The following is a 451,226-nucleotide window of genomic DNA, read 5'->3' on the forward strand; positions in this document are numbered from 1 at the left end:
GACGCGCTACTCCCACGTCGACCCGGCCCGCTTCCTCAACGAGCTGCGGCGGGTCCACCAGGAGCGCATCGCGTTCGACCGCGAGGAGGTCAGCATCGGCCTGGTATGCGTCGCCGCTCCGGTGCTACGCGCCGGTCGTGCCGTCGGGGCCGTGTCGGTCTCGGGACGGGCGACCCAGTTCAACCCGGCGGTCGCGGTGACGCACGTACGCCGCACCGCCGAGGCGATCTCACGCCAGCTCGGGTGAGGCCTCCAGCGCGCCCGCCACGGCGCCGGTGAGCACGACGGCCATCTCGCGAGCGTCCCACGTGGGCTCGTCGAGCTGGTCGGAGAAGAACAGCCCGTCGTGCAGGATCATCGTCATCACCGCGAGCCGCTCTGCGTCCTCCGGGCGCATGTCGAGCACGTCGCGGAACCACTCCGTCATGATCAGGCGCTGGCGGTGGCGCACCGAGAGGAACCGGGCGCGCCCGGCCGGTGCGTCATCGCGCCGGAGCAGGAGCAGCTGGTGCCCGATCCGGAGGAAGTCGGGCTCGGCCTGCAGGGAGCGCAGCGCCGTGGCGAAGTGGCTGCGCAGCTCGTCCTGCCACGGCGTGCCGGGAGTCGGCGGCAGCCAGGCCGGCTGCCGTGCCGACCACTCCTGGAAGGAGTGCTCGACGACTCCGGCGAGCAGGTCGTCCTTGCCCTTGAAGTGCCAGTAGAGGGACGAGGGCGGCAGGCCGGCGCGGGCGCAGATGCGGGAGATCGACGCCCCCTCGTAGCCGGACTCGGCGGCCACCGCGGCCGCCGCGTCGAGCAGCCGGTCACGGCTGGTGCGGGCGTCGCCGAGCACGCGCTCGGTGCGGGCGGGCGCGACCTCCCGGTCGGTGGGGAGCGACTGCTCGTGCAGACGTCCGGCGACCGCGGCGATGGCCTCGGCGAGGAGCGGCACCACGAGGTCGATCCGCTCCTGTCCGTCGGACTGGTGCGCGATGAAGAGCCCGTCGAGGGCGGCCATGGTGAGCCGGACGAGCACCGGCCGGTCGCGGGCATCGGCGCTCGCCGACCACCACTCGCCGACGACGTCGCTGGCCTGGCCGCGGATCCGGAGGAACCGCGTGCGGGCCTGCGAGCCGACGGCGGGGCCGGTCTCGAGCGACATCATCAGGCCCATCCTCCAGAAGCCCGGCTCGTGGTCCAGGCCTCGGGTCGCCTCGCTGAAGTGGGTGGCGAGGGACGCCGCGAGCGACTCGCCGGACGTGCCCCTCTCCCAGCGCGGCGAGTGCTCGTGCCACAGCGCGAACGCGTGGTCGAGCGCGTCGGCGATCAGGTCGTCCTTGTCCTTGAAGTGCCAGTAGAGGGACGACGCGGGCAGCCCGGTGGCGCGCTTGACCTGCGCGACAGTCGTCCCGACGTACCCGCGCTCGCTCGCGATGCGCAGGGTCGCATCGAGGATGGCTCGCCGCGACACCTCTCCCTGAGCGTGGGTGCGGCTGGTCTTCCTGGCCATGGGGAGCCGATCCTAGTCCCGGCGGCCGGCGCAGGCCGCCACCTGGCACCCCAGGGCGACGACGGAGGCGGCCAGCATGGTCACGCCCATCCTGCCCGCGGACGCGCCGCCCAATGACGCCAGCGGCGGTATCGCCGCGCCGAACAGGAACTGCGCGGTCCCGATCAGAGCGGACGCGGCGCCCGCCCGCTCCCGGTGGGGCAGCAGGGCGAGCGCGACCGTGTTGCCCAGGGCCGCTCCGAGGCCGACCAGCACCAGCCACAGGGGCACGAGGACGACGGCGAGGGGCGCGCCCAGGACGCCGGCCGCGGCCACCGCTGCGGTCGAGCAGACGATCAGCCCGACCGCCGCGATCAGCATCGACGCGGCGCCCGTACGCCCCACCAGTCGGGCACTGACCTGGCTGCCGAGGATCATGCCGACCGCGTTCGCGCCGAACACGAGCGAGTAGGCCGACGCTGAGACGCCGTACCCGTCCTGCAGGACGAAGGAGCTCATCGAGATGTAGGCGAACAGGACGACCCCGAACGCCGCCGACATCCCGAGGTAGCGCGTGAACCGGCGGTCGCGCAGGAGCAGGCGCAGGTCGCTGCCCCCGACCTGCGCTACCCCGGTCCTCGTCTCCGGCAGCCGGGTCAGCACCGCGACCAGCAGGAGGGTGGAGAGGAGCGCGAGCACGACGAAGATGCCGCGCCAGTCGGTCACGCGCAGGAGCTGGCCGCCGAGCACCGGCCCGAGCACCGGGGCCAGACCCGTCACGAGCATCAGCTCGGAGAAGACCCGCGCGGCGCGCTCGCCCTCGTAGACGTCGCGCACGATCGCGCGGGCGATGACCACGCCGGCCGAGCCGGCCAGGCCCTGGATCGCGCGCAGCACGATCAGCGTGCCGACGTCGGGAGCGAGAGCGCAGAGGAACGAGGTGACCGCCAGGACGCCGATGCCCCACCGCAGGGGTCGCAGCCGACCGACCCGGTCCGAGAGGGGGCCAGCCACCAGCTGACCCAGCGCCAGCCCGATCAGGCAGACCGACATCGTCAGCTGGGTCGTCGCGTCGTCGGCGCCCCAGGCGTCGCCGAGCTGGGGGAGCGCCGGGAGATAGAGGTCGGTGACGAGCGGCGCCACCGCCGTCAGGGCACCCAGCAGGAGCAGGGTGCGGCCCGGAAGGGTCCGCTCGGCCGTTGCCGAGGCGGTCGGGGACGGGATCATGACGAGGAGCCTCCCGGCCGTATCTCGCCGGACGCCAATGCCGTGTTTCCCCGGATGGCACGGAATGGTCGTTCCAGCAGCCGTTTTCCACTCCGCGGCACGCTCCCCCGCGTACGGACGGCAAAGTCCTTGCGCCCGTCCGACGCCTCCGTAGCGTTCGTCCCACTGAGTGACGTGATGGTCGTCACGTCCCGGACAGCGAACCCGAGGAGAGGTCAGTCATGTCCCGCACCCCCACGAACCGCCGCCGGCGCGCCGCCGCGCTGGGCGCGGTCGTCGCCTCGCTGGCACTGCTCGGTGCTTGTGCCCAGAACGACGCCCCCGGTGCGTCCGCCGGCAGCAGCGCCGAGGACCCGACCGCCGGCATCGAGCAGGCCAAGAGCCACCTCGAGGAGCTCGCCGCCCCCCTCACCGCGGCGAGCTACCCGAAGGAGCCGGCGCTCTCGAAGCCGGTCGACCTGGCCGGCAAGAAGGTCCTCTTCGTCGCCCTCGGCGACAACATCCCGGTCATCCACGGCGGCGCCGTCGGTGCCGGCGAGGCTCTCAAGGCGGTCGGCGCGACCAGCGACATCTGCGACGGCAAGTTCACGCCCACGGTCGTCGCCGACTGCCTGCAGCGCGCCGTCGACCGCCGCTACGACGCGGTGATCGCCAGCTTCATCGACTACGACATGGCCGGTGCCGCCTTCGACGCGGTCGAGAAGGCGGGCATCCCCGTGCTCCTGGGCGGTGTCGCGGCGCCCGCGGACAAGAAGCCGTCGACCACGCTCGCGTTCTACGACAACACCCCACGGGTCAACGAGCTCTACGGCGCCCTCAGCGAGAGCGCGCTGGCGCACGGCGGCGCGGACACCAACGCCCTGTGGCTGCGTCTCACCGACTCCACCACGACGACCGACGCCAGCGACGCAGGCATCGACCGCTTCAAGAAGCTGTGCCCGTCGTGCGGGCTGGCGAGCACCGACTTCGCCACCGCGAACATCGACAAGATGCCCGGCGCCGTGTCGGCCGCGCTGCTGCAGCACCCGGACACGAACGTCCTGATCGTCCCTGTGGACAGCTTCGTCCCGCCGGCCATGCAGGGGGTCCAGTCCGCCGGCCTGGCGGACAAGGTCACCGTCATCTCCAGCAGCTCGGACCTGGCCGGCCTGCAGCGGCTGAAGTCCGGGGACCAGGCCGTCGACCTCGGCACGTCGGTCGTCTACGAGGGCTGGAAGCTCGTCAACGCCCTCGAGCAGCTCCTGGCGGGAGACGAGGTCCGCAAGGGAGACACGATGGTCACCCGGGCCTTCACCCCCGACAACGTCAACGACCTCACGCTCGACCAGGCCAGCTACTTCACCACCTCGTGGTTCGGCGACGACTCGTTCAAGGACGCCTTCCTCACCGCCTGGGGCGTGAAGTAACGATGCCGACGCCACGGCTGGAAGCGCGCCACGCGAGCAAGACGTACGGCGCCGCGCGGGTGCTGGACGACGCCACGCTGGTCGTCCAGCCGGGCGAGATCCACGCCCTCATCGGGCAGAACGGCTGCGGGAAGTCGACGCTGGTCAAGATCCTGACCGGCTACCACGCCCCGGACGCGGGTATGGAGCTCGCCGTGGACGGGAAGGCCCTCAGCCTTCCGGTCCAGTGGCGGGCCGCCCAGGCCGCGGGCGTCTCGGTCGTCCACCAGGACCTCGGTCTCGTCGACCACCTGAGCGTGAGCGAGAACATCGGCATCGGCGGGTTCAAGCGCACGCACGTGAGCCGACGGATCGACTGGCGGGCCCAGGACCGGGTCGCCCGGGAGACCCTGGGCCGGCTCGGGCTCGACATCGATCCTCATGCGCCGGCCGGCGATCTTCCCGCCTCCCACCGCGCGGGCGTCGCCATCGCCCGTGCACTGCGCGACGCGGTGCCGGGCGAAGGCCTCGTCATCCTCGACGAGGCGACCCGGGCGCTGCCGCGCGAGGAGCTGGCGCGGTCCCACGAGGTGCTGCGCCGGATCGTCGCCCCCGGGACCTCGGTGCTGATGGTGAGCCACAACCTCGAGGAGGTGCTCGCCCTCGCCGACCGGGTCACGGTGCTGCGCGACGGTCGAGTGGTCGGTCAGGGGCTCGACACCGCCGGCCTGACGGAGGCCGACCTGGCCCGCCTGATGCTCGGCTCGACCGTCGACGCCGTCGTCCGGTCCCCCGCGGTGCGCCCGGAGGCCAGCGCGGCCGCCGAGGTCGTCGGCGTACGGATCGACGGCCACGACCCGCTCGACCTGACCGTCGCCGAGGGCGAGGTCGTCGGGATCACGGGGCTGCCCGGCACCGGCTTCGAGCAGCTTCCGTACCTCCTCGGCGGCGCCAGGCGCGGCGCCGGGAGCGTCGTCACGTCGCGCGCCCGGGTCGACCTGGCCCGCGCCACCGTGCCCCAGTGCCTCGACGCCGGCATCGCGCTGGTGCCCGAGCGCCGGATCACCGACGGCCTCGCCGTCGAGCTGTCCGTCCGCGACAACCTCGCGCTGCCCACGATGCGCCGCCGGGGGAGGCCGTGGCTGGTCCGGCGCGGCTGGCAGGACCGCCTCGCGGCCCGGGCCATCACCGGTCTCGGGATCAGGTCGCGCGGTCCCGGCGCGCTCGTCCGCGAGCTCTCCGGCGGCAACCAGCAGAAGGTCCTCTTCGCGAAGTGGCTCTCGGTCGAGCCGTCCCTGCTGGTGCTGCACGAGCCGACGCAGGCCGTCGACGTCGGCGCACGCGCCGACCTCCTGCGCACCGTCGGCGAGACGGCCGCGGCGGGGGCCGGCGTACTGCTGGTGAGCACAGAGCCCACCGACCTGGTCGAGACGTGCGACCGGATCCTCGTCCTCCATCCCGGGCGGCCGCCGCGCGAGCTGCGCACCTCCGACCCCGACGACGTCCTCGAGGCGATCTACGGCGTCCCGACCACCGCCCCCTCCACCGTCGACACCGAGACAGGAGCCCTCCATGTCTGACACCGAGCAGCTGCCGGCGACCGCGGTCGCGGCCGCCCCCGAGCAGCTGACCGAGCCGAGAAGACGCCCGGCCTGGCTGCAGAACCCGGCCGCGAAGTACTCGCTCCTGGTCGTCTGGGCCGCCATGGCGGCGTACTTCTGGTTCGCCGTGCCCGGCGGCCTCTTCCACACCACCGGCACGTTCCGCAGCATCTTCGGCTCGATGCAGGCGATGGTGCTGGTCTTCCTCGCGATGTCGGCCGTCATCACCCTCGTCGTCGGTGAGTTCGACCTCTCGATCGCCTCCGTCATGGGCATCTCGGCCACCACGGCGGCGGTGCTCGGCGGCCTCCACGACGTCAACCCGGTCCTCGCCTGCCTGGCGGCCATCGGCGTCGGCGCCCTCGCCGGCGCCGCGAACGCGTTCTTCGTCGTGGTGATGGGGGTGTCGTCGTTCGTCGTCACCCTCGGCATGGGCACGGTCTGGATGGGCGTGGCGGAGATGGTCAGCCACAACAACTACGTGTCGATGAGCAGCCCGGGGTTGAAGTCCTTCGCCACCACCTCGGTGCTCGGCATGCCGGTGGCGTTCTACTACGGCGTCGGACTCGCGCTCGTGCTCGCCTACCTGCTCGCCTGGACGCCGCTGGGGCGCTCGATGATCTTCATCGGCGCGAACCCGGAGGTGGCGCGGCTGGCCGGGGTGCGGGTCGCCCCCATCCGCTTCGGCGCGTACGTCGCCGGGGGCGTCCTGGCCGCCTTCGCCGGGATCCTCATCGTCGCCAGCGTGGGGTCGTTCGACAACAGCACGTCGTCGTCGTACCTGCTGCCGGCCCTCGCCGCCGTCTTCCTCGGCACCGCCGTCATCCAGCCGGGCATGTTCAACCCGCTCGGCACCCTCGTGGCCATCTACTTCCTGCAGACCGGCATCCTCGGCCTGCAGCTCCTGGGCTACGACACCTGGATCCAGAACGTCTTCTACGGTCTCGGCCTCGTCGTCGCCGTGACCCTGGCCAAGGTCGTCCGCGACCGCGCGAAGGGAGCCTGACGTGCACGCGTCCGTCCACCACATCACCGCCTCCGCCGAGGAGCTGCGGGCGGAGGCGCTGTCCTCCGACGAGCTCGGCCGGCTCACCGACCGCACGGTCGAGATCCTCCGGGCGTCGGAGGGCATGAAGCTGATGCAGGCCAAGGACCTCGGTGGCTTCGAGGCCCACCCGAACGACTTCTTCGACTGGGTCATGGCCGTCGGCGAGGCCCACCCGTCGGCCGGCTGGGTCGCGGGCGTGGTCGGCATCCACCCGTGGCAGATCTCGATCATGGACCCGCTGGTCCAGGACGAGATCTACGGCGCCGACCCGGAGGTCTGGGTGGCGTCGCCGTACGCGCCGTTCGGCCGGCTCGTGCCGGTCGAGGGCGGCTACCGCTTCACCGGCCGCTGGCCCTACTCCACCGGCACCGACCACGCGCGCTGGATCATCCTCGGCGGGCTGCTGGCCGACGAGTCCGGCGCGCCGGTCGCGCCGGGGCGGATGTGCCACGTCGTGCTGCCGAGGTCCGGCTACGAGGTCGTCCCCGACTCGTGGAACGTGCTCGGTCTGCGCGGCACCGGCTCGAAGGACGTCATCGTCGACGGCGCGTTCATCCCGGAGCACCGCGTGAGCTGGGCCGAGCAGATGTACGACTACACCTACGCGAAGGAGCGCCGGCCCGAGACGCCGCTCTACCAGATGGGCTTCGGGCTGATGTTCCCCGCGGCGATCGCGGCCGGGACCTTCGGGATCGCCCGCAACGCGCTGGCGGTCTTCGAGGAGACGATGGCGTCCCGGATCTCCACCGCCGGCACCGTCGCCAAGACCTCGCCGCTCCAGCTCGACGCGCTCGCCCGAGCCCGGGCCGACGTCGAGGCGTCGATCTGCCACCAGCAGTCGATCGTCGCGCGACTCCACGAACAGGTGGAGGGCGGCGTTGACATCGACACCGAGCAGCGCATCGCGTTCCGGCGCGACCAGGTACGGGCGACCTCGCGCTGCGTCGCCGCGGTCGACGACCTCTTCCGCTTCGCGGGCTCCGGCTCGATGAACAGCGGTCACCCGGTCGAGCGCGTCTGGCGCGACCTCCACGTCGCCGCCACGCACATCTGCAACATCACCGAGGCCGTCTACCAGGGCTGGGGCGCGCAGCGCTTCGGGGCGCCGCTGCCGCCCGGCTTCACCTACTGAGCAGTCGTTCCTGTCCGCGGCACGGCTCGCTTGTGAGCCGCGCCACACGTTCTTAGCGTTCCTGTAGCGATCGTTCCAGAACGCCCAAGCGCCTGAGCCGAGAGAAGGGGCCATGCACGAGGTCATCGACAACATCCACAAGGCGGCCGACACCCTGCGCCGCGAAGCACCCGAGAGCGACCGCCGCGGGAGGCTCACCGACCTCACCGCGCAGACGCTGCGGGAGAGCGGCATCGTCCGGATGCTGCAGCCGAAGGAGTACGGCGGCCACGAGGCGCACCCCGCCGAGTTCCTCGAGGCGGCGATGGAGACCGCGATCGCGGCCCCGTCGGCCGGCTGGGTCGGCGGCGTCGTCGGCGTCCACCCGTGGGAGATCGCGATGATGGACCCGAAGCTCCAAGAGGAGATCTGGGGCCAGGACCCCGACACCTGGGCGGCGTCGCCGTACGCCCCCATCGGGCGCGCCGTCCCGGTCGACGGCGGCTTCCTCTTCACCGGACAGTGGCCCTACTCCAGCGGCACCGACCACTGCCGGTGGGTCATCCTCGGCGGCATCGTCGACCACGGACCCGACGCCAAGCCGGGGCCGCCGGACATCCGGCACTTCGTCATCCCGCGCTCCGACTACGAGATCGTCGCCGACTCGTGGAACGTGATGGGCCTGCTCGGTACCGGCTCCAAGGACGTCCGGATGACCGACGTCTTCATCCCGGACTACCGCGTGGTCGACGGGACCGCGATGAACGCGGGCGCCTACGAGCACCGACAGGAGGGCAAGGCGCTCTACCGGCTCAAGTTCCCGCTCATGTTCTCGGCGGCCATCGGCGCCGCGACGCAAGGCATCGCGCAGGGCGCCCTGGCCGCGTTCAAGGACTACCTCGGCGGGCGGGTGTCGGCGGACGGCAACATCGCCAAGCAGGACCCGATCCAGCTGTTCTCCTACGCCGAGGCGGCGGCCGAGATCGCGGCGTCGCGCTCGCACCTGCTCACGTCGACCAGCGAGCTCTACGACTTCGTCGCCAAGGGCGGCGAGGTGAGCCGCCGCCAGCGGCTCACGTTCCGCCGCGACCAGGCGCGGGCGACCCGCCGCGCCGTCGACGCGGTCGACAGCCTCTTCAAGACCGCCGCCGGCGGCTCCGGGATCCACACGTCGTTCCCGCTCGAGCGCTACTGGCGCGACCTGCAGGTCGCCCAGGTGCACATCTGCAACATCCAGCACAACATCTACACCGCCTGGGCCTCCGACGACCTGACCGGCGAGTCCAACCCCGCCCTCTTCGTCTGACCCGCACACCTCGAGGAGACAACCATGTTGATCACCGCTCTCGGCTACCTCGGCGTGACCTCACCGCGCTCGGAGGACTGGCGCCGCTTCGGCGGCGACTTCCTCGGCGCGATGGTCGCGCCGGACGGCCCCGACGGCGCCGTACGGCTCAAGTTCGACGACGCCGACTGGCGCCTGCAGATCCACCCCGGCGAGGCCGACAAGGTCGAGTACTACGGCTGGCTCGTCAACCACGAGGAGGACCTCGACACCGTCGTCGAGAAGCTCGCCGCCGTCGGCGTCACCGCCTCCTGGGGCTCGGCCGAGCTCGCCGAGGCACGGTCCGTCGACAGGCTCGTGCAGTTCACCGACCCGTGGGGCAACCCGCACGAGGTCGCCTGGGGCCAGGTCACCACGTCGAACTCGTTCCGCACCGGCCGCGGGATGCAGGGCTTCGTCACCGGCCAGCAGGGCCTCGGCCACGTGCTGCTCCTGCTCCCCGACATCGAGGCGGGCCACGAGTTCTTCCACGGCGTGCTCGGCTTCGAGCTCTCGGACAAGATCATCGAGCCCGGCCGGATCAACGCGCGGTTCTACCACGTCAACGCGCGGCACCACACGCTCGCGCTGGGCGAGTGCCCGCCGGGCGTCGCCGGCTTCAACCACCTGATGCTGCAGGTGAGGGACATCAACGACATGGGATGGGCCTACGACCGTCTCGAGGAGTTCGACGTCCCCGAGACCCTGTCGATCGGCCGCCACACCAACGACCAGATGGTGTCGTTCTACTGCACGACGCCGTCGACCTTCCACATCGAGTACGGCTACGACGGCCTCGAGATCACGCCCGACTGGGTGCCGCGGGTCTACACCAAGACCCAGATCTGGGGCCACCAGGTGCACCCCGAGACGAAGAACCGCCCCCCGGGGATCATGCACGAGGTGCCGGTCGCCTGAGTCGCGCGTCAGAGCCCCCAGCCGTTCGGCTGGGGGCTCTGGCGTTTCTGGTGTGGTTGGGGCTCCGGCGGCGGGGAGTCATCACGGGTGTGGTGGCGGCGGATGGTCGAGCACTCACCGCTGCCCCGGGCCGCTCACATCGGGAAGTCGGAGGTATAGCTCCACCAGCCGTGGTCGACGAGCTCCTCGTCGGTCAGGCGAGCGGCGGGTACGTCGGCGAAGCGGCCGTAGGAGCCCTGGAAGAACAGCAGCGGCGTGACCGGGCGGGTGACCTCCATGGCGAGCACCTCGCACAACACGATCCAGTGGTCGCCCGCGTCCACCTGCTGCACCCCGCGGCAGTGCACGTGCGCGACGGCGTCGGTGAGGTGGGGCGCGCCGTGCTCGCTCCGCGACCACTCGACGGAGGCGAACTTGTCCTCGCCGCGGCCGGCCATGGTGCGGCACAGCTCGAGCTGGTCGGCCGCGACCACGTTGATGCAGAGCGTCTCGGCGCGGGCCAGGCGGGCGTAGGTGCTCGACGTCCGCTGCGGCATGAAGGCGACGAGCGGAGGCTCCATCGAGACGGCGGTGAAGGTGCCGACGACCATGCCGACGGGCTGCCCTTCGTCGAAGCCGGTGACGACGGCGACGCCGGTGGGGTAGTGCCCCATCACCGTGCGGTAGACGCTCGGCTCGATGGGGACCTCGATCTGGTTGCTGGTGGTCACCTCGCCAGTGTGTGGCGGCCGGGCGCCGACGGGCCACCGTCGCGTCCCGTCACCCGGAACGACCGGGACGACCGGAACGACCGCGGCTGACGACGCTGCCCAGCGCCTGGGCCGCCGCGCGGACGGCGGTCGCGTGGCTCTCGGGGCGGTAGCGCCCGACCGGCCCGGTGACGCTGATCCCCGCGAGGGCGGTGTGGCCGTCGAAGTCCAGCACGGGCGCCGCGACGCAGAGCAGGCCTGGGGTGGACTCCTCGCGCTCGAACGCGATGCCGGTCTCCAGGACGGCGTCGAGCTGGCGGCGCAGCAGTCCGGGCGCCACGATCGTGTGCGGCGTACGCCGCTCCAGCGGGCCGGTCAGCACCGACTTGCGGACCTCCGGGCCGGCGTGCGCGAGCAGCACCTTGCCGATGGCGGTGCAGTGCAGCGGCATCCGGCCTCCGACGCGGGAGGGCGCGGGCGCCTGCCGGTGGCCGCCGATCTTGGCGACGTAGACCACCGCGTGCCCGTCGGTGACGCCGAGGTGCACGGTCTCGTGGGTCCGCTCGTAGAGGTCCTGGAGGAACGGCATCGCCAGCTCGAGCAGGGTCCGCTCGGCCGACGCGCGCATGCCGAGCTCGAACATCCCGCCGCTCAGCCGGTAGCCGCCCGGAACCTTGTCGAGCAGCTGGTGGCCGACGAGGTCGGCGGCGACGCGGTGGGCCGAGGCCTTGGGCAGACCCGTGCGCCGCACCAGCTCCGCGAGCGGCAGGACCTGGTCCTCGGGTGTGAAGGACCGCAGGATCGCCACCGCCTTGCCGAGGACGGTGTCGAGGTTGGGTCCGAGCTCGCCGGTCATGGACGGATCCTACGTTCCACTGAGTGGGACGGATCCGTGGCGAGGTGCCCGACGGCCGGGGAGGGTGGGCGCCATGACAGACACCCCCACGACGGCCGACCGGACCGCCGTCCTCGAGGCCGCGGCCCGGCTGCGCGAGGCCGCCGCCACCGGTACGCCGGTCGCGCCGGTGCGCGACCTGATCGGGCGCGACGACATCGAGGCGGCGTACGCCGTCCAACGGCTCAACGTCGAGGCCCGCCTCGCCGAGGGTGCGACCGTCGTCGGCCGCAAGATCGGCCTCACCTCCGCTGCCGTGCAGCAGCAGATCGGCGTCGACCAGCCCGACTTCGGGGTCCTGTTCGACGACATGGCCTACGGCGACGGCGACGCGATCCCGTTCGGGACCGTGCTGCAGGCCAAGGCGGAGGCCGAGGTCGCGTTCGTCCTGAAGGACGACCTCGCCGACGGGCCGCTCGACCGCGAGCAGGTGACCGGGGCGATCGACTACGCCGTCGCCGCGATCGAGGTGTGCGGCAGCCGGGTGGCCGACTGGGACATCAGCTTCGGCGACACCGTGGCCGACAACGCCTCCTCGGGCGTCTACGTGCTCGGGACCGAGCGGCGCACCCTCGACGAGGTGGCGCCCGTGGAGGTGACCATGTCGATGACCGTCGACGGCGAGGAGGTCTCCACCGGCAACGGGGCCGCCTGCCTCGGCGACCCGGTCAACGCAGTCGTCTGGCTGGCGCAGAAGGCGCGCGACCTCGGCGACCCGCTCCGCGCCGGCCAGGTGGTCCTGTCGGGCGCGCTCGGGCCGATGCGCGCCATCACCCCCGGCGCCGAGGTCGCCGTCGCCATCTCCGGGCTGGGCACCGTCTCGGCCACCTTCCCCTCCGAGGAGAACGCATGACCAGCGCGGTGAGCAAGACGAAGGTCGCCATCATCGGCTCGGGCAACATCGGCACCGACCTGATGATCAAGGTCATGCGCACCAGCCAGCATCTCGAGATGGGTGCGATGGTCGGCATCGACCCGGAGTCCGACGGCCTCGCCCGCGCCGCCCGGTTCGGGTTCGCGACGACCCACGAGGGCGTCGACGGGCTGATGGCGCTCCCGGGGTTCGACGAGATCGAGATCGTCTTCGACGCCACGTCGGCCAAGGCCCACGAGCACAACGCCGCCAAGCTCGCGCCGCTCGGCAAGCGGCTCATCGACCTGACGCCGGCCGCGATCGGCCCCTACGTCATCCCCGCGGTCAACCTGGAGGAGCACCTCGACGCGCCGAACGTCAACATGGTCACCTGCGGGGGCCAGGCGACGATCCCGATCGTCGCCGCGATCAGCCGCGTCGTCCCGGTCGCCTACGCCGAGATCGTCGCCTCGATCGCGTCCAAGAGCGCTGGGCCCGGCACGCGCGCCAACATCGATGAGTTCACCGAGACGACCTCGGCGGCGATCACCCAGGTCGGAGGTGCCCAGCGCGGCAAGGCGATCATCATCCTCAATCCCGCCGAGCCGCCGCTGATCATGCGCGACACCGTCTTCGCGCTGGTCCAGGCACCCGATCCGTCGACCCGCCCGGACTTCGAGGCGGAGATCCGGCAGTCGATCGAGAAGATGGTCGCCGACGTGGCTGCCTACGTCCCCGGCTACCGGCTCAAGCAGCACGTGCAGATCACCGAGATCCCGGCGGACCAGCCGGTTCACACCCTGCTCGAGGACGGTGCGGCGCGCCCGACCCACCAGGTGTCGGTGTTCCTCGAGGTCGAGGGCGCGGCGCACTACCTCCCGGCGTACGCCGGCAACCTCGACATCATGACCTCGGCCGCCCTGCAGATGGCCGAGAGGATCGCTGCGGCGGCGCAGGACAAGGAGAGCGACCGATGAGCACCCCCGTCTTCGTCCAGGACGTCACCCTCCGCGACGGCATGCACGCCGTCCGGCACCGGATCACCCCCGAGGACGTCAAGCGCATCGTGAGCGCGCTCGACGAGGCCGGCGTCGACGCGATCGAGGTCGCGCACGGCGACGGGCTGGCCGGCGGCTCGGTCAACTACGGCCCCGGCTCCCACAGCGACTGGGAGTGGATCGAGGCGGCCGCCTCGGTGCTGAAGCGCGCCCGGCTGACCACGCTGCTGCTGCCCGGCGTCGGCACGGTCCACGACCTGCAGCGCGCCTGGGACCTCGGCGTCCGCTCGGTCCGCGTCGCGACCCACTGCACCGAGGCCGACGTCTCCGCGCAGCACATCTCGATGGCTCGCGAGATCGGCATGGACGTCTCGGGCTTCCTGATGCTCTCCCACATGGCCCCGCCCGAGGAGCTTGCCAAGCAGGCCAAGCTCATGGAGTCGTACGGCGCCCACTGCGTCTACATCACCGACAGCGGCGGCCGTCTGACGATGAAGGACGTGGCCGACCGCGCCACGGCCTACCGCGACGTGCTCGACCCGGCGACCGAGCTCGGCATCCACGCCCACGAGAACCTGTCGCTGTCCGTGGCCAACTCGGTGGTCGCCGTGGAGAACGGCATCCATCGCGTCGACGCGTCGCTCGCCGGTCACGGCGCCGGCGCGGGCAACTGCCCGATCGAGGCGTTCATCGCCGTCGCAGACCTGGTCGGCTTCCAGCACGGCTGCGACCTGTTCAAGCTGCAGGACGCCGCGGACGACATCGTCCGGCCGCTGCAGGACCGCCCGGTGCGGGTCGACCGCGAGACGCTGACCCTGGGCTACGCGGGCGTCTACTCGTCGTTCCTCCGGCACGCCGAGAACGCCGCCGCGCGCTACGGCGTCGACGTCCGCGACATCCTCATGGAGTGCGGCCGCCGCCGGCTCGTCGGCGGTCAGGAGGACATGATCATCGACATCGCGCTCACGCTCGTGGCCGCGCGGGAGGCTCAGGCGTCCTGAGTCCTGGCACGCCGTACGGCCCGGTCGCTGTGGCGGCCGGGCCGGTGCGTCTTCCGGGCCGGGTCTACCCCCGCGACATCAGCGGAACGCGAACCACAGCCCGACCAGCCCGGGCAACAGGCCGAGCAGCAGCCAGGGGACGTACGGCCACTTGTGCGGCGGGTTCCCGTGGATGAGGATGCCGGCCGCGACGCCGATGACGCCGAACGCGCAGGCGATCACGTTGAGCCCGATCCGGGCGGCGGTGGCGTCCTCGGGGACCATGGAGGCGGCGATCGCGAGGCCGATGGCGAGGTGCGCGATGGTGAACACGGTGAGGACCGACATCACCCAGCGCTGGACGTTGGTGAGCGAGTGGTCGTTGACCGGTCGGACGAGGTTGTCCGGGTCCATCAGGTGCCGCGGGCGCTTCACGGGCTGCTGACTGCTCACACTTAGTTTGTACACCAATGATTGGTACGCTCACAACGTGACGTCGGAGACCACCAACCCGTTGGCGCTGGACCAGCAGGTCTGCTTCGCCCTCGCGATCGCGTCGCGGAGCGTGATCGCCTGCTACAAGCCGCTGCTCGAGCCGCTGGGCCTCACGCACCCGAAGTACCTCGTGATGCTCGCGCTCTGGGAGCAGGAGCCGCGCCGGGTCAAGGAGCTGTCCGAGACGCTGCAGCTCGACCCCGGCACGCTGTCGCCGCTGCTCAAGCGCCTCGAGGCCAAGGGCTACGTACGCCGGGAGCGCGACCCGCACGACGAGCGCGCGCTCGCCGTCGTCCTCACCGAGCGCGGCCGGGCGCTGCGCACCGAGGCCGAGAAGATCCCGGCGGCGATCATCGACCGGCTGGGCATGGACGTCGCCGAGCTCCTCGAGCTGCACCGGCGGCTCACCGACGTCATCGCCGCCGCGACCCGCTGACTACTCGGCGGTCCACACGCGACCGCCGTCCCCGTCGTCGGACAGCAGCAGTACGCCGGCCGCGTCCGCTGCGACGGAGAGGACGTGCTCCCCGGCCGTGCCCGGTGGCGTCGCCGGCGTCTCGGCCCGCGTCCAGGAGGAGCCGGCGGTGGTGCCGCGCCAGAGGGCGTAACGGGCGCCGTCGCTCGTGGTCGCCCAGACGGCGCCGCCGCGGGTTGCGAGGCTGGCGACGAATGGGCTCCTGCTCGCGTCCGAAGGGATCCGACCGAACGTCCCGGCGCGCGACCAGGTGCCGTTCAGTCGCTGCCAGGCGCCGAACGCGTTCCCGCGCAGCCCCACTCCCAACAGGCCGTCGGGCGTCTCGGCGACCCGCTCGACGTCGTCGAACGACCGGCTGCCCGGCACCGTCTCGCGTGTCCACGTCGCGCCGTCGGGCGAGGTCCAGGCCTGCGGCTGCCGGTCGAGGGCGTCGTCCGGCGCGTTGCCCCCGCCGACGACCACCCACTCGTCGCGGTCCCAGGCGGCGTCCTGGGCCAACGCGGCCAGCGCCGAGTCGTCGGCGAGCCCCGGGACGCCTTCGTGCAGCGTGAAGGCCCGCGCGTCGGGCGAGGTCCACACGGCCGGTCCGCTGACGCGGTTGCCGGTGATGAGCCACCCGCCGGGCTTGGCCGCGATCGGCCCGACGTTGGTGGCCTGCTCGCCGCCGTACTGGGTGTAGGGCGCGGCGACGTCGTGGAGCCCGGCCGCGTCCTCGAAGAACGTGGTGACCCGCGGGTTCCCGTGGGCGCCGCCGGAGCGCGCGCCGACGGCCGCGACCGTGCCGTGGGCGCAGGCGGCCGAGGTCAGGATGGCGCGCTGACCCCAGAAGGTGTCGGCCTCGACCGCCAGTGCGGTCCAGGTGCTCCCGTCCGACGAGCGCCAGGCCGCGGGCCGGCTGTCCTGGTCCGAGGTCGGCTGATCCAGGAAGACGCCGCCGACCACGTACCAGCGCTCGCCGCAGCGCACGGCGTCCCGCACCACGATCCGCCCGGGTGCGCCGGGCGGGGCCGGCAGCGACGCCTCGTGCCAGTGTGGCTCGGGTCTTGGCGAGTCGTCGGCGTGGCCGGTGCACGCGCCGAGGAGGAGGACCGCGAGGAGGGGCAGCCGGCGCACGCGCCACAGTCTGCCCCTCCGGCCGCCCCTCAGGCTGCCCCTCCGGGCGGCTCAGTAGGCGTAGAAGCCCTGGCCGCTCTTCTTGCCCAGCAGCCCGGCGTCGACCATGCGGTCGAGCAGCGGCGGCGGGGAGTAGAGCGGCTCCTTGAACTCGTCGTACATCGAGATGCCGATCGCGCGGATCGTGTCGAGGCCGATGAGGTCGGACAGCGCGAGCGGGCCCATCGGGTGGCCGCAGCCGAGCACCATGCCCTTGTCGATGTCGGCGGCGCTCGCGTAGCCGGCCTCGTACATGCGGATCGCGCTCAGCAGGTAGGGCACCAGCAGGCTGTTGACGACGAACCCCGCCCGGTCGGTCGCCTCGATCGGCTGCTTGCCGAGGGTGTCGCCGACGAAGGCCTGCATCCGCTCCAGCGTCTGCGGACCGGTCGTCAGGCTCGGGATGAGCTCGACCAGCTGCATGACCGGCGCGGGGTTGAAGAAGTGCACGCCCATCACGTGGTCGGCGCGGCCGGAGACGGCGCCGAGCTTCACGATCGGGATGCTGGAGGTGTTGGAGGTGAGGATCGCGTCGTCCTTCTCGAGCAGCGCGCCGACCGTCCGGAAGAGCTCGAGCTTGATGTCCTCGCGCTCGGACGCCGCCTCGACGACGAGGTCGCGGTCCTTGAGCTGGCCGAGCTCGGTCGTGAACGTGATCCGCTCCAGCGTCTCGGTCACGTCCTGCTCGGTGATCTTGCCGCGGCTCTGGGCCTTCTCGAGGCTGCCCCTGACCTTCCGCTGGGCCGCGTCGGACGCCTCCTCGCTGACCTCCACCACGACGGTGTCGAGGCCCGCGCGGGCGCACACCTCGGTGATGCCCGACCCCATCAGGCCGCCACCGATGACGCCTACCTTCTCGATCATGTCTGCTCCTCTCTTGCCTGCATGATCCTCCCGGCGTCCGCGGCACCGGCAGGCAGGTCGCGGCTCAGAGACCGGACGTGAGGTCGGCGAAGGTGTCCGCGGCCGGCCGTTCCCGGATGGAGCGGTAGCCCGTGCCGGCCCAGAGGTTGACGTAGTCGGGGTCCCCGGCGGCACCGGCAGCCTTGCGGATCGGGCTGGTCAGGTGGTGGATCGCCGGGTAGCCGGAGGGTGCGCCGCCGTGGTGGGAGGCGAGGAACCGGTTGGGGATCGCCCGCGCCGGGCGGCCGCTGAAGGCGCGCGTCATCAGGGTCGACCCGCGGTCCGGGCCGAGCAGGGCGGCACGGTGGGCGGCCGACGTACCCGCCTCGGGGGAGAGCAGCAGTGCGGTCCCGACGGCGACGGCGAGCGCCCCGGCGTCGAGTGCGGAGGCGACGTTCGCCGTGGTCATGATGCCGCCCGCGGCGACGATCGGCTTCCGGCTCGTCGCCGCGATCTCGGCGACCAGCCCGGGCAGCGGGCGGTCGACAGGAACGTGCTCGGGGGTGAGCGTGCCGGAGTGGCCGCCGGCGGCGGGGGCCTGCACGACGAGCAGGTCGACACCGGCCTGCTCCGCCGCACGAGCCTCCTGGGCCGAGGTGACCGTCTGCGCCGTGGTGGTGCCGACCTTCCTCAGCCGGTCGATGTCCCGGTCGCTCGGGAGGCCGAACGTGAACGACACCAGCGGCACCGGATCGGCGACGAGGAGGTCGAGCTTGGCCTGCCAGGCGTCGTCGTCCTCGCGAGGTTCGGCCGGTACGTCGACCTCGAACCGCTCCGCGTCGTGCCGGATGCGGTCGCGGTAGGTGTCGTAGGCGTCCCGCTCGACCGGGACGGGGTTCGGCGCGAAGAGGTTGACCCCGAACGTGCCCGTTGTCTGCCGGACCGCCGCGACCTGCTCCGCCAGCGCCTCCGCGGTCCGGTAGCCCGCAGCGAGGACCCCGAGACCACCGGCCGCCGCGGCCGCGACCACCAGCTCGGGGGTCGTCGGGCCGCCGGCCATGGGGGCGGCGAGGACGGGGATGCCGAGGTCGTCGAGCAGGGTCATGGTTGCCATGGTGCCAAGGGCGTGCGTCGGGCCGGTTGGCGTGCACACGGCTGTGGATGGACGGGTTGTTCACAGACGCTGTGGCGTGGGCGGCCGGGCGTCGTGTGCGTGCTCGGCGTGGGGTCATGGTTGTTGCTGGGTCTGCTGGTCATCCCGGGCGGCAGCCCAGGTGCTGGCGCTGCGGGGATCGACGCCTCCCCCAGACCCGGGGCGGTTCAGTCAGCTCCACCAGGCGGACCTGAGCGGATCGACGCGCGTCTGCCCGACCCCGGCACAGGACTCCCCACGGATCCGGCTAGCGTGCCGCCATGCCAGGAGCCGAAGGCGTCGAGGGCGTGCACCGACGCTTCTATGACACCGAGCTGGCGGACCGCGCCAGCCGCCCGCTGGGGGACGACCGTGAGCGGCAGGTCCGGGAGTTCGCGCGACGGTGCGTCGCCGAGGACCGCAGGAAGGTGCTGGAGGTCGGCTGCGGCGCGGGCCGTGACGGACGCGTCATCGCGGACGCCGGCCTTGCCTACGCGGGTGTCGACCTGTCCCCTGTCGGGGCACGGATCTGCCGCGACGCCGGGCTCGGCGCCTGCGCGGCGTCGGCGCTCGCGCTGCCCTTCGCCGACGACACGTTCGACGCCGGGTGGTCGATGAGCACGCTCATGCACCTGGACGGGGACGGCATGCAGCGAGCCCTCGCCGAGCTGCGGCGCGTCATCGGGCCGGGCGGGGTGCTGGAGGTCGGTGTGTGGGGCAAGGACGTCGACGACGAGTGGTACGACGCCCACGGCCGCTACTTCCGCCATCGGACGGACCGCGGCCTGCGTCAGCTGCTGGGCGCGGTCGGTGAGGTGACCGCCTTCGCGACGTGGGACCACCTCGACGACGGTGGCGCCCACTACCAGTGGGCGCGCGTCGCGGTCGGTGCGACGCCGTAGCGTCTGAGCCATGGACCCGCTCACCTCACTGCAGCCGCTCGAGGGCGGCTGGTCGGGCGAGACGTTCCTCGCCGAGGTCGCCGGGGAGCGGTCGGTCGTGCGGGTCTTCGCGAGCGCGCGTCACTCGAGGCAGGCGGCCGAGATCCAGGAGGCCCTGCTGCGACTCGTGCGCGGCCTGGTGCCGGTGCCGGCGGTCAGGGAGGTCCGCCGCGCCGAGCCCGACGCCGACGTTCCGGGGCTCCTGGTGACCGAGTTCCTGGACGGCGTACGCGCTGACCTGCTGCTGCCGACGCTCGACGACGACGGCCAGGCGCGGCTCGGCGAGCGACTCGGGCGGGTCGCCGGGACGCTCGCGGGGATGCCGCAGCTGACCGGCGGGCTGTTCGCTGACGCGACGCTCCGGGTCGATCCGTTCGACCCGGACCTCGACGCGTGGGTGGCCGACCACGCGGAGCGGCTCGACTGGAGCGACGACGATCTCGCGGGCCTGCGGGCGGTCGCGGACACCGCCCAGGACCTCCTCGACCAGGTCGGCCGCGTCAGCCTCGTGCACAGCGACCTCAATCCCAAGAACGTCCTCGTCGAGCCGAGCACGCTCGAGGTCACGGGCGTCCTCGACTGGGAGTACGCCCACGCCGGCAGCCCCTACGCCGACCTCGGCAACCTGCTCCGGTTCGACCGCCGCCCGGCGTACGCCGACGCCGTGCTGCGCGGCTACGCCGACCTGCGCGGCGACGACCCGGCGACCGCGCTCGACCGGGCGCGCAGTGCCGACCTGGTCGCGCTCGTCGACCTGGCCGCCCGCCGCGCCGCCAACCCGGTCGCGGCCCGAGCGCACGACCGGCTGCTGGCCATCGCCCGCTCGCGCGACCTGCACGCGACCGACGGGTGATCAGTCGCGGCTGTTGACCTCGGAGTAGGAGTCCGAGCCGAGCTTGCCGGTGAGGATCCCGCGGCCCGCGTCGAGCAGGGCGCCGACCTCCGGGGTGGCGAGCTCGTAGAGCACCGAGGACCCCACCCGGGTCGAGCTGACCATGCCCGCCCGGCGCAGGACGGCCAGCTGCTGGGACAGGTAGGACGGCTCGACGCGCAGCTCCGCGAGGAGGTCGCGCACGTGGGTCGGTCCGGCCTGCAGCCGCTCGAGCACGCGGATGCGGATCGGGTGCCCGAGGATGCGGAACAGCTCTGCCTTGGCGTCGTAGAGCGGTTCGCTGCCCTTCATCTGGGTACCCCCTTCCCAAGGTCCGATCGAAAACCAGAAAACGGCCTCTGACAAGCACAAATAGATGTTCGGAACAACAAATTCGGCGTTGGATCGATCCATTGGGCCGAACGTGATCAATGCCTCAGGATCGTGGACAGTACACCACTTGAAGGATTCTTCAATTCGGGTAGCGTGCCGGACACATCGGCGGATCTGAAGGGCTCATTTGATGGTTGACGTGGACAAGATTCTCGACGAAGCGGGGCTGAAGAATCCGCAGGTGCGCGACTACGTGGCGCACTGGGCAGAGGTGACCGGCGCTGCCGCGATCGAGGTCGTGAACGCCTCCGACGACGCCCGGCTCCTGGCCGAGGCCGTGGCCGCCGGCGAGCTGCTCGAGGCAGGCGAGGGCCGCTACTACTCGCGCTCCTACTACAAGGACACCGCCCGGTCCGAGGAGCGGACGATCGTGGCCACGAACAACCCGCAGGACGCCGGTGCCTACAACAACTGGCGGCCCGCCTCGGAGATGAAGCCGCTGCTCGAGGAGAAGATGCGCGGCGCCTCCCAGGGCAAGACGATGTATGTCGTCCCCTACCTGATGGCCCCGCCTGGATCGCCCCTCGAGCCGTACGCCGCCGGTGTCGAGCTGACCGACGCCCGCACCGTCGTCCTGCACATGATCCGGATGGCGCGGGTCGGCGTGGACCACATCAACAACCTCGCCGACCAGAACTCGTTCGTCCGCGCCGTCCACGTGACCGGCGACCTGGAGAACCTCGGTCACGGCACCGACGAGGACCAGCGTTACTTCGTCACCTGCGCCGACGAGCGCACGATCCTGCACTTCGGGTCGTCCTACGGCGGCAACGCGCTGCTCGGCAAGATCGCCCACGGCCTGCGCCAGGCGGCCTACGACGGCTTCGCGTCGGGCAAGTTCCTGGCCGAGCAGTTCATGCTGCTCGGGATCGTCGACAAGGAGACCGGCAAGAAGTACCACATCGCCGGTGGCTTCCCGAGCGCCTCGGGCAAGACCAACCTCGCGATGACGCTGGCTCCCGACGCGCTCGGCGACCGCTACTACGTCGAGTTCTACGGCGACGACATCGCGTGGATCTGGGTCAACGAGGAGGACGGCCGCGCCTACGCCTTCAACCCGGAGAACGGCGTCTTCGGCGTCGCCAAGGACACCAACGAGAAGACCAACCCGACCGCGCTGGACTCCATCGCCGAGGGGACCGGCGTCATCTTCACCAACGTCGCCTACAACGAGAAGACCCACGAGGTCTGGTGGGAGGGCAAGACCAAGAACCCGCCGGAGGACCTCGACGGCTGGCTGGACTGGAAGGGCGAGGCGATCGCCCGGCGCGGCCTGGGCGAGCAGGGCGAGCCGTGGGCGCACCCCAACTCGCGCTTCACCACCGCCCTCGACAACGTCCCGAACGTCGCCGACGGCTACGACGACCCGCGCGGCGTCCCGCTCGACGCGATCATCTTCGGGGGCCGCACCCGCGACCGTGAGCCCTTGGTCCGTGCGTTCACCGATCTCGCCGAGGGCGTCTACGACGGCATGACGCTGGGCGCCGAGGCCACCTTCGCGGCCGAGGGCGTCGAGGGCCAGCTGCGCTACGACCCGATGTCGATGCGGCCGTTCATGTCCTACAACGAGGGCGACTACGCCAAGCACTGGCTCGACGTGCTCGGCAGGGCCACCGACGCCCCCATCTTCGCCCACGTCAACTGGTTCCAGCGCGACCCCGAGGACGGCCACTTCCTGTGGCCCGGCTACCGCGACAACCTGCGGGCGCTGCTCTGGCTCGTCGCGTTCAAGAACGGCGAGGCGAAGGGCACGCCGACCCCCGTCGGCGTCATCCCGACCGAGGACGAGCTGCTCCTCGAGGGCTGCGAGGTGACGCCGGCAGACCTCGACACGATCCTCTCGATCGACGTCGACCGCTGGAAGCAGGAGATGGGCTTCCGCGAGGAGCACCTCAAGCAGTTCGACCGGCTGCCCGAGGCGATCTGGGAGGCCCACCGCCGGGTCGCCCAGGCGCTGGAGGACGCCGACCGCTGAGCCTGGCGCAGCGCAACGTCAGACGCCCTGGTCGCTTCGGCGGCCAGGGCGTCTGACGTCCTCAGGCCGGCGGTGCGGTCGAGTCCCGCACGACGAGCGTCGTGGGCAGCCGCACCGCCTCGCGGGCCCGCCCCGCGAGGGTGTCGACCAGCAGCCCGACAGCGGTGCGGCCCTTCTCGGCGATGTCCTGGCGCACCGTCGTCAACGGGGGCCGGCTCGCCGAGGACGCCGGATTGTCGTCGAAACCGACGATCGACAGGTCGCCCGGCACCGACCGGCCGAGCGACTCGGCGGCGCGCAGGAGTCCGACCGCGAACAGGTCGGAGAAGCAGAGCACGGCGGTGACGTCGGTGGAGGCGAGCAGCTCCCGGCCGGTCTCCTCGGCTGCGACGAGCGGTCGGTACGCGGCCAGCCTGACCTCCGGCGTGACGCCGGCGGCGTCCAGGGCGTCGTGCCAGCCGAGCATCCGCTCCCGCATCGGGTAGGAGTCGGAGATCAGCGACAGGTCGGTGCTCGGGCCGGGCTTCTCGGCGTCCTGGAGTGCCAGGATGCCGATCCGCGTGTGGCCCAGGTCGAGCAGGTGCTGGGCCGCGGCGCGGGCCCCGGCCCGGTCGTCGATGTTGACCGCCGGCACGCCCTCGCGGACGTTCTCGTCGATCGTGACCATCGGGATCTGGCGCTTCTCGAGCCAGCCGATGCCGGCCGTCTCGGCGTTGCAGCTGTAGACGAGCGCCGCGTCGATGGCGACGTCGCGAGCGGGGAAGAACCCGTCGCCGCGCGGGGGCGCGAGCAGCGTGAGGGCGAGCCCCTCGGCGTTGAGTGCGTCGGCCACGGTGGCCAGGAGCTCGGCGGAGACCGCGTCGGCGAAGGACTCGCTCACGCCCTCGTTGAGGAGCAGGCCGACCGACCCGGTCCGGCCGCGGGCCAGCGCCCGGGCCGCGGGGTCGGGGCCGACGTACCCGAGCTCGGTCGCGGCCGCGAGGATGCGCTCCCGGAGCTCGGCGGAGAGCTGGTCGGGGCGGGAGAACGCGTTGGACACGGTCATCCGGCTCACGCCGACCTTGTCCGCGATCGATTGCAGGGTCACCTTGGCCATGGGTGACCCATTATCGCCGACGGCCGGTGGCGCGTCGGCGCGCGTCAGCGCTGCTCGGCCGGGACCGGGCACGGGTCGGCCGGCTCGAGCCAGGCGGCGACGCGGTGCAGGTCCGCCGCCAGCGTGGTCCGCAGCGCGCGGACCCGGCGGGGACGGGGCTTGTCGGGAACGACGGGAGCGTCGGGTCGGGCGCTCAGGACCTGCTGCTGGGTGAGTCGGACGGCCAGGTAGGCCGCGATGGGCTCGTACGACATGGCTACCTCCGGAAGAGTGGGCTTTACCGGTACAGTAACCAGGGGTTCTGTACCGGTCAAGACGCAATCAGGTCTGAGTCAGGCGGCCGTCCCTACCGTCCAGGACCATGACAGTCACCTCCCCGACCAGTCGATCCCGATCGAGGGTGTTCGCCAGACCCAAGGTCCCCGAGGTCTTCCTCGTCTTCTGGGTGGTCAAGCTGCTGACGACCGGCATCGGCGAGACCGCTTCCGACTTCATGGGAACCGCGAACCTCGTCCTGGCCGGCGTCGTCGGCGTCGGCGGCTTCTTCCTCGCGCTCTGGCTGCAGCTGCGGGCCGACACCTACCACCCGGTCCGCTACTGGGTCACCGTCCTGATGGTCGCCGTGTTCGGCACGATGATCGCCGACGGTCCCCACGTCGCCCTGGGGACGCCCTACTACGTCGACTCGTGCCTCTACCTCGTGCTGCTCGTCGCGCTGCTCGCCTGGTGGCGCCGCTCGGAGGGCACGCTGTCGGTCCACTCGATCACGACGGCTCGCCGCGAGCGGTTCTACTGGGGCACGGTGCTCCTGACGTTCGGCCTCGGCACCGCCCTCGGCGACACCACGGCCGAGAACCTCCACCTGGGCTTCGCCTGGTCGATCGCCGTCTTCGGCGGCCTCATGCTCCTGCCGCTCGCCGTCTGGTCCTACGCCGGCCGGGACCGCGCCGGCCGGGCAGGATCGGTCGCCCTGAGCGTCGGCACGTTCTGGGCGGCGTACTCGCTCACCCGGCCGCTCGGCGCGAGCATCGCCGACTGGATGGCGACCCGGCACGGCCTCGCCTGGGGGACCGGGCCGGTCACGCTCGTCGGGCTCGTTCTCTTCGCGCTGCTCGTCGGCTACGTGGCGATCACGCACAGCGACGTGGAGGGCGCCCACGCGGCGCGCGACCACGGCATCGACTCCGACTCAAACATCGACCCCGACATCGACCCCGACATCGACCCCGACCGGAAGGAGGTGGCCGCATGAGCGCCACCGTCGAGCGCCAGGGAGCGCGCCTGCTCAACAAGGTCCCCGAGGTCACCCTGTGGTTCTGGGTGATCAAGATCCTGTGCACCAGCGTCGGTGAGAGCTTCGCCGACTACATCAACGAGACACTCGGCTTCGGCCTCGTCCCCACGACCGTCCTCTTCGCCGTGCTGCTCGTCGGCGCGCTCGTGGTGCAGTTCCGCACGCGTGCCTACACGCCGTGGATCTACTGGCTGACCGTCGTCCTCGTCAGCGTCGAGGGCACGCTCCTGACCGACAACCTGACCGACGGGATGGGCGTTCCGTTGTGGATCAGCTCCACCGTCTTCGCTGCGTTGCTGCTCGCCGTGTTCAGCACCTGGTACGCCCGGGAGCGCACGCTCTCGATCCACTCGATCAACACGCCGGCCCGCGAGGCCTGGTACTGGCTCACCGTGCTCGTCACGTTCGCGCTCGGCACCGCCCTCGGCGACTGGAGCCTCGACCTCACCGGCTGGGGGCCGGGTACGTCGGTGCTGCTGCCGCTCGGCCTCCTCGTCGCGACGATCGTCGCATGGCGCGCGGGTGCCAACCCGGTGCTCACGTTCTGGATCGCGTACGTGCTCACGCGGCCGCTGGGCGCCAACATCGGTGACTTCCTCGCCTCCGACCGGTCCGAGGGCGGACTCGGTCTGGGGACGCTGGTGCCGAGCGTGGCCTTCCTCGCCGCGATCCTCGCCGTCGTGATCTACCTGAGCGTGAGCAAGGTGGACCGCACCGAGCGGGCCCTGGCCGCGCAGGGGAAGTCGGAGGAGCCGGAGGAGCCCGACGAGCCCGACGAGGCCGTCGCCTGACCTGGTCAGGTTGCGGTCAGGAGGTGCGGCGCACACTCGCCGGCGGGGTGGCTCCTGCGACTCAGCTCCGCGGGAGTCGCAGGACGAAGACGGTCGAGCCCTCATCGGCCCCCACGGCCGAGAGCACGACGTCGCCACCCACCGAGCGGGCAACCCGGCGGGCGATACCCAGTCCTAGTCCCGTCCCGCCGGCGTTGCTCGTTCCCGGCTCGAAGATCCGCAGGCGCTGCTCCGCCGGGACACCGCCACCGTCGTCGCGGACCGCGATCTCCACGCGGTCCGCGACGACCTCGGCCGAGAGCGCGACCGCCGAGGCGGCGTGCCGCCCGGCGTTCTCCACAAGCGGGGCGAGCGCCTGCGAGACGAGATGGGCGGGCGCCGCGACCAAGGGCAGCCCGGCCGCCAGGTCGGTGGTGAAGCGCACCCGCTCGGGAACGTGTGCCGCCATCGCCTCGACGACGTCGCGCACCGAGGAGCGGGCGGCGCCGCGGGCCGTCTCCGGCGAGCGCGCCACCTCCAGCAGCGTCGTGATGACCTGGGCCATCCGCCGCGCACCGTCGCCGATCTCGGCCAGGTCCTCGCGCAGTGCCGGGTCGCCGTCGTGGCGCAGCTGGGCGATCTCCGCGGAGGCGGCGATCGCCGTCAGCGGCGTACGGAGCTCGTGCGCCAGCTCGGCGGTCAGCCGCTGCTCGGTCAGGATCGCCTGCGCGACCCGGTCGAGCAGGCGATCGAGGGTCGCCCCGAGGGCGGCCAGCTCGTTGACGGGCGGCCCGAGGTCGAAGCGGTGCTCCAGGTCGTGCTCGCTCCAGTCGGCGGCGCGCTCGGCCATCTGCTGCACGGGCGCCAGCGCCCGCCGGGTGAGCGACCAGGCCAGCCAGCCGACGAGGGCGACGACCACGACGGCGAGCGCGCACGTCACCAGGAGGGCATAGCGCTCGGACCGCTCGTAGGCGGCGGCGGCCTGCTCCGGGCTGGCGCTGAGCGCCGCGCGGACGTCACGACGTGCGGTGAGCTCGAGCACCGCCTGGGTGCCGACCACGAGCACCACCATGACCGCCGCGGCCAGCAGGACGGTGGAGACGACCAGCTTGCTCCGGAGCGTCCTCACCGCAGCTGGTAGCCCACGCCGCGGACGCTGCGCAGCTGGAGCGGCGAGCCGATCTGCTCGAGCTTGCGGCGGATGCGCGTCGCGTAGGAGTCGAGCGTGTTGTCGCTGACCTGCGCGCCGTCGGGCCAGGCCGCCGCGATGACGGCCCGGCGCCTGACCACCTCGCCGCGCCGGGAGGTGACGGCGGCGAGCAGCCGGAACTCCGTCGGCGTCAGCAGCGCCTCCTCCTCGCCGAAGACGACCGCGTGCCGGGCCGGGTCGAGGAGCAGCTCGGTGGGCGCCGCCGACGTCGTCGCGCGGGTCCGGCGGGCCAGTGCCTCGACGCGCACAGCCAGCTCCGCGACGGAGAACGGTTTGGCCAGGTAGTCGTCGGCGCCCGCAGCGAAGCCTGCGAGCCGCTCGTGCAGCTCGCCCAGCGCGGTGAGGAAGAGGACCGGAGCCAGCTGGCCGGCGCTGCGCAAGGCCAGGCAGACGTCGCGGCCGTCCGCGTCGGGCAGCCCGATGTCGAGGACCAGGACGTCCAGCGACGGGTCGTCGGCGAACCGGCGCAGGGCCTCCCCACCGTCGTACGCGACGACCGTGTCGTGCCCGTGGAGCCGCAGCCCCTCGGTCACGACGCGACGGATCGCAGGGTCGTCCTCACACAGCGCCACCTTCACCATGACCCCGAGTCTCGACCGTCAACCTGATGCGAACCTGACCGTGACACGGCGGTTCCGGGACCTTGGTCCACATTTGACCAACAATTCCACCGAAACCGGTGACAACAGGATGGTTGATGAGGCAATCTTCTTCCCGGAACCCCTGGTGACCCGAGACGCCAGGGGTTCCCTCCATTTCTCGTGAGTCCCCGGTGACGTCTCCTGGTGAACCTGGCGCTCAGTCGACCGACTCGCGCGCGCCTCGCCAGATGTCGATGCCGCCGTCCACGGCGTGCTCCTCGATCGCGGTGAGCTCCTCGTCGGTGAACGCCAGGTTGGCCACGGCGCCGACGTTGGCGCGGATCTGGTCGCCGCTCGACGCGCCCACCAGCACCGACGTCACGCGCTGGTCGCGCAGCGCCCAGGCGAGCGCCAGCTGCGCCAGCGACTGACCGCGCGCGGCGGCGATGTCGTTGAGCGCACGGATGTGCTTCAGCGCCTCGTCGCTGATGAGGTCGGGGTCCAGCGACTTGCCCTGGCTGGCCCGGGAGCCCTCCGGGATCCCGCGGAGGTACTTGTCGGTCAGCATTCCCTGCGCCAGCGGCGAGAACGCGATGCAGCCGGCGCCGACCTCCTCGAGGGTGTCGAGCAGCCCGTCGGTCTCGATCCAGCGGTTGAGCATCGAGTACGACGGCTGGTGGATGAGCAGCGGCGTGCCGAGGTCGGCCAGGATGGCCGCGGCCTGGCGGGTCAGCTCGGCACTGTAGGAGCTGATGCCGACGTACAAGGCCTTGCCGCTGCGCACGATCGCGTCGAGCGCGCCCATGGTCTCCTCGAGCGGAGTGTCCGGGTCGGGCCGGTGGTGGTAGTAGATGTCGACGTAGTCGAGGCCCATCCGCTGCAGCGACTGGTCGAGGGAGGCGACGAGGTACTTCCGCGAGCCGCCGACCTGGCCGTAGGGGCCCGGCCACATGTCCCAGCCGGCCTTGCTGGAGATCACCAGCTCGTCGCGCAGGCCCTTGAAGTCGCATCGGAGGTGGCGGCCGAAGTTCTCCTCCGACGAGCCGTACGGCGGCCCGTAGTTGTTGGCCAGGTCGAAGTGCGTCACGCCCAGGTCGAACGCGGTCCGGAGGATCTCGCGCTGGCGGTCGAACGGCATGTCGTCGCCGAAGTTGTGCCACAGACCGAGGCTGACCGCCGGGAGGGCGAGGCCGCTGCGGCCGGTGCGTCGGTAGGGCATGGCGTCGGGACGCGAGTTGTCGAGGGAGTCGTAGCGGGTCGGGTCCGGCACGTAGGTCATGGCGACCATCCTGCCCCGTCGTGGAGCGGCCGCCGGGTTGACCTCGTCTGACACCCTCTGGGATGTGAAGCGCCTGGTCCTGGAGACGCTCGGCTGGCTGCTCGTCGTCGCGGGTGTGGCCGCGCTGGTCCTGCCTGGACCGGGGTTGCTGATGATCTTCGCCGGCCTGGTCCTGCTGTCGCAGCAGTACGAGTGGGCCGAGCGCCGGGTCGAGCCGGTGCGGCTGCGTGCCCTGCGCGGTGCCGCCGACAGCGTCGAGACGTGGCCGCGGATCGCCCTCTCCACGCTCGGCGCCCTCGCGATCCTGGCCTTCGGCATCCTGTGGGACGTGGACCCGCCGGCGCCGGAGTGGTGGCCGCTCGAGGCGTCGTACTGGCTGCTCGGCGGCGTCTGGACGGGCCTGACGCTAACCCTGTCGGGGCTCCTGGCGCTGGCGCTGCTCGTCTACAGCTATCGACGTTTCCACGGGCGGCCGGAGGCGCGGACCGAGCTCGATCGCGAGATCGAGGAGGCCGACGAGGAGAGCTGACCTGCACACGGCGGTAACGAGGGGCCACGCGAAGGCAACAGTCCCGGGCCGGTGCCGATGCTCGAATCGCGGCGCTGACCTGCGTAGACGGTCCGCAGTTTACCGTTCTGTTAGTGGTGGCGAGGCGCCGGTCGGAACCCTAGTGTCAACGCTGGCGATTCGTCGGAGGGGGTCCGACGGGCGCCGCTCAAGGGGGAGCACCGTCATGGGGCAACAGAGAAGTGTCTCGCCTCGCGTCAGCATCGTCGTCCCCGCGCTCGACGCGGCGACGAACGTCTACTTCGTCCTCCGTCAGCTGCCCGACGCCGACGAGGTCATCCTCGTCGACGCCGGCAGCGTCGACGGCACGCCCGACGCAGCACGTCAGGCCCGACCCGATGTCCAGGTCCTCATCCGTCCCCACGCGTCCCGCGCGACGGCGCTCGCGGCCGGTATCGAGCACGCGAGCGGCGACGTCATCGTGACGCTGCCCATCGACGGCTCCGCCGACCCCGAGGAGATCCCGGCGTTCGTCGCCGCCCTCGTCGAGGGCGCGGACGTCGCGAAGGGGTCGCGCTACCTCGGCTCGTCCGACGTGCCGGCGGCCGGCGACCGAGCGCTCGCATGGCTGGGCAAGCGGCTGCACGGCGCCGCCCTGACCGACCTGGGCTACGGCTTCTTCGCCTTCTGGGCCGACCAGCGCGAGCACCTCCGGCCGTCGGGGGAGGAGGGCGGGTCGTGGTCCGAGCCGGCCGACGTCGCCGTCGTCTGCCAGCTCGCCAGGGCCGGCGCCACGATCGTCGAGGTGCCGTGCCGGCGGATGGCTCCGCTCTTCGGCACCGACGAGCTGCGCGGTCCGGCCTCGTTCTTCCTCGGTGCCCGGGCCGTGCTCGCCGAACGGCGCCGTGCGCGTCGTCGGGGCTCCTCGGCGGCGGTCCGGTCGACCGGCGGGGTCGGCCAGGAGCGCTCGACCGCCTGAGCGCTACCGTGCGAGGCATGGGCGACCTGCCGGCCTCGCGGCGCGCCGTGCTCTCTGCGTCGGTGCTGGCGCCGCTGCTCGCCGCCTGCGGGTCGCCGCGCTCCGAGCGGCACCCACCGGCGGCACCGGCGTCCCCGACCTCGTCTCCCGCGTCGGCCCCTGCGCCGACTCCTGCATCACCGACGACCTCGGCCGCACCGTCCCCGCCGGCACCCGCGTCGGGGCCGCCCCGGCTGCGCCAGGCCGGCACGATCGCGGAGGACCTCGCCGTCCCGTGGGGCATCGCGTTCCTTCCGGACGGCAGCGCGCTGGTCGGCGAGCGTGACACCGCCCGCGTGCTGCGGGTTGCTTCCGGACGCTCTCGGGAGATCGGCTCCGTGCCGGGCGTGGTGTCGACGGTCGACGAGGGCGGTGAGGGTGGGCTGCTCGGCCTGGCGCTGCACCCCTCGGGCGACTGGCTCTACGCCTACCACTCGACCGCCGACGACAACCGGGTCGTGCGGATGTCGTTCGACGGGCGCTCGCTCGGCCGGCCACAGGTCGTCCTCGACGGCATCGCGACGGCGATCCACCACAACGGCGGCGGTCTGCGGTTCGCGCCCGACGGGCTGCTCTTCGTCTCGACCGGCGACGCCGAGGACTCCTCCAGGTCGCAGGACACCGGCTCCCTGAACGGCAAGGTCCTGCGGGTCACCGACCGGGGCGGCGTACCGTCGGGCAACCCGTTCGGCAACCGGGTCTGGTCCTACGGCCACCGTAACGTCGAGGGCCTGGCGTTCGACGCCGAGAAGCGGCTGTGGGCGTCGGAGTTCGGGGACAAGGGCTTCGACGAGCTCAACCTGATCGTCAAGGGCGGCAACTACGGCTGGCCGGAGGTCGAGGGAAGCGACGGCGCCGGCGGCTTCCGCGACCCGATCGCCCAGTGGCCGACCGACGAGTGCTCCCCGAGCGGGATCGCGGTCGTGGGCGGGTACGCGTTCCTCGGCGCGCTGCGCGGGGAGTGCGTGTGGTCGGTCGACCTCGCCTCGGGGAAGTCACGTCGGTGGCTGGAGGGCCACGGCCGCATCCGCATGGTCGCCGCCGCCCCGGACGGGTCGCTGTGGGTCGGCACCTCGAACAAGGACGGTCGCGGGTCGCCCTCGGCCCACGACGACCGGATCTTCCGCGTGACGATCTGAGGTCTGTCAGCGCGGGCGGGACGGCACCTGCCGTCATGGCGCGACGTCTGTGCGGAACCCTCGCGTCACCGCAGGGCGGCTGACCGCTCCTTCGGCGGGCCCGACTCGAGCTCGGCGACCAGGTCGGGCCGGTGGTGGAAGCGCTGCCAGGCGTAGCCGACCAGCACCAGCGTGACGAGGCCGGACAGGGCCTGGCTGACGCCGGCCCAGAAGCCGCCGGGCAGCCAGGTCCAGTCCGGGAGGACCCACCACGAGGGCTGCGGCGGCTTCCACAGCCAGAGGGCGCCAGACCCGGTCAGCGCCACCGTGACTGCGAGCGTCCACAGCGCCTTCGGGATGGTGACGACGCCGCGGGCGGCGCTGAGCAGCGCCCGGTGGCGGAGCGCGTCGACGTACCGACGGGCCCAGGCGTAGCGCTCGGCGAGCAGCGCCATCCCGACCGCCATGAGGAGCAGGCCCGGTCCGGGTAGCGGGAAGAGGACGACGCCGACGAGCAGGAGGACCCAGCCCGACGCGGTCAGCAACGCGCTCCTCACGCGGGCGACAGTGGCATCCGAAGGTGTGCGGCAGGTGAACTGTCGCCGCCGATCGGTAAGTTGCGGCGCGATGGCGCTCCACCTGCACCGCGCCCCGCGCACCGATCAGCTCGCCGACGCCCTCGGCGAGCTGCTCGCCGTGCCGCCGGGCGACCCGTTCGCGACCGACGTCGTCGTGGTGCCCGCCAAGGGCGTCGAGCGATGGCTGAGCCAGCGGCTGTCCCACCGGCTGGGGGCGACCCCGGGGCGCCGCGACGGGGTGTGTGCGGGCGTGGAGTTCCGCTCGCCGTGGTCCCTGTTCGCCGCGCTTCGAGACAGCTCCTCCCTCGGCTCCTCAGGGTCCGGCGACGAGGACCCGTGGGCGCCGGAGTCACTGGTCTGGCCACTGCTCGCCGCGATCGACGACTCCCTCGACGAGCCGTGGGCAGCCACCCTCGCCCGGCACGTCGGTCACGGGCTCGCGGGCGAGGAGGGCGACCTGCGCCGCGGGCGGCGGTTCTCGGTGGCGCGTCGGCTCGCGGGCCTCTTCGCGTCGTACGCCGTCCAGCGCCCGGGCCTCGTCGCCGACTGGTCGGCCGGGCGCGACACCGACGGGTGCGGGCAGCCGGTGCCCGACGACCTGGCGTGGCAGCCGGCGCTCTGGCGACGGCTGGTGGCCCGCGTCGCCGCACCTGCGCCGCACGAGCGGCAGGCGGAGACGCTCGGCCGGCTGCGCGCCGATCCCGGGAGCTTCGACCTGCCCGAGCGCCTCTCGCTCTTCGGTCACACCCGGCTTCCGCTCACCAAGGTCGAGCTGGTCGGTGCGCTCGGCGAGCACCGCGAGGTCCACCTGTGGTTGCCGCACCCCTCCGACGCGCTGTGGGAGGCGCTGCGCCCCCTGGTGGCGGCAGGAGCGATCCCGCGCGACGAGGACCGGTCGCACGACGTCGTCGGGCACCCGTTGCTGGCCACCCTCGGGCGCGACGTGCGCGAGCTGCAGCGCACGCTGGCCACGGTGGCTCCGGAGGACGAGGCGGTCGCGGGGGCTCCGGCGACGCCCGACGACCTGCTCGGCTGGCTGCAGGCCGACCTCCGGGCGAACGCCGTCGGCGACGCCTCGCGGCGCGCGCTCGATCCCGCCGACCGGAGCGTGCAGGTCCACGCGTGCCACGGCCCGGCCCGCCAGGTGGAGGTCCTGCGCGAGGTGCTGCTCGGCCTGCTCGCCGACGATCCCACCCTCGAGCCGCGCGACGTGCTCGTCATGTGCCCCGACATCGAGACCTACGCGCCGCTGATCGCCGCCGGCTTCGGGCTGGCCGAAGTGGTCGGCGAGGACGGCCACCCGGCCCATCGGCTGCGGGTCAGGCTCGCCGACCGCGCGCTCGACAGCACCAACCCGCTGCTCGCCGTGGCCGCCCGTCTGCTCGACCTGGCCGGCGGTCGGGCGGGCGTGGGCGACGTCCTCGACCTCGCGCACAGCGACCCGGTCCGGCGCCGGTTCGGGTTCCGCGACGACGACCTCGACCAGCTCGCCGACTGGGCGCGCGAGGCGGGCATCCGGTGGGCGTTCGACGCCGCCCACCGAGCTGACTTCGGCCTGGAGGGCTACGTCGCGAACACCTGGGAGTTCGGGCTCGACCGCCTCCTCTCGGGCGTCGCGATGTCCGACGACGCCCAGGCCTGGCTCGACCGGACGCTCCCGCTCGACGACGTCGGCAGCGGCGAGGTCGACCTGGTCGGACGGCTCACCGAGTTCGTGCACCGGCTGCGCGACGTCACCGATCGGCTGGTCGGCGCGCGGCCGCTGGAGGAGTGGCTCGACGCGCTCGAGGAGGGCGTCGCCGCGCTGACCAGCGTGCCGTCGACCGACGCGTGGCAGGGCGGCCAGGTCTCCCGCGAGCTCGGCCGGGTGCGGCAGGCGGCCGGCGGCACCGACGTCAGCGAGCTGCGCCTGCCCGACGTGCGCGCCATGCTGGCCGACCGGCTCGCGGGCCGCCCCACCCGCGCCAACTTCCGCACCGGGACGCTGACCGTCTGCACGATGGTCCCGATGCGCTCGGTGCCGCACCGCGTGGTCGCGCTTCTGGGCCTCGACGACGGCGTCTTCCCGCGGATCGGCACCGTCGACGGCGACGACCTGCTCGCCCGCACCCCGCTGACCGGCGAGCGCGACGCCCGCACCGAGGACCGACAGCTCTTCCTCGACGCGATCATGGCCGCGAGCGAGCGGCTCGTGATCACCTACACCGGCGCCAACGAGTTCTCCGGGCAGCGCCGGCCGCCCGCCGTACCCCTCGGCGAGCTCCTCGACGCGCTCGACCTGACGGCCACGACCGACGGCGATCAGCGGGTGTCCGAGACGGTGACCGTGCGCCACCCGCTGCAGCCCTTCGACCGGCGCAACCTCGAGGCGGGCGCGCTGGTGCCGCGCGTGCCGTTCAGCTTCGACCAGGCGGCGCTGTCCGGCGCCAGGGCGGCTCTCGGCGTACGCACGCCCGTGCCGCCGCTGCTCGCCGCGCCGCTCCCGCCGGCGTCCGCCGACGACGTCTCCCTCGACGAGCTGCTGGACTTCTTCAAGAGCCCGGTCAGGGGCTTCTTCCGGCAGCGCCTCGACCTCGCTCTCCCGCGCGACGAGGAGCCGCTCGACGACGGCCTGCCGGTCGAGATCGACAGCCTCGCCCAGTGGTCGGTCGGCGACCGGGTGCTCGGTGACCTGCTGCGCGGGCTCGACAAGGAGCAGGCCCGTCAGCAGGAGTGGCGGCGCGCGCAGCTGCCGCCCGGCCAGCTCGGCTGGCGGCTGCTGTCCGACATCATCGGCAAGGCCGAGCCGCTGGCCCGCGAGGCGCTCGGGCTGCGCACCCGCGCGGCCACGTCCGTCGACGTGGACGTCGACCTGGGCGACGGCCGCCGGCTGCGCGGCACCGTCCCCGAGGTGTACGGCGACCGGCTGGTGCCGGTCTCCTACAGCCGGCTCGGTGCGACCCACCGGCTCCAGTCGTGGATCCGGCTCCTGGCGCTGGCCGCGACCGACGAGGACCGCGCCTGGACCGCCCACACGCTGGGCCGGCCGACCAACAGCAGGTCCCGGACGCCGTACTCGCTGTCCCAGCTCGGCCCCCTCGACCACACCGCCCGCGACGTACTGCGCGACCTCGTCGCCTTGCGCGACCACGGGCTGACCGCCCCGCTGCCGCTGCCGCTCAAGGCGTCCTTCGCCTACGCGCGGCAACGCCGCACCCAGGCGACCACCGACGCCGCCCTGCAGAAGGCCGGCTGGGACTGGGACGACGGGCGCTTCCCCGGCGAGCAGTCCGACCCCGAGCAGGTGCGTGCCTGGGGTCCCGGCGCCGGCATCCCGGGGCTCGACGCCGTGCCGGGCGAAGGCGAGACCTACCCCGGCGAGAGCACACGCTTCGGCGCCCTGGCGCTGCGGCTGTGGAGCCCGCTGCTGATCGCCGAGCAGGGGAGCTTCTGATGAGCACGTTCGACGTCTGTGGTCCGCTGCCGACCGGCACGACGCTGCTCGAGGCGAGCGCCGGCACCGGCAAGACGTTCACGGTCGGTGCGCTCGTGGCGCGCTACGTCGCCGAGGGCGTCGCCGAGCTCGACGAGCTGCTCGTGATCACCTTCGGCCGCGCCGCCAGCCAGGAGCTGCGCGAGCGGGTGCGCGCCCAGCTGGTCGAGGCGCAGCGCGCGCTGGCCGACCCGACGACGGCCGACCGCACCAACACGCTCATCGACTTCCTGCTGCGCGACGGCGCCGACCACGCCGCGATGCACGGCCGGCTCACCGACGCGCTCGCCGGCTTCGACGCCGGCGTGATCGCGACGACCCACCAGTTCTGCCAGATCGTGCTGCGCTCGCTCGGTGTCGCGGGCGACACCGACGCCGGTGCCACGCTCGTCGAGTCGCTCGACGAGCTCGTCGTGGAGGTCGTGGACGACCTCTACCTCGCGACCTACGGCGGTGAGCGGACCCCGCCACCGTTCGACCGGGACGCCGCGCTCGCCCTCGCCCGGACCGCGATCGAGGACCCGCAGGCGGTACTCGCCCCTGCCGACCCGGAGGACCTCCGGGGGAGCGCCCGGGTCACGTTCGCCGATGCGGTCAGGTGCGAGATCGACCGCCGCAAGCGCCGGCTCGGGATCTTGTCCTACGACGACCTGCTCAGCCGGCTGGCGTCGGCGCTCGAAGGGGCGGACGCGCCCGCCCGGGCCCGGATGCGGCAGCGGTGGCGGATCGTGCTCGTCGACGAGTTCCAGGACACCGACCCGGTCCAGTGGCAGGTGCTCGACCGGGCGTTCACCGGCCACGCCACCATGGTGCTGATCGGCGACCCCAAGCAGGCGATCTACGGCTTCCGCGGCGGCGACGTCGTCACCTACCTCGAGGCCGCGCGCACGGCGGCGACGAGGGCGACACTCGGCACCAACTGGCGCACCGACGGGCCGCTCGTCGAGCGGCTCCAGGTCATGCTCCAGGGCGCCGCGCTCGGCAACCCCGACATCGTCGTCCGGCCCGTCAACGCCCACCACGAGGCGACCCGGTTGGTCGGCGCCCCCCACCCCGCGCCGCTGCGGCTGCGGCAGGTCAAGCGGGACGGGTTCCGCCTGACCCGCGCCGGGCTGATCTCGGCGCGGGACGCGCGGGGCTTCATCGCCGACGACTGCGCCGCCGACATCGCGACGCTGCTCGCCTCCGGCGCGACCTGGTGCGACGCCCCCGTCCGAGCGGGTCAGGTCGCGGTCATCGTCGCGACCCGGGCCGAGGGCCAGCTCGTCCAGCACTCCCTCGCCGCGCGCGGCATCCCCGCGGTCATGACGGGCGGGGGCGATGTCTTCCTCACGCCGGCCGGCGACGCCTGGCTCACGCTCCTGGAGGCGCTCGAGTCACCGCACCGCTCCGGACTGGTCAGGGCCGCGGCGCTCACCTGCTTCCTCGGCCGCACCGCCGCCGAGCTCGATGCCGGCGGCGAGGAGCTCACCGCCCGCATCGCCGACACGCTCCGCGGCTGGGCGCTGCTGCTCCGCGGACGCGGCGTGGCGGCACTCGTCGAGGCGGCGGAGGAGCGCGGCCTGACCAGCCGGGTGCTCGCCGAGGAGGACGGGGAGCGGCTGCTGACCGACGTACGCCACCTCGGGCAGCTGCTCCACGAGGTCGCCCTGCGCGACGGGCTCGGGCTGACCGCCCTGCTCGGCTGGTACCGCGACGAGCGCCGGCGCACCGCGGCGACCGAACGGCCGCGGCGGCTCGACTCCGACGCCGCTGCCGTGCAGGTCGTCACCGTGCACGGCAGCAAGGGCCTGGAGTACCCGATCGCCTACCTGCCCTTCGCCTACCAGTACTTCCCCTTCCCCAGCGAGGTCGCCCGCTTCCACGACGACTCGTCCGATCCGCCGCGGCGCACGCTCGACGTCGCCGGCAGCGGCGCGCACTGGCCCGACCACCTCGCCCGACACCAGGCCGAGGAGCTCGGCGAGGAGCTGCGCGAGCTCTACGTCGCCCTGACCCGTGCTCAGTCCCAGGTCGTCGCCTGGTGGGCGCCGACCACCAACACCCCCACCGGCCCGCTCCACCGCGTGCTGCTCGGGCGCCGCCCCGGCGACGCAGTCGTCCCCGATCAGATGGACGTGCGCGACGACGACTACGCCGCCCGCGTGCTCGCCCTCATCGAGGAGATGGGCGGTCCGACCCACGAGCTCGCGGAGATCGCCCCGCCGGTCGCCGCCCCGGAGCCGGAGCCGATCGGTGCGCTCGCGGCCCGCACCTTCGACCGCTCGGTCGACACCGCCTGGCGCCGTACCTCCTACTCCGGCCTGATCCGCGTCGACGAGACGACCCCCGGCCCGGCCGACCACGTCGGCTCCGAGCCCGAGGTGACCGCCAAGGAGGACGACGACGTCGAGACGGGGGTTGTCGCCCCTCGAGATCCGGGTTCTGGCCCCCTGAGCTCGGTGTCGTCGCCCATGTCGGACCTCCCCGCGGGCGCGACGTTCGGCTCGCTGGTCCACGCCGTCCTCGAGCACGCCGACCCGGAGGCGTCCGACCTCCGCCAGGAGCTGCTCGGCCACGTCAGGGAGCAGCTGCGCTGGTGGCCGGTCGACGCGACGCCCGACGACCTCGCGGACGGGCTGCTGCCGCTCAACCACACCTCGCTCGGACCGCTCGCCGACGGACTCACGCTCGCGCAGATCCCGCTGCGCGACCGGCTGCGCGAGCTCGAGTTCGAGTTCCCGCTGGCCGGCGGCGACGGCCTCGACGGCTTCGACAGCTTCGACGGCCGAGGCCGGCGAGATCGACGAGATCGACGAGATCGACGAGACGGCGCCGACGTCCTGCTCCGCGACCTCGCCGGCCTGCTCCGCGAGCACCTGCCCGCCGACGACCCGCTCCGGCCGTACGCCGACCGGCTGCAGACTCCCGCCCTCGGCGACCAGGCGCTCCGCGGCTACCTCTCGGGCTCGGTCGACGTCGTCCTCCGCCTCCCGTCGGGACGGTTCGTCGTCGTCGACTACAAGACCAACCTGCTCGGCGACCAGACCGCCGCCGACTACGCGCCGGACCGGCTCGCCGAGGCGATGCTGCACTCGCACTACCCGCTCCAGGCGCTGCTCTACTCGGTGGTCGTGCATCGCTTCCTGCGCTGGCGGCTGCCCGGCTACGACCCGGCGACCCACCTCGGCGGGGTCCTCTACCTCTACGTCCGCGGCATGCTCGGCCCCGAGACGCCCCTCGTCGACGGGCACCCGACCGGTGTGTTCTCCTGGCAGCCTCCGGCCGCGCTGGTGCTCGCACTCTCGGACCTCCTGGACGGTGAGCGACGATGATCGAGCGCTGGGAGAGCGACGACCCGCGGGACGCCCGGCTGGCGCTGGGCGCGACCGGGCTGCTGCGCGAGTTCAACGAGGCCGGCGTGCTGACGGCGGCCGACGTGCACGTCGCCACCCGGACGGCCGAGCTCGTCGGAGAGCCGGCCGACGACGTACGCCTGGCTGTCGCACTCGCGGTCCGCGCCGCGCGGCTCGGCTCGGTCTGCGTGGACCTCGCCGGCCTGCCGGAGGAGGACGGGACGCTCCCGTGGCCCGACGCCGACGGTTGGCTCGACCGGGTCGCCGCCAGCCCGCTGGCGAGCGGGTCGGTGATCCGCGTCGACGGCGGCCTGCTCTACCTCGACCGCTACCACCGCGAGGAGGGCCAGGTCCGCGACGACCTGCTGGCGCGTCTCGCGACGCCGCCGCCGGTGGTGCACGAGGGCACGCTGGCGGCCGGCGCCGAGCGGCTCTTCCCCGGCGCGGGGTACGCCGAGCAGCGGGCCGCCGCCCTGGTCGCAGCGCGCCAGTGGACCACCGTGCTGACCGGTGGCCCGGGCACCGGCAAGACCACCACTGTCGCCGGCCTGCTCGCACTGATCGGCGAGCAGGCGGTGCGGTCGGAAGGGCGCCCGCTGCGGATCGCGCTGACCGCACCCACCGGCAAGGCGGCGGCGCGGCTGCAGGAGGCGGTCGAGGACGCCCAGCGGGCGGAGCGGTTCATCGCCGACGACCGCGCCACCCTCGGCCACCTCCATGCCAGCACCCTCCACCGGCTGCTCGGCTGGCGCCCGGGCTCGTCGACGCGGTTCAAGCACCACCGCGCCAACAAGCTGCCGCACGACGTGATCGTCGTCGACGAGACGTCGATGGTGTCGCTGACGATGATGGCCCGGCTGATCGAGGCCGTCCGGCCCGACGCCCGGCTGATCCTCGTCGGCGACCCCGATCAGCTCGCCTCGGTCGAGGCGGGTGCCCTGCTGTCCGACCTGGTCACCGGACTCGCGCAGCGGGCACCCGGGACGGTCGCGGCGCTGCGGACCACCCACCGGTTCGGCGCGGCGATCGGCGGGCTGGCGGCCGCGCTGCGCGACGGTGCCGCCGACCGGGCTCTCGAGCTGCTCACCTCGGGCGACCCGGCGCTCGAGCTCGTCGACCCCGACGACACCGCCGCCATGGACGCCCTCCGGGCCGACCTCACCCGGCAGGCCGTCGCCGTCCGCGACGAGGCCCTCACCGGCGACGCGCCCCGTGCGGTCGCCGCCGCGGACACCCACCGCCTGCTCTGCGCGCACCGCGAGGGGCCCTGGGGTGCCGCGTACTGGAACCGCCAGATCGAGCGCTGGCTCGGCGAGGCCACCGGCGTCCCGGTCGGGGCCGCCTGGGGCCACGAGTGGTACGCCGGCCGACCCATCCTGGTCACCGCCAACGACTACGGCCTCGACCTGTTCAACGGCGACACCGGCGTGGTCGTCCAGGACGGCGACAGCCTCACCGCGGTCATCTCGGGACCGCGCCTGGCGACGTACGCGCCCTCGCGGCTCGGCGACATCGAGACCCTCCACGCGATGACCGTCCACAAGAGTCAGGGCAGCCAGGCGCGCGGGGTGACTGTGCTGCTGCCGCCGGAGGACTCGCCGCTGCTGACCCGCGAGCTGTTCTACACCGCCGTCACCCGTGCCCAGGAGCGGGTGCGGGTCGTCGGCACGCCCGAGTCCGTGCGGGCTGCGATCACCCGTCGCGCGCTTCGCGCGACCGGGCTTCAGCGCCGCCTCGCCGACGGCCGACCACCCGCCTGAGGCTGCGTGAGGCTGGCTCGGGTTTGTCCGAGGTGACCCTTGTCGGGGCCGTCGCTCACGGCGCAGAGTGGAGGGACCCGAGCGACGAGGAGGCACGCCGATGCACGCCAACGTGGGTGACCACCTGATGGTCGAGGGCCACACGGTCGGCGAGGCCCGCCGTGAGGGCGAGGTGATGGAGGTGCGGGGCGACGACGGCTCCCCGCCCTACGTCGTGCGCTGGACGGACGGCCATGAGGGCCTCGTCTGGCCCGGGCCCGACGCGCACGTCGAGCCGCCCCGCTGACCCACCGCCGGCCGTCGCCCGGAGCCGGACCGGGCGCTCGTCCAGGACACGGTGACGAAGTGCCGCCGAAACGTCGGGCCGGTACTGTCATCGGGTGCCCTACCTGCTGCGCGTGGAGCTGCCCGACGTCCCCGGCTCGCTGGGCCGGCTCGCCGGCGCGATCGGTGAGGCGGGCGGCGACATCGAGGCGATCGAGATCGTCGAGAAGAGCCACAGCGGCTTCGCGGTCGACGACGTGCTCCTCGAGACCGCCCCCGGGTCGATGCCGGACTCGATCGTCTCGGCCTGCAACGCGCTGGACGGCGTACGGGTGATCTGGATCAGCCGCTACGCCGCGGGCGGCAACCTCTTCCTCGACCTCGAGGCCGTCGAGGACCTCACCGAGGTGCCCGACGAGGCGCTCTCGCGGCTGGTCGACGTGCTGCCGCACACGTTCCGCGTCGACTGGGCCATGCGCATCCACCGTGTCAACGGGCTCATCGCGGGCAGCGAGTCGGCGCCCGCCGACCTGCCGTTCGTCGACATCGACCGGGCCTGCCGGCTCGAGGTGGAGGGCGACCCCGACGACGAGACGCTCTACGCCGGCGCGCGCATCGACGGCAACGAGATCGTCGTCATCGGTCGTCGGGGCGGCCCCGAGTTCCTCGACTCCGAGCTGGCCCGGCTGGGCCACCTGGTCAGCCTCGCCGCCTCCATCGCCCGACCCTGAACCTCGACCCTGAACCCGGGCACCTGACCTTCCGAACCCTCCGGCCGGCGCGTCGCGCTCAGAACGTCAGGGGGCCTCAGTCGACGGGCTCGAGGAGGAACAGCGGGATGGTCCGCCCCGCCGCCTCGGCGCGAGGCTTGTAGTCCGCGTAGGGCTCGTAGACGTCGACGGCCCGCGCCCACCACTCGTCGTACTCGGCCTGGTCCTCGATGAGGCGGGCGCGGTAGAGCTTGGGCTCCGGCCCGTCCTGGAGCTGGACCGTCGGGTTGGCGACGAAGTTGTGGTACCAGATCGGGTGCTCAGGCGCGCCGCCCTTGGACGCGACGGCGAGGTAGACGCCGTCCTTCTCCACGCGCATGACCGGGTTCTTGCGGAGCTTCCCTGACTTGGCGCCGACGGAGGTGATGACCACGACCGGCCAGTCCTTGCGGCCCTGGAGGTACCACCCCTCCTTGCCACCGGTCGACTCATAGAGCTCGACGTTGTCGCGGACCCACTGCTGCGTGCTGGGCTGGTACTCGCCCTCGAGGAGATCGGTCATGTCCATACAGTGCCCGAGGGGTGGGGCCGTATTCCGCGCCGATAGCCTCACCGGCATGAGCGCGATCGACGGAGTGTCCGAGATCTTCGACCCGGCCGACTGGGACGACGTCCCAGGCTTCGAGGACCTCACCGACCTCACCTACCACCGGGCGAAGGCGCACGGCACCGTCCGGATCGCGTTCGACCGGCCGGACGTCCTCAACGCGTTCCGCCCGCACACGGTCGACGAGCTGCTCCGCACGCTCGAGCACGCGCGTACGTCGGCGGACGTCGGCTGCGTCATCCTGACCGGCAACGGGCCGAGCGCGAAGAACGGCAAGTGGGCGTTCTGCACCGGCGGCGACCAGCGGATCCGCGGCAAGGCGGGCTACCAGTACGAGGAGGCCGGTCACGACGACGCCGGCGCCCCGCCCAGCCCGATCGACAAGGCCAAGCTGGCCCGGCTGCACATCCTCGAGTGCCAGCGGCTGATCCGCTTCATGCCGAAGGTCGTCATCTGCGTCGTCCCCGGCTGGGCGGCGGGCGGCGGCCACAGCCTGCACGTCGTCTGCGACCTCACGCTGGCCAGCCGCGAGCACGCGCGCTTCAAGCAGACCGACGCCGACGTCGGCTCGTTCGACGGGGGCTACGGGTCGGCGTACCTCGCCCGCCAGGTCGGCCAGAAGTTCGCCCGCGAGATCTTCTTCCTCGCCGAGGAGTACGACGCCGAGACGATGCACCGGATGGGCGCGGTCAACCGCGTGGTCGAGCACGCGCAGCTCGAGAAGGTCGCGCTGGACTGGGGCCGGATGATCAACGGCAAGAGCCCGACCGCGCAGCGGATGCTGAAGTACTCCTTCAACCTGCTCGACGACGGCCTGGTCGGCCAGCAGCTGTTCGCGGGCGAGACCACCCGGCTGGCCTACATGACCGACGAGGCGCAGGAGGGCCGCGACCAGTTCCTGGAGAAGCGCGACCCCGACTGGTCGCCGTACCCGTGGTACTACTAGTTCCAACTGTCCTCGCAGGTCAGAGCCCTATTCGACCTCCGTGCGTCCGCCTCAGGCGCTGAGTGACTCGATCAGCCGTTCGATCCGGGCCCGGATCTCGTCGCGAATCGGGCGGACGGCGTCGATGGCCTGGCCGGCGGGGTCGTCGAGCTTCCAGTCCTCGTAACGCTTGCCGGGGAAGTACGGACACTCGTCGCCGCAACCCATCGTGATCACGACATCGGACGCCTGCACGGCCTCGGTCGTGAGGACCTTGGGCTGGTTGCCCGCGATGTCGATGCCTTCCTCCGCCATGGCCTGGACGGCGACCGGGTTGATCTGGTTCCCGGGCTGGGAGCCTGCCGAGAGCACCTCGATGCGATCACCGGCGAGATGCTGGAGGTAACCGGCGGCCATCTGCGAACGACCTGCGTTGTGGACGCAGACGAACAGGACGGTGGGCTTGGCGGTCATGTCGGGCTCCTCGTGGGGTCATGGCTGGGGTCGAGCGACGGTCAGTGGATCTTGGGGATGACGACGTCGTCGGCCTTGGCTCCGGCGTCAGGGTAGAGAGCGACCGTGACGGCGATGCCGACGGCGAGGCCGATCAGCTGCATGGCGATGAACGGCAGGACCGAGGCCGGGGCGATGCCGGCGAAGGTGTCGGAGAAGACGCGGCCGATCGTGACGGCCGGGTTCGCGAAGGACGTGCTCGAGGTGAACCAGTACGCCGCCCCGATGTAGGCGCCGACGGCGGGTGCGGTGATGGCGCCGCGCTCGGTGCGGACGAGAGCGAGGATCAGCGCGATCAGGCCGGCGGTGGCGACGACCTCGCCGACCAGGTGGCCGGTGCTGGCGCGGTGATGGGTCGAGATGTGCGTGCCGACCTCGAACATCACGTTGGCCAGCACCGCGCCGCAGATGCCGCCGGCGACCTGGGCGATCGTGTAGGCGCCGACGTCCGGAAGCCGGAGGCCGGTGCCGGTACGGCGGCCGAGGAACCAGTCCGCCAGCGAGACCACGGGATTGAAGTGCGCGCCTGAGACCGGCCCGAACCACAAGATCAGCACCGCCAGGCCGAAGACCGTCGCAGTGGAGTTCTCCAGCAGCTGGAGGCCGACCTGGTCAGGAGAGAGCTGCTCGGCGGCGATGCCGGAGCCGACCACGACGGTGACGAGGAGGCCGGTGCCGAGGAACTCAGCCAGAAGTCGGCGAGCAAGTGGTGCATTCACGGCTGCATCTTGACCGCCTAACTTTGCTCAGTCAATCTTGAGACAATGAACACTGAGCGAATGTCGGAGCTTGAGCGCAGGGCGGCGGTGCATGCTGCGCTCGGTGACGTGGCGCGCCTGCGAGTCGTCGACACGCTGAGACTCGGCGACGCGTCGCCGTCCGAGCTCTCCACCGCGTTGGGTATGCCCTCGAACCTGCTCGCCTTCCACCTCAAGGCGCTGGAGTCTGCTGGCCTCATCACCCGGCACCGCTCGGAGGGCGACGGCCGACGTACGTATCTGCGGCTGGTCAGGGATGCGCTCGACGGCCTTGGTCTCGGGCAGCTCTCCGCCCCGGAGCGGGTGGTGTTCGTCTCCACGGCGAACTCGGCACGGTCCCACCTCGCCGCCGCGTTGTGGCGACGCGCCAGCGACATCCCGACGGCTTCGGCAGGCACGCACCCGGCTGAGCGCATCGATCCTGGCGCGGTCGAGGCGGCCGGCAGGCGCCAGCTACCACTTCCCCGAGTACGGCCCCAGCACCTGGACGAGGTCCTCAGAGACGGCGACGTCGTGGTCACCGTGTGCGACCGTGCCCACGAAGAGCTTCGGCCGACGGCGGCCACCCGCCTGCACTGGTCGATTCCCGATCCGGTCCGGGTCGGGACCGAGGCGGCGTACGACGCCGCCTACGACGAGCTGGCCGCACGCGTGGTCGACCTCGCCCAGCGCTACCCACGCGCCTCCTGAGCACCGCGGCGCTCCGGCGTCGCCTGCGGGAAGGGCTCGACGAGAGCACCGTCCACGCCGAACTCGAGCGCGCCCGGCGCCAGGCCTGGGGTCTCCTGGACCATGCGGAGCCAGGCGACCTCCACAGCGGTCGCGTCGTTGCATCGCAGGCTCGATGCCGAGACCGAGGAGTCATTGCGCCTGAGCATGCACTTCCCCGATTTCCACCGCGGCCAGCTCACGCTGCGCGCGCCTCGCTGACGGGCTCGCGGGTGCCGGGTCGAGAACTCAGGACCGCCAGCGCAACGGCCGCGACGGACAGCCCGGCCAGGATGAGGAACAGGGCGCCGTAGCCTCCGGTGGCTGCGGCCAGGCCGGCTCCGAGGGCTGGGGCGAGGGCGGCGGCGATGGAGACGGGTGCGTTGTAGACGCCGCTGAGGGCGGCGTACCGCTTCGGGCCCCAGTGGTCGGTGACCAAGGTGGCGCCGACGAGGGTGAACAGGCCCCGGGCGGCGCCACTGACCACCGCGATGGCCACCAGCAGGCCCGCCGGTCCGGGCACCACGGCGAGCGCGACCAAAGTCGCAGACAGAAGCCCGATGACCGCGGCGGCCCGCGCGGTCGGTGCCATCCGGCGACTCAGCGCTGGGTAGGCGAGACGCCCGGCGACCTGTCCGGCTCCGCCGATGCCGAGTGCCCAGGCCGCGAGACCGGTGCTCAGTCCGCGTGAGGTCAGCAGCGGCACGAGGTTGACCAGGGAGGCGTACATCGCCAGAGACGTCAGCGTGCCTGCGGCGGTCAGCAGGATGAAGGGGCGGCTGGTCACGACGCCGCGGTCAGCGCTCGAGCGGGCACTCGTGGCCCTGGTCGAGCCGGTCCAGGGGTGCTTCAGGGCGACTGCGTGAGCAGGGAGTGTTGCGAGCAGGACGATGCCGAGGAGCAGGTAGGTGCGTCGCCAGCCCACGGCGCCGTCGAGGGCGCTGGTCAGGGGCGCGAAGATGGTCGACGCGAACCCGGCGACCAGCGTGAGCGTGGTGACCGCCTGAACCCGACGCTGGCCGAACCACTCGGTCACTGTGGCGAACGCCGGCGGGTAGAACAGGCCGGTACTCGCGAGACCGGCGAGCACCCAACCGAGGATGAAGACCGGGAGCGTCGGCGCGAGTGCCACCACCGCGACCGCCACCGCACCCGACAGGCTGCCGAGCGTCATCACTGCGCGTGGGCCGTGCTCCTGAAGGGCGCGACCGACCGGGATGCCCGCGACCCCGCCGACGACGCTGCCCACGGAGAACGCCGCCACGACAGCGGTGTGCGACCAGCCGGTGTCCTTCGAGATGGCCGGCGCCAGGACCGTGAAGGCGTAGTAGAGGACGCCGTAGCCGATGGTGACCGTCACGCACAGCGTGACGAGTACAGGCCGGCGGGAGCCAGGCACGGATGCCTGCCCCCCGCCGTCTGCGTCGAGCGTCTCGTCAGCCACAACCGCCGCTCGAGGTCCCGCAGCTGGACGCGCCTCCGACGGAGAGGCTGGCGGGACCGCCGATGGTGAGCAGGGCCGGGGCAGGTGCGCAGCAGCCGCCGCCCGAGGCGCTCTCGGGGTCGTCGTAGAGGCCGGAGCCCCCGCACACGCCGGTGTCGGGCAGGACCAGCTCGATCCGCTCGGCCGCCTCGACGTCACCGGCGAGCATCGCCGCGATGCTGCGGACCTGTTCGAAGCCGGTCATCGCCAGGAACGTCGGTGCGCGGCCGTAGGACTTCATCCCGACGACGTAGAGGTTCGGCTCCTGCGCGTGGGCCAGGTCGCGGGCGCCGGTGGCCTGGACCGAGCCGCACGAGTGGATGTTGGGGTCGATCTCGACGGCGATGTTGCGCGGTGCCTCCAGCGTCGGGTCCAGGTCGAGGCGGAGCTCGGAGAGGAACGACAGGTCCGGGCGGAACCCGGTCAGCACCACCAACGAGTCGGCCGGCGCGAGCTCGCGGCCGTCCTCGGCCACCACGACGGCACGGCCCGTGTCACCTTCGCTGGCGCGCCGGATCTCGGCGGTCCGGAAGCCGGTGACGACCTGGACGCGGCCGGCCTCGACGGCCGCCCGGGCGCGCAGGCCGAGGGCGCCGCGCTGCGGCAGCTGGTCGGCCTCGCCGCCGCCGTAGGTGGTCGCGGTCGAGCCACGGCGGAGCACCCACGTGATGGTGGTGTCGGGGTGCTGCTGGGCGATGCGGTCCAGCTCGATGATGGCGTTGAGGGCGGAGGCGCCGGCGCCGAGCAGCACGGTGTGCTTGCCGGCGTAGCGGCCCGGTGCCTGGCTGTCGGGCACCGAGTAGGTGACCAGGTCGGAGTTCGCGGTCTCACCGAGGGCGGGCAGGCCGTCGGCGCCGGCCGGGTTCGGCTTGCGCCAGGTGCCGGAGGCGTCGATGACCGCGCGGGCCTCGAGGCGAGACTCGTTGCCGGCGGCGTCGGTGAGGTGGATGGTGAAGGGCTGCTCGCCACGGTCCGCGTCGACGAGGCGGTCGCGGCCCTTGCGGGAGACGCCGGTGACGCGAGCGTCGTACCGGACCCGCTCGCCGAGCACCTTGCCCAGCGGGGCGAGGTACTGCTCGACCCATTCGGCTCCGGTCGGGTAGCCGCTCGTCGGGGCGGTCCATCCGGTCCGCTCGAGGAGGCGGGCGGCGGCCTGGTCGACCAGCTCGGACCACTCCGAGAACAGTCGGACGTGGCCCCACTCGGCCACAGCCGCACCAGGGCCCCGGCCGGACTCGAGCACGATGGGATCGAGTCCCCGCTCGAGCAGATGGGCCGCGGCCGCCAGGCCCTGTGGCCCCGCCCCGATCACGACGACAGGCAGGTCGGACATACCCACTCCTTGCATAGACGTTCTTCGATGTGACAACCATGATCCTCGCATCGACAAATGTCAATGTATCCGTAGAATGGGGCTATGGCGACCTCCCTTCCGCTGATCGAGCCGGCCGGGCTCGCTGCCTGCTGCTCGCCCGTCACCGGCGGAGTGGTGAGCGATGAGACCGCCGAGACGCTGGCGCGGATGTTCAAGGCGCTCGGCGACCCGACGCGGGTCAAGCTGCTCTCGATGATCGCGGCCTCCGAGGACGGCGAGGCGTGCATCTGCGACATGACCGAGCCAGTCGGGCTCAGCCAGCCCACGGTGTCCCACCACATGAAACTCCTCGTCGAGGCGGGCTTGGCCACGCGAGAGCAGCGGGGTCGCTGGGCCTACTTCCGGGTCGTGCCGTCGGTGTTGGAGTCGCTCGCGACAGCACTCACCCCCGCCGCCGGATGACGGCGCTCGCCGAACCGATCCGGCGGGCGATGGACGGCGGACGGCGACTGGGACGAGGATGCCGCGGTCGCGATAGACGTCGATGAGGGGGAGCGCCGTACGCCGACGTGGCTCGGCTGCGGCGCTCCTTCATCGTCGACCCGCTCTTTCGAGAAAGTCATGGACGAGGCGCACGGCCATGGCGCCCTCGCCGACGGCCGACGCCACGCGCTTGACCGAACCGCTCCGCACGTCTCCGACGGCGAACACTCCGGGCGTATCCGTCTCGAACAAGCTGCCACGCCGGCTGGTCACCCCTGTCAGGACGTATCCGTGCTCGTCCAGCTCGATCAGGTCCTCGAGCCAGGCCGTACGGGGCTTCGAGCCGATCAGCACGAACAGCGCCGAGCTGTCGAGGACGTGCGTCCGTCCGTTGCCGAGCTCCCGAAGGACGACAGACCTGATCGCCAGGTCTCCCTCGAGCCGGTGCACCTCACAGTCTCGCCACACGCGGATCCGCGGAGTTCTCTCGATCCGGTCGGCCAGGTAGCGGGACATGTCGCGCTGCAGATCGTGGTGGCGGATCACGAGGTGCACCGCCGACGACCGGCGAGAGAGGAACAAGGCCGCCTGGCCTGCGGAGTTCCCGCCCCCGACAACGGTCACGGGGTCGCCGCCGCACAGCTGTGCCTCGGACTCGGTCGCGGCGTAGAAGACGCTGCTGCCCTCGAAACGGTCGAGGCCGGGCACGTCCAGACGCCGGTACTGGACACCGGTCGCCAGGATCACAGCGTGCGCCGTGACGTCCTCCCCGCCGGACAGTCCGACGACGTGGTACCCCTCGGCCTCCCGGAGGGACAGTGCCTCACCGGGCACGGTGAAGGTGGCCCCGAACTTCCGTGCCTGGACGACCGCCCGGTCCGCCAGCTCAGCGCCGGAGATGCCCGCCGGGAAGCCGAGGTAGTTCTCGATCTGGGACGACGTCACGGCCTGCCCGCCGGTTGCGACCGCGTCGAGGACGAGGGACGAGAGTCCCTCGGACGCGCCGTACACGGCCGCGGCGAGCCCGGCGGGGCCGGCGCCGATGACGACCAGGTCGTAGGCCTCACGCGCGGGCGCGGCGCGTAACCCGATCAGCGTGGCGAGCTCGGTGTTGCTCGGGTTGCGTAGGACGTGCTCGCCCTTCCAGATCACCACCGGCGTCTCCTCCGGGGAGACGCCGAGCCTTCGGAGGAAGCCCTCCGCCTCCGAGTCCTCCTCCAGGTCGACCCACCGGTGCGGGATCCTGTTCCGACTCGCGAAGTCCCGGATCCGGCGGCTGTCGGAGGAGAACCGGGAACCGACGACCCGGAAGCCCGCGCCGGTGCCCGCGTGCAGGCTGCGACGCACGATGAAGGCGCGCAGGATCAGGTCGCCGAGTGCGGGATCCTCGACGACCGCCTCCTGGAGTCGCTCCACGGGGACAGCGAGCGCCTCGACGTCCTGCTCGGCGGTGGCCGTCACGTAGAGGGTCTGTCCGGTGAGCAGCGAGAGGTCGCCGAGGAAGCGGCCGGGACCGTGCACCGCCACGAGCTGCGAGTCACCGTCGGTCTGCTGCCAGACCGAGACCATGCCGTCCAGGATCACGAAGAAGTCGCAGTCCCGGTCTCCTTCGCGGAAGAGCGCGGCCCCCTTCGGCAACCGTCGCCGGGTGCCGAACCGGGACAGCAACGTGATCTGCGCGTCGGTGAGGCGGGGGTACGCGCCGCTTGCGTCGGGCGTCTCGGGTAGGTCCACGAGCTCGAGCTCAGACGAACTGCTCGTCGGCATAACACCATCTCCAGCTCTCCCCGGGCTCGATCGATCGCACGATGAAGTGGCCCGTCGTGGCGTGCGCGCGCGCGTGTCGCATCGGTGAGGAGTCGCAGCAGCCGACCTGGCCACAGGTCAGGCACTGACGCAGGTGTACCCATGGAGTGCCGAGCTGCACGCACTCCGCGCACACGCGCCGCGCGGGTGGCGGCACGGGCCGGACGATCTCGAGGTGTGGGTCGGCGCCGACACGCGTCGGTTCGGTAGTCATCACGCCCCCGCCGGCAGCTTGGACTCGAGCCATGAGCGCAGCCGGTTCTCCGGAAGCGCGCCGATCTGCTTGTCGACCACCTCGCCGTGGTCGAGGAGGACCAGCGTCGGGATCGACTGGACCTCGAACCGCCGACTCACCGTCGGATTGTCGTCCGCGTTGACCTTGACCAGCTTGAGGTGGCCGGCCAGCTCACCGGCCAGCTTCTCCAAGGCAGGGCTCACCATCCGGCAGGGGCCGCACCACGGAGCCCACACGTCGACCAGCACAGGCAAGCTCGACTCGTCCACGACGGCGTGGAACTCGGCATCGGTCGCATCCACCACCCAGCGCAGCGGTGTGCCGCACTTCCCGCAGCGTGGCGTGCCCTCGGCAACCGCCGGGACGCGGTTCTTGGCTCCGCAGTTGCGGCACTCGACCGTTGTCGCCTTCTGGGTGGCCGCGGTCATGCGACGGCCCTGCCTTCTGACGGGTTGCCAGCCGCAGTGATCGTGATCTTCCCGTCGACGACGTCGACCGAGATGGTGCCACCATCAGCCACGTCGCCACGCAGCAGCGTCCGGCCGACCTGGGTCTCCACCTCGCGGGAGATATACCGACGCAGCGGGCGGGCGCCGTAGGCCGGCTCGAAGCCCTGGTCGGCGATGAAGCGACGCGCCGCAGCCGTGACGTCGAGGGTGATCCGCATGTCGGCCAGCCGCTCGTGCAGCTCCTCGAGCTGCAGGTCGACGATGCGCTCGATCTCGGCGAGCGTCAGCGGCTTGAACATCACGATCTCGTCGACCCGGTTGAGGAACTCCGGGCGGAAGTGCGACTGCAGGGTGCGCATCACCATCGAGCGCGCGTCGTCCTTGACCTCGCCGCCCGCGGTGACCCCCTCGAGCAAGTACTCCGAGCCGATGTTGGAGGTCATGATCAGCACGGTGTTGCGGAAGTCGACGGTGCGGCCGTGTGAGTCGGTCAAGCGGCCGTCGTCGAGCACTTGGAGCAGCGTGTTGAAGACGTCGACGTGGGCCTTCTCGATCTCGTCGAGCAGGACCACCGAGTAGGGCTTGCGGCGCACGGCCTCGGTGAGCTGACCGCCCTCCTCGTAGCCGACGTAGCCGGGCGGTGCCCCGACGAGCCGGCTGACGGTGTGCCGCTCCTGGTACTCGCTCATGTCGATCCGGATCATGTTCTCCGCGGTGTCGAACAGGGCGGCGGCCAGCGTCTTGGCCAGCTCCGTCTTACCGACACCAGTGGGGCCCAGGAAGATGAACGATCCGATCGGCCGCCGCGGGTTCTTGATGCCCGAGCGGGCGCGGACGACGGCGTCGGCCACCAGCTGCACCGCCTCGTCCTGGCCGATGACACGTTCGTGGAGCACCTCGTCGAGGCGGAGCAGCTTGTCGCGCTCCCCTTCCTGCAGGCGCGTGACCGGGATGCCGGTCCAGCGCGACACGATGTCGGCGATCTCGTCGGCGGTCACGACCTCGCGCAGCAGCCGGCGGCCGCCCTGCTTGCCGGCGAGCCGGGACTCGGCGGCCTCGAGTCGCCGTTGGATCTCCGGCAGCCTGCCGTGTCGAAGGGACGCAGCTCGGTTGAGGTCGTACTCGCGCTCGGCCCGCTCGCTCTCCAGCCGTACCTGCTCCAGCTCCTCGCGTAGCGACTGCACCTCGCGCAGCGCCGACCGTTCGGCCTCCCACTGCGCGCGCAGGGCATCGGCCTCGGCCCGCGCGTCGGCGAGCTCCTTGCGCAGCTCCTCGAGGCGGGCCCTGCTGGCGGCGTCCTCTTCCTGCGAGAGTGCCGCCTCCTCGATCTCCATCCGGGTCACGCGCCTGGTGAGCTCGTCGAGCTCGGCCGGCATCGAGTCGATCTCGGTGCGCAGCATCGCGCAGGCCTCGTCGACGAGGTCGATGGCCTTGTCGGGCAGGAAGCGGTCGGAGATGTAGCGATGGCTCAGCGTCACCGCCGCCACCAGGGCGCCGTCGTGGATCTTCACGCCGTGGAAGACCTCGAGTCGCTCGCGCAGCCCACGCAAGATCGAGAGCGCATCCTCTTCGTCGGGCTCGTCGACCAGGACCGGCTGGAACCGACGCTCGAGGGCTGCGTCCTTCTCGATGTGCGTGCGGTACTCGTCGAGGGTGGTCGCGCCGATCATGTGCAGCTCGCCGCGGGCGAGCAGAGGCTTGAGCATGTTGCCGGCGTCCATCGCACCCTCGGCGGCGCCAGCGCCGACGACGGTGTGCAGCTCGTCGACGAAGAGCAGGATGCGGCCCTCAGCGCTCTGAACCTCGTTGAGCACGGCCTTCAGCCGCTCCTCGAACTCGCCGCGGTACTTCGCTCCGGCGATGAGGGCACCCATGTCCAGAGCGAACACGGTCTTGTCCCGCAGGCCATCGGGCACATCGCCATCGGCGATCCGCTGGGCCAGTCCCTCGACGATCGCCGTCTTGCCGACCCCGGGCTCGCCGATCAGGACTGGGTTGTTCTTGCTCTTGCGCGACAGGATCTGGATGGTCCGGCGGATCTCCGAGTCCCGGCCGATGACCGGCTCCAGCTTGTCGGCGGCGGCTGCCGCGACGAGGTCGCGGCCGTACTTGTCCAGCGCCTCGTAGGTCCCTTCGGGCGTCGCCGACGTCACCCGCTGGTGGCCGCGTACCGCGGTCAGTGCGGCGAGAAAGGTGTCGCGGGTCAGCCCCTGAGCGTTGAGGAGCCGCCCGGCCGCCGAGCCCGAGCCCTCCTCCACCAGGGCGATCACGAGGTGCTCGACCGAGACGTACTCGTCCTTGAGCCTGCGGGCCTCGCGATCGGCCGTGTCGAGCAGCCGCGAGAGCCGCTGGGTGATCTGCACCTGCCCGGGCGTCACTCCCGGGCCGCTGACCCGCGGGCGGCGGCCGAGCTCGGCTTCGAGCTCTCCGCGCAGCCGGTCCGGATCGGCGCCCGCCCGCGCGAGCAGTGGCGCGACCAAGCCCTCGGGCTGATCGAGCAGGGCGAGGAGCAGGTGCTCCCCGTCCACCTCCACGTGGCCGAAGCGCAGGGCCTTGGTCTGGGCGTCGTGCAGAGCCTCCTGCGACTTCTGGGTCAGTCTGTTCATGTCCATGGAGCACCTCCTCGTCGTGGCATACGCCGTTGTGCCCTCTCCAGCTCCGCGATCCTGTCGAGCAGCTCGACGACCAGCCCGATGGCGCAGTAGCTGAGGTTGAGGCTCATCCGCAGTCGCTGGATCCTGGCCATCTCCCTCACCTGGGAGGGGTCGAACCACAAGCGGCCCTGCGCGTCGCGGGCGACGTCCAGCAACCCCAAGGCGACCAGACGGCGTACGAAGTCGGGATGTACGCCGGCGACCTGTGCATAGCTGTCGAGGCTCAGCCGGTAGGGCCGAGCGAGGGCGAAATGGGTGACGACGGTCATCGTCGGCTCCTCGCGTCGAAGCCGGACACCTTCGCGAGCTCCTCGAAGAGCCGCTGCTCCTCGTCGGTGAGGGTCCCGGGCATGCGGACCTGCAGCTCGGCATAGAAGTCCCCCGGCTTGCCGCGTCTGTTGGGAAGCCCACGACCCTTGAGCCGCAACCGGCGGTGGCTGGACGAGCCTGCCGGAACCTTCACGGTGGCGGCCCCTCCGGGAGTGTCGACGGACACAGACGCGCCCAGGGCGGCCTCCCAGGGAGCGATCGGCAGGAGTGCGTGCAGATCGCGCCCCTCGACCCGGTAGCGCGGGTCGTCGGCGATCCGGACCACCAGGAAGAGGTCCCCGGCCGCCGCCGAGCCGCTGCCGGGGCCGCCCTGACCACGCAGTCGGATCCGCTGACCGTCGACCACGCCCGCCGGAATGGTGACGTCGAGCGCGCGGGGTCCGTCGGGGCCGCTGACCGTGAAGCTGCGCTCGGTGCCGTGGTAGGCCTCCTCGACCGAGACCTCCACCTCGGCCTCGTGGTCAGAGCCCGGGACCGGTCCCGGTCCCCAGCCGCGCCGGTCCCGACCGCCCCGTCCCCGGCTGCCGAAGATCCCCCCGAGCAGGTCCTCGATGTCGACGTCGTCACCGAAGTCGCGGGCACCGAAGTCACCGGCACCGAAACCGCCCGACGGGCCGGCCCCCGACGACCAGCGGCCGCGCGCTCCTGCCCCGGCTTCGGCGTACGTCCGGGCCTGGCGCCAGGCGGCCGGATCCGTGTCGGGAGGGACGCGCCGGAAGTCCTCGCCGAAGGCGTCGTAGCGGCGACGCAGCTCGGGATCCGACAGCACGTCATAGGCCTCGGCGATGTCCTTGAACCGCTCCTCGGCATCGGAGTGCTTGTTGACGTCGGGGTGGTGCTGGCGCGCCAGCCTGCGGTAGGCACGTTGGATGTCGGCGGGCTCGGCATCGCGGGAGACCCCGAGGACCTGGTAGAAGTCTTGGGCCATCAGGATGCCCTGGTGGCCACCACGACCGCGGCCGGGCGCAGGAGCTTGTCATCGGGCCCGTATCCGGGACGCACGACCTGAGCCACCGTGCCGGGCGTCAGCCCTTCACCGGACATGGTGCTGACCGCCTCGTGCACGGCCGGGTCGAAGGCCCGGCCCTGGTCGTCGCGACGCGGGTAGCCGAGGTCGGCCAGGACGCCGACCGCCTGCGCCAGCACGGCACGGACACCCTCGACCACGGACTCCGGGTCGGACGACGCGTGCTCGAGCGCCCGCTCCAGATTGTCCAGGACGGGCAGCCACCTGGTTGCCACGGTCGCCCGCTCCTGCTCGCGGCTGCGGACCACGTCGCGCGCGCAACGCTTGCGGAAGTTGTCCAGCTCGGCGGCCGTTCGCCGCCACGCATCCTCCAGCTCCGCGATCTGGCGCGCCTGGCCGCCGCGCTCGGCCGCGTCGTCGACGTGCTCCGGGGCTTCGTTCGCCGGAGTCTCGTGTGCTGGGGCCTCGTCGCTTGCTGTCCCGTTCGTCGCGGCCTCGGTCGTCGGTGCCTCGTGGTCGGACATGGCCGTCAGTGCGCGGTGAACTCGGCGTCGATGACGTCGTCATCGCTGTCAGACGTCTCGTCGGAGGCGCTCGCCGACCCAGTCGACGATCCGTCGCCGGTCCGGGACGCTGTGCTCAAGACCTGGCTCATCTGGTGGAGCTCCCCGGTGAGAGCGCGGAGGCGGTCGACGGATTCGTCGCCGTCCATGGCTTGCCTGGCCTCCTCGACCAGCATCTCGGCACGAGCGCGGTCGTGCTCAGGCACGGCCGCACCGGCCTCATCGAGGGCCTTGCGCACCTGATAGGCCACGGAGTCGAGCTCGTTGCGGGCATCGACCCGCTCGCGCAGGGCGGCGTCCTCGCCGCGGTGGGTCTCGGCGTCCTTGACCATCCGGTCGACCTCGTCCTGGCTGAGCGTGGAGGTCTCGCTGATGGTCACCTGCTGCTCGGCACCGGTGTCCTTGTCGCGCGCGGAGACGTGCAGGATGCCGTTGGCGTCGATGTCGAAGGTCACCTCGATCTGGGGCACGCCGCGGGGCGCGGGGCGGATGTTCTCCAGCCGGAACCGAGCTAGCACGCGGTTGTCGGCCGCTCTCTCACGCTCGCCCTGGAGGACGACGACGTCGACCGCGGACTGGTTGTCCTCCGCGGTGCTGAAGATCTCGGTGCGCCGCGCCGGGATGGTGGTGTTGCGCTCGATGACCTTGGTCATCACCCCGCCCATCGTCTCCAGCCCCAGCGAGAGCGGGGTGACGTCGAGGAGCAGCACGTCCTTGACATCGCCCTTGATGATCGCCGCCTGGACAGCTGCACCGATGGCCACGACCTCGTCCGGGTTGACGGTCATGTTGGGGTCCTTGCCACCGGTCAGGCGACGTACCAACGCCTGCACGGCCGGGATCCGCGTCGAGCCGCCGACGAGGATGACCTCGTCGATGTCGTCGGCGGTGACCTTGGCGTCCTCCATGGCCAGCTTGACCGGGCCCAGGCAGCGGTCGATGAGGTCGGCAGTGATCTGCTCGAAGGTGGACCTCATCAGGTTGACGTTGAGGTGCTTGGGCCCGGAGGCGTCGGCCGTGACGAAGGGGAGGTTGACAGCCGTCTGGGTGACCGCTGACAGCTCCACCTTGGCCTTCTCGGCGGCCTCGAACAGGCGCTGGAGAGCTTGAGGGTCGTCGCGAAGGTCGATGCCGTTGGACTTCTTGAAGTCGTCGGCCAGGTAGTCGACGATGCGTCGATCGAAGTCGTCGCCGCCGAGATGCGTGTCGCCGGCCGTCGATCGGACCTCGACCACGCCGTCTCCGACAGTGAGGATGCTGACGTCGAACGTGCCGCCGCCGAGGTCGAAGACCAGCACGGTCTCGTTCTCGAGCTTGTCCATCCCGTACGCGAGCGCGGCAGCTGTCGGCTCGTTGATGATCCGGAGGACCTCGAGCCCGGCGATCTTGCCGGCGTCCTTCGTGGCCTGCCGCTGAGCGTCGTTGAAGTGTGCCGGGACAGTGATGACCGCCTCCGTGACCCGCTCGCCGAGGAACTTCCCGGCGTCGTCGACCAGCTTGCGGAGGACCTGCGCCGAGATCTCCTCGGGGGCATACTGCTTGCCGTTGACCTCGAAGCGCGCCGCGCCGTCGGGGCCGGGGACGACGTCGAAGGAGACCGTGGTCATCTCACTGCTGACCTCGTCGTACTTGTGGCCGATGAAGCGCTTCGCCGAGTAGATCGTCCCCTTCGGGTTCAGGATCGCCTGGCGTCGAGCCATCTGGCCGACCAGTCGCTCTCCGTTCTCCAAGAAGGCGACCACGGACGGCGTCGTCCGGTTGCCCTCCGCGTTCGGGATGACCTGCGGTTGGCCACCCTCCATCGCCGCGATCACCGAGTTCGTCGTTCCCAGGTCGATGCCGACTGCCCTGCCCATGACCACTCCATTCGCCGGAAGCTCGTGTCAGGGCCACCCTTCTCGCGGGACCGGTCACCTGCATCCCGTGAACGGGTGCTCTCGACCGGCTGGTCACCACCGGCTCGGGTCTACACCGGGACCTTGTCGGCGAGGATGTCGATCTTCTCGATGTGCGGCTCGGCGAAGAGGACGCCGGTGTTGGGTCCGAGCGCTTGGCCCACGCCGCCGGCGAGATGGGCATCTCGGGCTTGCTCGTCGGGGAACACGTCGTACACGCCGAAGGTCGACGGGCCGAACCGGATCGCGAACCACGCGATGGTGCCTGGCTCCTCCATAACGATCGAGCGCGCTCGGGTGAGGAAGTCGGCGAGCTCTTCCTCCTTGCCAGGCAGTGCCTCGAGACGTACGAGGAGGGCTTTGGTCAGCATGGGCCGGACTCCTTCGTTGCGGACGCGCCACTGCGGCCCGGTGGCCGCGCGTGGCCGACACCCGCGCACTTGTCTGCCGCCATGCTTCTCAGGCGCGCCCATCGGTCGCATCCCGTGAACGGGTGCTTCTTGCCGGGCGGCGTCGCGCCTGACTACTCGATCGGGAGGCGATGCCGCAGCGCGAGCACGGTCAACTCGACCCGAGAGTGGACGCCGAGCTTGAGGTAGATGTGCTTGAGGTGGGCGTCCACGGTGTGTCGGGAGACGGAGAGCTCCTCGCCGACCCTCCGGTTCGTGACCCCCTGAGAGACGCAGGAGACGATCCGCAGCTCGGCGTCGGTGAGCGACGCCCACCCGTGGTCTGTCCCGTCATCGCGATCCCCGGCTACCCAGACCAAGGGATACGCGGTCACCGCGGCAGCTCGGGCAGCCGGCGCGTACTCCGCGGGCTGCAGGTAATGGGGGTTTTCGATGACCGTGCCGTCCAGCAGGACCTTGGGGTGCGTGCGGAGGACTTCGACGAGCATCTCGGCCCCGAACTTCTTCAGGTCGTACAGGCACATGAGGATGGCGGGCTCGTGCTCGACGACGTGGTTGAGGGACGACTCGTAGACGAACAGATCGTCCCAGCCCGGGGCGCCCGACAGCACCCACGACATCTCGCCGGCGGCCCTGAGCAGGTAGAAGTCGTCTGCGAGCGCCGCGTCCACCCTCTCGGAGAGGAAGCTCACCATGTCGTCGACGCTGAAGGCCCCCGAGCGCAGGTAGGCGTCCGATGATCGTTCGACGTCGAGCTGTGCCGACCGTCGCGAGTAGTCCGGACCGGGCTGTCCGACGGCCCGATCGCGGACCAGCGCGGGCTCGACATCGTCGATCAGGCACAGACACTTGTCGCCTTGCCGCAACCCCTCGTCGAGGAACGGGTACAACAGCCGGTCCCGCTCGACTGGGCCCGAGTAGAGCGCGCAGAAGTGCGTTCCAGGACTAACTCCACCGATCCCCGGGATCCCGAGGCTCAGACTGTTCATGGGGGCAACCGATCACCGAGTCCGAGTGACTACGCAAACCTACACGCACGTCGTACGCGTCACCCGATGTCGGTTCGGTGCGCGAACGCCCTGCGGGGCAGCCGCGCCGAACGTGCCGGATGGCAGGGAGCACAGGGATGGCGCCGATCGGCAGCAGCTGGCCAACGGTGTGGTGCCGTGCCGCGAGGGCGTGGACGTCGCGCGCTCGAGACCGGGCTCACGTCCTCGGAGATGATCCTCCGGATACTGATATTGCAGGGGTTGACGTCGACCCCATCGCTAGCCTCTCCTGTGCCGTCTCGACGCTCGAGGTGGCGCCGCGCAGCGGGTGCGGCTGCGGCCTGGAGGGATCGGTGAAGGTAGTGAATGGTCTGCTAGGGCGATCCCGGCACCCCAGATGACCACGTACCGGGTCTGGGTCTTCGATTCCGCGGAGGATGGCCCCGCCGTGCTCGATGCCCTGAGCTCCAACCCTTCGCGCTCGGATGGGCTCACGGGTGGGTCGTCGCTCGTCGCCCTGAGCTGGGGACCGGACGAGGTCAGGCCGCGAATCGAAGCGATCGGTGCACCGTCCGATCTCAATCGTCCTGATGGTCTTGCCCGCCGAGCCGGCCTGTTCGACGTGATTTTCCTCGAACCGTTGCGGCGTGCGAGCCGCGGCGAAGCGCCCGACGACGCCGACAACCCAGCGAGCCGCTTCGGGCTCAGTCAAGGCGACGTCAGCCGTCTTCGCGACGCAGTGACTCCTGGACGCTCCGCCATAGTGACCACCGACGCGGAGATGAGAGGTGCGATCGAGGAGACGCTGACGGGTCGGCGACCTGTCGCGCAGTGGACGATCGAGCCCGGGCCGGGCGCGTGAGCAGCTGTCAGCTGCTTCGGACCGCAGTCGTATCGCTTCGTGGTTTCGCGATGACGACCACGTTGTCGGCGTAGTGGCCGGTGCTCGGGTCGTATCCCTCGCAGGTGACGACGACCAGCTTGGAGGCTCCGTCCTGGGCGAACAGGTGGGTCGCTCGGTGGGCGAGCTTGGCCTTGCTGATGACGCTGACCGAGGTCACGTCGTAGTCGATCCCGGAGACTTGAGCCGTCGACCCGACGGGGGTGAGCTCCAGGTCGTCGAGCTCGCCACCCCCGGTGTGAACCGTGTGGCCGGTCAGGAGGGTCGTCCCGGTCCTTGCTCCGGCAGGCTTGCCCCACCATCCGAGGACGGAGGGGTCGGCGGGTGGGATGAGCTCGCTGCCCGACAAGCGGATCGGCACGACCGGCGCATCGAACTTCCACATGCTCAAGGTCGCCGGCCGCACCGGCCGCACCGGCCGCACCGGGCGCGGCCTGGGTGCCCGAGTCTGGCCAGCGGTGGTCGACGCGGCGATGGACGGCTCCCGCTCCACCCGGTGTGCGGCCGGAGAGCTGGCTGCACAGCCGGTCGCCGCGAACGCGGTCAGGGCCAGGATCGGGAGGACCAGGAGCCGCTTCATCACAGACCTGCGTCGATCAAGGTGGGGACCGTGGTGGTGGGCTGCCGGTGGTGCGCCGCAGCTGTGCCGCGCGGAGCCGGCAGGGCGCTCGGGGCCGCGACGGTCTCGGCGGCGACCGCTTGCTCCAGCGAGTGGTGGCCGCTGCTGCCTGTGTTCTCGGCGCCATCGTCGCCGACAGTCCCGCTGCCGTTGTCCTGAGCGGTCGAGTCGCCGTCACCTGGCGTGGTCGTGCCATTGTCGTCTGAGGCGCCGGCGGCGCCCGTGCGGTCGTCGTCGCAGCTGCCGGGCGTGCCGGGCTTGGTCTCGCGGACCTGCAGAGTCCATCGGTACGTCGTCACCGCCGGGGTGCCGGGGACGAGCTCACGCTGCCAGATCTCCCAGGTCCAGTCGTCGTGGCTGACCGCAGGCACCGCTGGAGCGGACGTCTCGCGGTAGAACCAGCTGCCGTTGCCGTTGCCGCCCTGGAAGACGCCCGCGTTGTCCTGCTCCGGACCGCCGTTGGTCTTCATGTCGCTCCACTTGCCTCGCGCGTCGTGCGGGTAGCTCGGCGGGCCGTCGAAGGTCGTCGGACTGGTCGGGCTGAACTCCGCCCAGCCACCCGGGATCGCGTCCTGAGCGGGCGTGTCGATGACAGTGCTGTTCTGCAGGTCACGCATCTGCTCTGTGTCGCTCCCCATGGAGGCCGGCTTGGCGCCGCCCCTCTGGGTGTGCACGTCGACCAGGTGCCAGTTTGTGTAGGTGTCCGGTGTCCCGGGCGAGGTGTGGCTGATCCGGTTCACCCATTGCTGGGTGTTGTCGATCGAGCTCGGGTCGCTGTCGTCGTCGGCGTCTTCGGGCGCTGCCGCGTCGGTCGACCAAGCCGACTGACCGTCGTCAAACCAGGTGCCAAGCACCGGGGCGGTGCCGTTCGAGGGGACGCACGTGTCGTGCCCGTCGGAGGCGTGAGCGACGGAAGCGCTCCCGCCGGCGATGATCGTCGAGATCGCCAGAACGGCGACCAGCTTGTTCCTCATGTCGCTGACTTCTCCTGTCGGGTGGGGCGGCCGCTCCGCCGCTTCTCACCTCTAAGACGCCTCTATAAGGCGTCTATGACGGAGATATGTAGGATTTAATTGGGACCACTGGGGCGGCCTGCTGCTAGCGTCCGGTACATGGCTCGCCCCTACGCGGATCCGGTGGAGATCATCACCGAACCGATCCCGGCACAGTCCCCGTTCATCCCGGTGGAGGCCAAGATCGTGGTGGGTGCGGTCGCCCCCGCGTCTCCTGACCCGATCCCGATCGTGCTGCTTCCCGGATTCGAGTACCGGCTGCGTGAGTGGCGGCATCCGAGCACTCACGAGATCCATTGGCGGCTCGAGCGGAGGCGGGCGGCCCAATACGACGAGGGCGGGGACTGATCCGACGCCCGTCGCCCCGAGAGTCAGGCTGGGTGACGGTTCCTCCGGCGGGCAGCAAGGCCTACGCCATGTCCGCAGGTCTGCTTCGCCGTATCTCTGCTCCAGATCGCCACCGGTCGCAAAGCCGGCTGGAACTACGTGCCGAGATCAGCCACGAACGGGCTCACCCCCCGTGGCGTGGGCGCGTATCCGATCACGAGCCTGGGCACATCGCGAGCGAAGCCCGCGACCTCGCATGAGCCAGAAGCTGATCATCGGCTGGGTCGCAGTCGCGGGAGTGCCCGCACGCTAGTCGCGCGCCGGCGGAGGTGATCGACAGCGACCACTTCCGACCCACGCTCGCAAACGTGTCTCCGCAGGTCAGCCCCGTGATGTCAACGGTGGCCATCAACCGTTGCTGAGCGTGACGCGCTTCCCCTGGTCCTACTGATCCGAGCCTGCCGGCGAGGTCCGGCCCGTCGTCAGACCGGTCCTCGCAAGGGCCGGTAGCGCAGGGCGAACGCGCCCGACCGGAACTCGTGGCGGTCCACGAGCTCGAGCTGGATGCGCTCACGCAGACCGGCGAGCAACGTCGGGCCGTGTCCGGCCAGGACCGGCTGCACGAGGAACACGTACTCGTCGATCAGCCCCAGGTCTGCCAGCGCCAGGGGGAGCGTCACGCCACCCACGAACAGGCCCTCACCCGGCTCCTGCTTGAGCCGCCGAACCGCTTGCCCCAGCTCGCCTCGCAGCAGCTCGGCCTGCCAATCGGGCCCGCTCAGCGTGCTCGACACGACGTACTTCTTCGTCCGGTCGATGGCCTCGGCGAACGGGATCTGCCACTCATCCATCCAGTCGGGCCACGTGCCCGTGGCCGGCTTCCGCCACGCCGACTCCATCATCCCGTAGGTCACCCGGCCGAACAGCAGGGCATCGGCCCGCTCCATCTCAGCGGTCCAGTGGCGCATCGACTCCTCGTCGGGTGGGAGCCCTGCCTCGTGGTGGCAGCAACCGTCGAGCGTGACGTTGATCGAGTATCGAAGTGGTCTCATCTCGTTGCTCCCTTGGTGCGCGCAGCGTCTCACCGGATCGTGCTCCCATACCGGCGGAGCCCTTCTCCGTGGACCTCACCCTTTTCGGTTGGTTCGGGCCGTTGACGATGGGCGTTCACTCGACCGCATGACCAGTGGCGACTCCTTCGCAGCGGCGTTGTACGGCAACCGGTTCCTGACCCAGCCCGCCCCGGCGACCCACTTCCCCGACACGGGGATGACCGCCTTGGAGGCGATGCGGCTGGTCGACGAGGACGTCGCCATGGAGGGCGACCCGCAACGCAACCTCGCCACCTTCGTCACGACGTGGATGGAGCCGGAGGCACAGCGGATCATCGCGGAGAACCTGCACCGCAACTTCATCGACCACGCGGAGTACCCGATCTCGGCCGAGATCGAGCAACGGTGCGTACGGATGCTGGCGGACCTCTTCCACGCGCCCGGCCCCACGACCGGGTGCCGGACGCAGGGGTCGTCCGAGGCGATCATGCTCGGCGCGCTGTCACTGAAGTGGAAGTGGCGCGAGCGTCGCAGGGCCGCCGGCGGGTCGCTCGACCGGCCGAACCTGGTGTTCGGCGGCGACGTCCACGTCGTCTGGGAGAAGTTCTGCCGCTACTTCGACGTGGAGCCGCGGATCATCCCGCTGGCCGAGGACAAGTACACGATCGGCCCGGACGACGTCGAGCCCCACCTCGACGAGAACACGATCGGGGTCGTGGCCGTCCTCGGGACGACGTTCACCGGGCACAAGGACGACGTCGTCGGCATCAACGAGCTGCTCCTGCGCGTCAAGGAGGAGCGCGAGCTCGACATCCCCATCCACGTCGACGCGGCGAGCGGTGGCTTCGTGTGGCCGTTCCTCTTCCCGGAGTCGAGGTGGGACTTCCAGCTCGAGCAGGTCCGCTCGATCAACGTGTCGGGCCACAAATACGGCCTGGTCTACCCCGGCATCGGCTGGCTGGTCTTCCGCGAGGAGTCCGACCTCGCTCAGGACCTGGTCTTCTACGAGAACTACCTCGGCAAGACCGACGCCACGTTCACCCTCAACTTCTCCACGGGCGCCTCGATGGTCCTGGCGCAGTACTACAACTTCGTCCGGCTCGGCCGGGAGGGCTACACCTACGTGATGCGCCAGATGCAGGAGAACGCGCGGGCGCTGGCCGGGCACGCGGCGGAGAGCGGACGCTTCGAGGTGATCGGCAGCGACCTCGAGCAGCTCCCGCTGGTCGCGTTCCGGCTCGCCGGCAAGAACGGGTACGACGAGTCCGACATCGCCTGGCAGCTCTCGGCCGAGCGCGGGTGGATGGTGCCGGCCTACACGCTGCCCCCGAACGCCGAGCACGTGAAGATCCTGCGGGCGCTGGTCAAGGAGACCATGAGCCGCGAGCAGGTGGAGCGCCTGACCCGGGACATGCACGAGGCCTGCAAGACCCTCGACAAGAAGGGCGGCGCCCACGAGACGGAGCGGCAGCAGGTCAAGCAGGGCACCGGCTACTGACCGACCACGTCGACGTACTGCACCTCGACGGCGTTGTTGCCGTAGCCCAGCCGGTTCCAGGGCGGTACGTCGGGCTGGACGTTGCCGGCGGCGTCGGTGGCCCGCGCCCGCAGCGAGTGCCGCCCCGGCGTGGCGTCCCACGTGAACGTCCAGCTCTGCCACTCGTAGGGACCCCTCGGCGGATCCAGCTCCGCCGCCTGCCACTCGCCGGCGCCGGCGAGGCTGACCTCGACGGCCGTCACCGGACCGGTTCCCGACCACGCCTTGCCGCGCACCGTGCAGGTCCCGGCGGGGATGGTCGAGGCGGGCGCCGGGTCGGTCACCCGGGCGCGGACCCGCATGTAGGTGACCGGCTCGTGCGGACGGTCCGGCCACTCGTAGACGTAGTGCCCGGTCTGGAACTCGCCGGTGAAGGGCCGGGTGAGCACCTCGATGCTCCGCAGCCACTTGACCGAGGCGACGGCGAACCACCGCGGGACGACCAGTCGGAACGGGCTTCCGTGGTCGGGCTCGAGCGGCTCGCCGTTCATGTCGTAGGCGACCAGGATCTCGGACGCCGGGTCGGCCGCATGAGCCAGCGACAGCGACCGCACGAAGGTCAGGTGGTCGCCGGTCTCCGGCAGCACCGGGGTGAGGTGGTAGCTGCCGCTGTCGGCACCGGTGAAGCACACCTCCACCCCATCGGGGCGCGGCGCGGCCGCGGCGAGTACGTCGCTCAGGCGCGCGCCTCGCCACACGGCCGTCGAGACGGCGTACCCGCCCCACGGCTCGCCGGTGGGCAGCGGCCGGGTGTCGAGCCGCCCGTTGCCGGCGCACTCCAGCGTCACGGCGTGCTCGACGGCCGGGAGCGCGCGCAGGTCGGCCAGCGTGAGGGACAGCGGCCGGTCGACGGCCCCGCCGACGCTCAGCGTGCCGTCATGGACCGGCAGCGCGAAGTTGCTGCGCACGTAGTGCTCCCGCGTCGGGGTGATCTCCGCGCCGAGCGCTCGCGGGGGTGCCTCCGCGTTGAAGGGCTGCGGGTTGATCATGACCAGCTGCTCACGCGCCTGCTGGACGTCGATCTCGACTGTCATGGGGATTCCTCCGGTGACTTCGATGGGTCGGTCAGTAGTCCGCGTCGCGGAACACGGGGTCGCGGTCGTCGTTGAAGGCACCGATCCCCTCGACGCGGTCCGGGTGGACTGCGGAGCGCCAGTGGGCCTCCATCATGATCGCGATGGCCTGCTCGACCGGCTCGCCCTGCCCCGACCGCGCCGCGTGCTTGACCGCCTGGACCGCCGTCGGCGAGTTGCTCGCGATCTTCCGCGCGATCCTCAGCGCCGCCTCCATCAGGTCGGCCCGGTCGTGCAGCTCGTTGACCATGCCGAGCCGGTAGGCCTCGTCGGCGGTGATCGGGTCCCCCGTCATGAGCATCTGCAGGGCCCTTCCGGGCGGCAGGAGGCGCGGGAGGAAGACGGGCGAGCCGCCGCCGGCCGCGAGTCCGAGCATCGCCTCCGGCTGGCCGAAGACGGCCTGACGGCTGGCGATGATGAAGTCGGTGCTCTGGGCGACCTCGCACCCCCCGCCGTACGCGATCCCGTTGACCGCGGCGAAGACCGGCTTGCGCAGCTGGCGGAGCGTGTAGAGCGTCCGGTCGAAGTCCTGCCGCTGCCGCAGCCACTGCTCCTTGGTCATGCTCTTGCGCTGGCGCAGGTCGCTGCCGACCGAGAAGGCCCGGTCACCCGCTCCGGTGAGGACCACCACCCGTACGGCGGTGCGCACCGCGACGGTCTCCAGGACCTCGGTCAGCAGGGCGCCCATCTCGGTGGAGATCGCGTTGTCGGCGTGCGGGCGGTTGAGGGTGACGATCGCGACCCGTCCGTCCTCGACGACGTCGAGCAGCACGACCGGCTCGGTGTCCTCCGCGGTGGAGGGTGGGCCGAAGTCGAGTGCGCGCCACCGCTCGGTGGTCTGTTCCGTCTGGGGGATCTGCTGGTCGGTCACGGGGTCTCCTCAGCTGTCCAGGTCGCCCAGCCACTTCAGGGCACGCAGGCCGGGCGCGAAGCAGTACTCGCCGCCGCGGGTGACCACGAACGACGGCAGGTCGCGCAGCCGGCGGCGGATCGGCACGTGCGGGATCGTGAAGTCGGTCGGGGCGTGCGCTCCGCCCACGAGCGGGTCGCTCTCCTCGGGCGCACCGATGAAGACGCCGTCGTTGATCCACTGCGTCTTCACGAACTCGAACTGCCGTTTGAGGTGTGCCCCGGCGAAGACGAAGACGATGCCGCGGTCGACGCCATCGTCCTCGAGCACGTCGTCGGGGAGCAGTGGGCCATAGCTGGTGCCGCGCCTGATCATCCGGTGCAGCCGTACGTCGACACTCCGCTCGTCCTCGAGCGCGTCGCGCGGGTTGGCGCGCCGGGCGTGCGCCCCGGCCGGGCACTTGAAGCCGCGGAGGTCGTCGCGATAGCCGAAGGAGTTGTTGCGGGCGGGATCCGCACCGAGCGCCGGGTCGTCTGCGTCAGGGGCCAGCGCCAGCGGCGCGCCACTCGGCCAGCGGCCGACCATCTTCGCGGCGAGCATCCGCTCCTCGTCGCGGTCCCGCGCCCGGTCCCGCAGGTAGCGGCGGTAGGCCGCGACGTCGGTGTGGAGCTTGCGGAAGACCAGGTAGGTCCCGTTGCGACCCAGCACGTCCGGTTGCGGCATCGGGGGGAGCGAACCCGTCTCGTCGGGGTAGCCGAGGATGAACTCGCCCGCCTTGATCGGTCGCTCCGAACTGTTGCGTGCGGGGAGACCGCTTCCCTCGACGTCGGGGTTGCCGATGCCGTCCTTGAACCCGAAGGACGTGCGCCCGGACGGCAGCTGGTAGCAGTCCTGCCGCCAGACCACCTCCACCGACGCCAGGTCCTCGTAGCGCGCCCGTGCGCCCGCGGCCACCGCCTCGAGCCGCTCCTCGTCGCGCGCCAGCACTGACACGGCGACGTGCACCGCATCCGTGCCCAGGGGCCACTCCCAGTGCTCCGGCGCGCTGGCGCCGACGTCGCCCAGCTCGTGGGCGCGGGCCGCCATGCCCTCGCGGAACTCCCGCGGGAAGGTGTCCAGCGACGAGCGCGGCACACCGAGCGCGGCCAGCCCGGCCCACGTGAAGGCGACGGTCGCCCAGGCCTGGGCACCGGCGCCCTGCGCCCGGTTCCCGGCGACGAGCAGGGAGTGCAGGCGGCGGACGAGCTCACGGCCCTGGGCCGGGTCGTGCAGGCGCAGCAGCAGGTAGCGGCCGACGTACGGCGACGGGCGCTCGTGGAGGGCCCCGGCCTGGATGTCGTCCAGCTCGAGGGCCGGCTGCTGCTCGGTGCTCATCGTCGCCTCCTCGGCGCCTGGTCGGTCAGTGGTGCTCGGGAGGCGTCGGCGGGTCGGGGTTCGGCGGCGCGAGGTAGGGGAAGACGGTCGACGCGGGACGGCTGGACGCGTCCACGCCGTCACTGATCGCGGGGCCCGCGCCGGCGTTGATCCAGAGGTTGTAGAGGACGTCGATGACGTCGTCGTTGAGGGCACGCCCGCCGCAGCTGCGCGGCACGTCGCCGGCCATCACGGCCCGCTCGATCTCGAGGAACGAACCCCGCTCGGCGTACGGCCGGGACGGGTCGACGACGAGGTGGTCGGCGAGGACCAGCTCGGTCAGCGGGTGCCCGCCCGACGGGTCGGGCTGCCACTGGTCGACCCCGTCCAGGCCGTCCCAGAACGCCAGGTTGGCGTTCAGCCTCGCCCGGTAGGCGCCGGTGTAGGAGACACCGAGCGAGAAGGCGTCCTCCATGTTGTAGAGGTCCCGGATCTCCAGGTCGCGGTTGACCTGGTCGAACTGCTTCGGACCGAGGAGCAGGTTCTTGACCTCCGGGCGCCCCACCCGCTCGATCCGGACGGAGAGCGTGCCGCGGGTCAGCGTCTCGGCGACCACCGCGACCGGGTCGACCCGCCCCAGCACGGCGGCGCAGTCGATCTCGACGAGCAGCCCGAGCACGTTCTTGCCGTCGAGGTAGATCGACCCAGGATCGGTGAAGGCGAGCCGCCCCTCGGCGATGGTCCGCAGCCCGGCCGGCGCGTCCATGATGAAGGGGTCCCATCGCGGACCTGCGAAGACCCGCAGTCCCGCCCCGTCGTCCTTTCCGGACTCGTCGTCGACGTCGAACGCGACGACCTCGCCGTCCGGCCGGGTGCAGCGACCGCGCTGGGCGCCACCCGCGGTCGGCGCGTCGAAGACGCAGTCGAGCACCCACTCCGGCCCGTCGGCGGCGCCGACGTGGCGCGAGGCCGGGTCGACCTCCGCCGGGCGGATCCGGAAGCGGTAGACGAGGCCGTCGGAGAACCGCGCATCGGCCGGTGCGAACGGCAGCGTGTTCATCACCAGCGCCAGCCACCCGGGCCGCTCCGGGCTGGGGAACGCGTAGAGGTCGGTGATGTCAGCGATGGGGTCCGCGAGCGCCCGCGGTCCCGAGATGTGGTCCGACACGATGGCCTCCCGGCGTCCGGCTAGGCGTCGGCCGCCTCGTCGAGGAGCGGCTTGAGCGCCGGGTGACTCAACGCCTCCTCGGCGCGCGGGTCGTCGAGGACCCGGTCGAACGCCCCCCTCAGGCGTTCGGCCTTCCGCAGCTCCTTCACCGTGCCGGGGTAGTTCCGGGCGTACGCCGCCGCGGTGACCTGCGCGCCGAGGATGAACTCCTTCACCGCGGCCACGTCGGGCAGGCCGGCGTATCCCTCGGTGTGGCGGAAGATCGCGTCGAACAACTGCAGTGGCCCGGCCGCGAAGTCCTCCATGTAGGCGTCCCAGGAGCCGTCGAAGCTGGTCGCGAACAGCAGCCGGGTGTCGTCGTCGAACAGGGCGAACCGCGCCTCGTGGATGCTGGCGATCGCGACCTCGTAGTCGCCCGGCCGGTAGCCCGGCGTGTTCTGCAGCGCGGTCAGGGCGTCGCGCAGCTCGTCCGCGTGGCCCGGGATGACCCGGAAGAAGAGCGTGAACTCGCTGACGGACCCGACCCGGATCCCCGGTCGCGTGGTCCCTTGATCTGCCGTCGTCACCTGTGCGCCTCCTCGCTTCGTCGTCGCGCCCCGCGGCACCCGCCACGGCCCATCTGCTCACAGGGCACGAGGGGATGAGGTCACCCGTAGCGGGTGGCTTCGCGTCCGCGGGTCGACCGGCCAGGGCCCGCGCGAGGGAACTTCGCCGACATCGCTTGCGAGCGCCCACGAACCGGGTTATGACAATCGGAGGGAGGTGTGCGCCATGGCCGAGATCGTGGTCAACGGCGAGCCGCGCGCCCTGGACGGCGTGCCGCTGCACACCAACGCGCTGGACTTCCTCCGTGGCTGTGGCCTGACCGGCGCCAAGGAGGGCTGCGCGGAGGGCGAGTGCGGCGCCTGTGCGGTGATGGTGGCGCGGCCGGCCCCGGACGGCTCGGCGGCGACCGAGTGGACGGCCGTCAACAGCTGCCTGGTCCCCGCGGCGGCGCTCGACGGCCAGGAGGTCGTGACCGTCGAGGGACTCGGTGCTCCCGACTCGCTGCACCCGGTCCAGCACGAGATGGCGGTGCGCGGTGGGTCGCAGTGCGGCTACTGCACGCCTGGCTTCGTCTGCTCGATGGCCGCGGAGTTCTACCGCGCCGACCGAGCGGCCACCAACGGCACCGGACCGCACCACGACCAGTGGGGGCCCAACGGCTTCGACCTGCACGCGATCAGCGGCAACCTGTGCCGCTGCACGGGCTACCGGCCGATCAAGGACGCCGCCTTCGCGCTGGGGTTCCCGATCGCCGGCGACCCCCTCGCGAGCAGGCGCGCGACCGCGGCCCCGGCGGCGGTGGCCACCCGGCTGCGGGACGAGGAGGCGGCGTACGTGAGGCCGGCGTCGCTCGCCGAGGCGCTGGCGACCTTGCGCGACCACGAGGACGCGGCCGTCGTCGCGGGCAGCACCGACTGGGGTGTGGAGGTGAACCTGCGCGGGCGTCGGGCCGACCTGGTCGTGGCCGTCGACCGGCTGCCCGAGCTGCGCGGCTTCTCGGTCGACCGGCAGGAGATCCGTCTCGGCGCCGCGCTCACCCTCAGCGAGGTCGAGCGGCGCCTCGACGGCCGACTGCCCGTGATCTCGGCGCTGACGAGCCAGTTCGGGTCGCCGTTGATCCGCAACAGCGCCACCCTGGGCGGCAACCTGGGCACGGGCTCGCCGATCGGCGACAGCCCGCCGGTCCTGCTCGCGCTCGACGCCGCCGTGGTCCTGGAGTCGCTCGACGGCACGCGGACGGTTCCGCTCGCCGACTACTTCACGGGCTACCGACAGTCCGTACGCCGGCCGGGCGAGCTGATCGCCGAGATCGTGATCCCGCTCCCGGTCAGCGGTGTCACCGGGTTCCACAAGATCGCGAAGCGGCGCTTCGACGACATCTCGTCGGTGGCCGTCGGCTATGCCATCGACGTGGTCGACGGGGTGGTCCGCCGTGCCCGGATCGGGATGGGCGGGGTCGCGGCGACGCCCCTGCGGGGCCTCGCCACCGAGGCAGCGCTGGAGGGCAGCCCCTGGACCGCCGAGACGGTCGACCGTGCAGCCGCCGTCCTGGCGGGCGAGGGCACGCCGATCTCCGACCAGCGCTCCAGCGCGGCCTACCGCACGGCGATGCTCGGCCAGTCGCTGCGGAGGCTGTTCGAGGAGGTGGCGGCATGACGACCACCACCGATCCCGTCGAGACCAGCCCGCTGTCGCGCCGGCCCGAGCGCGCGGTCGTCGGCGAGGCGCTGCCCCACGAGGCGGCCGCGCTCCACGTCACCGGCCGCGCGCTCTACACCGACGACCTGGTCGGGCGGACGCGCGACGTGCTGCACGCGCACCCGGTGCAGGTGCCGGCCGCGCACGCGGTGGTCACCAGCCTCGACGTGGCCCCGGCCCACGACGTCCGAGGCGTGGTGCGGGTGCTCACCGCGGCCGACGTACCCGGCCTCAACGACGCCGGGATCAAGCACGACGAGCCGCTGTTCCCGACCGAGGTCATGTATCACGGGCACGCCGTCTGCTGGGTGCTCGGCGAGACGCTCGAGGCGGCGCGCCGGGGCGCCGCGGCCGTCGAGGTCGAGTACGACGAGCTGCCCGCGCTCGTCACCGTCGAGGAGGCGATCGCGGCCGAGAGCTTCCAGGGCGCTCGGCCCACGCTCGCCCGCGGGGACTCCGCCGCCGGTCTCGCCCGCGCGAGGCACGTCTTCGAGGGCGTCACGACCTGTGCGGGGCAGGAGCACTTCTACCTCGAGACGCACTGCGCGCTCGCGCAGGTGGACGAGAACGGGCAGGTCTTCGTCCAGTCCAGCACCCAGCACCCGACCGAGACCCAGGAGATCGTCGCCCACGTGCTGGGCCTCGCCAGCCACCACGTCACGGTCCAGTGCCTTCGGATGGGTGGCGGCTTCGGCGGCAAGGAGATGCAGCCCCACGGCCTGGCGGCGATCGCGGCGCTCGGCGCGACGCTCACCGGACGCCCGGTGCGGCTGCGGCTCTCCCGTGCCCAGGACATGTCGATGACCGGCAAGAGGCACGGCTTCCACACGAGGTGGAAGGTCGGCTTCGACGACGACGGGCTGTTCACCGGCCTGGAGGCCACCCTCACCGCCGACGGCGGGTGGAGCCTCGACCTCTCGGAGCCGGTGCTGTCCCGGGCGCTCTGCCACGTCGACAACGCCTACTGGATCCCGGACATCACGGTCCACGGGCGCGTCGCCAAGACCAACAAGACCTCGCAGACGGCCTTCCGCGGCTTCGGCGGCCCCCAGGGCATGCTGATGATCGAGGACATCATCGGCCGCTGCGCGCCGCTGCTCGGGGTCGCGCCGGCCGACCTGCGGCGGCGGAACTTCTACGTCGAGGGCCAGGCGACGCCGTACGGCCAGCCGGTCCGGCACCCGCACCGGCTCGTGGCCGCCTGGGAGCAGGTCGGCGAGACGGCCTCGCTGGACGCGCGCCGGGCCTGGATCGACCAGTGGAACGCCGCCCACGCGAACCGGAAGCGGGGGCTCGCGATCACCCCGGTGAAGTTCGGCATCTCGTTCAACTTCACCGCCTTCAACCAGGCCGGTGCGCTCGTCCACGTCTACAAGGACGGCTCGGTGCTCATCAACCACGGTGGGACCGAGATGGGCCAGGGCCTGCACACGAAGATGCTCCAGGTGGCCGCGACCGCGCTCGGCGTGCCCCTGGCGCGCGTGCGGCTGGCGCCGACGCGGACCGACAAGGTGCCCAACACCTCCGCGACCGCGGCGTCGTCCTCGTCGGACCTCAACGGCGGCGCGATCAGGAACGCCTGCGACCAGATCCTCGAGCGGCTGGCACCGGTCCGCGCGGATCTGCCCGACGCCTCCTGGGAGGAGCTCGTCTCCGCCGCCTACTTCCGCCGCATCCAGCTCTGGGCGGCCGGCTACTTCGCCACCCCCGGGCTGAGCTGGGACGCCGGCACGGTGCGCGGGACGCCGTTCAAGTACTTCGCCTACGGCGTCGCCGCCGCCGAGGTCGAGGTCGACGGCTTCACCGGCGGCTACACCACCCGTCGCGTCGACATCGTCCACGACGTCGGCGACTCGCTGTCGCCGCTGGTCGACGTCGGACAGATCGAGGGGGGCTTCGTCCAGGGCGCCGGCTGGCTGACGCTGGAGGACCTGCGCTGGGACGAGACCGACGGGCCCGGCCGTGGTCGGCTGACGACCAACGCAGCCTCGACCTACAAGGTGCCGTCGTTCTCGGAGCTGCCCGCCGAGCTCAACGTCGCGCTCCTGGAGCGTGCCCACGAGGACGGCGTCGTCTACGGCTCCAAGGCCGTCGGCGAGCCGCCGCTCATGCTCGCCTTCTGCGTGCGGGAGGCCCTTCGCGACGCCTGCGCGGCCTTCGGACCCCCGGGCCGACCCGTCGAGCTGCCCTCGCCGGCCACGCCCGAGGCGGTCTACTGGGCCCTGGCGGCCGCTCGCGAGGCAGCGGGAGCAGCGCCGTGACCGCCTGGATCGAGGCCGTGCGCACGTTGCGCACCGCCCGCGAGGCCGGCGTACTGGTGACGCTCATCGAGGTCCGCGGCCATGCGCCCCGCGAGGCCGGGGCGAAGATGGTCGTCTCCGCCTCACGGACCTGGTCGTCCATCGGCGGCGGCAACCTCGAGGAGGACGCGATCGCCCGCGCCCGCGCGCTGATCGAGATCGGTGCCGTCGAGCCGGCGTCGTTCACGGCCTCGCTCTCCGACAAGGCGCCGCCCGAGTACGGCGTCCAGTGCTGCGGCGGCGAGGTGACCGTGCTGCTGGAGCCGCTGCGGGTCGTCCCGTCGGTCGCCATCTTCGGGATGGGGCACGTCGGCGTCGAGCTGGCCCGGATCCTGGCGCGCCACGACATCGAGCTGCACCTGGTGGACTCGCGCGACACCCGGCTCGACGCCGAGGTGCTGGTGCCGCTTGAGGACGCCGTCGCCGGCGTGCACCGCCACCACGTCCCGGTGATCCCGGAGCTCGTGCTCGCGGAGCTCCCCCACGGCACCCAGGTCCTGGTGCTCACCCACGACCACGCCGAGGACCTCGCGATCATCGACGCGGCCCTGCGCTGCCCCCACCTCGGGTCGGTCGGCCTCATCGGCTCGTCGGCCAAGTGGGCGCGCTTCCGGGCCAAGCTCGCCGCCGCCGGCTTCAGCGCCCACGAGATCGACCGCGTCCAGACCCCGATCGGGCTGCCGGGGCTCACCACCAGCAAGGAGCCAGCGGCCATCGCCCTGTCGGTCGCCGCGGCCTGGCTCGCGTCGCGGGAGTGGGTCAGCGCGGACGCGGCCCGAGCGGCGGACGAGACGTGAGCGCCGACCCCACCACCGTGGCCGACAAGCTGGCCGTCGAGCTCGACGCGCGGCTGGCCGGCGCCGACGCTGCCCTCGAGCGCGGCTACCCCGGCGAGCGGCCCGGCCGCCAGCCCGTCCACACCGTCTACGTCCCGGCCGACCGCTACGACGCCGGCCTCGTGGCTGCCTACGGCTCGGCGGCGCTGCGTGCCCTCGACGAGCACGCGGAGGGCTTCGCGCGGCTCGTGCGGGACGACGACATCGTCGTCCGCGTCCGCGCCAAGCTCGCCGCGGAACCGGTCGAGGACCTGCGGATCGACTTCGAGGACGGGTACGTCGGCAGGACGGATGCCGACGAGGACGTCGACCTGGTCCGCGCCGCGACCGCCCTGGCGGCGAGCCGGCGCGACGGAGCGGCGGCCCCGTTCGGCGGCATCCGGGTCAAGTCCTTCGAGGGACCGACCCGGCACCGGTCGGTGCGCACCCTGACCGGGTTCGTCGCGGCGCTGGTCGAGGGCGGTGGGTCGCTGGAGGGCTGGGTGGTGACGCTGCCGAAGGTGACCAGCGTCGACCAGGTCGAGGCGATGCTGCACACCTGCGCGGTCCTCGAGGACGAGCTGGACCTGCTCGCGGGCAGCCTGCGGTTCGAGATCCAGGTCGAGACGCCGCAGTCGATCCTGGGCGCCGACGGCACGGCGCTGGTCGCCCGGATGGTCCACGCCGCGGGGGAGCGCCTCACCGGGCTGCACTACGGCACCTACGACTACTCGGCGTTCTGCGGGATCGCCGCGGAGCAGCAGTCGATGGCGCACCCGGTCGCCGACCACGCCAAGCTCGTCATGCAGGCCGCCGCGGCCGGCACCGGCGTCCGGCTCTCCGACGGCTCCACCAACGTCCTCCCGGTCGGAGACGCCCACGACGTCGAGGCGGCCTGGTCGCTGCACCACCAGCTCGTCCGCAGGTCCCTCGAGCGCGGCTACTACCAGGGCTGGGACCTCCACCCCGCCCAGCTGCCGACCCGCTACGCCGCCACCTACGCGTTCTTCCGCGAGGGGCTGCCGCGAGCCCTGACCCGGCTGGCGGACTACGCGCGACACGTGACCGGCGGCATCGCCGACGAGCCGGCGACCGCACGCGCCCTGTCGTCGTACGTCCTGCGCGGCCTGGACTGCGGCGCGGTGGACGAGGCGGAGGTCGTCGGCGCGACGTCGCTCACGACCGCGGCGCTGGAGATCCTCGCCCGACACCGACCGAGGAGCACACCGTCATGACGCTCATCCTGGGGGCCAACCAGTACGGCAAGGCCGAGAGCCGCGTCGTGCGGATCGTGCGCGACACGGCGCGACACGAGATCCGCGACCTCAACGTGTCGACGTCCCTGCGGGGCGACTTCGCGGACGCGCACACCACCGGGGACCAGGCCAACGTGCTCCCCACTGACACGCAGAAGAACACCGCGTTCGCCTACGCCAAGCTCCACGGCGTCGACTCCATCGAGGACTACGCGCTCGCCCTCGGCAACCGGCTCCTGGAGGCGACGCCCGCGGCCGCGCAGGCCCAGGTCCGCGTGGAGGAGTACGCGTGGGACCGGCTCGGCGACCACTCGTTCGTGCGGCGCGGTGGCGGTGTCCGCACGGCCGTGGTGACCGTGACGCGCAGCGCGACCCATGTCGTCTCCGGCGTCCGCGACCTCGTCCTCCTCAACTCCACCGACTCGGAGTTCAAGGGCTTCCTCACCGACGAGTTCACCACGCTCCCCGAGACGGACGACCGGATCCTCGCCACGGCCCTCGTCGCCCGTTGGCGACACGGCACCACCGACGGCGTCGACTGGAACAAGTCCTACGCCGCGGGGCTCGACACGTTGCTCCAGACCTTCGCCGGCACCTACTCCCGTGCGCTGCAGGAGACGCTGCACGCCATGGGCACAGCGCTGCTGGAGAGCCAGCCGGACCTCGCCGAGGTGCGGTTCTCGGCGCCCAACAAGCACCACTTCCTCGTCGACTTCGGCGGCTTCCGCGTCGACGGGCTGACGAACGACGGCGAGGTCTTCATCGCCGCCGACCGTCCCTACGGGCTCATCGAGGCCGAGGTGATCCGCGACGACGCACCACCGGCGGGCGACGCCTGGCTGGCCGTGCCGGGGTTCTGCTGATGGGCGCGCGCACCACCCGCGAGACCTTGCTCGGTTGCCTCTCCGTCCCGCGCTGGGCCGACGAGGTCCTCGCCGGGCAGCCGTACGCCGACCAGCGGGCGCTCCTCGAGGCCGCGGCCGCGGCGGCCGCCGAGCTCAGCGACGCCGAGCTCGACCAGGCGCTCGCCGGTCATCCCCGGATCGGCGAGCGGGGTGGAGACCGGTCGCAGGCGGAGCAGTCGGGGATCGACCCGTCCGCCGACGACACGGCCGCGCGGCTGGCCGCCGGCAACGCCGCCTACGAGGCGCGCTTCGGGCGCGTGTTCCTCATCCGCGCCGCGGGCCGCGACGGCGAGGAGATCCTGGGCGAGCTGGACCGCCGGCTCCGCAACGACGACGCCACCGAGCGCACCGAGACCGTGGACAACCTGCGAGAGATCGCCCTCCTCAGATTGGAGCAGGCCCGATGAGCACCCTGTCGACGCACGTCCTCGACACCAGCGCGGGCAGACCGGCCGTAGGGATCGCCGTCCGGCTCGAGACCCGCGACGGCGAGCTGCTCGCCAAGGCGACCACCGACGCCGACGGGCGGGTCGGCGGTCTCGGTCCCGATGGGCTCGATCCGGGCGACTACGTGGTCCGCTTCGACACCGGCGACTACGTCGACGGCTTCTACCCCGAGGTCGTCGTGGTCTTCACCGTCACCGATCCCGACGAGCACTACCACGTGCCCCTGCTCCTCAGCCCCTACGGCTACTCCACCTACCGTGGCAGCTGAGCTCGACCTCGTCGTCCGCGCTCGCCGCGCGGTCGTCGAGGCGCGCGAGGTGGCGGCCGCCGTCGGCGTGCGCGACGGTCGGATCGTCGCCCTCACCTCCCTCGACGACGCACCGGCCGCGAGGTCGGTGGTCACGCTCGAGGACGACGAGGTGCTGCTTCCAGGCCTGGTCGACACGCACGTCCACGTCAACGAGCCGGGTCGCACGGAGTGGGAGGGTTTCGCCACCGCGACGCGCGCGGCCGCGGCCGGTGGCGTCACCACGATGCTCGACATGCCGCTCAACTCGATCCCGCCCACGACCACCGTCGCCCACCTGCGCACCAAGCAGGCGGCCGCCGCGGGACAGGTCCACGTCGACGTCGGCTTCTGGGGCGGCGCCGTGCCCGGCAACCTCGGGGACCTCGAGGCCCTGCACGAGGCGGGGGTGTTCGGCTTCAAGTGCTTCCTGCTCGACTCGGGGGTCGAGGAGTTCGCGCACCTGGAGCCGGACGCGTTCGCGCTGGCCATGAAGGAGACCGCCCGCCTCGGGGCCCTGCTCATCGTGCACGCCGAGGACGGCCGCCTCCTGGACGAGACCGCCCTCCGCGGCGCGGGCTACGCGGGCTTCCTCGCGTCGCGTCCCCCGGAGGCCGAGGTCGCCGCCATCGAGCTCGTGCTCGCACAGGCGCGGGAGTCGGGCGGCCGCGCGCACATCGTCCACCTGAGCAGCGCGAGCGCCCTACCCGCCCTTCGTGCGGCCCGCACCGCGGGTGCCGACGTGACGGTCGAGACGTGCCCGCACTACCTCACGTTCGACGCGGAGAGCATCGGCGACGGAGCCACCGAGCTCAAGTGCTGCCCGCCGATCCGGGAGGCGGCGAACCGCGAGGCGCTCTGGGGCGCGCTCGCCGCTGGCGACGTGGACTTCGTCGTCTCCGACCACTCCCCGTGCACCGCCGACCTCAAGCGGCGCGGCGGCGGTGACTTCGGGCAGGCCTGGGGCGGCATCGCCTCGCTCCAGCTCGGCCTCCCGGCCGTCTGGACCGGAGCCCGCGAGCGCGGTCTCCCGCTGGTCGACGTCGCCGGCTGGATGGCGACCGCGCCGGCGCGCCGCGTGGGCCTCGAGCACAAGGGCCGGATCGCGCTCGGGGCGGACGCCGACCTGGTCCGGTTCGCTCCCGAGGAGCAGTTCACCGTCGACGTCGCGGCGCTGCGCCACCGCAACCCGATCTCCGCCTACGCCGGCCGCTCCCTCCACGGGGTCGTGCGGCAGACCTGGCTGCGCGGGGTCGCGGTCGACGGCGAGCCGCGCGGGCAGCTCCTGAGGAGAGGTCGTCCATGAATCAGAGCTCCTACCACGTCCCAGCGGGCGGGCTCCCGCCGCAGACGGCCTTGACGACCGACCGCGCCCGGTTCACCGAGGCGTACGCCGTCATACCTGCCCGCACGCTCAGCGACATCACGGCCTCCTACCTGCCGACCTGGGCGCGCACGCGCCTGTGGGTCCTCGCGCGTCCGCTGTCCGGGTTCACCGAGACGTTCAGCCAGTACGTCGTCGAGGTCGCGCCGGGCGGCGGCTCGGATGCTCCGGAGGCCGACCGCGCGGCCGAGGCGGTGCTGTTCGTCGTCGCCGGGACGCTCGTCCTGACCCTCGACGGTGAGCAGCACGAGCTGGCGCCCGGGGGCTATGCCTACCTGCCGCCGGGCGCGCGCTGGTCGCTGCACAACCGTGGCGCCGGCCCGGGCACCTTCCACTGGATCCGCAAGCGCTACGAGCGGGTGGACGGCCTGGACGTGCCGGACGCCTTCGTCACCCGCGAGCAGGACGTCACGCCGATCGACATGCCCGGGACCGACGGCGCCTGGTCGACCACGAGGTTCGTCGACGTCGCCGACCTGCGCCACGACATGCACGTCAACATCGTGACGTTCGAGCCCGGGGGAGCGATCCCGTTCCCGGAGATGCACGTGATGGAGCACGGGCTCTACGTGCTCGAGGGGAAGGCCGTCTACCTCCTCAACCAGGACTGGGTCGAGGTCGAGGCCGGGGACTTCATGTGGCTGCGCGCCTTCTGCCCCCAGGCCTGCTACGCGGGCGGGCCCGGGCTCTTCCGCTACCTGCTCTACAAGGACGTCAACCGCCATGTCGGGCTCTGATCCGACCTCCACCGCCTCGACGGCACGACAGAAGGCAGGCCCCGCATGACACCGAACGACCCCGACACCGTCGATCGCTTCGAGGGCGACGGCCCGGCGCTCGAGCACGCCGTCGAGATGGCGACCCGGAACGTGAAGGACGGCGGCGGTCCCTTCGGGGCGCTCGTCGTGCGCGACGGCCGCGTCGTGGCCACCGGCGAGAACCGGGTCACCCGCGACAACGACCCGACCGCCCATGCGGAGGTCGTCGCCATCCGCCGCGCGTGCGCGGCGTTGGGCACGTTCTCCCTCGCCGGGTGCACGCTCTACACCTCCTGCGAGCCGTGCCCGCTGTGCCTCGCGGCGAGCCTCTGGTCACGTCTCGACCGGGTGGTCTTCGCCGCCGACCGGCACGACGCGGCACGGGGCGGGTTCGACGACAGCGCGTTCCACGACCAGTTCCTGCGCGACCCGAAGACGTGGACGCTCCCCGTGGTCGAGGAGAACCGCCTGCCGAGCTCGGTGGCGCCGTTCGACGCCTGGCTCGCCCATCCCGAGCGGGTCGACTACTAGGACGAGGAGGCCCAGGCGCCCGGCGGTCCCGGTGAGCCGCGTCATGTCAACCACGAACAGATTGTTGACAATGATGTGCGACAATGGGACGCTGCCGTCACTCATCCCACGTGTTCAGGAGGCGGCGCCGTGACGGAGGGCCCCAGATGCCTGCGCCGCTCGGCGACATCGCCCACCTCGGCCACGTGGAGCTGCTCACCGCCGACCTCGACGGCTCCGCCTGGTTCTTCACCGAGATCCTCGGCGTGACCGAGACCCGCCGCCTGACGACCGAACCCGACGACCACCTGGACGACGGCCGCATCGCCGCGAAGTGGCTCAGCTTCGGCAACAAGTCCTACGACGGAGAGACACGATGAGCGACCTCGACGACCTCAGCCTCCTCGATGCCGCGGCGGCGATCCGCGCGGGGGACATCTCGCCGGTCGAGCTCACCGAGCACGTGCTGGCGCGCATCGAGGCGACGGAGCCGACGCTGCACGCCTACGCCACCGTCGACGCCGACGGGGCGCGGTCGGCGGCGTCGGCGGCCGAGCGGGCCGTGCTGCGCGGCGACGAACTCGGGGCGCTCCACGGCGTGCCGATGGGCGTCAAGGACCTCTTCGACACCGCGGGGATGCGCACCACCTACGGCTCACCGAGGTACGACGGCCACGTCCCTGACCGCGATGCGACCGCCGTGGCGCGACTGCGCGCGGCGGGTGCGATCGTCCTCGGCAAGCACACCACCCACGAGTTCGCCTGGGGCGGGCGCACCGACAGCGCCTCCTTCGGAGCCACGCACAACCCGCACCGCCACGGCCACATCGCCGGCGGCTCCTCCGGCGGCTCCGGCGCCTCGGTGGCGGCCGGCAGCTGCCTCGGGGCGATCGGCACCGACACCGCGGGGAGCGTCCGGATCCCCGCCGCGCTGAGCGGCTGCGTCGGCTTCAAGCCCTCCCGTGGTCGGATCAGCCTGGCCGGCGTCATGCCGCTCTCGCCGAGCCTCGACCACGTGGGTGCCCTGGCGCGGACGGTGGCGGACGCGGCAGCGATCGCCGACGCCGTGGCCGGCCACGATCCGGCCGACGAGCGCACCCTCCACCTGACCGACGGCCTGGCTCCGGCCCAGGTCGCATCCGCGCGGGTCGCCGTACCCGGCGGGTGGTTCCAGGGGCTGCTGCACCCGGCCGTGCGGGAGGCGGTGACCGAGACGGCGTCGACGCTCGTCGGGCTCGGCGTGGAGGTGGAGACCGTCGACTTCGTCGGCGACCCGGACGTACCGCACGCCGTGCTCACGCGCATCCTGTTCGAGGCAGGGCTGCTGCACCGTCCGGCGTTCTCGACCGAGCCGTCCTCGTTCGGGCCAGACCTGGCCGAGCTGCTGTCGCTGCCGTCGCCCACCCCTCTCGAGCTGGCCGCGATGGAGGCCGCGATCGCGCGGTTCTCCGCGCAGCTGCTCTCGTTGCTGGGTGACTACGACGCGCTGCTGGTGCCGACGGTGCCCGTTCCTGCGCCCGAGCTGGGTCAGCGCTCCGTCTCCTTCGACACCCATACCGACACCGACACCGGGGCCGTGGACGTCGAGATCGAGCACGTCCTGACGCGCCTGACCTCGCCGCTCAACGCGGCCGGGCTGCCCGCCGTGAGCGTGCCCGCGGGAGCCGCCGACGGGCTCCCGGTCGCCGTCCAGGTGGTCGGCCGGCCCTATGACGACGCGACCGCCCTCGGCATCGCGGCTCTCGTCGAACGTCGCTCGGGTCATTGATCGAGAGCCGCGGCATCGCCAGACTGGGATCGCATTCGGCGCGGGCCCGCCGCCACGGGTAGCGGTCACCACGGGTCTGCCCGACCGACAGTGAGGTAGCCGATGTCGATCTCCCCTCCGTTCCGTGCCGACGTGGTCGGAAGCTTCCTGCGACCGGACAGCGTCCACAAGGCGCGCCTCGACCACGAGGCCGGCACGCTCGACGACGCCGGCCTCCGGGCGGTGGAGGACGCGGCGGTCCGCGACACCATCGCGCGGGAGGTCGAGTCCGGACTGCGGCTCGCCACCGACGGCGAGATGCGGCGCGCGTGGTGGCACTTCGACTTCTTCGGCGGCCTCGGCGGGGTACACGTGGTCGAGTCCGACCACGGCATCCAGTTCCAGGGCATGGCCACGAAGAGCCAGGTGCTGCGTGTCGACGACACGATCACCTTCCCGGCCGACCACCCGATGCTGGAGCACTTCCGGTTCCTGCGCGACAACGTCCCCGACGGCGTCGTTCCCAAGTTCTCGATCCCGTCGCCGACGGTGCTGCACTTCCGCCTCGACGCGGACGCCGTGACCGCGAGCGACTACGGCGACGACCACGAGGCCCTCTTCGACGACCTGGCGGCCACCTACCGCGCCGCAGTGAAGGCGTTCTACGACGAGGGCTGCCGTTACCTCCAGTTCGACGACACCGCCTGGGCGTACCTGTGCTCGGACGCCGAGCTCGAGAAGGCGCGGGACCGCGGCATCCACGTCGAGGGACTGGCCGAGCGCTACGCCGCGCTCATCAACGCCTCCCTCGCCGACCGGCCCGACGACCTGGTGATGACGACGCACGTGTGCCGCGGCAACTTCCGCTCGACCTGGATCTCCTCGGGCGGCTACGAGCCGGTCGCCGAGCCGCTGCTGGCCGGCACCGGCTACGACGGCTACTTCCTGGAGTACGACACCGAGCGCGCCGGCAGCTTCGAGCCGCTGCGGCACCTGCCCGAGGGGGACAAGACGGTCGTGCTCGGCCTGCTGACGTCCAAGGACGGCGCCCTGGAGGACCGCGACGCGGTCAAGCGCCGGATCGACGAGGCGACGGCGTACGCACCGCTCGAGCAGCTCGCCCTGAGCACCCAGTGCGGGTTCGCCTCGACGGAGGAGGGCAACGTCCTCACCGAGGACGAGCAGTGGGCGAAGGTCCGGGCGGTCGTGGAGATCGCGAGCGACGTCTGGGCCTGACCGGATCAGATGACGCGGGCGCCGGTGCGGAGGCGTCGGCGCACGTCCCACATCACCACCGTGGTGGGAAGTCGGCGCAGCGGCACCGGCACCGCGCGGTAGAGCGGCCGGAAGACCTGCCAGAACCGGTCGTAGCGGCGCTGGTCGCGCTCGTTCCAGGTGAGGCCGAGGACGTCGCGTGCCCGCGGGTCGAGGTTGCCGCGCGTCATGAGGTCCTGCAGCGGTGCGAGCCGGCGGAGTCCGCGCGGCTGGCCGTGCGGGTCGAGCAGGGCGCGGCAGTAGCGCTGGACCGTCGGCTCGGGCTCCAGGGCGTCGAGCGTCCGGTCCCAGTAGGTCTCGAAGTCGGCGGTCGTCGCCGGCCACTGCTCCGGCCTGACCTGCAGCGCGTTCCCGAAGATCTGCGAGTCGCGGTAGATCCGCTCGCGGCCGGCCGGGTCCAGCGGCCCCCACACCTTCTCGTAGACGAAGATCGCGTTGTGGGCCAGCGTCGCCGCCACCCACAGCTGCAGGTCGGGGTCGTACGCCGAGTAGCGGCCCTCCGATCGCACGGGCGCGTGCGCCCTGTTGACGAGCCTCGTGATCGCCCGGCGCTCCTCGTCCGAGCCCAGGATCATCACGTCGACGTAGGTGAGCGTCGTGCGCAGGCGGTCGAACGGCCGGGTCAGCGTGGTGCTGTGCTCGGCGACACCGAGGCCGACGCCCTTCCGTGCGAGCTGGTAGCAGACGGTCGAGCCGGCCCCGAGCATCAGTGCCTGCTCGCGGACGAGGTCCTCCAGCCGCACGGTTGTCGATCCCACGCCGCGGTCCTCGGGTCGGGTCAGGCCTGCCGCTCCGCGGTGCCCCGGACGGGGCAGCCGGGGGTGAACGTGCCGAGGTCGGCGGGGTCGAACCCGCCCGGATAGCTGCGGATGCGGGGCATGTCGCGCACGAGGGCGGGACGTCGCCGGGCCGGCAGCAGGGCGACCACGCGGGCCCGCAGGCGCAGCGCACCGGTCGAGAGCCGGCGCGCCAGCCGTCCGGGCTCGCGGTAGCCGAAGGCCCGCAGCAGGGGCGGGTCCATGAGCGACCGGCTGAAGACGCGGACCGCGGGCGCGACCGCGCGCGGGTAGAACCCGACGAGCAGGTCGAGGGTCGCGTCGGCGACCCGGCGGGCGCCCTCGTCGTAGGCGAAGTGCGCTGCCTCGTAGTCGTCCATCAGCCGGGCGAAGTCGGCGAACGTGTCGGGGATGTCCTTGATGCCCAAGTGGCGGCCCAGCGACTGGTAGTAGCGCACCGCTGCCAGCTTCTCGGCCTCGGTCAGCGGGCGCCAGCCATAGTCGTCGAGCCAGCGCTGGGGGACGACCACGAAGGTGGACAGCACGTAGCGCATGTCGTCGTTCGAGATGTCGTACATCCGGTGCATGGCGTTGATCCGGCGCAGCGCGTCCTTGCCCTCGCGGGAGTCGAAGCCCGACACGAGCGGGGCCTCGAGCAGCAGCGACGTGTCGTCGTACCGCTTCTGGGTGCGGGCGGCGAACTCGCCGGTCTCGTCGAGCAGGCGGCCGATGCTGGGAACCGCGTAGGTCCGGAACAGGGCGAAGCTGAGCGCCTGGTTGAGGTCCCAGGGGAACTCGTAGAGGCCGAGGTTGCGGTAGATCTCGTGGAAGTCGGTCTCGGGGTCCAGGCCCGCGTTGCGTGCCGGCTTGCCCATCGTGCCGCCTCCTCGGTCGGGTCGAGACGACGCTAGTCCGCTCAGGTGCCTGAGTGAATCCCCTCGACGCCGTTTGCCGACCGGTGGCACGGTGGGGTCATGACCGATTCCGGCAACGACGACATCAAGGCCAGGATGCGCGAGGCCCTGGAGCGGAAGCAGGCCAACGACCGCGGGGTCGAGCACGAGGACCACGACCGCGGCCGCGCCGAGCAGCACGGCCCGGCCGGCGCCAAGCGCGTGCACCGCCGCAAGTCGGGGTGAGTCGCGGCGTACGTCGGAGGCACTACCGTGTGCCGGGATGTGTCCTCACCTCCACCACGCCCAGGCGCACGTCGCGCCCGACCTCGAGTCCGCCTTCACCGTCGACTCCTCCCGCGTCACCTTCGGCGTGGGAGCGCTTCGTGAGGTCGGCCACCGGGTCGCCGGCCACCTGCCCGACGGGGGCCGCGTCGCGCTGTTCACCGATGTCCGCCTGCGCGACACCGAGTGGTACCACGATGCCCTGACCGCGCTGCGCGCCCACAACCTCGAGGTCGTCGTCTTCGACGGGGTCCTCGTCGAGCCGACCGACGTGTCGATGGGGGAGGGCGTCGCTTTCGCCCGCGACACCCGGGCCGACGCGTTCGTCTCGCTCGGCGGCGGCTCGGTCATCGACACCGCGAAGCTGGCCAACCTGCTGGCGACGCACCCGGGCGAGCTCCTCGACTACGTCAACGCGCCGCTCGGCGGTGCCCGGCCGGTGCCCGGCCCGCTGAAGCCCCACGTCGCCTGCCCGACGACGAGTGGCACCGGCAGCGAGGTCACCGGCATCGCGATCTTCGACCTGCTCAGCGCGCACGCGAAGACCGGCGTGAGCAGCCCGATGCTGCGGCCCACCGAGGCGGTCGTCGACCCGCGCACGACCGCCACGCTGCCCGCCCACGTCGTCGCCAGCAGCGGCCTCGACGTGCTCTGCCACGCGGTCGAGTCACTGACCGCGCGGCCCTTCACCAGCCGGCCGGCCCCCGCCCCCGCGACGAGCCGCCCGGCCAGCCAGGGCGCGAACCCCTGGAGCGACCTCGGCGCCCGTCAGGCGATCGAGCTGATCGGCCGCTACCTGCGCCGCGCCGTCGCCGACGGCCGCGACGAGGAGGCGCGCCATCAGATGATGTGGGCGGCCACCCTGGCCGGCATCGCCTTCGGCAATGCGGGGGTCCACGTCCCGCACGCCATGGCGTACGCCGTCGCCGGCCGCGTGCGCGACTACCGCCCCGCTGGCTATCCGCAGGACGCGCCGCTGGTCCCGCACGGCTACGCGGTCGCCGTCAACGCACCGGCCGCGTTCCGCGCGCTGGCGCCGACCGCGCCGTTCCGCCACCTGGAGGCGGCCCGGTTGCTCGGCGGCGACACGGCGGGCGTCGGCCCCACCGAGTCCGGCGAGGTCCTGGCCGAGACGATGGCCCGGCTCATGCGCGACATCGGCGCCCCCAACGGCATCGGCGGCGTCGGCTACACGGCCGACGACGTGCCCGACCTGGTGAAGGGCGCCGCGCCGCAGCGCCGGCTGCTCGACAACGCCCCCAGCCCGGTGCACGAGGCCGAGCTCGACGCGATCTTCCGCGACGCGCTCAGGTGCTGGTGATGGGAGCGCCCCAGGAGAAGGCGCAGCGGCCGACGTACGGCGCCTATCCGCACCACGCCGAGCTCACGACGCGCTGGATGGACAACGACGTCTACGGCCACGTCAACAACGTCACCTACTACAGCTACTTCGACACGGTCGCCAACGAGTACCTCATCCAGCACGGGGGCCTCGACATCGAGCGCTCGCCCGTGATCGGCCTCGTGGTCGAGTCGGGTTGCAGCTATCACGCTCCGGTCTCCTACCCGCAGCGCCTGCGGGCCGGGCTCCGCGTCGACCGGCTCGGCAACCGGGCGGTCACCTACGGCATCGCGATCTTCAGCGGCGACTCCGACGACGCGGTCGCGCACGGCCACTTCGTGCACGTCTTCGTCGACCGCGCGACCCGCACCTCGGTGCCGATCCCGGACAAGATCCGCGAGGCGCTGGCGGCGATCGCCGTCGCCTGATCTCCCAGGCCGAGCTCGCGTGGCTCGCCGACGTCCAGGCGATCCTCTGCGCGCACTCCCACCTCCAGCTGACCCTGCACCTCCGCGGCATCCTCGTCCCGGTGACGCTGGGCGTCATCACGCGCATCGACCTCACCGCGCCCCCGCACCTGGGAGCGCGCGGTGCCTGGCGCCGGCGCGACGGTCGTCGACCTGGGCGGGCAGTTCTCGCCGGCCTTCCACGTGCCCGACCGGCATCGTCCGAGGCTGAAGCCGCCCCTCCGTCCACGTCTGTCCGTCACACGAGACGGCGTTGACTCATTTAAGTCGAGTTACTTACTGTATTTATGTGAGCACCTCCCAGACGTCCCTGTCCGAGACCTGTTGTCCTAGCTGAGGACCGCCGCGGCTCCCATCGCCGCGCGCCCCTGCGGTGCCCGCCCCTCGGGTGCTGCCTCACACCTTCCGGCCGACGACGGCCCTGCCTCGTCGCGCCCGCACACTCCTGCCCTCTCTCGAGAAGGAATCCCATCGTGACCGCCCAGACCGGCCGCCAGCTGAGCCTCAACGCCTTCCTCCACGACACCGGCCACCACGAAGCGTCGTGGCGGCACCCCCAGAGCGCGATCGAGCGCGTCGACGACATCACCTGGTACCAGGAGATCGCCCGCACCGCCGAGGCGGCCAAGCTGGACGCCGTCTTCCTGGCCGACGGGCCGGCCTGGTACGGCAGCGGCTACCGCCCGAGCCACGAGTTCGAGCCGATCACCCTGCTGACCGCGATCGCGACGGTGACCGAGCGGATCGGCCTCATCTCGACGGCGTCCACGTCGTTCTACGAGCCCTACAACCTGGCGCGGCTCTTCTCGAGCCTCGACCGCATCTCCGGCGGCCGCGCCGGATGGAACATCGTGACCACGTTCAGCGAGGACGCGGCCCGCAACTTCGGTCTCGACGGGACGCCGAGCAACGAGGACCGCTACGCCCGCGCCCAGGAGTTCATCGACGTCGCCACCAAGCTTTGGGACAGCTGGGAGGACGACGCGGTCGTCGCCGACCGCTCGTCGGGCGACTACCTCGACGTCAGCAAGATCCATCCCGTCGACCACGTGGGCCGCTACCTCAAGGTCAAGGGGCCGTTCAACGCCCCGCGCTCGCCCCAGGGACGACCGGTCTACGTGCAGGCGGGCTCGTCCAACGAGGGCCGGGCCTTCGCGGCCCGCAACGCCGAGGCGATCTTCACGGCCCATCAGACGCTCTCCGACGCGCAGGCGTTCTACGACGACATCAAGGCGCGGTCGCGCTCGTTCGGACGCAACCCCGACCACGTCCTCGTGCTGCCCGGCATCAGCCCGTTCATCGGCGACACGGCCGAGGAGGCCCGCGAGCTCTACGAGTACTTCAACACCCTGACCGTGCCGGCGTACGGGCTCGACCAGCTGGAGAAGATGGGCGGCGTCTCGCTGCGCCACCTCGAGCTGGACGAGGTCGTCCCGATCGAGGTCTTCGGCGCGGCCGGCAACGTGCTCGACAACCAGCGCAGCCGCAAGCAGGTCATCGCCAACATCGTCGAGCGCGATCGGCCCACGCTGCGCCAGCTGCTCCACCGGCTGGCCGGCGGCCGCGGGCACAACGTCGTGCACGGCACGCCGGTCCAGATCGCCGACACGATCCAGGAGTGGTTCGAGAACGGCGCGGCGGACGGGTTCAACGTCATGCCTCCGCTCTACCCGCAGCTCCTCGAGGCGTTCGTCGACAAGGTCGTCCCGATCCTCCAGGAGCGCGGCCTGTTCCGCACCGAGTACACGGGCGACACCCTGCGCGACCACTACGGCCTGCCCCGCCCCGAAAGCCTCTACAGCGCCGATCTCGCGCTCGCCGCGGGCAAGTGACCCCCGACCCCTCACCCCGAAGGAAGATCCAGTGGCACGTTCCTCCACGACCGACCAGTCGAGCCGGCCGCGCGGCCGGACCCGCCCGACCCTCGTCCTCTCCGCCGTCGCCGCCCTGGCGATGGCAGCCCTGACCGCGTGCGGCGCCTCCTCCGGAGCGGAGACCAAGGGCGGCGTGACCACGCTGCGCTACCAGGGCTGGAACAACCAGGTCACCCTGCCCGAGCTCGCCGAGGACCTCGGCTACTTCACGGGCAAGGTCAAGCTGAAGTGGGTCGGCAACACGATCTCCGGCCCGCAGGACATCCAGTCGGCGGCCACCGGGCAGACCGACTTCGGCGGCGCCTTCGGTGGCGCGGTCGAGAAGCTCGTCAGCTCCGGCGCCCCCATCAAGGCCGTCCTCAACTACTACGGCGGCGACGCCAAGACATTCACCGGCTACTACGTCCTCGACGGCAGCCCGCTCGAGAGCGCCAAGGACCTGGTCGGGAAGAAGGTCGCGGTGAACACGCTCGGCGGCCAGAACGAGGCCGACGTCTTCAACGAGCTGCGCTCGGCCGGCCTGTCCGAGGACGACGTCAAGAAGGTGCAGCTGGTCGTGCTCCCGCCGACCAACCAGGAGGACGCGCTGCGCCGCCACCAGGTGGACGTGGCAGCGCTGTCTGGCCAGTTCCAGCAGCTCGCCCTGGCGCACGGCGGCCTTCGACCGCTCTGGACCCAGCTCGACCAGTACGGCCAGTTCAACGGGGGCCAGTACGTCTTCCGCAAGGACGTCATCGCCAAGAACCCCGAGGCCGTGCGCGCCTTCGTCGACGGCGTCGGCAAGGCGATCGAGTGGGAGAAGAAGACGCCGCAGGACCAGGTCCGCGCCGAGTTCGTGAAGATCATCGAGGGCCGCAAGCGGACCAACGAGAACACGGAGAGCATCAAGTACTGGCTCAGCTCCGGCGTGCCGTCGTCCTACGGCGTGATCAAGGACAGCGACTTCGACCTCTGGAAGGACTGGCTGCTGTCGACCGGCTCGGTCAAGGAGGCCCCGGACGCCGGCGACCTCTACACCAACGAGTTCAACCCCCACGCGAAGCAGGCCGGGTGATCGGCGATGACGACCGAGATCAGCATCAGGAACGTCACCCAGACCTTCCCGGACCGGGCCACCGGCGGTGAGTTCATCGCCCTCGACGACGTCAGCCTCGAGGTGCCGGCCGGCCAGTTCCTCACCCTCGTCGGTCCGTCCGGCTGCGGCAAGTCGACCCTCCTCGACCTGGTGGCCGGGCTGACCCGGCCCACCCGGGGCGAGGTCACCCTCGACGGTCGACCGGTCACCGGGCCCGGCCTGGACCGGGGCGTTGTGTTCCAGCAGTACGCGCTCTTCCCCTGGCGCACCGCACTCGCCAACGTCGAGTTCGGGCTCGAGGAGAAGAAGGTGCCGCGCAAGCAGCGCACCGAGCGTGCCCGCGAGGTGCTCGGCCTGGTCGGGCTGTCGGCCTTCGCGGACCGCTACCCCCACGAGCTCTCCGGCGGCATGAAGCAGCGCGTCGCGATCGCCCGCAGCCTCGCCTACGAGCCCGAGGTGCTCCTCATGGACGAGCCGTACGCCGCCCTGGACGCCCAGACCCGCGAGGCGCTGCAGGACGACCTGCTCGCCATCTGGGACCGCACCGGCACGACGATCCTCTTCATCACCCACGGCATCGAGGAGGCCGTCTACCTCGGCCAGCGGGTCGCGGTGATGACGTCCCGGCCGGGACGGATCAAGGCGACCGTCGACATCGACCTGCCCGAGGCCGGCGCCGGCGAGGACCGGCGCTCGACGCCGGAGTTCGTCGAGCAGCGCCACCACATCTGGAAGCTGCTGCAGGACGAGGTGCGCCGCAGCTTCGAGACCCAGCAGACCCCCGTCGCCGTCTAGGAGCCGCCATGAGTCAGACGATCACGACCTCTCCCGAGCTGAAGGCCGGGGCCGACGCCGACCCGACGGACACGGCGACCCTCACTCCGGCGCAGCCGGGTGCCGGGGCGAGCCGGTCGCCCCGGCGGCGTACACCCCTCGCCGCGGTCGGGCACGGCCTCACCGTCACGCTCAAGCGCGTGATCGCGGTGGTCGCGTTCCTGGCGCTGTGGCAGATCGCGCCCAAGGCCGGCTGGGTCGAGCCGGCGTTCCTGCCGCCGTTCACCGAGGTGGTGCAGGCGCTCCAGCGGCTGGCCGCCGACGGGACGCTGTGGACCGACATCGTCGCCAGCCTGCACCGGTCGCTCACCGGCTTCCTGGTCGCCAACGCGATCGCGATCCCGCTCGGCCTGCTCATCGCCTGGTACAAGACGGTCGCCGAGGTGCTCAGCCCGCTGCTCACGGTGTTCCTCAACACCGCCGCCGTCGCGCTGATCCCTGTCTTCACCCTCATCCTCGGCATCGGCGACTTCTCGAAGATCGCGATGATCGCCTACGCCTGCTTCTGGGTCGTCCTGTTCAACACGATCAGCGGCGCACGCAACGTGGACCCGCTGCTGGTGAAGTCGGCGCGATCACTCGGCCTCTCCAACCTCAGCCTGTTCCGCAAGGTCGTCCTGCCGGCCGCGCTGCCGGCCATCTTCACCGGCGTCCGGCTCTCCGGCGCCGCGTCGATGATGGTCCTCATCACCACCGAGTTCGTCGGCGCCAAGGCCGGCCTCGGCTACCTGATCATCTCGGCCGAGAACAACTTCCAGATCCCCGAGATGTACGCCGGCATCCTCACGATCTCCGTGATCGGGGTCGGCTTCAACTACCTCCTGCTGCTCCTCGAGCGTCGCTTCTCGCGCTGGCGCGCCTGAGTCGTTCCGTCCACCCACCCCTCGAGAGGACCCTCCATGACCATCCAGCTCGACCGCACCCTGACCACCCAGACGATCGCGACGCAGGCCGAGCCCGAGCCGGGCTACGACACCATCGAGGTCCGGAAGGTGGGCGCCAACATCGGCGCGCAGATCGGCGGCGTCACGATCGGCGGGGACGTCCCGGCCGCCCAGGTCGCCGAGGTCAAGCGGGCTCTGGCCGCCTACAAGGTGGTCTTCTTCCGTGACCAGCACGCCGCCGGCGACGCCGAGCAGCGGGCGTTCGCCGAGCTCCTCGGCACGGTGACCAAGCCGCACCCCACCGTCGCGGGCGACGGCGAGGCGATCCTGCCCATCGACTCCGACACCGGGAAGGCCAACAGCTGGCACACCGACGTGACGTTCGTCGACCGGATCCCGGCGGCGTCGCTGCTGCGCGCGGTCGAGCTGCCGCCCTACGGCGGGACCACCGTGTGGGCGAACACGACCCGCGCCTACGAGCAGCTGCACCCGGCGCTCAAGGCGCTCACCGAGCGGCTCTGGGCGGTCCACTCCAACCTCTACGACTACGCGGCCGAGCGCGACGAGAAGCGGATCGGCGGCATCGACGTCAAGGAGCAGGCCTACCGCGACGAGTTCGGCCACCTCGAGTACGAGACCGAGCACCCGGTCGTCCGGGTCCACCCGGTCACCGGTGAGCGCACGCTGCTGCTGGGGCACTTCATCCGGCACTTCGTCGGGCTGTCCAGCCGCGACTCCTCGGACCTGTTCGACCTGCTCCAGCGCCACGTGACGCGCCTGGACAACACGGTGCGCTGGAGCTGGCGGCCGGGCGACCTGGCCATCTGGGACAACCAGGCCACCCAGCACTACGCCGTCGACGACTACGACGACCAGCACCGCCGGCTGCACCGGATCACGCTCGCCGGCGACGTGCCCGTCAGCGTGGACGGTGTGCGCAGCAGCGTCCGCAAGGGCGACGCGACCCACTTCTCGCCGGTGGCGACACCCAGCGCCTGAGCGTCATGACCCAGCAGGGCGCGCCGGTCACCCGGCGTGCCCTGCTGGCTACCCTCGGACCCGTGAAGATCGTCGTGCTCACGGGCGCGGGCATCTCCGCCGAGAGCGGGGTCCCCACCTTCCGCGCCGCCGACGGGCTGTGGGAGGGCCACCGCGTCGAGGACGTGGCCACGCCCGAGGGGTTCGAGCGCGACCCGGAGACGGTGCAGCGGTTCTACGACGACCGGCGCGCCCACCTGTCCACCGTCGCGCCCAACCCGGCGCACGTGGCGCTCGCTCGACTCGAGGCGCAGGGAGACCACGACGTCCTCGTCGTCACGCAGAACGTCGACGACCTCCACGAGCGGGCCGGATCGCACGACGTGCTGCACATGCACGGGGAGCTGCTGAGCGCGTGGTGCCTCGCCTGCGACGGGCGGTTCCGCTGGGACGGGCCGCTGCTGGACCGGCCCGCGTGCCCCGGCTGTGGCGACCAGGGGCTGCGACCCGACATCGTCTGGTTCGGGGAGTACCCCTACGAGCTCGACCGCATCGACGAGGCGCTGCAGCGGGCCGACCTGTTCGTGTCGATCGGCACCAGCGGCGCCGTCTACCCCGCCGCCGGCTTCGTCCGGTCGGCCCACGCGTACGGCGCCCGCACCCTCGAGCTCAACCTCGAGCCGACGAACGGCACCGACCTTTTCGACGAGGCCCGCCACGGGCCGGCCGGCACGGTCGTCCCGGCCTGGGTCGGCGAGCTGGTCGCGGGCTGACTACCCCGACAGCAGCACCCCGGCATGCGCCGGCAGCGTCACCCGCTCGCCGTCGTACGACGCTCCGGCCGGTGTCTGGAAGAGCACCTCCATCCCGGGGGCGTCCACGGTGGCGGGGGAGTCGCCGAAGTTCACGACGATGAGCGTCGCGCCGCGCCGGAGCTTGAACACCCGGGTCTCCTCGTCGGCCGTGGCCTGGACGTGCGTGAACGCCGGGTCGGTCAGGTCGGGGAGGCGGCGTCGGAGGTCGGCGAGCCTGCGGTAGAGCCCGAGCAGGCGGGCGCCGCGCCCGGAGGAGCCTTCGGACCAGTCGAGCCGGGACCGCCGGAACGTCGCCGGGTCCTGCGGGTCGGGGACGGCGGCGGCGTCCCAGCCGTGCTCGGCGAACTCCTGGATCCGGCCCTCGGCCGTCGCCCGCGCCAGCTCCGGCTCCGGGTGCGAGGTGAAGAACTGGAACGGCGTCGACGCGGCGAACTCCTCGCCCATGAACAGCATCGGCGTGAACGGGCCGCACAGCGTGAGCAGCGCGGCACAGGCGAGCTGGTCGTCGTCGAGGTGCTCGGTCAACCGGTCCCCGGTGGCGCGGTTGCCGACCTGGTCGTGGTTCTGGTTGGCCACGACCAGCCGCGAGGTCGGCATGGTGGCCCGGTCGATCGGTCGCCCATGGGGCCGCCCGCGGAAGGACGACCAGGTGCCGTCGTGGAAGAAGCCGTGCTCGCACACCTTCGCGAGCGCCGAGAGCGGGGCGAAGTCGGCGTAGTAGCCCTGGGTCTCGCCGGTGAGCGCCACGTGGAGCGCGTGGTGGAAGTCGTCGCTCCACTGGGCGTCCAGCCCGCGGCCGCCGGCCTCCCGCGGCGTGACCAGCCGGGCGTCGTTGAGGTCCGACTCGGCGATCAGCGTCAGCGGGCGGCGCTGGTCGGCGGAGAGCGCCGCCGTCTCGATCGCCATCTCCTCGAGCAGGTGGGTGGGCGACCCGTCGACGAGGGCGTGCACGGCGTCGAGGCGGAGCCCGTCGACATGGAAGTCGGCCAGCCACATCCGCACGTTGTCGAGGATGTAGCGGCGCACCTCGCCCGAGTCCGGGCCGTCCAGGTTCACCAGGTCGCCCCAGGTGTTGCGACCCTCCTTCAGGTAGGGCCCGAAGAGCGGCAGGTAGTTCCCGGAGGGGCCGAGGTGGTTGTAGACGACGTCCTGGATGACGCCGAGGTGGGCCGCGTGGCAGGCGTCGACGAAGCGCTGGTAGGCCGCCGGGCCGCCGTACTCGTCCTGGACGGCGTGCCACAGGACGCCGTCGTAGCCCCAGTTGTGGGTGCCGTTGAACGCGTTGACCGGCATCAGCTCGACCAGGTCGACGCCGATCGAGCGCAGGTGCCCGAGCCGCTCGACCGCGGCGTCGAGCGTGCCCTCCGGCGTGAACGTCCCGACGTGCAGCTCGTAGATCACCGACCCCGCCAGCTGACGCCCGGTCCAGGTCCCGTCGCCCCAGTCGTACTCCGTCGGGTCGAACGTCCGGGACAGTCCGTGCACCCCGTCCGGCTGCCAGCGCGACCGCGGGTCGGGCCGGGGGGTCTCGTCGTCGCCCAGCAGGTAGCCGTAGTCGACCTCGGGCCCGGCGATGACCGGCGCGGCCGGCGTCCACCAGCCGTCGTCGGCGCGGGTCATCTCGACGGTGTCGCCGTCCACCAGCAGCCGCACCCGCCGCGGACGGGGGGCCCAGACGCTGAACCGGGGCCGGCTCATCGCTGGACCCTCACGAGCAGCGCGACGGGGTAGACGGCCAGCAGGCAGCCGACCTGACCGGTGGTCGTCTCGGCGCCGGACAGCTCGTCGCGCCAGCGGCCCGGGGGCAGCTCGAGGTGGGTCCCCTGCCAGCCGCCGACGCGCTCGAGGCCGACCGGCAGCCGGGTGGCGACGGTCAGGGCGCCGCCCCGATCGAACGCGATGACGTGGTCGGCGGCCGGGCCGACCGCGGTCACCGGCGTGTAGCCGGTGAACAGCTCCGGGCGGTCGCGACGCAGGGTCAGTGCGCGGTGCACGAGGTGCAGCTTCGCGGCGCCGCCGTCGTCGATCTTGTCGGTCAGGGGTGGCTGGCCGACACCGGCGAGCAGCTCGGCCCGCAGGTCGAGGTCGATCGGGCGCCGGTTGTCCGGGTCGACGAGGCTCTGCTCCCACAGCTCGCTGCCCTGGTAGACGTCCGGCACCCCCGGCATCGTGAGGGCCAGCAGCTTGGCGGCGAGGGCGTTCGACCAGCCAGGCCCGGCGATCCGTTCGAGGAGCGGCTCGACCACGCGGCGCACGCGCTGGTCGTCGTACAGGCTGTCGACGAGGCGGTGGACCGCGGCCTCGTAGCCCTCGTCGACCTCGGTCCACGTCGTGTGGTCGCCGGCCTCGCGCATCGCCTTCTCGGCGTAGGCGTGCAGCCGCTCGCGGGAGACCGGCCAGGCGCCCAGCGCCGCCTGGAGCAGCAGCGCGGCGAACCCGGGGTCCGGCGGCTCGGTGGCTGCGAGCACCTCCTCCAGCGTGGCCGCCCACTCGCCGGGCAGCTCGGCCAGCACGGCGATGCGTGCCCTGACGTCCTCGCCGCGCTTGGTGTCGTGCGTCGACAGCGTCGTCATGGCGTGCGGACGGCGCTCCTGGCGCGTGGCCATCGCCTCGTGGAAGCCGGCCACCGACAGGGAGAAGTGTGCCGGGTCGCCGCCCACCTCGTTGAGGGAGGTCAGCCGCGACCAGCGGTAGAAGGCGCAGTCCTCCACGCCCTTCGCCATCACCATGCCGCTGGTCTGCTGGAAGCGCCGGGCCGGCGCCGACCACGGGTCGGAGAGGACCGGCAGCAGCACGTCGTACGTCGCCTCGAGGTCGGGTCGGCGGATCCTGGCCCGGGCGAACGCCTCGTCCAGGTGCTCGCGCCCCTCGGGCAGGTAGGAGCGGTAGACCGGGAAGCAGGCGAGCAGCTCGGCGACCGCGTCCTCGACCTCGGCGAAGGGCGCGCTGATCCCGGGCGTGCGCCGGACCTCGCGGGTGATGCGTCGCACCTCGGAGTTGAGGATCGTGTCGGCGACCTGCCGCTTGAGCCCGTGCGTCAGCGTCGCCCACTCCACCGGGCCACCGCGCAGCCTCGCCTCCAGGTCGTCCAACGGCGCCTCACCGGCGGGGTCGGTCAGCACCCGGTCGACGAGGGCCAGCGCGTCGTAGCCGGTCGTGCCGGCGGTGGCCCAGTCGCCGGGCAGCTCCTCCACCTCGGTTCCTGAGGAGCCCGTGAGGGACGAGCGGGCGTCGCGAAGCGCGAGGATCTTCTCCACGAGCACGTAGGCGCCGCCGGTCAGGGCCGCGAGGTCGTCGAGGTAGCGCCGGGGGTCCCGGAGCCCGTCGGGGTGGTCGACGCGGAGCCCGTCCACCAGGCCCTCGTCGAACCACCGCCTGATCTCGACGTGCGTCTCGGCGAAGACCTCCGGGTCCTCGACCCGGACGGCCGCGAGGGTGTTGACGGCGAAGAAGCGCCGGTAGTTGAGCCCCTCGTCGGCGACGTGCCAGTTGACCAGCTCGTAGTGCTGGCGGTCGTGGACGGTGTTCGGGTCGTCGCCGGGCTCCCACGACCCGGGCGCGATCGGGTAGTGGTGGTCGTGGTAGAGCAGCTCGCCGCCCTCCGGCGTGTCCACGAGCCGCAGGTTGGCGATCGGGCCGCCGGAGGGCGGCTGGTCGTCGTCGCCCACCACCGGGACCCGGATCCGGCCCTCGCCCGCCGCCCAGTCGATGTCGAACGCCGTCGCGTGCTCGGACTCGCGACCCAGCCGCAGCACGTCCCACCACCAGGGGTCCTCGGCCGGCGTGGCCACGCCGACGTGGTTGGGCACGATGTCGACGAGGACGCCCATCCCGAGCCTGCGCGCCTCCTTCGAGACGGCCGCGAGTCCCTCGGGGCCGCCGCGGTCCGGATCGATCCGGTCGAACGCGACGACGTCGTAGCCGTGCTCGCTGCCCGGCTCCGCGGCCAGCAGCGGCGAGAGGTAGACCCAGTCGACGCCGAGGTCGTGCAGGTAGGGCAGCCGCCGGGCCGCCTCGAACAGGTCGAAGTCGCGCGTGATCTGCAGCCGGTAGGTGCTGGCCGGGACGCGCACGGTCGTCACCGGCTGAGCGCCGCGACGGAGGCAGCGACGGAGTCGTCGGGCTCGGTCGTCGTCCCGCGGTGCTCGCGGAACACCATGACGCTGCGGGCCACCAGCGGGAACGTCGAGCCGGCGCCGAGAGTCTTGCCCTCGGCCGAGTCGCCGGTGTCGACGAGCACCTCCCACCGGTCGGCGTACTCCTCCGGGGGGAGGGTGACGTCGGCGTCGCTGTCGGCGTTGAGGTAGATCAGGAAGTGGTCGTCGATGATCCGCTCGCCGCGGGCGTCGGTGCCGGCGATGCCGTGGCCGTTGAGGTACATCCCGATCGCCTGCGCCCCGTCCGACCAGTCGCTGTCCTCCATCGGCTTCCCGCCCAGGCCGAGCCAGACGATGTCGTTGAGCCGGTCGCCGTCCTCGCCCGGCACCTGGGTGCGGACCGTCGTGCCGGTGAAGAAGCGGCGCCGCCGGAACGTCGGGTGCGAGCGGCGCAGCCGGACCAGCGACGCGGTGAACTCCAGGAGCGGGGTGTCGGCCTCGTCCCAGTGCACCCAGCTGAGCTCGTTGTCCTGGGCGTAGACGTTGTTGTTGCCCTGCTGCGTCCGGCCCAGCTCGTCGCCGTGCAGGATCATCGGTACGCCCTGCGAGAGCAGCAGCGTCGCCAGCAGGTTGCGCTGAGCCTTGGCCCGCTCGGCGAGGATCGCGGGGTCGTCGGTCGGCCCCTCCGCCCCGTGGTTCCACGACCGGTTGTGGCTCTCGCCGTCGTTGTTGTCCTCGCCGTTGGCCTCGTTGTGCTTCTCGTTGTAGGAGACCAGGTCGCGCAGCGTGAAGCCGTCGTGTGCCGTGATGAAGTTGATCGACGCCGACGGCTTGCGCCCGCTGTTCTCGTAGAGGTCGGACGACCCCGCCAGCCGCGAGGCGAACTCGCCCAGCGACGGCTCGCCGCGCCAGAAGTCGCGGACCGTGTCACGGAACTTCCCGTTCCACTCGGTCCAGTTCGCCGGGAAGCCGCCCACCTGGTAGCCGCCCGGACCGATGTCCCACGGCTCGGCGATCAGCTTCACCTGCGAGACCACCGGGTCCTGCTGCACGAGCTCGAAGAACGCCGACAGCCGGTCGACGTCGTAGAACTCCCGGGCGAGCGCGGCGGCGAGGTCGAACCGGAAGCCGTCGACGTGCATCTCCTCGACCCAGTAGCGCAGCGAGTCCATGATCAGCTGCAGCGAGTGCGGCTGCCGCACGTTGAGGGTGTTCCCGGTGCCGGTGTAGTCCATGTAGTACTGCTCGTCGTCCTCGACGAGCCGGTAGTAGGTCCGGTTGTCGATGCCCTTGAACGACAGCGTCGGCCCGAGGTGGTTGCCCTCGGCGGTGTGGTTGTAGACCACGTCGAGGATGACCTCGATGCCCGCCCGGTGCAGGGTCTTCACCATCTGCTTGAACTCCTGCACCTGCTGGCCCGCGGCCACGCCCTCGCGCTGCACCGCGTACGCCGCGTGGGGAGCGAAGAACCCGAGTGTGTTGTAGCCCCAGTAGTTGCGCAGACCCTTCCGCAGCAGCGCGTCGTCCTGGACGAACTGGTGCACCGGCATCAGCTCGATCGCGGTGATCCCGAGCTTGGTCAGGTGCTCGATCGTGGCCGGGTGCGCCACGCCGGCGTACGTGCCGCGCAGCTCGGCCGGCACGTCCGGGTGCAGCTGGGTCAGGCCCTTGACGTGCGCCTCGTAGATGACCGAGTCGTTGTAGCGGTAGCGCGGCCGGGTGTCGCCCTCCCAGTCGAAGTAGGGGTTGACGACCACCCCGAGCATCATGTGCGGCGCGGAGTCGTCGTCGTTGCGCTCGTCGGGCGCGTCGAACCGGTAGCCGAAGACGCTCGGGTCCCAGTCGATCTCGCCGTGCGTCGCCTTGGCGTAGGGATCCAGCAGGAGCTTGTTGGGGTTGCAGCGCAGCCCGTTCGCGGGGTCCCACGGGCCGTGGACGCGATAGCCGTAGCGCTGCCCGGGCTGCACCTGGGGCAGGTAGGCGTGCCAGACGAAGGCGTCGACCTCGGTCAGCGGGACGCGCGTCTCCGCGCCGTCCGCGTCGAACAGGCACAGCTCGACACGCTCGGCCACCTCGCTGAAGAGAGCGAAGTTGGTTCCGCTCCCGTCGAACGTGGCGCCGAGGGGATACGGCTGTCCGGGCCAGACCTCCACGGGCTCGATCATGCCGTCAGGTATCCACCCCTGGGAATGATCACCACCCTGAACGGCTTGTGTTTAGTTCGTGACCACCACCGGCATCAGCAGGCGCGACATCGGTCTGCGCAGCGAGCGCGGCCCGATCCTCCTCGCGGTGATGCTGAGCACCGGCCTGGTCGCGATCGACACGACGATCCTGGCCACAGCGGTGCCGAGCGTGGTCGACGACCTCGGCGGGTTCACCCAGTTCCCGTGGCTGTTCTCGGTCTACCTGCTCACCACGGCGGTCACCGTCCCGATCTACGGCAAGCTCGCCGACGTCCTCGGGCGCAAGCCGGTGATGCTCATCGGCATCGGCCTGTTCCTCGGCGGCTCGGTGCTGTGCGGGTTCGCCTGGTCGATGACCGGGCTGATCGTCTTCCGCGCGATCCAGGGGCTGGGGGCCGGCGCGGTCCAGCCGATGGGCATGACGATCGTCGGCGACATCTACACGCTCCAGGAGCGTGCCAAGGTCCAGGGCTACATCGCCTCGGTGTGGGCGATGGCGTCGCTGGTGGGCCCGACGCTCGGCGGCGTCTTCGCCGACTACCTCTCCTGGCGGTGGATCTTCTTCGTCAACCTCCCGCTCGGCCTCGCCGCCCTCTGGATGCTGGTCAGGCACTTCGACGAGGACGTGCAGCGCCGGCGTACGTCGGTCGACTGGCTCGGCGCCCTGCTGCTGACGTCCGGCGGCGTGCTGCTCCTGCTCGGCCTCCTCGAGGGTGGCCAGCGCTGGGCGTGGGACTCCTCGGCCAGCATCGCCGTCTTCGCCACCTCCGTGCTGCTCCTCCTCGGCTTCGTCGCCGTCGAGCTGCGCGCGCCCGAGCCGGTGCTGCCGCTGTGGGTCTTCGGCCGCCGGGTGCTCAACGCGTCGTCGGCCGGAAGCCTCCTCGTCGGCTGCGTCATGCTCGGGCTCTCGTCCTACGTCCCGCTCTACGCGCAGCACGTGCTCGGCCACGGCGCAGTCGTTGCCGGCCTGGCGCTGGCCGCCATGACCGTCGGCTGGCCGATCGCCGCGTCGCAGTCCGGCCGCCTCTTCCTCACGATCGGGTTCCGGGCCACGGTCGCCCTCGGCGCGGTGCTCACCATCGCCGGCGCGCTGCTGCTGCTCACGGTCGGACCGGACGCGTCGTTCTGGCACCTCTCGCTGCCCTGCTTCGTCATGGGCCTCGGCTTCGGCCTCACCGTGAGCCCGGGCGTCATCGCCGCTCAATCCAGCGTCGACTGGCGCAGCCGCGGCGTGGCGACGGGGGCCAACATGTTCGCGCGCTCGGTCGGCAGCGCCGTCGGGGTCGCCGTGTTCGGAGCGGTCGCGAACGCCTACGTCGCCGACCGGCTCGGCGGCCGGGTCTCGTCCCTGGAGCAGGTGCCGGCCGACGTACTCGCTCCGGCGCTGCACACCGTCTTCGTCGTCAGCGCGTGGATCTCGGTCGCCCTCTTGATCGGCGCAGCCGTCATGCCCCAGCGCGTCACGGAGCCCACCCCGCACGTTACGGACCAGTAACTTCGCGAGGTAGCATCGCGCGCATGAAGCGCGACATCTACGACGAGGACCACGAGGACTTCCGCGCCTCCGTGCGGCAGTGGCTCGAGCGTTCGGTCATCCCGAACACCGACAAGTACATCGCCGACAAGGCGCTTCCGCGCGAGTTCTGGCTGGAGGCGGGCGCGAACGGCTTCCTCGGTCTCTCGATCCCGGAGGAGTACGGCGGCGCCGGCGCCGACGACTTCCGCTTCAACGCCGTCCTCGAGGAGGAGCTGGCGAAGGTCGGGGCCGCGTTCCCGACCTGCGTCAGCATCCACGTCGACATCACCGCGCCCTACATCGTCGAGCTCGGCACCGAGGAGCAGAAGCAGCGCTGGCTGCCGGGCGTCTCCTCGGGCGAGATCCTCCTCGCCATCGGCATGACCGAGCCCTCCGGAGGCTCCGACCTCGCCGCGCTCAAGACCACCGCCGTCCGCGACGGCGACGAGTGGGTCATCAACGGCTCCAAGACGTTCATCACCAACGGCTACTCGGCCGACCTCGTCGTGGTCGCCGCGCGCACCGACCCGGAGAAGGGCCCCAAGGGCATCACGCTCTTCGCGGTCGAGGCGACCAAGGAGGGCTTCAGCCGCGGCCGCAAGCTCGACAAGGTCGGCATGGAGGAGTCCGACACCGCCGAGCTGTTCTTCGAGAACGTCCGCGTCACCGACGCCGAGGTCATCGGCGAGCTCAACATGGGCTTCATCCACATGATGCAGAAGCTCCCGCAGGAGCGGATCTCGTGCGCGGTCGCCAACACCCACCACGCCAAGCAGATCCTCACCGAGACGCTGCAGTACGCGAAGGACCGCAAGGCCTTCGGCCAGTCGATCGGCAACTTCCAGCACAACAAGTTCCTGCTGGCCGAGCTGTTCACCCAGATCGAGGTCTGCGAGGCCTACATCGACAAGTGCGTCGCCGCGCACGCCCGCGGTGAGCTGACCGCGACCGAGGCCGCCAAGGCCAAGTGGTGGTCGTCGCAGGCGCAGAGCGAGATCCTCGACCACTGCGTCCAGCTGCACGGCGGCTACGGCTTCATGAACGAGTACCGCGTCGCCCGCGCCTGGCGCGACGCCCGCGTCACCAAGATCTGGGCCGGCTCCAACGAGATCATGAAGGAGCTCATCGGGCGCGAGCTCGGGCTCTGACGCGGCGACGGAGTACCCGGTTCACCGGGAACTCCGGAACTCCCGGGGTGTCATGGCACCCCGGGAGTTCCGCCGTCACCGGTTGACCGGGTACTCCGCCCCGGCCGCCTGAGGGTTGCCTCACCTTTTTTGCGGGCCATCCGCCGGCGCGGGACGATGGGCGCATGACCGAGGCGGTAGATCTCTCCCAGCACGAGCACGGCGACACCGAGGGGCTGAGCAACCGGCTCAACTGGCTGCGGGCGGGAGTCCTCGGCGCCAACGACGGCATCGTGTCGGTCGCGGGACTCGTCATGGGCGTCGCCGGCGCGAGCGACCAGCGCTCGGCCATCGCGATCGCCGGTACGGCGTCCCTCGTCGCCGGGGCCCTGTCGATGGGCGCCGGCGAGTACGTCTCGGTCTCGACGCAGCGCGACGCCGAGCTCGCCCTCATCGAGGCGGAGAAGCACGACCTGGCACGGATGCCCGACGAGGAGCTGGCCCACCTCACCGCGATGCTAGAGGAGAAGGGCCTCTCCCACGAGGTCGCCCACCAGGCCGCCGTACAGATGACGGCGAAGGACGCCCTGCGCACCCACGCCGAGCTCGAGTTCGGGATCGACATCGACGACGTGACCAACCCGTGGGGTGCGGCGCTGGCCTCCATGAGCGCGTTCTCGGTCGGCGCCCTGCTGCCGCTGCTCACCATCCTGCTGCCGTCGCCCGAGCGGTTCTACGTCACCGCGATCGCCGTCGCCGTGGCGCTGGCGATCACCGGGTTCACCTCGGCCCGGCTCGGCCGCGCGCGGCCGTGGCCCGCGGTGGTCCGCAACGTCCTCGGCGGCGTCTTCGCCATGGGTGTCACGCTGCTGATCGGCCGCCTGCTCGGCACCCAGATCTCTTGAGGCTCTTCGCCGCGCTGATCCCGCCCGAACGGGCGCTCGAGGACCTCGACGACTTCCTGGACGTACGCCGGGAGGCCGGCTCGTTCCGCTGGACGCAGGCCGACCAGATCCACGTGACCCTGGCGTTCCTCGCCGACGCGCCCGAACGGTCGCTGGACGAGCTCGTCGAGCGGCTCGGCCGGGCCGCCGCCCGGCGTACGGCCTTCCCGACGGCGATCGCCGGCGGCGGTGCCTTCCCCGACGCGGGTCGGGCCAAGGTTCTCTGGGCGGGCCTCGACCTCGACGACGCCGGCCGGACCGAGCTCGCCCGGCTGGCGACCGGTGCCCGGGCAGCGGGCACCAAGAGCGGCATCGAGGTCGCCGGACAGCGCTTCAAGGCGCACGTGACGGTCGCCCGGCTGGGCCGGCCGCAGGAGGTCACGAAGTGGGTCCGCCTGCTCGACGCCTATCGCGGCCCGACCTGGACCGCCGACACGATCAGCCTCGTGCAGTCACACCTCGGCGAGGGGCCCCGCAACCGGCCGCGTTACGAGGTGCTGGAGGAGTTCGCGCTGGGCGCCGCCGCCTACTGAGCCAGCCCGTACAGCCGGTCCCCTGCGTCCCCGAGACCGGGCACGATGTAGCCCTTCTCGTTGAGCCGCTCGTCCACGGCGGCGGTGACGACCGTGACCGGGATGTCCACGCCCTCGAGCCCCTTCTCGAGGTTGGCCAGGCCCTCCGGCGCCGACAGCAGCGTGATGCAGGTGATGTGGTCGGCGCCCCGGTCGACCAGGAACCGGATGGCGGCCGCCAGCGTGCCACCGGTCGCGAGCATCGGGTCGAGCACGTAGCACTGCCGGCCGGACAGGTCCTCGGGCAGCCGCTCGGCGTACGTCGTGGCCTGCAGCGTCTCCTCGTTGCGCACCATGCCGAGGAAGCCGACCTCGCCGGTCGGCAGCAGCCGCATCATCCCGTCGAGCATGCCGAGACCGGCGCGCAGGATCGGGACGACGAGCGGGGTCGGCCGGGCCAGCCGTACGCCGGTCGTGGGCGCCACGGGCGTCGTGATGTCGTGCGCCTCGACGCGGACCTCGCGGGTCGCCTCGTAGGCGAGGAGCGTGACCAGCTCTTCGGCCAGCGCTCGGAACGTCGGTGAGTCGGTGGTCTCGTCGCGCAGCCGGGTGAGCTTGTGGGCGACGAGCGGGTGGTCCACGACGTGGGTGCGCATGGGCCGAACCCTAGTGGGTGCGCGATCTCGGTGGAGGCCCGCCATCGGGAGGGCAAAGGGGTTGGCGGGTCGCGTGCGGGATGTCAGTCTGGTGTCATGTCCGATGCGTTGGAGGGGGTCGACTTCGCTCTCGCGGTCTACCGCGAGGAGGGGGTCTGGCAGGTCCAGGAGCTCGCGCACGACCTGCTCAACGACGTCGACACGCTGGCGCACGCGTTGCGCCGCTTCCCCGGCGACGGCGGCGCCGTCGGGCTCATCGGGATCGACGAGGACTTCTTCGTCGTCGTACGCGTGGTGGGCGCGAACGTCCGCGTCCTGCTCTCGGACGTCACCGCGGCCGACGAGTGGGAGCTGGCGGCGAGCGTGGTGGACTTCCTGGGGCTGCCGATGCCCGAGGAGGAGGACGAGCCCGAGCCGGCCGGCGACCTGGGGCTGCTCTCCGACGCGGGGGTGAGCGCCATGGACATGGGCGTCCTGCTCGACGACGTCGACCTCTACCCCGACGAGATGCTCTCCGAGGTCGCCCGCAAGCTCGGCTTCGGCAAGGCCTTCGACGACGCGGTCGGGTTCACCAACGCGTGACGCCGGCCCCGGACGTCATACGATCCGGACGCCATGACCGCCGGCCCGTACGACGTCCCGATGACCGCCGCCCTCACCGAGGCGCGCGCCGCCCTCGCGACCGGTGACGTCCCCATCGGCGCGGTCGTCCTCGACCCGGCCGGTGAGGTGATCGGCCGCGGCCGCAACGTCCGGGAGGCCGCCGGCGACCCGACCGGCCATGCCGAGGTCGTCGCCCTGCGCGAGGCGGCCCGCCACCTCGGGGAGTGGCGGCTCGAGGGCTGCACCCTCGTCGTCACGCTCGAACCCTGCACGATGTGTGCCGGCGCGCTGGTGCTGGCACGGGTCGGGAGGCTGGTCTTCGGCGCGTTCGACGACAAGGCCGGCGCGGTCGGCTCGTTGTGGGACGTCGTCCGCGACCGCCGGCTCAACCACCGCCCGGAGGTGGTGTCCGGGGTGCTGGCGGCGGAGGCGACGGGCCTCCTGGAGGAGTTCTTCCGCGGTCGGCGGTGACGTGCTCGCGGGATGTTCATCGAGGTATGCAGCCGAGTGCGCACCTCCCGTGGGGAGTTCCGCCCCGGAAGTGACGGTTCGCCTGCATACCTCGACGAACAGACGCCGGCGACCTCAGTCCATCGGTCGGCGCCCGTTCACACCTGAGCGGCCCTGCATGTTCATCGAGGTATGCAGCCGAATGCACACCTCTCGTGTGGAGCTCCGCCCGGGAAGTGACGGTTCGCCTGCATACCTCGACGAACAGACGCCGGCGACCTCAGCCCAACGTCGAAGCCCGCGCCACCAGCTCGGGGGTGAACATGACCTGCTGGTGCCGATGGGCGGGGTTGCCGGCCTCGTCGAGGACCAGCTCGGCCGCCGCCCGGCCGAGCTCCTGGCGGGGCTGCCGCACGGAGGTGAGGGGTACGGCGGCCGCCGCGGCGAAGTCGATGTCGTCGTAGCCGACGATGGACAGCTGGTCGGGCACACGCAGGCCCACCGAGGTGGCCTGCTGGAGGAGTCCGAAGGCGACGAGGTCGTTGGCGCAGAACGCGGCGGTGGGGCGGCGGCCCGACGGGATCCCGGCGAGCCGCTCGCCGGCGGAGCGCCCGGAGGCGGCCGTCAGTGAGTCGACCGCCAGCAGGGTGAGGTCCTCCTCGGGGAGGCCGGCGGCCGCCCAGGCCTGCCGGGCGCCTTCGTAGCGGTCGGTCACCTGGCCGATGCTGAGCGGGCCGCCGACGAAGGCCACGCGGCGGTGGCCCCGGTCGATGAGATGCTCGACCGCCAGGCGCCCGCCGAGGACGTCGTCGACGGCGACCGAGCAGAACTCGCCGCCCTTGCGGATCCGGTCCACCACGACCAGCGGCGTGCCGCGGCGGGCGATGGCGTCGAGCAGAGAGCTGTCCGGCTCGACCGGCGTGATGAGGATGCCCTGGACGCGCTGCTGCTCGAGGTGCTCGAGGTGGGTCGCCTCCCGCGTGGCCCGACCGTCGCTGTTGCACAGGAAGAGCGACATTTCGGCGCCCTCGGCGGCACGCTCGATCCCCTGGGCGACGTCGGTGAAGAACGGGTTGCTCGCGTCGAGCATCACGTAGGCCAGCGTCCTGGTCCGGCCGGCGCGGAGCGACCGCGCCGACTCGTTGCGGACGAACCCGAGGTCGGCCATCGCGCGCTCCACCCTCTCCCGCGTCGCTGCGGTGACCCGGTCGGGGCGGTTGAGGACGTTGGAGACGGTGCCGAGGGAGACGCCCGCTGCGGCGGCGACGTCCTTGACGGAGGCCGACAGCGGCTGGCGCGCGCTGACCATGCTTCCCCCTTCGATGAGCTGCCCCGAATTGAAACGGTCCAAGCCGACCGTTGTCAACGCGCACGTCACCGGTACGAAATATTTTCGTCGCTTCTCTTGACGTCTGTGATTGCGGTCACCTACGTTCATCCGGTCGTATTAAAACGTTTCAAAAGGAGCGGACATGCCGGAACCGGCCACGGCCGACGTGGTCCTGGAGCTCCAGGACGTCGCGAAGTCGTTCGGCTCCGTGATCGCGCTGCGCGCGGGCAGCATCACCGTGTCGCGCGGCTCGATCCATGCGCTCGTCGGCGAGAACGGCGCGGGCAAGTCGACCCTCGTGAAGATCGTCGCGGGCGTCCATCGGCGCGACGCTGGCACCTTCCGGTTCCTGGGCGAGGACGTGGACTTCCACTCGACCGCCGCCTCGAAGGCGGCCGGCATCGCGGTGATCTACCAGGAGCCGACGCTGTTCCCCGACCTCTCGGTCACCGAGAACATCTTCATGGGTCGCCAGCCGGTCGGCCGCGGCCACCGCATCGACCGGGCCGCGATGTACGCCGAGGCCAGCGCGCTCTTCGAGCGGCTCGGCGTCCGCATCGACCCGCGCCGACCCGCCCGCGGCCTCTCGATCGCCGACCAGCAGATCATCGAGATCGCCAAGGCCATCTCGCTCGACGCCAGCCTTTTGATCATGGACGAGCCGACCGCGGCGCTGAGCGGCCTGGAGGTCGAGCGCCTCTTCGCCGTCGCCCGCAGCCTGCGCGACGAGGGTCGCGGTCTGGTCTTCATCTCGCACCGCTTCGACGAGGTCTTCGAGCTCTGCGACACCGTCACGGTGATGCGCGACGGTGACTACATCTCCACCGACCCCATCGCCGACACCACCGTCGACGAGATCGTGGCGAGGATGGTCGGCCGCGAGGTCGCCGAGCTGTTCCCCAAGTCGCCGGCGCCGATCGGCGACCCGGTGCTCGAGGTGACCGGCCTGAGCTCCGCCGGCGTCTTCCACGACGTCGACCTCACCGTCCGTGCGGGCGAGATCGTCGGGCTCGCCGGCCTGGTCGGCGCCGGACGCAGCGAGATCGCCCGCGCGATCTTCGGCGTCGACGGCTACGACAGCGGCACCGTGCGGATGCTCGGCCGCGAGGTGCCTCGGCGCAACGTGCGGGCCGCCATCCGGGCGGGCATGGCCCTCGTGCCCGAGGACCGGCGCAAGCAGGGCCTGGTCGTCGAGTCGTCGGTGGCCCGCAACATCGCCTCGGTGATCCGTCGCGGCCTCTCGAAGGCAGGCGTGCTCACCACCGGCGCGGAGAACCGGGCCAGCAGCCCCTGGGCGGGACGCCTCGAGGTCAAGACCGCGGCGCTCGACATGCCGGCCACGACGATGAGCGGCGGCAACCAGCAGAAGGTCGTCATCGCCAAGTGGCTGGCGACCCAGCCCCGGCTCCTCATCATCGACGAGCCCACCCGCGGCATCGACGTCGGCACCAAGGCCGAGGTCCACCGGCTCCTCTCCGACCTCGCCGGTCAGGGCGTCGCGATCCTCATGATCTCCTCCGAGCTCCCCGAGGTCCTCGGCATGGCGGACCGGGTCCTGGTTGTCTGCGAAGGCGAGATCACCGCAGACATCGACAGGGCCGAGGCGACCCCCGAGAAGGTCATGCACGCGGCGACGCGGGCGGCCCGCCCCAACGACATCGAGCCCACGACCACGATGGAGGTCTCGGCATGAGCGCCCTCACGCTGACCCCCAGCCAGATGTCGCCGGCCCGACGCATCGTCGGCGGCGCTCTGCGCTCCCGCGAGATCGCCGTCGCGCTGGTGCTGGTGCTGGTGATCGCCGCGACGACGATCAAGAACGACCAGTTCCTCTTCGGCGCCAACGGCTGGCGCGACCTGCTGCTGACCCCCGCGATCCTCGTGCTCCTCGCGGTCGGTCAGACCTCGGTCATCATCACCCGCAACGTCGACCTCTCGGTCGGATCGGTCGTCGGCCTGACGGCCTACCTGACCGGGCGGATCTTCATCGCCCACCCCGGTACGCCGGTCCTGCTGGTCTTCCTCATCGGGTTGCTGTTCGGCGGCGTGCTGGGGCTGGTCAACGGCGCGCTGGTCGCCTGGGGCAAGGTGCCCGCCCTCGTCATCACCCTCGGCACGCTCTACATCTACCGAGGCATCTTCTTGACCTGGGCCGGCAGCAACCGCGTCAACGCCTCCGACATGCCCGACAACTTCCTCAAGCTGGGCACGCAGCAGATCCTCGGCATCCCGGTGCTGACCATCGTCGCCCTCGTCGTGCTGGCCTTGGTCGGCTACTACCTCTACACGGCCCGCGGCGGCCGCGAGCTCTACGCGATCGGGTCCGACCCGGACGCGGCGGAGCTCTACGGCCTCCGGGTGACCCGCCGGATCCTGGCCGCGTTCCTGCTCTCCGGAGCGATGGCCGGCCTGGCCGGGGTGGCGACCGCCGCCCGCTACGGGACCGTGAGCTCCAACGCCGGCCTCAACCTCGAGCTGCAGGCAGTCGCCGCCGCGGTCATCGGCGGCGTCGCGATCTTCGGCGGCAGCGGCACGGTCTGGGGCGCCGCGATCGGTGCCTTCCTGCTCGTGACCATCAACCGTGCCCTGCCCGTGCTGGGTGTCCAGGACTTCTGGCAGCAGTTCGTCGTGGGCGTCCTCATCATCGGCTCCATCGTCCTCGACCGGGTGCTCTCCCTCCGGCGGGACCGCAAGATCATCGAAGCGAGGGACATCGCATGACCTCCGCGACCGCAACCGCCGAAGCACCGGTCGGCCGGACCTACCGGCCCTACAGCCAGCCGTGGTGGCGACGGGTGCTCCTCACCCGCGAGTTCGCGATCATCGGGCTCCTCGTCCTGGTGTTCGCGTGGGCCTCGGCCAACGTCGCCAACTTCAACAGCCCGCTGACGGTCTACTTCCTCGGCCTCGACAACGCCGAGATCATGCTGATCGCGCTGCCCATGGCGCTGGTCATCATCACCGGTGAGATCGACCTGTCGGTGGCGAGCGTCGTCGGCCTCTCGAGCGTCATGGTGGGCCTCCTCCACCAGGACGCCGGCCTCTCGATCCCGCTCGCCGGACTGATCGCGATCCTCGTCGGCGTCGTCGCTGGTGCGCTCAACGGCTTCCTGGTCGCGTACGTCGGCCTGCCGTCGCTCGCCGTGACGATCGGCACCCTGGCGCTCTACCGGGGTCTGGCCGTCGGCCTGCTCGGCACCACCGCCAAGACCGACTTCCCGGACAAGTGGACCACCCTCGCGCAGGAGCACATCGGGACCAGCCGCTACCCCGTCATCGTGATCCCGATCCTCGTCCTGCTCGTGGTGTTCGTCTGGGTCCTGCACTTCTCCTCGTTCGGTCGCGGCGTCTACGAGATCGGGCTCAACGACGAGGCGGCGCACTTCAGCGGCGTCAACGTGGCGCGCACCAAGTTCGTGCTGTTCATCCTGACCGCGGCGGTGTCGGCCTTCGCCGGCATCTACATCACGCTGCGGACCGGCAACGCCCGCGGTGACAACGCGACCGGCGACGAGCTGAAGGTCATCGCCGCGGTCCTTCTCGGTGGGGTGTCGATCTTCGGCGGACGCGGTGCGCTGCACGGCGTCGTCGCCGGCGTCCTGCTCATCGGCGTCATCCAGAGCGCCATGCGGCTCGAGAACCAGACGGTCAACGTCATCAACATCGTCATCGGCGCCCTCCTGGTGCTCTCGGTGATGTCCACCAGCGTGCTCGCCTGGATCTCCAGGCTCTCGGCCCGGCGAGCCGGTCTCGGAAACCTTCGGCGGCGGCAAGCGGTCGCCTCGTCATCCCGCACCACAGAGAGGTAATGAACGATGAAGTTCAGCCACCGACGGCTCACGGCCTGCGCCGCCGTCGTCGCGACAGCCACGCTGGGCCTGACCGCTTGCGGCGGCAGTGACAACGGCTCCAGCAACGCCAGCAGCGGCAACGGGGGCGGGGGCAGCAGCAGCGGCACCACCGTCACCTTCATCCCGAAGAACCTCGGCAACCCCTACTTCGACGCCAGCGACAAGGACGGCGGCAAGAAGGCGGTCGAGGAGTTCAAGGGCAAGTACCAGGAGGTCGGTCCCGACACGGCCACCCCTGACGGCCAGGTCTCCTTCATCAACACCGCCGCCCAGCAGGGCGTGAAGGCGCTGGTGATCTCGGCCGACGACCCCAAGGCCCCGTGCAGCGCCATCAAGCAGGCGATGTCGGCCGGCACCAAGGTCGTCACGTTCGACTCCGACACCAGCGCCGACTGCCGCGACCTGTTCGTCAACCAGGCGACGGCCGAGGGCATCGCCAAGACCGAGGTCGACGAGATCGCCAAGCAGATCGGCGACACCGGCGAGATCGCGATCCTGTCGGCGGCCGCCAACGCGACCAACCAGAACGCCTGGATCGACCTCATGAAGAAGGACCTGGCGGCCGACCACCCGAACATCAAGCTGGTCGACACCGTCTACGGCAACGACGACGACCAGACGTCGTTCGACAAGACAGCGGCGCTCCTCCAGGACCACCCGAACCTGAAGGGCATCATCTCGCCGACCACCGTCGGCATCGCCGCCGCGGCGCGCTACCTCGACACCTCGTCGTCGAAGGGCAAGGTCGCGCTCACCGGTCTGGGCACCCCCAACCAGATGCGCAAGTACGTCAAGGACGGCACCGTCACCTCCTTCGCCCTGTGGAACCCGAGCGACCTCGGCTACCTCGCGGCGTACGCCGCCAAGGCGCTGGTCGACGGCGACATCACCGGCAAGTCGGGTGACTCCTTCACTGCCGGCAAGCTCGGCAAGTTCACGGTCGGCGACAACGGCACCGTCCTCCTGGGCGACCCGTTCGTCTTCACCAAGGACAACATCGACCAGTTCAACTTCTGAGCCGGTCCCGGATCGGCGCCTGCCGGGGTTGACCCCGCCCCGGCAGGCGCCACCGGGCCCGAACAGGGCCAGCGACACCACAGACCACGGAGGAGGAGGAGGAGGGATGCAGCGCGTGTGCTTCCAGCTCCAGGTGAGGCCCGACCGCCTCGAGGACTACAAGAGGCGCCACGCCGCCGTCTGGCCGGACATGGTCCGCGCCCTCCACGAGACCGGCTGGCACAACTACTCGCTCTTCCTGCGGCCCGACGGCCTCCTCATCGGCTACCTCGAGACGCCGTCGCTCGAGCAGGCCCGGGCGGCGATGGCCGCCCGCGAGGTCAACCGGCGGTGGCAGCGGGAGATGGCGGAGTTCTTCGAGGACCTCGGTGACGCCGCCCCCGACGAAGGCTTCCTGGAGCTCGAGGAGATCTTCCACCTCGAGGACCAGCTCGGGCTCCAGCCCGACACAGCGGACAAGACAGAAGCGAAGTGACATGACGACGTTCGAGCAGATCACGCCCCTCCTGGCGGCGCAGGCCATCGAGGTCCCGTCGTGGGCCTACGGCAACTCGGGGACCCGCTTCAAGGTCTTCGGCACGCCCGGCACCCCGCGGACGGTGGAGGAGAAGATCGCCGACGCGGCGGCGGTGCACCGGTTCACCGGCCTCGCGCCGTCGGTGGCGCTGCACATCCCGTGGGACAAGGTCGACGACTACGACAAGCTCCGCCGCTACGCCGAGGACCTCGGCATGAGGCTCGGCACGATCAACTCGAACACCTTCCAGGACGACGACTACAAGCTCGGCGCCCTGACCCACACGGACAGGAAGGTCCGCCAGAAGGCGATCGACCACCACCTCGAGTGCATCGACATCATGGGCGCGACCGGGTCGCGGGACCTCAAGATCTGGCTCGCGGAGGGGTCCAACTACCCGGGCCAGGCCGACATGCGCGGTCGCCAGGACCGCCTGGCCGAGAGCCTGCGGACCATCTACGACCGCCTCAGCGGCGACCAGCGGCTGGTCCTCGAGTACAAGTTCTTCGAGCCGGCGTTCTACCACACGGACGTCCCGGACTGGGGCACGTCGTACGTCCAGGTGGCCGCGCTCGGCGAGCGCGCCGTCGTCTGCCTCGACACCGGCCACCACGCACCCGGCACCAACATCGAGTTCATCGTCGCCCAGCTCATCCGGCTCGGGAAGCTCGGCTCGTTCGACTTCAACAGCCGCTTCTACGCCGACGACGACCTCATCGTCGGGGCGGCCGACCCGTTCCAGCTCTTCCGCATCCTCTTCGAGTGCATCCGCGGCGGCGCGTTCGGACCGGACAGCGACGTCGCCTACATGCTCGACCAGTGCCACAACATCGAGAAGAAGATCCCCGGCCAGATCCGGTCGGTGCTCAACGTGCAGGAGATGACCGCACGCGCGCTGCTCGTCGACCGTGACGCGCTGACGCAGGCACAGGAGGACGGCGACGTCCTGCTCGCCAACGAGATCTTCATGGACGCCTTCTACACCGACGTCCGCCCGCACCTCGCCGACTGGCGCGAGGAGCGCGGTCTGCCCGCCGACCCGATGCGGGCCTACCTCGCCAGCGGCTACCAGGAACAGATCGAGGCGGACCGCGTGGGCGGTACGCAGGCAGGATGGAACTGACCCAAGATGAGTACTCCCCAGGAGCTGATCGCTCGCTCGAACCGACTGGGTTCGGACCCGAAGAACACCAACTACGCGGGGGGCAACACCTCCGCGAAGGGCACCGAGACCGACCCCGTCACCGGCGAGCCGGTGGAGCTGCTCTGGGTCAAGGGCTCCGGCGGTGACCTGGGCACGCTCACGGAGTCCGGCCTGGCCGTGCTCCGGCTCGACCGCATGCGCGCGCTGGTCGATGTCTACCCGGGCGTCGAGCGCGAGGACGAGATGGTCGCGGCCTTCGACTACTGCCTGCACGGCAAGGGCGGTGCCGCCCCGTCGATCGACACCGCGATGCACGGCCTGGTCGACGCCGCCCACGTCGACCACCTGCACCCCGACTCCGGCATCGCGATCGCGACCGCCGCCGACGGCGAGCAGCTGACCGAGAAGATCTTCGGCGACAAGGTCGTGTGGGTGCCGTGGCGCCGGCCCGGCTTCCAGCTGGGCCTCGACATCGCCGAGATCAAGGCGAAGAACCCGCAGGCGATCGGCTGCATCCTCGGCGGCCACGGCATCACCGCCTGGGGGGACACCAGCGACGAGGCCGAGCGGAACTCGCTCTGGATCATCGACACCGCGGCCGCCTACATCGCCGAGCACAGCAAGGCGGAGCCGTTCGGTCCCGCGCTCGACGGGTACGCCGCCCTGCCGGACGCCGAGCGTCGTGCCAAGGCGGCCGCGCTGGCCCCGACCATCCGCGGCATCGCGTCCGCGGACCGTCCGATGGTCGGCCACTTCACCGACTCCGAGGTCGTCCTCGACTTCCTCGCCTCCGCCGAGCACCCGCGGCTCGCGGAGCTCGGCACCTCCTGCCCCGACCACTTCCTGCGCACCAAGGTCAAGCCGCTCGTCCTCGACCTGCCGGCGTCCGCGAGCGTCGAGGAGTCGATCGCCCGGCTCAAGGAGCTCGCGGTCACCTACCGCGAGGACTACCAGGCTTACTACGCCCGGCATGCGGTCTCGACAGGCTCGACCAACGAATGGCCCGCCATCCGCGGCAAGGACCCGCTCATCGTGCTGGTCCCGGGCGTCGGCATGTTCAGCTTCGGCAAGGACAAGCAGACCGCCCGCGTCGCCGGCGAGTTCTACGTCAACGCCATCAACGTCATGCGGGGCGCGGAGGGCCTGTCGACGTACGCGCCGATCGACGAGTCGGAGAAGTTCCGCATCGAGTACTGGGCGCTCGAGGAGGCCAAGCTCCAGCGGATGCCGAAGCCGAAGCCGCTGGCCACGCGCGTCGCGCTGGTCACCGGTGCCGCCTCCGGCATCGGCAAGGCGACCGCTGCGAAGCTCGCCGAGAACGGTGCCTGCGTCGTCATCGCGGACCTCTCGCTCGAGAAGGCGCAGGAGGCGGCGGCCGAGATCGCTGGTTCTCTTGGGGTCTCGACCGACGTCGCCGTCGGCGTCGAGGTCGACGTGGCGAGCGCTGACGCGGTCAAGGCCGCCGTCGACGCGGCGGTGCTCGCGTTCGGCGGCGTCGACCTCGTCGTCAACAACGCCGGCCTGTCGCTCTCGCGCTCCCTCCTGGAGACCACCGAGAAGGACTGGGACCTCCAGCACGACGTGATGGCCAAGGGTTCCTTCCTCGTCTCGCAGGCGACCGCCCGGGTGATGATCGAGCAGGAGCTGGGCGGCGACATCGTCTACATCTCCAGCAAGAACTCGATCTTCGCGGGCCCCAACAACGTCGCGTACGGCGCCGCGAAGGCCGACCAGGCGCACCAGGTGCGGCTGCTGGCCGCCGAGCTGGGCGAGCACGGCATCAAGGTCAACGGCGTGAACCCGGACGGGGTCGTCCAGGGCTCGGGCATCTTCGCCAGCGGCTGGGGTGCGAACCGCGCCGCGGTCTACGGCGTCGAGGAGAAGGACCTCGGCAAGTTCTACGCGCAGCGCACGATCCTCAAGCGAGAGGTGCTGCCGGAGAACATCGCCAACGCCGTCTTCGTGCTGTGCACCTCGGACCTCAGCCACACGACCGGTCTGCACATCCCGGTCGACGCGGGCGTCGCGGCTGCCTTCCTCCGGTGATGGTCGAGGTGCCAGGGGAGCGAGGCTCGACGCCGGTGCGCGTCGCCGCCGTCGACCTCGGTGCCACGAGCGGGCGGGTGATGGCCGCCGAGGTCGGCCCCGACACCCTGCGGATCGAGGAGGTCCACCGCTTCCCCAACGGCGGCGTGCAGGTCCGGGGCTCCCTCTTCTGGGACGTCGTCGGGATCCACCGGGAGGTCCTCGCCGGACTGCGCAACGTCGCCCTGGGCGGCCGTCTGGACGGGATCGGCATCGACTCCTGGGCCGTGGACTACGGCCTCCTCGACCGTGACGGGGAGCTCCTCGGCAACCCGTACTCGCACCGGGACGCGCGCACCGCGGGCGTCCCGGAGCGGGTCGCGGCGATCGTCGACCCGGCCGACCTCTACGCGGTCAGCGGTCTGCAGGAGCTGCCGTTCAACACGGTCTTCCAGCTCGTCGCGGCCCAGGGCACGGCGGCGTTGGAGTCGGCCGCGACGCTGCTCCTGCTGCCCGACCTGCTCACCTACTGGCTGACCGGCGAGGTCGGCGCCGAGCGCACCAACGCCTCGACCACCGGGCTCTACGACGTGCGCTCCCGCGAGTGGTCGGTCGACCTCGCCCGGCGGCTCTCCCTGCCGTGGGCGATCCTGCCGGGTCTGCGTGACCCGGGCTCCCTGGTCGGGCCCGTGCTGCCGGCGGTCGGCGCGGCGATCGGCGAGCCCGGCGTCCCCGTCGTCGCCGTCGGGTCCCACGACACCGCCTCGGCGGTGGTGGGCGTCCCGGCGGAGGGCGACCGGTTCGCCTACATCTCCTCGGGCACCTGGTCGCTGGTCGGGCTCGAGCTCGGCCGGCCGGTTCTCGAGGAGGCCGCCCGCCTCGCGAACTTCACCAACGAGGGCGGAGTCGACGGCACGATCCGGTTCCTCAAGAACGTCATGGGCCTGTGGGTGCTGTCGGAGTCGGTGCGGACGTGGGCGGCCCAGGGCCTGGCTGTCGACCTTCCCACGCTGCTCGCCGGTGCCGCGCAGGCCACGCCGCTGCGCACGGTGGTCGACATCGACGACCCCTCGCTGCTCCCGCCGGGCGACATGCCCGACCGGCTGCGCGCGTTGGCCCGCGCCGCCGGCGAGCCCGTGCCCGAGAGCCCGGACGAGGTGGTCCGCACGATCCTGGACAGCCTGGCGCTCGCCTACCGCCGCAACGTCCGGCTGGCCTGCGAGCTGGCCGGTCACGAGATCGACGTCGTCCACGTCGTCGGCGGCGGCTCCCAGAACGCGCTGCTCTGCCAGCTCACCGCCGACGCGTGCGGGCTGCCGGTGCTCGCCGGGCCGGCCGAGGCGGCCGCGCTCGGCAACGCCCTGGTCCAGGCTCGCGCGCTGGGCGCGGACCTCCCCGACCTGGCGGCGATGCGGGCACTGGTCCGGCGTACGCACGAGCCGGTCCGCTACGAGCCGCGGCCCGGCCAGGACTGGGCGGGTGCGGAGCAGCGCGCTCGCGAACGGGTCGACGTCCCGAGTTCTCGGTAGTCGGCGTGTCGGGACGCCGCCCGGCGGGCTGAGGCCCGCATCCTGGGGGCGAGCGACGTCATGAGTCGGGACCGGGACCGTCTCACCTGTGAAAGCGCCCCACCGCAACCGAAAGCACCCCGATGTCGAAGGCAGTCCCCTCGAAGCCGAACCAGCAGCCGGTCCGGCGCAACTACGTCGTCACGACGACCTCGCGCGTTCCCGGCCGCATCGTCATCAAGCCGGACGGCTCCGCCGACCCGGCGGTGGACCGAGCGGACGACGTCGCCGACGGTCCCGAGCTCTGAGCTCGACCACCACGGCAGCGGTCCGATTTCGTCGGGCACCTCGCTCTCCGGTAGCCTCACCGGCGGTGACGTGTCCGAGCGGCCTAAGGAGAACGCCTCGAAAGCGTTTGTGGGCGCAAGTCCACCGAGGGTTCAAATCCCTCCGTCACCGCCACGCGGAACAGCTCCCGGATCCACACCTGTGGGTCCGGGAGCTGTCATTTCGGCCCCGCCGGCAGGCCCGTACGCCGGACCGCCAGCTCGATGGCGCCGCGGAGCTCGGCCAGGGTGCCGAGCGCGGCGGGCGCGACGACGAGCGCGTCGGCCATCGCCGGCAGCGCGTAGCGGCGTACGGCCTCCTCGACGCCCTGCACGAAGCAGGGGTTCCCGCTGCCCAGGTCGCCGCCGACGATGACAGCGGTCGGGTTGACCAGGTTGCACAGGTCGCTCACGGCGTGGCCGAGCACCCGGCCGGACTCCTGGAGGATGCGGCGCGTGACCGCGTCGGCCGCGTCGCCCAGCGGCACCTCCTCGAGCGGGACGCCGGGGTGCGTGTGCGCGACCTGCTCCAGGACCGAGGTCATGGAGACGACCGCCTCGAGGCAGCCCCGGTTGCCGCAGCGGCACAGCTCGGAGCGGCCCGCCAGGTTGGTGTGCCCGATCTCCCCGGCCAGACCGGTGCCGCCGCGGTAGAGGCGACCGTCGAGCACCAGGCTGGCGCCGATGCCGTGGGCCGCCTTGACGTAGAGGAAGTCGCGGTGGTCCCGGCCTGTCCCGGCGTACAGCTCGCCCATCGCGCCGAGGGCGGCGTCGTTCTCGACGTGGACGGGTACGCCGACCCGGCGGCCGAGCTCCTGGACGGGTGAGCGACCCACCCACCCGGAGAGGATGGTCGGCGACTGCACGAGCCCGGACCGTATGTCGATCGGCCCCGGGATCCCGGCGACGACCGCCTCGATCTCCTCGAGGCCGTGCTCCCGGCGCAGCCCGGCCAGCAGGTCGGCCGCCGCGTCCATCGCCTCCTCAGCGGCCAGGTCGACGTCCATCTCCACGCGGCGGTCGCCGAGCACGGCGCCGGTCGTGTCGGCGATCGCGACGTGCAGGTGGTTGTGGCCGAAGTCGATGCCGGCGACGGGTCCACCGTTGGCGCGCAGGCGCGTCCCGGGACGGCCGCTGCCGGTTCCGGGCCCCTTCGGCGCGGTGTCGGACTCGGTGACGGCCTGGTCGGCGAGCAGGCTCGCGACCGCCGCGTTGACGGCGCTGCGGGACAGGCCGGACAGGCGGGTCAGGTCGGCGCGGGTGACGCCGCCGCCCGCACGGATGAGACGCAGGAGCTCCTCGCGGGTCCGCTCGCGCGGCGACGGCGTGGTCGGCATCCGCCGACTGTAGGGCAGCCCACGGCTCCCGGGCAGCCTTCCTGCCGGCATTTTTACGCACGAAAATGTGCAAAAAAGTGAGCCACTGATCTGCCTTTTGCCCCGTTGACGTCACTAAAAGCCGCGCCTTAGCGTGACTGGCGTCACGTTCGCTCGGGCGACGCTGATCGCCCATGAGTTGTTCAGAGAGGACGACTCCATGCGTCAACCTTCACGCCGTGTGCTCACACGCGGACTCGCGGTGCTCGCCACCGGTTGTCTCGGTCTCACCTGTCTCTCCACGGCACACGCCGCCACCACCGACCCCGGCGTGTCCCCGTTGGAGGCCGCCAACGCCGCGCTGTCCCAACGGGCCGCCACCGAGGGCATGGTGCTCCTCGAGAACCACGACCACGCACTGCCGATGGCCTCGAGCGGCAACGTCGCCGTGTTCGGCGTCGGCGCCTACGTGACCGTCAAGGGCGGCACCGGGTCCGGTGCCGTCAACAACCGCTCGAACGTGACGGTCCGCCAGGGCCTGGAGAACGCGGGCTACTCGGTCACCACCAGCCCGGCGTACTGGAACGCGATGACCTCGGCGTTCGACACGAAGTACCCACCGAACCCCAACGGCGGCGTCCTCGCCGCCGCGCCCGACTACTCCTCGGTCGAGCAGCCGCTCACCGGCCAGAGCGCCGCTCCGACGGCGCCCACCGACACCGCGCTCTTCGTCGTCGCCCGCAACTCCGGCGAGGGCGCCGACCGCAAGTCGGGCCAGGGCGACTACCTGCTCACCGACGCCGAGAGGGGCGACATCGCGCTGCTCGGCAGGACCTACAAGAAGGTCGTCGTCGTCCTCAACACCGGCGGCGTGATGGACACCGAGTTCTTCAAGGACATCAACGCCGACCCGACCGAGAAGGACCCCGCCGGCGGGACCGCGCTGGACTCGCTGCTCCTCATGAGCCAGGCCGGCGAGCAGGGCGGTGCCGCGCTCGTGCAGGTGCTCGACGGCGAGGTCAGCCCGTCGGGCAAGCTCACCGACACGTGGGCGTCGAAGTACTCCTCCTACCCGGCCGCCGCGACGTTCGGCACCGCCGACGGCACGGCCGCCACCGAGAGCTACAGCGAGGGCGTCTACGTCGGCTACCGCTACTTCGACTCCTTCTACCGGCAGCTCGACGCCGCCCACCCCGAGAGCGTCGTCAACTACCCGTTCGGCTACGGGCTGTCCTACACCGACTTCGCCATCCGGCCGCTCGGCGTCACCGCCGACATGCACCAGGTCACCGTCAAGGCGCGGGTCACCAACGTCGGCAAGCGCTACAGCGGCAAGCAGGTCGTCCAGGTCTACGTCTCCGCTCCGCAGACCGGGCTCGACAAGCCCTACCAGGAGCTCAAGGGCTACGTGAAGACCGACCGGCTCGCTCCCGGCGCCTCCCAGCGCGTCACGATCCGGATCGACACGTCGTCGCTGGCCTCGTTCGACCAGGCGAAGGCGCAATGGGTGCTCGACAAGGGCGAGTACGTCGTCCGCGTCGGTGACTCCTCGCGCAACACCCAGGTCGCCGGGCGCCTGGAGCTCGGTGCGACCACGCCGACCGAGCTGGTCGGCCACGAGCTCGCCGACCAGGCCCCGGCCAGCGAGCTGACCAGCGACCCGGCGAGCTTCTACAGCTACCCGGGCGAGGCCCGGCAGCTCGCCGCCGCCCCGCGGATCACGCTGCACGCCCACGGCTTCCACGCCCAGGACGACCGGTCGGCGTACGAGCAGGACGTGCCGGTGGCCACCTCGCTGCCCTACGACGCGGTCGAGCACCACCGGCTCTCGAGCATCACGACCTACGTCGACAAGAAGCAGGCCGACTGGGAGGGCACCGGCGCGGCGTACGCGGCCAAGGCCGGTGAGACGGTCAAGAAGGTCGACGTCGACCGGAGCAGCACGCTCTACGACGTGGCCGCCGGGCGTACCTCGATGGAGCGGTTCGTCGCCGGCCTGAGCGTCACCCAGCTCGCCAACATCGTCGAGGGCGCCAATGTCGGAGGCACGACGCCGTCGGCCATCGGCGCGGCCGGCTACACGACCGCCAAGTACGAGAGCCTCGGCATCCCCGGCATGGCCCTCTCCGACGGACCCGCCGGCCTGCGGCTGACCCAGCAGATCCCGACGACGCCGAAGACCTACCAGTGGGAGACGGCCTGGCCGATCGGCACCATGCTGGCGCAGACCTGGAACCGCGGGCTGATCCAGCAGGTCGGTGAGGCGGTCGGCAAGGAGATGGTCGAGGCGGGCGTCACGCTGTGGCTCGCGCCCGGCATGAACCTGCACCGCGACCCGCTCAACGGCCGCAACTTCGAGTACTACTCGGAGGACCCGGTGATCGCCGGCCTGACCGCCGCGGCGACGACCCTCGGCGTGCAGAGCAACCGCGGCGTCGGCGTCACGATCAAGCACTTCGCCTTCAACAACCAGGAGACGCAGCGCAGCGGCGGCAACTCGGTCGTCGGTGAGCGTGCGGCGCGCGAGCTCGAGCTGCGGTCCTTCCAGATCGCCGTCACCACCGCCCAGCCCATGGCGGTCATGAGCTCCTACAACCGGATCAACGGCACCTACGCCGCCCAGGACTACGACCTGCTCACCGACATCCTGCGGGGCGAGTGGGGCTTCCGGGGCCTGGTGATGTCCGACTGGGGCGGCAGCCACGACGCCACGGCGACGATGTACGCCGGCAACGACCTCATCGAGCCCGGCAACGCACCGCAGAACATCATCAACGCGATCAAGAAGCAGGCGCCGACCATCGACGTCGCCGGTCTGCCCGTCTACACCAGGACGGTCACGCCGACCCGGACGTCGTGGTCGTGGCAGTTCGGCGGCTTCACCCCGTCGGCCACCGGCGCGGAGACGATCTCGACGACGGTCGACGGCAGCACCGACCTGAGCAAGGCGCCGGCCTCGGGAACGGCCACGATCGACGCGATCAACAACCTGACGTTCACGGCCGACCCGAAGCTCGCCACGGTGAACGACGCCTACGCCTACGTCACGAACCTGCTCGCCGGCAGTGCCCTGACGGCGGCCCAGAAGGCCGCGATCAGCGTCACCGACGTCGTGCACCAGAACCCGGCCGACAGCAGCAGCCCGGTGACGTCGTACACGGTCGTCATCAAGGGCGGCTACACCGCGACCGGCTACCCGATGCGGCTCGGTGACCTGCAGCGCAGCGCGCGGCGGGTCCTCACGATCGCGATGCAGTCGGCGCCGTTCGCGCAGCTGGCCCAGAACCAGGGCCGGCACGTGTCGGTGCGGAGCTATGACGACCAGTTCGACCTGCCGGTGCTCGTGGACGCGTCCACGGCGGGTGTCGTCCCCGGGCGGAGGCACGACCGATAGGTCGGTCCCTCCCTGGATCCGGGGGTCTCGGCGGCGCCGAGGCCCCCGGGTCGTCTACTCGGCCAGGAAGCCGAGGACCGCGTCGGCCACCTCGTCCGGCGCCTCCTCGGCCTGGTGGTGGCCCGAGTCGATCACCCGGTGCCGGAGCGGCTGCTCCAGCCACGGCTTCCAGATCGCCGCCGGGTCGCCCTGCAGGTCCAGGTCGTCGTGGGCCGACTCCAGCAGCAGCGTCGGGCAGGCGACCCGGCGGCCCGCCTCGCGGTCGGCGGCGTCATGGTCGCGGTCGATGCCCAGGCCGGCCCGGTAGTCCTCGCACATCCCGTGCACGACGGCCGGGTCGCGCAGCGCCGCCCAGACGTCGGCATGGTTCTCGGCTCCCATCAGCTCCGGCGGGGACGTGCGGTACCACGCGTCCGGGTCGGCGTTGATCACCCGCTCGGCCGGCTTGTCGGTCTGGCCGAGGAACCACCAGTGCCACCACGCCTCGGCGAACCGCGCGTCGGTCCGCTCGAGGTGCTCGATGACGGGCAGCCCGTCCATGACGACCAGGTGCGAGACCCGGTCGGGGTGGTCCATGGCCGTCCGGAACGCGACCAGGGCGCCGCGGTCGTGGCCGACCACGGCGAACCGGTCGTGACCGAGCCGCGCCATCAGCTCGACGACGTCGCCGGCCATCGCGCGCTTGCTGGACTGGGCGTGGCCGGCCGCGTCGGGCGGCAGCGTCGAGCCGCCGTACCCGCGGAGGTCGGGGCACACCACGGTGTGCCTCGCGGCGAGCCGCGCCGCCACGGCGTGCCAGGTCGTGTGCGTGCGAGGGTGACCGTGCAGCAGCACGACCGGGGCCCCCGTGCCGGCGTGCCGGACGCGCAGGGTCACGTCCCCCAGGTCCACCCAGTCCAGGACGAAGCCGTCGAACATGGGCCCGAGCCTAGGGGCGGGCGGGCCTCTGATCGTCAACGACCGGTGAAGACGTCCTCGATCCAGTCGGCGGTGAACGCGCCGACGTGGGGGAGGTGGTCGAGGCCGATGTGCTCGGTCGCGCCCTCCTCCGGGGTGAAGACCCGGAGCTCGCGGCGCGGGCTGTGGACCGCCTGGTCGTAGGACTGGTGCGCGTACTCGACGTTGATCTGCCGGTCGTTCGAGCCGTGGGTGATGAGGAACGGGCAGGTGATCTGCTCGACGACGCCGTTGAGGTGGATCGCCTCGGCCGCCTCGATGAACGCGTCGATGTCGTCGTACCCCCAGACCCACAGCACGTGGTCCCAGTAGTGCGGCACCGGGTTCTCGCCCTCGCGCTCGAGACGCGCCTTCTGCACCTCGCCCCAGTTGTGGTTGGCGCCCCAGGCGACCGCCAGCGCGAGCCGCTTCTCGAACGCGGCCGCCCGCGGCACGTAGTAGCCGCCGAGCGACCAGCCGACCAGGCCGATGCGGGAGTGGTCGACGTCGTCGCGGGTCTCGAGGTAGTCGACGCACGCCGCCGCCCAGTCCTCGGTGGTCACCCGCGCCTTGAGGTCGGCGAACCGCAGCGCCTCGCCGCTGCCGGGGCAGTCGACCTGCAGCACGGAGATGCCGCGCGCTGCCATCTCGGCAGGCCAGCCGGAGCAGTACATGTGCTCCTTGGTCGAGTCCAGGCCGTTCCACATGATGACGGTGGGCGCAGGGCTCCCGTCGGGACGCTCCGCGCGGGTGAGGTACGCCGGCAGGATGCCCCCCTCGAACGGCACCGCGACCCGGGTGGTCGCCGGGTCGACCAGCTCGAACGACTTCTCCATCAGCTCCAGCAGGTGCTGGTAGACGACCTTGCGGCCAGGGTCCTTCGCCGACTGCATCCGCTCCGCCTGGCACAGGTACGCCGCCGCACGGAAGTACTTCTGCCCGGCAGTGCGCAGGTGGCCGGCCTTCTCGGCCTCGGCCGCCTGCTGCTCGAGCTGGTCGGCGACCGCCTGCCACGACCGCATGAACTCGGCAGTCCCGACGTCGGAGCCCTGCTTGGCGAGCTCGCGGATCGGGCGGCAGGCGCGGTCCACCTCGTCGATCAGGCCGCCGCTGTTGAGCGTGGCGGCGACGCCCAGGTTCCAGATGTAGTTGCCGGGAAAGTACTCGAACATGGCTCGACTGTGCCCGCGGTCACATCAAGGGCGGAACCAGGCAGCGGTGATGCTAGGTATCGGCGACCGCTCGTTCCGCCCGGCACCGATCTCGCGTTTGCTGGGCCACGTGACCGACATCACCTTCCCGCCCGGCTTCCTCTGGGGCGCCGCCGGCTCGGGACACCAGACCGAGGGCGACAACGACAACAGCGACACGTGGTTCGCCGAGCAGGTGACCCCGACCGTCTTCGCGGAGCCGTCCGGACCCGCCTGCGACAGCTATCGCCGCTGGCGCGAGGACCTCGACCTGGTCGCCGGCCTCGGCCTCGACGCCTACCGGTTCTCGGTCGAGTGGGCACGCGTGGAGCCGGAGGAGGGGGTGTTCTCCGACGAGGCCCTCGACCACTACGAGGCGATCGTCGACGAGTGCCGTGCTCGCGGGCTGGTGCCGGTCGTGACCTACAACCACTTCACCGCGCCGCACTGGTTCGCGAAGCGAGGCGCCTGGCTCGACCCGGAGGCGCCGGCGTTGTTCGCCCGCTACTGCGATCGGGTGACCGCGCGCTTCGGGGACCGGATCGGCTTCGCGGTGACCCTCAACGAGCCGGACCTGCCGCGGGTGCTGTCGTGGCTCGGCCTCCCCGACGTGGTGCGCGACCTCGAGCGGGCGACGCTCGCCGCCGCGAGCGAGGCGGCCGGCGTGCCGGCGTACCGGCTGGGCAACGTGGTGCTGCCCGAGGAGCTGGCAGCGATGGAGGACGGCCTCGCCGCGGCGCACGCCGCCGGCAAGGCGGCGATCAAGGCCCGCCGTCCCGACCTGCCGGTCGGCTTCTCGCTGGCGCTGATGGACGACGTCGTCGTCGGCGACGACGCGTCCGTCCGGGACCGCAAGCGGGCCGAGGTCTACCAGCGCTGGCTCGAGCTCGCCCGAGAGGACGACTTCCTCGGCGTGCAGAACTACGAGCGGGTGCCCTACGACGGCTCCGGCCAGGTGCGGCCACCGGAGGGAGCGGTGCTCAACCAGATGGGCACCGAGATCGAGCCGGGGTCGCTGGCCGGCGCGGTGCGCTACGCCCACGCCGTCGCAGGGGTGCCGATCTTCGTGACCGAGCACGGCCTGGCCAGCAACGACGACACGCTGCGCGCCGCGTTCATCGAGCCTGCGCTGACCGGCCTGGGCGAGGCGATCGCCGACGGCGTGCCGGTCCTCGGCTACACGCACTGGACGCTGCTCGACAACTTCGAGTGGATCTTCGGCTACGCGTTCCACTACGGCCTGCACGAGGTGGATCGCGCGACGTTCGAGCGGCGCCGCAAGCCCAGCGCCGACGTGTACGCCGGCTTCGTGGCCGCCCAGCGGGCCGGCCTGACCGTCCGGGAGCCGGCGTGAGGCCGACCGCCCTGCGTGCCGAGCACCGTGGCGACGCCCTCGGGATCGGCGAGCCGAGGCCGCGGCTGTCCTGGCTGCTGCCCGAGGGGGCGGCTCGCCAGGACGCCTACGAGGTCGCCGTCGACGACGCGGTCCTGGAGGTCGGGAGCGGCGAGCACGCGCTCGTGCCGTGGCCGGCCGAGCCGCTCCGGTCGGGGGAGTCGCGGGTCGTGCGGGTGCGCGCCCGCACCGACCTCGGGTGGTCGGAGTGGTCGGAGCCGCTGGCCGTCGAGGCCGGGCTGCTGTCCGCCTCGGACTGGGCGACGTCCTGGGTCACCCCGGCGCCGCTCGAGGACGGCGCCCGGGACCGGCCGGGCTTCCGGCCGGCGTACCGGCTGCGCGGCGAGGTCGTCGTCGACCGTCCGGTGCGACGCGCACGGCTGCACGTCACCGCGCACGGCATCTACGAGCCGTGGCTCGACGGCGAGCGGGTCTCCGACGACGAGCTCACGCCCGGCTACACGGAGTACCTCCGGCGCACGCAGGTGCAGACCTACGACGTCACCGCCGCGCTCACGCCCGGCCGGCACGTCCTGGGCGCGCTGCTGGCCGACGGGTGGTACCGCGGCCAGGTCGGCCTGACCCGTGCCCACGACCAGTGGGGCGACACAACGGCCCTGCTCGCCCAGCTCGTCATCGACCACGAGGACGGGACGCGCACCATCGTGGGTACCGACGCCGCATGGCGGTGCGCGACCTCGCACGTCCTCGCCGCCGACCTCATCGAGGGCCAGCAGGAGGACCGTCGGCTGGTCGAGCCGGACTGGTGCACGCCGTCGTACGACGCCTCCGGCTGGACCGCGGTGGCGGTCGACGACCGCGGCTTCGAGATCCTCACCGACACGCCCGCCCCGCCCGTACGGCCGGTCGAGACGCTGCGCCCGGTGTCGGTGCGGCGGTTGCGCGACGGCGTGGACGTCGTCGACTTCGGCCGGAACGTCAACGGCCGGGTGCGGCTGAGCGCGCTCGGCCCGGTCGGCACCCGGCTCACCCTCACCCACGGTGAGGCGCTCGGACCTGACGGTGAAGTCACGATGGACCACCTGGTGCCCAACACGCCTTTCCTGCCCGAGCCGCTCAGCGCCGGCCAGGTGGACGTCGTCGTCTCGGCCGGGATCGCCGACGACGTCTTCGAGCCGCGCTTCACGACGCACGGGTTCCAGTACGTCCGCGTCGAGGGCCTGCACGAGCCGCTGGCGCCCGGCGACATCGCCGCGGTCGTCGTCCACAGCGACCTCGAGGCGCGCGGGACGTTCACGTGCAGCGACGAGCGGCTCGACCGACTGCACGACGCGGCGGTCTGGAGCTTCCGCGGCAACGCCTGCGACCTGCCGACCGACTGCCCGACCCGCGAGCGGGCCGGCTGGACCGGCGACTGGCAGCTCTACGTGCCGACCGCGTCCTACCTCTACGACGTCGACGGGTTCTCCCTCAAGTGGCTGCGCGACGTGGCCGTCGGCCAGTGGGACGACGGCGTGATCGCCTCGATGGCGCCGATCCCGCCGGTGGAGATGCAGGGCATCCTCCACGAGGTCAACGGCTCGGCCGGCTGGGGCGACGCGGTCGTGCTGGTGCCGCTCGAGCTCTACCGCGAGTACGGCGACACCGAGGTGGTCCGCGAGCTGTGGCCGGCCATGGTGCGCTGGCTGGACCGCGTCGAGCAGATGGCCCGCAAGGACCGGCACCCCGAGCGGGTCGCCCGGCACCCCGAGCCGCGGCCTCACGACGAGTTCCTCTGGGACACCGGCTTCCACTGGGGGGAGTGGCTCGAGCCGGGCGACGAGCCGACCGACTTCGTCGCCTTCATCGAGGCTGACAAGTCGGAGGTCGCGACCGCGTTCTACGCGTGGTCGACCCGGCAGGCGGCGTACCTCGCCTCCGTGCTCGGCCTGGGTGCCGAGGCCGAGAGGTACGCCGGGCTCAGCCGACGCGTCGCCGACGCGTGGGCGACCGAGTTCGTCGAGGACGGCCACGTCGTGCCGCGTACCCAGGCCAACCTGGTGCGCGCGCTGGCCTTCGGCCTGCTGCCCGAGGAGCTGCGTCAGCAGGCGGCCGCCGACCTCGCGGCACTGGTACGGGAGTCGGGGGTGCGCGTCGGCACCGGCTTCCTCGCGACGCCGGACCTGCTGCCGGTGCTGGCCGACCACGGCCATCTCGACCTGGCCTACGAGCTGCTGCTCCAGGAGTCGGAGCCGTCGTGGCTGGCGATGATCGCGCGCGGGGCGACGACGGTGTGGGAGCGCTGGGACGGGATCGACGCAGACGGCGTGCCGCACGAGTCGCTCAACCACTACTCCAAGGGCGCCGTCATCTCGTTCCTGCACCGCTACGTCGCCGGGCTGCAGCGCGTCGAGCCGACCTGGCGGCGGTTCCGGGTGCGGCCGCGGCCGGGCGGTGGGCTCACGTCAGCGTCCACCTCACACCTCACGCCGCACGGGCTGGTGGAGGTGTCGTGGACGTCGTCAGGGGGCTCCGTGGAGCTCGCGGTCACCGTGCCGCCGGGATGCGTGGCGGAGGTCGTCGGCGCCGACGGGAGCACCACCGAGGTGGGGCCGGGCAGCCACCGGCTCTGAGCGGTGTCGGGCCTCGAAATGAACGGTCACGCCCCGGTCACCCCTGGCGCCGGGCACGGCCAGCGGAAGATGCTGGGCGCGGGACGCCGAACGGCGCCCTCCAGTCGTCGCGAGGAGGAATGCATGACCATCAAGGACATCGGGCCCAGCCCGCAGAGCTTCGACCTCGAGAAGGCCACGGTCGAGAACGGCAACTACCGCTCGGTCGCGTGGACGGGCAAGTACCTCCAGCTCACCCTCATGTCGATCGAGCCCGGTGACGACGTCGGCCTGGAGGCGCACCCCGAGACCGACCAGTTCCTGCGGTTGGACGCCGGCCGCGGCCGGGTGCAGATGGGACCGGCCGAGGACCGGCTCGACTTCGAGCAGGAGGTCGAGGACGGCTGGGCGATCTTCGTCCCGGCGGGCACGTGGCACAACGTGACCAACATCGGCGACGAGCCGATGCGGCTCTACGCCGTCTACGCGCCGGTGCACCACGCGCCCGGCGCCGTGCAGCCGACGGCCGACGACGCGGAGAGCGCCGAGGAGTCGGGCGCCGACGAGCCGCCGGCCTGGTCGGTCCAGCCCGGGGAGCAGGTCTCGGACGAGCATGCCTGACGACGTACGCCGACCCGGCGTGTGCCGAACCCGCGACATCGCGGCCTCGGCTCGGGCAGGATCTGCCCATGTCTGACGAGCTCATCTTCGGCGAGGACCTCCCCTACGAGGAGACCCGGACGCCGTCGCCGTTCTTCTCGCCGGCGGTGTGCGCGGTCGCCGCGTTCGCCCTCGCCGCGACCGGCCTCCTGGCCCAGAACGCCTTGACCGTGGGCATCTCGACCTTGTTCGGCCCGCAGTTCGCGTCGAACGACAGCGTGGTCGGCTACTACGTCAGCCTGGGCGCGGGCAGCGTGGTGCAGGCCGTGGTCGCGCTGCTGCTGGCCGTGCGGAGCTTCCGTTCGGACGTGCGGTGGGAGGCGAACGTCGGTCGGGCCGCCGCCCTGCTCGCCGTCGTCGCGCTGATCGCGGGGGCGGCCACCATCCTGGGGGCGATCATCCACCAGAGCTCGCTCTCCTGACCGCTGACGGCAGCCGGCGGCGCGTCTGACAGGGTCGACCCGTGCCCTACTTCGAACGGACCGGTCCCACCACGTTCAGAGCGACCGAGCACGTGGGCGGTGCGTGGAACACCGACGAGCAGCACATCGCCCCTTCCCTCGGGCTGATGACGCATGCCGTCGAGGCCGACCACCGCCGGCGCCGCGACGGCGACGTCCTCGCGGTCTCCCGGCTCTCGTTCGACATCCTCGGGGTGCTGCCGATCGACGAGGTCGACCTCGAGGTGCGGGTGCTGCGGGCCGGGCGCACGATCGAGCTGGTCGAGGCGGTGCTCAGCCACGCCGGCCGCCCGGCCGTCCTGGTCCGTGCCTGGCTGTTGGCCGAGCGCGACACGGCGGCGCTCGCCGGCTCCGACCTGCCGCCCCTGCCCTCCCCGGACGCGATGCCGTGCTGGGACCCGACCGAGGTCTGGCCGGGAGGGTTCATCGCCTCGGCGCGGCTGCGCCGCGACCAGGAGTCGCCCGGGCGCGCCCGCTACTGGGTCCGCACCGACGTGCCGCTGCTCGACGAGCCGACCAGTCCGCTCGCGAGCGCGGCCGGCCTGTTCGACATCGCCAACGGCATGACCGTCCGCGTCGCGCCCACCGAGGTGGCCTTCCCCAACGTGGACCTCACCGCACACCTCTTCCGCAGCCCGCGGCCGGGCTGGCTCGGCTTCGACACCACCGTCAGCTTCGGCCCCGACGGGCGCGGGCTGACGAGCAGCCGGATCCACGACGAGGACGGGCCGGTCGGCACGCTCGCCCAGACGCTGACGGTCCGGCCCGCCTGATCGCGGGATCAGCACACGACGCAGGTACGGGCGGTCGGCCTGACCTCGAGGCGCTCGGGCGCGATCGGCCGGCCGCAGCGCTCGCAGATCCCGTAGGAGCCTTCGTCGAGCCGGACCAGCGCGGCGTCGATGTCAGCGAGCTGACGCTGCGCCTGCTGGACGAGCGTCGCGACCTGCGAGCGCTCGAACGCGATCGTGGCGCCCTCGGGGTCGTGCTCGTCGTCGGCGTTGGTCGCGCGGGACGCCTCGACGATCTCCCGGAAGTCGCCGGTCAGCTCGGCCAGCCGTCGCTGCGTGCGCCGGCGGTCGGTGAGGAGGCGCTCGCGGATCGGGTCCATCCGGCAAGTCTGACCTGCGGACCCTGACGGGCCGGTCAGAAGCCGACGACCCCGCGGTGCCCGCCCTCGTGGTCCTCCTTCGAGCACCGTCGGCACCGCAGGTAGTGGGCGGTCCCGTCGTCCGAGTAGCGCGTGACCCACTTGTGCCAGCCGATCCGGCACCTCAGCGGCTTCCGCATCAGCCCATGCTGGCGGACGTGGTGCGGAGGCAGCAAGGGTCGGCGCCGCTCGCCCGGCTCAGGGCAGGATCGAGTCGACGTACCCGCCGTCGACGCGCACCGCCCCGCCCGTCGTCGCGGAGGCGAGCGGCGAGGCGAGGTAGGTGACGAGGTTCGCGATCTCCTCGGGCTCGATCAGCCGCTGCAGCAGGGACTGCGGGCGGTGGTTCAGCATGAACTCGCGCTGCGCCTCGTCCCAGGGGAGGTCGCGGTCGACGAGCTGGTAGACGAAGTCCTCGACCCCGCCCGTGTGCGTCGGGCCGGCGATGACGGAGTTGACCGTGACGCCGGTGCCGGCGGCCTCCTTGGCGAACCCGCGGGACACGGCGAGCAGGGCGGTCTTCGACATGCCGTAGTGGATCATCTCCGCCGGGATGACGACCGCCGAGTCGCTGGCGATGGAGAGGATCCGGCCCCACCCGCGGCCGGTCATCCGGGGCAGGTGGTGCCGCGTCAGGCGTACGGCGGCCAGGACGTTGACCTCGAAGAAGCGGCGCCACTCCTCGTCGGTGATCTCCAGCGCGGGGCGCGACTCGAAGATCCCGAGGTTGTTGACCAGGACGTCGACGTCCGGCAGCGCCTCGGTCGCCGCCGCGAAGCCGTCGTCCGACGCAACGTCGGCGACCACCGGGACGAGCTCGGCGTCGGCGAGCTCCGCGCGGAGCCGGTCGATCGCGCGGTCCACCGAGCCCCCCGACCGGCCGTTGACGCCGACGCGCGCCCGGGCGGCCGCCAGACCACGGACGATCGCCAGGCCGATGCCCTGGGTGGAGCCGGTGACGAGGGCTGTCCTGCCGGTCAGGTCGATCCTCATGCGACGACCGTAGCGGCAGCGGCGTCAGCCCGGATCGACGTCCTCCGGGACAGCGGCCGCATGAACGTCCGCTCGTAGTTCGCGTTCACGAGCCTGATCCAGGCGGCGGCGAACCGCTCGAACGCCTCGCTCTGCCGGGGATCGATCGTGTCGTGCACGACGGACGTGATCACGCCGCGCACGCTGGGCCTCAGGCCCGTGGGCCTCCGTGCATCAGCCCGGCGAGCCCGCCGGGGAGCGTCTCCACGAGCGAGGCGTCGAAGTCCCCGTCGACGAGGACGAACACGACGCGGGCCGGCTCGGTGCCGCGGTTGGCCCAGGCGTGGTCGGTGCCGCGCTGGACGACGATGTCGCCGGCGCGCAGGGTGACCTCGGAGTCGTCGAGGATCAGCGTGATCTCCCCGGAGAGCACGATCCCGTAGTCGATCGAGGCGGTCCGGTGCATCGGTGACTGCAGGCCGCGCTCGTCGAGGTGGCCGGGCTGGAACTCGTTGACCCGGATCTTCGTGCCACACGGCGGGGGAGGTACGGCGAGCGTGCGCTCCGTCGGCTCGCTCGGCTCGGCCGCCGTGATGCGCGCCGGCGCTCCCTCGGTGTTCCAGACCTCGTGGAACCCGACCCCGTCCTCGGGGATCTCGCGGCTGACCGGCACCGGGCCGTCCGAGAGGACGACGGAGACACCGGCCGGCGTGTGGCCGGTGACGACCCGGCGGGGGGCGCTCATGCGTGGGTCCCGATCGGGCCGCCGTGCAGGGCCTCCATCTCCGGCCAGAGGTTCGGGATGCTGAGACGGAAGGGCGGCTCGTAGTCGGTCAGCTCGACGTAGGCGCGGTGCAGGTTGCACACGACCCGCTCACCCTCGGGCCAGTCGCTGTAGAAGTCGGCCTGGTGCTTCTGGGCCGCCTCCAGCGGGGTCAGTCCGGCCGCGAACGAGTCGGTGGCGATGGCGGCGAGGCGGTCGACGTAGGTCTCGAGGTCGTCGAGCACGCGGCCGACCTCGTCGCCGCGGCAGGCCGGCCCGTGGCCCGGCACGAGCACCTCCGGCTCGAGCGCACGCATGCGCTGCAGGGCCGTCCTGAAGCCCCGCATCGAGCCCTCCATGAAGATCGGGTGGCCGCCGGAGAAGGCCAGGTCGCCGGCGAAGACCACCTTCTGCTCGGGGAGCCACACCGCGACGTCGTTGGTGGAGTGCGCGGGGCCCATCGTCATCAGCTCGATCGGGAACCCGTCGAGGTGCAGGGTCAGCCGGTCGTCGAAGGTCACGTCCGGCGGGCGGACGACGAGGTCGCCGTAGTCGGCCTTGAGCTCCCGGGTCGCGGCCAGCCCGGCACGGAGCACGCCCTCCCGGCACAGGTGGTGGCCGACGATCGTGGTCGTCGGCGGCAGGAAGCCGTTGCCGTAGGTGTGGTCGGGGTGGTGGTGGGTGTTCACCGCGATCTTGGGGTCGCGGGCACCCACGCCGGCGACCTCGGCGAGGAGCGCGCGGTTGCGCTTCTCGGTGGACGTCGTGTCCACGAGGACGGCGTCCCGCGACGCGTCGGTGATGACGCCGCAGTTGTTGACCATCCAGCCGCCCGCAGGCTGCACGTAGGCGTAGACGCCCGGTGCGAGCTCCTCCAGGTAGGGCGTCCCGTCGTCCCAGGCCACAGGTCCTCCTCGCTGCATGGAGACGCGGTGTGCGCCCCATCACAGTCAGCCGGATCGCGACGCCAGGAACAAGGTTCCGCGGCATCACCAGGACCGATCACTGGCATCCGTGATCGGCCGTTCCGGGTCGAGTCGGCAGCTGCCAGACTCCGACGGGTGGCAGGGTCAGTCGAGCTCGTCCTCGAGGTCGACGGCGACGTCGTGCAGCAGGTTGCGCAGCCAGACGACCGCCGGGTCCTTCTCGCGGCGCGGGTGCCAGTGCGCCGCCTCGGTGATCCGGACCGGCTCGACCGGCGTCTCGGCCACGACGAGGTCGAGGATCTCCAGGCACCGGCGCGCGAGCCGCGACGGGACGAAGGCGCACATGTCGGTGCCGGCGACCGCGAAGGGCAGCGTGAGGAGGCTGGTCACCTGGACGAGCACCGTCCGGTCGGCCAGGCCCTCGGCCTCCACCGCGAGCTCGAGGGGGCGGCGCCGGTCGCCGGCCGCCGTGAACTCGGCGACCGCGTGCGGCATCCGGCCGAGGTCCTCCAGGCTCAGCGCCCCGCCGCGGAGCAGGGGATGGCCCTGCGCCACGAGGCAGACCAGGTGGTCGGTGAACACGGGCTGCGTCCGGCCCGGGAACTCGAAGCCGAGCGGCGCCACCACCAGGTCACGGCGCATCAGCTGCGTCTCGATCTGGTCGCGGCGTACGTCGAGCGGGTCGAGCGCCAGCGTGCAGCCCGGTGCCTGCTCGGCGAAGACGCGGGTGAGCGGGCGGGCGAGCACGGTCATCGCGTACTCGGACATGCTGACCGCGAACCGCTTCGTGCTGGTGGCGGCGTCGAAGTCGCGCTGGTTGCCGAGCAGCGCCTCGGCGGCCTCGACCGCCTCGGCGACGCGGGGCCGCAGCTGCTCCGCGAGCGGGGACAGCTCGAACCCGCGCCCGGAGCGCACGAGGAGCTCGTCGTCGAAGTGCTTGCGCAGCCGGGTCAGCGCGCCGCTCATCGCCGGCTGGCTCATCGTCATCCGCTCACCCGCGTGCGTGAGGTTGCGCTCCTCGAGCAGGGCGTGCAGGGCGAGCAGCAGGTTGGCGTCGACGCCCCGGAGCCGCTCCCTCACCCTGCGCTCCTCACCCCTGGCTGTGACCGCCGTCACCGGTGGCATGGGACTCTAGTGCCCGGCACGACGAGACCGAGAGGGGACGGCGCATGGCGCTCGGCGGCACCGACCTCAACCTGCTGCTTCCGCTGAAGGTCCTCCTCGAGGAGGGCAACGTGACGCGCGCCGGACAGCGCCTCGAGCTCAGCCAGCCGGCGATGAGCGCGGCGCTGGCCCGGCTCCGGCGGCGCTTCGACGACGAGCTCCTCGTGCGGGCCGGCCGCGACTACGAGCTGACGCCGTTCGCGCGCGACCTGCTGCCCGAGGTGCAGCACGCGGTGCGGCTGATGGGCTCGGCCCTCCAGCTGGAGGACGAGTTCGACCCGGCGACCAGCCGGCACACGTTCCACCTGACGATGAGCGACTACGCGATCGCCGTGGTGCACGAGCCGCTCGTGCGGCTGGTCGAGGCCGAGGCGCCGGGCGTGCGGCTCAGCATCGACCACCTCGGCCCGGAGTCGCGGTCGTCGGACCGGCTGCTGCTCGACAACGACGCGGTGATCGCGCCCATCGGCTTCGGCTTCCCGGGGGAGTCGCGGCCGCTGTGGCGGGACCGGATGGTCGTGCTGGCCGATCGCGGCAACCCCCGACTCGCCGACGGCCGGCTCACGATGGCCGACCTGGCCGAGCTTCCGCACGCCGTCGCGTCGTTCGGCCCGGGCGTCCTGACCCCCGTCGACCGGGTCTTCGGGGACCACGGCATCGATCGGCGCATCGCGCTCCAGGTCTTCGGCTTCCTGCCCCTGCCCTTCGTCATCGAGGGCACGGAGATGGTGGCCGTGGTCCCGGAGCGGCTGGCCCGCATGCACCTGCGGGAGGGCGGCACGATCACCGTCGTCGATCCGCCGTTCGGCGAGGTGCTCCTGCCGGAGGGCTACTGGTTCGCGCCGAACCGGATCTCCGACCCCGCTCACCGGTGGCTGTTCGACCGGCTCGACGCGGTCGGCGCGGAGCTCGCCGGGCATCAGGCCAGGTAACCGACGAACAGGCAGTCCGGGTCGCGGTCGGCGTACACCTGCTGGAGCCGGTCCCACGCCGCGTCGGAGAGGAAGCGGTGCCGGCGCCGGCGCAGGTCGCTGTCGCCGAGGTACTGCCCGACCGTGACCGGCTCGAGGTCGGCCATCACATCGGCGAGCCACGCCTGGTGGCGCTCGTCGTCGGCGGCGTCCTCCCACAGCACGTACGACGCCAGGTAGATCTCCGACTGCACGGAGAACGCCATGTCGGGGAGCTCCCGGAGCGGCGCCATGCCGAACCAGATCGTGAACGCCTTGTCGTTCGGCAGCGTCGTGTAGGCGCGGCGCATCGCCGGCACCACGTCGGCCGCGGAGCCGGAGAGCCAGGCGTTGTCGACCGCCCAGCGGTGCCCCTCGGGGTTGTCCTCGAGCTGGCGGGCGCGCTGCTTCTCGGGCGTCGTCGGCTCGTTGTCGATGAGGAGGTTCGCGCGGTCGAGGGCCGGGTTGTCGCGGAACGGCGCCAACGCACGGTCCGCCTCGAGCTCGTCGTCGACCATGGCCAGCGCGGTGACGAGCAGGACCGGGTCGGGGGAGATCGCGTGGTCGGTCTTGGTGAGCGCGACGATCTCCACGGTGTCGGCGACCGTGCCGTGGACGTCGTGCAGCCAGGTCATCACCTCGTCGAAGTCCTCCATCCGGAAGCCCTGGACGGTGTGCGCGAAGTGCCGTGGCAGCGGCCGGGTCTGCAGGTGGAAGCGCGTGACGACCCCCGGGAAGCCGGGACCGGCCCCGCGCGCGGCCCAGTAGAGGTCGCTGTTCTGCGTCGCGTCGGCGCGGACCAGCTCGCCGGCGGCGGTCACGACGTCCACCGCGACGACGTACTCGGCCGCCCAGCCCCAGCCGCGCGCGTTCCAGCCCTGTCCGCCCTGCAGCAGGAAGCCGCCGATGCCCACCGTCGGACAGTGGCCGCCGAGGAAGAACCGACCACGCTCGGCGAGGTAGGGCGCCAGGTCGGCGCCGCCCCGCACGGCCGGCGACGCCGACACGATGCCGGTCGCCTCGTCGTAGTCGATCTCCTGCAGGGCGCCGAGGTCGAGGACGAGCGCGTCGTCGCGCACCGACCACTGCGCCCAGCTGTGCCCGCCGGAGCGGACGGCGACCTGCCAACCGCGCTCACGCGCCAGCCGTACGGCGGCCACCACCTCCGCCTCGGTCTCGGGGCGCACCACCGCGACCGGCTGCCGGTCGGGCAGCCGGCGGTTGAAGATCCGGTCGACCCGGGCCTCCTCGAAGCCGGCCGACCCGCGCTCGACGAGCGAGCCCGGCATCAGGCGGGCTCCACCAGCGCGTGCAGCGTCTGGCCCATGATCCGGCCCGGGTCGGCACCCGGGGTGTCCGGGTGGATCTCCCAGTCGGCCAGCGTGAGGCTGTTGTCGAGCACCATCTTCACGCGCGGGAAGCGGCGCTCCATGAACGCCGGCAGCACGTCCTCGACGGTGACGGACGGGTCGCCGCTCGTGAGCATCTCGGCCAGAACCACCGCGTCCTCGGCACACATGGCGGCGCCCTGGGCGATGAGCGGCGGGCAGGCGTGCGCGGCGTCGCCGATGATGATCGAGCGGCCCCGGTGCCACGGCGAGTCGACGCAGATCGCCTCGATCCACTGATAGTTCACGACCGCGTCGTCGGAGAGGCTGTCACGCACCTCGCCCCAGATCCCGCCGTAGCCCTGGCCACGCTCCTTGAGCTCCTTGCCGCGTGGGCCCTCGCCGACGAACGAGCGGTCGAGGTTCTCCTCGAGCAGGAACGCGTAGCAGAGGTCCTCGGAGATCGGCGTGTAGCCGGCCTTGTACTTGGGTCCGCCGTAGTACATCTCCGAGCAGTCCATCTCGGGCGGGCGCTTGGCGACGGTGCGCCAGATGCCCATCCCGACCGGCTTCGGCTCGGCCTCGATGCCGATCATGCCGCGCACCTTCGACCGGATCCCGTCGGCGCCGACGAGCAGGTCGACCGTCTCGGTGCTGCCGTCGGAGAGGGTCACGGTCACCGAGTCGCCGTGGTCGTCGATGGCCGTGAGCGTCGTCCCGAGCCGTACGTCGACCCCGGCCGAGACGACCTCCTCGGCCAGGATGTCGGCGATGTCGCCGCGGACCGCCCCCATCGTGCCGGGCAGGTCCGGTCCGCCCATCGGCGGCGCGGGGATCTCGGCGATCACGTGCCCGTCGGCCGTCTTGAGCCGCAGGTGGCTGAACGCGAACCCGCGCTCCGAGAGCTTGTCGTAGATGCCGACCGACCGGAACGCCTTGAGCGCGTTGCCCTGGAGCGTGATGCCGTGCCCGACCCCGCCGAGGGACTCGCGCAGGTCGACCAGCACCACCTCGACGCCCTTCTGGGCGAGGGCGAGCGAGAGCACGCCGCCGGTGATGCCGCCGCCGACGACGAGGACGCGGCCGACGGTGTGGGCTTCGGTGTGGGCTTCGGTGTGGGCTTCGGGGCTGGACTGGGACATGTCAAAACTCCTGGAGCGGGTGCGAAGCGGAAGAGGAGGGGTCACGCGGCGAACATCGACGGCCGCGAGCCGGTGATCCAGCCGACGACGTGGTCGCGGTCGGCGCCGGCGGTCGGCAGGTCGGCGACCTTCCGGCCGCGGTTGAGGATGACCAGCCGGTCGGCGACCTCGTAGCAGAGCGGCAGGTCGTGGGTGACCACGACGATCGCGATGCCCTGGTCGGCCATCCGGCGGATGAGGCCCTCGACGTTCTTGGTCTGCTCGTAGCCCAGGGCGGCGGTCGGCTCGTCGAGCAGCAGGACGCCCTGCGACTCGCCGTTGACGCGGATCGCGCTGCGGGCCAGCGCCACGACCTGGCGCTGGCCGCCCGAGAGCATCTCCACGGGACGCGTCATGGGGGCGGTGCGGACGCCGAGCCGGTCGAGCTCGCGCTCTGAGCTGCGCCGCATGGCCTTGCGGTCGACGAAGCCGAGCCAGCCGAGGGCGCCCTTGCGCAGCGTCTCCTGGCCGAGGTTGAGGTTGGTCGCGATGTCCTGCGCGTCGACGAGGGACAGGTCCTGGTAGACCATCTGGATCCCGGCCGCGGCGGCGTCCCGCGGTGCGCTGAACGTCTGAGCCTGGCCCTGCACGCGGATGCTGCCGTGCGAGGGCTGGTGGGCGCCCGACATCACCTTCAGCAGCGTCGACTTGCCGGCGCCGTTGTCACCGAGCAGACCGACGACCTCGCCGGGCTTCACGTGGAAGTCGATGCCGTCGAGTGCGCGGACGAATCCGTAGTGCATCTCGATGCCCGAGAGCTCCAGGGCGGGTGTGGTCATGGTCAGACCTTCTTCTGGTGGACGGAGAGGTTCGCGGCCATCAGCCGCTCGGAGACCGAGGCCTGGATCAGCCGCTCGAGCATGAGCGAGCCGAGCAGCAGCACGCCGGTGCACACGGTCGCCCAGTAGGGCTGGATGCCGCGGATGGTGAGGCCGTTGCTGATGGTGGCGAGGATGAGCGCGCCCACCAGGACGCGGGGGAGGCTGCCTCGACCGCCGGTGAGGGCGACGCCCGCGAGCGCCACCGCGGTGAGGGCGTTGAAGATGATCTGGGGGCTGGCCTGCGGGCTGGCCTCGGTGACGACGGCGGTGCTGACCAGGCCGCCGATCGCGGCGAGCACACCAGAGATCACGAAGCCGAGCACCGTGTAGCGGTTGCTGCTGATGCCCGCCCGTCGTACGGCCTCCGCGTTGCCGCCGACCGCCATCAGCCGGATGCCGTCGCGCGTGCGGGTGAGGAAGACGGTACCGACGAGGAAGACGAGCGCGACGATGTAGACCGGCGCCGGGACGCCGACGTAGCGGTGGGTGCCCATGAACTCGAGCTGGTTGAGGCCGGGGAACGTGTAGCCGCCCGCGATGACCGCCGCCAGGCCGGAGAGGACCGACAGCGAGCCGATCGTGACGATGATCGGGTTGAAGCCGCGCAGCGCGATGAGCCCGTTGGCGATGCCGACGACGACGCCGCACGCGAGGCCGGCGGTCAGGCCGACCCAGGTCGGGGACCCGTGGGTCAGCAGCCAGCCGCAGACGCAGCTGGCGAATGCCGCCGTCCCGGGCAGCGACAGGTCGAGGACCCCGGTCATGATCCCGATGCCGACCCCGGCAGCGAAGAGCGCGGTGAGCGCGCCCGCGTTGGCGATCAGCAGGCCGTTGTCGACGGTGAAGAAGTAGGGCGAGCACCAGAACGCGAAGACGAGGATCAAGAGCCCCCACAGCACGAAGATGCCGCGGTCACGGAGGAAGACGAGGACGGAGACTGCGCGGGGCATGGCCTCGACGTGGGAGGAGCCGGCGGGGGCCGGCGCCGCGCCGGGGGTGGCCCCGGCGGCGGTCGCCTCTGAGTTGGTGGTCACGGTGCTCAACTTCCGGCCTTCACGACCTTCTGCGGCGTGGTCAGCTGCACACCCGTCGCCTTGGGGTCCTCGATCATCTTCAGGAGCGTGTCGACGTTCTGCGTCATGTCCTGGGCGAACTGGAGCGCGACCACCGCGTAGATGTCGCCGCTCTTGGCCGCGGCCAGCGCCTCGTCGTTGCCGCCGGTCTCGGTGATGCACGGGACCTTCTTGCCAGCGGCCTTGAAGGCGCCGATGGTGCCGAGCGCGCCCTCGTCGTTCTGCGCGAAGACGGCGTTGATGCCGGGGTGGCCCTGCAGGGCGTTGCCGACGTCGGTCTGCGCGCCGCTGCGGTCCTTGATCGTGATGGTGCTGACGATCTTCGCGTCGGGCGCGGTCTTGGCGAGGGTCTCCTTGACCGCGTTCTCGTAGTCGGCCTTGCCGGCGGTGCCGGCCTGGGACTCGCCGAAGAGCACCTCCGCCTTGCCGCCGAGCTTCTCGTTGATGCAGTTGCCGAGCTCGGTGCCGGCGGACACGCCCTCGGCCTTGTAGTCGATGGTCGCGAAGGAGACGCCGGGGACCAGTCCGGAGAGCCCGTAGTCGCTGGGGACACCGTTGAGGACGAGCGGCACTCCCTTCGACTGGGCCTGCTTCACCAGCGCCGACGCAGCCGACGGCTGGACCATGATCCCCCAGCCCGCGGCGGCGCGGCCGGACTCGACGACGCTCTGCAGGTCGGTCACCTGCTTCTGCGGGTCGAGGTTGGGGTCCTGGACGATGACGCTGTAGCCCTTGGACTTGGCGTAGGCCTGGATGCCCTCGGAGAGCTGCTTCATCGCGGGGATCTGCAGCGCCAGGGGCGAGAACACGAGGGTCTTGTTGCTGGAGCCAGAGCCCGAGCCGGCGTCGCTGCCGGCGGCGGGCTGGGTCGAGCCACCGCACGCGGACAGCGTCACGAGGCCGGTGACGGCGACGGCGGCGAGGACAGCCGCGCCGCGGCGCTTCGGCATGGAACGGGTTGTCATGAGTTCTCCTGCGGGTCGGAGGCGGCAGGCGCCTCTGTGGTGTCGGTCACAGGAAACCCGCGGTTCAGGGAAGCCGGAACCCCGATCGGGCTGATGCCAGGCATCGGCGCCCGCTCTTTCTCCGGGCTCCTCGCGCAGACCTAGCGTGAGACCGCCATCACACCGGGACGTGCCTCCGCACGGGCCCGCCCCGACACCACTGCACCCCGCGAGGAGCCCTCATGGCCTACGTCGTCAGCGCCACCTGGACCGCCCAGCCCGGCAAGGAGGACGTCGTCCGCGACGCGATCGAGAAGCTGACCCCGCCGTCCCGGATGGAGCCCGGCAACCGCTTCTACCAGGCCTTCCAGGACCCGGCCGAGCCGCTCGTCTTCCGTCTCTTCGAGATCTACGACGACGAGGAGGCCTACCTCGCCCACGGCGCGTCCGAGCACTTCGCCGAGTACGGCCACGGCCAGGCGATCCCCGTCCTCGCGAACCGCGAGCGGGCCTTCTACGAGACGATCGGCTGAGCCCGATGAGACTGGCCGCCTTCCGTCGTACCGACGACCCGGACGGCACCCGCCGCGTCGGGCTGGTCGTCGGCGACGGCTCGGGCTGGTGGCTGCACCCGTTCGCCGAGGGCACCGACCTGGTCGCCCTGCTCGCCGCCGATCCCGCCGACCGCGAGGCGGCGGCCGACGCCGCCGCCCAGGGCGACGGGCTGCAGCCCGGCGACGTCGTGCTCCTGCCGCCGGTCCAGCCGGTCTCGATGCGCGACTTCCTCACCTTCGAGGCGCACGTCGACGGCATGGAGCGCGGGCACGGCAACCCGGGCCCGCCGGCGGAGTGGTACGACGCCCCCGTCTTCCTCTTCATGGCGCCGCACGCCGTCACCGGCGCGTACGACGACGTCGCGATGCCGCCCGACACCGAGCGCCTCGACTTCGAGCTGGAGATCGCCGCGCTCATCTGCCGCGACGTCCGCAACGTCACGCCCGAGGAGGCTCGCGCTGCCATCGGCGGCTACTGCGTCATGAACGACTGGTCGGCGCGCGACGTGCAGGGCAAGGAGATGCTGCTCAAGCTCGGCCCGTCCAAGGGCAAGGACTTCGCCACCACGATCGGCCCGTGGGTCGTCACCGCCGACGAGCTCGACGACTGCCGCGACGCCGACGACTTCCTCGACCTGGAGATGACGGTCAAGGTCAACGACCAGCTCGTGGGCGCCGACCGGTCCGGGCACATGGGGTGGTCCTTCGAGCAGCTCGTCTCCCACGCGTCCCGCGCGTCGTGGGTCAAGGCCGGCGAGGTGCTCGCGTCCGGCACCTGTGCGTCCGGCTCGCTCGCCGAGTCGTGGGGCCGCAACGGGTCCCTGACGCCGCCGCCACTCAAGATCGGCGATGTCGTCGAGATGTCGATCGAGCGGCTCGGCACGATCCGCAACGTCGTCGCACCCGTGGAGGACACCGTCGCGGCGGTCGCGCCGGCCCGGCGACGCGACCGAGCGGGCACCCGCTGGGAGGCATCGGCATGACCACCGTCATCACACGGAACCCGGCGACCGGCGAGGTGCTCGCCAGCTACGACGCCCACGACGAGGCCGGCGTGGAGGGCGCACTCGCCGAGGCCCACGCGGCGTCGCTGGTCTGGCGGGACACCCCGCTCGACGAGCGGCTCGCGCTGCTGCGCGGCGTCGGCAAGCTGCTCACCGAGCGCCGCGAGGCGTACGCCGCGCTGATCACCGCCGAGATGGGCAAGCCGATCACCGAGGCGCTCGGCGAGGTCGACAAGTGCGCGTGGAACTGCGAGGTCGTCGCCGACCTCGCCCCGGGCTGGCTCGCCGACCACGAGGTCGCGTCGGGCGCGTCCCGCTCCTGGCTCTCCTACGAGCCGGTGGGCGTCGTCTTCGCGGTCATGCCCTGGAACTTCCCGTTCTGGCAGGTCCTCCGCTTCGCCTGTGCTGCGCTCGCCGCCGGGAACGCCGGGCTGCTCAAGCACAGCCCGGACGTGACGGGCTGCGCGCTGGCGATCGAGGAGCTCTTCGAGGACGCGGGTGCTCCGGCCGGCCTCTTCCGGAGCCTCGTCGTCGCGGCGGGGGACGTACCCGAGGTCTCCCGCCGCGTCGTCGAGGACCCCCGGGTCGCCGCCGTGACGCTGACCGGCAGCGAGCGTGCCGGGTCGTCGGTCGCGGCGGCCGCCGGTGCGGCCATCAAGAAGTCGGTGCTGGAGCTCGGCGGCTCCGACCCGTTCGTCGTCCTCGCCGACGCCGATGTGGCCGCCGCCGCCGCGACGGCGGTCAGGGCACGGTTCAACAACGGCGGCCAGAGCTGCGTGTGCGCCAAGCGCTTCATCGTCCACGAGGACGTCGCCGACGAGTTCCTCGAGCGGTTCGTCGAGGGCGTGGCGATGCTCCGGGTCGGTGACCCGACCGACCCGGCGACCACCATCGGGCCGATGGCCCGCGCCGACCTGCGCGACGGCATCGTCGACCAGGTCGACCGCAGCGTCGAGCAGGGCGCGCGGCTCGTCGTCGGCGGTCGGGCGATCGACGGGCCCGGGTGCTACGTCGAGCCGACCGTGCTCGACGGCGTGGAGCCCGGGATGACCGCCTTCGTCGAGGAGACGTTCGGACCGGTCGCCGCCGTGACCCGTGCCCGCGACGACGAGCACGCCGTCGCCCTCGCCAACGACACCACGTTCGGGCTCGGCGCCTCGGTCTGGGGCAGTGACGAGCACGCGCTCGAGGTCGGCAGGCGGATCCGCTCGGGCGCCCTCTTCGTCAACACGATGGTCGCCTCGGACCCCCGGCTGCCGTTCGGCGGCACCGGCCGCAGCGGCTACGGCCGCGAGCTGTCGGCCGAGGGCGTCCGTGAGTTCACCAACGTCCGCACCGTGGTGGTGGCCTGATGCGCCTGGACCACGTCGGCCTCAACGTCGCCGACCTCGAGGCCATGACGGCTTGGTACGGCAAGGCGCTCGACCTGGCGGTCGAGCTCGAGTTCGCGCTCGACCCTGCCGTTGTCGGAGCCGACTTCCGAGGCGCGATGCTGCGCTCGTCCGAGGGCTGGCGGCTCGAGCTGCTCTCCCGGCCGAAGAGCCGGCCGGGGCTGCAGGCCTCGAGCCCGGTCGAGGCCGCGCTCACCCGCGGCTTCGGGCACGTCGCGCTCGACGTGCCCGACGTCGACGCGACGTACGACGCCCTCATCGGTGCTGGCGCCGGCGAGCGGATGTCGCCGCGCCCGTCGCCGGAGCCCGGCGTCCGGATGGCCTACGTCGCCGACCCCGAGGGCAACCTCGTCGAGCTGCTCGACCGGACCGCCACGGGAGCGGCACGATGACCGGCCGCCTCGCCGGCAAGGTCGCTCTCATCACCGGCATCGGCGGCGGCATGGGCCGCGAGGCGGCGCGCAGGTTCGCCGCCGAGGGTGCCGTCGTCGTGGGCTGCGACCTCGACGCCGACGGCCTCGAGGAGACCGTCGCCCTGGTCCGGTCCGAGGGTGGCGAGATCACCGGCGACGCGCCCGTCGACGCGGGCGACGCCGCGGCGGTCGAGGGCTGGATCCACACCGCGGCGCAGGCCCACGGCGCGATCGACATCCTCTACAACAACGCCTCGATCCAGCGCTTCGGCGCGATCGACGAGATCTCGGTGGAGGACTGGGACTTCGCGATCGACATGGAGCTCAACCTCGTGTTCTACGCGGTCCGGGCGGCCTGGAAGCACCTGAAGCAGCGCGGCGGCGTGATCGTGAACATCGGCTCCATCGCCGGCACCCGCGGCGTGGAGTTCATGCCCCAGAACGCCCACGGCGCCGCCAAGGCCGGCGTCATCAACCTGACCCAGCAGCTCGCGGTCGAGGGCGGTCCCCACGGCATCCGCGCGGTCTGCATCTCGCCCGGGTTCATCCAGACCCCCGCGACGACGTTCCTCGTGGACGACCCGCCGGCGCCCCTGAAGGCCACGTGGGACCGGATCCCGCTGCGGCGGGTCGGACGACCGGACGACGTCGTCAACGCCGCGGTGTTCCTCGCCTCCGAGGAGGCCTCGTGGATCCCCGGCATCAATCTCGTCATCGACGGCGGCGGCTCGGTCCTCGGCTGACCGCCTCACCACCCAGAAGGAAGAAGTCATGAGCAGCCACCTCAACGAGCACGGCATCACCCACCTGCGGCACGTCGACCTGGCGGTCCCGGACTACGAGACCCAGCGCTCGTTCTACAAGGACACCTGGGGCCTCACCGAGGTCGGCACCGACGGCGACCTGTCCTACCTGGCGGCCGAGGGGTCGCCGGAGCAGTACGTCATCCGGCTGCGCAAGTCGGGGGAGAAGCGGCTCGACCTGATCTCGTTCGGCGCCGAGAGCACCGGGGCGGTCGACGCGCTGGCCCAGAAGCTGGGCAGCCGGGGCATCCAGCTGGTCGGCGAGCCGGACAAGCTCCAGACCGCCGGCGGTGGCTACGGCTTCCGCTTCTTCGACATCGACGGCCGCACCATCGAGATCAGCACCGAAGTCGACACCCGGCCCTACCGCGCCATCGAGGAGGGCGAGGCGATCCCGGTGCGCATCTCGCACGCCGTGATGAACAGCAACGACCCGAACCGGACGCGGGACTTCTACGCCGATGTGCTCGGCTTCAAGCTCTCCGACACGCTCTGGGGCGAGCACATGGGCGAGATGATGCACTTCCTGCGGTGCAACGACTGGCACCACAGTCTCGCGATCGCCCGCGGCCCGCACACCGCTGTCCACCACGTCTCCTTCGAGATGCGCGGCCTCGACGAGTACATGCGCGGCACCGGCCGCGTCATGCGGGCCGGCATCAAAAAGATCTGGGGCCCGGGCCGGCACCTGGCCGGCAACAACACCTTCACCTACTTCCTCGACCCCAGCGGCAACACGATGGAGTACACGACCGAGCTGGAGCGGATCGAGACCGACCAGTGGCACCCGGCCGTCCACGACATCGCCGACCCCAACGTGCAGGACCAGTGGGGCACGGCCGACCCGATGAGCGAGTTCATCGCCCGCGACTCCTTCAACGACCCCGACCACGGCGTCTTCGTCGCCCCGCCGGTCTGAGATGAGGCTGCAGGACAAGGTCGTCGTCGTCACGGGCGCCGCCCGCGGCCAGGGCGCGGAGGAGGTCGGCGCCCTGGCTGCCGAGGGTGCGTACGTCGTCGCGACCGACGTGCTCGACTTCGAGCCGTCCGTCCGGGCGGGCGAGCGGGTGGTCGAGCGGCACCTGGACGTGACGGACGCCGCCGGCTGGGCCGAGCTGGCCGCGGAGCTGCGCGACCGGCACGGCCGGGTCGACGCGCTCGTCAACAATGCGGGGGTCGCGGCCCGGGAGCGGCTGCCGCACGTCTCCCTCGACGCGTGGCAGCGCACGTTCGACATCAACGTCACCGGGCCGATGCTCGGCATCCAGGCGCTGGTGCCCCTGATGCCGGCCGGGTCCAGCATCGTCAACATCTGCTCGGTGGCGGCGATGTCCGGCCACGCGGCCGCGGCGTACACGGCGAGCAAGTGGGCGCTGCGCGGGCTCACCCGCAGCGCGTCGCTCGAGCTCGGTGAGCGCGGCATCCGCGTCAACGCGGTGATGCCGGGTCTGGTGGACACCCCGCTGATGGCCTCGGCGTCCCCGGCGTTCTTCGCCGCCGCGCTGGCCGAGATCCCGCTCGGTCGCGTCGGCGTGCCGGCCGACATCGCCCCGACGATCGTCTTCCTCTGCTCTGATGACTCGGCCTACTACAGCGGCGCCGAGCTCGTCGTCGACGGCGGGCTGACGGCGCACGTGTCCCACAAGCGCATCGCCGACGCCACGAGGCCCGGCCGATGAGGCTGGCCACGCTGCGGCAGGGCGCCGCCGTGATCGACGGCGGGTCGGCGTACCTGCTCCCGCTGCCGCTCGGCGAGGTCGTCGCGCTCGGGCTCGAGCGCGCGCTCGACCTGGGCGCCGAGGCGCTGCGCGCAGAGCCGCTCCCGTTCGAGCCGGCGGACCTGTGCCTGCCCTACCGGCCGCCCGCCATCCGCGACTTCGTCACGTTCGAGAGCCACGTGGAGGGCGTGCGGCGCAGCGTCGACGGCGCGTCGGGTGTGCCGGAGGCGTGGTACGACGCACCGACGTTCTACTTCACGAACCCGCACGCGCTCTACGGCCCCGGCGAGGACGCCCCGCGGCCGGCCGCGTCTCGAGCACTCGACTTCGAGCTCGAGGTGGCGGCCGTGCTGGGTCGCGGCGGCTCGTCGCTCTCGGTCGAGGACTCCGCGGCCGCGATCTTCGGCTACACCATCCTCAACGACTGGTCGGCCCGCGACCTGCAGTCCCGGGAGATGAAGGTCGGCCTCGGGCCGGCGAAGGGCAAGGACTTCGCGACCTCGATCGGCCCCTGGATCGTCACCGCCGACGAGGTCGCGGCCCACCACGACGTGGACGGGTTCCTCGACCTGGACTGCCGCGTGCTCGTCAACGGCGAGACGGTCGGCCGGGACCGCCTGAGCCACATGCGGTGGACGTTCGCCGAGATGGTCGCCTATGCCTCGCGTGACTCGGTCGTGGTGGCGGGCGACCTGCTGGCGTCGGGGACGACCGGTGGGGGCGGCTGCCTGGCCGAGCTCTGGGGTCGCCGCGGCGAGCAGACGCCGCCGCCGCTCGAGCCGGGCGACGAGGTTCGCATCGAGGTGGAGGCGCTGGGCGTCCTCAGCGCACGCGTGCGCTGATCCGCTGCTCCGAGGGCTTGCGCCTCCGACGGATAACCGTTATACCTAGAGATAACGGTTATCCGTAGGAGGCGCGATGCGACAGGAAGTGGTGCTGGCGCTGCTGGCGAAGGAGCCCTCGCACGGGTACGAGCTGCGCGGCCGGCTGCGGCGCGCCCTCGGCCCGCTGGGGGACGCGATGAATGCGGGCCAGGTCTACGTCGCCCTGACCCGGCTGGAGAAGGCCGGGCTGGTGACGGCCGAACGGGCGGGAGCCGCCGACCAGCAGGACCGCAAGACCTACGTCCTCACCGCCGACGGCCACCAGCGGGTCTCCGAGTGGCTGTCCGAGGTGGACTGGCCGCGTCCCGACCTGGCGGAGTTCCACCTCAAGCTGGTCGCCGCCGCCGGGACCGGGCTGGCCGACCCGATCACCATCGTGGACACCCAGCGCCGCGAGCTGCTGCGGCGGTTGAGGGAGGCCGAGCGTGCGGCGATGGCCGAGCCCGACGGCTCGGACGCCGCCCTGTTGTTGGAGGGCATCGCGCTGCGCCTGCAGGCCGACCTGCGCTGGTTGGAGGAGTGCGAGCGGAGCTGGAGCGAGCGAGGGAGCAGATCGTGATCGAGATGGCTGACGCGCCGGTGGTGTGCGCTCGAGAGCTGCGCCGGGACTACGGCAAGGGTGAGGGACTGGTCCGCGCGGTCGACGGGGTCGACCTCGAGGTGGCCGCCGGCGAGACGGTGGCCGTCATGGGTCCGAGCGGCTGCGGGAAGTCCACGCTCCTCCACCTGCTGGGCGGCCTCGACCGCCCCTCGGCCGGCGAGGTGTGGCTGGCCGGCCGGCGGATCGACACCGTCGGCGAGAAGGCCGTGGCGCGGCTGCGGCGCGGCGCCGTCGGGTTCGTCTTCCAGGCCTTCCACCTCATGGACGAGCTGACGGCCGTCGAGAACGTCGAGCTGTCGGCGCTGCTCGCCGGCCGGTCGCCGCGCGCGGCCCGGCGCCGGGCGCTCGACCTGCTCGAGCAGGTCGGGCTGGCCGACCGGGCGGGGTTCCTGCCCACGGCGCTGTCCGGCGGCCAGCGGCAGCGGGTGGCGATCGCCCGGGCGCTGAGCAACGAGCCGGTCGTCGTACTCGCTGACGAGCCCACGGGCAACCTCGACACCGCGGCGACGCTGGACGTGCTCCGGCTCTTCGAGAGCCTGCACGAGGCGGGCCAGACGCTCGTGATCGTCACCCACGACTCACGGATCGCGGCGACCGCCGACCGCCTCATCACGATGAGGGACGGCCGGTTCGTCGACGAGACCAGGCTGACCGGGGGCACGACCGGGCGCTCGCTCGGCGCGCTGGCCGGGCTGGAGGGCTGACCGATGGGCCGGGTCGTGCTGGTCCTCCGCCTCGCGGTGCGCGACGTACGACGACGGCCGGTCGAGGCCGCCCTGCTGCTGGTCGCCATCATGGCGGCCACCACCACCCTGTCGCTGGGTCTGGTCCTGCGCCAGGCCGCTGGCGATCCCTACCAGGCGACCCGGCGCGCCACGGCCGGGGCCGACGTGGTCGCGAGCGTCGCCCCGCTGCCGTCCGGGACGCAGGCGCGGCCGGCCGACGTCGCCGGCCTGACCGCGCTGACCGGCCAGAAGGGCGTCGTCGCCCACAGCGGCCCCTACCCCGTCGCCCGCACGTCCGCCGAGGCGCACGGGCGCACGGTGGCCGTGACCGCGGAGGGTCGCGACACCACCTCGGCCTCGGTCGACCAGCCGAAGGTGCTCCACGGGAGCTGGGTCCGGCCGGGCACCGTGGTGGTCGAGGCAGCCCTCGCCGATGCGCTCGGGGTCCGTCCCGGTGACCGGATCACGATCGCCGGACGTCGGTTCCAGATCGGCGGCGTCGCGGTCACCGCGGCAATGCTGCCCTACCCGGAGGCCTTCGACTACGGCGTGCAGCCGACCATGGCCCAGGTGAAGGACCGTGGGCTGGTCTGGCTGACCCAGGCCGACGCCCGGCGCCTGTCGGCCCCCGCGGACCTGTCCTACGTCCTGAACCTCAAGCTCGCCGACCCCGCCGCGGCGATGCAGTTCGTCGACGCCCTCGAGCCGGACCCGTCCGGGTCCCCCACGAGTGGCGCGCAGTCAGTGCCGCTGCTGATGCTGGAGCCGTGGCAGGTGACGCGGGACAACGCGAGCATCCTGGCGCGGAACGCCCAGCGTGTGCTGGTCGCCGGCGGCTCGTTGCTCGGCCTGCTCGCGGTGGCGAGCGTGGCGGTGCTGGTCGGCGGCCGGATGGCCGACCAGACCCGCCGGGTCGGGCTCCTCAAGGCGGTCGGTGGGACGCCCGGCCTGGTCGCCGCCGTCCTGCTCGCCGAGCACGTCGGCGTCGCCGTGCTGGCAGCGGCCGGCGGGCTGGCCCTGGGCTGGCTGGTCGCTCCGATCGTGGCCGAGCCGACCGCCGGGCTCATCGGCAGCGCCGGGACGCCGCCGCTCACGATGGCCACCGTCGGCCTCGTCACGGCCGTGGCCGTTGCCGTGGCGGTCGTCGCCACGCTCGTCCCGGCGGTGCGCGCGGCACGGACGAGCACGGTCGTCGCACTGGCCGACGCGGCCCGGCCGCCCCGGCGTACGGCGTGGCTGATCACCCTCTCGGCACGGATGCCCGCACCCCTGCTCCTCGCCCTGCGCTTGGCCGGGCGCCGGCCCCGCCGGCTCGTCCTCGCGGTCATGAGCCTGGCGGTCGCCGTCACCGGCCTGGTCGCCGCCCTGGCGCTCAAGGCCCAGCTGTCGACCTCGAACTTCGCCAGCACGGCGGGGCTCAACCACGCGCGGACCGAGCGGCTGGGCGACGTCCTGCTCCTCATCAGCGTCATGCTGATCGCGCTCGCCGCGGTCAACACGATCGTCATCACATGGGCCACCGTGCTCGACGCCCGGCACGCCTCGGCGCTGGCCCGCGCCCTCGGCGTGACCCCTCAGCAGGTGACGGCGGCGCTGTCGGCGGCGCAGCTGCTGCCGGCGCTGGTCGGGGCGCTCCTCGGCATCCCCGCGGGCCTGGCCCTGGTCGCCGCCGTGGACCCCGACAGCACCGTCGACCCGCCGCTGTGGCAGCTGCTGGCGGTCGTCCCGGTGACCGGTCTCGTGGTCGCCGGTCTCACCGCGGTCCCGGCGCTCCTCGGCGCCCGCAGGCCGCCCGCGCCGGTCCTGCAGGCCGAGCACGCCTGACCCGCTGAGGGCGTCGGCGGCGACCGGCTCTGGCAAATTGCTGTGCGAAGAACGCGCAGCAACGGGCCTCGCGTGCCGATGATGCCCCCAGGTGCCGAAGGATCGGCGCCGAGCAGGTCTCACGGAGGAGCCACGTGGAAGCGCGTCATCGTCTCGGGAAGGAACCGCGGGCCGAAGAGTCCCCGCGGTCGCGCGGGCTGCTGTCGCGCCTGGTCGGACGTGCCGAGCCGGACCCGCCCCCGCACGAGTCGGTCGAGCGCCTGGACGCCGCCGAGTCGGACCGCGACGTGGATCCGCTGACCGGGCTCGTGGAGTACGACCCTGTCGACGCCACGCTCCTCGACGGCTTCACCAAGGCCGTGCTCGTGGTCGAGGTCGACAGCTATCTGATGACCAGCCACGTGGTCGGTGTCGAGGCCGGCGAGGTGCTGATCGTCGAGGCCGCCGAGCGGGTCAAGCAGGCGGCCGCGGCCGTCGACGGTCGGGTACGCCGGATGAGCGGGCCGCACTTCCTCGTGCTGGTGCCGATCGCCGACGAGTCCGACCTCCAGGACTTCGCCAGCCGTCTGGCGCTGGTCAACGACCGACCGGCCACCAGCGACGGTGGCGCCCTCACCGTCGGGATCGCGATGGCGCCCCGCGACGGCGTCGACGTACCTGCTCTCATCCGCGCCGGCATGGTCGCCGTCGCCTACGGGCGCCGCGAGCACCCGGGCAGCGCGGTGTTCTTCGAGCCCGAGATGGCCGAGGAGGCGTGGGACCGCTTCACCGTCGGCCGGGCCCTCCGCACCGCCATCGACCGCCGCGAGATCACCCTGGTCTACCAGCCCCAGCTCGACCTGGCCACGGGCGCCGTGGTCGGCGTCGAGGTGCTGGCCCGCTGGACGGACGGCGCCCATGGACCGATCTCGCCGATGCGGTTCGTGCGCGTGGCCGACCAGCTCGGCCTGGCTCGAGCGCTGGACCGACTCGTCTTCGAGATGGCGATCGAGCAGCTGGCCGCCTGGGACGAGGAGGGCATCCACCTGCCGCGGATGTCGATCAACGTCTCGCCGGACACGCTGCGCGCCGGCCGGGTCCCGCAGGCGGTCGCCGAGACGATGCGGCGCCACGGGATCGAGCCGCGTCGCATCACGGTCGAGCTCATCGAGAGCCGGCTGCTCGATGCCGACGCCGGCCTCGACGCGCTGCGCACGCTGCGCGACCTCGGCTTCCGGGTCAGCCTCGACGACTTCGGCACGGGGTACGCGTCCTTCGGCCAGCTCGTCACGCTCCCCATCGACGAGCTGAAGATCGACAGGTCGTTCCTCTCCGACTCCGACGACCCGGTCACCAGCGGCGCCGTCGTCGCGGCGATCGTGCGGGTCGGTCAGACGCTCGGGCTCAACGTCGTCGCCGAGGGCATCGAGCGGGTCGACCAGCAGGAGCTGCTCCGCACGCTGCGCTGCCCGGTCGGCCAGGGCTACCTGTACTCCCACCCGCTCACGGCGGAGGAGCTGGTCGACTGGCTCATGCAGACCGGGGGCGCCGTACCACTGCCGGACCGCGAGAAGACGGCCGACGCCGCCGCGTCCTGACGGGCGCGGTCAGCTCGCCTCACCGGCGGATCCGCCGCCGGCGATCCGCCCCAACGCCCTGACCCGGTGGTGGGCGAGGGCGGCGCGAGCGGCGTTCATGCCGGGGGCGCCGTGGACGCCGCCGCCCGGGTGGGCCGAGGCCGATCCGAGGTAGAGACCGCGGATCCCCGTCTCGGCGCGACCGGCGCCGGGGACGGGGCGGAAGACCAGCTGCTGGTGCAGCTGGGCGGTGCCGCCGTTGATCGCGCCGCCGACGAGGTTGGCGTCCTGCTCCTCGAACTGACGGGGGCCGAGCACCCGGCGTGCGACGACCCGGCCGCCGAAGCCGGGCGCGAGCCGTTCGAGACGGTCCTGCATCCGGTCGGCGAACCGCTCGCACTCGGCGCTGTCCCAGCGTCCGGTCAGGCCGTCGTCGCCGGCGTCGCGCTCGACCACCTGGGGGACGTGCGCGTAGGACCACAAGGACTCGGTGCCCGCGGGGGAGCGCGTCGGGTCGGTCGTCGTCATCTGCCCCACCAGCAGGAAGGGGCGGTCCGGGACGGTACGGCCGGTGATCTGCTCCGAGGTCCGGCTGAGCTCGTCGACGGAGTCGGCGACGTGGACGGTGCCCGGCGCGCGGTCGGGCGGCGTACGCCACGGGACGGGGCCCGACAGCGCCCAGTCGACCTTCACGGTGCCCGGGTCGAGCTGGAAGCCCCGCATCCCCTGGCGGACCCGGGTCGGCAGGTCCTCGTCCTGGACGAGGCCGCCGAAGAGTCGTGGTGCGACCACGTCGGCGATCACGACCGGGCTGGCGATGCGCTCCCCGTCGGCGGTCCGGACGGCCGTGACGTGGCGCCCGTCCACCTCGATCCGGGTGACCTCGGCGCCGCACCGCACCTCGCCGCCGCGGCTGCGCAGACGCTGGGTGAGGGCGGCGGCCAGCTGGCCGGCGCCGCCTTCCGGCACGGGGAAGCCGACGGTCTGGCCGAGCATCGTCATGAGGATCCCGAAGAGGCCGGAGCCCGGGGCCGACATCGGGATGTCCGCGTGCCCGGCGTTGCCGGTCAGCATGAGCCGCGCACCCTCGCCGCGGAAGCGCAGCCGGACCAGGTCGGACGCCGGCATGAGCAGGTCGCGCACCAGGCCGAGCCCACCGGCGCCCGGCAGCCGGAGCAGGGCGCCCAGTCCGCGGCGGACCGGCGGGAACGGGGTGAGCAGGGCACCGACGATGTGGTCGCCCAGCTTGTCCCACTGCGCGCAGAGCTCGAGCCAGGCCTCGCCGTCCCCGGCCGCGAACGCGTCGAGGCTGGCGGCGGTGAGCTCACGGTCGCGGTCGAGAACCGCCCAGCCCCGGTCGGGCACGTGGTGGCCGACCACGGCGGGCGCGTGCCGCCAGGTCAGCCCGTGCTCCTCCAGGGCGAGGGCCCGGATGCTGGGGGAGGCGGCCGCCAGCGGGTAGAACGAGCTGAACGTGTCGTGCACGTAGTCGGCGTGCACGTCCCGGCTGCTGCGGACCGCTCCACCGGGCTCGGGTTGCGCCTCCAGGACGAGGACCGACCAGCCCGCGTCGACGAGGTGGTTCGCGGCGACCAGGCCGTTGGGCCCGGCGCCGACGACGACCGCGTCGTAGGTCGTCACGCCCGCCCCTCGGCCAACATGGCCAGCCGCTTCAGCGTCTCGAGGTTGCGCACGTGCAGCGCACCCGCGCGCAGCGGCCGGGGCAGCAGGCCACCGGGGCCGTGGGTGAGGTCCTCCTCGATCTCGATCTCGGTGTCCTCGCCGCTGGGACGCAGCGTCAGCACGACCCGCGCCTCGCCGAGCGGCCAGGCGCGTGCCTGCAGCTCGAGACGCTTGCCGGGATCGCAGGCCAGCGACTCGGTGTGGTCGTCGATGACCACCGGCCAGACGCCGACGGAGTGGTGGAGTCGGGATCCGGGCTCCGGCCACGTGTCGTCGACACCGCGGATCCGGCAGGCCCCCACGACCCACAGCGGGAAGAGCCAGCCGTCGGCCAGCACCTTCCACACGTCGTCCGCACTGGCGGCTGCGGTCCATGTCGTCACTGCCATGACGCCCGGTGTCCGGCGGGGCCTGCGGGAAACCTCGGCTAGCCCGCCGGCGCCACCGAGGGCACGTGCGTCACCTGGTTCCACGTGAACGTGTAGGTGCCGCCGCCGGCCGGGACGTGGAGCGCGATGTTGTCGCCCCCGCCACCGGCGCCGTAGCTCACCGTCCAGGAGTCATCGATCGCGACCTTCCACTGCCAGTCGCCGGCCGGCACGGCGAAGGTCCCGTGCCACAGCCCGTCGCCGGGGTCGAAGGCCAGGTGGGTCGCCGCGCATGCCGGCTGCCAGTCGCCCGGGCAGCCCAGCTCGGACTGGAGGTCGCCGGCCACGGTCACCGAGCGGACCGCGGGCGTTGGCGGCGCCGTCCGCACGGTGACGGGGGCGCTGGTCACGTCGGCGGTGCCGGGCTCACGGAGGATCGCGCGGTAGGCGACCGACGTCCCGAGCGGCAGGGCGGAGACGTCGTCGGTGGCCGTGTACGCCGGCGCGGAGTCGTCGGTCCGGAGGCTGGTCCACGCGCCGCCCGCGACGCTGCGCTGGAACTCCACCGACTGGCCCGGCCGCTCCGGGTCGACCGCCGCGGAGACGGTGACCGGGTCGAGGGCGGTGACGGTGCCACCGTCGGTCGGTGCCGTGACCTTGACCGAGGGCGAGGGGACGGCGGTCGAGCGCACCGACGACGCGCGGGTGTGCCCCGCGTCGTCGCGTACGGCGGCCCGGTAGCTGACCGGCGTACCGGGAGCGAGGGCCGAGGTGTCGTGGAAGACCTGGTAGGGAGCCGAGTCGTCGACGCCGACCGTCCGCCACGCGCCGTTGCCGACCCGCGCCTGGAAGGTCACCTCGTAGAACGAGTCGCCGCCCACGCTCGCCGACACGTGCATCCGCCCGCGCGACTCGGCGGCGGGCTGCGGTGCGGCGAGGCCGATCGTGGGCGCCCCCTTCGACCGGGGGATGCGGTCGGGCGAGGCGTAGACCGCCGTCGACAGGCCGGGCAGCGTCACGGCGACGTCCCCGGCGCGCGAGGAGGTCAGCCGCGCCGGCCCGGTGCCGTAGAGGCGCTTGAACGAGCGGGCCCAGGTGGGCACGGACGCGGAGGCGGCCGACTCGCTGTTGTTGAGGACGACGAGGTACTCCTTCTGCTCGCGCCGATCGATGCGCGAGAACGCGAAGAGGCCCGGTCCCTTCGAGGCGTAGCGGACCTGCTCGGCACCGTTGCGCAGCGCCGGGTGGGCCTTCGTGAGGCTCTCGAGGTCGGTGATGGCGCGGTAGAGCGGGTGGGTCGGGTCGTAGTTGTCGCTGGCCGCCGTGCGGTCGGTCCCGATCTGGTCGTCGGTGCGGTACTCGTCGACCTTCGAGGCGAACATCGTCTGGCGCGCGGACTGGTCGCCACCCAGGCCGGCGAAACCCTGCTCGTCGCCGTAGTAGACGACCGGCTGGCCGCGGGAGAGGAACAGCAGCTGGTGGGCCAGCTCGTCACGCCTGAGCAGCTCGTCGTCCGTCGCGCCCGGGTTGTCGGTCTTCAGGAAGTAGCCGATCCGGCCCATGTCGTGGTTGCCGAGGAAGGTGGGCAGCTCGTAGACGTTCGAGTCCGCGTCGGTGTACCAGTCGTCGTTGGCGAAGAAGCTCGCCAGTCGCTGGTTGTCGAGGCTCTTGGAGGCGAACCCGCGCGCCGCGTCCTGGAACGGGAAGTCGAGGACGGCCTGCATCTTGTCCGTGGTCGTGTAGTGCGACGTGAAGGCCTTCGTCGACGCGTCCGACCCGTCGAGGGCGACCTCGCCGAACATGAAGAAGTCCGGGTTGCCCTGACGGGCGGCCTCGCGCTGCAGCGCGGGGCCGAAGCCTTGCCAGAAGGCGTCGTCGACGTGCTTCATCGTGTCGATCCGGAACCCGTCGATGCCGAAGTCGTCGACCCAGGTCTTGTAGATGTCGGTCATCCCGTTGCGGACCCGCGGGTTCTCGGTGAAGAGGTCGTCGAGACCGAAGAAGTCGCCGTACTGGCTGTCCTCGCCGGTGAAGGTCGTGTTGCCGCGGTTGTGGTAGAGCGTCACGTCGTTGAGCCACTCGGGCTTCTTGAGGTGCTGCTCGTCCGGGTCGAGGACCGGCGTGTAGGGGAACGACACCGCCGGGTCGAGCGCCGGGAACGGGTTCGGGTAGTCACGGTCGTCGAACGGCGTACCGGCGGCGGTGCGGTAGGGGCTGACGTCCTTGGAGACGTACGCCGGCCGGGCGCCCTGCTGGTAGCCGATGACGTCGGCCGTGTGGTTGGTGATGATGTCGAAGAAGACCTTGATCCCCTTCTGGTGGGCGGCCGCGACCAGGTCGCTCAGGTCCTGGTTCGTCCCGAGGTGCGGGTCGACCTGGGTGAAGTCGGTGATCCAGTAGCCGTGGTAGCCGGCCGACGGGCCGTCCTCGAGCTGGACGGCCTTGTTCTTGAAGATCGGGGTCAGCCAGATGGCGTTGGTCCCGAGCCCCTTGATGTAGTCCAGCTTGCCCGTGAGGCCCTTGAGGTCGCCGCCGTTGTAGAACCCCTTGCTCGTCGGGTCGAAGCCGCTGACCAGCCGGTCGTCGCCGAGGCCGCCGGTGTCGTTGGCGGTGTCGCCGTTGGCGAAGCGGTCGCCCATCACGAAGTAGAACCGGCTGTCGGTCAGCCCGCTGCGCAGCGAGTGACCGGCGAAGGACCCGTCCCGGCTCTGGGGGGACGGCTCCTGGTGCCCGGCGACGGCGGGTGCGGCGTACGCCGCGAGGGCGAGCGCGAGACCGAGGGCGGGTACGACGCGACGCAGCATTCATGCCTCCCGAGAAGTGACTGGTGTCACAGGTGGGATGAACCTAGGGCCGCGCGCGGTGGTCTGGCAAGGAGGTCCCGGCGGGCTCTCAGGCTCGGTGGCGGCCGCGCGCCTCGACGCGGGGGCGCAGCTCGGCGGCCGCATCGGGCCACCGCTCCTCGAGCTCGGCGAGCGCCTCGGTCAGCACGGCCGCGTCCAGGACCTCGGGGTGATCGGCGGAGGTGAAGAGGAGCGTCTCGATCGATTCGACGAGGGCGTGGAAGTCGTCGGCCTCGGCACGCTCGGACCGGGAGTCTCGGGACTGCGGCCGCGGCACGAGCAGTGCGAGAGCGTTCATGCTGGCCCAACGACGGCGCTCGCGACGGCGTTACGTGCGGGCGGCAGTGAAGTTCGCCTCAGCCGCTGGACACGAAGCGGGCGGCGAGGGTGGCCGCCCGGGCGCCGTACCCCTGCCCGAAGAGCGCCGCGTGCACGAGCAGCGGGAAGAGCTGGTGCAGCGCGATCCGCTCCTCCCAGCCGTCCCCGAGCGGGTGCGTCTCCTCGTAGGCGTCGATCACCCGCTCGAGCTGGGGCAGGCCGAAGAGGGCGAGCATCGCCAGGTCCATCTCGCGGTGGCCGCAGTAGGCCGCCGGGTCGATCACCCACGCGCGGCCGTCGGTGCCCCAGATGACGTTGCCGTTCCACAGGTCGCCGTGGAGCCGGGCCGGCGGCTCGTCGGGGACGAGGTCGGCAAGGCGGGGTACGACGGCCTCGATCGTGCGGGCGTGGTCGTCGTCGATCGCGCCACGGTCGTGCGCGAGCTTGAGGTAGGGCAGCAGCCGGCGGGTGGCGTAGAACTCGGGCCAGGTCGGCGCCGGCCGGTTGGGCAGCGGGAGCGTGCCGATGAAGCCGTCGGTGTCCAGGCCGTAGCCGTCGCACGGGTGCCGGTGGGCCGAGGCCAGGGCCCGGCCGAGCGCCTCGGCGCCCTCGCCGGACGGCTTGCCCGGCTCGATCCAGCGCAGGATCACGCAGTCCTCGGCGGCGGCGAGCAGGTCCGGGACGGGGAGGCCGACCTCGGCCAGCCAGGCCAGCCCACGTGCCTCCGCCGGGAAGAAGCCCTGGGGCGGGTGGGGCAGCGTCTTCATCAGCGCGACGCTGCCGTCGTTGAGGCGCAGCTTGGTCGCGCGGGCGACGTCGCCGCCGGCGACGGGCGAGGTGGCGACGACCGGTGTGCCGAGGAGCTCCTCAGCACGACGCGACACCACCGAGGCCCGGCTCACTGGTCGCGCAGCTCCTCGACCAACGCGTCGGCGGTCCGCTCCACCATCGCCAGCACCTCCTCGAAACCTTCGTCGCCACCGTAGTAGGGGTCCGGTACCTCGCCACCGGTGCCCACGGGGTCGAAGTCCCGGAAGAGCCGGACGCGGTCGCTGCGGCCGCCCAGGTCGCGCAGGTTGCTCTCGTCCATGGCGAGGACCAGGTCGAAGGTGTCGAGCCAGTCCGGGCTGACCTGCTGGGCGCGGTGCCGACTCGGGTCGTAGCCGTGCTCCCGCAACGTGGCGGCTGCCCGCTCGTCCATCGGGTGGCCGACGTGCCAGTCGCCGGTGCCGGCACTGCGCACCTCGACGCCGTCCCGCCCGGCCAGCCGCTCCTGCAGCCGCTGCTGCAGCACCACGTCGGCCATCGGGGACCGGCAGATGTTGCCGAGGCAGACCAGCGCGACGGCGTACCTCCCCTCGACCCGCGGGGCAGGGATCACTGGTCGAAGACCTTGTCGACGAACCACTCGACGATCGTGATGACGATGGCGCCGCCGACCGCCGGCCAGAACCCGGTCACCTCGAAGCCGATGCCGAGCTTGCCGGCCAGCCAGCCGGTGAGCAGGAGCATCGCGGCATTGATGACCAGCAGGAACAGCCCGAGCGTCAGGATCACGACCGGCAGGCTGAGGATCGTGAGCACCGGCTTCACCAGCGCGCTGACGATGCCGAGGATGAGCGCGACCCCGAGCAGCGGCAGCAGCTTGTGCTTGACCTCCTCCATGCCCTGCGTCGGCCCGGTGAACTTGATCCCGTCGATCAGCCACGCGGCCACCGCCAGCGCGACGGCATTGCTGAGCAGCCAGCCGATGAACCTCACATCGGTCAGTCAAGCACAGCGGCTGTGGGGTGCCGGCGAGCGCGCCGCCGGGCTACATCGGCTTGGACCCCGCCCCCTAGGGTCGGTGCCGTGTTCCCGTTCGGCGGCGTCTCGATCATGCTGCTCGGCGCCGTGGTCTCGGGCGTGGCCCTGGCCACGGCGGCGCTGGTCGCCACCCGGCGACTGGGGTGGCGGGCGGCGTGGGCGACGGCGGCACTGCTGTGGTCGCTGACCGTGATCGGGCTGGTCACCCTCATCCCGGCGTACGGCGCCCCGGGGATCGTCCCCGCCGAGGGACGTCTCGAGACCTGCTCGTGGGACATCGGCGGGCCGGCGCCGCAGGGGTTCTGGATCTTCGCCAGCGGTCAGCGGCTGCTCAACACGCTGCTCTTCGTGCCGTCCGGCGTGCTGCTGGTCGTGGTGGCGACGCGCTGGCGGCATGCCTGGATCACGATCCCGCTCGGCCTCGTCGTCCTCGCGGCGTACTCGGCCGGCATCGAGTGGACCCAGCTCGTGCTGGCCCGCATCGACCGGGCCTGCGACGTCACGGACCTCATCGAGAACGCGACCGGCGCCGTCATCGGCGTCCTCCTGGGCCTGCTGCTCCTCGCCGCTCGCCGCCTGATGCGGCCCACCCGCCGGCGGGACCTCCTACGCTGACCCCCGTGACAGGTCCGCAACCCCGCCCGAGCGTCGCCGCCATGCCGGCCTACGTCGCCGGCAAGCCCGCCGCAGCCGACGCCTTCAAGCTCTCGTCCAACGAGAACCCCTACCCGCCGCTTCCCGGCGTCCTCGAGGCCGCGGTGACCGCGGCGGCGTCGATGAACCGCTACCCCGACATGGGCAACACCGCGCTCTACGCCGCCCTCGCCGAGACCTACGGCGTCCCGGTGACCGACCTGGCGGTCGCGACGGGCTCCACCGGGCTCATCTACGGGCTGCTGAGCGCGTTCTGCGAGCCGGGCGACGAGGTCGTCTACGCGTGGCGCTCCTTCGAGGCCTATCCGATCGCCGTCCTCGCGGCCGGCGCCTCGTCGGTCCAGGTGCCCACCACCGCCGACGGCCGCCACGACCTCGACGCGATCGCGGCGGCGATCGGGCCGCGGACGAAGGTCGTGCTGCTGTGCAGCCCCAACAACCCCACGGGCCCTGCGCTCACCCAGACCGAGGTCGACGCGTTCCTCGCCCGCGTGCCCGACGACGTGCTGGTGCTGCTGGACGAGGCCTACATCGAGTTCGTCCGCATCGGGGACCCGGTGGACGGGGTCGCGACCTACCGCCGGCACGACAACGTCGCGGTGCTGCGCACGTTCTCCAAGGCCTACGGCATGGCCGGCTTCCGGGTCGGCTACTGCATCGCCCCGACGTCGGTCGCCGCCGCGCTGCGGGCGGTGACGCTCCCCTTCGGCGTCAACCTGGTCGCGCAGGCGGCCGCGGTGGCCTCGCTGCAGGCGCGGCCCGAGCTGGAGGAGCGGGTCGAGGCGCTCGTCGCCGAGCGCACCCGCGTGGTGGAGGCGGTCCGGGCGGCCGGTTGGAAGATCCCTGATGCTCAGGGCAACTTCGTCTGGTTCGACCTCGACGGTGACCGGATCCCGGCGTTCGTCGAGGCGGCCGAGGCGGCCGGCATCACCGTCCGCCCGCTCGGCACCGACGGCGTGCGGGTCTCGATCGGGGAGCCGGAGGGCAACGACCGCCTCGTCCGGCTTGCGGAGTCCTTCCCCCACTGAGCCGGCCACTGAGCCCCCCACTGACGCCTCGAGCCGACGGCGTCCCCGGAGCGCTCCGTGGATACCGTGACGAGCATGAGCGACGACCTCACGCCGACGTACGTCGAGAAGGGCGAGGACTTCGACCGCGACATGCGGTATATCCCCGACCGGATCACCAAGGACGCCCAGGTGCCGGAGCGCGGCCCGGCGACCGTCCCGCTGTGGCCGGTCGAGCCGGGGCGCTACCGGCTGATCGCCGCGAAGGCCTGCCCGTGGGCCAACCGGTCGATCATCGTGCGCCAGCTGCTCGGCCTCGAGGACGTCATCTCGCTCGGCCTGGCCGGCCCCACCCACGACCGGCGTAGCTGGACCTTCGACCTCGACCCCGACGGTCGGGACCCGGTGCTCGGCATCGAGCGGCTGCAGGAGGCCTACTTCGAGCGCTACCCCGAGTACCCGCGCGGCATCACCGTCCCCGCGATCGTCGACGTGCCGACCGGGCAGGTCGTCACCAACGACTTCCCGTGGATCACCCACGACCTGTTCTTCGAGTGGAAGGACTTCCACAAGGCCGACGCGCCGGACCTGTGGCCCGAGGCCGTGCGCGAGGAGATGGACCAGGTGATGGAGCGCATCTTCACCGAGGTCAACAACGGCGTCTACCGCTGCGGCTTCGCCGGCTCGCAGGAGGCGTACGACGCCGCCTACACGCGCCTGTGGGACGCGATGGACTGGCTGGAGGCGCGCCTCGCCGACCGCCGCTACCTCATGGGCGACTCGATCACCGAGGCCGACGTACGGCTCTTCACCACCCTCGCGCGGTTCGACGCGGTCTACCACGGGCACTTCAAGTGCAACCGCAACAAGCTGACCGAGATGCCGGTGCTGTGGGCCTACGCGCGCGACCTCTTCCAGACACCCGGGTTCGGGGAGAACACCGACTTCGACCAGATCAAGCGTCACTACTACGTCGTCCACACCGACATCAACCCGTCCGGGATCGTCCCGCAGGGCCCGGACGAGTCGGTCTGGCTGGAGCCGCACGGGCGCGCCTGACGACGCCGTGGGACACCCTGCGACGCCCTGCGGACGCCGCGCGTGGTTGATTCGGTCTACCCAGAGGTAGCGGGTACGTTGGCGTCAGCCCGGCTGTGGGCCAGGTCACACGCGCCGCACCACCCCCGCGCGCGTGGACCGTCTGGAGTGCGGTGGGTCCGGTGACCCCGGCAGACCGCCCGAGGTGTGAGGAGAGCGCGCCGTGCCCGACGTGGACTTCGTGCAGCTGCTGACCCCCGAAGGAGAGCGGGTCGAGCACCCTGACTACTCCTTCACCGGGGACGACGAGACCGTCCGTGGTCTCTACCGCGACATGGTGCTGACGCGCCGCCTCGACGTGGAGGCGACCGCGCTGCAGCGCCACGGTGAGCTGGGCATCTGGGCCCAGCTGCTCGGCCAGGAGGCCGCGCAGATCGGCGCCGGACGGGCGCTGCGCCAGCAGGACTACGTCTTCCCGACCTACCGCGAGCACGGCGTCGCCTGGTGCCGCGGCGTCGACCCGCTGAGGCTGCTCGGCCTCTTCCGCGGCGTCGACTTCGGCGGGTGGAACCCGTCCGACCACAACTTCAACCTCTACACGATCGTGATCGGCGCGCAGACGCTGCACGCCACCGGCTACGCCATGGGCGTGCAGCGCGACGGTGTCGTCGGCACCGGCGACCCCGACCGCGACACCGCCGTCGTCGCCCACCTCGGCGACGGTGCGACCTCGCAGGGCGACGTCAACGAGGCGTTCGTCTTCGCCGCGTCCTACCAGGCGCCGGTCGTCTTCTTCTGCCAGAACAACCAGTGGGCGATCTCCGAGCCGACGACCCGCCAGTCGGTCATCCCGCTCTACCGCCGGGCCGACGGCTTCGGCTTCCCGGGCATCCGGGTCGACGGCAACGACGTCCTCGCGACGTACGCCGTCATGCAGTCGGCCCTGCAGCGGGCCCGTGACGGCGGTGGCCCCACGTTGGTGGAGGCCTACACCTACCGGATGGGCGCCCACACCACGACCGACGACCCGACCCGCTACCGCCACTCCGACGAGGTCGAGCACTGGAAGCTGCGCGACCCGATCGCCCGCGTCGAGGCGCACCTGCGCCGCAACGGGCTCGCCGACGGCGAGTTCTTCGAGCAGGTGGCGCGCGAGGCCGAGGAGCTCGGCGTCCACCTGCGCGAGGGCTGCCGCCAGCTGCCGGAGCCGGTCGTGACCGACCTGTTCGACCGGGTCTACACCGAGATCTCGCCGGAGCTCGCCGACCAGCGCGACGAGTTCGCCGACTACGTCGGCTCGTTCGAGGAGGCAGTGCGATGACCACGATGAAGCTCACGCTCGCCAAGGCCCTCAACGCGGGGCTCCGCAAGGCGATGGAGGACGACCCGAAGGTCGTCCTGATGGGTGAGGACATCGGCCGGCTCGGCGGCGTCTTCCGCGTCACCGACGGGCTGCAGAAGGACTTCGGCGAGGACCGGGTCGTCGACTCGCCGCTGGCCGAGTCCGGCATCGTCGGCACCGCCGTCGGCATGGCCCTGCGCGGCTACAAGCCCGTCGTCGAGATCCAGTTCGACGGCTTCGTCTACCCCGCCTACGACCAGATCGTCACCCAGGTCGCCAAGTTCCACTTCCGCTCCGGCGGGCGGATCCCGATGCCGATGGTCATCCGGATCCCCTTCGGCGGCGGCATCGGCGCCGTGGAGCACCACAGCGAGTCGCCGGAGGCGCAGTTCGCGCACACCCCCGGCCTCAAGGTCGTGGCCTGCTCCAACCCGGCGGACGCCTATTGGATGATCCAGCAGGCGATCGCCTCGCCCGACCCGGTGATCTTCCTCGAGCCGAAGCGGCAGTACCACGCCGGCGCCGTCGAGGTGGACCTCGACGCCACGCCCGACCCGCTCTTCACCTCGAAGGTCGCCCGCGAGGGCGACGACGTCACGGTCTGCGCCTATGGCCCGACGGTCGGCGTCGCCCTCCGTGCCGCCGACGCCGCGGCCGGCGAGGGCCGCTCGCTCGAGGTCATCGACCTGCGCACCCTCTCCCCGCTCGACCTCGGTCCCGTCGAGGAGTCCGTACGTCGCACCGGCCGCTGCCTCGTCGTCCACGAGGCGCACGTCAACCTCGGCGTCGGTGCGGAGGTGGCCGCGCGGCTCACCGAGTCGTGCTTCTACTCCCTCGAAGCGCCCGTGCTGCGCGTCGGCGGGCTCGACACGCCCTACCCGCCCGCCCGGGCCGAGCACCAGTGGCTGCCCGACCTCGACCGTGTTCTCGACGCCGTGGACAGGAGCTTTGCGTGGTGACGACGACTGCCCAGGAGTTCAAGCTCCCCGACGTCGGCGAGGGTCTCGTCGAGGCCGAGCTGGTCTCGTGGCGGGTCGCCGTCGGCGACACGGTGCAGGTCAACGACATCGTCTGCGAGATCGAGACCGCGAAGTCGGTCGTCGAGCTCCCCTCGCCCTACGCCGGCATCGTCGAGGCGATCCTGGTCGAGGTGGGCACCAACGTCGAGGTCGGCACCCCGATCATCCGGATCGGCAGCGGCGCCCAGCCGAGCGAGTTCGTTCCCGCCGCTGCGGCGCACACCTCTGCGGACACCTCGTCGGCCGCCGAGGAACCCGCGAGCGACTCGCCCGGGACGCTCGTCGGCTACGGACCCCGCGAGGCGGCGACGCAGCGGCGCGCCCGGCGTGCGTCCTCGGCGCGGGCGGGGGGCCAGCAGGCCGCCGCGTCGGGCCCCGTGCTCGCCAAGCCGCCGGTGCGGCTGGCCGCGCGCGAGGCGGGCATCGACCTGCGGACGGTCACCCCGACCGGCCCGAACGGCGACGTCACCCGCGAGGACCTCGCCGGTGCCGGAGGTCGAGGAGCGAGCGAGGTCGGTGGTCGAGGAGCGAGCGCCAGCGAGCGCATCGAGGCCCCACCCGTCGTCTACACCGGCCGGGTCACCCGCGAGCCGATCAAGGGCGTGCGCAAGATGATGGGCCAGGCCATGGCGGCCAGCGCCTTCACCGTTCCGCACGTGACCATCTGGACGACCGTGGACGTCACCGAGACGACGCGTCTGGTCGCGCGGCTCAAGCAGGACCCGGCGTACGCCGGCGTGCGGGTCAGCCCGCTGCTCGTGCTGGCCCGCGCCTGCGTCGAGGCGCTGCGCACGCACCCGCTGCTCAACGCGGTGTGGGACGAGCCTGCCCAGGAGGTCGTGCTGCGCCACTACGTCAACCTCGGTGTCGCCGCCGCGACACCGCGCGGCCTGGTCGTGCCCAACATCAAGGACGCCGACCTGATGAGCGGCCCCGATCTCGGCCGGGCGATCAACGGCCTGACCGACGTCGCCCGCGAGGGGAAGACACAGCCCGCCGAGCAGCAGGGCGGGACGTTCACGATCACGAACGTCGGCCCGTTCGGCATGGAGGGCGGCACGCCCATCATCAATCCCGGCGAGTCCGCGATCCTGTGCTTCGGCGCGGTGTCGAAGCGGCCGTGGGTCGTGTCGGCCGACGGGGAGGATCGGCTGGCGGTGCGCGACGTCTGCACGCTGGCGCTGAGCTTCGACCACCGTCACATCGACGGGGCCACCGGGTCGGCCTTCCTGGCCGACGTCGCCGCCGCGATGCGCGACGGCATCAGCCCCTGACGGCGCTCAGCCGATCGGAGTGGCTCTCGCTCCGAGGCCGGGGTGCGGGGGTGTCGCTGCGCAGGCGGCACGGCCCGGCGGTTACACCGCTGCGACCCCCACCACGCCCTCAGGCGTACCGCGCCGCCCGGGCGGCCGGCGATCCCGGCCCGGCGGCCAGCAGGGCGGCCAGCTCGGCCTCGATCACCCCACCGACCCGGTGGCAGAACTCGTCCGGCTCGTCGGCGGCGTCGGGCAGCTCGGGGATGATCCGGTCGACGATGCCGCGCCCGGCGAGGTCGACCGCGAGCACGTGCTGGGCACGGGCCATGTCGGCGGCGTGGGTCGTGTCGCCGTGGACGATCGCCGAGGCGCCCTCCGGCGGCAGCGGCGAGAGCCACGCGTGCTGGGTCGCGACGACCCGGTCCGCGGGGAGGAACGCCAGCGCGCCGCCGCCGTTGCCCTCGCCGAGCATGAGGCACAGGGTCGGCGCCTGCACCCGCACGAGGCCGTCGATGCAGCGGGCGATCTCGCCGGCCAGGCCGCCGTTCTCGGCCTCCGGCGAGAGCGCGGCCCCGCGGGTGTCGATGACGGTGAGCACCGGGAGGCCGAGGTCCTCGGCGAGCCGCAGCCCGCGCTGGGCCTCGCGCAGCGCCTGCGGGCCGAACGCCTGCTGCGCCTGCTCGCGCCGGTCCTGCGCCAGCAGCACGCACGGCGCGTCGCCGAACCGCGCCAGCGCGATGATGAGCGCGGGGTCGCGCTCGCCCTGCCCCGTGCCATTCAGCGGTACGACGTCAGCGGCCGCGGTCTTCAGCAGCCGGCGCACCCCGGGCCGGTCCGCGCGGCGCGAGCGGGTGACCGCGTCCCAGGTCTCGATCGCCGGGGTCTCGATACGCTCGCTGGCGCTCGCTACTCGACCATCGAAGGCACCGCTGGCGCTCGCTACTCGACCATCGAAGGCATCGCTGGCGCTCGCTCCTCGACCATCGAACGCCTCGCTGGTCGAAGGGCCTGAGTCGCTGGGCGAGGGCGTATCGAGACGGGGACGGCTCTGGAGGATCGTGAGCGCCCGGTCGAGGATCCCGGCGATCTGCTCGGGCGGCAGGACGGCGTCGATGATGCCGTGCGAGTAGAGGTTCTCCGCGACCTGCACGCCGGCGGGGAACGGGTGGTCGTTGAGCAGCTCGAACACCTTCGGCCCGAGGAAGCCGAGCAGGGCGCCGGGCTCGCCGACCGTGACGTGCCCGAGCGAGCCCCACGAGGCCATCACCCCGCCGGTGGTCGGGTGGCGCAGGTAGACGAGGTAGGGCAGGCCGGCCGCCTTGTGCGCCGAGACCGCCTCGGTGATCCGCACCATCTGGACGAACGCCGGGGTGCCCTCCTGCATGCGGGTGCCGCCCGAGGCGGGCGCGGCCAGCAGCGGGAGCCCGTCGGCGGTCGCCCGCTTCACGGCCGCGACCAGCCGGTCGGCGGCGTCGCGGCCGATCGAGCCGGCGAGGAACCGGAACTCGCTGACCAGGACGGCCACCCGGCGGCCGAGCATCGTGCCCTCGCCGGTGAGGACCGACTCGTCGACGCCGGTCCTCTCCTCGGCCGCCTGCAGCTCGGCGACGTACGACTCGGAGAACCCGGCTCTGGCGGGCGGGGTGTCCCAGGAGATCCAGGAGCCGTCGTCGAGGACCAGGTCGATGAGCTCGCGCGCGGTCAGTCGAGGCATGGCGCCGAGGTTACCGAGGAGTAGTCGGGCTCATCAGCCACTGCTGGAAGAAGGAGGACAGGTCGCGTCCCGTCCGCTGCTCGATCCAGCGCAGGTAGTCGTCGCGTCCCGTGGAGCGCTCCGCGCGGGCCGCCGGCCAGGCGCGGACCATGCTCCAGAAAGCGTCGTCGCCGATCATCGTGCGGAGCCGCTGCCACATGAACGCCGGGCCGAAGTAGACGTTGAGCTCGGCGAAGCGGTCCCGCTTGTAGTTGCCCGGCGGACCGTCCGCGCGCCGCGCCCGCCTCTCCTCGCCGGCCCAGCTCGAGAGCGAGTCGCCGGGGGGCAGCTTCCAGTCCTCGTCCTGCCAGGTGGTCTGGAGATACATGGCCATGCCCTCGTTCATCCACACGTCGCGCCAGTCCGACGGGGTCACCTCGTCGCCGTACCACTGGTGCGCCATCTCGTGGACGAGCACGTCGGGGCCGACCGTCTCCGGGTCGTTGCCGAGCGTGATCATCGTCTGCGTCTCCATCCCGCTGCTGCTGTCGACGATCACGAACCCGAGCGAGTCGAACGGGTAGGGCCCGAGCCGCTTCTCGAGCCAGTCGAGCAGGGCCGGCGCCCGCTGGAGGTTGCGGAGCAGCTCGGTGTCCCCGACAGGGGTCCAGTAGGAGATCGGGACGCCGCTGGAGCTGGTCGCCGTCGTCTCCTGGTAGCGACCCACCGCGAGCGTGACCAGGTACGCCGCCGCCGGCTCGTCGAGGTGCCAGCTGGTCTCCGTGCGGCCGTCGTCGGTCGACCGGTGCGTGAGCTTGCCGTTGCTGACGCCGACCATGGGGGAGGGCGCGTCGACACTCACGTCGTAGCGCGCCTTGTCGGAGGGCTGGTCGTTGACGGCGTACCACGTGAACGCGCCGTAGGGCTCCTGCATCGTCCACAGGCCGCCGTCCGGCTCGACGGTGAGCCCGAGGGTCTCGGTGTCCGGACGGTTGGTCGGAGCGGGCGTCGGCGTCGGCGTGCCGGAGTAGTCGAGGACGAGCGTGTAGGCGTGGTCGGCGACGACGTCCTGCTGGACGACGAGGTCCTTGCCGGGATGCGTGAACCGCACGCGCCTGCCGTCGAGCGTCACCGCGGTGGGCCTCATCTCGGCGGCCAGGTCGAGCTGGACGTGGTCGGCGGTGGTGGTCGCGCGGAAGAGGAGCTGCTCGTGACCGGTCAGCACCTTCGCCTCCGGGTCCCAGGAGACGTCGAGCGCGTAGTGCAGCGCGTCCACCCCGGGATCGCCCACCTCCGGGTAGACGGAGTCCTCGACGGGGGTGGAGCGCGCGTCGGCGTACGCCGCCGGGTCGGGGTTCGCGGTGACGACCGAGTGCGTGCCCGATCGCTGCCCCGACCGGTCGCTGCCGCCGTCGCAGCCCGCCAGTCCGGCCAGCCCGGGCACCAGCGCCACCGCCAGGGCGGCGACGACGACGCGTCTCATGACTGCTCGCGGAGCAGCGGACGGGCAAGCCTCCGGCCGTGGTGGATGTTGGCCTTCACCGTGCCGAGGGGGACGCCGAGCAGCGTCGCGATCTCCTCGTAGGGAAGCTCGTAGACGTCGCGCAGGAGCAGCGGCTCGACGTACTGCGGATGGTCGCGCTCGAGCCGCTCCATCGCCTCCAGCAGATCGAGCCGGGTGCCGGCGATGACCGAGGTGGTGCGCGGGTCGGGTCGGTCGAGCGCGCCGTGCTCGCCGGGATCGGCGGCGACCGCCTGGTTGCGCATCCGCCGGTAGGTGGTGCGCGCGGAGTTGAGGGCGACGACGTGCATCCACGTGGTGAAGCGTCCGTGACCGTTCCAGCTGCCGAGCTTGTTGGCGACGTTGAGCAGCGCCTCCTGGCAGGCGTCCTCGGCGTCCGGGAGGTAGGGGAGCACGCCCCGGCAGACGCTCAGGGCCCGCGGTCGGACGGCGCCGAGCAGCTGCTCGAGCGCGTCCCGGTCGCCGGCCCTGGCCCGCCGGGCGAGCTCGTCGATGTCGTCGGGAGTCATCCCGGTTGTTCCCCCTGTCGTCCGGCTCCGGATGCCATCATGCCTGCATGCCCGCCGCCGTGCCCTTCGATCGCGTCGGGCGCTACGCCGTGCGGCGCCGGATCGGCTCGGGCAGCTTCGCGACGGTCTGGCTCGGCTATGACGCGCAGCTCGACTCGGCGGTTGCGATCAAGGTGCTCGCCGACAACTGGACGCTCGACGACCAGGTCCGCCGGCGGTTCGTCGAGGAGGGCCGTTTCCTGCGACGGGTCGACTCGCCGCACGTCGTGTCCGTGCACGACGCCGGCGAGCTCGAGGACGGCCGGCCCTACCTCGTCATGACGTACGCCGACCAGGGCAGCCTGGCCGACCGGCTGCCCGACGGGCTCCCGCCCGGTCAGGCCCTCGCCGTCGTCCGCCAGGTCGCCGACGGGCTGCAGGCCCTGCACGACCGCGACGTGCTGCACCGCGACGTCAAGCCGGGCAACGTGCTCTTCAAGACCTCCGGCCCGGGGGCGCGGGCGATGCTCGGCGACCTCGGGCTGGGCAAGTCGCTGGACCTGTCCTCCCGGCTCACGGTCGTGGCCGGGACGCCGCTGTTCGTCGCACCCGAGCAGGCGGCGGCGGAGTCGCCCGACGCGCGTGCCGACCAGTACTCCCTGGCGGCGCTGGCCTTCCTGCTGCTGGCCGGCGAGCCGCCGTACGACCACGGGAGCCTGCAGGCGGCCGCCGACCCCGGCCCGGCGCCCTCGCTGCCGGAAGGGTTCGGCGCCGAGGCCGACGCCGTGGTCAGGCGCGCGCTGGCCCGCGACCCCGAGGAGCGGTGGCCGTCGGTCACGGCGTTCGCGGACGCACTCGTCGGCGCGCTGCCCGAGGTGCGCCTCGAGCCGGTCGCCGCGGTGCCGGGCTCCTCGCCGGTCGAGCCGGTCGAGACCCAGCCGTCACCCGATCCGGGACCGTCGACGGTTGACCACGCACCGCCGACCGCGCGCTTCGCGCCGGCCGCCCAGGTCGAGCCGCTCGAGCCGGTCGACACCTCACCTCCACCCGAAGCCGCGATCGGATCGGTCGATGACTCACCGCCGATGCCGCCCCGCCGCCGATGGCTGCGCTGGACCGTCGCGGCGGTCGTGGCGGTGCTCGTCGGCGGCGTCGCGGGCTGGGCGGTGGAGCGCCGGCTCGCCGGCGACCGGACGATCGACGACGTCGAGGGTGCGCTGTCGGTCACCGTGCCGGACGGGTGGGACCGGTTCGTCGCCCGGGACGGCTGGCAGCCCCCGGCGGGCGCGGGGGACGCGACCTCCTACCCGGCGCTGTCGGTCGGGACCCGGTCGGGCTGGGCCACCCACGCCGGGCAGGGCGTGTTCGTCGGCCTCCTGCCCGGCACCCGGCTGCCGGTGAAGGTCCCGCAGCACCCCGAGTGCCGGGCGTCGGGCGAACCGCTGCCCGACCGCACCGCGGCCGGCGAGCAGATGGTCACCGTGTCGTTCACCGGCTGTCCCGGCGTGGTGGTGGAGCGGGTCGTCCAGGTGACCGAGAACCGCCTGCTCTGGGTGCAGATCAAGGCCGACTCCCCGGTCACGGCCAACACCGTCCTGGACGACGTACACGTGCACGGGCTCTGACGCCTCCCGCGCCCACCCGCGCCGGAAACCGGTCGACACCGCCGATACGCTCGACCGAGTGAGCGCCACCATCCAGACCTCCGGCCTGGCCGCCGGACACGGCGCCACGGCGCTCTTCGAGGGGCTCGACCTCATCGTCGCGGCCGGTGACGTGATCGGGCTCGTCGGGCCCAACGGCGCCGGCAAGTCGACCCTCCTCCGGATCCTCGCGGGCGCGCTCGCGCCCGAGGCCGGCACGGTGTCGGTCAGCCCGCCGACGGCGACGATCGGCTACCTCCCGCAGGAGCCGGACCGACGCGCCGGCGAGACCGTCAGGGCCTTCCTGGCTCGCCGGACCGGCGTCGCCGAGGCGCAGAGCGCGTTCGACACGGCGACCGAGCGGTTCAGTGCGGGGGAGCCGGGCGCCGACGAGGAGTACGCCGCCGCGCTCGAGCGCTGGCTCGCCCTCGGTGCGGCCGACCTCGACGAGCGGGCCGAGCAGGTCGCGGCCGACCTCGGCCTCGGGGTGGACCTCGACCAGGAGATGACGAGCCTGAGCGGCGGCCAGGCGGCGCGGGCCAACCTGGCCGGCCTGCTGCTGAGCCGCTACGACGTCTTCCTCCTCGACGAGCCGACCAATGACCTCGACCTCGACGGGCTCGACCGGCTGGAGCGGTTCGTGCGCGACCTGCGGGCGCCGGTCGTCATCGTCAGCCACGATCGCGAGTTCCTCGCCCGCACCATCGACCGCGTGGTCGAGCTCGACCTCCACCAGCACCAGGTCAACCTCTACGGCGGCGGCTACGACGCCTACCTCCGCGAGCGCGAGATCGCCCGGGACCACGCTCGCGAGGCCTACGAGGAGTACGCCGGCAAGCTCGCCGACCTCGGCGGCCGGATCCAGACCCAGCGGGCGTGGGCCAACCAGGGCGTCCGCAACGCGCGCCGCTCGATCAACGACGAGCCGGACAAGTCGATCAGGCGCTTCCGTGCTGAGTCGGCGGAGAAGCAGGCGTCGAAGGTGCGGCAGTCGGAGCGGGCCATCGAGCGACTCGAGCGCGACGCGGTCGAGGAGCCTCGCAAGGAGTGGGAGCTGCGCATGGAGATCGCCGTGGCGCCCCGCTCGGGTGCCCGGACGGCGGTGCTGCGCGACGCCGTCGTGAGGCGCGGCGACTTCACGCTGGGCCCGGTCAGCCTCGAGGTCGGCTGGGCCGACAAGGTCGCCATCACCGGACCCAACGGCTCGGGCAAGTCGACCCTCCTCGGCGCGCTCCTCGGCCGCATCCCGCTCGACGAGGGGTCGGGCTCGCTCGGCCCCGGTGTGGTGGTCGGCGAGGTCGACCAGGCCCGGGCGCTCTTCGAGGGCGACGAGGCGCTGGTCGACGCCTTCCGGACGCACGCGCCCGACCTCGCGCCCGAGGAGGTCCGCACGCTGCTGGCGAAGTACGGGCTGCGGGCCGACCACGTGCTCCGCGCCGCGGCCACGCTCAGCCCCGGCGAGCGGACCCGCGCGGCGCTCGCGCTGCTGCAGGCGCGCGGGGTCAACCTGCTGGTGCTCGACGAGCCGACCAACCACCTCGACCTGCCCGCCATCGAGCAGCTCGAGTCGGCGCTCGACGCCTATCCGGGCACCCTGTTGCTGGTCACCCACGACCGGCGGATGCTGGCCGCCGTGCACACCACCCGGCAGCTGCGGGTCGAGGACGGCCGCGTCACCGAGTCCTGACCCGGCGTCCCTGACCTCTCGAACGCCGCCGCCGCATGTCGGGGTCGGAAGGGTCAGGCGCCCGCGGGGTGGTCACCGAAGCCTGAAGCTCGCGGAGACCCTCGAGAGCAGGTCGGCGAGTCCCGCCCGGTCCCGCTCGCGGCCGGCGACCGACATCTCCACGCCGGCCTCGTCCTCGCCCGGCTGGGTGATCCAGTGGAAGGTGTTGTAGCGCAGCGTGTTGGAGCTCGGCACGCGGTAGGTGAACCCGAGGGTGTCGGAGGTCTCCGTCACGACGGTGAAGTCGGCGTAGGCGTCCGGGCTCGCCGCCAGCGCCGCCTTCTTGGCCGCGACCATCTCGGCCGGCGTCTGGTGGGTGTTGACGAGCTTCACCCGCACGCTGAACCCGCCGACGGTGGGCTCGTCGGGTGGGCGCCAGCGGTACTCGTTGGCCAGGAGGTTCTCGTCGGCGCCGTAGCGCTTCCACCTGCTGGGCACCGCGTAGTCCCAGGTGAACGCCCCGTGACCGAGCGTCTGCGGCTGGTAGGTCAGCCCCGCCGGCAGCGCGGGGTAGTCGATGTCCTGCGCGGGCGGCGTCGAGGGGTCGACGGGCAGCTCCGGCTGAGCCGGGACGGGCGTCGCGACCGCCGTGCGGTGCTCGCCGGGGCCCGTGACGGAGGCGATCGCGAAGCCTCCGACGGCAGCCACCAGCCCGGTGACGACCAGCACGCCCCACCTCGTGCGCGTCCCCATGGGCAAACCGTAGATGATGTGCGCCATGTCCGACCTGCTCGTGCGTGCCGCCCGTGTCGTGCCTCTCGACGGGGAGCCGTACGCCGAGCCGGTCGACGTGCTCGTGCGGTCGGGTGCCGTGGCCGCCGTGGGCCGCGAGCTCCCCGACGCCGGGGTGCCGGAGATCGACGCCGACGGCCGCTGGCTGGTCCCGGGACTGTGGGACGCGCACGTGCACCTCGGGCAGTGGGCGATCGCCTCCCGCCGCCTGGACCTGTCCGCGGCCCGCACGCCGGAGGAGGCGCTGGCCGTCGTGGCGCGCGCCGTCGACGCCGGGCGCCCGGTCGTCGGGATGGGTCACCGTGCCGGCACGTGGTCGCGTCCGGTCACGGTCGCGGAGCTGGACGCGGTCAGCGGATCCGTCCCGGTCGTGCTGGTCAACAGCGACTGCCACCACGGCTGGCTCAACACCGCGGGACTGGACGCGCTCGGCCTGGCGCGCCGCGACGAGGTGGTCAGCGAGGGGGAGTGGTTCGACGCCTACCCGCGGCTGACGGCGCTGGTCGGCGGACCGACCGTCGACGACTACCAGCGGGTGCTGGCGCGCGCCGCGTCGCGCGGCGTGGTGGGCGTCGTCGACTTCGAGTTCGGGGCGCCATGGACCGACTGGGCATCGCGCTGGGACGAGGGGTGCGACCTGCTGCGGGTGCGCTGGTCGGCGTACGCCGACACGCTGGACGCCGCCCTGGCCGCCGGCCTCCGCACCGGCGCCGAGCTGGCCCCCGGATTGAGCGTCGGGTCGCTCAAGATCATCAGCGACGGCTCGCTCGGCACGCGCACCGCGTGGTGCTGCGAGCCCTACGCCGACACCGGCGGCCACGGCGCGCCCAACCAGTCCGCCGCGGAGCTCCACGACCTGCTCACCCGCGGGACCGCGAACGGCTTCACCGTGGCGACCCACGCGATCGGCGACCGGGCGCTGGCCGAGGCCCTCGCCGTCTACGCCGCCACCGGCGCCGCCGGGTCGATCGAGCACGCCCAGCTGGTGACGCGCGACGCCGTCGCCGACCTGGCCAGGCTGGGCCTCACCGCCAGCGTGCAGCCGGCCCACCTCCTCGACGACCGCACGACGTCCGAACGGGTCTGGCCCGGACGCGGGGAGCGGTCGTTCGCGCTGCGCTGGCTGCGCGACGCCGGGGTCCCGATCGCGCTCGGCTCGGACGCTCCCGTCGCGCCGCTCGACCCCTGGTTGGCCATCTCGGCCGCCGTCCACCGGGGCGACCCGGCCGACGAGCCGTGGCACCCCGAGCAGGCGCTCTCGACCGGGGAGGCGCTGTCCGCCTCGGTCGACGGCCGGCGTACCCGCGTCGGCGAGCCCGGCGACCTGGTCCTCCTCGACGCCGACCCCCTGGCCGCCTCCCCGGCCGCCCTCCGCGACCTGTCGGCTGCGCTCACGGTGGTCGGCGGGCGGGTCGTCTGGGGCAGGTAACCGTCGGTGCGGTCATCTTCCTGGACCTTGCAGCGGTCGGGAAGATGGCCTAACCGACGGTTACATGACCGCCGCCTCCACCAGCCGCGCCACCGCCGCCTGCTCAGCGGCGAAGGGGTGGAACGGCGCGGCGCCCGGACCGGAGAGGTCGTTGATCCACGGGTCGGCGGCGCAGAGGTCGTGGCCGGCAGAGGCGGTCCAGACGTCGACGTACGTCGCCCGAGTGGCCGTGGCGGCCCGCCGGACCGCCTCGGTGAGACCCCGGTTGACCTGCCGCCCCTGGGGGTCGCCCACGTTCGCAAGCGGCCGCTGGGCGCACCTGCCTCCCGCGGGGGCGACCTGCGGATAGCCGATCAGCAGCACCCGCGCCGCCGGCGCCTTCGTCCGCACGGCCCGGACGACGGCGACCAGGTTGCGCTCGATCCCGTCGAGGACCGACGGGACACCGGACCCGAACGAGGAGCAGGCCGCCCGCTCGTTCGACTGACGCGCCAGGCAGGAGACCAGCAGGTTGTGGAACAGGTCCTCGTCGTTGCCGCCGAGCCCGATCGTCACCAGGTCGGTGTCGCGGGTGACCGCGTCGAGCTGGGGTGCGATGCGGTCGAGCTGCGGATGCCGCACGTCGCTCGTGTCGGCGCCGCTGCAGCTGACGTCGACCAGCCGCGCGACCGGCAGCGCAGCGGCGAGCAGGTGCGGGTAGTTGCCACTCGACCGCAGGCAGCCGTCGTCGGACTGCTCCCCGGGCACGCCGGGCGCGGCGGTGTAGGAGTCGCCGATCGCGACGTAGCGCGTGAACCGCGGCGCGGCGGCAGGCGACCCCGCCGATCCCGAAGACGACGGCGGGACCGGTGCCGGCGTCGGACCGTCCGCCGACGCGCGGCCGTGATGGGCCGAGCAACCGCACAGGACGAGCACGGCCAGCAGGGCCAGGGCGAGCGGACCCGCCAGGTGCCGCCGCCGATGAGCGACGAGGGAGCGGCCGGGCATGCTCCCCACCGTAGAGGGCGGGCGGATGCGCGGGACGTCGGCGGGATACGGGTCCGGCGTGGACAGCCAGGACACCTCTCAGACGTCGGGCGGCGGTGAGTCGCTCCTCACCGTCATCGTCGCGCTGACCGCCAACGGCCTGCTGGCGATCGCCAAGTCCGCCGCGGCGATCCTCACCGGCTCGGCCGCCATGGTCGCCGAGGCCGCGCACTCCTGGGCCGACACGGGGAACGAGTTCTTCCTCATCCTCGCCGAGCGGCGCGGCGGCCGCCCGCGCGACGAGGCGCACCCGCGCGGCTACGGCCAGGCGACCTACATCTGGTCGCTCGTCGCCGCCTTCGGACTCTTCTCCGCCGGCGCGATGGTCTCGATCTGGCACGGCGTCACCGACCTGCTCCACCCGTCCCACGAGGAGTCGTCGACGTTCATCGCCAACTACGTCGTCCTGGCCCTTGCGCTGGCCCTCGAGGGCACGTCGTTCCTGCAGGCCACCCGGCAGGTCCGCGGCGCCGCCAAGCGGCTCCGCCTGCACCCGCTGCGCTACGTCGACCGCACCTCCAACCCGACCGTCCGGGCGGTCTTCCTCGAGGACCTCGCCGCCCTGATCGGCATCGCGCTGGCCGCGGCCGGCATCGGGTTGCACCAGCTCACCGGCGAGGCGGCGTACGACGCGATCGGCTCCATCCTCATCGGCCTCCTGCTCGCCGTGGTGGCCGTCTTCCTCATGCGACGCAACATGGAGTACCTCATGGGGGAGGCGCTCGACCCGGGTCTGCGCCAGCAGGTCCTCGGCCGGATGCTCGCCCACCCGCAGATCGACCGGATCACCTACCTCCACGTCGAGTACGTCGGCCCGCAGCGGCTGTTCGTGGTGGCCGCCGTCGACCTGGTCGGCGACGACGTGGAGTCCCATCTGGCGCTGCGACTGCGGACGGTCGAGGCCGACATCGAGACCGACGACCTGATCGAGGACGCGATCCTCACCCTGGCGCCTCCGGACGAGCCGGCGCTGACCGGCTGAGTGCCCCGGATCACAAAATCTTCGGCGAACCGCTTGACGCAGGATTAGTTAATCCGGTGAACTAACAAACATGTCACCGTCTCCGGTCGGGCGTCCCCTGCGGCCCCGCGGCAAGCTCCTCCAGGAGGACGCGCGCCGACACCACCGCGCGCTGCTCCTCCAGGAGCTGTTCCGTGGGGGCCCGGCGAGCCGGGCGGACCTGGCGCGGAGCACCGGCCTGACCCGGGTCACCGTGTCCGACCTGGTCGCGGAGCTGGCCGGGGAGGGCCTGCTCGAGGAGCTCGGCGCGCCGGCCGAGACCCGCGTCGGCAAGCCGCCGACGCTCGTGGGGGTGCTGTCGGACGCCACCCACATCGTCGCGATCGACCTCAGCCCCGACGACCGGATGCGCGGTGCGATCGTCAACCTCGGCGGCGAGGTGAAGGCGCGTCACGAGCTGGCCCTGGCCGGTGCGACCGGCGTCGACGCGGTCGCGCTGCTCCACCGCCTGGCCACCGAGCTGATCGCCCTCACCGACCGCCCGATCCTCGGCGTCGGCGTCGGCAGCCCCGGCGTCGTCGACGCGGCGGGCACGGTCGTCGACGCGCCCAACCTGGGCTGGTCGGACGAGCCGCTCGCCGACGGGCTCCGGAAGGCGCTCGGGCTGCCGGTCTACGTCGCCAACGACGCCAACACCGCCGTGCTCGGCGAGCACACCTTCGGCGAGGGCAACACCGACGGCGGGCTCATGCTCCTCCGGGTCGGCATCGGTGTCGGTGCGGGCCTGGTCCTCGGCGGGGCACTGCTGCACGGCCACCGCGCGGCGGCCGGCGAGATCGGCCACGTCGTCGTCGACCCCGACGGCGAGCGGTGCGCCTGCGGCCGGGTCGGCTGCCTCGAGACCCTGCTCGCCGCCCCGCGGTTGCGGCAGGCGATGGCGGCCGACGAGGCGGGGGCCGACGCGGTGCTGCGTCGGGCCGGCGAGCAGCTGGGCGCCGTACTCGCCCCCGTCGTCGGCACCCTCAACCTCCACGAGGTCGTCCTGGCCGGACCCGCCGAGCTGCTCGACGGCACGCTGCGCGAGGCCGTCGACGCCACCATCCGGGCGCGGACGATGCCCGTCAGCGGCGACCACCTGGTCGTCCGCACCTCGACCCTCGGCGACGACGTCGTGCTGTCCGGAGCGGCAGTGCTCGTCCTCGCCGGAGAGCTCGGCGTCTCCTAGCCGAGTCCCCAGACCGACTCGGCCCTCGAGTCGCCACCCCGAAACACCCCATGGAATGAGAGGAACACTGCGGTGCGCATGAAGAAGACACTCGCGGTCGCAGCGGTCGGGGCGATGCTCGCCCTCAGTGCGTGCGGCAGCAGCGACGGCTCGAGCAACGACAAGAGCGCCGACAGCGGCAGCAAGACCGCCGACATCCGCGTCTGGCTCAACGGGGCCGACACCCCCGACGACGCCCGCGCCTGGCTGAAGAAGACGTTCGAGGAGCAGAACCCGGGCTCCACGCTGACCATCGAGCAGCAGGAGTGGGACGGCCTGGTCGAGAAGCTGACCACCGCGCTCTCGAGCGACAAGGAGACGCCCGACGTCGTCGAGGTCGGCAACACCCAGGCCCCGACCTTCACCACCGCCGGCGCCTTCAGCGACCTGACCGACAACCTCTCGGACCTCGGCGGCGACGACCTGCTCAAGGGCTTCGTCGACGGCGCCACGATCGACGGCAAGACGTTCGCCGTCCCCTACTACGCGGGCTCGACCTACGTCTTCTACCGCAAGGACCTCTTCAAGAAGGCCGGCATCTCCGCCGTCCCGATCACGACCGACGAGTTCGTGGACGACGCCATCAAGCTGAAGAAGGCCAACCCGACCCCGAAGAACTTCTCGGGGTTCTGGCTGCCCGGCCAGGACTGGCGCGACGGCGCCGCGTTCCTCTGGAACACCGGCGGCGACTTCGCGGTCAAGGACGGCGACAGCTGGAAGGGCGCCCTCTCCTCGCCGGCGTCGCAGGAGGGCCTCGCCACGGTCCAGAAGATCTTCAAGCAGGCCAGTGGCGCGCCCGCCGATGCCACCGAGGCCGACCCCGTCACCCCGTTCTGCGCGGGCGAGATCGGCATGATGGTGCGCCCCGGCTGGGTCAAGGGCATGCTCGAGGACGCCAAGACCGGCTGCCCCGACATCGCCAAGAACCTGGGCGTCTTCCCGGTCCCGGGCGCCGACGGCCAGCCCGCGCCGGTGCTCCTGGGTGGCTCGGACCTCGGGATCTCGGCCAAGTCCCAGCACCAGGGCCTGGCCGAGAAGGCGCTCGCCCTCATGCTGAGCGAGGACTACCAGTCGATCCTCGCCCACCACGGTCTCACCCCGGCGAAGAACTCGCTGTCGTCCAAGCTCGGCTCGGACGAGTACGCGCAGGCCACCATCGCCGCGGCCAGCAACGCCAAGCTGACCCCGGCCGCCGCCAACTGGGCGCTCATCGAGGGTGACCGCACCCTCGAGGACCTGTTCTCCCAGATCGCGCAGGGTGGCGACCTCGCGTCCCTCGCCGACAAGGCCGACAGCCACATCGCCGAGGTCCTCAACAAGTAGTCGCGCGTCGGGCCTGGTCTCGAGACGCCCTCGCCTAGCGGCTCGGGCTGCTCGACCAGCGATCGCTCGCTGGTCACACATCGAGACCAGGCCCGCGCCATGCCCGCCGCGACCTCTCCTGAACCGACGACTGGAACCGCCATGACCACCACCCAGGAAGTCCTCCCCGCGGAGACGAGCACGCCGGTGAGCAGTGGGCCGGAGCGACGACGCCGCAGCGTCAACGCCCTGCCCTACGGCCTGCTCGTTCCTGCCACCGCCGCCCTGGCCCTCGCGCTGGGCTACCCGCTCGTACGGCAGGTCGTCCTGTCCTTCCAGGACTTCGGCCTCGCCCAGCAGTTCGGCAAGCCCCCGGAGTGGGTGGGCCTGCAGAACTACCGCGAGCTGGTCACCGACTCCTACCTGTGGAAGGTCGTCCTCCGGTCCGTCCTCTTCTGCCTCGCCAACGCCGCGCTGACCGCGTGCCTCGGGCTCGCCGTCGCGCTGCTCATGATGCGGATGTCGAAGGTGGTCAGGATCGCGGTCCAGGCGGGCCTGCTGCTCGCCTGGGCGATGCCGGTGGTCGCGTCGATGACGGTGTGGACGTTCCTCTTCGACACCCAGTACGGCATCGTCAACTGGCTGCTCACCCACCTCGGCCTCGACTTCGACGGTCACGCCTGGCTCCTGCACCCGATGTCGTTCTTCGGGGTCGCCACGGTGATCGTGGTGTGGATGAGCGTCCCGTTCGTCGCGTTCACGATGTACGCCGCCCTCACGCAGGTGCCGGAGGAGCTCGTCGAGGCCGCCGAGATCGACGGCGCGACGGGCGGGCAGCGGTTCCGGCACGTCGTACTGCCGACGATCCGGCCGGTCCTCTACGTCGTCCTGCTGCTGCAGATCATCTGGGACCTGCGCGTCTTCACCCAGATCTTCAACCTGCAGAAGGCGGGCGGCGTCACCGAGCAGACCAACCTGCTCGGCACGTTCATCTACCGGCAGGGCGTCGGCGGAGGCCACTTCGGCCTCGCCTCGGCGGCCGCCATGTTCATGCTCGCGCTGGCGGTCGTCATGACGGCTCCCTACGTGCGGCTCATGCTCAAGCAGGAGAAGGAGGCCTGAGATGGCGAACCGTGTCAGTCCCGCCGGCAGGCTCGGCGCCAACCTCGCCGGGATCGCGATCTTCCTGGTCTGCGCGTTCCCGGTCTACTGGATGGTCAACAACTCCTTCCTGCCGCGGAACAAGATCCGCAACCCCGACCCGACCTGGGTGCCCTTCGGCGGCACGCTCGCCAACTACCGCCGGGTCCTGACCGGCGGCCGCATCTGGGACGCCCTGTCGATGTCGCTGATGGTCACCCTGGCGACGGTGCTCATCTCGCTGGTCTTCGCGTTCCTCGCGGCCGTCGCGGTGACCCGCTTCCGCTTCCGCGGCCGGATCTCGTTCATCCTCGCGCTGCTGGTGATCCAGATGATCCCGGTCGAGGGGCTGTTCATCTCCCAGTACAAGATGCTCGAGGGCTTCGGCCTCCTCAACACCGTCGTCGGCCTCACCATCGTGTACGTCGCCAACGTCCTGCCCTTCACGATCTGGACGCTGCGCGGCTTCGTGGCGGGGGTGCCCTACGAGCTGGAGGAGGCGGCGATGATCGACGGCTGCTCGCGGATGCAGGCGTTCTTCCGCGTCACCTTCCCGCTCCTCGCGCCCGGCCTGGTGGCGACCGGCGTCTTCGGCTTCCTGCAGGCCTGGAACGAGTTCACCCTCGCCGTCGTGGTGATGACCCGGGAGTCGAAGCAGACGCTCCCGGTGTGGCTGTCGGTCTTCACCGACTCCCAGAAGGGCGTGGACTGGGGAGCGGTCCTCGCCGCCTCGACGATCATCGCGGTGCCGGTCATCGTCTTCTTCCTCATCGTGCAGGGCCGGATGGTCTCCGGGCTGACCTCGGGTGCGGTGAAGGGATGAGCTCCGCGTCCGCCGAGGACCTCGCCCTCCAGGTGCTGATGCCCTCCTTCGAGGGCCCCGATCTGCCGGACGACTGGGCCGACCTGCTGCGGGCCGGGCTCGGGGGCATCTGCCTCTTCGGCTCCAACATCGGCGACGGCTCGGGGGTCCCGGCGCTGACCGCCGCGATCCACGCCGCCAACCCGGCCTGCGTGATCACGACCGACGAGGAGGGCGGCGACGTCACGCGGCTGCACGCGCTCACCGGGTCGCCGGTACCGGGCCCGGCCGCGCTCGGCGCGCTCCACGACCTGACGCTCACGCGCACCGTCGGCGGCCTGGTCGGTGCCGACCTCGCCGCCGCCGGGATCGACCTCGACCTCGGGCCGGTCGCCGACGTGAACTCCAACCCGGACAACCCGGTGATCGGGACCCGCTCGTTCGGGTCCGACCCCGGGATCGCCGCCGAGCACGTGGCCGCCTGGGTGCGCGGCCTGCAGGAGACCGGCGTCGCCGCCTGCGTGAAGCACTTCCCGGGCCATGGCGACACCGGCGAGGACAGCCACCTCGCGCTGCCGGTGCTCGACGTCCCGCTCACCACGCTGCGAGAGCGCGAGCTGCTGCCGTTCGCGGCGGCGGTGGCGGCCGGGACCCGGGCGGTGATGACGTCCCACATCGTCGTACCCGCGCTCGACCCGGAGCTCCCGGCGACGCTGTCGCCAGTGGTGCTCGGGCTGCTCCGGGACGAGCTCGGCTTCGACGGCGTCATCGTGTCGGACGCCCTCGACATGGCCGGCGCCTCCGCCTCGCGAGGCATCCCCGAGGCGGCCGTCCTGTCGCTCGCGGCCGGCGCCGACTTCCTCTGCGTCGGCCCCGACAAGCCGGCGTCGCTCGTCCGCGAGATCCAGGCCGCGATCGTCGACGCGGTGGACGGAGGCCGGCTGGCGTTCGCCCGGCTCGAGGAGGCCGCGGCCCGGGTCGCGGCACTCGGCTCCCCCGACGTCGCCGGTCGGGCGGGCGCCGACTCCGGTGGTCGAGTAGCGAGCGCCAGCGAGCGTATCGAGACCGCGCTCCGCGACGCGGCCGCGCAGGCTCTCGTCGTCGAGGGCGAGCTGCCGGACCTCGCGGGCGCGATGATCGTCAGTGTCGACAGCCGGGCCAACATCGCCGTGGGCGACGTGCCGTGGGGTCTTCCCCCGGACCTGGTGGTCCAGGCCGGCGGCACCGTCAGCGTGCTCGGCAGCGGGCCACTGATCGTCCAGGTCCGCGACGCCCACCGCCGGCCCGAGGTCGGCGTCCTGCTCGGCCGGCTCGCCGACCTCGGCGCCACTCCCGTCGTGATCGAGTGGGGATGGCCTGGTCCCGGGTACGGGTCGTTCGCGAGGATCTGCACACGCGGCTACTCCCGTCCGGGAGCCGAGGCCGTGACGGAGCTGCTGAGGAAGGCAGGGTGGGACCGGTGACCGTGACGAGCATCGGGCTCGACATCGGAGGAACGAAGACGCTGGGCGTGGCCGTCGACGGGGCGGGCCGGATCGTGGCGGAGGTACGCCGGCCGACCGCGCCCGGCCCGGCCGGAGTGGTCGCCACCGCGGCCGACGTCGTCGCGGACCTCCGCGCCGCGACCGGTGACCCGCTCGCCGTGCCGGTCGGGGTGGGCATCCCGGGCCTGGTCGACGCCGAGCACGGCGTCGTGCGCCACGCCGTGAACCTCGGCATCGGCGAGAGCGTGCCGCTGCGCGACCTCCTCGCGGCCGAGCTGGGCACCACCGTCACCGTCGAGAACGACGCCAACGCAGCCACCCTGGGTGCCGTCGCCCGGACCGGCCACGACGACCTCGTCTACCTCTCGATCGGCACCGGCCTCGCCGCAGGCCTCGCCTTCGAGGGGAGGCTGCGCCGCGGCGTGCACGGGGCGGCCGGGGAGGTGGGCCACCTCCCGGTCGACCCGCAGGGGGTGCCCTGCAGCTGTGGCCAGACCGGCTGCATCGAGACGGTCGCGTCCGGTTCCGCGCTGGCCGCCGCGTGGCCGGTCGCGCAGGGCCACCCCGCGGAGGCCCTCTTCCAGGCCGCGGCCACCGGCGACCCCAAGGCGATCGCGGTGCGGGACCGGTTCGCCGCCGGCGTCGCCGCGGCCGTCCGCGTGCTCTGCTTGACCGTCGACCCGGGCGTCGTCGTCCTCGGCGGCGGCGTCGCGCAGCTCGGCGAGCCGCTCCGGGTCACCGTCGCCGCGGCACTGCTGGACCAGGCGGCGGGGGCTCCGTTCCTGGCCGCCCTCGACCTCGCCGGCAGGCTCCGGGTCCTCCCTCCGGAGGTCCCGGTCGCCGCGCTCGGCGCCGCGCTCCTCGGGCCCCGTCGATGAAGAGGAGCTCCTCGTGGAAGTAGTCATCACCTCCTCGGCCGCGGCCTCCGGGGCGCTGGCCGCCGACGCGATCGAGGCGCTGGTCCGCTCGAAGCCCGCCGCGGTGCTCGGGACGGCCACCGGGTCGAGCCCGCTGCCGATCTACACCGAGCTCGTCCGCCGGCACCGGGACGGCACCGGGCCGTCGTACGACGAGGTGCAGACGTTCAACCTCGACGAGTACGTCGGCCTGCCGGTCGGGCACGAGCAGACCTACCTCGCGACCATCCACCGCGAGCTCACCGACGGCCTCGGCCTGGCCGAGGCCCGGGTGCACGGCCCCGACCCGGCCGAGGACTCGATCCCGACCGCCGGCGCCCGGTACGAGAGCCTCATCGCCGATGCCGGCGGCGTCGACCTGCAGCTGCTCGGCATCGGCTCCGACGGCCATCTGGCCTTCAACGAGCCGGGCTCCTCACTGGCCAGCCGGACCCGGATCAAGACCCTCACGAAGCGGACCCGCGAGGACAACGCCCGCTTCTTCGGCTCCGTCGACGACGTGCCCGTCCACGTGCTGACCCAAGGCCTGGGCACCATCCTCGAGGCCCGGCACCTGGTGCTCATCGCCAGCGGGTCGCGCAAGGCCGACGCCGTCGCCGCGGCCGTCGAGGGCCCGGTGTCGGCGACCTGCCCGGCCAGCGTGCTGCAGCTGCACCCGCACGCGACCGTCCTGCTCGACGACGCCGCCGCGGCGAGGCTGCGCCGGGCGGACTACTACCGCGAGGTCTACGCCGCGAAGCCGGCCTGGCAGGGGATCTGAGCGCCGGCGAGCCTGTCGGATCCGGCACGTCTCGTTCGTGGAGGAGGTGTGAGCACCCACCACGAGGAGTACCGATGAACGACAAGCACGCCCGCTGGCTCGCGCTCTACACGCTCTGCCTCGGCAACCTGATGATCGTCCTCGACACGAACATCGTGAACGTCGCGCTGCCCGCCATCCAGGGCGACCTCGGCTTCACCCCCACCGCGCTGGCCTGGGTGGTCAACGCCTACATGCTGACCTACGGCGGCTTCCTGCTGCTCGGCGGCCGTCTCGGCGACCTCTTCGGCAACCGGCGCGTGTTCCTGGGCGCGGTCGTCGCGTTCACCCTCGCCAGCGTCGCCTGCGGGTTCGCGCCGAGCTCGGGGCTGCTGGTCGCCGGGCGTGCGGTCCAGGGCCTCGGCGGCGCCGCGGTCTCGGCGGTCGCGCTCGCCCTCATCATGGGGCTGTTCGACGACCCGGCCGAGCGCACGAAGGCGATGGCGGTCTACGGCTTCGTCATGTCGGGCGGTGGCGCCATCGGCGTACTCCTCGGCGGCGTGCTCACCGGCTTCCTGACCTGGCACTGGGTCTTCCTCGTCAACGTCCCGATCGGCGTCGGCGTCTGGCTGCTCGGCTCCCGCGTCCTGCCCCGCCGGCGCGTCGCCGCGGTCGCGCCACGCCTCGACGTCGTCGGCGCCGTCCTGGTCACCACAGCCCTCGTGCTGCTGGTCTACGGCGTCGTGGGCTCCGCCCTCCCGTACGTCGCCGGCGGGCTCGCCCTGCTCGCCGTGTTCGTCGCCTGGGAGGCCCACACCGACCACCCGATCGTGCCGCTGCGCCTCTTCCGGCTCCGCAACCTGGTCGTCGCGCAGGTCGTCGGCGCCCTGTGGGCCGGTGCGATGTTCGCGACCTTCTTCCTGAGCTCGCTCTACCTCCAGCAGGTCCTCGAGTACGACGCCCTCGCGGTCGGCCTCGCCTTCCTCCCGACCTCCGTGGTGATGGCGGTGTTCTCCCTGCGCTGGTCCGACAAGCTGGTCCTCCGCTTCGGACCGAAGCCGCCGCTCGTCGCCGGTCTGGTCCTCGTCGCGGCCGGGCTCGGGCTGCTGGCCCGGGTGCCCGTCGACGGCGGCTACCTCGTCGACGTCCTGCCGGCGATGCTGCTCACCGGCATCGGTGCCGGCGTGGCCCTCAACCCGGTGCTCATCGTCGCGATGAGCGACGCCGCCCCGGAGGAGGCCGGCTTGGCCTCCGGGCTCGCCAACACGTCGTTCTCGATGGGCGGAGCGCTCGGCCTGGCGGTGCTGGCGAGCGCCGCCACGTGGCGCAGCGACGCACTCGCGTCCTCCGGCGTCGCCCACGCCGCCGCGCTGACCGGGGGCTTCCAGGTGGCGTTCGGTGCTGGGGCACTCTTCGCGCTGGCCGCCGCGGTCGTGGGCGGCGTACTGCTCAGGACTCCGGGCGCCCAGCCCGCCGCCGAGACCGAGCCTGAGGTGGAGGTGGCGGCCGCCTGACTCCTGTGTCACTGACGGTGACAAGCAGCGGCGGCGCCCCTAACCCAACGCCACCGTCAGTGCGAGCACGGTCGCCGGGTCCTCCAACCGATCGCCGTAGAGCTCCCGGAGCTGCCCCATCCGGTAGCGGACCGTCTGCGGGTGCACGAACAGTGCGGCGGCGACCTCGTCCCGGCGGCCCTGGTGGAGCAGCCAGGAGCGCAGTGTCTCGGTGAGCTTCTCGGCGGTGCCGGGGCGCAGCCCCTCGAGCGGGGCGAGCACCGACGCCCGCAGGTCGGCGCGGGCGTCGGCGTCGGCCTCGAGCACGAGTCGCACCAGGTGGGCCTCGCTGTCCTCGCCCCAGCCGGCCTCGCGGACCCGGACGGCGCGGTCATAGGACGCTCGCGCCTCGCGCCAGGGCTTCGCCGGCCCCACCACCGCGCCGCGTCCCTCGAACGTCCGCAGCAGCGCCGTACGACGATGGCCGTGCGCGTCCGGGACCAGCAGGAGTGTGGCGTCGTCGACCGCCGGGTGGTCCTCGAGGACGAGGGTGGCCTGCGAGACCAGGGCCAGCACCGAGCTGACCTGCGACGGCGGGACGAGCGCGGCGGTCAGCGTCGTCGGGGCCGGCCAGCCGGCCCGCTCCACCGCGTCGTCGAGCACTTCGGCCGTCGCCCCACCGAGCAGCTGCCGGACCAGCCGCTCGAGCAGCCGCTGCCGCACCCGGCCGGTGGTGGCCAGCTCGTCACCGTGCCCGGCGACCGAGGCGTCGGAGACCTCGTCGATCCAGGCGAAGACGAGCGCGGCGAACTCGACCAGTGCCTCGGGCGGGAGCCCGGCGGCCACGGCCTCCGAGGACAGCTCGCGCCAGGCCACGCGGGCGCCGATGCGGTAGGCGGCCAGCAGCGCCTCGGTCGTCCGTCCGCTGCGGGCCTCGCCGCGCCCCAGCTCGTAGGCGCCCTCGAGTGCCTCGGGGGTGGCCGGCACCGACTCCGCGGTCTGCCCCGACGCGACCGAGAGGAAGCCGCCGAGCGCGACGCCGACGGCGGTCCGGATCGTCTCGCCCATGGCGCCGGAGAGCGCGTCCTGGTAGGACGGGACCTCGGCGATGATCGCGGTGACGACGTCCTCGCCGACCCGGGGCAGCAGCTCGCGCAGCCGCCCGGCGATCTCTGGCGACAGCGTGATGTCGGGGGAGGTGCGTCGGCGGAGGGAGCGACGGGCCATCTTTGTCTCCTGCGAACAAATGTCATGCAGATATTCACGTGCGTCAGACATGAGTTTACGCAGATCGCTCAGTCACCATGGGTGTATGACGGCCACAGCGTTCCCGACCCGCCCCGCGACCGGGCGTTCGGCTGCCTGGAACCGCCTGGGTGAGCGCCTCGCCGCCCGCGCCGAGCGCATCGCCAACGCCGCCGTGACGCCGCTGGTGCCGGCCGACTACCTCGACCTGTTCCACCCGCTGCGCGCCGGGGCCGACCTGCGTGCCCGCATCGTCTCGGTCCATCCCGAGACCCGCGACGCGGCGACCATCGTCCTCAAGCCGGGGCGCGACTGGGCCGGCCACGTGCCGGGGCAGTACATCCGGATCGGCATCGACGTCGACGGCGTCCGGCAGTGGCGGGCCTACTCGCTCACCCACGGCCCGCGTCCCGACGGCCTCATCTCGATCACGGTCAAGGCGGTGCCCGACGGCATCGTCAGCAACCACCTGGTCCACCGCGCGAAGCCCGGGACGCTCGTCCACCTCGAGCAGGCGCAGGGCGAGTTCGTGCTGCCGCCCGACCTCGCCGGCCACAAGCTCCTCTTCGTCACCGCCGGCTCGGGCGTCACGCCGGTCATCGGCATGCTGCGCAACCTCTTCCCGGTGACCGACGAGGGAGTCGTGGGCCTCGACAAGCTCGACCCGCGCAAGGGTGCCCTCGACATCGTCTGCGTCCACATCGCGCCGAGCCGCCCGGACTCGATCTTCCTCCGCAACCTGGAGGAGCTCGGCCGCGCCGGTGCGATCGACCTCGTCGCGCGGTACGACGACCAGCACGGCGTGCTCGACGTCGACGTGCTCGGCGAGCTGGTGCCCGACCTGGCCGAGCGGACGACGTACGCCTGTGGCCCGGCGGGGCTGCTCGACGCCCTCGCCGCCCACCACGAGACCAACGGGCTGGGGCTGTTCACCGAGCAGTTCCGGGCCAGCACCGTCGTCGTCGGTGACGGCGGGACCGTGCGGTTCGAGGCCGGCGGCCTGGAGATCGAGACCGACGCCGCGACCCCGATCCTGGATGCCGCCGAGGAAGCCGGCGTCCTGATGCCGAGCGGGTGCCGGATGGGCATCTGCTTCGGCTGCGTCCTGCCCCTCAAGGAGGGTGCCGTGCGTGACCTGCGCAGCGGCGACCTCATCGTCGCCAACCCGGGTGAGAGCGACGGCATCCAGATCCAGACCTGCATCAGCGCCGCAGCCGGCGCGTGCGTCATCGACCACTGAAAGGTAGCCAGATGACCATCGTCAACGAGCCCAGCCTCGAGACCACCGACAGCCCGATCGCCCACCTCAGTCGTGAGGACATCGAGGCGATCGGTGAGGAGCTCGACGCGATCCGCGCCGAGGTGATCGCCAGTCGTGGCGAGCGCGACGCGGCCTACATCCACCGGGTGATCAAGACCCAGCGCTACCTCGAGCTGGGCTCCCGCGCGGTGCTGCTCGGCAGCATGTTCCCGCCGGCGTTCATCGCGGGCACGGTGGGCCTGAGCGTCGCCAAGATCCTCGACAACATGGAGATCGGCCACAACATCCTCCACGGCCAGTGGGACTGGATGCGCGACCCCAAGATCCACTCGACCACGTGGGACTGGGACAACGCGGCCACCGCCGAGGGCTGGAAGAAGGCCCACAACGAGGAGCACCACACCTACACGAACATCGTCGGCATGGACAACGACCTCGGCTGGGGCCTGGTCCGCGTCGACGAGGAGCAGCAGTGGACCCCGCGCTGCCTCATCCAGCCGGCGCTCAACTTCGTCAACATGCTGATCTTCCAGTACGGCATCGCCGCCTACGACCTCAAGCTGGGCGACAACCTGCGGGTGCCGAAGGAGGAACGGTCGGAGGAGTTCAAGCGCCAGCTCCAGGGGACGCTGACCAAGATCCGCAAGCAGGCGACCAAGGACTACGTCGTCCACCCGCTGCTGTCCGGCCCCTCCTTCGCGACCACGTTCGCCGCGAACGCGATCGCCAACCTCGTGCGCAACGTCTGGTCGCACGCGGTCATCATGTGCGGTCACTTCCCGGAGGGCGTCGCGACGTTCGAGCTCGACGAGCTGCCCGAGAACGAGACCCGCGGCGACTGGTACCTCCGCCAGATGATCGGGTCCGCCAACATCTCCGGCTCCAAGGCCATGCACATCATGACCGGCAACCTGTCGCACCAGATCGAGCACCACATCTGGCCCGACCTGCCGTCCAACCGCTACGCCGAGGTCGCGCCGCGCGTGCAGGCGATCTTCGAGAAGTACGGCCTGCGCTACCACTCGGCACCGTTGCCGGCGCAGGTCTACAGCGCCTGGCACAAGACGGTCCGGCTGGCCTTCCCGAACGGCTGGTGGGAGACCACCACGAAGCGCAACCTGCCCTCGCAGCTGCGCCTGGTCGGCAAGATCGTCAAGGCGAAGGGCAAGAACCGCCTCCGGATGCTCAAGGAGCTCGAGGCGCGGGCCGCCGCCCGCTGACCAGCTCCGACGTACGACGGCCCGCCCGGTGATCCGGGCGGGCCGTCGTCTCGTTGCGGCGGCCGCCGTCAGAGCAGCGGGTGCTTGGGCGGCGCCGTGCCGTCGAGCAGGTGGCGCCCGAGGTGGACGTACTTCCACCGGGCCGGGTCGTGCAGCGAGTGGACGCGCACGTTGCGCCAGTGCCGGTCGAGGCCGTGACGCTCGTCGGCCGACGAGGTGCCGCCCAGCTCGATGACCTCGGTGGCGACCTCAGGGCCGACCTCCTGGGCCAGCGCCTTCACCTCGGCGACGGCGAGGGAGGCCTCGATGAGTGCCTCCTCCGTCGGCGCCGGCACGGTCCGGACGGCGTCGACCGCCGCGCCCGCCCGCGCGAACAGCGCCTCGAGGGCCGCGACCAGCGCGCGCAGTCGTCCGAAGCGGTGCTGCACGAGCTGCTCGTCGGCGACGCGCTCGACGTCCGCCTCCACCCACGGCCGGGCCCGCTCGCGCACGAACGCGGCGCCGTCCTCGAGTGCGGCGCGGGCGATGCCGACGTCGATCGCCGCGTGCAGCAGCTGGTCGTAGGCGCCGACCGGGCTGCGCGGCGGGTCCACCGGCAGCTCGCCCAGGTCGATGACGCGCTCCCACGGGACCAGGACGTCGATGAGGTGGACCGACCCGCTGGCCGTGGTCCGCTGGCCGAAGGCCGTCCAGTCGCCGTCGATCGCGACTCCGGCGTCCGACGGGCTGACGAAGGCGATCACCGGGTGTCCGGGGTCGCCGTCCAGGTTCGCGGCGACGCCGAAGAGGGTGGAGCCGAGGGCGCCCGTCGCATAGAACTTCCGGCCGCTCAGCACGCCCGTGCCGTCCGGCCGGCGGGTCAGCGACGTACGCCGGTCGAAGACGTGCGCCGTGCCCCGCTCGGCGGTGGCGTTGCCCAGCCATCCGCTGCCGGTCGCGACCTCGTGGAGGAGGGCGAGCGTGTCCGGCTCCGCGGCGAGCGACGCGATGTCGAGGAGGACGAAGTGCGAGAGCACGAGCTGGGCGAGGTTGGCGTCCCCGCGCGCCAGCCGGCGCAGGACGTCGGCGGAGACCGAGAGCGGAAGGCCGGACCCGCCCGCGCTGCGGGGGACGGTGACGCCCAGGAGACCCGTCCCGGCGAGCTCGGTGAGCAGCCCGATCGGGTGCGTGCGGGTCAGGTCCCGGTCGGTGGCCCCGGCCGCGGCGCTGGTCGCGAGGGCGTCGGCGATCTGCGCCGCCTCCGCGGCGGTGAGTGACGGCGTGCGCGGGCTCCCGCCCGCCGTGTCGGTAGGGCTCAGCTGGGTGGTCACGCGATCTCCTCCGGGACGACTCGGATCTAATCTTGTAAATAGACTGACATGATATACATAAACGAGTCCCCGATCGTTCAGAGGAGAGAGCATGGCCACCACACTCATCGAGCCCGGCACCACGACGCCCGTCCTCCCCAAGCACCTCGTCACCCGCCTCGGCGGCGTGGACCGCGAGGACGTGTCGCCGAAGCTGCAGCGCCAGTTCGACGCCGCCCAGAGCAGCTACGGCTACGTCCCCAACTGGCTGCGCGGGTACGCCGTCAACGAAGCCACCCTCGAGCGCCTCCTCGCGATCTACGGGCCGCTGTGGGACGACAGCGCCGACCACCACCTGACGATCCAGGAGCGGGAGCTGATCTCCGTCGTGGTCGCCCACGAGAACGAGTGCGGCTACTGCGTCGCCAACCACCGCTACGGCCTCGCGAAGGCCACCGGCGACAAGGAGCGCGCCGCCCGGATCGCGGACGACCACCACCTCGTCGAGTTCTCCGACCGCGACCAGGCCCTCGTCGACCTCGCCGCGAAGGTCACCAACGAGGCGCACCTCGTCGGGGAGGCCGACTACGAGAAGCTGCGCCGCGTCGGCCTGACCAACGCCGGCATCGTCGAGGCGATCGAGGTCGCCGCCTTCTTCAGCTACGCCAACAAGCTGACCCAGGCCATCGGGCTCCAGCCCGACTCGACGCTCTTCGCCTGAGTGCTGACCCGCGACCCGATCCGGGCATCACCCGGATCGGGTCAGGCGCCGGGGCGTCGGCAAACCTAGGTTCGCCGCATGCTCATCCTCGGCATCATCCTGTTCGGCATGCTCATCGGCGCGGGAGCACAGCTGATCCTGGGGCGCCACGGCCGGCCGATCGACTGGACGATGGCCTTCGTCAGCGGCCTGCTCGGCTCGTTCGTCGGCGGCCTGCTGATCAGCCTGCTCTCCGGTGACGGCATCGAGCTGCGGGCGAGCGGCGTCATCGGGTCGATCGTCGGCGCCGTCCTCGTCACGCTCGCCTGGACCGCGCTCCGCAACCGGTCGGCCCACGGCTGACCACCCACTCGATGACGTGTCGCCCAGGTGTCACCGTGACATGTGGCGCCACCGGTGACACCTCCGAAGTGTCGCCCGACCCGCACAGTGTCACCGTGACACGTGGCGCTACCGGTGACACCTCCGAAGTGTCGCCCGACCCGCACAGTGTCACCGTGACACGTGGCGCTACCGGTGACACCTCCGAAGTGTCGCGCGACCCGCCAGGTGTCACCGTGACACGTGGCGCCACCGGTGACACCTCCGAAGTGTCGCGCGACCCGCCAGGTGTCACCGTGACACGTGGCGCCACCGCTGACACCTCCGAAGTGTCACCCGACCCGCCAGGTGTCACCGTGACACTCGGCGCCACCGGTGACACCTCCGACGTGTCACCCGACCCGCCAGGTGTCACCGTGACACTTGGCGCCACCGGTGACACCTCCGAAGTGTCACCCGACCCGCACAGTGTCACCGTGACACTTCGCGGCGGCGAGCCGATCCACCGGCCACGCCCTCACCCGAGGTAGCGCACCTCGAGCGGACGCTCGACGACCTCGCCGTCGACCAGGTCGACGCGGAACGCCTGCCCGTCCGGGCGCTCGCTGACCGCCTCGACCAGCGCCCCGTCGCGCCACAGCAGCGCGACCCCGTCGTCGGCCGCGTGCCCGCCCGGCAGCCGCCCGCTGCCGACCATCGCGTGGTACGCCGCCCGCCGCTCGGCCTCGCCGAGGTAGTGCGGGCACGCGCTGCCCGGCAGGAACCCCAGGCCGTCCGGCAGTGCCGCCAGCGGCCCGTAGGAGTCGGTCGAGGACCCCTCGAACCAGCAGTTCATCCCGGCACTGATCCCGGCGAGCACCGTGCCCTCCTCTGCGGCCTGGCGCAGCACCCGGTCCACGCCGTGCAGCCGCCAGAGGGCGAGCAGGTTAGCCGTCGAGCCGCCCCCGACGTAGACGACGTCCTGGTCGAGGAGCGTCTTCGGCTCCCCGTAGCCCCACGGGTCGCGGCAGAACAGCGACAGCACGCTCGTCCGGGCGCGCCCCTCGAACGCGGCCAGGAAGCGGTCGGCGTACTCCTTCGAGTCGCCGCTGGCCGTCGGCACGAAGCACACCCGGGGACGGTCCTTGCCCGTCAGCGACAGCAGGAGGTCGTCGATGAGGGAGGAGCCGTCCTCGGACATCGAGAAGCCGCCACCGCCGAGGGTCAGGATCGTCGCCGTCACGACGGCGACCCTACGGTCACCCCAGCGCGGCCGAGACGACGGCCCGGGCCTCCTCCTGCACCTGCCGCAGGTGGTCGGAGCCGCGGAACGACTCGGCGTAGATCTTGTAGACGTCCTCGGTGCCGCTCGGGCGCGCCGCGAACCACGCCGACTCGGTGGTCACCTTGAGCCCGCCGATGGGCGCGCCGTTGCCGGGCGCCTCGGTGAGCTTCGCGGTGATCGGCTCGCCGGCGAGCTCGGTCGCGGTGACCGCCTCGGGGGAGAGCGCGGCCAGCGCCGCCTTCTCCTCGCGGGTCGCCGCCGCGTCGATCCGCTCGTACGCCGGCTCGCCGTGCTGCGCGACGAGCTCCGCGTAGTGCTGCGACGGCGTCTTCCCGCTCGTCGCCAGGATCTCGGAGGCGAGCAGGCACATGACGAGACCGTCCTTGTCGGTGGTCCAGACCGACCCGTCCCGCCGCAGGTACGACGCCCCGGCGCTCTCCTCGCCGCCGAACCCGAACGACCCGTCGATGAGGCCGGGCACGAACCACTTGAAGCCGACCGGGACCTCGACGAGCTCGCGCCCGGTCGAGGCGGCTACCTTGTCGATCATCGAGCTGCTGACGAGCGTCTTGCCGATCCGCGCCCTCGGCGCCCAGCTGCGGCCGCCGCCGAACAGGTAGCCGATCGCGACCGAGAGGAAGTGGTTGGGGTTCATCAGCCCGGCGTCGGGCGTCACGATGCCGTGCCGGTCGGCGTCGGCGTCGTTGCCCGTCGCGAGGTCGTAGTCGGCGCGCCGGTCGATGAGCGACGCCATCGCGTAGGGCGAGGAGCAGTCCATCCGGATCTTCGCGTCCCAGTCGAGCGTCATGAACCGCCAGGTCGGGTCGACGACCGGGTTCACCACGGTCAGGTCGAGCCGGTGCTGCTCGGCGATCCGTGCCCAGTAGTCCACCGACGCGCCGCCGAGCGGGTCCGCGCCGATGCGCACGCCGGCCAGGCGGATGCCCTCGAGGTCGACGACCGTGGGCAGCGCGTCGACGTAGCCGCCCAGGAAGTCGTAGGTCTGGACCGCCTTCGCCGCGCGCTCGTACGGCGTCCTGACGACCTTCTTCAGACCCTTCCTGATCAGCTTGTTGGCGCGCTTCGCGATGGCGGCCGTGGCGTCGGAGCCGGCGGGGCCGCCGTGCGGGGGGTTGTACTTGAAGCCGCCGTCACCGGGCGGGTTGTGCGACGGCGTGATGACGATGCCGTCGGCCAGCCCGGAACCGCTCGTCCGGCCCTGGTTGGCCGTGAGGATCGCGAGCGACACCGCAGGCGTCGGCTGGTAGCCGTCCTGCACCAGCACCGTCACGTCGTTGGCGACGAGCACCTCCAGCGCCGTCACGTACGCCGGCTCCGAGAGCGCATGGGTGTCCCGGCCGAGGAACAGCGGGCCGTCGTACCCCTGCTCCTTGCGGTAGTCGCAGATCGCCTGCGTCGTGGCGAGGATGTGGGCCTCGTTGAAGGCGGTCCTCAGCGAGGAGCCGCGGTGACCGGACGTCCCGAAGACGACCTGCTGCGCGGGGTCGTCCGGGTCGGGTGTCCGGGTGAAGTACGCCGTCACCAGCTGCGGCACGTCGACGAGGTCGGCCTCGGTGGCGGGTTTTCCTGCGCGCGGGTCAGCCATGGGGCAAATCTGCCTGGTTACTCGCGGGTAGGGAAATGTCCTAGGCTGAGCACATGGCTCTCGTCACCCGCACGACCACCGACGGCGTCGCCCAGGTGCGGCTCGCCCGCCCCGACAAGCTCAACGCGCTGACCCTGCCGCTGCTCGACGAGCTCGTCGCGACCGCCCGGGAGCTGCGCAAGGACAAGACCCTGCGCGCGGTCGTCATCGCGGGGGAGGGCGACTCCTTCTGCGCCGGCCTCGACTTCGCGAGCACGCTCGAGAAGCCGATCGACGTCGCCAAGGCGTTCGCGCCGCGGCCGTGGCGGGGCACCAACACGTTCCAGGAGGCGTGCTGGGCCTGGCGCCGCGTGCCGGTCCCGGTGATCGCGGCCGTCCACGGGCACTGCCTGGGGGGCGGGGTCCAGATCGCGCTCGCCGCCGACTTCAGGTTCGCCACCCCCGACTCCACGTGGTCGGTGCTCGAGGGCAAGTGGGGCATCATCCCCGACATGTCGGGCATCCAGGCCCTCTCCGAGCTCGTCGGCATCGACACCGCCAAGCGGCTCACGATGACGGCCGAGATGCTGAGCGGCAAGCAGGCCAGCGACCTCGGCCTGGTCACCGAGCTGGACGCCGACCCGGTCGTCGCGGCCACCGCGTTCGCCCAGCGGCTCGCCGAGCGGTCGCCGGACGCCCTCGCTGCGGCCAAGCGGCTGTTCAACGACACGTGGCACCGCTCGCCGCGCCGCACGTTCGCCCGCGAGCGCATCGAGCAGGCGTTCCTGCTGTTCGGTGCCAACACCAAGATCGCCCGCGAGGCGGCGTTCAAGAAGGTCGCGCCTGTCTACAAGCCGCGCCAGCGGTAACAGGGGCACGTGCAGACCTTCCTGCCGTACGCCGACTTCGCCCGCACCATGGAGGTGCTGGACCGCAAGCGGCTGGGCAAGCAACGCGTGGAGTGCATCCAGATCGTGCGCGGCCTGGTCCGGCCCGACTACGCGTGGCGGCACCACCCGGCAGTGAAGATGTGGGCGGGGTGCCTGGAGGCGCTGGGTGCCTACGGGCTGGCCTCGACGCGTGCCTGGGCGGCGGCCGGCTTCGCGGACACGTGCGCCGACACCATCCGGGCGGACCTGGCCACCGCCGGTGTCACGACCGTGCGCGAGCAGGCCGAGCTGGCCGAGGCCGGCGAGCTGCCCCTCTGGCTCGGTGACGAGGCGTTCCACCGCAGCCACCAGTCCTCCCTGCTGCGCAAGGACCCCGACCACTACGGACCGCTCTTCCCGGGCGTCCCCGACGACCTGCCCTACATCTGGCCGCCGGGACGGGGCGCGGGCGGCCCTCAGGGATAGCTGAACCCGACCGTGCGCTCGGAGAGCTCCCAGAGCGCTCGCTGGTCGGCGGCGGAGTGCGAGCGACGGGTGCTGTCCACGACCTTCGCGGGACCGGCGAGCTCGCCGGTGCGGCCCGGGCCGGTGAAGCTGCCACCGGGCAGGTCGGCGGTCGCGGCCATCAGCACCGGCCAGGCACCGGATGCCGGGGTCTGGAACACGGCCCGCATGGCCGTCTCGACGATCGGGCGGCCATAGGGGATCCGCTCGAGCGGCCCGTTGCGCATCAGCCGCGTGGTGGCGACGCCCGGGTGCGCGGCCAGCGCCTTCACCGGCAGGCGGGCCGCTCGCAGCCGCCGGTCGAGCTCGTAGGTGAAGAGCAGGTTGGCCAGCTTGGTCTGCCCGTAGACCCGCCAGGTGCCGACGGGCCCGTAGTGCTGAGGCTCGGTCCGCGGCTCGGCCAGCGGCGCCGAGCGGGCCATCCGGTGCATCGTCGACGACACCGTGACGACGCGCCCCGCGTCGCTCTCGGCGAGTTGGGCCAGCAGCAGGCCGGTGAGCAGGAAAGGCCCGAAGTGGTTGGTCGCGAGCTCGATCTCCAGCCCGTCGACCGTGCGGGAGTACGGCGTCGCCATCACGCCGGCGTTGTTGACGAGCAGGTCGATCGTCCCGAGGTCCGCGGCGGTGGCCGCCGCGAGGCGGACGGACTCCAGCGACGTCAGGTCGAGCACCAGCCGCTCCACCGTGCCGCCCGGAACCTCGCGGAGGAGCCCCTGCGCGGACTCGTCCAGCTTCGCGCGACTGCGCCCGGCGAGGACCACCCGGGCGCCGCCGCGCAGCAGCCCGAGTGCCGTGAAGTAGCCCAGCCCGCCGGCGCTCGGTCCGGTCACGACCGCGGTCCGGCCGGTCTGGTCGGGCATCTGGTCGGGGGTCCACGTCATGTGCCCCAGGTTAGGGGCGGCGTACGACCGTCACTCGTCGCGCTGGATCCACGCGACCGACCCGACTCTTCACCGACCCGTGGGACTCACGTCGTGGGACGGCGCCGGCACCCGTCCGCGGCTCACCGGCGCCGGTGGACGCGGTGCCGCTTCGCCGGCCGGTGCTTGCGGTGCTTCTGGGCGTGGTGCTGGCGCTTCACGTGCTGGCGCTTCACGTGGTGGCGGCGCGCGTGGTGGGCCCGCGCGTGGTGCCGCTTCTTCTGCGCGTGGTGCCGCGCGGCCTGGGTGTGCGGCCGGATGTAGGACGCGACCCGCACCGCGCGCCTGGAGAACCGCAGCCGCGCGCCGTAGAGGGCGCGGACGGGACCGCCGCCCGTGCGACCGGTCATGTGGAACGAGGCGGCGCAGGGCCGGCCCGACCTCCGGCAGGTCCACGCGTGGAAGTAGAGCCGCACGGAGCGACGGTCGACGACGACGTCGGCGCCCCCCGGCCCGCACAGGCCGGTGCTGCGCCTGGCCAGCAGCGTCCGCTGCGGCCGGTTGCGCCACCGGAAGACGTTCCGGCTGCGGCGCCACACCGTCGAATAGCTGCAGCGGGAGTAGTCGCCGGCCGACATGAACAGGTAGAGCCACCGGCCGCGGCGCACCATGACCGGGTTCTCGACGACGCCGCGGTTCGTCAGCAGCGCCCGGCTCCGCCCGCGGGCGTGCAGGCCGTTGGCGCGCAGCCGCAGGATGCGGATCGACGACGGCTTCCCGTCGGTCTTGTAGAGCAGGAACACCCGACCGCGGTCGACGAAGGCGGACGGGTCGATGGCGCCGATGGTCGGCAGCGTCGGCCGCGCCCGGCGGCGGTCGAGGATCCGGTCCTCGGCGCGGGGCGCCCGTGCGGCGGGCGGGCAGACCAGCGGGCGTCGGCCCACCGGGCGGAACCTGCCCGTGCTCGTCCGCGCGGCCGCGACGCCGATGCACCGGCTGGTCTCGCCCATGCCCCGCACGGGGGCGGCGAAGTAGAGCAGCCAGCGGCGGCGGACGTGCACCAGGTCGGCCGCCCAGATGGCGCTGCCGGGGCGCGCCCAGGCCGGCCGGGTGGCCAGGGCGGGGCTGATCGGGCGCCACCGCATGCCGTTGCGCGAGATCAGCCGGCGCACGTTCGGGCCGGTCGCCACGGCGACGTACCGCTGCGGGCCGACCTTCGCGACGCTGGGGTCGGCCATCGCCGTGCCGTGCTCGAGGGGGCCGGCGACGGCGCCCGCATCGGGCACGGCGAGCGCGAGGAGCGCGAGGACTGCGATGACGAGCCGCCAACGGCGGCGGCGCGAGGCCGGGGGTCCGAGGGGGCTGGTGCTGGGGTCGTGCTGTTCGTTCGACGTGTGCTGCGCGATGTGCAAAGGGGGTCCAGAGGGCCTCGTGGGTCAAGGGGGCGCCGAAGGTTAACCCGGGACCTCGGTCCTTGGTGCAGGGACCCACGATCTGCTCGGAACTTTTGGCCGAACGGCCAGGAGCGGCCCCTCCGGCTGGTGCCGGAGGGGCCGCTCCTGCGGTGCTGGTCGAGGAGCCCGCGAGCAACCAGCGGGCGTCTCGGGACCTAGAAGGCGGCCTCGTCGATCTCCATGATCGAGTTGTCGATCGCCTCGGCGATGGCCCGCTCGGCGCTCAGCTTCGGCAGGTTGTAGGCGGCGAAGAACTTCGCGGCCGCGACCTTGCCCTCGTAGAACGACTTGTCCTTGCCGGCGCCGCCGGCCAGCTTCTCCAGCGCGACCTCGCCCTGGCGCAGCATGAGCCATGCGCAGACGACGTCGCCGAGCACCATGAGCAGGCGCGAGGTGTTCTGCGCGACCTTGTAGATGTTCTTGAGGTCGCCGGTCTCGGCGCTCGGGTCGGAGGACAGCAGGTCGTTGAACATGTGGCTGACGATCGCCTCGGCGTCCGCGAGCGCCGTCGCGAGCAGCGCACGGCTCTCCTTCAGCTCGCCGTGGCCCTCCTCGCCGAGGAACGCCTTGATCTCGTTGGCGAGGTGGCCGAGGGCGACGCCCTGGTTCTTCACGATCTTGCGGAAGAAGAAGTCCTGGCCCTGGATCGCGGTGGTGCCCTCGTAGAGGGTGTCGATCTTGGCGTCGCGGACGTACTGCTCGATCGGGTACTCCTGCAGGAAGCCGGAGCCGCCGAACGTCTGCAGCGCCTCGGTGCCCAGCAGCACCCACGACCGCTCCGAGCCGTAGCCCTTGACGATCGGGAGCAGCAGGTCGTTGACGTCGACGGCGAGCTTGGCCCGCTCCGACCCCGACTCGCCGTTGTGCTTGGCGATCGAGACCTCGTCCTGCCACGTCGCGGTGTAGATGACGAGCGCGCGCATGGCCTCCGCGAACGACTTCTGCACCATGAGCGAGCGGCGTACGTCGGGGTGGTTGGTGATCGTCACGCGCGGGGCGTCCTTCGCCGCGTTCGTGAGGTCGGCGCCCTGGACGCGGCTCTTGGCGTACTCGAGCGCGTTGAGGTAGCCGGTCGAGAGGGTCGCGATGGCCTTGGTGCCGACCATCATGCGGGCGTTCTCGATGACGTCGAACATCTGGCGGATGCCGTCGTGGACCTCGCCGAGCAGCCAGCCCTGGGCGGGCTCGCCGCCGCCGACCTGCGGGTCGCCGAAGGTGAGCTCGCAGGTGTTGGACACCTTGATGCCCATCTTGTGCTCCACGTTGGTGACGTAGACGCCGTTGCGCTCGCCGGTGAGCTCGCCGGTCTGGTGGTCGAAGTGGTACTTCGGCACGAGGAACAGGGACAGGCCCTTGGTGCCCGGCCCGCCGACGCCGTCGACGCCGCGCGGGCGGGCGAGGACGAGGTGGAGGATGTTCTCCTGCAGGTCCGACTCGGCGCTGGTGATGAAGCGCTTGACGCCGGAGATGTTCCAGGAGCCGTCCTCGTTGGGGGTGGCGTAGGTCTTGCCGGCGCCCACGTCGGAGCCCGCGTCGGGCTCCGTGAGGACCATGGTGGCGCCCCACAGGCGCTCGACCATGATCTCGGCGATGCGCCGGTCGCGCTCGGTGCCGTTCTCGTAGACGACCTTCGAGAAGAACGGGCCGCAGCCGTACATCCAGATCGGGGCGTTGGCGCCGAGGATGAACTCGGCGGACGACCACACGAGCGAGTGCGGGGCCGCGGTGCCGCCGATCTCGGCGGGGGCCTGCAGGCTCCAGAAGCCGGCGTCCATCCACGCGTCGTAGGACTTCTTGAAGGCGGCCGGGACGGGCGCCGTGTTGGTCGTGGGGTCGAAGACCGGCGGCGTGCGGTCGGACTCGACGAACGAGTCGGCCAGGTCCTCGCGGGCGATGCGGTCGATCTCCGCGAGGATCTCCTTGGCGGTGTCGACGTCCAGCTCGGCGTAGGGACCGGTGCCGAGGACCTTCTCGCGACCGAAGACCTCGAAGAGGTTGAACTCGACGTCGCGCAGGTTGCTCTTGTAGTGGCTCACTGCTCCACCTTTTCCAGATCGGGAGGGATACCGGCGCGCATAGCGGCGGGTGCGCCCTACCGGCCGGTAACATAAATCGTAGACCGGGGTGTTTGCTCGTGCAAGCGGGGGGTCACCGCCCCACCGTTACGGTGTCCCAGATGCGAAGGATCGGGAGAACGGTGGCAGTGGTGGTCGCCGCCCTGCTGCTCGTCCTCGCTCCGGTCGCCGGGGCGGTCGTCGCGGTGCGGTTCGCGCCGCCGGGCCACGCGTCGGTCGCCGGCCAGAGCGTGGCGGTCAAGCCGGTCATCGGCCGCGACACCACCGTGATCCAGGGCGGCGCGATCGTGCGTCCGGAGCACGCGCACGTCGGCCTACTCGGCCTGGGGACCGACATCGGTCTCGACCTCAGCCTGGACTGGAACCGCCTGATCCCGCAGGACAAGCAGACCCGCGCCTACCTCACCCAGCTCTTCGACGACCCGGCTCCGGCCATGGCCGAGATCCGGGAGGCCGCCCGGACGTACGTCGTCCGGTGGGCGGCGATCGGGTTCGGGACCGTGCTGGCCATCGAGATCGGAGGCGTGCTGCTCGTGCGGCAGCGCCGCCGCCGGCTCGCTGCCCTGTCCCCGGAGGTCGCCGGCGCCGTCACCGCCTACAACGCCCGGCTGCGGACCGTGGTCGCCGCGTCGTGCGCCGTCGCCCTGGTCTCGCTCCACGCGGTCGCCGCGCACGTCATCGCCGACCCGGACGAGCGGGCCGTGGTCGGCAGCCCGTTCTTCAACGGCACCGCCCTCGCGGGGACCGAGGTCAACGGCCTGGTGGCCGAGGTGGTCCCGTTCCTCTCGGTGCTCGAGCCGCACAGCGCGTTCTACGACAAGGCCTCCGACAACCTCGACGCCGCTCTCGGCGGCACCGACCTGCGGGTGAACAAGGACGACGTCCTCTTCATCGCCGGGGAGGACCTGGAGGACGTCAACGGGATGGCGCGGATCATGGGCCGGGCCGCGAAGCTGACCGGTGCCGACTTCATCGCCTACAGCGGCGACCTGACCTTCGCGGGCAAGGCGATCGAGAGCTACCTGCTCGACACGATCGACTACTACTCCGACAACGTCCCGGTCGAGTTCGCGCCGGGTCTCCACGACACCCCGGAGATCGTCCGAGCGGCGGACGCGCGGGGCTGGCGGGTCGCCGACAACCGCACCCACGACGTCCAGGGCATCTCGCTCCTCTCGCTCGCGGACCCGCGGGTCTCCACCGTCGGCGACTTCGGGAGCGGCACGGTCGAGCGGGAGGACGGTGTCGGCGTGCCGGAGTTCCTCGACGCGGCGACCCGGGAGGCGTGCTCGACCAAGCCCGACATCGTCCTGCTCCACGACCACCTCCTCGGGGCCCGGCTGGCCCAACAGGGCTGCCAGACGGCGATGGTGCTCGACGGCCGCTCCTACCGGCTGATCGGCGCTCAGGAGCACACCACCGACGACGGCAGGACGTCGCTCGAGTACACCCAGGGCAGCGCCGGCGGTCACGTCACGACGGCGCCGAACCCGGGCGACATCCAGCACCCCGCGACGTTCGAGGCGTTCAGCGTCAACCCCGACACGAAGGCCCTGCACGTCAGCGTCTTCACCGTGCGGCCGGACGCGAGCGTCCAGGTCAGCTCGCCCGTCGCGCTCCCCTGACGCAGGGTCAGGTCGCCAGGCGCTCCCGGCACCACTCGACCAGCGGCCGCAGGCTGCGCCAGTCGTCGCGTACGACGTCCACGAGCTCGGCCGTGTGGATGACCGGCTCGAAGCCCAGCGACCGGCCCGCGACCAGCGACTTGTGCCGCAGCAGCCCGATGCGCGGGTGGTCGGCGTCGAACCCGCGCGGCGTGGTCTTCAGCGTCTCGCCGCCGATGTCGAAGCCGTCCTTCTCGACCCCGTCGAGCAGCCTCTCCAGCTCCGGCCCGAACCGGTCGTGCACGACCGCCGCGCGGAAGGCGGCCAGCCGGTCGCTCGGCGCGTGGTAGAAGCCGCCGCCGACGCGGACGCCGCGTGGGGAGAGCTCCAGGTAGTAGCCGGTCGCCTCGGCGACGCCCACGAACGCGCCCTGATGGGTCTTGTAGGGCGTCTTGTCCTTGCTGAACCGCACGTCGCGGTAGGGGCGGAAGATCTTGGCGCTGCCGAACTCCGGCTCCAGCGCTGTGGTGAGCGCCTTGAACGGTGCGAGCACCGACTCCTGGTAGACGTGCTTGTGGGCCTCCCAGAACGACCTGGTGTTGTCGACCTCGAGGTCGTCGTAGAAGTCCAGCGCGGCGACGGGGAAGCCTTCGAACACGGACGACGCAGCCATGTCGGCATGGTCGCAGACGCACGACGGCCGGGACCCGTGCGGGTCCCGGCCGTCGTGGCGGCGTCGACGCGGGGCCGGGCGTGCCGGCGGTGAGCTCCTGCGCGGCCTTCGCGCCGGCGATCGGTGGGTGGTGAGGCACCGGCAACCGCCGGTCCGCGGACGGCTCGGCCGGGTTCGCGCGGGTCAGCCCAGGCGGCCGGTCCGCAGGGCGACGGCGACGTCGGGTCGATCGTTCGCCTCGGCGAGGCGCGCCGCCTCCTCGACGTCGTAGTCGATGGCGTGCTCCTCGACCTCCCACCGCCCGTCGGCGTCGGTGAGCAGGGTGAAGCGCGCGTGGGGCGTGCCCGCCTCGACGACGTGGGGCGCCGGCTCGTCGCCGGCGAACGCCGGCCAGCCGACGCTGCCCGGGTTCACCACCAGGGCGCCGCCGGGCAGGGTCCTGGTCCGCTGGAGGTGCGTGTGGCCGCACAGGAACACGGCGAACCGACCGGCGTCGGCGCCGAGGCGGGTCAGCACCTCGTCGTCGGAGGCCTCCCGCAGGCCGTCGCCCACCGTCTCGAGCAGGTAGCAAAGGTCGTCGTCGGGAGCGCCGTGGAAGGCCAGTACGCCGGGCAGGATCTCGAGCCGTTCCGGCAGCCCTGCCAGCCACGACCGGTCGTCGGGGGTGAGGTGTCCGTGGGCGAGCCGGTCGGAGGCGCCCATCGCCTCGGCGGGCAGGGTCAGCAGCTGACGCTCGTGGTTGCCGCGCACCGTGACGATGTCGGGACGGCTGCGGAGGAGGTCGAGCGTGCCGCGGGGGTCGACGCCGCCGGACGCGACGTCGCCGAGGTCGACGACGACGTCCGGCCGCCGGTCGTCGATGGCGGCGAGCACGGCTCGTAGGGCCGGGGTGTTGCCGTGGACATCGGAGAAGGCGGCGATCGTCGTCACCGCGGCACGCTATCGACCATGGCGACGGTGTCGACCGATTTCCGGTGCTGGAGCGGATGACGAGGCTCGAACTCGCGACATTCAGCTTGGGAAGCTGACGCTCTACCAACTGAGCTACATCCGCAGTGCTTCTCCCTCGGGGATCGAGCCCGTCGAGATCGCGGAGAGGATGCTACCTCACGCATCGCCTTCCGGCGCCAGTGGCGTCGGACGCGGCGGCGTCAGGACGTCGTACTTGGGGTCGAGGCCGTCGCCCGACGAGCGCCCGGTGAGGCGCCGCGCGATCCAGGGCAGCAGGAACGTCCGCACCCACTGGGCGTTCTCGGCGCGCAGCTCGCGCGCCGACAGCGGCGGCAGTGACGCCAGCACCTGGCGCTCCAGGCCGTGGTCGAGGCCGAGCGCCTCGAGGACCTTGAGGGCCATGTCCTGGTGACCGGCGGCGTTGAGGTGCAGGCGGTCCTCGTCGAGCAGCTGGCGCCGGTCGAAGTCGTGCTCACGCCAGGCGTCGACGAGGCGGGCACCGTGGCGGTCGGCCACCTCGCGGACGAACTCGTTCCAGAGCGCGACGCGGCCGCGGACCACCTTGAAGGCCTGGTTGGACCGGGTGTCGCCGAGCGTGAAGAGCACGACGGTCGCACCGATCCCGCTCAGCGCGCCGACCGCCTCGTCGAGGAGGGCGGCGAGCCCGTCGATGTCGGCCTTCGGGCGCAGGACGTCGTTGCCGCCCCCGCTCAGCGTGACCAGGTCGGGCCGCAGCTCCAGGGTCGGCGGCACCTGCTCGGCGATGATCTGCGGCAGCTTGCGCCCGCGGATGGCCAGGTTCGCGTAGCCGAAGTCGGGCTGTGTCGCCGCGAGCGCCTCGGCGACCCGGTCGGCCCAGCCACGCACCCCGTTCGGGCGGTCGGGGTCGGGATCGCCGACCCCCTCCGTGAACGAGTCTCCGATCGCGACGTACCTCGTGAAGCTCTCTCCCACGATGAGCATTGTGCGCCCGAGCCTCGAAGCGCTCGACCGGCGGGTCGCCCTCGGTAGGGTGACCCCGTGCTGCTGAGCGACAGGGACATCCTCGCCGAGATCGAGGCCGGCCGGATCGTCATGGACCCCTGGGAGGAGGCGATGATCCAGCCGTCGAGCATCGACGTCCGGCTGGACCGCTTCTTCCGTGTCTTCGACAACCACAAGTACGCCACGATCGACCCGGCCGTCGACCAGTCGGAGCTGACGCGTCAGGTGGAGACGGACGGCGACGACCCGTTCATCCTGCACCCCGGGGAGTTCGTGCTCGGGTCGACATACGAGGCCGTCACGCTGCCCGACGACGTCGCGGCCCGTGTCGAGGGCAAGTCGTCCCTGGGCCGGCTCGGCCTGCTCACGCACGCGACGGCAGGCTTCGTCGACCCCGGCTTCTCCGGCCACGTCACGCTCGAGCTCGCGAACGTCGCGACACTGCCGATCAAGCTCTACCCGGGCATGAAGATCGGGCAGTTCTGCTTCTTCCGCCTGACGTCGCCGAGCGACCACCCCTACGGCTCGGCGAGGTACGGCAGCCGCTACCAGGGCCAGCGCGGCCCCACGCCGTCACGCAGCTTCCAGAACTTCCACCGCACGGCGATCTGAGGTCGCGGCGCGCGAGCGCCGCCAGCGGGCGTCGCCCCACAGGCCGACCCACAGGAGCAGAAGCGCGACGACGCCGTCGAGCCACCAGTGGTGGCCGGTCGCGGCGACGACGAACATCGTCGCGGGCAGGTGCAGCAGCACCAGCCAGCGCCAGGGACTGCGCGCGACGCACAGCACGCCGAGTGCGACGACGGCCGCCCACGCGACGTGGATCGACGGCATCGCGGCGTACTGGTCGCTCACGCCGGTCCCGGGATTGCCGTAGACCTGGAAGCCGAGCCGCTGCGACAGGTCGACGAAGCCGAGCTCCGGGATGAAGCGCGGCGGCGCCACCCGGATGAACCGGATGACCAGGCAGCCGAGGGTCACGTAGACCAGCCCGTTGCGCCAGTGCGGGTAGGACTCGCGGTGCCGCACCCACAGCCACACCAGGAAGGCGACGAGCGCCGGCACGTGGAGCGTCGCGTAGTAGGCGTTGACCAGCCGAGCCAGCCAGTCGTGCTGCACGACGACGTGCTGGAGGTGGATCTCGCCGGGTAGGTGCAGCCACTGCTGGATCCGGTGGATCTCGCGGCCGCGCTCGACGGCCCCGGCCTCGTGCGTGAACGGCAGCTGCCGGGCCAGCCGCCAGATGGCGTAGAGGCCGCTGATCAGCGCGAACTCGCGGAGCGCGGGCACCGACGCCGTACGTGCGCGGCCCTGCGGGAGACGCAGGCAGGCCAGGGCGAGGAAGAGGGCGAGCACGCTGGCGAACGCTGCTTCATCCCAGGACGGCCACGGCACGGGGGACAGTCTGCTCCCTCCACGGCGTCTCCGCCTCGAAAGGTCGCGGACCTCTTGCACACCCCGCCATAAATATGGTTAGGCTGTCCTAAGTAAGTCTTACCTCACTAGAGAGGGCATGCCGTGCCCCGCCGTACCTCCCTCCGCGTCGTCCTGGTGACCGCGCTCGCCGCCCTGGCGCTGGCCGCCTGCGGCACCGACTCCTCGGACGACGCGCCGACGAGCTCCTCCGCCGCGGCCGCCGACGACACCAGCTACCCGATCACCATCGAGCACGCCCTCGGCGAGACCGTCATCGAGAAGAAGCCGGAGCGGGTGGCGACGGTCGCGTGGTCGAACCACGAGGTGCCGCTCGCCCTCGGGATCGTGCCGGTCGGGATGAGCAAGGCCGCCTGGGGCGACGACGACGGCGACGGCGTGCTGCCGTGGGTCGAGGACAAGCTCGACGAGCTCCACGCGAAGACGCCGGTGCTCTTCGACGAGTCCGACGGCATCGACTTCGAGGCCGTGGCCGACACCCGGCCGGACGTCATCCTCGCGGCGTACTCGGGGCTGACCGAGGAGGACTACGAGAAGCTCAGCAAGATCGCGCCGACCGTCGCCTACCCGGGCATCCCCTGGGCGACCTCGCTCGACGACACGATCAAGCTCGACTCCGAGGCGCTCGGCATGAAGAGGCAGGGCGAGGAGCTGATCGCCGCCCTCCACGAGAAGGAGAAGGCCGAGTTCGCGAAGTACCCGGCGCTGGCCGGCAAGAAGATCCTCTTCTCCTACATCGACCCGAAGGACATGAGTCAGGTCGGCTTCTACACGACCCACGACACCCGGCCGGGCTTCCTGTCCGACCTCGGGAGCCCGCAGCCGAAGGTCGTCGTGGACTACTCGGCGAAGACCGAGGAGTTCTACCAGACCGTGAGCGCCGAGGACACCGAGGCGTTCGACGACGTCGACGTGTTCGTCACCTACGGCAACACCGACGGCTCGACGCTCGCCGCCATGCAGAAGGACCCGCTGCTGTCGAAGATCCCCGCGATCAAGAACGGTGCCGTCGCGGTGCTCGCCGACAGCACCCCGCTCGCCGCCTCCGCCAACCCGTCCCCGCTCTCCATCGACGCCACGCTCGACGAGTACTTCCAGGTGCTCTCCGACGCGGCCGCCAAGGCCGCGTGACCGCCCTGGTCTCAGCCGGCTCGCCACCGGACGCCGTCGCCACGCGGCGTCCGGTGGCAGCCCGTCTCGGCTGGCTGACCCTCGTCATCGGGCTGCTGGTCGTCGTGGCCGCTGCCTCGGTCGCGCTCGGCGTACGCCTCGTCGGGTGGCACGACCTCCTCACCGGCCTCGGCGGCGCCGACGGCACCTCCGACCAGGCGGCCGTCGTGAAGCGGGTCCCTCGCACGGTGCTCGCCCTGCTCGTCGGCGCCTCGCTCGGCCTCTCGGGTGCCCTGCTGCAGGGCGCCACCCGGAACCCGCTGGCCGACCCGGGCCTGCTCGGGATCACCAACGGCTCGGCGCTCGCCGTCGTGAGCGGCATCGCGTTCTTCGGCCTGAGCTCGCCGAGCAGCTATGTCTGGGTCGCGATCGCCGGCGCCGGGGCAGCCGCGGTCTTCGTCTACCTCGTCGGCTCGCTCGGTCGCGGCGGCGCGACGCCCCTCAAGCTCACCCTCGCCGGTGCCGCGACCGGTGCTGCGCTCTCCTCGCTGGTCAGCGCCGTCCTGCTCCCGCGCATCGACGTCATGAACGAGTTCCGCTTCTGGCAGATCGGCGGGGTCGGCGGCGCGAGCTGGGACCGGCTCGCGCAGATCGCCCCCTTCCTGGCCGTCGGCGCGGTCCTGAGCCTCGGCTCGGCCCGGGGCCTCAACACCCTCGCTCTGGGCGACGACGTCGCCGCCGGCCTCGGCCAGCGGGTCGCGACCACCCGCGTCGTCGCCGCGCTCGGCGCGGTCGTGCTCTGCGGGGCCGCCACGTCGGCGGCCGGCCCCATCGCCTTCGTCGGACTGATCGTCCCGCACCTGTGCCGCCTCATCGTCGGCCCCGACCACCGCTGGCTGCTGCCGTCCTGCGTCCTGGCCGGTGCGCTGCTCCTGACCGCCGCGGACGTCGTCGGTCGCCTCGTCGCGCGGCCGTCCGAGGTGGACGTCGGGATCATGACCGCCCTCATCGGCGCTCCCGTCTTCATCGCGATCGTGCGCCGGCAGAGGATGCGTGCGCTGTGAGCGCGCCCGCCGCCTCGCTGGATCTCGCCGCCTCACTCGGTCGGGCCCGCCGCCGACGTACGACGCGTCGTGCCGCCGCCGTCGGTGCCCTCGCCGTGGTGGTCGTCGTCCTCTTCGCCGTCAGCCTGATGGTGGGCCACACGCTCTACGGCCTCGGCGACGTGCTGCGCGTCGTGGCCGGCCAGGACGTGCCCGGCGCCTCCTTCACCGTCGGCGAGCTGCGGCTGCCCCGGGCCTGCCTCGGCCTGCTGGCCGGAGCGTGCCTCGGCGCCGGTGGTGTCACCTTCCAGACCATGCTGCGCAACCCGCTCGCCTCCCCCGACGTGATCGGCATCCAGCAGGGCGCGAGCGCGGCAGCGGTGTTCGCCGTCGTGTTCCTCTCGGTGAGCCAGACGATGGTGTCGGTGCTGGCCATCGTCGCGGCCCTGGCGACCGCGCTGCTGATCTACGTCCTCTCGTTCAAGGACGGCGTCGTCGGCACCCGGCTGATCCTCATCGGCATCGGCATCGCGGCGATGCTCCACAGCGTCGTCACCTACGTCCTGGCCCGGGCTGACCAGTGGGACCTGCAGATGGCCATGCGCTGGCTCACCGGCAGCCTCAACTCGGCCGACTGGGACGTCGTCGTACCCCTCGCGATCGGGACGGTCGTCGTCGCGCCGCTGCTGCTCTCCCAGCAGCGCCGGCTCGACCTGCTCCGGCTCGGCGACGACGCGGCCTCCGCCCTCGGTGTGCCGGTCGAGCGGACCCGGCTGCTCGCCGTCCTGGCCGCCGTCGGGCTCCTCGCCTTCGCCACCGCGGCCGCAGGCCCGATCGCCTTCGTGGCCTTCCTGGCCGGTCCGATCGCCGCCCGTCTCGTCGGCCCCGGCATCTCGCTGGTCGTACCGTCCGCCCTGGTCGGATCGGCGCTCGTGCTCGGCGCCGACCTCGTCGGCCAGTGGGTGTTCGGCACGCGCTACCCGGTCGGCGTCATCACCGGCGCGCTCGGCGCCCCGTTCCTCGTCTACCTGCTCGTCCGCGCCCACCGCACGGGAGGCTCCCTGTGACCACCGACCACCTCCTCACGGCCCAGTCCGTCACCCTCGGGTACGGCGACCGCCCGGTCGTCGACGGCCTCGACCTCGTCGTCCCGCCCGGTCGCGTGACGGTGATCGTCGGCGCCAACGCCTGCGGGAAGTCGACCCTGCTGCGAGCGCTCGCGCGCCTGCTCCGGCCGAGCGAGGGCCAGGTGGTCCTCGACGGGCACGACCTGCACAGGCTCCCGACCCGGGAGGTCGCCCGGGTGCTCGGCCTGCTGCCGCAGAGCCCGACGGCTCCGGAGGGCATCGTCGTCGCCGACCTGGTCGCGCGTGGCCGGCACCCGCACCAGCGGATGCTGCGCCGCTGGTCGGCCGCCGACGACCTCGCCGTCGCCGAGGCGCTCGCCGCGACCGGCACGAGCGGCGTCGCCGACCGGGCGGTCGACGAGCTGTCCGGCGGCCAGCGGCAGCGGGTCTGGATCGCGATGGCTCTCGCCCAGCAGACCGACGTCCTGCTGCTCGACGAGCCGACGACCTACCTCGACGTGAGCCACCAGGTCGAGGTGCTCGACCTGCTCGCCGACCTGAACCGCAACCGCGGCACCACCGTCGTGATGGTGCTGCACGACCTCAACCTCGCCGCCCGGTACGCCGACCACGTGGTCGCCCTCAAGGACGGCGCCGTCGTCGCCGAGGGTCCCCCGTCGCAGGTCGTGACCGAGGAGCTCGTCGCCGAGGTCTTCGGCCTCGACTGCCGGGTCGTCCCCGACCCCGTCTCGCACACGCCTCTGGTCGTGCCGATCGGGCGCCACCACCGGGTCGACCAGGAGATCTCCGCATGAGCCCGCTGCTCGCCACCGTCGAGGTCCGTCGGACCGAGCGGCTGTCGCCGTCGTACGTCCGTCTCGAGCTCGGCTCGCCCGACCTCGCCCGCTTCGGCGTGGACGGGCCGCTCTACGACCAGCGCATCAAGCTGCTGCTGCCCGGGCCGGCGGGCCTGCCCTCGCTGTCGGCCGACAGCTGGTGGGCCGACTGGTGCGCGATCCCCGAGGAGGCCCGCGGCCACGTCCGCACCTACACGATCCGTGACGTGCTCGGCGACGGCGAGGACACCCGTCTCGTCGTCGACTTCGTGCTGCACCCCGGCGCCCACGGCCCCGGCTCGTCGTGGGCGGCGGAGGCCGCGGTGGGGGACCGGATCATGCTGCTCTGCCCGAAGCGAGGGGTCGCGTTCGGCGGCATCGAGTTCGTGCCGGGCGACGCCCGGCGGCTGCTGCTGGCGGGTGACGAGACCGCGGTGCCGGCGGTGGCGTCGATCCTCTCACTGCTGCCGGAGGACGCCGTCGGCGCGGCGTTCCTCGAGGTGCCGGTGGAGGAGGACGTCCAGTCGCTGGGCGGACCGACGGGGGTCGAGATCACCTGGCTCCCGCGAGCCGGTGCTCCGATCGGGAGCAGTCTGTCGGCGGCGGTGCTCGCCCACCTGGGTGGCGGTCGTGCACCTGCGGTGAGCGACGCCGAGGTCGACCCGGACCTGTGGGAGACCCCGACGTACTCGTCCTCGGGCGAACCGCTCAGCGCGGAGGGTCGGGACGGGCTCTACGCCTGGATCGCCGGCGAGTCCAAGGTCGTGACGGGGCTCAGGCGGGCGCTGGTCTCCGACCTCGGGCTGAACCGGTCACAGGTCGCCTTCATGGGGTACTGGCGCGAGGGCGTCGCGATGAGGAGCTGACCCCCGCGGGGCCACACGAGTCGGGCGATCACTGTCGTTCTCCGTTCGCTCGCACTGCTTCCGCTGGACGCGGGCGGCGGGTCGACGAGGGGCCACCGCTGCCCCACCAAGGAAGGAATAGGCGCTCATAGCGACACCAACGTGATGTCGCCGCTGCCGCTGTGGGCCCGCACCTCGACGTGGTCCTGGCCCGGGCCCGGCTCGCCGAGCCGGGGGAGCGTCGAGCTGATCCGACCGCTGACGGTCGAGACGTCGGTCCAGACCGGTACGCCGGCGGGGACGCCGACCCGGATGTCGCCCGACCCGCCCTTGCCGGTGACCCGGCCGGACGAGATCGAGCCGATCTCGAGGTCGCCGCTGCCGGTGCTGAGCGTGATGTCGCCGGTGGCCCGGTGCACGCGCAAGGTGCCGGAGCCGGTCTTGACCCGCACGGGTCCGGAGACCGAGCCGAGCTCGACGTCGCCGGAGCCGACCGACGCGACGACGGTGCGACCGGCGGCCCCGATCGAGACGTCGCCGGAGCCGGACTTCACGCGTACGTCGCCGTCGCTGTCGCCGACCTGGATCTGGCCGGAGCCGGTCTCGAGCACGGTCGAGCCGGTGGAGTGCTCGACGTCGATCCCGCCGGAGCCCGTCTGGACGACGACCGACCCGACGTCACCGCTCACGGTGACCTCCGCGGAGCCGGTCTTGATCTTGAGGTCGCTCCCGGACGGCAGGTCGACGGTGACGTCGATCCCGCTGCGGCCGAACAGGCCACGCTGGCGCGGAGCGACGACAGCGATGCCGCCGCCGCGCTCCTCGACGCGGGTCTGGTCCGCGTCCTGCCCGGTGACGACGACGTCGGTCGTGTCGCGCTCGCCGGCGCGGACCTCGATGCGCCCGGCGCCGAGAACGGCGAGGAGCCGGGTCGGGCCGGGGGTCTCGAAGTGGTGGTCCATGTGTCTTCCTCGTCGGTTGTCAGGCCCAGCCGGTCATCCGGTGGGGGCCGCGTCCCTGCGGGGCGGCACCGGGGCCGCCGAGGAACGGGATGCTGGAGAGGTCGATGTCCACGTTGATCGCGCCCTCGCGGGTCGCGTTGCGGACCAGGTTGACGAGCCAGGTGTTGAGGGACGCGCCGCTCCGGGCGGCGTACTCCTCGGCGCGGGCCTTCACCGACTCGGGGATGCGCAGGGTGATGCGGGCGAGCGAGCCCTCGTCCTCGGCCTCCGTGGGCTCGGCCTCGACAGGGGGCGCGGGCGCGGGCGGCGTCTCGACGCGGAACTCCAGGTCGCGCCCACTGAGGCGGACCTCGACGGAGCCGGCGGGAAGCTCGGCGGTGATCTCGGAGGTGGCCTGGCTGACCGCCTCCATCAGCGCGAGTCGCGCGGCGGGATCGAGCGCGTACGACAGGCGCTCGGCGGTCTCACGGGCCTCGGGCCCGGCGGCCTCTGCGGCGGCCAGCAGGTCGCGGCGGAGGCCTTCGACGTACGGCGTGATGTCCATGCGCACCACTATGACATCACTATGACGTCATTGCAACGTCACCATGCCGTCAGTTTTGACATCAGGTGTGGGTCGCTGGCCATCGGGGCAAGGGGAAGGGCTGACACTGAAACCGTCAGGGCACAACATCTGAATCGAGAAGAAAGGTCGTGGACCTATGGCCGCGGCTCCCGTGGTGGCGCTCGCCAGCGACACGTTGATCGATGCGCACGCCGTTGACTACCTGCTGATCGCGATCTACTTCGCGTTCGTCCTCGGGATCGGAGTGCTGGCCAGTCGCCGCGTCTCCGACTCCGTCGACTTCTTCCTCTCCGGACGCTCGCTCCCCGCGTGGGTGACGGGTCTGGCGTTCATCTCGGCCAACCTGGGCGCGGTCGAGATCATGGGCATGTCGGCGAACGGTGCCCAGTTCGGGCTCCCGTCCGTGCACTACTTCTGGATCGGCGCGATCCCCGCCATGCTGTTCCTCGGCGTCGTGATGATGCCGTTCTACTACGGCTCCAAGGTGCGCTCGGTCCCCGAGTTCATGCGGCGCCGCTTCGGTCCGGGCGCGCACCTGGTCAACGCACTGTCGTTCGCCATCGCGCAGCTCCTCATCGCCGGCATCAACCTCTACCTGCTCGGCTCGATCGTGCACGCGCTGCTCGGGTGGCCGCTGTGGATCGCGCTCATCGTGGCCGCCGCGATCGTGCTGTCCTACATCACGCTCGGTGGTCTCCGCGCCGCGATCTACAACGAGGTCCTGCAGTTCTTCGTCATCGTCGCCTCCCTCGCGCCGCTGACCCTGCTCGGCCTGCACCGCATCGGTGGCTGGAGTGGCCTCGAGGACAAGATCCGGAGCGCGGCTTCGGCGCACCCCGGCGACATCGCCCCCGCGTCGCAGCAGCTCAACTCCTGGCCCGGTGACGCGCTCACCGGCTTCAGCTCCTCGTTCCTGTCGGTCGTCGGCATCGTCTTCGGCCTCGGCTTCGTGCTGTCCTTCGGCTACTGGACGACGAACTTCGTCGAGGTCCAGCGCGCGATGGCGTCCGACTCGATCTCCTCGGCGCGGAAGACGCCGATCATCGGCTCCTTCCCGAAGATGTTCATCCCGTTCATCACGATCGTGCCGGGCATGATCGCCGCGGTGCTGGTCAAGGAGATCGCCGACGTCAAGGCCGGCGGCTCGGTCCCAGGAGGGGCGTCCGGGAAGGGCGTGGCCTTCAACGACGCCCTCATCTACCTGATGCGCGACGTCCTGCCCAACGGTCTGCTCGGGCTCGCGATCACCGGCCTGCTGGCCGCGTTCATGGCGGGCATGGCGGCGAACATCTCCGCGTTCAACACCGTGCTGTCCTACGACCTCGTGCAGACGTACGTCATCAAGGACCGCGAGGACTCGTGGTACCTCAGGATCGGCCGCTGGGCCACCGTCGCCGCGACGGTGATCGCGATCTTCACCGCCGGGCTGGCGTCGAACTTCTCGAACATCATGAACTACCTGCAGACGCTGTTCGGGTTCTTCAACGCACCGCTGTTCGCGACGTTCATCCTCGGTATGTTCTGGAAGCGGATGACCGCCACAGCGGGCTGGGTCGGTCTGGTCGCCGGAACGCTCTCGGCGGTCACGGTCGCGTTCCTCTCCGAGGACGCGTTCGGGTCGGCGTCGCTGGGGGTGCTGAACCTGTCCGGTCAGGGCGCGTCGTTCGTCGCCGCGTCGACCGCGTTCGTCGTGGACATCGTCTTGTCGGTCATCGTGTCCTACGCGACTCGTCCGAAGACGCACGAGGAGCTCGTTGGGCTGGTCTACTCCGAGACGCCGCGCGAGGACCTGGTGGACGCGGCCGAGGCGACGTACCCGTGGTACCGCCGCACGGTCCCGCTCGCGTGCGTCTCGCTCGTGCTCGTCATCATCCTCAACTTCCTCTTCTGATCGGAGACTGTCATGGCACAGAGCAAGAAGACCGCCGGCTTCTTCGACATCCGCAACGTCATCGGCGCGCTGATGGCCGTCTACGGCGTGATCCTGATCCTCATGGGGATCTTCGCCGACAAGGAGGGCAGCAAGACCGGCGACGTCAACGCCAACCTCTGGGCGGGGATCGTCCTGCTCATCGTCGGCATCATCTTCCTCGCGTGGGCGTGGATCCGTCCGGTCGTGGTCGACGAGGAGGTCGTCGCCGAGGCGCGTGCGGAGGACGACCATCACGATGTCCGCTGATGTCCGCTGATGTCCGCTGATGTCCGCTGATCCCGTCGACGTCCTCCGTCGCTGGGAGGCGGCGGGGGGCACGTGGGAGGTCGTCATCCGGGCCTCCGACGCGATGACGGTGCGCCTGTGCACGTGCACGGGCGGCGAGGAGGTCGACCGGCTGGTCTCGGCGTCGCCCGCGCTCGCCGAGTACGTCGGCGGGCGCTCGCGCAGCGACGACTGATCATCCAGTGCCGTGGTTCCGAGTCACCTGGTGGCTCGGGACCACGGCACTGCTGATCTCGCCGTCCGGAGCCGCCCGACTCGCCTCGCCGGGCCGCCGCGGGGACCCATCGCGTCCGGCGTGACTGGTGGGGGCGGCCGGCGTGTCTCGGGGCTCCCTTGCCTGTCACCCGCGCCCATGGGTCCTCCGGGACGCGACGGCACAGTCCCGAAATGCACGGTGCCGTGGTTCCGAGTCATCCGGTGACTCGGAACCACGGCACAGCTACGTGGCCTCGCTCAGAGGTCGAAGAGCGACCCCGCGGCGTTGATGTCGGCATCCGTCCGCGGGCTGTGCGCCTCGCCGGAGGACGGCGCCGGCTTCTCGGCGGGCGGGGCCTCCGTCGTCTCAGCCGTCGTCTCAGCCGGCGTCTCGGCCACCGCGTCGACCTCCTCCGTGTCCGAGACCTCCGGGGCCGCGGCCGCGGACGGCTCGGCGACATCGGCGGCCGCGACGCTGGGCGGTGCGTCATCAACGGTCGGCGCAGCGGCCTCGGTTGGCTGCTCACCGCTCGGAGCGGCGACGGCGCCCGACGGAGCCTCGATGTCGAACAGCGAGCCGACCGACTCGATCTCCACGTCGGTGTGCGGCGTGGAGGCGACGCCGGACGACGCAGCGGGGGCGGCCGGGGACATCGGAGCCGGCGCCGCGGCAGTCGGCTCCTCGACCGGCTCCTCGACCGGCTCCTCGACCGGCTCCTCGACCGGCTCGTTGCCGGAGTCAGTCCCGTCGGCCGCCGCGTCGGTCGCCGCCGGGTGGGCGGTCACCTCGGGAGTCGGCTCGCCACCGGTCGTTGCGTCGTCGGCCGGCGTCTCCGGGACAGCGGTCACCGCAGGTGTGACGGGCGGGGCAGACGCGACCGGGGCGCCCTCGGGAGCCGCGATGTCGAACAGCGACGAGGCGCTCTCGATGTCGACGTCGGTCCGCGGAGCCGACGTAGCCCCGGGAGCCGGCGCGGCCGGAGCCGCCGGTGCCGCCGGAGCCGGCGGTGCGTCCTCAACCGTCGACGCCGCAGCTTCGGTCGACTGCTCACCGCTCGGAGCTGCCGACGCGTCCGGCTGGGCGGGGATGTCGAACAGCGAGCCGCCGGCGCCCAGGTCGATGCTCGGCTCCGCCTTCGCGGCGGGCTCGGCGGGCTCGGCGGGCTCCTCCTTCGCGGCTGGCCTTGCCGGAGCAGCCGGCTCGTCGGTCGCCGGCTGTACGTCGAACAGCGACCCGCCGGACCCGAGCTCCGTCTCGGCCTTCGCCTCCGGCGCGGTCGGCTTCTCCTCGGGTGCCGACTCCGCGGGGATGTCGAACAGCGACCCGCCGGAGGCCGGCGCGGCCTCGTCCTGCTGCGGCGCCGGCGGCTCGGCCTTGTCCTCCGCCGGCGCGGCCGGCGTGTCGAAGAGGGAGCCGCCCTCGTCGAAGAGCGATCCTCCGGACTTGGCCTCGGGAGCCGCGGGCTCGGGAGCAGCGGGCTCCGAAGGCGCCGGGGTGTCGAACAGCGAGGACGCGTCGTCGGGCGCGGAGTCGCTCCGGGCGTCGGCCGGGGTGTCGAAGAGCGACGACCCGCCGGACGCCTTCGCGGCCGGACCCGCGTCTGCGGTCTCGGTGACCGTGTCGGCGGAGGCCGTCACGTCCCCGGTCGACGGCTCGGCGGCGACGGCGGCGGACGCCGCGGTGGCGACACCCGCGCCGGGGGCCGTCTTCGTCGCCATCTCGCCCTTGACCGACGCGAGCAGCATCTGCGCGACGTCGAGGACCTCGACCGACTCGCGGGCATTGCCGTCCGCCTGCGCGGCGGTCAGTCCGTCGGAGAGCATCACCCGGCAGAACGGGCAGCCGACGGCGATCTGGTCGGCGCCGGTGGCGACGGCCTCGTCGGTGCGGTTGCGGTTGATGCGCGAGCCGAGGTTCTCCTCCATCCACATGCGGGCACCACCGGCGCCGCAGCAGAAGGAGCGCTCGGAGTTGCGCGGCATCTCGGCGTACTCGGCCCCGGGCAGGACCTGCAGCAGCTCGCGCGGCGGGCTGTAGACGCCGTTGTGGCGACCGATGTAGCAGGGGTCGTGATAGGTGATCGTGCGCTGGTGCGCGCCGGCGCCCTCGGTCACCGGGGTGAGCCTGCCCTCGCGGACGAGCCGGTTCAGCAGCTGGGTGTGGTGGACCACCTCGAGCTCGATGCCGAAGTCCTTGTACTCGTTCTTCAGCGTGTTGAAGCAGTGGGCGCAGGTCGAGACGACCTTCTTGACCTTGTACTCCTTGAACGTCTCGACGTTCTGCTGGGCCAGGCCCTGGAAGACGAACTCGTTGCCGGCGCGACGGGCCGGGTCGCCGTTGCAGGTCTCGCCGTTGCCGAGGACGCCGAAGGAGACGCCGGCCATGTCGAGCAGCTCGGCGACGGCGCGGGTGGTCTTCTTGGCGCGGTCCTCGTAGGCGCCGGCACAGCCGACCCAGAACAGCCAGTCGACCTCGTCGAGCGACTCGAGGTCGTCGCCGACGACCTTGACGTCGAACGGGAGGCCCTTGGCCCAGTCGAGGCGGGCGTTCGCGGACATGTTCCACGGGTTGCCCTTGTTCTCGAGGCCCTTGAACAGCCCGTTGATCTCCGTCGGGAAGTTCGACTCGACCAGCACCTGGTAGCGGCGCATGTCCATGATGTGGTCGACGTGCTCGATGTCGACCGGGCACTGCTGGACGCACGCGCCGCACGACGTGCAGGACCAGAGGACGTCCTCGTCGATGACGAAGTCCGCGCCCTCGGGGTTGTAGAACCAGTCCTTGACCTCGGTGCCGGAGCCGTCGGCGTCGCTGTGGCCGATGAGGGTCTTCTCGAGCACGGCCGTCGCCGCCTCGTTGCCCTCGGCCGCGGCGGGGTCGCGCAGGTACGGCGCCTTCTCGTAGGCGTGGTCGCGCAGGCCGAGCACCAGCAGCTTCGGGGAGAGCGGCTTCTCGGTGTTCCACGCGGGGCACTGCGACTGGCAGCGACCGCACTCGGTGCAGGTCGTGAAGTCGAGGATGCCCTTCCAGGAGAAGTCCTCGATCGCGCCGACGCCGAGCTTGGCGTCCTCGTCGAGGTCGTCGATGTCGTCGAGCGTGACCGCCTTGCCGTTGGAGACGAGAGGCTTCATGGCGCCCAGCGCCGTACGGCCGTTGTCGTCGCGCTTGAACCAGATGTTGAACCACGCGGTGAAGCGGTGCCACGCGACGCCCATGGTCAGGTTGCGGGCGATGACCATCAGCCAGACCATCGCGAGGGCGATCTTGAAGACCGCGATCGCGTAGACGATGTTCTGCAGCGTGGACTCGGAGCCCTGCGAGCTCGGGTAGAGCGCGTCACCGAACCACGACGCCAGCGGGAAGTGCGCGCGAGTCGCCTCGTCGGCGTGGCCGGTGACCTTCGCGAGGTTGAACTCCGCGCCGCGGATGAAGAGGATCGCGGCGCCCTCGAGCAGCGCCATGATCTCGACGAAGTAGGCCTGCCAGAACGTCGAGCCGAAGAAGCGCGACCCGCGGCCGAGCGAGCGCGGGTGGTTCCGCTGCCGGTAGATGATCAGGTAGACGATGCCGACCGTGCTGAGCGCGCCGATGAGCTCGCTGAACCACTCGTAGGGGTACCAGTGGCCGATGACCGGCCACGCGAACTCCGGGGTGAAGAGCTGGAAGTAGGCCGACAGCACCGCGAACGACAGGAAGATGAACGCGGCGAACACGAACCAGTGCATGACGCCGACGACCGTCCACTGCAGCATCCGCGTGTGGAGCACCGTCTCCTTGAGCATCGTGAGGGTACGACGCCCCGGGTTGCCGCTGCGTCCGACCGCGGGCTGGCCGGTGCGGATGACGCCGAGCATGCTGCGTACGGCGCCCGCGAGCAGCACGGCCGCGGCGACCGTGAGCACGAGCGAGACTACGATGGCAAAGGCTTGCATGCGGGAACTTCGCTCCTCGTCACTAACGAGCCCGCCGCGTCCGACGAGCGATCCAACACCCTAGGGCGGGCGTGCCGTGAGCGGCAGCCCGGACCAGAGTGACACGGATCCTACCCATCGGTAACTTGCTCCGCTGGGGGCACCTCCCCGACCCGGGACCGCCGACGGCCCCGTCGATGCTGGTTACCGGCGCGTCGAGGAGCATGATGACCCCGCAGGTGTGAGCCCGCTCACAAGGCGGTCGGCACCTCATTTTCCGACCCGTCTGAATTCACCCCACAGGGAGGATTGGATGAGCGAACCGCTCGTCGATGCCCGCCGCCAGCTCGCCGATGCCGTGAAGATCCTCGGCTACGACGACGGCGTCTACGCCAACTTGGCCGCGCCCCGGCGGGAGCTCACCGTGAGCATCCCGTTGCGACGCGACGACGGCACCACCGAGGTGCTGACCGGCTACCGCGTGCAGCACAACTACTCGCGGGGGCCCGCCAAGGGCGGACTGCGCTACGCACCGAACGTCGACCTCGACGAGGTCCGCGCCCTCGCCATGTGGATGACGTGGAAGTGCGCGCTCCTGGGTGTCCCGTACGGCGGTGCCAAGGGCGGTGTCACCATCGACCCGCGCAACTACTCGCGGGCCGAGCTCGAGCGCGTGACCCGCCGCTACACCTCCGAGATCCTCCCGCTCATCGGCCCGATGCAGGACATCCCCGCCCCCGACATCGGCACCGACGAGCAGACCATGGCCTGGATGATGGACACCTACTCCGTCAACAGCGGTCACACCGTCCTCGGCGTCGTGACCGGCAAGCCGATCAGCCTCGGCGGGTCGCAGGGCCGCGCCTCCGCGACCTCGCGCGGCGTGGTCCACATCGCGCTGCAGGCGATGTCGCACCTGCACCTGGCGCCGTCCGAGTCGACCGCTGCGGTCCAGGGCTTCGGCAAGGTCGGCCGCGGCAGCGCGCGCTTCCTCGCGGAGGCGGGCGTGAAGGTGCTCGCCGTGAGCGACCAGTACGGCGGCGTGCACGACCCGGCCGGGCTCGACGTACCCGCCCTCGAGCAGCACGTCGACGAGACGGGCTCGGTCGTCGGCTTCGGCGGCGCCGAGGCGATCGACAACGAGGCGCTGCTCGAGCTCGAGGTCGACGTCCTCGTGCCGGCCGCCGTCGAGGGCGTGATCCACCGCGGCAACGCCTCGCGGATCAACGCCCGGCTGATCGTGGAGGGCGCCAACGGGCCGACCACCGCCGAGGCGGACGAGATCCTCGCGGGACGCGGCGTCACCGTCGCCCCCGACATCCTCGCCAACGCGGGCGGCGTCATCGTGTCCTACTTCGAGTGGGTCCAGGCCAACCAGGCCTACTGGTGGAGCCAGGAGGAGGTGGAGGCCCGGCTCGCCGACCGGATGATCGGCGCCTGGCGCGACGTCCTCTCCTACGCGCAGCGACAGGGCCTGACCCTGCGGACCGCCGCGACCTGCCTCGCCGTGGAGCGCGTCGCCAGCGCCCACGCCATGCGCGGTCTCTACCCGTAGCCACGGAACCGGCGGACCCCCTACCGGCGACGCCGGTGGCCCGGGCAGGATGTGCGGCATGAGTCTTTACGCCGTCACCGACCCGGCCACCGGCGAGGTCGTCCAGCAGTTCCCCACCGCCACCGACGCCGATGTCGAGGCAGCCCTTGCGGCGGCCACGACCGCCAGCAAGGGCTGGGCCCGCACGACCACCGTGGCCGAGCGCGCCGCCCTGGTCAGGCGCGTCGCCGAGCTGCACAACGAGCGCAAGGACGAGCTCGCCGCGATCATCGTCCGCGAGATGGGCAAGCCGCTCGAGGACGCCGTCGGCGAGGTCGAGTTCAGCGCCGCCATCTACGAGTACTACGCGGACCACGCGGAGAAGATGCTCGCCGACGAGCCCGTGGACCTGCTCGAGGGCGACGGCACGGCGGTGATCCGCCGGTCGCCGTACGGCGTCCTGCTCGGGATCATGCCGTGGAACTTCCCCTACTACCAGGTGGCCCGGTTCGCCGGCCCGAACCTGTGCATCGGCAACACGATCATCCTCAAGCATGCGCCGCAGTGCCCGGAGTCGGCGGCGGCGATCCAGCGGATCTACGACGACGCGGGCTTCCCGGCCGGCGCCTACGTCAACGTCTACGCGACCAACGAGCAGGTCGCCACGATCATCGCCGACCCGCGCGTCGCGGGTGTCTCGCTCACCGGCTCCGAGCGGGCCGGCGCGGCCGTCGCCGAGATCGCCGGCCGGAACCTGAAGAAGGTCGTGCTCGAGCTGGGCGGCTCCGACCCGTTCATCCTGCTGTCGACCGACGACCTCGACGGTGCGGTCCAGGCGGCCGTCAGCGCGCGGCTCGACAACACGGGCCAGTCCTGCAACGCGGCGAAGCGGTTCGTCGTCGCCGAGGACCTCTACGACCCGTTCGTGGAGAAGTTCACGGCTGCGATCAAGGCCGGCGCGGAGGGCATCACCCCGCTCTCGTCCGTCGCCGCGGCCGAGCGCCTGCAGGCGCAGGTGGACGCCGCCGTCGAGCAGGGCGCGCACCTGGAGTCGGCGGGGCAGCGCGACGGTGCTTACTTCCCGACCGGCGTCCTCACCGGCGTCACGCCGGAGAACGACGTCTACCACCAGGAGCTCTTCGGCCCGATCGCGATGGTCTTCAAGGTGTCCTCGGAGGAGGAGGCGGTGACCGTCGCCAACGACACCCCGTTCGGCCTCGGCTCCTACGTCTTCACCACCGACAAGGAGCAGGCCGAGCGCGTGGCGGACAAGATCGAGGCCGGCATGGTCTTCGTCAACGGCGTCCTCCTCGACGGTGCCGAGCTGCCCTTCGGCGGCATCAAGCGCTCGGGCTTCGGCCGCGAGCTCGGCCGCTACGGCATCGACGAGTTCGTCAACAAGAAGCTGATCCGCATCCTCTCCTGACCGCTTCGCACCGGAGTACACACAGGCCCACGGCGTCTCGCCGTGGGCCTGTGTGGTGGTGCTTCCGACTCGAGGGTGCGGAGCTCCGACCGCGACTCAGATGTCGCGGCGGTGCGTGGCGCCGGCCTCGCCGGTCGTGTCGCGGGTGGTCTCGCCGGTGGTCCCGCCCGTGGTGCCCGTGGTGCCGGTCGTGCCGGTGGTGCCCGTGGCCGGGTCCCGCGTGTCGTCGACGTGCGGGTCGATGCGGTCGGCCTCGCGCAGGGTGTCCTCCTGGCGTGCCTCCTCGTACGCGCTGGACTGGCGCGCGGCCTGCGCGTGCTGCTCGGCCCGCTCGGCCTCTGCGCGTGCCAGCTGCGCCTTGGCATCGGCCTCGGCCGCCCGGCGGCGCTCCTCGGCCACGTCCTGGTCGCGCACCGCGGCCTCGGTGCGCATCTCGGTGGCACGCTGGGTGAGCGCCTGGTGCCGCCGGCGTCGAGCGGCCATCACGGCCGCCACGATGATCGCGACGACGATGATCGCGATGATGATCCAGATGATGGTGGACATGGTCATCCCTTTCCTTTCACCGGGTGCTGTACCCGGCCGCTGACCGGGCGGTCAGACGTCGCGATGCACGCCGAGGACGCTGCCCCCGCGGGGCGGTCTCGGCGGCGCGCGCCTCGGCGGCGTGCCGGGGCGACTCGAGAATGTCCTCGACGGGCTCGGTGACGCTGATCGTCGCCGGAGCGGTCGCCACATAGGTCCGGCGGCTCCTCGTGGCCGCCCGTGCGACCCCGACCACGAGTGCCACGACGGCGAGCGCGGCGATGATCCAGATGGCCGTCTGCATGGTGCTCCCCTTCCCTCTGGGGGAGGCGGTACCCAGCGGGGGGCCGTGACGCACGTCGGTCTTCCGGCGGTCACGGCCGCCCGGGTGGGTGCGGGTCGCGGGGGCTAGGACAGCTCGCGCTCGTCGGCGACCGGGACGAGCGGTGCCGCCAGCACCGGGAACAGGGCGGCGAGCGCGAACGCCCAGGAGAAGCCGGCCGCGGACACGGCCAGGCCGCCGAGGGGCGGCACCAGCGAGCTGGTGAGGAACTGGGCGGTGTTCTGGATGCCCAGGGCCCGCCCGCTCCAGAAGGGGCCGGCCCGCTCGGCGACGGCGGTGAAGGCGAGTCCGTTGTCGGCGACGGTGAGGACGGTGGCCACCACCATGAGCGGTACGGCGACCCACCAGCCGATCCCGGCGGTCACGCCGAGCAGGAGCATGACGGCGGCGGCCGCGAGGGCGACCCAGCGCAGCGGCCGCATCCGGCTGGTGACGACGTCGGAGAGCTGGCCGACCGCGATCCGGCCGAGCGCGCCGAAGATCTGGGCGACGGCCACGACCGCGCCGGCGGCCGCGGCCCCCCAGTGCCGGTCCTGGATCAGCCAGACCAGCGCGAAGGTCCAGACCACGAACTGGGGGACGACCAGCAGCATGCTCACCGAGTGGATCCGGAGGAGGTAGCGGTCTCCGCGGTAGGGGTTGCCGTGCCGGCGGTTGGTGCCGGCCGGTCGCTCCGGCCGCGGCGGGTCGATCACCAGCAGTGCGACGACGAGCGCTGCGATCGCCGCGGCGACGGTCGGGACCGCGATGGCCGCGTGGATGCCCCGGTTCTCGGCGACGACGGCGATGGTGATCGCCGCGATGCCGACGCCGACCGGCTGCGCCATCTGCCGGATGCCCATGGCGAGGCCCCGTCGCTCCGGCGGGAACCAGCCGACGACGACCCGGCCGCTGGCCGAGTTGGCGCTGGCCGCGCTCGCTCCGGCCAGCCCGATGAGGATGCTGAAGAGCACCAGGTCGTGGACGAGCACCGCGCCCAGGCCGAGCAGCGCGGTGCCGACCAGGCCGGTGACGAGCACGACCCGCTCGCCGTACGCGTCGGTGACCGCACCCCAGGCGACGAGGGCCGCCATGACGCCGAGGGTCGGCGCCGCGGCGACGAGACCGGCCTGGGGGAGCGTGAGTCCTTCGTGGCTGTGCAGCGCCGGGATGAGGAACGCCGGTCCGTGCATCATGATCGCCGCGCACGCCTGCGCCAGCGTGCTCGCCGCGAGCATCGCCCACCGCCGGCCCGAGCTGACCGTGGGTGGGGAGGCGGCGATGGTGGACACGCTCCCGATTCAACGACCTCCGGCTCGCTCCGAATGCCGTTTCTCGAAGCGTGGTCTGTGAGAAATCAGTCGGCGAGCACCGCGACCGGCATGACCGGCGTCTCCGAGGGGCAGTGCGTGTCGGTGCCGGCGTACGCCGCGAACAGCCGGTGCAGCCCGGGCGCGAGGTCCGGCGGCAGCCCGATCGTGCCGACACCGTCGACGACCTCCCCGGTCGCGAGCAACCGGGCACGCTCGAAGAGAACCACCTTGCCGGAGGCGTACGTCGACGCGTCGGTGGTCCGCACCGTGACGCCGAGGCTGCCGCCGCGGGCGACCCCGGTCGGCGGCACGACCAGGTCGGCGACGGTGGTCGCCGGCAGGACCAGCACGGTGAACGGCGCCGACCACGCGCACTGGTAGCGCGACCCGCCCGTGTAGGCGGCGGTCAGCGTGTGCCAGCCCGGGGCGAGCCGCCCGAGGTCCAGCGGGGCCGCGTCGAAGTCGTGCAGCTGGGTGGTGAGGCCGGCGACGACCCGACCGTCCTCGTAGACCCGGACCGCGCCGTCGAGCGCCCCGATCTCCTGCTCGGGCAGCAGGCACGCCGTCGCGCGGCAGCCGCCGCGATGGATCACGGCGGCCGGCGCATCGACGAGCAGGTCGGTGGCGGCCGGGACTGTCGGGGTCATGCGTGTCCTCCCTCGTCGGACTCTAGGTCGTTCCGTGTGTCCTCAGGGTGGAACGCGTGACTTGGGATCGGCTTGGGGTCCGTCGGGAGCCGACCTGCGCGAATCGCTGGTCGGAGCGGCTCCTTCGGGGCAGACTCCCCGCATGGCGAACCCTCCGGCCCGGACCCGGGTCATCCTGACCGGCATCAGCTCGCGGACCTGGGAGCACCCGGCTGACCGCGGCGCGCTGGTCGCGCTGCGCAAGCTCAAGGGCTTCGATGCGCTGCTCAAGGCCATGTCGGGCCTGGTCAACGAGCGGGCCGTGCGGCTGGCCGTGCTCGGCGACGCCGTCCGCGCCGACGAGCGCCAGTTCGCCCGGGTGCACCGGCTGCTGGTCGACATGGCGACGGTGCTCGACGTACCGCAGCTGCCCGAGATCTACGTCGCCAACAACCCGCTCACCAACGCGGTCACGATCGGCATGGACAAGCCGCTCATCGTCCTCAACTCGGGCCTGGTCGACCTGCTGAACGACGACGAGCTGGCCTTCGTGATCGCGCACGAGCTCGGCCACGTCCTGTCGGGGCACGCGGTCTACCAGACGCTGCTCCAGCGGCTGCTGCTCCTGAGCATGGGCTTCGCGTCGATCCCGATCGGCGGGCTCGGCCTACGGGTCATCGTCGCGGCGCTGATGGAGTGGTCGCGCAAGGCCGAGCTCTCCGCCGACCGCGCCGGCCTGCTCGGTGTGCAGGACCCCGCCGTCGCGCTCCGCGTCCACATGCAGCTCGCCAGCGGCGGGCACGCCGGCGACCTCGACCCGACGTCGTTCCTCGCGCAGGGCGCCGAGTACGTCAACGCCGGGGACCTGCGGGACTCCGTGCTGAAGCTGCTGCTGCTCGAGAGCCGGAGCCACCCCTTCGCCGTCGTCCGGGCGGCCGAGCTGCGCACGTGGGTCGACGCGGGGGAGTACACCCGAGCGCTCGGCGGCGCGTACCCCCGTCGGGTCGACGACGGCTCGGCCACCGTCAGCGAGGCCGCGAAGGAGGCGGCGCGCAGCTATGCCGAGGCGTTCCGCCAGACCCAGGACACGCTCGGCCGGCTGGTCCACGACGCCGCCGGCTGGCTGGGCAGCGCGAAGCTGTGGTGGGACGACAGGTTCAACCGCACCGGAGACTGACCGACGGGCTCGTCACACGGGTCGCTCGGGTCCCACCGCCCAGGGAAGGGCGGAACTTCCGGGGTGTCAGGGCGCCCGGGGAGTTCCGGAGTACCCGGTTCACCGGGTACTCCGCCCGGCCGCCCCTACCCCAACGCCGCGATCGCCTCCGAGATGCTCAGCGTCCGGCGGGCCGACTCCACGTGGAGGCTCTCGACCATCTTGCCGTTGTAGGTGACGACGCCCTTGCCGGCACCGTCCTCCCACGCGGCGATGAGCCCGCGTGCGTCGGCGACCGCCTCCTCGCTCGGGGCGAACCCGGTGTTGGCGCCCTCGATCTGGCCGGGATGGATGATCGTCTTGCCGTCGAAGCCGAACTGCCGGCCCTGCTCGACCTCGGCGAGGTAGCCCTCGAGGTTCTTCACATCGTTGTAGACGCCGTCGAGCACGACCTTGCCCGTCGCTCGCGCGGCCAGCACCGCGAGCTGCAGGCTGGTGACGAGCGGAGCGCGACCGGGCACGTGGTCGATGAACAGCTCCTTGACCAGGTCGTTGGTGCCCAGCACCAGCACGGCCAGGCGGTCGGAGGCGGCCGCGATCTCCTCCGCGTGCAGGATCGCGTACGGCGACTCGATCATCGCCCACAGCTTCGTCTTCTCCGGCGCGCCCGCTGCCGCGACGGCGTCGACCAGGCTGAGCACCGCCTCGGGGCTGTTCACCTTCGGCACCACGATCGCGTCGGGTCCGACCGCGGCCGCGGCGCGCAGGTCCTCGGCGTGCCACTCGGTGTCGGCGCCGTTGATGCGGATGGTCAGCTCGCGGCCGCCGTACTCACGGGAGGCGACGGCGGCGACGACGTTCTCCCGGGCGGCCGCCTTGGCGTCGGGAGCGACCGAGTCCTCGAGGTCGAGGATGAGCGCGTCCACCGGCAGGGTCTTCGCCTTCTCGAGGGCGCGCTCGTTGGCGCCCGGCATGTAGAGGACGGAGCGCCGGGGGCGGAAGGTCTGCGTCATCTCAGTCGACCTCGATCTCGTCGTAGCGGGCCTTCAGCTGGGGGTCGATCGCGGCGAGCCGGTCGGCGAGCTCGACGAGCACGAGGCACTGCTTGAGCGAGGCGTCGTCCTCCATCTTGCCGTCGAGCATGACCGCGCCCGTGCCGTCGCCCATCGCCGCGACGACCCGGCGGGCGTGCTTGATGTCCTCCACCGAGGGAGAGAAGACGCGGTTGGCGATCTCGATCTGCTTCGGGTGCAGGCTCCAGGTGCCGACGCAGCCCAGCAGGAAGGCGTTGCGGAACTGGTCCTCGGCCGCGACGACGTCGGTGATGTCGCCGAACGGGCCGTAGTAGGGGTAGATCCCGTGGGTCGCACACGCGTCCACCATCTTGGCGATCGTGTAGTGCCAGAGGTCCTGCTGGTACGTCGCCCGCGGGCCGTCGACGTTCCCGTCCTTGGGGTCCTCGCGGACCAGGTAGCCCGGGTGGCCGCCACCGACGCGGGTGGTCTTCATCTTGCGGTCCGCGGCCAGGTCGGCCGGGCCGAGCGACAGCCCCTGCATGCGCGGGGAGGCGCCGCAGATCTCCTCGACGTTCGCCATGCCGCGAGCGGTCTCGAGGATCGCGTGGACGAGGATCGGGCGGGTCAGGCCGGCCTTGGCCTCGAGCTGGGCGAGCAGCCGGTCGACGTAGTGGATGTCCTCAGCGCCCTGCACCTTCGGCACCATGACGACGTCGAGCCGGTCGCCGATGGCCGCGACGAGCGTCGTGAGGTCGTCGAGCACCCACGGGCTGTCGAGGCTGTTGATCCGCGTCCAGAGCTGGGTCTTCGCCTCGGGACCGCCCAGCCCGGGCGTCTCCTGCGCGATCCGGACCAGGCCCTCGCGGGCAGCCACCTTGTTGTCCGCCTTGATCGCGTCCTCGAGGTTGCCGAGCAGGACGTCGACGGTGCCCACCATCTGCGGGACCTTGTCGACCATCTTCGGGTTGCTCGGGTCGAAGAAGTGGATCGCCCGGCTCGGCCGCGCCGGGATCTCCCGGAGCGGCGCCGGAGCACCCACGGCCAGCGGCGCGAAGAAGTCCTTCGGTGACTTGTGGCTCATGGGCTCGGAACGTAGCAGTGGTCACTTACCCGCCGGTATGACCGATCTGACACCACGACGACCGCTCGATGTGGATAGCATCACGCCACGCGCTCTCAGCGTTGGTGTGCCGGGAAGTCTGGTCGGCTCCAGCGTCGGACAGTCCGGTCCGGCTGGATCACTCTTCGTCAGAAAGGCACACCTCCGTGTCTCAGCTGTTCATCGCCGTGGTGCTGCTCGCCCTCGCGGCGGTCGCGTTCCGCCTCCGCATCTCGGGCATCGGCGCCGCCGGCAAGCTCGCCGGCGTGGCGCTGGTCGTGCTCGCGCTCGTCGTGGTCGCCTCGAGCCTGGTCACCCGCGTCGGCACCAAGGACGTCGGTGTCGTGACGGCGTTCGGCAAGCCCACGGGCCGTGACCTCCCGAACGGCCTGCACCTGAAGAAGCCGTGGGAGAAGGTGACGACGCTCGATGCGGCGATCCAGCCCGACGAGTTCACGGGCGACGACTGCATCGAGGTCCGCATCGCCGACTCGTCGACGGCCTGCGCGAGCCTCACGATCCGCTGGCACATCGCGGAGACCGAGGCGTCCACCCTCTTCCAGAACTACCGCTCCAACAACGTCAACGAGACGATCCGGCACAGCCTGGTGGTCACCCAGATGAAGGCCGCGGTCAACGACGTGCTCGGCCAGTTCAACCCGCTCGCCAACGTCAACACGGCGGCCAACGCGGCCCAGGACAACACCCAGATCAGCGCCACGCCCAACCTCGACGAGTTCAGCAAGCAGATCGAGGACCAGATGAGCGAGCGTCTCGCCGCCATGAACGGCGGGCACGCGCAGATCCTCATCGACTCCGTGACGATGTCGTTCCTCAAGCTCGCCGACTCCACGCAGGCGAAGATCAACGCCTACCAGGCCGAGGTCGGCAACACCCGCATCGCGGAGCAGCAGGAGAAGACCGCCGGGGCCCAGGCCCGGGCGAACCGGGCGCTGGCCGACTCGGTCTCGAAGGACCCCAACGTGCTCGTCTCGAAGTGCCTCGACACGCTCGAGGAGATGGTCAAGGCGGGCCAGTCGGTCCCGGCCGGGTTCTCCTGCTGGCCGGGGGCCGGATCGAACCTCGTGCTGCCGTCCAAGTAGCAGCGCCGATCAGCAGCGGCCGTCACCGGCGCCGGCGCCACCACCGGCGCCGGGGCCGTGCGGTCTGCTCCGGCGTACGCCGGGCGGCGAGCCGCGCCTCGCGCCGGGCCGCCCAGTCCGCGACCGTCGCGTCGACGTCGCGTGGCATGGTGATCAGCGGCGGGCCTTCCGGCAGGGCGTAGCGCGCCTTGATGACGCGCTCGTTGAAGTCCTCGACCCGTGCGCGTACCGCCTTCTCGGTCGTGAGCCGGTCGAGCTCGTCGGCGAGACCCGCGTCCTCCTTCCGGAGCTGTACCGACAGCGGCAGGACGACCAGCCGCTCGCGCTCGACGAGCTTCTTCAGCCACCACTCGGGGTCGTGCTCGGTGCCGAGGTCGGCGATCGGCCGGCCCGCGCCCGGCAGGTTGTCGAACTCACCGCGCTCCATCGCGGCCCGGACCTGCAGGTCGACCCAGGTCTGCTGCTGCCGGATCCGCGCGGCGGCCGCGGCCGACCCGGCGGCCTCCGGCCGGGGACGCCGCTCGGGACGACCCTCGGGTCGGTCCTCGCTCTCAGACACACGTCCAGGGTACGGATGCCACTGTCGGTGGGACCGACCATCATGGTGCCGTGGCGCACAGCAACGAGGCCCTGGTCGGTCGAGACGTCGAGCTCGACGGACTCTCCCGCACCCTCGGGATCGCGACCGGCGGAGCCGGCCGGCGACACGTGCTGCTCGGTGGTGACGCCGGCGTCGGCAAGACCCGGCTGCTCCGGGAGCTGCGCGACCGGGCGGTCGGCGACGGCTGGCAGGTCCACGCCGGCCACTGCCTCGACTTCGGCGACAGCGCCGAGCCCTACCTGCCGTTCTCCGAGATCCTCGACCGCCTGATCGCGACCATGCCCGACGCGGTGGCGGAGGTCGCGCACGCGCACCCGGCGCTGCTGAGGCTCGCGCCGGCCAGTCGCCTCCTCGGCGGCACCGAGCCGAGCGAGGCGCTCGACCGCGGCAACCTCTTCGCGGCGGTCCACGCCCTGCTGGAGCGGACGGCCGAGAAGGCGCCCACGCTGATCGTCGTCGAGGACGCTCACTGGGCCGACCGGTCGACGCGCGACCTGCTCACCTTCCTCTTCGCCCGGCCGTTCGTGGGGCCGGTCTCGGTCGTCGCCTCCTACCGGGCCGACGACCTGTACCGCCGACACCCGTTGCGCGGCCAGATCGCCGAGTGGACGCGGCTTCCGCAGCTCGAGCGGCTGGTGCTCGACCCGCTGGATCCCGCCGACGTCCGCCGGCTGGTGCGGGCCCTCGACGGAGATCTCAGGGACGCGGAGGTCGAGGCGGTCGTCGCTCGGGCGGACGGCAACGCGTTCTTCACCGAGGAGCTCGTCGCGGCCGCGTCCTGGCCGGCCGGGGTCGTCCCCGCCGATCTCGCCGACCTGCTCCTGGTCCGGCTCGACCGGCTCGACGAGACCGCCCGCGAGGTCGTCCGCACCGCGAGCGCGGCCGGTCGGGAGGTGAGTGACGAGCTGCTCGCGGCGGTGGCCGGGCTCGACCAGCCCACGCTCGATGCAGCCCTCCGGCAGGCGATCGAGATGAGCATCCTGGTCGTCCGCGGCGACGGCTACTACGTGTTCCGCCACGCGCTGCTCGGCGAGGCGGTCTACGACGACCTGCTTCCTGGTCAGCGGGTGCGGCTCCACCAGCGCTATGTCACGGCGCTGCGCGGCGGCCTCTCGACCGGTACGGCGGCCGGGCTCGCGCGCCACGCCCGACTCGCGGGCGACCGCGAGACCGCGCTCGAGGCCGGGATCCGCGCCGGGGACGTCGCGGCCGCCTCCGGCGGTCCCGACGAGGCGGCGCAGCACTACGAGCAGGCCATCTCGCTGCTGGCCGAGACGCCCGGCCACGACGAGGGCCGACTGGTCGACCTCGTCGTGAAGGCCGGCGAGGCGATGATCGCCGCAGGCCAGGCCGACCGGGCCCGGCGGCTCGCGCGGGAGCTCTACGAGCGGCTGCCCGACGATGCCCCAGGCCTGTGGCGGGCGCAGCTGATCGCGACCGACATGGAGGCCGGTTTCGCCTACGTGGACGGCCGGGACGACCTGCCGCTGTCGGAGGCGGCCGTCGCGGCGCTGCCCGAGGACGCGCCGCCGCTGGTGCGCGCCCGCGTCTACGCAGCGCACACCCGCCTGCTGATGATCTACCGACGACACGACGAGGCGGAGCGGTTCGGCGAGGAGGCGCGCGGTCTCGCCGAGCGCTACGGCCGGCCCGCGCTCGCCGCCGACCTCGCCGTCACGCTGGCGGCCCCGTGGGGCCGGCCGGCCGAGGAGCGGATCGCCGGGCTGGCCGAGGCGGTCGAGGAGGCGGCGAAGGCTGGTGCGCTCGACGCGGAGCTGCGCGGCCGCCTGCAGCTCGGGCTGATCCACCACCACCTGGGCGACCTCCCGACGGCGCACGATTGGCTCCGCAGCGGCCATGAGCTCGCCCTCGCCCGGGGCATCCCCTGGGCGCCGTACGGCTTCGACGCGCGCGTCCACCTGATGTGGAACCTGCTGGTCCGGGGCGAGATCGACGAGGCGCTCCGGCTCGCCGACGCCCCCGGCGCGCCGCCGGTGCTCGGCGCCTGGATCACCTCACAACGGCTGCTGGCCGAGCAGGCTCGCGGTGCCGACGTCGGCGACGCCGCCCGGGCGCTGCGGCACTTCTGGTCGCAGGAGGTGGCGACCGCCGTCGACTCGGCCCCCGTCGAGATGATCGCGGCCGGTCGGCGCGGTGACGTCGACGGCGTCGTCGAGGCCTACGGTGCGGGCACGGTGGCGGTGGCGCGGGTCTGGGGCGCGGGGTTCGACGCTCGGGTCCGGTTCGCCGCGGTCGCCATCGGGCAGCTGGCCGCGCTGCTGCCCGGACTCCCGGCCGCCGACCGGGCCGCCGTCGTGGCGCAGGTCGACCGGATCGCCGGTGAGGGCAACGAAGGCGTGACCGATCGGGGAAAGCCGTGGGGCGTCGAAGGGCGCGCCTGGCGGTGCCGCCTGCGTGCCGAGACGCTGCGCGCGCACTGGCTCGCGGGCGTGGACGCGCCCTCGCAGGACGAGCTGGTCAGTGCGTGGCGGGAGACGGAGGAGGCCTTCGCGGCGTTCGACCACGTCTACGAGCTCGCCGCGGTCCGCGTCGTCCTGGCCGGCATCCTGCGGTCCACCGGCGAGCCGGCCGCCGCTCGCGAGGTCGCCGAGCTCGCCCGTCAGGCGGCGCGCCGGATCGGCGCCCAGCCGCTGCTCGACGAGCTGCAGGAGCAGCCGGTCCGGCCGGACGTGGACGCGCTCACCCCGCGGGAGACCGAGATCCTCGCCCTGGTGGCCGAGGGGCGCTCCAACGGCGAGATCGGCAAGCGACTCTTCATCAGCACCAAGACCGTCTCGGTGCACGTGTCCAACATCCTCGGCAAGCTCGGCGCCGCCGGCCGCACCGAGGCCGCCGCGATCGCCCGGCGTCGCGGGTTGCTGGCGGACTGAGCCCGGGTCAGGGCCGGGATCAGGCGCGGGGCCGCACGGCGAGCGCGAGGCCGGCGATGAGCGCGGCGAGCGCGCAGACCGACCAGACCACGTAGTAGCCCGACAGCGGGGCGTGCCCGTACCGAGGGTCGGCGATCGAGCCGGCCGAGGCGAGCGCGATCGCGAACACCGCCGAGGCGACGGCCCCGCCGACGGTCTTGGTCGCGTTCGTCATCCCGGTGGCGAAGCCGGTGCGGGTCGGCGGGGCGGCGCCGGCGGCCGCAGCCGGGAGAGCTGCGACCAGTGCGCCGGAGCCGACACCGGCGACCGCCATGTTGACCATCGCCTGCCACGTGTGGTCGTGGAACGGCAGCCAGAGGGCGTACCCGATCGCCACCAGGAACGCGGCGACCGCCAGCGCGCGGCGGTCGCCCAGGAGGCGCACCCAGAGCGTGAGCGTGAACGCGCCGATCGCGAGGAAGATGACGTAGACGCCGATGAGCGTCGAGACGAACGACGCCGACGCGCCCAGCCCGTAGCCGGCCTCGGCCGGATCGGTCCGCGAGAAGGTCGACAGCGGGATCTGAGCGCCGAGCACCGACATGCCGAACAGGAACGCGGTCAGCTGGATCGGCCACTGGGCCGGCGACAGCAGGAGCCGTACGTCGACCAGCGGCTCGTCCAGCCCCTGCTCGACGCGCGCGAACGGCACGAGCGCCAGCAGCCCGAGCGCGACCAGCGCCCAGCCCAGCACCGACGACGGGCCCGCGACCCGGATCGCGATGAGGCCACCCATGACGAGGCCGAGCACGACCGTGAGCAGGCCGAGCCCGGTCCAGTCGAACGAGCCCGAGCCGGTGCCGGGCACGTCCTCGACGCCCACCCAGATCAGCACCAGGCAGACGGTCACGACGACCGCGGGCAGGGCCAGCAGGGTGCCCATCCCGAGCTTCTCGACGAGCGCGCCGGACGTCAGAGCCGCGACGATGACCGACAGCTCCAGCGCGCCGACGAGGATGGCGGCGGCCCGCCGGGTGAGGTGCGCCTGGCGGCCGGTCTGCGCGGTGCGGCGGTGGATGATCGAGATCTCGAGCGGCAGCCAGACGACGTACGCGCCCTGGAGCGCCCAGCCGACGAGGAACGTCCCGAAGGACGGGGCGAACGCCAGCGTCCACGAGCCGAGGGCCGTGACCAGCGTCGAGAGCAGCAGCACCTTCTTGTGGCCGACCATGTCGCCGAGCCGCGCCAGCGGCGGGACGAGCAGCGCCGACACCACCAGCTGGGCCGCCTCGAACCAGTTGACGTCGGCGTCCTTGATGGACAGGTGGTCGGCGATGTCGCTGTAGATCGGCGTGTAGTAGCCCTGCAGGACGCCGCTGGCGATCTCCACGCAGACGAGGAATCCGACGATGGTGGCGAGGCTCTGGACGTGCGGGTTCGTCCGCGGGTCGAGCCTGTCGAGTCCGGTCACGGGGTCCTTCCGATGGGTGCGCAGCGGCCTGCGCCGCGTCGCGGCGGTCCGGTGGCGCACATCATGGCCTACGCCGGACCGCCGCGGACCGGTTCCGGTCGGATGGGGACGGTCAGGCCGGGAGCCGCTCGATGAGCCGGCGGTACCATCCGACCCCGTCGAGGTAGGCCTGCGTCCCGAGCCGCTCGTCCGCCGCGTGGATCGCCGCGCGCTGCGCCTTGGTCATCCGGAACGGTGCGAACCGGTAGACCCGCTCGCAGATCGCGGTGAAGAACCGCGAGTCGGTGGCGGCCATCATCACGTAGGGCGCGGGCACGGCGTCGGGGAAGACGTCGACGATCGCCGACTCGATCAGGTCGAAGGCCTCGTCGGCGCCCGCGGGGGAGGAGTACGGCGACACCGGGCTCGGCTCGTTGGCCTCCACGACCTCGACGGCGACCGCCTTGTCGTCCACCGCCGACCGGACGTGCTCCACGACGTTGGCGACCGAGTCGCCGACCATCACGCGGATGTTGACGCCCGCGGTCGCCGACGCGGCGATCACGTTGAGCGCCGGGGAGCCGGTCAGCGTCGTGATCGCGAACGTGGTCCTGACCATCGCCGCGGGCTCGGCGCCGGCGTACGTCAGTGCCCGCGAGACGACCGGCGCGAGCCGCTGCGCGTTGCCGAGCAGCGCCCGCAGCGGCAGCGGTGCGTGGGGAGCGAGCCGGCGGAACAGCTCGATCGTCGGGGCCGGCAGCCGGGCCGGCATGGCGGCCGCGTCGAGCTTGGCCAGCGCCTTGGCGAGCCGCACGGTCGGCCCGTTCCGGACCGGGGTGGAGGCATGCCCGCCGTCGCCGGTCACCGTGAGCGTGACCGACGTGGTGCCCTTCTCGGTGACGCCCACGACGCCGACCGGGGCGACGACACCGGGGAAGGCCTCGTGCGCGATCGCGCCGCCCTCGTCGAGCACGAACCACGGCGCGACGCCGCGCTCGCGGAGCACCTCGACGGCCGCCTGCGCGGCACCGCCGGAGACCTCCTCGTCGCAGCCGAAGGACAGCCACACGTCCTGGGCGGGCACGAAGCCGTCGGCGAGCAGCGACTCGACCGCCTCGCAGATCGCCGCGACGCAGCCCTTGTCGTCGAGCGTCCCGCGGCCCCAGATCTCGCCGTCCACGACCTCGCCGCCGAACGGGTCGCGGCTCCAGTCATCCGGCACGACGGGTACGACGTCGAGGTGGGCCATCAGCACGACCGGCCGCTCCGCGGACCGTCCCGCCCAGTGCACGAGCAGGCCGTGCGACCCGATCCGGGTCACCTCCAGGGCGTGGAGGAGCGGCCACTGCGTGCTCATCGTCTCGAGGAGGCGGTCGAAGGCCGCGGTGTCGATGAGCCCGGGATCGCGGTGCGACACCGTCGGGATCCGGATGAGTGCGGCGAGTCGCTCGACGGGATCGGTCACCGTCGCAGGATAGGGGTGCAGGTCAGCGTCGGCTGGAGGAGGACGGAAGATGGCGGCCACGAGGGTGCACAACCTGTCGATCTCGCTCGACGGCTTCGCCACCGGCGAGCCACAGAGCCTCGAGGCGCCGTTCGGCCATGCCGGCCAGCGACTCCACGAGTGGATGTTCGCGACAGCGATGTTCCGGCGGATGCGGGGCGAGTCGGCCGAGGACACGACCGAGGACGACGCGTTCGCGGCTCGCTTCGAGGACGGGATCGGCGCCGAGATCATGGGCGCCCACAAGTTCGGTCCTCCTGGCTGGCAGGACGACCCGGACTGGCGCGGCTGGTGGGGCGAGAACCCACCGTTCCACACCCCGGCCTTCGTGCTGACCCACCGGCCGCGGCCGTCGCTCGAGATGGCCGGCGGCACCACGTTCCACTTCCTCGACGCGTCGCCCGAGGAGGCCCTCGACGTCGCCCGCCAGGCGGCCGGGGGCCTCGACGTCAGGATCGGCGGCGGACCGACCGTGGTGCGCGACTTCGTGCTGGCCGGGCTCGTCGACCACCTCCACGTGGTCGTCGTACCGATCCTCCTCGGCCGAGGCGTCCGCCTGTGGGACGGTCTGGAGGGGATCGAGCAGCGCTACGACGTCGCCTCCGTCACGACGCCCAGCGGCGTCACGCACGTGACGTTCAGCCGGGCCGAGGGGTGAGCGCCCCCGTCACCACGACCCGCGGTGGACGATCTCCTCGACCGGCTTGCGCGGACGGCGGGTGGGCGAGCCCTTCGCGCCGCCGGTGGGGGCGGGGTGGCCGATCGAGACGACACCGATCGGGTCCCACCCGTCGGGGATGCCGAACGTCGTCCGCACCTCGGCCTCGTGGCGCGGCGGTACGCCGAAGTAGCACGCGCCGAGCTCCTGGTCGACCACGGTCTGCAGCATGAGCATCACCGCCATGGCGGTGTCCATGTACCAGTAGGGCATCGGCCACCGGGCCTCGTCCTCGTCCGTCCAGCCCTTGTCGCCCTCGGCGTAGCGCGAGAGGTACGCCGCCTTCGACGCGCACGGCAGGACCAGGACCGGGGCGGTGCGCATGCCGCGCAGCCAGCCGTCCGCCTCCCACTCCTCGTCGCCGACGAAGATGTCCCAGTAGCGGGCGGTGTCCTCCGGCGTGTCGAGCACCAGGAACGACCAGCCCTGCGTGAAGCCGGCCGACGGCGCCCGGGTGGCGTTGCGCAGCACCCGGTCGACCACCGCAGGGTCCACCGGGTCGGACGTGTACTTGCGGACCATCTTGCGCCGTCGTACGACGTCCTCGAACTCCATGGGCGCAGCATGCCTCAGAGGCTCGTCTAGGGAGGTGTGGGGGTGCATCTGAGGTACCCCCGCCGCGGATGTACGGGAGCGTTCCCGATGTCCGGGCCTACCTCAGAGGGCGACTGTAGGTATCACCGGCTCACAGGGGGCCGGGGCAACCGAGGAGCCGAGATGAGCAACTACGACACCGGGTACGTCCGGGCCGAGTCCAACTACCGTGCCGCGCAGATCCGTCAGGGGATCGTCGGCCGCCGCGAGAAGGTCAGGCTACGCAGGGCGCGGCCGCGGCGGAGGGGGATCTCGATCGAGGTCCTGTGATGATCGCCGAACTCTCTCAACAAAGGGCAGGCGCGATCACCGCCTCACCAGGGATCATGGAGGACGTGGCCAATGCCGACCGGATCCTGATCGGACGCGACGCCGAGCTCGAGGAACTGTCCTCGCTGCTCGGCGTCGGCGTCGTTCGTGACGCCGTCACCGGCGCCGACTCGGTCCGCCAGCACGTCCTCCTCGCCGGCGACGCCGGCGTCGGCAAGACCCGCCTGCTCCAGGAGCTCGCCGCGCTCGCCTCCACCCGCGGTTGGCAGGCGTACGCCGGCCACTGCCTCGACTTCGGCGACAGCGCGCTGCCCTACCTCCCGTTCTCGGAGATCCTCGACCGCCTCATGACGCAGCTCCCCGATGTGGTCGAGCGCGTCAGCACCAGCCACCCTGCTCTCTCCCGCCTCCTGCCGACCGGCCGGGAGACCGCCCCCGACGCTCGGGCCGACACCGTCGACCGCGGCCAGCTCTTCGCCGCGGTGCACGCCCTGCTCGAGGCCCTCTCCGACAAGGCGCCGGCCCTCGTCGTCATCGAGGACGCCCACTGGGCGGACCAGTCCACCCGCGACCTTCTCACCTACCTCTTCACCCGACCGTTCGCCGGACCCGTCGCCCTGGTCGCGTCCTACCGCGCCGACGACCTGCACCGGCGCCACCCGCTGCGTCGCCAGGTCGCCGAGTGGGCCCGCCTCGGCGCCGTCGGCCGCGTCGTCCTCGACCCGCTCGGCGACGACCAGGTCCGTGCGCTCGTCGCCTTCCTCGACCCCGCGGTTCGCGGCGCCGACCGGGAGGACATCGTCGCCCGCGCCGAGGGCAACGCGTTCTTCGTCGAGGAGCTCGTCGGAGCGGCGGGCGGCCCCGGTCACTGGATCCCCGACGAGCTCGCCGACGTCCTGCTCGTCCGCCTCGATCGGCTCGACGAGACGACGCGCACCGTCGTCCGGACCGCGTCGGTCGCCGGGCGTCGCGTCGGCCACGAGCTCCTCGCCGCCGTCGTCGGGCTCGAGGCACCGGCCCTCGACGAGGCGTTGCGCCACGCGGTCGAGTCCCACGTGCTCGTCGCGGGTGAGGGCGCGTACTGGTTCCGCCACGCGCTCCTCGGCGAGGCCGTCTATGACGACCTGTTGCCGGGCGAGCGGGTCCGGCTGCACGGGCAGTTCGCCGCGGCCCTGGCCGACTGCGGCGGACGCGAGTCCCCGCTCGGCTCCGCCGCGGAGCTGGCCCGCCACGCCCGGCTCGCCCTCGACCTCGACACGGCACTGGTCGCGAGCGTCCGCGCCGGCGACGAGGCCGCCGCGGTGGGCGGCCCCGACGAGGCGGCCCATCACTACGAGCGCGCCCTGGTCCTGCTCGGCGAGCGGCCGGTGCCCGACGGCGTCTCGCCGGCCCGGGTCGTCGAGGCCTGCGTCGTGGCGCTCACGACGGCCGGACGACCGGACCGGGCCGCCCGGATAGCGGAGGAGCAGCTGGAACGGCTGCCCGCCGACACGCCGCCGGGCGACCGGGCGCGGATCCTCACCGCAGCCGCGATGGCCGTCGGCATCATCGACAACGCCGAGCTGGACCCGCTCGACGCCTCCGACCGCGCGCTCGCTCTGGTGCCCGACGGCGACCCGGTGCTGCGCGCCCGCGTGCTCGCCGACCGTGCGCTGCTGCTGCACTGGCGCGGCTCCACCGCCGACGCGCAGATCGCCGGCGCCGAGGCCCTGGCGCTCGCCGAGCGGCACGACCAGCCGGCGATCGCCTCGGCCGCTGCGACGACGCTGACCGCCCTGGGCAAGTCCGGCGACCCCACCCAGCTGCGGGCCGCGCTCCAGGCGGTCATCGACCGGGCGGTCGCCAGCGGCGCGCTCACCCCTGAGCTGCAGGGCCGCTTCCTGCTTGCCCGCTCCTACGAGGACTGGGGCGAGTGGCCGGCCGCCGAAGCCGCGTTCCGGGCCGGCGTCGAGCGCTCGGAGGCGGCGGGACAGCCCTGGGCGCCGTACGGCTTCGAGCCGCGGCAGCAGCTCGCGTGGGTGCTCTACGTGGTCGGGCGCTGGGACGAGGCGCTCGACCTCGTCAAGATCGCCCGCCCCGGCTCGCCGCCCGTGCCGTACGCCGCCCTCGACGCGATCCGTCAGTCGATCCGTCAGGGACGCGGTGAGAAGGTGCCGCGCCGGCTCCACCGCGACACCTGGGAGAGCGACGGGATCGTCCCGGTGTTCAGCGCGGCGACCGAGATGATCGCGGCCGGACGCGCCGGGGCACCCCGCGAGGCGGTCGTCGTCTACGACGAGGTGGTCGCGCTGCTGTCGCGGTTGTGGCACCCGTGGTTCGTCGCTCGACTGCGGCTGGCAGCGGTCGCGCTCGGCGTGCTCGCCGACGCGATGCCGAGCATGGCCGCCGCCGAGCGGGCCGCGCTGCTGCCCGACATCGAGCGACTGGCGTCCGACGGCGCGACGGTGATCGCGACCTACGACGACGCCCGTGGCTGGGGGCCGGAGGGGCAGGCGTGGGAGGCGCGACTGACCGCGGAGGCGCTCCGCGCCCGGTGGCTCGCCGGAGCGGAGATCGACCCGGCCGAGCTGGTGGGGGCGTGGCGGGAGGCCGAACGGAGCTTCGCGACGTTCGGGCACGTCATCGAGACCGCCACCGTCCGCGTGGCCCTGGCCGGCATCCTCCGCGCGACCGGCGACACCGCCGGCGCCGCCCAGGCCGCCGAGCTCGCCCGCGCGGCGGCCCGGGAGCTGGGCGCGCGGCCGCTCCTGGACGCGCTGGGCTCACCGGCGACCCGGGTCGACCCCGCGGGTAGTGATGCGCTGACCCGCCGGGAGGCCGAGATCCTCGCCCTCGTCGCCGACGGCCGCACCAACGGCGAGATCGGCAAGCTGCTCTTCATCAGCACCAAGACCGTCTCGGTGCACGTCTCCAACATCCTCGCCAAGCTCGGTGCCTCCGGGCGGACCGAGGCGGCGGCCATCGCGCGGCGGCGGGGTCTCGTCTGACGGTTCATCGAGGTATGCAGGGAAATGCGCACTTCCCGTGCGGAGCTCCGCGCGGGAAGTGACGACTCGGCTGCATACCTCGATGAACAGACGGCCGGACGCGCCCCCGCCCCCCTGGCTCAGGACCCGTGGCTCGCGGTGGCCAGCGTCGCACCGAGGCCGATCATCATGACCCCGCCCGTGGCGCCGAGGTGGTCGAGCCGCTTCGGCTCACGGGCGAACCAGTCGCGCGCCTTGCCGGCCGCGAGCGCCCAGCACGAGTCGGACGCGCAGGCCAGGACGCCGAAGACCAGCCCGAGGAGCAGGAGCTGCGGGGCCGTGGTGGCGTGGTCGTCGACGAACTGGGGGAGGAAGGCGGCGAAGAAGACGATCGTCTTCGGGTTCGTGGCGCCCACGACCAGGCCGGTGCGGACGGAGTCCCACGACGTCGTCGGGTGTGGGGCCGTCTCGACGTCGAGCGCGAGCCGGGCGTCGCCACGGTGCCGGATCGCCTGCACGCCGAGATAGACGACGTACGCCGCCCCGGCGAGCTTGAGCAGTGTGAACGCCTCCGCCGACGCGGCCACGAGCGCGCCCAGCCCGATCGCGACGCCGACCACCTGCACGGTGAGGCCGAGCGCGTTGCCGACCACGGAGAGCAGGGCGTCCCGGCGGCCCACCGTCAGCGCGCGGCCGAGCGTGAAGAGCAGGCTCGGACCCGGCACCTGGATGAAGAGGATCGAGGCGACGAGGAAGCCGGCGAACTGGCTGAGCGAGGGCACCTCAGGATTGTCCCGCGCGCCGGCGCCGACCGCACGTCGATAAGCACGCCGATAAGCACGCCGATGACTATGCCGACGAGTATGCCGACGAGTATGCCGATGAGCCTCGCCGGTCCTTGACGGATCTGCACACAATGGTGCCGCACCCTCGGACCGGCTCGGAAGGACGTCAGGTGACCTCGGACGAGAAGCACCCGATCGCTGCGGGATTCGTCGCGCTGGTCGCCGTCGGCCTCGCGGTGGGACTGCTGCTCGGCGTCGTCACCCTGGTCGCCACCCGCGTCGCGGGGCTCGGTGGCAGCAGCGACACGGCGGCCGCCGACAGCGGCCCCTCGCTCTACCTCCCCACGCCCGTGCCGACCAGCTCGAGTGCTGCCGCGGTCGACCAGCCGGGGGCGGCGCAGTCGTCGTCGGCGGCGCCGACGACGACCGCGCCCGCCAAGAAGATCACCCTCCAGGCCGGGTCGGCCTCGGTCGCGTCGATGCAGCGCATCGACCTCTCCGGCACCTATCCCGGCGGCGAGGGCTCGGTGCTGCAGGTGCAGCGCCTCGGTGACGGGAAGAAGTGGGAGGACTTCCCGGTCACCGCCGCCGTGTCGGGCGAGACGTTCTCGACCTACGTGCAGACGGGCCGGTCGGGCGTCCAGCAGTTCCGGGTCCGCGACTCCGACAGCGGCATGGTCTCCAACGTCGTCTCCGTGACCGTCCGCTGACCGGCGGTCAGGCGCCCGGGATCCAGTCCATGGTGTCGGGGTGGGCGCCCGTGCGCCCGGCCTCGCCCTTGTCGAGGGCGCTGATCGCGGCGACCTGCTCGGACGTGAGCGCGAAGTCGAAGACCTCGAAGTTCTCCTGCAGCCGCTCGCGGTGGGTCGACTTGGGGAAGACGATGTCGCCTCGGTCCAGGTGCCACCGCAGCACGACCTGGGCCGGCGACTTCCCGAGCTCCGACGCGATCGCGGTGATGACCGGGTCGGTCAGCTCGCCGCCACCCTGGCCGAGCGGCGACCAGCCCTCGACGAGTGCCCCGTGCCGCCGCGTCGCCGCGCGGGTCTCCTCGTTGCCGAAGTAGGGGTGCACCTCCACCTGGTTCACCACGGGTACGACGCCGGTCTCGGCGACGATCCGGTCCAGGTGCGCCGGCTGGAAGTTGGAGACCCCGATCGACGTGGTCAGCCCCTCGTCCTGGAGTTCGACGAGCGCCTGCCAGGTGGACACGAAGTCGCCGTCGTACCGTGTCGGGAGGGGCCAGTGGATGAGGAAGAGGTCGACGTTGTCGAGGCCGAGCCGGTCGAGTGACTCGCGGAGGGACCGCTTGGCGTCGTCGAGCCGGTGGAGGCCGTTGTTGAGCTTGGTGGTGACGTAGAAGTCGTCGCGCGCGAGACCGGAGGACTTGAGCGCGGCCCCGACGCCGGCTTCGTTGCCGTACATCTGGGCGGTGTCGACGTGCCGGTAGCCGATCTCGAGCGCCTCGCCGACGACACGCTCGGCGTCCTGGGCGGGCACCTGCCACACGCCGAGGCCGAACTGCGGGATGGTCGTGGAGTCGCTGAGGGTCAAGGAGGGAACGGTCATGCTTGTCGATAACCGACACGGGACGGGTCTATTCCGTCCGCGGGTGGCGGGTGGACGCGCATCGTGACCCCGGGCGAACCGACCGCGCCGCTCGAGCGGCCGCACTACACCGACTACGACACCCGCCTGGCGGCGTACGTCGTGGTCGTGCGCGACGACCGGGTGCTGCTCGCCCTGTGGAACGACGAGGAGCGCCGACGTTGGACGCTGCCCGGCGGCGGGGTCGAGCTGCAGGAGACCACCGCTGAGGGCGCGGTCCGTGAGGCCCGCGAGGAGACGGGGTACGACGTCGAGCTGACCGGCCTGCTCGGGATCGAGACCGACGTCTTCTCGGCCGAGCAGCGGACCCGCGGCGCTGCGCGTGACAGCGGTCGACCGCTCAAGGCCGTCCGGGTCTTCTACTCGGCTCGTATCGTGGGAGGTCGGCTCACCGACGAGACCGGCGGCAGCACCGACGAGGCCCGCTGGTTCCCGCTGTCGGAGGTCCCCGACCTCCCGCGGGTCTCGATGGTGGACACCGGCCTCGCTTTCCTCTCCGAACGGGAATGATCGTCCACTGACCTTCGTTGAGCCGTATGAATGAAGTTGAGTTGAAGCGACTCAAGTATTTTGTCAGACTCGTGACGGCCGCCAAGATGGCGTCGCAGAACCTTTCTTGGCAAGCAGTCCCTGCAGCAACGGAGGAGCAACACCATGGCACGTGCGGTCGGTATCGACCTCGGCACGACGAACAGCGTCGTCGCCGTCCTGGAGGGCGGCGAGCCCACCGTCATCGCGAACGCTGAGGGCGCGCGCACCACGCCGTCCGTCGTCGCGTTCGCCAAGTCCGGCGAGGTGCTGGTCGGCGAGGTCGCCAAGCGGCAGGCCGTCACCAACGTCGACAGGACCATCAAGTCGGTCAAGCGCCACATGGGCACCGACTGGAGCGTGAAGGTCGACGACAAGTCCTTCACCCCGCAGCAGATCAGCGCGTTCATCCTGCAGAAGCTCAAGCGCGACGCGGAGGCCTACCTCGGCGAGCCGGTGACCGACGCGGTCATCACCGTGCCGGCGTACTTCTCCGACGCACAGCGCCAGGCGACCAAGGAGGCGGGCGAGATCGCCGGCCTCAACGTCCAGCGCATCGTCAACGAGCCCACCGCCGCCGCGCTGGCCTACGGCCTCGACAAGGGCGACGACCAGACCATCCTCGTCTTCGACCTCGGTGGCGGCACGTTCGACGTGTCCCTCCTGGAGATCGGCGAGGGCGTCGTCGAGGTGAAGGCCACCAGCGGTGACAACCACCTCGGTGGCGACGACTGGGACAACCGGATCGTCGAGTGGATGGTCAAGAAGTTCAAGGACAACAACGGCGTCGACCTCGCCGCTGACAAGATCGCCGCGCAGCGCCTCCAGGAGGCCGCCGAGAAGGCGAAGATCGAGCTGTCGTCCTCGAGCGAGACCACGATCCACCTGCCCTACATCACCCACGGTGAGTCCGGCCCGCTGCACTTCGAGGAGAAGCTCAGCCGCAGCGAGTTCCAGCGCATCAGCGCCGACCTGCTCGAGCGCACCAAGGTGCCGTTCCAGAACGTCCTCAAGGACGGCGGCGTCGCGGTCAAGGACATCGACCACGTCGTGCTCGTCGGCGGCTCGACCCGCATGCCGGCCGTGACCGACCTGGTCAAGGAGCTGCTGAGCGGCAAGGAGCCCAACAAGGGCGTCAACCCGGACGAGGTCGTCGCCGTCGGCGCCGCCCTGCAGGCCGGCGTCCTCAAGGGCGAGGTCAAGGACGTCCTGCTCCTCGACGTCACCCCGCTGAGCCTCGGCATCGAGACGAAGGGCGGCGTCTTTACGACCCTCATCGAGCGCAACACCACGATCCCGACCAAGCGTTCCGAGATCTTCACGACCGCCGACGACAACCAGCCGTCGGTCGAGATCAAGGTCGCCCAGGGCGAGCGCTCGATCTGGGCCGAGAACCAGCCGCTCGGCAACTTCGAGCTGACCGGCCTCCCGCCGGCGCCGCGCGGTGTTCCGAAGATCGAGGTCACCTTCGACATCGACGCCAACGGCATCGTGCACGTCTCCGCGAAGGACCAGGCCTCCGGCCGCGAGCAGTCGATGACGATCTCCGGCGGCTCGGCGCTGTCGAAGGACGACATCGACCGGATGGTCAAGGAAGCGGAGCAGTACGCCGAGGAGGACGCGCGTCGCCGTGAGGCGGTCGAGGTGCGCAACCAGGGCGACCAGCTCGTCTACACGACCGAGAAGTTCCTCGCGGACAACGGCGACAAGATCCCCGACGACGTGAAGACCGAGGTCACCGCCGACGTCGAGGCGCTCAAGGCGGCCCTCGCCGAGGAGACCGCCGACAAGGACAAGATCCAGGCGGCCGTCACCAAGCTCGGCGAGTCCTCGCAGAAGATGGGGGCCGCGATGTACGCCGCCGCGGAGGCCGACTCCGCTGCGGCCGGTGGGACCACCGGCGCGACCGGCGAGGCCGACGAGGACGTCGTCGACGCCGAGATCGTGGACGAGGGTCCTGAGGACGAGGCCAAGTGACCGAGGAGCGCGAGCCCCAGGTCCAGTCCGCCGACGAAGGCGCACAGCCGTCGACCGAGCCCGACACGGGCTCGGTCGACGGGGCCGAGGTCGAGGAGTCGCTCGGCGAGGCCGCCGAGGCAGCCGGCAACGTCCCGTCGGACGACATCGAGGAGTCGCCCGAGGGCGAGCTCCAGACGAAGATCGACGAGCTGACCGGCGACCTCCAGCGGCTCCAGGCGGAGTTCGTCAACTACAAGCGGCGGGTCGACCGGGACCGCGAGCTGATCAAGGAGAACGCGACGTACGCCGCGCTCGCCCCGATCGTCGAGGTCCTCGACAACATCGACCGCGCCCGTGAGCACGGGCCGCTCGACGGCGGCTTCAAGGCGGTCGCCGACCAGCTCGAGCGGGTCGTCGCCGGTCGCGGTCTCACCAAGTACGGCGAGCCCGGCCAGGTGTTCGACCCGACGCTGCACGAGGCGCTCTCGCACCTCGGCACCGACCCCGAGGTCACGGAGACGACGGTCAAGGTGATCGCCAAGGCCGGCTACCGGATCGGCGAGCGCGTCGTCCGCGCCGCACAGGTGCTGGTCGTCGACCCCGAGTGACGTCGAGATTGGCGTTCTTGCCCCTCGAGATCGGCGTTCTCGCCGACCTGTGGGGGCGAGAACGCCGATCTCGAGGGGCACGAACGCCAATCTCGATGAAGGAAAGGAGGAGGGATGGCTGACGAGGCCAACGGCTTCAGGGCCGACTGGGCGAACAAGGACTTCTACGCCGAGCTCGGCGTGAAGAAGGACGCGACCGCCGACGAGATCAAGAAGTCCTACCGCAAGCTCGCCCGGGCGAACCACCCCGACTCCAACCCCGGTGACGCCGCCAAGCACGAGAAGTTCAAGAAGGTCGCCGAGGCCTACGACGTCGTCGGCGACGCCGAGAAGCGCAAGAAGTACGACGAGATGCGCTCGCTCTACGCCGGCGGCAACCCCTTCGGCTTCGGCGGCGGTACGACGACCGGCGGGGGCCGGACCTACAACTTCGAGGACCTGTTCGGCAACACCGGCACCGGCGGCACCGCCGGCGGGAGCGGCGGGTTCGGCGACATGTTCGGCGACCTCTTCGGGCGCACCCAGCGGCGGCAGTCGCGACCGCGGGCGGCCAAGGGCGCCGACATCGAGACGACGGCGACCATCGGGTTCGTCGAGTCGCTCGAGGGCGTGACGATCCAGCTGCGGCTGACCTCCGACGCGCCGTGCCCCGACTGCAACGGCACCGGCGGCAAGCCGGGCACCCGTCCGCACGTCTGCCCCGACTGCGAGGGCGCCGGGTTCATCGTCAACGACCTGGGCGGCTTCTCCGTCAACGAGACCTGCCCGCGGTGCGGTGGTCGGCAGCTGATCTACGACGAGCCCTGCCCGACCTGCAAGGGATCCGGGCGCGGCCTCTCCGGCCGCACCATCTCGGCCCGTATCCCGGCCGGGGTCAAGGACGGACAGCGGATCCGGCTGCGGGGCAAGGGCGCCGCCGGCGAGGCGGGCGGCCCCAACGGCGACCTCTACGTCACCGTCAAGGTGACCGGGCACCGCGTGTTCGGCCGCAAGGGCGACAACCTGACCGTCGAGGTCCCCATCGGCTTCGACGAGGCCGCGCTCGGCGCCGACATCAAGGTGCCGACGCTCGGCGGCGGCCCGGTGACCCTGAAGATCCCGGCGGGCACGCCGACGGGCCGCACGTTCCGCATCCGCGGCAAGGGCGCGCAGAAGAGCGACGGCACCAAGGGCGACCTGCTCGCCACCGTCGAGGTGCAGGTGCCGGCGGTGCTCGACCCCGAGGCCCGCGCGGCCGTCGAGGCCTACCGGGCCGCGTCGGCGGGGAAGCCGCTACGCGCCAACCTCTTCGAGCAGGCCGGAGCCTGACCCATGACCCCGGACCCGAAGGCAGCCGTCTACGTCATCTCCGTGGCGGCCGAGCTGACCGGGCTCCATCCGCAGACGCTGCGCACCTACGAGCGGATGGGCCTGATCACGCCCGGCCGCACCGGCGGTGGCGGCCGGCGCTACTCGCACCGCGACATCGAGGTGCTCCGCCAGATCGCCCAGCTGACCGCCGCCGGCATCGGCATCGAGGGCGTGCGTCGCATCATGCAGCTCGAGAACCGGGTCGAGGCGCTGTCGGCCCGCAACGAGGAGCTCGTCGCCGAGCTCGAGGCGACCCGGGAGGCGCTGCGCCAGGCACGCTCCGGGCGTCGTACGCCGGCCGAGAGCCCCCTCGCCAAACCCACCAACAAGCTCCCCGTGCTGCGCCGGCCGGACCCCGACATGTCGGTGGTCGTCTGGCGCCGCGGCCGGTAGGTCGCCACCCCCGAACCCGCCCGTGGTCACGACCGCGGGCGGGCCTTTCGTCCCGGGTTTGAGGTCGCCGGTCGCGGGGAGACTGAAGCCCATGGCAAGCACAGCGACACGCCCGGTCGTCGACCGTGGCCGGATGCCCGTGGCCCGGCGGGACAGGAGGCCGGCGCTGGCGGCCCTGGCGCTCCTGCTCGTCCTCGTCGGAGCCCTCGGCAGCGCGTTGCTCGTCTTCCGCAGCGGCGATCGCGAGTCGGTGCTCGTCGCCAGCCGTGACATCCCGTTCGGGTCGGTCATCACCCGCGCCGACTTCCGCACGGCCCGGGCCGCGACGGACGAGGGCCACCTCTTCCAGGCCTCGCGGATCGGCGAGATCGAGGGGCTGCGAGCCACCAGCACGATCCCGGCGGGCACCCTCGTGAGCCCGCAGATGTTCACCGTCGACACGCTCGTCCCCGACGGCGGCGAGGCGGTCGGCGTCGTCGTCGACCCCAACCGCCGGCCCAGCGACGTACCCGAGGCGGGCGAGGTCGTGCGGCTCTACTACGTCGCCTCCGGCGGTGCCGCCAACACGGACGTCCCCGACAACCCGGTGGTCGTCGACGCCGCCCGGGTCATCGGCACGGGCGCCGGCTCCGACTCCGGCACCGAGAGCGTCACCGTCCTCGTGGAGAGCGACGCGGCGGCCGACGTCGCCAACTACGCCAGCACCGGCAACCTGGCGATGACCGTGCTCCCCGACGACACCAAGCCGGCCATCGACTGGACCAACCGGTAAGCCATGGCTCTCCTCTCGGTGATGTCGGCGAAGGGGGCGCCGGGCGCCACCACCACGGCACTGCTGCTCGCGAACCTCTGGCCGACCTCCAGCCTCGTCGTCGATGCGGACCCGCTCGGCGGTGACATCGCGCTGCGCCTGGCCGGCGAGCACGGTCCGCTCAACCCCAACCAGGGGCTGATGTCGCTGCTGCCCGCAGCGCGCCGCGGCCTGGTGCCCGAGATGGTGCCCGGCCACGCGCAGACCGCCCTCGGCGGCCAGCAGGTCATGCCCGGACTCCCCGGGCCCGAGCAGGCGGTGGCCGTCGCGCCCCTGTGGCCGGAGCTCGCGAACGCGTTCGGCAAGGTGCCCGGCACCGACGTGTTCGCCGACGTCGGCCAGGTCCACGCCCGGTCGTCGCACCTGGTGATGCTCGAGCGCGCCGACGCGGTCATCTGCGTCTTCCGCCCGACGGCCTGGAGCGTCGTGCACACCCGGCGCCGGCTGGAGGCGCTGCAGGACATCCTCCGCGAGCGGACCAGCCTGGTCGGCATGGTCTGCGTCGCCGCCCACGACCAGGCCGCCGAGGCGAAGGCGGCGATCGAGGGAGTGACCTCCGGCCTGCGCTGGACCACCGACCTCGGCGTCATCGCGCACGACCGCAAGGCGGTCGTCATGTATGAGGGCGGGGTCGTCTACCGCCCGGAGCGCAGCCTGCTCGCGCGCAGCGGCAGCGGCGTGGTGCAGCGGCTCCACGACGGCCTCGCCGCCGCCGGCGTGCTGAGCGGGGTGCCGACGCCCGTCGACGAGGCGTCGGCCGGAGACGAGGCGGCCGTCGACGAGTCGCCGTTCGACGGCGAGCCCGGGAAGCGGGCCGACCGCACCCGCGGCCGCCGCGTCCTGAGGAGGGCCTCCCGATGACCACCCTCCAGACCGGCCGCGACCAGGGCGTCGGCGCCGACCCCCAGCTCGTCCGCCTGCTGCGGGCGCAGGTCGCCGACCGGCTCAACCAGCAGCGCCGCAGCGACGAGGTCGCCGGACGTACGCCGATGTCGCCGGAGGACGAGCGCCAGTTCGCCCGCTCCCTCATCGTCCAGGTGCTCGAGGACCACGCCCGCGCCGAGATCAGCCTCGGCCGGACGCCGCCGACCGCCGACGAGGAGGAGGTCGTCGCCCAGGCGATCCACGCGGCGCTCTTCGGGGTTGGGCGGCTCCAGCCGCTGCTGCAGAACCCCGACGTCGAGAACATCGACATCAACGGGTGCGACCGCGTGTTCGTCGGCTACTCCGACGGCCGCGAGGAGCTGGCGGCGCCGGTGGCCGACAGCGACGAGGAGCTCGTCGAGCTGATCCAGGTCCTCGCGGCCAGCGTCGGCCTCGCCTCGCGGCCCTTCGACACGGCCAACCCGCAGCTCGACCTGCGCCTGCCCGACGGCTCGCGGCTCTCGGCGGTCATGGCGGTCTGTGCGCGACCCAGCGTGTCCATCCGCCGGGCCCGACTCGGCAAGGTGGGCATCGACGACCTGGTCGCCAACGGGACGATGACGACCGAGGTGGCCTCGTTCCTCCGGGCGGCGGTCAGGGCGCGCAAGAACGTCATGATCGCGGGCTCCACCAACTCCGGGAAGACCACCCTGCTGCGGGCGCTCGCCAACGAGATCCCGCCGCACGAGCGCATCATCACCGTGGAGCGCGCCCTCGAGCTCGGCCTCGACCAGTTCGAGGACCTGCACCCCAACGCGGTCGCCTTCGAGGAGCGGCTCCCCAACTCCGAGGGGCTCGGCGGCGTCAGCATGGCCGAGCTGGTCCGCCGCAGCCTGCGCCAGAACCCCAGCCGGGTCATCGTCGGCGAGGTGCTCGGCGACGAGATCGTCACCATGCTCAACGCGATGAGCCAGGGCAACGACGGCTCGCTCTCGACCATCCACGCGAACAGCTCGATGGAGGTGTTCAACCGCATCTCGACGTACGCCCTCCAGGCGCAGGAGCACCTGCCCGTCGACGCGACGCACATGCTGATCGCCGGCTCGATCAACTTCGTCGTGTTCATGCGCAAGCGCAACGACTACGCCAGCGGTGGCGCGCTGTCGCGCTCCATCGAGAGCATCCGCGAGGTGACCGGCGTCGACGGGCGGGTCCTGTCGAGCGAGGTCTTCGCGGTCGACCCGAGCGGTACGGCGGTCGCACACGCCCCGATCAGCTGCATCGACGACCTGCTCGCCCACGGCTACCAGCCGGCGACCCTGTCGAGGTGGCAGTGAGCGACGACCTGCTCCTCGCCATCGCCTGCGGCCTGGTCGTGGGCGCGGGACTGTTCGTGGCGGTGCTGGCGATCGTCGGGCTGCCCGAGCGGAACCCCGGCAAGCCCCGGCGCCAGCGCGCCTCGTTGCAGGAGCGCACGCGGCGGCTGGTCGTCGGCGTCGTCGCGGGCGTCCTCACCCTGCTGCTGAGCCGATGGATCGTCGCGGCGGTCGGCATCGGGCTGCTGGTCGCCTTCTGGGACCGGATCGCCGGCAGCTCCGGCGTCGAGAAGCGCGCCATCGCGCGGCTCGAGGCGCTCGCGGGCTGGACCGAGTCGCTGCGCGACACCATCGCCGGCGCCATCGGACTCGAGCAGGCGATCCCGGCGACCGCGGTCAACGCCGGCGCACCCATCCGTCCCTCGCTCAACCTCCTCGTCGACCGGCTCCGCATCCGCGAGCCGTTGCCCGACGCGCTGCGCGCCTTCGCCGAGGACCTCGACGACCCGAGCGCCGACATCATCTGCGCCGCCCTCCTGCTCAACGCGCGGCTGCGCGGCCCCGGCCTGCGCGACGTCCTGACCGCGCTCGCCCAGTCGACCCGTGAGGAGCTCGACATGCGGCGCCGCATCGAGGCGAGCCGCAAGGCCATCCGCCGCAGCGTCCGGATCGTCCTCTTCATCGTCCTCGGGATGATGGGCGGTCTCACGCTCCTCAACCGGCAGTACGTCGAGCCGTTCGACAGCCTCGTCGGCCAGCTCGTCCTCGTGGTGGTCGTGGCGCTTTTCGCCGCCGGCCTGCTCTGGCTGCGCAGCCTCTCGGCGCCCTCGAAGGTGGACCGTTTCCTCGTGTTCGGCCAAGAGGCCGACGCGCTCCCCGTCGAGGTCGCGTCATGATCACCGCGCTCGTCTTCGGAGCGATCTGCGGACTCGGCGTCTTCTGGCTGACCCGGATCTTCGCCCGCCCCAAGCCGGGCGTGGCCACGATGCTCGCCCGCATCGACCGCGGCCAGCGCTCCATGACCACCCACACCACGACGGCGTACGAGACGAGCCGCGACGCGGGCGCGCTGGACCGCCGTGCCCGGTCGCTGTTCGGCTCGCTCGCCGACCGGCTCGAGGTGGTCGCCGCCGAGCGCGGCTGGGACCTGGGCCGCCAGCGGGCCGACCTCGCGCTCATGGGCCGCACCCGCGGCGCCCACCTGGCGTCGAAGGTGGCGACGGGCTTCGGCCTGTTCCTCCTCGGCCCGCTCGTCTGGACGGTCTTCACGGTCGCGGGCGCGCCGCTGCCGGCCGTGATGCCCGCGGCCGGAGCGCTGCTGCTCGGAGTGTTCGGGTTCTTCCTGCCTGACCTCGCGCTCGCCTCCGAGGCGAAGGCGCGGCGGCGCGACCTGCGGCGCAGCGTCGGCATCTTCCTCGACCTGGTCGCGATGAACCTCGCCGGCGGCCGCGGCCTCCCCGAGGCGCTGCTCGCCGCGTCGAGCGTGGGTGACCACTGGTCGATGGTGCGCATCCGGCAGGCCCTCGTGAACGCCCGCCTCTACGGCACCACGCCGTGGCACGCCCTCGGCGAGCTCGGCGACGAGCTCGACGTCGAGGAGCTCCAGGAGCTCTCCGGCGCGCTCGTCCTCGCGGCGGACGACGGCGCCAAGATCCGCTCGTCCCTGGCAGCGCGGGCAGCGACGCTGCGCCGCCGGGAGCTGACCCAGGCCGAGGGCGAGGAGGGGGAGAAGTCGCAGTCGATGCTCGTCGCGCAGATGCTCATCAGCACCGCGTTCCTCTTCTTCCTCGGTTTCCCGGCCGTCTCGCAGCTGCTGCGGGCCTAGGACACCAGAAAGAACAGAAGGGACCGCCATGATTCCGATCGCCGTCATGCTCCTGCAGGACGCCTACTTCCGCGCCCAGCGTCTGCGCCGTGCCGAACGCGGAGAGCGGGGTGCGTCGGTGCTCGAGTGGGCGCTCATCGCCGCCGTCGTCGTGGTGGCCGCGTCGATCATCGGCGCCGTGATCATCAACATCGTCACGAAGAAGAGCACCGAGCTGGACAACTGTGCCAACCAGGTCGGCGGCACGGCCTGCAAGTAGACCCATGGCACGGATCGGTCGGCGCACCCGGCATCTCGAGCGCGGAGCGTCCGCGCTCGAGATGGCCTTCATCGCGCCCGGACTGATCCTGCTCATCTTCTTCTCCATCCAGGCCGCGCTCTTCTTCTACGGGCGCAACGTGGCCATCCAGGCCGCGCGCGAGGGCGTCTCGCAGATGCGGGTGGCGCCCGACGCCGCGACCTACGAGGCCATGCGGGCCGGCGTTGTCGACAACACCGAGCGGTTCGCCGGCACCGTGGGGCGCGAGACGCTCATCGACGCGGTCGCCACGCCGACCTACGACGGGGCGGCGGGTCGTGTCTCGATGACGGTGAGCGGCCGGGTGATCAGCCTGGTGCCGGGGCTCCACCTCACCGTGACGCAGCGGGCCGAGGGACCGGTCGAGCGGTTCGAGGCCGACCGGTGAGGCGCCGCGACGAGCGCGGCTCGCTCGCGCTGGAGATGGTCATGATCGCCCCGGCGCTCCTGCTGCTGCTCGGTCTGATCTACGCCTATGGCCGGGTCGGCCAGGTCAACGGCGTCATGGAGTCGGGCGCCCGTGACGCCGCCCGCAGCGCCACGCTCGCCCGCTCGATGCAGGAGGCGCGCGACCGGGCCGAGCAGGTGGTCGACGACGCGCTCCGGGCCGCCCCGCCGACCTGTCGCGACCACCCGACGGTGACGGTGTCGGGTGGCGACCCCGCCCACCCGGACGCCTTCGTCCCCGGCGGTGTGATCCGGGTGGCGGTGTCGTGCACCTACGACATCTCCGATCTCGGCCTGCCCGGTGCGCCGGGGACGCTCACGTCACGGTCGTCGTTCACCTCGATGCTCGACCCCCATCGAGGAGTGGACGACTGATGCGGCGCCGCGACGAACGGGGGTCGATCGCTCCGGCGATCCCGATCATCGCCTTCATGCTCCTGCTTCTCGGTGGTCTCGGCATCGATGCGTCCCGCCAGCTCAACGCCCGTGGGGAGGCGGTCGCCTTCGCGGAGGAGGCCGCCCGGGCCGGTGCGCAGGCCGTCGACGTGGACGTCGACGACCTCGAGCTCGACGAGGGCCAGGCCAGGCAGCGGGTCGCCGACTACTGCGCCGCGCTCGAGTCGGAGGGTCGGGTGCGGAGCTGCCAGTGGCGCGGCCTGACCGAGGTCGGCGGCGACGACCACCGCCACCTCGTCGTCAACACCCGCGTCGAGCTCTCGATCAACGCGACCCTGCTCGGCATGATCGGCGTCCGCGAGCTCCATGCCTCGGCGGACGCGAAGGCACGCCCCTACGAGGGCATCACCGATCCGTTCGGGAAGAACAACGGGGTGAGCGCCTCGCAAGCCCCCTCCGGCTGACCGGGACCGCAGGTTTTACCACGCGCGCGCCCGGGTAGGTACGGCGGTGAACGCCACGTCCCGAGTCGATGAGTGAGCCTGTGACTTCTCAGCCGTCCCGCCCCACCCGCGTCGTGCTGCTGGCCGCGCCGATCTCGGCCCTGCTCCTCCTCGCCGGCTGTGGCGGGAGCGCCGACCCGGCTCCGGCGCCTCGCCCGACGCCGACGCCGACCGAGCCGGCCACACCGACGCCGACCCCGACGGCGACCCAGGCGGCGGCGCGGCTCTCGCCGTTCGAGGACCGGGCCGAGGTCCAGGTCCTGCGACGGTGGGCCGCGGCCGCGGCCGTCGACATCACCAACGGCGACGCGGCACTGCCCCGGTCGAGCGCCTTCGTGACGAAGGGGTCGCGCCAGGAGCTGGCCGACGTCGTCGGAGGCGACGTCGGCAAGACCTATCCCGGGCCGATCCCGTTCACGCCGGTCGGCGTCCAGGCGCGGGGGAAGCAGACACGGGTGTTCGCGTGCCTCCAGGTCGCCGGCTGGGGCCTGGACAAGAAGGGTCGCCCGGCCGAGAGGCGTGAGGTCGACGGCGTCAGGTTCGAGCTCACGCGCTCCCACGGTCGCTGGCTGGTCGACCACCTCTACTCCAGCGACTCCACCAGGTGCAAGGGCGTCACCGTCACAGGAGTGAAGTCATGAACCGCAGACTCACCGCAGTCGCGGCCGCGGCGGCCGCCCTCGTCCTCCTCTCGTCACCGGCGGCCGTCGCCAAGCTCACCCCCACGAACCCACCACCCCCCGGCGGCGGCACCGTGACGCCGCCGCCGGCCGGCGACGGAACGCTGCCGACGGGCGGCAGCACCGACGACGGCGGCTCGGGAGGCGGCGACGGCGACGTCGGCGGCTGCCACGCGGTCGCCTCGCCGTCGTTCCTCGGCCTCGCCTGCGGTGGAGCGGCCGTCGACCGCGAGAAGTGGCTCGAGAAAGTGCTCGACGGTGAGAAGCCGCCGCACTGCTGGGACCGCGCGATGACCGACGACGAGCGCCGGCGGATGCACGTGAAGAACGACGTGCCGACGGGCGCGGTCTGGTACTGGGAGACCTGCCAGGAGGGCATCCACGACGACTACACGATCGATCCGGGCGGGCCCCGGCTCACCGTCACCCCGCGGGCACACTTCCCCGGCGACACCTGGCAGACCCCGACCGACAACCAGCAGAAGGTCGTCGACTGGCTCGACAACAACGCGGGTGTGCCGACTCCCATCGCCGGCGTCTCGCCGTCCTCGCACCCCCGGGTGGGCCAGTGGGTCTCGTTCTTCGACGGCAGCGACGACGAGATGACGGTGGCGGCCGGAACCGTGGAGCTGCGCGCCCACGTCACGGGCCTGACCGTCGAGCCGCTCGCCAAGGGCGCCGGCCACACGCTGACCTGCGCCGGCTCGGGTCACGTCGCGACGGCGGGGGAGAAGCCGCCGGCCGGCGGTGGCGACTGCTGGTTCTCCTACGCGCACAGCTCGGCCGCCCAGCCGGACGGCATCTACTCCGTGCGGATCACCGCCGACTGGCAGGTCGATGCCTACGTCGACGGGCAGCCCTTCCGGGTGCCGTTCGCGACGTTCAGCAAGTCAGGGATCACCGGCGTGCCGGTCACCGAGATCCAGACGGTGGTCGTGCCCTGAGCCCGACGACGCCGCGCCGGTTTGGCCCGTGAGCCGGCGGGGTAGGACCGCGATGAGCGCCATCGTCACGGCCATCTCGGCGCCGAGGGAGAACCGATGACCACGACCACCACTCCGCCCGCCCCGCACCGAGGTGCGCCGCTCCTCCCCGGCTCGGACGGGCCGCAGGAGAAGCGCGTGCTGAAGGGGGTCGCCGCGCTCGTCGGGTCGCTCCTGCTCCTCCTCGGCGTCCCGGCGGCGCTGGTGCTGCTGGTCGGCAACCCGCTGCCGACCTCAGCGCCGTCGCGCGACTGGCTCACGGCACAGGTCGACGCCGAGCTGATCATCAAGGTGATCGCCGTCCTGGTCTGGGTCGTCTGGGTGCACTTCGTGGTCTGCTTCCTGACGGAGTGGCGGGCCGTCCGTGCCGGGCGGATGCCCGGGCGGGTGGTCATGGGCGGTGGGTCGCAGGTCTTGGCCCGCCAGCTCGTGGCCGCGATCCTGCTGCTCGCCGGCGGCGCGAGCGTCGCGCAGGGCGTCTCCGGCGCGCTCGCGAGCTCGTCGCCCGAGCCGGTCCGGCAGCCGCCCGTGACCCAGGTCGTCCAGGGCGCCCAAGCGCGGCCGCAGGCCGACCACCAGGCGGGCCGGCACGGGCACGCCACCAAGGTCATCACCGTCCAGCCGCCCGAGGGCCGCCACCACGACACCCTGTGGGGCATCTCCGAGCGCACCCTGGGGGACCCGTTCCGCTGGCGGGAGGTCTACGAGCTCAACAAGGACCGGCCGCAGCCCGACGGCGGCCGGCTCACCGACGCCGACCTCATCCGGCCGGGCTGGCAGGTCCTGCTGCCGGGCGACGCCCAGGGCCCCGGCGTCCGCGTCCTCGACGCGGCGCCCGCCTCCCCCGGCTCAGCGACCGTTGGCGCCTCGTCGACCGCCGCGGCCCGGACGGCTGACAGCTCGCCGATCGCCACGACCGGTGGCGGCGCGTCGACCGACGGCGAGCAGGCGGTGGAGGACTCGGCGCTCGACGGCGACCTCGCCCAGCTCGTCGCCGGCGGCGGCCTCGTGCTCGCCGGCATCGTCACCGCCCTGGCCGCCAAGCGCGGTCCCTACGGCACCCCGACCGACGCCGAGGGCGCGCTCCGGCTCGCCGCCAACCCCGGTCGCGCCGACCTGGTCGACCGCGCGCTCCGCGTCCTCGCCGAGAGCCGGGTCGGACAGGGACAGCCGCTGCCCGACCTCGCCGTCGTCTACGTCGACGACGACCAGGTCGTCGCCCACCCCGTCGGTCGGCCCGAGGCGCCCGCGCAGCCGTGGCGGCCCTCCGAGGACGGCGGCTCCTGGACGGTTCGTGCCGAGGACCTGCGCGGCGTGCGGGCGACCGCCGCGGCGCCGTACCCGGCGCTCGTCAACGTCGCGACGTCGCACGGCTTCGACCTGCTCGTCGACCTCGAGTACGCCTCCGGGCTGGTCTCCGTCGGTGGCGACGACGCCATCGCCCGAGAGGTCGTGACGTCGCTCGCGGTCGACCTCGCGACGCACGCCTGGTCCGACAGCGTCGCCGTCACGATGGTCGGCTTCGGCAACGACCTCTCCGACCTGGCCCCGACCCGTATCTCGTCGGCGACCAGCCTCGACGAGGCGCTGGCGAGCATCGAGCAGGCCCTCGACCGCGCCGGTCACCTGCTGTCCTCGCTCGGCGTCGACGGGGTCCTCAGCGGCCGCAGCCGGGCCCGGTTCGCCGAGCTCGCGCCCCAGGTGCTCGTGCTCTCTGCTCCGCCGACGGCCGAGGAGGCGCAGCGGATCCGCGCGCTCGTCACCGGCGGTCGGACCGCGTTCGCCGCCGTCTGCGTCGGCGACGCCGTGGGCGCCCGCTGGCGCTTCGCCGTCGACGCGACCGGGCGGATCGACCTCGGGGTGCTCGGTGCGAGCGGCGAGGCCCGCCGCTACACGCACACCGCCCAGGAGGCGGTCCGCCGGCTCCTGGCCCGCACGACCGAGGAGGCGGCCGACCGGACCCGCGAGATCGCCGAGGCCCCGGCGCGCCTGGTCCCGGCCGGCGGGGCGCGAGGGGCCGCGAGTCCCGGCGCCGCCGTCACCGTCCGGCTCCTCGGCCCGGTCGCCGTCGCCGCGCCCGGCCCGGTCGAGGACGCCCGCGCCGCGGTGCTCACGGAGCTCGTCGCCATGGCCGCCCTGCACCCGCAGGGCCTCCACCCGGCGGCCCTCAGCGCCGGTCTCTGGCCCCGCGGGGTCACCGAGGACGTCGTTGCGCGCACCGTGCACGACGCCCAGCGGTGGCTCGGCGTCGACGTCGCCGGCAACCCACGGCTGCGGCAGGGCGACGACGGGCTCTACCACCTCGCCGACGACGTCTACGTCGACTGGGCGGACCTGCAGTCGTGCGCCGTCGCCACGGACGGCGGTGAGGTCGCGTCGCTCACCCGGGGCCTGTCGCTCGGCACCGGGGAGGCGTTCTCGGGCACGCCGGCCGGCCGCTACGGCTGGCTCGCCTTCCACCGGTGCGCGCGTGACGCCCGGGCGCTCGTCGCCAGCATGGCCGGTCGCGCCGCCGAGCTGCTCGTCGCCGGAGGCGACCGGACCGGCGCCGCGAGCGCCCTGCGCCGCGGCCTGGTCCTCGTGCCGACCGCCGAGAGCCTGTGGCGTGAGCTGCTGCGCCTGCACGGCGGTGACGACCCGACGGTGCAGTCCCTCGTCGGCGAGATGCACGCGACCCTCCCCGACCACCGGTTCGAGGCGGAGACCGAGGCGCTCGTCGCGCACCTGGCACCCGGCGCCTAGCGAGACGACGGATGCGTCTGCTGATCACCGCCGTCGCCGGCGGCCGACCCGTCGACCTCGCGGTCGAGGCCGAGGACGACGCGCGCGTCGCCGACCTCGCCACGGTGATCGGCCGCGCGCTCGGTGATGCCCTCGTGCCCGCACCAGCCGGCGGTCCGCCGACGCTGCGGGTGGTCGGCAGCACCCCCGTGGATGCGCCCGCGCCGCCGCTCTACCTCGGCGCCCGCCTGCTCGACCCGGCCGAGCCGCTCGCGTCGAGCGCCGTGCGGCACGGCTCCGTCCTCGGCGTCGGTGAGCGGCTACCGGCCGGGCTGGTCGAGCCCGGCGGCCTGGTCGAGGTGAGGATCACCAGCGGTCCCGGAGCCGGTGGCGTCACTCGGCTCGACGCGGGCGAGTACGCCGTCGGCACCACTCCCGACTGCGACATACGCGTGGCGGGCGAGGGGCTGCCCGGCGTCGTCCTGCGGCTGCGGGTGCGCACTGACGGGGTCGTCGCGGTCGAGCCGGTGCCGGAGGTCGTCGGCCGCACGCGCGAGGTGCCACGACGCAGCCGACCACTTCCGGGCCCGATCGTCCTCGGCACGCGCGAGATGGTGCGACCGCGCAAGCCGAAGCCGGGGGTCCCGCTCCCGGACGGCACCGTGACGACCGACCCCGCCGACGACGTACCGCTCGTCCACCTGGACCGGGCGCCGCTGGACGCGGCGGCCGCGTGGGAGCCCGGTCAGGTGCTCGGCGCGGGTCCCGCGCTACTGGAGCTGCACCCGGTCACCCCGCCCGACGCGTCGCTCTCGCCCAACCCGGCCGGCGAGAACCTCGACTTCAACCGGCCGCCGCGCATCCTGCCGCCGGTGCGTACGACCGCCTTCACGCTGCCCGGCGAGCCGACTCGTCCCGAGAAGCTGCCCCTGCCGCTGGCGCTCATGCTGCTGCCGGTGCTCACCGGCCTCGCCATGTGGTGGTTCACCCGCAGCCCGCTCTCGCTGATCATCTGCGCCCTCTCGCCGCTGATGGCGCTGAGCCAGTTCACCAGCGGGCGTCGGCAGGCCAAGCAGCGCTACGCCGCCGAGCTGGACACCTATCTGGCCCGCACGGCGCGGATCCAGCAGGACGCCTTCGACGCCCTGGTCGAGGAGCGGGCGGCGCGGCGACGCGACCACGTCGACGCGAGCGAGACGCTGCTGACCGCCGTCGGACCGCGGATGCGGCTGTGGGAGCGGCGCCAGGCCGACCCGGACTTCCTGCTCGCCCGCGTCGGGACGGCCGACCAGTCCTCCGAGGTCAGCATGCGCGACCCGGCGCGCGAGGAGCACGAGGGCGACCTGGTCTGGACCGCCCCTGACGTACCCGTCGTGGTGCCGCTCGCGGAGGCAGGCGTCACCGGCGTCGCCGGCCCGGAGCCGGCCCGGCTCGGGCTGGCCCGCTTCATGCTCGGGCAGCTGGCGGTGCTGCACTCACCGGCCGATCTCGACATGGTCCTGCTGACGGACACCGCGGCGTCGCCCGCGTGGAGCTGGGTCCGCTGGCTGCCGCACATGCGCGCCGACCTCGGCGACTCCGAGCTGGCCCACGTCGGCGTCGACGACGAGTCGGTGTCGCTGCGCATCGCCGAGCTGCTCCGGATGCTCGACGAGCGGACCGCTGCCGCCAGCGACCGCAGCTCCCTGTCGGCGGGGCGCGGCGCCACGCCCGCCCAGCCCGTGCTCGTCGTCCTCGACGGCGCCCGCCGGCTGCGCCTGCTGCCCGGTGTCCCGCAGCTCCTCCAGGAGGGGCCGGCGGTACGGATGTACTTCCTCTGCCTCGACGCCGACGAGCGGCTGCTCCCCGAGGAGTGCCAGGTCGTGGTCGACGTCGCGCCCGACGTCGCGACCGTACGACGGACCGGCCACCCGACCGTCGAGGGAGTGCGCCCGGACCTGGTGAGCACCGCCTGGGCGGAGCTGGTCGCGCGGAGCCTGGCGCCGGTCCGCGACGTCAGCGCCGTCGCCGATGGCGGCACACTCCCCTCCTCCTCGCGGCTGCTCGACGTCATCCGGCTCGACCCGCCCTCCGAGGCGGCGGTGCTGGATCGCTGGCGGTCGGTCGGCCGGACCACCAAGGCCGTCATCGGCGAGGGCGGCGACGGCGCGTTCACCATCGACATCCGCCACGACGGCCCCCACGGCCTGGTCGCCGGCACCACCGGCTCCGGAAAGTCGGAGCTGCTCCAGACGATCATCGCGTCGCTCGCGGCCGGCAACCGGCCGGACGAGATGAACTTCGTGCTCGTCGACTACAAGGGCGGCGCGGCCTTCAAGGACTGCAACCACCTGCCGCACACCGTCGGCATGGTCACCGACCTCGACGGCCACCTCACGACCCGCGCCCTCGAGAGCCTCGGCGCCGAGCTGCGTCGTCGTGAGCACCAGCTGGCCGGGGCGGGCGCGAAGGACATCGAGGACTACCTGGCGGCGAAGGGCCCCGACGACGACCCGATGCCGCGACTGCTCATCGTGATCGACGAGTTCGCCGCGCTGGTCACCGAGCTCCCTGACTTCGTCACCGGCCTCGTCGACATCGCCCGCCGCGGCCGCTCGCTCGGTGTCCACCTCATCCTCGCGACCCAGCGGCCGGCCGGGGTGGTGAGCGCGGAGATCAAGTCCAACACCAACCTGCGCATCGCGCTGCGGGTCACCGACGCCGGCGACTCGACCGACGTCATCGAGGCGCCCGACGCCGCGCACATCGCCAAGTCGACGCCCGGCCGCGGCTACGCGCGGCTCGGCCACTCGAACCTCGTCCCGTTCCAGTCGTCGCGGGTCGGCGGCCGGCCGCGCGGCGCCGATGCGGGGGCCGACGTCCGCCTGCGGCCGGTCACCTTCACCACGCTCGGCACTCCCGAGCGCGAGCAGGTCGGGGCGGAGCAGGACGTCAGCGTCCCGACCGACCTGGCCGCGCTCGTCAAGGCGGCCCAGGACGCCAGCGCGGCCAGCGGCATCGTCGCGCCGCCGCCGCCCTGGCTGCCCGCGCTCGACTCCGTGGTGACGCTGGAGCAGGTGCTCGAGCAGTTCCCGGCCGCCGTACCCGACCGGGAGCGCCTGCGGATCCCGTTCGGCCTCACCGACGTGCCCGCGGAGCAGCGCCGTGGGGTGGCCCTGCTCGACCTCGAGCAGGGCGGCAACCTGGGGATCATCTCGGCCCCGCGGGCTGGCCGATCGACGGCGCTGCGGGCGATCGCCGGCGCCATCGCCCGCGATGTCAGCCCCGAGGACGTCCACGTCTACGGCGTCGACTGCGGCAACAACGCGCTGCTGCCGCTGGTCGCCCTCCCGCACGTCGGAGCGGTGGTCACCCGCAACGAGACCGACCGGATGGACCGCCTGGTCACCCGGCTGCGCCAGCTCGTCTCCGACCGGCAGCAGCGGCTGGCGATGGCCGGCTTCGCCGACGTCGCCGAGCAGCGCGCCAGCGTCCCGGCGGAGCAACGGATGCCTTACGTCGTCGTGCTGTTCGACCGCTGGGAGGGCTTCCAGCAGGCGTACGACGACCTCGACGGCGGCCGCCTCGTGCAGGCGTGGCACCAGCTGCTCCAGGAGGGCGCCGGCGTCGGTCTCCGGATCGTGGTCACCGGTGACCGCACACTGACGGTCGGCCGGATGTCCACCCTGGTCGAGGACAAGCTGATGCTGCGCATGGTCGACCCGACCGACTTCGGCGCGATCGGCATGAGCTCGCGCCAGGCGCCCCCGACCCTCGCCGACGGCCGCGGCTTCCGGGCCGAGGGGCTGCGCGAGACGCAGGTCGCGCTGCTCGACGAGGACCCGTCCGGCACCGCCCAGGTCGCGGCGCTGCAGCGGCTCGGTCGCGACGCGGCGGCCCGTGCTGCGGGTGCCGACCGCGAGCGGCTCCCGTTCCGGCTCGACGTCCTGCCGGCCCGCATCACGATGTCGGAGGCGCTCGGCCTCGGTGAGCCCCCGGCCGGGACGACGATCCCCGTCGCGGTCGGCGGCGACACGCTCGCGCTGCGCGGCCTCGACGCCGTCGACAACGGGCCGGGCCTGCTGGTCACCGGTGGACGCCGCACCGGCCGGTCCACCACGCTGCGGACGATGGCCGCCTTCGCGCTCGCGGCCGGTTGGAAGGTCGTCGTCATCACGCCACGGGTGAGCCCGTTGCGCGACCTGGCCGGCACGCCCGGCGTCCACGGCCCGTTCGACGCGGGGTCGGACCAGACCGAGGTCACCGACCTGCTCGCCCAGCTACGGGCGTCGGGGACACCCTCGCTCACCGTGGTCGACGACGTCGAGCTGGTCGGCAACGACGACTGGCTCGCCGACCTGGTCGCCGAGCACCTGGACCGGCTGCGCGACAGCGGTTCCCTCCTTGTCGGGGCCGGCACGCCGGCCGACATCAGCAGCCAGTACCGCGGCCCTGCGGCCACGCTCAAGAAGAGCGGCTCCGGCGTGATGCTGGCGCCGCAGTCGAGCACCGACGCCGACAACTTCGGGGTCCGGCTGGCCCGGTCGGCGTACGGCCAGCCGATGCCGCCGGGCGGCGGCTACCTCGTGCGCGGCGGTTCGGTCGAGCGGGTCCAGGTCATCTGGCCCGAGGGCTGAGGCCGTCTTTCCGGCGCCGAGGTTTACCTGGGTGGTGTGAGGGAATCAACACGATGACGCGCCCGATCGTCGGGTGCGCACCAGTGACGCTGACCCACCCTCGGAGGGGGAACCATGACATTTCTCGGTGCCGATCTCGACGACCTCAACGACCTGTCGAAGAAGCTCGACCAGGCGAGCACGTCGATCGAGTCCCTGAAGTCGGAGCTCGACGGCTTCGTCAAGAAGACCCAGTGGACCGGTCCGAACGCGGACAAGTTCCACGCCGGCTTCGACGAGTTCAAGACGAACTTCCCGAAGATCTCGCACGCCCTCAACGAGGCGTCCTCGGCCGTCGAGAAGCAGCGCCAGGCCATCGCTCAGGCGACCGGCGCCGCCTGATCCACCGACAGCGGACGGACCGGGCACACGCTGTCCCGGTCCGTCCGTCCCGTCGGAGGTGATCGGCACCGCTCGGCCGCGGCGGGATACCGCAGGCGGGCGAAAGATCGCCTCCGACGGCGCTGCACGTCACCGGTCTGCTCGAGCATGGACGCGGGCCTGCCGTCGGCCGGCCGCCTCGACGCCGAGCACGAGGACGGGGTGCGATGTCGACCGCTGGTGGACGACCCGTCGGCAGGGGCCGTGGACAGCGCGGAGCGGTGCTCGGCCTCGTCGGCGGCACCGGCCTCGTCCTCCTGCTGCTCGCGATGCTCGTCGCGGTCGCGGCGCTGACGTTCTCGGTCGAGGTCAGCGGCCACTCCATGGAGCCGACGCTGCGACCCGGTGACCGGTTGGAGGTCGGCCCGTTCGGTCGTGAGGACGTCCGTCGCTTCGACCTCGTGGAGGCCAGCGAGCCGGGCCGCGGCACCCGGATCGTCAAGCGTGTCATCGGGCTGCCCGGCGACCAGGTCTCCATCGGCAGCGAGGTCGCGGCGCCACGGGTCTACGTCCGCCCGGCCGGGTCGGCGGACGTCTACGTCGTCGACAACCCGGCGTGGCACGGGCGGTTCGGGACCGACACCGCGTCCTGCTGCACGGCGGACGGGAAGGCGGCGATGGCGCGGGCCTGGGTCACGGTGCCGCCGGCGTCGTACTGGCTGATCGGCGACAACTGGGGTGGCTCCACCGACTCGCGGGTGTTCGGCTTCGTCGCGGCGGAGGCCATCGAGACCGCGCTGACGTTCCGGATCCTGCCCGCCGGACGGTTCGGCCCGCTGACCAGCGACGCGCGGCTCGTCCTGCAGCCGCCGTGATGTGACAACCTCGCAGGACTAGATGTGACAGGTGTCGCGGACACACGGTGTCGCGACCGACCGGCGGGCCGCTACTCTCGGCCCGGCCGGGGAGGGCTGGACGGGCCGGTGGGGGACGGGTCAGCGACGAAGGGTGTGACACCTCGTGGACGGGCTGTGGGACTGGCTCCGTGACTGGGCGGACGGTGTCCAGTGGGTCAGCTTCGCCACGATCCCCGTGTTCACCGGGGTCATCGGCTGGCTGATCAACTGGTCGGGCCTGTGGATGCTCTTCAACCCGATCGCGTTCAAGGGCGTGAAGGTGCCTGGCATGCGCGAGCTCGCCAGCCTGCTCCCGCGCAAGGTGCAGGAGGTTCCGGGCATCCTGCAGGGCGGTGTCGGCTGGCAGGGCATCATCCCCGCGCGCGCCGCCAAGATGGGCTCCATCGCCGTCGACAAGGCGATCGCCAAGCTCGGCACGCCGAGGGACTTCTACCAGCAGCTCGAGCCGGAGCGGATCGCCGCCCACATCGTCGAGACGTTCGGGCCCGAGGTGCCGGCTCTCGTCGACCAGGTGATGCGGGAGGAGCACCCTCGGCTGTGGCGGGACCTGCCGCAGGCCGTCCGAGACGGTGTCGTCGTCCGGGTGCAGGCGCAGCTGCCCACCATCGTCGGGCGGGTCACCGACGAGATCGGCGTCCACATCGACCAGCTGCTCGACCCGAAGTACATGGTCATCGAGCACTTCCGCCAGAACCCGCAGCTCGTGGTCAGGATCTTCCGCGACTTCGGGCAGCGCGAGCTCGACCTCATGGTCGCGTTCGGCTTCATCTTCGGCTTCCTGCTCGGCATCCCGGTCGCGATCGCCGACTCGCTGTGGCACTCCTGGTGGCTGCTGCCGGTGCTGGGCGTGGTCGTGGGGTGGGCGACCAACGCGCTCGGCATGTGGCTGATCTTCGAGCCGCCGGTGCCCCGGCGGATCCTCGGCGTGCGGGTCCAGGGCCTCTTCCCGCGCCGGCAGAGCGAGGCGGCCGAGGTCTACGCCCGCATCATCGCCGAGGACGTGATCACGCTCGAGCGGATCGGTGACCACCTGCTCGACGGGCCCTCCGGCGACCGCACCCGCGCGATGCTCGCCGCTGCCCTGCGACCCGCGATCGACCAGGCCGCCGGGCCGGTCCGTGGCGTCGTGCGGGTCGCCGTCGGCCCGCAGCGCTTCGACACGATCCGTGACTCGGTGGCCCGCGAGGCCGTCGGGCGCACGCTGATGCCGTTCCGCGACGCCGCCTTCAGCCGCCAGCAGGCAGCGCGGATCCAGTCCCTCGTCGCGCTGCGCACCAAGGAGCTGCCGCCCCGGGACTTCGTGGAGATGATGCGGGCGGCCATCAAGGAGGACGAGTGGATGCTCTACGCCCATGGCGCGATCATGGGACTGGCCGGCGGCTTCCTGCACTACTTCATCTTCAGGACGGTGGCATGAGCGACAGCTTCCCGGATCCTTCGCAGGATCTCGACGGGTTCGATCCCCGGGCAGCGGCACGCCGCTCGCGGGTGGGTCTCGACAGGCTCGACCGGCGCGGGGCGATCCGCGCCCTTCCCGGGCTGACCCGGGTCGCCGGGGCGGCCTACGTCAACGCCGCCGAGTGGGGCGTGCGCACGTCCCTGCGGACCGGGCGGCGCGTCGTACGTGCGGTGCGCGATCCCGTCGAGGCGGCCGAGCTGGTGCGCGAGGCGACGGCCGCCGCGGCGGTCGTCGGCGAGCTGGCGCGGTCGGTGGCCTCCGGTGTGCCGGTCGGGCGGGCGCTGATGGCGGCGGGCGAGGCGTTCGGCGAAGCCTTCGAGCCGCGGCTGGCCGCCGACCCTGCGGCACCGCGCAGCCTGCGGGAGCGAGGGGCCGACCTGCTCGAGCGGTCGCGCGACGTCTGGTCCAACGAGCAGGGCCACCCGGCGTACGCCCGGATCCTCGACGAGCTCGCGCCGGACGAGGGTCGGATCCTGCTGCTCCTGCTCCAGGGCGGCCCGCAGCCGTCGGTCGACGTCCGCAGCGGCGGCCCGGTCGGCATGATGAACGGCCAGCTCATCGCCCCCGGGCTGTCCATGATCGGCATGCGCGCCGGGGTGCGGTACGCCGACCAGGTGCCGGCCTACCTCAACAACCTGTTCCGCCTCGGGCTCGTGTGGTTCTCCAAGGAGCCGATCAAGGACCCGCAGGAGTACCAGGTGCTCGAGGCGCAGCCCGACGTGCTCGCCGCCGTGCACTCGGTGCGGTTCGCGAAGGTGGTGCGCCGCTCGATCCACCTGACGCCGTTCGGCGAGGGCTTCTGCCGCACCTGCCTCGTCTCCGAGGAGCAGGCGGCCACCGAGGTCTTCCCCGAGCACGCCGACCCGGGCGAGGCCGAGGCGGCGGTGCCGCCGACGGTCTGACCCGGGACTCGGCGGATCACTGGCTGTTGGTGTTTCCCCCGCCGACGACCCCGCCGACGAGCCCGCCGACAACCCCGCCGACGACGCCGCCGACGGTCCCGACGACGGTGCCGACCAGGCCGCCGGTGGAGCCGCCGGTGCCGCCGGAGCCGCCCGTGGAGCCGCCGGAGCCGCCTGTGGTGGGCGCGGGTGCGGCCGCCTTCGTCGGGGTGGACGCGGGTGTGGCCGCCTTCGTCGACGACGCGTGCTGGGTCGACGGCGCGGCGGACGGCTGGCTCGTCGCCTTCGGCTCCTGGCGTACGACGTCCGCGCGGTGCCGCCCGACGGCGCTCGCCGCCGTGGGGGCCGCTGCCGGCGTGGCCGCGGCGTGGTCGAACGGACGCGCGGCCCGGTGCTTGCCCGCCGGCGGCGTGACGTAGGCGGCGGGTGCGGCGACGGTCGCGCTCGAGATGACGTGCGGCGAGGCCGGCGGCCGCCAGGTCCCCTTCGCCGCGCTGGTCGTCGGGGTCTCGGCGTGGTCGTCGGGCAGGGCGACGGCGACGGCGCCGGTGGTGGCCACGAGGAGCGCGCCGAGTGGGACCAGGTGGGCCAGGCGGGGGCGACGGGTGGCGCCGACGGGTGCCTCGGCGATCCGTCGGCCGGCGTCGCGGCCGCGGCGAGCGGCGTCGGGCTGGGTGAGGAAGAGCCACCGCGGGGTGGGCGCCGCGGCGTGCTTTCCGGGGTTGTGCTGGGTCAAGTCGGAACTCCTCCGCACCGAGAACGGGAGTGGTCTAGACCGTTCAACCAAGCAGGTCGACGGACGTCGGGCCAATCCGGAGCGTGCCCCGGCCCACGCGGGGTCAATCGCGATCCGCTCGTAACGTGGCGCATGTCACGGGCGGCATCCGGCGACCGAGAGCCACGCGAGAACGGTCAAAGTTGAGTGGAATGCACTCAACTTCTGGCGTGTTGGAGCCAATGAGCAGCACACTTTCCGGTGCTGCCGGACCAGTCGCACGACACACAGGAGCCACCACCACGATGAGCCAGTTCGGGGTCGAGAAGTTCACGAACCGCAGCCGCGAGGCGATCGAGGCCGCCCAGCTCTCCGCCACGACGGCGGGCAACACCGCCACCGAGCCCATCCACCTTCTCGTCGCGCTCCTGCTCCAGCAGGACGGCACGGCGGCCAACCTCGTCACCAAGTCGGGGGCGGACGCCGCCGCGTTGGTGCACGCCGCCAGCGCCGAGCGTGACCGGCTGCCGCGCGCCAGCGGCAGCACCGTGCAGCAGCCGGGTGCGTCGGCGGCGCTGACCCGCGTCCTCGCGACCGCGCTCGACCTGGCGCCGTCGATGAAGGATGACTACGTCGCCACCGAGCACCTGCTGATCGCGCTGGCGACCGTCGAGTCGACCGCCCGCAAGGTGCTGACCGACGCGGGCCTGACCGCCGACGGCCTGCGCGAGTCGATCACGGCGGTCCGAGGCAACCGTCACGTCACCAGCCAGGACGCCGAGTCGACGTACGAGGCGCTGGAGAAGTACTCCATCGACCTCACCAAGTCCGCCGAGGAGGGTCGGCTCGACCCGGTCATCGGCCGTGACGCCGAGATCCGCCGGGTCATCCAGGTCCTCAGCCGGCGTACCAAGAACAACCCGGTCCTCATCGGCGAGCCCGGCGTCGGCAAGACGGCCGTCGTCGAGGGCCTCGCCCAGCGCGTCGTCGCGGGTGACGTGCCCGACAGCCTCAAGGGTCGTCGCGTCCTGTCGCTCGACCTGGCCGCGATGGTCGCCGGCGCGAAGTACCGCGGTGAGTTCGAGGAGCGGCTCAAGGCGGTCCTCGACGAGATCAAGCAGGCCGAGGGCCAGGTCATCACGTTCATCGACGAGCTCCACACGGTCGTCGGCGCGGGCGCCGGCGGCGACAGCCAGATGGACGCCGGCAACATGCTCAAGCCGATGCTCGCTCGCGGCGAGCTGCACATGATCGGCGCGACCACGCTCGACGAGTACCGCGAGTCGATCGAGAAGGACCCGGCCCTGGAGCGTCGCTTCCAGCAGGTCTACGTCGGCGAGCCGAGCGTCGAGGACACCATCCAGATCCTCCGCGGCATCCAGGAGAAGTACGAGGCCCACCACGGCGTCCGCATCACCGATGCCGCCCTGGTGGCTGCCGCGACCCTCTCCGACCGCTACATCACCGGCCGGCAGCTGCCCGACAAGGCGATCGACCTCGTCGACGAGGCGGCCTCGCGCCTCCGGATGGAGATCGAGAGCAGCCCCGAGGAGATCGACCAGCTCCGCCGCCAGGTCGACCGGCTGAAGATGGAGGAGTTCGCCCTCGAGAAGGAGACCGACGAGGCCTCCGTCGAGCGGCTGGCCGCGCTGCGCAAGGACCTGGCCGACAAGGCCGAGGAGCTGCGTGGGCTGGAGGCCAGGTGGGAGCGCGAGAAGGCGTCCCTCGAGGGCGAGGGCGAGCTGCGCCGCCAGGTGGACGCGCTGCGCGTCGAGCTCGACCGGCTGACCCGCGAGTCGCTGATCGCGCCCGAGGGTCCGGAGCGCTACGCCCTCCTCGAGCAGCGCTACCAGACCGAGACGCGGATCAAGGAGCTCGAGCGACGCATCGAGGAGGCCGCCAACGCGCCCGAGAGCCCGGTCGACGGCGTCGACAAGCTCGTCGGCGAGGAGGTCGGCGCCGAGCAGGTCGCCGAGGTCGTCGAGGCCTGGACCGGCATCCCCACCGGCCGCATGCTCGAGGGCGAGACCGCGAAGCTGCTCCGCATGGAGGAGGTCATCGGCGAGCGCCTGATCGGCCAGAAGGCGGCGGTGCAGGCCGTCTCGGACGCCGTACGACGCTCGCGGGCCGGGATCTCCGACCCGAACCGCCCGGCAGGGTCGTTCCTTTTCCTCGGCCCGACCGGCACGGGCAAGACCGAGCTGGCCAAGTCGCTCGCCGACTTCCTCTTCGACGACGAGCGGGCGATCGTCCGCATCGACATGTCGGAGTACTCCGAGAAGCACTCGGTCGCCCGGCTGGTCGGCGCGCCTCCGGGCTACGTCGGCTACGACGAGGGCGGTCAGCTGACCGAGGCGGTCCGCCGTCGGCCCTACTCGGTGGTCCTGCTCGACGAGGTCGAGAAGGCACACCCGGAGGTCTTCGACATCCTGCTGCAGGTGCTCGACGACGGTCGCCTCACCGACGGCCAGGGCCGCACGGTCGACTTCCGCAACACGCTGCTGATCCTCACCTCCAACCTGGGCTCGCAGTTCCTCGTCGACCCGCTGCTGGACGAGGAGGTCAAGCGCGACAGCGTGATGGCTGTCGTGCGGTCCTCCTTCAAGCCGGAGTTCCTCAACCGGCTCGACGAGGTCGTCCTGTTCGACGCCCTCACCAAGGAGGAGCTGACCCGCATCGTCGACATCCAGCTGGCCGCGCTCGAGCGCCGGCTGGCGGTGCGCCGGATCACCGTCCAGGTCACCGACGCGGCCAAGGAGTGGCTGGCCGACGCCGGCTACGACCCGGCCTACGGTGCCCGGCCGCTGCGCCGCCTGATCCAGACCTCGATCGGCGACTCGCTGGCCAAGATGCTCATCGCCGGCGAGGTCTCCGACGGCGGCACGGTCACCGTCGACCGGAGTGGGTCGGGGCTGGTCCTGACCGTCTGACCCCCGCGCACCTGACCGGCCGGGCAGGGGCGGCGGGGGCGAGCCGCTAACGTCGGGACCATGAGCGTCCCGACGTACGACCTGAACGACGGCACCGCCCTTCCCGCCATCGGGTTCGGTACCTACCCGATGCGCGGGGAGGACGGGATCGCGGCGATCGTCAACGCCGTGGAGACCGGCTACCGGCTGGTCGACACGGCCGTGAACTACGAGAACGAGACCGAGGTCGGCGAGGCCCTGCGCCGCTCCGGCGTCCCGCGGGACGAGATCCGGGTGACGAGCAAGATCCCCGGCCGCCACCACGCCTACGACCTCGCGATCTCGTCGACCAAGGAGTCGCTGCAGCGGCTCGGGCTCGACCACCTCGACCTGCACCTCATCCACTGGCCGAACCCGAGTCAGGGTCTCTTCGGCGAGGCCTGGCAGGCGCTCGTCGACCTGCAGAAGCAGGGCCTGGTGAAGACGATCGGCGTCTCCAACTTCACCAAGGCGCACCTGCGTCGGATCATCGAGGAGACCGGCGTGACGCCGGCGGTCAACCAGGTCGAGCTGCACCCGCTCTTCCCGCAGGAGTCGATGCGGGCCGTCCACGAGGAGCTCGGCATCCGCACGGAGGCGTGGAGCCCGATGGGCAAGCGGCAGGCGCAGTACGACGCCCAGCCGGTCAGCTCGGCCGCCCAGCGGCTCGGGGTCACTCCGGGCCAGGTGATCCTGCGCTGGCACGTCCAGCTCGGCTCCGTCCCGATCCCCAAGTCGGCCACCCCGTCCCGGCAGGCCGAGAACCTCGACGTGTTCGGCTTCGAGCTCACCGACGACGAGGTCGCTGCGATCACCGCGCTCGGTCGTCCCGACGGGCGGCTGTTCGGCGGCGACCCGGACGTGCACGAGGAGATGTAGCCCCCTCCGCAGGTGACTGACGTTGACAAGGGGACGGCACAATGTCCCGCATGCCCCTAGCACTTCCCCGGCCCCGGCAGGTGACCATCGCCGCCTCGATGATCGTGGCGGGGTCGGCCGCGGTCGTGCTGACCGTGTTCCAGCAGATCGCCGGACTGCACAGCATCGACACCCGCGACACCGTCGAGAAGATGCTGGGGGAGCCGCCGTTCGACACCATGGGCGTCAGCGTCGACCGGATCCTGGACATCATCCGTGTGCTCTCGATGGTCGCCGCGGCCTGCGCGACCGCGACCGCGATCCTCGGCTGGCAGGTGCTCCACCGGTCCAAGTCGGCGCGGATCGCGCTGAGCGTCCTCGCGGTCCCGCTCTTCATCACCGGGATCGGTACCGGCGGGATCCTCTCCACCGCCGTCGCGGTCGCGATCGTGCTGCTCTGGCTGCAACCGGCGCGTGACTGGTTCGAGGGCCGGTGGCAGCCGGCCCCCGAGCAGGGCGCCCCCGGCCAGCAGCGGACCGGGGAGCGGACCCAACAGCGGATCCAGCAGCCCCAGCGTCCGGCCGAGCAGCCGACCGAGCCGCCGACCGGGCCGGAGGGGTCCGATCAGGGGACCGAGCAGCCGCCGCCGTACGCCGGCTGGCCGCCGCCCGCCGGGAGCTGGCCGCCTCCCCAGGCGAGCTGGCCGCCCCCGACCGCCCCGGTGCAGGCACCCACGCCCGCGCAGGCGCCGGTCGCGCGCCCCGAGAAGACCCATCGCCCGCCGGCCGTCATGGCCGCGGTGGTCCTGACCTGGGTGTGCTCGGTGCTCCTCGGTGGCCTCTTCGTGGTCGGCGCCGCCTGGCTGATCGCCTCGCCCGAGACCCTCATGGACGAGATGACCAAGCAGAACCCGGAGCTGGTCCGCGACGGCACCATCACGGTCGGGCTGCTGCGCGGCTTGCTCGCCGGCATGGCCGGCATGATCGTCCTGTGGGTGCTGGCCGCCTGCGTCCTCGCCTTCCTCGTGCTGCGCGGCGTCGGATGGGCCCGGGTCCTCCTGCTCGTCTCGACCGGCGCGGCCGGACTCGGACTCCTCGTGTGCGCCCTGGTCAACGCCGGCATGGTGGTGCCGCTGGTCGGTGCCGGAGCCGTCTTCGCGCTGCTGCTGCGGCGTGACGTCAGCGCGTGGTTCGGCCACCGCTGAGGTCCTCTCCTAGGTGTCCAGCGGCGAGGGTCGCGGCGGGCCGGGCACGCGGGCGCCGGAGCGAGGGCACCACCCGCCCCGGGTGACGCTGCGCCGGCTGCCGCCGGACGCGGGGAGGACGCTGCCGTGCAGCTGCCACGTCGCCCCGTCGAACGACCAGTGCAGGAGCTCCTCCCGCCACGGCTCCTGGCGCAGCATCGTGCGCTCCCACAGCTCCGTCTGAGCGACGTGGGCGTCCTTGAGGCGTCTGAGGAGTCGAAGGGCCAGGTGGCGCATCGACCGGGAGTGATCTGCAGCCATACCTCGATGGTCCGACCGCCCTCCGGGGTGTCGCGAGTGGCAGATATGACGTGCCTCGTCGAATTCCTGCCACGCGAGTTTTCTAGGGCGTCAGGGTCCCGGCGCCCAGGCGCCGGGTGGCCTCAGCGAGCACCTCGGGGCGCTTGCAGAAGGTCCACCGCACCAGTTGCCGACCGGCATCGGGGTGGTCCGCGTAGAAGCCCTGGACCGGGATGCCGACCACCCCGACCCGCTCCGGCAGTGCCAGGCAGAACGCCGTCGCGTCCTCCCAGCCGAGGTGGGTGATGTCGCTGACCGCGAAGTAGGTGCCGTCGGGCGTGCGGGTCGGCAGGCCGGCGTCGGCCAGCCCGGTGAGGAGCAGGTCGCGGCGCTCCTGGAGCGAGGCGGCGAGCTCCTTCGGGAAGTCGGCGGCCGAGGTCAGTGCGAAGGCGGCGGCCGGCTGCAGGGGCGCGCCGGTGGTGAACGTCAGCCACTGCTTGGCCGACATGAGCGCGGAGACCAGGTGAGCCGGCCCGGTGGCCCAGCCGACCTTCCAGCCGGTGAAGGAGTAGGACTTGCCGATCGAGGAGATGGTCAGCGTGCGTTCGGCCATGCCGGGAAGCGTCGCGATCGGGACGTGCTCGACGCCGAAGGTGAGGTGCTCGTAGACCTCGTCGGTGATCACGGTGAGGTCGTGCTCGACCGCGAGCCGGGCGATCTCGGCCAGCTCGTCCCGGGAGAGCACCGTCCCGGTCGGGTTGTGCGGCGAGTTGAGCAGCACGAACCGGGTCCGCGACGTCACGGCCGCGCGCAGCTCGTCCACGTCGAGACGGAAGTCGGGCGCCCGCAGGGTCACCGGTCGACGTACGCCGCCCGCCATCTGCAGCATCGCCGCGTAGGAGTCGTAGTAGGGCTCGAGCACGACCACCTCGTCGCCCGGCTCGATGAGCCCGAGCGTCGCTGCGGCGATCGCCTCGGTCGCGCCGGTGGTCACCACGACCTGTGAGTCGGGGTCCCACGTCAGGCCGTAGTGGCGCTGCTGGTGCTCGACGATCGCCTGGCGCAGCGCGGGCACGCCCGGTCCGGGGGCGTACTGGTTCGCCCCGCCCTGGAGCGCCGCGACCGCCTCGGCGATCACCTCCGGCGGTCCGTCGACGTCGGGGAAGCCTTGGCCGAGGTTGACGGCGCCGGTCCTCAGCGCGAGGGCTGACATGGTCGTGAAGATGGTCGGCGGGATGCCTTGCAGGCGCGACACGGTCACGTGGCCAATCTAGGGGTGGATCCCAGGTGCAGGATGTCCACCGTGACGTCCCTGACCCTGGGCACGCTCCGCATGCCCGTCGCGGGCCTGGGCCCCGCGAACCCGCTGCCGCCCTTGCGCCGCACGACGGACCCGCACGACGGCGTGCGGATCCACGTCGACGACGACGAGATGAGGACCAACGTCGCCTACGGGCACCTGCCCACGCTGCTGCCCTACCTCGTCCAGGACGGCTACGGCCGTGTGCGCGAGGAGCGGGACGTCGAGGTGGCCGTCCTGCAGAACGACGTCCTGAGGGCGACGTTCCTCCCGGGGCTCGGCGGCCGGCTGTGGTCGCTGGTGCACCTCCCCAGCGGCCGGGAGCTGCTGCACCGCAACCCGATCCTGCAGCCCGCGAACCTCGCCCTGCGCAACGCCTGGTTCGCCGGCGGCGTCGAGTGGAACCTCGGGACCACCGGCCACACGACGCTGACGTGCGAGCCGCTGCACACCGTGCGGGTCACGGGCGCGGACGGCGTACCGGTGCTCCGGATGTACGAGTACGAGCGCACCCGCGAGCTCGTCTACAGCCTCGACGTCAGCCTGCAGCCGGGGTCGCCCGTGCTGCTGGTGACCGTGCGGATCGTCAACCCGACCACCCGGACCGTGCCGGTCTACTGGTGGTCGAACGCGGCCGTGCCCGAGACCGACGACCTGCGCGTCGTCGTACCGGCCGACTCGGCCTACCACTACGCCTACGACAGCGGGCTGCAGGTCGTATCGGTGCCCGACGACGACGGTCGGGACCTCTCCCGGCCCGCCACCGCGCCGTCGCCCGCCGACTGGTTCTTCGACTGCCGGGCCGCGTCCCGGCCGTGGATCAGCGCGCTCGACGCGGACGGCCGCGGCCTGCTGCAGGTGTCGACCCGGCGCCTCGTGGGCCGCAAGCTGTTCGTGTGGGGCCGCTCGGTCGGCGGCCGCCGGTGGCAGCAGTTCCTCTCCGGCGAGGGCAGCCCGTACGTCGAGATCCAGGCCGGACTCGCCCGCACCCAGCTCGAGCACCTGCCGATGCCGGCGGGCGAGACGTGGTCGTGGGTCGAGGCCTACGGGATGGCCGAGCTCGACCCGGCCGCGGCCCATGGACCCTGGAGTGTCGCGCAGGAGGCGGTCGCGCGCGCCGCTGACGCGATCGCGCCGGGCGGGGTCCTGGAGGACGAGCTCGCGCTCGCGGCCGCCCGCGCCGACCGACCGGTCGACGAGGTGTTGCGTCCCGGCTCGGGATGGGGCGCGCTGGAGCGGCAACGGCGCCAGGCGGCGGGGGAGCAGCCACTGCCCGATGCCGGCACGCCGTGGCCCGACGACACGCTGGGTGCCGAGCAGGAGCCGTGGCTCGCGTTGCTGCGCACCGGCGAGCTTCCCGAGGCGGACCCGGCGCGGCCGCCGGAGTCCTACGTCGTCGGCGAGGGCTGGGCGGGGCTGCTCGAGACGGCCCCCGAGCACTGGGCGACCTGGCTCCACCGTGGCGTCGCGCGCTGGCACGCCGGCGCGCTCGTCGACGCCCGTGCGGCGTTCGAGGCTTCCCTGGCCCACCGGGTCACCGCCTGGGCGCTGCGCAACCTGGCCGTGGCCGAGCAGGTGGCCGGTGACGTCCAGGCCGCCGCCGACCACTACCGCCGCGCGCACGCCCTGGCGCCGGGCGAGCGGGCGCTGACCGCCGAGGCCATGCAGGCGCTGCTGGACGCCGGCCGGCCCGACGAGGCGCTCGAGCTGCTCGACGTCGTCCCCGAGCCCGCGCGCCGCCACGGGCGCGTGCGGCTGCTCGAGCTGCGGGCCGCGCTCGGCGCCGGCGACCTCGAGCGGGCCGGGCCCATCCTCGACTCCGACCTGGTCGTCGACGACCTGCGGGAGGGCGAGGACTCGCTCGCCGACCTGTGGGCCGGCTACCACCGGGCGCGGGGCACCGCCGACCCGCCGCCGCTGCCGGCGCGGCTGGACTTCCGGATGCACTGACGCCGCGCCCCGGGGAACTCACTACGCTTGGGGCCCGTGACCGATGAGACCCTCGCCGCCGACATCGACGCCACCTGCCGCCTGCACGGGGAGTTCACGCTCCGCTCGGGCCAGGTCTCGGACACCTACTTCGACAAGTACCTCTTCGAGGCCCAGCCGGCGCTCCTCGACCGGGTCGCCGCGCGGATGGTCGAGCTGCTGCCGGAGGGCACCGAGCTGCTCGGCGGCCTGGAGATGGGCGGCATCCCGATCGCGACCATGGTCTCGGCCAGGACCGGTATCCCGGTGATCTTCATCCGCAAGAAGGCCAAGGAGTACGGCACCGCGAAGCTCGCCGAGGGCCCGGACTTCGCCGGCCGGAGGGTCACGCTCATCGAGGACGTCATCACCTCCGGCGGTGCGGTGCGCGACGCCGTCAACGCGCTGCGCCCCGCCGGCGCCGTCATCGACACGGTCGTCTGCGCGATCGACCGCTCGCCCGAGCCGGGCGAGTCGTTGCGCGACGTCGACCTCGAGATCCGCTCGGTGCTGACCCGCGCCGAGCTGGACGCCGTCGGCTCCTGACGGCGGTCAGCGGACGTTCTGCGGCTGGCCCTTGGCCTGCCGGTCGCGCTTCTGCTTGCGCCGGACCTCGATCGCGATCGGGATGACGGTGATGAGCAGCAGCCCGATCGTCACGTAGTCGATGTTGTCGCCCAGCCACGGGAACGACCGGCCGAGGAAGTAGCCGAGCAGCGTGATGCTGGCGACCCACAAGGCGGCGCCGACCGCGCTCCAGATCATGAACTTCGCGCGGTTCATCCGCGTGACGCCGGCGACGAGCGTGATGAAGGTGCGCACGAACGGCACGAACCGGCCGATCACCAGCGCCTTGGAGCCGTGCACGTCGAAGAAGTGCGACGTCTGCTCGAGGTACTCCCGCTTGATCAGCCTGCCGTTGCGCTCGTAGATGCGCGGCCCGATCTTGCGGCCTATCTCGTAGCCCGCGACGTTGCCGCCGAAGGCGGCGATCATGAACAGCAGCAGCGCGACCACGAGGTCGACGCCGTGGCCACCCGGGACGATGTCGACACGGTCGGTGCCGATGAAGAGTCCCATCGCGAAGAGCAGCGTGTCTCCGGGCAGGAACGGGAAGAACAGCCCGCACTCGACGAACACGATCACCAGACTCAGCCAGAACAGCGCCGATCCGAAGGTGCCGAGCAGCCAGTCGGGGTCCATCCACTTCATGCCGAGCAGGAGCGGCTGGATCAGGTCGAGGAACACGTGCTCACGGTACCTGCCCTACGCTCAGGCGCGTGCGCGAGTACGACGATCAGGCGGTCGTGGCCAATTCCGACGGCCAGCGGGCGCCGTACGACCCGATGCCGCACGGGCCCGCCGAGGTCGGTGTCGGACCGTGGCAGGGCGAGTGGCCGGACGACCCGCGCTACGACCCGGAGCTGCTCGAGCACGGTGACCGACGCAACGTCGTCGACCGCTACCGCTACTGGTCGATGGAGGCGATCCGTGCCGATCTCGACACCCGGCGCCACGCCTTCCACGTCGCCATCGAGAACTGGCAGCACGACTTCAACATCGGGACGATCGTCCGGAGCGCCAACGCGTTCCTCGCGGCCGAGGTGCACATCGTCGGCAACAGGCGGTGGAACCGGCGCGGCGCCATGGTGACCGACCGCTACCAGCACGTCCGGCACCACGCGTCGGTGCCCGACCTGGCCGCCTACCTGCACGAGCTCCCCGGCGGGCCGGTCCGGCTGCTCGGCATCGACAACCTGCCCGGGTCGCTGCACCTCGAGACGACCGACGTCCCGCGCGACGTCTGCTTCCTGTTCGGCCAGGAGGGGCCCGGGCTCTCCGAGGAGGCTCGTGCAGCGTGCGACGGGACGTTCTCGATCGCGCAGTTCGGCTCGACCCGCTCCATCAACGCGTCGTCGGCCGCCGCGATCGCGATGCACACCTGGGTCCGCGAGCACGCCGACCTGTCGTCCGGAGAGGCGTGGCGGGGCTAGGACCCCTCGACCAGCTGCTCGATGCCCCCGAGCACGATCTCGAGCCCGAACACGAAGTCGTCGGAGGGCCACGGCCCCTCCTCGGCCGGCTCGTCGTCGAACACGTCGGCCTGGAGTGCCATCCAGACCGTCGGGGTCGCCTCCTCGTCGATGACGCTGCGCAGCCGGGTCGACCAGGTGCGCAGGCCCTCCTCGCTGTACTCGTGCAGCAGACGGACGTGGCTGCGCACGTAGCCGTCGAGGATCAGGAGTGACGACGCGACCTGCTGCGGCCCCAGCCCGGTCCCGCCGAGCGCGCGCAGGCCGGCGTCCATCCAGCCGACGCTGTGGGGCGTGAGCGGCGGCGAGGACATGCGTACGTCGACCAGCCACGGGTGCGCCAGGCAGCGGTCGAGGAGCGCGCGGGCCCACGCGGTCGCGGCGGAGCGCCAGCCGTCGCCGGGCTCGGGCGCCGGCAGGGTCACCGGGCCGTAGGCCGCGTCGAGCATCACCTGGAGCAGGTCGTCCTTCGTGTCGACGTACCGGTAGAGGGACATCGCGGTGAAGCCGAGCCGCTTGGCGACCGACGCCATCGACACGGCGTCCAGCCCCTCCTCGTCCGCCAGCGCGACCGCGACTCGGGCGATCGCCGGCACCGACATCGCCGGCTTCGGGCCCCGGCGCGGGACGGCGTCGTGGATGCCCCACAGCGCGCGGACCGCGCGGGACACCTCGGGCTCTGCCATCGCTCTCCTCGGCTGGTCGCGGTCCGTCTCGACAATTGCTTGCATCGTACGCAGTGAGCAGACTACCTTCTGCGTATCCCAGAAACAGTTTATGGAATACGCAAAGGAGTGCTCATGAGCACGACGCTGAACCCACCCGTCCGCGCGGGTCGACGGGAGTGGACCGCCCTCGCCGTCCTGGCGCTCCCGCTGCTGCTGGTCTCGATGGACGTCTCGGTCCTCTACTTCGCGGTGCCGGCGATCACTGTCGAGCTGCACGCCTCGGCGACGCAGCAGCTGTGGATCTTCGACGTCTACGGCTTCGTGCTGGCCGGGCTGCTGGTGACGATGGGTGCCGTCGCCGACCGCGTCGGCGCGAAGCGGGTGCTGCTCGCCGGCGCCGTCTGCTTCAGCGCCACGTCCGTGTGCGCGGCGTACGCCGGGAGCGCCGAGATGCTCATCGCGGCGCGGGCGGTCCTCGGGGTGGCCGGCGCGACGCTGATGCCGTCGACCCTTGCGATGGTCCGGACGATGTTCCACGACGAGCGCGAGCGGGCGAAGGCCGTGGCGATCTGGACCGGCGTCATGACGGGCGGCATCGGCCTCGGCCCCGTGCTCGGCGGGCTCCTGCTCGACCACTTCTGGTGGGGCTCGGTGTTCCTGATCAACCTGCCCGCGATGGCGCTGCTGCTCCTGGTCGGCCCCCGGCTGCTGCCCGCGACGCCGTCCCGGCGCGGCGTGCCGTTCGACGTGCCGAGCGCGGTGCTGTCGCTGGTGGCCGTGCTGCCGGCGGTCTACGGGATCAAGGAGTGGGCGGCCCACGGCCTGGAGCCCGCGTGGCCGCTGTGCCTCCTGGTCGGGCTCGCTGCCGGTGTCCTGTTCGTACGCCGGCAGCTCACCCACCCGCACCCGCTGCTGCCGCCGGGGCTGCTCCGCAACCGCCGCTACACGACGGCCGTGGGGGTCAACGCGGTCGCGACCTTCGCCATCGTGGGCAACGCCGTGTTCATGACCGCCTACCTGCAGCTGGTCCTCGGCAAGTCGGCCCTGGAGGCCGCGCTCTGGGCGCTCGCGCCCACCGTGCTGGTCGCGGGCGCCGCCCCCGCCGCCGCGACCCTCGCCGCCCGCATCGGCGCGCGCCGGGTCACGACGGCGGGTCTGCTCGTCGGAGCCGCCGGCTTCCTCGTGCTCACCCGGGCAGGTACCGACAGCCTCTGGCTCGTGCTGACCGGCGCCGGCGTCCTCGCCGTGGGGATGGTCAGCGTCATGAGCATCGCCGGCGAGCACGTCCTCGGCTCGCTCGACCCGGCCCAGGCTGGAGCCGGGTCGGCCGTGTCGGAGGCCGCGACCGAGCTCGGCGGCGCCCTCGGCATCGCGCTCCTGGGCAGCCTCGGCACCGCTGCCTACTCAGCCTTCGCCGGCGCGCACCTGCCCGCGGCGGTGGCAGGGACGCCCGCGGGGGAGTCGCTGCCGGGCGCGCTGGCCGTCGCCGGCCGGCTGCCCGGCCCGCTCGGGGACGCGGTGGTCGCGACCGCCCGGACGGCGTACGTCCACGGGCTCCACGCGGCCGCCGTCGGTGGTCTGGTCCTCCTGCTCGCCACCGCCGTCCTGACCGCGGTGCGGGGGCGGACGGAGGCGGAGGTCAGCGGCTGACCGACCGGCGCCCACACTCCGCCGCGGGTCGTCCGCGTCGGGGTGTGGCGCCGGTCACACGAGGCACGTTACGGTCCTCGTACTGCTCGGCCAGGGAGGACTCGGGATGCACTCCACGACACGACGGCTCATCGTCACCGGCGCGGCACTCGCGACGGCGGCGGCGCTCACCGGCACGGCAACGGCGACCGCGGCGCACGACGCGCGGGGCGGTGCGCAGCAGCCGCCGGGGGTCGTCTCGGTCTGGGTCACGACGCCGGACGGCGCCCAGCGGCTCGCGCCGCAGGCGCCGGTGCGGTTCCGCGGCGGCGGCTCGCCGAGGACGACGATCACGGTCGAGCCGCGCCAGACCTACCAGCGGATGGTCGGCTTCGGCGGGGCGCTCACCGACTCGTCGGCGTCGGTCCTCTCCGAGCTGACGCCGGCGGCTCGCGATCGGGCGATGAGGTCGATGTTCAGCCGGGACGGCGGCATCGGCGTCAGCTTCCTGCGCCAGCCGATCGGGTCCTCGGACTTCACGGCCGCGAGCGAGCACTACACCTACGACGACGTGGCGCCGGGTGGGACCGACTTCGGGCTACGGCACTTCAGCATCGCCCACGACGAGGTCCAGATCCTCCCGCTGCTGCGCCAGGCGAGGCGACTCAACCCCACGCTCGAGGTCGTGGCGTCCCCGTGGAGCCCGCCGGCCTGGATGAAGACCGGCGACTCCCTGGTCGGGGGGAGGCTGATCGACGACCCGCGGATCTACGACGCCTACGCCCGCTACCTCGCGCGGTTCGTGCGGGACTACACGCGAGCAGGCGTGCCGATCGACTACCTCACGGTGCAGAACGAGCCGCAGAACCGTACGCCGAGCGGCTACCCCGGCACCGACCTGCCGGTGCGGCAGGAGGCGGCCGTCATCGAGCGGCTGGGCCCGCTGCTCCAGCGCGTCAGCCCGCGGACGAAGATCCTCGGCTACGACCACAACTGGACCGAGCACCCCAACGACGTCGCCAACACGCCGCCGGGGGAGGACCCGGAGACCGACTACCCCTACCGGCTGCTGCAGACACCGGCCGCGCGCTGGGTCGCCGGGACGGCGTACCACTGCTACTCGGGCGACCCGAGCGCCCAGACGGCGCTGCACGACGCCTTCCCGCGCAAGGACGTCTTCTTCACCGAGTGCTCCGGCTCGCACGGCGCGACGGACACGCCGGAGCAGTACTTCCGCAGCACGCTCACCTGGCACGCGCGCACCATCACGATCGGCGTCACCCGCAACTGGGCCCGCACGATCAGCGACTGGAACCTGGTCCTCCACCACGACGGCGGCCCGCACCTCGGTGGCTGCGACACCTGCACCGGGCTGCTCGACGTGCACCCGGACGGAAGCGTCACCGAGAACGCCGAGTACTACACGATCGGCCACCTCTCGAAGTTCGTCGACAAGGGCGCGGTGCGGATCGGCTCGACCTCGTTCGGGACCACCGGCTGGAACGGCCAGATCATGGACGTGGCGTTCCGGAACCCGGACGGCACCACCGTGCTCGTCGTGCACAACGAGAACGACGACCCGCGCTCCTTCGCTGTCGCCGTCGGCGACCGGTCGTTCGACTACACGCTCCCCGGCGGCGCCCTGGCCACTTTCACGTGGCCCGCCTCCGCCGTCGGGCACGGCCGCACGCTGCGGCAGCTGTCGCTGGCCGACGCCACCGCGACCGCCACGTCGAGCCCCGCGGACGCCGCCCTGGCGATCGACGCCGACGCCTCCACCCGCTGGTCCAGCGGTACGGCGCAGGCGCCCGTCCAGTCCCTCACCGTGGACCTCGGCAAGCGCACCGCCTTCGCACGCGTCGCGGTCGACGCTGGCGACAACCTCGGCGACTACCCCCGCGGCTGGACCGTCTCGGTGAGCGATGACGGCACCGCCTGGCGCGACGTCGCGAGCGGGACCGGCACGGGTCAGCTGATCAACGCGGACGTCCCGCCGACCACCGCCCGGTTCGTCCGGGTCACCCAGACGGCCACGTCAGGGAGCTGGTGGAGCATCGCCGACCTCCGGCTCTACCGCTGAGCGTGCACGCAGGGGCGCAGGCATCCGGAGTCGCTCGAACGCCTTGGGGTGGGTGATGCGCGGGAGCTCGGCGACGATGGCGCGGGCGCAGGCATCGGGAGCTGTTGCCGTGGTGTCGACGGCGATGTCGCGGTCGTCGTGCTCGAACACCCGTGACTGCGACCTGGCCAGTCCGATCGGGCGGTCGCGCCGAGCCGCCTCCCGGCGGTCGAGCTCGTCGGGCGAGCAAAGCACGTCCACGAGGGTGACGTCGTAGGTCTCCAGGACCTCGAGCAGGTCCGCCAGGCGCCAAGGCTCGCTGAGCGGGTAGTCCATGATCACGTCGTTGCCGGCAGACGCCAGCGCGGCGACGGCTCGGTGATAGCCACGTCGAGTACGTCGGAGCATCGCCTCGACCTCGGCGTCGTCGAGCGGACGGGTGTGCTGCGTGGAGCGCATCGCCCCGAGGGCGTCGACTGGGAAGAAGAACCAGGGCGCGGCGAGGAGCCCCAGGAGGGCGTGAGCGATGCTGCTCTTCCCCGAGCTCGACGCGCCGTTCAAGAGGATGATGCGCCCGAGGCGCTCGTTCTCCACAGCGCGCAACCTATCGATGTCGGCGCTCGAGCTCCGCGGGGTCCTCCTACCTGCGTCGCGTGAACCTCACGCCACCGTTCGGGAGCCGATCGGCGGTGAACCGAGGATCGTGCACCCGATGGTGGTGGAACGAGCAGAGCAGGACCCCGTCGTCGAGATCGGTCGCTCCGCCCCGGCTCCAGGGGACCCAGTGATGGGCCTCGGACCAGGTCCCGGGGACGTCGCACCCCTCGCCGCGGCAGGTCTGGTCCCAGATCACGAGCGCCTGGTGCTGTGCTGCGGTGAAGAGCCGCTGCTGCCGGCCGAGGTCGAGGATCTCGCCCTTCCCGCCGAGGACCAGGGGCACGATCCCGGCCGAGCAGGCGAGCCGCCGGACCTCGGTCGCGGACAGCGCGTCGCCGCCGATCAGGTCGCCGGCGCCGAGCTCCTTGCGGAGCGACTCGAGGCTGACGGTGACCACGACGGTGGTGGCCCGGCCGCCGTGTCGGGGCAGCGCGTCGGGGTCGACCCGCTCCAGCAGCGTGCAGAACGCCTGACCGAGGATCTTGGGGTAGGGGCCGTGGCCGCGGTTGGCGCCCTGTCGTGGTGACGTGAGCGCGTCGAGGAACGTCTGCAGCCGGAGGGCGCTCGCGTCGGGGACCACCGCCGTGATCCTCGTCGTGCCGTCGCCGTTCGGCCGGAGCGACAGCCGGGTCTTCCGACGGGCTTCGGCCTCCTCGGTCTCCAGCTGACGGGCGAGGGTCTGCTCGGCGACGTCCGGGGCGGCGGTGTCGAGGATGCGCCGCCCGAGCCGGCCCAGCTCCCGTGGGGTGTGCTGGGACGCGAGGTCGACCAGCATCCGCTCGGCGGCCGCCATCACGTCCGCACCGAGGTCGCTCGGCAACCTGTCCAGGGCGGCGGCGATGACGTGGGCCTGGTCGAGATGCACCCGTCCGTCGGCCATGGCGTCGCGCAGCTGCGTGAACCTGTCGTCGAGCGCCCTGGCCAGCCGCAGGTCTGCCTTCGCCGTCCGGATGTCCCGCCGGTTGTGCGCGACCTGCCAGGCCGCGACGTCACGCTGGACCTCGGTCTCGGCGACGTCGACCGACGCGGACATCAGGCGGAGGCCGAGCTCGTCGGCGCGCGCCTGGACCGCTGCGAGCCGGCGCATCGCCTCGGCTCGTTCGTCGAGGGTCATGAACGCCGGGTTCGCATCGGCGACCTCGGCCAACGCCGCTTCCATGGTCTCCACACACACGAGGACCGGAGGGGTCCTGTGGGCGAGTACCGACATGACGAGACCAGGCTTCCGACGGGCAGCTGTGACGGCTGCGGGGAGATATGAGATTGTCTCGTCGTCGGTTCTTACCGTACACCTGTTCTATTCTCGTCACAAGTGATGCTCGACCCTATTTCTGCAGTTCAGAAGCCAGTTCTGTCCACCGACTCGTCCACCGGTTGTGGATATCGATGGCTGGTCGTGCCCCGCTCACGCCCGGTGATCCACGCGCTCGACCACCCGTGAGACGATCCCCGCGTGGCAGTCGAAGTGGTGGCCTACGACAGCGAGTGGCCGGCGCGGTTCGAGAGCGTGGCCGTGGTCCTGCGCACGGCCTTGGGCGGCGTCCCGACGGCTCGCGTCGAGCACGTCGGCTCCACGTCCGTTCCCGGTCTCGCGGCGAAGCCGATCCTCGACATCGACGTCATCGTCGAGCGGCCTCAGGTCGCTCGGGCGATCGCCGTCCTGGAGTCGGTGGGCTACGTCCACCGCGGAGACCTGGGCGTCACCGACCGGGAGGCCTTCCTCGCCCCCGACGAGGATCCCCGCCGGCACGTCTACGTCTGCGTCGCCGGGACGCTGAACGTCCGCAACCACCTCGCGGTCCGTGACGTGCTCCGGGGACGTGCGGACCTGCGCGACGAGTACGCCGCGGTGAAGCGGTCGCTCGCCGCGGATCCCGACATGGACATCACGACCTACATCGCGGCCAAGTCGGACGTCCTGCAACGAGTCCTCGAGGAGTCGTCGCTGGTCACGGCGGCGGAGCGGGCGCAGATCCTCGCCGTCAACGGATCAGCGAGTACGCCGACCGCTCGACCCGCCACCGGCGGGCGTGGTGCGGACCGGTGAGCTCCCCGTCGACGCTGCACCAGAACCGCTCGCCGGTCACCTCGACGACCCTGCCGCGAAAGGTGTCGACATCCTCGTGGAGGTGGTGGCGCCCGACCAGCAGGCCGGCCGCGTACGTGACGTGCGCCCACCCCGTCGCCGGACGCGCGATGAGTACGTCGGCGGCCCCGTCGGTCGGGTCGGCGTCCGGCGTCAGGGCGGTGCCGCCGCCGACGTAGGCCCCGTTGCCGACGGCGACCTGGAGGACCCGGCCGTCGTGGACGACGCGGCCGTCGACGACGACCCTGACCCGCACCGTGGGCGGGTTGACGGCGGTGGTCAGCGCCCCGACGACGTACCCCGCCCGCCCGAGGCGCGCCTTCCAACGGTCGGCGGCCCGGGCGGCCGCGGCCCCCGCACCCGTGTGGACGCTGTTGACCACCACGCCGTCGTGGTCGTCGACCAGCAGGTCGAGCCGACAGGGTGTGCCCTCGACGATGGCGTGAGCAGCGGCCTCGGGGGCGAGCGGCACGTCGAGCGACCGGGCGAAGTCGTTGCCGGTGCCGAGGGGCACCAGCCCCAGCGTCACCGACGCGAGCTTGCCGCGGTCGTGCAGCGCCTGGACCACCGCGTGAAGGCTCCCGTCGCCGCCGGCGACGACGAGCACCCGATCGTCGACGCGGTCGAGCACGGTGTCGAGCTCGTCGGGGGACCCGGACTCGACGAGCTCCACCTCGGCCCCCGATCCTCGGAGCACGGTGAGGGCGCGGGTGAGCTTCGAGTCATCGGTGTTCCCCGCCGCCGGCGAGACCACCACGAGGTAGCGCATGGCGCGACAGTAACCAGGCGATGCCCAGGTCAGCCCCGGTCGGCCGCTTCGAGTGTCTCCCGTCCCTACGCCCTGGTCCTGGTGAAGCAGACGATGGTGTGGTCGCCGGCGCTCCACTCCGACGCCGTAGGTGTGGTGAAGACGTCGGCCCGCCTACCGCACCGGGCGCTGGCGGCGGAGAAGCCCTGGCCGGTCGGGAAGGCGGTCCCGCGGACCCTGACCGCCCTCAGCGAGCGGAACGCGTGCCTGCGGTCGCAGGCGGTGAAGGCGCCGGCACGGGTCATGCACAGGCGTACGTCGTCGGTGAGACGACGCGGCACGATCGGCTTCGGGAGCCGGCCGACCAGCCGCGCGTTGGAACGGCCGTGTCGCAGGACCACGTCGCACCGCACCCAGTGCGCTCCGGCGGTGACCTGCGCAGGGGTCGGGAAGAAGAACACGAAGCGGTAGGCGGAGAGGGACCGCTTGGCACTCGTCCTGCCGAGCGCCCGCGCCACCGCCGGGAAGCAGGCGCGCTCACCGAGCGCCTCCAGCTGGGCGGGGGTGAGCCCGGCAAGGCTCGGCAGCGACGGGACCGCGACGGTCTGGGTGGTGTGGCCCCTCCGGCACCTGACGGCCGGCCCGGTGTCGGAGCGGCGCGAGATCTGCGTCGTCGTGAGGCGGTGGCACTGCCCGACCCTCGGCGTCGGCGCGGCCGCGTCGGCGCTCGGCGTCAGGACGGTGGAGGCGAGAACGGTCGCGACCGCGACCAGCAGGAAACGGGCTCGAGACGGCATGTCGGTCCTTTCGACGCAAGTAGGACGACTGTCCACCCGGCGATCGGCTTTCGTCGCAGAGAACCGTGATCGGGACGCTTCCGCCTGGCGGCGTGTCAACGACAGCGTCACCCCGAAGACGGCCCGGCGGCAACACCGGTCGTCGCGGCTCGCCGACCTGCGGGAGCGCGTGGCAGTTCTCACGAACCTTGGATCGTGCCAATCGAATTCAGCGGTTACCGAGCGGGCGACGCGGCCCTAGATTGGCCGGAGCCGACCCACCGCATGCGTGAGGAGACCCCACATGCCCATCGCCACTCCTGAGAAGTACGCCGAGATGCTGGCCACGGCCAAGCAGAAGGGCTTCGCCTTCCCGGCCATCAACGTGTCCTCCTCGCAGACGCTCAACGCCGCGCTGGCGGGCTTCGCCGAGGCCGGCTCCGACGGCATCGTCCAGATCTCCACGGGTGGCGCGGAATACCTGTCCGGTCCCACGATCAAGAACATGGTCGCCGGCTCGGCCGCCTTCGCGGCGTACGCCGCCGAGGTCGCCAGGTCCTACCCGATCAATGTCGCCCTCCACACCGACCACTGCTCGAAGGACAAGCTCGACGGCTTCGTCCGGCCGCTGATCGAGCTCTCCGTGGAGCGGGTGGCGCGCGGCGAGGAGCCGCTCTTCCAGTCGCACATGTGGGACGGCTCGGCGGTGCCGCTCGACGAGAACCTGCAGATCGCCGAGGGGCTCCTGACGCGGGCGGCCCAGGCCAAGATCGTGCTCGAGATCGAGGTCGGCGTGGTCGGCGGCGAGGAGGACGGCATCGTCGGGGCGATGGACGCGAAGCTCTACTCCACGCCCGAGGACGCCATCGCGACCGCCGAGGCGCTCGGCCTCGGGGAGAAGGGCGTCTACCTGACCGCGCTCACCTTCGGCAACGTCCACGGCGTCTACAAGCCCGGCAACGTCAAGCTCCGCCCGGAGATCCTGCGCGAGGCGCAGGCAGCCGTCGCCGCGAAGCTGGCGATGCCCGAGGGCAGCAAGCCGTTCAACCTGGTCTTCCACGGCGGCTCCGGTTCGTCGGCGGAGGAGATCGCCGCCGCGGTGTCCTACGGCGTCGTGAAGATGAACATCGACACCGACACCCAGTACGCCTTCACCCGCCCGGTGGCCGACCACATGCTCCGCAACTACGACGGTGTCCTCAAGGTGGACGGCGAGGTCGGCGACAAGAAGTCCTACGACCCGCGCGCCTGGGGCAAGGCCGCCGAGGCCGGCATGGCGAGCCGCGTGGTCGAGGGCGCCCAGCACCTCGGCTCGGCCGGACAGTCCATCGGCTGAGGCCCGAAAGGGCCCCGGAGGGCGCTGGAGCCGGCCTTTTGTTCGCGTAGGGAACAAAAGGGCCCGAACTGCTAGGGTCGCGCCATGGCGAGCAGGGTGGCGGTGGGTGGGACCCGCTCCGGAACCACTGAGCAGCTCCGGCGCGCCAACCTCTCGCGCGTGCTGGAGCTGCTGCACCAGCACGGGCCGACTCCTCGTTCCGAGCTGACCCGCGTCGTCGGGATCAGCCGCTCGACCATGGCCGGCATCGTCGCCGACCTGGAGGAGCTGGGTCTCGCCGCCGAGACCGAGCCCGCCTCGACGACCCGGGCGGGCCGGCCCAGTGGGCTGGTGTCTCCCGCGGACGACGTCGTCGCGATCTCGGTCAACCCCGAGGTCGACGCCGTCCACATCGGTCTCGTGGGGTTCGGGGGCAACGTCATCAAGCACGCCCGGATCGAGACGCCGGATACCCGCCTCCCCAGCGTGGTCGGACTCGCCGCGGCCACGATCCGAGGCATGCTCGCGGACGACCCGCCGCGCTACCGCGTGCTCGGCATCGGGCTCGCGATCCCGGGCCAGGTGCGCATCTCCGACGGCGTCGTACGCCAGGCGACCCACCTGGGGTGGACCGAGGAGCCGATCACCGATCTCTTCGCCGCGGCCACGGGGCTGCGGGCGTGGGCGGCGAACGCCGCCACGCTCGCGATGCGGGCCGAGAGCCAGTTCGGCGCGGGCCGGGGGCTGCGCGACCTCGTCTACCTCATCGGCGGTGCGAGCGGCATCGGCGGCGGCGTGATCCTGGACGGGCGACTGCTGACCGGCAGCGGCGGCTATGCCGGCGAGTTCGGGCACACGGTGGTCCGCCCGGGCGGCGTCGCCTGCCACTGCGGCGGCTGGGGCTGCCTGGAGGCCGAGGTCGACCAGGCCACCCTCCTCGAGGCCGTCGGCCTGACCGCGGCCGAGGCCGGCCTCCTGGCCGACCGGCTGACCACGAGCGAGGACCCCGCCGTCGCCGCGCTGGTCGAGGAGAAGTCGGCGCTGCTGGGCATCGCGGTCCGCAACGCGCTCAACATCCTCAACCCGGAGGCCGTCGTGCTCTCGGGGTTCCTCTCGGCGCTGCACCGAGCGTCCGCGCGCGACCTGACCGAGGCCTCGGTGGCCTCGAGCCGCGAGAACGTGGAAGTCCGCGATGCCGCCCTGGGCGTCGAGCAATTGATGATCGGAGCCGCCGAGCTGGTCTTCGGCGAGCTGCTGCGCGATCCTGCCGGCTTCCTGCCCGCGTCCTGAGTCGCGCACGGGACCGAGCACCGGACCGAGTACGGCCGGGCACGGAGGCCGAGTCCGGCGATACCTCCGCCGGAAGCTGCGGTCTTTGCCGATCTGTGACTTGCGTTACCTCCCGGTCGCCATTATGTTCGCGTCGAGAACAAAAGGAGCGAGGCATCCGACGCCCGCTCGGGATCGAGGAGGATCGCCATGCGCAGTGCGCGTCTCGCGCTCGGTGCCGCCATCGCCGTCAGCGCCCTGGTGCTGTCCGGCTGCGGAGGCTCCAGCGGCAGCAGCGACAACGACAGCGTCAGCACCAAGGTGGACGGCAAGGGGCGCACGCTCACGCTGTGGCACTACGAGTCCGACACCAGCGCGATGGGCGTCGCGTGGAACGCCGCCATCAAGGAGTTCGAGAAGGAGACCGGCGCCAAGGTCAAGTTCGAGCCCAAGGCGTTCGAGCAGATCCGCACCACGGCCAGCCAGGTCCTCAACTCCGACAAGGCGCCCGACGTCATGGAGTACAACAAGGGCAACGCGACCGCCGGCCTGCTGGCCAGCCAGGGCCTGCTCGGCAACCTCGACAAGGCCGTCAAGGCCTACGGGTGGGACAAGAAGCTCGCCGCCAGCCTCCAGACCACCGCCAAGTACGACGACAAGGGCGTCATGGGCTCGGGGAGCTACTACGGCATCCCGAACTACGGCGAGTACGTCGAGTTCTACTACAACAAGGACCTGTTCGATAAGTACGGCGTCAAGGTGCCGACCTCGGCCGACGAGCTCGAGCAGGCGATGGCCAAGTTCAAGGCCGCCGGCGTGACCCCGCTGGCCGAGTCCGCCGCCGAGTACCCGCTGGGCCAGCTGTGGTACCAGCTCGCGCTCTCGAAGGCCGACCGCGACTGGGTGACCGACTACCAGACCTACAAGAACAAGGTCGACTTCTCCGGTCCCGAGATCAGCTATGCGACCCAGACCATCAAGGACTGGCAGGACAAGGGCTACATCTCCAAGGACGCCACCGGCATGAAGGCCGAGGACGCCGGCGTCAGCTTCATCAACGGCAAGGCGCCGATGTTCTTCTCCGGCAGCTGGTGGTACGGCCGGTTCATCGACGAGGCCAAGTTCAACTGGAGCACGTTCCTCTACCCCGGCGCGTCGATGTCGCCCGGTTCCTCCGGCAACATCTGGGTCGTCCCGGAGAAGGCCGAGAACAAGGATCTCGCCTACAAGTTCATCGACATCACGATGAGCAGCGACATCCAGAACCTGATGGGCAACCACGGTGGAGTCCCGGTCGCCGCCGACGCCTCGGCGATCACCGACCCGAAGAGCAAGGAGCTCATCGGGAACTTCACGACCCTCACCGACAAGGACGGCATCGGCTTCTACCCCGACTGGCCGACCCCGACGTTCTACGACCAGATCAACGCGGGTCTGCAGGAGCTCCTCAACGGCACCAAGTCGCCCGCCGACGTCAACAAGGAGCTCGGCTCCGAGTACCAGGACGGCGTCGACCAGATCACCGGCGGCTTCTGAGCCGGCAGGTGCGCCGGGTCCACTCCGCCTCGGACCCGGCGCACCTCGCCTTCGCCCGATCGCCGCAGAACGGGGCCCTCGCGGGCCCTTCGCAGGAAGGACAGCGATGCCGAAGCTTCGCAGTCGCAGTCGCAGTCGCAGCTCGACGCTCGCGAGCGGCGCCGGCTACTGGTGGTACCTCGTGCCCGGGTTCGTGCTCGTCATGGCCATCATCGTGGTGCCGCTGGGGCAGAACATCTACTACAGCTTCACCTTCTACCGAGGGATCCGTCCGCCGGAGTGGGTCGGGCTGCAGAACTGGCAGCACCTCATGCACGACGACAAGTTCTGGCAGTCGTTCGAGAACAGCATCGCGATGATCATCGCGATGGTGGTCGTGCCGACGCTGGTCGGCCTCCTCATCGCCTCGGTCCTCTTCGACCTGGTCGGCAAGAAGTTCGGCGGGAAGGTCGCCAGCTTCCTGCGGGCGACCTACTACATCCCGCAGATCATCCCCGTCGTCGTCGCGGCCATCGTCGTCGGCTGGATCGCTCGGCCGCAGGACGGCGCGCTCAACGAGATGCTCGGCGCCGTCGGGCTCGACGGAGCCCAGCGGAACTGGCTGGGTGACCCGACCTGGGCGCTCCCGACCATCATGGCCGTGCTCATCTGGGTGCAGCTCGGCTACCCGGTCGTCGTCTTCATGGCGGCCCTGCAGCGGGTCGACCCGGAGCTCTACGAGGCGGCCGAGCTCGACGGCGCCAACTGGTGGAACCGGTTCCGCGCCATCACGCTCGCGGTGATCCGTCCCGAGATCTTCGTCGTGACCCTCACCTGCACGATCGCCGCCCTCAAGGTGTTCGCCCCGGTCTACGCGCTCACCCGCGGCGGTCCTGGGACCTCGACGATCGTCCCGAGCTACTACTCCTACAGCGAGTTCTTCCAGAGCCAGCAGGTCGGGTACGGCGCCACCATCTCGACCGCCCTGACCGTGGTCATCATCCTGGTGGCCACCGTGTTCCTGATCGCCCAGCGTCGCGTCGAGCGTCAGGAGGAGCAGCGATGACCGCCGTGCAGACCCGTCCCCAGACGACCGAGATCGACATCCGGCCGCCGGCCTCCCGCCCGCGACGCACCGTGTTCGACTGGCTGCTGCTCGCAGGGGCGGTGCTCGGCGCGCTGATCGTGCTGTTCCCGCTGATCCTGCTGCTGCTCAACTCCTTCAAGACGCCTGACGACTACAACAACGGCGGCCCGCTCCAGCTCCCGAGCCACCTGAGCTTCCACGGGCTGACGACGTTCTGGAACCGGGTCGACTTCCCGCTGAAGCTCTGGAACAGCATCTTCATCTCGGGGATGGTCGCGGTCCTCGGCGTCCTCGTGTCGCTCTTCAACGCCTACGGGCTCGGCATCGGTCGGGTCCGCGGCCGGCTGCCGCTGCTGCTGGTGTTCCTGCTGGCCAACATGCTGCCGCAGGAGGCGCTGCTCTACCCGCTCTACAACCTGTTCAAGTCGGTCGGGCTCTACGACACCCAGTGGTCGGTGATCATCATCTTCACCGTCATCCAGAGCGCGTTCGGCACCTACCTGCTGTCCAGCGTCTACAGCAGCTTCCCCCGGGAGCTCCTGGAGGCGGCCGCCATCGACGGCGCCGGCCGCTGGCGGACGCTCTGGCGGGTCGTCGTACCGGTCTCCTGGCAGACGCTCTCGGTCCTGCTGATCTTCTTCTTCATCTGGACGTGGAACGAGTTCCTCATCCCGGTGACGTTCCTCATCAGCAACGACAAGCAGACCGTGCCGCTCGCGGTCGCGAGCCTGCAGGGCGACCGCCTCATGGACGTGACGACCACCAGCGCCTCGGCACTCCTCGGGCTGATCCCCACGCTCATCTTCTTCCTCATCTTCCAGCGCACCCTGACCCGCGGCGTCACCGCCGGCGCGGTCAAGTGACGCGCGGAACCGAACACCGGAAAGGCCTACGTTGAAGTTCACCGACGGCTTCTGGCAGCTCCAGCCCGACACGTCAGTCCTCTACGCCCGGGAGGCGTACGACGTCGACGCGGTCGGCGACACCCTCGTCGTCACCGCGCCCACCAAGGTGATCGAGACCCGGGGCGACACGCTCAACCGGCCGACGCTGACCGTCACCCTCAGCTCGCCGCTCGAGGGCGTGATCGGCGTCCGCATCGAGCACTTCCGCGGCGCGCGGCGACCGCTCGGCTTCGAGCTGGTCGGCGCCCGCGAGGGCGTCGCCGAGGTCACGACCGAGAACGGCGGCGGGACGCTGCGCAGCGGCGCGCTCTCGGCCGTGGTCACCCCGGGCGCGCCCTGGGAGCTGCGCTTCGAGGCCGACGGTCGCACGCTCACCGGAAGCGGGCCGCGCTCGGTCGGCTACGCGCAGACGCCCGACGGCGCCTTCGTGCACGAGCAGCTCGCGCTCGGCGTCGGTGAGCTGGTCTACGGCCTCGGTGAGCGGTTCGGGCCGCTGGTCAAGAACGGCCAGGTCGTCGACATCTGGAACGCCGACGGCGGCACGTCCAGCGAGCAGGCCTACAAGAACGTCCCCTTCTACCTCACCAACCGCGGCTACGGCGTGCTCGTCAACCACGCCGGCAAGGTCTCCTTCGAGGTCGGCAGCGAGGCCGTGGAGCGCGTGCAGTTCTCGGTGCCGGGGGAGAGCCTGGAGTACTACGTCATCCTCGGCCCGACGCCCGCCGAGGTGCTGGAGCGCTACACCGAGCTGGTCGGTCGCCCGGCCAGGCTGCCGGCGTGGAGCTACGGCCTCTGGCTGAGCACCAGCTTCACCACGCAGTACGACGAGCAGACGGTCAACCACTTCCTCGACGCGATGACCGAGCGGAAGCTGCCGCTGTCGGTCTTCCACTTCGACTGCTTCTGGATGCGCGAGTTCAACTGGTGCGACTTCGAGTGGGACCCGCGCAGCTTCCCGGACCCCGACGGCATGCTCGAGCGGCTGCACACCGAGCAGGACGTCCACGTCAGCCTGTGGATCAACCCCTACATCGCCCAGCGCTCCCCGCTCTTCGACGAGGCAGCCGGGCTCGGCTACCTGCTGAAGCGGCCGGACGGCGAGGTCTGGCAGTGGGACATGTGGCAGGCCGGCATGGGACTGGTCGACTTCACCAACCCCGACGCCACCGCGTGGTTCCAGGACAAGCTGCGCCGCCTCGTCCGCCAGGGCGTCGACTGCTTCAAGACCGACTTCGGCGAGCGGATCCCGACCGACGTCGTCTACTTCGACGGGTCGGACCCGGAGCAGATGCACAACTGGTACACCCAGCTCTACAACCAGGCCGTGCACGACGTGCTCGTCGAGGAGCACGGGGTGGACCAGGCGGTGCTGTTCGCCCGCTCGGCCACCGTCGGCGGCCAGCGGCTGCCGGTGCACTGGGGCGGCGACAACACGTCGACGTACGAGTCCATGGCCGAGTCTCTGCGCGGCGGCCTGTCCCTGGCCCTGAGCGGGTTCGGCTTCTGGAGCCACGACATCGGCGGCTTCGAGGGCACGCCCGACGCCGGCGTCTTCAAGCGCTGGACCGCGTTCGGCCTCCTGTCCAGCCACTCCCGGCTGCACGGGAGTGACAGCTACCGGGTGCCGTGGAGCTTCGACACCGACCCGCAGACGGGTGCGGTCGACGAGGGCCCGGAGAGCGCCGTCGCCGTCACCCGCCGCTTCGTGGAGCTCAAGCTGTCGCTCATGCCCTACCTCTACCGCCACGGCCTCGCGGCCAGCGAGCGCGGCATCCCGCTGATGCGCCCGATGGTCGTGGCCTTCCCCGACGACCCGGGTGCGGCGTACGTCGACCGGCAGTACATGCTCGGCCCCGACCTGCTCGTCGCTCCGGTCTTCTCGGCCGACGGCGAGGTCGACGTCTACCTGCCGCCGGGCACGTGGACCGACTGGTGGACCGGGGCGACAGTGCAGGGTGGCGGCTGGCGCCGCGAGCGGCACGGCTACGACTCGCTGCCGCTCTACGTCCGCGCCGGCGCGGTGCTGCCGGTCGGTGCGCGCACCGACCGGCCGGACTACCCCTACCTCGACGGGCTGGAGCTGCGGGTCTTCCCGGGCCTGGCCGCCGGTGAGGAGCGCGTGGTGGAGGTCGTCGAGCCGGAGGGCGTCGCCGCCTCCTTCCACGTGCTGGTCGGGGACGACGGCGAGCCCGTCGTGACCACTGACGCGGCCGGCTCCTGGCGCGTGACGCGGGTGCAGGCATGAGCCGCCGCGAGCTGCCCGAGGGCTTCCTCCTCGGCGCGGCCACCGCCGCCTACCAGATCGAGGGAGCGGCGACCGAGGACGGCCGCGGCCCGAGCATCTGGGACACGTTCAGCCACACGCCCGGGCGGACCCGCGACGGGGACACCGGCGACGTAGCGGCCGACTTCTACCACCGCGTCGACGAGGACCTCGACCTCATCCAGGCGCTGCACCTCGACGCCTACCGGTTCTCGACCGCGTGGCCGCGGGTCGTCCCTGCGGGGACGGGAGCGGTCAACCCGGCCGGGCTCGACTTCTACGAGCGCGTCGTCGACGGGCTCCTCGCCCGCGGCGTCGAGCCTGTCGTGACGCTCTACCACTGGGACCTGCCGCAGGCGCTGCAGGACCGCGGCGGCTGGACGAGCCGGGAGACCAGCGAGGCGTTCGCCGACTACGCCGCCGCGCTCGGGCGCCGGCTCGGCGACCGGGTGCGGACGTGGACGACGCTCAACGAGCCGTTCTGCTCGGCCTACGTCGGCTACGCCGAGGGGCGGCACGCGCCGGGGCGCCAGAGCGAGCTCGAGGCCCTCCAGGCGGTCCACCACCTCAACCTGGCGCACGGCCTCGGCATCGCGGCGCTGCGCTCGGTGGTGACGCGGCCCGACGCGTCGTACTCGGTCACGCACAACCTGGCCTCGCTCTATCCGGCCGACCCGGACAGCGCCGAGGACCGTGACGCCGTGCGCCAGATCGAGGCGTTGCACAACCGGGCGTGGACCGAGCCGCAGCTGCGCGGGCACCTGCCGGAGGACCTGGTCGCCGACACCCGGCACATCACCGACTGGTCGTTCGTCCTGCCCGGAGACCTGGAGCTGATCCACCAGCCGATCGACGTGCTGGGCATCAACTACTACACGACCGGGGTGGTGGCGCGCGGTCCGGAGCGCCCGACCGAGGGCACCGTCTATCCGGGGGCCACCCGGGTGCGGGCCGTCGAGCAGCCTGGCCCGCTCACCGAGATGGGCTGGCACCTCGCGCCACACGGTCTCTACGACCTGCTCGCCTGGGCGCACGAGCGCTATCCCGAGCTCGACCTGATGGTCACCGAGAACGGCGCGGCCTTCGCTGACGACGTGGTCGTCGAGGACGGCGAGAAGCGGGTGCACGACAAGCAGCGCGTCGACTACCTGCGCGACCACGTGGGCGAGGCGCTGCGGGCCGTCGAGGACGGCATCCCGCTCACCGGCTACTTCGTGTGGTCGCTGATGGACAACTTCGAGTGGGCGCACGGCTACAGCAAGCGCTTCGGCATCACCTACGTCGACTACGCGACGCAGGAGCGGATCCTCAAGGACAGCGGGCGCTGGGTCGCCGACCTCGCGTCCGCCCGCGCCCTGCCCTCCTGACCCCGGGGCAGGCGCGAACGCGATGCGCCCCCGGCCGCGGGAGAGGCCGGGGGCGCATGGCGGTGGGTGTCAGTGGCTGGCGGAGGCGGCCGCGGCCGCCGGGGCGCCGCCGTAGCCGGCGTGCTTGGGCGCCTCGTAGAACAGCACCGCGACGAACCCGACGATGAACAGACCCGTCGGCAGCCACAGCGCGTCGCTCATCGCCTGCGAGAACAGCGACGCCACGTGCGCGTCGGGGATCTTGTCGGCCCCCGCGTCGCCGTGGGCAGCGGCGCCCGGCAGCAGCGTGGCCAGCCGCGAGTCCATGATCACCGCGATCGCTGCCGAGCCCATGACGGACCCGACCTGCCGGGTCGCGTTGTAGACGCCGGACCCGGCGCCCGCCAGCTGCATCGGCAGGTTGCGGGTGGCCGTCGCGGCCGTCGGCGCCCAGATGAACGCGTTTCCGATGCCGATGATCACCATCGAGATCCACAGCCGCCAGACCGCGGTGCCGGGGTCGAGCTGCAGCAGGAGGCTGAACATGCCGACGAAGCTGGCGGCGAAGCCGAAGCCCATGATGAGCCGCGGGTGGAGCCGGTCGGTCAGGTTGCCGACCGTGCGGGCGAGGATGATCGACATGATCGCCATCGGGAACAGCAGCAGCGCCGCCTCGGTCGGGCTGTCGCCCCGCACCGCCTGGGCGTAGAGCATCAGCGGGTAGCCCATCGACGCGCCCACGCCGCCCATGACGGTGATGGCCACGTTGGAGACGGAGAAGTTGCGGTCCTTGAACAGGCCGAGCGGCACCAGCGGCTCGCGACGGTTGCGCGCCTGCCAGAGCACGAAGAGCCCGAGCATCACGATCCCGCCGACGATCATCGCGATGATCCAGGGGGCCCAGTTCTTGTCGTGGCCCTCCTGGATGCCGAACGCGAGCAGGAACAGGCCCACGCCGGAGAGCGCGACGCCCAGCCAGTCGAAGCTGTGCTCGTGGGTCGACAGAGCGGGCACGAGCCGCCAGGCCAGGACGAAGCCGACGATGCCGACGGGGATGTTGACGAAGAAGATCCACTCCCAGCCCAGGCCGTCGGTGAGGACGCCGCCCAGGATCGGGCCGACGACCATCGCGACGCCGGCCGTCGCGCCCCACACCGCCATCGCCTTGCCGCGCTCGGCCGCCGGGAAGATCCGGGTGATGATCGCCATCGTCTGGGGCGTCATCATCGACGCGCCGAGACCCTGCACGACGCGGGCGACGATGAGCATCTCGATGGTCGAGGTCAGGCCGCACCACAGGGACGCGAGCGTGAAGACGCTGAGGCCGATGAGGTAGAGGTACTTCGAGCCGAACCGGTCGCCGAGCCGCCCCGTGATCAGCACCGGCACCGCGTAGGCCAGCATGTAGGCGCTGGACACCCAGACGACCTCGTTGACGCTCGCGTCGAGCTCCCCGATGATCGTCGGGGTCGCCACCGTGACGATGGTCAGGTCGACCAGGATCATGAAGAAGCCGAGGACGAGCGCGAAGAGCGCGGGCCACGGGCGGACGTCCTGGGGCGTCTGCTGTGGGGTCGTTGTCGAGGTCACCGACTCAGTCAACACCAGGGCGGGGACAATGATGAGATGAGCACCCACCAGGACCTGATGGCCGGCCCCCCGCCCACGCTGCTGCCCGAGGACCCCGCCGCCGGCGAGCTCGCCGGAGTCTCCGACGCCGCCGCGGTCGCCGACGTCGTACGGCGCCACCCGGCGTCGCCGCTGGCCTGGGCCACCCTGGGCGCACTGGCGACCCAGCACGACGCGGACGTCGTCACCGTCTACGCCTACGCGCGCGTCGGCTACCACCGCTCGCTCGACATGCTGCGCCGCAACGGCTGGAAGGGCCACGGCCCGGTCCCGTGGGAGCACGAGCCCAACCGCGGCTTCCTGATGTGCCTGGCGCTGCTGGCCCAGTCCGCGCGGGAGATCGGCGAGACCGAGGAGTGGGAGCGCTGCCGCGAGTTCCTGCGCGACAGCAGCCAGACCGGCTTCGACAGCCTGTTCCCGGAGGGCTGACCCCGGTCAGGCAGGCGTCAGCAGTGACCGTACGGTCTCCGGCCCCAGCGCGAGGAACAGCGTGGGCAGCCGGGGGCCGCGGTCGGCGTCGACGAGCAGGTTGTAGAGCAGCTTGAAGAACGCCTTCTGGTCGGCCTTGACCTCGTCGGTCGGGGCGTCGTCGAGCGACATCCCGCGCACCAGCTTGGGGACGCCGTAGATCACCGAGGTCACCGGCTCCAGCTCGTAGGACGAGGGGAGGGCGTCGAGGAGCGTCGTCAGCCACGCCGACTCCTCCGGCGAGAGCGACGACAGCCGCTCCGACGGGGTGGTCCGCACCGTGGTCCGGTCCGACGACGGGACGTACTCGGTCATCCACGTCGCCGCCTTGGAGAGTCGCGGCTCCAGGTCGGGGACACCGTTGTGCTCGTAGCCCGACTCGGTGACGACCCGGGAGATCAGCTCGGGCGAGCCGGCCGTGACGTCGGCGACCGAGGACAGCAGCCGGAACGGGACCGTGACGGCCGGGCGCGGGAGCACGCCGGCAGAGGCGGTGGCGACGGCCCGCTCGTGTGCGAGCACCTGGGCGTCGCGGCGCGCCGGGTCGGCGGCCTTCTTCGTGAGCGCGTCCCACTCGTCGTAGAGCCGGACGACCTCGGCGCCGAAGTCGATCGTGAACGCCTGCCGCGGCTGCCGGCGGACGTAGAGCCAGCGCAGCATCGGTGCCTCGAGCACGCGCAGCGCGTCGGCGGCGGTCGGAACGCCGCCCGCGGAGGAGGACATCTTCTGCACGCCGGCGAAGCCCACGAAGGCGTAGGTCACCCGGCTGGGCGCCTTCCAGTCGAAGATGGCGCCGACGAGCGCCTGGCCGACGGTGTAGGACGAGCCGGGGGTCATGTGGTCGAGCCCGGCCGGCTCGAAGTTCACCCTCTCGTAGGCCCAGCGCATCGGCCAGTCGACCTTCCAGACGAGCTTGCCCTCGTTCTCGGTGGTCAGGTTGGTCACGCCGTCGTAGGAGCAGGCGTTGCAGTGGTAGGCGAGGTCGGTCGTCTCGTCGTCGTACGACGTGATGGTGGTCGTGTCGCGGCCGCAGTCGCGGCAGTAGGGCTTGAACGGGAAGCGCGCGAGGTCGCCGGTGCCGGTCGCCTCCTCGTCGTCGGCGACGGAGTCGGCGAGCGCCTCGGCCTCCTGCTCGCTCTCCGCGGCGGTGGCGGCCGGCTTCGTGCGGTGCTGGGCGAGCACCGTCTCGATCTCGTGGCGGCGCGAGACCGCGAGGAGGATCTGGTCGCGGTAGGCACCGGCCTTGTAGTGCTCGGTCTGGCTGATCGCGTCGACCTCCACGCCCATCTCGGCGAGGGCCGCCTCGAGCGGTGCCTTGAAGTGCGCGGCCCACGAGTCGTGGCACTCCCACGGGTCGGGGACAGCGGTCAGCGGCCGGCCGATGTGGGTCGCCCACTCGGCGGGGACGCCGGCCGGCACCTTCCGGAACCGGTCGTAGTCGTCCCAGCTGTGCAGGTGGCGCACCGGCACGCCGCGCCGCCGGAGCTCCTCGGCGACGAAGTGGGGGGTCAGGAACTCGCGCAGGTTGCCCAGGTGGATCGGCCCCGACGGGCTGGCACCGGAGGCGACGGTGACGAGGTTCCCCTCGCCGGCGTGGCGGATGGCGTCGTCGGCGGCGCGGGTCACCCAGTCGGTGGGTTCGGTGGACATGCTGCTCCTGCGCTGGTGGAGTCCGGGATCGGCGTCCAACGCTAGCGGACGCCGCCGCCCGTCCCGTCCGCGGCCGGGAGGCGTCATTGGCACTAAAGTGCCAGGCATGCCCAACGACGACACGCTGATGAGCGCGCTGGGGCTCAGCCGCCCCGCAGGACGGCTCTACGAGCGGCTCGTGCACCAGTCCGGGCGGACCCTCGTCGAGATCGCCGAGAGTGCCGACCTGAGCGTCGACGTCCTCGCGAACCGGCTCGAGCCGCTCGTCGAGTACGGCGTCGTGAAGATCGTCGACGGTCGTGTGAACGTGACCCCGCCGGCCGAGGCGGTCGGCCGGATGATCAACGAGTCGGCGGCGGCCGCCCTGCGCGCCAGCCAACAGCTGCAGGAGATCGCCGCCGCGCTGCCGTACCTGGCCGGCGCCAACATCCGGGTGCGGCCCGCGACGGTGAGCCAGCGCGAGCCGCTCGACGGCGAGCTGGTCCTCGGCGCGCTGCGCGCCGAGGTCTTCCGGGCGGTGATCGCGGGGGGCGTCGGCGACGTCATGCTGCTGCGGCCCGACCAGTGGATGCTGCCCTACGAGGACGAGCTGGCCGAGCCGGTCGCCGACGCGATCAGGTCCGGGCGCCGCTGCCGGGCGATCTACCCGGTGCGGGCGGTCAACGAGGCGCCGGGCGTGCTCCGGCAGCGCGCGGCGATGGGGGAGGAGATCCGGCTGCTCCCCGAGCTGTCGACCCGCCTCATCGTCCTCGAGGGCACCCACGTCGTGATGCCGGAGCCGCTCGGCTTCGCCCACTCACCGCGGCTGATCCTGCGCCAGCGCGGCATCGTCGAGCTGGCCGCCCTCTACTTCCTCGAGCTCTGGGCCCAGGCCGTCCCCCTCGAGGAGCCGGCGGTCGCCCACAGCGACCAGCGCCGCTTCCTGCTCGAGCAGCTGGCGGCGGGCGCCCAGGACGAGCAGATCGCGCGCCGCCTCGGGCTCTCGCTGCGCACCGTGCGGCGTCGGGTCGCCGACGTGCTGGCCGAGCTCGGCGCGAGCTCGCGGTTCCAGGCGGGCGTCGAGGCCGTCCGCCGCGGCTGGCTGTGAGGTCGGGCGAGGTTGGCCCCCACCGCCCGGCTCGACTAACCTTTGGGCGCAAGAGCCCCGGTGTCTTGCCGGGGCTTCTTGCATTCTGTTGTCACAACCAGGTGCGTTGAGCAGCCGCCGCGAGGCGGAGGGACTCCGTCCATCGCGAAGGAGTGAGAGATGCCCGCGATCGCCATCATCGGAGCCCAGTGGGGTGACGAGGGGAAGGGCAAGGCCACCGACCTGCTCGGCAGCTCGGTCGACTACGTCGTCAAGTTCAACGGCGGCAACAACGCCGGCCACACCGTCGTCATCACGCAGGACGACGGCACCAGCGAGAAGTACGCCCTCCACCTGCTCCCCTCCGGCATCCTCACGCCGGGCTGCACGCCGGTCATCGGCAACGGCGTCGTCGTCGACCTCAGCGTCCTGTTCGAGGAGATCGACGGCCTCGAGAAGCGCGGGATCGACACCTCGGCCCTCAAGGTGAGCGCCAGCGCGCACGTCATCGCCGACTACAACCGGCAGGTCGACAAGGTGACCGAGCGCTTTCTCGGCTCCCGTCGCATCGGCACCACCGGCCGCGGCATCGGGCCGACGTACGCCGACAAGATGAACCGGATCGGCATCCGCATCCAGGACCTGTTCGACGAGAAGATCCTGCGCAGCAAGGTCGAGGGCGCCCTCGAGCTCAAGAACCAGATCCTCACGAAGATCTACAACCGCCGCGGGTTCACCGTCGACGCGATCGTCGAGGACCTGCTGCAGTACGCCGACCGGCTGGCGCCGTACGTCTGCGACACCGGGCTGCTCCTCCACGAGGCGCTCGAGCGCGGCGAGACGGTCCTCCTCGAGGCCGGCCAGGCGACGCTGCTCGACGTCGACCACGGCACCTACCCGTTCGTGACCTCCAGCAGCGCCACCGCGGGCGGCGCCTGCACCGGCTCCGGCATCGCGCCGTCGCGGCTGACCCAGGTCATCGGCATCGTGAAGGCCTACACGACGCGCGTCGGCGAGGGTCCGTTCCCGACCGAGCTGCACGACGAGAACGGCGAGTTCCTCCGCAAGGCCGGCTGGGAGTTCGGCACCACGACCGGTCGCCCGCGCCGCTGCGGCTGGTACGACGCCGTGATCGCGCGCTACGCGGCCCGCGTCAACGGCGTCACCGACTTCGTCCTCACCAAGCTCGACGTCCTCACCGGACTCGAGCAGGTGCCGGTCTGCGTCGCCTACGACGTCGACGGGGTCCGGCACGACGAGATGCCGGTCAACCAGACCGACTTCCACCACGCCGCGCCGATCTTCGAGTACCTCCCCGGCTGGGCGGAGGACATCTCGCAGGCGCGCACCTTCGAGGACCTCCCGGCCAATGCCCAGGCCTACGTCAAGCGGGTCGAGGAGCTCTCCGGCGCGCGCATGTCGGTGGTCGGCGTCGGGCCCGCCCGCGACCAGAGCGTCGTCATCCACCCCCTCGTCTAGGCATGCGCCAGACGGTGGGCGGTTACCTTCGGGAGTTGTGACGGACGGGACAGGACAGCGAGGCCGGCCCACGCTGGTCATCGTCGACGACTCCGAAGAGGTCCGCGCGATCGTGCGCACGGGCCTCGAGTCCTCCGGTCTGTTCGAGATCGTCGGCGAAGGCGCCGACGGGGCCGAGGCGATCGCGCACGCCTACCGGCTGCAGCCCGACCTGCTCCTGCTCGACACCTCGATGCCGACGATGGACGGCCTCGAGGCGCTGCCCGCGATCCTCACGCTGTCCCCGGAGACCCGGGTGGTGATCTACACCGGCTTCGAGGAGCGGGGACTGGCCGACCGCGCTCGCGAGTACGGCGCCGCCGACTTCATCGAGAAGTCGACCCCGATCCGCGAGCTGCCCGCGCGGCTGTGGCGGGTGCTCGGGGAGGAGGCGACGCCGCCGACGCCCCCCGCGCCCCGTGGCGGGCTCCGGGTGGTCGGCGCCACCGACGGCAGCGACCCCCACGCGTCACCGGAGCAGGAGGTCCTCGACGAGCACCTGGAGCGGTTCCGCGAGGTCTTCGAGCAGGCGGCGATCGGGATGGCCACGCTGACGCTCAACGGCAGCGTCGTACGAGCGAACGCCGCGCTGGCGCGGCTCATGGAGTGCGATCCGCGCGAGCTGGTGGGCGTCGACTACGGCGTCCTGATGCGGGGTCACGGGGACCTGCTCGACGACGGGCTCGCCTCCGTGGTCGAGCTCGGCCGTGACCTGGTCAGCTTCGAGCACCCCCTGCCGGTGGGCGAAGAGCCCGGCACGGTGCGGGTCACGCTCGCGCCGGTACGGGACTCGAAGTCGCAGCCGCTCTACGTCTTCGCGCAGGTCGAGGACATCAGCGGCCAGCGCCACGCCGAGGACGAGCTGCGGCGCAGCGAGGAGCGGTTCCGGCTGCTGGTGACGGCCGTCAGCGACTACGCGATCTTCATGCTCGACCCGATCGGTCACGTGGTCAGCTGGAACGCCGGCGCTCGCCGCATCAAGGGCTACACCGGCCGCGAGATCATCGGGCGTCACTTCCGGGTCTTCTACCCGCCCGAGGAGCAGGCCGCCGAGCACCCGGAGCACAATCTCGAGCTCGCCCTCCGCGACGGCTCGCACTCCGAGGAGGGCTGGCGCGTACGTCGCGACGGCAGCCGCTTCTGGGCGAGCGTCGTGATCACGGCGGTCCACGACGCCACCGGCCGCCACGTCGGCTTCGCCAAGGTGACCCGCGACCAGACCGAGCAGCAGCAGGCGATCGAGCACCGGGCCCACCTGCTCGCCGTGACCGCCCACGAGCTGCGCTCGCCGGCGGCCGCCGTCGGCGGTGCCGCGGCGCTGCTCGCGCAGGGTTGGGACGAGCTCGACGCCGTGCAGCGCACGCGCCTGCTCGGCGCCATCTCGGCCAGCGCCGAGCGGTTGCACCGGCTGGCCGCGGACCTCGGGACCGCGTCCCGGCTGCAGTCCGACACGCTCGCGCTGGAGACGGGTGACGTCTCGCTGCCGAGGCTGCTCGTCTCCGCCGCGGAGCGGGCCCACGTCGCCGCCCGCGTGGTCGACGTCAGTGTCGACGCCCAGGACGTCACGTTCAGCGGCGACTCGGCGCGGCTCGGCCAGGCGCTCGACAACCTGCTCGAGAACGCGGCGCGCTACGGCCGGGCGCCTGTGGCGATGACCGGCACGGCGACGGACTCCGGGGTGCGGATCGAGGTCCGCGACAGCGGCGCCGGCGTTCCCGCCGAGCTGGTGCCCCGGCTCTTCGAGCGGTTCGCTGCCGGGCCACAGGGCGGGACCGGGCTCGGGCTCTACCTCGTGAGCGAGATAGCGAGCCGCCACGGCGGACAGGTGTCCTACCGGACGCCGGCGACGTTCGTCATCGACCTCCCTGCCTGACGTGGCCCAGGCCACGTCACTCGTCCGGTGACCGGGGGTTTCAGGACCGGCGGACACGGGCAACCGGGGAGGTGCCGTGCGTCCTGTCCCGCGGTGGGGCGTGGGCCGGGGCGCACGGCACACCTGCCGCCTCCGCGACTCCGGCCACTAGGCTGAGCGCCCGTGAAGATCCTCGTCATCGGCACCGGTGGACGCGAGCACGCGCTCGCCCTCGCACTCGCGAAGGACAGCGAGGTCTACGCCGCCCCCGGCAACCCGGGCATCGGAGCGGTCGCCACGCTGCGTGACGTCGACGTCTCCGACGGCGCCGCCGTCGCTGCGCTCGCCACCGAGCTGGCCGTCGACCTGGTCGTCGTCGGCCCCGAGGCGCCCCTGGTCGCTGGCCTGGCCGACGAGGTCCGGGCGGCGGGGATCCCGGTCTTCGGGCCGTCCGGGTCGGCGGCCCGCCTCGAGGGTTCGAAGGCGTTCTCCAAGGAGGTCATGGCCGCCGCGGGTGTGCCCACCGCGGGCTCGCGCACCTGCACGACCGCCGAGGAGGTCGCCGCGGCGCTGGACGAGTTCGGGGCGCCGTACGTCGTGAAGGACGACGCGCTCGCCGCCGGGAAGGGTGTCGTCGTCACGAACTCGCGGGACGAGGCGCTTGCGCACGCGGCGTCGTGCGAGCGGGTCGTCGTCGAGGAGTTCCTCGCGGGGCCCGAGGTCTCGCTGTTCGCCGTGTGCGACGGCACGACCGCCTACGCGCTGCAGCCGGCGCAGGACTTCAAGCGGATCTTCGACGGCGGGCGCGGCTCCAACACCGGCGGGATGGGCTCCTACAGCCCGCTGCCGTGGGCGCCTGCCGACCTCGCAGCGCAGGTCATGGCGTCGGTCGTGCAGCCCACGCTCGACGAGATGGGCCGCCGCGGGGCGCCGTTCGTCGGCTGCCTCTACGTCGGCCTGGCGCTCACCGCCGCCGGCCCCCGGGTCATCGAGTTCAACTGCCGCTTCGGCGACCCCGACATCCAGCCCGTGCTGGCGCTCCTCGACTCCTCGCTCTCCGAGCTGCTCCACGCCGCCGCGACCGGGGCGCTCCCGACCGTGCCCGCGCCGGTGTTCGCCGACGGCGCCGCGGTGACCGTGGTGCTGGCATCGGCCGGCTACCCCGAGTCGTCGTCGAAGGGCGACGTCATCCGCGGCGTCGGCGCCGCCAACGGGGTCAACGACGTCGACGTGATCCACGCCGGAACCGCGATCGTCGACGCCCCCGAGCCGGGCGACCCCGGTCACCGCCACCTCGTCACCGCCGGCGGTCGCGTCCTCGCCGTCCGCGCCCGTGGCTACGACGTCGAGGACGCCCGCTCCCGGGCCTACGCCGCCGCACGGCTCATCTCCTTCGACGGCATGCAGCTGCGCTCCGACATCGCCGCCGAGCCGCTGGGGGTCGTGGAGGGTGCGGCGGTGCTGGACGACTGAGGGTTGGTTGCGCGGCCGCGCCCCGTGGGACAATCGACCACCGTGACGGTCCCTAACGTTCTCGCTGCCCGCTACGCCTCCGCCGAGCTCGCCGGGATCTGGTCGCCCGAGCACAAGATCGTGCTCGAGCGCCAGCTGTGGATCGCCGTGCTGAAGGCGCAGAAGGATCTCGGCATCGACGTACCGGACGGGGTCGTCGATGCGTACGAGAAGGTCGTCGATGACGTGGACCTGGCCTCCATCGCGGCGCGCGAGAAGGTCACCCGGCACGACGTGAAGGCCCGCATCGAGGAGTTCTCCGCGCTGGCCGGTCACGAGCACATCCACAAGGGCATGACGTCTCGCGACCTGACCGAGAACGTCGAGCAGCTCCAGATCCTGAGCAGCCTGCGCCTCGTCCGCGACCGCGCCGTCGCCGCGCTCGTCCGACTGGGCCGGCTGGCCGCCGAGCACGAAACCACCGTGATGGCCGGCAGGTCCCACAACGTCGCCGCCCAGGCGACCACGCTCGGCAAGCGGTTCGCGACCGTCGCCGACGAGATGCTGGTCGCGCTCGACCGGGTGGAGAACCTGCTGAGCCGCTACCCGCTGCGCGGCATCAAGGGCCCGATGGGCACCGCCCAGGACATGCTCGACCTGCTCGACGGCGACGCGGACAAGCTCGCCGAGCTCGAGACCCGCGTGGCGCGGCACCTCGGCTTCGAGAGCGTCCTCACCAGTGTCGGCCAGGTCTACCCGCGCTCGCTCGACTTCGACGTGGTCTCCTCGCTCGTCCAGCTCGTGGCCGGCCCCTCCAACCTGGCCACGACGATCCGCCTGATGGCCGGCAACGAGCTGGTCACCGAGGGCTTCAAGGAGGGCCAGGTCGGCTCCTCCGCGATGCCGCACAAGATGAACTCCCGCTCCGCCGAGCGCGTCAACGGCCTCTCGGTCGTCCTCCGCGGTCACCTCTCGATGGTCGGCGAGCTCGCCGGCGACCAGTGGAACGAGGGCGACGTCTCCGACTCGGTCGTACGCCGGGTCGCGCTGCCCGACGCGTTCTTCGCCGCCGACGGCCTGTTCGAGACGTTCCTGACGGTCCTCGACGAGTTCGGCGCCTTCCCGGCGGTCATCCAGCGCGAGCTGGACCGCTACCTGCCCTACCTCGCGACCACGAAGGTGCTCATGGCCGCCGTGCGCAACGGGGTCGGCCGCGAGAGCGCGCACGAGGCGATCAAGGAGGCCGCCGTCGGAACCGCGCTCGCGATGCGCCAGGGCCAGGCCGACAACGACGTCTTCGCCAAGCTGGCCGCGGACCCCCGGCTCGGGCTCACCGAGGAGCAGCTGGGCGGCCTCGTCGCCGAGCCGATCGCGTTCACCGGCGCTGCGGTCGCGCAGGTGCAGGCCGTCGTACGCCGGATCGAGGCCGTGGCCGAGCAGCACCCCGACGCCGCTGCGTATGTGCCGGGGGACATCCTCTGAGGCGGGCCGGGGCGGAGTCCCCGGTCAACCGGGTACTCCGGAACCTCCCGGCCGCCATGACACCCCGCCAGTTCCGTCCTTCCCTGGGTGGAGTGACGGAAGTGGCCGCTGTGCCGCTCAGGCGGGCTTGACGTCCAGCACGACCTCGAACTCCAGCAGGTCGGCGCCGGTCGAGACCGGGCGCCGCGGGGCATCGCCCTCGGGCGTGGCGTGGGCGGTGCGGGCGTCGCCGTCGCGCCAGGCGGCGAACGCCTCCTCCGACTCCCAGTGGGTCACGACGAAGTAGCGGGACTCGCCGGCCGTCGGGCGGAGCAGCTGGAAGCCCAGGAAGCCCGGCGACTTCTCGACGGCGCCCGCGCGGGCGGCGAAGCGAGCCTCGAGCTGCTCGCCGGCGCCCTCGGGGACCTGGATGGCGTTGATCTTCACGACGGACATGGACTCACCCTACGGAGGTGCTGCTGCGCCAGTCGCGGACGGCCATCGCCAGCGCTCCGACGAGCAGGACGGCTCCCGTCAGCAGCGCCAGCCGCAGCGCCGTACCGGACACCACGTGCGCCGAGGCCACTGAGTAGACCGTCATCAGCAGGGCGGCTCCGACCGAGGCGCCGACGCGCTGCCCGGTCTGCATCGCGCCGCCCGCGGCGCCGCCCATCCGGGGCGGCACCTCGGCGAGCGTGAGCGTCATGTTGGGCGACACGACGGCGCCACCGCCGAGCCCGGCGAGCAGCAGGCAGGGCACCGACACGAGCCACAGGTGCTCCCGGGACGGCAGGGGGATCAGCCACGCGGCCAGCGCGATCCCGACGATGATGGTCGCCAGCGCCCCGACGGTGATCCGGCGCCCGACGTCGTTGACCACCCGGCCGGCGAGCGGCGCGCTGATCGCCGAGCCGATCGCGAACGGCGCGATCAGCAGCCCCGCCGTGAACGGTCCGAAGCCGAGCGCGTCCTGCAGGTGGTACGACGTCACGAGGAGCAGTCCTGTGAAGCCGGTGAAGTAGAGCGTGCCGATGGCCAGGCCGCCGGCGTACCCCGGCACCCGGCGCAGCAGCGAGACGTCCAGCAGCGGTGGGTGGCCGCGGCTCACCGTCCGTCGCTCCCAGTGGACGAAGCCCCAGCCGAACAACGGCGCCAGGACGATGAGGACCACCTGCCAGCCGGCGCCGCCCTCGATGCTGACCACCGGATAGAGCACTGCGAGGACGCTGAGGCCGAGGAGGACCGCCCCGACGACGTCGATGCGGGCGTCGGCGCCGGCCGGATCCTCCCGACGCGGTACCAGACGCAGGACGAAGCCGAGGGCGACGATGCCGATCGGCACGTTGATGAGGAACAGGTAGCGCCACCCGTTCTCCGGTCCGGCGACGGCGAGGATGAAGCCGCCCAGGACCGGGCCGGTCGCCGACGACAGCGACACGGTGAGGCCGAAGACGCCGAAGGCGCGTCCCCGCTCGCGGCCGGAGAAGAGCTGCTGGATGAGACCCGAGTTCTGCGGCGTCAGCAGGCCCGCGGTCGCGCCCTGCACGAGACGGGCGGCGATGACGAGCCCGGCGGTCGGGGCGAACCCGACAGCGGCGCTGGCGACGGTGAAGCCGCACAGGCCGAGGACCATGAGACGCCGCCGGCCGTACGCGTCGCCGAGCCGACCGCCGGCGACGAGCGTCAGGCCGAACGCGAGCGCGTACCCCGACACCACCCACTGGATCGTCCCGGTGCTCGCCCCGAGCGCCCGCTGCATCGACGGCACGGCCAGGTTGACGATCGAGACGTCGAGCAGCGCCATGAAGCCGATGACGAGCGAGACCCCGAGGATGCGCCAGCGGTGGGGGTTCGCGGTCTCCGCGCGCCGCGCGGTCTCGTCCACCGGGTTGCTCATGAATCCACTGTTGCCGGTGCGGGCAAGCAAGATGTCGGACATGAGTGAGCCGATCACGGTGACGATCGCACGCCGCGTGCCGACCGAGCGCTCCCAGGAGATGGTCGCCTGGATGCAGGCCGGCATCCAGCTGGCGAGCGGGTTCCCGGGGTTCCTCGGCGCCGGCTGGGTGCGGCCGGCGGCGGACTCCGACGACTGGCACCTGCTCTACCGCTTCGACGGAGCGACCACGCTCCACGACTGGGACAGCAGCCGCCAGCGCGCCTGGTGGCTGGGGGCCGGGTCGCCGTTCGTGGAGGAGACCCGCGTCGAGCGGCGTACCGGCATCGAGGGCTGGTTCGACCCCGCGCACACCTACGACGTGGAGGCGGTCAGCGGCGTCGCGGCCACGCCCGCCCGCTGGCGGCAGGCGGTCACCATCTTCCTCACGTTCTTCCCCGTCAGCCTGCTCGCCAACTGGCTGATCGGCCCCTTCGTGTCGAGCTGGTCGCTGCCGCTGCGCCTGCTCGGGACCATGGTCTTCACGGTCCCGTTCATGACGTACGTCGGCCTGCCCTGGATCACCCGCAACCTGGAGTGGTTCCTCCACGGCCGTCCGGCGCCGTGGCGTCGGGGGTGACGAGTCCCTGACCGGTCACTGGCGCAGCAGCGCGTCGAGCTTCGCCTCGATCCGGGCGATGTCGGCCTTCGTCGCCGCCTGCGCTTCTGGCCGCAGCGTCGCGACGATGGCGCCGCCCGGCTCGATCGACAGCGACTCGAGGTCGCTGACGTCGTTGGCGTTCTGCCGGCGCAGCGCGGCGTCCACGTCGGCCCGGCGCAGGCCCTCCTCGCGCAGCGCCCGGTCGTCCCACCGCCCGTCGGACGCGAGCACGGTCGGGGTGCCCTCCATCAGCCGGGCCAGCCGGTCGGAGCGGCGGATGAGGCGGACGACCGCACCGTCGGCCGCGACGAGCACGACCGCACCGATGGCACCGCCGAGCAGCGAGTTGTCCGGGCCGATGATCGCGTTCTGCACCACGTTGGACAGCAGCAGCATCACGACCAGGTCGAAGGAGTTGAGCTGGGCCAGGTCGCGCTTGCCGACGAATCGGAGGATGGCGGCGATCAGCACGTAGACGGCGACGGTGCGGATCACCTTCTCGCCGAGCGGGATCTGCAGGTGCACGAGGTCGTTCCACATGCGGCCCAGTCTGACCGTCGGCGCCGTTCCGTGCCGTCGACCTGCCATTGTCGACTACTACGGTCAACTATCATGGGGGTCATGACCGTCACCGTGCTGCCCCACCTCCCGTCGTACGACGGCGCCGAGCTCGTCGTCCCGGCGCCCGGTGAGGGACCCGGAAACTGGGCGGGCGCGGCGAGCGCGGTCCTCCACGCCGGCGTCTTCTGGCTGACGTGGCGCAACCGCCGGCCGCTGAGCGAGGGCCGCGGCGTCACCGTCGACATCGCCCGCTCGACCGACGGCGTGCACTTCGAGACCGTCGCCGAGGTGAGCCGCGAGACGTTCGGCTGCGAGTCGCTCGAGCGCCCGGTCCTGCTGCCGCTGCCCGACGGCTCCGGCTGGCGCCTCTACCTCTCGTGCGCGACCTGGCACTCCAAGCACTGGTGGGTCGACAGCCTCACCGCCGCGACTCCCGAGGAGCTTCCGGGCGGCCAGCGCCAGGTCGTCCTCCCCGGCGACGACCGGGTCGCCGTCAAGGACCCGGTGATCAGCGCGGGCCCGGACGGCTGGGAGATGTGGCTGTGCTGCCACCCGCTCACCGAGCCCGGCCACGAGGACCGGATGACCACGCGCCGCCTCACCAGCCCCGACGGGCTCGCCTGGACCGACCGCGGCGAGGTGCTCGCCGGCCGCGACGGCGAGTGGGACGCCCGCGGGGCGCGGGTCACGGCCCGCCTCTCCGACGGCACCTTCCTCTACGACGGCCGCCCGGACGCCGCCTCGAACTGGTACGAGACCACCGGCCTGGCCCGCTGGGACGGCTCCCGGCTGATCGCCGATGAGACGGTCCCGCCGATCTCGTCGCCGTACGCCGACGGCGCGTTCCGCTACGCCGCCGCGGTCCCGCTCCCCGACGGCCGCACCCGTTTCTACGTCGAGGCCGCCCGCCCCGACGGCGCCCACGACCTGGTCACCGTCGTCCGCTGACCGCGACTTCGGCCTTGTTGCCCGTTGAGTTGGGCCTTGTTGCCCGTTGAGTTGGGCCTTGTTGCCCGTTGAGTTGGGCCTTGTTGCCCGTTGAGTTGGGCCTTGTTGCCCGTTGAGTTCGGAGTTGTGACCCGACGTCGGTCACGAACGCCCATCTCGGCGGGCGACAATCCGGATCTCGATGGGCGCGAACGCCGATCTCGCCGGGCGACAATCCGGATCTCGATGGGCAAGAACACCGATCTCGGCGGGCAACAACTCAGATCTCGATGGGCAAGAACACCGATCTCGGCGGGTCAGCGCATTGCCCGCTGGACGAACGAGCCCCGGCTGGCCGACGAGAGCCATTCGGAGTAGTCGTCGCCGGTCAGTGACGACAGCAATGCGATGTCGTCGGCGAACTCCGGCACCAGCGCCTCGCGCTGGGCGGCGGTGAGGTGCGGCCGGACGGCCTCGTGGTGCCGGACGAGGTGCCGGGTCACGGCGGGGGAGACCGACCGCCACACCTCGGGCGGGGCGAACTGGCCCGCCCACGCGCCGGCCCGAACGATCGGCCCGATGACCCGTGGGCGCCAGCCCGGCATGACGTAGGTGCGCGAGTTGTCCTTCGGGATCGACGACACGACGCCGGTCGCGACGCCGAGGAACGCGCACGCCCGGTCGACCGCGGCGACCGGGTCGTCGACCAGCTCCCGGTAGCGCATGACGAGCACCTGCGCGCGGTCGACGTGCTGGTAGAGATGCTCGAGCTGGGCGCCGTAGAGGCCGAGCTCGCGGTAGCGCCAGAACGGCGCGTAGCCGCGCGAGATCCGCTCCCGCTCCAGGGCGAACGCGTCGGAGAAGTCGGCGACCGGCTCGAGCCCGTCGCACCAGAGGTGCATCCAGTTGGAGTAGGCCCGGTCGACCGGGTCGCGGACGATCGCGATGATCTTCACGTCCGGCAGCGCCTCTCCGATGCGCCGGTGCGCGCCGCGGCTCCACAGGTAGAACGGCGTGGACTCGCCGCGGACCTGGTCGTCACGGGCACCGGTCCAGAGCGCGTCGTAGTCGTCGCGCCGCCAGATCCACTCCTGCTGGGAGTGCCGGTCGCCCGGCCCGTTGTAGTGCGGGGGAGGCGACTCGTCGCAGAGCCAGTACTTCGCCTCCTTCGGGGTCGAGACGAAGACCTCGGGGTGCTGGGCGAGCGCGGCGTGCAGCGCGGTGGTGCCGGCCTTCGGGGCGCCGGCGATGAGGAAGTCGGGACGCGGTGGTCGTGTCATGACGCTCCCCCCTGACCGTTAGTGGTGCGAGTCAGTGTAGATACTCAAAAAAGGCGCTGTCGCGACATCTCATAGGGTGGTGCCCGTGCCCGAGCTGAACATTCCCCCGGCCCCCGCGATCGAAGGCGCCCGGCACGTCCATTCCGGGAAGGTCCGCGACCTCTACGAGCTCGAGTCCGGCCCGTACGCCGGCGAGCTGCTGATGGTCGCGAGCGACCGCATCTCGGCCTTCGACTACGTGCTCGACTCGACCATCCCCGACAAGGGCGAGATCCTCACCCGGATGAGCCTGTGGTGGTTCGAGCAGCTCGAGGACCTGGTGCCCAACCACGTGCTGTCGACCGACGTCCCCGAGGCGGTCAAGGGCCGCGCGGTGATCGCCCAGCGGCTGCACATGTATCCCGTCGAGTGCGTCGCCCGCGGCTACCTCACCGGCTCCGGGCTTCTCGACTACCAGGCCACCGGCGAGATCTGCGGCGTCGCGCTGCCCGATGGCCTGGTCGACGGCAGCCGGCTGCCTAGCGCGATCTTCACGCCCGCGACCAAGGCCGAGCTCGGCGACCACGACGAGAACGTCAGCTACGAGACGGTGTCGCGACGGATCGGGCCCGACGACGCCGCCGAGCTGCGCCGACTCACCCTGGCCATCTACCACCGCGCCGACGAGATCGCCCGCGGCGTGGGGCTGATCCTGGCCGACACCAAGCTCGAGTTCGGCGCGCGCCAGAGCGACCTCGGCGTGCGCGCCATCGTGCTGGCCGACGAGGTGCTCACGCCGGACTCCAGCCGGTTCTGGGCGGGCGACGACTGGCACCCGGGGAAGCCGCAGGCGTCCTACGACAAGCAGATCGTGCGCAACTGGCTGCTCGAGAACTGGGACAGGAACTCGGGCGAGGCGCCCCCGCCGCTGCCGGCCAAGGTCGTCGAGCGCACCCGCGCCCGCTACATCGAGGCCTACGAGAGGCTCACCGGGCAGCGGTTCTGAGCGGCGCCGGGCCGCGGTCGCCGCGTTGGTGACCCACCGGTAGGTTCTCCTCAACCGAGAACGTGATGGAGGCCACGCCCATGCCGTCGTACAACCTGGCTGCGCTGCTGGAGGGCAGCGTCTCGACCTATCCCGAGCGCACCGCGATCGTCTTCGGCGACACCCGGCTGAGCTATGCGCAGGTGAACGGCGCCGCCAACCAGATCGCCAACCTGCTCGTGTCGCGGGGCATCCAGCCGGGCGACAAGGTCGCCCTGATGTGCCCGAACCTGCCCTACTTCTCGCTCGTCTACTGGGGCATCCTCAAGGCCGGTGCCACGGTCGTCCCGCTCAACGTGCTGCTCAAGGGCCGTGAGGTCGCCTACCACCTCCGGGACTCGGACGCGAAGGCGTTCTTCGCCTTCCAGGGCACCCCCGAACTCCCGATCGGCCAGGAGGCGTACGCCGGCTTCGAGGCCGCCGAGGGTGCCGAGCACTTCTTCGTCATCACCGCCGACCCGGCCGCGCCCAGCCCGATCGAAGGAGTCGAGACGCTCGGCCAGGCGATGGCCGGCCAGCCGCCGACGTTCGCGACGGTCCAGACCGACGAGGACGACACCGCCGTCATCCTCTACACCTCCGGCACCACCGGCCAGCCCAAGGGCGCCGAGCTGCGGCACCGCAACATGCGGGACAACGCACTGGTCGGTCGGGAGACGTTCGGCGCCGACGCCGACCACCCGGACACCTACCTGTGCGTGCTGCCGCTGTTCCACTCCTTCGGGCAGACCGTGATCCAGAACGGCGCGGCTGCCTTCGGCGGCACCGTGGTCATGCTGCCCCGCTTCGAGGCGGGGCCGGCGCTGCAGCTCATGCTGAAGGAGAAGGTGACCTTCTTCGCGGGAGTGCCCACGATGTACTGGGGCCTGCTGGGCGCCCTCGACGAGACGATCGACGTCGCGGAGATCGCGAGGAACCTCCGCGTCGCGGCCGCCGGCGGCTCGGCGCTCCCCGTCGAGGTCCACCACGAGTTCGAGAAGCGGTTCGGCGTCGTCATCGCCGAGGGCTACGGCCTGTCGGAGACGTCGCCGGTCGCGAGCTTCAAGCCGCACGGCGCACCGGCCCGCGCCGGCTCCATCGGCATCGCCATCCCAGGTGTGGAGCTCAAGCTCATCGAGCCGAGCGGCTGGGACGAGATCGAGTGGACGCCCGACGCGATCGGCGAGATCGCCATCAAGGGCAACAACGTGTTCAAGGGTTATCACGGCCGTCCCGAGGCGACCGCCGAGGCGATCAACGCCGACGGCTGGTTCCGCTCCGGCGACCTGGCCCGCCGCGACGAGGACGGCTGGTACTACATCGTCGACCGCGCCAAGGAGATGATCATCCGCGGTGGGTTCAACGTCTATCCGCGCGAGATCGAGGAGGTGCTCCTCACCCACCCGGCGATCTCGCTGGCCGCGGTCATCGGCGTTCCCCACGAGAGCCACGGCGAGGAGATCAAGGCGTTCGTGATCCTCAAGCCGGGCGCCACGGCCACCCCCGAGGAGATCGTGGCCTGGGGCAAGGAGCAGATGGCGGCGTACAAGTACCCGCGCATCGTCGAGATCGTGTCCTCGCTCCCGATGACCGCCACCGGCAAGATCCTCAAGCGCGAGCTGAGCTGACGCGTCGCGGCCGGCCGGGTTTCCGGGCGCCGGGCGCCGGGTAGGTCCCGGGCGACGACATGAGGAGGTCGAGAGGTGGGGCGATTCGGGGGCCCGGCGTCGTCGCGGCTGGGCAGGCGGGCGGCGTACGGCGCCGCCTTCCTGCTGCTGGTCATCGCCTACACCGCGATCACCTCGGTGATGTGGGCGCAGCACGGATGGAGCGAGCAGGGCGACCTGAGCTACCACCGCCCGGCCGCCACGGGGGTGCTGCACCCGACGAGCGCGGTCGGCTCGATCGACACGGTCAAGAAGCGCTGCATCGACGCCGGTGACGTCGACGACGCCGAGCACATCAAGGTCGTCGCGGCCACCGTCGACGGCACCGACTACTACGCCTGCTACCAGCTCCGCGACGGCAAGGTCTTCGACGCGACGGTGATCGACGTCGACGGGACGATCGCTCCCGTCGACGTCGTCAAGGCCGGTGGTGCCTGGCGCTGGGTCGGCCTCGTCAAGACGCCCACGGAGATCGTCCTCGGCGCCGTCGGGATCGTGGCGCTCGGCGGGCTCTACTTCCTCTACTACCGCCGCGACCGGCCCGCGGCGCCGCGCGCCCCGCGGTGGTGGCAGACCTGGTGGGCGCAGGTGCTGTTCAGTGCCCTGTGCCTGGTCCAGCCGGTCAGCCTGCTGTTCCGGCGGAAGGAGTCCGGCGCGCGGCGCCTGCGTCTGTTCCTGGAGTGGCTCATCGCGATGGTGCTCCTCGGGGTCTTCGCCGTCATGCTCAGCGGCCAGCGCGACGGGCTGTCCAACGCCGTGCTCGGCCTCCTCGCCGCCGCGGCCCTGCTCGGCTGGGGGCTGGGCATCCTCCTCGTGGCACCGCCCCGCTTCGGCCGCACTCCGGACGGCGAGCTGCAGCAGGCGACTCTCGCCGCGCCTCTCTCGGCGCCTCAGGACGGCACCCGTGCCGTCGCACCGACGGTGACGGCGGGGCGGAGCGCGCCCTCGCCGTGGGCGGCGCGCGTACGCCGGCCCGGCACGCTGCCCAGCTTCACGCACGTCGGCGGCATGGAGCCGCTCAAGCGGGAGCTCGACGAGACCCTCGGCCTGCTGCTCGCTTTCGACGCCGAGGCGGACCGCTACCGGATCTCCTTCAACGGCATCCTCCTCCACGGCGACCCGGGCGTCGGCAAGTCGTTCCTCGCCCAGGCGACCGCCGGGGAGTTCGGGCTCAACCTCCTCTCGGTCAGCAGCAGCGACCTGATCTCCAAGTACGTCGGCGAGTCGGCGCAGAACGTGGCCGAGCTGTTCAGGGAGGCGGCGCGCAACGTCCCGTGCCTGCTCTTCTTCGACGAGTTCGACTCGCTCGCCGAGCGCCGCGACGAGGGCCTGAGTGAGGAGTCGACCCGCGTCGTCAACCAGCTCCTCCAGTCGCTCGAGGAGTGGCGCAGCACCCGCGAGCTGGTCGTCATGGCGGCGACCAACCACCTCGACCGGCTCGACCCGGCCGTCGTGAGGCCGGGCCGCTTCGACCGGCACATCCGCGTCGACCTGCCCGACCAGGCGGCCCGCGTCGCCATCCTCACGACCCAGCTCGCCGAGCGACCGCTCGCCCAGGACGTCGACCTCGACGACATCGCGCGCCGCCTCGCCGGGCGGACGCCCGCCGTCATCGGCCGGGTCGCCAACGGGGCGGCGCTGACCGCGTTCCAGCAGGCCACCCAGGCGACCCGGGCCACCCGGGCCACCCAGGCCACCCAGGCCACCCAGGCCACCCAGGCCACCCAGGCCACCCAGACCCCCGAGGGCGCCGGCGAGGTGCTCATCACCCACCAGATGCTGCGCGATGCGCTCGACGGCCTCGGCGGCCGGGACCGGCCGACCGTCGAGGACTGGACGTGGGACCGGCTCGTGCTCGCGCCGGGCACGAAGGCGGAGCTGCAGCAGGTCCAGGCGCTCGTCAAGGACCCCGACCTCGCCGCCCGCTACGGCGTCACGCCGCCGTCGGGACTGCTGCTGTCGGGACCACCCGGCACCGGCAAGACGACGATCGCCCGGGTGTTCGCCGCCCAGTCGGGCTGCTCGTTCTACCCGCAGACGGCCGCCGACCTCACGTCGAAGTGGGTGGGGGAGTCCGAGGCGTCGGTCAGCCGGCTGTTCGCCCGGGCGCGCGACAACGCCCCGTCGATCATCTTCATCGACGAGGTCGACGCGATCGCGTCGGCGCGGAGCGACGCCGGGACGTCGTACCTCGACCGCACCCTCACCCAGCTGCTCACCGAGCTCGACGGCCTGACCGAGCAGCGCGGCGTGTTCGTCCTCGCGGCCACCAACCGCCCCGAGACGCTCGACCCGGCGCTGCTGCGCGGCGGTCGGCTGTCGCGGACGATCTGGGTGCCGCTGCCCGACCAGGCGCAGCGCCGCGAGCTGCTCGCCATCTTCTCCGCCGGCATGCCGCTGGCGGGCGTCGACCTCGACGCGGTGGCCCGGGCGACCGACGGGCTCTCCGGGGCCGACCTCGAGGCGCTCTGCCAGCAGGCCGCCCTGACCGCGATGACCGCTGCGGTGGGCGGCGCCGCTCCCGCCGTGGACGCGGCCGCCTTCGCCAAGGCGCTGGCCGCCCAGCGGGTCGGCCACGCCGCGCCCGTCCCTGCGCAGGCTCCGTCCCCCACTCCCGAAGCGCCGTCGCCCGGCGGCTACCTGTGACCGGAAGGCCCCACCATGCCCTGCATCTTCTGCCTCGCCGTCCTCGGCCTGGTCGCCGGGGCGATCTCGGCCGCCGTGCTCGACAAGATGCAGGAGCAGCTGTCCGAGATCGCCGCGTCACCGGTGCAGCGGTCGGTGGACACCGAGTCCACGGCGGTCTTCGAGACGACCGTCGTGGTGCCGGAGGTCCCCGGCGTCGAGAAGGTCGCCGCTGGCAGGCCGGTGCCGGTGCGGGTGACGCTCTACAAGAAGCACGGCCGCGTACGGATCCAGGTGATGACGCACGACCTGACCCGTGCCGAGGCCGAGGCGGTCGAGGACGCCGTCGCGAAGGCGCTCGAGGTCGAGATCGTGGACCGCTCCGACGCCCACGACGAGGAGCAGGTCCGCCAGGCGTTCGGCGATGAGGCCGTGGCGGCCGACCGGGCCGAGCAGCAGGCGGTTCCGGCGACGGTCGAGCGTACGACGGCGCCGGCCCGCCAGGACGCCCCGAGGGAGCGGTCCTAGCGGACCGGGCGGGGTCGGCTCAGGCGAACGGGTTCGGCAGCGCCCCCGGGAGTCCGGCCAGCAGCTCACGGGCCCGGGCGGCGACCTTGTGCTCGACGAGCACCTCGTACCTGGTGGCCACGACCTGCGTCACCGAGGAGAAGTCGCGCTGGCCCCGGGTCGCCGCGTAGCCGACCAGGGCCCAGATGACGCCGAACAGGGCACCGAACGCCATCGTGGAGACGATCTGGGCCCACGGGCTGCCGCTGGTGAAGAACGTGAACAGCAGGCCGATGAGCAGGCCGAACCACAGGCCGGTCAGCAACCCGCCGAGCGCCACGCGGCCGGTGGTGAGACGCCCGGTGATCCGCTCGACCCGCTTGAGGTCGGTGCCGACGATCATGCAGTTCTCGACGGGGAACTCATGGTCGGAGAGGTAGTCGACGGTGCGCTGGGCGGCGGCGTAATCGTCGTAGACGGCGAGCGACTGCGGGAACTCCAGCTTGAGCGGGTTGCCGACTTGGCGCGGGGCGCCGAAGGGAGTGGTCATGGGGTCAGTCTGTCTCGCGACGCCTGTGGATGCGACCGTCCTCGATCCGGGACCTTAGACTGCGGCCATGCCTCGAGTCGTCGTCGACGTCATGCCCAAGCCCGAGATCCTCGACCCGCAGGGCAAGGCCGTGCTCGGCGCACTGCCCCGGCTGGGCTTCACCGGCGTGAGCGAGGTGCGCCAGGGCAAGCGGTTCGAGCTCGAGGTCCCCGAGGTGACCGACGCGGTGCTCGCCGACATCGAGAAGCTCGCCGACACCTTCCTCGCCAACACGGTCATCGAGAACTACACGGTCCGGGTGGAGCAGCGGTGAAGGTCGGGGTCGTCACCTTCCCGGGCACGCTCGACGACGTCGACGCCCAGCGCGCCGTCCGCATCGCCGGCCACGAGGTCGTCGCGCTCTGGCACGGCGACCACGACCTGCAGGGCGTGGACGCCGTCATCCTGCCGGGCGGGTTCTCCTACGGCGACTACCTGCGCTGCGGTGCCATCTCCCGCTTCGCGCCGATCATGACCGACGTCATCGCCGGCGCCCAGCAGGGCCTGCCGGTGCTCGGCATCTGCAACGGCTTCCAGATCCTGGTCGAGGCCCACCTGCTGCCCGGCGGCCTGCTCCGCAACGACCATCGCAAGTTCATCTGCCGCGACCAGACGCTGCGGATCGAGAACAGCTCCACCGCCTGGACCAGCTCCTTCGAGCAGGGGCAGGAGATCGTCGTGCCGCTCAAGAACGGTGAGGGGCAGTACGTCGCCGACGCCGACACCCTGGCCCGTCTCGAGGGCGAGGGCCGCGTCGTCGCGCGCTACGTCGACGTCAACCCCAACGGGTCGCTCAACGACATCGCCGGCATCACCAACGAGCGTGGCAACGTCGTCGGCCTGATGCCGCACCCCGAGCACGCGGTCGAGGCGCTCACCGGCGCCGGGACCGACGGGCTGGGCTTCTTCACGTCCCTGGCCGGCGTACTCGCCTGACGCGAGCGGTCACCAGCGCCCGGCGGCCAGCATCCGCCAGGCGCTCTGCGCGACCATGCCGCCGGGCTTGAGCCCGACGCGGGTCTTCCACACGTTGAGGACCGCGACGGTCCGCGCGTCGAGGGTGCCGCTCGCGGGCAGGTGGGCGGTGAGGATGGCCGCGTTGAGGGCGCGCTGCACGTCGCGCACGTCCTTCGACGCGGTGCCCGCGCGCAGTGTGGGGCGCTTGCCGGAGGCGAGCAGCTCCATCCACATCGAGCGCGTCCAGAGCGCGTTGACCCGCATCCCGCGGGCCTTGCGCCAGCTCTCGACCGCGGCGACCAGGGCGCGCCCGAAGCCGTTCGCGACCTTGCCGTGGAACGTCGCGCGCTCGCGGAGGAGGCACTTGAGGGCGATCACCTGGTCCGCCGGCGGGGTGTAGTGCCGGGTGGGCTTCTTGATGGCGACGTACGCCGGCAGGTCGACCTTGACCCCGCCGCAGTGCGTCTCGGCCGGGGCCGTCGCGGGTGCCGCCGGGTGGGTGGGCGCGGGTGCGGCCGGCGGCGGGGTGACCGGAGGGCTGGCCGGCTTCGGGGCGGTGCGCAGGTCGAGGTAGTTGCGGTCGATGTTGATCGTCACGCCGCCCCACTTCTCGTTGTGGCCGCCCTGGAACTGCTTGACGCGGTTGCCCGCCCAGCCGGTGTCGGACAGGTACTCCGGCGAGGACGTGTTGGCCTTGCCGTCATACCGCGCGAGCCACAGCTGGTCGGGCAGTGCGATGTTGGGGAGCGGGCTGGTGCGCTGCCGCTCGAGCAGCTTGATACCGGAGCCGACGCTGGAGTAGACGCCGGAGCGGTAGCCGAGCTTGCGGATCTGCACCGTCCACGCCGACAGGAACCGCAGCGCCGACTCGCGGCAGCGGGCGTTCGTGTAGTCGAACCCCTCGAGGTCGTAGAACATCGTGCTGCCGGCCACGAGGCCGAGCCCCTTCGCGGCGGCCACGGTCTTGGACGCCTCGGCGGTGCCCATCGACCGCGCAGCGGCGTAGTCACCGGTCGGCGCCGAGTTGATCCGGTAGTCGTTGCCGTAGCGCGGGTAGCGCGGCTGGCAGGACGCCTGCGGGCCGAGCGTGATGGGGAGCAGGTGCCAGCCGGCGGCCAGCTGGGTCCTGATCCAGGTCGCCGTGAGGTTCGGCTGGCTGCGGCAGGCCCGGGAGTAGCCGGCGATGTAGATGCCGACCGCCCGGAACGGGCTGGCCTTGCGCCACGCGCTCATCGCCGCCTGGTTGGGCGCGAGGCACTGGTCGAAGCCGAGCCCGGTGAAGACCCCGGGCGTGACCGGGTTGCCCGCCGCGGTCGGCGTCGCGGTGTCGTCGTGGCGGTCGGGCAGCGCGAGGAGTACGGCGGCCAGCAGCCCGACCACGCTCGCGATGACGAGGGCCCGCAGGCGCAGGTCGTTCCTCGGGTGGTCCGTCGGCGAGGTGGCTGGCGCGGTCATGTCGTGCTCCGGGGGGTGAGGCAAGGGGCGTCGGCCGAGTCACCATAACCTCAGTTTTCACAGCAGTCACACGTGTCGCACGAACTACAGATCTGTAGTTCGTTGCCGTGCGGGCGGGCGGCGGCATGTGAGCGTCAGTTCGGCCTTCTTCCTGACCGCTGGAAGGGTCAGGAAGAAGGCCGAACTGACGGTGACATGAGCTCCGCCGCGCCCACTCACTCCATCTCGGCGACCGCCACGAGCCGCGGCCGGCGTACGACGAGGCTGAGTGCGGCGACGACCGCGACGCCGGCCAGGATGGCCGAGGTCAGGAACGCCTCGTGCACCCCGGGGATGAACTGGCCCGGCACCGCGTTGGCGGCGTAGACCGATGCGATGACGGCCAGGCCGATCGCGCCCCCGAGCTGCTGCATCGTCTGCAGCAGACCCGAGACCGAGCCGGCGTGCTCCGGCTCGACGTCGGTCAGCACCAGCGAGGTGATCGGCATGAACACCAGGCCGGCGGAGACGCCGTTGAGGAGGAACGGGGCGAACGCGGCCGCGGCGTACGTGCTGCTGGTGGACAGCTCGCTGAGCCACGCGAAGCTGATCAGCATGCCGGCCGCGCCGGCCAGGATCAGCGGAGGCTGGCCGAACAGGGCGACCAGGCGGGGCACGATGCGCGACACCGTGAAGATGCCGAGCGTGACGGGCAGGAACGCGAGGCCGGTCGCGACCGGACCGAAGCCCAGCTGCAGCTCGAGGTACTGCACCCCGAGGAAGAACAGCGGGAACTGCGAGCCCACGATGCCGGCCATCGCCACCAGGCCGGTGACACGGCGGCGGTTGCGGAGCAGCGCGGGGCGGAGCAGCGGGTGCGCGACCCGCGTCTCGGTGGCGGCGAACGTCGCCGCGAGCAGCAGGCCGAGGGCGAAGCCGCCGATCGTGCGGGCCGAGGACCAGCCGTGCTCGGGAGCGCCGATCAGCGCCCACACGATGCTCACGGCCGCGCCGGTCGCCGTGATGGCGCCGACCACGTCGAACCGGCCGGGACGGCGCGGCGTCTCGTCGACGAACCGGTTGACCGTGGCCAGCACGGCCAGACCGATCGGGACGTTGATGAACAGCGTCCAGCGCCACGAACCGAGGTCGGTGACGACGCCGCCGAGCAGCAGGCCGAGCGTGCCGCCGCCCGAGGAGACCGCCGCGAACAGGGCGAGTGCCCGGTTGCGGGCGGCCTGGTCGGGGGCGCTGGTGGTCAGCAGCGCGAGCACGGACGGGGCGGCCAGGGCGGCTCCGACGCCCTGCAGTGCGCGGGAGGCGACGAGCATCCCGGGCGAGACGGCGAACCCGCCGACGAAGGAGAAGACGGTGAAGACGGCGAGACCGGTCCAGAAGAGCCGGCGTCGCCCGAACACGTCACCGAGACGGCCGCCGAGCAGGAGCAGGCCGCCGAACGCGAGCGTGTAGGCGTTGAGGACCCAGGAGAGCGACGCCGGGCCGAAGCTGAGGTCGGTGGCGATCTTGGGCAGTGCGACGTTCACGACCGTCGCGTCGAGGACGAGCATGAGCTGGGCGGCCAGCACGATCGCGATGCCGGTGGCCGCGCGGCCCGCGTTCGGCGGCAGCTCGGTCGGCAGCTCGAGGGGCGCCTGATCCTGGGCGCGCGAGATCACGGTGGAAGACATGGGGGCTGTGTCCTGTTCTGGCCTGTGAGGCCGACGTAGACTGGTTCCGGAGAATCACTCCGGTTACGTCATCTACGATACGGAGACTGTCTCCGTTTAGCAAGTAGTATTTTCCTGTGGTCTCGACAGGCTCGACCGACGAGCTTCGGAAGGAAGGTCGGCATGCGCGCTGATGCCAAGCGCAACTACGACAAGATCGTCGAGGTCGCCGGTCTGACCTTCCGCGAGAAGGGCTACGACGCCCCGCTCGACGAGATCGCCAAGCGGGCCGGTGTCGGCCCGGGCACGCTCTACCGGCACTTCCCGACGCGGGAGGCGCTCATCGACGCGGTCATGCAGAACTGGATCGCGAGCGTCCACGAGTCCGCCGACAAGGCCCTCGCCCACGAGGGCGACGCCCGCGACCGGCTGATGGCCTGGTTCGAGGAGTACGCCGCCCGGCTGACCGTCCACAAGGGCGTGGCCGCCAAGATCACCGCCGCGCTCGGCGACGAGCGGTCGCCGATGGCGAACAAGTGCCAGACCTACGCGGCCGCCAACGAGAAGGTCGTCGAGGCGCTGCGGGCCGAGGGCGCCGTGCGCCCGCAGGTGGAGCCGCTCGAGGTGCTCCGCCTCATCGGCGGCATCGCCACCGTGGCCGACCAGGGCAACCTGTCGCCGGAGGCGGTCCGGCCGATGCTGGCGGTCGTCGCCGACGGCGTCCTGCGCTGACGCGTCCAGCGCACGTCGCCGAGTCGGGGATCGGGGTCGCCCGACGGTAGATTGTGGGCCGTGACCTCGGCCCCGATCACCGCCCTCGACACCGTCTCCGTCGCCTCCGCCGACCCCGACCGCGAGCAGCCCTGGGCCGAGCTCGGTCTCAAGGAGGACGAGTACACCGCGATCAAGGAGATCCTCGGCCGTCGCCCGACCGGCGCCGAGCTCGCGATGTACTCGGTGATGTGGAGCGAGCACTGCTCCTACAAGTCGTCGAAGGTGCACCTGCGCCAGTTCGGCGAGATTCCCCAGGAGACGCCGGCAGGGAAGATGCTCGCCGGCATCGGCGAGAACGCCGGGGTGATCGACGTCGGCCAGGGCTACGCCGTGACCTTCAAGATCGAGAGCCACAACCACCCGTCGTACGTCGAGCCCTACCAGGGCGCCGCGACCGGGGTGGGCGGCATCGTCCGCGACATCCTCGCGATGGGCGCGCGGCCGGTCGCCGTCATGGACCCGCTCCGCTTCGGCCCGCTCGACGAGCACGACACCCACCGCGTGCTCCCCGGGATCGTGGCCGGGATCGGCGGCTACGGCAACTGCCTCGGCCTGCCCAACATCGGCGGCGAGGCCGTCTTCGACGAGACCTACCTCGGCAACCCGCTCGTCAACGCCCTCGCCATCGGTGTCCTCAAGCACGAGGACCTCCACCTCGCGAAGGCGTCCGGCGCCGGCAACCTCGTCATCATGTACGGCGCCCGCACCGGTGGCGACGGCATCGGCGGTGCCTCCATCCTGGCGTCGGTCGAGTTCGACGAGGACGGCCCGGCCAAGCGACCGTCCGTGCAGGTCGGCGACCCGTTCATGGAGAAGCTGCTCATCGAGTGCACGCTCGAGCTCTTCGCCGCGGGCATCGTGCGCGGCATCCAGGACTTCGGCGCCGCCGGCATCTCCTGCGCGACCTCCGAGCTGGCCGCCGCTGGCGACGGCGGCATGCACGTCGAGCTGACCAAGGTGCCGCTGCGCGACTCGACCCTCGCTCCCGAGGAGATCCTCATGAGCGAGTCGCAGGAGCGGATGATGGCCGTCGTGGCGCCCGAGGACGAGGCCGCCTTCATGGCGATCTGCCGGAAGTGGGACGTCGAGGCCGCGACCATCGGCACCGTCACCGGCGAGGGCCGGCTGGTCATCGACTGGAACGGCGAGACCATCGTCGACGTCGACCCGCGCACGGTCGCCCACGAGGGCCCCGTCTACGAGCGGCCCTACGCCCGGCCGGAGTGGCAGGACGGCCTCCAGGCCGACGTCGCCGAGAAGCTGCCGCGGCCCGAGTCCGCGGACGAGCTCCGCGCCACCTGGTTGCGCCTGGTCGCCTCGCCGAACCTGTGCGACAAGAGCTGGATCACCCAGCAGTACGACCACTACGTCCGCGGCAACACCGTCCTCGCCCAGCCGGCCGACTCCGGCATGATCCGCGTCGACGAGTCCACCAACCTCGGCGTGGCCGTCTCCACCGACGGCAATGGCCGCTACACCAAGCTCGACCCGTACGCCGGCGCGCAGCTCGCCCTCGCCGAGTCGTTCCGCAACGTCGCGACCGTCGGGGCCACCCCGCTCGCGGTCTCCGACTGCCTCAACTTCGGGTCGCCCGAGGACCCGGCGGTCATGTGGCAGTTCGCCGAGGCCACCCGCGGCCTCAAGGACGCCTGCCTCGAGCTCGGCATCCCCGTCACCGGCGGCAACGTGTCGCTCTACAACCAGACCGGCGAGGTCGCGATCCTGCCGACGCCGGTCGTCGCGGTCCTCGGTGTGATCGACGACGTCACCCGGCGTACCCCCTCGCGCTTCGTCGCGCCCGGCGAGCGGATCTTCGTGCTCGGTGAGACCCGCGAGGAGCTCTCCGGGTCCGAGTGGGCGCACGTCGTGCACGGGCACCTCGGCGGGCTGCCGCCGCGGGTCGACCTGGCCGCCGAGAAGTCGGTCGCCGAGCTGCTGCGCGCCGCGTCCGACGTCGTCACGTCCGCCCACGACCTCTCCGACGGCGGCCTCTCGCAGGCGCTCGCCGAGGCCGCGATCCAGTCCGGCATCGGTGCCGAGGTGGCGCTCGACGGCGACCCGTTCGTGGCCCTGTTCGCCGAGTCGGCCGGCCGCGTCATGGTCACCACGCACCTGCACGACGGCGACGCGCTCCTGCGCCTCGCCTCCGAGCACGACGTCGTCGTGACCGAGATCGGCGTGACCGGGGGCGACGTCGTCGGGGTCGAGGGCCAGTTCGAGATCCCGGTCGTCGAGCTCGCGGACGCCTGGCGCGCCACGCTCCCGAACGCCCTCAACGCCGAGTTCACCCCCGACGCCTGAGGGCGCGGGGTCGACGGCTCAGGCCGGGAACGGCTCGGCTGCCTCGGCTGACCGCCACTCGGACGGCCGCGGGACGGACCGCACCGACCGGGAGAGCGTGGGGATGAGCGCGACGAGGGCGGTGATGGCGACGAGCGCCAGGATCGCGTCGCGCCCGCCCAGCCAGCCGAGCAGGACGCCCGCGAGGACGGGCGCCAGCGGCATCGGCATCATCGACGTGAACTGCATCGCCGACTGGACCCGCCCGATGAGCGGCGGCGGCGTGATCGCCATCCGGTAGGAGCTCGTCCCGGCGTTGCCGGCGGGGTTGAGCAGGAGGATCACGCCGAGCGCGGCGGCGATGACGAGCGGGGTGTTCCAGAACGCCATCGGCAGCATCAGGGGCAGCATCGTCCACGCGACCGTGAGGGTGAGCCGGCCGGTGGGCAGCCGGGCGATCAGCCACGGGGCGATCGCGGCGCCGACGACCCCGCAGATCCCGCCGACCACCTCCACGACGGCGATCGCGGTCGGTGCGGTGCCCGCCTGGACGAGGCGCAGGATCGCGATGAAGAACAGCGCGTTCATGGTCAGGTTGACCAGCGGCGACCACATGAGCAGCACTCGCAGATAGGGCTGGGACCACGTGAACCGTCCGCCCTCGGACAGGTCGCGCAGCGGCCGCGGCGCCGGCCCGGGGGCCGGCGTCAGGTCGGTCCGGATGCGCCCGAGGGACACCCACGCGACGGCGTACGACACCGCGTCGAACAGGAACGGCACCCACCGCGAGAGCCCGAACAGCAGGCCGCCGAGCGGCGCGCCGAGCAGCCCGGCGACGTGCTGTCGGGCCTGCTGCTGCGACATCGCCGTCGGCATGTCGTCCGCCTCGACGACCGTGGCGATCGCCGACATCTCCGCAGGCGAGAAGAGCCCGGCTGCGACGCCGGTCACCAGCGCGACCGCGAGCAGGTGGCCGATGGTGAGGGCGCCGAGCGCGCCGGCGACGACCAGCGACGCGTAGAGCACGACGCCCAGCGCCGACGACACCCGCATGATCCGGCGCCGGTCGAAGCGGTCGGCGAGCACGCCGGCGGGGAGGAGCATGCCCACCAGGCCGAGGAGGTACGCCGCCTCGACGGACGCCGCCCACACGGCCGAGTGCGTGAGGGCGTAGCCCAGCAGGGGGTAGACGAAGGTGCTCACCCGAGAGCCCAGGTCAGAGATCGTCTGGCCGAGCCAGAGGACCGTGAAGTCGTGGTTGCGGGCGAGGTGGCGGAAGCTGGACATATCCGCACCATAAGTTGCGCAACTGACCATGCGCAAGGGTAGTTGCGCAATATGTGGTGCGGGATTCGCTAGGATCGGTCCATGGCCAAGTACGACGACCCGCGCATCCTGCGCGCGATCGCCCATCCCGCGCGCAACCGGATCCTGTCGGAGCTCTGGGCCAGCGGCTCGCTGCGCGCCGCCGACGTCGCGCGGATCCTCGGCATCCCGGCCAACCAGGCCAGCTTCCACCTGCGTCAGCTGGCCAAGTACGGCCTCATCCAGGAGGCGCCCGACGAGGCGCGCGACAAGCGTGACCGGGTCTGGCGGATGGCCCCCGAGGACGGCATCTCCTTCCGGAGCGAGGACATGCTCGCCCAGCCCGGCGGCGAGGCCGCGATGGAGGTCTACAAGCGCAACGCGCGCTCCCGCGGCCACCTGCTGGTCGACCTCTCCCTCGGGCCGAGCGAGCCAGGGGTCGAGCGCTACGTCTCCGACGGGTCCCTCCGGTTCACGCAGGAGGAGGTGGAGGAGTACGCCAACGAGGTGCACGCGCTCCGCCAGCGCTGGCGCGAGCGCACGAAGGGCTCGGACGACGGGCGCATGACCTACTCGGTCTACGAGCTGGTCCAGCCGTTCCCGGACTTCCCGGACGAGGCCGCCGGGGCCGGCGACTCGTAGGCTCGCCCCGTGCCCGCCCGTCTCAAGCCCGCCGACCCCGCCGACGCCCGCGCCGCCCTCGCGAGGGTGAGGGACGGCGACGCGGGAAAGGACGACCTGCGGTTGCTGACGAAGCACTACCTGGCGCTCCTCGAGGCCAGGGCGCCCGGCCGCAGCGTCGAGGTCCGCGTGCCGCCGTACGCCGCCGTGCAGTGCATCGAGGGCGTCCGCCACACCCGCGGGACCCCGCCAGCGGTCGTCGAGACCGACGCGGCGACCTGGATCGCGGTCGCCACCGGTGAGCTCGCGTGGGGCGACGCCGTGGACGCCGGCCGGGTGAGCGCGAGCGGCGAGCGCACCGACCTGACGCCGTACCTTCCGCTCTGAGCCCCTATGCGCCGACCGCCCGGGCAGGCAGAGTGGGCACATGGGAGCACTCGACGACGCACAGATCGACGCGCTCGACGCCTGGTGGCGGGCGTCCAACTACCTCTCGGTGGGGCAGATCTACCTGCTCGACAACCCGCTGCTCGAGCGGGACCTCACCCCGGAGGACATCAAGCCCCGGCTGCTCGGCCACTGGGGCACGACACCCGGTCTCAACCTGCTCTACACGCACCTCAACCGGCTGATCCGAGAACGCGATGTCAACGCGGTCTTCATGGCCGGACCCGGCCACGGCGGCCCGGCGGTGGTCGCGCAGGCGTGGCTCGAGGGCACCTACTCCGGTCTCTATCCGGACGTCTCCTACGACAAGCGCGGGATGCAGCGGCTGTTCCGGCAGTTCTCCTTCCCGGGCGGCATCCCCTCGCACGCCGCTCCCGAGACGCCGGGGTCGATCCACGAGGGCGGCGAGCTCGGCTACGTCCTCTCCCACGCGTACGGCGCCGTGCTGGACAACCCCGACCTGCTGGTCGCTGCGGTGGTCGGTGACGGCGAGTTCGAGACCGGCCCGCTCGCGACGAGCTGGCACTCCAACAAGTTCCTCGACCCGGTCCACGACGGCGCGGTGCTGCCGATCCTGCACCTCAACGGCTACAAGATCGCCAACCCGACGATCCCCGCCCGCATCCCGCGCGAGGAGCTGCTCAGCCTGCTGCGCGGCTACGGCCACGAGGTGCTCACCGTCGAGGGGGACGACCCGCGCGACGTCCACCGCCAGCTCGCCGAGGCGATGGACACCGCCCACGACCGGATCACCGAGATCCAGCGCGCCGCCCGCGACGGCGAGGAGTGGGAGTGGCGGCCCTGGCCGATGATCCTGCTGGTCACCCCGAAGGGCTGGACCGGCCCGAAGGTGGTCGACGGCAAGCCGGTGGAGGGCACCTGGCGGGCGCACCAGGTGCCGGTGTCGGAGACACGGGACAACGACGAGCACCGCCGCCTGCTGCAGGAGTGGCTGGCGTCGTACGAGCCGAAGGAGCTCTTCACGGAGGAGGGCGTCCCGGTGGAGTCCCTGCAGGCGCTCGCGCCGACCGGTGTGCGCCGGATGAGCGCCAACCCGCACGCGAACGGCGGCGTGCTCCGCAAGCCGCTCGTGCTGCCCGACTTCCGGCGTCACGCGGTCGAGGTGGCCGAGCCGGGCGGGTCGGTGCACGAGGCGACGAAGGTGCTCGGGCGCTACCTGGTGGACGTCGTCCGCGACAACCCCGAGAGCTTCCGCATCTTCGGTCCCGACGAGACCGCGTCCAACCGGCTCGACGCGGTCTACGAGGTCACCGACAAGGTCTTCCAGGGCGAGCTGCTGTCGACCGACGAGCACCTCGGCCGGTCCGGCCGGGTGATGGAGATCCTCTCGGAACACACCTGCCAGGGCTGGGCCGAGGGCTACCTCCTCACCGGGCGGCACGGGCTGTTCAGCTGCTACGAGGCGTTCATCCACATCGTCGACTCGATGCTCAACCAGCACGCGAAGTGGCTCAAGACGACCCGCGACATCCCGTGGCGCGCACCGATCTCGAGCCTGAACTACCTGCTCAGCAGCCACGTCTGGCGCCAGGACCACAACGGCTTCAGCCACCAGGACCCGGGGTTCATCGACCACGTGGTCAACAAGAAGGCGGAGGTCGTCAGGGTCTACCTCCCGCCGGACACCAACACGCTGCTGTCGACGATGCAGCACTGCCTGGGCTCGAGCCACTACGTCAACGTCGTGGTCAGCGGCAAGCAGCCGGCCTTCGACTGGCTGACCGGCGACGAGGCCGACCTGCACTGCGCCCGCGGCCTCGGCATCTGGGAGTGGGCGTCCAACGACCAGGGCGCACCGGACGTCGTGATCGCCACTGCGGGCGACATCCCGACGCTGGAGGGGCTGGCCGCCGTGTCACTGCTGCGCGAGCACCTTCCCGACCTGCGCGTGCGGTTCGTGAACGTCGTCGACCTCATGCGGCTGCAGGACGAGACCGAGCACCCGCACGGGATGCCGCACGCCGAGTTCGACGGCATCTTCACGCCCGACCGGCCGGTCATCTTCGCCTACCACGGCTACCCGTGGCTGATCCACCGGCTGACCTACCGCCGCAAGGGGCACGGCAACATCCACGTGCGCGGCTACAAGGAGGAGGGCACCACCACCACGCCGTTCGACATGCTGATGATGAACGACCTCGACCGCTACCACCTGGTCATGGACGTCATCGACCGCGTGCCGGGTCTGGGACCTGCCGCCGCCGACGTCCGCCAGCTCATGGTGGACACCCGGCGCCGGGCCCGGCAGTGGACCCGCGACAACGGCGAGGACCTACCGGAGGTGCGCGACTGGACCTGGGCCGGCCGGGCCGAGTCCAGCCTTCAGGGTCGCTCGCCGTCGGCGGACACCGCCAGCGACTTCTGACGCGCCGATCCCCCGGCCCGCGCCGCCTGTCGGTAGCGGCCGGGGGAGGTCCCCATGACGCTCGTGAACGCCGCGATGAAGCTGCTCGCGTTGGACCAGCCGCAGGCGTGCGCCACGTAGGTGACGTCGTGTCCCTCGGCGAGCAGCACCAGGGCGTGGTAGGTGCGCAGTTGGGTGCGCCACTCGTAGAAGCTCACGCCCAGCTCCGCCGAGAGAAGACGGCTCAGCGTGCGCGCGCTCGCGCCGACCTGCCGGCCGAGGTCGCTCAGCGGCGCGCTGTTGCCGGGATCGCGGTCGAGCAGCCGGGCGAGTGCGCGCAGGCGCGAGTCGCTCGGCGCGGGCAGGTGCAGCGGCCGCTCCGGAGCGACGCCCAGCTCGTCGACGAGCACGTGCTCCAGGCGCTCCTGGGCGTCGCGATGGCCCTCCCGGACCGCCGGGTCGTGGCTACGCGGCCCGGTCAGGGTGAGCAGCGCCTCCCGAGCGAGAGCGGAGACCGCGAGGACCGCCGGACGGGACGGCAGCAGGGGTGCGAGGGCGTCCGAGACGAAGAGGATCCGCATCTCGGTGTCGCCGTGCGCCCGATGCCGGTGCGTGATCTCCGCCGGGGTCCACGCGACGCGGTTGGCGGGCACGATCGACGTGCCCTGCCCGGTGTGGACGGCGAGCAGGCCCCGGGCGGCGTACACGAGGTGACCGCGACGGTGCGACTGCGAGCCGCTGACCCCGCCGGAGGGCCACTCGTGGACCCCGCCCGACGGCCACAGGTGCACCGCTCGTGGGGATTGGCGGCCGACCGGCATAGGACGGCAGTCTAGCGGTAGCCCGCCAACGTCGATCGCCCAAGACTGGGCGTCATGCGAACCGACATCCTCCAGTCCTCGATCGCCGTGCCGGGTGCGCGGCTCCGCTACTTCGTGCAGGGCTCGGGCCCGCTGGTGCTGCTCCTCGCCGGCGGCCACGGCGACGCCTCGAAGAACGAGGCTCTGGCGACCCACCTGGCCGACTCCTCCACGGTCCTCACCTACGACCGCCGCGGGCTGTCGGGCAGTACGACCGACGACCCGGCGCGGACGCTGGCGGTGCACGCCGAGGACGCGTCCCGGCTGCTCGCGGCGGTCGGCGGCGGGCCGGCCCGCGTCTACGGCACGAGCATCGGCGGCGCCATCGCGCTGACCCTCACGGCGATGCACCCGGAGCAGGTGGGCACCGTCGTCGTCCACGAACCCGCCCTCGCGGCGCTGCTTCCCGAGCCTGCGCGTGCGGCCGCGACTCACGACCTGCTGGGGGTGGAGGAGGCGTACGGCCGGGACGGCGTGGACGCCGCGCTGCGCAGCTTCGCCGACTTCGCCGGCATCGACCCGACGGACAGCGAGCCCGACGTCGAGCTCGCCCCTCCGGGCCGGCAGCAGTTGGCCAACCTGGCGTACTTCGTCGTCCACGACCTGCCCCTGGTGCGGGACCACGTCCCCGACCTCAGCGGGCTGCGAGGCACATCCGCTCGGATCGTGCCCGCCGTCGGTGCGAGCTCGGGCCACCTCTGGCCGGCCGCGTGCGCCAGGCTGCTGGCCGAGAGGCTGGGGCTGGCCTACGAGACGTTCCCGGGTGGCCACAACGGCTACGTCTTCCGGCCGCGCGAGACGGCCGCACGGTTGCGGCAGGTCCTCGAGAGCTAGGGCGACAACGCCGATCTCGAGGGGCGACAACCCGGTAGTCGAGGGGCGACAACCCGGAAGTCGAGGGGCGACAACCCGGAAGTCAACGGGGGAGGAGGGCGACGACCTCGCGAGCGATCTCGAGCTCCTCGTCGGTGGGGACGACGAGCACCTGGACGGGTGCGCCTGCGGGGGAGATCTCCCGCGGACCCTCGGGGGGCTGGTCGTTGCGGGCCGGGTCGACGGCGAGCCCCATCGCGGAGAGCCCGTCCAGCGCCGCGCCCCGCACGCTCGCCTGGTGCTCGCCGACGCCGCCGGTGAAGACGACCTGGTCGACGCCGCCGAGGGCCGCGAAGTAGGCGCCGATGTACTTGCGCAGCCGGTGGACGTAGACCTCGTAGGCGAGCTGGGCGGTCGGGTCGCCGGCGGCCATGGCAGCGGTCAGGTCCCGCATGTCGTGCCGTCCGGCCAGCCCCTGGAGGCCCGAGCGGTGCTGGAGCAGCTCGTCGAGCTCTGAGACGCTCAGCCCGGCCCGGAGCAGGTGCAGCAGGACGCCCGGGTCGAGGTCGCCGGCGCGGGTGCCCATGACCAGGCCCTCCAGCGGGGTCAGCCCCATCGACGTGTCCATCGGCCGGCCGGAGCGCAGGGCGGCCACGGAGGCGCCGTTGCCGAGGTGCAGGACGATCTGGCGCAGTCCGTCGAGCGGGCGGCCGGCGAAGGCGGCCGCGGCGGCCGAGACGAACCGGTGCGACGTGCCGTGGGCGCCGTACCGCTTGATGCCGTGCTCCGCGGCCACGCCCGCGTCGATCGCGTACGTCGCCGACGCCGGCGGGAGCGTGGTGAAGAACGCGGTGTCGAAGACGGCGGCGTGCGGGACGTCCGGGAACTCCTCCCGCGCCGCCCGGATGCCCTCGACGGCCGGCGGGTTGTGCAGCGGCGCGAACCGCGCGAGGTCGGCGATCGCCGTCAGCACGTCGTCGGTGATCAGCACCGGATCGCTGAAGTCGGGGCCGCCGTGGACCACGCGATGACCGACCGCCGCGAGCGACTCGCGGGACAGGCCAGCCTCCTCGAGCTCGGCCGTCATGCGGGCGAGCGCGGCAGGGAAACCGGACTCGTCCACCCGCTCGACCAGGCCCTTGAGATGACGGGTGCCGTCCGGCTCGACGACCTGGTACTTCAGCGACGACGACCCCGCGTTGAGCACCAGGACGGCCACCATGCACCTCACCGTAGGGCCCCGCATACCCTGATGCCCATGACCGACCTCAGCAACCGCGTCGATGCCGTCCTCCCCGCTCTCCTGGAGGACCTCAAGGACCTCGTCCGCATCCAGTCCGTGAGCGCCGACCCGGAGCGGCTGACCGAGGTCGAGCGGAGCGCGGAGAAGACGCTCGAGCTCTTCACCGCCGAGGGCGTCGACGCCCGGATCGTGCGCGCCTTCGACGGCGCGCCGCCGGCCGTCATCGGCGAGAAGAAGGGCCCCGACGGCGCGCCGACGGTGCTGCTCTACGCCCACCACGACGTGCAGCCCGAGAACGACCCCGCCGACTGGGACTCCGCGCCGTTCGAGCCGACGGTGCGCGGCGACCGTCTCTACGGCCGTGGGGCGGCCGACGACAAGGCCGGGATCGCCGCCCACCTCGGCGCGCTGCGCGCGCTCGGTGACGACCTCCCGGTCACGGTCCGCCTCTTCATCGAGGGCGAGGAGGAGGTCGCCTCGGCGACGCTGCCGCAGTTGCTCGAGCAGTTCCAGGACGACCTGCGCGCCGACGTCATCGTCATCGCCGACTCCGGCAACTGGGACATCGGCGTCCCGGCACTGACCACCAGCCTGCGCGGCCTCATCCGCGTCGACGTCGAGCTGCGCACGCTCGACCACGCCGTCCACTCGGGGATGTGGGGCGGCCTCGCGCCCGACGCGATCATGGCGCTCATCCGGCTGCTCGACTCGCTGTGGAATGAGGCCGGCGGCCCTGCCGTCGAAGGCCTCGTCGGCGGCCCCGCGGCCGACGTCGACTACCCGGAGGACCGGCTCACGGCCGAGTCCGGCATCCTCGACGGCGTCCAGTGGGTCGGCGAGGGCTCCATGGTCGAGCGGATGTGGACCAAGCCGGCCATCACCGTCACGGGCTTCGACGCCCCCAAGGTCGCCGGCGCGTCCAACACGCTCAGTGCGGTCGCCCGGGCCCGCGTCACCATCCGCATCGCGCCCGGCGACACGTCCGAGAACGCCGTCGCGCGGCTCGAGGAGCACCTCCGCAAGCACACCCCGTGGGGTGCCCAGGTGAGCACGACGGTCGTCGACACGGGCGAGCCGATCGCGCTGGAGGCCACCGGGCCGGCGTACGACGCCGCGCGCGCCGCGTTCACCGAGGCATGGGACGGCACCGCGCCGATCGACATGGGCGTCGGCGGCTCGATCCCCTTCATCGCCGAGTTCCTCGAGGCGTTCCCGGCGGCGAGCGTGCTCGTGACCGGGGTCGAGGACCCCGACACCCGCGCCCACGGCGCCAACGAGGGCCTGCACCTGGCCGAGTTCGAGCGGGTCGTGCTCGCCGAGGCACTTCTGCTGCGCAACCTCGGCGCCTGACCCCGGCGTCGTCCGGCCGGCGGTCAGCCCGCCGGCAGGACGACGCGGAAGGTGCTGCCGGAGCCCGGCGCCGAGTCGACCTCGATCCGGCCGTCGTGGTGGGCCAGGATCCGGTCGACGATGGCGAGACCGAGGCCCGTGCCCGGCTGTCGCCGGGCGGCCGGGTCGGCGGAGCGGAAGAACTCGGTGAAGATGTGTGACTGGTCCTCCGGCGAGATGCCGATGCCCTGGTCCGCCACCACCAGCACGGCGTGGTCGTCGTGCCTGCGCAGCGACACCGAGACCGGTCGGCCGTCGGGCGGGGTGTACTTCACCGCGTTGCCGACCAGGTTGACGACGATCTGCTCGATCCCGCGCGGGTCGGCGTCGACCACGACCGGCTCGTCCGGCAGGTCGGTCAGCACTCCGCAGGCCGGTCGGCCGACCGCCTCGACGACGGCCTCGACACCGGAGACGACGTACGGCGTGAGATCGATCCGTCGCCGCGTGACGGCGTTGGGGTCGTTCGCCGCGGCGAGCAGCAGGAGGTCGTCCACGATGCGCGCGATGCGGTCGACGCCGCGGCCGACCGCCTCCAGGGCCGGCCGGGCCCCGTCGGCCTCGGCAGCCTCGGCCGCGAGGTGAGCGGCCAGGTCGAGGTTGCCTCGGACGGCGGCGAGCGGGTTCTTGAGCTCGTGGGCGACGGTCGCGATCAGCCGGCTCTTGTAGGCGTCGAGCGCCCGGAGCTCCCGCACCGCCTCCTGCTCGGCCAGCAATGCTCGTCGGGTGCTGAGCAGCCGGCCGAGGTCGCGGCCGATCTCCTGGGCGGTCTCCAGCTCCGCCTCCGTCCACCGCGGCGCGCCCTGCGAGCGGTAGAACGAGATGGTGCCGAGACAGGCGTCGCCCGCCCCGAGCGGAACAAGCACGATCGACTCGAGCCCGAGGCGGCGGAGCAGGTCGTGGAGCCGCTCGAGCTCGTCCGGCGACCCGTCGAAGTTGAGCACCTGGTCGCGGGCCGCCAGCCCGACGAGCTGCTGGTCCCAGAGCCACTTGGACGAACGGTACGAGACGCTCGCGATGTCGGGGGCGAGCTCGCCCAGACCCTGCCTCTTCTCGACCAAGACACGCCGTTCGTCTCCCTCGAAGACGGTCGCGCGCAGTCCGGCGACCTGGAACGCGGTGATCAGCTCGTCCGAGACGCGTCCGAGGATCTCCTCCACGGAGGCGCCGGCGGCGCCGATGCTGAGCAGCCGGCGGGCCGCTATGGCCAGCCGTTGCCGCTCCGCGAGCTCCTCGCGCTCGAGCGCGGTGAGGAGCACTCGGGACGCCTGCGCGGCGTAGCGCTCGAGGAGCGCCCGCCGGTCCGGCGGGGGGAGCAGCCCGTCGGTCGGGGCGTCCATCGACAGCACGCCGCGCAGCCGGCCGGTCTCGTCGCGCACCGGCACGAACAGCAGGTCGTCCGGGTGCCACTCCGTGCCGGCGTACGCCGCCTCGAGGCGCCAGCCGAACTCCGGCATCTGCGACCGGTCGTGGGGGATGTAGCGGAGCAGTCCCCAGTCCTCGGCGAGCGGCAGCAGCGTGTCCTCGAACAGCGCGACCGGCATCGCCTGGCCGAGGATGTCGGTCACCGGGATCGGGTCCCCGTGGCCGTCGAGGAACCGTTCGGCACCGGCGATGGCGATCGGCACGACGTGGTCCTCACGCACGACGGCGATACCGGAGGCGCCGAAGCCGCCGAAGGTGCAGAGGTTCTCCGCGGCCAGGCGGAGCGACTCCCCCATGGTGGCCTCGGACCACTCGCTGGCACTCCAGGGCAGCGGGTCGGTGGCATCCATGAGGACCGGTCTCTGCTCGACGGCGGATGGGCGAGTAAAGAGTAGGGCTCCCTCGACGGGCGCGGACCGGAACCACCCAGCTGCCGGCGGCGTCAGGCGCCCGGCAGGAGGACGCGGAACCTGCTGCCCGCGCCGGGGCTCGAGGCCACGTCGACACGGCCGCCGTGGCGGCGCACGATCCGGTCGACGATCGCGAGACCGAGACCGGTGCCCGGCTGGGACAGCGCCTCGGGGTCGGTGCCACGCTGGAACTCACCGAACAGGCGGGAGCGGTCCTGCTCGGTGATGCCGATGCCCTCGTCGACGACGGCCAGCTCGACCTCGTCGTCGGCTCGCCGGACGCTGACGCGCACCACGTCCCCCGGTCGGCTGTACTTCACCGCGTTGCCGATCAGGTTCCCGGCCACCGTGGCCAGCTCGAGGGCGTCGCCGACGGTCCTGGCCGACTCGCACCGCGAGTCGATCTCGACCCCGCGCAGCGTGGCGACGCCCCGTTGGAGGTCGACCACCTCGCGGACCACAGGTTCCAGGTCGACGGGGGTCGCCGCCAGCTCACGACCCGGCTCGTCGAGCCGGGCCAGGAGGAGCAACTCGGTGACGAGCCCGGACATCCGCCGCGCCCCACGCTCCATCGCCGCCACGCCGCGGCGTACGTCGTCATCGTCGTCGGTGCTGCCGATCAGCTCGGCGTTGCTGAGGATGCTCGCGATCGGGGTCCTCAGCTCGTGCGAGATGGCGGCCACCAGCTCGCGCTTGTAGGTGTCGAGCTCGCGCAGCTCCCGAACGAGCCGCTGCTCGCGGTGCAGCGCCTCGCTGTCGGCGATCAGCCGACCCAGGTCGCGGCCCACGTCCTGGGCGACCCGACGCTCCTCCCTCGACCAGGGCGGCGCCCCGACCGCTCTCGAGAACGCGAGCGACCCGAGGCAGGCCTGGCCGGCGCCCATCGGGACGAGCAGCACCGACTCCAGGTCGGCCCGCTCCAAGAAGTCCCGCACCAGCGTCCGCTCCTCGGCGCCACCGGGTGCGTCGAGCTGCTGCGTACGACCCATGACGGCGACGTGCTGCGCGCGCCACAGGCCGGGGGAGAGCTCGCGGTAGAGGCGTCCCAGCGGCGTCAGCAGCTCGTCGGAGGACGCCGGATCCGGTGTGCCGAACACCGTCGCGTGCAAGCCCGCGAGCCCGAATCCCTCGACCAGCCCGGGCGTCGCCTCGGTGAGGGCCTCCTGCGGTGACGGCGTCCGCGCCGCCTGGCGCATCGCCTCCCGGGCGACGTCGAGGAGTCGGAGCCGCTCCGCGAGCTCCTCGCGCTCGACGGCGGTGACGAGGATGCGGGCCGCCTGGGCGACGTAGTGCTCCAGCAGCGGACGCCGCTCCGGCGGGGGCAGCTGCCCGTCCACCGGTCCGTCGAGCGAGATCACGCCGCGGAGAGTCCCGCGGTCGTCGTGCACGGGTGCGAGCAGCATGTCGTCCGGGTGCCAGGCGGAGCCGGTGTAGTCGCGGTCGACCCGCCAGCCGACGTGCGTCACGTCGGTGCGGCCGTGCGGCAGGTAGTGCAGCAGCCCCCAGCGGTCGGCGTGGGGCAGCAGCTGGTCCCGCAGGACGCTCGCCGGGGAGGACCTTCCGAGCACGTGACCCACCTCCACGGACCCGCCCCCCGCGTCGAGGAAGCGGTCCGCGCCGGCGACGGCGATCGTGACGACCTGGTCGTCACGCACCGCGCTGATCACCGCGGCGCCGAAGCCGCCGAAGGCGCACAGGCTCTCCGCGGCCAGCTGGAGGGACTCGGCCATGGCGGCGTCGTTCCACTCGCTCGCGCTTCGCGACGGCGGGTGAGGGGAGGAGTGTCCGAGAGAGTGTTCTGACATCGCAGGTGCTGGGGGAGGCGGGCTCCCCAGCGTACGTGGGGTCAGTGCCCCTCGTCCGGCGTTCGCACCGGGAGGACGATCCGGACGGTGGTGCCCTGTCCGAGCGTGGAGCGGACCTCCGCGCGGCCGCCGTGCCGGCGCAGGATCCGGTCCACCATGCCCAGCCCGAGCCCGCTGCCGGGACGGGTCAGCGCCGCGGGGTCCTGGGAGCGGAAGAAGCTGGTGAAGAGCCGTCCCTGGTCCTCCGGCGAGATCCCGATCCCGTGGTCGACGACCGTCACCTCGACGGCGTCACGTGAGGCGGTCACCACCACGTCGACCTGGCTCCCGTCGTCACTGAACTTGATGCCGTTGCCGATGACGTTGGCCAGCATGGTCCGCAGCTCGGTCGGATCTCCCCTGACGACCAGCGGCTCCTCGGGCAGGGTGGTCCGGAGCGTGATGCGACGCTGGCCCATCGACGCGGCGAACGCGGCCTCGACCTGCCCGAACACCGGCCTGAGGTCGACGTCCCGCTCGACGAGCGGCGTGTCCGGGTCGGCCAGCTTGGACAGGAGGAGCAGGTTGTCGACGACGCGGCCCATCCGGTGTGCGTTCGCGTCGACGTCGGCGAGCCGGGCGAGGGCCGCGGGGTCGCCGTCCAGCTCCGCCTCGAGCAGCTCGCCGTTGGCCAGGAGCACCGTCAGCGGGTTCTTCAGCTCGTGCGAGATCATCGCGATCAGCCGACTCTTGTGGGCGTCGAGCTCGCGCAGCTCGCGGACCAGCTCCTGGACCCGGGTGTAGGTCTGCCCGTTGCGGATGATGCGGCCCAGGTCGCGCGCGACCTCGGTGGCCAGGTCGAGCTCGGCCCCCGACCAGTCCGGCTGCCCCGGCTCGCGGGCCATGACCAGGGACCCGAGGCACTCGCTCCCGGCACCGATGGGGGCGTGGAGGACCGAGCCGAAGCCGGTCTCCCGCACGAGGGCCCGGAGGACATCGGTGGCCTCGTCGTCGAGCACCGTGTTGCGGCTGCGCCCGTCCACGTAGACGATCGCCGCCCGCTGGTGCTCCCAGAGCCCCTCGGCGGCGAGGCTGAGGTTGTCGGCGACCTCCTGCGACGGCGTGCCGACCGGCAGCTGGTGCCGGCTTCCCGGCAGCAGCGTCTCCGCCGAGCCCATGATCCGCAGCCACAGCCCCGCCGCGGCGAACGCCTCGAGGAACGCCGGGCCGGTCTCGTCGAGGAGCGTGTCGAGGGAGAGGTGGCGCGACGCCGTGCGCAGCAGCAGGCGGGCGCTCTCGGCCAGCGCGAGCCGACCCTCGAGCGCCTCGCGCTCGAGCGCCGAGATCATGACGCCGGCGGCCTCCTCGGCGTACCTGTCCATGACGCGGCGGTGAGCCGCGTCCGGGTAGCGGCCCGTGCGCGGCTCATCGACCGAGATCGCGCCGACGAGCTCGCCGGTGGCGTCGTGGATCGGCGCGATCGCGCCGTCGTTGGGGTGCCAGGCACCGTCGCCCTCGACGGCCGCGGGCTCACGCACCCAGACCCAGTTGCCGCGCGGCGCCCGGTCGTGGCGCACGAACTGGAACCGCCCCCAGCTCTCGGCCACGTCGACGAGCGCCTCCAGGTGGGCGACCGGCCAGCGGGCGCCGAGCATCTCGTCGACGCTCTCCACCGTGCCGTCGGCCCGCTGACCGCCGGCCGTCCCGGCGACGGCGACCACGACGAGGTCGTCGCCCTGGCGCACGCTGAGCACCACCATGCCGAAGCCGACGAGCTCGGCGAGGCCCTCGGCGATGATCTGGAGCGCGTCCCGGAACGACTGCTCGGACCAGGAGGCGGCGCTCGGCGCGGAGCTCGTCGGCCTCGTCATCCCGCCGTCACCCCGCCGCCGGGAGCAGGACGCGGAACGTGGTGCCGGAGCCGACCTGGGAGTCGACCTCGATCCGGCCTCGGTGACGGCGCACGATGCGGTCGACGATCGCGAGGCCGAGCCCGGTCCCGGGCCGCCGGAGGGCGTCCGTGTCCGCCGAACGGAAGAACTCGGTGAACAGCCGGGGCAGGTCCTCGGCGGCGATGCCGATCCCGTCGTCCGCGACGATGAGCTCGACCATGCTGTCCTCCTCCGCGCGCCGGAGCGTGATGGTGATGTTGCCTCCATCGCCGGTGTACTTCACCGCGTTGTTCACCAGGTTGACGACCACCCGGTCGAGCTCCACGGCGTCGCCCAGCGCGACGGTGGGGGTGAACGCCGGCGTCCGCACCCGGAGGGTCAGACCCCGCTCCCTCGCGGCGACCTCGGTCAGCTCGCTGACCTCGCGCACGATCGGCAGCAGGTCCACCGGTCCTGCAGCGAGCTCGTTCTGCGGGTCGGCCACCCGGGTCAGCAGGAGCAGGTCCTCGACGAGCCGGACCATGCGCTCGGACGTGCGCTCCATCGTGTCGAGCGCCCGGCGCGCGAAGCCGGGGAGCGGTGCCGGGTCGATCTGGTCGAGGTCCTCGACGATCGCCGACAGCGGCCGGCGCAGCTCCCTGGTGACGGTCGTGATCAGCCGGTTCTTGTAGTCGTCGAGGGCGCGCAGCTCGTGGGCCAGCCGGTCCTCCCTCTCGTAGGCCCGGGCGTTGATGAGCAGCTGGCCGAGGTCGCCGCCCAGCCCGAAGGTGTACGCCGTCTCCGCCTCGGTCCACCGCGGCGCGGCGGTGCTTCGGACGAACGTCAGCGACCCGACGCACTCGTCCCCGACCCCGAGCGGCACGAGGAGGAGCGACCCGGTCCCCGAGTCACGGATGTAGTCCTGGATCGTGCGGTTGTCGTCGTCGTCGTCCAGGTTGACCAGCTCGTCGCGGTAGAGGATGCCGACCTGCTGGCGGCGCCAGAGCTTGCGGCTGGCCCGCTCGGCGATCGCGGCGGTCCTCGGCCGGCGGGGCAGCGGCGTACCGTCGGTGCGTTCGGCCACCACGGTGCGGCCGTCGTCGGTGAAGGCGCGCAGGAACAGACCGCTGCTCCCGGTCGACGCGAGCAGGGCGTCGCCGGCGCGGTCGAGGACCGCGGAGACGTCGAGGTCGCTGGACGCCCGGCGGATCACCTCGCGGGCGAAGTCGGCCAGCCGCAGCTGGGCGGCGAGCCGCGCCCGCTCGAGCGCGCCCACCACCGCGCGCTCGGCCTGGACCGCGAAGCGCTCGAGGACGGCGCGTCGCTCCGGACCCGGCCGTCGGCCGTCGTCCGGGATGTCGATGGAGAGCGTGGCCCGCAGCCGCCCGTGGCCGTCGCGGAGGAGCGCGACGAGCAGGTCCTCGGGATGCCACGCGTCCTCGGCGTCGATGACCTCGAAGTCGCCGACCCACCCGGGCAGGCCGGCGCCGGTGACGCGCTCATGGGGCACGAACGTGAACCGCCCCCACCGGTCGCCCAGCCGGAGCTCCTCGTAGAGCGCCGCGACCGGGGTCGTGTGCGTCGCCAGAAGCGCCCGCGCCTCGTCGCTCCCGGACACGACGGCCGTGTGGAGCAGGCCGTCGTCGCGCACCACCCCGATCGCGGCGACCCCGAAGCCGGCGAGCTCGACCAGGGCCTCCGCGACCAGTCGCAGCGCGGAGTAGGTGAGGTCGTCGAGCCACGCCGCGTGCGCAGCAGGGGGCTGCGCGAGCTCCGCGGGATCGGGCATTCACTCACCAACGCTTGGACGGCACGGACACGGGATCTCCGAGAGGCCGCACAACGCCTCCCGAGGTGGTGCTCCCGCACACGCTGGTGCGCAGAGCGACCGTCCGAGACGGTGGGGCGCTGCGGAATCGGCGTACGTCGTGCTTCGCCCGTACAGTAACTGCTGTGTGCGGCGTTTTCGGCGTCTGGGCCCCCGGTGAGGAAGTTTCGAAGCTCACCTACTTCGGCCTCTACTCCCTCCAGCACCGTGGACAGGAGTCTGCGGGCATAGCGGTGAGCAATGGCCGCCAGATCCTGGTCTACAAGGACATGGGCCTCGTGTCCCAGGTCTTCGACGAGACGACGCTCGACTCGCTCCAGGGCCACGTGGCGATCGGTCACTCGCGCTACTCGACGACCGGTGCCAGCACGTGGCAGAACGCCCAGCCGACGTTCCGGCCGTCCTCCGAGGGCTCCATCGCGCTCGGCCACAACGGCAACATCGTCAACACCCATGAGCTGCGCGACATGGTCGACCGGCTCCCCGGACCGGTCGACGAGCTCGACCTGCACCGCGGCGGCGCGCCGGTCGCCACCAACGACACCAGCCTGCTCACCGAGCTGCTCGCGCACCATCCGGACTGCACCATCGAGGAGCGGGCCGTCGAGGTGCTGCCCTCGGTGCGCGGAGCGTTCTGCCTGGTCTGGATGGACGAGGACACGTTGTACGCCGCCCGCGACCCGCAGGGCATCCGGCCGCTCGTCCTCGGCCGGCTCGACCGTGGCTGGGTGGTCGCGTCCGAGGACGCCGCCCTGGCGACGATCGGGGCGAGCGTCGTGCGCGAGGTCGAGCCCGGCGAGCTGATCGTCATCAACTCCGACGGCCTGCGCTCCCGGCGGTTCGCCGAGCCCGAGCGCAAGGGCTGTGTCTTCGAGTACGTCTACCTCGCCCGACCCGATGCCGACATCGCCGGCCGTGGCGTCCACGAGGCCCGGGTCGAGATGGGTCGCCAGCTGGCCCGCGAGTTCCCGGTCGACGCCGACCTCGTCATGCCGGTGCCCGAGTCGGGCACCCCCGCCGCCACCGGGTACGCCGAGGAGAGCGGCATCCCGTTCGGCCAGGGCTTCGTCAAGAACTCCTACGTCGGCCGCACCTTCATCCAGCCGTCGCAGACGCTGCGCCAGCTCGGCATCCGGCTCAAGCTCAACGCGCTCGAGCACATGATCCGGGGCAAGCGCATCGTCGTGGTCGACGACTCCATCGTGCGCGGCAACACGCAGCGGGCCCAGGTGCGGATGCTCCGCGAGGCCGGCGCGCTCGAGGTCCACGTCCGGATCTCCAGCCCGCCGGTGAAGTGGCCGTGCTTCTACGGCATCGACTTCGCGACCCGCGCCGAGCTCATCGCCAACGGGCTCGAGGTCGACGAGATCGCGTCCTCCATCGGTGCCGACTCCCTGGGCTACATCTCGCTCCAGGGCATGGTCGAGGCCACGCGCCAGCCGATGTCGTCGCTGTGCACCGCCTGCTTCACCGGCACCTACCCGGTCGAGCTGCCTGACGAGAGCCTGCTCGGCAAGCACCTCCTCGAGGTGTCGCTCCAGTCGCCGACCATGGGCAAGGCCCTGCCTGTGCTCAACAACCCCTGACCCGTCGTACTCCCTGATCGGAGCCCTGTCCGTGACCAACGCCTACGCCGCATCCGGTGTCGACATCGAGGCCGCCGACAAGGCGATCGACCTGATGAAGGAGTGGGTCGAGAAGGCCCGCCGGCCCGAGATGCTGGGCGGCCTGGGCGGGTTCGCCGGGCTCTTCGACGCCTCGGCGCTGCTCAGCTACAGGCGCCCCCTGCTCGCCACGTCCACCGACGGTGTCGGGACCAAGGTCGAGATCGCCCGCCGCATGGACGTGCACGACACCATCGGCTACGACCTGGTCGGCATGGTCGTCGACGACCTCGTCGTCTGCGGCGCGGAGCCGCTCTTCATGACCGACTACATCGCCACCGGCAAGGTCGTGCCCGAGAAGATCGCGGCCATCGTCAAGGGCATCGCCTCGGCGTGCGTCGACGCCGGCGCCGCGCTCATCGGTGGCGAGACCGCCGAGCACCCGGGTCTCCTGGCGCCCGACGAGTACGACGTCGCCGGCGCCACCACCGGCGTGGTCGAGGCCGACGACCTGCTCGGCGCCCACCTGGTCGCCGAGGGCGACGTCGTGATCGCGATGGCGTCCTCCGGACTGCACTCCAACGGCTACTCGCTGGTCCGCCACGTGCTGCTCCAGCAGGGCGGGCTCGACCTGACGGCGCACGTCGACGAGCTCGGCCGGACGCTGGGCGAGGAGCTGCTCGTCCCGACCCGCATCTACGCCAAGGCCTGCCTGCGGGTGGCCCGCGAGACCGGCACCCACGCGATGTCGCACGTCACCGGCGGCGGCCTCGCCGCCAACCTCGAGCGGGTCATGCCGAAGGAGCTGACGGCGACCGTCGAGCGTGGCACCTGGACGCCCGGGGCCGTCTTCTCGCTGGTCAAGGGCGTGGGTGACGTATCCCAGGCGGACCTCGAGGCCACCCTCAACCAGGGCGTCGGCATGGTCGCGCTGACCCCCGCCGCCGACGCCGACCGGACCATCGCGATCCTCGCCGAGTCGGGGATCCCCGCGTGGGTCGCGGGGTCGGTCGCGCGGGCCGGCGAGGGCGACGAGGGCCGCGTCCGGCTGGTCGGTCAGCACCCCGGCTGGTAGCCGTCAGGCGGCCCGACGGCGACGTTCGCAACCCGCGAACAGGTTTTCGACGTCCCGGTTCGCGGGAACGACCGGCGAACAGGTAGCGTTGGCCCCACGACAACTTTGTGAGACAGCCCGGGAGCCTCGGTGCCCCGGCCTAGTGCGAGGGGGCTGACCCTATGGGGCGCGGCCGTGCGAAAGCCAAGCAGACCAAGGTCGCCCGCGACCTGAAGTACCGTACTCACGAGACGGACCTCAGTGCGCTCGCGCGGGAGCTGCATGGCGGCTCCGACGACGACGAGCAGCCCGAGGACGTCGACGAGTGGTCGGACTACGCCGACCGCGACTCGCGCTAGTCGCTGACCTCCCTCGCGATCACGACGGCACCATGGGTGCCGTAGCCGGGCAGCCGCCCGCCGGTCGGCGTTCCGTCGAACCCGACCAGCAGCATGCCCTGTGACGTCGGCACGAGGGTCGGCCACGGCAGGTTCGTCGGGTACGGCGCCTCGAGGGTGCCGACCTGGCGAAGGTCCAGGTCGAACACCGGGTACGCCGCCCGGTGGGCGCGCCTGTTGTCGCGCCCGTCGCTCGCCACGACCCGCCACGCGGGCTCGCCGGCCGCGTCGGTCGACAGGCGCGCCAGCGTCGTGCCCTCGGTCGCCCGGCGGCCGCTGGCGGCGCCGCGCACCGCGAGGCGGTCGAGCGACGGACCGGTCGCGAGCACGGGGTGGAAGTCGAAGTAGCGGCGAGCGCTCACGAAGCCCACGAGCCACTGCTGCTCGCCGGTCGAGTCTGCCGGCACCCGCACCAGGTGCGGGTCCCACACGCCGACGCTGCGCAGACCCGTCGTGGGCAGGTGCAGCGGCTCGGTGTCGACGACGTGACGCCCGCTGAGCAGGTCGGCGGAGGTCCGGCCCAGCTCCACGTGGACGTGGTCCACCGCGGGGTCGACGAAGTCGCCCCACGTGCTGGTGGCGACGACCCACTCGTCGCCGTCGCGCAGGAGGTGGATCGCGTGGTCGCCGTAGACCTGCTCACCGCGGCGGAAGAACATGTCGCTGCGATGACTCAGTGCGAGCGTGGCGGGGTCCAGCTCCCACAGGCTGGCGTGGCCGGTGCCGAAGAACCCCGGTCCGGCGCTGGTGGCGGTGAGCAGGATCCGTCCGTCCGGCGAGTACGGCGCCCCGTCGGCCTTGCTGACGAGCCGGAGGTCGCGCAGGCCCAGCTGCCCGAAAGCGCCGGCGCGGACCCGGCCGACCTCGCCGCCAGCGCGCACCCGCAGGCCGGCGCACCACTGCGGGTCGGAGGTGTCCACGCGGTCGGTGAGGTCGAGCTTGGCCCGGGCGGTCCAGTCGGTCCCGCTGCGCGTGAAGACCGTGGCCTGCGGGCCCGTGACCGCCAGGGCGAGGGCGTCGACTGGCGTCCGTGATCGTCCGTGCCGTCGGCTGCGCACGACCTGCTCGTCGATCCGCAGGGTGGCGTGCCGGCCTGCGTCCAGCCGTGCGGAGATCGGCCCGGAGAGCGACTCCAGGGTGACCTCGGCGGTCCCGGAGGTCCCGGAGGTCTCGGCGACGACGGCGACGTAGGGCGCCGGCTGCGGCAGCACGCCGTCGCCCGGTCCCTCGAGCTCGAACCCGACGGCCCCGGGGGCCACCAGGTCCACCGGCCGGACCCGCACGACCTCCTCGAAACGTGGCAGACCCGTCACCTCACCGAGCCTATGCCCGGCGCAGTTCCGAACCGGAAAAGGCCCTCGTGGCACGTCCGCGTCACGCTTCTGTCGCAGAACCTTCATGTGCGAGTTTCGAAAACTGGCTCCTGCACTCTTCCACTAAGGCCCCGGATTGGTAGTGTCTGGACTGCAACAGGTGCAAGTTCCAGCTGGTCTGACGCCTACGGAGTACGTGATCCAACGGCGTTTCTGCTCTGTGCTCGACCGAGAGACAGCTCTCGCGAGGGACACCACAGGTCGGAGCGACGTATCACCGCATCTGATGTGTGGCCGCCGCAGTGGCGGCCACTCGCCCCGACTAAGGAGTAGAAGAGCACATGGCTCAGGGCACCGTTAAGTGGTTCAACGCTGAGAAGGGTTTCGGTTTCATCGCGCAGGAGAACGGCGGCGACGACGTCTTCGTTCACTACTCGGCGATCCAGACCAACGGCTACAAGTCCCTCGACGAGAACCAGAAGGTCGAGTTCGACGTCACCCAGGGCCCGAAGGGCCCGCAGGCGGAGAACGTCCGTCCGCTCTGATGACCAGCGCCGGCTGAGGCCGGCTCACGGTCCTACGAGGCCCCGTCCCGCGTCATGCGGGACGGGGCCTCTCCCGTGTGCGGACGCGCTCGGCGTACGCAGGTTGGGGTAAAGCCTTGGCGCGCAGGCCCGGAAACCCCGGATCGGCCTGAGTTTCGACCTAGGCTTGAACGGGTAGACATACCGCGCCGGGGGAGGTGGACGACGCGGAAGATCGGGAGGGCGACATGCACGATCAGTTCGACGTGTCGCTCGAGGACGCCGAATTGCTGCGCGAGGTCGAGCTGACGACCAACCTCATCATCGCGGCGAGCGAGTCCGACGAACGATTGAGCACAGAGGAGATCGACGAGATCCTCGGCGTCTCGCCGCTGCCCAGCCCGCGCACCGGCGACTGAGCGCCCCGCTCAGCAGGACGCGAACAGCACCGGGCCGGTCGAGAGGTCCGAGAGCACGTAGGTGCCTGCGACCGGGCGCAGCCGCATGGTGACGACGGACCCGTCGGCCGCGACCCGGCCGAGCCTGAACCGGTCGGCGAAGTCCCCGCCCTGACCCGGCGCCGGCCCGCTCGCGAGGGCAGCCCGGGCATCGGCGTTGTGGACGGCCTGGTCGTGGTTCTCGAAGCCGAGGGCGACGGTCACCTGCCGATCCGCGTCGGTCGCCATCGCGAAGGCCGTCAGGGGGTCGACCCCGCCCGCCTGGCGGATCAGCTCCTCGGCCTGCGCCTGGTCGACGTCGTCGGCCTGGCTCATCGCGAGGTGACCGCACACGTAGTCGCCGGAGTAGACGACCGCCGACACCGGCTCGCCGACGGCGTCGGCCACCTCGCCGACCCCGTCGTCGGGGGAGAAGCCGCCGCCGAGCACCTCGTCGAGGTACTCCGACGAGTCACTTGCGAACACCCGTCCGTCGTGGACCGCGATGTAGTTGAACTCGGGCGTGATCCCCAGCGTGGCCACGGCGTCGGTGCCGTCCCAGATCCCGCCCTTGCCCTCGGTGTAGCCGGTGCGCTCGAGCGCGCGGTCCAGACCGTCGGTGGACCGCGGCTCGACGACCACGACCGCGCCCGAGTCGGACTGGGCGAACAGCTCGGAGTCGGCGGTCGCGGGCGAGAAGCCCAAGTGGGACTGCAGCGCGTCGGCCGAGGTGACCATCGCGGAGGCGGAGGTCAGGTCGGCGTCGTAGCCCTTCGCGAGGAAGGCGTCGACAGCGGCGCCGGACGGGTGCTCGGCATCGCGCACGTGCACCGCCCGACGTACGCCGGCCCAGTCGGTCCAGGAGTAGCGCTGCACGTCGTCCGGGACCAGCGTGAGCGCCTGCGCGAGCGCGCCGCGGTGGGTGTGCCGCCACCAGACGACGCCCACCAGGCTTGCGGCGACGAGCACGAGGACCACCGCTGTCGCGAGCCCCGCCCGTCGCCACCGATTCACCATGAGCGCCTACCCTAAGCGCCATGCCCAGCGCCCGACCGGCATCTCGAACGGCACCTCGACCGGCACTGATCTCGGCCGCCGGCGCCGTGGTGCTCCGGCCCGGGCGCGACGTGCTCCTGGTGCACCGGCCGAAGTACGACGACTGGTCGTTCCCGAAGGGCAAGCTCGAGCGTGGCGAGCACGTGACCGCCGCCGCCGTCCGCGAGGTGCAGGAGGAGACCGGGCTCCGGGTCAGGCTCGGCCGGCCCCTGGCGAGCCAGACCTATCCGACCTCCAAGGGTCGCAAGACCGTTCGCTACTGGGTCGCCCGGACCGTCGACACCGATGACGTCAGCGGCTACGCCGCCAACGCCGAGATCGACGAGGTGGCCTGGCTGCCCGTCGACAAGGCCGCCCGGCTGCTGACCTATCCGCACGACCGGGACACGCTCGCGGAGGCGCTGGAGTACCCCAAGCGCACCGAGGCCCTCATCGTGCTGCGCCACGCCAACTCCCGCGCGCGCAGCTCGTGGCACGGCGAGGACCCGCTCCGCCCGCTGTTGATGACGGGGCACCGGCAGTCCGAGCGGCTCGCGCCCGTCCTCGCGGCCTACGACGTCCGGCGGGTCATGACGAGCAGCAGCACGCGCTGCGTCGACACCGTGGCGCCGTACGCCTCGACGGCCGGTATCGAGATGGAGCTGCTCGACCGGCTGAGCGAGGAGAGCTCCCGCCCCCGCAAGGTCCGCAAGCTGGTGACGGCCGCCGTCGACGTGCTCGAGGAGTTCGGCCCGACCGTCGTCTGCAGCCACCGCCCGGTGCTGCCGGAGGTCTTCGAGGCGCTCGGTCTCGAGGATCCGGGGCTGGAGAAGGGCGAGCTCCTGGTCGTCCACCTGCGCCGCGGCGAGATCGTCGCCGTGGAGCGGCACTAGCAGGCTCCGTCAAGCGCTGACGAGCCAGTTCACGTGATGTCCGCCTTGTGGGCCACGTCACGTCGCCAACCGGGCATGCCGAGTTCACGCCTCGTTCACCGACGACCCGGGGAGCGGTCACCTCGCGTCTCTACGTTGCGTGCGAGACAAGTTCGCAAACACAGGAGATTTCGAAGTGATCACCACTTCCATCCGCCGGGCGGTCGTGCCTGGCGTGGCCGCGCTGACGCTGGCCCTCTCGCTCGCCGCGTGCGGCGGCTCGGACAACGGCGACAGCGCGAGCGGCTCCGGCGCTGCCAAGGGCCTGAGCGGCACGGTTGCCGCCGGTGGCTCCTCGGCCCAGGAGAAGGCCCAGGAGGCCTGGCGCGCGGGCTTCGGCGCGGACAACCCCGACGTCACCATCACCTACGACCCGGTCGGCTCCGGCACGGGTCGCGACAACTTCTACTCCGGCGCCTACAAGTTCGCCGGCTCCGACTCCGCCATCTCCGCCGAGGACATGGCCAAGGCCAAGTCCGCGTGCGGCGGCAGCGACCCGATCGAGGTCCCGGTCTTCATCTCCCCGATCGACATCGCCTTCAACCTGCAGGGTGTCGACTCGCTGAAGCTCGACGCGACCACCGTCGCGAAGATCTTCAGCGGCACGATCAAGAAGTGGAACGACCCGGCCATCGCCCAGCAGAACCCGGACGTCCAGCTGCCGGCGACCGCTATCTCGCCGGTCCACCGCTCCGACTCCTCGGGCACGACCGACAACTTCACCGACTGGCTCCACCAGGCCGGCGGCGGCGCGTGGAAGACCGAGCACAGCAGCGACTGGCCGGTCCAGGTCGGCGAGGCCGCTGAGGGCACCTCCGGCGTCGTGGGCGCCATCCAGGACGGCCAGGGCACGATCGGTTACGCCGACGACAGCGCCGTGGCCAGCACCAAGCTCGGCAAGGTCTCCGTCAAGGTCGGGACCGACTACGTGGCCCCGTCCGCCGACGGTGCCGCCGCCGGGCTCGCCGCCTCGAAGGTCGCCGACGGCGCCGCCGCGTCGCAGCTCGTCTACTCGATCAACCGCACCGCGACCGACCCGTCGGTCTACCCGGTGTTCCTGGCGTCGTACTTCATCGCCTGCCCGACCTACGACGACAAGGCCACCGCCGACGTCGTCAAGGGCTTCGGCCAGTACATCGTGTCGTCCGCCGGTCAGAAGGCCGCCTCGGCGAACGCTCTCTCGGCCCCGCTCCCGAGCGACGTCGCCGACAAGGCCAAGGCGATCCTGGACAAGATCGCGGCCAAGTAGCAGCACCGCTGAGCCAGCGGCGGGACCTCGCGAGAGGTCCCGCCGCTGTGGCACAACAGAAGCCCAGCCAACCGGGGCAGGCACAGGAGAGCAGTGAGCACCACACCACCAGACCTGGAGACGGAAGAGCCGCTCATCCAGGGGCCCTACGCGGGCGTGAAGTTCGGTCGGGGAGACAAGGCCTTCTCGACCGTGGCCCTCGCGTCCGGCGTGACGATCCTCGTCACCCTCGCGGCCGTCTTCGTCTTCCTGTTCATCAAGGGCCTGCCCGGCTTCACCGCCGACCCCGAGATCTTCAAGCCGTCGTCCGACAGCTTCTGGGGGTACGTCGGCAGGCTGCTGTTCGGCACCACCTTCGCCGCGATCATCGCGCTCCTCATCGCGGTGCCGTTCTCCTTCGCGCTGGCGCTGTTCATCTCGCACTACGCGCCGCGCCGGATCGCGACCCCGGTGGCCTACGTCATCGACCTGCTGGCCGCCGTACCGTCGGTCGTCTTCGGCCTCTGGGGCGCCCGCACGCTCGCCGTGTCGTCGCAGCCGGTCCAGCGCTGGTTCGACCACAACCTCGGGTGGCTGCCCTTCTTCAAGGGCCCGGCCTCCGCGACCGGCCGCACGATCCTCATCGCGGGGGTCGTCCTCGCGATCATGTGCATCCCGATCATCACCGCGATCTGCCGCGAGGTCTTCAGCCAGACGCCGCGGCTCAACGAGGAGGCGGCCCTCGCGCTCGGCGCGACCCGCTGGGAGATGGTCCGCTACGCCGTCTTCCCGCACTCGCGCTCCGGCATGGTCGCCGCCGTCATGCTCGGCCTCGGTCGGGCCCTCGGCGAGACGATGGCCGTCTCGATGGTGATGTCGTCGACACCGATCATCACGCTCAACATGATCTCGTCGACCAACTCGGCCACCATCGCGTCCAACATCGCAGCCAACTACAAGGCCGAGGACAACCGCATCCAGACGGTGCTGCTGGCCACCGGCCTGGTGCTGTTCCTGTTCACCTTCCTGGTGAACTTCGTGGCGCGCTACGTCGCGGGCCGGGGCGAGAGGGGTCAGCGATGACGACCTTCGACACGATCGAGAGCGAGCGTCTCTACAGCGGTCGCCTGCCGGCGTACGCGCCCTACCTGGTGCTGCTGATCGCCTTCGCCGCGTCCGGGCTGCTGGCCCTCCTGCTGGGCTGGGGAATCGTCCCCTTCGTGATCGTCGGCGGCCTCATCGCCGTCGTCGGGATGCCGGCCTGGTCGGCCGTCGTCGAGAACCGGCGAGCGGCCACCGACCGGCTGGTCACCTCGGTGATCTGGGCAGCGTTCGCGGTCACCCTCGTGCCGCTGGTGTGGCTCATCTGGGTCGTGATCAGCAAGGGCGTCCCGGCGATCGACCTCTCGTTCCTCACCCACGACATGGTGCAGCGGCTCGACCCGGCGACCGGCAAGCTGGTGGCCGGCGGCGGCCTCGAGCACGCCCTGATCGGCACCCTGCTGGTCACGCTGGGCGCCGTCGTCATCTCGGTGCCGATCGGCCTTTTCACCGCCATCTACCTGGTGGAGTACGGCAAGCGGAACCGGATCGCCAAGGTCGTCACCTTCCTGGTGGACGTCATGACCGGCATCCCGTCGATCGTCGCCGGCCTCTTCGGACTGGCGCTGTTCACGCTGATCTTCGGCGTCGGCACGCGGATGGGCATCATGGGCTCCATCGCGCTGTCGCTGCTGATGATCCCGACGGTCGTCCGCTCCGGCGAGGAGATGATGCGGCTCGTGCCCGACGACCTGCGCGAGGCGTCGTACGCGCTGGGCGTGCCGAAGTGGCGCACGATCGTCAAGGTCGTCATCCCGACCGCGCTCGGCGGCATCGTCACCGGCATCATGCTCGCGATCTCGCGCGTCATCGGCGAGACGGCGCCGCTGCTGGTCGCGGTCGGTGCCGCGGAGGCGGTCAACAGCAACCTCTTCAGCGGCCGGATGATGACCCTGCCGGTGTTCATCATGACGCAGTACAGCACCGCGACGCCCCAGGGCTACGCCCGCGCATGGGGCGGCGCCCTGATCCTCATCGTCATCGTGATGGTGCTCAACCTCGCAGCACGCATCATCAGCAAGATCTTCGCCCCCAAGACCGGGCGCTGAAACAGGAGTACATGGCAGTGGCCAAGAGCATCGACGTCAGCGACGTCAACATCTACTACGGCGACTTCAAGGCCGTCGAGGGCGTCAACATGACGATCAAGGCGAAGGCCGTCACGGCCTTCATCGGGCCCTCCGGCTGCGGCAAGTCGACGTTCCTGCGCACGCTCAACCGGATGCACGAGGTGATCCCGGGCGCCCGCGTCGAGGGCAAGATCACCGTGTCCGGCCAGGACCTCTACGACCCGGCGGTCGACCCGGTCGAGGTCCGCCGCATGGTCGGCATGGTCTTCCAGCGGCCGAACCCGTTCCCGACGATGTCGATCTACGACAACGTCCTCGCGGGCAACAAGCTGAACGCCAAGAGGATGAAGAAGGCCGAGGCCGACGAGATCGTCGAGAAGTCGCTGCGCGGAGCGAACCTCTGGAACGAGGTCAAGGACCGCCTCGGCAAGCCCGGCATGGGCCTGTCCGGCGGCCAGCAGCAGCGGCTGTGCATCGCCCGCGCGATCGCCGTCGAGCCGCAGGTCCTCCTGATGGACGAGCCCTGCTCGGCGCTCGACCCGATCTCCACGGCGGCCATCGAGGACCTCATCCACGAGCTCAAGGACCGCTACACGATCGTCATCGTCACCCACAACATGCAGCAGGCGGCCCGTGTCTCCGACGACACCGGCTTCTTCAACCTCAAGGCCGCCGGCCAGCCGGGTCATCTGGTCGAGTTCAACCCGACCAAGAAGATGTTCACCAACCCGGACAGCGAGTCCACCGAGGCCTACATCTCCGGTCGCTTCGGCTGATCCGTCCTCCTGCTGGGTGGCCGACGAGCGGGCACGAACGGGGCGGTCCGTTCGAGCCGAGAGGTGTCGGACACCGGTCCGAACGGTCAGGTCAGCGACCGCGCGAGGGCCGTCGGTTGCGTCCTGGAGCCCGGCCTCCCCTAGATTGGGCCCGTTCGTCTCCGACTCCACAGGAGTTCCCCGTGCGTTTGCGCATCCGTCCGGTCGACACGACCTTCTACGACCTGTTCACCGAGTCGGCCGACCACCTGGTGACGGGCGTCGGCCTGCTGGCCGAGATGCTCGCCGACGGCAACGACGCCGAGGGCATCGCGCGTCGTATGCGCGAGGCCGAGCACCAGGCCGACGAGACCACCCACGCGATCGTGCGGCGGGTGAACTCGGTGTTCGTGACGCCGTTCGACCGCGAGGACATCTACTCGCTGGGCTCGGGGCTCGACGACATCATGGACCTGATGGACGAGGTCGTGGACATGATCCTCGTCTACGAGGTCAAGGTGCTCCCGGAGGCGCTCTCCGACCAGGTCCGGGTGCTGCAGCGCTGTGCCGAGCTGACCGCCGCGGCGATGCCGAACCTCCAGTCGATGAAGTCGCTCCAGGAGTACTGGATCGAGATCAACCGGCTCGAGAACGAGGGCGACCGCAACCACCGGCGCATCCTCGCGACGATCTTCTCCGGCGAGTTCAAGGCCGTCGAGGTGCTCAAGCTCAAGGACATCGTCGAGGCGCTCGAGGGCGCCATCGACGGGTTCGAGCGGGTCGCGAACACGATCGAGCAGATCGCGCTCAAGGAGTCCTGAGCCCCGACATGGAACTCGCCATCGTCATCACGGTGGTCGTCGTCGCCCTCGCGTTCGACTACACCAACGGCTTCCACGACGCGGCCAACGCGATCGCGACCTCGGTCTCCACGAGGGCGCTGACGCCTCGGATCGCGCTGACGCTGGCCGCGGTCATGAACTTCGTCGGCGCGCTGCTCGGACAGAAGGTCGCGCACACGGTCGCCGACACGCTCTCGATGCCGGGGGACGACTCGAAGCACCAGCTGATCATCATCCTGGCCGCCCTGTTCGGCGCGATCGCCTGGAACCTCATCACCTGGTACTTCGGCCTGCCATCGTCGTCCACGCACGCACTCATCGGCGCCCTGGTCGGCGCGGCGCTCGCCGCCGGCCCGGACCTGGCGTCGGTGCACTGGCACACGATCATCGACAAGGTCGTCATCCCGATGGTGCTCTCGCCCATCGTGGGATTCTGCCTCGCGTTCATCGTGATGCTCTCGATCATGTGGATCTTCCGCAACCGGCCCGGGGCGAAGGTGCACCGCGGGTTCCGCGCGATGCAGACCGTGTCGGCGTCGGCACTGGCGCTGGGCCACGGCCTGCAGGACGCCCAGAAGACGATGGGCGTCATCTTCCTGGCCCTCGTCGCGTCCGGGCACGCGCAGGCCAGCGACAGCCTGCCGCTGTGGGTCATCGTCTGCGCCGCCGGCGCGATCTCGCTCGGGACCTACTCGGGCGGGTGGCGCATCATGCGCACGCTGGGCCGCAAGATCATCCACCTCGACCCCGCCCGCGGGTTCTCCGCCGAGGCGACCGGCGCCCTGGTGCTCTACACGACCGCGTACGTCTGGCAGGCGCCGATCTCCACGACGCACACCATCACCAGCGCGATCATGGGCGCCGGCGCGACCAAGCGGTTCTCCGCGGTCCGCTGGGGGGTCGCGGGCAACATCGTCACCGCCTGGGTGCTGACCTTCCCGGCCGCCGGCCTCGCCGCCGCGGCGGCGTACGAGATCCTCAAGCCGATCTTCGGGATCTGACCGGCCCGGCCAGCCCGGCTGGCCGGGTCAGCCGGGTCAGCCCGCTCGGCGACGCCGCTGCGCCTCGATGAGGCTCTCCTGGAGGTCCACCGGGCCGTCGTTGCGGGTCCACGCCCCGCCGGCGTCGAGGACCCAGGCGTTGGTGGTCGGCTCGAAGGCGAGGTCGAAGAGGTCGCCGATCGCCCGGACGTGGTCCTCCAGCGGCAGCCGGACCAGCACCTCCACGCGGCGGTCGAGGTTGCGGTGCATCAGGTCGGCGGAGCCGATCCACGCCGTCGGCTCGCCGCCGTTCTCGAACCAGAACAGCCGCGAGTGCTCGAGGAAGCGGCCGAGCACCGACCGGACGGTGATCGTCTCGGACAGCCCGGGCACGCCGGGTCGCACCGCACAGATCCCGCGCACGAGCAGGTCGACCGGCACGCCCGCCTGCGAGGCGAGGTAGAGCGCGTCGATGACGGCCTCGTCGACGATCGAGTTGGCCTTGATCCGGATCCGGGCCGGCCGGCCGTTCCTGTGATGCTCGATCTCCTGGTGAAGCTGCTCGACGATGCCGGTGCGCACCGTGTCGGGTGCGACGAGCAGCTGCCCGTAGGAGGCGTCCCGTGACCAGCCGGAGAGGTTGTTGAACAGGTGCGCGACGTCCTCGCCGATCGCCTCGTTGGTCGTGATGAGCCCGTAGTCCTCGTAGAGGCGGGACGTCTTCGGGTTGTAGTTGCCGGTGCCGATGTGGGTGTAGCGGCGGATCCCGCCGCCGTACTCGCCCTCGTCGCGCACCACCATGGCCAGCTTGCAGTGGGTCTTGAGCCCGATCAGCCCGTAGACCACGTGGCAGCCGGCCTGCTCGAGCTTGCGGGCCCAGCGGATGTTGGCCTGCTCGTCGAAGCGGGCCTTGATCTCCACCAGCACCAGCACCTGCTTGCCGGACTCCGCGGCGTCGATGAGGGCGTCGATGATGGGGGAGTCGCCGGACGTGCGGTAGAGCGTCTGCTTGATCGCCAGCACGTGCGGGTCGGCGGCGGCCTGCTCGATGAAGCGCTGCACGGACGTGGCGAAGGAGTCGTAGGGGTGGTGGAGCAGGATGTCCCGCCGGCGCGATGCCTTGAACACGTCGACCGGAGCGGCCGACTCGACGTCGGCGAGCCGGTGGTGGGTCGTCGGCACGAACGCCGGGTACTTCAGCTCCTCGCGGTCGATGTCGGCGATCGCGTGCAGCCCGCGCAGGTCGAGCGGGCCGGGCAGGCGGAACACCTCCGCGGAGGAGATCCCGAGCTCGGAGACGAGCAGCTCGAGCACCGGGTCGGAGATCGACTCCTCGACCTCCAGCCGCACAGGAGGGCCGAACCGACGACGGAGCAGCTCCTTCTCGAGCGCGGCGAGGAGGTTCTCGGCGTCGTCCTCCTCGACCTCGACGTCCTCGTTGCGGGTCACCCGGAAGGTGTGCGACTCGAGGACCTCCATGCCCGGGAAGAGCCGCTTCAGGTGCTCTCCGATGATGTCCTCGAGCGGGACGAACCGGTCGTTGCCGACGGGCACGAACCGGGTGAGGTTCGGCGGCACCTTCACGCGCGCGAAGTGCTCCTTGCCGGTTCGCGGGTCGCGGATGAGGACGGCGAGGTTGAGCGACAGCCCGGAGATGTAGGGGAACGGGTGGGCGGGGTCGACGGCCAGCGGAGTGAGGATCGGGAAGACGCGGTCCTTGAAGAGCTTCTTGCAGTGCTTCTGCTCCGGCGCGGTCAGGTCGGCCCACCTGACCAGCTCGATCCCCTCCTTCCACAGGCCCGGCACGATCTGGTCGGAGAAGACGGCGGCGTGCCGCTCCGACAGCTCGCGGGTGGTCCGCCAGATCAGCTCGAGCACCTCGCGCGGCATCAGCCCTGAGGCGGCTCGGATGGCGAGCCCTGCCGCGATCCGGCGCTTGAGGCCGGCCACGCGGACCATGAAGAACTCGTCCAGGTTGGAGGTGAAGATCGCCAGGAAGCGGACCCGCTCGAGCAGCGGCAGCGACGGGTCCTCGGCCAGCTCCAGCACGCGCTGGTTGAAGTGCAGCCAGGACAGCTCGCGGTCGAGGAACCGGTCCTCGAACTTCTCGACGGCGGCCAGGGCGTCGTGGTCGGGCACGTAGGGCGGGTCGACGTCGAACGTCTCCACCGTCCCGAGGTCAGGGTCGGCCGTGGGCTCCAGCGTCATGCGCTCGAGTGTCCCACCTGCGGGTGAACAGGAGATGTCCCGCGGATCAGACCACCCCGTGGAATGGTCTTGTGACTCGCCGGTAGGTTCGAGCCCCGTGAGCCTGTTCCCGACGCGGTCCTCCGCCCGTTCCCTCCTCAGCTCGGCGGCCGCCGTCGCCGAGCGCCGCGTCTTCACCACGGCGCTCCGGCTCCCCCAGCAGGTGCAGCGGCGGCTCGCCGGGAAGCCGGTGGTGGTGGACGGACAGCCCCTGGCCACCGACACCCAGCTGATGCTCAGGCTCGCCAAGGTGGCCGGACCGGCGGTCGAGTCGCTGCCGATCCCGCAGGGGCGCACGGTCCTGCTCCACCAGTCGCGGATGGCCGGCGGCGAGCAGCCCATCAGCATGGTGCGGATGCTGTCGGCGGCCGGGCACCGGGCGCGGCTCTACACGCCGGGCTCCGCCCCGCACGGGCCGGGTCCGCTGCTGGTCTTCTTCCACGGCGGCGGCTTCGTCTACGGCGACCTGGACTCCCACGACGCCTCGGTCCGCTTCCTCGCCGAGCAGTCGGGCGTCCGGGTCCTGGCCGTCGAGTACCGGCTGGCGCCCGAGGCACCGTTCCCGGCCGCCTACGACGACGCGCTCGAGATCTTCCGCTGGGTCCTCGACCACGCCGCCGAGGTGTCGGCGGAGCCGGGCCGGATCGGCGTCGGCGGCGACTCCGCCGGTGGCAACCTGGCAGCCGGGGTGGCGCTCGAGGTCACCGAGGCGTGCGCGTTCCAGCTGCTCATCTACCCGGTGACGCAGTTCGACGAGGAGACCGAGAGCCGGCGCCGGTTCCGCACCGGCTACTACCTCACCTCGGACTTCATCGACGTCGCCGGGACGGCGTACGTGCCGGCCGGGACCGACCCGAGGGACCCGCGGCTGTCGCCGCTCTACGCGGAGGTGCCGAGCGGTGTCGCGCCGGCCTTCGTCGCGACCGCCGGCTTCGACCCGCTCCGCGACGAGGGCGAGGCCTACGCCGGCAAGCTGGCGGCCGCCGGTGTCGAGGTCGAGGCCTGGCGGTACGCCGACCAGATCCACGGCTTCTTCAACGTGCTCGCCGCCCGGACGTCCCGGGCCGCGGTCCTCGACCTCGCCGACGCGCTCAGGAAGGGTCTGCGCGCCTGACCGACGTCAGCGTCGGGCGACCTCGGGCCGCCAGCGCAGCAGCTCGCGGGTGAGCGCCTCGGCGTCGACCTGCTTGCCGTCGAGGACGACCGGTGCCGCGCCCGGGCGCGACAGCTCGACCCGCCAGCGCCGCTGGCCGGGCCGGCCGATGATTCGCAGAGCGGTGTCGCGGTCGTAGAGGTCGAAGGACTCCGACCGGCCGCCCTGCCGGACGTCGAGCACGCCGTCGTCGGTGACGGTGACGTCGCCGGCGCCCCCGGCGGCGCCGAAGGAGCGGACGTCGACCTGACGGGTCGGCTGGGCGGGCTCGGGCTCGGCGGCCGCCCCGGGCTCGCCGGCCCGCCGGGACTCGACCCGGGCCCACTCGTTGCGGAGCCAGGCCTGCTGCGTCTCGCCGGCACCCGGCGGCGGTGCGCCGTCGTCGACCTGGACCGGCTCGAAGGCGGACGGGACGACCGGGATGGAGCCGGTCTCGTCCAGGGCGCGCGCGGCCTCCCGGTCGAGCGCGCTGTGCGTCGCCGCGGCCTCCTGGAGCGTCGCGAGGCTCCGCTTGGACCCCTTCTCGCGCAGCGCGTTCGTCACGGCGCCGCGGAGGGCGACCAGCTCGGCGGCCAGGTCGGCGAGCCGGCGCTCGGCGGCGAGCCGCTCCTGCAGGGCGGTCTCGACGAGCTCGGTGTTGTGCCGGATGGAGGACTCCACGGCCTGACGATCGATCGCCCGCTGGGCGGCGGCCTCCTCGGCCTCGGCCCGGAGCCGGTGCGCCTCGGCCGTCTCGGCCCGCGCCGCGTCGAGCTGCGCGAGCAGCTCCTGGGTGCGCCGCTCCGCCTCCTCCCGCAGCTGCTCGGACTCGCGGGTCCGCTCCGCCTGGCTCTTCGCGGCCTGCTCGGCGGCGTCGCGGGCGGCCTGGGCGAGGATCGCCGCCTCCTCGGCCTCGAGGCGCGCGTTCAACGCTTCCATCACCTTGCCGGCGGCCTTGTGGGCGTCTGCCAGGGCGGCGGCGCGCGACTCGTGGGCCTGCTCGGCCGTCTCGTGCGCGACGCGCGCGGCCTCGGCCTGCTCCTCGACCTGCTTCAGCGCGGCCTGGGCGGCCTCGGCCGACTGCTGGGCGAGCAGTGCCTGCTTCTGGGCGGCCGCCTCGGCCTCCCCGCGCAGCACGTGCGCGGACTTGGCCGTCGCGGCCGCCGTACGCGCCATCGCCTCGGCGCGCGTCCTGAGGTCGTGCGCCGCGTGCGCGGCGTTCGCCTGCTTGCGGGCCTCCTCCTCGGCCTCCTGGCGAGCCGTGGCGCTCTCGTGTGCGCTGCGCTCTGCCGCGATCCGAGCGGCGTTGGCCTCGGCGGCCGCGTGCTCGGCGTTCTGGCGCAGCTCCTGCGCGCGCTGCACCTCCTCAGCGCGCTCGCGGGCGACCCGCTCGGCGACCTCCCGGTCGGCGTGTGCCTGGGCCGCGAGGTCGGCGTGCCGCTGGGCGCCCTCCTCGGCGCGCAGCCTGGCCTCGTGGGCCGCGGCGGCGTCATCGGCGCGTGCCGACGCCGCCTGCTCGGCAGCCAGCCTCGCCTCGTGCGCGCCCAGGGTCTCGGCCAGCCGGGCGGCGGTCTTCTCCTCCAGCTCCGCACGGGTGGTGGCGTGCTCGGTGACGAGCCGGTCCGCCTCCTCGCGGGCGGCGCCGGACGCGGCCAGCGCCTCCTCGCGTTCGGCGGTGGCGCGGGCGATGGCCGTCTCTCGCTCCGCGACCGCGCGGGCCACGGCGTCCTCGCGCTCGGTCGCGGCAGCGGCCGCGGCCGACTCGGCGCGGCTGCGAGCCTCGTTGGCGGCTGCGGCCGATGCGGCGAGCGCCGCGGCCGACTCCTCGGCGGAGACGCGCGCCTGGTGGGCGGCCGCTGCGGCATCCGCGTGCTCGCGCAGCCGCTGCTCGGACTCGGCGGCCTGGGCCTGGAGCTGTTCGGCGACCTGGGCCTGGGTGGCGGCGAGGGCCTGCTCGGCGGCGAGCCGCGCCTCGTGGGCGGCGGCCGCCTCCTCGGCCTTCGCTCGCGCCGTCGACTCCGCGTCGTGGCGGGCCTCGTGGGCGGTGGTCGCGGCCTCGAGGTGCTGGGCCGCCAGCTGCTCGAGGTGGGCGCGGATCTCGGTGTGCTCGGCAACCCGCCGGTCGGCGTCGGCGTGCGCCGCGGACGAGCTCGCGGCCGCCGCCTCGGCGATCCGGCGAGCCCGGTCCAGCCCCTCCTCGGCCTGGGTCCGTGCGGTCGCCATCGCGTGCTCGGCCTCGGCCCGCGCGGCGGCGATGGTTGCATCGGCCTCGGTCTTGGCGGCGGTGACCGTCTCCAACGTCTCGGCGCGTACGGCGGCCAGGGCCTCCTCGGTCTGCGCGCGCCCGGTCGACACCGACTCCTCGGCGTCGTGGCGGGCGGCCCAGATGGCCTCGTCGGCCTGGGCGCGTGCGGCGGCGAGGGTCTCCTCGGTCTGCCGCCGTGCCTCCTCGACGAGGGCACGGGCCTGCTCGTGGGCGGCTGCGATGGCCTCCTCCGCCTGGCGGCGCGCCTCCGCCAGCTCCGCGTCGGCCTTCTCGCGTGCCTCGGCGAGGGCCTGCTCGGCGGCGGTCCGCGCCTCGTGGGCGGCGGCAGCCTCGGCGGCGCGCTCCGCCGCTGCCTGCTCCGCGGCCACTCGGGCCTCGTGGGCGGCGGCCGTGGCCTCGGCCTGCTCGCGCAGCCGGTCCTCGGCCTGCGCCGCGTGTGCCCGCAGCCGCTCCTCGGCCTCGGTCTGCGCCGCGGCGAGGGACTCCTCGGCCTCCTGGCGGGCCTGGTGGGCGCCGGCGGCCTCGATCGCCCGCTCCGCGGCCTCGGCCTCCGCCTCCTTGCGGGCCTGCTGCCCGGCCGATGCGACCCCGGCGAGAGCCCGGGCGGCGTCCTCGGCGCGGGCCCGCGCTGCGGTCAGCTCGTCGAGCTGCGCCTGCAGCTCGGCCTCCCGGCGCTCGGCCTGCTCGACCGCGTCCGCATGCCGGCGTGCGGCCTCCTCGGTGGCCGTCGCCTGGGCCGCCGCGCGCTCCTCCGCCTGCTGCCGCGCGCTCTGCGCGGCCTCGGCCGCCTCCTGCGCCTCGGCGTGGCGGCGAGCCGCCTCCTCGACGGCCGCCTCGGCCGCCACGCGTGCCTCGTGCGCCGCCGCGGCGGCGGTGGCGTGCTCGTGGGCCGCCCGGTCGGACTCCTCGGCGATCCGGCGGGCGGTGGCGGCTGCCTCCTCGGCGGCGAGCCGCTCGGCCGCCTGGGCCGCCGCCGCCTGCTCGGCGAGGGCGCGCAGCCGCGCCGCCGCCTCGGCCGCGAGCGTCTGGTCGCGGGCGCGGGCCTCGAGGTCGGCGAGGGTCTGCGCCGACGGCCCGGACGGCACAGCCGGGGGCTGCTGGTCCGGACGCTTCGGGGGTACGCCTGAGGGGGACGCCGCCGGCTGCTGCGCCGGCGTGCTCGCGTCGGGGCCCGAGCGGCGGAACCACCGGCGGTCGGACGGGTTCTGGGGCTGGTCCATGTCCGGGCGATCCTAACGGCCGGCCCGGCGGACCGCGCTCGTTCCCGGCACGGCGGGGCGCCGCATCAGTAGACGATGGCCTGGACGCCCTCGCCGAGGATCTCCTCGGCGAAGACGGCCGCGCCCTTGATGGCGGCTCCGTCGACCAGGTCCGCGTCGCTCAGCCCCCTGCGCAGCGCGCACTGGCTGCACACGGTCACCGACCCGGAGGCCAGCACCAGGGCGAGCAGGTCGCTCACGGGGGTCGCGTGCTCGAGGTCGAGCGACGCCCGGCCCGGTACGGCGAACCAGCTCGCCTCCCCGGTCAGCCACAGGCTCACCCGCGCCCCCGCTGCGGCCGCCGACGCGGCGACGGTGAAGGCCTGGTTGGCCCGCTCGGGCTCCTCGGCACCAGCAGTGCACTTCACGACAAGGGTCCGCACGGGCCGAAACACTAGACTTGCCGACCGTGGCTTTCGAGATCCCCGAGAATCTGCACCCCGACTGCGGCCCCGTGGCCTGGCTGCTCGGCACCTGGCGGGGCAACGGCCACGGCGACTACCCGACGATCGACGGGTTCCAGTTCGGGCAGGAGCTGATCTTCACCCACGACGGTCGCCCGTTCTTCCACTACTTCTCGCGCGCCTGGATCGTCGACGAGAACGGTGAGTTCGTCCGCAACGCCGCCCTGGAGACCGGGTTCCTGCGCTGCAAGCCCGGCGACAACCAGGGCGAGGCCAGGGTCGAGCTGGTGCTCTCGCACAACACCGGCTTCGTCGAGATCTGGTACGGCGACGCCGCCGGCGGCAAGCTCGAGATCGCGACCGACGCGGTCGCGCGCACCGAGACCGCCAAGGAGTACGTCGGCGGCAAGCGCCTCTACGGCAACGTCGAGGGCGACCTCCTCTACGCGTTCGACATGGCCGCGATGGGCCAGGCGCTCCAGCCCCACCTGTGGGCGCGACTGCAGCGGGCATGACCCCGATGGCCGCCGAGGACAGCGAGCGGATCGAGGGCGACTGGCGGGAGCGCCTGCGTGCACAGGGCTACCGGCTCACCCCGCAGCGCGAGCTCATCCTCGCCGCGGTCGAGCGGCTGGAGCACGCCACGCCCGACGAGATCTTCGCGGAGGTCTCCGCCCAGTCGACGGCCATCAACATCTCGACGGTCTACCGGACCCTGGAGGTCCTCGAGGAGCTCGGGCTGGTCCGGCACCTCCACCTGTCCGATCGCGCCCCGACCTACCACTCGGTCCACGGCGGCCCTGCCCACTTCCACCTGTCGTGCCGGAATTGCGGGCAGGTGATCTCGGTTGGGGAGGAGAGAGCCGCCGAGTTCGTCGGGCGGCTGCGCGCGGAGGCAGGGTTCGAGGCCGACGTGGCGCATCTGACGATCTTCGGCGTGCACGTGCCGCACTGCCCGCAACCCGGTTCGGAGGAGCCCCATGGCCACGACGACTAGCCCACTCCTGAGCCTGCCCGGCGCCGTCGCTGCCGACGGTGTCGACGCGCCCGTCGCGGCCCACTACGGCTCCTTCAACAACGAGCAGCGCCTGCTCGCGTCGGGCGAGGGCTTCGTCGACCTCTCGCACCGCGACGTCGTCGTCATCGCCGGCCCCGACCGGCTGACCTGGCTGCACTCGCTGACCTCGCAGGCGTTCGAGGGCCTCGAGCCCGGCGTCTGGACGGCCGCGCTCGTGCTCTCGCCGCAGGGGCACGTCGAGCACTTCTTCGCGGGCGTCGACGACGGCACCGCGTTCACCGCCTGGACCGAGCCCGGGTACGGCGAGCCGCTGGTCGCCTACCTGGACAAGATGAAGTTCTGGTCGGACGTGACCGTCTCGCTCGCCGCCGACCTGGCCGTCGCCTGGCGGCCCTCCGGCTACCTGTTCGTACCGCGCGACCAGCTCGCCACCTTCGCCGAGGCCGCGGGGCCCGCGGCCGGGCTGTGGGCGTTCGACGCGCTCCGCATCGAGCGGGGGGAGCCGCGGTTCGGCATCGACACCGACCACCGGACGATCCCCAACGAGGTCGGCTGGCTCCCGGCCGAGCAGGGTTTCCTGCCCGCCGTACACCTCGACAAGGGCTGCTACCGCGGCCAGGAGACGGTCGCTCGCGTCCACACGCTGGGCCGACCGCCCCGCCGGCTGACGCTGCTCCACCTGGACGGCTCAGAGAACCGGCTGCCCGCCGTCGGGTCGCCCCTCCTGCACGGCGAACGCGAGGTCGGCGTCATCGGATCCTCCGCCCGCCACTTCGAGCTCGGCCCCATCGCGCTCGGGCTCGTCAAGCGCAACGTCCCCGTAGACGCCGAGCTCACCGTCGACGGCATGCCGGCCGCCCAGGAGGTCATCGTCGACCCCGAGGTCGGGCTGCACGTGCGGCCGCTGCGCTGAGTGTCGGGCGGGCGGAGTACTCACGGCCGAGCGAACTGCACGTGCGTGTCGGCCGCAGCGTGCGTGAACCCGAGGCCTGAATAGAGCCGGACGGCAGCAGTGTTGTCCGCCTCGACGTAGAGGTGCACCTCGGCCACGTCCGAGAGATGGTGCAGGCCGGCGAGCGTGAGCAGGCGGCCCAGGCCCTTGCCCTGAGCCGCGGGTGAGATCCCGACGACGTAGACCTCGCCGAGCGTCGGCGAGTGGCGCTTGGTCCAGTGGAAGCCGAGGAGCTCGGACCCGGACCACGCCTCGATCAGCCCCTCGGGCTCGAACCACTGCTCCGCCATCCGCTCCTGCAGCCCGGACAGCGACAGCGAGCCCTGCTCGGGGTGGTGGGCGAACGCGGCAGCGTTGACCCGGAGCAGCTCGTCCTCGTCGCCGGGACGGAAGCCGCGGACGACGACCCCGTCCGGAGCGGCGGGAAGGGCCGGCAGCGGGTCGGACATCGGCCGGCGCATCACCCACAGCTCGCGCGCCGGCCGGAACCCGTGCGACCCGGCCAGCGCGGCCGCCGCCGGCGACCCACCGTGCGACCAGCCGACCAACGGCCCGTCGGACTCCGACAGGAGCGAGGAGAGCAGGCGCCCGCCGAGACCCTGCCCGCGCGCGGCCGGCCGTACGACGACCGACACCTCCGTCCCGACCAGCAGCGCGAACCCGTCCGGGTCCTCCCAGACCCGCGCGGACTCCGGCCGGTTCCGGATCGTCAGGACCGTGGCCTCGTCGAGCGGGGCCACCCCGTCGGCGGCCTCGGACTCACGGGCGATCGCCAGTACATGCTCCACGCGGGCCAGCCTAGAGTTCTGGGGCGCGCCACGGTCACCTGGCGACCGTGCTGCTCCCCGAAGCTCAGGCGTCGGCCTCCACCCGCGGCGACCCCAGCCGGGCGGCGTCGGACTCGGCCGACTTGCTGGGCAGCACGAACCGGTAGCCGACGTTGCGGACCGTGCCGATGAGCGTCTCGTTCTCGGGGCCGAGCTTGGCGCGCAGCCGCCGGACGTGCACGTCGACGGTCCGGGTGCCCCCGAAGTAGTCGTAGCCCCAGACCTCCTGGAGCAGCTGCTGCCTGGAGAAGACCCGGCCGGGGTGCTGGGCGAGGAACTTGAGGAGCTCGAACTCCTTGAACGTCAGGTCGAGCGAGCGCTTGCCCACCTTGGCCGTGTAGGTCGCGTCGTCGACCACGACCTCGCCGGACCTGATGACGTGCGCCTCCGGATCGGCCGCCTCCCGGGCCGCGCCGAGCCGGCCGATCGCCAGCTTGATCCGGGCCTCGAGCTCGGCCGGGCCGCAGGTGTGGAGGACGACGTCGTCCATGCCCCAGTCGTGGGCGACGACGGCGAGCCCGCCCTCGGTGACGACGAGGACCACCGGCACGTCGGTGCCCGTCGTGCGGATGAGCCGACACAGGTCGCGGGCCTGGGCCAGGTCCTGGCGGCCGTCGACCAGCAGCAGGTCGGAGTCGGGCGCCTCGAGCAGGGCGCTGCCCTCGGCAGGCAGGATCCGTACGTGGTGACCGAGGAGCGACAGCCCCGGGATCACCTCCACCGAGGGCTGCAGCGCGCTCGTCAGCAGGAGCAGGGTGCTCATGACTCGACCTCCGTCAAGGGCAGGAGTGGTACGAGGAGCACCAAGACGCAACGCTGAGCCTCGGTGAGTTGATCGTCAGCGCATACTAGCGAAACCTCGTCGTCACCTGTTGAGAAAGGGCGTGCTGTGGGACACATCCGCATTCGCTACTGGGCGGCGGCGAAGGCGGCCGCCGGCGTGGCCCAGGACGAGCTCGAGGTCGAGTCGCCGCTGTCGCTCGCCGAGGTCGTACGACGGGCGGTCGACCTGCATCCCGGCACCCGCCTGGCCGACGTACTCCAGGTGTGCTCCGCGCTGGTCGACGACCGGCCCGTGAAGCGCCTCGACCCGGCGGCCGTCCAGGTCGAGCCGGGTCAGTCGGTGGAGTTCCTCCCGCCCTTCGCCGGCGGGTGATCCTCCGAGCCGAGCAGCCCTCGTTCCGCCGGTCGCGGAATGTCGCCTCGGGCACCTGGCGTTAGGACTGGCATGACCGGACTCTGGGTGGCCGCGGCCGCCATCGTGCTGGCGCTCGCGTTCGGTGCGTTCCGCGCGCTGAGCGACGGCCGTTTCCGCGGCACGCACTCGGTCAGGGGCGCCGAGCAGCCTGCGGACGAGGTCGCGACGGAGCCGTCCGTGTGGGCGCAGCTCGGCGACGCGTCCGGCAGCGCCGTCCTCGGGGAGCGGGCAACGCTCGTCCAGTTCTCGAGCGCCTTCTGCGCTCCGTGCCGGGTCACCCGACGCGTGCTCGCAGAGGTGGCGGGCGTCGTACCCGGCGTCGTGCACCTCGAGATCGATGCCGAGCACCACCTCGAGGCCGTACGCCGCCTCGGGATCCTGCGTACGCCGACCACCCTGGTGCTCGACGCCGCCGGACACGAGGTGGCCAGGGCCGCTGGTGCGCCTCGCAAGGAGCAGGTCCTGAGTGCGATCCCGACGCCCGATCCCGCATGACGAGACAAACGTCCATCATGTGAGACGTGAAGTCGCCCGCCTCCGACACGCCACCTAGGGTTGCTGCCATGTCCTCGACCATGCTGACCAAGCGCCGCGCAGTGGACCACTGCCGCGTGCGCTCGTCGCTGTGTCGAATGTCGTCCTGAGTCATCCCACCCAGCCGACGACCGGCCGCTCCAGCGCGGCCCGAGGAGAGACATGTCCACCCAGCAGAGCGCTGGTCGAGTTGCGAGCGCCGGCGCGCGTGCCGAGACCACGCAGGCCGGCATCGACCCGCGGGGGCCGCAGTTCAACGCGGCGGTCACGATGGTGGTGCTCGTCGCCATCCTCGCTACGGCGGGCACGGCCCTCGGGACGGTGCTCACCGCCGCCCAGGCCGCCCTGTTCGTCTGGGGTGCGACCGCCGGCGTCACCAGGACGCCCCATGCACGCGCCTTCAAGGCGCTGGTCAGGCCTCGGCTGAGCGCCCCCGACCACCTCGAGGACCCGGCTCCGCCGCGGTTCGCCCAGGCCGTGGGTGCCGTCTTCACCGCTGTCGCCCTCGTCGCCTTCCTGGCCGGCGGCACCGTCGTCGGCGAGATCGCCATCGGCCTCGCCCTGGTGGCAGCCACCCTCAACGCCGTCTTCAGGTTCTGCCTCGGCTGCGAGCTCTACCTCGTCATCAAGCGCTTCACCCACTGAAGGAACACACGCGCCATCCGGCGCACAAGAAAGGGACAACAGACATGAGCCGCGAGAACTCCCTCGTCTCCGCCCAGTGGGTGGAAGAGCACCTGGACGACCCGAAGGTCGTCCTCGTCGAGGTCGACGAGGACACCTCCGCCTACGACAAGGGCCACATCCGGGGCGCCATCAAGCTCGACTGGACCAGCGAGCTGCAGGACCAGGTCCGCCGCGACTTCCTCAACAAGCAGCAGTTCGAGGCCCTGCTCTCCAGCAAGGGCGTCGGCAACGACGACACCGTGATCCTCTACGGCGGCAACAACAACTGGTTCGCCGCCTACGCCTACTGGTACTTCAAGCTCTACGGCCACCAGGACGTCAAGCTGCTCGACGGCGGTCGCAAGAAGTGGGAGCTCGACAGCCGCGAGCTGACCGAGGAGACGCCCGACCGCGCCGCGACGACCTACACCGCGCAGGACCAGGACAAGAGCATCCGCGCGTTCCGCGACGAGGTGGTCGAGGCCATCGGCGTGAAGAACATCGTCGACGTGCGCAGCCCCGACGAGTACGCCGGCCGGCTGCTCGCGCCCGCCCACCTGCCGCAGGAGCAGGCCCAGCGCGCCGGGCACGTCCCGACGTCGGTCAACGTGCCCTGGAGCAAGAACGCCAACGACGACGGCACCTTCAAGTCCGACGAGGCCCTCAAGGCGCTCTACGACGAGGTCGGCTTCGACAACGGCAAGGACACCATCGCGCTGTGCCGCATCGGTGAGCGGTCCTCGCTCACCTGGTTCGTCCTCCACGAGCTGCTCGGCCAGGAGAACGTGAAGAACTACGACGGCTCCTGGACCGAGTACGGCTCGCTGGTCGGCGTTCCGGTCGTTCTCGGCGACGAGCCCGGCGAGGCGAGCGCCTGATGTGCGGCGCCACTGAGGGCGGTCTGAGCCTCGCCGGGGTCGACGTCGCGAAGGAGGCCATCATCCAGGGTCAGGTCGTCCGCGGCGGCGACCCGGTCGGCGGTGCGTACGTCCGTCTGCTCGACCGGACCGGTGAGTTCACCGCCGAGGTGCCGACCAGCGCCACGGGCCACTTCCGGTTCTTCGCCGGCGACGGTCAGTGGACGCTGCGGACGCTCGCCCCCAAGGCCGAGCCCGTCGACCGGAAGGTGCACGCCGCCGTCGGCAGCGTCGCCGAGGTCCAGATCGCTCTCTGAGCCCGTAGGGCGACGACGACGCACGAAGCCCGCCCGGGTCCGACCCGGGCGGGCTTCGCGCTGCCGCGAGCATTTCGTCGGCGACGCGGCGGGTCGTTAGCCTCACCGGGCCCGACGGCCACGATCGATGCGGAGACAACCGGCTGTGCCTCAGCGCCCCACGACGGAATCGCCCACCTTCGTCGCCACGCTCCGCCGCTCACTGCTGGACCGCAGGTCGCCCGGCCGCGCCGACATCCAGGGGATCCGCGCGCTCGCCGTCGTCGTCGTCATCCTCAACCACCTGTTCGGCAACCCGGCCGGCGGCTTCGTGGGCGTCGACATCTTCTTCGTGATCTCCGGCTTCCTCATCACCGGGCTGCTGCTGAGGGAGCACGAGCGGACCGGGCACATCTCGTTCCTGGGCTTCTACCGCCGGCGCATCCGGCGGATCCTCCCGGCGGCCACGCTGGTCCTCCTGGTCGGTGTCGGCTGGTCCTACTTCGTCTTCCCCACCGCGCGGTGGGACGCCACTCGCGTCGACGCCGTCTGGGCGGAGCTGTTCGGCGCGAACCTCCGGTTCCAGGAGCTCTCCACCGACTACTTCAACGCCACCGGTCCGGTCTCGCCCTTCCAGCACTACTGGTCGCTGTCGATCGAGGAGCAGTTCTACTTCGTCTGGCCGTGGCTGATGCTGCTCCTCTTCGCCGTGCTGCTCCGCCGCAACCACTCCCGCCAGCGTGCCAGCGTCGTCGTCTTCGCCGTGCTGGGCGTCGTCACGGCCGCCTCGTTCGTGTACGCCGTCCGCCAGTCGGCAGCGGCGCCGGCGTCGGCGTACTTCGACTCCTTCACCCGCGTGTGGGAGCTCGGCGTCGGCGCGCTGCTCGCCGGTGCGACGCCGGTCCTCGTCCGGATCCCGCTCGCCCTCCGACCCGCGCTCGCCTGGACCGGAGCGGCCGGGATGGTCTTCTCGGTCGTGCACGTGCGCAGCACGATGTCGTTCCCGGCGCCGTGGGGCCTGCTGCCGGTCCTGTCCGCCGCGCTGACGATCGCCGCTGGCACCTTCGCGGACCGCACCCAGCAGCAGCGCTGGTTCTTCCCGTTCACGAGCCGTCCGGCGAGCTACGTCGGCGACATCTCGTACTCGCTCTACGTGTGGCACTTCCCGATCATCGTGATCGCCACCGCCACCTGGGGCAGCAGCACGAGCGTGAAGACGAAGGTCCTGCTCGGGATCGTCGTGGTCGCCGTCTACTCCTACCACCTGGTCGAGGACCCGATCCGCCGCTCCCGGTTCCTGGCGCTCCGGAGTCGGGGGACCCACCAGGGGAAGGTGCTCGTGAGCGGCCTCGTCGTCGGCTGCCTGGCGATCGGCGCCGCGGTGGTGGGCTCCAACGGCGCGGCCGCGGACGGGGGAGCGGTCAGCGTGCCGAAGGCGTCGGCGGCGGCCGCGCTGGCGAAGTACGGCCCCGCGGGCCGGGTCTTGAAGGCCGAGATCGTCGACGCGCTCGGGGCGACCGCGTGGCCCTCCGACCTGCACCCGTCGATCGACGAGTCCATCGGGGGCTCCGAGTCGTCGCCCGACATGATGGCGTGCGGGACGCCGACGTCGACGCTGGATCCCGAGCGCTGCTCCTGGGGCAGCCGGGCGCCGCGGCACACGGCCGTCATCGTCGGCGACTCGATCGCGATGACCTACGCGACGTCCCTGCGAGCGATCTTCGAGAAGATGCCCGGCTGGCGGTTCTACGTCATGGGCACGTTCGGCTGCGTCTTCACGCAGACCCTGGTCGCCAGCGCCGACCCGGCGACCCAGAAGGCCTGCCCCAAGCGCAAGGACGACGCCGTGCAGGCCGCCCTGCGGCTCCACCCGGACCTGCTGTTCGTCGCCAACCTGGACATGATGCGGATCCCCGTGGGAGGCGGCGCGCTCACACCGCAGCAGTTCGCCGACAGCACGGGGAGGATCCTCGCCCCGTTCCAGGACGGCGCCGGCCGCATCGTCATGCTCTCCTCGCCGCCGCCCGACAAGGACATCGCCGCCTGCTACACCAGGCGCAGCCACCCGAGCGACTGCGTCAGCTCCGTCGTCCCCTACTGGAAGGCGCAGCGGACCGCCGACCGGGCGATGGTCAAGAGCCTGGGCGGAACCTGGATCGACGCCCGCGACTGGTTCTGCGCCTTCGGGCGGTGTCCGGCCTTCGTCGGTACGACGCCCACCAAGGTGGATGCCAGCCACATGACCGTCTCGTACGCGCTGAGGATCGCCCCGGCCGTCAAGGAGACCCTCGTCCGAGCCGGCGTGCTGGCCGTCCGCTGAGGCGAACGCAGGAGCCCGCCCGACCTGACGGTCGGGCGGGCTCTGGTCCCGACCAGCGGAGCCGGCGAGCGCCGCAGTCAGCTGGCGGTGTTGATCATCCCCGCGCCGACGGTGACGCCCGTGGCCTCGTCGATGAGGATGAACGACCCGGTGGTGCGGTTCTTCGAGTAGGGGTCGACCAGCAGGGGCACCGTGGTGCGCAGCTGGATGCGGCCGATCTCGTTGAGGCCCAGCTCCTTGGTCGCGCTGTCGCGGTGCAGCGTGTTGACGTCGAGGCGGTACTGCACGTCCTTGACGAGCGCGCGCGCCGACCGGGTGGTGTGCTTGATCGCCAGCTTCTGTCGCGGCCGCAGTGGGTTCGTCGTCATCCAGCAGATCATCGCGTCGATGTCCTGGCTCGGCTTCGGGGCGTTGTTGACGCGGGCGAGCATGTCGCCGCGGGAGACGTCGACGTCGTCCTCGAGGCGGACGGTCACCGACATCGGCGGGAACGCCTCACCGATCTCCCTGTCGAACAGGTCGATGCCCGCGATGCGCGACGTCATGCCCGACGGCAGTACGACGACCTCGTCACCGGGCCGCAGCACGCCGCCGGCCACCTGGCCGGCGTACCCGCGGTAGTCGTGGTGCTCGTCGGACTTGGGCCGGACGACGTACTGCACGGGGAACCGGACGTCGACCAGGTCGCGGTCGGAGGCCACGTGGACGTTCTCGAGGTGGTGCATCAGCGTCGGGCCGGAGTACCACTTCATGTTCTCGGAGCGCTCGACGACGTTGTCGCCCTGGAGCGCCGAGATCGGGATGACCTCGAGGTCGGGCACGTTGAGCTTGGTCGCGAACTGGGTGAAGTCGGCCGCGATCTGGTCGTAGATCTCCTGGCTGTAGTCGACCAGGTCCATCTTGTTGATCGCGAGCACGAGGTGCGGCACCCGGAGCAGCGACAGCAACACGGCGTGCCGGCGCGACTGCTCGGTCATCCCGTGCCGTGCGTCCACGAGGACGAGCCCGAGGTCGGCGGTGGAGGCGCCGGTGACCATGTTGCGGGTGTACTGCACGTGGCCGGGGGTGTCGGCGATGATGAACTTCCGCTTCGGCGTCGCGAAGTAGCGGTAGGCGACGTCGATCGTGATGCCCTGCTCGCGCTCGCTGCGCAGCCCGTCGGTCAGCAGCGAGAGGTCGGTGTAGTCGTGGCCCTTCGCCGAGCTGGTGGCCTCCACGGCCGCGAGCTGGTCCTCGAAGATCGCCTTCGAGTCGAGCAGCAGTCGCCCGATGAGGGTCGACTTGCCGTCGTCGACCGAGCCGGCGGTCGCGAACCGCAGCAGGTCCATCTTGCGCCCGTCGTTGGTCGAGCCTGTCGAAACCGAGGCCATCAGAAGTAGCCCTCCTTCTTCCGGTCCTCCATGGCCGCTTCGCTGAAGCGGTCGTCGCCACGGGTCGCGCCGCGCTCGGTGACCCGAGCGATCGCGACCTCCTCGATGATCTCCTGCACGGTGCTCGCGGTGGACTCCACGCACCCGGTCAGGGTCAGGTCCCCGACGGTGCGGAACCTCACGGTGCGCTCCTCGGCGACCTCGCCGTTGCGCAGGGGGTTGTAGTCCGACTCCGTCAGCAGCATCCCGTCGCGCTGGAACACGCGACGCTGGTGGCTGAAGTAGATCGAGGGGATCTCGATGCCCTCGCGGCCGATGTAGTCCCAGATGTCCAGCTCGGTCCAGTTGGAGATCGGGAAGATCCGCATGTGCTCGCCCTCGTGCAGGCGGCCGTTGTAGAGCGACCAGAGCTCCGGGCGCTGGTTCTTCGGGTCCCACTGGCCGAACTCGTCGCGGTGGGAGTAGACGCGCTCCTTGGCGCGGGCCTTCTCCTCGTCGCGGCGGCCGCCGCCGAACGCGGCGGTGAAGCCACCCTCCTCGAGGGCGTTGAGCAGGGTGCCGATCTGCAGCCGGTTGCGCGAGGTCTTGCCGTCGTCGACGACGATGCCGTTCTTGATGGCGTCCTCGACGCTGGCGACGATCAGCTTGACGCCGAGGCGGCTGACCCAGTTGTCACGGGTCTGCAACACCTCGGGGAAGTCGTAGCCGGTGTCGACCTGCAGCACCGGGAACGGGATCTTCGCCGGATAGAACGCCTTCTCGGCGAGGCGCATCATCACGATGCTGTCCTTGCCGCCGGAGAACATGAGGACCGGCTTCTCGAACTCGGCGGCGACCTCACGGAAGATGTGGATCGATTCCGCCTCGAGCTGGTCCAGCTGGCTCAGCCGGTAGTCGGGGTGGGTCTGCGTCATGGCTCCCTTTCACAAGTGGGTCCAGCCCGTGAGGGCAGCCCTCATCGTAGACGGGGCCCGCGCACCCGCCGAACCCGTGCCGAGGGGCAGACACGAGCGCGTGCTCGTGCCGGGGCAGGCTGCTCGTGGCGTGCACCACGACTGCCGACGTACCGTGGCACTGGCAGGGGAGGTCGCGTGCCCACGACAACCAGCGAGTGGTTCACCCAAATCCTGATCTTCGTCCTGGTCGCCTATCCCATCGTCGGCGGCCTGGCGTTCCTCGTCTCGAGCCTCTACTACCACCTGTTCCTGGAGAAGCGGGACCTTCCCAGGTACCTCGAGCATGGCGAGCCGTTCATCACGATCTTCATCCCGGCCCACAACGAGGAAGCGTCGATCGCGAGCACGGTCGACTACCTCGAGAACACGCTCAACTACCCGACCGACAAGTTCGAGATCATCGTCATCGACGACGCGTCCACCGACCGGACGCCCGAGATCCTGACTGAGCTGCAGGCGCGCTACGCGGACCTGCGGGTGATCACCATCGTCAAGAACCGGGGCAAGGCCCACGGCTTCAACGTCGCGCTGGCCTTCGCCAAGGGCGACTTCATCCTCTCGAATGACGCCGACACGAAGCCGAACCCCGACGCGCTGTGGCAGTACATGAGCTACTTCGAGCGCGAGGGCGGTCAGAACGTCGGCGCGGTGACCGGCAACATGCTGGCGGCGAACCGCACCACGATCGCCGCCCTGGCCCAGCAGAACGAGCTCAACTCGATCATCGGCCTCATCAAGCGCTCGCAGATGTCCTACGGGGCGCTCTTCGCCTTCTCGGGCGCCAACACCATGTATCGCAAGCAGGCGGTGCTCGACGTCGGCGGCTGGCACGCCGAGCAGCCGACCGAGGACATCGCGAACGCCTGGGACATGCAGACCAGCGGCTGGCGCGCGCTCTTCGCCCCGCATGTCCGCTTCTTCCTCGACGTACCGGAGCAGACGAAGTCGCTGGTCAAGCAGCGCCGGCGCTGGTCGTCGGGCGGCCTGTTCGTGCTGCTGACCAAGGGCCCGAAGCTGCTGCGGCACCCGCTGCGGAACTACCAGATGATGCCCGTGATCTTCGACTACGGCCTCAGCGTCGTCTGGAGCTTCCTCTACTGGATCAGCATGGCGCTGTTCATCCTGAGCCAGATCTACTTCGCCAGCGCCCAGAACTGGGAGCGCTTCTTCCACAACTGGTACATGGTCGGCATCTTCGTCGGCATCGAGATGGTCGTCGGTGTCGTCCAGCTGACCGTCGCGTCCTATTACAACGACCGCGGGCGCACGCTCAAGTACGTCCTGTTCGCCCCGTGGTACATGCTCGTCTACTGGATGGTGAACACCTGGACCGTCGTCGTCGAGTTCATCCCGACGGTCCGCAAGATCTGGGCGCTCCGTGAAGGCGGCACGTGGAAGTCGCCCGAGCGCTCCACGAGCCTCGCCGACGTCAACGCGAGCAAGGAGCGGCGGCCATGACCGACAAACCTGACTACATCGTCCACCACGTCGAGGAGGAGGACGTCACCGTCGACTGGTTCTTCGGGCATGGGCACCTGTCCACGAAGATCCTGCAGCTCGTCCTGGTCGTGATCGGCTGGTTCTTCGCGATCCTGCCGCTGGTCATCGAGGTCTCGGCCCTGCGCCACCGCAACGATGCCGGCGGCTGGTGGAACTACCAGGAGGGCTTCGACATGTTCGACACGACGATGACCTTCCTGGAGCTCCTGATCATCGTCTTCATCGTCGGGTTCCTGGCGTTGCACGTGATCTACCGGGTGGTCTCGCGAGAGCGCAACCGGCGGAAGACCTTCGACGAGGAGCGCCTCGAGCTGCGCCTCTCATTGGCCGATGACCTCTACTCCGACAAGTACGGCGCTGAGGACCTCCGCCGAGTGCAGCGGAACATCCGGATCGAGCCGTATGCCGACCTCGAGACCTACGAGCTCCGCGACACCTACCGCATCCACGGAGTCGACTGATGGCCCTCTCGCCCGACGACCTGCAGCTCATCAGGGACATGAAGCAGCGGGAGTTCAACCTGAAGAAGCGGCAGCGGGCGTCGAACGCCATCTACGTAGAGGCGCGCCGCTACCGGTTCCTGCTGATCCTCCTGACTGCACTCCTGTTCGCTGCCGTCCTCGACGCGATCCTGATCCTGGTCGAGCGCGACGAGGTGAGCTGGTCGGAGCTGTGGCGTCCGACGATCGTGATCTTCGTGGTCGCGATGGCGGTCGGGATCCTGGCGGGGAACGGTCTGATGCGCACGTCGCTCGGACGCAAGCTGCTCGCGAACAAGGACCGCAAGCTGAACTTCAAGTACAGCGGCGATCTGCACGCGGGTCGGCGCTGGCAGCAGTTCTACTACCGCGGCGAGGACATCTCGGCCTACATCGGCCAGATCCTCTACCTCGTCGAGAGCGAGCACCGGTTCGAATCGGTCGACGCCGCGCTCGCCTTCGCCAAGGAGCACAGCCGGCAGAACCCCGCCTTCCAGGAGCGCGGCCTGGAGCTGTTCAACAAGGTCCTCGACCAGACCAACCTGCTCGTCATCGCGAGCACCGACGCTGACGGTCGGCCGTCGAACCGGTTCATGCGCTTCGTCAAGACCGACCGCCCCGGAGTTTGGTTCATGACCACGGCCCCGGATGCACCGAAGGTCCACGAGTTCGACCAAGGACGACTCGCGCTGATCACCGCCCCCACCGAGAGCGGCGCCACGGTCAGCAGCAACCGGGTGCGCGTCAGGCGCGCGGAGCTGACCTTCCCGGAGGTCGCCGACCTCTACCGCGCCCAGGCGCCGCGCTACCTCGAGGGCATGACCGAGGAGGACCAGCAGTGCGAGCTGGTCTACGAGCTGACCCTCGAGTCGGCGAAGGTCTCCAACTGGGTCGACCAGGCGCTGGTCGTCTTCGACCGGGTGGACAGCGTCGACTGACGGCCGCGTCGACGTCGCGCAGCGCGCACCTGGGCACAGAGCCGCCGATCATCGCGTGCCGCGCTCGACCCGTACGCTGCTCCCATGAAGATCGCGATCGTCGGCACGGGCTACGTCGGCCTGTCGAACGCCATCATCCTCGCCCAGAACCACCAGGTCTGCGCGCTCGACCTCGACCCCGTCAAGGTCGACCAGGTCAATCGCCGGATCTCGCCCCTCGAGGACCCGGAGATCGAGGACTACCTCGCCCACCGGTCGCTGGACCTCACGGCGACGCTGGACAAGCAGGCGGCGTACGACGGCGCCGCGTTCGTCGTCGTCGCGACGCCGACCGACTACGACCCGCGGACCAACTACTTCAACACGCGCTCGGTCGAGAGCGTCATCGAGGACGTGCTCGCGATCAACCCCTCGGCCCACCTGGTCATCAAGTCGACCGTGCCGGTCGGCTTCACCGAGCGGATGCGGCAGGAGCACCCCGACGCCTCGATCATGTTCAGCCCGGAGTTCCTCCGCGAGGGCCGCGCGCTCTTCGACAACCTGCACCCGTCGCGGATCGTCGTCGGCGACCGCACCGAGCGCGGGAAGGCCTTCGCCGAGCTCCTGGTCGAGGGCGCCATCGACAAGGACATGCCGGTCCTCTTCACCGACTCGACCGAGGCCGAGGCGATCAAGCTCTTCGCCAACACCTACCTCGCGCTGCGGGTCGCCTACTTCAACGAGCTGGACACCTACGCCGCCGTGCGGGGCCTCGACAGCGCACAGATCATCGAGGGCGTCGGCCTCGACCCTCGTATCGGCTCGCACTACAACAACCCGTCGTTCGGCTACGGCGGCTACTGCCTGCCCAAGGACACCAAGCAGCTGCACGCCAACTACCGCGACGTGCCGCAGAACCTCATCGGTGCCATCGTCGACGCCAACACCACCCGCAAGGACTTCATCGCGAGCGACATCCTGCGGCGCTCGCCTTCGGTCGTGGGCATCTACCGCCTGATCATGAAGTCCGGCTCCGACAACTTCCGGATGTCCTCGATCCAAGGCGTGATGAAGCGGATCAAGGCCAAGGGCGTCGAGGTCGTCGTCTACGAGCCGTCCCTTCCCGAGGACACGTTCTTCAACTCCCGCGTGATCCGCGATCTCGACGAGTTCAAGCGCATCTCGGACGTCATCGTCGCCAACCGGCGCACCGAGGTGCTCGACGACGTGGCCGACAAGGTCTACACGCGCGACATCTACGGCCGCGACTGAGCTCGGCCGTCGGCGGAGGCGGGACCGTCCCGCGGGTCATCGGAAGAGGGTGGCGCCGAGTGCGCGCGCGTCGTCGAAGCCCGGCAGCACGAGGAAGCTGGCCGACGCGGTCGCCGTCGCGAAGTGCATCAGAGCATCGGTCTCGTCGAGCCGCCTCTGGGTCCGGACGAAGGTGTCCAGGTCGCGCTGGAAGCTGATGAAGACCAGACCGCGTTCGGAGCCGGGGTTGGCGTAGCTGTAGCTGCGCCGCAGCATCAGGTGACTCCCGGTGAACGAGGGATGCGCCGCGCGAGCGTGGGCGTGCGCCGGCACGACGTACTCGCCTGCGGGCGTCTTCGCGCCGAGGTCGACCTGGTCGAGCGGCGCGCCGCCGGACAGAGGCGCGCCGTCGGAGAGGCGCCGGCCGATGATGCGCTCCTGGCGGCGTACCGGCAGCGACCGGAAGCCGTCCACGTCCAGCCTCAGCCGACGCACGACGCAGATGGTGCCGTTGGCGGCCGGACCGTCGGGGATCCAGACGTCGTCCTGCAGTTGGAACTCGGTGCGGGGCACGACGACGCCGTCGAGGAAGCCCAGCAGGTTGCGGGCCCGTCCCTCGCCCGCGCTGGCGCGGAACCCGTGCTGCGCCCAGCGCACGCGCGCCCGCATTGTCCAGACCATGGCCTCCCGGGCACGTTCGAGCACGCCCGCGTCGGACCCGTGCAGGGCGAGCAGGAGGTCACCGCCGGTCCGTGACGCGGGGATCCGGTCGTCGCCGGCGAAGAGCGGCAGCGGGTCCGAGCCGGGCAGCCCGTCTCCGGCGGCACGCACCAGGCGCGGACCGACCGCGACGGTGGCGGTCAGGTCGCCCGAGCCGTCCGCGGTGTGGGCAGCGATGGTCCGACCGAGAGCGGCGAGCATGTCACCGAGCTCCGCGCGAGTCTGGGTGGCCACGTCGACCACCGAGACGAGCGCGAACGTCTGCGGGTCGACGGGACGGTCGATCCCGGCCTGGTGGGCACCGTGCGCCGGCGTGTCTCCGAGCGCACGGGGCGGTGAGCCGTCCCGGTCGGCGCCTCGGGCGATGGCCGACACACCCACCGCGCCCGCGGCGAGGACGGCCGCGGAGGTCAGGACCTGTCGGCGGTCGAGGCTCATCGCTTCACACCCGGGAGCCGCGGGAGGGAGACGCCGTCCGCGTCGCCGAGGTCGACGGTCGCCCAGTCCTCGCCCGTGCGGATCTGGACCCGACGAGCGAGCCCCGTCTTGTCCACCCACAGCCGAAGGCCGGACGCGTCGGAGTCGACCGGACCCTCCGCCCGCTTCTCGGACGGCGGGGCGGCGTAGCCCATCAGCTCGTGGCCCGCGACCTCGTCCTCGCCCAGCCAGAGTGCCCCGCCCTGCTCGAGCAGGAGCGGGTTCTCGGGGCGGTCCTGGGCGAGCCCGGCGATCACGAGAAGCACCGTGTCGAGCACCGAGCCGCTCGGGGCCATCGACCGCGTCTGCCAGTGCACGCCGGGCATGGGCAGAGGAGCCGTGTCAGCCGTCTGCGTCGACGCCGGGGTCAGGCCGACCTGGCGGAGGTTCCACCGCAGCAGCTGGGGCGCGAAGCCGACACCTGTCGCCAGCGCGTACCCGGTGTGGGTCCGGTAGTCGATCCAGCCCTTGAGCCGGACCTTCTGCGTGTCCACGGCCACGGTCGTCTCCAGAGAGCGACTACCGGCGTCGTAGTTGCGGAACAGGGTGGTCGCCAGCACCTGCGCCTGCTCGGCGCTCACCGGCCGCGGCGATGCCGGCCTCGTCGTCGACGCAGTCGGTCCGTCGTCCACGCCGCTCTCGCATCCCGCCGCCACGAGCGCCACGGCCGCGAGGCCGGCCAGCCAGCGTCGGCACCTCATCGGGTCCCGCTCAGCTCGGCGAGCAGGGAGCCCGGAGGAACGTCGATCGCCGCAGTGTCAGGCATCGTGACACTCGCCGGCAGCCGCTCCGGTGGCGTGTCCACGTCGGTGAGACCGGGCTGGGCACGGGGTGGCGCGACGTCGAGGAAGCTGAGACCGGGCGGAGCCTTCGCGAGGCGGGCGACGGTGGTCGGGGCTACGGCCGGCTGCCGGCGCGCTGCCGCACCGCACGGGCGGGCCGTGGCGAGATCCGGCGGAAGGGTGGTGGCGCGCCCCGTGACGCAGTTACCGGTCGCCGGGGCGCGGGCGGCCGAGATGTTGGCGACATCGATGCCGTTCGCGGCGTAGGCGTTCTCCGTCAGCGTGTTGCCGGTCGCGGGCAGGTCTTCGGTGTTGGTGATGAGGACGCCAGCACGGGGGTTGCCCGCGATCCGGTTGCGGGTGACCTCGTTGTCTACGCCACCCGCGATGCCCACACCGGTGCCGAACCCGCCGTCCGCCTGCGCCGGGGAGTCGTTGGAGCCGCTCTCGCCGACGAGGTTGCCGATGACCTGGTTCGCACGCTGGGGGCGGAAGGCCTCCTGGTAGTTGGACAGCAGCGTCAACCCGACCCGGTTGTCGGTGAACCGGTTGCCGGTGATCAGGAGCGGCCCCGAGGCGTTGGCGTTCTCGAAGCCGACCGCGTTGCGCTCGGCCACGTTGTCCTGGACCAGGACGTCGCAGCTGTGGCACTGGCCGACGTAGATGCCGCTGTCCGCCGAGCCCGAGGCGTAGGAGTCGGCGATCACCCCGTGCTGGGCGTCGAACGCGTAGATCCCGTACAGCCCGTTGTCGTACGCCGTCACGTGGTCGACGGCGAACCGCTGCACGGGCGGGAACTCGTCAGGCTCGAACTCGTCATAGTCGTCGGCGTTGTTGGCGCGCGGCCCGTGCTTGTCGTGCACGCCGGTCACCAGGACCCCGTAGAACGTGTGGTCCCGCACGGTGAGGTTCTGCACGCGGGTGCCGTCGGCGATGCTGACCACACCGTAGGGGCGCACGCCCGCACCGTCGATGACGGTCCGGTTCCGGTCGGTGCCCCGCACCGTGACGTCGGCCGTCGAGACGACCACGCTCTCGTGGTAGGTGCCAGGACCGACGAGCACCAGCCCACCCGCGGCGACATGGTCGACCGCGGCCTGGATCGAGGTGGCATCCTGGGGGACCCGGACGACCTGCACACCATGGCCCGCCCGCGGCGCGGAGCCGGAGGAGCAGCCGGCGGCGCCGAGGCAGACGACCGCGGCGATGCCCCCTGCCGTCGCCCACCCGCGAGCCATGCCGGTCAGTCTAGGTGTGAGGCTCCGTGCGTCACGCGGCTTGCTTCTGCCGGTGCCGCACTGGCCCGATTGTGTGATAGTGGGCACAGAGTGTCGGGGCGTTCCAGCACCGGGCCGCCCGCTCGGCGAGATTCGACCGGGAGGCGGCATGGGGCCGTGGGGAAGGCATCGGACGACCGCAAGGCTCACGATCCTGTCGTGCGTCGCCGCATTGGGGATCACCACGCTCGGCGTCGTCAACGCACCGCCCTCCCATGCCGCGCCCGGCACCGTGAGCGGTCTCGTGTTCCAGGACTTCAACGGCAACGGGACCCGCGACCCGGGCAACACCGCGAGTGGCGTCCAGACCGACACCGGCTTCCCCGGCGTCACCGTCACGGCGTACGGCCCGCACAACGAGGTCGTCGGGACCGACGTGAGCGGCGCCGATGGCACCTACTCGATCGACACCTCGTCGGTCGCCGACGGGACGCCTCTCCGCATCGAGTTCTCCGACGCGAACGGCGGGACTGCCGCCCAGCTCCCGAGGGAGTTCCAGTCCTCCTTCAGCGGCGAGGACAACGGCACGAGCGTGCGGTTCGTGGACGCGGGGGCCGAGAACGTCGACTTCGGAGTCCTCGAGCCCGAGGACTACGCCGACGACAACGCACCGATCATGACCGCCATCCAGTACGCCGGCCTGCGCTCCGCGCCGAACGCCGCCGGCCTGCCGGCCCTGGTGGCGAACCCCTGGGTGGTGCCGGCGAACGACCCGGCGGTAGGGAACTACCCAGGCCGAGTCGACCTGGCCACGTACGGAGAGGTGGGCTCGATCTGGGGTGACGCCTTCGACCGTCCGCAGAACGCCGCTTACGCCGCCGCGACCTACAAGCGGCTCTCCGAGCTCGGCCCCCTGGGCCTGGGTGGCATCTATCGCATTCCCGATGTGCTGGACCCGGCCACCGGCGCGGTGAGCGGCTCTCCGGGCACGCCGGAACCGTGGCTGGACGTGACCACGCTCGGCGTCGATGTCGGCACCGTGCCGACCACGGCCGGGCGCGGGTTGGGCCCCCCGGATGCGCTGGTCCGCGACCCGAACGCTTTCGAACAGGCCGGCAAGGTCGGCATCGGGGGGATCGCCATCGACGAGGAGGGGACGACGCTCTACTTCGTCAACCTCTTCGACCGGAGCCTGTACGCCCTCGACATCACCGGCGGCGCCACGCCGACCAGCGCCACTCGGATCCCGCTCAACCTGACCGCCGGACAGCGACCCTGGGCAGTGACCGTGCACCGCGACCGCGTCTACGTCGGCTATGTCGACACCGACGGCGACGGCGCGAACCCGGGCAATGCGGCAACCGGGAACATGTACGTGGTGTCGGAACCCGAGGCCACAGCCGTCGCCGGCGGTGCGGCGTGGCGCAACGAACTGACCGCGCCGCTGACCTACACCAAGGGCAACGACATCAACAACTGGGGAGCCCCGCTGCCTCCGACCACAGCGATCCCCGGCCAGGTGCTCCGATGGAACTCCTGGACCGACCAGTTCTACTGGAACGGCGACGCCGGCGCAGCCGGCTTCAACACGGCGTACGGATGGACCCACATCTACCCGCAGGCGATCCTCGGCAGCATCACCTTCGACGCCGAGGGCTACATCACCCTCGGCTTCGTCGATCGCTCGAGCGTCCAGGGCGGCAACCGGCAGTGGGCTCCGGAGCCGCCGCCCGGCTGCGCCGCGCCGTGCCTGACCGACGACCGCTACTTCGAGACCGTTGCCAGCGGCGACATCCTGATCGCCACGCCGGATCCCACGCTGGAGGACAATGCAGTCGTCGGCGACCGGACGGGCGCCAACCCGAACAACAACGAGGGACCCGGGGGAGGAGAGTTCTACAACGACCGGCAGAACGTCGGGACCGGCGCCAACCACCTGGAGAACACCCTCGGTGGGGTCGTGGCCTATCCCGGCCTGCAGGAGGTCGCCTCGACCGCGATGGACCCCCTCGGCGCCATCCGCGTCGCCGGCCTGAGCTGGTTCAACGTGAACAACGGCGCCGTCGTGCGGGGCTACAACCACACCCCCGACCCGCTGCCTACGCGCGGCATCGAGGCCCAGTCCGCACCCACGGCGCCGTACTTCCAGAAGGGCGGCGGCATGGGCGCCGTCTCGCTGCTCACACGGGAGCCCCCCGTCGAGATCGGCAACCGGGTCTGGCTGGACGCGGACTTCAACGGGCGCCAGGACCCAGACGAGCCGGCCATCCAGGGCGCGCCGGTCAGCCTCTACGCACGAGGTCCCGGAGGGGCGCCCGTCGGTCCTGCTCTCGCGTCGACGACCACCAACGCCGCGGGCGAGTATTACTTCCGCAGCGACGACATCCCCGGCTTCAATCCGGCGGCCACGGAGGATGCCACCCTCCCCTACGTCGTGGTGTTCGGCCGCGGGACCGGTCCGGTCACTTTCACCGGGCCGAACGCGGAAAACCCGGGCTTCGCCGGCATCACGTGGGCCGATCTGGCCTTCACCAGGCAGACAGCGGCTGCTCTCCAACGCGACTCCAACCCCAATCCAGTCACCGGCCGGGCGCCGGTCGACGTCGGCTCGCCGGGACGCAACAACCACACGATCGACGCCGGGTTCAACACCACCGGCGCCTTCCAGATCCGCAAGCTCACCGAGGGTGCGCCACCTCGACCCGGCCAGACGTTCACGTTCGACGTCACCGGCGCGACGAACTTCCGTGGGGACGACGTCCTCGGCAGCGTCAACCCGCGGACCTTCCAGGTCGGGGCCGGACAGACCGCACCGACCGTGCCGCAACGGCTTCCCGTCGGCACCGAGATCACGATCACCGAGCGCAACGGTGCCCAGCTCGGCGCCAGCTACGACCCGGGCAGGGAGCAGCTGATCACGGTCAACGGGGGGCGGCCGCTGCTGTTCACCGTCACCAACCGGCTGACACCGCCGAGCACGCCCGCCGTTCGTACGGTCACATCCCACCGTCGGGTGACCCCGGGGCGGCCGTTCCACGACCGGATCCACGTCAGCGGACTGGCCGGCGGGCAGGGTGCGACCGCCACCGCGGTGCTCTACGGACCGTTCACGTCCCGTGCGGCCGCCACCTGCAGTGCCGCGTTCCAGGCGCGGACGAAGGCGTTCCACGTCGACAACGGCTGGAACCGGACTCCGACGGTCCGGGTCAACGCCCCGGGCGTCTACACGTGGCGCGTCACGACCCATGCCAATGCCGCCAACACCTCGGCGACCCACCCCTGCGGGCAGGTGGCAGAGACGACAGTGGTCGCCAAGCGCCGCTACGCCGCTCCGGTCATCAACGGCGGGTTCTCCGGCACCGTTGGTTCCCCTGATCTCGACCGCCGCGTGCCCCTGACCATCTCGATGCCGGGCGTCGGCATGCACGCGACGGTGCGTACGGAAGGCGTCGTACGTCGTCAGATGAGGCTGCCCGGTGACGTCAGCGAGGTCGGATGGCTGCGCAAGTCCGCCGACTTCGGCGACAAGATCGGCACCGCCGTCGTGGGCGGGCACGTCTCGGACCGGCACGACAGGCCGGGCGCGATGTTCAGGTTGGGCCGGGCGCACACCGGGCAGCGGATCACGGTGGTCAGAGGCGGGACCCGCTACCACTACGAGGTCGTGGGCAAGAAGACCTACGACCGCCGCACCCGACTGCCGCAGCGCTACTTCGCCACCACGGGCCGTCCACGGCTGATCCTGGTCAGCTGCACGGATCGGGTCGTCTATGCGAACGGGCACTTCCACTACACGCGCTACGTCGTGGTGATCGCCAAGCAGCTGCGTCGATAGGCCGCTCGTTGGACTGTCGGCATACGGCAGGGTCCTCCCGCTAGTGTCTCGGGCGTGACTGCGCCCCGTGACGACCACGCGTTCGCGGCCTGGCTGGCCGAGCAGGCCGGTGCCCGGCTCCTGGAGGTCCGCGCGACCTCGGGGCTCGGGGGCAAGGAGCTCAAGGACGCGGGCGACGCGGCCGCGCAGGCGCTCCTCGGCGAGCTGCTCGGCGTGCACCGCCCGCACGATGCGGTGCTCTCCGAGGAGGAGATCGAGACCCACGGTGACGCCGGCCGACTGACGGCCGAGCGGGTGTGGATCATCGACCCGCTCGACGGCACCCGCGAGTTCTCCGAGCCGCCCCGGGACGACTGGGCGGTCCACGTCGCGCTCTGGTCGGGGGGCGAGCTCGTCGCCGGCGCCGTCGCGCAGCCGGCGCTGGGGGAGACCTTCCACACCGGCGTACCGCCGGTCGTGCCCGGTCTCGACGAGCCCGACCACCGGCAGGGACAGCCGCCGCGGATCGCCGTCTCGCGCTCGCGGCCGCCGGCGTTCGTCGCCGCGCTCGCCGAGGAGCTCGGGGCCGAGCTGGTCCCGATGGGGTCGGCCGGAGTCAAGATGATGAGCGTCGTCCGGGACGTCGCCGACGCCTACGTGCACGCGGGCGGGCAGTACGAGTGGGACTCCGCCGCCCCCGTGGCCGTCGCCGCCGCCGCCGGCCTGCACACCTCCCGCGTCGACGGGTCGCCGCTGGTCTACAACCGCGCGGACCCCTACCTGCCCGACGTCGTCGTCTGCCGGCCCGCCCTGGCCGGCCCGATCCTCGCGTTCATCGAGCGGCACGGGATCGACTGAGGCCCCTCCGGATCACCCGGCGGTGACGGCGTACAGGCGATGTCGGGGCCGCATCGTGGGCAGCCGGTGGACGGCGTTGGAGCAGCCACATCGGTCGGTGTCGTTCCCCGTGCCGGAGACCACGGCGCGGCACGACTGCTGCGGCTGGCGCAGCGGCGCCATCAGCGGGCGATAGACCAGGTGTCCGCAGTCGGGACACGGAGTCGGCTCGACGGGGTGGTTCTGCATGCACCGATTGCAGGCCCGCGCCGACAACGGCGCGCCCCCACGCGGGAGCCATCCCCAATCTGAGGTACGGGTGGCTAGTGCCGGTCGCTGCCGCTCCTGGAGATCTGCCAGGCGCCTGAGTTCGGGTCGAAGGCGGGCACGCCCGCGGTCTGCCTGATGAGCCCCCAGACCAGCGGGCCGAGCAGCAGCATCCCGGCGCCGATGATGCCGACCCAGGTCGGGGAGACGCCGAGCATCTTCAGCCCGGTCAGGGAGAGGACGATGACGATGCCGCGCCGGATCACCGACTGGCCGACCCAAGCGGCGGCGCGGGCACCGAAGAACGTTCCCGGGGTGCCCCCGATGATGAGCGGCACCAGCACGCCCACGTCGACCCCCGATGTGAGGACGTGACCGATGGCCGCGGCGAGGACCAGGGGCACCGCCTGGACGAGGTCGGTGCCGACCAGCTTCACCGCCGACAGCGTGGGGTAGAGCAGCAGCAGCGCCACCATGATGAGCGAGCCGGAGCCCACCGACGTGATACCGACGAGGAGCCCGCCGACCGCGCCGACGAGCAGGGTGGGCAGCGGCCGCACCTCGATGTGGGGGGTCGTCGTGCGCCCGCTGGCGATGATGCGGAGCTGGAGATACATCCGCAGCGTGTACGACGCCGCCGCGAACAGCAGCGCGACGCCGATCGCGTTGGTCAGGAACGTCTCGGCGTCGTCGCCGCCGATGTACTTCACGATGAACCCGCCCGCCAGTGCGAACGGCACCGATCCGATGATCAGGTAGAGCGCCAGCCGCAGGTTGGGTGAGCCCTGGCGCCAGTGCACGGCCGCGCCGACCGACTTGTTGACCGAGGCGGCGACCAGGTCGTTGGCGACGGCGGCGGTCGGGTTGATGCCCAGGAAGATGAGGGCCGGAGTCATCAGTGCGCCGCCGCCCATGCCGGTCAGCCCGACGACGATGCCCACGCCGAAGCTGACGACGAGCACCGAGAGAGCGTCGGTCGTGAAGAGGTCATGCACGGGCGGCCATCCTGCCAGACGGCCCAAGGACGTTTAGGGCAGCCGTATTGTGGAAAGTGGTCTGGACCGGAGCGCATTTTCCTCGGACCGTGCGCTCCCGGGTCGAAGGGAACGTCATGGGAGTGGTCGTCACCGTCGTGGTGGTGCTGGTCGCGTGGAGCGTGTGCGCCCTCGTGGTCGGTGTCGTCCTCGGCCGTGCGATGGCCCTGAGGCCGCGCGGCGACGCCCACAGCGCGCCCCCCGCGCCAGAGACGCCCCGAGGGCAGACCGCGGCGCCGCTGTCGGTGTCCTACCGCGAGCGCAGCTAGCTCACCGACAGGTCCAGGAAGCCCTTCGCCCGCAGACCGGCGAGCACGTCCGCCAGCGCGTCCTCGACGGTCCGTCCGGTGGTGTCGACGACGACGTCCGCGTCCTCGGGCGTTTCGTAGGGCGACGAGATGCCCGTGAACTCCGGGATCTCGCCGGCACGCGCCTTGGCGTAGAGGCCCTTGCGGTCGCGTCGCTCGCACTCCTCGAGCGGCGTCGCGACGTGCACCAGGAAGAAGGCGCCGCCCGCGTCGGCCACATAGCCGCGCACCTCCTGCCGCGTCGCGTCGAACGGCGCGATCGGGCTGCAGACCGCCATGCCGCCGTGGCGGGAGATCTCGGCCGCCACCCAGCCGATCCGGCGGATGTTGGTCTCGCGGTCCTCCCGGGAGAACGTCAGCCCGGCGGAGAGGTTGCGCCGTACGACGTCGCCGTCCAGCGACGTCACGGTCCGCTCGCCCTGCTCGAGGACGAGGTCGACGAGCGCCCGCGCGAGCGTCGACTTGCCGCTGCCGGAGAGGCCGGTGAAGAAGACGACCAGGCCTTGCGCCGACGGGTCCGGCGCGTGGACGGCGGCCGTCGGCACGACCTCGGGGTCGCCGTACGCCTCGAGGACCTGCGGCGCGCGCGGGTCGTCGGCGGCGACCGGGATCGCGACCACGTCACGGTGGGCGGCCAGGGCCGCGCGCAGCACCGCGGGCCGGTCGGCGATGTCGCCGACGGGCACTGCGGTGAACCCGCCGGGGTGGCGCTCGCGCGCCTCGGCGGGCGTGAGGTAGAGCCGCCGGAACGGTCCGTACGCCGGCCGGGTCAGTGCCGTCACCTCGCGCGACGGCCACGCGACGGAGGCCAGGGGCAGCCCCTCGGGGTCGACCAGCTCGACCGCCCCTGCCTCGGTCGCGGCGGCCGCCACCGAGGCCGGCAGGGCGAGCTCCAGCGGACCGGCCAGTGCTCCGGAGACGATCAGCTCCAGGTCGTCGAGCTCGCGGTGGGTCGGGTGGAACTGCGGCGCCGGCACGCTGGACATCCTTCCACGGGGCCTGGACGGGACGTCCGTGTGGCGCTCCTGCTGACCGGGCGGCGGGTCGCGCGGTAGCCGCCCGTACCCTTGCCGGCATGTCCGTCCCCGTCACCGAGATCGTCCGTTCGGGGTTCGTGGAGGGCCGCCACCACGGCTCGGTCGTCGCGCTCGACGCCGACGGCACCGTGGCGTGGTCGGTCGGCGACGTGACGTCGCAGATCCTGCCCCGCTCGACGAACAAGCCGCTGCAGGCCGTCGGCATGGTCGGCCTCGGGCTCGACCTGCCGCCCCGCCTGCTCGCGCTGGCGGCGGCGTCGCACTCCGGCGAGGAGATCCACCTGGCCGGCGTACGCGAGATCCTCGCCGGGGCGGGGCTCACCGAGCAGGCGCTCGGCAACATCCCCGACCTGCCGCTCGACCCGATCGTCCGCGACCAGTGGCTGCGCGACGGTCGCGAGCCGAGCAAGCTCGTCCAGAACTGCTCCGGCAAGCACGCCGCGATGATCGCCACCTGCGTCGCGCGGGACTGGCAGCTGTCCGGCTACTTCGAGCCCGACCACCCACTGCAGCAGCTCATCCAGCGCCGCTTCGAGCACCTCACCGGGGAGCCGGCGGTCGTCACGATCGACGGGTGCGGAGCGCCGCTCCTCTCGTCCTCGCTGACCGGCCTCGCCCGCGCGTTCCGCACGCTGGCGCTCGCCACCGAGGGTCCCGAGCGGCGGGTGGCCGACGCGATCCGCGAGTTCCCCGAGTACGTCTCGGGCAGCAACCGCGACGAGCTCCGACTCCTTCGCGCGCTGCCGGGTGCGATCGGCAAGCTCGGCGCCGAGGCCGTCTACGCCGTCGCCCTGCCCGACGGTCGCACGGTGGCGCTGAAGATCGAGGACGGCGGCGACCGCGCCCGCCCCGTCGTCATGGCGGAGGCGCTGCGGCGCCTGGGCGTGGAGTCGGCCGAGGTCGACGCGATCGGCACGCACACGCTCCTGGGCGGCGGGATGCCGGTGGGGGAGATCCGGGCAGCCTTCTGAGGCGCTGTGACCTGTCCCACCCACCTTTTGCTTGCAACTGTTAGCGTTTGCTAGCAGCATGGGAAGCATGGTCAGGAGCAAGGGCAAGGTCACGCAGACAGCGCGTGCCCTCGGTGAGTACCTCAAGGAGCAGCGGGTCTCGGCCCAGCTCTCCCTGCGGCAGCTCGCCGAGCAGGCCGGGGTCTCCAACCCCTACCTGAGCCAGATCGAGCGCGGGCTGCGCAAGCCGTCCGCCGAGGTGCTGCAGCAGATCGCGAAGGCGCTGCGGATCTCAGCCGAGCAGCTCTACGTCCGCGCCGGCATCCTCAACCCGGAGGACGGCGTGGGTGGCTCCGTCGAGCTGGCCGTGCTGGGCGACACGAAGCTGACCGAGCGGCAGAAGCAGTCGCTGCTCGACGTCTACGCCTCGTTCCTCGCCCTCAACTCCCGCCACGAGGACGAGCCGGCGCCGCCGGACGAGTCCTGACGCTCCCTCTCTGTTAGGAGACATCGCGCAATGCCGAAGTTCGAGATCGCCAAGCTCAAGCTCGACCTGCCCAAGGTCGACGTACCCAAGCCCGTCTACGCCGGTGCCGGTGCAGCGGAGCTCGCGGTCGCCGCCGTCAAGGAGTACGTCGACAGCGTGTCGAAGAAGGTCCTCGACGCTCGCGGCGACGTGACCGCCCGGGTGAGCGGCTACCAGAAGCAGGCCGCCGGGTTCGAGCCCAAGGCCTTCGCCGACACCGTCCAGAGCAAGGCCACGGCTCGGGTCGGGTCCCTGACCGCCGAGGCCAAGGCCCGCCGCGCCGTCATCGAGTCGCTCGTGAGTACCCTGCAGGCCGACGCCAAGGCGCTGCCGGGCAAGGTCACGTCGTTCTACAAGGAGACCAGCGCCGACGCGCTCGGCTCCTACCAGGACCTGGCCAAGCGCGGCGAGGTGCTCGTCGCCAAGCTGCGCGGCGAGGCGCCGACCGAGGTGACCGTCAGCGTCGAGGGCGCGTCGGACACCCCGGTCCAGCCCGCGAAGACGGCTCCGGCCGCGAAGAAGGCACCGGCCAAGAAGGCCCCCGCCGCCAAGAAGACGACCGCGAAGAAGACCCAGGTCAAGAAGGACTGACCGCCAGGTCGGCCCCGCACTTCGAGAACCCGCCCCGTCCGCCAGGACGACGGCGGGTTCTCGTCTTCTCACGTAGGATCGGGGCATGTCCTTGCTGAGCATCCCCAGCACCGTGATGCTCGTCGTCTACGTCGTGCTGCTGGCGGTCAAGCTGTTCGCGTTCGTCAGCGCGCTGATGTTCTCGAACGAGCACTACCGTGCCGCCGGCAAGTGGACGAAGGGCGGCTGGGTCGCGCTCACCGGCATCGCCCTGCTGCTGCAGGTCTTCCCGATCGCGGGCCTGACGATCGTCAACCTCGCGCTGACCATCGCTGCCTTCGTCTACCTGGCCGACGTACGTCCGGCGCTCTCGAGCCTGCGCCGCCGTTGACCGTTCCGCGGCCGCGTTCCGGCGCGCGTGGGTCGTCGCCTAGGGTTTGGCCGTGATCGGCGAGACGGATACCCGCCCCTGGGGCTCCTGGCAGGTCCTCGACGAGGGCGAGGGATTCAAGGTCAAGCGCATCACGGTGACGCCGGGCTCGAGGCTGTCCTACCAGACGCACGAGCACCGGGCGGAGCACTGGGTCGTCGCCGCCGGCCGCGCGACCTGCGTCATCGACGGGGAGACGGTGGTCGCGGACACCGGTCAGTGCATCGACGTACCGCTCGGCGTGCCGCACCGCATCGGCAACGCCGACGACACCGAGCTCGTCATCATCGAGGTCATGCGGGGGTCCTACCTCGGCGAGGACGACATCATCCGGCTCGCCGACGACTTCGGCCGCGCCGAGTGACCGGGGCTCAGGCCTCCAGGTAGCGCCGCAGTGCGTCCCGCTGGTCCTCGGGCGTGAAGCCGGTGGCCTCGATCTTGTCGAGCGAGAGCACCGACCCCAGCGGCCGTGGGCTGATCGGCTTGCCCGCGGCGATGGCGGAGGCGAAGTAGTCGGCGGTGGTCGTCGCCGAGACGTCGGAGGCCGACCGGCCGGACAGCTCGAAGACCGCGGCGGCGATCTGCTGCCACGACGTCGGCTCGCCGCCGTTGCTGACGTTGTAGGTGCCGTACGGCGCCTCGCTGCTCAGCAGGTGCGCGATCGCGGCGGCGAGGGTGCCGGTGAACGTCAGCCGGCCGATCTGGTCGGCCACGACCGACGGCGAGACACCGTCGTGGGCGAGCCGCGCCATCGTGCGCACGAAGTTGTTGCCCTCGCCGATCACCCACGAGGTGCGGACGACGTAGTGCCGGGGCGTGCTCGCCACCGCCAGGTCGCCCGCCGCCTTCGACTGGCCGTAGACGCCCAGGGGCGAGAACGGCTCGTCCTCGGTGTGGGCCTCGTCGGTCGTCGAGCCCGCCGAGGACCCGTCGAAGACGTAGTCGGTCGAGACATGCACCAGCGTGAGCCGGTGCTCGGTGGCCGCCCGCGCGAGCAGCGCGGGTGCGGTGGCGTTCGCCGCCCAGGCCGCGCGGCGGCCCTCGTCGGTCTCGGCGAGGTCGACGGCGGTGTAGGCGGCCGCGTTCAGCACGACGCCGTACTCGTTCCACGGCCAGGCCGCGACCGCCTCGGCGTCGGTGACGTCGAGCTCGGCCCGGGTGGCGACCTCGGCCTCCGGGAAGGCCGCGGCGAGCGCGCGCCCGAGCTGGCCGTTGCCGCCGACGATGAGCGTCTTGCGCGGCTTCATCGGGGTGACGTCGGCCAGGACCGGGTTCTTGCGGTCCTTGTCGGAGATCTCCGCCTCGTCGGACGACAACGGGATCGGCCACGGGATCGCCGCGTCCGGGTCGCCGAGGTGGAGGGCCGGGTAGGCGGGGCCGGGCTGCCAGTGGTCGTTGACCAGGTAGGAGTAGACGGTGCCGTCCTCCAGCGCCTGGTAGGAGTTGCCGACCCCGCGCGGCACGTAGACGGCCGTGTCGGGGCCGATCTCGGTCCAGAACGCGGTGCCGAACGACGGGCCCTCACGCATGTCCACCCACGCTGCGAACACCCGCCCGGTCGCGACCGACACGAACTTGTCCCACGGCTCGGTGTGGATGCCGCGCGTCGCACCGCGGGCGGCGTTGAAGGACATGTTGTTCTGCACCGGCCCGAAGTCGGGCAGGCCGAGCGCGGTCATCTTCGCGCGCTGCCAGTTCTCCTTGAACCAGCCGCGCGCGTCGCCGTGGACGGGCAGGCGGACGACGAGCAGCCCGGGGATCGCGGTCTGCTCGACGGAGAGGTCGGTCACTGGCCCTTGGCGGCGTACGCCGCCTCGGTCGCCGCCTTGGCGGGGCGCCACCAGGCCTCGTTGGCCTGGTACCACTCGATCGTGTCGGCGAGACCGGCCTCGAAGTCCTGGAACTGCGGGGTCCACCCGAGCTCGCTGCGCAGCTTTCCCGACTCGATCGCGTAGCGGCGGTCGTGGCCGGCGCGGTCGGTCACCCACTCGATGTCGTCGGCGTCGCGGCCGAAGTGGCGCAGGATCGCGCGGACCACGTCGACGTTCGAGCGCTCGCCGTCGGCGCCGATCAGGTAGGTCTCGCCGACCCGGCCCTTCTCGAGGATGGCCAGCACCGCCGAGGAGTGGTCGGAGGTGTGGATCCAGTCGCGGACGTTGAGCCCGTCGCCGTAGACGCGCGGCTTGCGGCCGTCGATCACCTCGGTGATCTGGCGAGGGATGAACTTCTCGACGTGCTGCCACGGGCCGTAGTTGTTGGAGCAGTTCGAGATGGTCGCCCGGACGCCGAAGGACCGCACCCACGCACGCACCAGGTGGTCGGAGCCGGCCTTGGAGGCGGAGTAGGGCGACGACGGGTTGTAGGGCGTCTCCTCGGTGAACCGCTTCGGGTCGTCCAGCTCCAGGTCGCCGTAGACCTCGTCGGTGGAGACGTGGTGGAAGCGCTTGTCGTAGCGGCGGGCCGCCTCGAGGAGCGTGAAGGTGCCGACCAGGTTGGTGACGATGAACGGCGCCGGGTCGGAGAGCGAGTTGTCGTTGTGCGACTCGGCGGCGTAGTGCACGACCGCGTCGGCCTCCTCGACCAGCGGGTCGACGACGCTCGCATCGGCGATGTCGCCGACGACCAGCCGGACCCGGTCCTCCGGGAGTCCGGCGAGGGACTCCTCGGTCGAGGCGTAGGTGAGCTTGTCGAGGACGGTCACGCGCGCATCGGTGGTCTCGACCACGTGGTGGACGAAGTTGGAGCCGATGAAGCCGGCGCCGCCGGTGACGAGGATGTTCTGCACGGGGGGCGAGTCTACGGGGTCGGCTGAGCGTGCAGCCGCTTACGTAGGATGCCCGACTGTGAAGGGAATCATCCTCGCCGGTGGCACCGGCTCGCGCCTGCACCCGATCACGCTCGCGGTCAGCAAGCAGCTGATGCCGGTCTACGACAAGCCGATGATCTACTACCCGCTCTCCACGCTGATGCTGGCGGGGATCCGGGACGTCCTCGTCATCACGACCCCGCACGACGCCGAGGCGTTCGAGCGGCTGCTCGGCGACGGCTCGCAGCTGGGGGTGAACATCACCTACAAGCAACAGCCGTCCCCCGACGGCCTGGCCCAGGCGTTCACGATCGGCGCCGACCACATCGGCGACGACAAGGTCGGCCTGGTGCTCGGCGACAACATCTTCTACGGCGCCGGCCTCGGCAACCAGCTGCGCCGCTTCGAGGATCTCGAGGGCGCCGCGGTCTTCGGCTACAAGGTCAACGACCCGACCGCCTACGGCGTCGTGGAGTTCGACGACCAGTTCCGCGCCGTCTCCCTGGAGGAGAAGCCGAAGCAGCCCAAGAGCCCGTACGCCGTCCCCGGCCTCTACTTCTACGACAACTCGGTCATCGAGCACGCCCGCGGGCTGAAGCCGAGCGCGCGCGGGGAGCTGGAGATCACCGACCTCAACCGGATCTACCTGGAGGCGGGCACGCTGCAGGTCGAGGTGCTTCCGCGGGGGTCGGCCTGGCTCGACACCGGGACGCTGGAGGACCTCAACGAGGCGGCCAACTACATCCGGGCCATCGAGCACCGCCAGGGCACCAAGATCGGAGCCCCGGAGGAGGTCGCGTGGCGGATGGGCTGGCTCACGGACGAGCAGCTCGAGAAGCTCGCCCAGCCGCTGGTGAAGTCCGGCTACGGCTCCTACCTCCTCCGCCTGCTCGACGAGCGGTGAGCGGGCGGGAGTGTCAGGCGAGGGTCAGCCCGGGTAGTCGGCGCCGGCCGCCTGCCGGGCCCGCCACGCGCTGTCGACCATGGCGTGCAGGTCGTGGCGCATCGCCCAGTCGAGGTCGCGGGCGGCCAGCTCGCCCGTCGCGACGATGCGCGCCGGGTCACCCGGGCGCCGGGCCGCGATCTCAGGCGTGAAGTCGATGCCGGTCACGTCCCGCACCGCGTCCATGATCTGCCGGACGCTGACCCCCTCGCCGCTGCCCAGGTTGTAGACGGGCTCGAGCGGCTCTCCGGCGGCCAGCTTGTGGGCGGCGACGACGTGCGAGCGGGCCAGGTCGGTGACGTGCACGTAGTCGCGCACGCAGGTGCCGTCGGGCGTGGGGTAGTCGGCGCCGTTGATGTGCGGCGTCCTGCCCGTGGCGAGCGCGTCGAAGACGAGCGGGAACAGGTTGTGCGGGCTGGCGTCGAACAGCTCGGTGCTGCCCGAGCCGACGACGTTGAAATAGCGCAGGCTGGTGTGCTTCAGCCCGTGCGCGGTCGCGACGTCGCGCAGCAGCCACTCGCCGATCAGCTTCGTCTCGCCGTACGGGCTCTCGGGGTCGGTGGGCGTCGCCTCGGTGACGAGGTCGACGTCGGGGGTGCCGAACGTCGCCGCGCTGGAGGAGAAGACGATCGCGTCGACGCCGGTGTTGAGCATCGCCTCGAGCAGCACGGCGGTGCCGTGGACGTTCTGGGCGTAGGTGTGGAGCGGGCGCTGCACGCTCACGCCGGCGTACTTGAAGCCGGCCAGGTGGATCACGCCCTCGACGCCGTGCTCGCTGATCGTCGCCTCGACAGCCTCCTGGTCGAGGATGGTCGCGTTGACGAACGGCACGTCCTTCGGCACGAACCGCTCGAAGCCGCTGGACAGGTCGTCGATCACGACCGGCGCGAGGCCGTCCTCCTGCAGCGCTCGTACGACGTGCGCGCCGATGTAGCCCGCTCCACCCGTCACCAACCAGCTCATCGAGGCTCCTGTCGTATTTGGGACGGCCAAGGATACGGGTCGTAGCATCGACGGATGCTCGCGCGCCTGCTCACCCTGGGTGTCGCCTGCCTGGTGGTCCTGCTCCCGGCGGCGACCGATGCCGTGACCACCGACGCGCCGGGCGGATCGCCTCAACCCGCGGGTCGCGCGGCCAGCCGTTCCGCGGCCCGCGTCGAGACCCCTGTCCCGGCGGCCGCGCGACCGCTGGCCGGCCGGACGGTCGTGCTCGACCCCGGACACCAGCTCGGCAACGCGCGGCACCCTCGGGAGATCGACCGGCTGGTCCAGGCCGGGCCGAGTCGCAAGCCGTGCAACACGACGGGCACGTCGACGGACTCCGGCTACCCGGAGGCAACCCTCACCTGGCAGGTCGCCATGGTCGCCCGGCGCGACCTCCAGCAGGCCGGCGCACGAGTGGTCCTGACCCGCAGCTCGAACTCGGCGAGCGCGTGGGGGCCGTGCGTCGACGCGCGCGGCCGGCTCGGCGGTCGCGTGCACGCCGACCTCACCGTGTCGATCCACGGCGACGGCTCCTACGCGCGCGGTGCCCGCGGGTTCCACGTGATCGCGCCGGCCTCGGTGCGCGGTTGGACCGACGACATCGCGGCGCCGTCGCGGCGGCTCGCCCTCTCGCTGCGATCGGCCCTCGGGCGGGCCCGGTTCCCGCGGGCCAACTACATCGCCGGCGGCGACGGCCTCGACGTCCGCTCCGACCTGGGCACGCTGAACCTCTCCGACGTGCCGGTCGCGATGGTCGAGCTCGGCAACATGCGCAACGCGACCGAGGCACGCGGGATGCGGTCGAAGCAGGGCCGGGCGCGCTACGCCCATGCGCTGACGGACGGCATCACGAGGTACCTCGCCGCTCGCTAGGGTCGGGCGCATGCTGAAGCTCGGCCACCGGGTGCTCGTCGACGAGCTCCCACTCGTGATGGCCATCGTCAACCGCACTCCGGACTCGTTCTACGACCGGGGCGCCACCTTCGCCGAGGACGCGGCGTTCGCCCGCGTCGAGCAGGTCGTCGACGAGGGCGCCGACATCGTCGACATCGGCGGGGTCCGGGCGGGCTACGGCCCCGAGGTCGACGCCACCGAGGAGATCAGGCGGGTGGCGTCCTTCGTCGGGAGGGTGCGGACGGCGTACCCCTCGCTCGTCATCTCGGTCGACACCTGGCGCTCCGAGGTCGCTGACGTCGTCTGCCGCGAGGGCGCCGACGTCGTCAACGACGCCTGGGGCGGCCACGACCCCGGACTGGTCGACGTGGTCGCCGCGCACGACGCGGCGCTCATCTGCACCCACACCGGTGGCCTGCGGCCGCGGACCGACCCGCACCGGCAGGAGTACGCCGACGTGGTCGCTGCCGCGATCACCGCGACCACCGCCTACGCCGAGCGCGCGCTCGCGGCGGGCGTCGCGAAGGAGTCGATCGTCATCGACCCGGCCCACGACTTCGGCAAGAACACCTTCCACTCGCTCGAGGTCACGCGGCGGGTCGGCGAGATGGTCGAGACCGGCTGGCCGGTGCTCGTGTCGTTGTCGAACAAGGACTTCGTCGGCGAGACGCTCGGCCGGCCGGCGGGGGAGCGGCTGTCGGGCACGCTCGCCGCGACCGCCGTGTGCGCGCTGGCCGGGGCGCGGATCTACCGCGTCCACCAGGTCCGCGAGACCCGGGACGTGGTCGACATGACCTGGTCGATCGCCGGTCGGCGGCCCCCGCTGCGCGCGATCAGGGGGCTCGCGTGACGCGGGTCGCGCTGGTGCCGGGGGTGCTCGCGCTGCTGCCGGAGTACCGCTCGCTCCAGGACCCGGTCGCCTCCCTCCGCGCCGCGTGCCTCGACGCCGTCGCATGGCTCGGCCCCTCGCCTCGGGTGGTCGCCGACGCCCAGGGCAGCCGGATCGCCGCCGCGCTGGTGGGGGCCGCGGGTCTCGATACGCCTCCGCCCAGCGGCTCCGGCTACTCGACCAGCGGGCGTGTCGGTGGTCGAGTAGCGAGCGCCAGCGAGCGTATCGAGACCACTGAGGAGGGCGTGCTGGTCGTCGGCAACGGCTCGGCCCGCCGTACGGAGGCGTCTCCGGGACCGTTCGACCCGCGGGCCGTGCCGTTCGACGACGCGCTGGGTGCCGCCCTGCGCGGCCCCGACCCGGCCGTGCTCCGCTCCCTCGACCAGCAGCTGGCCGAGGAGCTGTGGGCGGCCACCGGGTCCGTCACCGAGCTCGCCGGCCTGCTGGAGGGCGCGGGCCTGGTGGACGTCGACTACGACGACGCGCCCTACGGCGTGCAGTACTGGGTGATGAGGTGGCAGGGATGAGGACGCTGGTCGGCGACGGCTCCGTCGAGGAGCTCTACGCGTGGCCGGACGGCCCGTGGCTGCGAGTGAACATGGTCTCGACCGTCGATGGCGCCGCCCAGGGCCCGGACGGCCTGACCGGGACGATCAACAACGCGGTCGACACCGTGGTCTTCGACGCGCTCCGCGTCGACGCGGACGTGCTCGTCGTCGGCGCGGGCACGGTGCGGGCCGAGGGCTACGGGCCGCTCGGGAAGCCGTTCGTGGTCGTCGGGTCGGCGCTGCCGCCGCAGCTCGAGGGCCACCCCGACGTGCGGCTCCACCCGGGCGGCGACAGCGAGGCGCTGCGCGAGCTGGTGCTGGAGCTCCGGGCCGAGGGGCTCACCCGCATCCTCTCCGAGGGCGGCCCGACGCTCCTCAACGGCATGCTGCGCGCCGGGGTCGTCGATGAGCTGTGCGCCACGATCACCCCGCGGATCGTCGGCGGGAGCGGCAAGCGGATCGTGGACGGGCCGCTGGTCGACGTACCGCTCACCCTGTCTTCCCTGGTGGAGCAGGACGGGACGCTGCTCGCGCGCTGGCTAGTGTCACGCGGGTGACTGCGGACCTTCTCGTGGAGCGGCGCCCCGGCGTCGTCGAGGTGACCTTCGACCGGCCGGAGCGGCACAACGCCTTCACGCAGGGGATGTACGCCGCCCTGCACGAGCTGTGCGACTCCCTCGCCGCGGACGCGTCCGTGAAGGTGCTGGTGCTGCGTGGCGCCGGCGGCCGCGCGTTCGCCGCGGGCAACGAGATCTCGGACTTCCTCTCCCAGGATGCGGTCGTCTACGAGGACTGGATCCGGGCGCTGCTCCTCAAGCTCTTCGCGTTGCCGCAGGTCACGATCGCCGCCGTCGACGGCGTCTGCGTCGGTGGCGGTCTGGCCGTCGCCACCCACTGCGACCTGCGCGTCGCCACGCCGCACTCCCGGTTCGGCTACCCGATCGCCCGCACGCTCGGCAACGCGTTGGCGGCGCCGATCGTCTACCGCTGCGCCGCGGTGTTCGGCGAGCCGCTGACCCGCGAGATGCTGCTCGCCGCCCGGCTCGTGGACGCCCCGCGGGCCTACGCGGTCGGCGCCCTCACGGCGGTCGCCCCGTCCCTCGACGACGAGCTGCCGGGTCTCGTCGAGTCCATCCTGTCGCTCTCGTCGGTCACCCTGCGCGCCACCAAGTCGCAGCTGCTCGCGCAGGCGGCGGCGCTCGAGGTCGCGCCGGACGGTGACGAGGACCTCCTCCGTGAGGTCTACACCGGCCCTGACTTCACCGAGGGCGTCCGGGCGTTCCTCGCCAAGGAGAAGCCGGCCTTCGGCTGAACGAACGTTCGTCGAGGACTCGACGAACGTTCGTTCGGTGGGAGGTGGCGGTCTGCTGAGGCGGGCCTCGACCTGCCTGTGGAGAGCGCCCGACGCGCGAGGGCGCCGTGGGCGAGGGTGGTCGCGTGGAGAACACGTTCCTGCGCCCGCAGTCCGCGCACCTCGGCGACCGGTGCGCCGATGCCGCTTACCTCGCGCTCCAGGAGGGAGGGGCGGAGCTGGTCAGTCTCGGCGAGATCAGCCGGCGCCTACGGATGACCAAGTCCGGGCTCCATTACGCGACGGGGGGCCGGGCGGGGCTCATCCAGCTGGTTCTCCGCGTCTTCGGCGATCGGTGGCTCCGCTGGTCGACCAATCCCTATCGCGCCAACGACGACGTCCTCCAGCTGCCGGAGACGGGGGACGAGGTCGGCGCGGTCCGGATGTGGGTCACGATGGCCGAGCTCGCAGCTGCGGAGGATCGAGCCGGCCGGCCGGATCCCTGCGCGAGGGTGGCTGGCTATCGCACGGACGAGAGGCGTGCACTGTCGGCCCAGCTCATCGGCGTGTTCGGGCGTCGCCCGTCGGGCGACGAGTTCGCGAGCGTGCACGTCATGGTCGAGGGGCTCCGAGACGCAGTCGTGGCGCCGGTCGACCCTCTTCCGGTCTGGCCGGCGCGACGCCTCCTCGCGGCGCACGTCGAACGTCTGCGCACCGTCGGCCCGCGGGGCGCGATCGATCCACGTGCGCCGCAGCCCTCATCGAGCGAGATCAGCGGCCTCGACGAGACTGGGGCCGTACCACGTGATCAGTCGGCCGCTGACCAGCTCGGTCGGGAGTGAGAAGGCCTCCGGGCCGTCGGAGACGGTGAACACGTAGGGCTCGTCGGGCAGAAGGACGACGTCCGGACGGGTCGCCTCGATCTCCTCGACAGTCGTGTGGGGATAGCGGTCGGCGGAGCCGCCGAAGGCGTTGGCCCATCCCAGCCGGCGCAGCAGGTCGCCGGTGAACGTGTCGCTGCCGACGACCATCCAGGGATCGCGCCAGATCGGTACGGCGACCCGCCGGGTCACCGGCGGCAGCGGTCGGCACCACAGCTCCCGGGCGCGCGCCAGCCAGTCCGGGCGTCGCCAGCCGAGGACGTCGTCGAAGAGCCGCTCGTAGGTCGAGACCGCCTGGGGCACGGTCCGGATGTCGGTGACCTCGACGCGGACGCCACCCTTCCCGTCGACTCCGTCGCGGAGCCGGCGTACGTCGAGCTCGCGGTTCTCCTCCTTGTTGGCGATCACCAGGTCGGGCCGGAGTGCGCGGATGGCCGACAGGTCGGGGTTCTTGGTGCCGCGAACGCGGGTGACGTCGAGGTCGGCGGGATGCGTGCACCAGTCGGTCGCGCCGACCAGGGACGCACGGGACACCGACGCGAGCGCCTCCGTGATGGAGGGGACGAGGCTGACGACCCTCACACGTTCCGCCGGTAGGCGCCACCGACCTCGAAGAACGCCTCGGTGATCTGCCCGAGCGTGCAGACGCGGGCGGCGTCCATGAGGGCGGCGAACACGTTCTCCTGCGAGGTGGCGGTGGCCTTCAGCCGGGCGAGCGCCTCGTCGGCCTCCGGGCGATGCGTGCTCTGGAACTCCCGCACCCGGCGCAGCTGCGACTCCTTCTCCGACTCGGTCGCGCGTGCCAGCTCGACGTGGTCGGGCGTGCCGTCGCCGGACTCCTCGCGACGAAACGTGTTGACGCCGACGATCGGCAGCGACCCGTCGTGCTTGCGCTGCTCGTAGAGCATCGACTCGTCCTGGATCCGGCCGCGCTGGTAGCCGGTCTCCATCGCGCCGAGCACCCCGCCGCGCTCCGAGATCCGGTCGAACTCGAGCAGCACCGCCTCCTCCACGAGGTCGGTCAGCTCGTCGATGATGAAGGAGCCCTGCAGCGGGTTCTCGTTCATCGCGAGACCCCACTCGCGGTTGATGATCAGCTGGATGGCCAGTGCCCGGCGTACGGACTCGGCGCTCGGCGTCGTCACGGCCTCGTCGAACGCGTTGGTGTGCAGCGACTGCGCGTTGTCGTAGATCGCGCAGAGCGCCTGCAGCGTGGTGCGGATGTCGTTGAAGTCCATCTCCTGCGCGTGCAGGGACCGACCCGAGGTCTGGATGTGGTACTTCAGCTTCTGCGCGCGCTCGCTGGCGCCGTACTTGTCGCGCATCGCGACGGCCCAGATCCGGCGGCCGACGCGGCCGATGACCGAGTACTCCGGGTCCATGCCGTTGGAGAAGAAGAACGACAGGTTCGGGGCGAAGTCGTCGATGTGCATGCCGCGCGCGAGGTAGGCCTCGACGTAGGTGAACCCGTTGGCGAGGGTGAAGGCGAGCTGGCTGATCGGGTTCGCCCCGGCCTCGGCGATGTGGTAGCCCGAGATCGAGACCGAGTAGAAGTTGCGGACCTGCTGCTGGATGAACCACTCCTGGATGTCGGCCATGCAGCGCAGCGAGAACTCGGTGGAGAACAGGCAGGTGTTCTGGCCCTGGTCCTCCTTGAGGATGTCGGCCTGGACCGTGCCGCGCACGGTCCGCAGCGCCTCGGCCGGGTCGACCCCGCGCTCCCGGGCCTGGTCGATGACGGTGTTGAGGAAGAACGCCAGCACCGTCGGCGCGGGCCCGTTGATCGTCATCGAGACGCTGGTCGTGGGCGCGAGCAGGTCGAAGCCGTCGTAGAGCGCCTTCATGTCGTCCAGCGTGGCCACGCTGACGCCGGAGGTGCCGACCTTGCCGTAGATGTCGGGCCGCTCGTCAGGGTCGCGGCCGTAGAGCGTGACCGAGTCGAACGCGGTCGAGAGCCGGGTGGCGGGCTGTCCCTCCGAGAGCAGCTTGAAGCGCCGGTTGGTGCGGAACGGGTCGCCCTCGCCGGCGAACATGCGGGCGGGGTCCTCGTTGGTCCGCTTGTAGGGGAAGACGCCGGCCGTGAACGGGAAGAACCCCGGGAGGTTCTCGCGGCGCAGGAACGAGACCAGCTCGCCGTGGTCGGTGTAGCGCGGGGTCGCCACGCGGGGGACCCGGTTGCCGCTGAGCGAGACGCGTCCCTCGTCCGCGGCGTATGACGCCACGGTGGCCGGCCACTCCTCGAGCTGCCGGGTGAGGTCGTCGGGGAGCTTGGTCTCGACACGCTCGCTGGCGCTGGCTACCCGCCCGGCGAGCTCCTCGTCCTCCACGAGCTCGCGCGCGACCAGCGCGAACGCTTGCGCCCGCCGCGCCTTGCCGGCCAGCTCGCCGGTCTCCGCGTGGTAGCCGCGGACGGTGTCGGCGATCTCGGCCAGGTAGCGCACGCGCTCCGGGGGGACGACCGCGTGCAGCCCGCTGGAGGTCTTGGTCGAGACCGGCGCCAGGACGCCCTCGCCGGCCCGCAGTCCCTTCTCGACGAGGAGCGAGCGGAGCTGCTGGTAGAGCGCCGTCACGCCGTCATCGTCGAAGCGCGCCGCCGACGTGCCGAAGACCGGCATCTCCTCGGGCGCGACCCCGAACACCTCGCGGTTGCGGACCAGCTGGCGGCTGACGTCGCGCAGCGCGTCGGCCGCGCCACGCCGCTCGAACTTGTTGATCGCGACGACGTCGGCGAAGTCGAGCATGTCGATCTTCTCCAGCTGCGACGCGGCGCCGAACTCGGGCGTCATCACGTAGAGCGAAGCATCGACGAACGGCAGGATCCCGGCGTCGCCCTGGCCGATGCCCGGGGTCTCGACGATGACGAGGTCGAAGCCGGCCGCCTTCACGACGGCGATGACGTCGGCGAGGTGCTCGGGGATCTCGTGAGCGCCCCGGGTCGCGAGCGACCGGAAGAAGGTCCGGTCGCCCCCGTCGCTGGTCAGGGAGTTCATCCGGATCCGGTCGCCGAGCAGGGCGCCGCCACCCTTGCGGCGGGTCGGGTCGACCGCGATCACCGCGACCCGCAGCTTGTCCTGCTGGTCGACGCGGAGGCGGCGTACGAGCTCGTCGGTCAGGGAGGACTTGCCCGAGCCGCCGGTGCCGGTGATGCCGAGGACAGGTACGCCGGCCTTGCCGCCGGTCGAGCTCGCCGAGAGCCCGTCGCGTACGTCGGCCGGCAGCCGCCCCTGCTCCGCGCCGGTGATCGCCCGGGCGACGGCCACCCGGTCGCCGGCGAGGATGTCGTCGAGGCCCACCGACCGCTGTGCCCACAGGTCGGCGTCGATGTCGCGGACGACCGAGTTGATCATCCCGACCAGGCCGAGCCGCTGGCCGTCCTCGGGGGAGAAGATCGTCACGCCGCTCTCGCGCAGCCGGGTGATCTCGTCGTGGACGATGACGCCGCCCCCGCCGCCGACGACCTTGACGTGTCCGGCGCCGCGCTCGCGGAGGGACTGGACGAGGTACTCGAAGTACTCGACGTGCCCGCCTTGATAGCTGCTCACCGCGACGGCATGGGCGTCCTCCTCGATGGCGGCGTCGACGACCTCCTGGACCGAGCGGTTGTGCCCGAGGTGGATCACCTCGCAGCCCTGGGACTGGAAGATCCGCCGCATGATGTTGATCGAGGCGTCGTGGCCGTCGAACAGGCTCGACGCCGTGACGAGGCGGACGTGGTGCTGGGGGGTGTACAGCTCGGGCACGGGCGCGTCTCCAGAAAGCTTGGATGTCCTACCAATGAGATGGTAGGACGTCCAAGCAATCGAGGCCAGCCGGAAGGTGAGGCCGAGCGTCAGGCGCCCGGGACCACGTGGTCGCCGGCCCCGGCGCGCAGGACGCCGAGCAGGTCGGTCAGCCGCACGAGCTGGGTGTCGTCGAGACCCGGCTGCGCGAACACCTCGCCGTTGAGCGCGTCGGTGGCCTTCTCGACCACTGCCCGGCCGGTGTCAGTGATCGCGCAGAGGACGACCCGCTTGTCGGTCTCACCGCGGGAGCGTCGTACGAAGCCCTGCTTCTCGAGCCGGTCGACGGCCGAGGTGACCGATGTCGGGTGCACCTGGAGGAGCGACCCGAGCCGGGTCATCGGGAGTGCGCCGAACTTGGTGAACGCGAGCAGCCGGAGGATCTCGTAGCGCGCGAAGGTCAGGTCGTGCGGCCGCAGCGCCGCATCGATCCGCTCCATCAGCAGCTGGTGCACCCGCACGATCGAGGTGACCATCGCCATCCCGGGGGCGGCGTCGTCCCAGCCGTGCGCCACCCACTGGCGACGGGCCTCGCGGATCGGGTCGAGCTGCGGCATGATCCGCACTCTAGGGCGATCGGCGCCCGACCGAGCCGACCGTCCATGGTCGGCCGTCGCGACGACGCGTCAGCCGACCCCGCCCCAGACCGCCTGCGCGCCGGCGTCGGCGGCGCGCACGAGCACGACGGTCGCGACGACCGCGATCCCGATCGACACGACACCCGCGGGGATCCGGACGACCAGGCCCAGCGGCGACCAACGGCCGATCACCCACTGCCCGAGACCGACGACGGCGAGCGCGATCGTCCACGGCAGGATCTGGTCGGCGAGCTCGGCGTGTCGGTCGATGAGCGGGTTGCTGCCGCCGAGCGACTCCTCGAGGTGCTCGCCGGCGTTCGTCGTGATCGGCACGAGGACGACGACGGCGAGGCACAGCAGCGGCGTCACGACGCTGAGCCGGCGCGCCGCCGCCGGCCACACGGCGTGGAGGACGACGGCGAGCGCCGCGAGCGGCAGCAGCACCACGACGGCATGGACGAGGAGGGCATGGGCGGGCAGACCGTTGATGGTCGTCATGGCTGGAAGAACGAGTCGACATGCGATCCGGTTCACCTGAACCCTGCGGCATGCTGTCTCGTGTCAGAGGGGTGTCCATGGCCGACCCGGAAGCGATGCAGCAGCTGCACCAGGCCCACGCTGCCGCCCTGTGGGGTTATGCGCTGCGCCTGACGGGCGACCGCGCGCAGGCCGAGGACGTCGTCCAGGAGACCTTGCTGCGGGCCTGGCGGCACGACGTCACCGACGATGAGCAGGGCTCGGCGCGGGCCTGGCTGTTCACCGTGGCTCGCAACCTCGTCGTCGACGAGGCGCGGAGCGCGCGGCACCGGCACGAGGCGGCGACCGACGAGCTGCCCGAGCGCCCCGGGGCCGACGAGGTGGACCGTCTCTTCGACTCGCTCGTCGTCACGGACGCGCTGCGCTCGATCGGCGAGGACCACCGCGACGTCGTCGTGAAGGCCTACTTCGGCCGGCTGACCACCGCGGAGATCGCCGCGGAGCTGGGCATCCCGCCGGGCACGGTGAAGTCCCGGCTGCACTACGGGTTGCGGGCCTTGAGGCTCGCCCTCCAGGAGAGAGGGGTGGTGACCCGATGATCGCCGGTCACGAGCGGTACGCCGACTGGGACGGTGCCTACGTCCTCGGGGCGCTGACCGCTGCCGAGCGGGAGGAGTACGAGCGGCATCTCGCCCAGTGCCCCGACTGCACCCGCGAGGTCGCCGAGCTGCTGCCGCTGCCCGGCCTGCTCGGGCGCGTCGACGACGCCGACCGCGAGGCGCTCCTCGCCGGGGCGGCACCGGCCGCGCCCCCCGCGGGCCTCGAGGAGCGGCTGCTCGACGCCGCGCGCGCCGAGTCGGAGACGACGCCGTCGCTGCCGTGGTGGCGCCGGACGCGCACGCAGATCGGCGTCGGACTGGCCGCCGCCGCGGCGACCGTGCTGGCGGTCGTCGTACCGCTGGCGATCCGGGACGAGCCGACGGCTCCGCAGACCTCCAGCGTCACGCTGCAGCAGAACGTGGCGAACCCCTTGTCGGCGACGGTCGCGCTGACCAGCACCGACTGGGGCACGCGCATCGACATGACCTGTACCTACGCCGACTGGGGCGAGGGACCGGAGCGGCAACGCGCTTACGGGCTCTACGTCATCGACCACCAGGGTCAGGAGCACCAGGTCTCGACCTGGCTCGCCGGACCTGGCGAGACCGCCCACACGACGGGCTCCATCGACCTCGCCGTCGACAAGCTGCGCTCGGTGGAGGTGCGCGCCGCGGACGGCAAGACGGTGCTGCTGTCGGCTGACATCTGAGGCCGGCGGGGATCGTTGGTTCATCGAGGTATGCAGGGAAACGCGCACTTCCCGTGCGGAGCTCCGCGTGGGGAGTGCGCATTCGTCTGCATACCTCGATGAACAGTCAGCCCCAGCCCGGCGGACCCGTCACGAACCCGCGTCGTCCTGCCCCGCCAGCCCGGCGTGCTCGTCGCGCAGCTGCCGCTTGAGGATCTTGCCGGAGGGGTTCTTGGGCAGCGCGTCGGCGACGACGACGTACTTGGGTGCCTTGTAGCCGGCCAGCACCCGGCGGGCGTGGGCCATGACGCCGTCGGCGGTCAGCGTGACGCCGGGCTTCGGGACGACGACCGCGGCGACGGCCTCCACCCAGCGTGGGTGGGAGACGCCGAAGACCGCGACCTCGGCGACGCCGTCGAGGGTGAAGATCGCCTCCTCGACCTCGCGGGAGGCGACGTTCTCGCCGCCGGTCTTGATCATGTCCTTCTTGCGGTCGACGACGTAGAGGTGGCCGTCCTCGGTCAGGTAGCCGAGGTCGCCGGAGTGGAACCAGCCGTTGCGGAAGGCGTCGGCAGTCTTGTCCGGCTGGTCGTGGTAGCCGAGCGTGGCGTGCGGTGAGCGGTGCACGATCTCGCCGACCACGCCGGGGGCGACCGGCTGGTCCTGGTCGTCGACGATGCGCGTCTCGACGTTGAGGGCGGCCCGCCCGGCCGAGCCGGCGTGCGACAGCTGCTCGCCCGGGCCGAGGATCGTGGCGAGCGGCGCCATCTCGGTCTGGCCGTAGAAGTTCCAGAGGTCGACGTCGGGCAGCCGGGTCCGCAGCTCCTCGAGCACGGCCACGGGCATCGCCGAAGCGCCGTAGTAGCCCTTCTTGAGGGTCGAGAGGTCGGCGGTGTCGAAGTCGGGACAGCGCAGCAGCCCGATCCAGACCGTCGGGGGTGCGAAGTACTTGGTGACGCCGTGCTCGCCGATCGCCCGCAGCACGGCCGACGGCTCCGGGCCCCGCAGGATGACGCTGGTGGCGCCGAGGTAGACGTCGACGCCGAGGAAGCAGTCGAGCTGCGCGCAGTGGTAGAGCGGCAGCGTGTGCAGCTCGACGTCGTCGGCGCTCATGTTGCCGTCGACGATGCAGGAGACGTACTGCCACATCAGCGCACGCGACGTGAGCAGCGCACCCTTGGGTCGCGACTCGGTGCCGGAGGTGAACATCATCCGGACAGGGTCGTCGTCGGCCACGGCGACGTACGGCGCCGGCCCGGCGTGGTCGAACCACGTCTGCGCGTCCCCCCAGCCGGCGGGGATCGGCTCGCCGCCCAGCCGGACCGCGAGCTTCGCCGCCACCGTCCCGGCCGACGCCGCGAGCGCCTTGTCGGCGACCGGGACCAGTGCGTCCTCGACGACGAACGCCTTGGCCGAGGAGTGGTCGAGGATGAAGGCGATCTCGTCGGCGCCGAGCATGAAGTTGATCGGCACCAGCACGACGCCGACCCGGGCCGCGGCGAAGTCGAGCACCGCGAACTGCCAGCAGTTGTGGCACAGCAGGGCCAGCCGGTCGCCCTTCCCCAGCCCGGCCTCGGCGATGGCCGCGGCGGTGCCGTCCACCACCGCCTCGAGCTCCGCGAACGTCAGCCGGGTGGCCTGCCCCGAGCCGGTCGAGGCGTCCACGATCGCCAGCTTGTCCGGCAGCCGCTGGGCGGTGCGCCGCGGCAGGTCGCCGAGCGCGTGCTGGCGGGCGGTGTCGATGTCGGCGGTCATGGGCGCTGCTCCTGCGGTCGTGTGCTCCGGGTCACACGCATGCTAGAGCCACCCTCAGCGGGTCAGTCCGGCGTCCCGTGCCACGACCACCGCCTGCGCCCGGTCGCGCAGGTCGAGCTTGGCGAAGATGTGGCGCACGTGTGTCTTCACCGTCGCCATGCTGATCACCAGGTCGGCCGCGATCTCGGTGTTGGAGCGCCCGGCGCCGATCCGGGCGAGGACCTCGCGTTCGCGGTCGCTGAGCTCGGCGAGCCCGGGCACCATCGTCGGCGAGACCGGCGGGTGGGCGGCGAAGTGGCCCATCATCCGGGCCAGCACCTCGGACGCGACGACGGGCTCGCCGGCCGCGGCGCGGCGTACGGCCTCGACCAGGCCGTCCGACGTCACGTCCTTCAGCAGGAACCCGACCGCGCCGGCGCGGAGCACCTCGGCGACGTCCTCGTCGCTGTCGAACGTCGTCAGTGCGATCACCTTGGTCGCGTCCGCGACGCGAGCCGTCGCCGCCACGCCGCCCATGCCGGGCATGCGCAGATCCATGAGCACCACGTCGGGGCGCAGGTCGGCCACGGCCGACACTGCGCTCTCGCCGTCGACGGCCTCCCCGACCACCTCGATGCCGCCGAGCTCGAGCAGCAGCCGGAGACCCTGGCGGACCAACGCCTGGTCGTCGACGACCAGCACGCGCGTCATCGGACGACCCTCACCGGCTCGGCCGGCAGGCTGACGTCCACGGTGAACCGCCCGTCGTCGGTCCGCGCGGCGAACTCGCCCCCGAGCAGCTCCGCCCGGTGCCGCATCCCGGTGAGCCCGCGACCGGGCGCCGGCCGGCCGCGGCCATCCACCGGGTTGGACGCCAGCACGTGCACGCGGTCGGGTCGCCAATCGACGACGACCTCGACGGGACTGCCAGGGGCGTGCCGGCCCGCGTTGGTGAGGCACTCACCGACGATCCGGGTGACCGCGAGCCAGACCGCCGCCTGGCCGGGCCACGGGGTTCCGGTCACGACCAGCGAGCCGTCGATCCCGCTGTCAGTGGCGCGACGGACGACCTCGTCGAGCCCGTCGTACGACGGCCGGGCGCTCCCGAGCGGCGCGAGCACGTCCAGCGTCTGCCGGATCGACCCCAGCGTCCGGTGCGCCGTCGCGCGGATGGTGTCGACGGGCTCCGCCGCCCGCTCGGGCGCCGACCGCAGCGCCGCCGCGGCCGCCTCGGCCTGGATCGCGATGAGGGTGAGCTCGTGCCCGACGACGTCGTGCAGCTCCTGGGCGATCCGGGCGCGCTCGGCGGCCACCGCCGACTCCTGCACCCGCTGGCGCTCCTCCTCCAGCTGTGCGGTGACCTCCGCGAGGGCGGCGTTGCGCGCCCGCTCGTGGGCGACGACGCGGCCGGCCAGGACGGGGGCGACGACGATCAGGACCGCGCCGATGGCGGCGACCGGCGCCTCCGGGCCGAGCAGTGTCCCGAGGACCGCGCAGGCCGTCGCGAAGCCGGTCACGCCCACGACGACGCCGGTGGGGCGGCCCCAGGCGCCGAGCGCGTAGAAGATCAGCGCGGCGGTGACGAACCCGAGCAGCGGGAAGCCGTCGAGGGGGATCAGCCAGAACGCCGCCGAGACGACCGCGACCTCGACCGGACGGGTACGCCGCCACGCGAGCGGGAGGGTGGTGCCGACGACGTAGACCACGCCGACCAGCGGCGCGGCGAACGGCGTGACGAGGGCCTGCACCAGCCCGGCCACGACCAGCACGCCGGCCAGTGCGGCGTCGCCGCGGGGCGCGTGCAGCCGGTCCCTCACCGTGCTCACGGATCCGAGGGTAGGGCCGCGAGGGCCCCGGCGGATCAGCCCTGGGGCTGATCGGTCTTCCAGCCCGCGGGTCGATGTGGCCGCAGGGCCCGGATTCCTAGCGTCGTCACCTGTCCGAACCACCCAGCAAAGGGAATCCGATGACCGCTCTCACCACTGCCCGGACCGCGCCGCTCGACGCGGTCCGGCTCAGCACCCGCTTCGGTGTCGCCTTCGGCGTCTGCCAGATCGCCACGATGATCGCGATGTCGATCTTCGTGCTGCCCCACGGCGGGCCGCCGGGGCTCGACTACGAACGCGGCCGGGCCGTCCACGACGCCGCCGACCTCTACCGCGCCGGCAACTACGTCTTCATGGTGTCGGGGGTGCTGCTGCTCGGCTTCCTCGGCGCCGTCTCGACCCGGCTGCGCCGCATCGAGACGAGCGGGACGCTCGCCACGGTCGCGGTCGCCGCGGGCGCCGTCCTCGCCTTCGTCTGGCCCTTCGCGGGGGTCCTGCACGACGTCGCGCTGGACACCGGCGACTCCGGTGCCGACCTGCGCATCCTGGCCGCGTGGGACTCGGTGGCGCCGTACTCGCTCGCGTTCTCGGCCCTCCCGCGGCTCTTCTTCGTCGGCGCGCTCGTCCTGGCCCTGCGACACGTCGGTACGACGCCCTGGCTGGTGCGGGCCGGGAACGTGATCCTCGTGCTGAGCGCCGCGGGCACCGCGACCGTCGTGTCCGGCGCGATGTTCCCGCTGCTCGCCCTGAGCACGCTCGGCTTCGAGCTGTGGATCGTCGCCCTGGCGGTGACCTGGCTGCGGGAGCCCACCCGGACCGGCGCGGTGGAGGCTCGTCGCTAGGCTGGCCGACGGTCAAGTGCGACGAGCATCGAGGAGTAGTCCGGGCGCGCCGATCCGGGTGTCCGAACCGTGAGGAGAGACGTGAAGATCGGCTACAAGGCGTCGGCGGAGCAGTTCGGGCCGCGCGACCTGGTGGAGTACTCGGTCCTGGCCGAGGAGGTCGGCCTCGACAGCGTGTGGGTCAGCGACCACTACCAGCCGTGGCGGCACGTCGGCGGCCACGCGCCGTACTCGCTGGCCTGGATGGCCGCGGTCGGCGAGCGCACCGAGCGGATCACGCTCGGCACCAGCGTGCTGACCCCGACCTACCGCAACAGTCCCGCGATGATGGCGCAGGCGTTCGGCACGCTCGGCTCGCTCTACCCGGGTCGGGTCGTGCTGGGCGTCGGCACCGGCGAGGCGCTCAACGAGATGGCGGTGCAGGGCGAGTTCGCCTGGCCGGACTTCAAGGAGCGCTTCGCCCGGTTGCGCGAGGCCGTCCGGCTGATCCGGCTGCTCTGGAAGGAGGAGCGGGTCACCTACGAGGGCGACTTCTACCGGACCAAGGACGCGACCGTCTACGACCGGCCCGACGGCGGGGTCCCGATCTACGTCGCGGCGGGCGGCCCGACGGTCGCGAAGTACGCCGGCCGCGGCGGCGACGGCTTCATCTGCACCTCCGGCAAGGGGATGGACCTCTACACCGAGAAGCTGCTCCCCGCCGTCGCCGAGGGCGAGCAGGCGGCCGACAAGCCGGTCGGCTCGTCGGAGCGGATGATCGAGGTCAAGCTGTCCTACGCGCACACCCGGGAGGAGGCCCTCGAGAACACCCGGTTCTGGGCGCCGCTCTCGCTCACCCCCGAGCAGAAGCACGGCACCGAGGACCCCGCCGAGATGGCCAGGCTGGCCGACGAGCTGCCGATCGAGCAGGTCGCGCAGCGATGGATCGTCGCCACCAGCCCCGAGGACGTCGTCGCCGCGTGCCGGCAGTACGTCGACGCCGGCTTCGACCACCTCGTCTTCCACCCGCCGGGGGCTGACCAGGCCGGCTTCCTGCGGACGTTCGCCGCCGAGGTGCTGCCCGGGCTGCGGGAGCTCGGCGCGTGAGCGGCCCGTCCGTCGCCTACGAGCTGCGGGACGGGGCCGCCTGGATCACCCTGGCCTCCGGAGACCGCGGCAACACCCTGACGCTCGACTCGGGCGCCGAGTTGATGGACGCCGTGCGGCGCGCGCGTGCCGACGCGGCGAGGGTCGTCGTCCTGCGCGCGACCGGCCGGTTCTTCTCCGCCGGGGGTGACATCGGCGGCTTCGCGTCGCTCACCGACGTCACCGCGGGGGTCGACGACCTCGCCGAGAGCCTGCACCGGATCATCAGCGAGCTGGTCCGCTCCGACGCGATCGTTGTCTCGGCCGTGCACGCGATGGCGGCCGGCGCGGGCTTCCCGCTCGCGGCCGCGGCCGACATCGTGCTCGCGGGTGAGTCGGCCCGGTTCACGCTCGGCTACACCAAGATCGGGTTCTCCGTGGACGGCGGGTCCTCGCAGCTGGTGCACACCTTGGGGCTGCACCGGGTCCTGCGGCTCGCCCTGCTCAACGACGTACTCACCGCGGCGGAGGCGCACGCCGCCGGCCTCGTCGCGCGGGTGGTCCCCGATGACGAGCTGGCCGGGCTCACCGAGCAGGTCGTCGCCGGCCTGCTCGCCGGCCCCGCCGCCGCCCAGGCCGACGTCAAGCGGCTCCTGCGGGACGCCGTCGAGCCCGCACCCGAGTCCGCGCTGCGTCGCGAGACCCTCGCGATCCGTCGCAACGCCGCGAGTCCCGACGGCCGCGAGGGCGTGGCCGCGTTCCTGGAGAAGCGGCCGCCGACGTTCAACACCTGACCCCGAGATCGGGCTTGTCGCCCCTCGAGATCGGGCTTGGTGCCCCGCGAGATCCGGGTTCTTGCCCACCGACTCAGGTCTTTCCGCCCACTGACTCCCGTCCCCGAACGACGAGACCCGGCCCCCGCCCAGAGGGCGGGAGGCCGGGTCTCGAGGGGCGACAACCCCCGTCTCGAGGGGCGACAACCCCGGTTTCGACGCTACTTGTTGGCCTTGCGGGCGCGGCTGGCGATCTTGGCGCGCTCGTTGGCGTCGAGGATCACCTTGCGGATGCGGACCATCTCCGGGGTCACCTCGACGCACTCGTCGTCGCGGCAGAACTCCAGGCACTGCTCGAGCGAGAGCTTCTTCGGCGGGATGAGCTTCTCGAAGTTGTCCGACGTCGCGGAGCGGATGTTGGTCTGCTGCTTCTCGCGGGTGATGTTGACGTCCATGTCGTCGGCGCGGGAGTTCTCGCCGACGATCATGCCCTCGTAGACCTCGGTGGCCGGCTCGACGAAGAGCGTGCCGCGCTCCTGGATCGACGTCATCGCGTACGCCGTCGCGGCGCCTGCGCGGTCGGCGACGAGCGAGCCGCTGTTGCGTGCGCGGATCTCGCCGGCCCACGGCATGTAGCCGTCGGAGATCGAGGACGACATGCCGGTGCCGCGGGTCAGGGTGAGGAAGTCGGTGCGGAAGCCGATGAGGCCGCGGGCGGGGACGACGAACTCCATGCGCACCCAGCCGGTGCCGTGGTTCGTCATGTTCTCCATGCGGCCCTTGCGGTTGGCCATCAGCTCGGTGATCGCACCGAGGAACTCCTCCGGCGCGTCGATCGTGAGGCGCTCGACCGGCTCGTGCACCTTGCCGTCGATCTCACGTGTGACGACCTGCGGCTTGCCCACGGTGAGCTCGTAGCCCTCGCGGCGCATCTGCTCGACGAGGATCGCCAGCGCGAGCTCGCCACGCCCCTGGACCTCCCAGGCGTCGGGGCGGTCGGTCGGGAGGACGCGGAGCGACACGTTGCCGATCAGCTCGGTGTCGAGGCGGTCCTTGACCATGCGGGCGGTGACCTTGGAGCCCTTCACCTTGCCGACGAGCGGGGAGGTGTTGGTACCGATCGTCATCGAGATGGCCGGCTCGTCGACGGTGATCAGCGGCAGCGCGACGGGGTTCTCCGCATCGGCGATGGTCTCGCCGATCATGATGTCGGGGATGCCGGCGATCGCGACGATGTCACCCGGACCGGCGTACTCGCCCGGCACCCGGTCGAGGCCCTCGGTGATGAGGAGCTCGGTGATGCGGACGTTCTTGACGGTGCCGTCGGCCTTCATCCAGGCGACGTTCTGGCCCTTGCGCAGCTCGCCCTGGTGGATGCGGAGCAGGGCGAGGCGGCCGAGGAACGGCGAGGCGTCGAGGTTGGTGACGTGGGCCTGCAGCGGCGCACCCTCGGTGTAGGTCGGCGCCGGGATCGTGTCGAGGATCGTCTTGAACAGCGGCTCGAGGCTGTCGCCGTCGGGCAGCGTGCCGTTCGCCGGCTTCTCGAGCGACGCGATGCCCGCCTTGCCGGACGCGTAGACGACCGGGAAGTCGAGGGCGTCGTGCGAGTGGCTCTCGTCGAGCAGGTCCATGAAGAGCTCGTAGGTCTCGTCGACGACCTCGTCGATGCGCGCGTCCCCGCGGTCGACCTTGTTGACGACGAGCACGACCGGCAGGTCGGCGTTGAGCGCCTTGCGGAGCACGAACCGGGTCTGGGGGAGCGGGCCCTCCGACGCGTCGACGAGGAGGACGATGCCGTCGACCATCGACAGGCCGCGCTCGACCTCGCCACCGAAGTCGGCGTGGCCGGGGGTGTCGATGATGTTGATCGTCATGCCCTCGGGCGCGCTCGGCCCGTTGTAGTGGATCGCGGTGTTCTTCGCGAGGATCGTGATGCCCTTCTCGCGCTCGAGATCACCGGAGTCCATGACGCGATCGGCCACCGACTCGGCCTGGTGCTCGCTGAAGGCGCCGCCCTGGCGCAGCATGCCGTCGACCAGCGTGGTCTTGCCGTGGTCGACGTGCGCCACGATGGCGACGTTGCGCAGGTTCGCGTGCTTGGTCTCGGACATGCGGAAGCCACTCGTCTCTCGATTGGGGGGTTGCCTCCAAAGCCTATCGGCGGTAGGGCGACCGGCCCGCATCCACGGAGGCCGCCCGGAGGGCTCACCCGATCTCGAGGACCAGCCGTTCCCGCGCGGACCCGTCGGCCTGCGCCGCCCAGGCCAGCGCCACGTCGTCGAACGGCACGACCCGGTGCGAGACCGTGAGGTCACCCGCGGCCGCGTACCTCAGCACGGCGAGGAGCGCCTCGTTGCGCTCGGTCGTCGTCAGGTCGTTGTTGGTGTAGCCGAGGATCGACGCCGTGTGGCTGCGCAGGTAGCCGGAGCCGAACACCGCCGCCTCCGCCGCCGAGCTGCCCAGGTTGACGAGGCGTCCGCGACGACCGAGCAGCGTCGCCGCCGCGGAGGCCGGTACGCCGAACAGTGGGTCGACCACGACGTCGATCGGTCCGTCGCAGGCCGCGGCGAGCCGACCGGCGAGCTCGACCTGTCCCTCGTCGGGCAGCAGCGCGACGACGGCGTCGGCCCCGCGGGCCCGGGCCGTCTCCTGGGCGTGCTCGGAGCGGCACGCTGCCACCACCCGGCGCGCGCCCAGCAGCCGCGCCGCCTGGACGGCGACCTGGCCGACGACGCCGCCGGCACCGAGGACGAGCACCTGCTCGCCGGGCTGCAGCCGTGCCCGCCAGGTGAGCACCATCCACGCGGCGATCGCGGAGAGCCCCATCGCGGCGACGAGCGGGTCCGTGACGCCCACGAGCTCGTCCGGGAGCGCGACCAGCTCGGCGTCGGGGACGCAGGCCTCGGTGGCCAGGCTGCCGTCGCCGGGCGCCATGCCGGCCGTGGTCGGGAACCACACGCGGGTGCCCTCGGGCAGCGACGGCGACGAGCGGACGCGGCCGACGCCCTGCACGCCGGGCACGTAAGGGAGCGCGGGCGCACCGAAGTAGGAGGTCCCGGACGCGCAGAGCAGGTCCAACGGCACGATCGGCGCGGCGGTCACCGCGACCACGGCATCGTCGGGACCGGGGACGCGATCCGGGTGCTCGGCGACCGTGGGCGGGCGCCCGTGGGCGGTGAGGACTGCGGCGCGCATCGGCTCAGGTGGCGATGTCGGGGTAGGGCATCGCGAAGTGCGCGGCCAGCGTGGCGCCGTACGCCTTCTGGAACTCGAGCGGCTCCTTGTTGTCACGCTCGAACATGGCGATGAAGAGCGTGAGCGTCAGGAACGGGTGCGCACCGAGCTCGAAGAGCCGCTCGTAGTCCTGCGCGACCAGCGCCTCCCGCTCGTCCGCCTCGAAGTGCTGCCACGTGCTGGCTTCGCCGGCGTGGCAGTTGAGGACCGCGTTGGCGCGCTCGGCCTCCCACCACTCGACGGTGCCCCGCGGGTCCGAGCGGTAGCGCTCGACGAGGTCGGGGTCGCGGTCGACGGTGTAGAGGAACTTGTCCAGCAGGTACTTGCTCACTGCGGCACTCCGTTCGGATACCAGGTGAAGTAGGCCTCCATCGTGTGGAACAGGTCGAGCGAGTCGACGTGGTCGGCCTTCCGGCCCTCGCCGGCGACGCCCATCATCAGCATGAAGTCCATGAAGCCGTGGGTGGCGTTGCCCGGGGAGTGCAGGCTCTCGAGCGTCACCTCCGCCAGGCAGCCCTCGAGGTCGCCGGACGCGATCCACTCGACCGCCTTCCGGTCGAACTCCGGGTCCGGCCCGTGCGGCCCGAACTGCCGCGGGCCGCCCAGCTCGAGCGAGAGGTGCCCGGTGCCGATGATCGCCACCCGCTGCTCCGAGGGCCACGACTCGACGATCTCGCGGATGGCCCGACCGAGGTCCACGAAGCGCTTCGGCTGCGGCAGCGGCGGCGCGAAGATGTTGGTGTAGACCGGCACGATCGGAAGGTCGGCCTCGGGGCGCAGCGTGATGATCGGGCAGGTGATGCTGTGGTCGATGCGCAGCTCGTTGCTGAACGCCAGGTCGAACCCCGCGTCGAGCCCCTGCCGCAGCAGGTGGGCCGAGAGGTCCTCCTGCCCCTGGAGCAGGTAGCGGGGCAGGCCGAACTCGCGCTCCTCGTTGTACCAGTTGGCGTCGTAGAACGGCGCCTTGCCGACGAGGAACTGCGGCATGTTGTCGAGCCAGAGCTGGTGGAAGTGGTCGCTGCCGACCATGACGAGGACGTCGGGCCGGGCGCGCGTCAGCGTCTCCCGGAACCGCTCGATCTTGGCGACCCACTCGTCGGCGAACGGCGGCCGGTCCGCGCCGGTCGCGGTGCTCGCGCGGTAGTAGAACGGGTGATGCGTCGACGCGATCACCGCCACGATCTCCGCCATGCGTCCTCCTTGGTCCTGCTCTCCTAGCCGATGGGGGGCTCGGGGTCCGGCGGGACGTACGTCGCCGCCCGGTCCACCGCGAGGTAGACGTCCATGCCGATCGGTCGACGGCGCTCCTCCGCCAGCTGGCCGAGCAGCCCGGCCGCGCGGGCCAGCAGCGCGAAGCCGCGCAACAGCTCCACCGGAAGCCCGAGGTCGGCCAGCGCCGCGCCGCAGACCCCGGCGCCGTTGAGCGGGAGCCGGCGGCCGAGCACCTGCTCGTGGACGCGGCCGATCGCGGCGTACAGCCGCAGGTGCGGCCCGACGAGGCCCTCCGCCTCGGCGATCGCGAACAGGCGAGGGGTGCGCGGGTCCTCCTGCTTGTGCACCGGGTGGCCGAGCCCGGGGACGAAGTGCCCGGCGGATCGCGCTCCCTTGACCGCGCGCAGTGCCAGCGCGTCCCACCCGGCGTCGTCGTCGGGGTCCGAGGGCACCTGCCCGGGGTTGCGGGTGAGTACGTCGGCCAGGAACGCGCCGGTGTCCTCGGTGACACCGAGGAACCGTGAGCCGCCCCCGAGCAGGCCGGCGGCCAGCGCGCCCTGCAGCGAGTCGGGTGCCGAGAGGTAGGTGAGCCGGGCGGCGATCGCCGTCGGCGTGAAGCCGTGGTCGGCGAGCGCCACCAGCACCGCCTCGAAGACGCGGACCTGGCCGGGCGTGGGCCGCTCGAGCGTGACCAGCCACAGGGCGAGCTCGCCGAAGCCGACCTCGCCCATCAGGTCCTCGGTCAGGTTCTGGCCGAGCAGGGAGATGGAGTCGGCGTCGGAGGTTCCCAGTGACGTGGGGTAGCCGTCGGTCATGCGTGCTCCTCGCTCGCCGGGCCTGTCGAGGTGCGGGGTGACCGCAACCAGGAACGGACCTCGTCGCCGTGCTCGTCCAGTCCCGGCGGTGGCCGGTCGTAGCGCGCGGGCGTGGCGGAGTAGCCGACCGGGTTGCGCACCGACGGCACCGCCGCCTCCCCGCAGCCGACCTGGACCACCGGGTCGAGTCCGAGGGACTCGGCGAACGCGACGCCCTCGGCGACGGTGTTGATCGGTCCGCACGGGACGCCGGCGGCCAGCAGGTCGGTGAACCACTCGGCGCGGGTCCGCGTCGTCAGCCGCTCGACGAGCAGCGGGCGCAGCTCCTCCCGGCGCGCCGTGCGGTCCTGGTTGTGCGCGAACCGAGGGTCGTCGGCCAGCTCCGGCACGCCGAGGACCTGGCACAGCCGGCCGAACTGACCGTCGTTGCCCGCGGTGACGATCAGGTCGCCGTCGGCCGTCGGAAGCGGCTCGTAGGGGAACAGGCTCGGGTGGGCGTTGCCCATCCGGTGGGGGACCACGCCGCCGGCGACGTACGCGCTCGTCTGGTTCACCATCGTCGACAGCGCTGCGGAGAGCAGGTTGACCTCGACGTGCTGGCCCTCGCCGCTGCGGTGACGGTGCTCGAGCGCGGCGAGGATGCCGATCGTCGCGTGGAGCCCCGACATGACGTCGAAGACGGAGATGCCGGCGCGGTACGGCGGCCCGCCGGCGTCGCCGGTCAGGCTCATGAGGCCCGACATCGCCTGCACGATGAGGTCGTAGCCGGGCAGCGACGCGCCGCCGCCCGACCCGAAGCCGCTGATCGAGGCGTAGACGACCCGGGGGTTCTTCGCCGCGACGGTCGCGTAGTCGAGGCCGAACTTGGCCAGCCCGCCGGGCTTGAAGTTCTCGAGCACGATGTCCGCGCGGGCCGCCAGCTCCCGGGCCAGGACGACGTCGTCAGCGTCCTTCAGGTCGAGCGTGACGGAACGCTTGTTGCGGTTGACGCCCAGGTAGTAGGTCGACTCGGCGCCGCGGACCGGCGGGCGCCACGTCCGCGTGTCGTCCCCGCCCGGGCTCTCCACCTTGACGACGTCGGCACCCAGGTCGCCGAGCAGCATGCTCGCGTAGGGGCCGGCGAGGATCCGCGAGAAGTCGGCGACGAGCAGCCCGGCGAGCGGTCCCTGCATCAGCGCCTCCTCCGAGGGCGGCGTCCGTAGATCGGACACCTGTCCGTCGATTCTGGGAGGACCGATCGGGCTGTGTCAACGGGGTCCACGGGGTCAGCGGGGTCAGCGGGGTCAACGGTCGGTCACGCACGCAGCACGTGCACCGGCACCGCGCCGTAGGCGGCGAAGTCGCCGCTGACCTCGCTGGCCGTCTGCAGCAGGAGCGGCAGGTGGTCGCCGACGAGGGTGCCGACCGACGTCTCTGCGGCGTGCACCGTCACGTTCATGGCCGCGATCACCCGCCCGTCAGCACCGCGCAGCGGCGCGGCGACCGACCGGATGCCGCCCGCGAGCTGCTCGTCGGTGAGCGCCCAGCCGCGGGCGCGCACCGACGCCAGCTCCTCGTCCAGCGCGGGCCGGTCGAACGACGCCCGCGGCGTCACCCCCGAACGGCTCGGCTCCGCCAGCGCCGCGTCCAGCTCCTCGCTCGTCAGCCCGGCCAGGAGCACCTTGCCCAGCGACGTGACGGGCGCGGGGAACCGCGTCCCGATGCTCACCGCGAGCGTGATGATCTTCGGTACGGCGACCCGTGCGACGTAGACGATGTCGGACCCGTCGAGCTCGGCGATCGAGCTGGACTCGTGGGTGCGGGCGACCAGGTGCTCCAGGTGGGGCCGCGCGACGTCCCACAGGCCCATCGCCTGCACGTAGGTCAGGCCGAGCTCGAGCACCCGCGGGGTGAGCTGGAAGCCGCCGTCGCCGGCACGGACGTAGCCCAGCGACTCGAGGGTGACGAGGATCCGGCGCGCGGTCGGGCGGGCCAGGTCAGCCGCCGTCGCGATCTCGGTGAGCGACATCGCGCCGCCCGGGCGGAAGGCGCGGATCACGTCGAGGCCGCGGGCGATCGCCTCGATGAAGTCGGGGTCCGAGTGACGTCGTGGCACAGCGGAAGCGTAGCGCCCCTTGACACTGTGATCGCCATCACAGCATGGTGGAGCGATCGCTGTGCGGACACTTGTCCGGCACGCCGCCGGAGGGCACGGCCGAGAGGAGCAGGTCATGAGTGTGGAGAGCATCGAGCCCGGACGCCCGGTGGTGCTGCGCGGCGGCACCGTGCTGCCGATGACGCCTGACCGGCAGGTCCTGCTCGACGCCGACGTGCTGGTCGTCGGCGACCGCATCGCGGCGGTCGGACCGCGGCTCGAGGTGCCCGAGGGGACCGTCGAGATCGACGCGTCCGGCGGCATCGTGATGCCGGGCATGGTCGACACGCACCGGCACATGTGGCAGACCGCGATGCGCGGCTACGGCGCCGACTGGACGCTCACGCAGTACTTCGTCTGGTACTACCTCGAGCACGGGAAGGCGTTCCGTCCCGAGGACGTCGCCGCCGGCAACCTGCTCTCCGCGATCGAGGCCATCGACGCCGGCGTGACCACGAGCGTCGACTGGTCGCACGGCCTGCAGACGACCGACCACGCCGACGCGGCAGCGGACGCCTTGGAGTCGGTGCCGGGCCGGTTCGTCCTCGCCTACGGCAACATCCAGCAGGGCCCGTGGGAGTGGTCGACGACCCCTGAGTTCCGCGACTTCGTGGACCGCCGCATGAACAAGAGCGACATGCTCGGGTTCCAGATGGCGTTCGACATCCCGGGCGACCCGGCGTTCCCGGAGAAGGCGGCCTTCGAGGTGGCCCGCGACCTCGGCGTCACCGTGACCACGCACGCCGGCGTCTGGGGCGCGACGAACGACGACGGCATCCGGCTCATGTACGAGAACGGTTTCATGACGCCGGGCACCGTCTACGTCCACGCCGCCACGCTGAGCGAGGACTCCTACCAGCGCATCGCCGCGACCGGTGGCTCCGTCTCGATGGCGACCGAGAGCGAGCAGAGCTGCGGTCAGGGCTACCCGCCCAGCTGGGTGCTGCGCAAGCACAAGATCCCGGTCTCGCTGTCGATGGACACCAGCGTCTGGTGGAGCGGCGACCTCTTCTCCGCGATGCGCTCGACGCTCGGCGCCGACCGGTCCCGCGAGCACCTCGAGGCCCACAACATCGGCGAGACGGTCACGCACCACCACCTGCGGGCCGACCAGGTCGTCGAGTGGGCGACGCGGGGTGGCGCGGCCGCGCTCGGGATGGAGTCGCTGATCGGCAGCCTCGAGGTGGGCAAGAAGGCCGATGTCGTGCTGCTCAAGAACGACCGGTCGCCGGTGATGTTCCCGATCCTCAACCCCTACGGCCACGTCGCGTTCCAGGCCCAGCGGGCCGACGTCCACACGGTGATCGTCGACGGCCGGGTGGTCAAGCGCGACGGCCAGCTGGTCGACGTCGACCTCGCGGCCGTACGCCGGACGCTGGACGCCACCGTCGAGCACCTGCGCTCGGCGCTCGGTCCCGAGGCGTGGCAGGCCGGGATGTTCCCGGACACACCGACCTCCGAGGAGATCCGCAACCCCTACCAGTACACCGACTTCGGGAAGTCGGACGAGGGCGTCACGCTCCCCTCGCAGCGGGCGGAGACGGCCGGGCAGTCGCAGGAGGCCACCTCGACCCCCTGACCTAGGGTGACCACATGCCCAAGATCGCCACCAACAGCCGCGTCACCCGCGAGGAGCTGCTCGACTTCGTCCGCACCCGGCACAGCTGGGTGCTGGTCACCACGCGTGGCGACGGGCGCCCGCAGCTCTCGCCGGTGACCGGAGGCGTGGACGAGTCCGGCCGTCTCGTGATCTCCACCTACCCCGACCGGGCCAAGGTGGTGAACCTGCGTCGCAACCCGGCCGCGTCGGTGCTCGTCGTCTCCGACGGGTTCGCCGACCCGTGGGTCCAGGTCGACGGCAGCGCCGAGGTGCTCGACATGCCGGAGGCCGAGGACGCCCTGGTGGAGTACTTCCGCTGCATCTCCGGCGAGCACCCGGACTGGGACGAGTACCGCGCCGCGATGCGCTCGCAGGGCAAGTCGCTGGTCCGGATCACCATCGACCGTTGGGGCCCGGTCGCCACCGGCGGCTTCCCGGCCGACCGCGCACCGGCCTGATCGTCGGCAGCCGGGTGCATCCTGAGCCCATGACGTCCCGGGACCCGCGCCGCACCTGCCAGTTCATCCCTCCCTACCTCATCGAGCGGCTCCAGCCGCCCCGGCTCGTCGCCCGCGACGTCGCGTTCCGAGCCGCCCGCGCGGAAGGGGGTTCGGCCCCGGTGTCGGCGGTCGGCGCCCCGGCCTGGGTCGTCCACACCTGCCACAACACCTCGCAGCTCCCCGGCGACGTGGTGCGGTCGGCGGGCGACCCTGACTCCGGCGACGCGGCGGTCGACGAGGCGGCGTACGGCGTCACGGGCTCGCTCGACCTCTTCTGGAGCGTCTACGGCCGCCGCTCCTGGGACGGCAACGGCGCCAGCGTGAGCCTGAGCGTCCACTACGAGCAGGGCTACGACAACGCCTACTGGGACGGCACGCAGCTCGTGTTCGGCGACGGCGACGGCGAGGTGTTCGGGCGCTTCACCGCTCCGGTCGACGTGCTCGGCCACGAGTTCACCCACGCGGTCATCGAGCGCACCGCCGGGCTGGCCTACCAGGGACAGTCCGGCGCCCTCAACGAGTCCGTCGCGGACGTCTTCGGGACCTGCCTCAAGCAGCGTCTCCTCGGCCAGCGGGTCGAGCAGGGCGACTGGCTGATCGGGGCCGGTCTGTTCCTGCCTGGGATCCAGGCGCGGGCCCTGCGCGACATGGCGCACCCGGGCACGGCCTACGACGACCCGCAGCTCGGCAAGGACCCGCAGGTCGCCACCATGGACGACTACGTCGACACGGGCGACGACAACGGCGGCGTGCACACCAACTCGGGCATCCCCAACCGTGCGTTCCAGCTCGCCGCGACGGCCATCGGCGGCACGTCGTGGGACGGCGCCGGACGGATCTGGTACGCCGCCCTGACCGGTGGTCAGGTCGGCCCCGACACCGACTTCGCCGGCTTCGCGGCGGCCACCGTCGCCGCCGCGGGGGAGCACGCCGACGTGGTCTCGCAGGCCTGGGAAGCCGTCGGCGTCGGCGGCACGATCCCCTCCGGTGCGACCCCCGGGCAGCCGGCCACCAGCACGACCGTCGCCGTCCGGCGCTCGGGTGGCCTGGCGGGAGTCGGCAAGGAGGGCGCGGTCGATCTCGAGGGCTCCGACGACCGCGTCGACGAGCTCCGCGCGCTCGTCGGCCGCATCGACGTGGCCGACGTCCCCGGCGGGGAGGTGGGTGGGGCCGACCGGTTCGTCTACGACTTCGACCTGTGCGGCGACCGGTGCCGCGTGCCGGAGCTGCTGCTCACCCCCGATCTGCGTCGGGTGGTGGAGCTCGTCCTGCGCTGACCTGAGCCTTGCCCGCCCTAGGCGAGGGCGCGGTCGAGGGCAGCCTCGACGTGCACGGTGATGACGTCGAGCACCGGGACCTCCACGTCCTGCGGACGGACCAGCAGGGACAGCTCCGTCGCGCCGAGCAGGACGGCGCTCACGCCGCTGTCCCACAGCTCGTCGATGATCGTCAGCAGCCGCTTGCGCGAGCTCGGGTTGATCTTCCGGAACACCAGCTCGTCGTAGATGATCGAGTCGAGGGTGTCGACGTGCAGCGGGTCGGGGAGGTTGACGTCGAGCCCGTGGTCGGCGATCCGCTCGGCGAAGAACGTGTTGTCCATCGTGTACTTCGTGCCGATGAAGCCGACCGTGCTCGCGCCCATCGCCTGGCACTTGGCCGCGAGGACGTCGGCCAGGTGCAGGACGGGTACGTCGACCGCTGCCGCGACCTTGTCGTAGACCAGGTGGAACGTCGTGCTGCAGAGCAGGATGAAGTCGGCGCCGCCCGCGGCCACGCCGCGGGCGGCCTCGGCCAGGATCGCCGCGACGGCGTCCCAGTCGCCCTTCTCCTGCAGGTCGTTGAGCTCGGCCAGGTCGACCGAGGACATGACGACCTTGGCGGAGTGGAGGCCGCCGAGCCGCTCCTGCACGCCCTTGTTGAGACCCTCGTAGTAGGCGGCGCTGCTCTCCCAGCTCATCCCGCCGACGAGTCCGATCGTCTGCATGTCCGGCAGTGTGGCACCGCACACGGCACCCGGGGGAATCCTCGCGGGCGCCCTCCCCGTCAGTGGGAGACCCGGTGCACCTTGTGCTGGGCGGCCTGGGCGCGGGGCTTGATCACCATCGAGTCGATGTTGACGTGGGCGGGCCGGGTCACCATCCAGGCGATGGCGTCGGCGATGTCGTCGGCCACCAGGGGCTCGTCGACGCCCTCGTAGACGGCGGCCGCCTTGGCCGCGTCGCCGTCGAACCGGACCAGCGCGAACTCGTCGGTCTTCACCATGCCGGGCGCGATCTCCATGATCCGGACAGGCTGGTCCCACAGCTCCAGGCGCAGGGTCTCGGTGACGACCTGGGTGCCGTGCTTGGCGGCCGTGTAGCCGGCGCCGCCCTCGTAGGCGATCCGGCCGGCCGTCGAGCCGACGTTGACGATCGCGCCCGCCCCGGAGGCGACCAGCGCCGGCAGGAGTGCGCGGGTCACCTGCATCAGGCCGATCACGTTGACCTCGTACATCTGCCGCCAGTCCTCGGTCACCGCCTCGGCGACCGGGGTGGAGCCGAACGCGCCGCCCGCGTTGTTGACGAGTACGTCGAGCCGCGGCCCGACCGCCGCTGCCAGTGCGGCGACCGACTCCTCGGAGGTGACATCGGTCGCGATCGCCGTACCGCCGAGCTCGGCCGCGAGCGCCTCGATCCGGTCGGCACGGCGCGCGGCGAGGAACACGTGGAAGCCGGCCCCCGCGAGGCGGCGGGCCGTCGCCGCTCCGATGCCGCTGCTCGCACCTGTCACCACCGCAGTCCTCATGGCGGTCATTCTTCACCAACGCCCCGGTATCTCTCGCAGCGCACCCCGGCTCCTCATCCCGTGCGGGTGGACCCGACCCGCCGACCCGCTGACACCAGGAGCACGTCATGCGAACCACCACCCTGACCTCGTCGCACCGTTCCTACGAGCCGAGGAGCACGAGGCTCAAGCAGGGCCGCTACGCCGGGCTGGCGCGCGCCGCGACCACGCGCGCTGGCGCTCCGATGGCTGCCACGGGCGCCGGCATCCGGAGGTAGACGCCGGGCCCCCGGGGTGCTCCGGGAATGCAGTGGGTACCGATGCGGTTGGTGTTCACGGACTGTTCCAGGAGACGTAAGGAGATGGCGCGTGCAGTCGATCAGGCGTCTGGCGATGATCAGCCTGCACACCTCCCCGCTCGACCAGCCCGGCACCGGTGACGCCGGCGGCATGAACGTCTACGTGCTCGAGCTCGCCAAGCAGCTCGCCGGCCAGAGTGTCGAGGTCGACGTCTTCACGCGGGCGACGTCGTCCCGGCTCCCTCAGGTCGTCGACGCGCAGGACGGCGTCCGCGTCCACCACGTGCACGCCGGCCCGTTCGAGGGGCTCACCAAGGGCGAGCTGCCCGGGCAGCTGTGCACCTTCGCCCGCGAGGTGCTGCGTGCCGAGGCCGCCCACCCGCTGGGCTACTACGACGTCGTGCACAGCCACTACTGGCTCTCCGGCCAGGTCGGCGCGCTGGCCCGCGACCGCTGGGGCGTGCCGCTCGTGCACTCCATGCACACGATGGCGAAGGTGAAGAACGCCGCGCTCGCTGACGGCGACACCCCGGAGCCCGCCGCCCGCGTCATCGGCGAGGAGCAGGTGGTCGACGCCGCCGACGTGCTCGTCGCCAACACCGACCTGGAGGCGCGCCAGCTCGTCGACCTCTACGAGTCCGACCCGGGTCGGGTCCAGGTCGTCCACCCCGGCGTCGACCTGAGCCTGTTCCGGCCGCTCGACAAGGGCGCCGCACGTGCCGCGCTCGGCCTTCCCCACGACGCGGCCGTGCTTCTCTTCGCCGGCCGGATCCAGCCGCTGAAGGCTCCCGACGTCCTGCTGCGCGCGGTCGCCGTGCTGCTCCACCGGCTGCCGTCGCTGCGCCGTCGCCTCGTCGTCCCGATCGTCGGCGGCCCGTCCGGGTCGGGTCTCGACCGGCCGGAGTCGCTCGCCTCCCTGGCCGCCGAGCTGGGCATCTCCGACGTCGTGCGGTTCGTGCCGCCGGTCTCGCAGGCGGAGCTCGCCGAGTGGTACGCCGCCGCGACGCTGGTCGCCGTACCGTCCTACAACGAGTCGTTCGGCCTGGTCGCGATCGAGGCCCAGGCCACCGGCACGCCCGTCGTCGCCGCCGCGGTCGGCGGCCTGACCACCGCCGTCCGGCACGGCCGCAGCGGCCTGCTCGTCGACGGCCACGACGCCGACCGCTGGGCGGACGCGCTCCTACGGATCCTCCTCGACGAGGACCTGCGCATCGCTCTCGAGGCGGGGGCGCTGGAGCAGGCCCGGTCGTTCTCGTGGGAGATGACCGCGGCCCGTACCCTCGAGATCTACGAGAGCGCCCGATCGATCATGCACGAAGGGGTGGCATGACCTCCACGGACCCGGCGTCGACCGTCAGGGAGCACCTGACCGCCAACGAGCTCGAGTTCAAGGAGACCGCCGCGGAGACCGGCGAGACGACGTTCTCGTTCTCGCTGCCCGGCGAGCGCAAGCTGCAGACGCCCGTCCGGCTCGACGTGGGTCGACACGCGCTCGGCGTCCACGCGTTCGTGTGCCGGCGCCCCGACGAGAACTTCGAGGCCGTCTACCGCTGGCTGCTGGAGAAGAACCTGCGTCTCTACGGCGTGGCCTTCGCGCTCGACCACCACGGCGACATCTACCTCGACGGCCGGCTGCCGCTCGCCACCGTCACGTCCGACGAGCTCGACCGTCTGCTCGGCTCGGTGCTCACCTACGCCGACGAGTCGTTCAACCCGATCCTCGAGCTGGGCTTCGCGGCCTCCATCCGCAAGGAGTGGGAGTGGCGCAAACTGAGGGGCGAGTCGACGAAGAACCTCGAGGCGTTCCGCGGGTGGCTGGAGCGCTGATCCCGCTCTGGCCGGATGTCGCGGTGCGCTGTCCGAAACCCGCGCGACCGGGGCCCGGTCGGCTCCCTAGGCTGCTCCCGTGACGACTACGACGACCGAGGCTGCGCCGGTCATCAAGAACTGGCTGCCCGTGGCCGCCGTCTCCACGACGCTGGTCTTCTGGGCTTCAGCGTTCGTGGCCATCCGGCACCTCGCCGACACCTTCCACCCCGGAGCGATGGCGCTCGGTCGGATGCTGGTCGGCGCGGCCTGCCTGTCGGTGGTCGCCCTGCGCCGCCGCCCGCTGCCGCGCCCGACCGCGGCCGACTGGCGGGTCATCGTCGTGATCGGCGTGCTCTGGTATGCCACCTACATGCTCGCCCTCAACGCAGGCGAGCGCACGGTCGACGCCGGTACGGCGTCCATGATCCTCCAGCTGTCGCCGATCGTGATCGCGGTCCTGGCGGCGGTCTTCCTCAGCGAGGCCTTCACGGCCCGGCTCGGCGTCGGGCTGGCGCTCGCCTTCGCCGGCGTCGCGATCATCGGCTTCGCCTCGGGTGACTCCTCCGGCAGCCGCTCGGTCGTGGGAGTGCTGCTCTGCCTCATCCCCGTGGCGGCGTACTCGATCTCGCTGGTGCTGCAGAAGCCGCTGTCCTCCCGCTACGCGGCCGTCCACCTCACCTGGCTCGCGTGCAGCATCGGCGCGATCGTGATGCTGCCCTGGATCGGCCAGCTCGTCGGTGACCTGCGCGACGCCTCGGCGTCGGAGATCCTCTGGCTCGTCTACCTCGGGGTGTTCCCGACGGCGATCGCGTTCACGACCTACGGCTACGCGCTCCAGCACATCTCCGCGTCGAGGCTCGGCATCTCGACCTACGTCGTCCCGATCATCTCGATCGCCCTCGCCTGGGGGCTGCTCGGCGAGACGCCGCCCGCGCTCGCCTACCTGGGCGGCGTCGTCGCGCTGGTCGGTGTCGCGATCACCAGGAGCCGCAAGCGCTGACCCACCCGGCGACGCGGCACGCGTCGCCGGGTCGCTCCGGCGATCGTCAGAGGTCGAGCTTGTAGCCCAGGCCCCGGACGGTGACGAGGTACTTCGGCTCGCTCGGGTCGGGCTCGAGCTTGGCGCGCAGCCGCTTCACGTGGACGTCGAGCGTCTTGGTGTCGCCGACGTAGTCGCTGCCCCAGACCCGGTCGATCAGCTGGCCGCGCGTGAGCACCCGGCCCGGGTTGCGCAGGAACATCTCCAGCAGCTCGAACTCCTTGAGCGGCAGCCGCTGCTCGGACCCGCCGACGGTCACCACGTGGCGCTCGACGTCCATCCGGACCGGCCCGGCCTCGAGTGCGGCCGGCGCCAGCTCGGGCTCGGTGCCACGCCGCAGGACGGCCCGGATGCGGGCGACCAGCTCACGCGGCGAGTACGGCTTGGTCACGTAGTCGTCGGCGCCCAGCTCGAGGCCGACGACCTTGTCGACCTCGTCGTCCTTGGCGCTGACCATGATGACCGGCACCGTCGAGGTGGCTCGGATCTGACGGCACACCTCGGTGCCGGGGATGCCCGGAAGCATCAGGTCGAGCAGCACGATGTCGGCGCCGTTGCGGTCGAACTCCTTGAGCGCGTCGTCGCCGTTCTCGGCGATGGCGACCTCGAAGCCCTCCTTGCGGAGCATGTAGGAGAGCGCCTCGCTGTAGCTCTCCTCGTCCTCGACGACGAGTACCCGGGTCACGGGCGGTCCTCCTTGTTGTTCAGCCTGTTGTTCAGCTTGTTGTTCAGCCTGTTGTTCGGCCTGTTGTTCAGCGATGAGATCTCGGCCGCTCCCCGGGCCGGCACGAGCTGGTCGTTCGGCGACTGGTGCTGCGGCAGGGTGAGGGTGAAGGTGGAGCCCTGGCCCTCGACGGACCAGACCCGCACCTCGCCGCCGTGGGTGGCGGCGACGTGCTTCACGATGGAGAGCCCCAGACCGGTGCCGCCGGTGGAGCGGTGCCGGGCCGGGTCGACGCGGTAGAACCGCTCGAAGATGCGGTCGAGCTCGTCCTGCGGGATCCCGATGCCCTGGTCGACCACCGAGATCTCGACGGCACCGCCGTCGGCCTTGGCGGTGACCGAGACGCTCGAGCCCGGGTCGGAGTAGGCGACCGCGTTGGAGACGAGGTTGGTGACGGCAGCTGCGACCTGGTCCTCGTTGCCGAAGACGAACAGGTCCTTGGTGCCGCCGGTCACCACCGAGATCCGCTTGCCGTGCGCGTCCACCTCGACCGTGTCGACGGCGGCCGAGATCACCTCGTCGACGGCGACCGCCACGGGTGCCTCCAGCGGCTCGTCGCCCTGCAGGCGGGAGAGCTCGATGATCTGCTGCACGAGCTGGGTGAGCCGGTCGCTCTCGGTGAGCATCCGGCTGGCGAAGCGCTTCACCGCGGTCGGGTCGTCGGAGGCCTCGCTGACGGCGTCCGCGAGCACGCGGATCGCGCCGACCGGCGTCTTCAGCTCGTGGCTGACGTTGGCCACGAAGTCGCGTCGGACCGCCTCGACCCGCCGCTCGCGAGTGCGGTCCTCGACGAGGGCGAGCACCAGCCGCGAGCCCAGCGGGGCGACGCGCGCGGTCACGTGCCGGGACGGCACGCCGGCTCTGCTCATGACCAGCTCGGTCTCGCGGATCTGGCCGTCGCGGCGTACCTGCCTGACCAGGTCGGCGAGCTCGGCCGAGAGCAGGGCGCTACCGCGCACGAGTCCCAGGGCGTACGCCGGCGCGCTGGCCTTCACCACGACCTCGTCGTCGTCGACGATGACGGCGCTGCTGCGCAGCACGGAGAGGACGGTCGCGACCTCGGGCGGGACGGTCGGGGCCGGCGTCACCGGCAGCTGGTGCTGCTGGCGGTCGCTGATGTGCCACGCGAGCATGGCGGCCGCGGCGACGACGGCTCCGAGCAGCGCGGCGAGAAACGCCTGCGTCGTCGGGTTCACAGGCCTAAGCCTAGGCCCCCGATTCACCCCTGTTTCGCCGTCTGGACGCCGAATTCCCGAACGTTCACATCGCGTTCACCCATCGCCCCCGGGTAGTCATCTAACCTGCCTACCTTTGGGTCATGCGCCAACCTTTCCACGATCAGCTCGACGCCATCTTCGACGACCTCGCCTCCATCTGCAGTCAGGTCGAGGTGGCCGTCGCCCAGGCGACCGAGGCGCTTCTCGAGTCGGATGCCTCGATCGCCGAGGAGGTCATCAGCAAGGATGACGCGATCGACCGCGCCCGGGAGCGGGTCGAGGACAGCGCCTTCGCGCTGCTGTCGCTCCAGGCGCCGGTGGCCGGCGACCTGCGTGTCGTCGTCGCCGCGCTGCGCATGGTGAGCGACCTCGAGCGGATGGGCGACCTGTCGGTGCACGTCGCGAAGATCGCGCGGCTGCGCATGCCCAACAGCGCCGTCCCGGAGCCGGTGCGGCCGACCATCTGCCGGATGGCCGAGGTGGCCGAGGACATGGTGGGTCGTACGGCGGAGATCATCCGGACCCGCGACGTCGACGCCGCCGACCTGCTCCGCTCCGACGACGACGAGATGGACAAGCTGCGCCGGAGCACGTTCGCCGAGATGCTCTCCAACGACTGGGCCTTCGGCATCGAAGCGGCGGTCGACCTCGCCCTTCTCGGCCGCTACTACGAGCGGATCGCCGACCACGCGGTGTCGGTCGCCAAGCGGGTCATCTTCGTCGTCACCGGCGAGAACCCCGTCTGAGCGGTGGTCTCGAGCAGCCCTCGCTCGTCCCTCGCGAGGGCCGCTCGACCAGCGAAGGTCCGACCGGTCCCGCTGGTCGAGCAGCGAGCGCCAGCGAGCGTGTCGAGACGGGCGTCAGCGGCCCTGGTTGGCGACAGCGGCTGCGGCAGCGGCCGCGGCCTCGGGGTCGAGGTACTCGCCGCCGCGCACGAGCGGCTGGAGCGAGTCGTCGAGGCGGTAGACCAGCGGCTGGCCCGTCGGGATGTTGAGGCCGGCGATGTCCTCGTCGCTGATCCCGTCCAGGTGCTTCACGATCGCGCGCAGGCTGTTGCCGTGCGCGGCGATGAGGACGACCTTGCCGTCCTTCAGGTCAGGCACGATCGCCGACTCCCAGTAGGGCAGCATCCGCTCGATGACGTCCTTGAGGCACTCGGTGCGGGGCAGCTCGGCGTCGGGGATGTCGGCGTACTGCGGCTGGCCGACCTGTGAGAACTCGTCGTCGTCGGCGAGCGCCGGCGGCGGCACGTCGAACGAGCGGCGCCAGAGCATGAACTGCTCCTCGCCGTAGGTCTCCAGCGTCTGCTTCTTGTCCTTGCCCTGGAGCGCGCCGTAGTGCCGCTCGTTGAGACGCCAGCTGCGCCGCACCGGGATCCAGTGCCGGTCGGCGACGTCGAGGGCGCTCGTGGCCGTGTTGATCGCGCGGCGCAGCAGCGAGGTGTGCACGACGTCGGGGAGTACGCCGGCCTCCTTGATCATCGCGCCGGCGCGGACGGCCTCCTGACGGCCGAGGTCGGTGAGCGCGACGTCGACCCAGCCCGTGAAGAGGTTGAGCGCGTTCCACTCGCTCTCGCCGTGGCGGAGCAGGACGAGGGTGTAGGACATCACTCGCCCCCGGTGGTCGGCGAGGCGCCGGAGGTGGGGTACTCGCAGGTGTAGGGCTCGCCGGTCGGCTGCGCCTGCGCCTGGCCCTTCTTGCCGGTGCTGGGCAGGGTCTTGACGTCGGCGTACTCGTAGCACTGCTTGACCACGACCGAGTTGACCTCGATCGAGTCGCCGTTGGCGAAGGTCAGCGTCACCGGGACGCTGTCGCCGGCCTCGAAGGAGCCGGTGACCGGGATGCCGCCCTGGGTGAAGAGGTTGACCATCCCGTTGCTCTGGATGTCGATCGGCGAGAACTGGCCAGCGGTGACGCCGTCACCCGTGATGCCGGTCAGCTGCGTGCTGTCGGCGTGCGGGTCGACCGTGAGCGTCGCGACGAACGTGCCGCTGCCCTTGGCGGGCGTGACGATGCGTGCCGCGAGCACGTGGACGTCGCCGGTGATGTGGTAGCCGCCGTCGGCGATCACGTTGGGGCGGTCGGTGGCGTAGTCGAAGCCGCAGGAGCTGAGGATCGGCGCCGCAACGGCGACGAGGCCGGCGACGGCGAGCGCGCGCTTGTTGCGAAGGCGGCGAGGAGACGTCATCACGGCCGCCACCCTACCGTTGCCGGGCCGCCGTCGATCAGGTGGTCCGGTCTTGCCTCAGCGCGACAGTCCGAGCTGGTGGGCGGTCACCGCGAACGCGCCCGCCACGACCAGGAGGTAGACGAGGGTGAGGACGAGCAGCCGCGTCGCCCCGGTACGCCGGCCGAGCCGGAGCGGGAGGTAGGTCCAGCCGTCCGCGTCGTCGGCGACGAGGCCCCACAGCGAGGTCAGGACGTGCACGCCGACGCCGATCAGGGCGGCCAGCCCGACGAGCGCGGGCTGCGGCGGGTCTCCCTCGGCCTGGCCGCCCCAGCCGCCGTAGGAGAGGAACGCCGGGTAGAGGCTGAAGGCGACCGCCCAGGGCAGCCAGGAGAGCAGCCCCCGCCGCACCAGCCCGTTGTCCAGGTTGGCGAGCAGACCGACCGCCACCGACGCGAGGTAGCAGCAGCCGGCCAGCACGCCGTTGTTGACGGCCAGCGGCACCAGCAGGAGCACACCGCAGCACCAGGCGAACCAGGCGGTGCCGGGATCGAGGCGCCCGTCGGCGATCGGCTTGCCGGTGCGCTCGTGCGCCCGGTCACGGGCGCGGTCCAGGAGGTCGTTGTGCCAGCCGAGCACCGCCTGCCCGACGAGCACCGTCGCGGCCACCAGCGCGACCTCGCGAGCGGGCCGGGCGTCGAGCGCGGCGACGGCGCCCATCGCCGCGGCGGTCAGCGCCGCCTGGCGGGGATGGGCGGCCCGGACCAGCAGGACCGGAAGGGAGTCGAGCAGCAGCCGCCGACGCCGCGGCGCCGGCTCGCTCTCGGGCGCGGTCGGCTCGGTGTGCGCCGCCTCCGGGGCCTCCTCGGACATGCGCCCGAGTATCCGCCATGAGCCTCCCCGGAGGTCCGGGCGGCCCGCGTCGGCGCGGGAAATCCTGCGGCCGGACCGGCGCTTCGCCGTACGCCCGCCACGGGGTGCCACCACACGAACAGGGGTTCTGTCAAGCCCTGGGGACGGGGGCATTGCGCCTCTGACCTGGGAAAACGAGAATCGTCTTACTCCAGGAGCGTGGTAGACTTGGCTGTCTAGGAAGGGGTACCTGACATATGACTTTCACCGTCGGCGAGACCGTCGTCTATCCGAACCACGGGGCCGCGATCATCGAGGACATCGAGATGCGAACCATCAAGGGGGAGGAGCGTCAGTACCTCGTCCTTCGGATCATCGCCCAACAAGACCTGGTCGTCCGGGTCCCCGCCAACAACCTCGACCTGGTCGGCGTGCGCGACGTCGTCGACAAGGACGGCCTCGACCGGGTCTTCGAGATCCTGCGCGCGGCCCACGTCGAGGAGCCGACCAACTGGTCCCGACGCTACAAGGCCAACCTCGAGAAGCTGCACAGCGGCGACGTCATGAAGGTCGCCGAGGTCGTGCGTGACCTCTGGCGCCGCGAGCGCGACCGCGGCCTCTCCGCCGGCGAGAAGCGGATGCTCGCCAAGGCCCGCCAGATCCTGGTGTCCGAGCTCGCCCTCTGCGAGCGGACCAACGAGGACAAGGCCGAAGCACTGCTCGACGAGGTGCTCGCCAGCTGAACCCGACGACGGGCCCCGGGGCTGATGCCCCGGGGCCCGTTGCCGTGTCCGGACGTCATACGGTGGGGTCGCGATGACCACCGATCCGTACGACGTCCACCCGCCCGCGCTCGGCGCGATCGTCGAGGCCGAGCGTGGCTCGCTGCCGTTCGCACTCATCCACGGCGAGGGGCTCGTCGCCTGCGCCGCGTGGGCGCTGGGCGACGCCGGGATCACGCCGGTCGACCACGGCGTCAGCTGGGCGGACCTGGTCGAGTCGGGCGACACCTTCGTGCTCCACGATGCGCTGTGCCCGATGACGCCTGCGTCGTTCCTCGCCGACTGCGTGCGGACGAGCGAGGAGCGCTCGGCTGTCGTCGTCGCGGTGCGGCCGGTGACCGACACCGTCAAGCAGGTCGAGGACGGGTACGTCGGCGCGACGATCGACCGCGACGCGCTCGTCGTGGTCACCTCGCCGATCGTGCTGCCCGCCGAGGTGGTCGCGTCGCTCGACGGGCTGCCCACCCACGACTTCGCCGAGCTGGCCGGCCTGCTCGCCGCCCGGTTCCCGGTCGTGACCGTCGAGGCGCCGCCGGAAGGTCGTCGGGTCGCGTCGCTGGACGACGTACGGCTGCTCGAGGCGCTGACGCTGCCCCGTTGACGCTGGCCCCGTTGACGCTGCCCCGTAGACGCCTGTGCCCGCGTCAGCCGAGCAGGCTCTCCGCCGCCGCGAGGTCCTCGGCGAAGGTGACCTTGAGGTTGAGCGGCGAGCTGGGGACTGCGGCGATGCGCACGTCCGCGTAGGCGGCGAGGCAGGCGGCGGTGTCGGTGGCCTCGAACCCGTCCTCCTGCGCCGCGGTGTGCGCGGCCAGCAGCTCGGCGGCGCGGAAGGCCTGCGGGGTCTGGACGCCGACCACGCCGGTGTGCGGGCCCAGGCTCGCCCGGTCGGCGACGCCGCTCATCGCGACGACCGGGATGGCGCCGCCGACCTCGCGTGCCACGTCGATCGTGGTCGCGTAGAGCTCCGGTGACGCGAGCGGCCGGGCGCCGTCGTGGATCGCGACCACGTCGACCTCGCCGGCCTCGATCTCGGGGCGGAGTGCGCTGAGCGCCGCCCACTCGGAGGCGTGGCGGGTCGCGCCGCCCTCCACGACGAGCACCTCGCCGGTCCCGAGGACCGGCACGACCGCCTCGGCGACCGCGTCGTGCTCACCGGGCCTGATGACGAGGACGATCCGGCGGACGTCGTCGACCTCGAGCGCCGCGCGCAGGGAGAGCCCCAGCACGGTGGTGCCGGCGAGCGGGAGCAGCACCTTGTTGACGCCCGCGCCGACGCGGGTGCCGCTGCCGGCGGCGAGGACGACGAGGGCGCTGGGCATGGACCGGAGGCTATCGGCAGCGCTGGCCCGATCGTTTTCACGGCTGTTACACGGCGAAACAGGTCGACAACACGGCGCACCTACGTTCAAGACCGAAGGAGGCGGCGATGGCGCTCGGGAGTGATGCCGTGACCCGGCCGTGACGGGGACATGACGGTCGGCGTGGAGTGGCAGCCGGTCTGCGCGCTCGCGGAGCTCGAGGTCGGCCGTGGCGCCACCGCGCTCGTCCACGGCCAGTCCGTCGCGATCTTCCGCACGGACGGCGACCAGGTCTACGCGCTCGGCAACCACGACCCGTTCGCGCGGGCCTCGGTGATGGCGAAGGGCATCGTCGGCCGGCGCGAGGACGTGCCGTTCGTCGCCTCGCCGGCGCACCGGCACGCCTTCGACCTACGGACCGGGCGGTGCCTCGACGACGCCCACGTCCGTGTGCCGGCGTACGACGTCAAGGTCGTCGACGGCGTCGTACTGGTCGGTCAGCGCAAGCCGCTGTCGGCGGCGTAGACGAGTGCTGTGGCGATCGCGGCGACGCCTTCGCCGCGACCGGTGAGGCCGAGCCCGTCGGTGGTCGTCGCCGACACCGAGACCGGCGCGCCGACCGCCTCGGACAGGGCCGTCTCGGCCTCCGCGCGGCGAGGGCCGAGCTTGGGGCGGTTGCCGATGACCTGGATCGCGACGTTGCCGATCGCGTAGCCGGCGCCCCTGACCAGCGCGGCGGTCTCGCCGAGGAGCCGTGCCCCCGAGGCGCCGGCCAGCTCGGGGCGGTCGGTGCCGAAGTGGGCGCCGAGGTCGCCGAGCCCGGCCGCCGACAGCAGCGCGTCGCACGCGGCGTGGGCGGCGACGTCGGCATCGGAGTGACCCTCCAGCCCGACGTCGGAGTCCGGCCAGGCCAGCCCGGCGAGGTGGAGGGGTACGCCGGCCACCAGCCGGTGCACGTCGGTGCCGATGCCGATGCGAGGGGTCGCCTGGGGGGTCGCCTGGGGGGTCGCCTGGTGGGTCACGCCGCTGATCATGCCGGACCCGGCGTGACGAGCCGCGCGCCAGAATGGGGACGTGACGGACCAGCGGGTCGGCTCGGCCTCCTCGTGGGCGCTCGCCGGCGCCCTGTCGGCGCTCGCCGGGCTGGCCGTCAGCTATCTCGCCGCCGACCTGGTCGGCGGCGACGAGGCGCCCGTCGCCGCCGTCGCGGAACGGGTCATCCGGCTCACGCCGGGCGGCCTGTCCGAGCGGGCGATCCGCGCCGTCGGCCACGCCGACAAGCCGCTCCTCGTCGTCGGGATCGTCGTGGTGGTCACCCTGCTGAGCGCCCTCGTCGGGGTCGCCGCGCGCCGTCGCCCGGCGGAGTGGTGGCTGCCGCCGGCGGCGTACGCCGTCGTGGCGGCGGTCGGGTTCGCCGCCGTCGTGGCACAGCCGGCGCCCCACCTTCCCGGCGTGTTCGGCGTCGTCTGCGGCTACGCGGCCTGGGTCCTCGTCTTCGCGCTGCTCACCGGTCCGCTGCAGACGCGGGCACCTGACCTTCCGGACGCACCTTCCGCGGGGGCGGCCCACGAGGGGTCAGGTGCGTCGCGGAGGCAGTTCCTGATCCGCACCGGCCTGGTCGCGGCCGGCACCGTCGTCGCGACGTACGCCGGCCGGGTGGTCGGCCGGCGCCGGCGGCAGGTCGAGGCGGCCCGGCGCGCCCTGGAGCTGACCGGCGTGACACCGCCGCCGGCCGACGCGGCGTACGACCTCGACGTCCCGCACCAGCCGCCGTGGCTGACCCCGGTCGGGGACTTCTACCGGATCGACACGGCGATCGTGCCGCCCGCCGTGGACCCGGCCGGCTGGACGCTGCGCATCCACGGGATGGTCGACCACCCTGTCGAGCTCACCTTCGCGGACCTCGTCCGGCGTCCGGTCACCGAGGGCTGGCTGACCCTCAACTGCGTCTCCAACGAGGTCGGCGGCGACCTCATCGGCACCGCGTGGTGGAGCGGCGTGCGGATCGCGCCCCTGCTGCAGGCGGCCGGCGTGCACCCGGACGCCGACGGTGTTCTGCAGACCTCCGCCGACGGGTGGACCTGCCTCACCCCGATCGAGGTGCTCACCGACGACCGCAACGCGATGCTCGCCTTCGCCCAGAACGGCGAGCCGCTGCCGATCGACCACGGCTTCCCGGTGCGGATGCTCGTGCCGGGGCTCTACGGCTACGTCAGCGCCACGAAGTGGGTCGTGGACCTGGAGGTGACCCGCTTCGACAAGGCGCAGGGCTATTGGACCGACAAGGGCTGGAGCTCGCGCGGACCGGTCAAGCTCGCGTCCCGGATCGACGTGCCGCGGGGCGGCGCGCACGTGAGCGGCGGCGAGGTCACCGTGGCGGGCACCGCCTGGCAGCAGCACACGGGCGTGCGCGCGGTCGAGATCTCGGTCGACGGCGGCGCGTGGCAGCAGACGCACCTCGCCGGCGTCCCCGGCGTCGACACGTGGGTGCAGTGGCGCACCACGGTCCCGCTCCACCGCGGCGACCACCAGGTCAGGGTCCGCGCCACGAGCGCGACCGGCGAGGTCCAGACCAGCGCGCGCGCCGCACCGGCACCGGACGGCGCGACCGGGTGGCACACGGTGGACTTCCACGTTTCCTGACCTCGCCTGCCCGTTCTCTAGACTTGCCGGGTGATCAGGCTCCACGACACCGCGACCGGCGAGGTCCGCGACTTCGTCCCCCTCGAGGAGGGGAAGGCGTCGCTCTACGTCTGTGGCCTGACCGTCCAGTCCGAGCCCCACGTCGGGCACGTGCGCAGCGGCGTCAACTTCGACGTGCTGCAGCGCTGGCTGCGCCACAGCGGCTACGAGGTGACGTTCATCCGCAACGTCACCGACATCGACGACAAGATCCTCGCGAAGGCCGAGGCCGCGGGCCGGCCGTGGTACGCCCACGCCCAGAAGATGCAGCGCGAGCTCGACCGGGCCTACGCCGCCCTCAACGTCTCGGTGCCGACGTACGAGCCGCTGGCGACCGGCCACGTGCCGGAGATGGTCGAGCTCATCGAGACGCTCATCGAGAAGGGCCACGCCTACGCCGCCAGCGACGGCTCGGGCGACGTCTACTTCGACGTGCGGTCGTGGCCGTCGTACGGCGAGCTCACGCGGCAGCGCGTCGACGACATGGAGGCGGCGACCGACGCGGACCCGCGCGGCAAGCGCGACCCGCGCGATTTCGCCCTCTGGAAGGGCCGCAAGGAGTCCGAGCCGGAGACCGCGTCCTGGCCGTCGCCGTGGGGCCGTGGCCGGCCCGGGTGGCACATCGAGTGCTCGGCGATGGCGGGCAAGTACCTCGGTCCCGCGTTCGACATCCACGGCGGTGGGCTCGACCTGCGCTTCCCGCACCACGAGAACGAGCAGGCCCAGTCGCGCGCGGCCGGGCGGCCGTTCGCGTCGTACTGGATGCACAACGCCTGGATCACCACCGCCGGCGAGAAGATGTCGAAGTCGCTCGGCAACTCGCTCACGATCCCGGCCGTGCTGCAGCGCTTCCGCGGCATCGAGCTGCGCTACTACCTCGTGGCGGCCCACTATCGGTCGCACGTGGAGTTCTCGTTCGAGGCGCTCGAGGAGGCGGCCGCCGCCTTCCGGCGCGTCGAGTCGTTCTTGGAGCGCGCGCTCGAGCTGGTCGGCCCCGAGGACGCGGGCGTCGGCTCCGAGCTGCCGGAGGCGTTCGTCGCCGCGATGGACGACGACCTCGGGACGCCGGCCGCGATCGCCGCGCTGCACGAGGCCGTGCGTGAGGGCAACCGGCTGATCGCCGACCGCGACGTCGACGCCGTGCAGGCGACGCTCGGCTCCGTGCTGCTCATGCTCGACGTCCTCGGCCTCAACCCGGCCGACCCGGTCTGGGGCGCCGACCACGGCGCCGACGACCGGCTGACCAACGTCGTCGACGCGCTGGTGGCCGGCCTGCTCGACCAGCGGGCCGCGGCCCGGGCGGCCAAGGACTGGGCCGCCGCCGACGCCGTACGCGACCAGCTCAAGGCCGCGGGCGTCGAGATCACCGATACCCCCGACGGACCGAAGTGGAGCGTCTCGTGATGGTGGCCGCCTGTATGCCCATCGAGGTATGCAGCCGAGCCGCCGCTTCCCGGGCGGAACTCCGCACGGGAAGTGCGCATTCGCCTGCATACCTCGACGAACAGACAGCGGAGAACTCCTGATGGCAGGAAACAGCCAGCGCAAGGGCGCGATCGTGAAGCCCGGCAAGAAGAAGGGCGCCACCGTCGGCTCCGGCGGTCAGCGTCGCCGAGGGCTCGAGGGCAAGGGCCCGACGCCGAAGGCGAAGGACCGGCCCTACCACAAGGCGCACAAGGCGGCCGAGCTCGCCGGCCGCTCGGAGGCCAAGCGCGCCGGCCGCCCGCGGAAGCGGTCGTCGTCCGACGCCGAGTGGATCATCGGGCGCAACCCGGTCGTCGAGGCGCTGCGCGAGGGTGTGCCGGTCAACGCCGTCTACGTCGCCGAGGGCGCCGAGCGCGACGGGCGGCTGCGCGAGGCGTTCCAGCTGGCCTCCGAGCACGGCATCGGTCTGCTGGAGGTCACCAAGACGGAGCTCGACCGGGTCACCGGCTTCAACGGCCACCAGGGGCTGGCGGCGCGGATCCCGGCGTACGAGTACGCCCACCCGGACGACCTGCTCGACCGCGCGGACGAGGCCGGCGAGCCGCCGCTCATCATCGTCGTTGACCACATCACCGACCCGCGCAACCTCGGGGCGATCGTCCGGTCGGCCGCCGCCTTCGGTGCGCACGGCGTCGTCATCCCGACCAACCGCTCCGTCGGCATGACCGCCGCGGCGTGGAAGACGTCGGCGGGAGCGGCGGCGCGCATCCCGATCGCCCAGACGGTGAACCTCACGCGCCAGCTCAAGGCCTACCAGGACGCGGGCTGCATGGTCGTCGGGCTCGACATGGAGTCCGACGTCTCGCTGCCGGACTTCGAGCTCGGTGACGGCCCGCTCGTGGTCGTCGTCGGTGCCGAGGGGGCCGGGCTCGGTCGCCTCGTCGGCGAGACCTGCGACCAGATCGTGTCGATCCCGATGGTCAACGCCGTCGAGTCGCTGAACGCCTCGGTCGCCGCGTCGGTGGTGCTCTACGCGGTCGCCCAGGCACGCGCCTGACTCACCGGGTGAGGACGCTCACGATCGCGGTGTACGTCGCGGTCTGGCTCGTGCTGGCCGTCGCGACGTCCGTCGTGGTCCTGCTGGGGTCGAGCCGCGACGTCACGGCGTTCTCCCACGACGCGACCATGCGCCCGACGTTCTCGGGTGACGTCGAGATCCACACGGGTCCGGTCCTGCCCGACGTACGGCTGCCCTCGCACAGCCCGCTCGGCCTCGACGTGACGCTCGGCAAGACTGACGCGCAGACGCTCGGCGAGCTGATGCAGCGGTACGCCGTGCTGGCCGGTGCGCCCGAGGGCGAGGAGGCGAAGCTCCGTGAGACGGCGGAGGACCTCGTGCTCGACGCCGTGCTGCGGGGAGCGGCCATCGCGGCGCTGCCGATCCTGGTGTGGGCGGCGATCGGGGCGCGGCGGCGGCAGGAGCTGCTCGCCCGGCTGACGCCGCGGCGGGGTGCGGTCGCGGTCGTGCTGGTCGGCACCGTCGGGCTGGCGCTCTGGCAGCCGTGGGCGCGCGACTCCGCCGACGGGGACGTCGCCGCCGAGCAGTCGTGGCTGCCGCTCCGGGCCTTCCTGGGCGACGAGGTCTCGCTGCCCGCCGAGCTGCGCGACGTCGAGGTGCGCGGCGACGTGACGACCGCGCAGACGCGGCGGCTCATCGAGAGCGCGATCAGCACCTACGGCAACAGCAAGGTCTTCTACTCCGCGGCCGCGGCGCGCGCCAAGGACCTCGTGCTGCGGAAGCCCGGCGCCGGTGAGACGGTGGCGCTGGTCGTCTCCGACCGGCACGACAACATCGGCACCGACCAGGTGGCCCGCGCGGTGGCCGACGCGGCCGGCGCGACCGCCGTCCTCGACGCCGGCGACGACACCTCGACCGGGTCGAGCTGGGAGGCGTTCTCGCTCGACTCGCTCAACGCGACCTTCGATGACATCGAGGACCGCTGGGGCGTCGCCGGCAACCACGACAACGGGACGTTCGTGTCCCGCTACCTCGACGACCGCGGCTGGCGGATGCTCGACGGCAAGACCGTCGACGGCCCGGGCGGGTCGACGCTCCTCGGCGTCCCGGACCCGCGCGCGAGCGGGCTCGGCAACTGGCGCGACGAGACGGGGCTCTCCTTCGACGAGGTCGCCGACCGGCTCGCCGACGCCGCCTGCAGCGCGCCGAAGCGGATCGCCACCCTCCTCGTCCACGACGCCAACCTCGGTCGCCCGGCCCTGGAGCGCGGCTGCGTCGACCTCGTCGTCGGCGGGCACCTCCACCTCCAGGTCGGACCCACCAAGGTCGTGGGCAGCAACGGCAAGGCCGGGTGGAGCTACACGACCGGCACGACCGGCGGGGCGGCGTACGCCTTCGCGCTGGGCAGCAAGCCGCGCCGGGAGGCGGAGGTCTCGCTCGTCACGTACGCCGACGGGCGGCCGGTCGGGATCCAGCCGGTGCGGCTGGAGACGAACGGAGACCTCCATGTCGATCCGTACGTGCCGCTGACGTACTGAGGCCTGCTGTTGGTTCATCGAGGTATGCAGCCGAATGCGCACCTCCCCAGCGGAACTCCGGCCGGGAAGTGACGACTCGGCTGCATACCTCGATGAACATCCACGGGCGGACCTCACTCCGGCTCAGCGGCCAACGCCTCCTCGGGCTTCTCGGTGAGCACGTTGTCGACATAGCTGCGCGCGGCGTCGAGCAGCCGGACGCTGCGGCCGGCCTGCTCGGAGAGGTACCAGCGGTGGACGAGCACCTCGTGGAAGATCTCGGGCGGCTCGAGCTTGCCGCGCAGCTCGGCGGGGACCATCGCCTGCAGCGGCTCCCAGATCTCGCGCAGCCAGCGCTGGGCGACGACCTCGCGGTCGAGCCGGCCGAGGCCGCGGGAGGTGGTGTAGGCCGCGATGTCGTTGAGGAGCCGCCGCGCCTGGGCGTCCTCGGCGACGATGCCCGTGAGGTTCTGCAGCTCTCGAGCGTGGTGGCCGAGCTCGACGACACGCGGCTGGAGCCGCATCTCGTCGCCGTCGATGTCGGTGACGATGTCGATCTCCTCGACGTCGAAGCCCATGTCGTTGAGGCGCTCGATGCGCTGCTCGACCCGCCAGCTCTCCTCGGCTGAGAACGTCTCCTCGGCGGTGAGCTCGTTCCACAGCTGCTCGTAGCGCGTCTGCAGCCGCTCGATGATCGCCCACGGGTCGATCTCGGAGCCGCGGCCGGTGCCGCTGGCCATGACGTCCATCAGCTCGGCGTAGACGTTCTCCGTGCCGACGGTGACGTCGTACTCCCGCATGTGCTTCGACAGGGACTGCTTGAGCTCGCCGGTCTCGGCGTCGACGAGGTAGGCCGCGAAGCCGCCGGCGTCGCGGCGGAACAGCACGTTGGAGAGGCTGACGTCGCCCCAGTAGAAGTCGGCCAGGTGGAGCCGCACGAGCAGCACCACCAGCGCGTCGATGAGGCTCGGCACCTGCTCGGGAGCGAGGCCGTGCTCGAAGAGGCTGCGGTAGGGGAGCGAGAAGCGCAGGTGCTGGGTGACGAGCGCGGCCGGCAGGTCGTCGGGGCGACCGGCGACGACGGCCTGGGGTACGACGGCCGGCATCTGGATCCGCTGGAGGTCGCGGAGCAGCCGGTACTCCCGGAAGGCGATGTCCTCCTGGGTCTCCTTGACCGCGTAGACCCGCTCGCCGAGCCGGACGATCCGCACCACGTGCCGGGAGAGGCCGCGCGGCAGCGGCACGACGTGCTCGGTCCACTCCTCGAGCGGGGTGTCCCAGGGCAGGGTCAGGATCGCCGGGTCAGGGCGGTTGGCGACGATGCGGAGAGCCACGGCCCTCAGTGTGTCATCCGGTCAGGCGCCAGAGAGTGAAAGCCGGGGCGTCAGTGGCCGGGACCACTCCGTCGAAGCCGCTCGCGTCGCCGGCGGTGCTCAGGAGCAGGTCGCCCGCCGGCAGGTCGAGGGCGATCTCGGTGCCGGCCGCGCGTCGGGCGGCGACGAGGATCGTCCCGTCCGGGTGCTCGCGCAGGTAGACGAGGGAGTCGTCGTCGACGTACGCCCAACGCAGGCCGCCGCGGCGCAGCGCCACGTGCTCGCGGCGCAGCGACGCCAGGGCGCCGTATGTCCGGAGCGTGGCGGTGTCCCAGCTCTCGCGGTGGTGCCAGGGCATCGGGCGTCGGCCGTCCTCGCCGTTGACGCCCTCGAGGCCGATCTCGTCGCCGGCGAAGAGCATGGGGACGCCGGGCAGCGTGAACTGCAGCCCCACGGCCACGCGGTGCACGGCCGGGTCACGCACCAGCGTGCGGATCCGGGCGCTGTCGTGGCTGCTGAGGATGTTCCAGGACTGGGTGGTCGCGCGCCAGCCGTAGCGGGCGCGCCACTCGTCGAGGCTGGCTCGCACCAGGTGGCCGGGACGCCGCGGGACGGCGACCGGGCGGCCGAACGGCCGGGCGTCGGTCGTCTCGGCGCGGACCCACGACCAGACCGGCCACGAGAAGCCCGAGTAGTTCATGGTGCCGTGCCAGCCGTCGCCGTCGATGTCGGAGGAGGCGTCGTGGTTGTGCTCGCCGACGACGAAGGTGTCCTCGCGCTGCTCGGCGGCGGTCGCGCGGATGATCCGGGCGACGTCGTGGTTGACGTCGATGTGGCCGAGCCGACCGGTCATGTTGGCGACGTCGATGCGCCAGCCGTCCACGTCGTACGGCGGCCGCAGCCAGCGGCCCACGACCGAGGTCGGACCCTCGATCATCTCGCGGCGGAGGTCGTCGTTGGTGTGGTCGAGCTTGGGGAGGGTGTGGTGGCCCATCCAGGACTCGTAGACCTGCTCGTCGTGGAAGTAGTACCACCCGCGCGTCTCGCCGCCCTCGCGCGCCTGCTGGAACCACTCGTGGGTGTCGCCGGTGTGGTTGGAGGTCAGGTCGCCGAGCAGCCGCCACCCGCGCCGGTGGACGGCCTCGCTGAGCCGCTGGTAGGCCTTGTCGCCGCCGAGCAGCGGGTCGACGTGGTCGAACGTGCTGGCGTTGTAGCGGTGGTTGCTCTCGCCCGGGAACACCGGCGTCGTGTAGACGATGTCGGCGCCGGTCTCCTCGAGGTGGTCGAGGTGCTCGACCACGCCGTCGAGGTCACCGCCGAAGAGCTGCAGCGGCGTGCGGGGGTCGGTGGCCTCGAAGATCACCGTGTCGTCCCACTCGGCGGGCACCGCCCAGGCGGGAGTCTCACGACCGTCGGCGGCCTCCGAGCGGGCGAACCGGTCGGGGAAGATCTGGTAGACGACGCCGTCGCGGGCCCAGGCCGGCGCCGGGGCGTAGGCCACCACCTTGAAGTCGAACGTGTCGCTGCCGTCGTACCCGACCTCGCCGGCGGCCGTCAGCCACGTCTGCGTCCCGTCCGCCCGCTCGATGAGGAAGCGGTAGTGCGTCACCGGGTTGTGCACGGGCAGCTCGCCGCTCCACCAGCGGCTCTCCTCGCCGCCGGGCTCGGCACTGGTCGCGACCATCTCGTGGTAGGTCGGCTCGGCGTCGTACGTCGTCCGGACCCACGCGCGCTCGACCGGGTCGTCGGCGCTCGTCCGCAGGCGGACCGTGACGCGGTTGCCGAGGTGCGGGGCCTCGTCGGCGAGGTAGAGCGGGGAGCCGTCGTGGTGCGGGATGCCGAGCAGGCTCATAGGAGCATTCAACCCGCTCGGTGGTGCAACCTCGCAGTTCCCGACCTCGTAGGATGGCCGCCGGCCGCTCGCGGCCGCGCCGGTGTAGCTCAGTTGGTAGAGCGCCTTACTTGTAATAAGGATGTCGCGGGTTCGACTCCTGTCACCGGCTCAGCACAACGCCCGGGGGCGGCGCCGCGCGGCGCCGGCGCTCCGGTGCGCGTCAGCCGATCCAGCGGACCAGCACGAGGACACCCGCGCCGACGCCGATGAGGAAGAGCGCGAGACAGGTCGTCGAGCCGTTCGCGTACCGCCCTTGGTGGCCGCTGGGCATTTCCACTGTCGGCGCTCCTCCGTAGGGTCGGGCCATGGCTGAGATCCTGCTGTTCCACCACGCCCTCGGGCTCACCGACGGCGTGAAGGAGTTCGCCGGCGCGCTGCGCGACGCCGGGCACACGGTCCACACCCCCGACCTCTTCGAGGGCCGACGGTTCGAGGTCGTCGAGGACGGCGTGGCCTTCGCCGCCGAGACCGGCCGGGAGACGCTGGGTGCACGCGCGGCCGCCGCCGCCGAGTCCCTGCCGACCGACCTCGTCTATGCCGGCATGTCGATGGGCTGCGCCTACGCGACGCAGCTCCTGCTGACGCGCCCGGGGGCCAGGGCCGCGTTCTACCTCTACGGAGCCGTCGACCCGGGTTGGTGGGACGCGTTGTGGCCGGCCGACGTACCCGCCCAGACGCACCAGACCGCTGACGACCCGTGGCGTGAGAAGGACGCCGACGAGGCGTTCGCCGCGAAGGTGCCGGGCGCGCAGATGTTCCTCTACGAAGGCGACGCGCACCTGTTCGCCGACCCGAGCACGGAGGACTTCGACCCGACGGCCGCCGCGCTGGCGATGGAGCGGATCCAGACCCTCCTCGCGGTGCTCTGACGCGTCAGCGCAGCCGGCGTACCTCGAACCGTGCCGGCGGCACCGCGATCGCGTCCTGCGCGGCGACCAGCTCGAGCTCACGACGACCGGTCTCGAGGGTCCGCTCGAGGATCGCGAACAGCGTGTTGGCGGTCAGCCCGAGCGCCGTCGCGGGGGAGCGTGTCGTGCGCAGGTGGGCCAGGTAGACCGCTGCCGTGGTGTCGCCGCCGCCGTTGGGCGTGATCGGCAGCAGCGGCGTGGTGACCGCCCACGCGCCTTCGTCGGACACGGCCACGAGGTCGAGCTCCTCGGCGCCGAGCGCCCCGTGGACGACCGAGGTGACCAGCACGTCGCGCGGACCGGTCGCCCGCACCACGTCGACCGCCTCGACGACCTCATCGAGCGTGGTGGTCGTGCGGCCGGACAGGAAGTCGAGCTCGAAGTGGTTGGGGGTGATGATGTCGGCGGCCGGCACCACCTGGTCGCGCATGAACTCGGGGATGCCCGGGCGCACGAAGAAGCCCCGGCCGACGTCGCCCATCACCGGGTCGCAGCAGTAGACGGCCTCCGGGTTGGCGGCCTTGACCTTCGCGACGGCGTCGAGGATGACAGCGCCGACGGCCGGGTCGCCCTGGTAGCCGGACAGCACGGCGTCGATCCCCGGCAGTGCGCCGCGCTCGGAGATCCCCTCGATCACCGAGGCGACGTCGGCCGGGTCGATGAGCGGGCCGCGCCACTCGCCGTACCCGGTGTGGTTGGAGAAGTTCACCGTGAGCACCGGCCACACCTCGTGGCCCAGGCGCTGCAGCGGGAACACCGCGGCGGAGTTGCCGACGTAGCCGAACGCGACATGGGACTGGATCGACAGGATCTGCACCGGCCCATCCTCGCGCCTCCGCGCAAGCGGGTCGACGCCACCCCGGTAGCGTCGGAGCCGTGACCGGGATGCGAAGCGTCGAGCCTGTCGAGATGAGCTACCGCCCCTTGGGCGACTCCGGCCTGATGGTGAGTGCGGTCGGCATCGGCTGCAACGCCTTCGGCCGCCGCGTGGACCTCGACGGGGTCAAGGACATCCTCGCCGCCGCTCGCGAGACCGGCGTGACGCTGCTCGACACGGCCGACATCTACGGCGGTGCCGGCGTGTCGGAGGAGCTGCTCGGCGAGGCGCTCACCGGGCAGCGCGACTCCTTCGTGGTCGCCACGAAGTTCGGCCAGGACATGGGCGGCGCCAACGGCGAGGACTTCGGTGCGCGCGGGTCGCGGCGCTACCTCCGCCGCGCGGTCGAGGCGTCGCTGCGGCGGCTGCGCACGGACCACATCGACCTCTACCAGCTGCATCTCCCTGACCCGATGACGCCGATCGAGGAGACGCTGAGCGCGCTGACCGACCTCGTCCGCGAGGGGAAGGTCATCTACCTGGGGTGCTCCAACTTCGCCGGGTGGCAGATCGCGGACGCGGCGTGGATCTCTCGGACCGCCGGGCTGGAGTCGTTCGTCTCGGTGCAGAACCAGTACTCGCTGCTCACCCGCGACATCGAGGCCGAGGTCGTCCCGGCCGCCGAGCGGTTCGGGCTCGGCGTACTGCCGTTCTTCCCGCTCGAGGCGGGCCTGCTCACCGGGAAGTACCGGCGCGGCGAGGCGGCCCCGGCCGGCTCCCGCTTCGCCGTCGAGCCGGGTCGCGGCCAGTGGCTCGCGAACGCCGACTGGGACCGCATCGAGGCGTTCGAGAAGTACGCCGCCGCGCGCGACCTCTCGCCGCTCGAGGTCGCCATCGCGGGACTCGCGGCACAGCCCGGCGTCTCGTCGGTGATCTCGGGCGCGACCTCGGGCGACCAGGTGCGCGCGAACGCGGCCGCGCTGCGGTGGGTGCCGACCGCTGCGGACCTGGTCGAGCTCGACGAGATCACGAAGGGCTGACACCCGGATCTCGAGGGCTGGTCTCGATACGCCCGCTCGTTCCTCGCGGGCTACTCGACCAGCGGACGCGGGCTACTCGACCCAGCGGACCGCGGGCTACTCGCCCAGCGGACCGCGGGCTCCTCGACCAGCGGACAGCGGGCTCCTCGACCAGCGAAGGCTCGTTGGTCGAGTAGCGAGCGCCAGCGAGCGTATCGAGACCAGGAGGTCAAGCGGGCAACGACCAGTCCATGGGCTCGCCGCCCTGATCGACGAGCAGCTGGTTGACGCGGGAGAACGGGCGGGAGCCGAAGAAGCCGCGGTGTGCGGAGAGCGGCGAGGGGTGCACCGACTCGACGCACGGGACGCCGCCGAGCAACGGCTTCAGGGACTGCGCCTGGCGGCCCCAGAGGATCGCGGCCAGCGGGCCGCCCCGCGCGGCGAGGGCGGAGATCGCGCAGGAGGTGACCTCCTCCCAGCCCTTGCCGGCGTGTGACGCCGACGCCCCCGGGCGCACGGTGAGCGCCCGGTTGAGCAGCATGACGCCGCGGTCGGCCCAGCCGGACAGGTCGCCGTGCTCGGGCGGCGTGACGCCCAGGTCGGAGGCGAGCTCCTTGTAGATGTTCTGCAGCGACGCCGGCAGCGGGCGCACGTGCTCCTCGACCGCGAAGGACAGCCCGATCGGGTGCCCCGGGGTCGGGTACGGGTCCTGGCCGACGATGAGCACCCGCACGGACGCGAGCGGTCGCTGGAAGGCGCGGAAGACCCGGTCACCCGCAGGGAGGTACGGCCGGCCGAGCGCCAGCTCCCGGCGCAGGAAGTCGCCCATCGCGCCGATCCGCTCGTCGACCGGCGCGAGCGCCTGCGCCCAGTCCTCGGCGACGAGGCCCTTCGAGACGAGCCCGGCGAGCGCGCTCATCGGGGCACCTCGCACCGGCTCAGGCGGGCTGCCGCAGCCCGAAGGCGGTCGTGTAGACGCCGGTGTGGTCGGTCGCCCGCAGCGCCTGGCCGTGCCGGATCGCGCGGTAGCCGCTGAACCTCACGGTCGGGTCGGAGAAGAGCTGGTCGATGCGGGGCCGGGCGGTCGGGCACGACGACACGGTACCGATCGGCGAGACCAGCCCGTTCTGGCGCACCAGGCGACACGTGGACCGCTGGTTGAAGTCGCCGCCGAGGAAGAGCGAGAGCCGGCCGTCGTACGACGCCTGAAGACCGCGCAGCACCCGCATCTCACGCTGCCACGCGATCCGCTGCCAGCGGCCCTGGCCGCCCCGGTGGGTGTGGCTCGACGGGTGGTGGACGGCCAGTGCGGCGATCCGGGCGCCGGTGGCCCGGTCGCGCAGGATGGCCACGTTCTCGGGCACGCGCCGCCCGTGGTAGGTCACGGACCACAGCCGCACGGTGCGCTCGAGCCGGTAGGCGCGGGTGTCGTAGACGACGGCGCTCGTCTCCCCGCGTCCGCGTCCCGGGACGATGCCGTAGGCGCTGCCACCGACGCGCCGGAGGGCGCGGACCTGTCGGGTGCTGGCCTCGGCGAACATAGCCAGGGTCGCGTGCTGGGTGCGCAGCGCGCGGAGCAGGATCCGGGCCCGGTGCACGGCGGACCCGGGGTGGGCGAGGTGGTCGGTCCCGACGTTGGCCCAGAACGCGGCGCCGGTCGAGGTGCGCTCCGCCGGGCTGTTCGGCTGGTGGGCCCCGGACGGGGCGGCGGGGACGAGCAGCGCGGTGAGCGACGCGACGAGCAGGACGGCGCGGCCGAGCGAGGTCACGGAGGCCTTTCAGGTGGTCGACGGCGAGAGCGTGAAGCGGGCGCGGTAGACGGCGGGGTGGTCGGTGATCCGGCCGACGCGGCGACCGGACAGCGGCCGGTACCCACGGATGCGGACGGCGCGGTCGACGAGGAGCTGGTCGATCGGGGCGGAGCCGCGGCAGCGACGCTGCGCCACTGAGACGAGTCCGGCCCGGTGCGCCCGGCAGGCCACGGAGTCGCCGGCGTTGAAGTCGCCGGCGACGAAGACGGCCACCCGGCCGTCGTAGGCGCGGCGCACGTTCCTGACCTCCTGCAGCTCCCGCCGGAGAGCGCTGTCGCGCCAGCGGTCGCGGGGGTTGTGGACGGCGATCAGGGCGAGCAGGTCGCTGCTGGCGTGGTCGCGCAGCACCGCGACCGGGAGCCGGACCCGACGGCCGCCATAGCTGAACCCGCGGAACCGGTAGCTCTGCACGAGGTCGTAGGCGGTCGTGTCCCAGAACACGCCGACGGTGTTGCCGCGGCCGCCTGTGAGGAGCTGGTAGGTCGGCGCCGCCCGGCGGAACGCCACGACCTGGCTGTGCTCCACCTCGGCGAGCGCGCCCAGCCCGATGTCGGCGCGCTCGACCAGCCGCACCAGCCGGCGCATGCGCTGCGGGCCCGAGCTCGCGCCCCGCGCCGCCGTGTGGTGGGCGGCCCAGGCGTTCGCCCAGAAGAACGTCCCCGTGGCGCCGGCGGGCTGGGCATCGGCTCGCCCCGGCGCGGCCGGGACGGCCATCAGCACTGCGGCGGCGAGGACGACGAGGCGCCTCGGTGCACGGCGTCGTGGTCGGCGCACGGATCCACCTCTCGGGGCGTCGTCGGGCTTCCTGGCGACCACGTTGCCTCAGCGAGCGGCCTCCGGGCCAGTCGACACGACCTCGACGGCCAAGGGTTCACGTGCCGGTCGACCCGCCGTCAGCACCGGTCGGCCGAGGGGTCGGTCATGGAGTACCCGGGACGATGGGTACCTTGCGCACATGAGGTTCGGAGTCTTCGTCCCGCAGGGCTGGCGCTATGACCTGGTGGGCATCGATCCCGCCGATCAGTGGACGACGATGCGCGACCTCGCGCGTCGCTTCGACGGCGTCGAGGCCTGGGAGTCCCTCTGGGTCTACGACCACTTCCACACGACGCCGGAGCCGTCCGAGGAGGCCACCCACGAGGCGTGGACCCTGATGGCGGCGTTCGCGGCCGACACGTCGCGCATCCGGCTCGGCCAGATGTGCACCTGCATGGCCTATCGCAACCCGGCGTACCTGGCGAAGGTCGCGGCGACCGTCGACCACGTCTCCTCGGGGCGGATCGAGATGGGCATCGGCGGCGGCTGGTACGAGCACGAGTGGCGCGCCTACGGCTACGGCTTCCCGGGGCCGAAGGAGCGGCTCGGCCGCCTCCGCGAGGGCGTCGAGATCTTCCGCCAGGCGTGGACCAAGGGGACCGCGACGCTCGACGGCGAGTACTACCAGGTCGACGGCGCCATCTGCCGCCCGCTGCCGCTGCAGCAGGGGCCGAGCGGCATCCCGCTGTGGATCGCGGGCGGTGGCGAGAAGGTCACCCTCAAGATCGCGGCGCAGTACGCCGACTACACCAACTTCGACGGGTCGCCCGAGGGCTTCACGCACAAGTCGGCGCTGCTCGAGGAGCACTGCCGCACGGTCGGCCGCGACTTCGGCGAGATCACCCGGTCGGCCAACTACAACACGTTCATCGGGACGACCGAGGCCGAGGTGGAGGACCGGAAGGCCCGCTTCACCGACCGCTTCCAGCAGGTGCTGGGCGAAGCGCGCGGCGCCGAGTACGCCGCCCAGATCCTCTCCGGGGCCCTCGCCGGCACGCCCGAGCAGATCGTCGAGCGGCTCTCGGCCGTCGGTGACCTGGGCATGTCCTACTTCATCGGCTACTTCCCGGAGCTGGCCTACGACACCTCGGGAGTGGAGCTCTTCGAGCGCGAGGTCGTCCCCGCGCTCGCCTGAGGCCTCCGGGCGCCGCTCGCGCCGAGAGCCGCGACCGGCTCAGCCACCGCGGGTGATGTAGCGAGCCGCGTCGAAGCCCGCGCCGCCGTGCAGGTCGTCCTCGGTGTCGCTCGCGGCGTGCTCGTCCAGCCAGACGACGGCGGCGTCGCGGTGACGGCTCGCCACGAGGACGTACGCGATGAGGTTCGCCTCGCGACACGTGACGTGCGGGCCGATCCGCTCGGCCGTCCTCGGGCGACCGAAGACGAGGGCGAGACCGTCCAAGGCCTCCTCCAGGTCACGACCTTCGTCGCGCCCGGCGCGAAGCATGCGAACAAGAGCCGGGTCCGCGCCCATGGGTTCCGCGTACCCAGACTCGCCGGACGACATTCACGTCCGCATCCAGGTCGGGATCCACGTCGGAATCCACGTCGGAATCCACGTCGGCATTCACGGGGCGCACGAGGGTTCGCAGAGCGTCTCGCCGGTTACCGCGAAGGCACGGCAGCTCGGTCTGCCGACGTGTCCAGGAGGGGAGCGCCTGATGACCGGAAGCGGGGGTGGCTACCTCGCGCGCCCGGCCCCCAGCGGCCTGGCGGACGTCCTCGAGATCGTCCTCGACAAGGGCATCGTCGTGGACGCCTACGCCCGCGTCGCGCTCATGGGCATCGAGCTGGTGACCGTCGACGCGCGGGTCGTCGTG

At 72.0% G+C, this 451,226-nt stretch carries 425 protein-coding genes, 3 tRNA genes and 1 pseudogene (2 of these 429 running past the window's edge); 255 read left to right on the forward strand and 174 right to left on the reverse strand.

All coding sequences use genetic code 11. The features are described 5' to 3' along the window. A protein-coding gene (locus QDS12_RS02500; protein ID WP_279876635.1) for an IclR family transcriptional regulator crosses the window boundary here: on the forward strand, positions 1-247 show its final stretch. It extends 545 nt beyond the left edge of the window; the window shows 247 of its 792 coding nt (coding positions 546-792); the start codon falls outside the window, past its left edge; the stop codon is at positions 245-247. Here the strand turns inward: QDS12_RS02500 and QDS12_RS02505 are convergent. Further along, positions 230-1,489, reverse strand: a complete 1,260-nt coding sequence (locus QDS12_RS02505) for a TetR family transcriptional regulator (protein ID WP_279876636.1) — start codon at positions 1,487-1,489, stop codon at positions 230-232. The genes QDS12_RS02500 and QDS12_RS02505 overlap by 18 nt on opposite strands. A gap of 12 nt (positions 1,490-1,501) precedes the next feature. After that, positions 1,502-2,695, reverse strand: a complete 1,194-nt coding sequence (locus QDS12_RS02510) for a multidrug effflux MFS transporter (RefSeq protein ID WP_279876637.1) — start codon at positions 2,693-2,695, stop codon at positions 1,502-1,504. A 221-nt stretch (positions 2,696-2,916) separates the two neighbouring features. On the opposite strand from QDS12_RS02510, the gene QDS12_RS02515 reads away from it, so the two are divergent. The 6 genes from QDS12_RS02515 to QDS12_RS02540 all read left to right on the forward strand — a co-directional run bounded on the left by QDS12_RS02515 (position 2,917) and on the right by QDS12_RS02540 (position 10,082). After that, a complete protein-coding gene (locus QDS12_RS02515; RefSeq protein WP_279876638.1) occupies positions 2,917-4,101 on the forward strand; it encodes a substrate-binding domain-containing protein in 1,185 nt (394 codons plus the stop codon). Between the two features lie 2 nt (positions 4,102-4,103). Continuing rightward, positions 4,104-5,660 (forward strand): sugar ABC transporter ATP-binding protein, encoded by a 1,557-nt coding sequence (locus QDS12_RS02520; protein ID WP_279876639.1) that lies wholly within the window; start codon positions 4,104-4,106, stop codon positions 5,658-5,660. Further along, the gene (locus QDS12_RS02525; protein WP_279876640.1) at positions 5,653-6,687 is read left to right on the forward strand and encodes an ABC transporter permease; all 1,035 of its coding nucleotides are present in this window, start codon (positions 5,653-5,655) and stop codon (positions 6,685-6,687) included. The genes QDS12_RS02520 and QDS12_RS02525 overlap by 8 nt, the downstream gene beginning before the upstream one ends. 1 nt (position 6,688) lies before the next feature. Continuing rightward, on the forward strand, positions 6,689-7,861 hold the full coding sequence (locus QDS12_RS02530) for a hydroxylase (protein WP_279876641.1): 1,173 nt from the start codon (positions 6,689-6,691) through the stop codon (positions 7,859-7,861). Positions 7,862-7,973: 112 nt separating this feature from the next. After that, a complete protein-coding gene (locus tag QDS12_RS02535) occupies positions 7,974-9,146 on the forward strand; it encodes an acyl-CoA dehydrogenase family protein (protein WP_279876642.1) in 1,173 nt (390 codons plus the stop codon). 24 nt (positions 9,147-9,170) lie between these two features. Then, complete coding sequence (locus QDS12_RS02540) at positions 9,171-10,082, forward strand: VOC family protein (protein WP_279876643.1); 912 nt, start codon at positions 9,171-9,173, stop codon at positions 10,080-10,082. Positions 10,083-10,216: 134 nt separating this feature from the next. On the opposite strand, the gene QDS12_RS02545 is transcribed toward QDS12_RS02540, so the two are convergent. Together QDS12_RS02545 and QDS12_RS02550 are read right to left on the reverse strand one after the other, a co-directional pair. Next, complete coding sequence (locus QDS12_RS02545; RefSeq protein ID WP_279876644.1) at positions 10,217-10,792, reverse strand: flavin reductase family protein; 576 nt, start codon at positions 10,790-10,792, stop codon at positions 10,217-10,219. Positions 10,793-10,841: 49 nt separating this feature from the next. Then, entirely contained in the window at positions 10,842-11,627 is a 786-nt protein-coding gene (locus QDS12_RS02550) for an IclR family transcriptional regulator (RefSeq protein WP_279876645.1), read from the reverse strand. Between the two features lie 73 nt (positions 11,628-11,700). On the opposite strand from QDS12_RS02550, the gene QDS12_RS02555 reads away from it, so the two are divergent. The 3 genes from QDS12_RS02555 to dmpG are packed head-to-tail and all read left to right on the forward strand — an operon-like array spanning position 11,701 to position 14,518. Further along, positions 11,701-12,519 carry a fumarylacetoacetate hydrolase family protein gene (locus tag QDS12_RS02555; RefSeq protein WP_279876646.1) on the forward strand — a complete coding sequence of 273 codons (819 nt, stop codon included), beginning with the start codon at positions 11,701-11,703 and terminating at the stop codon, positions 12,517-12,519. After that, the gene (locus QDS12_RS02560) at positions 12,516-13,496 is read left to right on the forward strand and encodes an acetaldehyde dehydrogenase (acetylating) (RefSeq protein WP_279876647.1); all 981 of its coding nucleotides are present in this window, start codon (positions 12,516-12,518) and stop codon (positions 13,494-13,496) included. Before QDS12_RS02555 ends, QDS12_RS02560 begins: the two co-directional genes overlap by 4 nt. Beyond that, a complete protein-coding gene (gene dmpG, locus QDS12_RS02565) occupies positions 13,493-14,518 on the forward strand; it encodes a 4-hydroxy-2-oxovalerate aldolase (RefSeq protein WP_279876648.1) in 1,026 nt (341 codons plus the stop codon). The genes QDS12_RS02560 and dmpG overlap by 4 nt, the downstream gene beginning before the upstream one ends. Before the next feature lie 78 nt (positions 14,519-14,596). Here the strand turns inward: dmpG and QDS12_RS02570 are convergent, their stop codons facing one another. Beyond that, positions 14,597-14,950 carry a hypothetical protein gene (locus QDS12_RS02570; protein WP_279876649.1) on the reverse strand — a complete coding sequence of 118 codons (354 nt, stop codon included), beginning with the start codon at positions 14,948-14,950 and terminating at the stop codon, positions 14,597-14,599. 37 nt (positions 14,951-14,987) lie between these two features. Here QDS12_RS02570 and QDS12_RS02575 point away from each other — a divergent pair, with 37 nt between their 5' ends. Beyond that, positions 14,988-15,428 (forward strand): MarR family transcriptional regulator, encoded by a 441-nt coding sequence (locus QDS12_RS02575; RefSeq protein ID WP_279876650.1) that lies wholly within the window; start codon positions 14,988-14,990, stop codon positions 15,426-15,428. Here QDS12_RS02575 and QDS12_RS02580 read toward each other — a convergent pair whose 3' ends face one another. From QDS12_RS02580 to QDS12_RS02590, 3 genes are all read right to left on the reverse strand, one after another. Continuing rightward, complete coding sequence (locus tag QDS12_RS02580; protein ID WP_279876651.1) at positions 15,429-16,580, reverse strand: hypothetical protein; 1,152 nt, start codon at positions 16,578-16,580, stop codon at positions 15,429-15,431. It lies immediately after the preceding gene. A 51-nt stretch (positions 16,581-16,631) separates the two neighbouring features. Beyond that, on the reverse strand, positions 16,632-17,480 hold the full coding sequence (locus tag QDS12_RS02585) for a 3-hydroxybutyryl-CoA dehydrogenase (protein ID WP_279878451.1): 849 nt from the start codon (positions 17,478-17,480) through the stop codon (positions 16,632-16,634). Positions 17,481-17,547: 67 nt separating this feature from the next. Beyond that, the gene (locus QDS12_RS02590; RefSeq protein ID WP_279876652.1) at positions 17,548-18,567 is read right to left on the reverse strand and encodes a nitronate monooxygenase; all 1,020 of its coding nucleotides are present in this window, start codon (positions 18,565-18,567) and stop codon (positions 17,548-17,550) included. Positions 18,568-18,875: 308 nt separating this feature from the next. Here QDS12_RS02590 and QDS12_RS02595 point away from each other — a divergent pair, with 308 nt between their 5' ends. Both QDS12_RS02595 and QDS12_RS02600 read left to right on the forward strand, forming a co-directional pair. Further along, on the forward strand, positions 18,876-19,496 hold the full coding sequence (locus QDS12_RS02595) for a class I SAM-dependent methyltransferase (RefSeq protein ID WP_279876653.1): 621 nt from the start codon (positions 18,876-18,878) through the stop codon (positions 19,494-19,496). A 10-nt stretch (positions 19,497-19,506) separates the two neighbouring features. After that, a complete protein-coding gene (locus QDS12_RS02600) occupies positions 19,507-20,388 on the forward strand; it encodes a phosphotransferase (protein WP_279876654.1) in 882 nt (293 codons plus the stop codon). On the opposite strand, the gene QDS12_RS02605 is transcribed toward QDS12_RS02600, so the two are convergent. After that, the gene (locus tag QDS12_RS02605; RefSeq protein ID WP_279876655.1) at positions 20,389-20,718 is read right to left on the reverse strand and encodes a metalloregulator ArsR/SmtB family transcription factor; all 330 of its coding nucleotides are present in this window, start codon (positions 20,716-20,718) and stop codon (positions 20,389-20,391) included. It lies immediately after the preceding gene. Between the two features lie 211 nt (positions 20,719-20,929). On the opposite strand from QDS12_RS02605, the gene QDS12_RS02610 reads away from it, so the two are divergent. Beyond that, complete coding sequence (locus QDS12_RS02610) at positions 20,930-22,774, forward strand: phosphoenolpyruvate carboxykinase (GTP) (protein ID WP_279876657.1); 1,845 nt, start codon at positions 20,930-20,932, stop codon at positions 22,772-22,774. Between the two features lie 61 nt (positions 22,775-22,835). On the opposite strand, the gene QDS12_RS02615 is transcribed toward QDS12_RS02610, so the two are convergent. Then, a complete protein-coding gene (locus QDS12_RS02615) occupies positions 22,836-23,870 on the reverse strand; it encodes a LacI family DNA-binding transcriptional regulator (protein ID WP_279876658.1) in 1,035 nt (344 codons plus the stop codon). Positions 23,871-23,914: 44 nt separating this feature from the next. Beyond that, a complete protein-coding gene (locus QDS12_RS02620) occupies positions 23,915-24,124 on the reverse strand; it encodes a hypothetical protein (RefSeq protein ID WP_279876659.1) in 210 nt (69 codons plus the stop codon). 146 nt (positions 24,125-24,270) lie between these two features. Between QDS12_RS02620 and QDS12_RS02625 the strand changes: the two genes are divergently transcribed. Both QDS12_RS02625 and QDS12_RS02630 read left to right on the forward strand, forming a co-directional pair. Then, positions 24,271-25,122, forward strand: a complete 852-nt coding sequence (locus QDS12_RS02625) for a hypothetical protein (RefSeq protein WP_279876660.1) — start codon at positions 24,271-24,273, stop codon at positions 25,120-25,122. Beyond that, complete coding sequence (locus QDS12_RS02630) at positions 25,119-25,955, forward strand: hypothetical protein (protein WP_279876662.1); 837 nt, start codon at positions 25,119-25,121, stop codon at positions 25,953-25,955. The genes QDS12_RS02625 and QDS12_RS02630 overlap by 4 nt, the downstream gene beginning before the upstream one ends. Before the next feature lie 61 nt (positions 25,956-26,016). Here QDS12_RS02630 and QDS12_RS02635 read toward each other — a convergent pair whose 3' ends face one another. The 3 genes from QDS12_RS02635 to mgrA all read right to left on the reverse strand — a co-directional run bounded on the left by QDS12_RS02635 (position 26,017) and on the right by mgrA (position 29,004). After that, on the reverse strand, positions 26,017-27,063 hold the full coding sequence (locus QDS12_RS02635) for a HAMP domain-containing sensor histidine kinase (RefSeq protein ID WP_279876663.1): 1,047 nt from the start codon (positions 27,061-27,063) through the stop codon (positions 26,017-26,019). After that, positions 27,060-27,725 (reverse strand): response regulator transcription factor, encoded by a 666-nt coding sequence (locus QDS12_RS02640; RefSeq protein ID WP_279876665.1) that lies wholly within the window; start codon positions 27,723-27,725, stop codon positions 27,060-27,062. The genes QDS12_RS02635 and QDS12_RS02640 overlap by 4 nt, the downstream gene beginning before the upstream one ends. Before the next feature lie 217 nt (positions 27,726-27,942). Then, positions 27,943-29,004, reverse strand: a complete 1,062-nt coding sequence (gene mgrA / locus QDS12_RS02645) for an L-glyceraldehyde 3-phosphate reductase (protein ID WP_279876666.1) — start codon at positions 29,002-29,004, stop codon at positions 27,943-27,945. Between the two features lie 64 nt (positions 29,005-29,068). Between mgrA and QDS12_RS02650 the strand changes: the two genes are divergently transcribed. The 3 genes from QDS12_RS02650 (at position 29,069) to QDS12_RS02660 (ending at position 31,669) form a co-directional block, all read left to right on the forward strand. Further along, positions 29,069-29,533 (forward strand): PGPGW domain-containing protein, encoded by a 465-nt coding sequence (locus QDS12_RS02650; RefSeq protein ID WP_279876668.1) that lies wholly within the window; start codon positions 29,069-29,071, stop codon positions 29,531-29,533. Positions 29,534-29,738: 205 nt separating this feature from the next. After that, on the forward strand, positions 29,739-30,491 hold the full coding sequence (locus QDS12_RS02655) for a glycosyltransferase family 2 protein (RefSeq protein WP_279876669.1): 753 nt from the start codon (positions 29,739-29,741) through the stop codon (positions 30,489-30,491). Between the two features lie 17 nt (positions 30,492-30,508). Continuing rightward, positions 30,509-31,669 (forward strand): PQQ-dependent sugar dehydrogenase, encoded by a 1,161-nt coding sequence (locus QDS12_RS02660; RefSeq protein ID WP_279876670.1) that lies wholly within the window; start codon positions 30,509-30,511, stop codon positions 31,667-31,669. A gap of 65 nt (positions 31,670-31,734) precedes the next feature. Here the strand turns inward: QDS12_RS02660 and QDS12_RS02665 are convergent, their stop codons facing one another. Next, positions 31,735-32,205 (reverse strand): PGPGW domain-containing protein, encoded by a 471-nt coding sequence (locus QDS12_RS02665; RefSeq protein WP_279876673.1) that lies wholly within the window; start codon positions 32,203-32,205, stop codon positions 31,735-31,737. Between the two features lie 70 nt (positions 32,206-32,275). Between QDS12_RS02665 and recC the strand changes: the two genes are divergently transcribed. The 5 genes from recC (at position 32,276) to QDS12_RS02690 (ending at position 41,788) form a co-directional block, all read left to right on the forward strand. Beyond that, positions 32,276-35,659, forward strand: coding sequence for an exodeoxyribonuclease V subunit gamma (gene recC, locus QDS12_RS02670; RefSeq protein WP_279876675.1), 3,384 nt, complete (start codon positions 32,276-32,278; stop codon positions 35,657-35,659). Continuing rightward, positions 35,659-39,012 (forward strand): UvrD-helicase domain-containing protein, encoded by a 3,354-nt coding sequence (locus QDS12_RS02675; RefSeq protein WP_279876676.1) that lies wholly within the window; start codon positions 35,659-35,661, stop codon positions 39,010-39,012. Before recC ends, QDS12_RS02675 begins: the two co-directional genes overlap by 1 nt. Continuing rightward, the gene (gene recD, locus QDS12_RS02680; protein WP_279876677.1) at positions 39,009-40,793 is read left to right on the forward strand and encodes an exodeoxyribonuclease V subunit alpha; all 1,785 of its coding nucleotides are present in this window, start codon (positions 39,009-39,011) and stop codon (positions 40,791-40,793) included. Before QDS12_RS02675 ends, recD begins: the two co-directional genes overlap by 4 nt. 100 nt (positions 40,794-40,893) lie before the next feature. Continuing rightward, positions 40,894-41,079, forward strand: coding sequence for a DUF1918 domain-containing protein (locus QDS12_RS02685; protein ID WP_279876679.1), 186 nt, complete (start codon positions 40,894-40,896; stop codon positions 41,077-41,079). Positions 41,080-41,173: 94 nt separating this feature from the next. Next, positions 41,174-41,788: an ACT domain-containing protein gene (locus tag QDS12_RS02690; protein ID WP_279876681.1), complete on the forward strand. Its 615-nt coding sequence runs from the start codon at positions 41,174-41,176 to the stop codon at positions 41,786-41,788. A 76-nt stretch (positions 41,789-41,864) separates the two neighbouring features. Here the strand turns inward: QDS12_RS02690 and QDS12_RS02695 are convergent, their stop codons facing one another. Beyond that, positions 41,865-42,329, reverse strand: coding sequence for a nitroreductase family deazaflavin-dependent oxidoreductase (locus QDS12_RS02695; RefSeq protein WP_279876683.1), 465 nt, complete (start codon positions 42,327-42,329; stop codon positions 41,865-41,867). Between the two features lie 55 nt (positions 42,330-42,384). On the opposite strand from QDS12_RS02695, the gene QDS12_RS02700 reads away from it, so the two are divergent. Beyond that, positions 42,385-43,320, forward strand: coding sequence for a 1,4-dihydroxy-2-naphthoyl-CoA synthase (locus tag QDS12_RS02700; protein ID WP_279876685.1), 936 nt, complete (start codon positions 42,385-42,387; stop codon positions 43,318-43,320). Between the two features lie 51 nt (positions 43,321-43,371). On the opposite strand, the gene QDS12_RS02705 is transcribed toward QDS12_RS02700, so the two are convergent. Then, positions 43,372-43,773, reverse strand: a complete 402-nt coding sequence (locus QDS12_RS02705) for an arsenate reductase ArsC (protein WP_279876687.1) — start codon at positions 43,771-43,773, stop codon at positions 43,372-43,374. Positions 43,774-43,814: 41 nt separating this feature from the next. After that, complete coding sequence (locus tag QDS12_RS02710; RefSeq protein ID WP_279876688.1) at positions 43,815-44,531, reverse strand: aquaporin family protein; 717 nt, start codon at positions 44,529-44,531, stop codon at positions 43,815-43,817. 60 nt (positions 44,532-44,591) lie between these two features. Between QDS12_RS02710 and QDS12_RS02715 the strand changes: the two genes are divergently transcribed. Beyond that, positions 44,592-45,260, forward strand: coding sequence for a helix-turn-helix domain-containing protein (locus QDS12_RS02715; RefSeq protein ID WP_279876690.1), 669 nt, complete (start codon positions 44,592-44,594; stop codon positions 45,258-45,260). Here QDS12_RS02715 and QDS12_RS02720 read toward each other — a convergent pair. From QDS12_RS02720 to QDS12_RS02730, 3 genes are all read right to left on the reverse strand, one after another. Beyond that, positions 45,242-45,448: a hypothetical protein gene (locus QDS12_RS02720; protein WP_279876691.1), complete on the reverse strand. Its 207-nt coding sequence runs from the start codon at positions 45,446-45,448 to the stop codon at positions 45,242-45,244. The two genes, QDS12_RS02715 and QDS12_RS02720, sit on opposite strands and share 19 nt — an antisense overlap. 29 nt (positions 45,449-45,477) lie before the next feature. Beyond that, positions 45,478-46,638 (reverse strand): MFS transporter, encoded by a 1,161-nt coding sequence (locus tag QDS12_RS02725; RefSeq protein WP_279876693.1) that lies wholly within the window; start codon positions 46,636-46,638, stop codon positions 45,478-45,480. A gap of 76 nt (positions 46,639-46,714) precedes the next feature. Continuing rightward, a complete protein-coding gene (locus QDS12_RS02730) occupies positions 46,715-48,094 on the reverse strand; it encodes an NAD(P)-binding domain-containing protein (RefSeq protein WP_279876695.1) in 1,380 nt (459 codons plus the stop codon). Between the two features lie 84 nt (positions 48,095-48,178). On the opposite strand from QDS12_RS02730, the gene QDS12_RS02735 reads away from it, so the two are divergent. Next, the gene (locus QDS12_RS02735) at positions 48,179-48,538 is read left to right on the forward strand and encodes a metalloregulator ArsR/SmtB family transcription factor (RefSeq protein WP_279876696.1); all 360 of its coding nucleotides are present in this window, start codon (positions 48,179-48,181) and stop codon (positions 48,536-48,538) included. Between the two features lie 129 nt (positions 48,539-48,667). Here QDS12_RS02735 and QDS12_RS02740 read toward each other — a convergent pair whose 3' ends face one another. The 10 genes from QDS12_RS02740 to QDS12_RS02785 form a co-directional block, all read right to left on the reverse strand. Then, a complete protein-coding gene (locus tag QDS12_RS02740; protein ID WP_279876697.1) occupies positions 48,668-50,326 on the reverse strand; it encodes an FAD-dependent oxidoreductase in 1,659 nt (552 codons plus the stop codon). Beyond that, entirely contained in the window at positions 50,304-50,612 is a 309-nt protein-coding gene (locus QDS12_RS02745; RefSeq protein ID WP_347882173.1) for a UBP-type zinc finger domain-containing protein, read from the reverse strand. The genes QDS12_RS02740 and QDS12_RS02745 overlap by 23 nt, the downstream gene beginning before the upstream one ends. After that, positions 50,579-51,028, reverse strand: coding sequence for a thioredoxin (trxA, locus tag QDS12_RS02750; protein WP_279876700.1), 450 nt, complete (start codon positions 51,026-51,028; stop codon positions 50,579-50,581). The genes QDS12_RS02745 and trxA overlap by 34 nt, the downstream gene beginning before the upstream one ends. Next, on the reverse strand, positions 51,025-53,661 hold the full coding sequence (gene clpB / locus QDS12_RS02755) for an ATP-dependent chaperone ClpB (protein WP_279876701.1): 2,637 nt from the start codon (positions 53,659-53,661) through the stop codon (positions 51,025-51,027). The genes trxA and clpB (QDS12_RS02755) overlap by 4 nt, the downstream gene beginning before the upstream one ends. Further along, the gene (locus tag QDS12_RS02760) at positions 53,652-53,972 is read right to left on the reverse strand and encodes a chaperone modulator CbpM (protein ID WP_279876703.1); all 321 of its coding nucleotides are present in this window, start codon (positions 53,970-53,972) and stop codon (positions 53,652-53,654) included. The genes clpB (QDS12_RS02755) and QDS12_RS02760 overlap by 10 nt, the downstream gene beginning before the upstream one ends. After that, positions 53,969-54,961, reverse strand: coding sequence for a DnaJ C-terminal domain-containing protein (locus QDS12_RS02765; protein WP_279876704.1), 993 nt, complete (start codon positions 54,959-54,961; stop codon positions 53,969-53,971). Before QDS12_RS02765 ends, QDS12_RS02760 begins: the two co-directional genes overlap by 4 nt. Further along, positions 54,961-55,524 carry a nucleotide exchange factor GrpE gene (locus QDS12_RS02770; RefSeq protein WP_279876705.1) on the reverse strand — a complete coding sequence of 188 codons (564 nt, stop codon included), beginning with the start codon at positions 55,522-55,524 and terminating at the stop codon, positions 54,961-54,963. The genes QDS12_RS02765 and QDS12_RS02770 overlap by 1 nt, the downstream gene beginning before the upstream one ends. Before the next feature lie 5 nt (positions 55,525-55,529). Continuing rightward, positions 55,530-57,419 (reverse strand): molecular chaperone DnaK, encoded by a 1,890-nt coding sequence (gene dnaK, locus QDS12_RS02775; protein ID WP_279876706.1) that lies wholly within the window; start codon positions 57,417-57,419, stop codon positions 55,530-55,532. A 110-nt stretch (positions 57,420-57,529) separates the two neighbouring features. After that, positions 57,530-57,829, reverse strand: coding sequence for an antibiotic biosynthesis monooxygenase (locus tag QDS12_RS02780; protein ID WP_279876707.1), 300 nt, complete (start codon positions 57,827-57,829; stop codon positions 57,530-57,532). Between the two features lie 152 nt (positions 57,830-57,981). Continuing rightward, positions 57,982-58,857 carry an MEDS domain-containing protein gene (locus tag QDS12_RS02785; RefSeq protein WP_279876708.1) on the reverse strand — a complete coding sequence of 292 codons (876 nt, stop codon included), beginning with the start codon at positions 58,855-58,857 and terminating at the stop codon, positions 57,982-57,984. Positions 58,858-59,254: 397 nt separating this feature from the next. Between QDS12_RS02785 and QDS12_RS02790 the strand changes: the two genes are divergently transcribed. Continuing rightward, positions 59,255-59,719 carry a hypothetical protein gene (locus tag QDS12_RS02790; RefSeq protein ID WP_279876709.1) on the forward strand — a complete coding sequence of 155 codons (465 nt, stop codon included), beginning with the start codon at positions 59,255-59,257 and terminating at the stop codon, positions 59,717-59,719. Positions 59,720-59,726: 7 nt separating this feature from the next. On the opposite strand, the gene QDS12_RS02795 is transcribed toward QDS12_RS02790, so the two are convergent. Next, positions 59,727-60,338, reverse strand: a complete 612-nt coding sequence (locus QDS12_RS02795) for a class F sortase (protein WP_279876710.1) — start codon at positions 60,336-60,338, stop codon at positions 59,727-59,729. Then, a complete protein-coding gene (locus tag QDS12_RS02800) occupies positions 60,338-61,351 on the reverse strand; it encodes a hypothetical protein (protein WP_279876711.1) in 1,014 nt (337 codons plus the stop codon). The genes QDS12_RS02795 and QDS12_RS02800 overlap by 1 nt, the downstream gene beginning before the upstream one ends. Before the next feature lie 138 nt (positions 61,352-61,489). Here QDS12_RS02800 and QDS12_RS02805 point away from each other — a divergent pair, with 138 nt between their 5' ends. Then, a complete protein-coding gene (locus QDS12_RS02805) occupies positions 61,490-61,738 on the forward strand; it encodes a hypothetical protein (protein ID WP_279876712.1) in 249 nt (82 codons plus the stop codon). A gap of 461 nt (positions 61,739-62,199) precedes the next feature. On the opposite strand, the gene QDS12_RS02810 is transcribed toward QDS12_RS02805, so the two are convergent. After that, positions 62,200-62,769 (reverse strand): dihydrofolate reductase family protein, encoded by a 570-nt coding sequence (locus tag QDS12_RS02810; RefSeq protein WP_279876713.1) that lies wholly within the window; start codon positions 62,767-62,769, stop codon positions 62,200-62,202. A 127-nt stretch (positions 62,770-62,896) separates the two neighbouring features. Between QDS12_RS02810 and QDS12_RS02815 the strand changes: the two genes are divergently transcribed. Beyond that, positions 62,897-64,267 (forward strand): glutamate decarboxylase, encoded by a 1,371-nt coding sequence (locus QDS12_RS02815; protein ID WP_279876715.1) that lies wholly within the window; start codon positions 62,897-62,899, stop codon positions 64,265-64,267. On the opposite strand, the gene QDS12_RS02820 is transcribed toward QDS12_RS02815, so the two are convergent. The 5 genes from QDS12_RS02820 to QDS12_RS02840 are packed head-to-tail and all read right to left on the reverse strand — an operon-like array spanning position 64,261 to position 69,316. Beyond that, the gene (locus QDS12_RS02820) at positions 64,261-65,340 is read right to left on the reverse strand and encodes a sulfite oxidase (protein WP_279876716.1); all 1,080 of its coding nucleotides are present in this window, start codon (positions 65,338-65,340) and stop codon (positions 64,261-64,263) included. The genes QDS12_RS02815 and QDS12_RS02820 overlap by 7 nt on opposite strands. A 31-nt stretch (positions 65,341-65,371) precedes the next feature. Beyond that, complete coding sequence (locus QDS12_RS02825) at positions 65,372-66,250, reverse strand: enoyl-CoA hydratase-related protein (RefSeq protein WP_279876718.1); 879 nt, start codon at positions 66,248-66,250, stop codon at positions 65,372-65,374. Between the two features lie 9 nt (positions 66,251-66,259). After that, positions 66,260-67,603, reverse strand: coding sequence for a Dyp-type peroxidase (locus QDS12_RS02830; protein ID WP_279876720.1), 1,344 nt, complete (start codon positions 67,601-67,603; stop codon positions 66,260-66,262). A gap of 25 nt (positions 67,604-67,628) precedes the next feature. After that, positions 67,629-68,750 (reverse strand): DUF4331 family protein, encoded by a 1,122-nt coding sequence (locus tag QDS12_RS02835; protein ID WP_279876722.1) that lies wholly within the window; start codon positions 68,748-68,750, stop codon positions 67,629-67,631. Positions 68,751-68,770: 20 nt separating this feature from the next. Next, positions 68,771-69,316 carry a hypothetical protein gene (locus QDS12_RS02840; RefSeq protein WP_279876723.1) on the reverse strand — a complete coding sequence of 182 codons (546 nt, stop codon included), beginning with the start codon at positions 69,314-69,316 and terminating at the stop codon, positions 68,771-68,773. A gap of 205 nt (positions 69,317-69,521) precedes the next feature. Between QDS12_RS02840 and QDS12_RS02845 the strand changes: the two genes are divergently transcribed. The 13 genes from QDS12_RS02845 (at position 69,522) to QDS12_RS02905 (ending at position 82,638) form a co-directional block, all read left to right on the forward strand. After that, positions 69,522-70,952 (forward strand): FAD binding domain-containing protein, encoded by a 1,431-nt coding sequence (locus QDS12_RS02845; protein WP_279876724.1) that lies wholly within the window; start codon positions 69,522-69,524, stop codon positions 70,950-70,952. Beyond that, complete coding sequence (gene xdhB, locus QDS12_RS02850; RefSeq protein WP_279876725.1) at positions 70,949-73,255, forward strand: xanthine dehydrogenase molybdopterin binding subunit; 2,307 nt, start codon at positions 70,949-70,951, stop codon at positions 73,253-73,255. Before QDS12_RS02845 ends, xdhB begins: the two co-directional genes overlap by 4 nt. Further along, positions 73,252-74,091, forward strand: coding sequence for a xanthine dehydrogenase accessory protein XdhC (xdhC, locus tag QDS12_RS02855; protein WP_279876727.1), 840 nt, complete (start codon positions 73,252-73,254; stop codon positions 74,089-74,091). Before xdhB ends, xdhC begins: the two co-directional genes overlap by 4 nt. Then, positions 74,088-75,344 (forward strand): aldolase, encoded by a 1,257-nt coding sequence (locus tag QDS12_RS02860; RefSeq protein ID WP_279876728.1) that lies wholly within the window; start codon positions 74,088-74,090, stop codon positions 75,342-75,344. Before xdhC ends, QDS12_RS02860 begins: the two co-directional genes overlap by 4 nt. After that, positions 75,341-76,228 (forward strand): factor-independent urate hydroxylase, encoded by an 888-nt coding sequence (pucL, locus tag QDS12_RS02865; RefSeq protein ID WP_279876729.1) that lies wholly within the window; start codon positions 75,341-75,343, stop codon positions 76,226-76,228. Before QDS12_RS02860 ends, pucL begins: the two co-directional genes overlap by 4 nt. After that, positions 76,228-76,677 (forward strand): 2-oxo-4-hydroxy-4-carboxy-5-ureidoimidazoline decarboxylase, encoded by a 450-nt coding sequence (gene uraD, locus QDS12_RS02870; protein WP_279876730.1) that lies wholly within the window; start codon positions 76,228-76,230, stop codon positions 76,675-76,677. The genes pucL and uraD overlap by 1 nt, the downstream gene beginning before the upstream one ends. Beyond that, positions 76,674-76,985: a hydroxyisourate hydrolase gene (gene uraH, locus QDS12_RS02875; RefSeq protein ID WP_279876732.1), complete on the forward strand. Its 312-nt coding sequence runs from the start codon at positions 76,674-76,676 to the stop codon at positions 76,983-76,985. The genes uraD and uraH overlap by 4 nt, the downstream gene beginning before the upstream one ends. Then, positions 76,975-78,309, forward strand: a complete 1,335-nt coding sequence (allB, locus tag QDS12_RS02880) for an allantoinase AllB (RefSeq protein ID WP_279876734.1) — start codon at positions 76,975-76,977, stop codon at positions 78,307-78,309. Before uraH ends, allB begins: the two co-directional genes overlap by 11 nt. Then, the gene (locus QDS12_RS02885; RefSeq protein WP_279876735.1) at positions 78,306-79,124 is read left to right on the forward strand and encodes a bifunctional allantoicase/(S)-ureidoglycine aminohydrolase; all 819 of its coding nucleotides are present in this window, start codon (positions 78,306-78,308) and stop codon (positions 79,122-79,124) included. Before allB ends, QDS12_RS02885 begins: the two co-directional genes overlap by 4 nt. Positions 79,125-79,169: 45 nt before the next feature. Beyond that, a complete protein-coding gene (locus QDS12_RS02890; protein ID WP_279876737.1) occupies positions 79,170-79,676 on the forward strand; it encodes a nucleoside deaminase in 507 nt (168 codons plus the stop codon). A 146-nt stretch (positions 79,677-79,822) separates the two neighbouring features. Then, a complete protein-coding gene (locus QDS12_RS02895) occupies positions 79,823-80,035 on the forward strand; it encodes a hypothetical protein (RefSeq protein WP_279876738.1) in 213 nt (70 codons plus the stop codon). Further along, the gene (locus QDS12_RS02900; protein WP_279876740.1) at positions 80,032-81,423 is read left to right on the forward strand and encodes an amidase; all 1,392 of its coding nucleotides are present in this window, start codon (positions 80,032-80,034) and stop codon (positions 81,421-81,423) included. Before QDS12_RS02895 ends, QDS12_RS02900 begins: the two co-directional genes overlap by 4 nt. Positions 81,424-81,525: 102 nt before the next feature. After that, on the forward strand, positions 81,526-82,638 hold the full coding sequence (locus tag QDS12_RS02905) for a 5-methyltetrahydropteroyltriglutamate--homocysteine S-methyltransferase (protein ID WP_279876741.1): 1,113 nt from the start codon (positions 81,526-81,528) through the stop codon (positions 82,636-82,638). Positions 82,639-82,643: 5 nt separating this feature from the next. Here the strand turns inward: QDS12_RS02905 and QDS12_RS02910 are convergent, their stop codons facing one another. Both QDS12_RS02910 and QDS12_RS02915 read right to left on the reverse strand, forming a co-directional pair. Then, complete coding sequence (locus QDS12_RS02910; RefSeq protein ID WP_279876743.1) at positions 82,644-83,435, reverse strand: oxygenase MpaB family protein; 792 nt, start codon at positions 83,433-83,435, stop codon at positions 82,644-82,646. A 20-nt stretch (positions 83,436-83,455) separates the two neighbouring features. After that, a complete protein-coding gene (locus QDS12_RS02915) occupies positions 83,456-84,328 on the reverse strand; it encodes an oxygenase MpaB family protein (protein WP_279876745.1) in 873 nt (290 codons plus the stop codon). A gap of 99 nt (positions 84,329-84,427) precedes the next feature. On the opposite strand from QDS12_RS02915, the gene QDS12_RS02920 reads away from it, so the two are divergent. The 9 genes from QDS12_RS02920 to QDS12_RS02960 all read left to right on the forward strand — a co-directional run bounded on the left by QDS12_RS02920 (position 84,428) and on the right by QDS12_RS02960 (position 92,858). Next, positions 84,428-84,592 (forward strand): DUF5302 domain-containing protein, encoded by a 165-nt coding sequence (locus tag QDS12_RS02920; RefSeq protein ID WP_279876746.1) that lies wholly within the window; start codon positions 84,428-84,430, stop codon positions 84,590-84,592. Positions 84,593-84,629: 37 nt separating this feature from the next. Next, the gene (locus QDS12_RS02925; protein ID WP_279876747.1) at positions 84,630-85,952 is read left to right on the forward strand and encodes an iron-containing alcohol dehydrogenase; all 1,323 of its coding nucleotides are present in this window, start codon (positions 84,630-84,632) and stop codon (positions 85,950-85,952) included. Beyond that, positions 85,952-86,401: a thioesterase family protein gene (locus tag QDS12_RS02930; protein ID WP_279876749.1), complete on the forward strand. Its 450-nt coding sequence runs from the start codon at positions 85,952-85,954 to the stop codon at positions 86,399-86,401. Before QDS12_RS02925 ends, QDS12_RS02930 begins: the two co-directional genes overlap by 1 nt. 512 nt (positions 86,402-86,913) lie before the next feature. After that, complete coding sequence (locus QDS12_RS02935; protein WP_279876751.1) at positions 86,914-88,272, forward strand: LLM class flavin-dependent oxidoreductase; 1,359 nt, start codon at positions 86,914-86,916, stop codon at positions 88,270-88,272. A gap of 31 nt (positions 88,273-88,303) precedes the next feature. Then, entirely contained in the window at positions 88,304-89,368 is a 1,065-nt protein-coding gene (locus QDS12_RS02940; RefSeq protein WP_279876753.1) for an ABC transporter substrate-binding protein, read from the forward strand. 6 nt (positions 89,369-89,374) lie between these two features. Further along, complete coding sequence (locus tag QDS12_RS02945; protein WP_279876754.1) at positions 89,375-90,184, forward strand: ABC transporter ATP-binding protein; 810 nt, start codon at positions 89,375-89,377, stop codon at positions 90,182-90,184. An 8-nt stretch (positions 90,185-90,192) separates the two neighbouring features. Continuing rightward, the gene (locus QDS12_RS02950) at positions 90,193-91,086 is read left to right on the forward strand and encodes an ABC transporter permease (protein WP_279876756.1); all 894 of its coding nucleotides are present in this window, start codon (positions 90,193-90,195) and stop codon (positions 91,084-91,086) included. Positions 91,087-91,122: 36 nt separating this feature from the next. Then, the gene (locus QDS12_RS02955; RefSeq protein ID WP_279876757.1) at positions 91,123-92,106 is read left to right on the forward strand and encodes a TauD/TfdA family dioxygenase; all 984 of its coding nucleotides are present in this window, start codon (positions 91,123-91,125) and stop codon (positions 92,104-92,106) included. A 62-nt stretch (positions 92,107-92,168) separates the two neighbouring features. Next, positions 92,169-92,858, forward strand: a complete 690-nt coding sequence (locus tag QDS12_RS02960) for an NAD-dependent deacylase (protein ID WP_279876758.1) — start codon at positions 92,169-92,171, stop codon at positions 92,856-92,858. Here QDS12_RS02960 and treZ read toward each other — a convergent pair whose 3' ends face one another. From treZ to glgX, 3 genes are read right to left on the reverse strand one after another with little or no spacing between them, the layout of a single operon-like run. Beyond that, positions 92,859-94,598, reverse strand: a complete 1,740-nt coding sequence (gene treZ, locus QDS12_RS02965; protein ID WP_279876759.1) for a malto-oligosyltrehalose trehalohydrolase — start codon at positions 94,596-94,598, stop codon at positions 92,859-92,861. Continuing rightward, positions 94,595-96,982, reverse strand: a complete 2,388-nt coding sequence (gene treY, locus QDS12_RS02970; protein WP_279876760.1) for a malto-oligosyltrehalose synthase — start codon at positions 96,980-96,982, stop codon at positions 94,595-94,597. The genes treZ and treY overlap by 4 nt, the downstream gene beginning before the upstream one ends. Then, positions 96,979-99,162 (reverse strand): glycogen debranching protein GlgX, encoded by a 2,184-nt coding sequence (gene glgX, locus QDS12_RS02975; protein ID WP_279876761.1) that lies wholly within the window; start codon positions 99,160-99,162, stop codon positions 96,979-96,981. The genes treY and glgX overlap by 4 nt, the downstream gene beginning before the upstream one ends. A 58-nt stretch (positions 99,163-99,220) precedes the next feature. Between glgX and QDS12_RS02980 the strand changes: the two genes are divergently transcribed. The 4 genes from QDS12_RS02980 to thpR all read left to right on the forward strand — a co-directional run bounded on the left by QDS12_RS02980 (position 99,221) and on the right by thpR (position 103,303). Next, positions 99,221-100,678, forward strand: a complete 1,458-nt coding sequence (locus QDS12_RS02980; RefSeq protein WP_279876762.1) for an MDR family MFS transporter — start codon at positions 99,221-99,223, stop codon at positions 100,676-100,678. A 23-nt stretch (positions 100,679-100,701) separates the two neighbouring features. Continuing rightward, positions 100,702-101,847, forward strand: coding sequence for an acyl-CoA dehydrogenase family protein (locus QDS12_RS02985; protein ID WP_279876763.1), 1,146 nt, complete (start codon positions 100,702-100,704; stop codon positions 101,845-101,847). Positions 101,848-102,011: 164 nt separating this feature from the next. After that, the gene (locus QDS12_RS02990) at positions 102,012-102,731 is read left to right on the forward strand and encodes a VIT family protein (RefSeq protein WP_279876764.1); all 720 of its coding nucleotides are present in this window, start codon (positions 102,012-102,014) and stop codon (positions 102,729-102,731) included. Next, positions 102,728-103,303, forward strand: coding sequence for an RNA 2',3'-cyclic phosphodiesterase (thpR, locus tag QDS12_RS02995; RefSeq protein ID WP_279876765.1), 576 nt, complete (start codon positions 102,728-102,730; stop codon positions 103,301-103,303). Before QDS12_RS02990 ends, thpR begins: the two co-directional genes overlap by 4 nt. Here thpR and upp read toward each other — a convergent pair. Beyond that, positions 103,297-103,938: a uracil phosphoribosyltransferase gene (gene upp / locus QDS12_RS03000; protein WP_279876766.1), complete on the reverse strand. Its 642-nt coding sequence runs from the start codon at positions 103,936-103,938 to the stop codon at positions 103,297-103,299. The genes thpR and upp overlap by 7 nt on opposite strands. Positions 103,939-104,034: 96 nt before the next feature. Here upp and QDS12_RS03005 point away from each other — a divergent pair, with 96 nt between their 5' ends. Together QDS12_RS03005 and QDS12_RS03010 are read left to right on the forward strand one after the other, a co-directional pair. Further along, positions 104,035-104,520, forward strand: a complete 486-nt coding sequence (locus QDS12_RS03005; protein WP_279876768.1) for a tRNA adenosine deaminase-associated protein — start codon at positions 104,035-104,037, stop codon at positions 104,518-104,520. A gap of 60 nt (positions 104,521-104,580) precedes the next feature. Further along, positions 104,581-105,012: a nucleoside deaminase gene (locus tag QDS12_RS03010; RefSeq protein ID WP_279878452.1), complete on the forward strand. Its 432-nt coding sequence runs from the start codon at positions 104,581-104,583 to the stop codon at positions 105,010-105,012. Positions 105,013-105,271: 259 nt separating this feature from the next. Here QDS12_RS03010 and QDS12_RS03015 read toward each other — a convergent pair whose 3' ends face one another. After that, entirely contained in the window at positions 105,272-106,300 is a 1,029-nt protein-coding gene (locus tag QDS12_RS03015; RefSeq protein WP_279876770.1) for a LacI family DNA-binding transcriptional regulator, read from the reverse strand. A gap of 163 nt (positions 106,301-106,463) precedes the next feature. On the opposite strand from QDS12_RS03015, the gene QDS12_RS03020 reads away from it, so the two are divergent. From QDS12_RS03020 to QDS12_RS03065, 10 genes are all read left to right on the forward strand, one after another. Beyond that, the gene (locus QDS12_RS03020) at positions 106,464-108,014 is read left to right on the forward strand and encodes a sugar ABC transporter ATP-binding protein (protein ID WP_279876772.1); all 1,551 of its coding nucleotides are present in this window, start codon (positions 106,464-106,466) and stop codon (positions 108,012-108,014) included. Further along, entirely contained in the window at positions 108,011-109,042 is a 1,032-nt protein-coding gene (locus tag QDS12_RS03025; RefSeq protein WP_279876774.1) for an ABC transporter permease, read from the forward strand. The genes QDS12_RS03020 and QDS12_RS03025 overlap by 4 nt, the downstream gene beginning before the upstream one ends. Next, positions 109,039-110,130, forward strand: coding sequence for an ABC transporter permease (locus QDS12_RS03030; RefSeq protein ID WP_279876775.1), 1,092 nt, complete (start codon positions 109,039-109,041; stop codon positions 110,128-110,130). Before QDS12_RS03025 ends, QDS12_RS03030 begins: the two co-directional genes overlap by 4 nt. Positions 110,131-110,136: 6 nt before the next feature. Further along, positions 110,137-111,189 carry a rhamnose ABC transporter substrate-binding protein gene (rhaS, locus tag QDS12_RS03035; RefSeq protein WP_279876777.1) on the forward strand — a complete coding sequence of 351 codons (1,053 nt, stop codon included), beginning with the start codon at positions 110,137-110,139 and terminating at the stop codon, positions 111,187-111,189. 106 nt (positions 111,190-111,295) lie between these two features. Beyond that, on the forward strand, positions 111,296-111,664 hold the full coding sequence (locus QDS12_RS03040; protein ID WP_279876778.1) for an L-rhamnose mutarotase: 369 nt from the start codon (positions 111,296-111,298) through the stop codon (positions 111,662-111,664). Between the two features lies 1 nt (position 111,665). Continuing rightward, positions 111,666-112,829: an L-rhamnose isomerase gene (rhaI, locus tag QDS12_RS03045; protein ID WP_279876779.1), complete on the forward strand. Its 1,164-nt coding sequence runs from the start codon at positions 111,666-111,668 to the stop codon at positions 112,827-112,829. Positions 112,830-112,835: 6 nt separating this feature from the next. Further along, complete coding sequence (locus tag QDS12_RS03050; RefSeq protein WP_279876781.1) at positions 112,836-114,896, forward strand: bifunctional aldolase/short-chain dehydrogenase; 2,061 nt, start codon at positions 112,836-112,838, stop codon at positions 114,894-114,896. After that, positions 114,896-116,404 carry a rhamnulokinase gene (locus QDS12_RS03055; RefSeq protein ID WP_279876783.1) on the forward strand — a complete coding sequence of 503 codons (1,509 nt, stop codon included), beginning with the start codon at positions 114,896-114,898 and terminating at the stop codon, positions 116,402-116,404. Before QDS12_RS03050 ends, QDS12_RS03055 begins: the two co-directional genes overlap by 1 nt. 122 nt (positions 116,405-116,526) lie before the next feature. Beyond that, positions 116,527-116,691 carry a hypothetical protein gene (locus QDS12_RS03060; protein ID WP_279876785.1) on the forward strand — a complete coding sequence of 55 codons (165 nt, stop codon included), beginning with the start codon at positions 116,527-116,529 and terminating at the stop codon, positions 116,689-116,691. Positions 116,692-116,755: 64 nt separating this feature from the next. Next, a tRNA-Ser gene (locus tag QDS12_RS03065) sits at positions 116,756-116,845 on the forward strand. Positions 116,846-116,888: 43 nt separating this feature from the next. Here QDS12_RS03065 and QDS12_RS03070 read toward each other — a convergent pair. Continuing rightward, positions 116,889-118,046: an ROK family protein gene (locus QDS12_RS03070; RefSeq protein WP_279876786.1), complete on the reverse strand. Its 1,158-nt coding sequence runs from the start codon at positions 118,044-118,046 to the stop codon at positions 116,889-116,891. 220 nt (positions 118,047-118,266) lie between these two features. Here QDS12_RS03070 and QDS12_RS03075 point away from each other — a divergent pair, with 220 nt between their 5' ends. Then, positions 118,267-121,419: a glycoside hydrolase family 3 N-terminal domain-containing protein gene (locus QDS12_RS03075; RefSeq protein WP_279876789.1), complete on the forward strand. Its 3,153-nt coding sequence runs from the start codon at positions 118,267-118,269 to the stop codon at positions 121,417-121,419. Between the two features lie 54 nt (positions 121,420-121,473). Here QDS12_RS03075 and QDS12_RS03080 read toward each other — a convergent pair whose 3' ends face one another. Together QDS12_RS03080 and QDS12_RS03085 are read right to left on the reverse strand one after the other, a co-directional pair. Then, a complete protein-coding gene (locus QDS12_RS03080; protein ID WP_279876791.1) occupies positions 121,474-122,337 on the reverse strand; it encodes an alpha/beta hydrolase in 864 nt (287 codons plus the stop codon). 35 nt (positions 122,338-122,372) lie between these two features. Then, the gene (locus QDS12_RS03085; RefSeq protein ID WP_279876792.1) at positions 122,373-123,527 is read right to left on the reverse strand and encodes an alpha/beta fold hydrolase; all 1,155 of its coding nucleotides are present in this window, start codon (positions 123,525-123,527) and stop codon (positions 122,373-122,375) included. A 109-nt stretch (positions 123,528-123,636) separates the two neighbouring features. On the opposite strand from QDS12_RS03085, the gene QDS12_RS03090 reads away from it, so the two are divergent. From QDS12_RS03090 to QDS12_RS03110, 5 genes are all read left to right on the forward strand, one after another. Beyond that, the gene (locus tag QDS12_RS03090; protein ID WP_279876793.1) at positions 123,637-124,899 is read left to right on the forward strand and encodes a family 1 glycosylhydrolase; all 1,263 of its coding nucleotides are present in this window, start codon (positions 123,637-123,639) and stop codon (positions 124,897-124,899) included. Beyond that, positions 124,896-127,511 carry an alpha-L-rhamnosidase gene (locus QDS12_RS03095; RefSeq protein WP_279876795.1) on the forward strand — a complete coding sequence of 872 codons (2,616 nt, stop codon included), beginning with the start codon at positions 124,896-124,898 and terminating at the stop codon, positions 127,509-127,511. The genes QDS12_RS03090 and QDS12_RS03095 overlap by 4 nt, the downstream gene beginning before the upstream one ends. Positions 127,512-127,634: 123 nt before the next feature. Beyond that, positions 127,635-128,111 carry a cupin domain-containing protein gene (locus tag QDS12_RS03100; protein WP_279876797.1) on the forward strand — a complete coding sequence of 159 codons (477 nt, stop codon included), beginning with the start codon at positions 127,635-127,637 and terminating at the stop codon, positions 128,109-128,111. Between the two features lie 68 nt (positions 128,112-128,179). Continuing rightward, positions 128,180-128,572 (forward strand): hypothetical protein, encoded by a 393-nt coding sequence (locus tag QDS12_RS03105; RefSeq protein WP_279876799.1) that lies wholly within the window; start codon positions 128,180-128,182, stop codon positions 128,570-128,572. Positions 128,573-128,613: 41 nt separating this feature from the next. Beyond that, the gene (locus QDS12_RS03110) at positions 128,614-129,384 is read left to right on the forward strand and encodes a thioesterase family protein (RefSeq protein ID WP_279876801.1); all 771 of its coding nucleotides are present in this window, start codon (positions 128,614-128,616) and stop codon (positions 129,382-129,384) included. 8 nt (positions 129,385-129,392) lie between these two features. Here the strand turns inward: QDS12_RS03110 and QDS12_RS03115 are convergent, their stop codons facing one another. From QDS12_RS03115 to QDS12_RS03145, 7 genes are all read right to left on the reverse strand, one after another. Next, on the reverse strand, positions 129,393-129,722 hold the full coding sequence (locus QDS12_RS03115) for a TraR/DksA C4-type zinc finger protein (RefSeq protein WP_279876803.1): 330 nt from the start codon (positions 129,720-129,722) through the stop codon (positions 129,393-129,395). A 35-nt stretch (positions 129,723-129,757) separates the two neighbouring features. After that, positions 129,758-129,901 (reverse strand): hypothetical protein, encoded by a 144-nt coding sequence (locus QDS12_RS03120; protein WP_279876805.1) that lies wholly within the window; start codon positions 129,899-129,901, stop codon positions 129,758-129,760. Positions 129,902-129,959: 58 nt separating this feature from the next. Next, complete coding sequence (locus tag QDS12_RS03125) at positions 129,960-130,754, reverse strand: SDR family NAD(P)-dependent oxidoreductase (protein WP_279876807.1); 795 nt, start codon at positions 130,752-130,754, stop codon at positions 129,960-129,962. Continuing rightward, the gene (locus tag QDS12_RS03130) at positions 130,751-130,927 is read right to left on the reverse strand and encodes a hypothetical protein (RefSeq protein WP_279876808.1); all 177 of its coding nucleotides are present in this window, start codon (positions 130,925-130,927) and stop codon (positions 130,751-130,753) included. Before QDS12_RS03130 ends, QDS12_RS03125 begins: the two co-directional genes overlap by 4 nt. Before the next feature lie 17 nt (positions 130,928-130,944). After that, entirely contained in the window at positions 130,945-131,478 is a 534-nt protein-coding gene (locus QDS12_RS03135) for a cupin domain-containing protein (protein WP_279876810.1), read from the reverse strand. Next, on the reverse strand, positions 131,475-132,401 hold the full coding sequence (locus QDS12_RS03140; RefSeq protein ID WP_279876812.1) for an MBL fold metallo-hydrolase: 927 nt from the start codon (positions 132,399-132,401) through the stop codon (positions 131,475-131,477). Before QDS12_RS03140 ends, QDS12_RS03135 begins: the two co-directional genes overlap by 4 nt. 165 nt (positions 132,402-132,566) lie before the next feature. Continuing rightward, positions 132,567-133,502: a LysR family transcriptional regulator gene (locus tag QDS12_RS03145; RefSeq protein WP_279876814.1), complete on the reverse strand. Its 936-nt coding sequence runs from the start codon at positions 133,500-133,502 to the stop codon at positions 132,567-132,569. Positions 133,503-133,591: 89 nt separating this feature from the next. Between QDS12_RS03145 and QDS12_RS03150 the strand changes: the two genes are divergently transcribed. Then, a complete protein-coding gene (locus QDS12_RS03150) occupies positions 133,592-134,518 on the forward strand; it encodes a LysR family transcriptional regulator (protein ID WP_279876816.1) in 927 nt (308 codons plus the stop codon). Here QDS12_RS03150 and QDS12_RS03155 read toward each other — a convergent pair. The 5 genes from QDS12_RS03155 to QDS12_RS03175 are packed head-to-tail and all read right to left on the reverse strand — an operon-like array spanning position 134,506 to position 139,904. Continuing rightward, positions 134,506-135,825 carry an FAD-binding oxidoreductase gene (locus QDS12_RS03155; RefSeq protein WP_279876818.1) on the reverse strand — a complete coding sequence of 440 codons (1,320 nt, stop codon included), beginning with the start codon at positions 135,823-135,825 and terminating at the stop codon, positions 134,506-134,508. The two genes, QDS12_RS03150 and QDS12_RS03155, sit on opposite strands and share 13 nt — an antisense overlap. Then, positions 135,825-137,006 carry an FAD-dependent monooxygenase gene (locus QDS12_RS03160; protein ID WP_279876820.1) on the reverse strand — a complete coding sequence of 394 codons (1,182 nt, stop codon included), beginning with the start codon at positions 137,004-137,006 and terminating at the stop codon, positions 135,825-135,827. Before QDS12_RS03160 ends, QDS12_RS03155 begins: the two co-directional genes overlap by 1 nt. Positions 137,007-137,047: 41 nt before the next feature. Further along, positions 137,048-137,824 carry an ATP-binding cassette domain-containing protein gene (locus QDS12_RS03165; RefSeq protein WP_279876822.1) on the reverse strand — a complete coding sequence of 259 codons (777 nt, stop codon included), beginning with the start codon at positions 137,822-137,824 and terminating at the stop codon, positions 137,048-137,050. Positions 137,825-137,826: 2 nt separating this feature from the next. Then, positions 137,827-138,900: an ABC transporter permease gene (locus QDS12_RS03170; protein WP_279876824.1), complete on the reverse strand. Its 1,074-nt coding sequence runs from the start codon at positions 138,898-138,900 to the stop codon at positions 137,827-137,829. 5 nt (positions 138,901-138,905) lie between these two features. After that, positions 138,906-139,904, reverse strand: coding sequence for a sugar ABC transporter substrate-binding protein (locus QDS12_RS03175; protein WP_279876826.1), 999 nt, complete (start codon positions 139,902-139,904; stop codon positions 138,906-138,908). Positions 139,905-140,125: 221 nt separating this feature from the next. Here QDS12_RS03175 and QDS12_RS03180 point away from each other — a divergent pair, with 221 nt between their 5' ends. The 12 genes from QDS12_RS03180 (at position 140,126) to QDS12_RS03235 (ending at position 151,377) form a co-directional block, all read left to right on the forward strand. Next, positions 140,126-140,416 carry a putative quinol monooxygenase gene (locus tag QDS12_RS03180; protein WP_279876828.1) on the forward strand — a complete coding sequence of 97 codons (291 nt, stop codon included), beginning with the start codon at positions 140,126-140,128 and terminating at the stop codon, positions 140,414-140,416. Between the two features lie 5 nt (positions 140,417-140,421). After that, entirely contained in the window at positions 140,422-141,420 is a 999-nt protein-coding gene (locus tag QDS12_RS03185; protein ID WP_279876830.1) for a fumarylacetoacetate hydrolase family protein, read from the forward strand. Beyond that, positions 141,417-142,793, forward strand: a complete 1,377-nt coding sequence (locus tag QDS12_RS03190) for an aldehyde dehydrogenase family protein (protein WP_279876832.1) — start codon at positions 141,417-141,419, stop codon at positions 142,791-142,793. The genes QDS12_RS03185 and QDS12_RS03190 overlap by 4 nt, the downstream gene beginning before the upstream one ends. Then, positions 142,793-143,224 carry a VOC family protein gene (locus QDS12_RS03195; protein ID WP_279876834.1) on the forward strand — a complete coding sequence of 144 codons (432 nt, stop codon included), beginning with the start codon at positions 142,793-142,795 and terminating at the stop codon, positions 143,222-143,224. Before QDS12_RS03190 ends, QDS12_RS03195 begins: the two co-directional genes overlap by 1 nt. Then, positions 143,221-143,988: an SDR family NAD(P)-dependent oxidoreductase gene (locus tag QDS12_RS03200; RefSeq protein WP_279876836.1), complete on the forward strand. Its 768-nt coding sequence runs from the start codon at positions 143,221-143,223 to the stop codon at positions 143,986-143,988. Before QDS12_RS03195 ends, QDS12_RS03200 begins: the two co-directional genes overlap by 4 nt. A gap of 28 nt (positions 143,989-144,016) precedes the next feature. Then, positions 144,017-144,967 (forward strand): VOC family protein, encoded by a 951-nt coding sequence (locus QDS12_RS03205; RefSeq protein ID WP_279876838.1) that lies wholly within the window; start codon positions 144,017-144,019, stop codon positions 144,965-144,967. A gap of 1 nt (position 144,968) precedes the next feature. After that, positions 144,969-145,727: an SDR family oxidoreductase gene (locus tag QDS12_RS03210; protein WP_279876841.1), complete on the forward strand. Its 759-nt coding sequence runs from the start codon at positions 144,969-144,971 to the stop codon at positions 145,725-145,727. Then, a complete protein-coding gene (locus QDS12_RS03215; RefSeq protein ID WP_279876842.1) occupies positions 145,724-146,608 on the forward strand; it encodes a fumarylacetoacetate hydrolase family protein in 885 nt (294 codons plus the stop codon). The genes QDS12_RS03210 and QDS12_RS03215 overlap by 4 nt, the downstream gene beginning before the upstream one ends. A 76-nt stretch (positions 146,609-146,684) precedes the next feature. Next, positions 146,685-147,209: a PadR family transcriptional regulator gene (locus tag QDS12_RS03220; RefSeq protein ID WP_279876843.1), complete on the forward strand. Its 525-nt coding sequence runs from the start codon at positions 146,685-146,687 to the stop codon at positions 147,207-147,209. Between the two features lie 5 nt (positions 147,210-147,214). Next, a complete protein-coding gene (locus tag QDS12_RS03225; protein ID WP_279876844.1) occupies positions 147,215-147,955 on the forward strand; it encodes an ABC transporter ATP-binding protein in 741 nt (246 codons plus the stop codon). Between the two features lie 3 nt (positions 147,956-147,958). Further along, positions 147,959-149,800 carry an FtsX-like permease family protein gene (locus QDS12_RS03230; protein WP_279876846.1) on the forward strand — a complete coding sequence of 614 codons (1,842 nt, stop codon included), beginning with the start codon at positions 147,959-147,961 and terminating at the stop codon, positions 149,798-149,800. Positions 149,801-149,934: 134 nt separating this feature from the next. Continuing rightward, entirely contained in the window at positions 149,935-151,377 is a 1,443-nt protein-coding gene (locus QDS12_RS03235) for a GGDEF domain-containing phosphodiesterase (RefSeq protein WP_279876848.1), read from the forward strand. Between the two features lie 9 nt (positions 151,378-151,386). Here QDS12_RS03235 and QDS12_RS03240 read toward each other — a convergent pair whose 3' ends face one another. The 7 genes from QDS12_RS03240 to QDS12_RS03270 all read right to left on the reverse strand — a co-directional run bounded on the left by QDS12_RS03240 (position 151,387) and on the right by QDS12_RS03270 (position 158,329). Further along, the gene (locus QDS12_RS03240; RefSeq protein WP_279876849.1) at positions 151,387-152,997 is read right to left on the reverse strand and encodes an NAD(P)/FAD-dependent oxidoreductase; all 1,611 of its coding nucleotides are present in this window, start codon (positions 152,995-152,997) and stop codon (positions 151,387-151,389) included. Continuing rightward, entirely contained in the window at positions 152,994-153,428 is a 435-nt protein-coding gene (locus tag QDS12_RS03245; RefSeq protein WP_279876850.1) for an SRPBCC family protein, read from the reverse strand. The genes QDS12_RS03240 and QDS12_RS03245 overlap by 4 nt, the downstream gene beginning before the upstream one ends. 38 nt (positions 153,429-153,466) lie before the next feature. Then, entirely contained in the window at positions 153,467-156,211 is a 2,745-nt protein-coding gene (locus QDS12_RS03250) for an alpha-amylase family glycosyl hydrolase (protein WP_279876852.1), read from the reverse strand. Between the two features lie 88 nt (positions 156,212-156,299). Further along, positions 156,300-156,548 (reverse strand): hypothetical protein, encoded by a 249-nt coding sequence (locus tag QDS12_RS03255; RefSeq protein ID WP_279876854.1) that lies wholly within the window; start codon positions 156,546-156,548, stop codon positions 156,300-156,302. 58 nt (positions 156,549-156,606) lie between these two features. After that, complete coding sequence (locus tag QDS12_RS03260; protein WP_279876857.1) at positions 156,607-157,470, reverse strand: fructosamine kinase family protein; 864 nt, start codon at positions 157,468-157,470, stop codon at positions 156,607-156,609. Continuing rightward, positions 157,467-157,949, reverse strand: coding sequence for a low molecular weight phosphotyrosine protein phosphatase (locus QDS12_RS03265; RefSeq protein WP_279876859.1), 483 nt, complete (start codon positions 157,947-157,949; stop codon positions 157,467-157,469). Before QDS12_RS03265 ends, QDS12_RS03260 begins: the two co-directional genes overlap by 4 nt. Further along, on the reverse strand, positions 157,946-158,329 hold the full coding sequence (locus QDS12_RS03270) for a phage holin family protein (protein WP_279876861.1): 384 nt from the start codon (positions 158,327-158,329) through the stop codon (positions 157,946-157,948). The genes QDS12_RS03265 and QDS12_RS03270 overlap by 4 nt, the downstream gene beginning before the upstream one ends. 90 nt (positions 158,330-158,419) lie before the next feature. Between QDS12_RS03270 and QDS12_RS03275 the strand changes: the two genes are divergently transcribed. The 6 genes from QDS12_RS03275 to QDS12_RS03300 all read left to right on the forward strand — a co-directional run bounded on the left by QDS12_RS03275 (position 158,420) and on the right by QDS12_RS03300 (position 164,708). Next, the gene (locus tag QDS12_RS03275) at positions 158,420-158,989 is read left to right on the forward strand and encodes a VanZ family protein (RefSeq protein ID WP_279876863.1); all 570 of its coding nucleotides are present in this window, start codon (positions 158,420-158,422) and stop codon (positions 158,987-158,989) included. A gap of 5 nt (positions 158,990-158,994) precedes the next feature. Beyond that, positions 158,995-160,056 carry a histidinol-phosphate transaminase gene (hisC, locus tag QDS12_RS03280; RefSeq protein WP_279876865.1) on the forward strand — a complete coding sequence of 354 codons (1,062 nt, stop codon included), beginning with the start codon at positions 158,995-158,997 and terminating at the stop codon, positions 160,054-160,056. A 75-nt stretch (positions 160,057-160,131) separates the two neighbouring features. Beyond that, entirely contained in the window at positions 160,132-161,094 is a 963-nt protein-coding gene (locus tag QDS12_RS03285; protein WP_279876867.1) for a glutathione S-transferase C-terminal domain-containing protein, read from the forward strand. A gap of 202 nt (positions 161,095-161,296) precedes the next feature. Next, on the forward strand, positions 161,297-162,394 hold the full coding sequence (gene pdhA / locus QDS12_RS03290) for a pyruvate dehydrogenase (acetyl-transferring) E1 component subunit alpha (protein WP_279876869.1): 1,098 nt from the start codon (positions 161,297-161,299) through the stop codon (positions 162,392-162,394). Beyond that, positions 162,391-163,374 (forward strand): alpha-ketoacid dehydrogenase subunit beta, encoded by a 984-nt coding sequence (locus tag QDS12_RS03295; RefSeq protein ID WP_279876870.1) that lies wholly within the window; start codon positions 162,391-162,393, stop codon positions 163,372-163,374. The genes pdhA and QDS12_RS03295 overlap by 4 nt, the downstream gene beginning before the upstream one ends. After that, the gene (locus QDS12_RS03300; RefSeq protein ID WP_279876871.1) at positions 163,368-164,708 is read left to right on the forward strand and encodes a dihydrolipoamide acetyltransferase family protein; all 1,341 of its coding nucleotides are present in this window, start codon (positions 163,368-163,370) and stop codon (positions 164,706-164,708) included. Before QDS12_RS03295 ends, QDS12_RS03300 begins: the two co-directional genes overlap by 7 nt. A 109-nt stretch (positions 164,709-164,817) precedes the next feature. On the opposite strand, the gene QDS12_RS03305 is transcribed toward QDS12_RS03300, so the two are convergent. From QDS12_RS03305 to QDS12_RS03315, 3 genes are read right to left on the reverse strand one after another with little or no spacing between them, the layout of a single operon-like run. Then, complete coding sequence (locus QDS12_RS03305; RefSeq protein WP_279876873.1) at positions 164,818-166,404, reverse strand: carboxyl transferase domain-containing protein; 1,587 nt, start codon at positions 166,402-166,404, stop codon at positions 164,818-164,820. A gap of 10 nt (positions 166,405-166,414) precedes the next feature. Next, complete coding sequence (locus QDS12_RS03310; protein WP_279876875.1) at positions 166,415-167,866, reverse strand: M1 family metallopeptidase; 1,452 nt, start codon at positions 167,864-167,866, stop codon at positions 166,415-166,417. Then, on the reverse strand, positions 167,863-168,414 hold the full coding sequence (locus QDS12_RS03315; protein ID WP_279876877.1) for a sigma-70 family RNA polymerase sigma factor: 552 nt from the start codon (positions 168,412-168,414) through the stop codon (positions 167,863-167,865). The genes QDS12_RS03310 and QDS12_RS03315 overlap by 4 nt, the downstream gene beginning before the upstream one ends. Positions 168,415-168,461: 47 nt before the next feature. On the opposite strand from QDS12_RS03315, the gene QDS12_RS03320 reads away from it, so the two are divergent. Continuing rightward, positions 168,462-170,018, forward strand: coding sequence for a serine/threonine-protein kinase (locus QDS12_RS03320; RefSeq protein WP_279876879.1), 1,557 nt, complete (start codon positions 168,462-168,464; stop codon positions 170,016-170,018). A 58-nt stretch (positions 170,019-170,076) separates the two neighbouring features. After that, the gene (locus tag QDS12_RS03325) at positions 170,077-171,723 is read left to right on the forward strand and encodes an ABC-F family ATP-binding cassette domain-containing protein (protein ID WP_279876880.1); all 1,647 of its coding nucleotides are present in this window, start codon (positions 170,077-170,079) and stop codon (positions 171,721-171,723) included. Between the two features lie 72 nt (positions 171,724-171,795). Here QDS12_RS03325 and QDS12_RS03330 read toward each other — a convergent pair whose 3' ends face one another. Next, on the reverse strand, positions 171,796-172,455 hold the full coding sequence (locus QDS12_RS03330) for a hypothetical protein (RefSeq protein WP_279876881.1): 660 nt from the start codon (positions 172,453-172,455) through the stop codon (positions 171,796-171,798). Between the two features lie 25 nt (positions 172,456-172,480). Between QDS12_RS03330 and QDS12_RS03335 the strand changes: the two genes are divergently transcribed. Beyond that, entirely contained in the window at positions 172,481-173,923 is a 1,443-nt protein-coding gene (locus QDS12_RS03335) for an amidohydrolase family protein (RefSeq protein ID WP_279876883.1), read from the forward strand. A 60-nt stretch (positions 173,924-173,983) separates the two neighbouring features. Here QDS12_RS03335 and QDS12_RS03340 read toward each other — a convergent pair whose 3' ends face one another. Next, complete coding sequence (locus QDS12_RS03340) at positions 173,984-174,910, reverse strand: SGNH/GDSL hydrolase family protein (protein WP_279876885.1); 927 nt, start codon at positions 174,908-174,910, stop codon at positions 173,984-173,986. Here QDS12_RS03340 and QDS12_RS03345 point away from each other — a divergent pair. The 9 genes from QDS12_RS03345 to QDS12_RS03385 all read left to right on the forward strand — a co-directional run bounded on the left by QDS12_RS03345 (position 174,909) and on the right by QDS12_RS03385 (position 185,072). Further along, complete coding sequence (locus tag QDS12_RS03345) at positions 174,909-175,931, forward strand: cation diffusion facilitator family transporter (RefSeq protein WP_279876887.1); 1,023 nt, start codon at positions 174,909-174,911, stop codon at positions 175,929-175,931. The two genes, QDS12_RS03340 and QDS12_RS03345, sit on opposite strands and share 2 nt — an antisense overlap. Before the next feature lie 70 nt (positions 175,932-176,001). Continuing rightward, a complete protein-coding gene (locus tag QDS12_RS03350; protein WP_279876888.1) occupies positions 176,002-177,135 on the forward strand; it encodes an ROK family transcriptional regulator in 1,134 nt (377 codons plus the stop codon). Positions 177,136-177,213: 78 nt separating this feature from the next. After that, positions 177,214-178,497 carry an extracellular solute-binding protein gene (locus QDS12_RS03355; protein ID WP_279876890.1) on the forward strand — a complete coding sequence of 428 codons (1,284 nt, stop codon included), beginning with the start codon at positions 177,214-177,216 and terminating at the stop codon, positions 178,495-178,497. A gap of 141 nt (positions 178,498-178,638) precedes the next feature. Next, positions 178,639-179,598, forward strand: coding sequence for a sugar ABC transporter permease (locus QDS12_RS03360; RefSeq protein WP_279876892.1), 960 nt, complete (start codon positions 178,639-178,641; stop codon positions 179,596-179,598). 1 nt (position 179,599) lies between these two features. Next, on the forward strand, positions 179,600-180,439 hold the full coding sequence (locus QDS12_RS03365; RefSeq protein ID WP_279876894.1) for a carbohydrate ABC transporter permease: 840 nt from the start codon (positions 179,600-179,602) through the stop codon (positions 180,437-180,439). After that, a complete protein-coding gene (locus QDS12_RS03370; protein WP_279876896.1) occupies positions 180,436-181,881 on the forward strand; it encodes a glycoside hydrolase family 3 N-terminal domain-containing protein in 1,446 nt (481 codons plus the stop codon). Before QDS12_RS03365 ends, QDS12_RS03370 begins: the two co-directional genes overlap by 4 nt. Continuing rightward, entirely contained in the window at positions 181,878-182,780 is a 903-nt protein-coding gene (locus QDS12_RS03375; protein ID WP_279876898.1) for an ROK family protein, read from the forward strand. Before QDS12_RS03370 ends, QDS12_RS03375 begins: the two co-directional genes overlap by 4 nt. A 13-nt stretch (positions 182,781-182,793) precedes the next feature. Then, positions 182,794-183,579 carry a glucosamine-6-phosphate deaminase gene (locus tag QDS12_RS03380; RefSeq protein WP_279876900.1) on the forward strand — a complete coding sequence of 262 codons (786 nt, stop codon included), beginning with the start codon at positions 182,794-182,796 and terminating at the stop codon, positions 183,577-183,579. Positions 183,580-183,653: 74 nt separating this feature from the next. Further along, positions 183,654-185,072, forward strand: coding sequence for a DHA2 family efflux MFS transporter permease subunit (locus tag QDS12_RS03385; RefSeq protein ID WP_279876902.1), 1,419 nt, complete (start codon positions 183,654-183,656; stop codon positions 185,070-185,072). A 39-nt stretch (positions 185,073-185,111) separates the two neighbouring features. Here QDS12_RS03385 and QDS12_RS03390 read toward each other — a convergent pair whose 3' ends face one another. Continuing rightward, positions 185,112-186,278 carry a helix-turn-helix domain-containing protein gene (locus QDS12_RS03390; RefSeq protein WP_279876904.1) on the reverse strand — a complete coding sequence of 389 codons (1,167 nt, stop codon included), beginning with the start codon at positions 186,276-186,278 and terminating at the stop codon, positions 185,112-185,114. A gap of 85 nt (positions 186,279-186,363) precedes the next feature. On the opposite strand from QDS12_RS03390, the gene QDS12_RS03395 reads away from it, so the two are divergent. After that, positions 186,364-187,536, forward strand: coding sequence for a ferredoxin reductase (locus tag QDS12_RS03395; protein WP_279876905.1), 1,173 nt, complete (start codon positions 186,364-186,366; stop codon positions 187,534-187,536). An 11-nt stretch (positions 187,537-187,547) separates the two neighbouring features. Further along, positions 187,548-188,777 (forward strand): acyl-CoA desaturase, encoded by a 1,230-nt coding sequence (locus QDS12_RS03400; protein ID WP_279876907.1) that lies wholly within the window; start codon positions 187,548-187,550, stop codon positions 188,775-188,777. Positions 188,778-188,845: 68 nt separating this feature from the next. Here QDS12_RS03400 and QDS12_RS03405 read toward each other — a convergent pair whose 3' ends face one another. Then, positions 188,846-190,087, reverse strand: coding sequence for an acyl-CoA dehydrogenase family protein (locus QDS12_RS03405; RefSeq protein WP_279876909.1), 1,242 nt, complete (start codon positions 190,085-190,087; stop codon positions 188,846-188,848). A 91-nt stretch (positions 190,088-190,178) separates the two neighbouring features. Here QDS12_RS03405 and QDS12_RS03410 point away from each other — a divergent pair, with 91 nt between their 5' ends. After that, positions 190,179-190,787, forward strand: a complete 609-nt coding sequence (locus tag QDS12_RS03410; protein WP_279876911.1) for a peroxidase-related enzyme — start codon at positions 190,179-190,181, stop codon at positions 190,785-190,787. A gap of 78 nt (positions 190,788-190,865) precedes the next feature. Continuing rightward, a complete protein-coding gene (locus QDS12_RS03415) occupies positions 190,866-191,129 on the forward strand; it encodes a GlsB/YeaQ/YmgE family stress response membrane protein (RefSeq protein WP_279876913.1) in 264 nt (87 codons plus the stop codon). A gap of 496 nt (positions 191,130-191,625) precedes the next feature. Here QDS12_RS03415 and QDS12_RS03420 read toward each other — a convergent pair whose 3' ends face one another. Both QDS12_RS03420 and pgm read right to left on the reverse strand, forming a co-directional pair. After that, on the reverse strand, positions 191,626-192,330 hold the full coding sequence (locus QDS12_RS03420) for a peptidase E (RefSeq protein ID WP_279876915.1): 705 nt from the start codon (positions 192,328-192,330) through the stop codon (positions 191,626-191,628). Positions 192,331-192,346: 16 nt separating this feature from the next. Further along, complete coding sequence (pgm, locus tag QDS12_RS03425; RefSeq protein WP_279876917.1) at positions 192,347-193,978, reverse strand: phosphoglucomutase (alpha-D-glucose-1,6-bisphosphate-dependent); 1,632 nt, start codon at positions 193,976-193,978, stop codon at positions 192,347-192,349. Positions 193,979-194,031: 53 nt separating this feature from the next. On the opposite strand from pgm, the gene QDS12_RS03430 reads away from it, so the two are divergent. Both QDS12_RS03430 and QDS12_RS03435 read left to right on the forward strand, forming a co-directional pair. Further along, entirely contained in the window at positions 194,032-194,826 is a 795-nt protein-coding gene (locus QDS12_RS03430) for a crotonase/enoyl-CoA hydratase family protein (RefSeq protein WP_279876919.1), read from the forward strand. Positions 194,827-194,835: 9 nt separating this feature from the next. Next, positions 194,836-195,312 carry an MSMEG_6728 family protein gene (locus QDS12_RS03435; protein WP_279876921.1) on the forward strand — a complete coding sequence of 159 codons (477 nt, stop codon included), beginning with the start codon at positions 194,836-194,838 and terminating at the stop codon, positions 195,310-195,312. Here the strand turns inward: QDS12_RS03435 and QDS12_RS03440 are convergent. The 3 genes from QDS12_RS03440 to QDS12_RS03450 all read right to left on the reverse strand — a co-directional run bounded on the left by QDS12_RS03440 (position 195,303) and on the right by QDS12_RS03450 (position 199,701). Further along, on the reverse strand, positions 195,303-196,232 hold the full coding sequence (locus QDS12_RS03440) for an oxidoreductase (protein ID WP_279876923.1): 930 nt from the start codon (positions 196,230-196,232) through the stop codon (positions 195,303-195,305). The two genes, QDS12_RS03435 and QDS12_RS03440, sit on opposite strands and share 10 nt — an antisense overlap. A gap of 122 nt (positions 196,233-196,354) precedes the next feature. Then, complete coding sequence (locus QDS12_RS03445) at positions 196,355-197,623, reverse strand: family 43 glycosylhydrolase (RefSeq protein ID WP_279876925.1); 1,269 nt, start codon at positions 197,621-197,623, stop codon at positions 196,355-196,357. A 197-nt stretch (positions 197,624-197,820) separates the two neighbouring features. Beyond that, positions 197,821-199,701 carry an acyl-CoA dehydrogenase gene (locus QDS12_RS03450; protein ID WP_279876927.1) on the reverse strand — a complete coding sequence of 627 codons (1,881 nt, stop codon included), beginning with the start codon at positions 199,699-199,701 and terminating at the stop codon, positions 197,821-197,823. Between the two features lie 161 nt (positions 199,702-199,862). On the opposite strand from QDS12_RS03450, the gene QDS12_RS03455 reads away from it, so the two are divergent. Beyond that, entirely contained in the window at positions 199,863-201,365 is a 1,503-nt protein-coding gene (locus QDS12_RS03455; RefSeq protein WP_279876929.1) for a hypothetical protein, read from the forward strand. 7 nt (positions 201,366-201,372) lie between these two features. Here QDS12_RS03455 and QDS12_RS03460 read toward each other — a convergent pair whose 3' ends face one another. The 4 genes from QDS12_RS03460 to QDS12_RS03475 all read right to left on the reverse strand — a co-directional run bounded on the left by QDS12_RS03460 (position 201,373) and on the right by QDS12_RS03475 (position 203,922). Then, a complete protein-coding gene (locus tag QDS12_RS03460) occupies positions 201,373-202,017 on the reverse strand; it encodes a DUF2461 domain-containing protein (RefSeq protein ID WP_279876931.1) in 645 nt (214 codons plus the stop codon). A 183-nt stretch (positions 202,018-202,200) separates the two neighbouring features. Further along, positions 202,201-202,947 carry a metallophosphoesterase family protein gene (locus QDS12_RS03465; protein ID WP_279876933.1) on the reverse strand — a complete coding sequence of 249 codons (747 nt, stop codon included), beginning with the start codon at positions 202,945-202,947 and terminating at the stop codon, positions 202,201-202,203. Positions 202,948-202,995: 48 nt separating this feature from the next. Further along, positions 202,996-203,071: transfer RNA gene (locus QDS12_RS03470), tRNA-Gly, on the reverse strand. Between the two features lie 53 nt (positions 203,072-203,124). Next, entirely contained in the window at positions 203,125-203,922 is a 798-nt protein-coding gene (locus tag QDS12_RS03475; protein ID WP_279876934.1) for an SGNH/GDSL hydrolase family protein, read from the reverse strand. A gap of 66 nt (positions 203,923-203,988) precedes the next feature. Here QDS12_RS03475 and dcd point away from each other — a divergent pair, with 66 nt between their 5' ends. Then, entirely contained in the window at positions 203,989-204,564 is a 576-nt protein-coding gene (gene dcd / locus QDS12_RS03480; RefSeq protein WP_279876935.1) for a dCTP deaminase, read from the forward strand. Here dcd and QDS12_RS03485 read toward each other — a convergent pair. Continuing rightward, complete coding sequence (locus QDS12_RS03485) at positions 204,526-205,347, reverse strand: phosphatase PAP2 family protein (RefSeq protein WP_279876936.1); 822 nt, start codon at positions 205,345-205,347, stop codon at positions 204,526-204,528. The genes dcd and QDS12_RS03485 overlap by 39 nt on opposite strands. A gap of 123 nt (positions 205,348-205,470) precedes the next feature. On the opposite strand from QDS12_RS03485, the gene QDS12_RS03490 reads away from it, so the two are divergent. From QDS12_RS03490 to QDS12_RS03510, 5 genes are read left to right on the forward strand one after another with little or no spacing between them, the layout of a single operon-like run. Continuing rightward, on the forward strand, positions 205,471-206,517 hold the full coding sequence (locus QDS12_RS03490) for an iron-siderophore ABC transporter substrate-binding protein (protein ID WP_279876938.1): 1,047 nt from the start codon (positions 205,471-205,473) through the stop codon (positions 206,515-206,517). A gap of 53 nt (positions 206,518-206,570) precedes the next feature. After that, positions 206,571-207,560: an iron ABC transporter permease gene (locus QDS12_RS03495; protein WP_279876940.1), complete on the forward strand. Its 990-nt coding sequence runs from the start codon at positions 206,571-206,573 to the stop codon at positions 207,558-207,560. After that, positions 207,557-208,606: an iron chelate uptake ABC transporter family permease subunit gene (locus QDS12_RS03500; protein WP_279876943.1), complete on the forward strand. Its 1,050-nt coding sequence runs from the start codon at positions 207,557-207,559 to the stop codon at positions 208,604-208,606. Before QDS12_RS03495 ends, QDS12_RS03500 begins: the two co-directional genes overlap by 4 nt. Beyond that, complete coding sequence (locus tag QDS12_RS03505; protein ID WP_279876945.1) at positions 208,603-209,421, forward strand: ABC transporter ATP-binding protein; 819 nt, start codon at positions 208,603-208,605, stop codon at positions 209,419-209,421. The genes QDS12_RS03500 and QDS12_RS03505 overlap by 4 nt, the downstream gene beginning before the upstream one ends. Continuing rightward, positions 209,418-210,308: a siderophore-interacting protein gene (locus QDS12_RS03510; RefSeq protein WP_279876947.1), complete on the forward strand. Its 891-nt coding sequence runs from the start codon at positions 209,418-209,420 to the stop codon at positions 210,306-210,308. The genes QDS12_RS03505 and QDS12_RS03510 overlap by 4 nt, the downstream gene beginning before the upstream one ends. 125 nt (positions 210,309-210,433) lie before the next feature. Here QDS12_RS03510 and QDS12_RS03515 read toward each other — a convergent pair whose 3' ends face one another. After that, positions 210,434-211,249, reverse strand: coding sequence for a DUF4097 family beta strand repeat-containing protein (locus tag QDS12_RS03515; protein WP_279876949.1), 816 nt, complete (start codon positions 211,247-211,249; stop codon positions 210,434-210,436). A gap of 19 nt (positions 211,250-211,268) precedes the next feature. Beyond that, a complete protein-coding gene (locus tag QDS12_RS03520; protein ID WP_279876951.1) occupies positions 211,269-211,793 on the reverse strand; it encodes a toxin-antitoxin system HicB family antitoxin in 525 nt (174 codons plus the stop codon). A gap of 157 nt (positions 211,794-211,950) precedes the next feature. Here QDS12_RS03520 and QDS12_RS03525 point away from each other — a divergent pair, with 157 nt between their 5' ends. The 3 genes from QDS12_RS03525 to QDS12_RS03535 are packed head-to-tail and all read left to right on the forward strand — an operon-like array spanning position 211,951 to position 214,207. Next, on the forward strand, positions 211,951-213,705 hold the full coding sequence (locus QDS12_RS03525; RefSeq protein ID WP_279876953.1) for a sodium:solute symporter family protein: 1,755 nt from the start codon (positions 211,951-211,953) through the stop codon (positions 213,703-213,705). Between the two features lie 12 nt (positions 213,706-213,717). Beyond that, on the forward strand, positions 213,718-213,993 hold the full coding sequence (locus QDS12_RS03530) for a hypothetical protein (protein ID WP_279876955.1): 276 nt from the start codon (positions 213,718-213,720) through the stop codon (positions 213,991-213,993). A gap of 19 nt (positions 213,994-214,012) precedes the next feature. Continuing rightward, positions 214,013-214,207, forward strand: coding sequence for a hypothetical protein (locus QDS12_RS03535; protein ID WP_279876957.1), 195 nt, complete (start codon positions 214,013-214,015; stop codon positions 214,205-214,207). 278 nt (positions 214,208-214,485) lie between these two features. On the opposite strand, the gene QDS12_RS03540 is transcribed toward QDS12_RS03535, so the two are convergent. Continuing rightward, positions 214,486-218,160: a (Fe-S)-binding protein gene (locus QDS12_RS03540; RefSeq protein ID WP_279876960.1), complete on the reverse strand. Its 3,675-nt coding sequence runs from the start codon at positions 218,158-218,160 to the stop codon at positions 214,486-214,488. 292 nt (positions 218,161-218,452) lie between these two features. Here QDS12_RS03540 and QDS12_RS03545 point away from each other — a divergent pair, with 292 nt between their 5' ends. Then, positions 218,453-219,694: a Glu/Leu/Phe/Val dehydrogenase gene (locus QDS12_RS03545; RefSeq protein ID WP_279876961.1), complete on the forward strand. Its 1,242-nt coding sequence runs from the start codon at positions 218,453-218,455 to the stop codon at positions 219,692-219,694. 58 nt (positions 219,695-219,752) lie between these two features. Beyond that, positions 219,753-221,099, forward strand: a complete 1,347-nt coding sequence (locus tag QDS12_RS03550; protein WP_279876962.1) for an NAD-dependent succinate-semialdehyde dehydrogenase — start codon at positions 219,753-219,755, stop codon at positions 221,097-221,099. 96 nt (positions 221,100-221,195) lie between these two features. Here QDS12_RS03550 and QDS12_RS03555 read toward each other — a convergent pair whose 3' ends face one another. The 4 genes from QDS12_RS03555 to QDS12_RS03570 all read right to left on the reverse strand — a co-directional run bounded on the left by QDS12_RS03555 (position 221,196) and on the right by QDS12_RS03570 (position 223,906). Next, positions 221,196-221,645, reverse strand: a complete 450-nt coding sequence (locus tag QDS12_RS03555; protein WP_279876965.1) for a hypothetical protein — start codon at positions 221,643-221,645, stop codon at positions 221,196-221,198. Between the two features lie 16 nt (positions 221,646-221,661). Next, entirely contained in the window at positions 221,662-221,928 is a 267-nt protein-coding gene (locus QDS12_RS03560; RefSeq protein WP_279876967.1) for a hypothetical protein, read from the reverse strand. Between the two features lie 104 nt (positions 221,929-222,032). Next, positions 222,033-223,238, reverse strand: coding sequence for an MFS transporter (locus QDS12_RS03565; RefSeq protein ID WP_279876969.1), 1,206 nt, complete (start codon positions 223,236-223,238; stop codon positions 222,033-222,035). 65 nt (positions 223,239-223,303) lie between these two features. Next, positions 223,304-223,906 (reverse strand): hypothetical protein, encoded by a 603-nt coding sequence (locus QDS12_RS03570; protein ID WP_279876971.1) that lies wholly within the window; start codon positions 223,904-223,906, stop codon positions 223,304-223,306. A gap of 142 nt (positions 223,907-224,048) precedes the next feature. Here QDS12_RS03570 and QDS12_RS03575 point away from each other — a divergent pair, with 142 nt between their 5' ends. Beyond that, positions 224,049-225,062 carry a M48 family metallopeptidase gene (locus tag QDS12_RS03575; RefSeq protein ID WP_279876973.1) on the forward strand — a complete coding sequence of 338 codons (1,014 nt, stop codon included), beginning with the start codon at positions 224,049-224,051 and terminating at the stop codon, positions 225,060-225,062. Positions 225,063-225,187: 125 nt separating this feature from the next. Here the strand turns inward: QDS12_RS03575 and QDS12_RS03580 are convergent, their stop codons facing one another. After that, a complete protein-coding gene (locus QDS12_RS03580; RefSeq protein ID WP_279876975.1) occupies positions 225,188-226,054 on the reverse strand; it encodes a CoA ester lyase in 867 nt (288 codons plus the stop codon). A gap of 1 nt (position 226,055) precedes the next feature. Then, positions 226,056-227,138: a CoA ester lyase gene (locus tag QDS12_RS03585; RefSeq protein ID WP_279876977.1), complete on the reverse strand. Its 1,083-nt coding sequence runs from the start codon at positions 227,136-227,138 to the stop codon at positions 226,056-226,058. Positions 227,139-227,323: 185 nt separating this feature from the next. On the opposite strand from QDS12_RS03585, the gene QDS12_RS03590 reads away from it, so the two are divergent. After that, positions 227,324-228,259: an SPFH domain-containing protein gene (locus QDS12_RS03590; RefSeq protein ID WP_279876979.1), complete on the forward strand. Its 936-nt coding sequence runs from the start codon at positions 227,324-227,326 to the stop codon at positions 228,257-228,259. A 22-nt stretch (positions 228,260-228,281) separates the two neighbouring features. Here the strand turns inward: QDS12_RS03590 and QDS12_RS03595 are convergent, their stop codons facing one another. Beyond that, entirely contained in the window at positions 228,282-228,818 is a 537-nt protein-coding gene (locus tag QDS12_RS03595) for a DUF1992 domain-containing protein (protein ID WP_279876981.1), read from the reverse strand. Between the two features lie 50 nt (positions 228,819-228,868). Here QDS12_RS03595 and QDS12_RS03600 point away from each other — a divergent pair, with 50 nt between their 5' ends. Beyond that, the gene (locus QDS12_RS03600; protein WP_279876983.1) at positions 228,869-231,751 is read left to right on the forward strand and encodes a helix-turn-helix transcriptional regulator; all 2,883 of its coding nucleotides are present in this window, start codon (positions 228,869-228,871) and stop codon (positions 231,749-231,751) included. A gap of 19 nt (positions 231,752-231,770) precedes the next feature. Here QDS12_RS03600 and QDS12_RS03605 read toward each other — a convergent pair whose 3' ends face one another. Together QDS12_RS03605 and QDS12_RS03610 are read right to left on the reverse strand one after the other, a co-directional pair. Next, complete coding sequence (locus QDS12_RS03605; protein ID WP_279876986.1) at positions 231,771-233,201, reverse strand: MFS transporter; 1,431 nt, start codon at positions 233,199-233,201, stop codon at positions 231,771-231,773. Between the two features lie 112 nt (positions 233,202-233,313). Then, on the reverse strand, positions 233,314-234,645 hold the full coding sequence (locus QDS12_RS03610; protein WP_279876988.1) for a M20/M25/M40 family metallo-hydrolase: 1,332 nt from the start codon (positions 234,643-234,645) through the stop codon (positions 233,314-233,316). 49 nt (positions 234,646-234,694) lie between these two features. On the opposite strand from QDS12_RS03610, the gene QDS12_RS03615 reads away from it, so the two are divergent. Then, the gene (locus QDS12_RS03615) at positions 234,695-235,342 is read left to right on the forward strand and encodes a dihydrofolate reductase family protein (protein ID WP_279876990.1); all 648 of its coding nucleotides are present in this window, start codon (positions 234,695-234,697) and stop codon (positions 235,340-235,342) included. Between the two features lie 9 nt (positions 235,343-235,351). Here QDS12_RS03615 and QDS12_RS03620 read toward each other — a convergent pair whose 3' ends face one another. After that, a complete protein-coding gene (locus QDS12_RS03620) occupies positions 235,352-235,957 on the reverse strand; it encodes a nitroreductase family protein (RefSeq protein WP_279876992.1) in 606 nt (201 codons plus the stop codon). A gap of 162 nt (positions 235,958-236,119) precedes the next feature. On the opposite strand from QDS12_RS03620, the gene QDS12_RS03625 reads away from it, so the two are divergent. Next, positions 236,120-236,266, forward strand: a complete 147-nt coding sequence (locus QDS12_RS03625) for a hypothetical protein (protein ID WP_279876994.1) — start codon at positions 236,120-236,122, stop codon at positions 236,264-236,266. Positions 236,267-236,331: 65 nt separating this feature from the next. Then, entirely contained in the window at positions 236,332-239,253 is a 2,922-nt protein-coding gene (locus QDS12_RS03630; RefSeq protein WP_279876997.1) for a LuxR family transcriptional regulator, read from the forward strand. 119 nt (positions 239,254-239,372) lie between these two features. Here the strand turns inward: QDS12_RS03630 and QDS12_RS03635 are convergent, their stop codons facing one another. Next, positions 239,373-240,014: a LysE family translocator gene (locus QDS12_RS03635; protein WP_279876999.1), complete on the reverse strand. Its 642-nt coding sequence runs from the start codon at positions 240,012-240,014 to the stop codon at positions 239,373-239,375. Between the two features lie 173 nt (positions 240,015-240,187). Between QDS12_RS03635 and QDS12_RS03640 the strand changes: the two genes are divergently transcribed. Then, the gene (locus QDS12_RS03640) at positions 240,188-240,727 is read left to right on the forward strand and encodes a hypothetical protein (RefSeq protein WP_279877001.1); all 540 of its coding nucleotides are present in this window, start codon (positions 240,188-240,190) and stop codon (positions 240,725-240,727) included. A gap of 7 nt (positions 240,728-240,734) precedes the next feature. Here the strand turns inward: QDS12_RS03640 and QDS12_RS03645 are convergent, their stop codons facing one another. Next, positions 240,735-241,586 carry an aldo/keto reductase gene (locus tag QDS12_RS03645; RefSeq protein WP_279877002.1) on the reverse strand — a complete coding sequence of 284 codons (852 nt, stop codon included), beginning with the start codon at positions 241,584-241,586 and terminating at the stop codon, positions 240,735-240,737. A gap of 63 nt (positions 241,587-241,649) precedes the next feature. On the opposite strand from QDS12_RS03645, the gene QDS12_RS03650 reads away from it, so the two are divergent. From QDS12_RS03650 to QDS12_RS03755, 22 genes are all read left to right on the forward strand, one after another. Continuing rightward, on the forward strand, positions 241,650-242,135 hold the full coding sequence (locus QDS12_RS03650) for an NUDIX domain-containing protein (RefSeq protein ID WP_279877005.1): 486 nt from the start codon (positions 241,650-241,652) through the stop codon (positions 242,133-242,135). 144 nt (positions 242,136-242,279) lie between these two features. Next, entirely contained in the window at positions 242,280-244,130 is a 1,851-nt protein-coding gene (gene dnaK, locus QDS12_RS03655; protein WP_279877007.1) for a molecular chaperone DnaK, read from the forward strand. Then, a complete protein-coding gene (gene grpE, locus QDS12_RS03660) occupies positions 244,127-244,720 on the forward strand; it encodes a nucleotide exchange factor GrpE (protein WP_279877008.1) in 594 nt (197 codons plus the stop codon). The genes dnaK (QDS12_RS03655) and grpE overlap by 4 nt, the downstream gene beginning before the upstream one ends. Before the next feature lie 114 nt (positions 244,721-244,834). Next, positions 244,835-246,028, forward strand: coding sequence for a DnaJ C-terminal domain-containing protein (locus QDS12_RS03665; RefSeq protein ID WP_279877010.1), 1,194 nt, complete (start codon positions 244,835-244,837; stop codon positions 246,026-246,028). 3 nt (positions 246,029-246,031) lie between these two features. Next, the gene (locus QDS12_RS03670; protein WP_279877011.1) at positions 246,032-246,463 is read left to right on the forward strand and encodes a MerR family transcriptional regulator; all 432 of its coding nucleotides are present in this window, start codon (positions 246,032-246,034) and stop codon (positions 246,461-246,463) included. Positions 246,464-246,554: 91 nt separating this feature from the next. Next, a complete protein-coding gene (locus QDS12_RS03675) occupies positions 246,555-247,235 on the forward strand; it encodes an SAF domain-containing protein (RefSeq protein ID WP_279877012.1) in 681 nt (226 codons plus the stop codon). Between the two features lie 3 nt (positions 247,236-247,238). Continuing rightward, positions 247,239-248,135: a hypothetical protein gene (locus tag QDS12_RS03680; RefSeq protein WP_279877013.1), complete on the forward strand. Its 897-nt coding sequence runs from the start codon at positions 247,239-247,241 to the stop codon at positions 248,133-248,135. Next, positions 248,132-249,475 (forward strand): ATPase, T2SS/T4P/T4SS family, encoded by a 1,344-nt coding sequence (locus QDS12_RS03685; RefSeq protein ID WP_279877014.1) that lies wholly within the window; start codon positions 248,132-248,134, stop codon positions 249,473-249,475. Before QDS12_RS03680 ends, QDS12_RS03685 begins: the two co-directional genes overlap by 4 nt. Further along, positions 249,466-250,350, forward strand: a complete 885-nt coding sequence (locus QDS12_RS03690; protein WP_279877015.1) for a type II secretion system F family protein — start codon at positions 249,466-249,468, stop codon at positions 250,348-250,350. The genes QDS12_RS03685 and QDS12_RS03690 overlap by 10 nt, the downstream gene beginning before the upstream one ends. Further along, positions 250,347-251,279, forward strand: coding sequence for a type II secretion system F family protein (locus QDS12_RS03695; protein ID WP_279877017.1), 933 nt, complete (start codon positions 250,347-250,349; stop codon positions 251,277-251,279). The genes QDS12_RS03690 and QDS12_RS03695 overlap by 4 nt, the downstream gene beginning before the upstream one ends. A 28-nt stretch (positions 251,280-251,307) precedes the next feature. Then, on the forward strand, positions 251,308-251,538 hold the full coding sequence (locus QDS12_RS03700; RefSeq protein ID WP_279877019.1) for a hypothetical protein: 231 nt from the start codon (positions 251,308-251,310) through the stop codon (positions 251,536-251,538). A gap of 4 nt (positions 251,539-251,542) precedes the next feature. After that, positions 251,543-251,965 carry a pilus assembly protein gene (locus QDS12_RS03705; protein WP_279877020.1) on the forward strand — a complete coding sequence of 141 codons (423 nt, stop codon included), beginning with the start codon at positions 251,543-251,545 and terminating at the stop codon, positions 251,963-251,965. Further along, positions 251,962-252,399: a TadE/TadG family type IV pilus assembly protein gene (locus QDS12_RS03710; protein WP_279877021.1), complete on the forward strand. Its 438-nt coding sequence runs from the start codon at positions 251,962-251,964 to the stop codon at positions 252,397-252,399. Before QDS12_RS03705 ends, QDS12_RS03710 begins: the two co-directional genes overlap by 4 nt. Beyond that, a complete protein-coding gene (locus QDS12_RS03715; RefSeq protein ID WP_279877022.1) occupies positions 252,399-252,884 on the forward strand; it encodes a pilus assembly protein TadG-related protein in 486 nt (161 codons plus the stop codon). Before QDS12_RS03710 ends, QDS12_RS03715 begins: the two co-directional genes overlap by 1 nt. 80 nt (positions 252,885-252,964) lie before the next feature. After that, positions 252,965-253,564, forward strand: coding sequence for a hypothetical protein (locus QDS12_RS03720; protein ID WP_279877023.1), 600 nt, complete (start codon positions 252,965-252,967; stop codon positions 253,562-253,564). Continuing rightward, positions 253,561-254,547: a hypothetical protein gene (locus tag QDS12_RS03725; RefSeq protein ID WP_279877024.1), complete on the forward strand. Its 987-nt coding sequence runs from the start codon at positions 253,561-253,563 to the stop codon at positions 254,545-254,547. Before QDS12_RS03720 ends, QDS12_RS03725 begins: the two co-directional genes overlap by 4 nt. A 96-nt stretch (positions 254,548-254,643) precedes the next feature. Continuing rightward, entirely contained in the window at positions 254,644-257,328 is a 2,685-nt protein-coding gene (locus QDS12_RS03730; RefSeq protein ID WP_279877025.1) for a hypothetical protein, read from the forward strand. Between the two features lie 11 nt (positions 257,329-257,339). Further along, the gene (locus QDS12_RS03735; protein ID WP_279877027.1) at positions 257,340-261,923 is read left to right on the forward strand and encodes an FtsK/SpoIIIE domain-containing protein; all 4,584 of its coding nucleotides are present in this window, start codon (positions 257,340-257,342) and stop codon (positions 261,921-261,923) included. 114 nt (positions 261,924-262,037) lie between these two features. After that, positions 262,038-262,304: a WXG100 family type VII secretion target gene (locus QDS12_RS03740; protein WP_279877028.1), complete on the forward strand. Its 267-nt coding sequence runs from the start codon at positions 262,038-262,040 to the stop codon at positions 262,302-262,304. Between the two features lie 206 nt (positions 262,305-262,510). After that, positions 262,511-263,158: a signal peptidase I gene (lepB, locus tag QDS12_RS03745; protein ID WP_279877030.1), complete on the forward strand. Its 648-nt coding sequence runs from the start codon at positions 262,511-262,513 to the stop codon at positions 263,156-263,158. Positions 263,159-263,303: 145 nt separating this feature from the next. Further along, positions 263,304-264,617 (forward strand): hypothetical protein, encoded by a 1,314-nt coding sequence (locus QDS12_RS03750; RefSeq protein WP_279877031.1) that lies wholly within the window; start codon positions 263,304-263,306, stop codon positions 264,615-264,617. Beyond that, entirely contained in the window at positions 264,614-265,561 is a 948-nt protein-coding gene (locus tag QDS12_RS03755; protein ID WP_279877032.1) for an Abi-alpha family protein, read from the forward strand. The genes QDS12_RS03750 and QDS12_RS03755 overlap by 4 nt, the downstream gene beginning before the upstream one ends. A 16-nt stretch (positions 265,562-265,577) precedes the next feature. Here the strand turns inward: QDS12_RS03755 and QDS12_RS03760 are convergent, their stop codons facing one another. Beyond that, the gene (locus QDS12_RS03760) at positions 265,578-266,297 is read right to left on the reverse strand and encodes a hypothetical protein (RefSeq protein WP_279877033.1); all 720 of its coding nucleotides are present in this window, start codon (positions 266,295-266,297) and stop codon (positions 265,578-265,580) included. A gap of 284 nt (positions 266,298-266,581) precedes the next feature. Here QDS12_RS03760 and clpB (QDS12_RS03765) point away from each other — a divergent pair, with 284 nt between their 5' ends. The 3 genes from clpB (QDS12_RS03765) to QDS12_RS03775 are packed head-to-tail and all read left to right on the forward strand — an operon-like array spanning position 266,582 to position 271,287. Then, entirely contained in the window at positions 266,582-269,206 is a 2,625-nt protein-coding gene (gene clpB / locus QDS12_RS03765; RefSeq protein ID WP_279877034.1) for an ATP-dependent chaperone ClpB, read from the forward strand. Positions 269,207-269,266: 60 nt separating this feature from the next. After that, positions 269,267-270,103, forward strand: coding sequence for an aldo/keto reductase (locus QDS12_RS03770; protein ID WP_279877035.1), 837 nt, complete (start codon positions 269,267-269,269; stop codon positions 270,101-270,103). 50 nt (positions 270,104-270,153) lie between these two features. Then, positions 270,154-271,287, forward strand: coding sequence for a hypothetical protein (locus QDS12_RS03775; RefSeq protein WP_279877036.1), 1,134 nt, complete (start codon positions 270,154-270,156; stop codon positions 271,285-271,287). A 9-nt stretch (positions 271,288-271,296) separates the two neighbouring features. On the opposite strand, the gene QDS12_RS03780 is transcribed toward QDS12_RS03775, so the two are convergent. Together QDS12_RS03780 and QDS12_RS03785 are read right to left on the reverse strand one after the other, a co-directional pair. Continuing rightward, the gene (locus QDS12_RS03780; protein WP_279877037.1) at positions 271,297-271,587 is read right to left on the reverse strand and encodes a hypothetical protein; all 291 of its coding nucleotides are present in this window, start codon (positions 271,585-271,587) and stop codon (positions 271,297-271,299) included. An 82-nt stretch (positions 271,588-271,669) separates the two neighbouring features. After that, on the reverse strand, positions 271,670-272,827 hold the full coding sequence (locus QDS12_RS03785; RefSeq protein ID WP_279877038.1) for a pyridoxal phosphate-dependent aminotransferase: 1,158 nt from the start codon (positions 272,825-272,827) through the stop codon (positions 271,670-271,672). A 42-nt stretch (positions 272,828-272,869) separates the two neighbouring features. Here QDS12_RS03785 and QDS12_RS03790 point away from each other — a divergent pair, with 42 nt between their 5' ends. Together QDS12_RS03790 and pyrE are read left to right on the forward strand one after the other, a co-directional pair. Beyond that, entirely contained in the window at positions 272,870-274,816 is a 1,947-nt protein-coding gene (locus QDS12_RS03790) for a DUF5107 domain-containing protein (protein ID WP_279877039.1), read from the forward strand. 36 nt (positions 274,817-274,852) lie between these two features. Further along, complete coding sequence (gene pyrE / locus QDS12_RS03795; RefSeq protein WP_279877040.1) at positions 274,853-275,380, forward strand: orotate phosphoribosyltransferase; 528 nt, start codon at positions 274,853-274,855, stop codon at positions 275,378-275,380. 6 nt (positions 275,381-275,386) lie between these two features. On the opposite strand, the gene QDS12_RS03800 is transcribed toward pyrE, so the two are convergent. Next, positions 275,387-276,082: a DedA family protein gene (locus tag QDS12_RS03800; RefSeq protein ID WP_279877041.1), complete on the reverse strand. Its 696-nt coding sequence runs from the start codon at positions 276,080-276,082 to the stop codon at positions 275,387-275,389. A 98-nt stretch (positions 276,083-276,180) separates the two neighbouring features. Between QDS12_RS03800 and QDS12_RS03805 the strand changes: the two genes are divergently transcribed. Then, positions 276,181-276,828: a TrmH family RNA methyltransferase gene (locus QDS12_RS03805; RefSeq protein ID WP_279878454.1), complete on the forward strand. Its 648-nt coding sequence runs from the start codon at positions 276,181-276,183 to the stop codon at positions 276,826-276,828. Here the strand turns inward: QDS12_RS03805 and QDS12_RS03810 are convergent. Then, positions 276,825-277,553 carry a TetR/AcrR family transcriptional regulator gene (locus QDS12_RS03810; protein WP_279877042.1) on the reverse strand — a complete coding sequence of 243 codons (729 nt, stop codon included), beginning with the start codon at positions 277,551-277,553 and terminating at the stop codon, positions 276,825-276,827. The two genes, QDS12_RS03805 and QDS12_RS03810, sit on opposite strands and share 4 nt — an antisense overlap. A 114-nt stretch (positions 277,554-277,667) precedes the next feature. Between QDS12_RS03810 and QDS12_RS03815 the strand changes: the two genes are divergently transcribed. After that, entirely contained in the window at positions 277,668-279,185 is a 1,518-nt protein-coding gene (locus QDS12_RS03815) for an MFS transporter (RefSeq protein WP_279877045.1), read from the forward strand. A 106-nt stretch (positions 279,186-279,291) separates the two neighbouring features. Beyond that, positions 279,292-281,244, forward strand: a complete 1,953-nt coding sequence (locus QDS12_RS03820; protein ID WP_279877046.1) for a discoidin domain-containing protein — start codon at positions 279,292-279,294, stop codon at positions 281,242-281,244. Here QDS12_RS03820 and QDS12_RS03825 read toward each other — a convergent pair. Next, positions 281,200-281,817 carry an AAA family ATPase gene (locus QDS12_RS03825; RefSeq protein ID WP_279877047.1) on the reverse strand — a complete coding sequence of 206 codons (618 nt, stop codon included), beginning with the start codon at positions 281,815-281,817 and terminating at the stop codon, positions 281,200-281,202. The two genes, QDS12_RS03820 and QDS12_RS03825, sit on opposite strands and share 45 nt — an antisense overlap. A gap of 46 nt (positions 281,818-281,863) precedes the next feature. After that, complete coding sequence (locus tag QDS12_RS03830; RefSeq protein WP_279877049.1) at positions 281,864-283,039, reverse strand: HNH endonuclease signature motif containing protein; 1,176 nt, start codon at positions 283,037-283,039, stop codon at positions 281,864-281,866. 294 nt (positions 283,040-283,333) lie between these two features. Between QDS12_RS03830 and QDS12_RS03835 the strand changes: the two genes are divergently transcribed. Beyond that, positions 283,334-283,927: a GrpB family protein gene (locus tag QDS12_RS03835; protein WP_279877052.1), complete on the forward strand. Its 594-nt coding sequence runs from the start codon at positions 283,334-283,336 to the stop codon at positions 283,925-283,927. Here the strand turns inward: QDS12_RS03835 and QDS12_RS03840 are convergent. Together QDS12_RS03840 and QDS12_RS03845 are read right to left on the reverse strand one after the other, a co-directional pair. After that, positions 283,863-284,735: a diacylglycerol kinase family protein gene (locus QDS12_RS03840; RefSeq protein ID WP_279877053.1), complete on the reverse strand. Its 873-nt coding sequence runs from the start codon at positions 284,733-284,735 to the stop codon at positions 283,863-283,865. The genes QDS12_RS03835 and QDS12_RS03840 overlap by 65 nt on opposite strands. Positions 284,736-284,800: 65 nt before the next feature. Next, positions 284,801-285,511, reverse strand: coding sequence for a septum formation family protein (locus tag QDS12_RS03845; RefSeq protein ID WP_279877054.1), 711 nt, complete (start codon positions 285,509-285,511; stop codon positions 284,801-284,803). 283 nt (positions 285,512-285,794) lie between these two features. Here QDS12_RS03845 and fbaA point away from each other — a divergent pair, with 283 nt between their 5' ends. The 7 genes from fbaA (at position 285,795) to QDS12_RS03880 (ending at position 295,211) form a co-directional block, all read left to right on the forward strand. Further along, a complete protein-coding gene (gene fbaA, locus QDS12_RS03850; RefSeq protein WP_279877055.1) occupies positions 285,795-286,826 on the forward strand; it encodes a class II fructose-bisphosphate aldolase in 1,032 nt (343 codons plus the stop codon). 84 nt (positions 286,827-286,910) lie between these two features. Continuing rightward, complete coding sequence (locus tag QDS12_RS03855) at positions 286,911-288,095, forward strand: ROK family transcriptional regulator (RefSeq protein ID WP_279877056.1); 1,185 nt, start codon at positions 286,911-286,913, stop codon at positions 288,093-288,095. 189 nt (positions 288,096-288,284) lie between these two features. Further along, the gene (locus QDS12_RS03860; RefSeq protein ID WP_279877057.1) at positions 288,285-289,610 is read left to right on the forward strand and encodes an extracellular solute-binding protein; all 1,326 of its coding nucleotides are present in this window, start codon (positions 288,285-288,287) and stop codon (positions 289,608-289,610) included. A 106-nt stretch (positions 289,611-289,716) separates the two neighbouring features. Next, complete coding sequence (locus QDS12_RS03865; protein ID WP_279877058.1) at positions 289,717-290,655, forward strand: sugar ABC transporter permease; 939 nt, start codon at positions 289,717-289,719, stop codon at positions 290,653-290,655. Next, positions 290,652-291,539 carry a carbohydrate ABC transporter permease gene (locus tag QDS12_RS03870; RefSeq protein ID WP_279877060.1) on the forward strand — a complete coding sequence of 296 codons (888 nt, stop codon included), beginning with the start codon at positions 290,652-290,654 and terminating at the stop codon, positions 291,537-291,539. The genes QDS12_RS03865 and QDS12_RS03870 overlap by 4 nt, the downstream gene beginning before the upstream one ends. A gap of 31 nt (positions 291,540-291,570) precedes the next feature. Further along, on the forward strand, positions 291,571-293,826 hold the full coding sequence (yicI, locus tag QDS12_RS03875; protein ID WP_279877061.1) for an alpha-xylosidase: 2,256 nt from the start codon (positions 291,571-291,573) through the stop codon (positions 293,824-293,826). After that, the gene (locus QDS12_RS03880; RefSeq protein WP_279877063.1) at positions 293,823-295,211 is read left to right on the forward strand and encodes a GH1 family beta-glucosidase; all 1,389 of its coding nucleotides are present in this window, start codon (positions 293,823-293,825) and stop codon (positions 295,209-295,211) included. Before yicI ends, QDS12_RS03880 begins: the two co-directional genes overlap by 4 nt. A 69-nt stretch (positions 295,212-295,280) precedes the next feature. On the opposite strand, the gene QDS12_RS03885 is transcribed toward QDS12_RS03880, so the two are convergent. Then, positions 295,281-296,780 carry a DHA2 family efflux MFS transporter permease subunit gene (locus QDS12_RS03885; protein WP_279877065.1) on the reverse strand — a complete coding sequence of 500 codons (1,500 nt, stop codon included), beginning with the start codon at positions 296,778-296,780 and terminating at the stop codon, positions 295,281-295,283. Positions 296,781-296,816: 36 nt separating this feature from the next. On the opposite strand from QDS12_RS03885, the gene QDS12_RS03890 reads away from it, so the two are divergent. Next, a complete protein-coding gene (locus QDS12_RS03890) occupies positions 296,817-297,248 on the forward strand; it encodes a DUF3151 domain-containing protein (RefSeq protein ID WP_279877066.1) in 432 nt (143 codons plus the stop codon). A gap of 6 nt (positions 297,249-297,254) precedes the next feature. Here the strand turns inward: QDS12_RS03890 and lysS are convergent, their stop codons facing one another. After that, on the reverse strand, positions 297,255-298,937 hold the full coding sequence (gene lysS, locus QDS12_RS03895) for a lysine--tRNA ligase (protein ID WP_279877067.1): 1,683 nt from the start codon (positions 298,935-298,937) through the stop codon (positions 297,255-297,257). Positions 298,938-299,043: 106 nt separating this feature from the next. Here lysS and QDS12_RS03900 point away from each other — a divergent pair, with 106 nt between their 5' ends. The 5 genes from QDS12_RS03900 to purB all read left to right on the forward strand — a co-directional run bounded on the left by QDS12_RS03900 (position 299,044) and on the right by purB (position 306,307). Continuing rightward, on the forward strand, positions 299,044-300,024 hold the full coding sequence (locus QDS12_RS03900) for a helix-turn-helix transcriptional regulator (RefSeq protein WP_279877069.1): 981 nt from the start codon (positions 299,044-299,046) through the stop codon (positions 300,022-300,024). 159 nt (positions 300,025-300,183) lie between these two features. Further along, positions 300,184-301,482: an adenylosuccinate synthase gene (locus tag QDS12_RS03905; RefSeq protein WP_279877070.1), complete on the forward strand. Its 1,299-nt coding sequence runs from the start codon at positions 300,184-300,186 to the stop codon at positions 301,480-301,482. A gap of 37 nt (positions 301,483-301,519) precedes the next feature. Beyond that, the gene (locus QDS12_RS03910) at positions 301,520-303,394 is read left to right on the forward strand and encodes a PAS domain S-box protein (protein ID WP_279877072.1); all 1,875 of its coding nucleotides are present in this window, start codon (positions 301,520-301,522) and stop codon (positions 303,392-303,394) included. Positions 303,395-303,556: 162 nt separating this feature from the next. Then, positions 303,557-304,846 (forward strand): phosphoribosylamine--glycine ligase, encoded by a 1,290-nt coding sequence (purD, locus tag QDS12_RS03915; protein ID WP_279877074.1) that lies wholly within the window; start codon positions 303,557-303,559, stop codon positions 304,844-304,846. A 42-nt stretch (positions 304,847-304,888) separates the two neighbouring features. Beyond that, positions 304,889-306,307 (forward strand): adenylosuccinate lyase, encoded by a 1,419-nt coding sequence (purB, locus tag QDS12_RS03920; protein ID WP_279877075.1) that lies wholly within the window; start codon positions 304,889-304,891, stop codon positions 306,305-306,307. 117 nt (positions 306,308-306,424) lie between these two features. Here the strand turns inward: purB and QDS12_RS03925 are convergent, their stop codons facing one another. Together QDS12_RS03925 and QDS12_RS03930 are read right to left on the reverse strand one after the other, a co-directional pair. Beyond that, on the reverse strand, positions 306,425-306,742 hold the full coding sequence (locus QDS12_RS03925) for an antibiotic biosynthesis monooxygenase (RefSeq protein ID WP_279877077.1): 318 nt from the start codon (positions 306,740-306,742) through the stop codon (positions 306,425-306,427). Positions 306,743-306,746: 4 nt separating this feature from the next. Beyond that, on the reverse strand, positions 306,747-308,183 hold the full coding sequence (locus QDS12_RS03930; RefSeq protein ID WP_279877078.1) for an MFS transporter: 1,437 nt from the start codon (positions 308,181-308,183) through the stop codon (positions 306,747-306,749). Positions 308,184-308,223: 40 nt separating this feature from the next. Between QDS12_RS03930 and QDS12_RS03935 the strand changes: the two genes are divergently transcribed. Next, a complete protein-coding gene (locus QDS12_RS03935; protein WP_279877080.1) occupies positions 308,224-308,802 on the forward strand; it encodes an antibiotic biosynthesis monooxygenase in 579 nt (192 codons plus the stop codon). A 15-nt stretch (positions 308,803-308,817) separates the two neighbouring features. On the opposite strand, the gene QDS12_RS03940 is transcribed toward QDS12_RS03935, so the two are convergent. Beyond that, positions 308,818-309,363: a YetF domain-containing protein gene (locus tag QDS12_RS03940; RefSeq protein ID WP_279877081.1), complete on the reverse strand. Its 546-nt coding sequence runs from the start codon at positions 309,361-309,363 to the stop codon at positions 308,818-308,820. An 81-nt stretch (positions 309,364-309,444) separates the two neighbouring features. Between QDS12_RS03940 and QDS12_RS03945 the strand changes: the two genes are divergently transcribed. Continuing rightward, a complete protein-coding gene (locus QDS12_RS03945) occupies positions 309,445-310,332 on the forward strand; it encodes a hypothetical protein (protein ID WP_279877082.1) in 888 nt (295 codons plus the stop codon). Between the two features lie 296 nt (positions 310,333-310,628). Here QDS12_RS03945 and QDS12_RS03950 read toward each other — a convergent pair whose 3' ends face one another. After that, positions 310,629-311,591 carry a sulfotransferase gene (locus QDS12_RS03950; RefSeq protein WP_279877083.1) on the reverse strand — a complete coding sequence of 321 codons (963 nt, stop codon included), beginning with the start codon at positions 311,589-311,591 and terminating at the stop codon, positions 310,629-310,631. An 85-nt stretch (positions 311,592-311,676) separates the two neighbouring features. Here QDS12_RS03950 and QDS12_RS03955 point away from each other — a divergent pair, with 85 nt between their 5' ends. The 4 genes from QDS12_RS03955 to QDS12_RS03970 all read left to right on the forward strand — a co-directional run bounded on the left by QDS12_RS03955 (position 311,677) and on the right by QDS12_RS03970 (position 317,414). Beyond that, positions 311,677-312,576 carry a phosphoribosylaminoimidazolesuccinocarboxamide synthase gene (locus QDS12_RS03955; protein ID WP_279877085.1) on the forward strand — a complete coding sequence of 300 codons (900 nt, stop codon included), beginning with the start codon at positions 311,677-311,679 and terminating at the stop codon, positions 312,574-312,576. An 80-nt stretch (positions 312,577-312,656) separates the two neighbouring features. After that, the gene (locus tag QDS12_RS03960) at positions 312,657-314,222 is read left to right on the forward strand and encodes a long-chain fatty acid--CoA ligase (RefSeq protein WP_279877087.1); all 1,566 of its coding nucleotides are present in this window, start codon (positions 312,657-312,659) and stop codon (positions 314,220-314,222) included. A 75-nt stretch (positions 314,223-314,297) separates the two neighbouring features. Continuing rightward, positions 314,298-316,907: an AAA family ATPase gene (locus QDS12_RS03965; protein WP_279877088.1), complete on the forward strand. Its 2,610-nt coding sequence runs from the start codon at positions 314,298-314,300 to the stop codon at positions 316,905-316,907. 15 nt (positions 316,908-316,922) lie between these two features. After that, a complete protein-coding gene (locus tag QDS12_RS03970) occupies positions 316,923-317,414 on the forward strand; it encodes a hypothetical protein (protein WP_279877090.1) in 492 nt (163 codons plus the stop codon). A gap of 19 nt (positions 317,415-317,433) precedes the next feature. On the opposite strand, the gene QDS12_RS03975 is transcribed toward QDS12_RS03970, so the two are convergent. Continuing rightward, the gene (locus QDS12_RS03975; RefSeq protein WP_279877091.1) at positions 317,434-317,943 is read right to left on the reverse strand and encodes a general stress protein; all 510 of its coding nucleotides are present in this window, start codon (positions 317,941-317,943) and stop codon (positions 317,434-317,436) included. A 67-nt stretch (positions 317,944-318,010) separates the two neighbouring features. Here QDS12_RS03975 and purS point away from each other — a divergent pair, with 67 nt between their 5' ends. Continuing rightward, positions 318,011-318,256 (forward strand): phosphoribosylformylglycinamidine synthase subunit PurS, encoded by a 246-nt coding sequence (gene purS, locus QDS12_RS03980; protein ID WP_279877093.1) that lies wholly within the window; start codon positions 318,011-318,013, stop codon positions 318,254-318,256. Next, positions 318,253-318,918, forward strand: a complete 666-nt coding sequence (gene purQ / locus QDS12_RS03985; protein WP_279877095.1) for a phosphoribosylformylglycinamidine synthase subunit PurQ — start codon at positions 318,253-318,255, stop codon at positions 318,916-318,918. The genes purS and purQ overlap by 4 nt, the downstream gene beginning before the upstream one ends. A gap of 9 nt (positions 318,919-318,927) precedes the next feature. Here the strand turns inward: purQ and QDS12_RS03990 are convergent, their stop codons facing one another. Next, the gene (locus QDS12_RS03990) at positions 318,928-320,394 is read right to left on the reverse strand and encodes a glycoside hydrolase domain-containing protein (protein ID WP_279877096.1); all 1,467 of its coding nucleotides are present in this window, start codon (positions 320,392-320,394) and stop codon (positions 318,928-318,930) included. Positions 320,395-320,609: 215 nt separating this feature from the next. Further along, positions 320,610-322,061 carry an MFS transporter gene (locus tag QDS12_RS03995; RefSeq protein WP_279877098.1) on the reverse strand — a complete coding sequence of 484 codons (1,452 nt, stop codon included), beginning with the start codon at positions 322,059-322,061 and terminating at the stop codon, positions 320,610-320,612. A gap of 162 nt (positions 322,062-322,223) precedes the next feature. Here QDS12_RS03995 and QDS12_RS04000 point away from each other — a divergent pair, with 162 nt between their 5' ends. Further along, complete coding sequence (locus QDS12_RS04000; RefSeq protein WP_279877100.1) at positions 322,224-322,772, forward strand: TetR/AcrR family transcriptional regulator; 549 nt, start codon at positions 322,224-322,226, stop codon at positions 322,770-322,772. A gap of 60 nt (positions 322,773-322,832) precedes the next feature. After that, positions 322,833-325,115 carry a phosphoribosylformylglycinamidine synthase subunit PurL gene (gene purL / locus QDS12_RS04005; protein WP_279877101.1) on the forward strand — a complete coding sequence of 761 codons (2,283 nt, stop codon included), beginning with the start codon at positions 322,833-322,835 and terminating at the stop codon, positions 325,113-325,115. An 18-nt stretch (positions 325,116-325,133) separates the two neighbouring features. On the opposite strand, the gene QDS12_RS04010 is transcribed toward purL, so the two are convergent. After that, positions 325,134-326,381 (reverse strand): MFS transporter, encoded by a 1,248-nt coding sequence (locus tag QDS12_RS04010; RefSeq protein ID WP_279877104.1) that lies wholly within the window; start codon positions 326,379-326,381, stop codon positions 325,134-325,136. A gap of 81 nt (positions 326,382-326,462) precedes the next feature. On the opposite strand from QDS12_RS04010, the gene QDS12_RS04015 reads away from it, so the two are divergent. Genes QDS12_RS04015 through QDS12_RS04025 form a run of 3 tightly spaced genes read left to right on the forward strand, consistent with a single transcriptional unit; the run spans position 326,463 to position 329,853 of the window. Then, on the forward strand, positions 326,463-327,041 hold the full coding sequence (locus tag QDS12_RS04015) for a helix-turn-helix domain-containing protein (protein ID WP_279877105.1): 579 nt from the start codon (positions 326,463-326,465) through the stop codon (positions 327,039-327,041). 9 nt (positions 327,042-327,050) lie between these two features. Continuing rightward, positions 327,051-327,407, forward strand: coding sequence for a sterol carrier family protein (locus QDS12_RS04020; RefSeq protein ID WP_279877106.1), 357 nt, complete (start codon positions 327,051-327,053; stop codon positions 327,405-327,407). A 40-nt stretch (positions 327,408-327,447) separates the two neighbouring features. Beyond that, complete coding sequence (locus QDS12_RS04025) at positions 327,448-329,853, forward strand: phosphoketolase family protein (protein WP_279877107.1); 2,406 nt, start codon at positions 327,448-327,450, stop codon at positions 329,851-329,853. Here the strand turns inward: QDS12_RS04025 and QDS12_RS04030 are convergent. Continuing rightward, complete coding sequence (locus QDS12_RS04030) at positions 329,811-330,653, reverse strand: helix-turn-helix transcriptional regulator (protein WP_279877108.1); 843 nt, start codon at positions 330,651-330,653, stop codon at positions 329,811-329,813. The genes QDS12_RS04025 and QDS12_RS04030 overlap by 43 nt on opposite strands. 54 nt (positions 330,654-330,707) lie before the next feature. Between QDS12_RS04030 and QDS12_RS04035 the strand changes: the two genes are divergently transcribed. Further along, positions 330,708-331,526, forward strand: a complete 819-nt coding sequence (locus QDS12_RS04035) for an alpha/beta hydrolase (RefSeq protein WP_279877110.1) — start codon at positions 330,708-330,710, stop codon at positions 331,524-331,526. Between the two features lie 82 nt (positions 331,527-331,608). Here QDS12_RS04035 and QDS12_RS04040 read toward each other — a convergent pair whose 3' ends face one another. After that, a complete protein-coding gene (locus QDS12_RS04040) occupies positions 331,609-332,727 on the reverse strand; it encodes an acetate kinase (RefSeq protein ID WP_279877111.1) in 1,119 nt (372 codons plus the stop codon). A 36-nt stretch (positions 332,728-332,763) separates the two neighbouring features. Between QDS12_RS04040 and QDS12_RS04045 the strand changes: the two genes are divergently transcribed. Then, entirely contained in the window at positions 332,764-334,098 is a 1,335-nt protein-coding gene (locus QDS12_RS04045; RefSeq protein WP_279877113.1) for a dipeptidase, read from the forward strand. Between the two features lie 23 nt (positions 334,099-334,121). Here QDS12_RS04045 and QDS12_RS04050 read toward each other — a convergent pair whose 3' ends face one another. The 4 genes from QDS12_RS04050 to QDS12_RS04065 all read right to left on the reverse strand — a co-directional run bounded on the left by QDS12_RS04050 (position 334,122) and on the right by QDS12_RS04065 (position 341,416). Then, positions 334,122-335,912, reverse strand: coding sequence for a GAF domain-containing sensor histidine kinase (locus QDS12_RS04050; protein ID WP_279877114.1), 1,791 nt, complete (start codon positions 335,910-335,912; stop codon positions 334,122-334,124). A 92-nt stretch (positions 335,913-336,004) separates the two neighbouring features. Further along, the gene (locus QDS12_RS04055; protein ID WP_279877116.1) at positions 336,005-337,702 is read right to left on the reverse strand and encodes a HAMP domain-containing sensor histidine kinase; all 1,698 of its coding nucleotides are present in this window, start codon (positions 337,700-337,702) and stop codon (positions 336,005-336,007) included. Positions 337,703-337,818: 116 nt separating this feature from the next. Next, positions 337,819-339,627, reverse strand: a complete 1,809-nt coding sequence (locus QDS12_RS04060) for an ATP-binding protein (protein ID WP_279877117.1) — start codon at positions 339,625-339,627, stop codon at positions 337,819-337,821. A gap of 7 nt (positions 339,628-339,634) precedes the next feature. After that, positions 339,635-341,416, reverse strand: a complete 1,782-nt coding sequence (locus tag QDS12_RS04065; protein WP_279877119.1) for an ATP-binding protein — start codon at positions 341,414-341,416, stop codon at positions 339,635-339,637. Positions 341,417-341,580: 164 nt separating this feature from the next. On the opposite strand from QDS12_RS04065, the gene purF reads away from it, so the two are divergent. The 3 genes from purF to QDS12_RS04080 all read left to right on the forward strand — a co-directional run bounded on the left by purF (position 341,581) and on the right by QDS12_RS04080 (position 344,472). Continuing rightward, positions 341,581-343,041 (forward strand): amidophosphoribosyltransferase, encoded by a 1,461-nt coding sequence (purF, locus tag QDS12_RS04070; protein WP_279877120.1) that lies wholly within the window; start codon positions 341,581-341,583, stop codon positions 343,039-343,041. A 25-nt stretch (positions 343,042-343,066) separates the two neighbouring features. After that, a complete protein-coding gene (purM, locus tag QDS12_RS04075) occupies positions 343,067-344,134 on the forward strand; it encodes a phosphoribosylformylglycinamidine cyclo-ligase (protein ID WP_279878456.1) in 1,068 nt (355 codons plus the stop codon). 161 nt (positions 344,135-344,295) lie between these two features. Further along, complete coding sequence (locus QDS12_RS04080) at positions 344,296-344,472, forward strand: DUF3073 domain-containing protein (protein WP_279877121.1); 177 nt, start codon at positions 344,296-344,298, stop codon at positions 344,470-344,472. Here QDS12_RS04080 and QDS12_RS04085 read toward each other — a convergent pair. Next, positions 344,469-345,824 carry a hypothetical protein gene (locus tag QDS12_RS04085; protein ID WP_279877122.1) on the reverse strand — a complete coding sequence of 452 codons (1,356 nt, stop codon included), beginning with the start codon at positions 345,822-345,824 and terminating at the stop codon, positions 344,469-344,471. The two genes, QDS12_RS04080 and QDS12_RS04085, sit on opposite strands and share 4 nt — an antisense overlap. A 341-nt stretch (positions 345,825-346,165) precedes the next feature. Here QDS12_RS04085 and QDS12_RS04090 point away from each other — a divergent pair, with 341 nt between their 5' ends. Then, entirely contained in the window at positions 346,166-346,369 is a 204-nt protein-coding gene (locus QDS12_RS04090; RefSeq protein ID WP_114776160.1) for a cold-shock protein, read from the forward strand. A 227-nt stretch (positions 346,370-346,596) separates the two neighbouring features. Next, positions 346,597-346,767, forward strand: coding sequence for a hypothetical protein (locus tag QDS12_RS04095; protein WP_279877125.1), 171 nt, complete (start codon positions 346,597-346,599; stop codon positions 346,765-346,767). Between the two features lie 9 nt (positions 346,768-346,776). On the opposite strand, the gene QDS12_RS04100 is transcribed toward QDS12_RS04095, so the two are convergent. Beyond that, on the reverse strand, positions 346,777-347,802 hold the full coding sequence (locus tag QDS12_RS04100) for a hypothetical protein (protein WP_279877126.1): 1,026 nt from the start codon (positions 347,800-347,802) through the stop codon (positions 346,777-346,779). A gap of 20 nt (positions 347,803-347,822) precedes the next feature. Between QDS12_RS04100 and QDS12_RS04105 the strand changes: the two genes are divergently transcribed. The 7 genes from QDS12_RS04105 (at position 347,823) to QDS12_RS04135 (ending at position 354,749) form a co-directional block, all read left to right on the forward strand. Next, on the forward strand, positions 347,823-348,713 hold the full coding sequence (locus QDS12_RS04105; RefSeq protein WP_279877128.1) for an NUDIX hydrolase: 891 nt from the start codon (positions 347,823-347,825) through the stop codon (positions 348,711-348,713). A gap of 175 nt (positions 348,714-348,888) precedes the next feature. After that, positions 348,889-350,001 (forward strand): phosphate ABC transporter substrate-binding protein PstS, encoded by a 1,113-nt coding sequence (gene pstS, locus QDS12_RS04110; RefSeq protein ID WP_279877129.1) that lies wholly within the window; start codon positions 348,889-348,891, stop codon positions 349,999-350,001. A 93-nt stretch (positions 350,002-350,094) separates the two neighbouring features. Next, on the forward strand, positions 350,095-351,063 hold the full coding sequence (gene pstC, locus QDS12_RS04115) for a phosphate ABC transporter permease subunit PstC (RefSeq protein ID WP_279877130.1): 969 nt from the start codon (positions 350,095-350,097) through the stop codon (positions 351,061-351,063). Continuing rightward, positions 351,060-352,130 (forward strand): phosphate ABC transporter permease PstA, encoded by a 1,071-nt coding sequence (gene pstA / locus QDS12_RS04120; RefSeq protein WP_279877131.1) that lies wholly within the window; start codon positions 351,060-351,062, stop codon positions 352,128-352,130. The genes pstC and pstA overlap by 4 nt, the downstream gene beginning before the upstream one ends. Positions 352,131-352,147: 17 nt before the next feature. Continuing rightward, positions 352,148-352,927 carry a phosphate ABC transporter ATP-binding protein PstB gene (pstB, locus tag QDS12_RS04125; protein WP_279878458.1) on the forward strand — a complete coding sequence of 260 codons (780 nt, stop codon included), beginning with the start codon at positions 352,148-352,150 and terminating at the stop codon, positions 352,925-352,927. Between the two features lie 182 nt (positions 352,928-353,109). Continuing rightward, positions 353,110-353,727 (forward strand): DUF47 family protein, encoded by a 618-nt coding sequence (locus QDS12_RS04130; RefSeq protein WP_279877132.1) that lies wholly within the window; start codon positions 353,110-353,112, stop codon positions 353,725-353,727. A gap of 8 nt (positions 353,728-353,735) precedes the next feature. Further along, entirely contained in the window at positions 353,736-354,749 is a 1,014-nt protein-coding gene (locus tag QDS12_RS04135) for an inorganic phosphate transporter (protein ID WP_279877133.1), read from the forward strand. 36 nt (positions 354,750-354,785) lie between these two features. Here QDS12_RS04135 and QDS12_RS04140 read toward each other — a convergent pair whose 3' ends face one another. Beyond that, the gene (locus QDS12_RS04140) at positions 354,786-356,936 is read right to left on the reverse strand and encodes an RNA degradosome polyphosphate kinase (RefSeq protein ID WP_279877135.1); all 2,151 of its coding nucleotides are present in this window, start codon (positions 356,934-356,936) and stop codon (positions 354,786-354,788) included. A 97-nt stretch (positions 356,937-357,033) separates the two neighbouring features. On the opposite strand from QDS12_RS04140, the gene QDS12_RS04145 reads away from it, so the two are divergent. Beyond that, positions 357,034-358,089 (forward strand): alpha/beta hydrolase, encoded by a 1,056-nt coding sequence (locus tag QDS12_RS04145; protein ID WP_279877137.1) that lies wholly within the window; start codon positions 357,034-357,036, stop codon positions 358,087-358,089. A gap of 6 nt (positions 358,090-358,095) precedes the next feature. Here QDS12_RS04145 and QDS12_RS04150 read toward each other — a convergent pair whose 3' ends face one another. After that, a complete protein-coding gene (locus QDS12_RS04150; RefSeq protein WP_279877138.1) occupies positions 358,096-361,593 on the reverse strand; it encodes a hypothetical protein in 3,498 nt (1,165 codons plus the stop codon). A gap of 65 nt (positions 361,594-361,658) precedes the next feature. After that, complete coding sequence (locus QDS12_RS04155) at positions 361,659-362,015, reverse strand: DsrE family protein (RefSeq protein ID WP_279877140.1); 357 nt, start codon at positions 362,013-362,015, stop codon at positions 361,659-361,661. A gap of 26 nt (positions 362,016-362,041) precedes the next feature. Between QDS12_RS04155 and QDS12_RS04160 the strand changes: the two genes are divergently transcribed. From QDS12_RS04160 to QDS12_RS04170, 3 genes are read left to right on the forward strand one after another with little or no spacing between them, the layout of a single operon-like run. Next, complete coding sequence (locus QDS12_RS04160) at positions 362,042-362,551, forward strand: FABP family protein (RefSeq protein WP_279877142.1); 510 nt, start codon at positions 362,042-362,044, stop codon at positions 362,549-362,551. Next, positions 362,548-363,033 (forward strand): Fur family transcriptional regulator, encoded by a 486-nt coding sequence (locus QDS12_RS04165; RefSeq protein ID WP_279877143.1) that lies wholly within the window; start codon positions 362,548-362,550, stop codon positions 363,031-363,033. The genes QDS12_RS04160 and QDS12_RS04165 overlap by 4 nt, the downstream gene beginning before the upstream one ends. Beyond that, complete coding sequence (locus QDS12_RS04170) at positions 363,017-363,967, forward strand: folate-binding protein (protein ID WP_279877146.1); 951 nt, start codon at positions 363,017-363,019, stop codon at positions 363,965-363,967. Before QDS12_RS04165 ends, QDS12_RS04170 begins: the two co-directional genes overlap by 17 nt. A gap of 20 nt (positions 363,968-363,987) precedes the next feature. Here the strand turns inward: QDS12_RS04170 and mshD are convergent, their stop codons facing one another. Further along, complete coding sequence (gene mshD / locus QDS12_RS04175; RefSeq protein ID WP_279877148.1) at positions 363,988-364,794, reverse strand: mycothiol synthase; 807 nt, start codon at positions 364,792-364,794, stop codon at positions 363,988-363,990. 64 nt (positions 364,795-364,858) lie between these two features. Next, positions 364,859-365,596, reverse strand: a complete 738-nt coding sequence (locus QDS12_RS04180) for a response regulator transcription factor (RefSeq protein ID WP_279877149.1) — start codon at positions 365,594-365,596, stop codon at positions 364,859-364,861. Between the two features lie 126 nt (positions 365,597-365,722). On the opposite strand from QDS12_RS04180, the gene QDS12_RS04185 reads away from it, so the two are divergent. The 6 genes from QDS12_RS04185 to QDS12_RS04210 all read left to right on the forward strand — a co-directional run bounded on the left by QDS12_RS04185 (position 365,723) and on the right by QDS12_RS04210 (position 370,704). After that, positions 365,723-365,989: a MoaD/ThiS family protein gene (locus tag QDS12_RS04185; protein WP_279877151.1), complete on the forward strand. Its 267-nt coding sequence runs from the start codon at positions 365,723-365,725 to the stop codon at positions 365,987-365,989. 72 nt (positions 365,990-366,061) lie between these two features. Further along, positions 366,062-366,526, forward strand: a complete 465-nt coding sequence (locus QDS12_RS04190) for a thioredoxin family protein (RefSeq protein WP_279877153.1) — start codon at positions 366,062-366,064, stop codon at positions 366,524-366,526. A 201-nt stretch (positions 366,527-366,727) separates the two neighbouring features. Then, entirely contained in the window at positions 366,728-367,210 is a 483-nt protein-coding gene (locus QDS12_RS04195; protein WP_279877155.1) for a DUF4395 domain-containing protein, read from the forward strand. 44 nt (positions 367,211-367,254) lie between these two features. Next, positions 367,255-368,109: a sulfurtransferase gene (locus QDS12_RS04200; RefSeq protein ID WP_279877157.1), complete on the forward strand. Its 855-nt coding sequence runs from the start codon at positions 367,255-367,257 to the stop codon at positions 368,107-368,109. Then, the gene (locus QDS12_RS04205) at positions 368,109-368,405 is read left to right on the forward strand and encodes a DUF1416 domain-containing protein (protein ID WP_279877158.1); all 297 of its coding nucleotides are present in this window, start codon (positions 368,109-368,111) and stop codon (positions 368,403-368,405) included. Before QDS12_RS04200 ends, QDS12_RS04205 begins: the two co-directional genes overlap by 1 nt. Before the next feature lie 145 nt (positions 368,406-368,550). Further along, positions 368,551-370,704: an acyltransferase family protein gene (locus QDS12_RS04210; RefSeq protein WP_279877160.1), complete on the forward strand. Its 2,154-nt coding sequence runs from the start codon at positions 368,551-368,553 to the stop codon at positions 370,702-370,704. Positions 370,705-370,781: 77 nt separating this feature from the next. Here QDS12_RS04210 and cysN read toward each other — a convergent pair whose 3' ends face one another. Then, the gene (cysN, locus tag QDS12_RS04215) at positions 370,782-372,074 is read right to left on the reverse strand and encodes a sulfate adenylyltransferase subunit CysN (protein ID WP_279877162.1); all 1,293 of its coding nucleotides are present in this window, start codon (positions 372,072-372,074) and stop codon (positions 370,782-370,784) included. After that, positions 372,074-372,988 carry a sulfate adenylyltransferase subunit CysD gene (gene cysD, locus QDS12_RS04220; RefSeq protein ID WP_279877164.1) on the reverse strand — a complete coding sequence of 305 codons (915 nt, stop codon included), beginning with the start codon at positions 372,986-372,988 and terminating at the stop codon, positions 372,074-372,076. The genes cysN and cysD overlap by 1 nt, the downstream gene beginning before the upstream one ends. 177 nt (positions 372,989-373,165) lie before the next feature. Between cysD and QDS12_RS04225 the strand changes: the two genes are divergently transcribed. The 4 genes from QDS12_RS04225 (at position 373,166) to QDS12_RS04240 (ending at position 377,198) form a co-directional block, all read left to right on the forward strand. Then, positions 373,166-374,488 (forward strand): glycosyltransferase, encoded by a 1,323-nt coding sequence (locus QDS12_RS04225; RefSeq protein ID WP_279877166.1) that lies wholly within the window; start codon positions 373,166-373,168, stop codon positions 374,486-374,488. After that, positions 374,485-374,991, forward strand: a complete 507-nt coding sequence (locus tag QDS12_RS04230) for a hypothetical protein (protein WP_279877167.1) — start codon at positions 374,485-374,487, stop codon at positions 374,989-374,991. The genes QDS12_RS04225 and QDS12_RS04230 overlap by 4 nt, the downstream gene beginning before the upstream one ends. After that, positions 374,991-375,947, forward strand: a complete 957-nt coding sequence (locus QDS12_RS04235; RefSeq protein ID WP_279877168.1) for a hypothetical protein — start codon at positions 374,991-374,993, stop codon at positions 375,945-375,947. The genes QDS12_RS04230 and QDS12_RS04235 overlap by 1 nt, the downstream gene beginning before the upstream one ends. Positions 375,948-376,031: 84 nt before the next feature. Then, the gene (locus QDS12_RS04240; protein WP_279877169.1) at positions 376,032-377,198 is read left to right on the forward strand and encodes a nucleotide sugar dehydrogenase; all 1,167 of its coding nucleotides are present in this window, start codon (positions 376,032-376,034) and stop codon (positions 377,196-377,198) included. A gap of 36 nt (positions 377,199-377,234) precedes the next feature. On the opposite strand, the gene QDS12_RS04245 is transcribed toward QDS12_RS04240, so the two are convergent. The 3 genes from QDS12_RS04245 to QDS12_RS04255 are packed head-to-tail and all read right to left on the reverse strand — an operon-like array spanning position 377,235 to position 380,394. Further along, positions 377,235-378,335 (reverse strand): Dyp-type peroxidase, encoded by a 1,101-nt coding sequence (locus QDS12_RS04245; protein WP_279877170.1) that lies wholly within the window; start codon positions 378,333-378,335, stop codon positions 377,235-377,237. Further along, the gene (locus tag QDS12_RS04250) at positions 378,332-379,075 is read right to left on the reverse strand and encodes a hypothetical protein (RefSeq protein ID WP_279877172.1); all 744 of its coding nucleotides are present in this window, start codon (positions 379,073-379,075) and stop codon (positions 378,332-378,334) included. The genes QDS12_RS04245 and QDS12_RS04250 overlap by 4 nt, the downstream gene beginning before the upstream one ends. After that, complete coding sequence (locus QDS12_RS04255) at positions 379,072-380,394, reverse strand: right-handed parallel beta-helix repeat-containing protein (RefSeq protein ID WP_279877174.1); 1,323 nt, start codon at positions 380,392-380,394, stop codon at positions 379,072-379,074. Before QDS12_RS04255 ends, QDS12_RS04250 begins: the two co-directional genes overlap by 4 nt. Positions 380,395-380,605: 211 nt before the next feature. Here QDS12_RS04255 and QDS12_RS04260 point away from each other — a divergent pair, with 211 nt between their 5' ends. Together QDS12_RS04260 and QDS12_RS04265 are read left to right on the forward strand one after the other, a co-directional pair. Continuing rightward, positions 380,606-384,208 (forward strand): SdrD B-like domain-containing protein, encoded by a 3,603-nt coding sequence (locus tag QDS12_RS04260; RefSeq protein ID WP_279877176.1) that lies wholly within the window; start codon positions 380,606-380,608, stop codon positions 384,206-384,208. A 54-nt stretch (positions 384,209-384,262) separates the two neighbouring features. Then, positions 384,263-385,045 (forward strand): 3'(2'),5'-bisphosphate nucleotidase CysQ, encoded by a 783-nt coding sequence (locus tag QDS12_RS04265; RefSeq protein ID WP_279877178.1) that lies wholly within the window; start codon positions 384,263-384,265, stop codon positions 385,043-385,045. A gap of 12 nt (positions 385,046-385,057) precedes the next feature. Here QDS12_RS04265 and QDS12_RS04270 read toward each other — a convergent pair whose 3' ends face one another. Both QDS12_RS04270 and QDS12_RS04275 read right to left on the reverse strand, forming a co-directional pair. Next, positions 385,058-385,273, reverse strand: coding sequence for a hypothetical protein (locus tag QDS12_RS04270; RefSeq protein ID WP_279877180.1), 216 nt, complete (start codon positions 385,271-385,273; stop codon positions 385,058-385,060). Between the two features lie 74 nt (positions 385,274-385,347). Further along, a complete protein-coding gene (locus QDS12_RS04275; RefSeq protein WP_279877182.1) occupies positions 385,348-386,286 on the reverse strand; it encodes a sulfite exporter TauE/SafE family protein in 939 nt (312 codons plus the stop codon). A 116-nt stretch (positions 386,287-386,402) separates the two neighbouring features. Here QDS12_RS04275 and QDS12_RS04280 point away from each other — a divergent pair, with 116 nt between their 5' ends. After that, the gene (locus QDS12_RS04280; protein WP_279877184.1) at positions 386,403-386,594 is read left to right on the forward strand and encodes a hypothetical protein; all 192 of its coding nucleotides are present in this window, start codon (positions 386,403-386,405) and stop codon (positions 386,592-386,594) included. On the opposite strand, the gene cysC is transcribed toward QDS12_RS04280, so the two are convergent. Then, complete coding sequence (gene cysC / locus QDS12_RS04285; protein ID WP_279877186.1) at positions 386,591-387,610, reverse strand: adenylyl-sulfate kinase; 1,020 nt, start codon at positions 387,608-387,610, stop codon at positions 386,591-386,593. The two genes, QDS12_RS04280 and cysC, sit on opposite strands and share 4 nt — an antisense overlap. A 98-nt stretch (positions 387,611-387,708) precedes the next feature. Between cysC and QDS12_RS04290 the strand changes: the two genes are divergently transcribed. The 5 genes from QDS12_RS04290 to QDS12_RS04310 all read left to right on the forward strand — a co-directional run bounded on the left by QDS12_RS04290 (position 387,709) and on the right by QDS12_RS04310 (position 390,510). Continuing rightward, positions 387,709-388,641: an asparaginase gene (locus QDS12_RS04290; RefSeq protein WP_279877188.1), complete on the forward strand. Its 933-nt coding sequence runs from the start codon at positions 387,709-387,711 to the stop codon at positions 388,639-388,641. A gap of 67 nt (positions 388,642-388,708) precedes the next feature. Beyond that, complete coding sequence (locus QDS12_RS04295; RefSeq protein WP_279877190.1) at positions 388,709-389,107, forward strand: helix-turn-helix transcriptional regulator; 399 nt, start codon at positions 388,709-388,711, stop codon at positions 389,105-389,107. 30 nt (positions 389,108-389,137) lie between these two features. Then, on the forward strand, positions 389,138-389,737 hold the full coding sequence (locus QDS12_RS04300; RefSeq protein WP_279877192.1) for a hypothetical protein: 600 nt from the start codon (positions 389,138-389,140) through the stop codon (positions 389,735-389,737). An 85-nt stretch (positions 389,738-389,822) separates the two neighbouring features. Further along, the gene (locus QDS12_RS04305; protein WP_279877194.1) at positions 389,823-390,107 is read left to right on the forward strand and encodes a DUF2516 family protein; all 285 of its coding nucleotides are present in this window, start codon (positions 389,823-389,825) and stop codon (positions 390,105-390,107) included. Positions 390,108-390,159: 52 nt separating this feature from the next. Next, positions 390,160-390,510, forward strand: coding sequence for a phosphomannose isomerase type II C-terminal cupin domain (locus QDS12_RS04310; protein WP_279877196.1), 351 nt, complete (start codon positions 390,160-390,162; stop codon positions 390,508-390,510). A 7-nt stretch (positions 390,511-390,517) separates the two neighbouring features. Here the strand turns inward: QDS12_RS04310 and QDS12_RS04315 are convergent, their stop codons facing one another. Together QDS12_RS04315 and rfbB are read right to left on the reverse strand one after the other, a co-directional pair. Next, positions 390,518-391,936, reverse strand: a complete 1,419-nt coding sequence (locus tag QDS12_RS04315; protein ID WP_279877198.1) for a bifunctional dTDP-4-dehydrorhamnose 3,5-epimerase family protein/NAD(P)-dependent oxidoreductase — start codon at positions 391,934-391,936, stop codon at positions 390,518-390,520. Then, complete coding sequence (gene rfbB / locus QDS12_RS04320) at positions 391,933-392,931, reverse strand: dTDP-glucose 4,6-dehydratase (protein ID WP_279877200.1); 999 nt, start codon at positions 392,929-392,931, stop codon at positions 391,933-391,935. Before rfbB ends, QDS12_RS04315 begins: the two co-directional genes overlap by 4 nt. 58 nt (positions 392,932-392,989) lie before the next feature. On the opposite strand from rfbB, the gene rfbA reads away from it, so the two are divergent. Then, positions 392,990-393,856, forward strand: a complete 867-nt coding sequence (gene rfbA / locus QDS12_RS04325) for a glucose-1-phosphate thymidylyltransferase RfbA (protein ID WP_279877202.1) — start codon at positions 392,990-392,992, stop codon at positions 393,854-393,856. Positions 393,857-393,880: 24 nt separating this feature from the next. On the opposite strand, the gene galE is transcribed toward rfbA, so the two are convergent. Then, positions 393,881-394,858: a UDP-glucose 4-epimerase GalE gene (gene galE / locus QDS12_RS04330; protein ID WP_279877204.1), complete on the reverse strand. Its 978-nt coding sequence runs from the start codon at positions 394,856-394,858 to the stop codon at positions 393,881-393,883. A gap of 54 nt (positions 394,859-394,912) precedes the next feature. On the opposite strand from galE, the gene QDS12_RS04335 reads away from it, so the two are divergent. The 6 genes from QDS12_RS04335 to QDS12_RS04360 all read left to right on the forward strand — a co-directional run bounded on the left by QDS12_RS04335 (position 394,913) and on the right by QDS12_RS04360 (position 399,343). Continuing rightward, a complete protein-coding gene (locus tag QDS12_RS04335; protein ID WP_279877206.1) occupies positions 394,913-395,752 on the forward strand; it encodes an N-acetylmuramoyl-L-alanine amidase in 840 nt (279 codons plus the stop codon). Positions 395,753-395,762: 10 nt separating this feature from the next. Next, complete coding sequence (folP, locus tag QDS12_RS04340; RefSeq protein ID WP_279877208.1) at positions 395,763-396,623, forward strand: dihydropteroate synthase; 861 nt, start codon at positions 395,763-395,765, stop codon at positions 396,621-396,623. Next, entirely contained in the window at positions 396,620-397,189 is a 570-nt protein-coding gene (locus QDS12_RS04345) for a hypothetical protein (RefSeq protein WP_279877210.1), read from the forward strand. Before folP ends, QDS12_RS04345 begins: the two co-directional genes overlap by 4 nt. Continuing rightward, positions 397,186-397,767 (forward strand): dihydrofolate reductase family protein, encoded by a 582-nt coding sequence (locus tag QDS12_RS04350; protein WP_279877212.1) that lies wholly within the window; start codon positions 397,186-397,188, stop codon positions 397,765-397,767. The genes QDS12_RS04345 and QDS12_RS04350 overlap by 4 nt, the downstream gene beginning before the upstream one ends. Further along, positions 397,764-398,522 carry an enoyl-CoA hydratase-related protein gene (locus QDS12_RS04355; RefSeq protein WP_279877214.1) on the forward strand — a complete coding sequence of 253 codons (759 nt, stop codon included), beginning with the start codon at positions 397,764-397,766 and terminating at the stop codon, positions 398,520-398,522. The genes QDS12_RS04350 and QDS12_RS04355 overlap by 4 nt, the downstream gene beginning before the upstream one ends. Before the next feature lie 125 nt (positions 398,523-398,647). Beyond that, positions 398,648-399,343: a hypothetical protein gene (locus tag QDS12_RS04360; RefSeq protein WP_279877216.1), complete on the forward strand. Its 696-nt coding sequence runs from the start codon at positions 398,648-398,650 to the stop codon at positions 399,341-399,343. On the opposite strand, the gene QDS12_RS04365 is transcribed toward QDS12_RS04360, so the two are convergent. The 4 genes from QDS12_RS04365 to QDS12_RS04380 form a co-directional block, all read right to left on the reverse strand. Then, positions 399,260-399,964: a helical backbone metal receptor gene (locus QDS12_RS04365; protein WP_279877218.1), complete on the reverse strand. Its 705-nt coding sequence runs from the start codon at positions 399,962-399,964 to the stop codon at positions 399,260-399,262. The genes QDS12_RS04360 and QDS12_RS04365 overlap by 84 nt on opposite strands. After that, positions 399,961-403,122 carry a fused isobutyryl-CoA mutase/GTPase IcmF gene (gene icmF, locus QDS12_RS04370; RefSeq protein ID WP_279877219.1) on the reverse strand — a complete coding sequence of 1,054 codons (3,162 nt, stop codon included), beginning with the start codon at positions 403,120-403,122 and terminating at the stop codon, positions 399,961-399,963. The genes QDS12_RS04365 and icmF overlap by 4 nt, the downstream gene beginning before the upstream one ends. Before the next feature lie 89 nt (positions 403,123-403,211). Continuing rightward, a complete protein-coding gene (locus QDS12_RS04375; protein WP_279877220.1) occupies positions 403,212-403,718 on the reverse strand; it encodes a MarR family transcriptional regulator in 507 nt (168 codons plus the stop codon). Positions 403,719-403,787: 69 nt separating this feature from the next. Beyond that, positions 403,788-404,237 (reverse strand): DUF2231 domain-containing protein, encoded by a 450-nt coding sequence (locus QDS12_RS04380; protein ID WP_279877221.1) that lies wholly within the window; start codon positions 404,235-404,237, stop codon positions 403,788-403,790. 77 nt (positions 404,238-404,314) lie between these two features. Between QDS12_RS04380 and QDS12_RS04385 the strand changes: the two genes are divergently transcribed. Together QDS12_RS04385 and QDS12_RS04390 are read left to right on the forward strand one after the other, a co-directional pair. Beyond that, a complete protein-coding gene (locus QDS12_RS04385; protein WP_279877223.1) occupies positions 404,315-404,815 on the forward strand; it encodes a sigma-70 family RNA polymerase sigma factor in 501 nt (166 codons plus the stop codon). Further along, complete coding sequence (locus QDS12_RS04390) at positions 404,812-405,525, forward strand: zf-HC2 domain-containing protein (protein ID WP_279877225.1); 714 nt, start codon at positions 404,812-404,814, stop codon at positions 405,523-405,525. The genes QDS12_RS04385 and QDS12_RS04390 overlap by 4 nt, the downstream gene beginning before the upstream one ends. A 129-nt stretch (positions 405,526-405,654) precedes the next feature. Here the strand turns inward: QDS12_RS04390 and QDS12_RS04395 are convergent, their stop codons facing one another. The 3 genes from QDS12_RS04395 to QDS12_RS04405 are packed head-to-tail and all read right to left on the reverse strand — an operon-like array spanning position 405,655 to position 409,064. Next, positions 405,655-407,259, reverse strand: coding sequence for a fatty acyl-CoA synthetase (locus QDS12_RS04395; protein WP_279877226.1), 1,605 nt, complete (start codon positions 407,257-407,259; stop codon positions 405,655-405,657). A gap of 54 nt (positions 407,260-407,313) precedes the next feature. Beyond that, positions 407,314-407,949, reverse strand: coding sequence for a response regulator transcription factor (locus QDS12_RS04400; RefSeq protein WP_279877227.1), 636 nt, complete (start codon positions 407,947-407,949; stop codon positions 407,314-407,316). Then, entirely contained in the window at positions 407,946-409,064 is a 1,119-nt protein-coding gene (locus tag QDS12_RS04405; RefSeq protein WP_279877228.1) for a histidine kinase, read from the reverse strand. Before QDS12_RS04405 ends, QDS12_RS04400 begins: the two co-directional genes overlap by 4 nt. Before the next feature lie 140 nt (positions 409,065-409,204). Between QDS12_RS04405 and QDS12_RS04410 the strand changes: the two genes are divergently transcribed. From QDS12_RS04410 to QDS12_RS04420, 3 genes are all read left to right on the forward strand, one after another. Further along, a complete protein-coding gene (locus tag QDS12_RS04410) occupies positions 409,205-409,906 on the forward strand; it encodes a hypothetical protein (protein ID WP_279877229.1) in 702 nt (233 codons plus the stop codon). Positions 409,907-409,987: 81 nt separating this feature from the next. Continuing rightward, positions 409,988-410,992 (forward strand): glucose-6-phosphate dehydrogenase (coenzyme-F420), encoded by a 1,005-nt coding sequence (gene fgd, locus QDS12_RS04415; RefSeq protein WP_279877230.1) that lies wholly within the window; start codon positions 409,988-409,990, stop codon positions 410,990-410,992. Beyond that, on the forward strand, positions 410,989-411,765 hold the full coding sequence (locus QDS12_RS04420; RefSeq protein WP_279877231.1) for an enoyl-CoA hydratase-related protein: 777 nt from the start codon (positions 410,989-410,991) through the stop codon (positions 411,763-411,765). The genes fgd and QDS12_RS04420 overlap by 4 nt, the downstream gene beginning before the upstream one ends. Positions 411,766-411,965: 200 nt before the next feature. Here QDS12_RS04420 and typA read toward each other — a convergent pair whose 3' ends face one another. From typA to QDS12_RS04455, 7 genes are all read right to left on the reverse strand, one after another. After that, positions 411,966-413,855 (reverse strand): translational GTPase TypA, encoded by a 1,890-nt coding sequence (gene typA / locus QDS12_RS04425; RefSeq protein ID WP_279877233.1) that lies wholly within the window; start codon positions 413,853-413,855, stop codon positions 411,966-411,968. 94 nt (positions 413,856-413,949) lie between these two features. Then, complete coding sequence (locus QDS12_RS04430) at positions 413,950-414,939, reverse strand: zinc-binding dehydrogenase (RefSeq protein WP_279877234.1); 990 nt, start codon at positions 414,937-414,939, stop codon at positions 413,950-413,952. A 4-nt stretch (positions 414,940-414,943) separates the two neighbouring features. Beyond that, positions 414,944-415,309 carry a hypothetical protein gene (locus tag QDS12_RS04435; protein WP_279877235.1) on the reverse strand — a complete coding sequence of 122 codons (366 nt, stop codon included), beginning with the start codon at positions 415,307-415,309 and terminating at the stop codon, positions 414,944-414,946. Then, entirely contained in the window at positions 415,306-416,169 is an 864-nt protein-coding gene (locus QDS12_RS04440; protein WP_279877237.1) for a hypothetical protein, read from the reverse strand. Before QDS12_RS04440 ends, QDS12_RS04435 begins: the two co-directional genes overlap by 4 nt. A 23-nt stretch (positions 416,170-416,192) precedes the next feature. Continuing rightward, positions 416,193-417,005: a citryl-CoA lyase gene (locus QDS12_RS04445; RefSeq protein WP_279877239.1), complete on the reverse strand. Its 813-nt coding sequence runs from the start codon at positions 417,003-417,005 to the stop codon at positions 416,193-416,195. Beyond that, positions 417,002-418,177: a CoA transferase gene (locus QDS12_RS04450; protein WP_279877241.1), complete on the reverse strand. Its 1,176-nt coding sequence runs from the start codon at positions 418,175-418,177 to the stop codon at positions 417,002-417,004. Before QDS12_RS04450 ends, QDS12_RS04445 begins: the two co-directional genes overlap by 4 nt. A 122-nt stretch (positions 418,178-418,299) precedes the next feature. Then, a complete protein-coding gene (locus QDS12_RS04455) occupies positions 418,300-419,100 on the reverse strand; it encodes an IclR family transcriptional regulator C-terminal domain-containing protein (protein WP_279877242.1) in 801 nt (266 codons plus the stop codon). Positions 419,101-419,215: 115 nt separating this feature from the next. On the opposite strand from QDS12_RS04455, the gene QDS12_RS04460 reads away from it, so the two are divergent. From QDS12_RS04460 to QDS12_RS04470, 3 genes are read left to right on the forward strand one after another with little or no spacing between them, the layout of a single operon-like run. Next, positions 419,216-420,718: an amidohydrolase family protein gene (locus QDS12_RS04460; RefSeq protein WP_279877243.1), complete on the forward strand. Its 1,503-nt coding sequence runs from the start codon at positions 419,216-419,218 to the stop codon at positions 420,716-420,718. A 14-nt stretch (positions 420,719-420,732) separates the two neighbouring features. Next, positions 420,733-421,197 (forward strand): PPOX class F420-dependent oxidoreductase, encoded by a 465-nt coding sequence (locus QDS12_RS04465; protein WP_279877245.1) that lies wholly within the window; start codon positions 420,733-420,735, stop codon positions 421,195-421,197. A gap of 29 nt (positions 421,198-421,226) precedes the next feature. Beyond that, the gene (locus QDS12_RS04470; RefSeq protein WP_279877246.1) at positions 421,227-422,516 is read left to right on the forward strand and encodes a M4 family metallopeptidase; all 1,290 of its coding nucleotides are present in this window, start codon (positions 421,227-421,229) and stop codon (positions 422,514-422,516) included. 17 nt (positions 422,517-422,533) lie between these two features. On the opposite strand, the gene QDS12_RS04475 is transcribed toward QDS12_RS04470, so the two are convergent. Both QDS12_RS04475 and QDS12_RS04480 read right to left on the reverse strand, forming a co-directional pair. Next, complete coding sequence (locus QDS12_RS04475) at positions 422,534-423,223, reverse strand: amino acid racemase (protein WP_279877247.1); 690 nt, start codon at positions 423,221-423,223, stop codon at positions 422,534-422,536. 59 nt (positions 423,224-423,282) lie between these two features. After that, positions 423,283-424,032 carry an SDR family NAD(P)-dependent oxidoreductase gene (locus QDS12_RS04480; protein WP_279877248.1) on the reverse strand — a complete coding sequence of 250 codons (750 nt, stop codon included), beginning with the start codon at positions 424,030-424,032 and terminating at the stop codon, positions 423,283-423,285. 98 nt (positions 424,033-424,130) lie between these two features. On the opposite strand from QDS12_RS04480, the gene QDS12_RS04485 reads away from it, so the two are divergent. The 4 genes from QDS12_RS04485 (at position 424,131) to QDS12_RS04500 (ending at position 427,110) form a co-directional block, all read left to right on the forward strand. Further along, on the forward strand, positions 424,131-424,280 hold the full coding sequence (locus tag QDS12_RS04485; protein ID WP_279877249.1) for a hypothetical protein: 150 nt from the start codon (positions 424,131-424,133) through the stop codon (positions 424,278-424,280). Between the two features lie 115 nt (positions 424,281-424,395). Next, positions 424,396-425,631, forward strand: a complete 1,236-nt coding sequence (gene mshA, locus QDS12_RS04490) for a D-inositol-3-phosphate glycosyltransferase (RefSeq protein ID WP_279878460.1) — start codon at positions 424,396-424,398, stop codon at positions 425,629-425,631. Next, positions 425,628-426,128: a YbjN domain-containing protein gene (locus QDS12_RS04495; RefSeq protein ID WP_279877250.1), complete on the forward strand. Its 501-nt coding sequence runs from the start codon at positions 425,628-425,630 to the stop codon at positions 426,126-426,128. Before mshA ends, QDS12_RS04495 begins: the two co-directional genes overlap by 4 nt. A 79-nt stretch (positions 426,129-426,207) precedes the next feature. Further along, positions 426,208-427,110: a DMT family transporter gene (locus QDS12_RS04500; RefSeq protein WP_279877251.1), complete on the forward strand. Its 903-nt coding sequence runs from the start codon at positions 426,208-426,210 to the stop codon at positions 427,108-427,110. Between the two features lie 46 nt (positions 427,111-427,156). Here the strand turns inward: QDS12_RS04500 and QDS12_RS04505 are convergent, their stop codons facing one another. Both QDS12_RS04505 and QDS12_RS04510 read right to left on the reverse strand, forming a co-directional pair. Further along, positions 427,157-427,834, reverse strand: coding sequence for a response regulator transcription factor (locus QDS12_RS04505; RefSeq protein ID WP_279877252.1), 678 nt, complete (start codon positions 427,832-427,834; stop codon positions 427,157-427,159). Continuing rightward, positions 427,831-429,069 (reverse strand): ATP-binding protein, encoded by a 1,239-nt coding sequence (locus QDS12_RS04510; protein ID WP_279877254.1) that lies wholly within the window; start codon positions 429,067-429,069, stop codon positions 427,831-427,833. The genes QDS12_RS04505 and QDS12_RS04510 overlap by 4 nt, the downstream gene beginning before the upstream one ends. Positions 429,070-429,191: 122 nt before the next feature. Between QDS12_RS04510 and phoU the strand changes: the two genes are divergently transcribed. Next, positions 429,192-429,836, forward strand: coding sequence for a phosphate signaling complex protein PhoU (gene phoU / locus QDS12_RS04515; protein WP_279877256.1), 645 nt, complete (start codon positions 429,192-429,194; stop codon positions 429,834-429,836). A gap of 114 nt (positions 429,837-429,950) precedes the next feature. Here the strand turns inward: phoU and QDS12_RS04520 are convergent, their stop codons facing one another. The 3 genes from QDS12_RS04520 to QDS12_RS04530 are packed head-to-tail and all read right to left on the reverse strand — an operon-like array spanning position 429,951 to position 432,130. After that, positions 429,951-430,697, reverse strand: coding sequence for a phosphoglyceromutase (locus QDS12_RS04520; protein ID WP_279877258.1), 747 nt, complete (start codon positions 430,695-430,697; stop codon positions 429,951-429,953). After that, positions 430,697-431,281 carry a hypothetical protein gene (locus tag QDS12_RS04525; protein WP_279877259.1) on the reverse strand — a complete coding sequence of 195 codons (585 nt, stop codon included), beginning with the start codon at positions 431,279-431,281 and terminating at the stop codon, positions 430,697-430,699. Before QDS12_RS04525 ends, QDS12_RS04520 begins: the two co-directional genes overlap by 1 nt. A gap of 54 nt (positions 431,282-431,335) precedes the next feature. Beyond that, a complete protein-coding gene (locus QDS12_RS04530; protein WP_279877261.1) occupies positions 431,336-432,130 on the reverse strand; it encodes a UbiA family prenyltransferase in 795 nt (264 codons plus the stop codon). 236 nt (positions 432,131-432,366) lie between these two features. Between QDS12_RS04530 and QDS12_RS04535 the strand changes: the two genes are divergently transcribed. Then, the gene (locus QDS12_RS04535) at positions 432,367-432,852 is read left to right on the forward strand and encodes a CarD family transcriptional regulator (RefSeq protein ID WP_091120062.1); all 486 of its coding nucleotides are present in this window, start codon (positions 432,367-432,369) and stop codon (positions 432,850-432,852) included. A gap of 73 nt (positions 432,853-432,925) precedes the next feature. Beyond that, positions 432,926-433,492 (forward strand): 2-C-methyl-D-erythritol 4-phosphate cytidylyltransferase, encoded by a 567-nt coding sequence (locus QDS12_RS04540; protein WP_279877264.1) that lies wholly within the window; start codon positions 432,926-432,928, stop codon positions 433,490-433,492. A 43-nt stretch (positions 433,493-433,535) separates the two neighbouring features. Here the strand turns inward: QDS12_RS04540 and QDS12_RS04545 are convergent, their stop codons facing one another. Next, positions 433,536-434,210 (reverse strand): IspD/TarI family cytidylyltransferase, encoded by a 675-nt coding sequence (locus QDS12_RS04545; RefSeq protein WP_279877265.1) that lies wholly within the window; start codon positions 434,208-434,210, stop codon positions 433,536-433,538. A gap of 150 nt (positions 434,211-434,360) precedes the next feature. Here QDS12_RS04545 and nirD point away from each other — a divergent pair, with 150 nt between their 5' ends. Then, positions 434,361-434,714 carry a nitrite reductase small subunit NirD gene (gene nirD, locus QDS12_RS04550; protein WP_279877266.1) on the forward strand — a complete coding sequence of 118 codons (354 nt, stop codon included), beginning with the start codon at positions 434,361-434,363 and terminating at the stop codon, positions 434,712-434,714. Here the strand turns inward: nirD and ispF are convergent. Then, positions 434,687-435,211 (reverse strand): 2-C-methyl-D-erythritol 2,4-cyclodiphosphate synthase, encoded by a 525-nt coding sequence (gene ispF, locus QDS12_RS04555; RefSeq protein ID WP_279877267.1) that lies wholly within the window; start codon positions 435,209-435,211, stop codon positions 434,687-434,689. The two genes, nirD and ispF, sit on opposite strands and share 28 nt — an antisense overlap. A gap of 52 nt (positions 435,212-435,263) precedes the next feature. On the opposite strand from ispF, the gene QDS12_RS04560 reads away from it, so the two are divergent. The 4 genes from QDS12_RS04560 (at position 435,264) to QDS12_RS04575 (ending at position 440,852) form a co-directional block, all read left to right on the forward strand. Beyond that, complete coding sequence (locus QDS12_RS04560) at positions 435,264-436,832, forward strand: molybdopterin-dependent oxidoreductase (RefSeq protein WP_279877268.1); 1,569 nt, start codon at positions 435,264-435,266, stop codon at positions 436,830-436,832. A 30-nt stretch (positions 436,833-436,862) separates the two neighbouring features. Then, positions 436,863-438,275, forward strand: coding sequence for a cysteine--tRNA ligase (gene cysS, locus QDS12_RS04565; protein WP_279877270.1), 1,413 nt, complete (start codon positions 436,863-436,865; stop codon positions 438,273-438,275). A 121-nt stretch (positions 438,276-438,396) separates the two neighbouring features. Beyond that, the gene (gene rlmB, locus QDS12_RS04570) at positions 438,397-439,353 is read left to right on the forward strand and encodes a 23S rRNA (guanosine(2251)-2'-O)-methyltransferase RlmB (RefSeq protein ID WP_279877271.1); all 957 of its coding nucleotides are present in this window, start codon (positions 438,397-438,399) and stop codon (positions 439,351-439,353) included. Between the two features lie 8 nt (positions 439,354-439,361). After that, entirely contained in the window at positions 439,362-440,852 is a 1,491-nt protein-coding gene (locus tag QDS12_RS04575; protein WP_279877274.1) for a metallophosphoesterase, read from the forward strand. A gap of 113 nt (positions 440,853-440,965) precedes the next feature. Here QDS12_RS04575 and QDS12_RS04580 read toward each other — a convergent pair whose 3' ends face one another. Both QDS12_RS04580 and QDS12_RS04585 read right to left on the reverse strand, forming a co-directional pair. Next, positions 440,966-442,165 carry a DUF4032 domain-containing protein gene (locus tag QDS12_RS04580; RefSeq protein ID WP_279877276.1) on the reverse strand — a complete coding sequence of 400 codons (1,200 nt, stop codon included), beginning with the start codon at positions 442,163-442,165 and terminating at the stop codon, positions 440,966-440,968. A 13-nt stretch (positions 442,166-442,178) separates the two neighbouring features. Then, positions 442,179-443,996 carry a glycoside hydrolase family 13 protein gene (locus QDS12_RS04585; RefSeq protein WP_279877278.1) on the reverse strand — a complete coding sequence of 606 codons (1,818 nt, stop codon included), beginning with the start codon at positions 443,994-443,996 and terminating at the stop codon, positions 442,179-442,181. 78 nt (positions 443,997-444,074) lie between these two features. On the opposite strand from QDS12_RS04585, the gene QDS12_RS04590 reads away from it, so the two are divergent. Further along, a tRNA-Thr gene (locus QDS12_RS04590) sits at positions 444,075-444,147 on the forward strand. A 51-nt stretch (positions 444,148-444,198) separates the two neighbouring features. Here QDS12_RS04590 and QDS12_RS04595 read toward each other — a convergent pair. Continuing rightward, a complete protein-coding gene (locus tag QDS12_RS04595) occupies positions 444,199-444,345 on the reverse strand; it encodes a hypothetical protein (RefSeq protein ID WP_279877279.1) in 147 nt (48 codons plus the stop codon). Here QDS12_RS04595 and QDS12_RS04600 point away from each other — a divergent pair. After that, complete coding sequence (locus tag QDS12_RS04600; protein WP_279877281.1) at positions 444,344-444,907, forward strand: dienelactone hydrolase family protein; 564 nt, start codon at positions 444,344-444,346, stop codon at positions 444,905-444,907. The genes QDS12_RS04595 and QDS12_RS04600 overlap by 2 nt on opposite strands. Before the next feature lie 4 nt (positions 444,908-444,911). On the opposite strand, the gene pdxY is transcribed toward QDS12_RS04600, so the two are convergent. Next, positions 444,912-445,763, reverse strand: coding sequence for a pyridoxal kinase PdxY (gene pdxY, locus QDS12_RS04605; RefSeq protein WP_279877282.1), 852 nt, complete (start codon positions 445,761-445,763; stop codon positions 444,912-444,914). Between the two features lie 68 nt (positions 445,764-445,831). Here pdxY and QDS12_RS04610 point away from each other — a divergent pair, with 68 nt between their 5' ends. Next, on the forward strand, positions 445,832-446,803 hold the full coding sequence (locus QDS12_RS04610) for an aldo/keto reductase (RefSeq protein WP_279878461.1): 972 nt from the start codon (positions 445,832-445,834) through the stop codon (positions 446,801-446,803). 208 nt (positions 446,804-447,011) lie between these two features. Here QDS12_RS04610 and QDS12_RS04615 read toward each other — a convergent pair whose 3' ends face one another. The 3 genes from QDS12_RS04615 to QDS12_RS04625 are packed head-to-tail and all read right to left on the reverse strand — an operon-like array spanning position 447,012 to position 449,367. After that, complete coding sequence (locus QDS12_RS04615; RefSeq protein WP_279877284.1) at positions 447,012-447,701, reverse strand: uracil-DNA glycosylase; 690 nt, start codon at positions 447,699-447,701, stop codon at positions 447,012-447,014. A 19-nt stretch (positions 447,702-447,720) separates the two neighbouring features. Continuing rightward, positions 447,721-448,551 (reverse strand): hypothetical protein, encoded by an 831-nt coding sequence (locus QDS12_RS04620; protein ID WP_279877285.1) that lies wholly within the window; start codon positions 448,549-448,551, stop codon positions 447,721-447,723. 9 nt (positions 448,552-448,560) lie between these two features. Further along, positions 448,561-449,367 (reverse strand): endonuclease/exonuclease/phosphatase family protein, encoded by an 807-nt coding sequence (locus QDS12_RS04625; protein WP_279877286.1) that lies wholly within the window; start codon positions 449,365-449,367, stop codon positions 448,561-448,563. A 181-nt stretch (positions 449,368-449,548) separates the two neighbouring features. Between QDS12_RS04625 and QDS12_RS04630 the strand changes: the two genes are divergently transcribed. Continuing rightward, positions 449,549-450,544, forward strand: a complete 996-nt coding sequence (locus tag QDS12_RS04630) for an LLM class F420-dependent oxidoreductase (protein ID WP_279877288.1) — start codon at positions 449,549-449,551, stop codon at positions 450,542-450,544. Between the two features lie 39 nt (positions 450,545-450,583). On the opposite strand, the gene QDS12_RS04635 is transcribed toward QDS12_RS04630, so the two are convergent. Further along, the gene (locus QDS12_RS04635) at positions 450,584-450,880 is read right to left on the reverse strand and encodes a hypothetical protein (RefSeq protein WP_279877289.1); all 297 of its coding nucleotides are present in this window, start codon (positions 450,878-450,880) and stop codon (positions 450,584-450,586) included. A gap of 187 nt (positions 450,881-451,067) precedes the next feature. On the opposite strand from QDS12_RS04635, the pseudogene gvpJ reads away from it, so the two are divergent. Continuing rightward, a pseudogene (gvpJ, locus tag QDS12_RS22660) lies at positions 451,068-451,226 on the forward strand (gas vesicle protein GvpJ) (its annotated part continues 36 nt past the right edge of the window); the annotation flags it as partial.

Source organism: Nocardioides sp. CER19 (assembly GCF_029846275.1).
In the GTDB taxonomy this organism is placed as follows: domain Bacteria; phylum Actinomycetota; class Actinomycetes; order Propionibacteriales; family Nocardioidaceae; genus Nocardioides.

Excerpts from the sequence above, each read along its gene's own strand:
- QDS12_RS04535 (WP_091120062.1), top strand. The coding sequence starts at position 432,367 with ATGACTTTCACCGTCGGCGAGACCGTCGTCTATCCGAACCACGGGGCC.
- uraD (WP_279876730.1), top strand. The coding sequence starts at position 76,228 with ATGGGCGCGCGCACCACCCGCGAGACCTTGCTCGGTTGCCTCTCCGTC.
- QDS12_RS04165 (WP_279877143.1), top strand. The coding sequence starts at position 362,548 with ATGACCCCGATGGCCGCCGAGGACAGCGAGCGGATCGAGGGCGACTGG.
- QDS12_RS03820 (WP_279877046.1), top strand. The coding sequence starts at position 279,292 with ATGCACTCCACGACACGACGGCTCATCGTCACCGGCGCGGCACTCGCG.
- QDS12_RS03870 (WP_279877060.1), top strand. The coding sequence starts at position 290,652 with ATGACCGCCGTGCAGACCCGTCCCCAGACGACCGAGATCGACATCCGG.
- QDS12_RS02930 (WP_279876749.1), top strand. The coding sequence starts at position 85,952 with ATGGGAGCGCCCCAGGAGAAGGCGCAGCGGCCGACGTACGGCGCCTAT.
- QDS12_RS04495 (WP_279877250.1), top strand. The coding sequence starts at position 425,628 with ATGACCTCCACGGACCCGGCGTCGACCGTCAGGGAGCACCTGACCGCC.
- trxA (WP_279876700.1), bottom strand. The coding sequence starts at position 51,028 with ATGACCGCGGCCACCCAGAAGGCGACAACGGTCGAGTGCCGCAACTGC.
- clpB (WP_279877034.1), top strand. The coding sequence starts at position 266,582 with ATGAGCCAGTTCGGGGTCGAGAAGTTCACGAACCGCAGCCGCGAGGCG.
- QDS12_RS03930 (WP_279877078.1), bottom strand. The coding sequence starts at position 308,183 with ATGAGCAACCCGGTGGACGAGACCGCGCGGCGCGCGGAGACCGCGAAC.
- QDS12_RS04445 (WP_279877239.1), bottom strand. The coding sequence starts at position 417,005 with ATGACCGACGGCTACCCCACGTCACTGGGAACCTCCGACGCCGACTCC.
- QDS12_RS03705 (WP_279877020.1), top strand. The coding sequence starts at position 251,543 with ATGGCACGGATCGGTCGGCGCACCCGGCATCTCGAGCGCGGAGCGTCC.
- QDS12_RS03250 (WP_279876852.1), bottom strand. The coding sequence starts at position 156,211 with ATGCTGCGTCGCGTCGTACCCGCCCTCGGTCTCGCGCTCGCCCTCGCG.
- QDS12_RS03215 (WP_279876842.1), top strand. The coding sequence starts at position 145,724 with ATGAGGCTGGCCACGCTGCGGCAGGGCGCCGCCGTGATCGACGGCGGG.
- QDS12_RS03700 (WP_279877019.1), top strand. The coding sequence starts at position 251,308 with ATGATTCCGATCGCCGTCATGCTCCTGCAGGACGCCTACTTCCGCGCC.
- QDS12_RS04015 (WP_279877105.1), top strand. The coding sequence starts at position 326,463 with ATGGCCAAGTACGACGACCCGCGCATCCTGCGCGCGATCGCCCATCCC.
- QDS12_RS04385 (WP_279877223.1), top strand. The coding sequence starts at position 404,315 with ATGGCCGACCCGGAAGCGATGCAGCAGCTGCACCAGGCCCACGCTGCC.
- QDS12_RS03030 (WP_279876775.1), top strand. The coding sequence starts at position 109,039 with ATGACCTCCGCGACCGCAACCGCCGAAGCACCGGTCGGCCGGACCTAC.
- QDS12_RS02735 (WP_279876696.1), top strand. The coding sequence starts at position 48,179 with ATGGCGACCTCCCTTCCGCTGATCGAGCCGGCCGGGCTCGCTGCCTGC.
- lysS (WP_279877067.1), bottom strand. The coding sequence starts at position 298,937 with ATGTCCACCGAACCCACCGACTGGGTGACCCGCGCCGCCGACGACGCC.
- QDS12_RS03715 (WP_279877022.1), top strand. The coding sequence starts at position 252,399 with ATGCGGCGCCGCGACGAACGGGGGTCGATCGCTCCGGCGATCCCGATC.
- QDS12_RS02520 (WP_279876639.1), top strand. The coding sequence starts at position 4,104 with ATGCCGACGCCACGGCTGGAAGCGCGCCACGCGAGCAAGACGTACGGC.
- QDS12_RS03740 (WP_279877028.1), top strand. The coding sequence starts at position 262,038 with ATGACATTTCTCGGTGCCGATCTCGACGACCTCAACGACCTGTCGAAG.
- pstA (WP_279877131.1), top strand. The coding sequence starts at position 351,060 with ATGACGACCTTCGACACGATCGAGAGCGAGCGTCTCTACAGCGGTCGC.
- QDS12_RS03860 (WP_279877057.1), top strand. The coding sequence starts at position 288,285 with ATGCGCAGTGCGCGTCTCGCGCTCGGTGCCGCCATCGCCGTCAGCGCC.
- QDS12_RS03135 (WP_279876810.1), bottom strand. The coding sequence starts at position 131,478 with ATGAGCGCCCCCCGCCGGGTCGTCACCGGCCACACGCCGGCCGGTGTC.
- QDS12_RS04180 (WP_279877149.1), bottom strand. The coding sequence starts at position 365,596 with ATGAGCACCCTGCTCCTGCTGACGAGCGCGCTGCAGCCCTCGGTGGAG.
- QDS12_RS03865 (WP_279877058.1), top strand. The coding sequence starts at position 289,717 with ATGCCGAAGCTTCGCAGTCGCAGTCGCAGTCGCAGCTCGACGCTCGCG.
- rhaS (WP_279876777.1), top strand. The coding sequence starts at position 110,137 with ATGAAGTTCAGCCACCGACGGCTCACGGCCTGCGCCGCCGTCGTCGCG.
- QDS12_RS02590 (WP_279876652.1), bottom strand. The coding sequence starts at position 18,567 with ATGACCCTGCTCGACGACCTCGGCATCCCCGTCCTCGCCGCCCCCATG.
- QDS12_RS02700 (WP_279876685.1), top strand. The coding sequence starts at position 42,385 with ATGAGCGCGATCGACGGAGTGTCCGAGATCTTCGACCCGGCCGACTGG.
- QDS12_RS02620 (WP_279876659.1), bottom strand. The coding sequence starts at position 24,124 with ATGTCGTACGAGCCCATCGCGGCCTACCTGGCCGTCCGACTCACCCAG.
- QDS12_RS02600 (WP_279876654.1), top strand. The coding sequence starts at position 19,507 with ATGGACCCGCTCACCTCACTGCAGCCGCTCGAGGGCGGCTGGTCGGGC.
- QDS12_RS03180 (WP_279876828.1), top strand. The coding sequence starts at position 140,126 with ATGGCCTACGTCGTCAGCGCCACCTGGACCGCCCAGCCCGGCAAGGAG.
- QDS12_RS04060 (WP_279877117.1), bottom strand. The coding sequence starts at position 339,627 with ATGACGAGGCCGACGAGCTCCGCGCCGAGCGCCGCCTCCTGGTCCGAG.
- QDS12_RS02830 (WP_279876720.1), bottom strand. The coding sequence starts at position 67,603 with ATGAGCACCGAGCAGCAGCCGGCCCTCGAGCTGGACGACATCCAGGCC.
- QDS12_RS03620 (WP_279876992.1), bottom strand. The coding sequence starts at position 235,957 with ATGGAGTTCGAGGACGTCGTACGACGGCGCAAGATGGTCCGCAAGTAC.
- QDS12_RS03840 (WP_279877053.1), bottom strand. The coding sequence starts at position 284,735 with ATGCGCTACCTCGTGGTGGTCTCGCCGGCGGCGGGGAACACCGATGAC.
- QDS12_RS03340 (WP_279876885.1), bottom strand. The coding sequence starts at position 174,910 with ATGCCCGGCCGCTCCCTCGTCGCTCATCGGCGGCGGCACCTGGCGGGT.
- QDS12_RS04540 (WP_279877264.1), top strand. The coding sequence starts at position 432,926 with ATGACCACCGATCCGTACGACGTCCACCCGCCCGCGCTCGGCGCGATC.
- QDS12_RS03070 (WP_279876786.1), bottom strand. The coding sequence starts at position 118,046 with ATGCCGACCACGCCGTCGCCGCGCGAGCGGACCCGCGAGGAGCTCCTG.
- QDS12_RS04615 (WP_279877284.1), bottom strand. The coding sequence starts at position 447,701 with ATGAGCGCGCTCGCCGGGCTCGTCTCGAAGGGCCTCGTCGCCGAGGAC.
- QDS12_RS04000 (WP_279877100.1), top strand. The coding sequence starts at position 322,224 with ATGCGCGCTGATGCCAAGCGCAACTACGACAAGATCGTCGAGGTCGCC.
- lepB (WP_279877030.1), top strand. The coding sequence starts at position 262,511 with ATGTCGACCGCTGGTGGACGACCCGTCGGCAGGGGCCGTGGACAGCGC.
- QDS12_RS04635 (WP_279877289.1), bottom strand. The coding sequence starts at position 450,880 with ATGGGCGCGGACCCGGCTCTTGTTCGCATGCTTCGCGCCGGGCGCGAC.
- clpB (WP_279876701.1), bottom strand. The coding sequence starts at position 53,661 with ATGGACATGAACAGACTGACCCAGAAGTCGCAGGAGGCTCTGCACGAC.
- QDS12_RS03725 (WP_279877024.1), top strand. The coding sequence starts at position 253,561 with ATGAACCGCAGACTCACCGCAGTCGCGGCCGCGGCGGCCGCCCTCGTC.
- QDS12_RS02510 (WP_279876637.1), bottom strand. The coding sequence starts at position 2,695 with ATGATCCCGTCCCCGACCGCCTCGGCAACGGCCGAGCGGACCCTTCCG.
- QDS12_RS03125 (WP_279876807.1), bottom strand. The coding sequence starts at position 130,754 with ATGAGGATCGACCTGACCGGCAGGACAGCCCTCGTCACCGGCTCCACC.
- QDS12_RS03345 (WP_279876887.1), top strand. The coding sequence starts at position 174,909 with ATGCTCCCCACCGTAGAGGGCGGGCGGATGCGCGGGACGTCGGCGGGA.
- QDS12_RS03770 (WP_279877035.1), top strand. The coding sequence starts at position 269,267 with ATGAGCGTCCCGACGTACGACCTGAACGACGGCACCGCCCTTCCCGCC.
- mgrA (WP_279876666.1), bottom strand. The coding sequence starts at position 29,004 with ATGACCTACGTGCCGGACCCGACCCGCTACGACTCCCTCGACAACTCG.
- QDS12_RS03385 (WP_279876902.1), top strand. The coding sequence starts at position 183,654 with ATGAACGACAAGCACGCCCGCTGGCTCGCGCTCTACACGCTCTGCCTC.
- QDS12_RS04035 (WP_279877110.1), top strand. The coding sequence starts at position 330,708 with ATGCGAACCGACATCCTCCAGTCCTCGATCGCCGTGCCGGGTGCGCGG.
- QDS12_RS03050 (WP_279876781.1), top strand. The coding sequence starts at position 112,836 with ATGAGTACTCCCCAGGAGCTGATCGCTCGCTCGAACCGACTGGGTTCG.
- QDS12_RS03430 (WP_279876919.1), top strand. The coding sequence starts at position 194,032 with ATGGCTCTCGTCACCCGCACGACCACCGACGGCGTCGCCCAGGTGCGG.
- QDS12_RS03780 (WP_279877037.1), bottom strand. The coding sequence starts at position 271,587 with ATGGCTGCAGATCACTCCCGGTCGATGCGCCACCTGGCCCTTCGACTC.
- QDS12_RS02945 (WP_279876754.1), top strand. The coding sequence starts at position 89,375 with ATGACGACCGAGATCAGCATCAGGAACGTCACCCAGACCTTCCCGGAC.
- cysN (WP_279877162.1), bottom strand. The coding sequence starts at position 372,074 with ATGGCCTCGGTTTCGACAGGCTCGACCAACGACGGGCGCAAGATGGAC.
- QDS12_RS04465 (WP_279877245.1), top strand. The coding sequence starts at position 420,733 with ATGCCCAAGATCGCCACCAACAGCCGCGTCACCCGCGAGGAGCTGCTC.
- QDS12_RS04300 (WP_279877192.1), top strand. The coding sequence starts at position 389,138 with ATGCCGAAGTTCGAGATCGCCAAGCTCAAGCTCGACCTGCCCAAGGTC.
- QDS12_RS03040 (WP_279876778.1), top strand. The coding sequence starts at position 111,296 with ATGCAGCGCGTGTGCTTCCAGCTCCAGGTGAGGCCCGACCGCCTCGAG.
- QDS12_RS04460 (WP_279877243.1), top strand. The coding sequence starts at position 419,216 with ATGAGTGTGGAGAGCATCGAGCCCGGACGCCCGGTGGTGCTGCGCGGC.
- QDS12_RS03320 (WP_279876879.1), top strand. The coding sequence starts at position 168,462 with ATGCCCGCCGCCGTGCCCTTCGATCGCGTCGGGCGCTACGCCGTGCGG.
- QDS12_RS02985 (WP_279876763.1), top strand. The coding sequence starts at position 100,702 with ATGAAGCGCGACATCTACGACGAGGACCACGAGGACTTCCGCGCCTCC.
- QDS12_RS02800 (WP_279876711.1), bottom strand. The coding sequence starts at position 61,351 with ATGAGGAACAAGCTGGTCGCCGTTCTGGCGATCTCGACGATCATCGCC.
- QDS12_RS04250 (WP_279877172.1), bottom strand. The coding sequence starts at position 379,075 with ATGAGGTGCCGACGCTGGCTGGCCGGCCTCGCGGCCGTGGCGCTCGTG.
- QDS12_RS04255 (WP_279877174.1), bottom strand. The coding sequence starts at position 380,394 with ATGGCTCGCGGGTGGGCGACGGCAGGGGGCATCGCCGCGGTCGTCTGC.
- QDS12_RS02595 (WP_279876653.1), top strand. The coding sequence starts at position 18,876 with ATGCCAGGAGCCGAAGGCGTCGAGGGCGTGCACCGACGCTTCTATGAC.
- QDS12_RS04205 (WP_279877158.1), top strand. The coding sequence starts at position 368,109 with ATGTGCGGCGCCACTGAGGGCGGTCTGAGCCTCGCCGGGGTCGACGTC.
- QDS12_RS03730 (WP_279877025.1), top strand. The coding sequence starts at position 254,644 with ATGACCACGACCACCACTCCGCCCGCCCCGCACCGAGGTGCGCCGCTC.
- QDS12_RS03105 (WP_279876799.1), top strand. The coding sequence starts at position 128,180 with ATGTCTGACGAGCTCATCTTCGGCGAGGACCTCCCCTACGAGGAGACC.
- QDS12_RS04140 (WP_279877135.1), bottom strand. The coding sequence starts at position 356,936 with ATGACGCTGGAGCCCACGGCCGACCCTGACCTCGGGACGGTGGAGACG.
- xdhB (WP_279876725.1), top strand. The coding sequence starts at position 70,949 with ATGACGACCACCACCGATCCCGTCGAGACCAGCCCGCTGTCGCGCCGG.
- rhaI (WP_279876779.1), top strand. The coding sequence starts at position 111,666 with ATGACGACGTTCGAGCAGATCACGCCCCTCCTGGCGGCGCAGGCCATC.
- QDS12_RS03410 (WP_279876911.1), top strand. The coding sequence starts at position 190,179 with ATGGCCACCACACTCATCGAGCCCGGCACCACGACGCCCGTCCTCCCC.
- QDS12_RS04545 (WP_279877265.1), bottom strand. The coding sequence starts at position 434,210 with ATGCCCAGCGCCCTCGTCGTCCTCGCCGCCGGCAGCGGCACCCGCGTC.
- QDS12_RS04045 (WP_279877113.1), top strand. The coding sequence starts at position 332,764 with ATGACCGACCTCAGCAACCGCGTCGATGCCGTCCTCCCCGCTCTCCTG.
- QDS12_RS04390 (WP_279877225.1), top strand. The coding sequence starts at position 404,812 with ATGATCGCCGGTCACGAGCGGTACGCCGACTGGGACGGTGCCTACGTC.
- QDS12_RS02630 (WP_279876662.1), top strand. The coding sequence starts at position 25,119 with ATGAGCGCCACCGTCGAGCGCCAGGGAGCGCGCCTGCTCAACAAGGTC.
- QDS12_RS03060 (WP_279876785.1), top strand. The coding sequence starts at position 116,527 with ATGTCGAAGGCAGTCCCCTCGAAGCCGAACCAGCAGCCGGTCCGGCGC.
- QDS12_RS02785 (WP_279876708.1), bottom strand. The coding sequence starts at position 58,857 with ATGAACAGTCTGAGCCTCGGGATCCCGGGGATCGGTGGAGTTAGTCCT.
- QDS12_RS02560 (WP_279876647.1), top strand. The coding sequence starts at position 12,516 with ATGACCAGCGCGGTGAGCAAGACGAAGGTCGCCATCATCGGCTCGGGC.
- QDS12_RS02505 (WP_279876636.1), bottom strand. The coding sequence starts at position 1,489 with ATGGCCAGGAAGACCAGCCGCACCCACGCTCAGGGAGAGGTGTCGCGG.
- QDS12_RS03645 (WP_279877002.1), bottom strand. The coding sequence starts at position 241,586 with ATGACCGTTCCCTCCTTGACCCTCAGCGACTCCACGACCATCCCGCAG.
- QDS12_RS03150 (WP_279876816.1), top strand. The coding sequence starts at position 133,592 with ATGGCGCTCGGCGGCACCGACCTCAACCTGCTGCTTCCGCTGAAGGTC.
- QDS12_RS03285 (WP_279876867.1), top strand. The coding sequence starts at position 160,132 with ATGAGCGACGACCTCACGCCGACGTACGTCGAGAAGGGCGAGGACTTC.
- QDS12_RS03415 (WP_279876913.1), top strand. The coding sequence starts at position 190,866 with ATGCTCATCCTCGGCATCATCCTGTTCGGCATGCTCATCGGCGCGGGA.
- QDS12_RS03100 (WP_279876797.1), top strand. The coding sequence starts at position 127,635 with ATGACCATCAAGGACATCGGGCCCAGCCCGCAGAGCTTCGACCTCGAG.
- QDS12_RS03230 (WP_279876846.1), top strand. The coding sequence starts at position 147,959 with ATGGGCCGGGTCGTGCTGGTCCTCCGCCTCGCGGTGCGCGACGTACGA.
- QDS12_RS04585 (WP_279877278.1), bottom strand. The coding sequence starts at position 443,996 with ATGAGCCTGCTCGGCATCCCGCACCACGACGGCTCCCCGCTCTACCTC.
- QDS12_RS04305 (WP_279877194.1), top strand. The coding sequence starts at position 389,823 with ATGTCCTTGCTGAGCATCCCCAGCACCGTGATGCTCGTCGTCTACGTC.
- QDS12_RS02890 (WP_279876737.1), top strand. The coding sequence starts at position 79,170 with ATGACACCGAACGACCCCGACACCGTCGATCGCTTCGAGGGCGACGGC.
- QDS12_RS04190 (WP_279877153.1), top strand. The coding sequence starts at position 366,062 with ATGACCGGACTCTGGGTGGCCGCGGCCGCCATCGTGCTGGCGCTCGCG.
- QDS12_RS04270 (WP_279877180.1), bottom strand. The coding sequence starts at position 385,273 with ATGCAGAACCACCCCGTCGAGCCGACTCCGTGTCCCGACTGCGGACAC.
- QDS12_RS04245 (WP_279877170.1), bottom strand. The coding sequence starts at position 378,335 with ATGAGCCTCGACCGCCGACAGGTCCTGACCTCCGCGGCCGTCCTCGCC.
- QDS12_RS03245 (WP_279876850.1), bottom strand. The coding sequence starts at position 153,428 with ATGGCAGTGACGACATGGACCGCAGCCGCCAGTGCGGACGACGTGTGG.
- QDS12_RS02720 (WP_279876691.1), bottom strand. The coding sequence starts at position 45,448 with ATGCTCAGGCGCAATGACTCCTCGGTCTCGGCATCGAGCCTGCGATGC.
- QDS12_RS02640 (WP_279876665.1), bottom strand. The coding sequence starts at position 27,725 with ATGGTGAAGGTGGCGCTGTGTGAGGACGACCCTGCGATCCGTCGCGTC.
- pucL (WP_279876729.1), top strand. The coding sequence starts at position 75,341 with ATGACGCTCATCCTGGGGGCCAACCAGTACGGCAAGGCCGAGAGCCGC.
- QDS12_RS03960 (WP_279877087.1), top strand. The coding sequence starts at position 312,657 with ATGCCGTCGTACAACCTGGCTGCGCTGCTGGAGGGCAGCGTCTCGACC.
- QDS12_RS02885 (WP_279876735.1), top strand. The coding sequence starts at position 78,306 with ATGAATCAGAGCTCCTACCACGTCCCAGCGGGCGGGCTCCCGCCGCAG.
- QDS12_RS03155 (WP_279876818.1), bottom strand. The coding sequence starts at position 135,825 with ATGCCGGGCTCGCTCGTCGAGCGCGGGTCGGCCGGCTTCGAGGAGGCC.
- QDS12_RS03900 (WP_279877069.1), top strand. The coding sequence starts at position 299,044 with ATGCCCAACGACGACACGCTGATGAGCGCGCTGGGGCTCAGCCGCCCC.
- QDS12_RS03395 (WP_279876905.1), top strand. The coding sequence starts at position 186,364 with ATGACGGCCACAGCGTTCCCGACCCGCCCCGCGACCGGGCGTTCGGCT.
- QDS12_RS03890 (WP_279877066.1), top strand. The coding sequence starts at position 296,817 with ATGAGCACCCACCAGGACCTGATGGCCGGCCCCCCGCCCACGCTGCTG.
- QDS12_RS03390 (WP_279876904.1), bottom strand. The coding sequence starts at position 186,278 with ATGGCCCGTCGCTCCCTCCGCCGACGCACCTCCCCCGACATCACGCTG.
- QDS12_RS03370 (WP_279876896.1), top strand. The coding sequence starts at position 180,436 with ATGAGCTCCGCGTCCGCCGAGGACCTCGCCCTCCAGGTGCTGATGCCC.
- QDS12_RS03775 (WP_279877036.1), top strand. The coding sequence starts at position 270,154 with ATGCCCCTAGCACTTCCCCGGCCCCGGCAGGTGACCATCGCCGCCTCG.
- QDS12_RS03680 (WP_279877013.1), top strand. The coding sequence starts at position 247,239 with ATGGCTCTCCTCTCGGTGATGTCGGCGAAGGGGGCGCCGGGCGCCACC.
- QDS12_RS04485 (WP_279877249.1), top strand. The coding sequence starts at position 424,131 with ATGCGAACCACCACCCTGACCTCGTCGCACCGTTCCTACGAGCCGAGG.
- QDS12_RS03810 (WP_279877042.1), bottom strand. The coding sequence starts at position 277,553 with ATGGCAGAGCCCGAGGTGTCCCGCGCGGTCCGCGCGCTGTGGGGCATC.
- QDS12_RS02525 (WP_279876640.1), top strand. The coding sequence starts at position 5,653 with ATGTCTGACACCGAGCAGCTGCCGGCGACCGCGGTCGCGGCCGCCCCC.
- QDS12_RS03225 (WP_279876844.1), top strand. The coding sequence starts at position 147,215 with ATGGCTGACGCGCCGGTGGTGTGCGCTCGAGAGCTGCGCCGGGACTAC.
- QDS12_RS02990 (WP_279876764.1), top strand. The coding sequence starts at position 102,012 with ATGACCGAGGCGGTAGATCTCTCCCAGCACGAGCACGGCGACACCGAG.
- QDS12_RS03975 (WP_279877091.1), bottom strand. The coding sequence starts at position 317,943 with ATGACCACTCCCTTCGGCGCCCCGCGCCAAGTCGGCAACCCGCTCAAG.
- QDS12_RS02715 (WP_279876690.1), top strand. The coding sequence starts at position 44,592 with ATGTCGGAGCTTGAGCGCAGGGCGGCGGTGCATGCTGCGCTCGGTGAC.
- QDS12_RS03085 (WP_279876792.1), bottom strand. The coding sequence starts at position 123,527 with ATGTTCGAGTACTTTCCCGGCAACTACATCTGGAACCTGGGCGTCGCC.
- QDS12_RS03585 (WP_279876977.1), bottom strand. The coding sequence starts at position 227,138 with ATGAGCCACAAGTCACCGAAGGACTTCTTCGCGCCGCTGGCCGTGGGT.
- QDS12_RS03010 (WP_279878452.1), top strand. The coding sequence starts at position 104,581 with ATGACCGCCGCCCTCACCGAGGCGCGCGCCGCCCTCGCGACCGGTGAC.
- QDS12_RS02685 (WP_279876679.1), top strand. The coding sequence starts at position 40,894 with ATGCACGCCAACGTGGGTGACCACCTGATGGTCGAGGGCCACACGGTC.
- QDS12_RS02895 (WP_279876738.1), top strand. The coding sequence starts at position 79,823 with ATGCCTGCGCCGCTCGGCGACATCGCCCACCTCGGCCACGTGGAGCTG.
- QDS12_RS03220 (WP_279876843.1), top strand. The coding sequence starts at position 146,685 with ATGCGACAGGAAGTGGTGCTGGCGCTGCTGGCGAAGGAGCCCTCGCAC.
- QDS12_RS03515 (WP_279876949.1), bottom strand. The coding sequence starts at position 211,249 with ATGGACCACCACTTCGAGACCCCCGGCCCGACCCGGCTCCTCGCCGTT.
- QDS12_RS03940 (WP_279877081.1), bottom strand. The coding sequence starts at position 309,363 with ATGTGGAACGACCTCGTGCACCTGCAGATCCCGCTCGGCGAGAAGGTG.
- QDS12_RS03575 (WP_279876973.1), top strand. The coding sequence starts at position 224,049 with ATGGCGAACCCTCCGGCCCGGACCCGGGTCATCCTGACCGGCATCAGC.
- QDS12_RS03550 (WP_279876962.1), top strand. The coding sequence starts at position 219,753 with ATGAGTCTTTACGCCGTCACCGACCCGGCCACCGGCGAGGTCGTCCAG.
- QDS12_RS03670 (WP_279877011.1), top strand. The coding sequence starts at position 246,032 with ATGACCCCGGACCCGAAGGCAGCCGTCTACGTCATCTCCGTGGCGGCC.
- QDS12_RS04030 (WP_279877108.1), bottom strand. The coding sequence starts at position 330,653 with ATGCCGGTCGGCCGCCAATCCCCACGAGCGGTGCACCTGTGGCCGTCG.
- QDS12_RS03055 (WP_279876783.1), top strand. The coding sequence starts at position 114,896 with ATGGTCGAGGTGCCAGGGGAGCGAGGCTCGACGCCGGTGCGCGTCGCC.
- QDS12_RS03685 (WP_279877014.1), top strand. The coding sequence starts at position 248,132 with ATGACCACCCTCCAGACCGGCCGCGACCAGGGCGTCGGCGCCGACCCC.
- QDS12_RS03205 (WP_279876838.1), top strand. The coding sequence starts at position 144,017 with ATGAGCAGCCACCTCAACGAGCACGGCATCACCCACCTGCGGCACGTC.
- purS (WP_279877093.1), top strand. The coding sequence starts at position 318,011 with ATGCCTCGAGTCGTCGTCGACGTCATGCCCAAGCCCGAGATCCTCGAC.
- QDS12_RS02705 (WP_279876687.1), bottom strand. The coding sequence starts at position 43,773 with ATGACCGCCAAGCCCACCGTCCTGTTCGTCTGCGTCCACAACGCAGGT.
- QDS12_RS03315 (WP_279876877.1), bottom strand. The coding sequence starts at position 168,414 with ATGACTCCCGACGACATCGACGAGCTCGCCCGGCGGGCCAGGGCCGGC.
- QDS12_RS02950 (WP_279876756.1), top strand. The coding sequence starts at position 90,193 with ATGAGTCAGACGATCACGACCTCTCCCGAGCTGAAGGCCGGGGCCGAC.
- QDS12_RS03970 (WP_279877090.1), top strand. The coding sequence starts at position 316,923 with ATGCCCTGCATCTTCTGCCTCGCCGTCCTCGGCCTGGTCGCCGGGGCG.
- recC (WP_279876675.1), top strand. The coding sequence starts at position 32,276 with ATGGCGCTCCACCTGCACCGCGCCCCGCGCACCGATCAGCTCGCCGAC.
- QDS12_RS04410 (WP_279877229.1), top strand. The coding sequence starts at position 409,205 with ATGACCGCTCTCACCACTGCCCGGACCGCGCCGCTCGACGCGGTCCGG.
- QDS12_RS03025 (WP_279876774.1), top strand. The coding sequence starts at position 108,011 with ATGAGCGCCCTCACGCTGACCCCCAGCCAGATGTCGCCGGCCCGACGC.
- QDS12_RS04065 (WP_279877119.1), bottom strand. The coding sequence starts at position 341,416 with ATGCCCGATCCCGCGGAGCTCGCGCAGCCCCCTGCTGCGCACGCGGCG.
- QDS12_RS04150 (WP_279877138.1), bottom strand. The coding sequence starts at position 361,593 with ATGGACCAGCCCCAGAACCCGTCCGACCGCCGGTGGTTCCGCCGCTCG.
- QDS12_RS03880 (WP_279877063.1), top strand. The coding sequence starts at position 293,823 with ATGAGCCGCCGCGAGCTGCCCGAGGGCTTCCTCCTCGGCGCGGCCACC.
- QDS12_RS03950 (WP_279877083.1), bottom strand. The coding sequence starts at position 311,591 with ATGACACGACCACCGCGTCCCGACTTCCTCATCGCCGGCGCCCCGAAG.
- QDS12_RS03545 (WP_279876961.1), top strand. The coding sequence starts at position 218,453 with ATGAGCGAACCGCTCGTCGATGCCCGCCGCCAGCTCGCCGATGCCGTG.
- QDS12_RS03555 (WP_279876965.1), bottom strand. The coding sequence starts at position 221,645 with ATGTCCACCATCATCTGGATCATCATCGCGATCATCGTCGTCGCGATC.
- QDS12_RS04380 (WP_279877221.1), bottom strand. The coding sequence starts at position 404,237 with ATGACGACCATCAACGGTCTGCCCGCCCATGCCCTCCTCGTCCATGCC.
- QDS12_RS04595 (WP_279877279.1), bottom strand. The coding sequence starts at position 444,345 with ATGGCCCGACCCTACGGAGGAGCGCCGACAGTGGAAATGCCCAGCGGC.
- QDS12_RS02905 (WP_279876741.1), top strand. The coding sequence starts at position 81,526 with ATGTCGATCTCCCCTCCGTTCCGTGCCGACGTGGTCGGAAGCTTCCTG.
- QDS12_RS04090 (WP_114776160.1), top strand. The coding sequence starts at position 346,166 with ATGGCTCAGGGCACCGTTAAGTGGTTCAACGCTGAGAAGGGTTTCGGT.
- treZ (WP_279876759.1), bottom strand. The coding sequence starts at position 94,598 with ATGAGCCGGCCCCGGTTCAGCGTCTGGGCCCCCCGTCCGCGGCGGGTG.
- QDS12_RS03355 (WP_279876890.1), top strand. The coding sequence starts at position 177,214 with ATGAAGAAGACACTCGCGGTCGCAGCGGTCGGGGCGATGCTCGCCCTC.
- QDS12_RS03175 (WP_279876826.1), bottom strand. The coding sequence starts at position 139,904 with ATGACAACCCGTTCCATGCCGAAGCGCCGCGGCGCGGCTGTCCTCGCC.
- QDS12_RS04400 (WP_279877227.1), bottom strand. The coding sequence starts at position 407,949 with ATGACGCGCGTGCTGGTCGTCGACGACCAGGCGTTGGTCCGCCAGGGT.
- QDS12_RS04350 (WP_279877212.1), top strand. The coding sequence starts at position 397,186 with ATGAGGACGCTGGTCGGCGACGGCTCCGTCGAGGAGCTCTACGCGTGG.
- QDS12_RS02740 (WP_279876697.1), bottom strand. The coding sequence starts at position 50,326 with ATGCCGACGAGCAGTTCGTCTGAGCTCGAGCTCGTGGACCTACCCGAG.
- QDS12_RS04280 (WP_279877184.1), top strand. The coding sequence starts at position 386,403 with ATGGGAGTGGTCGTCACCGTCGTGGTGGTGCTGGTCGCGTGGAGCGTG.
- QDS12_RS03995 (WP_279877098.1), bottom strand. The coding sequence starts at position 322,061 with ATGTCTTCCACCGTGATCTCGCGCGCCCAGGATCAGGCGCCCCTCGAG.
- QDS12_RS04450 (WP_279877241.1), bottom strand. The coding sequence starts at position 418,177 with ATGCAGGGACCGCTCGCCGGGCTGCTCGTCGCCGACTTCTCGCGGATC.
- QDS12_RS02900 (WP_279876740.1), top strand. The coding sequence starts at position 80,032 with ATGAGCGACCTCGACGACCTCAGCCTCCTCGATGCCGCGGCGGCGATC.
- QDS12_RS03335 (WP_279876883.1), top strand. The coding sequence starts at position 172,481 with ATGTCCGACCTGCTCGTGCGTGCCGCCCGTGTCGTGCCTCTCGACGGG.
- QDS12_RS03855 (WP_279877056.1), top strand. The coding sequence starts at position 286,911 with ATGGCGAGCAGGGTGGCGGTGGGTGGGACCCGCTCCGGAACCACTGAG.
- QDS12_RS02730 (WP_279876695.1), bottom strand. The coding sequence starts at position 48,094 with ATGTCCGACCTGCCTGTCGTCGTGATCGGGGCGGGGCCACAGGGCCTG.
- QDS12_RS03535 (WP_279876957.1), top strand. The coding sequence starts at position 214,013 with ATGTCCGCTGATCCCGTCGACGTCCTCCGTCGCTGGGAGGCGGCGGGG.
- QDS12_RS04610 (WP_279878461.1), top strand. The coding sequence starts at position 445,832 with ATGCGAAGCGTCGAGCCTGTCGAGATGAGCTACCGCCCCTTGGGCGAC.
- QDS12_RS04025 (WP_279877107.1), top strand. The coding sequence starts at position 327,448 with ATGGGAGCACTCGACGACGCACAGATCGACGCGCTCGACGCCTGGTGG.
- QDS12_RS04600 (WP_279877281.1), top strand. The coding sequence starts at position 444,344 with ATGGCTGAGATCCTGCTGTTCCACCACGCCCTCGGGCTCACCGACGGC.
- QDS12_RS03210 (WP_279876841.1), top strand. The coding sequence starts at position 144,969 with ATGAGGCTGCAGGACAAGGTCGTCGTCGTCACGGGCGCCGCCCGCGGC.
- QDS12_RS04530 (WP_279877261.1), bottom strand. The coding sequence starts at position 432,130 with ATGTCCGAGGAGGCCCCGGAGGCGGCGCACACCGAGCCGACCGCGCCC.
- QDS12_RS04135 (WP_279877133.1), top strand. The coding sequence starts at position 353,736 with ATGGAACTCGCCATCGTCATCACGGTGGTCGTCGTCGCCCTCGCGTTC.
- QDS12_RS03580 (WP_279876975.1), bottom strand. The coding sequence starts at position 226,054 with ATGACGCAGACCTTCCGCCCCCGGCGCTCCGTCCTCTACATGCCGGGC.
- QDS12_RS02550 (WP_279876645.1), bottom strand. The coding sequence starts at position 11,627 with ATGACCGGCGAGCTCGGACCCAACCTCGACACCGTCCTCGGCAAGGCG.
- mshA (WP_279878460.1), top strand. The coding sequence starts at position 424,396 with ATGATCAGCCTGCACACCTCCCCGCTCGACCAGCCCGGCACCGGTGAC.
- QDS12_RS03615 (WP_279876990.1), top strand. The coding sequence starts at position 234,695 with ATGGCGGCCACGAGGGTGCACAACCTGTCGATCTCGCTCGACGGCTTC.
- QDS12_RS04630 (WP_279877288.1), top strand. The coding sequence starts at position 449,549 with ATGAGGTTCGGAGTCTTCGTCCCGCAGGGCTGGCGCTATGACCTGGTG.
- QDS12_RS02795 (WP_279876710.1), bottom strand. The coding sequence starts at position 60,338 with ATGAAGCGGCTCCTGGTCCTCCCGATCCTGGCCCTGACCGCGTTCGCG.
- QDS12_RS02810 (WP_279876713.1), bottom strand. The coding sequence starts at position 62,769 with ATGAGACCACTTCGATACTCGATCAACGTCACGCTCGACGGTTGCTGC.
- QDS12_RS03525 (WP_279876953.1), top strand. The coding sequence starts at position 211,951 with ATGGCCGCGGCTCCCGTGGTGGCGCTCGCCAGCGACACGTTGATCGAT.
- recD (WP_279876677.1), top strand. The coding sequence starts at position 39,009 with ATGATCGAGCGCTGGGAGAGCGACGACCCGCGGGACGCCCGGCTGGCG.
- typA (WP_279877233.1), bottom strand. The coding sequence starts at position 413,855 with ATGTCCGAGACCAAGCACGCGAACCTGCGCAACGTCGCCATCGTGGCG.
- QDS12_RS02925 (WP_279876747.1), top strand. The coding sequence starts at position 84,630 with ATGTGTCCTCACCTCCACCACGCCCAGGCGCACGTCGCGCCCGACCTC.
- QDS12_RS02535 (WP_279876642.1), top strand. The coding sequence starts at position 7,974 with ATGCACGAGGTCATCGACAACATCCACAAGGCGGCCGACACCCTGCGC.
- dmpG (WP_279876648.1), top strand. The coding sequence starts at position 13,493 with ATGAGCACCCCCGTCTTCGTCCAGGACGTCACCCTCCGCGACGGCATG.
- QDS12_RS04105 (WP_279877128.1), top strand. The coding sequence starts at position 347,823 with ATGCCCAGCGCCCGACCGGCATCTCGAACGGCACCTCGACCGGCACTG.
- QDS12_RS03805 (WP_279878454.1), top strand. The coding sequence starts at position 276,181 with ATGCCGCACGGGCCCGCCGAGGTCGGTGTCGGACCGTGGCAGGGCGAG.
- QDS12_RS04040 (WP_279877111.1), bottom strand. The coding sequence starts at position 332,727 with ATGGTGGCCGTCCTGGTGCTCAACGCGGGGTCGTCGTCGCTGAAGTAC.
- QDS12_RS03165 (WP_279876822.1), bottom strand. The coding sequence starts at position 137,824 with ATGACCACACCCGCCCTGGAGCTCTCGGGCATCGAGATGCACTACGGA.
- QDS12_RS04230 (WP_279877167.1), top strand. The coding sequence starts at position 374,485 with ATGACCGACAAACCTGACTACATCGTCCACCACGTCGAGGAGGAGGAC.
- QDS12_RS02610 (WP_279876657.1), top strand. The coding sequence starts at position 20,930 with ATGGTTGACGTGGACAAGATTCTCGACGAAGCGGGGCTGAAGAATCCG.
- QDS12_RS03160 (WP_279876820.1), bottom strand. The coding sequence starts at position 137,006 with ATGTCCCAGTCCAGCCCCGAAGCCCACACCGAAGCCCACACCGAAGCC.
- QDS12_RS04295 (WP_279877190.1), top strand. The coding sequence starts at position 388,709 with ATGGTCAGGAGCAAGGGCAAGGTCACGCAGACAGCGCGTGCCCTCGGT.
- QDS12_RS03665 (WP_279877010.1), top strand. The coding sequence starts at position 244,835 with ATGGCTGACGAGGCCAACGGCTTCAGGGCCGACTGGGCGAACAAGGAC.
- QDS12_RS03350 (WP_279876888.1), top strand. The coding sequence starts at position 176,002 with ATGTCACCGTCTCCGGTCGGGCGTCCCCTGCGGCCCCGCGGCAAGCTC.
- QDS12_RS02555 (WP_279876646.1), top strand. The coding sequence starts at position 11,701 with ATGACAGACACCCCCACGACGGCCGACCGGACCGCCGTCCTCGAGGCC.
- QDS12_RS03990 (WP_279877096.1), bottom strand. The coding sequence starts at position 320,394 with ATGACCGCGCCAGCCACCTCGCCGACGGACCACCCGAGGAACGACCTG.
- QDS12_RS04010 (WP_279877104.1), bottom strand. The coding sequence starts at position 326,381 with ATGTCCAGCTTCCGCCACCTCGCCCGCAACCACGACTTCACGGTCCTC.
- phoU (WP_279877256.1), top strand. The coding sequence starts at position 429,192 with ATGCGCCAACCTTTCCACGATCAGCTCGACGCCATCTTCGACGACCTC.
- QDS12_RS02515 (WP_279876638.1), top strand. The coding sequence starts at position 2,917 with ATGTCCCGCACCCCCACGAACCGCCGCCGGCGCGCCGCCGCGCTGGGC.
- QDS12_RS04240 (WP_279877169.1), top strand. The coding sequence starts at position 376,032 with ATGAAGATCGCGATCGTCGGCACGGGCTACGTCGGCCTGTCGAACGCC.
- QDS12_RS03305 (WP_279876873.1), bottom strand. The coding sequence starts at position 166,404 with ATGCCTCGACTGACCGCGCGCGAGCTCATCGACCTGGTCCTCGACGAC.
- QDS12_RS03200 (WP_279876836.1), top strand. The coding sequence starts at position 143,221 with ATGACCGGCCGCCTCGCCGGCAAGGTCGCTCTCATCACCGGCATCGGC.
- folP (WP_279877208.1), top strand. The coding sequence starts at position 395,763 with ATGCTGAAGCTCGGCCACCGGGTGCTCGTCGACGAGCTCCCACTCGTG.
- QDS12_RS04335 (WP_279877206.1), top strand. The coding sequence starts at position 394,913 with ATGCTCGCGCGCCTGCTCACCCTGGGTGTCGCCTGCCTGGTGGTCCTG.
- QDS12_RS02805 (WP_279876712.1), top strand. The coding sequence starts at position 61,490 with ATGGCTCGCCCCTACGCGGATCCGGTGGAGATCATCACCGAACCGATC.
- QDS12_RS03440 (WP_279876923.1), bottom strand. The coding sequence starts at position 196,232 with ATGACGTGGACCCCCGACCAGATGCCCGACCAGACCGGCCGGACCGCG.
- QDS12_RS04080 (WP_279877121.1), top strand. The coding sequence starts at position 344,296 with ATGGGGCGCGGCCGTGCGAAAGCCAAGCAGACCAAGGTCGCCCGCGAC.
- QDS12_RS04440 (WP_279877237.1), bottom strand. The coding sequence starts at position 416,169 with ATGGCGGAGATCGTGGCGGTGATCGCGTCGACGCATCACCCGTTCTAC.
- QDS12_RS02745 (WP_347882173.1), bottom strand. The coding sequence starts at position 50,612 with ATGGCTCGAGTCCAAGCTGCCGGCGGGGGCGTGATGACTACCGAACCG.
- QDS12_RS04480 (WP_279877248.1), bottom strand. The coding sequence starts at position 424,032 with ATGACCGCCATGAGGACTGCGGTGGTGACAGGTGCGAGCAGCGGCATC.
- QDS12_RS04290 (WP_279877188.1), top strand. The coding sequence starts at position 387,709 with ATGTCCGTCCCCGTCACCGAGATCGTCCGTTCGGGGTTCGTGGAGGGC.
- QDS12_RS03365 (WP_279876894.1), top strand. The coding sequence starts at position 179,600 with ATGGCGAACCGTGTCAGTCCCGCCGGCAGGCTCGGCGCCAACCTCGCC.
- uraH (WP_279876732.1), top strand. The coding sequence starts at position 76,674 with ATGAGCACCCTGTCGACGCACGTCCTCGACACCAGCGCGGGCAGACCG.
- QDS12_RS04050 (WP_279877114.1), bottom strand. The coding sequence starts at position 335,912 with ATGGATGCCACCGACCCGCTGCCCTGGAGTGCCAGCGAGTGGTCCGAG.
- glgX (WP_279876761.1), bottom strand. The coding sequence starts at position 99,162 with ATGATCGAGCCCGTGGAGGTCTGGCCCGGACAGCCGTATCCCCTCGGC.
- QDS12_RS02920 (WP_279876746.1), top strand. The coding sequence starts at position 84,428 with ATGACCGATTCCGGCAACGACGACATCAAGGCCAGGATGCGCGAGGCC.
- QDS12_RS03460 (WP_279876931.1), bottom strand. The coding sequence starts at position 202,017 with ATGGCTGCGTCGTCCGTGTTCGAAGGCTTCCCCGTCGCCGCGCTGGAC.
- QDS12_RS04475 (WP_279877247.1), bottom strand. The coding sequence starts at position 423,223 with ATGCAGACGATCGGACTCGTCGGCGGGATGAGCTGGGAGAGCAGCGCC.
- QDS12_RS03530 (WP_279876955.1), top strand. The coding sequence starts at position 213,718 with ATGGCACAGAGCAAGAAGACCGCCGGCTTCTTCGACATCCGCAACGTC.
- QDS12_RS02695 (WP_279876683.1), bottom strand. The coding sequence starts at position 42,329 with ATGACCGATCTCCTCGAGGGCGAGTACCAGCCCAGCACGCAGCAGTGG.
- QDS12_RS02820 (WP_279876716.1), bottom strand. The coding sequence starts at position 65,340 with ATGACAGTCGAGATCGACGTCCAGCAGGCGCGTGAGCAGCTGGTCATG.
- nirD (WP_279877266.1), top strand. The coding sequence starts at position 434,361 with ATGACGGTCGGCGTGGAGTGGCAGCCGGTCTGCGCGCTCGCGGAGCTC.
- QDS12_RS03540 (WP_279876960.1), bottom strand. The coding sequence starts at position 218,160 with ATGCAAGCCTTTGCCATCGTAGTCTCGCTCGTGCTCACGGTCGCCGCG.
- QDS12_RS03020 (WP_279876772.1), top strand. The coding sequence starts at position 106,464 with ATGCCGGAACCGGCCACGGCCGACGTGGTCCTGGAGCTCCAGGACGTC.
- QDS12_RS02845 (WP_279876724.1), top strand. The coding sequence starts at position 69,522 with ATGGCCGAGATCGTGGTCAACGGCGAGCCGCGCGCCCTGGACGGCGTG.
- QDS12_RS03845 (WP_279877054.1), bottom strand. The coding sequence starts at position 285,511 with ATGCCGTCTCGAGCCCGTTTCCTGCTGGTCGCGGTCGCGACCGTTCTC.
- QDS12_RS03695 (WP_279877017.1), top strand. The coding sequence starts at position 250,347 with ATGATCACCGCGCTCGTCTTCGGAGCGATCTGCGGACTCGGCGTCTTC.
- QDS12_RS03310 (WP_279876875.1), bottom strand. The coding sequence starts at position 167,866 with ATGAGACGCGTCGTCGTCGCCGCCCTGGCGGTGGCGCTGGTGCCCGGG.
- QDS12_RS02780 (WP_279876707.1), bottom strand. The coding sequence starts at position 57,829 with ATGCTGACCAAAGCCCTCCTCGTACGTCTCGAGGCACTGCCTGGCAAG.
- upp (WP_279876766.1), bottom strand. The coding sequence starts at position 103,938 with ATGCGCACCCACGTCGTGGACCACCCGCTCGTCGCCCACAAGCTCACC.
- QDS12_RS03015 (WP_279876770.1), bottom strand. The coding sequence starts at position 106,300 with ATGGTCAGCGCGCGCCAGCCGCTGTCGGCCTCCGTCAAGGACGTCGCC.
- QDS12_RS04430 (WP_279877234.1), bottom strand. The coding sequence starts at position 414,939 with ATGCGCGCCGCAGTCCTCACCGCCCACGGGCGCCCGCCCACGGTCGCC.
- QDS12_RS03625 (WP_279876994.1), top strand. The coding sequence starts at position 236,120 with ATGAGCAACTACGACACCGGGTACGTCCGGGCCGAGTCCAACTACCGT.
- QDS12_RS04470 (WP_279877246.1), top strand. The coding sequence starts at position 421,227 with ATGACGTCCCGGGACCCGCGCCGCACCTGCCAGTTCATCCCTCCCTAC.
- QDS12_RS03560 (WP_279876967.1), bottom strand. The coding sequence starts at position 221,928 with ATGCAGACGGCCATCTGGATCATCGCCGCGCTCGCCGTCGTGGCACTC.
- QDS12_RS03510 (WP_279876947.1), top strand. The coding sequence starts at position 209,418 with ATGAGCCCGCTGCTCGCCACCGTCGAGGTCCGTCGGACCGAGCGGCTG.
- QDS12_RS03905 (WP_279877070.1), top strand. The coding sequence starts at position 300,184 with ATGCCCGCGATCGCCATCATCGGAGCCCAGTGGGGTGACGAGGGGAAG.
- QDS12_RS04520 (WP_279877258.1), bottom strand. The coding sequence starts at position 430,697 with ATGTCCTACACCCTCGTCCTGCTCCGCCACGGCGAGAGCGAGTGGAAC.
- QDS12_RS03935 (WP_279877080.1), top strand. The coding sequence starts at position 308,224 with ATGAGTGAGCCGATCACGGTGACGATCGCACGCCGCGTGCCGACCGAG.
- QDS12_RS02770 (WP_279876705.1), bottom strand. The coding sequence starts at position 55,524 with ATGTCCGACCACGAGGCACCGACGACCGAGGCCGCGACGAACGGGACA.
- QDS12_RS03115 (WP_279876803.1), bottom strand. The coding sequence starts at position 129,722 with ATGGACCCGATCCGCGAGCGCCTCCTCACCGACCGCCGGCGCACGCAG.
- QDS12_RS03520 (WP_279876951.1), bottom strand. The coding sequence starts at position 211,793 with ATGGACATCACGCCGTACGTCGAAGGCCTCCGCCGCGACCTGCTGGCC.
- QDS12_RS04200 (WP_279877157.1), top strand. The coding sequence starts at position 367,255 with ATGAGCCGCGAGAACTCCCTCGTCTCCGCCCAGTGGGTGGAAGAGCAC.
- rlmB (WP_279877271.1), top strand. The coding sequence starts at position 438,397 with ATGGCAGGAAACAGCCAGCGCAAGGGCGCGATCGTGAAGCCCGGCAAG.
- QDS12_RS03295 (WP_279876870.1), top strand. The coding sequence starts at position 162,391 with ATGACCACGATGAAGCTCACGCTCGCCAAGGCCCTCAACGCGGGGCTC.
- QDS12_RS02655 (WP_279876669.1), top strand. The coding sequence starts at position 29,739 with ATGGGGCAACAGAGAAGTGTCTCGCCTCGCGTCAGCATCGTCGTCCCC.
- cysD (WP_279877164.1), bottom strand. The coding sequence starts at position 372,988 with ATGACGCAGACCCACCCCGACTACCGGCTGAGCCAGCTGGACCAGCTC.
- QDS12_RS03400 (WP_279876907.1), top strand. The coding sequence starts at position 187,548 with ATGACCATCGTCAACGAGCCCAGCCTCGAGACCACCGACAGCCCGATC.
- QDS12_RS04100 (WP_279877126.1), bottom strand. The coding sequence starts at position 347,802 with ATGGTGAATCGGTGGCGACGGGCGGGGCTCGCGACAGCGGTGGTCCTC.
- QDS12_RS03005 (WP_279876768.1), top strand. The coding sequence starts at position 104,035 with ATGTCCGATGCGTTGGAGGGGGTCGACTTCGCTCTCGCGGTCTACCGC.
- QDS12_RS02605 (WP_279876655.1), bottom strand. The coding sequence starts at position 20,718 with ATGAAGGGCAGCGAACCGCTCTACGACGCCAAGGCAGAGCTGTTCCGC.
- QDS12_RS02675 (WP_279876676.1), top strand. The coding sequence starts at position 35,659 with ATGAGCACGTTCGACGTCTGTGGTCCGCTGCCGACCGGCACGACGCTG.
- QDS12_RS02915 (WP_279876745.1), bottom strand. The coding sequence starts at position 84,328 with ATGGGCAAGCCGGCACGCAACGCGGGCCTGGACCCCGAGACCGACTTC.
- QDS12_RS03925 (WP_279877077.1), bottom strand. The coding sequence starts at position 306,742 with ATGTCCGTCGTGAAGATCAACGCCATCCAGGTCCCCGAGGGCGCCGGC.
- dnaK (WP_279877007.1), top strand. The coding sequence starts at position 242,280 with ATGGCACGTGCGGTCGGTATCGACCTCGGCACGACGAACAGCGTCGTC.
- QDS12_RS03360 (WP_279876892.1), top strand. The coding sequence starts at position 178,639 with ATGACCACCACCCAGGAAGTCCTCCCCGCGGAGACGAGCACGCCGGTG.
- QDS12_RS04375 (WP_279877220.1), bottom strand. The coding sequence starts at position 403,718 with ATGCCGCAGCTCGACCCGATCCGCGAGGCCCGTCGCCAGTGGGTGGCG.
- QDS12_RS04055 (WP_279877116.1), bottom strand. The coding sequence starts at position 337,702 with ATGGCCGAGTCCCTCCAGCTGGCCGCGGAGAGCCTGTGCGCCTTCGGC.
- QDS12_RS02660 (WP_279876670.1), top strand. The coding sequence starts at position 30,509 with ATGGGCGACCTGCCGGCCTCGCGGCGCGCCGTGCTCTCTGCGTCGGTG.
- QDS12_RS04095 (WP_279877125.1), top strand. The coding sequence starts at position 346,597 with ATGCACGATCAGTTCGACGTGTCGCTCGAGGACGCCGAATTGCTGCGC.
- QDS12_RS02815 (WP_279876715.1), top strand. The coding sequence starts at position 62,897 with ATGACCAGTGGCGACTCCTTCGCAGCGGCGTTGTACGGCAACCGGTTC.
- QDS12_RS03945 (WP_279877082.1), top strand. The coding sequence starts at position 309,445 with ATGACCGTCACCGTGCTGCCCCACCTCCCGTCGTACGACGGCGCCGAG.
- QDS12_RS03080 (WP_279876791.1), bottom strand. The coding sequence starts at position 122,337 with ATGTTCGACGGCTTCGTCCTGGACTGGGTGGACCTGGGGGACGTGACC.
- QDS12_RS03185 (WP_279876830.1), top strand. The coding sequence starts at position 140,422 with ATGAGACTGGCCGCCTTCCGTCGTACCGACGACCCGGACGGCACCCGC.
- QDS12_RS03195 (WP_279876834.1), top strand. The coding sequence starts at position 142,793 with ATGCGCCTGGACCACGTCGGCCTCAACGTCGCCGACCTCGAGGCCATG.
- QDS12_RS02955 (WP_279876757.1), top strand. The coding sequence starts at position 91,123 with ATGACCATCCAGCTCGACCGCACCCTGACCACCCAGACGATCGCGACG.
- QDS12_RS04170 (WP_279877146.1), top strand. The coding sequence starts at position 363,017 with ATGGCCACGACGACTAGCCCACTCCTGAGCCTGCCCGGCGCCGTCGCT.
- QDS12_RS02765 (WP_279876704.1), bottom strand. The coding sequence starts at position 54,961 with ATGGCCCAAGACTTCTACCAGGTCCTCGGGGTCTCCCGCGATGCCGAG.
- QDS12_RS03815 (WP_279877045.1), top strand. The coding sequence starts at position 277,668 with ATGAGCACGACGCTGAACCCACCCGTCCGCGCGGGTCGACGGGAGTGG.
- QDS12_RS04235 (WP_279877168.1), top strand. The coding sequence starts at position 374,991 with ATGGCCCTCTCGCCCGACGACCTGCAGCTCATCAGGGACATGAAGCAG.
- QDS12_RS04195 (WP_279877155.1), top strand. The coding sequence starts at position 366,728 with ATGTCCACCCAGCAGAGCGCTGGTCGAGTTGCGAGCGCCGGCGCGCGT.
- QDS12_RS03830 (WP_279877049.1), bottom strand. The coding sequence starts at position 283,039 with ATGGAAGCGGCGTTGGCCGAGGTCGCCGATGCGAACCCGGCGTTCATG.
- QDS12_RS03255 (WP_279876854.1), bottom strand. The coding sequence starts at position 156,548 with ATGAACGCTCTCGCACTGCTCGTGCCGCGGCCGCAGTCCCGAGACTCC.
- pgm (WP_279876917.1), bottom strand. The coding sequence starts at position 193,978 with ATGGCTGACCCGCGCGCAGGAAAACCCGCCACCGAGGCCGACCTCGTC.
- galE (WP_279877204.1), bottom strand. The coding sequence starts at position 394,858 with ATGAGCTGGTTGGTGACGGGTGGAGCGGGCTACATCGGCGCGCACGTC.
- QDS12_RS03735 (WP_279877027.1), top strand. The coding sequence starts at position 257,340 with ATGCGTCTGCTGATCACCGCCGTCGCCGGCGGCCGACCCGTCGACCTC.
- dnaK (WP_279876706.1), bottom strand. The coding sequence starts at position 57,419 with ATGGGCAGGGCAGTCGGCATCGACCTGGGAACGACGAACTCGGTGATC.
- QDS12_RS04395 (WP_279877226.1), bottom strand. The coding sequence starts at position 407,259 with ATGACCGCCGACATCGACACCGCCCGCCAGCACGCGCTCGGCGACCTG.
- QDS12_RS03120 (WP_279876805.1), bottom strand. The coding sequence starts at position 129,901 with ATGCGGAAGCCGCTGAGGTGCCGGATCGGCTGGCACAAGTGGGTCACG.
- QDS12_RS03330 (WP_279876881.1), bottom strand. The coding sequence starts at position 172,455 with ATGGGGACGCGCACGAGGTGGGGCGTGCTGGTCGTCACCGGGCTGGTG.
- QDS12_RS03570 (WP_279876971.1), bottom strand. The coding sequence starts at position 223,906 with ATGACCCCGACAGTCCCGGCCGCCACCGACCTGCTCGTCGATGCGCCG.
- QDS12_RS02790 (WP_279876709.1), top strand. The coding sequence starts at position 59,255 with ATGACCACGTACCGGGTCTGGGTCTTCGATTCCGCGGAGGATGGCCCC.
- QDS12_RS03755 (WP_279877032.1), top strand. The coding sequence starts at position 264,614 with ATGAGCGACAGCTTCCCGGATCCTTCGCAGGATCTCGACGGGTTCGAT.
- QDS12_RS02615 (WP_279876658.1), bottom strand. The coding sequence starts at position 23,870 with ATGGCCAAGGTGACCCTGCAATCGATCGCGGACAAGGTCGGCGTGAGC.
- QDS12_RS03190 (WP_279876832.1), top strand. The coding sequence starts at position 141,417 with ATGACCACCGTCATCACACGGAACCCGGCGACCGGCGAGGTGCTCGCC.
- QDS12_RS03675 (WP_279877012.1), top strand. The coding sequence starts at position 246,555 with ATGGCAAGCACAGCGACACGCCCGGTCGTCGACCGTGGCCGGATGCCC.
- QDS12_RS02540 (WP_279876643.1), top strand. The coding sequence starts at position 9,171 with ATGTTGATCACCGCTCTCGGCTACCTCGGCGTGACCTCACCGCGCTCG.
- QDS12_RS02760 (WP_279876703.1), bottom strand. The coding sequence starts at position 53,972 with ATGACCGTCGTCACCCATTTCGCCCTCGCTCGGCCCTACCGGCTGAGC.
- fbaA (WP_279877055.1), top strand. The coding sequence starts at position 285,795 with ATGCCCATCGCCACTCCTGAGAAGTACGCCGAGATGCTGGCCACGGCC.